A 447940-nucleotide genomic window follows, 5' to 3' on the forward strand; every position below is an offset into this window, starting at 1 on the left:
TCAAAGATCTGATCGACAAATTGCTCCGCCGTCAGCCCGCCAGCGCCGAATCCGCACGGCAGCGACTGCAGCTCGTGCTGGCCCACGACCGGAGCGACCTCAATCCCGAGCTACTGGAGCAGATGCGTCGGGAGATTCTCGAGGTCGTGGCCCGTTACGTGGAAATCGACGTCGAGGAGGGAGACGTGAGTCTGGAGACCGAGGATCGCGTCACGGCGCTGGTGGCCAATCTGCCGATCCGACGGTCCCTGAAGTGAGAAGCGCGGGGAACACTTCTCCCCAGAGTCCTCCCGTACTTGAGATCTCTCAACCACCTCACCCCCAGTGAGCAGCGCGTGACTGCTCTGCTCACAGAGGGCCTCAGCAACCGCGCCATCGCAGACAGACTGGTGCTGAGCCACCGCACGGTGGAATGTCACATCAGCCGAGCACTCGCGAAGACAGGATGTCGCAACAGGCTGGAGCTGGCGCTCTGGATGATTACCATGCGTGAGATGCCGGCTTAGCTCAGTGGTAGAGCAGCGCTTTTGTAAAGCGAAGGCCGTCGGTTCAAATCCGTCAGCCGGCTTTCGGATTTAGCGCTCAGACCCGCCAGCGGGTTGCGAGGCGAAAATCCAGATCAACGTCAGAAGGGCCATCCAGCCCAGTGCTCGCACTTCGAGCAGAGCGGTGACAACCTGCTCGATTGGCTCAAAAAGCCAGTGGAACAGGCTCATGAACAACAGGCAGAGGCCGATCAGGGCAATCATCGGTCTTGACAACCTGTGGGCATCACAGCGCCCCTGCGCAGGAGGCGCCAGCGACCTGGACCATCCCAGGCCAGCACGGTGCTCGCCTGGCCTGACAAACGAGGCCATGGCTGAGGCCCCAGCTGCGGGAGATCCGGGAAAACGACCGCAGCCTCGGCCGCTGATGCGCAGGAGGGCTCACCTGAACGGTTGGCGCTGGTGGTTGCGAGCGGACCGCTCCGGCTCAGCAGCGAACACGTCAGGGACGAGTTCGGCACCCGCAGTCCGAGGCTGCTTCCTCCTGGATTGAGCCATCCCACCACGGGGGCTGTGGAGGGCAGAACAAGGGTGAGTGCACCCGGCCAGTGATCCAGGGCCATCGTCATGGCCTCGTCCCGGCAGGATTCGTCGCAGAGACTGATCAGCTCGACAGCGGAGGATCCCATCAGGATCAGCGGCTTGTCGGCGGGGCGCCGCTTGATCGTCCAGAGACGATCGGCGCACTCAGGTTGGATGGCAAGGCCAGGGAGCGTGTCGGTCGGGATCACGGCGGCTGAGCCTGCCAACAGCCGTCGAGCCAGTTGCGGAGCCTCGAGGATGTCGATGGGGGAAGAGCTCACAACGGCCTTCGCCCCATCGCGAAGCGCATCACACCCTGCAGATCGGGGGCCGCGTCCACATCGCTCAGACCGACTCTCTGCATCAGTGCCACCACGGCATCGCTCTGATCATGGTGATGTTCGATCAGAAGCCATCCCCCCGGCGACAGAGCCCTGGGGGCATCCTTCACAACGGCACGGACGCTGTCGAGTCCATCGGCGCCGCCACTGAGGGCGAGATGGGGTTCATGGTCCCGCACGACCGGCTCGAGACCATGGATCAGGTTCGACGGGATGTAGGGCGGATTGCTGAGCACGAGATCGAACGCACCCCACCAGGGCCTGAGCGGCTCCCACCAGCTGCCGCAGTGGAGCGTCCAGCAAGCGCAGGCGCCATGCGTTCTGAGATTCCGCTCCGCCAGAAGCAGGGCGTCAGGACTGATCTCCACCGCATGCACCGGAACGTCGGGCCAGCTGCGCCCGAGGCCGACGGCGATGGCGCCGGACCCTGTGCCGAGATCGGCCAGCCGCCGAGGAGCACCAGACAGCGGCCTTGAACTCGCCAGCTCCAGCAGCAGCTCGGTTTCCTGACGCGGAATCAGAGCGGCCTCCGAGACCTCAAGGACCACATCACGCCAGGGGCAGAGGCCCACCAGATGCTGCAGGGGCACCTGATGCTGCAGGTGACGCAACCAGTGTTCTTCAAGGATCTCGAGCGGACTCTGGAGGATCACGGTGCGGTCAGCATCGACCATCAACAGCTGCAGATCGCGCCAGGACAGGCCGCCGCCCAGGTCCAGGAGCCAGTCGAGGTCAACACCGCGACCACCGCGCTTCAGCTGTGCCCGTCGCCAGGCCATCAGCTCCGCGCCAGGGATGCTCCGGGGATCCGTCAACGTCGGCAGGGACGCCAGAGATAACCAGACTCACACACGACCCTGCCAAGCCGCTCCATCTCAAGAAGCCGGCGAGCCAGGGCGGCAGGAGATTGCCTCAGACGGCTCGACAGATCCTCCAGTGAGGCACCGGAGGCCATGGCCTGCAGCAGTTCGATCTGCTCCGCCCTCTCCGGGTTCAGCTGGGATGGAAGCGACTCAGGCTCATGCCGGAGCAAAGGCCCTGGCCCGAGATGCCTGACGAGGGCTTCGGCCGAGAGCAGCGGTGCCGCCTGGTTCTGCAGCAGAGCGTTGCTTCCCCTGGCCGACCAGCGCAGGGCATCCCCTGGCACCACCCAAACCGGGCAGGAGCGCTGTTCAGCCAGCCGAGCAGAGATCAGCGCACCGCTGCGCTCCGGGCACTCCACCACCACCAGCGCCGAGGCCAGGGCCACGATCAGACGATTTCGATGGGCGAAGTGGCCCCGCTGGACCGGCTCCCCGGAGGAGCGTTCCGAGATCAGCAGCCCCTGCTGCGCCACAGCCTTCTGGAGAGCATCGTGATGACGGGGATACACGCGATCGAGACCGGTCCCGAGCACGGCCACAGGAGCTCCATCCGCCTGAAGGCAGCCCCCATGCACTGCGGCATCAATGCCTTCGGCAAGGCCGCTGATCACGGGCCAACCGGAGCGCGCCAGGGCATGACCAAGGTCCTCCGCCATCCGGATGCCATGCGGGGATGCCGACCGTGTGCCGACCACCGCCACCGCTTGACCCGACGTCAGGCAGTCCAGGAGGTCCAGCCGTCCGCGGCGGAACAGCAGCTTCGGCGGCTGAGCCATCCGATCGAGCCGCACGGGCCAGGCGTCATCGCAGGGCAGCAGCACCTCGCGGGGAACCGTGAGATCCGGGTGCCGTCCAAGGTGGCTGCGATACCGCTCAACCGCCTGCAACACCGGTCGAGGCCAGGGGAGAGCTTCGGCCAGACGCGGCTCAGGCCAGCTCCAGAGAGCCTCAGGTCCGACGCCATGGTCCCTGGCGACAGCCCGCAGATGGGACAAACGCACCGCTCCGACACCAGGACACTGACTCCAGACCCACCACCAACCGCGCATCCCGCCAATCAGTACATCTGTACCAGATTAGACCGATGGCTCCTCGTGACCCCCTCCCAGCAGGCGGTCGATCACCGCCTGCACCTCCAGCGGCACCCGCCGGAGCACCACACCACCCTCTTCACTGCGCCGCAGCATCACCAGCTCCACGACCGCCTCCGCCATCACCGTCTCACCGAGCAGGAAGCGGGTCGTCCAGGGCCAGCGCACACCACGCCTCGCCTCGCAGCGACTCTCGAGGACGACCGCATCCCCGTGCCTCAGCGCCTGGCGGTAGTCGATCCGCAACGACACAACCGGCATCTCAATGCCCTCATCCGCCATGACGGCATAGGAGAGGCCCGCTGCGCAGAGGGCCTCCACCCTGGCTTCCTCAAGCCAGGCCACGTAGGCGCCGTGCCACATCACGCCGGCATGGTCGGTGTGCTGTGGAAGCACCCGCTTGCGCAGACGCCAGGGGCGCGTCGTAACGCTCTGCCTCTGCTGACGACTCATCCTGTTTCCCGCCCCATAGGCTTTCGAGACAGGCTGCCTCACCTACGTGTTTAGGAATCTGCTGATCGCCGACTCAGGGAAGGGTCATGTCGAAGAAATGGTCCGCATGCTGCAGGACGTCCCGAGCCTGAAAAGGGCCCGGGCCACCTTGCTCCATGTGGTTCCGGAGCAAAGCAAGGCGAAAGCGGAAGATCACCGCGCCGACGCCGAGAGCCTCCTGGGCAAGGCCACCGAGCGGATGGGTCTCCAGGCCGACAGCGTGAAGATCCTGGTCCGCGAAGGGGACACCAAACAGGTTGTGCTCAAGGTTGCCGAGGAGATCGACAGCGACCTGATCGTGATGGGATCCCGTGGGCTCGGACGCCTTCAGTCGATCCTCGCGAACAGCACGAGTCAGTACGTGTTCCAACTGTCGACCCGTCCGATGCTGCTCGTGCGCGATGACCTCTACGTGCGCCATGTCAACCGAGTGATGGTGACGATCGATGGAACCGGCGTCGGAGACGACGCCCTTCGCACCGCCTGTGAGCTGATCAGCGAGATCCCCGGCGGAACGCTGACGGGTCTTCATGTGGTCCGGCAGGAATCGACACCGACCCGCGGTGGACGCACCCGCGCCGATGAGATTCTCGACGCTGCGGTTCAACGCGCCCGCGGTTTCGGAGTGGAGCTCCGGCCGATGACCAGTTTCGGCAAGGACATCGGCCGGGCTGTCTGCGCCGCGGCCGGTGAAGCCAATGCTGACCTCGTGGTGATCGCCTCGCAGGACCGCCGCCCGCTCGTGGCACGGGGGCTGGTGGATCTCGACAAACTTCTCGGCGGTTCGGTCAGCGACTACATCCGGGTTCACGCTCCAGCGCCGGTCCTGCTGGTCCGGGAACCGGAGCGCGGATGACCCTCAGCTCTGCTGACTGTTGGTCTGGATATACAGAATGATCAGGAAGATCGCCGGCACCAGGATGAACAGGAGGCTGGCGACAAATCCGAGATCGTTGGTTTCCATAGCCGCAGTTGGAATCCTGGCGAACGTATCACCGTCGAGCGGCCATCGACGCCACAGTCTCAGCCCTCTTCATCGGCGTTAGCAGGAGTGCCGTCCTCCGACTCCTCCAGCTCGGCTTCCGGTGGCACCGGCCACGCGGTGGGCCCATCCGGCAGCGGAGCCTGCCGGGCCGCCGCCAGACGGGCCTCCGCATCCGGCAGGCGGACCTGAGGACGGGTCAGGACCAGCAGGGAACGATCCACCAGGGCCTGACACGCCAGGCGCCACTCCTGCGGGCGCCGACGCAGCTTGGCCTCCTCCACCGGGGTCCGCTCCGAGAGAGCCTCCACACCATCCTCGTCGACAACGGCGACGAAGCAGGTGATGCACTGACCGCAGCCACCGCAGTTGCCGAGCTGACCCTTGAGCCCATAGAGCTCAACCCCTTCCCGCAGAGCGACGTCGCGGAGGTTCTCTCCCGGGAAGCACTCCACGTCGCGACCTTCTCGAACAAATCGGATCACCGGCATGGGAAGAGCGGGCAGAAGACGACCATCATGGGTTCGAGGGTTGCGTTTTGTGAACAACCTGCCTCGAACATTCATGTCACCGCTCGTTTCAGCTGGAGGGAGGGAAAACCGCCAGACGGAACGAAACCCTTACGATCGGCCGGAATAGCTGCTAACCGTGCAGCTCTGTCCCCCCCGAACCTGACCCATGGGATTGCCCTGGTATCGGGTGCACACCGTCGTCATCAATGACCCGGGCCGCCTTCTGGCCGTGCACCTCATGCATACAGCCCTTGTTGCCGGCTGGGCCGGCTCCATGGCTCTGTACGAGCTCGCCATCTTCGACCCGTCCGATCCGGTCCTGAACCCCATGTGGCGTCAGGGCATGTTCGTGATGCCCTTCATGTCCCGTCTCGGTGTGACAGGCAGCTGGGGTGGCTGGAGCATCACCGGAGAAACCGGGGTGGATCCAGGCTTCTGGAGCTTCGAGGGTGTGGCAGCAGCCCACATCATCTTCAGCGGACTGCTGATGCTCGCCGCCATCTGGCACTGGACGTTCTGGGATCTTGAGATCTGGCAGGACCCCCGCACCGGGGAACCGGCCCTGGATCTCCCCAAGATCTTCGGCATTCACCTGCTGCTGGCCGGTCTCGGCTGCTTCGGCTTCGGTGCTTTCCACCTGACCGGGGTCTTCGGCCCGGGAATGTGGGTATCCGATGCCTACTCGCTAACGGGTCACCTGGAACCGGTCCAACCGTCCTGGGGTCCGGAGGGCTTCAATCCATTCAACCCGGGCGGCATCGTCGCTCACCACATCGCGGCCGGGATCGTCGGCATCATCGCCGGCATCTTCCACATCACCACCCGCCCACCCGAGCGTCTCTACAAAGCGCTGCGGATGGGCAACATCGAAACCGTTCTCGCCAGTGCGATCGCCGCTGTGTTCTTCGCCGCCTTCATCGTGGCCGGAACCATGTGGTACGGGTCGGCAGCGACCCCTGTTGAGCTGTTCGGACCCACCCGCTATCAGTGGGATCAGAGTTACTTCAAGACGGAAATCAACCGTCGCGTCCAGACCGCCATGGACGATGGTGCAACGCGTCAGGAGGCCTATGAGTCCATTCCTGAAAAGCTGGCTTTCTACGACTACGTCGGCAACAGCCCTGCCAAAGGTGGTTTGTTCCGTGTCGGCCCCATGGTGAATGGTGATGGACTGGCCACCTCCTGGGTGGGTCACATCGTCTTCTCGGACAAAGAGGGGCGTGAACTCGAGGTTCGCCGCCTGCCCAACTTCTTCGAGAACTTCCCTGTTGTCCTGCAGGACGAGCAAGGGATCGTTCGTGCCGACATTCCTTACCGTCGGGCGGAAGCCAAGTATTCCTTCGAGCAGCAGGGCGTCACGGCCCAGGTGTTCGGTGGAGCCCTCGATGGCCAGAAGTTCAGCGATCCCGCTGACGTGAAACGCCTGGCGCGCAAGGCTCAGCTGGGTGAAGGTTTCGATTTCGATCGCGACACCTACAACTCTGACGGCGTCTTCCGCAGCTCACCCCGCGGCTGGTTCACCTTCGGCCACGCCACCTTCGCGCTGCTGTTCTTCTTCGGCCACATCTGGCACGGAGCCCGGACCCTCTACAGAGATGTGTTCGCCGGGATCGATCCTGACCTTGGAGACCAGGTTGAATTCGGTCTGTTCGCCAAACTGGGCGACAAATCCACACGACGGCTGCCTGAAGGCTATGTGCCTCCAGCAGGCTCCCCGCTCAACTGATCGCCCTTTAAAGGAGTCCTCAGATGGAAAGCTTCGCTTACATCCTCATTCTCACGCTTGCGATTGCAACCCTGTTCTTCGCGATCGCCTTCCGCGATCCTCCGAAGATCGGCAAGTGAGTCCAACCCATGGGAACCCCGCTTCGGCGGGGTTTTTTCATGGCCGGACTCTGGGGCTGAGCGTCCCATTCCGATCTCGTCATCAGTCCGGGTATGGCGCAGTCTCACTCCAGCCCAAAGAGTCCGAAACATCCTTTGTTGAGACCTGTGTCCAGCACACCCTTCTCAAGCTTCGAATCACTGTCTACAGTTGGTGCACTTTGCTACCAGCTCCGACTTGCAGTGTCCCTCCTGCCAGAACACGGACAGCCGGGTGCTCGAGTCACGCGCGGCGGATGGCGGACGCAGTGTCAGACGGCGCCGCGAGTGCCTGAACTGCGAGTTCCGCTTCACCACGTATGAGCGGGTGGAAACCGTGCCGATCTCGGTGATCAAGCGCAACGGAACCCGCGAGATCTTCAGCCGCGGGAAACTGCTGCATGGTCTCAACCGTGCCTGCGAGAAGACCGGTGTTGACGCTTCACGGCTGGAATCCCTTGTTGAGGAACTCGAGCTGACACTCCAGCAGCGCAGTGGCCGAGAGGTGACCAGTGCGGAGATCGGAGAGATGGTGCTGGTTCAGCTCAAGGAGATGAGTGAAGTGGCCTACATCCGTTTTGCATCGGTGTACCGGCAGTTCCGCGGCATCGACGATTTCGTCTCCACCCTTGAAACCATGAACACCGACAGCAAGGGACATCTCGCAGCAGTGAGCTGAGTTCACTGATCTGTAGAGTCTTTAATTCTCCACAGGCTGTCGGCGGGCAGCCCGTGTGAATCCTTCGCACTGCCCATCCGAGGTAGACCGCCACTGCCCAATGTCTGCGACTCCGATCGAAGAACAGGCCCAGAACATCGATGCGCCGCCCAGCGATGAAAACACCGGCGCGGCAACAGCCACGCTGGATGCAGCGGAAGCCGATTTCAGCGAAGAGGATCTGAGCATCCCCGAAGAGGTCCCGACCGCTGACGACCCAAGTAGCCGTGCCAGCAGCCGCAATCTGGATGATGCCGGATTCACCATCGATGAATTCGCTGCTCTGCTGAGCAAGTACGACTACAACTTCAAGCCCGGCGACATCGTCAACGGCACCGTGTTCGCCCTGGAGTCCAAGGGCGCGATGATCGACATCGGAGCCAAGACTGCGGCCTTCATGCCGCTTCAGGAAGTTTCGATCAACCGGGTCGAGGGTCTCAGCGATGTGCTGCAGCCCGGTGAGATCAGAGAGTTCTTCATCATGAGCGAGGAGAACGAAGACGGCCAGCTGGCCCTCTCGATCCGCCGGATTGAATACCAGCGCGCCTGGGAACGTGTGCGTCAGCTGCAGAAGGAAGACGCCACCATCTACTCCGAGGTGTTCGCCACCAACCGCGGTGGTGCCCTGGTTCGGGTGGAGGGGCTGAGAGGCTTCATCCCCGGATCCCACATCAGCACCCGCAAGCCCAAAGAGGAGTTGGTCGCCGACTTCCTGCCCCTGAAGTTCCTGGAGGTGGACGAGGAGCGCAACCGTCTGGTGCTCAGCCATCGCCGCGCCCTTGTGGAACGCAAGATGAACCGCCTGGAGGTGGGCGAAGTGGTGGTTGGCACCGTCCGCGGCATCAAGCCGTACGGCGCCTTCATCGACATCGGCGGTGTCAGCGGTCTGCTGCACATCTCCGAGATCAGCCACGAGCACATCGAGACCCCTCACTCGGTGCTGAATGTGAATGATCAGATGAAAGTGATGATCATCGATCTGGATGCGGAGCGCGGTCGCATCTCCCTTTCAACCAAGGCTCTTGAGCCGGAACCCGGCGACATGCTCACCGACCCCCAGAAGGTGTTCGACAAAGCCGAGGAAATGGCGGCCCGCTACAAGCAGATGCTGCTGGAACAGGCTGAGGAAGGAGACGATTCCCTGGGTGTGATGCTGGTCTGAAGCCGGAAACGATGCCGAGACTCCTGCTCAGGACCTCCTGCATCGGCACGATCGACGCGGTGCTGTTCGACAAGGACGGCACCCTGTCCCACAGCGAACCGCATCTGCTGTCGCTGGCCCGACGACGCATCGACACCGCAGCACGGCTCTGGAGAGAGCGCTGTCCCGAACAGTCGATGGAGGCGCAGCTCCGGGACGGACTGCGTCATGCCTTCGGGATCATCCCTGAGGGCCTGCGTCCCGATGGAACCATCGCGGTGGCGGCCCGTCAGGACAATCTGGTTTCAGCGGCCACGGTCTTCTGTCTGCTGGGCCTCAGCTGGCCGGACGCTCTGAGTCTGGCGACGGCCAGTTTTGATCAGGTGGACATCAGCGACAACGCGGACAACACACCGCAGACGCCATCACCGCTGCTGCCGGGTGCGGAAGACTTCCTCCATCAGCTGGGACGCCAGGGGGTGCCAGCAGCGGTGATCAGCAATGACACTCGCACTGGCATTGAGCGGTTCCTCGCCCATCACAAGCTGAGCACGCTGTTCCAGCAGAACTGGAGCGCGGATGATTCCCCTCGCAAGCCCGATCCGGAGGCCGTTGCCCGGCTCTGCAAACGCCTCAGCCTGGATCCGGCGAACTGCGCCTTGATCGGCGATGCGGAAACCGATCTGCAGATGGCCGTCGACGCGGGCATTGGGGTGGTTGTTGGCTACCGGGGCGGCTGGAGCACCCACCCCCGGTTGCCATCGGCCCGCCACGTGATGGACAACTGGCAGGAGCTGGCGCTAGAAGCCGCCCCGTAAAGTCCTGCATCACTGCTAGAGAGCATGAGCCGTTACGTCTTCACCTCCGAATCCGTCACGGAGGGGCATCCCGACAAGATCTGCGATCAAGTGAGTGATGCGGTTCTTGACGCTCTGCTGGCTCAGGATCCCACCAGCCGTGTGGCCTGCGAAACGGTGGTCAACACCGGGCTGTGCATGATCACCGGTGAGGTGACCTCCAAGGCTCAGGTGGACTTCATCCACCTCGTTCGCGATGTGATCAAGGAGATCGGCTATAGCGGCGCCCGCGCCGGCGGATTCGATGCCAACAGCTGTGCTGTTCTGGTGGCACTCGATCAGCAGTCTCCCGATATCGCTCAGGGTGTGAATGAAGCCGATGACCACGCCGGTGATCCCCTCGATCTGGTGGGTGCCGGGGATCAGGGCATCATGTTCGGCTATGCGTGCAATGAAACGCCGGAGCTGATGCCGCTGCCCATCAGCCTGGCCCACCGTCTGGCCCGTCGCCTGGCTGAGATCCGCCACGATGACACCCTCGACTATCTGCTCCCTGACGGGAAGACCCAGGTGAGCGTCGTGTATGAAAACGACAAACCGGTGGCCATCGACACGATCCTGATCTCCACCCAGCACACCGCTGAAGTGGATGGCATCAGCGACGAACAGGGGATCCGCGAGCGCATCACGGACGATCTCTGGACCCATGTGGTGGAGCCCGCCACGGCTGATCTGGCCCTGAAACCCAGTCGCGAGTCCACCAAGTACCTGGTGAATCCCACAGGCAAGTTCGTGGTGGGAGGCCCCCAGGGGGATGCAGGTCTCACCGGCCGCAAGATCATCGTCGACACCTACGGCGGCTATGCACGCCACGGCGGTGGTGCCTTCTCCGGCAAGGATCCCACCAAGGTGGACCGCTCAGCGGCCTACGCCGCCCGTTATGTGGCGAAGTGCCTGGTGGCCTCCGGTCTGGCGGAACGCGCTGAGGTGCAGCTCAGCTACGCCATCGGTGTGGCCAAGCCCGTTTCAATCCTTGTGGAATCCTTCGGCACCGGCAAGGTGTCCAACGCCGAACTCACCGAACTGGTGCAGGAACACTTCGACCTGCGCCCCGGAGCCATCATCGAGACCTTTGGCCTGCGCAACCTGCCCCAGCAGCGAGGAGGGCGTTTCTACCAGGACACCGCCGCCTACGGCCACTTCGGTCGCAACGACCTCAAGGCTCCCTGGGAGGACGTGGCAGCCAAGAGCGAGGAGCTTGTGAAGGCAGAAGCCAAGCGCATCAAACAGGGAGCGCTGGCCTGAAGCGATGCAGGACGAACCGCTGGTCCTGGGCATCGACCTGGGGACCAGCGGTGTGCGGGTGGCGGTGATCAATGCCGCCCGCGAACTTCTGCACACGGAGGCCACCAGCTACGCCGAAGGCATCCAACGCCCCGATGACTGGCTCGAGGCCTGCCGCTCGCTCCTGAACAGCATTCCAGACACTCTTCGCGCCTGCCTGCGTGCTCTGGCGGTGGATGGAACATCCGGGACCCTGCTGGCCTGCGACCATCGCGGAGTCCCTCTGACGGAAGCGCTCAGCTATGCCCGGGCATACCCGGAACATGGCGAACGCATCCATGATCTGGTGCCGCAGGGGGGGCCTGCCTCAAGCAGCAGCGGCAGCGTGGCCAGGGCACTGCATCTCATCGATCAGCTCGGTCCGAAGCTTCTGCTGCGTCATCAGGCCGACTGGATCAACGGCTGGCTGCTCAATGACTGGCGATGGGGCGAGGAGGGCAACAATCTGCGCCTGGGGTGGGATCTGGAGAGCAAGAGCTGGCCAGCCGGAATCGCAGCCCAGGAATGGGCACAAGCACTCCCTGAGGTTCGAGCCAGCGGTGCCGTTCTCGGGATCATCGATGACGGTCGCGCCGATGAACTGGGCCTGCCCCCTGGGTTGCTGGTGGTGGCTGGCACAACGGACTCGAATGCTGCCGTGCTGGCCGCCGATCCTGGCCCCGATGACGGTGTCACGGTCCTGGGCACCACCCTCGTGATGAAACGCTTGATGGCTGCACCCATCCGAGGAGCAGGGGTGACCGTGCATCGGGTGGGAGGCCAATGGTTATGCGGCGGCGCCTCCAATGCCGGCGGTGGAGTGCTGCGCCGCTTCTTCAGCGACGATCTGCTGGCAGAGCTGAGCCGCCAGATCGACCCTGAGCGCAACAGCGGCCTGACGCTGCGGCCGTTGCCAGGGAGGGGAGAGAGATTTCCCGTGGACGACCCCGATCTGCAGCCGGTTCTGGAGCCAAGACCGGTCAGCGATGCGCTCTACCTGCATGGGCTTCTGGAAGGGCTGGCGGAGATTGAAGCGAAGGGTTGGGCCCGCTTGACGGAACTCGGGGCTGATCCACCGACTCGCGTGGTGAGCCTTGGGGGTGGTGCCCGCAACCCCCAGTGGCGTCGCATCAGGGAGCGCCGGATCGGCCTTCCTGTGGTGAGCTGCTCGACTCCTCCAGCTGCCGGAGTCGCGAGGCTGGCGCTGCAAGCCGTGTCCCAAAAAGGTGCGTCGGAGCATTAAGAAAACTTGCACAGCAGCGGTATCGCTGATCGAAAATGCAATAGGAGCTTGAAACCAGCTGACAGATTGCTGGCAAAAATTTTGTTGCAAGCCTTTCAGCCTGATGAAGACGTTGACGCAATCACACTATTGTCGTCGGCACGAATCCTCCTTTTGAATCACTCATGGTCGTCATCAAACCGACGCGTGATTTCACCAGCCTGAGCCGTATCTCGTACACGGCCTCAAATGGCTCGAAGGAGCGCAAGGGCAGCGTGACCAATCGCTACCGGCAAGAAAGCAAGCAGGGGCGTCTGTTGCCTCAGCCCGGCAAGGCTGCCTCCACCAATCTGGAATACAAAGAGAACCAGTGCGCAGCTCTCGGCAGCGGCATCGGCGCCCGCCATCACCAGGAATGCCCCTTTGCGGTGATGGCTGATCAGTACGCGTCAACTGGATCAGAAGCTCTCGAAACCGCTATCTCAGCTGCCTATAAACAGGTTTATGGCAATCTCGGGCCTACCGAAAGCCAGCGCAGCGTGGAGCTCGAGTCTCGATTACGCAATGGCGATATCTCAGTTCGTGATTTTGTGGCAGGCCTTGCTAAATCTGATCTTTACAAGCAAAGCTATTTTTTCAGAACGTCACCGATTCGGGGAATCGAGCTGAATCTCAAGCACCTGCTCGGACGTCCACCCATTAGCCAGGCAGAGGTGAGTGCCTGCATCAGCCTGATTGCCGAACAGGGTTACGACGCTTTGGTCGACAAAATCACCCATTCCGGTGAATACCTGGAAGTTTTTGGAACAGATACGGTCCCCTACCCGAGAGCCTGGACCTCAGAAGCTGGATTCCACTGCTCCACATTTGTCAATCACAGTCAAGTCACCCAAGGCAACGCCGCCTCCGACACCATCACGGAAAGGCGTAGTCAGCTGGTTGTGGCATTGAACAATGCCCGCAACATCAGCACCAAAAAAGGATTCGATGTTTCTGGCTTCGTGTACTCCAAGGCAGTTCAGGATCCCACCTCAGGAGCCTTCAAGAGAATGTTCAACCCGAAGAACTCGAAAAGCTGGGTCTGAGCAACAGCTGCTTCAGGCCCACCCGTCCATCCCCCCGCTTCAACCAGCAGCTCAGTTCAACGCATGCCCACCAAACCGCAAGAAGTGCTGTCCGTTCTGCTGTTCATCGCCTTAGCGGGCTATGTGGGCTTCAGCGGATGGAATCTGGCAACCTTGGTCTGGCAGCGTTTGCACTGAGCGGTCGTCCACACCGTTCAAAGCCCCCCCCTGCACCCCATTGGAAGAACCATGTCGGCCGACCCCCTCACTCCTGAGGTGAGTGCACGCATCTGCGCTCACATGAACGACGACCATGCCGAGGCTGTTCTGGCCTATGCCCGTCATTACGGCGGCATCGACTCTCCCTCTGAGGCCAGCATGCTCGAGGTTCAGGCCAGTGGGATGCTGCTCAACGTGGATGGGAGCGATCTCCACATTCCGTTCGACCACGCGCTCAGCGACAGCGAGGACGCCCATCGCACCCTGGTGGCGATGCTTCGTGCCATGCCCCGGACAGAAGACTGAACAAGATCGGGGAACACTCAGATCAGCATTCCTCCCGACTGTTCTGAAGTCACTGGTTCTCACGGCACGACATCTTCTTGTACAGCCCTACTGCACCCTCTGCCGAAGATCGGTCTCCGACTCCAGAGGGCCTATCCCATGCGACTCCTGTCAGACGCAACTCCGGCTTCCCAAGGGAGGCCTGCAGGGTGACACCCCGCTGCCCTGGAGAGCGCTCGGTCATTACGAGAGAGGTCTGCGCTCGCTTCTGCTCCGGCTGCGCGAGACCCCTGACAACCAACGCCTGAAGTCCCTGATCGCATTGCTGAAACTGACGCTGACCTTTCAGCCATGCGATCTCTTGGTGCCGATCCCGAGCTGGAAAAAACGGCGCCAGAACCCTCTGCCAGAGCGCTTGGTGGATGGTCTAGGCGTGGCCTCAGCCAATCTTCTGGAACGCCGTTTCGCCGGAACAAGCCAGCACAGGTTGAACCGACTCAGACGTCTCAGCAACCCAGGCGCGAGCTTCCGACTGATCCGCCAGCCTTCTGCAGAACACACCCTCTGGCTTGTAGACGACATCCTGACCACTGGAGCGACGGCACTGGCAGCTCAAAACGCACTGCAGGAGAATGGTTTGCTCGTCAAGGGAGTGATCTGTCTGGCCCGCACCCCGCTGCATCGGAATCAAGGACACCGTCTGCCACGGGCGGTGATCTAAGATGATTTTGTCGCGCAGGCGACGCGCCGGGATAGCTCAGTTGGTAGAGCAGGCGACTGAAAATCGCCGTGTCCCCAGTTCAAATCTGGGTCCTGGCATCAACCGATGCCGAATCTGTCGTGTCCTCCATTACGCCGGATTCCTCGACTGATCGCGTTTTTGACAACGCTGACAGTTTCGCGATGGTGTTCGATCGAACCTGGAAGTCTGTGGCGCAGAGGAGTACGGATGACGAGGCTGCGGAACAAAGGCTGGAAGCTGTTTTTGAAGCCATGGCCGATCATCCGTTCGTGATCAGTTCGCCTGATATGGCTCGTCAGGTGGCAGCATTTCAGGATTCGTCTTCTCGACCTGAGCTAATCAGGCAGAGAGCAGGTCAATCTGCGGATCATCGACGTATGTGGTCTCGTCGCTCTCGCCCGGAGAGGGATCACATCCTTGTTCATCAACTTCGACCTGTTCCTGATCCTCTAACGAATCCTGCGGGACCTGAGCAATCGAGAGGATCTCTGCCGGGGCCAGCCGACTGCGCAACTCCGTCACTTTGGCCTCACTGGCCGAGAGCAATTCAGCGGTTTGATCAGGAATCAGATCACGAACCTCCGAAGAAACCTGCTGCCCCTCTACAGCGGTCAGGCGAGCTTCGAGCTCCAGCACTCGGTCTGCCAGTGCTTCAGCCACTTCACTGAGGCTGTGCAACTGCGCACAGAGCTGCTGCTCGAACTCGGACCGCTGGAAAGAAAGGGCCACCGAAACGCACCTCGTCGGATATTTCGCCGATGGTATCGATGCTGCAGAACCTGTCCACAGACCGGAACGTCAGGAGGCAGGATTGGGCCAAGAACTCATCAGGGGTGCAGTTTGCGTCCGCTTCAGCTGGCCCGTTTGAGCCTGTTTCAGGGCTGCCTCGGGTGTCTGGCCGTGATATTCGCCGGGATGTTGAACCGAATAATGATCTCCGAGCTCGCCTTCCCGGCGCTGCTGGTGGGTGGTGCACTGGCCTTCGAACAGCTGATGGCGCCCGCCAGGGTGATGTTCGGACAGGTGTCCGATCGCTGGCCGCTCAGGGGACGCCACCGCACGCCATACATCTGGATGGGAACGGTCGGCTTTTGTGGACTGGCCACCCTTTCGATCCCAGTGATCTTTGCCACCGCTTCCGCGCTTCAAAGCGGTGCCGCCACGGCGATTACTGGATGGACACTCTGTCTCTGCGGTCTGTTCGCCCTCTACGGGCTGGCGATCTCAGCGGCCTCCACTCCTTATCTGGCCCTGGTGATCGATCTGACGGACGAGTCGGAACGTCCCCGCGCGGTCGGAATCATCTGGTGCATGCTCACCATCGGGATCATCGCGGGAGCCATTGCGATCTCGATCACCACTCGCTCTCTCGACGGCATCAGCGACCCGGAGGTTCTCAAGGTTGCTCTTCAGACGTTCATGAACAGGGTTGCCTTGGTCATCGGGGCGATCGTGCTGCTGGCAACAATCGGCATCGAACCGGCCAGCAGGCGCCTGGAAGCAGGTAACCAAGCAAGCAAACAGGGCGTCACGCTGCGCCAGTCGTGGGCGCTGATTCGCTCGAGCCGTCAGATCCTGATCTTCTTCGCCTTTCTGCTCTGCTTCACCCTCGGCCTCTTTCTCCAAGATCCGATTCTCGAAAGCTATGGCGCCGAGGTCTTCGGGATGCCGATCTCAAAAACAACGCTGCTGAACGCCTTCTGGGGGACTGGAACACTCGTGGGGTTGCTGATCGCAGGCCTTTGGTTCACGCCGACCTTCGGCAAGCTTCGATCAGCACGCACCGGCTGCTGGATGATTCTGGCCTCCCTTCTGCTGCTGGTGGCAGCGGGCTTGATCGCTAACACTGGAACCCTCCTCGTTGTGATGGTTCTCTTCGGTCTCTCTGCCGGGATCGGAACCAACAGCGCTTTATCACTCATGCTGGACCTCACCCTGCCCCAGCTGGCCGGCACCTTCGTTGGTGTTTGGGGACTGGCCCAGGCGATGTCACGTGCCTTGGGCAAGGTCATGGGAGGCGGGCTGCTTGACCTTGGTCGCCTGGTCAGTGGGGCTGATCAACCCTTGCCCGCGTTCGCCTTCGTTTTCGTGATCGAAGCAGGCGTGGTCCTCATTGCCATTTGGATCCTCGGTCGACTCAACACAGCTGAGTTCAGAAAGGATACGGAGACGAAGCTGGAGACCTTGTTAATGGCCAGTCTCGACGACTGAGCCCTGCTTACATGGTTGAACTGTCGGTCAGCAGATGGACCTCCTTTCGGATCCGGATCTGCTTCCCCTGCTTGAACGGTCGACCGAAGGAGAGCTGGAGATCCATGGGGGCATCGGACGACTGCGGATCGATCTCAAACCTGACGACATCCGCCTCTGGCAGGACACCCTTGTCACCATCAGCACACCCTGCAACCTGCTGCTGGCGTGCGAGAAGGGGGAGGTTGACCTCGAGGCCACCCTATTGACCTGGGTGGTCGGTGCAGCCATACGAGCCGCACAGGTGCAGGGGGCAGATGAGGCTGGCGGCCTGCTTGAAAAACTCGGGGTCGATCACCATTTGGTTCTTGCTGCCCAGCAACATTGCCCAGGGCTTGGCGGACGAATCACCTGGGCGTTCTACCTCGAGCGCCACGGCTGGCTGACCGCGACACCGGTCGCCGCAATGCCCCATGGCTGAATCAACGGCCGATGCAACGGTGTATCAACTGATCAAACAGGCGCGGGTGCTGGGTCTCGCGCAAGACCCTGAGCTTCCGGCAGAAGTCCGGCGCTGTCTTGCTTCCGCCGATCAGCAGCGGCGAGGCCTCCACGACGATGAGATGCTGCAAATCTGCTCATTCTCTGGCGTTGACCCTGGTCTTCCGAGGACTCTTCAGGACAGAGCTGAAGTACTGGTCACAGAGGCACGCCGACATCTGCTGTTGCGGCAACCCCAACTGACGGCCCCCGGTGGAGCTTTGCATCCTGAAGACCGCGCGGAAGCCTGCTGGAGAGACTGCTGGCATTTCCTCCGGGTTCTGATCTATTCCATCGCTTCAGGCCGAAGCGCGTTTACGGACTCGGAAGGGATGGCAGCACTCAGAAAGCTGTACTCCCTCAAGGGGGTACCGATCCACGCCATGACCATTGCGCTGGAGGAACTGCACCATCTGACACGGAAGGAGACGCACAACCCTGATCAGCAGCAGCAAATCTCAGCCTGCTTCCAGCATTTGATGAGAAACCTCAATGAAAGTGCAGTTAAGAGCTGATAAGCCGCTACCCGATCAAATGCCATTCAAAGGAGGATATTGGCAAGTATTTCTACCTAACCGCGAATGGTGATCGCCCTCCGCCCCTACCCCCTCAGCACGCAAAACAGCCGGGTCACCAATCTGGCCGGCGATGGAGACACCACCCGCGCGCCGCTGACCGGATCCGTTGGAAGCGGAGATGCAGACATTAGAAGCGATCTCGACCAGCTCATTGAGCAGGCCTACAGGCAGATCTTCTTTCATGCGATGCAATCCGATCGCGATCCATCCCTGGAATCGCAGCTGCGCAGTGGCAACATCACGATGCGCGACTTCATTCGAGGCCTGCTGCTCTCGGAGCGTTTTCAGCAGGGGTACTTTCAATGCAGTACGAACTACCGCATGGTCGACCAGGTGGTAGGCCGCGTTCTCGGACGTCCCGTCTATGTGGAGGGAGAGCGCATGGCTTGGTCGATCCTCATCGCAGAAAAAGGTTTCACAGCTTTTGTGGACAGCCTTCTTGACAGTGATGAGTATCTGCAGGCCTTTGGCTATGACCTTCTGCCCCGGCAGCGGAATCGTGTCATCCCCGGACAGCCCATCGGAGAGATGCCGATCTATCAACGCTTTCCGCGCTACGGCTCGGACTGGCGTGACGCCCTGGCCAAAAGAGGCTGCTCGACGTCCAGCGCTCAGCTCAATGCGTCGATGATCTCGTCAACATGGAGCAACGGCCAACCTCCTGCCTGGGCTTTGAAGCTCTGGCTCGTTCTCGCAGCCATCGGCGGTTTCGAAGTCGGCCGGGTGATCCTTACGATCGCCGTTGAGATGTTGCGCACCTGAGATGCCGCTACCCAGATCCGGATCTCTCAATCTGCGTGATTGGACGGCTCCGGAACACCGTTTGCCCGAGCATTCCGGTGTCACGCCGATGGATGCTCGCGGAGCCAACTGGAGCGGTCTGAATCTGGGCGAACTCGATCTCCGGGGGGCACAACTCTGTCGCTGCGACCTGAGAGGCACTGATCTCAGTCGCTGCCGACTCGACGAAGCGGACCTCCGCTTAGCGCGCTACGACAGTTCAACGTCAGTGCCAGAGGACTTTGATCTGCGCAGCAGTGGAGCCGTTGGGCCTGGCGCAAAGCTCAATGGCGTCTATCTCAACAGCACAGATCTGCGCGGCATGGATCTGCGCGGCAGCGTGCTGATGGGTGCTTACTTAAGCGGGGCAGACCTGAGCGGAGCCCTGCTGGACGGAGTCTCCTTGGCAGGATCAGACCTTCGCTCTGCAACCTTGCGGGGCGCCATGTGCCGAGGGACCAGGTTCGGCAATAGTGAACTGGACATGGCTGATCTGCGCGGAGCTGACCTCGAGGGAGCCGCTCTCGACACGATCGAATCCATCCGAGGGACCGATTTCTCATCCTGCAGCGGCCTTGAAACCCAGCTCGACGCCCTCCTGAGCCGACCGTTGCACGAACTTGATTGCTGGAACCCCATCACCCGTTCCACCACAAGGGCAAGTCTGGAATCGCTCAGAAATTAATCTTTATCCTGAAAGAAAACGCTTCCGGCCCTGGGCAGACGGCCGATATCGTCATGTCACGCAACATTTGAACACAACTGATTGAGGTTTATAAAGAACCCGCTCCGCTTGAGCGCTTCTGACGGACGATTGCATGGCGAAAACGCGTGAACATCCATGCCCTTCGGTCCTGCCTCGCTGCTCGGGGTCGAACGCTTCTCTGCTGAAAGTGAGGCGCCAATTGAGCTGGTCCCCTGCGATGACGACGCCAGGAAGGAAGAGATCATCCGGGCTGTCTACAAGCAGGTGCTCGGCAATGCCTATGTGATGGACAGCGAACGCCAAGTCGTCGCGGAATCCCAGTTCAAGCTCGGAGAAATCAGCGTCCGTGAACTGGTTCGTCGCATCGCCAAGAGCGACCTGTATCGCAGCCGCTTCTTTGAAAGCTGCGCGCGGTATCGCTACATCGAGCTTGCCTTCCGCCATCTGCTGGGCCGTGCACCGGTCGACTTCGAGGAGATGCGTGGCCATTCTGAACGTCTTGACAGCACCGGATACGACTCGGACATCGACAGCTTCCTCGACAGCGACGAATACCAAAATGCCTTCGGTGAGTGGACGGTTCCGTTCCAGCGGGGCTGGAAGACCGAGAGCTGCGGAACCTTGCAGGAATTCACCTGGAGCTTCCAGCTCCTTCGCGGCAACAGCAGCAGCAGTCTGAAAGGAGACCTGGCAGGCATCAGCAGCAAGCTCGGTGGCTCGGCCTACCAAAATCGCCCCATCGCTGTCGTCCCCCCTTCCTCGAGAGAGGCCTCTGGATGGAGCTTCCGTCCGGCCCGGAATCTGCAGGATGCTCCAACTCGCCTTGGCGCTGGAGCCAGCGATCAGGGCCTCACCTACCGAGTAGAGGTCACCGGATACAGCGCCAACAACGTGCGTCGGATCTCCCGCTACGCCCGTGGCAACAGAGTCTTCTACATACCGTTCGACAAGCTCTCCGAGCAGTTCAAACGCATCCACCGCGAAGGCGGGAAGATCGCCAGCATCACGCCGGTGACCTGAAGCCCACCATCACTACTCGCGACTTCCCCGACACTCTCCTCACCCTCACCTGAACAATGGCCAGCAATCAACCCTCACTCGGCTTCGGTGCCACGACGAAGTGGGACTCTCCCGTCAGCTTCCAGCGCAAAGGCCGTGGTGGTCAGAAGCCTGCCCTGACAATCGGGGAGTTCCTGAAGCAGTCATGCGATCAGATGGCCATCGGGGTTGGTCCCCGTAGCCATGCGGACTGCCCCCATCGCGTCACCAGTGAGTGCTACAGCCCTGAGGACGATGGCTCTCTCGATGCGGTCATTGCAGCGTCGTACCGACAGGTCTTCGGTAATGCCCACGTGATGGATTTCGAGCGGTGCACAGAACTGGAGGCTCAACTCAGGGACGGGCGTTTAACTGTGCGCGATTTCGTCCGCGGCCTGGCCAAGTCCAGCTTCTACAAGAGCCGTTTTTTCAACAGTGTTGCTCCGCAGCGGGGCGTCGAACTGAACGTTAAGCATCTACTAGGCCGCGCTCCGGAAAGTCAGGCTGAAGTTTCCGCCATGATCACTCTGCAGGCGGAACACGGACAGGACGCCCTCATCGACAGCATCGTCGACTCCGCTGAATTCCTTGAGGTGTTCGGCAGCGATGTGGTTCCTTATGCCCGGTCCTGGAGTTCTCCGGCCGACCTTTCGACGGCTGCTTTCCCGATGCTGGCTGCTCTCCAGAGGAGTTTCGCCGGCAGTGACAGTGCCCGTGGAGGAAGCCCGGCGCTGACCCGCAGCCTGGCCAGCGGCATCGCTCCCCGCATCAGTGTCCCCAGTCAGGCAGTCGGGGTTCGTCCCTCCGCAAGCTTCACCACAGGACGTTTCAGCAGCAAGGATCCTGGAATTACAAGCGGGAGGGACACCGCTCCACTGCGCGGCGACGCTTACGTCACCTTTGGTCTTGGCCAGCGTGAACAGGAGACATTCCAGCGTTGCCCAGGAGACAGCCCTGATCAACTCAATGCGCTGATCCGCTCCGCATACAAACAGGTGATGGGGAATCCTCATCTGATGGAGTTCGAACGGGCCCTCTCCGCGGAAAGCAAATTCATTGATGGCTATCTGAGCACCAGAGAATTCGTTAGGGCTGTGGGTCTTTCAGCTGAATACAAGCGCCGCTTCTTCGAAACCAACGCTCCTTATCGCTTTATCGAGCTGAACTTCAAGCATTTCCTGGGCAGAGCTCCCCAATCCCAAGCAGAAATCAGCGAACACACCAGAATCCTCGCCGAAGGTGGATATGAAGCTGAAATCTGTAGCTACGTCGACAGCGTGGAGTACCAAAGCATCTTTGGTGAGGACACAGTTCCTTACGCGAGGATCCTCACTGAGAACGGCCGCTCACAGGTGGCCTTCAATCGGCATCTCAGCCTTGCGGAAGGTTACGCAGCAAGTGACACAGTTTTAAGCAGCTCCTCTCTCGTCACCTCCGTGGCCACGGGCATGGTTCCAACTGGCTGGAGCGCGACAACAACACGGATCAACCGCACCGGGACCCAATCCGGTGCTCCTGATCCAACCAAGAAGCGGTTCCGGATTGTCGTCGCTAACCAGACGGCTCGTTCACGCCAGCGCACTGCTGGCAGCACTTATCTCGTTTCCGGCAAAGACATGTCCAGCCAGATGAAGTACATCCATGCACGTGGTGGCAAAATCGTGTCCATCACCGAGGTGATGTAAGAGCAGATCAAGTCCCACATTGGGAGCTAGGTAATCTTCCGGCTCCCAAAGATTTTCAACTCAACCCCAGCACCATGACTGAGCCCACGACTCTTGCCTCACAAGCCAATGTTGATAGCAGTCATGCCGCTGAGGTCATTCTCCAGACGTACCGTCAGGTCTTTGGAAATAGACACCTGATGGAACTCGATGTGAACACCTCCCTGGAGGCACTGTTCATGAATGGCGATCTCACTGTCCAGGGATTTGTCACAGCGCTGGCTCAATCGGAAACATACAGGAGGCTGTTTTTAGAGCCAAACGGCCCTTACCAATTCGTTGAACTAAACTTCAAGCATCTTCTGGGTCGACCACCTCATGATCAGGCTGAACTGATGAGTCACGTGCGCCTGCTTCAAGACGAAGGATTTGAGGTCGAGATTGCCAGCTACACCTACAGCGAAGAGTATCTCTCTGCTTTCGGTGTCGATCAGGTTCCTTACAATCGCGCCTCACAAAGCATGATTGGAGGCCGCACCCTGAACTACACCAGAGCTAGTGCATTGGATGCCGGCTACTCAGGTTATGACAACGCCCGACGTGACTCCAAATTGCTGAAGAGCCTCTGCTCAGACAGCTCACCAACCATTCTTGAACGCAAGAGTGTTGGCAACTCAGGCTCCTTGACCATCAATTGGACGTCAAGCCGTCAAATCGGTGCCAACCGACGCGCTGTCCAAAAATCGGTGGTTAGCCAAACTTCCATGTCGGCCACCATACGAACCATTCTCGCCCAAGGGGGAAAGATCCTTTCTATTGCGAAGGCTTAATCCTTCCCACCGATTCCCCGGTCTAGGCAAGCGAATCAGTCATGATGAGCGAGGGGGAATCCAAATGCCCCCCTCGCTGACACATTCAACAATTTCACATCTGAAAACGGTTTTCCTCATGCCAATTCTTCGCCCAACATCGAGCGAACAACCGACTCAGACCACTGATTTTCAGCAATCAGTAGCTGCAACACCAATGGCCATGTCGATGATGATCGACTCCATGGTTAACATGATGCAAATCAACCGTCCGCCACTGGATGATCGCACTATCGATCCAACCATTAGACAGAATGACAATTGAGCGATTTGTTGCTCAAAGCCTGGGGCAATGGCGCTCAATGCGATCTGGACATTCGCTCGCTTTTCAACAATTTGAAGACGTCCTTAGCGAAATCAATATTGAATCAATCAATAAAAACCACAGAGACATTCAGGGACTCCTGGAAAGCTCAAATGCAGCTCACGCAAACACCTCCAATGTTGTTGCTCCCTTCAAAATGCAGTGGTCTGCCGAAAGTGACTGGGAGCCGGACGATCCATCACAAGTCTCCTCAGGCTCATGCCTAATCATCCCATTACAAAAAGACGATTCCTCCGGAACATTGCTTAGGAGCGTGGGATACGCAGAGTCAGAGCCTGCCGAATCCACGTATCACTTCCTAGACGACGGAACGTTTCTACTCACAACGCATTACGAGCAATCAATTGCAGAAGAAAGGATCTGGTTTGCTTCTGAAAATGTGCGCTGCAGATCTTCCGTCCTAAAGACATCTGGCGGCTCAGGAATCCTACAGACATCATTCGCCTCCGAAGTCAGGAGAATATCAGCATAGGAATAAATGTATGAGTGATCATTTATCCCTCACCGAATTTGCAAAGACCCTTGCGGGCTCTTACGACAACTTCGAACAATCACAGAACAACCCGAAAGATTTCGCACGCATCAACATATATTTCCGACCATTGCCATGGCATATCTTTCAAGGTCCAGGCTTTTATTCCGAGCAATGTTATGACTACGCTCCATGGGATCCATATCGACAAGGAATTCATAGATTAACCATGGTCCACGATCTGTTCGTAATGGAAAATTATGGCTTTGCCAATTCTCGCAGAATTGCTGGAGCCGGACGAAATCCTGAACTCTTGGATGCTCTCCGCGTTGAGTCATTTGAAAAACGATGCGGCTGCGCAATGCAATTTCAGACCAAAGAGCCTGGACACTACATCGGCAATGTTGAGCCAGGCAAAAATTGCCTGGTTCCGCGGGACGGAAAATTAACGTATTTAGTCAGTGAAGTCGAGTTCAATCAGACCAACTGGATTAGTCGCGATCGTGGATTTGATCCAGAAACCAACGAACAAGTCTGGGGATCTGAACATGGCTTACTGCGCTTCAAAAGAACCTCAAGCTTTGCAGATGAAATTACCAATGAATGGCTTCAAGCAAAGCACTGAAGAATGCTTGACTACGAAAAACAAATGAAGGCCTGGATACGATCACATCATTTGATATGTGTTGGGAGTGATTTTATCTTTGAAACTGTCGACCAAACTCAACTAGACAAATTTGATTTATGTATTCAAGCCATCGGCGGCAAGATTAGAACCGTTAAAGCAATTGGCAATTGGCCCATGGGTCCAAGGCGCTCATTTAAGATTTTACAAGCTACCGCGAGTGTTCCTCGACCTGGTGGCGAGAACTTAGTCACATATTGGGCCAAAAAAGGAAGCAGAGCTACAAGATATTCAGAAATAAATTCTTGAATTGAAGACAATTCATTCTTCAAACCATCCCATCCAGGTATCTTTAGAAAAATTCGTATGCTTACTCCATTTTCTTAAAATAGTTAAGGAGTCAAATTCATAACCTCTAGAGGCAGCAATTGAAATGACTTGATCCTGATTTAAAGCAGCTTTAATTTCAGCTTGCAGTTCGGGATCTTGGCGAACCAATGCAATAAATGATTCTAGAGTTGAATCCTTCTTTGCGTTAGAGGCCGAATCGGTCATGTGAGGCCCAGATTGGGAAGCGTCTTATCCATCTTAGACGGACACCCTGGCTCAAGCACCATCCATCAACATGGCACGCCATTGCAAAGTTTTTCTAAACGCCCATGACCAATGCTCAACAGGCACAGCTCGAATCTTTTCCAGTTCAAAATCACTCAGAGAGGCCGCATCCGATGAAACATATTGCTCCCATTCACTCAATGGGAACAAAAATCCTTGGGACACCGCATAGTCAACAATCTGTTGATCCGACACACACGACTTCAATCCTGTAGCAATCGCATGATCATAAACAACAGACTGGATGAATTCATCAATCACCAGTGATGATGATGCCATGCTCAACAACTTTCGATCCAGAGTGCAAAGTTGACCTTGTCGCAAATCATTTGAAGCACTAATGGGCCACCAGGGCACCTCAGCAACCGCCACGGAATCTTTTGCTCAAGGATGCCAGAATCAATAATTATCTTTGGTGGACTAGTCGCCTGCTCATAGGGGATCAATGCAGATCCGTTCAAACTTGGCTCAATCTGATGAACAATCTCTTTTAACTGATCCAGTTCTGTGATCTTATTCAGCTCAGTCTGTACATCCGAACGACCTTGGACAGATTCGACAAATTCCAGGAGGGCTTGTTCACGCTCAGGAGAAACAGGCATAAGCGCTTGACCAATACGGACGACTATAACAGCGAGCCAACTGCACTTCGTTACAAAACTGCAGGATTTGAGGTGGGCCGATTAGCCAAGCCTCGTGCCTTGCCTCAACTGGTGCAACTATTCATCCAAACCAGGATGATGCTAGAATAAAATGCGAATTTTTTCATAGTTTCCACCGTAGATCCTTCAGAACCAACCCGAATATTCTGGTGAGCCTGCTCATCAGATCGTCATGATCAGGATCCAACGATTTCCTTGTTCGCACTTACAACATGGCAGAGCGGTTCGACAATCTGGTTGAGGGCTTGACCGAGGAGCGCGCCTTAGCCGTGATTCTTGCCGATCCAGACACGTTGGATCGTCCGGTAGACAAATACATGGCTGCAACAAGACTGGGAGCTAGCGATTCCGAAGAGTCACTTGACATCCTGATCAAGGCTTCGGAGTTAAGTCCAGAGCATCTGTTTAATCGCATCACCCGACGAAAAGCGATCGAGGCGCTTGGCAGAAGAAAAAGCCCCAAAGCCTTGCCATCTCTGTTTCAGGCGTTGTCCTGCACTGACGAAGCTGCCGTGATCAACGCCGTCGATGCCATCACCAGGATCGGCGCACCGCTGACAGACACCGACCACAAGAATCTGCTGAAGGCACTCGAAGGAGAAGATATCCAGAAAAGGGCTGTGGTCCAGGCCTTCTGTCGACTGGACGTGGCCAGTGCAGAAGCAAAAATCCGCCCCCTAGCGGACGACTCCAACCCTCTGGTCTCCGGTGCAGCTAGAGCGTATCTGGCCAAGGTGCACCGCCAGACCTCCGGACTGGATACTCTCGTCTCCCAGCTGATTGATCCCATAGCTGGCAGACGCCGATCCGCTGTGATTGATCTTGGTGATGCTGGTGACGTCACCAGGCTTGAGGTCCTCGTGACCGCACCTGTATCGATGTCTCTACGAGCCAGAAGTGCTTTTCAACTGGTTGACCCAGAGAAAAAATGCCATGTACCTGACGAGTACCAAGCATTGTTGACGAAACTTCTACAAGACGACCCCCGAAAATTAAAACTCCGGCAGGAATGGATCTGCTCTGTTGATGCCATTGAAATAGAAAACAATCTTCAACACCGCGACGAGGCCCGTCAATACGGCGGCGCTGCAAGCCTAATGGCCATGAGTATGCCTGAAAAAATAGTTTTGATTGATGAGATCAAACAAAAGTTATGGAGTGACTACGTCACCCACTACTACCTGACAGCAGTCGTCAGCCTGGAGAAACTTGACGAACGCAGTGAGCTGATCCGCCTTGCCTTGGCCGAAACGATTCCGCAGTACACAAAATCCAGGATCGCGGCTGCCTGGGGGTGCCTCAGCTTGGGACTATCGGATCAGAGACCAATCCTGGAGGAGCTCTCAATGTCCGCTCATTGGCTACCACTGAAGTGGACCTGCCGACAGGTGCTTAAACAGTTGTCATGATTAAAGGGAGATTCTTCACTGAAAACCACATCCACTGAAGTTGGGCGTTGCTGATTTTCCTTTTGTCAATTTGTGTGTCCTGACGTGCTCCTCATGGAAATCTGTCAGTTGAGCAGGGTTAATGTCCATCTCGATGCGGAATGCATCTCCTCCAACAACGTATTCCCCAACCTCATGCTCGACGCATTTTCCCGGGCTGCTGTCTCGGCCGATTCCAGCGGCTCCTTCATCGGTGGAGGCGAACTCGCTTCCCTGAAGTCCTTCATCGCTGATGGCAACAAGCGCCTTGACGCTGTTAACGCGATTTCTTCCAACGCCAGCTGCATCGTATCCGACGCCGTCGCCGGCATCTGCTGCGAGAACACTGGTCTGACCGCCCCCAACGGTGGCGTCTACACCAACCGCAAGATGGCTGCCTGCCTGCGCGATGGTGAGATCGTTCTCCGTTACGTCTCCTACGCCCTTCTGGCTGGTGACGCTTCAGTTCTGCAGGACCGCTGCCTGAACGGCCTGCGTGAAACCTACGCTGCCCTGGGCGTTCCTACCGGATCCGCTGCCCGCGCCGTGGCCATTATGAAGGCTGCTGCAGGTGCTCTGATCACCAACACCAACAGCCAGGCTAAGAAAATGGCTCTGACTTCTGGTGATTGCAGCAACCTGGCCGGTGAATCTGCCAGCTACTTCGACATGGTGATCAGCGCTATCAGCTGACCCAGAGATTTCATTTCTGTACATCTCGAACAACCCTCTTTTCAATCATGAAATCCGTCATCACCACCGTCGTCGGCGCAGCCGACAGCGCTTCCCGTTTCCCCTCAGCATCCGACATGGAGTCCGTCCAGGGCTCCATCCAACGCGCTGCTGCTCGCCTCGAAGCTGCTGAAAAGCTGGCCGGCAACTACGATCAGGTTGCTCAGGAAGCTGTTGACGCTGTTTACAGCCAGTACCCCAATGGAGCGACAGGCCGTCAGCCCCGTAAGTGCGCCACTGAAGGCAAAGAGAAGTGCAAGCGTGACTTCGTTCACTACCTGCGTCTGATCAACTACTGCCTGGTCACCGGCGGTACCGGCCCCCTCGATGAGCTGGCCATCAACGGTCAGAAGGAAGTGTACAAAGCACTCAGCATCGATGCTGGAACCTACGTTGCTGGTTTCTCACACATCCGCTCCCGCGGTTGTGCTCCTCGCGACATGAGCGCTCAGGCTCTGACCGCTTACAACCAGCTTCTCGACTACGTCATCAACTCCCTGGGCTGATTCTCAGTTCAAGCTGAGTGATGTACTCGATCTGATGGAGGGGGTGGGCAAATGCCCTCCCCCTTTTTTTTACCCATCATTATTCGAGAACCAACCAATTGATTTACTGTCAAACAACAAAAAGGTCCATCACTGGCTGAATCGTTAGAGCCATATCAATAAACCACCCTAATGCGTTGGTGACTGCATTTCTTGACGAGCTGAATGCTCACATTCAGTGATCAATCAATCATGAAGCAACCGTTTTTTGATTACGCGTCACTTTACCTCTCTCCCCAACACGCTTTCTAGAGCCAATTCTATTCATGATCTGGCCAGCATGTTTGAGAGAGCATAAAATCATCAAACTCAACCCTATTTCTCATCATGCTAAGTACGCAAACAAGTCCGGAAGGCATGGCTGCAGCCAACCGCACCAAGCCTGCCTCGTATTCCATGGCCAGCAAAGCTGGCAAAAACACGGTCCATCGCACTGTTGCTGGTTCCATCGCTGAATTCAAGCGCAACACCTGCTCAACGATGGGGCTTGGTATTGGGCCAAGACTGCACAGCGAATGTCCGTTTGGTTCAGTCTTTGATGAGTACCATCCAAACGATTCAGCAGCACTGGAGCGCACAATCATTGCTGCCTACAGACAGGTTTACGGGAATCTGCCTCCGACCGAAAACGAACGCTGCACATCACTGGAAGTTCGCCTGATGAATGGCGAAATCACAGTTCGTGACTTCGTCAATGGTCTCGCCAAATCCCCCTTCTATAAGCAGAACTATTTCCATGCTGTTGCTCCACAGCGTGGCATTGAACTGAACTTTAAGCACCTGCTAGGCCGCGCTCCTCTAAACCAAGCTGAAATTCAGAAAAGCATCAAACTCCAAGCTGAAGAAGGCTTTGATGCTTTGATAGACAGCCTGACAGATTGTGCTGAGTATGCTGAAGTCTTCGGCTCTAACATCGTTCCCAACTGGCGTACAGCTGATTCTTATGCCGGGATGATGACATCATCGTTCAACATGATGAGAGAGCTGGCCAGCACTAAAGTTGCCGTAAGTGATAACGCGCAGGGCAGCCGCAGCAGAACCTTGAACCCTCTGGCTACCGCAGCCGCCAAGGCATCGAGGCCTGTCACCTTCACTTACCAAGCGGTCGCAAAACCTGCTGCCAGACTGCCGCAGCAGCAGTATTCCGGACACCAGCCCCCGAAACAGACCGGCTACGTTGAGTTCCGTCCTTTCGGAATTCACTTCTGAGCTGACGTTTCCAAACAGAAACAGGCTTGAGCCATCTTTGGCTCGAATCAGCTCCCTTTCATCGAAAGGGAGCTTTTTTCTTGAAATCAATCGTTCCGTAAGGGTAAGGATTGGAACGCAAGCCCCCCGTTTACAACAGGTGAACATCGTCGATTAGATTGATTGGAGGATGACAACAGTGCTTGCAGTGCTCCAGGATTTCACCGACGTCTCATCGATCAGCGGAAGCCAACTCACGGAAGAAGAAGCACTGCAGCTTGCTGATGAGCTCAGCACACAGTTAGGTGAAGGTGAAATCCCTCAATCAGATGCAGAGTCACTCGAGCGCATGGTCGCCGGTCTCGGAGATGCGAGAGGAGCTCTGCGCCTCACCTTTGCGAAAAGTCTTGGCGCAGTAGGAGAAAAAGCTATACCCATTCTCTGTAAAGCACTTCGGAGTCACCAGAATGTCATCGTCAGAAGAGCATCAGCTAAGACGCTCAATTTAATAGGACATAAGGAAGCTCTCCCTTTTCTGCTCGAAGCCTTTTTAGAAGACAGTGATCCAGTTGTACTCGGATCTTCTGCTGGAGCAATGGCAACAATTGGACCCGACGCCATGGATTCCTTACTAGGAATCCTGAAAAATCCAGACTGCACACCATTTCAGGTTGGCTTGATCAACCTGGCGCTAAGTTTCATCGGTGTCAAAGCACCCGAGGCATTGCTAGAGGCTGCAGATTCCGACGTGGCTGAAGTTCGAGTTGCTGCAATTTCAGCTTTAGGAGATCAAATACAAAAGAGTGATGATCCTCGGGCACAAATCAGAGTATTCAAAGCACTAGATGACATCTCACCGGAGGTGAGAGCAGAAGCAGTTACACTGATTGGAAAATCATGCGATGCAGAAGATGTTGAACATATGCTGTGCAAAAAGTTGATCGACGAAGACAATCAGGTACGAAAGAATACTGCGATGGCGCTGATGAAATTAGAAGCATATAATTCAGTCGAAAGCATAGAAATAGCAAAGTCAGCAGAAACAGACGAGTCAGTACAAGCAGTATTCAATGTTGCCATAAACATACTAAGTAGAGATTCATAAGAACACAGGAGCAAATACGAATAAGAGGGCTAAAGCATTAAAAGGATGCCCTAAGCAGCCCAACCTCTACTCCTCTTAACATAAACAGAAGGAATTCGAGCAGATCTGATAAGAAGCGGATGCATGCTGGTAAAATATGGATATCACAAGGACTCTCTATGTCGCGTGCTGAATTCATACGCTTTCTTAAAGTTCTAGAAGAAGATTTGCCATTTCGAGCTCTTTTCCAAGAAGCTGAGCCCGAGGAAATCCTCAAACTCGCAGATCAACATGGATTTGTCTTTTCAGATGAAATAAAGGGTCGCTTCCTGAATCGATGGGCAGGTGTATATTTCTGCCCATTTGCCAATGATGTGGGAAGACTATGCCCAAAAATGGTACCCGAAGGATTTAGCACACTCCTACATTATTCACAGACAACATGTGCCAAAGAGGATAAAGTAGAACGTTTTGATTTTCGTGCTGGAGGCTATTATGAAGGAGTAAAAACAGTAACTGGATAAAGCAAAAGATATTAACTCCTAGAATTTAATAGGTTCTGAAGACGTGCCAATGCGGACTGAGCTGCTTCCTGAATCAATGGATCATCATTATTTTCTTGAAGTGTCTGTAAAGCATCTTCAGCCATAGGATTCGGGATATCGGCAAGAGCCTGAGATGCACTAAAGATCAAAGCCACATTTTCACTGCTGAGAGACCTTGCCAGAAGTCTGATTGCCTCTTCAGACTTAAATTGTTGCTTACCAATCTGACCGAGACACATCAAAGCACCTTGTACGACCACCATATCTGTATCATCAATCCCTTGTTCCAGCATCTCCATCACTGAATCAGGAAAAGGCTGATCAGGAAAGTTCTTGAATAATTGCACGAATGCCTTCGGGCAACAACGCCTTGCAGTTTGATTCTCAGTTGTTCCATAAAGTTCAATCAAAGGATTGAAGGCAGAACTCCCAAAAAAACCAATGCCTTTAACAGCGGCTCTATACACCTTAGGGTCATGGTGAGAGAATAAATCCAATAATTTCGGCATTGCTTCTTCGTGATAATATTCAGCAAGAATTAAACAGGCTTCTTCCTGAATTCTGGGATTGGGGTGCATCAGATCCTCAAACAAAGAATTGATGGCAGGCACTGGCTGGTTGTCGCTCACTGCGATTCTCGATCAATTTTTATATTAGATTTTAGCATCGGTTCTCATACAGGAGGAACAGCATTTGTCGTCAGCTCATGGGTACATTCTCCAGCAGCGATTGCGCTTTCCAACGAACCAAGATCTCAGGGTCTGAATGAGCAAGATCCTGCACTTGACCAAGATATCGAGACAAAGACTCATTAAAAAAGGTTGATTTAATCACAATTAAAGCGGCATAACGGACATCCCAAAATGGATGTCCGTTATGCGACAAGGCAGACTTCAGTATATGCTCACATTGATGAGGATATAAGCGGGCATAAGATAACAATGCAGCTGATGGAGACTTTTTGAATTGCGGTCGTCTATCTCGAAAAGCATCAAATAAAATGTCATGAATTGACGTCAGCGCCTCAGCATTCCAGTCTCTAATCAAACCAAATAGATGCATCATGAAATAGTGTGCACCATAGTCGTTGTGAGCTTTCTCCTGCCAGTTTGCCAACACATGGTGCCAAACATCTTCTGAATCGCGATCCAATAAGGCTTGCATAGCCAAATAACAGCGACTGAAATCAGGATGAAAGAGACCTTCAACTAAAAGCTTCGTTGGGAGGGGATCACCATAGTGATGGAGCACCGTGATCGACCTAGGATCATCCCGAAGAACCTGGTCAACAGCTGACAGAGCCTCACTTTTTGGCTGTTTTGCCAACGAGTTTTCTACAAGAGCACGCACAGCTCTAAGCCGAAATGCTGGTGAAACGGGTGCCTTGAGTAACGTTGGTAAGAGTTCAATCCCACCAGCATCGATGACATCCTGGACTGCCGACTGACGATCCATCTGATTAGAATCAAACAGATGATCACTTAGCTCACCAAGACGTGTTCGATCTCCTGACAAGTTAATCGTGGCCGCAATTGCCGCACCTCTTATAGAAGACCGTTCATGATCCTTCAATGAAGCGATTCTAGATAGTGCCGTGATGACACTGAGCTGAGACAGACTCTGAATAATAACTCTTTGATTTTGATTGGGATCATCCAACAACTGAATCAAGCGCTGATGCACAGACCGGTCCTGACAGTTCAACCGTGCCAGGGCCCAAGCAGCATTTTCGACCATATAGATATCAGAACTATCAAGAAAACTGGCAATCTTCGACTGGGCTGAATCAACTCCCAATCTTGCAAGAACTTCGACAGCCTTTCGTTGTGCCAAACGAACAGACGATTCAGTTGATGTCTTGCAAAGAAAGCTCAGCAAAGCGTCGTTCGCTGCAGGGCCAGGGAAGTTAATCAAGTGGGAAACAGCCATATAATAGTCACTACCGCTATCAAGATCTTGAGCATCCTTCGCCAAAATCTTAATAGCGTCGTCTTGAGCCAGCCCAAGATGAATGTTGTCAAATAGCCCCGACATCCGAGATCATGATTTTTGAATAATTCTACATGCCCATCTCCGTCAATCGCCACATTTAGCAAAACAGAAGAGCGCGGACTCAGTCATCGACTTTAGCCCCACACCACACAAGACACCCAAAATTCCACAAGCTAGTTGAGAGGATTTCAGATGGTTTACTCAAAGCATTTAAAGAAAAAGCGTCGAAATTAACCCATTACTTTCACGAAAACTTCTGGCAAGGCTCCAAAAAATACTAAAAAGTGACAATAACAAAGTCAACGTCAAATCCCCTGGAGACGAAGATTTTAGAATTAAGCGCCCAGAACAAATCTCAACTTAGCCATCAGAATTTTATTGAGTTGTCCTAATATTTTCTACATCGAGAGGGACTAACAGACCACAGTTCCTGAGTCGGCGCAAAGCATCCTGATCAGGAGTTGGAGGAAACCTCAAAGACACCATCGACAGGTCGGTTGGACTTCAAGACATCCCAGTTGATAGCTTGCAGAAAAGACTTTTCATCCTGCGTCTCGACAATATCGACACCCCAGAAACCTTGTTGAAGTGGCGCTCCTGGTGCTGCCTCGGAGTCTTTACGCCCGCCAAGTGCCAACACTGTATGGCTTGTATCGTGGCCAAGCTGAGATCTCAGCTGTTTCCAAGCAACAACCAATTCCATAGCCATATCGCAGGGAGATGCATTTGATGTCAAAGACAAAATCCAATGAGGATGTTCAATTACATTTGCAGAAATAAATGTTGCGGAGACAGATTGGATCCCCGAAGCCAACTCTTCAAGCCGGAAGGCCGGCACTTCTGAAGACTGAACCTGCAAATTATGCGAGAGAATGAATGTAGTCATGAAAAGAACTCCTTCTTATCAACCTTAATGGAGCCACAGCTCGAGCGTGATCAAAACCTCAACACATTGCAGTCATCAAAAAAGGGGGGCAGATGCCCCCCAATAGATCATGTCCAGTACTGAGTTAGGACAGAGCGTTGATGGTGTAATCAAGGTAGCTCTTGAATTCATTCAGAGCCTGAGCGCTCATGTCGCGAGGTGCGCAGGCACGATCGCGAGTGTAGGTGAGCGCTTCGATGTACGCGTTGGTTGGAAGCCCAAGAGTGCGATAAACCTCTCTTGCTCCGGCGATACCCCACTCATCGAGGGGGCCGGTGCCGCCAACGATGAGGCAATAGTTGATGAGGCGGAGGTAGTGACCGAGATCGCGGTAGCACTTGTCGATCTTTACCTGGGAGTCACCGGCTTCGCCGGGCTGCTTGAGGTAGGCGTACTTATTGAAGCAAGCATCACCAGCTTCACGGGTGACGTTGTCGAGGCCAGCGGCCAGCTTTTCAGCGGCCTCCAGACGTGCAGCTGCACGCTGGATGTTGCCCTGAACAGCCTCGAGGTCGTTTTGAGAAGGGAAGCGACCGGCTGCATCAGCTGCGGTCACAACAGTCGTGACGACGGATTTCATTTGAGATCCTTAGGTAAGGGTGCTGAGGAGGAAAGAAGAAGACGTAGTCAGTCGCCGATCAGCTGATTGCGCCGATCACGCGATCAAAGTAAGAGCCAGCTTCAGACACCAGTGCAGAGCAGTCACCCTGGGTGGTTTCCATCTTGCGGTACTTGGCGCCACCGCTTGCAGGCGAGTTGGTCTGACCGATCAGAGCCGTAGCTGCAGACTTCATGATCGCCACAGCACGAGCAGCAGACTGAGTGGGAACACCCAGGGCGATGTAAGTCTCTTTCAGACCATTGAGGCAACGGTCATCCAAAACGGAAGCGTCGCCAGCCAAGAGTGCGTAGCTGATGTAGCGAAGCACGATCTCGCCGTCACGAAGGCAGGCAGCCATGCGACGGGTGGGATAGCAATTGCCACCGGCCTGGATGAGGCCAGTGTTTTCGCAGATCATGCCGGTGACTGCATCAGAGACGATGCAGTAAGCATTGGAGGTGATGGCGTTGACAGCGTCCAGACGCTTGTTGCCGTCACGCACGTATGAGCGGAGGCTAGCGAGCTCGCTACCACCCACGGGTGCAGTTTTAGCGTCAGCGCTGACGACTGTGCGGGAAAATGCGTCGAGCATTGGGGGCCAGACAGTTTTGGAGATGCGGTGCTTCGGAAACCGCCTGGGGAACAAGTCACGAGGACCTGAGAGCCCAAAGGAGGGAGAAGCGCATCGCCAAGCTAAACCCCGGTCCCAGGCAAGCTTCCAAAACCGTCGCGATCACGCAAGGGTTTGTCACCTTGGGGCGTAAAGCAGCGATTCCCCCCTTCCTCACAGGCAGCTTTGAGAGCTCCACGAACGGACAGGTCCCCTCCGAAGCGTCGAGGAACTCAGCCAAGGCCAGGACTGGAAGTTAGAAGGTTTAAAATCCAAAACTGATCGACCGGTGCTTTGTGGACCAATCCGCTTCTGATCTGCCAAGTCTTGAGGAATTACAGGAGTCTATTGATGAACTGTCTGCCTACCGAGAGAGACTTTTTCAAGACGTGGTCGGGCTTGGGAAGAAACTTCGACTGTCCCAGAAAAAAATCGACGCAACAATTGCTGAGCATCCAGAGCTACAACGACTCGACGAGGTCATGTCTCAGCTTGTAGCACAAAGAAATGCCCAGCAGGCACAAGCCTGACTCCCAGACTCAAGACCTTGCACCTCGTCTGACCTATTTAGTTCTACACGTTAATCATGATGTCGCCAATATCCTCTCCCCCAATGACAATGGTGGACTTCTTCGAATCAAGCCGCGGAACCTGGTTGAATCGACGCGCTGTGCATCATCTGGATCACCAAGATGACGAAGCAGCAGATTCTAATCTTGTGATCGAACCTTTCAAGGCAGACGACCCTGCTGTCAGCAGAATCTGCGAAGCACTCAATATCAATACAGCAAACAGCACAGGGGGAGCGCGCTTTTGGTGGGAAAGCAATATCAAAAAAGGGGTCAGGAACGATGACTACGCTGCCGTGGTCATCGACGTACCCGACAATGGCAACGATCGCAGGGGATTCCTCCTCAGAGATGTGGGATACGTTGAAAAGCAAGCCGTTCTAAGCACTTACAGCTTCGCCGAGGATGGTGTACTGACGATCACCACGCGATATGACACCAATATCGGTATTGAACGATGCTGGTTCGTCACTGATCAGATCCGCATGAGGGTGAGCTCAGTTCAGTGCTTGGATGGTGTCGCGATGACCACCTACTGCACTGAATTCCGCTGTCCCACTGACGCTGACATCACGGCTATCGCTGAGCATGCCAAGCAGATGGCCAGCAATACTTCATCCCACGGAGCCTGACTGTCATGTTTGATCCGTTTCTTGAGGAATTACAAACTGCGATCAAAGCCCGCGGCGGAATATCCGTTGAAATACCGGCAGGCCTGGAACGCAATCAATCTCAAAAGCGCACCAGTACCATTCAAAGTTGGCTCTGGAAGGTTCCAGGTTTTCGCCGCTGGCGCGTCACCCGACTTGACGCCGGTGAAAGTCTCCAAGTTCTCAACTCTGTTGCCTACCCCGATTACAGCTTGGATCATCCCCTGATGGGAATTGATTTGCTCTGGTTTGGTGCTCGTCAGAAGCTTGTGGCAGTTCTTGACTTCCAGCCACTGGTCCAAGACAAAGATTACCTTGACCGTCACTTTGATGGCCTGAAGGATCTGAGTGCCCGCTTCCCTGATCTAAATGGTGAAGAGACGATGCGATCCTTTGATCCGAATCAATATTTTTCGTCCTGGCTGCTTTTCTGCCGTGGTGGTTCCGAACAGGCTGAAACATCCTTGCCTCCCGCCTTCAGCTCCTTTCTGAAGGCCTACTGGGACTTGCACGATGAAGCCTCCACAGCCTCATCCTCAATATCACCGGAAGACGTGCAGAAACTTCAGGAGAATTACGACGTCTATAGCGCCGACCGGGATCCAGCCCATGGACTGTTCACCAGTCACTTCGGCAAGGACTGGTCGGATCGCTTCCTGCACGAGTTTCTCTTCCCCGCCTCCGCTCGCTGATGACACCCGAACGCCCATCGAGCACCGATCCAGTCGTCCTGCCTGGCTGGACTTGGCAACCCTTTCTCGATGATGCAGTGAATGCCCTTCATCCACTGAACATCCAGCCCTATCCGGTCGCCGAGGAATTTCTTCAGAAACAGGACATCACCGGGTCACGATCCAAGCCGGTGACCGTCACCACGGCCACATGGGCTTGCCGAACCGAGAAGTTCCGGCAGGTGCGAGCCGCTTGTGTGGATGCCGGGGCGGCAGCATCAGTGCTCAACTTCGTAATCAACCCCCTCTCCCGATTCGACCTGCCGTTTTTCGGGGGTGATCTGGTGACCCTGCCTTCCGGTCATTTGCTCGCACTTGACCTGCAGCCGGCAGACAAATCAGATGAACAGCACACCCGTCCGGTCTGGAATCGGCTGATGCCGATTTTCGAGCGTTGGCGGGAGAAGCTCCCGGATGGGGGACCGATCCCGGAAGAGGCGCAGCCTTTTTTCTCACCAGGCTTTCTCTGGACCCGGCTGCCTCTCGGAGAAGAGGGAGACCATTTGATCGAGACCGTGGTTCGTCCTGCCTTCAACGACTATCTGAGGTTGTATCTCGAACTTGCAGCTGAAGCCGAACCTGTTTCCGATGCACGACGGGATGATCTGCTCGCCGGACAACGCCGTTACACGGATTACCGCGCCGAAAAGGATCCCGCACGCGGGATGCTGACTCGCTTTCACGGCAGTGACTGGACTGAGAACTACATCCATACAGTTCTGTTCGATCTCTGAAGGAATCGCCGAAGGACACCCATCAGACATCCCTTCCGGCGACAGGGATTAAGCATTATGAACAGGCTTCGGGAGCTCCTCGAGCACTTGGCGAGAATCTCACCGACCCCGACGGGACCTTCCTTACGATGTCCCTCCGGTGTCTGTGACACCCATTTAGACGCTGCCAAGAGGAGTTCCAAATGTTCGACGCCTTCACCAAGGTTGTCGCCCAGGCCGACGCCCGGGGACAGTTCATCAGCACCAGCGAGATTGACGCTCTCGCCGCCGTCGTCTCTGACAGCAACAAGCGTCTGGATGCCGTCAACCGCATCTCCAGCAACGCCTCCACAATCGTTGCCAATGCAGCCCGCCAGCTGTTCGCTCAGCAGCCTGCACTGATCGCCCCCGGCGGCAACGCCTACACCTCCCGTCGCATGGCTGCCTGCCTGCGCGACATGGAGATCATCCTTCGCTACGTCACCTACTCCGTGTTCACCGGTGACGCTTCCGTGATGGAGGACCGCTGCCTGAACGGCCTGCGTGAGACTTATCTCGCCCTCGGCACTCCCGGTGCTTCCGTTGCAGCCGGCGTGAACCTGATGAAGGACGCCGCTCTGTCCATGGTCAACGACCGCAACGGCATCACCTCCGGTGACTGCGCCTCTCTGAGCAGCGAGATCGGCACCTACTTCGACCGCGCAGCCGCATCTGTGGCCTGATCCAGGCATCAGCCCTCTTCGTCTAACCGCTTCTTACTTTCATCATGAAAACCCCTCTCACCGAAGCTGTCGCAGCTGCCGATTCCCAGGGACGCTTCCTGAGCAATACCGAAGTGCAGGCCGCTTCCGGTCGCTTCAGCCGTGCCAAGGCCAGCCTCGAAGCTGCCAAGGCACTGACCTCGAAAGCTGATTCTCTGGTCAACGGCGCTGCTCAGGCCGTTTACAGCAAGTTCCCCTACACCACCCAGATGGAGGGGTCCAACTACTCCGCCACCCCGGAAGGCAAGGCCAAGTGCTCCCGCGACGTCGGGTACTACCTGCGCATGATCACGTACTGCCTGGTGGCAGGTGGCACCGGCCCCATGGACGACTACCTGATTGCCGGTCTGGCAGAAATCAACCGCACCTTCGAGCTCTCCCCCTCCTGGTACGTGGAAGCTCTGAAGCACATCAAAGCCAATCATGGGCTCAGCGGCGACGCCGCCACCGAAGCCAACAGCTACATCGATTACGCCATCAACTCCCTGATCTGATCAGGTCCCGATGCGTTGAAAGCCCCCCACCGGGGGGCTTTTTTTATTGTTCCTGTCTATCAAGCCCAGCTGAGCTGAGATGACTTCCACCGTGCGTCGTTTTCTCAGCCTGCTCTGTGGGGAATACAGCAATCAGAAGCAGGCCTTCGACAACCCACCGCTCTATTCCCACATCTTTCTGCGTTATCGCCCACTGGACCATCTCAGGCCCGGATCCATCCTTCTGGAACAGACTTACGCGGTTGATCCGAGCAATCCCTACAGGCTGCGGATGATCCGGGCTGAGGAGCAATCCCCAGGTGTGATCAAACTCTGGAATCACGCCTTCCGCGATCCGTCCCGCTTTGCCTCTGCGACATTTGATCCCGAATGTCGACGGCAGATTGTCGAGGGTGATCTTGTTGCCGTTGACCAGTGCCACTACCAGGTACTGGAACAGGACAATGGCTACCACGGAGCCATCGAACCTGGCTGCCGGTGCATCGTGCATCGGAACGGAAAGGACACCGTGCTCTTCAGCACGTTTCACCTCTGGGGGGATGAACTGACGACCCTGGATCGAGGCCACGACCCCGTCTCCAACGAACAATGCTGGGGGTCGGTCGCTGGAGCGTTTCGATTCCAGCGGACCTCAAGCTGGGGTGATGACTTGCCGGCGGAGTGGTTGTGATGGAACCTTTGAGCGAAGCTCAGGTGATCGCCAACCTCCGCCAGACCGAGGACGTTCCGGCTCAGTACTACGCAGCCTGGTGGCTGGGGAAGATGCGCAGCAGACACCCGCAGGCGGTGACGTTGTTGCTCGACACCCTGTCTGCGCTCAGTCAGGTTCCCGTTGATCCAGAGCGCCGCGGTGTGGCTCTGAATGCCATCCGTGCTCTCGGCATGCTGCAGGACGCACCGGCTCTCAGCGCCCTGCTGCCTCTGCTGAAATCCTCTGATTACTCCGTCCGTGAGGAAGCGGCACGCAGCCTGGGGCTCCATCGGGCGACCGAAGCCGTCGGCCCGTTGTGCCATCTGATTGCCGGAGGGCCGGAGCAGGCGGGCCGGGAGCAACCTGGATCGGCCCTGCTCCAGGAACCCTGCGAAGCGATCCTGGAAGCTCTCGGAGCCATCGGGGTGGCAACGCCAAGCGTCATTGAGACGATCACCCCCTTCACCCAGCATCCAAGACCCCTGATCCGCGCAGCCGCCTGTCGGGCCCTGCTCCAGATCACCGGAGACCAGCGATGGGCTTCCGAACTCGAGCAACTGCTGCTGCATCCGGAACCTCTGGTACGCCGCGGAGCCCTGCTTGATCTCGGGGCCACGGGCTGGACTGCTTCGCTGCCGGCCATTGAGGCGGCAACGGTTGAAAGCAGTCTCAAACTGGTGGCGCTGAGAGGTCTTGCCGAACAGAGCGGTGACAGCACCATTCTCGATGTGATGGACAGGCTGCTCTGATGCCATCGGTTGCCTTGGACAGTGCCATCCGTCACCTGGATGACGCCAGAACCACTCCCGAGCTGGTGCGTGCAACTCAGGCCATCTGCGCCCAGGAAGATCCAGCGGCGGCTCCCACCTTGATCAAGGTGCTCGGTTACAACAATCCAGCGGTTGCCGCCGTGGCCACGCAAGGGCTGATCGCTCTGGGCCGAGCCATCGTCCCCACCCTGCTGATGAGCCTTGATGCTCAGAACTATGGCGCGAGAGCATGGGTCGTGCGGGTCATCGCCGCCCTGCGGGATCCCCGGGGCCTGGAGCTGCTCGATCGCGCCCTCCAGGCAGACATCGCTCCCAGTGTGAGACGTGCAGCGACCCGTGGGCTCGCTGAACTCGACCTCGTCGGTTCCACGGCACCGGCTGATCTGTCGCGCTGTTATCTCGCCCTCTTTCGCGCCGCCCGTGACGATGAGTGGGTGGTGCGATATGCGGCTGCCTACGGTCTGGAACGACGGCTCAGCCTGACGCCACCGCCAGAGCCCCTGGCAGATCGGGGGTGCGCGCTCCTGCAGGAGTTGTCAGAGGAATGCCGTGAAAATGTCAAGGTGGTGCGTCTGCGGGCCCAGCTCGCCCTCCAACGCCTGTCCACCGGATGACTCAGAAGCTGCTGTTCGTCTGCCTTGGCAACATCTGTCGCTCGCCAGCCGCCGAAGGGGTGTTCCTGCACCTGCTGAATCAGCGGGGACTCAGCGACCGGTTCGTGGTGGATTCCGCCGGCACCGGTGGCTGGCACACCGGCAACCCCGCTGACCGGCGCATGCAGGCGGCCGCCGGCCGTCGCGGAATCCAGTTGCCAAGCCGTGCTCGTCAAATCAGCCTGGACGACCTGAGTGACTTCGATCTGGTCCTCACCATGGATGACGCCAACCTGACGGCCGTTCAGGGCCTGGCCCGGGAAGCCGGACGACGCGCCACAGCGACCGTGCGGCCGATGCTGAGTTACGCCCAGCGCTTCACTGAAACCGAAGTTCCGGATCCCTATTACGGAGGTGAAGCCGGTTTCGAGCATGTGCTGGATCTGCTGGAGGACGCCTGCAGCAACCTCCTGGACGAGCTCAGTTCCCAGGCGTAGGCCAGACCTCTTCACCCACCCGCGAGCGGAACTGCCCCACCAGCTCATCAATCACGGCATCAATGCTCATGCCATCGGTGATCAGCTCCACCGCATCGGCAGCCTTCACCAACGGGGCCTCCTCCCGGGTGCTGTCCAGCCGGTCCCGCTCGGCGATCTGCGCCTCCAGCTCAGAGCGCTCTGGAACGGGGAAGCCGCGCTGCTCCAGATCCAGGGCCCGACGGCGGGCCCGCTCCGCGACCGTGGCGGTGAGAAACACCTTCAGCTCGGCGTCGGGAAACACGGCAGTGCCGATGTCACGTCCCTCCGCCACCAGACCTCCCTTCGCCCCCATCGCCTGCTGCTGGTTGGTCAGCGCCTGACGCACACACCGATGGGCCGCCACCGCGGACACGGACGCCGTGACCTCCGGCGAACGGATCACGGTGCTCACATCCTTTCCATTCACCAGAACCTGCTGACCACCCGCAGGCAGCGACTTGAGCTGAAGATCAAGACCATCCAGCAGCGGCTCGATCGCCGCCCCATCGGCAGGGTCCACCCCATGGCTCCTCACAAGCCAGGTCACGGAGCGATACATCGCCCCGGTGTCGAGATAGGTCAAACCCAATCGCTCGGCGAAGGCTCTGGTCACCGTGCTCTTACCGGCCCCGGCCGGACCATCGATGGCGACAAGGGGAGCTCGGCTCATCAGAAAAACGTGATCAATCAGACGGGTACCGCCGCAACGAACCGCCGCGGCCAACAGAGAGATCGCCTTCTCCTGACCGCAGGGCTGCAGGGTGACGGGATCCACTCTCTCTACATACTCCACCTCAAGGCCGGCATCCCTGAGTGCGTTGGGAAGTCGATCGATGGCGCCATCGTCCGTCGCCCGCAGCAGCCGTGGCAGAGCAGCCGCCCGTTCGCGTTGTTCCCCGGAGAGATAACGATTGCGAGAGCTGAAAGCCAGACCGTCCGACTCCCGCACGGTCGGAACGCTCAGCACGGACAACGGAAGACCCAGATCAGCCACAAGCCTGCGGAGGATGACCAGCTGCTGCCAGTCCTTCTCTCCCAGCACCAGACGATCCGGGCGCACCATGGCCAGAAGGCGGGCCACGACGGTGGCGACTCCATCGAAGTGGCCAGGGCGACCGCCACCACAGAGTGACCGCTGGAGAGAATCCGGCACCTGAATGCGCATCACATCCTCAGGCCCATCCGGATAAACCGTTGCATCGGACGGAACCCAGATCGCATCGGCCCCACAGGATTCGGCCACAGCAACGTCAGCATCCAGAGTGCGGGGATACCGCGCGAAATCCTCGTTGGGAGCGAACTGCAGCGGATTCACAAAGATGCTCACCAGCACCGGGCCCTGATCCGAGGAACGGGCAGATCGCATCAGCTGACCATGTCCCCCATGGAGTCCTCCCATCGTCGGGACAAAGGAAAGGGGACGATCCAGGCCTCGACGCCAGACGCTGAGTTCCGCAGCTGATCGCAGCAGGTGTGGCTTCAGCGCAGCACCTCGAGGCGGACTTCAGCGATGCCGGAGCCAGTCAGACCAAGAGTGCTTGCGGCTCCATGCCCCAGGTCGATGACCCGATGTGCCACGAAGGGACCGCGGTCGTTGATCCGGATCACGGCGGAGCGACCGTTCCAGAGATTGGTCACGCGCACCTTGGTTCCAAAGGGAAGTGTGCGGTGGGCCGCCGTCATCGTTCCCGGGCGGTAGATCTCACCGTTGGCCGTGCGATTGCCGTAGAAGCCCGGGCCATACCAACTGGCTTCACCTGTGATCACCTTCGCAACATCAGGAACAACCTTGACCTTGGGCTTCGGCAAGACAGCAACAGGTGGTTCCGGAGTCTCCACCACATCGTCCGGGAGGAGCATCGGGCCCTGCTCGGACGACATCTCGGAAGAAACCTCCAACGGCTCGCCTCCGTCCAGTGAGGAGAGATCGCTCGCCACGACCGGGATGACGGCAGCACTTGCCGAGATCGCTCCGGTCAGGCTGAAAAGGGTCAGAAAGGTTCGCATCCTGAATGGCCTTCGCGATCTGCCCTGCGGCTGATCGTCAGAACAGGCCTGCTTAGAAGTTCGTCACAAGGAACCTAGGGAGCATCTCTTGCGATCACGCCCCGCCTCCATCGCGGTCATGGCAGCGAAAGACAGGCTGCTGCCATGACGAGGTCCGGCATGAACACTGAGGTTGCTCCGCAGGATCCGAAGTCTTTCTGATCAGCCGCACTTCTCACAGCGATCAGCTCACCTGATCAGGCAGGCTGACGCTGTCTGCACCGTCACGACAACGGCGCCGGGGCAGGATCAGAACATCGGCTCAGACCCATGGACTACAAGAGCGCCGGCGTCGACGTTGAAGCGGGTCGCGCCTTCGTGGAACGGATCAGAACCTCTGTGGAGGCAACCCACCGACCCGAGGTGATGGGAGGCCTCGGCGGCTTTGGCGGAATGATGCGGCTTCCAGAGGGGCTGCGCCAGCCCCTGCTGGTGGCCGGGACGGATGGAGTCGGCACGAAGCTCGAACTGGCCCAGCAGCACCACGGGCATCACGGTGTCGGCATCGATCTGGTGGCGATGTGCGTGAACGACGTGATCACCTCCGGCGCCTCCCCCCTGTTCTTCCTCGATTACATGGCGACGGGCGCCCTCTCCCCTGACGCCATGGCCACGGTGGTGGAAGGCATCGCCGCGGGCTGCCGACTCAGCGGCTGTGCCCTGCTGGGGGGGGAAACCGCTGAGATGCCTGGGTTTTATCCAGATGGCCGCTATGACCTTGCAGGCTTCTGTGTCGCCGTCGTCGAGGCTGAGGAGCTGATCGATGGAAGCAGCATCCACCCCGGTGACCGGGTCATCGGATTGGCCAGCAGCGGTGTCCACAGCAATGGCTACAGCCTCGTCCGCAGGGTTCTGGAGCGGATGGAGGCCGACGCTTCCACCGTCTACGGCTCAGAACAGCGGCCGCTGATCAAGGACCTGCTCACGCCGACGCAGCTGTATCCAGGCGTGGTGCAGAGCCTTCTGAAGAACGGACTGACTGTCAACGGCATGGCCCATGTGACCGGAGGTGGCTTGCCGGAGAACCTCCCTCGCTGCCTGCCCGAGGCGACACGCATCGCCATTGACCCAGGAAGCTGGCCGCGACCGGATCTGTTCGCATGGCTTCAGCAGGCAGGAGACATCCCGGAACGGGACATGTGGCACACCTTCAACCTCGGCATCGGTTACTGCCTGGTGGTTCCCTCCGATCAGGAGAACGCCGTGCTGGACCTTTGCCGTGAGCAGCAGCAGCAGGCCTGGAGCATCGGGGAAGTCCTCTCCCGAGCAGCGGGTGATCCACCTGAGATCAGCGGAATTCCTCAGTAATTGCTTCGCTTTCCAACATCAGCGCAGGCCGGAGGGCGTCTTCAATTTCAATCGATTAAAATCACTCACAGCACATCGGATCCTTTTCCGATAGCAGCGTCGATACATCCGGACAAATCCGATGCCTCTTGATAGACCCCAGCGCACCACGCGGCGTCGGTCCTCTGCGGGACCCACGCCTCCTAGACGCCCCATCTCCACCTCCCACGAACGACCCAACGGACACCGACAAGGACCGAGACCGACCTTTCTGACCCTGCGCGATCACGGCAAGGTGTTCGTGGCTGATCTCCCGCACCTTTCTGACGGACAACTGGCGCACATCAGCAAGGAAGCCGCAGAGGTCCTTGACAGCCTTGAACGCCGGATCAAGGACCTTGAGCAGGAGCTCGGGCAGGCACCTCAGGATCGCGACACCCTGATCAAGGCCACCACCAAACGGGATGTGACCCATCGGTTCATCCGGGCCATCGAGGAGGAGCAGGAGCAACGACGCAGCAATCCGGCTCTTCGCAACGCTGCTGGGGAGTCCCTGCCACGCACCTTTCTCGAGGTAGCCCGACACCGTTTGCCCGGTGCCACCTTCGACTCCCTGCTGCAGGAGGCTCTGAGCGCATGCGAGCGGCAACTGGAAGCCGCCAAAGCCACTCCGAAGCCGGACCAAGACAAGGTTGTTCCACTGCGCAGCGAGGCCGCCAACAGCCTGCCGGTGGTGGTGAGTCCTGATCCGGAGGATCACATCGCCGAGGCCTGATCGTCTCGCTCAGGCACTCTCGAACGGATTGGCAGGCATTCTCACCGGACACCTGCTGCGGAGCGTGTCCAGCCGATCCTGTTCCTCTGGGGTGAGCTCCCAGCTCAGGGCAGCGGCCGCCTCGCGAGCCTGGGCAGGGCTGCGCAACCCGGGGATCGGTGTTGCTCCATGGGCTCGGCACCAGTTCAGAGCCACCTGAACCATCGAGACACCGCGACGATCTGCCATCCCCTTCAGTTCCTGCCGCAACGGGAGGCTGGCCGGCAGCAACCGGTTGAACAGCCTGCGACGCAGAAGCGTTCCAGGACGAGGCTGCGCATCGGGAGGCTGGCCGAGCACTCCGAAGGCCAGAGGGCTGTAGGCGAGCACCTCGATGCTCTGCTTCCGGCAGATCGCCAGCAGGTCCTGCAGTCGGTGATCCCCGGGAGCCATCAGGGAGAACTGCACCTGAACACTGCTCAGACGCACGCCACGCTGCTCGAGTCGATCCTGCATCCACTCGAGACGCCTGGGCCCCATGTTGGAGACGCCCAGCTCGCGCACGGCACCGTTCAGCACGAGATCAGCCAGTCCATCCAGAAGCGACACCTCCTGCCAGGGGGCATACCGAGCCGTCGACCAGTGCAGCTGGACTCTCTCAAGGTGCCCCTGGAGGCGGTCACGGCTGGCAGCGAAGGCTCGATCCAGTCCGCGTCGGCCGATCCTCCAGGGGAACGGCGCCAGTTTCGTGGCGACCAGAAGCTCGCGTTGCAGGGTGGCCGGCAAGGCCTGAACGAAACGACCGAGAAGAGCTTCGCTGCGACCGTTCAACCGCCCGGTGCCGTAGGAATCCGCGGTATCCACCAGACGCAGGCCTGACCTGACCGCCTCCAGGAACGTCTCCTCCAGCACAGGGTCATCCCGTTCGGGCTGGTACCCCCAGACCAGCTGATTGCCCCAGGCCCAGGTGCCGAAGCCGATCCCGTTCAACCGCCCCGCGTCCCTGCGCGCCATGATCGCCCCATCATCCGAACCGTTCATGGTCTCCGCCCCATCTTCCTCCGGCACTGGCGAAGCTGCGGATCAATCCGCCGGAACCGGCCAGAAGAGCGAGGACCGGGAGCCGGTCCTCTGCAACCACTGTCGCCGCACGGCCAGCAATGGAATCCGCTGCCTGGGGATGTGCGTCGCCGACAACGACTACTGAGTTCCAGGGATCGACGTGATGACCACCGGCTGCGAGAGTCGGGGGCATCCAAACGGGGATGTCAGACGTTGGTGAGCATTCGAAGGCGGCACCCAGATTCGAACTGGGGATAAAGGATTTGCAATCCTCTGCCTTACCACTTGGCCATGCCGCCGATCGGGAATCGCCATTCCCATCAGGGGATCGTATCAGCCGCGAAGAAGCTGCACTTCTCGTTCTCAGCAATGGCCACGGCGAGGATTTGATCGCCCTGCGAGTCCTGGAGGAGATCCACCGGTTCCGCCCGGGACTGCCCCTTGAGGTGCTGTCTCTCGTGGGCGGTGGCAGTGTATTCAGCAACGCCATCCAGGCTGGATGGCTGCAGAGGGTCGGCCCCAACGCCAGCCTCCCCAGCGGGGGCTTCAGCAATCAGAGTCTCCGCGGGCTGCTGGAGGATCTTGCCGCCGGTCTGCCGCTGCTGAGCTGGAATCAGTGGCGCCTGGTGAAACGCCTGGCCAGACAGGGGCGGCGGATGCTGGCTGTGGGCGATCTGCTGCCGCTGGCCCTGGCGTTCAGCAGCGGTGCTCCGTACGGATTCATCGGCACACCGAAGAGCGATTACACCTGGCGAAGCGGTCCGGGGCGTTCCATCAGCGACCGCTACCACCGCGTCAAAGGCAGCGAATGGGATCCCTGGGAGTGGGCTCTGATGCGGCGTGACCGCTGCCGGCTCGTGGCGGTGCGCGACCGACTCACAGCCCGGGGCTTGCGTCAGCACGGGATTGACGCCCTCGCTCCCGGCAATCCGATGATGGATGGTCTTAAAAGAGTCGCGGTCCCGACAGCGCTCTGCCGTTGCCGTCGCGTGCTGCTGCTCTGTGGCAGCCGCATGCCGGAGGCCCTGGAGAATTTCCGGCGCTTGCTGGGGTCCCTGTCCTCGATGCACACCCCGGTCCCTCTGGCGGTGCTGGTGGCGGTGGGATCGCAGCCGCCCCTGTCAGCGCTCGAGCGGGTGCTGCTGGATCAGGGCTATCGCCGCAGCCTGCCCCCGTCGGAGTCACTCGAGGCGGCGGCCTGCTGGGTGAGCGGACGACGCATGATCCTCATCGGCCCCGGGTGCTTCGCGCGATGGGCCGGCTGGGCGGAAGCCGGAGTGGCCACCGCGGGCACCGCCACGGAACAGCTGGTAGGGCTGGGCATTCCGGCCGTCTCTCTGCCGGGACCGGGACCCCAGTTCCAGTGGGGATTTGCAGTCCGTCAGAGCCGGCTGCTGGGAGGTGCTGTGCGGCCCTGTCGCACTCCATCCGAGCTGGCCGAACGACTCGCTCAACTGCTGGATGATGCAGCACTGAGGACGAAGCTTGGTGGCATCGGACGGCACCGGATGGGACCTCCCGGAGGCAGTGCCCGCCTGGCACGGCTGGTCCTGGACCGGTTGCACGGATACTGAAGGCATCCGGTAAGCAGAGATGGCCGCCCTTCAAGATCCCGAATACGTGAAGTTGTGCGCCAGGCTCGCCAGCGGGCTCGGCATCAGCCTTGCCAGTGCCCGACGCCAGGTGGACATGGCATCAGCCCGTGCTGGGAGCAGGGCTGTGGAAGACCGCCGTCGGGTGGCTCAGGAGATGCTGGATGAGCTGGACACATCCCGGAGCCAGGAACTCGGAGCCCTGCTGCAGTCCAGCGAAGGGCATGCCGACTTCATGCTCGAGGACTGAGCTGTCCGCCCCCGTCAGTGCTCGAAGGTCTGGTTGAAGCGCAGACGATCCAGCTCAGCCACGACAGGGATGCAGCCAAAACAGCGCTGGGCCAGCTCCCAGCGCCCCTCACGGCGCAGCATCGTCTCCAGTTTCCGGCGTGCCGGCAGCAGGTAGCGCACATCGTTGGCGGCATAGGCCAGCTGCGCATCGGTGAGTTCGTCGACGCGACCCCAATCACTGCTCTGGGCCCCCTTGTCCAGCTCCACACCCACGAGTTCCTGCACCAGATCCTTGAGTCCATGGCGAGGGGTGTAGGTGCGGCCCAACCGACTGCCGACCTTGGTGCAGAACAAGGGGTGGACGGCGATCCCCAGCCCGCTGGCCAGAGCCGCCACATCGAATCGGGCGAAATGAAACACCTTTTCCACCGTCTCAGCCTCCATCAACCTGCGCAGCTGGGGGGCCTCGCTCTGACCGAGGGCAATGCGCACGCAGGCGACGCGATCGTCCTGATCAGCGATCTGCACCAGACAGAGGCGATCGCGACCGTGCACCAGTCCCATCGCTTCGGTGTCGACCGCCAGGGCATCCATCTGCAGGTAGCGGTCGGTCCAGGCTTGATCAAGGTCCCTGTCAAAGACAGCGAATTCAGCAGGACTAGTCGGCGAATCAGCCACGGGTGAGTTCCCGGCAACTGCTCGAGTCTGGCGGGCCCGCGGCCAGCCGAATCACAAACTCCCTCTTGAATCTCAAAATGAGATCGCTTTTGATGGAGTCAGCGACTCAGCCGCTGTGTTCTCCCGCCGCAAGCCTTCACGCACCTGCCTTGCAGATATCGAACAGTATTTCCGTCAGCCGCCGCCGCAGTTCCTCGACCTGGAACTGGCCGTCTGCTGGGTTCTGGAATGCCTGCTCAAAGACGACAACTATCCCTCCGGACTGCTGCAGAAGCTGAACAGGGACAAACCCCAGCTGCGGCTTTCCGAAACCGTGCTGCAACAGGCCCTCGATTTTCTCGAGCAGCAGGGTTCGATCAGCACCTACACCCAACGCTGCCCGAGCCGGGGCCGTCCACGGCGGATGCTGCATCTGCAGACCGACGCCAGACGGGAAGCCGAACGGCTGATGGAGCCCTGGCACAGCTGGCTTGATTCCCACAGCCTGGTGCTCTCCTGATCCCAGGAAGAGCGGAGCACCTGAGTAAGGTTTCAGCGAATTCAGGCCCACCATGCCGCCGGGCTTCCAATCAACACTTCTGCTCACGGTGCTCCTGGCTATCGGCCTGGTGTTCTTTCTCCGGGCGGCCAGCAAGGATCGAACCACGGTGGTGGACATCCAGTCCCCCAGGCCACCGCTGGAAGTGCTTGAGGGGCTCAGTCACTGGTTGGAAGCCCGTGGATGGAACCGGGATGGCGGAGACGCTGAACGCCAGCTGCTGCGCTTCAGCGGCGAGGTCTCCGCGAGCCGCCCACTAGCCGTGCTCCTCTCGCTGCTGGCGGCCACAGGAGCCGGCAGCTTCGCTCTCGTCCTCCGTCAGCTGGCGCCCGGGCTTCATGCCTGGCCTCTGCTTCTGATCGCCCTCGGCCCTCTGGCCGGTGTGATCTACATCCGACGGGCAGCCCGCACCGAACAGCTTGAACTGCGGCTGCTCGAGGAAACGTCTCAAGGGGGCAGTGCCCTGCGCCTGCGGGCCCACCGCGACGAGCTGATCGCCATCGAGCAGGAGCTGGCAGGCCCGCTTGAACTGGCCAGCGATGGATCCCTGCTGTCCTCTCCGATCTGACTTCAAACCGATGCCTCTCCCGGGTTGGATGTGCCGTCGCCGCACGTCCGTGAGCTTTGCCGTCACGACGCTGTCCCTGGCCGCACTTGTTCTGGCCAACGCCGGGGAACGCCCCCTGCAGCCGAAGGATTCAGGGCAGCAGGACCTGACGGTTGCCGGTCGCAACTGGTTACCGGATCCGCCTGCGGCAGAGACGCCCTCCCCTGCTGCGGTCAAGGGAAACTGCCCCAGGCCGTCGGATCCCGATCCCTTGCTTGGAGCCCGAACCCGGATGCCGGGGAGCTGGCGGGGCCTCGATCCGGTGAGCAAGGATCTGCCGATCGTTGTGATGGCCGGCCATGCCGACTCCCAGGCCATGGACGGAGCAGGGACTCCGGGATACGCGGTGGATGTTCTCAAGCAGGCGCCCATGGACGCCCGCATGCGGGACGAACTGTTCTGGAATTTCAAGGTGCAGGACGCTGTCGTGCGTCTCGGGCAGGCACGTGGGCTGAACATCAGCGGTTACACCCCACCGTCTCTGACCATCCGCAACCACGCGAACCCTGCCACCAACTGGTCCCAGGCGAAACGACGTTCAGCCCGAGGGGAGTACGTCCTGGAGATCCACTTCGACGCCTACAGCCCCTATGGCTTCGGTTCCGGCCTGATCCCGGCTGTCAACCGCCGGCTCAACACTGTGGATGAAAGCTTGGCGGAAGCGTTCGGCCGCTTCCCACGCCTGTTCCGGGGTGGGCTCGGAGGACCGCGCCGCGGGATCGGCATCCTTGAGATCGGCATGCTTCAGGGCGCTCTCGAGCAGGGCCTCAGGGATCCCGCACGGCGCGATCAGACCGTGGAATGCCTCGCTCTGCGCGTCGTCGATGCCCTGGAACGGGGAGTCGGACGCGGCTGAGCGTCAGGACACCGCCTGATGGGGACGGCAACGATCCTCGAGTGAGGCATCACCCAGCCAGTCCTGAGGCTTGGTGAACACCTCAGTGAGCAGAGCCTCTCTGGACCCGGCCTCGGCCTTGAAGCCGTACTCCCAGCGCACCAGGGGCGGCAGGGACATGAGGATGGATTCCGTACGGCCATTGGTCTGCAGACCGAAGATCGTGCCGCGGTCCCAGACCAGATTGAATTCCACGTAGCGACCCCGGCGGTAGAGCTGGAAGTCGCGTTCCCGATCGCCGTAGGTCAACGGCTGACGTTTTTCGACAATCGGGGAATAGGAGGGGAGAAAAGCGCGTCCACAGGCTTGCCCGAGGGAGAACAGCTGCTCCCAGCCCAGCGGACAGGATCCCAGCTGCGAGGAGATGGCCGCGGCCGGACCGCCCTTGTCCTGGCCCTTGTAGAGCAGTCCGTTGGAGTCCTGATAGTCGTAGAAAATGCCGCCGACCCCCCGGGTCTCATCGCGATGCTTCAGGAAGAAGTACTCATCGCACCAGGGCTTGAAGACCTTGTGCAGATCCGGATGCACCGAATCACAGGCCGCCTGGTGGGTGCGATGGAAATGACGGGCGTCGTCGAGGAACGGGTAATAGGGCGTCAGATCAGCACCGCCACCGAACCACCACACCGGGCCGGCCTCGAAGTAGCGGTAGTTGAGGTGAACCGTTGGGATGTAGGGATTCCGGGGATGCAGAACCATGGAGGTTCCGGTGGCGAACCAGGGATGCCCTTCGGCTTCGGGCCTCTGCTTGAGGATCGAGGGAGGAAGCTGGTCTCCCTGCACCTCGGAGAAGTTCACGCCTCCCTGCTCGAACACGCGTCCCTCACGCATCACCCGGGACCGGCCCCCTCCGCCCTCAGGACGCACCCACGACTCCTCGACGAAACGCCCCTCTCCATCGAGGGCCTCCAGGCCGGCGCAGATCTCGTCCTGGAGGCCGATCACCATGGATCTGGCCCGGTCGCGGGAATCGGCAGGCGGACGCTCCAGCGCAGCCTGCGGGGCTCCAGACGCCGGACTCCCGGAACGACCGAGAACGCGTTGAAGCAGGCTGCGGACCATGGAAGTGACGGGTTCGGATCTGTGAACCTAAACAGCCCGGGTGAGGCCCCGACAAGATCCCGACAGGGACTGTCACGCAAGGCCACCCCTAGGATCCGCTCGCATCAGCTCTGAACATGGTCACGGCGGAGCAGGCGGTCAGCTGCCTGGAACAGGTGAAGGATGCCGGCAGCGGCCGACCGGTCATGGAGCTCGGCTGGATCGATCAGGTGCGCGTCGCGCCTCCACGGGTGGTGTTCCGGTTGATGCTGCCTGGATTCGCCCAGAGTCAGCGGGAGCGGATTGCCAGCGAAGCGCGCACTCTGCTCACCCAGCTCGACGGCATCGAAGAGGTTCAGATCGAAGTGGGACAGCCCCCCAGTCAGGGGGGGATCGGCCAGGCCGGACATGGTCAGCCGGCGGAGCGTCAGCCGATTCCAGGCGTGCGGCAGGTGATCGCCGTGAGCAGCGGCAAAGGCGGTGTCGGCAAGAGCACCGTTGCGGTGAACCTCGCCTGCGCCCTGGCCCAGCAGGGACATCGCGTGGGACTGCTCGACGCCGACATCTACGGCCCCAACGTTCCCACCATGCTGGGGGTGGCGGACTGCACCCCGGAGGTGCAAGGCAGCGGTGATCAGCAGCGCATCATCCCGATCGAAAGCTGCGGCGTGGCCATGGTGTCGATGGGGCTTCTGATCGACGAGCACCAACCCGTCATCTGGCGGGGTCCGATGCTGAACGGAATCATCCGACAGTTTCTCTATCAGGCCGAGTGGGGGGAACGGGACGTCCTGGTGGTGGATCTGCCCCCCGGAACGGGCGATGCCCAGCTGTCTCTGGCACAGGCCGTGCCCATGGCGGGCGTTGTGATCGTGACCACGCCGCAGCAGGTCTCTCTGCAGGATGCCCGCCGGGGTCTGGCGATGTTCCGCCAGCTGGGAATCCCCGTGCTTGGCGTGGCCGAGAACATGACCGCCTTCATCCCTCCGGATCTGCCCGACCGCCGCTACGCCCTGTTCGGCAGTGGCGGTGGGGCCACCCTCGCTCAGGACTACGACGTGCCGCTGCTGGCTCAGATCCCGATGGAGATGCCACTGCAGGAAGCAGGCGATGCCGGCCGGCCGATCGTGACCAGTCGGCCTGATTCCACCAGTGCCCAGGAGTTCCGACAGCTGGCCGAAGCTGTGTTCCATGCGGCCTCCCTGGCCGACACGGTGGGGCAGCCGACCTGAGGATGTTCAGCACCAGCCGCGGCCGACGGGGGAGACAGCGGGAATGGGTGCTCTGGGGTGTTCCGCTGGCGATGGTGGCGGTCGCGGGCGTTCTGATCGCCAGCACGCAGCGTCAGGCTGACTATGCGAACTGGTATCAGCACTGGGTCACAGCAGCCGTGGGCACGGTGATCGCGCTCATGCTCGAGAGGCTTCCCCTCAGCCGGCTGCGACCTCTGCTGATTCCGATCTACATCCTCACCGTGGCCAGCCTTGTGGCGGTGCGGCTGATCGGCACCACCGCCCTCGGAGCTCAGCGCTGGATCAGCATCGCAGGGGTGCATGTGCAGCCCTCGGAGTTCGCCAAGATCGCCGCCATCCTGCTGGTGGCCGCCGTGCTGGCCCGTCACCCCGTGGAACGACCGGTGGATCTCCTGCGACCACTCGGTGTGATCTCCGTTCCCTGGCTGCTGGTGTTCATCCAGCCGGACCTGGGCACCTCTCTGGTCTTCGGCGCTCTGATGCTGACCATGCTGTATTGGTCCGGCATGCCGTTCGAGTGGCTGGTGCTGCTGCTCTCACCGCTGATCACAGCCCTGCTCTCCGGGCTGCTGCCCTGGGCCATGGCGGCATGGATTCCCCTGATGGGAGTGCTGGCCTACTCAGCTCTGCCCTGGAAGCGGCTGGCAGCCCTGATCACCGTGACCATCCACGGAGCCATGGCAGCAGTCACCCCATGGCTCTGGATGCATGGCCTCAAGGACTATCAACGCGATCGTCTGGTGCTCTTCCTCGATCCCGCCAAGGATCCACTCGGCGGCGGTTATCACCTTCTGCAGAGCACCGTGGGGATCGGTTCGGGAGGACTCTTCGGCAGTGGCTTCCTCCAGGGGCAACTGACCAAGCTGCGCTTCATCCCTGAACAGCACACCGACTTCATCTTCAGCGCTCTCGGTGAGGAGACCGGATTCATCGGCTGTCTGCTGGTGGTGATCGGATTCGCGCTGCTGATGGCCCGGATGCTGCAGGTGGCCCGCGCCGCGCGCACCGATTTCGAAGCCCTCGTGGTGATCGGCATCGGCACCATGGTGATGTTCCAGGTCGTGGTCAACATCTTCATGACCATCGGTCTCGGGCCTGTCACAGGGATCCCTCTTCCATTTCTCAGTTACGGACGCTCAGCGATGGTGGTGAACTTCATCGCCCTCGGCCTCAGCCTCTCCGTTCTGAGACAGAGCCGATCGACGTCGGCAGGTCATTGGTGAGCGGAACCAGCTTCAACGACCTGCGCCGGCTGCTGGCCAGGGACCAGGTTCACGGCACCTGTGATGAAACCGGCGTCCGGCGGCTCTGGTGGGCCGCCCTGGAAACGCTGCAGCAGGAACTGCTCAGCAACGGACGTTCTGGCGGTCTCTGGCTGGCCGCACCACTGCCGGCGCTGTATGAGCCGGAGCTGCTGCGCCACCTGAATGGATGGGTCTGGGCTCCGGAGAGCCTCGACCGTCTCGCACCGGGTCAGACGGCGCTTCCGGCCGCCGGTCGGGAGGCGTCGTTCGAGCAGGGCTCGCACTTCCAGCGACTGCCGCTTCAGGACAGCGATGGACAGGATCCGTTCCTGCTGGTCATCACGCCGACGCTGCAGCTGGCCCTGGCGCTGATCGGAGATCCCGGACAGCGTCAGCTGCTGATGCGCAGTGATCCGGAGACCCTCTCCGACGCGCTCGCGCTGCTGGGCCATCGCTTGCAGCAGGAGCACCCGCTGCAAGCGGAGACACTCGCCGAGAAACTGGCCGACCTCGGGCCGCTGCACAGTGATGACGAGCTGCAGCAGCGCTTCTGGCCGAGACTCGCCGAGCGGCTGGCCACCACGGCACCGAGCCTCACCCTGCAGACCTCATCACCGCAGGCCTCATCACCGCAGGCTGTGCCGGACGCCAGCGACCAGGAGGATGACCTCAGCCTGCTGGAGGCTCTGACCCATGAAGTGCGCACCCCACTGGCGACGATCCGAACGCTGATCCGCTCCCTGCTGCGTCGCAGGGATCTGCCCTCGATCGTTCAGGGCCGTCTGCGCCAGATCGATGTGGAGTGCAGTGAACAGATCGACCGCTTCGGACTGATTTTCCACGCCGCCGAACTGCAGCGTCAGCCGCAGGAAACCAGCCTGGCCAGAACCGACCTTGAGACGATCCTTCGATCCCTGGCTCCGGGCTGGGGTGATCAGCTGGAGCGCCGGGGCATTGGCCTGGTGCTCGATCTGGAGGCCGGCCTGCCTCCTGTTCTGAGTGATCCCCGGCGGCTGGAGCCGATGCTCGGAGGCCTGATCGATCGCAGCGGTCGAGGACTGCCGGCGGGAAGTCAGCTGATCCTGCTTCTGCGGGCAGCCGGAGCTCGCCTCAAGCTGCAACTGCTTGTGGAATCAAGCGATCAGTCGCCTCCCGGCTCTGAGGGGAGTGCAGCGGACGGTGACACGACTGAGCAGGTCGGCCCTGTGCTCAGCTGGGATCCGACCACAGGAAGCCTGCAACTGAGCCAGCAGGCCACCCGACAGCTGCTGGCCAGCCTCGGAGGTCGGTACCACGCTCGCCGCGAACGGGAGCTGACGGTGTTCTTTCCAGTGGCCGAGGAGAACGGCTGAAGCCTCCGGGATCCCTTTGTTGACTGGTGTGAAGGTTGCTGTCCCAGCGCGGATCCTGGCCTGCTCACAGTGCTACTTTCCAGCCGTATCGGCCCGTCTGGAGTCCTGCAGCCAATGACAGCATCGGCGTTGAACGGTCAACTTCCACAGAACATCGGCAGCACCGGCGGTCTGCTGAATTCCGCTGAGACCGAAGAGAAATACGCAATCACCTGGACCAGCAGCATCGCTCAGGTCTTCGAGCTGCCCACCGGCGGTGCCGCGACGATGAACGCCGGCGAAAACCTGATGTATTTCGCGCGCAAGGAGCAGTGCCTTGCCCTCGGCACTCAGCTGCGGACCAAGTTCAAGCCCCGGATCGAGGATTACAAGATCTACCGGATCTTCCCCGGTGGAGACACCGAGTTCCTGCATCCCAAGGACGGCGTCTTCTCCGAGAAGGTGAACGAGGGTCGCGCCATGGTGGGTCACAACCCTCGCCGGATCGGCCAGAACACCAACCCTGCCAACATCAAGTTCAGCGGTCGCAACACCTACGACGCCTGATCGCGTCCCGACGGCAGAGCCGTCGCCCGGAGGGATCCCCCTTCGGGCAGGTGCTGCGAGGATGCGCTCATGTTCAGTCCTGATCGCGCCGCCTTTCAAAAGGCCGCAGACTCCGGCGCCAATCTGATTCCACTGGCCCAGAGCTGGCCAGCGGACCTGGAGACCCCCCTCACCACCTGGATCAAGGTGGGAGCAGGTCGTCCCCCCGGAGTGCTGCTCGAATCCGTGGAAGGTGGTGAAACACTGGGCCGCTGGAGTGTGATCGCCTGCGATCCGTTGTGGACAGCATCCGCCCGCGGTGACCGGCTGACCCGTCGGTGGCGTGATGGAGCGTCAGATGTCCATCAGGGCAATCCCTTTGACGGCTTGCGTCACTGCCTGTCTCCGTACCGGTGCGCGAATCTGCCTGGGCTGCCTCCACTGGGACAGCTTTACGGCATGTGGGGCTACGAGCTGATCCACTGGATTGAGCCCACCGTTCCGATTCATCCGCAGGACGACACCGCACCAGCGGATGGCATCTGGATGCTGATGGACGGCATCTTGATCTTCGATCAGGTCAAACGTCTGATCACGGCGGTGGCCTACGGCGACCTCAGCGGCGGCTGCGACGTGGAGGCCGCCTGGCAGTCAGCTCTGGCGCGCATCGCCGACCTGCGACGCCGCATGGATGCCCCCCTGCCGGCGGTCGCACCTCTCCAGTGGAGCCCGAACGCGGATGTGCTGCCGGACGTGAGCAGCAATCGCAATCGGAGCGACTTCGAAGCGGCGGTGGAATCCGCACGGGAGCACATCGCCGCGGGGGACGTGTTCCAACTGGTTCTCAGTCAGAGGCTGGAGGCATCGGTCCCCCAGTCACCCCTGGAGCTGTACCGGAGCCTGCGGATGGTGAATCCGTCTCCCTACATGGCTTTTTTCGATTTCGGAGACTGGCAGCTGATCGGGTCCAGCCCGGAGGTGATGGTGCAGGCGGAACCAGCGGCGGATGGGATCCACGCCAGCCTGCGGCCGATCGCCGGCACGCGTCCCAGAGGACGGAACCCGCTGGAGGACAGGGAACTGGAGGTGGAACTGCTGGCAGACCCCAAGGAACGTGCCGAACACGTGATGCTGGTGGATCTCGGCCGAAATGACCTGGGACGGGTCTGTCAACCGGGAAGCGTCACCGTCAAGGATCTGATGGTGATCGAGCGCTACTCCCACGTGATGCACATCGTCAGTCAGGTGGAGGGGCGCCTGTCACCTGAGCACGATGTGTGGGACCTGCTGATGGCCGCCTTCCCGGCCGGAACCGTGAGCGGGGCCCCGAAGATCCGGGCGATGCAGCTGATCAACGATCTCGAACCGGATGCGCGCGGTCCGTATTCCGGGGTCTATGGCTCGGTGGATCTTGCCGGCGCCCTGAACACCGCCATCACGATCCGCACGATGGTTGTGCGCCCCGGCGAACAGGGCGGCTGCCGGGTGAGCGTGCAGGCGGGGGCTGGTGTGGTCGCTGATTCGAAACCCGCGGCGGAGTATGAGGAGACACTCAACAAAGCCCGCGGCATGCTCACAGCGCTGGCCTGCCTGAATCCGCTCCCGTCATGAGCGATTCACTGCTGCTCAAAGGCTTCGAGGTGGAACTGTTCACCGGCCGCCCGAACGGTGAAAACGTCGGTGTCGCCACTGAGGTGGTGCGGGACCTTCCTGATTTCGTCACGGAGCCGGATCAGCGGAATCTGGAATACACAACAGCGCCGATCGCGGACTACGCGCTTCTGACGGAGGCGCTGCTCGCCCCCCGAAGGATCCTGCGCACCTGGCTCGCCGAGCGTGGACTGACGCTGCTCCCAGGCAGCACCCTCAGCCTCGGGGACCCCAGCCGTTTTGAGCGCTCCGATCCGGAGAACCCGTATCACGCTCTGATCGAGAACAGCTACGGCACCCGGGTGGTGACCGCCAGCATCCACATCAATCTCGGACTCACTGACCCTCAACTGTTGTTCGCAGCCCTGCGGCTGGTGCGCTGTGAAGCCGCCCTGCTGCTGGCCCTCAGCGCGAGTTCACCGTTCCTGGGAGGTCAGCTCTGTGATCACCACTCCCAGCGCTGGCAGCAGTTCCCTCTCACGCCCGGCAAGGTGCCCCTGTTCCTTGATCACGACCACTACAAGCAGTGGGTGGAAGAGCAACTGGCCATCGGATCGATGCGCAACGAGCGACACCTGTGGACCTCCGTTCGCCCCAATGGCCCCCGACGGCCCTACGACCTCAATCGGCTCGAACTGCGCATCTGCGACCTGGTCACCGATCCGGCCGAACTGCTGGCGATCACCACCCTTCTGGAACTGCGGGTGCTCAGCCTGGCGAGGCACCCCGAGCAGCTTGATCCACTGCAGAGCAGCAGCCTGAGCCCCGATGAACTGGCGGAGCTCGCCGATGGCAACGATGCTGCGGCGGCGCAGCTCAGCCTCGATGCGGATCTGCACCACTGGAGGGATGGGGCTCCTGTGCTGTGCCGCCGCTGGATTCAGGACCTGATTGAAAGCATCACCCCCCTCGCCGAAGAGCTCGGACTGCACCAGCGACTGCTGCCGCTCGAGGGTCTCCTGGCGAGCGGGAATCAGGCGATGCGCTGGCGTGAGGCCCATGCCCGCGGCAGCTCGATCGCTGATCTGCTGCGTGCCGGCAGTGATGCCATGGAGCACCAGGAGCAGCTGCTCCACGAACCGAGCCCCGCTTTGGGATGATCATGGCCAGTCACCCGTCCAGCGGAGCTTCGATGCCCCAGTCCACCGCCCAAGCTCCCGACGGCGAACAGCCCAGGGCCAGCGGTGGAGGCCAAGGAGCTGGCCGCCTGCTGCAGAACCGCCTTGAGCTGGTGGAGGACCTCTGGCAGACCGTGCTGCGCAGTGAGTGCCCGCCGGAGCAGAGCGAAAGACTGCTGCGTCTCAAGCAGCTCAGTGATCCCGTGGCCCTGGAAGGTCGGGACGGGGAGAGCACCAGCGAAGCGGTCGTCGAGCTGATCCGGGCGATGGACCTCTCCGAGGCGATCGCCGCGGCCCGGGCTTTCTCCCTCTATTTCCAGCTGATCAACATCCTCGAGCAGCGCATCGAAGAGGACAGCTACCTCGACAGCCTCAGGCCCAGCTGGAGCCAGCAACCCGATGCGGGTGATCACTTCGATCCCTTCGCACCACCCCTGGCCAGCCAGACCGATCCGGCCACCTTCGGCGAAGTGTTCGAGCGGCTCCGCCGGATGAATGTCCCACCCGGCCAGGTGGAGAACCTGCTGCAGGAACTCGACATCCGGCTGGTGTTCACCGCTCACCCCACCGAGATCGTTCGCCACACCGTTCGTCACAAGCAGAGGCGTGTGGCCCATCTGCTGCAGCGGCTGCAGTCGGACCTGCCGATCGCCCGTCAGGACGAGGAGAATCTGCGGCGCCAGCTGGAGGAAGAGATCCGGCTGTGGTGGCGCACCGACGAGCTGCATCAGTTCAAGCCGACGGTTCTGGATGAGGTGGACTCAACCCTCCATTACTTCCAGCAGGTGCTGTTCGCGGCGATGCCTCAGCTGCGGCGACGACTCACGTCTGCTCTGAGCCGCCACTACCCGGATGTGCAGTTCCCCCAGGCATCGTTCTGCACCTTCGGCTCCTGGGTTGGATCGGACCGGGACGGCAACCCTTCGGTGACCCCGGAGATCACCTGGCGCACCGCTTGCTACCAGCGCCAGCTGATGCTCGAGCTCTACATCGGCTCGGTTCAGGCGCTGCGCAATCAGCTCAGCATCTCGATGCAGTGGAGTCAGGTGGCGCCTCAGCTGCTCGAATCGCTGGAAATGGACCGGCTTCGCTTCCCGGAGGTGTACGAGGAACGGGCGGCCCGCTACCGCCTGGAGCCGTACCGGTTGAAGCTCAGCTACATCCTCGAGCGCCTGGAACTCACGCTGGTGCGCAACAACCAGCTCTCGGAAGCGGGCTGGCAGACCCCGCAGGAAAGCCCTGCCCAGGCTCAGGACGGTCTACAGGGCAATGAGGCCCTTCACTACACCTCGATCGATCAGTTCCGGAGCGACCTTGAACTGATCCGCAACAGCCTGGTCTCCACAGAGCTGAGCTGCGAACCCCTGGACACCCTTCTGCACCAGGTGCACATCTTCGGGTTCTCGCTCGCCAGCCTTGATATCCGTCAGGAAAGCACCCGTCACAGCGATGCGATCGATGAGCTGACCCGCTACCTCCAGCTGCCCAAGGCCTATGGCGCCATGGAGGAAAACGAACGGTTCTCCTGGCTGCTTCAGGAACTGCAGACGCGTCGCCCGCTGATCCCCGCCGCGGTGGAGTGGTCGGAGCCCACGGCCCAGACGATCGCGGTGTTCCGCATGCTGCATCGCCTCCAGCAGGAGTTCGGGCAACGGATCTGCCACTCCTACGTGATCTCGATGAGCCACACGGGCTCCGATCTGCTGGAGGTGATGCTGCTGGCGAAGGAGACCGGCCTGGTGGATCTGCAGGCGCAGCAGGCTTCCCTGCTGGTGGTGCCGTTGTTCGAGACGGTGGAGGATCTGCAGAAGGCCCCCGCTGTGATGGAGAGCCTGTTTCAGACCAGCCAGTACCGCGAACTGCTGCCCGCGGTCGGCGTCCAGGGACAGCCGCTGCAGGAACTGATGCTCGGCTATTCCGACAGCAACAAGGATTCAGGCTTCCTCTCGAGCAACTGGGAGATCCATCAGGCCCAGATCGCCCTCCAGGAGCTGGCCAGTCGCCATGGTGTGGCCCTTCGGCTCTTCCACGGCCGTGGCGGATCGGTGAGTCGCGGCGGTGGACCGGCTTATCAGGCCATCCTTGCCCAACCGAGCGGCACGCTTCAGGGACGGATCAAGATCACCGAGCAGGGCGAGGTGCTCAATTCCAAGTACAGCCTGCCGGAGCTGGCCCTCTACAACCTCGAAACCGTCACCACCGCTGTGGTGCAGAACAGCCTGGTCACCAACCAGCTGGATGCGACACCCAGCTGGAATCAGCTGATGAGCCGTGTCGCGACCCGCTCCAGGGAGCATTACCGGGCTCTGGTGCATGACAACCCGGATCTGGTCGCCTTCTTCCAGCAGGTCACTCCGATCGAGGAGATCAGCAAACTTCAGATCTCCAGCCGCCCGGCCCGCCGTAAGAGCGGAGCGCGCGATCTCTCCAGCCTGCGAGCCATCCCCTGGGTCTTCGGCTGGACCCAGAGCCGGTTCCTGCTGCCCAGCTGGTACGGCGTGGGAACGGCTCTCGCCGCCGAGGTGGATTCCGATGCTGAGCAGCTCGATCTGCTGCGTCGCCTGCATCAGCGCTGGCCCTTCTTCCGGATGCTGGTCTCCAAGGTGGAGATGACCCTCTCCAAGGTGGATCTGGACCTTGCTCATCACTACATGACCAGCCTGGGCAATCCGGAGCAGAGGGAGGCCTTCGAAGCGATCTTCCAGTCGATCGCGGATGAATACGCCCTCACACTGCGGCTGGTGCTGGAGATCACAGGGCAGCAACGCCTGCTCGGAGCCGATCAGGCGTTGCAGCTGTCCGTCGACCTTCGCAACCGCACGATCGTGCCCCTCGGCTTCCTGCAGGTGGCCCTGCTGAAGCGCCTCCGCGATCAGAACCGTCAACCACCCATCAGCGAGGCACCTGGAGTGCCGGAGGACCGGCGCACCTACAGCCGCAGTGAGCTGCTCCGCGGTGCTCTGCTGACCCTCAACGGCATCGCCGCCGGCATGCGCAACACAGGCTGAGTCTCCTTGCTTCCGTTCTTCCAGCAGTCCTCAACCCCCCAGCTTCCGACCGGATACCGGCTGGAAACTGTTGAGCCTCCCTCTGCTGCTGCGATCAACCAGCTGCTGGCCTCCTGCCAGGAGAGCACCCATGCCGAAGCTCTCTGGCCGCAGGCTCTCGCCCGCAGCCTCTGGCATCTGAGCATTCTCGAGGAATCCAGCGGTGAGCTTGTGGGCTTCGTGCGGGCCACAAGCGATCTCGCCCTCAACGCCAACCTCTGGAATCTCTCGGCGCGGCCTGGCCCGGACCAGGGGGTGTTGCTGACCGTGCTGGTGCACCGAGCCCTGCACATCCTCCGCAGGGATCTGCCTGGATGCAGCCTTTCGGTGTCCGCCTCGTCGATGGCGATCGAGTCGCTTCAGTCGTGCGGTTTTGTGATCGACCCGAGTGGAATCCGAGCCATGGGCCTGAGGCTTCAATCACCTCAGACCTGATATGAACACGAGCATGGAGGGATTCGAACCCCCGACCCTCAGAACCGGAATCTGATGCTCTATCCAGCTGAGCTACATGCCCACTGAACGGCCTGAGCCGCAGCAGGAGAACGACCCGGAGGCCGCTCCATTCCAGGTACCTTACCCACAGACCGCTCCCGGACCCATCCGGCTCCACAAGCTCCATCTGCAGGGGTTCCGGAACCACACGGCGCTGCAGCTGGAGCTGAACCAGCCGCGGCTGCTGGTGATCGGCCCGAACGGCATCGGGAAGTCCAATCTTCTGGAGGCGGTCGAACTGCTCGGGAGCCTGCGCTCCCATCGCTGCAGCAGTGACCGTGACCTGATCCAGTGGAACGCCTCGAGAGGAGTGCTGCGGGCGGAGGTGGGAGACGGTGATCGCTTGGAGCTGGAACTGCGGCGCAGCGGAGGACGCCTGGCCCGCCGCAACGGCAAGGTGCTCGACCGGCAGCTGGATCTGATCGGCCCCATGCGCTGCATCGGATTCAGTGCGCTGGATCTCGATCTGGTGCGGGGTGAACCGGCCCTGCGACGGCAGTGGCTGGATCGGGTCGTGCTGCAGCTCGAACCCGTTTATGCGGAGCTGATCAGCCGTTACGGCCGTCTGCTGCGGCAGCGGAGCCAGCTCTGGCGCCAACGCAGCAACCGCGACAGGACAGGACTGGAGGCACTGCTGGATGCCTTCGACATTCAGATGGCGCTGGTGAGCACCCGCATTCACCGGCGCAGGCTGCGGGCCCTGCGGCGTCTGGAACCGATCGCCTGTCGCTGGCAGAGCCATCTCAGTGCCGGCAGCGAACAACTGCATCTCAGTTACCAGCCCGGCAGCCGACTGGACGAGGAGGAAGCGGAGGAACCCTGGCGCCTGTCGATCGAGGAGCAACTCCGGCAGCAGCGGGAGGAGGAGGAGCGGCTGGGCAGCTGCCGGGTCGGCCCCCACCGCGATGAAGTCGCGCTGCTGCTCGGCGACAGCCCCGCTCGTCGCTTCGGCTCAGCAGGACAGCAGCGATCGCTTGTGCTGGCCCTCAAACTGGCGGAGCTTGAGCTGGTCACCGATCTGTGCGGGGAACCCCCGCTTCTGCTGCTGGATGACGTCCTGGCGGAACTCGATCCCCAGCGTCAGCGCCTTCTGCTGGAGGCGGTCGGCTGCCATCACCAGTGCCTGATCAGCGCCACGCACCTCGACGGCTTCGACGGAGGCTGGCGTCAGCAGGCTCAGATCGTCGGAGAAGAAGAGCTGAACAGCGCGGTTCACATCGGATAGTCTTGGCGACTCTTTTCTGAATTCCGCCTGATGGAGCAGACCCTGTCTGACCTGCATCCCAACCCGGGATGGACCGACACCAATGGCCAACCCACCGACATGGTCGGCAAACATTGCATTCTCGAGCTTTACGACTGCGACAAGAGTCGGCTCGACGATGAAGCATTCCTGAGAACCACCATCACAACCGCAGCGAAACGTGCTGGTGCAACCCTTCTCAATCTCATCACCCATCGATTCGAGCCCCAGGGTGTGACGGGCCTGGCCCTCCTGGCTGAATCCCATATCTCCATCCACACCTGGCCGGAGACCGGCTACGCCGCCGTCGATGTCTTCACCTGTGGTGACCACACCATGCCCGACCGGGCCTGCCAGGTGCTTCGCGAGAAATTGCAGGCCGGCAGCCATGCGCTCAAGAGCTTCCTGCGAGAGACGCCATCCGCTGTGGCGACGGATCTGAGGACTCCCATCGGGCTCAACCGCTGACGGGAACCCTGTTGAGCTTGCCGCTCACCAACCCCTCAAGATCCAGGCTCACCGAGGTGAATCCCAGGTTCAGCAGCGTCGGCACGAGGCTCGCTTCATCAGCCAGCCTCAGCAGATCCTGAAGACGGTCCCTGGGCACTTCGATCCGTGCCGCCAGTCCCTGACTGCGGACCCGCACGCGGGTAAACCCGTTCCTGATCAACCATGCTTCTGCATGACCCACCCGACGCAAGCGCTCGGCGGTGATGCTCTCTCCATAGGGGAATCGGGAGGCGAGGCAGGGCTGAGCCGGCTTGTCCCACCAGGGGAATCCAAGCGCGTGCGACAGACAACGGATGGCTGCCTTATCGATCCCCAGCTCCGCCAAGGGAGAACGCACCCCCGCTTCCTGAGCGGCCCTGATTCCGGGGCGATGGTCTCCCAGGTCATCGAGGTTCACCCCGTCCACCACCTGGGCAGAGCCCGCCGCCGCCGCAATCGGCTGCAGATGGCTGTGCAGTTCCCGTTTGCAGGCGAAGCAGCGATCCATCGGATTGCTGCTGTAAGCCGGGTCGTCCAGCTCCTGGGTCGCACACTCCCGATGCCGGATCCCGATCCAGCCGGCCTGCAACCGTGCCTCCTCCAGCAGATGGGGGGCCAGTGCCGGCGACACCCCGGTGACGGCAAAGGCCCGCTCGCCCAGCTGCTCGTGGGCGATGGCAGCCACCAGCGTGCTGTCGACACCGCCGGAATAAGCCACACAGAGCCCGGGTGATGGCGCCATCCAGGCGCGCAGCTGCTCCAGCAGGTCGGCCTCTCGGGTCGGTAACGGCTCCTGCAGACGGAACATCAGCTTCTCAACCCGGTCGATCTCGGTAGGCTCCAACCGTAAGAGCCGACTCCATGCCCCGAAGCATCGGGATCGTCACCGCCGCCGACAGCCGTGAACGCAGCCATGGTCAGCTGCACATCTACGACGGTGAGGGAAAGGGCAAGAGTCAGGCCGCCCTCGGCGTGGTGCTGCGGACCATCGGACTCGGGATCTGTGAGCAGCGCCGGACCCGCGTTCTGTTGCTTCGGTTTCTGAAGGGTCCCGGGCGTGCCTACGACGAAGACGCCGCCATCGAAGCTCTGCAGCAGGGTTTCCCCCATCTGATCGATCATCTGCGCACCGGGCGCGCCGATCACTTCACGGCGGAAGAGGCCACGCGCTTCGACCGGGACGAAGCGGAACGCGGCTGGGTGATCGCCAAGGGGGCGATCGCCAGCGCGCTCTATTCCGTCGTGGTCCTCGATGAACTGAATCCTGTCCTGGACCTGGGACTGCTCGACATCGAGGACGTCGTGAGAACCCTCAGCAAGCGTCCCAGCGGCATGGAGGTGATCGTCACAGGACGGGCTGCACCCGCACCGCTGATCCGTGGTGCGGACCTGCACTCCGAGATGCGGGCCCACCGTCGCCCCGGGATGGAGGACGATCGGGTGATCCCGCTGAACATGAGCAGCGGCATCGAGATCTACACAGGCGAAGGGAAGGGGAAATCCACCAGCGCCCTTGGCAAGGCCCTTCAGGCGATCGGACGCGGCATCAGCCAGGACAAGAGCCACCGGGTTCTGATCCTTCAGTGGCTGAAGGGCGGCACCGGATACACGGAGGACGCCGCCATCGCCGCCCTGCGCGAAAGCTATCCGCATCTGGTGGATCATCTGCGATCCGGACGGGATGCCATCGTCTGGCGCGGCCAGCAGGAGCCGATCGACTACATCGAAGCGGAGCGGGCCTGGGAGATCGCTCGGGCCGCCATCTCCAGCGGTCTCTACAAGACCGTCATCCTCGACGAACTGAATCCCACCGTGGATCTGGAACTGCTGCCCGTTGAGCCGATCGTGCAAACCCTGCTGCGCAAACCGGCCGAAACGGAGGTGATCATCACAGGACGATGCAAGAACCCGCCTGCCTACTTCGATCTGGCCAGTGTCCACTCCGAGATGGTGTGCCACAAGCACTACGCCGAGCAGGGAGTTGATCTGAAGCGCGGCGTCGACTACTGAGCCGGGTCAGTACCGGGCCATGGTGGGGTCCACCTGCTGGGCCCAGGCATCGATGCCCCCCTCGACGTTGCTCGCAGGAATTCCCTGCTGCGACAGAACCTCCACGGCCTGCGCGGAGCGCCCACCAAGCTTGCAGTGCACGAACACGCGGCAGCCCGCTGCGAGCGAACGCACCTGCTCCATGGCCTCACCGCTGCGAATCGTGGCGAGAGGAATCAGATGGCTGCCGGCGATGACCGCAACATCGGCTTCGGACTGATTGCGGACATCGATCAGCACCACATCCTCGGCGCCGGAATCCAGCAGCTCCTTGAGCGCGGTGACGCTGATGCTGTCCATGGGGGCAACCTCGCCGCGGCAGAACTGGCTGTAGTCAATCAGGCCCTGGACCGCCGGCCGGTCCGGATCCCTCTCCAGGCGCAGCTCCCGGAAACGCATCGACAATCCATCCACCACCAGCAAACGACCATCGAGCGGATCCCCGATGCCCGTGATCAACTTGATCGTCTCGGTCGCCTGAATCAGCCCCACCAGTCCGGGCAGCACTCCCATGACGCCGGCCTCCGCACAGGACGGCACCTCACCGGCAGGCGGCGGCTCCGGCAGCAGGTCCCGATAGTCAGGACGCCCCGGCCCACGGTTGAACACACTGACCTGGCCATCGAAGCGTTGGACGGAGCCGTAGACCAGCGGCTTGCCCAGCAGCACGCAGGCGTCATTGATCAGATACCGGGAGGGAAAGTTGTCCGTGCCATCGCAGACGACGTCGTACGGACGGATCAGCTCCAGGGCGTTGTCGATGGTGAGCATGACGTCGTGGACCTCGACCCGGCAGTGGGGATTGAGATCAGCGATGCGATGAGCCGCCGAGCGGGCCTTGGACCGACCGACCCAGGCACTGCCGTGAATGACCTGCCTCTGCAGGTTTGAAACCTCCACCACATCGCCATCGACGATGCCGATCGTGCCGATTCCCGCTGCCGCCAGGTACAGCAGAAGCGGTGATCCAAGGCCGCCGCTGCCGACGCACAGCACCGACGCGCCCTTCAACCGTTCCTGCCCGGTCCTGCCGACCTCCGGCAGGATCAGATGCCTTGCGTAGCGCTGCTTCTCGTCCGCAGACAGCGCCGGATGCTCTTGAGGAGTGGTCATGGCGCTTCGGGGAGCCGATCACCGCAACGAGTGTCCCAGACCTCGATCGGAACCTCCCGCACGCGGCGATCGGCAGCCAGCCACCAACCCTTCAGATCGCCATCCCCCGAGAGGATCAGCACGAGAGACCCCGGGATGCCCCAGTGCCGATCACGGGGGGAAGGTTCCGCCGAACCCCTGGGATGGGAATGGGCCACCCCCAGCACCTGCTGACGGTGTTGCCTGGCCCAGCGCTGCGCCGCCAGCTGCTCCCGCGGATCCAGGGTGAAGCGCTGATCTCGAGCGGATCGCGGCAGCCAGACATTGCAGCAGGGCCAGACCTGTTCCAGACGCCAGAAACCGTGTTGTGAACAGCTTCCGATCAACAACGCACACCCCTCATCAGGTTCTGCGGCGGACAGCGACCGACGGAGAATCGTGAGGCATCGATGATCGAAGCCCAGCATGGATGGCGAGATCGGGAACTCACCGATACGCTCTGCTGACGTTGTTGCGGATTCCGCCAATCCCATGAGTAACGCCGTCTCCGATCTGAAGGATGCCGTCACTGGCGAGACTCCGGTTGTGGACGCTGCCGCATCGGCATCCCCGGAGGACACCACCTCCTTCGCTGAGCGCTACAGCGAAGTGATCGGCAAGGTGAATGAAACCCTTGACAAGGTGGATTGGAACCAGATGGGTCGGATCGGCAAGATCGCCGGAATCTTCGCGGCCGTCATCGTTGCTCAGATCCTGATCAAGGGAATCCTCGACACGATCAACCTGCTGCCGATCGTTCCCGGTCTGCTGGAACTGCTCGGCCTCGTGGTGGTCGGACAGTGGAGCTGGAAGAACCTCACCACCAGTGACAAGCGCAATGCCCTGGTTCAGCGCATCCAGTCCCTGCGTCAGGAATACCTGGGCTGATCAGCTCAGAGCATCCAGCGGATCAGTCCCTGCAGGCTGGCTCTCGCCTGACTGACATAGGACCCACCGAACAGATTCGCGTGGTTCAGCAGGTGATACAGGTTGTAGATCGCCACCCGGTCTGCTTCCCCTGGGCGGGGAGGCAGAACCGTCCGGTAGGCCTCCCGAAACTGCCTTGAAAACCCGCCGAACAGGCTGGTCATCGCCAGGTCGACTTCCCTGTCGGCCCACCAGGCCGCGGGGTCAAAGATCGCCCCACGACCGTCGGAGAGAACCCCGGCATTTCCGCCCCAGAGATCGCCATGCACCAGAGCAGGCTCTGCCCCGTGGTCATCCAGCCGTGCTTCCAGCTCACTGAGAACCCTGTTCAGTTGGTCGGGTGGACATCCGCAATCCCCGAGCAGGGCCAGCTGGGGGCGTAACCGAAGGTCGACGAAGCACGCTCCCCAGCGCTCTCGCCAGCCTCCGGGCTGGGGCCCGGCACCGATGAAGCCGTCGCGATCCCAGCCGAAGCGTCCGGGGGAGACACGACCGGAATGCTGATGAAGCAGCGCGAGACCGCGACCGAGCGTCTGCTGATCGGATCCCTCCAGATCCATCCACGGCATCAGCAGAACAGCGCCACCGGAGATGGACGACACCGCCAAAGGCCGTGGCACCAGCAACAGCGCCTCATCGGCATGGTCGTGCAGAGCGGCGAGTGCCTCGGCCTCGACCTCGAACAGAACGAGCGCGTCAGCGGGGCCGCTCTTGGCGAAGAGACGGCGTCCATCGGCAAGCTGAAGGCGGCTGGCCTGGTGGATGCAGCCGCCCCCGACGGGTGTCACGGCCTCGATCGTGGCTCCTGCCAGCGCCCCCCCGGGGGAGACCAGGCCCTGCAGCAGCTGCTCGTTCATCCCCGACCGAAGCCAATGCTTGCCAGCATGGATCGGATCGCTTCCGCACCTTGGCCCCAGACGGAGTGATCGTCATCGGTGGAGGCATCGCCGGCCTGACGGCGGCGTGCCTGCTGGCCCATGAGGGCGTGCCGGTGACCCTGCTGGAAGCCCATCACCAGACCGGAGGCTGTGCCGGAACGTTCCGGCGTGGACCATGGACCTTCGATGTCGGCGCCACCCAGGTGGCCGGGCTGGAACCCGGGGGGAGTCATGCCCGTCTGTTCCGGCATCTGAACCTGCCGCTGCCGGAGGCTGACATCCTCGATCCCGGGTGCGTGGTCGATCTCGCCGACGGCAGTCCGCCGATCCATCTCTGGCATGACCCGGAGCGCTGGCGGCTGGAGCGTCAGCAGCACTTCCCCGGGAGCGAACGCTTCTGGGCTGTCTGCAACACGCTTCACCGCAGCAATTGGGCCTTCGCCGGCCGGGATCCTGTGGTGACACCCCGCAGCCTCTGGGACCTGGGTCAGCTCCTGGCAGCCCTCCGACCTGCCACGCTCGCCTCCGGCCTGTTCACAGGCATGACGATCGCCGACCTGCTGGTGCTCTGCGGATGCGGCGAGGATCAGCGGCTGCGGCGGTTTCTGGATCTGCAGTTGAAGCTTTACTCCCAGGAGCCGGCGGACCGGACCGCCGTGCTTTACGGAGCGACGGTGCTGCAGATGGCGCAGGCGCCTCTGGGGCTTTTCCACCTGCGGGGATCGATGCAGGTGCTCAGCCATCACCTGGAGGAGGCGCTCGTCCGCGACGGCGGCAGGCTTCTGCTCCGCCATCGCGTCACGGGCCTGCAGCGACACGATGGCGGCTGGCAGGTGACGGTCACAGCTCCGCAGCAGAGAACGTTGCGGCTGGAAGCACAGGACGTGATCTGCAGCCTGCCGCCCCAGTGCCTGCCGGATCTGATTCCGAGCGATCAGTGGCCAACCGGTTACGAAAGACGTCTGAACGACCTGCCAGAGCCGAGTGGTGCACTGGTGTTCTACGGCGCCGTCCGGCGCGAGGCGTTGCCGGACTCCTGCCCGGGACATCTGCAACGGGGTAGCGAGCATCCGGGTTCACTCTTCGTCTCGGTGAGCCGAGCGGGGGATGGACGTGCCCCCGAAGGAGAGGCCACGGTGATCGCCAGTGTGTTCACCCCGACCGCCGACTGGTGTCGTCTGGCTGAACCCGCCTATCAGCAGCGAAAGCAGGAGGCGCTGCAGAGCATCCGCGGCGAACTGGAACGCTCGCTCCATCTCCGGCCGGACGTGTGGCTGCATGCCGAGCTGGCCACACCACGAGGCTTCGCCGGCTGGACAGGCCGTCCGCGCGGCATGGTCGGGGGACTGGGGCAGCACCCAAGCCGCTTCGGACCGTTCGGTCTGGCGGGACGCACTCCGATGCAGGGGCTCTGGCTCTGCGGAGACAGCTTGCATCCGGGGGAAGGAACGGCCGGAGTGAGCCTCTCAGCCCTGAATGCCAGCCGTCAGCTGCTGGCGGAACGCGGAAAGCACCTGATCATCAGGGATTGACCTCGGGAGCCGTTCGGAGAAACTCCGGCCTGAGGGCCTGGGTGCGCTCGAGTTCCTGTCGCAGCTGCGGCCAGTTGTCCCGGAGCACAGCCTCTTCCAGTTGCTCAAGGCTCCATCGATAGGCGGCCAGTCCCTTCAGAACCGCCTCCCGGTTGCTGGACGCCATCGCCACGCCGAGATCCGGGTTTCCACCGCCGACGCGGCTGGTGTCGGCAAATCCACTGGACGCCAGGGCGATCGCGAGCTGTCGGATCTCCGGGTCCCGTTCCTCCCCTACAGCCCGCAGCAGAGCCGCACTGACCAGCACGGGCAGATGCGAGATGAGAGCGACCGCCTGATCATGCTGAGCGGCACCGGAGGTCAGCCAGTGGCAGCCGAGATCTCGGGCGACCGCTTCGACCACCGCCAGCGCATCGGGATCGGTCTGAGCATCAGGCGTCGCGATCCAGGGTCTGCCTTGGAACAGACCGGCCAGGCCGGCCTCGACCCCGGCTGCCGCGGTCCCTGCCATCGGATGACTGGCCACGAAGCGTGGATGCCGGCCGTTCCAGGCCTCGAGCACAGGCTTCTTGACAGATCCGACGTCGGTGATCACGGCATCCCGCGGCAGAGCCTCCAGCAGGGCGGGATCCGGGTTCAGCAGCAGAGGAATCGGCAGCGCCAGGATCACCAGATCACAGCCGCTCAGGCAGGCAGGATCCGTGCTCACCGCCGACACCAGCCCGCGGGCCAGAGCACGCTCAGCCGTCGCCTGACGATGCACCAGACCCTGCACCCGCCAGCCGCGACTCTGCAGATCGAGGCCGAGCGATCCGCCGATCAGACCCAGACCGACCACACCCGCCTGTGCCGCCATCAACCCGTCCCTGTCCTGCGGTCATGTTGATCGATGGATTGCAATGCGCCGTGGCGGATGGAAACCCTGCGTAGGGTTCCCAGATGCTGGAAGCTCAGGCTCACCAACAACTCAAGACGCTGCTGCGCCGCGAGGAATCGGACTGGCCTCACCACCTGACCCTCAGTCGGTTGGTGGGCCGCAGCCTGCGCCGGCGGGACACCACGCTGCTGCGGCTCTCCTCAGGCACTGACCAACGCTGGTGGCTCGGCCTCCTCGTTCCTCTGTGTCTCGGATCCCACGACGCCGTGCTGGTGATCGATCACCAACAGCGCAGGCGGCTGCTGGAGATCGAGTTACCGCGTCTGAAAGATCAGGGCTTCCGCCTGCCCTGCTGGGAGGGAGACGATGCCCCTGATGGGGACCAGCTCTGGCTTCTGGATGAAGCAGGACTGGTGCGCGCCTATCAGAACAACAGGCTGGGAACGCGTCAGCTGCTGCTGCCTCAGGTGGACCGTCTCAGCGACCGGCTCCGCAACAGCATGGCCATCCACATCGGGGTTGGGGACTGGGAAAGCCTGCGGCGGAGCCATCCCGCTGCAGACAGCGCACTGCTCGAGTGGCACAACCGTCTCAGCAGCCGACTGTTCCGCCAGGCCGCAGGGGCTGATGCACGGGTCCGCCTGCATGCCAGCGACACCCTGGCGCTGACCGACCTTCTGCGGACGATCGGTGCTTCGCCGGCGCCCTGGCCCTCCTTGCTGGCGATCGAGCAAGGCCGCTGGGCCAGCTGGGCGGAGTTGGATCACGGTCAGCTGCAGTGGCGGTGGTGTCTGGAGCCGCTGGAACCGCTGCAGCTGCTGGATGGCCTGCTGCGGGAGCGACCGGTGCTGATGCTCAGTGAAGCCGGCTCGACGGATCGACTGGAATCCGAGCTGGACGCTGCTGATGTTCAGCCTGATGTGACCGCCACGCTGCGGGATGCGGAGCTGATGGAGCCTCTGCCGGTGTACGCACCACGCCGTCAACCGCTGCCGAACACGGAGATCTATGCCCAGCATCTACTGGAACAGAGCCGCCGATTGATTCTGGGGCGATCGGGCCTCAGCGTGGTTCTGCTCGATGACGCTGATCTGAGGCGCTGGCTCACCAGTGGTCTGGCCGGTGAATTCGGCAGCCGGGTGATGGAGGAGACGACCGCCCCGGAAACCAACGGTGTGATCAGTGCCCGCTGGTCCTGGTGGCTGGAGCACCGCGACCAGCTGCCTGAACCCGATCAGCTGATCGTGGCGCTGCTGCCGATCGCCAGCCTCCGCTGTCCGCTGACGGCGGCACGGGTGGAACGCATGAAACAACAGGGCGGTGACTGGTTCCGCACCCTGCTGCTTCCAGAGGCTCTGCGCCTGATCCCTCCGGCCATCGCTCCGCTGCGACGCGGCGGTGGCCGCCTGGCGGTGCTGGACGGACGACTGCGCGGCCGTACCTGGGGAGAGCAGGTTCTGCGTTGCCTCGAACCCTGGACCCCTCTTCAACGGCTGCTGCCGGACTGAGTGGCACAGCCCGTCTAACCATCCTTAGGTTGAACGGAGGACATCGAACACCGCATGGGAGAAGCCCGCCGGCGCGCGGCCCAGGGACTGCCGCCCCGAGAACCGAAATCAACGCGACAGAGCCCCGACACCTCTCCCAGGATCGTCCCGTGGCTGCCGCTGACCCAGAACCAGACCCGAAGCTTCGTGGCCGTCACCACGCGCGGTGCCTGGATCGGGATCGGAGCCATGGTGCTGTTCTGGATCACCGTGCGCTTCATCGGTCCCGCCGCGGGCTGGTGGAGCCTTGCGGACATGCCCTGAACGGCTCTGCGTCAGCCACCCCTGATCGGAACCCACAATTCTGAAGAAAACCTTTAGCGTCGTCTCAGATAAGTCTGGGTATGTTTCCGCGTCTCGCTGAGCACTATCGCTCCGTCGTTCAGGATCTGGTCATGAGCCTGCAGGCCCTGGCCAACGGACTGAAGGACTACGGAATCACAGCCACCTGCTACTCCTGCGGCGATGGCAGGGATGGCCACGGAGCATCTTTTGTGGCGGACCTTGGGGATGGCCACATGGTGCGGTTTCTGGTCTCTGACTTCGGGATCAGCTGGGTGGAATCGCGCAACGGTCGCGAGCTGGTGAAACTCGAAGGCGCTGAAGCGATTCAAGAGCTTCAGCGCATGAGCAATCTTCTCCACCAGGGGCATGGAAGCAGGGCCGGCAGCAGCCCGATGACCACCGCCGAACCGCTCTGATCGTCGGACCCCGACGATTCAGGCCGCAGCCTCGGCGTCCTTCGCGTCAGCCTTGCGGTCCACTCCGGTGCGGGCTGCCGCAGCGATCGGGCGCATGGAATTGGCCGTCACCTCCGACCCCTCCGTCAGTTTCTGACGCACCAGTTGCTCCACGGTGATCGTGGTTTCAGGGTTCTGCTCCAGCCAGGTGATGGTGTTATCGCGGCCTTGGCCGATGTTGTCGCCTTCGTAGCTGTACCAGGCACCTTTGCGCACGACCACACCGGTTTCCTCCGCAAGGTCGAGCAGACAGCCCAGCGTGCTGATGCCACGGCCGAACAGGATGTCGAACTCGGCGATGCGGAAAGGAGGTGCCACCTTGTTCTTGGCCACTTTGACCTTGGCGCGGATGCCGTACTCCTCCGTGCCCCGCTTGAGGGTCTGAATGCGGCGGATATCGAGTCGCACCGAGGCATAGAACTTCAGCGCATTGCCGCCCGTGGTGGTCTCGGGGTTGCCGTAGGTGACGCCGATCTTCAGGCGCAGCTGGTTCAGGAAGATCACCGTGCAGCCGGACTTGCCGATGTTGCCGGTGATCTTCCGCATGGCCTGACTCATCAGACGGGCCTGGCTGCCAACGGCCAGATCTCCCATCTCGCCCTCGATCTCAGCCCGTGGAGTGAGAGCGGCGACCGAATCGACCACAACGATGTCGACGGCCGCGGAACGCACCAGCTGATCGACGATCTCCAGAGCCATCTCGCCGGTGTCGGGCTGGGAGACGAGCAGGTTCTCGATGTCCACCCCGAGGGAAGCGGCATAAACCGGATCAAGAGCGTGCTCAGCATCCACGAAGGCCGCCACACCACCGCGCTTCTGGACCTCGGCGATGGCGTGCAGGGTGAGCGTGGTCTTACCGGAACTCTCAGGCCCGTAGATCTCGACGACACGACCCTTGGGATAACCGCCACCGAGCGCAAGATCGAGAGTGAGCGCACCTGTGGAAATGGTTTCCACCCGCATGCGGGAGGCGTCGCCGAGACGCATGATCGACCCCTTGCCGAAGTTGCGCTCGATCTGACCGAGCACCAGGTTCAGCGCCTTGTCGCGCTCACCGGGACGGCCCTCCGGAGAACGGGCATCGGAGGCGGAGGATTTCATCTCTGCAGGCATGGAAACGACCTGAAGCTAAGGAACGAGAGATCCAATGCCACGGAAGCGCGGAATCGTCTCAAGTAGTACAGGCGTACGCTAACGGATCAGGGCCACTGCGCCAAGGGAGCCGCCAGATCTTCCGGCTGCAGCAGCTGAATGCCATCGGGAAGCCCCGTGCTGTCGGATGGCCTGAGATAGCCCCAGCTCACCAGCAGACAGACGAGCTGCTCCAGGCCGGGGGTGGCACGAACGGTCTCGAGGGTGGCACGACGATCCTCCAGGAAGGCTCGCAGAGGGCGCTCTCGCTGGAGTCGCAGGAGAACCTCCGGCTTCGCGCCCGCCTCCCGGCCGTACAGACGCCATGGGTGCAGTCCCAGATCATCCAGAAGTTCGGCTGTGAACGTCTCGCTCTTGGTCGTCAGCACCGCCCAGTCCGCTCCCTCGTCCACCAGAGCCCGCAACCGCTCCACCACACCTGGAAAGGGTCTGTGGAGAGCCAGCCAGCCGGAGCGATCGCGGGTGACGGCATCTGCCCGCGCACGATCCAAAGCGTCCTGCAGCTGGGGCACGCTCCAGCCCCTTCGCCGCAGCGCCTTCTCACGCTCTCCGGGGTAGTCCGCGATCCAGGCAGCGGGGTCGAGGACCTCCACTTCCGCAGCCTGAAGAACCATCTCCCAGCCGTGATGAACCCATGGCCGCAGCTGGCGGAATCGCTGAGGCACCTCTGGGGTCGGCGACTCGGACGGTCCGCCGGGAAGCAGCCGGCAGGCGCGACAGGCGCTCCACCAGTACTCCTGCATTCCGTCGACGATGACTCCGTCGAAATCGAAGACGAGGAGAGGTCTGTCCGTCATGACGGAAAAACTGGGCCGCTAGGATTCGAACCTAGGAATGGCGAGACCAAAACCCGCTGCCTTACCACTTGGCGACGGCCCAACGATCCGGGCGATTCCGCATACGGACGCCGCTCCGGCTTCCCAATAGTTACACATAACAGGCTCACCTTCGTCAATCCTTGCCGCTGGTCACGACACACGTCGGAGGTGTCGTCAGGGGGGAAACACCCGAAGCCGGCAATGGTCAGCCTGACCGAACACATCGCTGCGCAGCCTGTAGCGACTGACGAGATCCGCCTGCATGCGGCGCACCCGTTCGCTGCGCGGCAGCAGTTCCACCGGGCGCCCCTCCGGCATCACCACCTGCTCCACAGCGAGCCGGCACTCCTCGAGACCTGCCAGCTCATCATCCTGTCCGCCAGGTGGCGTGACCGCCTCGGGCTCCTGCGGCACATCCCGGCGCAGGAGCAGCCGTTCCAGAGCCCTCTCCACCTGAGGAAGGCTGTCGGATTTGATCACCAGAATCGGCACCCTCAGGTCCCGGGCCTGGCGCCGCAGGCTGGGCTGTCGCCCGAGGCCCTGACGGATGCTGAGCACGACATCGGCTTCCGCGAGGTCCTCAACCACCCGCACAGGCCAGCGATGGCGTCGGCTCGCCTCATCCACCAGTCGGGACGTGATGCCACAGCAGATCACCTGGAGGTCCTCAGTGGCGACAGGACCGTTGTCCACCTCGGACGCATCGCTTGCCATCAGGGGCCCTGGGACAGACCGCAACTCCGGGTTCGGCATCGGGACCGCCGCCAGCGCCGGACGCCGATGCGGGCGGTTCTCCTCCGGCTCGTCGACCAGTCGCAGGGAGCCGTCAGAGGCGAGCTCCCGCATCTGAACGCGGGGCTGCTGCCCCCGGAGCAACTGATCGACTGTGGCCGCCACATCGGTGTGCACCGACCAGCGGTGGCGGCTGTGCATCTCCACCGCAACCGGGAAGGTGGGCTCGGCCGCCCGCTCCAGCACCGTCTTCTGACTGCGGCGTCGGCGGGCCTCGTCATCACCGAGGGTCACCGACTGAATCCCACCCACCAGATCGCTGAGGGTGGGGTTCTTGATCAGATTGGCGAGGGCATTGCCATGGGCGGTGGCCACGAGCATCACACCCCGTTCAGCGATCGTTCGGGCCGCCTGTGCCTCAAGCTCCGTGCCGATCTCATCGATGACGATGACCTCGGGCATGTGGTTCTCGACAGCCTCGATCATCACCTGGTGCTGATGTTCCGGACGCGTCACCTGCATGCGGCGGGCCCGGCCGATGGCGGGGTGGGGAATGTCGCCGTCACCGGCGATTTCGTTGCTGGTGTCGATGACGACGACACGCCTCTGCAGGTCATCAGCCAGCACCCTGGCGATCTCCCTGAGAGCGGTGGTCTTGCCCACACCCGGCCGTCCCATCAGCAGAAGGGACTGGGCACTGTCGAGCAGGTCACGGACCATCCCCACCGTTCCGTAGACGGCGCGACCGACACGGCAGGTGAGGCCGACCACCTCTCCCTGACGGTTGCGAATGGCGCTGATGCGATGGAGTGTGCGTTCGATCCCGGCCCTGTTGTCGGCACCGAAACGACCCAGCCTGGCCACCATCGCCTGCAGGTCGTCTTTGGTGAGACAGGCTTCGCCCAGCGCCAGGGCACGACCGGGATAGCGGGCTTCCGGAACCCGCCCGAGATCCAGCACCACCTCCAGCAGCTGTTCCCGGCGTTCGGGCGACTGCAGGGCCTCGCGGACATCGTCCGGCAGACGTTCGAGCAACCGGTCCAGGTCGTCAGTGATCCGCTGAGTGGTCATGGCGGTGGATCATGACCGCCTTCTAGCAGGATCGCTCGCCGGCCGGGCGGCGGATCCAGGGCTGCACCAGGGCTTCAGCCTGATCCAGGGCGAGGCGTCGCCCCTCAGGCCACTCGCGCAGCGGCTCTCCACGGTCACGGGCCGCCTGCAGCAGGGGCAACAGCTGACTGCGGGCCATTCCGCCGAATGCGATTCCTGCCGGACGCTCTTGGATCCCGAGATGTCCGAGGGTTGCGGCATTGGTTCCCCCGGCGAGCTGGAGGGGCCCCGGAGGAGCGATCGGAATCATCTGGCGCCAGAGCTGGACGGCAGCACGCGCAGTCCCCGCACCGACATCACCACTCATCGGACGGCCATCAAGCTGCCAAAGGGGCAGAAACCGATGACGCCGGAGAGCGGCGTGGCGCTGCCAGAGCTCACGGCTGAGATCCTCCGGGGTGAGACCGTGACCCTCCAGCCCGCAGCTCACCGCCAGGCGCCGCAGGGAAACCCCGGCCGCGGAGAGACGCGAGAGCAGAACGGAGAAGGCCTCTCCCCGGCCTGGTGCTGTGTGCACCTCCACGGCATCCGGGCGGATCTCCTTCAACAGATCCACCATCGCTTCGAGGCCGATCCGATGGTCATGCTCCTCGATCAGCCCCAGCGGACAGGCCGGCAGACAACGGCCGCAGCCGTAGCAACGCCCGGCCGCGATGCCCCCGGAGCTTGAGATCGCTTCCGCGGGGCAGACCCTCTGGCAGGGACGGCTGCAATCCTCCGGACAGCGCCGCGGATCGAACCAGGCCTTGCGGAAGTGGGCATCGGACCCATCGCTGAGGCTGACCATCAGCCAGGGACTGTTGGCCGACCGCCCCTGAAGCCAATCGAGACCCTGACGAGCCGCCCTGACCACCGCTGGATCAGCGGCGACATCAATGCAGTGCACCCCCGCGAGACCGTAGATCGCGCAGAGATCGGCGATGGCCGGCAGATCCTGATTGCTGGCTCCGCAGATGAGCTTGACCCAGCGGCCCTCGGCCAGGGCCCGCTCGGGACTCAGCTGCCGAGAAGCTCGCGCATCGGCTGCCATCGCAGACTCCTGGCTCCTCCCATCTCCACCACGATGCGCAGTCGCGGCTCGCGGCGGCAGAGATCACAGAGAGACAGCAGCTCCGAACGGGAGAGCACCTGGCCCTCCAGCAGCCAGAGAGCGACCTGTGCATCACCGTCAAGCAGATCACCCAGCTGAGGCACCACCTCCTGAACCTCGCCGACGGCGGCACCGCGGCCGACGCTGTGATGGCCGAGATGAGGAGGACGGATGCCGTGCTTCTGAGTCAGGAAAACCTCCGGATCCCCCAGACCCCGTGCCGAGGAGAGGCGGGTTCGGTAGCCGGCGCCGCGCAGACGACGGAGCAGGCGGGTTTCGGCACCACCCTCGAGAGGGGCGTGAACCGCAAGACATCCGCTGGCTTCGAGGTCACGGCGAAATCCCCGACCGGTGAGAAGCAGGGGCATGGCTGGTCGATGTCTGAGGGGGAGTCTGGCAGGAGGGGGAGAGTTCAGGGAAGGCAGAAGGGCAGTGATGTATGTTTTTTGTTTGTTCTGCATTTCTGTGCCCGTCCGCTAGCCGGGCCTCCAGGACGCGGAACGGATTCGGCGATAGCGCCGGATCTCCAGGCCAGTGCGGTCACCCACATTGCGTGAGGACCGCCGGGAAACTGCCCACCCGCTTCGGCGGATCGACAAGTCCCAGCCTCGCTGAAACCGATCGCTAGCTCCATTCGGATCCACGCATTCCCCGGAGTGCTGCGCGATCCGAACCACGACTGCGTCACGTTGATCAGCACGTCAAGCCCCGACCGGTTCGCCGGGCGGTGGCTGTTCCCGCTGGCGTTTTTTCCCTCCCATGTCCATCGGCATTCTCGGGAAGAAGCTGGGTATGTCCCAGTTCTTCGACGAGCAGGGCAGAGCGGTCCCCGTCACCTTGATCGAGGCCGGTCCCTGCCGCATCACACAACTCAAGAGCGATGACACCGACGGCTATGCCGCGGTGCAGATCGGCTTCGGCGAAACCCGCGAGAAGCTGATCAACAAGCCCTCCAAGGGTCATCTCAGCAAATCCGGCGACGACCTGCTTCGTCATCTGCGCGAATACCGCGTGGATGCCGTTGACGGCCTGGAGCTGGGTGGATCCATCACGGTCAGCGATTTCGAAGCTGGCCAGAAGGTGGATGTCAGCGGTGACACGATCGGTCGCGGTTTCTCCGGTTTTCAGAAGCGCCACGGTTTCAGCCGCGGCCCGATGACCCACGGTTCCAAGAACCATCGGGAACCGGGTTCCATCGGACCCGGAACCACGCCAGGACGCATCTATCCGGGCAAGAAGATGGCCGGTCGCTACGGCGGCAAGAAGATCACCACCCGCGGCCTCACCATCCTCAAGGTGGACAGCGACCGCAATCTGCTGGTGGTCAAGGGCTCCGTACCGGGCAAACCCGGCGCTCTGCTCAACATCCGACCCGCGGTGCGGGTGGGTGCCAAGCCCGCCAACGGAGGTAAGAAGTGATGGCTGATTGTGTCGTTCGCGACTGGCAGGGCAAGGAAGCCGGAAAGGCGACCCTGGACCTGAAGGTGGCCAAGGAGACCACCGCCGTCGATCTGATGCACCGGGCTGTGCTGCGACAGCAGGCCCATCTCCGCCAGGGCACCGCCAGCACCCTCACCCGCTCAGAGGTGCGTGGTGGTGGCCGTAAGCCTTACAAGCAGAAAGGAACAGGTCGGGCACGACAGGGCTCGATCCGCACCCCTCTGCGTCCTGGTGGCGGCATCATCTTCGGACCGAAGCCGCGCACCTACAACCTGGCGATGAACCGCAAGGAACGTCGCCTGGCCCTGCGGACCGCGCTGATGTCCCGCATCGAGGACATGACGGTGGTCAAGGACTTCGGAGCTTCTCTGGAGGCCCCCAAGACCAAAGAGATCATCGACGCCCTCTCCCGTCTCGGCATCGCAGCTGACGCCAAGGTGCTGATCGTGCTGACCACGCCGGCCGATGTGGTCCGACGCTCGGTGCGCAACCTCGAGAAGGTGAAGCTGATCGCCGCGGACCAGCTCAACGTCTTCGATCTGCTCCACGCCAACGCACTGGTGCTGGGTGAGGACGCTCTCGCAACCATCCAGGAGGTCTACGGCGATGACTGAGCGTTTCCAGGGCCGCCTGGCGGATGTCATCCGCCGGCCGCTGATCACCGAGAAGGCGACCCGTGCCCTCGAGTTCAACCAGTACACCTTCGAGGTGGACCACCGCGCCGCGAAGCCCGACATCAAGGCTGCCGTCGAGCAGCTCTTCGATGTGAAGGTCACCGGCATCAGCACCATGAACCCTCCCCGGCGGAGCCGTCGGATGGGTCGCTTCGCCGGGAAGCGTTCCCAGGTGAAGAAAGCCGTGGTGCGCCTGGCGGAGGGCAACTCGATCCAACTCTTCCCTGAGTCCTGAGGGGTCTGAAACGTCATGGCAATCCGTAACTTCCGCCCTTACACCCCCGGCACCCGCACCAGGGTGGTCACCGACTTCAGTGAGATCACCGGCCGCAAGCCGGAGCGGACCCTGGTGGTGTCCAAGCACCGTCGCAAGGGCCGCAACAACCGCGGTGTGATCACCTGCCGCCATCGCGGTGGCGGGCACAAGCGTCTCTACCGCGTTGTCGATTTCCGCCGCAACAAACACGGCGTGACCGCCAAGGTGGCTGCGATTCACTACGACCCGCACCGCAACGCCCGTCTGGCGCTGCTCTTCTACGCCGACGGCGAGAAGCGCTACATCCTTGCTCCAGCTGGAGTTCAGGTGGGCCAGACCGTGGTCTCCGGTCCTGATGTACCGATCGAGATCGGTAACGCCATGCCGCTTTCCGCGGTGCCGCTGGGCTCCAGCGTGCACTGTGTCGAGCTCTATGCCGGCCGCGGTGGTCAGATGGTCCGGACCGCAGGGGCCAGCGCTCAGGTGATGGCGAAGGAGGGCGATTACGTCGCCCTCAAGCTGCCCTCCACCGAGGTCCGCCTGATCCGCCGGGAGTGCTACGCCACGCTCGGCGAGGTGGGCAATTCCGAGGTCCGCAACACCAGCCTCGGCAAAGCCGGCCGACGTCGCTGGCTGGGGCGTCGCCCCCAGGTGCGAGGCAGTGTGATGAACCCCTGCGACCACCCTCACGGTGGTGGTGAGGGCCGGGCACCGATCGGCCGATCCGGCCCGGTGACCCCCTGGGGCAAACCCGCCCTCGGTCTCAAGACCCGCAAGCGGAACAAGCCCAGCAACCGATACGTGCTCCGGAAACGTCGCAAGACGTCCAAGCGGAGCCGTGGCGGACGCGATTCCTGATGCCAACCATCGTTTTGCCGCTTGCTTAAACCGCTATGGGACGTTCACTCAAAAAAGGCCCGTTCATCGCTGACAGCCTGCTTCGCAAGGTTGAAAAGCAGAACGACAACGACGACAAGTCCGTGATCAAAACCTGGTCACGGGCCTCCACGATCCTGCCGATGATGATCGGTCACACCATTGCCGTTCACAACGGCAAGACTCACGTGCCCGTCTTCATCACCGAGCAGATGGTGGGGCACAAGCTGGGGGAGTTCGCTCCCACCCGCACCTTCAAGGGCCACATCAAAGACAAAAAAGGAGGCCGCTGACGCCATGACCACGTCAACCCCCACGGCCCCCATCGCCCAGGCGCACGGCCGCTTCATCCGAGGCTCCGTGTCGAAGGTGCGCCGTGTGCTCGATCAGATCCGGGGTCGCACCTATCGCGACGCCCTGATCATGCTCGAGTTCATGCCCTACCGCTCCACCGGACCCATCACCAAGGTGCTGAGGTCCGCTGTGGCGAATGCGGAGCACAACCTGGGTCTTGATCCGGCTTCGCTGGTGATCTCCAGCGCAAGTGCCGACATGGGCCCTTCCATGAAGCGCTACCGGCCCCGGGCCCAGGGTCGCGCCTACCAGATCAAGAAGCAGACCTGCCACATCAGCATCGCTGTGGCAGCTCAGACCGATTCCTGACCCCCGAGGACTCTGACCCAATGGGACACAAAATCAACCCAACCGGTCTGCGCCTGGGGATCACCCAGGAACACCGGTCCCGCTGGTACGCCCCCAGCAAGAGCTATCCGGCCCTCCTCCAGGAGGACGACCGGATTCGCAAGTTCATCCACAAGAAGTACGGCTCAGCCGGCATCAGTGATGTGCTGATCGCCCGCAAGGCCGACCAACTCGAGGTCGAGCTCAAAACCGCTCGCCCCGGCGTCCTCGTCGGTCGCCAGGGCAGCGGCATCGAGGACCTGCGCTCCGGCATCCAGAAGACGGTCGGGGATCAGAGCCGCCAGGTTCGGATCAACGTCGTCGAAGTGGAGCGCGTGGACGGCGATGCCTTCCTGCTGGCTGAGTACATCGCCCAGCAGCTGGAGAAGCGGGTCGCCTTCCGGCGCACCATCCGCATGGCTGTCCAGCGCGCTCAGCGCGCTGGCGTCCTCGGCCTGAAGATCCAGGTGTCCGGTCGCCTCAACGGCGCCGAGATCGCCCGGACCGAATGGACCCGCGAGGGTCGTGTCCCCCTGCACACGCTGCGGGCGGACATCGACTACGCCACCAAGGTTGCCAGCACCACCTACGGGGTGCTGGGAATCAAGGTGTGGGTGTTCAAAGGGGAAGTGCTGGGCGATGAAGCCCCGCAGATCCCGGTGGGTGCCACCCCCCGCCGCAGGGCCAGCCGTCGGCCCCAACAGTTCGAAGACCGCTCCAACGAGGGGTGAACAGGAGGCCTGAACCATGCTGAGTCCAAAACGCGTCAAATTCCGGAAAATGCAGCGAGGCCGCATGCGCGGCGTCGCTACCCGGGGCAACACCATCGCCTTCGGTGAATTCGCACTGCAGGCACAGGAATGCGGCTGGATCACCTCGCGCCAGATCGAGGCCAGCCGTCGCGCCATGACCCGCTACGTCAAGCGGGGCGGGAAGATCTGGATCCGGATCTTCCCGGACAAGTCGATCACGATGCGCGCTGCCGAGACCCGGATGGGTTCCGGTAAGGGCAACCCGGAATTCTGGGTGGCCGTGATCAAGCCAGGTCGGATCCTGTTCGAGATGGGCGGTGCCGAAATCACCCCCGAGATCGCACGGGCTGCCATGCGCCTGGCCCAGTACAAGCTGCCCGTGAAGACCAAGTTCATCTCTCTGGATGAACCGAAGGAGCAACCGGCTGCGGAAGCACCGGCTGCTGCTGAAGCCGTCACCGTGGAGTCCTGACCATGGCCCGTCCCAACGCCGCTGAGGTCCGCCAGCTGTCCGATGCGGACATCACTGAACAGATCGACGGTCTGCGCCGCGAACTGTTTCAGCTCCGCTTCCAGCAGGCCACCCGCCAGCTGGCCAACACGCACCGTTTCAAGGAGGTCCGCATCAAGCTGGCCCAGCTTCTGACGGTGCAATCGGAGCGTCAGCGCTCCGCCGCATCCTGATCCCCCCCCTCTGTACCCATGGCAGTCAAGGAAAGGGTCGGCACCGTCGTCAGCGACAAGATGGAAAAAACGGTGGTGGTGGCGGTGGAAAGCCGCTTCCCACATCCCATCTATCAAAAGACGGTCAGCCGCACCACCCGTTACAAGGCGCACGACGAAGACAACACCTGTCGCGTCGGAGACCGCGTCCGCATCACCGAGACCCGTCCGATGAGCCGGCACAAGCGCTGGACCATCGCCGAGGTTCTCAGTCACAGCCCCAAGGCTGACAAGACGGACAAGGCTGCGACCCCTGAGGCCGAGGCCCCACCCGCTGAGGAGGTGACCCCGTGATCCAGCAGGAGACCTTCCTCACCGTCGCTGACAACAGCGGCGCCAAGCGCATCCAGTGCATCCGTGTGCTGGGAACCAACCGTCGCTACGCCCACGTCGGCGATGTCATCGTCGCCGCCGTCAAAGATGCGATGCCCAACATGGGTGTCAAGAAATCCGATGTGGTGAAGGCTGTGGTGGTGCGCACCAAGGCCACACTCCGCCGCGATACCGGCAATTCCATCCGGTTCGACGACAACGCTGCGGTGATCATCAACGATGACAAAAACCCGAAAGGCACCCGCGTCTTCGGACCGGTGGCCCGTGAACTGCGCGAGCGCAGCTTCACCAAAATCGTGTCCCTCGCTCCGGAGGTGATCTGACCATGGCGACTGCAACCAGCAAGGCCAAGCCCACCGATCGCATCAAGATGCGCATCCGCAAAGGCGACACCGTTCAGGTGATCGCCGGCAAGGACAAGGGCAAAACCGGAGAGGTGCTGCGCACCCTGCCGAATGAGAACCGGGTGATCGTCGAAGGCATCAACCTGCGCACCCGACACGAGAAGCCCACCCAGGAGGGCGAGACCGGTCGCATCGTGACCGAGGAGGCATCTCTGCATGCCTCCAACGTGATGCTCTATTCCACCGACAAGAAGGTGGCCAGCCGCGTGGAGATCGTCGTCGAAAAGGACGGCAGCAAGAAACGACGGCTGAAGAAAACCGGTGAAGTCATCGACTGAACCCGACTTCTGACCACGACCAGAAGCACCCCACACCCCCCATGTCACTCAAAAAGCGCTACCGGGAGACCATTCAGCCCAAGCTGAAGAAGGATCTCTCCCTCACGAACATCCACGAAGTCCCCAAGGTGATCAAAGTCACCGTCAACCGGGGACTCGGCGAAGCCGCCCAGAACGCCAAGTCCCTTGAGGCCTCGGTGAATGAGCTGGCGCAGATCACCGGCCAGAAGGTCGTGGTCACACGGGCCAAGAAGGCCATCGCCGGCTTCAAGATCCGCCAGGGCATGCCGATCGGCTGTGCCGTCACCCTGCGTGGTGACCGGATGTATGCCTTTCTGGAGCGCCTGATCAACCTGGCTCTGCCCAGGATCCGTGACTTCCGGGGTGTGAGTCCCAAGAGCTTCGACGGCCGGGGGAACTACACCCTGGGCGTCCGTGAGCAGATCATCTTCCCTGAGATTTCCTTCGACAAGATCGATGCCATCAGGGGCATGGACATCACCATCGTGACCACTGCCCGTTCAGACGAAGAGGGCCGGGCCCTCCTCCGCGAGATGGGAATGCCGTTCCGCAGCAACTGAGCCCTCCCCGTCGACACCTATGGCCAACCACGACCCCATTTCCGACATGCTCACCCGCATTCGCAATGCGAGTGAGAAGCGTCACGAGACCACCAAGATCCCCGCTTCGCGGATGACCCGCAGCATCGCCAAGGTGCTGCAGCAGGAAGGCTTCATCTCCGAGATCAGCGAACAGGGTGAAGGGGTGCGCACCGAACTGGTGCTCGCCCTCAAGTACAGCGGTAAGCATCGTCTTCCCACGATCCGATCGATGCAGCGGGTGAGCAAGCCAGGCCTGCGCATCTACAAGAACACCCGCGGACTGCCCAAGGTCCTGGGCGGCCTCGGCGTCGCGATCATCTCCACCTCCAAAGGGGTGATGAGTGATCGCGATGCCCGACGCGAGGGCGTCGGTGGCGAAGTGCTCTGTTACGTCTACTGATCTGGAGCTGAACCATGTCACGCATCGGCAAAAACCCCGTTCCACTTCCCGACAAGGTGACCGTCTCCCTTGACGGTCTGACCGTGAAGGTCAAGGGCCCCAAAGGGGAACTGGAGCGCACGCTTCCAGAAGGCGTCAGCGTCAGCCAGGAGGAGAACACCATCGTGGTGACTCCCTCCACCACCAAGCGTTTCTCAAGGGAGCGCCACGGACTCTGCCGCACCCTCGTCGCCAACATGGTCGAAGGGGTCAGCAACGGTTACAGCAAGAGTCTGGAAATCGTCGGTGTGGGCTCCCGAGCCCAGGTCAAGGGCAAGACCCTTGTCGTCAGTGCCGGCTACAGCCACCCGGTCGAGATGGAGCCGCCCGACGGCATCACCTTCAAGGTTGAGAACAACACCAAGGTGATCGTCTCCGGCATCGACAAGGAGCTGGTAGGCAACGAAGCCGCCAAAGTCCGCGCCATTCGTCCCCCTGAGCCCTACAAGGGCAAGGGCATCAAATACGAGGGCGAGCGCATCCTGCGCAAAGCGGGCAAGTCCGGCAAGAAATAACCCTCTTCCTGACGTTCCTCCGCTTCCTTCCCCATGTCCACCACCTCCCGCAAACAGCAGACCCAGAAACGCCACAGGCGTCTGCGTCGTCATCTCAGTGGCACGGCCAATCGCCCTCGGCTGGCCGTGTTCCGCTCCAACAATCACATCTACGCCCAGGTCATCAACGACGAAGCGCAGAGCACCCTCTGCTCTGCGTCCACCGTTGATAAGGAGCTGCGTGCCGGCCTCAAGGCCAGTGGCGGCAGCTGTGACGCCTCTGTCGCCGTCGGCGAGCTCGTGGCCAAACGAGCCATCGCGAAGGGCATCCAGCAGGTGGTCTTCGACCGTGGCGGCAACCTGTACCACGGCCGGATCAAGGCCCTTGCCGACGCCGCCCGGGAAGCGGGCCTTCAGTTCTGATTCCTGCTCTACCCATGACCGATTCCTCCCCCCAATCCAATCCAAACGCCGTGCCCGGCGCAGCTGATGTTCCTGCAGCGGCTGAAGGCCAGCAGCAGGAACAGCGCCGTGGTGGCCGCGGTGAGCGTGGCGAACGCCGCGGTCGTCGCGGTGATCGCCGCAATCAGGAGCGCGACTCCGAATGGCAGGAGCGCGTGGTGCAGATCCGCCGTGTCTCCAAGACCGTGAAAGGCGGCAAGAAGATGAGCTTCCGGGCCATCGTCGTCGTCGGCAACGAGAAAGGCCAGGTCGGCGTCGGCGTCGGCAAGGCCGGTGATGTGATCGGCGCCGTCCGCAAGGGTGTCGCCGATGGCAAGAAGCATCTCGTGAAGGTGCCCCTCACCCGTCACAGTTCGATCCCGACCCTGTCCAACGGTCGCGACGGCGCCGCCAGTGTGCTGATCCGCCCCGCTGCCCCAGGTACCGGTGTGATCGCAGGCGGTTCGATCCGCACGGTGCTGGAACTTGCCGGCATCAAGAATGTCCTGGCCAAGCGCCTGGGCAGCAAGACCCCCCTCAACAACGCCCGGGCTGCCATGGTGGCCCTGTCGCTTCTCCGCACCCACAAGGAGACGGCCAAGGAACGGGGAATCTCCCTCGAGCAGATCTACTCCTGATTCGCGATGACTCTCCGACTCGACTCCCTCAAAGCCAACAAAGGCGCCCGACGCCGCAAACTGCGCAAGGGTCGCGGCATCGCCGCTGGTCAGGGCGCCAGCTGCGGTTTCGGCATGCGTGGCCAGAAATCCCGTTCCGGCCGTCCCACCCGCCCCGGCTTCGAGGGTGGTCAGATGCCTCTCTACCGCCGCGTCCCGAAGCTCAAGCACTTCCCGCTGGTGAACCCGAAGCAGTTCACCGTGCTGAATGTGTCGGCCCTCAACGACCTCAAGGACGGCAGCACCGTCAACCTTGATTCACTGGTCAAGGACGGGATCGTCACCAGCCCCAAGCATCCCCTGAAGCTGCTGGGCAACGGTGATCTCAAGGCCAAGAAGCTGACCGTGCAAGCCGCTGCCTTCACAGCCTCCGCCCGCACCAAGATCGAAGCCGCCGGCGGCACCTGCGAAACCCTCGCCTGATCTGGGGGATCCCCCCCTTCAGCCCTAGGGTCTGAGCCGTCCGACGGATCCTGATCCGCGGACGGCTTCGCTGCTTCAGCCCAACACACCTTTTCCGGACATGCTCGTCAGTCGGGGACGCAACCCCAACGCCGCCGAAGTGATCAGCCAGTTGGTCACCAACCCGGGGCTGCGCAACCGGGTGCTCACCACCCTCGGACTGCTGCTGCTCGTCAGGCTTGGGATCTACATCCCGATTCCGGGCATCGACCGGGACGCCTTCCGCAGTTTCATCGACCAGGGCGGCCAGCTGATCGGCTTCCTGGACATCTTCACGGGCGGGGGCATCTCGACTCTGGGCGTGTTCGCCCTCGGCATCCTGCCGTTCATCAACGCCTCGATCATCCTGCAGCTGCTGACGGCAGCCTTGCCGCAGCTGGAAGACCTCCAGAAGAACGAAGGCGAGGCAGGACGACGCAAGATCGCCCAGATCACCCGCTACGTCGCTCTGGGCTGGGGCCTGATTCAAAGCGTGGTGTTCGCCATGATCCTCCGGCAGTACGCCCTGGAGGGACTGAGCGAGGTCGTCTTCGTCGTTCAGACAGCCCTGTGCCTTGTCACCGGCTCCATGGTGGTGATGTGGCTGAGCGAGGTGATCACCGAGCGCGGCATCGGTCAGGGAGCCTCACTGGTCATCTTCCTCAACATCGTGTCCACCCTGCCCACGGCTCTGGGGTCCACGATCGAGAAAGCCCAGACCGGCGACCGCGGCGATGTGCTCGGCATCATCGTGCTCGTGCTCGTTTTTCTGGCCACGATCGTGGGGATCATCTTCGTTCAGGAAGGAGCCCGGCGGATCCCCATCGTCAGCGCCAAGCGTCAGGTGGGTGGGGCCGGCGTTCTGCCCACCCGACAGAGTTATCTGCCCCTGAAGCTCAATGCCGGCGGCGTGATGCCGATCATTTTCGCTTCGGCGCTGATCTTCCTGCCCGTCACGGTCGCCAATCTCACCAGCAACGAATGGCTGATCCGTGCCGCCAGTGCCCTGAATCCAGGCGCTCCGAACCCCTGGCCCTATGCCCTGGCCTTCTTCGCGTTGATCCTGGGATTTTCCTATTTCTATGCCTCACTGACCGTGAACCCGGCCGACATCGCCTCGAATCTCAAGAAGGGTGGTGTCGCAATTCCAGGGGTGCGTCCCGGCAGTGCCACGGCCACCTATCTCTCCGGGGTTCAGAACCGGCTCACACTGCTGGGCGGTCTGTTCCTCGGTGCCGTGGCGATCATCCCCGCAGCCGTGGAACGCGCCACCAACGTGCAGACCTTCCAGGGCCTCGGTGCCACCTCACTGCTGATCCTGGTGGGCGTGGCGATCGACACGGCCAAGCAGGTGCAGACCTATGTGATCTCCCAGCGCTACGAGGGTCTGGTGCGCCAGTGATTCCTGCCGCTGCGCCAATCATTCCCGCCAACCACCAACGTCCACACCACGATCCACGATGAAAACCCGCCTCCTCTTTCTCGGTCCCCCCGGCGCCGGCAAGGGCACCCAGGCCGGCCGGCTCTGCGAGGCCCACGCCATGAAGCACCTCTCCACAGGCGACCTGCTGCGCGGAGAGGTGGCTGCCGGAACAGCCCTCGGCAAGGAAGCCGAAGCCGTCATGAACAGAGGCGAGCTGGTGAGTGATGGGCTTGTCCTGGCGATCGTGGAAAGTCAGATGAAGACGCTGCACGGCGGCGGCTGGCTGCTGGACGGTTTCCCCCGCACCGTTCCGCAGGCCGAAGCACTGGAACCGCTCCTGACGGATCTGCAGCAGCCGATCGAGGCCGTCGTGCTGCTGGAGCTTGACGACGCCGTGCTGATCGAGCGTCTGCTGGCCCGTGGCCGGGCCGACGACAATGAAGCGGTGATCCGCAACCGGCTGGAGGTTTACCGCGAGAAGACCGCTCCCCTGATCAGCTTCTACCGCGACAAGGGTCTGCTGATTCAGGTCCCGGCTCAGGGGAGTGTCGAGGAGATCTCAGAGCGGATCGTTCAGGCCCTGAGTTGACCCGCATGGTAGGGTTGCCGTTTGGAAATTTGGAGAGCCACGCCTCATGAAGGTGCGCGCCTCAGTCAAGAAAATGTGCGACAAGTGCCGGGTGATCCGTCGCCACGGCCGCGTGATGGTGATCTGCACCAACCCGAAGCACAAGCAGCGTCAGGGCTGACCCTCCAGCTCCGTTCGCAGCAAGCACTGCTCGGCCAGGAGGCCAGCAGCGCAAGTCTCCACAGCCTCCGGATCGACGGAGGCTTTTGTCCCTCCCCCCCCTCGATTGAAACTTCGTGGCACGGATCGCCGGCGTTGACATTCCCCGCGACAAGCGGATCGAAGTCGCCCTCACCTACATCTATGGAATCGGGCCCACCCGGGCACGGACCATCCTCAGCAAATCCGGAGTCAATCCGGACATCCGGGTCAAGGATCTCGAGGATGGCGATGTGCAGAAACTCAGGGGGGCCACCGAGGCCTACACGATCGAAGGCGATCTGCGCCGCCAGGAGGGCATGGCCCTGAAGCGCCTTCAGGACATCGGCTGCGTCCGCGGCCGTCGCCACCGCATGAGTCTGCCTGTGCGCGGCCAGCGCACCCGCACCAATGCACGGACCCGCCGGGGCGCCCGCAAGACCGTGGCCGGCAAGAAGAAGTAATCCACCTCCCTCCCACATCGTTATCGGCCCATGGCCAAACCCGCCAAGAAATCCGGTCCCAAGAAGGCCAAGCGCAACGTCCCCAACGGCGTTGCCCACATCCAGAGCACCTTCAACAACACGATCGTCTCGATCACCGACACCGCCGGCGAGGTCATCTCGTGGTCATCGGCCGGGGCGAGCGGTTTCAAAGGTGCCCGCAAAGGCACACCCTTCGCTGCCCAGACCGCTGCCGAGGCTGCAGCCCGTCGGGCCCTCGAACAGGGAATGCGCCAGATCGAAGTTCTGGTGCGCGGCCCAGGATCCGGCCGTGAAACCGCGATCCGGGCCCTTCAGGTCGCCGGACTCGAGATCACGTTGATCCGGGATGTCACCCCTCTGCCCCACAACGGTTGCCGCCGGCCCAAGCGCCGCCGCGTCTGAACCGGCTTCGTTTCAGGTTCCCGTTCCCTACCCCGCCACAGACCGTGCTGCAGTACCAGATCGATCGCATCGAGCATCAGGTTGATGAGGACCGCGCCCAGACCGGCGTGTTTCTCATCGGCCCCCTCGAGCGCGGCCAGGCCACCACTCTTGGCAACGCCCTGCGCCGGGTGCTGATGGGAGGCCTGGAAGGCAGTGCGGTCACCGCCATCCGCATCGCAGGCGTCAATCACGAGTACGCCACCGTTCCGGGCGTTCGCGAGGACGTGCTCGACATCCTGCTGAACTGCAAGCAGCTGTCGATCAACAACCGATCGGGTGAGCTGGAGATCGGCCGTCTTGTGATCGCGGGCCCCGCCGATGTGAAAGCAGGCGATCTGCAGTTCTCCTCCCAGGTTCAGGTGGTGGACGTCAACCGTCCGATCGCGACGGTTGCCGATGGCCACAGCCTGGAGCTGGAGGTGCATGTGGAGCGAGGCGTCGGCTACCGCCCCGTCGACCGCCACAACGAGGACACCAGCGCCATTGATCTGCTCCAGATCGATGCCGTGTTCATGCCGGTGATCCGGGTGAACTTCAGCATTGATGAGACAGCCGTGGCCGAAGGCGGTTCCGCCCGCGAGCGTCTCAAGATCTCGATCGTCACCGATGGATCCATCACTCCCGACGACGCTCTGGCACAGGCAGCCAACCAGCTGATCGAGCTGTTCCAGCCCCTGGCCACGGTGACTCTGGTGGAGGAACCCGGTGTCGAACCGGAGCCCTCCGCAGAAGCCCAGATCCCTCTCGAAGAGCTGAACCTCTCCGTCCGGGCCTACAACTGCCTCAAGCGGGCCCAGGTCAATTCCGTTTCCGACCTGATGGGCTTCAGCTACGAGGATCTGCTGGAGATCAAGAACTTCGGTTCCAAGTCCGCCGATGAGGTGATCGAAGCGCTTGAGCGCATCGGCATCTCCATCCCCCAGAGCCGCACGACAGCCTGAAGCTGTCCGGCCTGATCGTTCCCACGACCTGACCACGCCTCCCCCAGAACCATGCGTCACCAATGCCGAGTTCCCCAGCTGGGACGCCCTGCTGACCAACGCAAGGCGATGCTGAGGGCCCTGACCACCCAGCTCATCCGAGAAGGTCGGGTCACCACCACCAAGGCCCGTGCCAAAGCGCTCCGCGATGAGGCGGAGCGCATGATCACCCTTGCCAAGGACGGCAGCCTTGCCTCCCGCCGGAGGGCCCTCGGCTTCATCTACGACAAGCAGCTCGTGCATGCGCTGTTTGAGAAGGCACCGGATCGCTACAGCGACCGTCGCGGCGGTTATACCCGCATCACCCGCACCGTGCGCCGCCGCGGCGACAACGCCGAGATGGCCATCATCGAGCTGGTCTGACGGAATCTTCGTCTGCAGTGACGGATCAGCCGATCCCCCACCGGATCGCTCTCAGCCTGCAGTACGACGGATCGGAATTCTGCGGCTGGCAGCGGCAACGGAACGGCCTCAGCGTCCAGGCCGTTCTGGAGAACGCGATCGAGCAGCTCGATCCGCACCGGCCCATTCACTGCTTCGCTGCGGGCCGCACCGATGCCGGAGTGCACGCCGCCGGCCAGGTGGTTCATTTCGACTGCATCGGCCCCATTCCGGCACACAAATGGGCTCCTGCGCTCAACGGACGGCTGCCAGCCAGCATCCGGGTACGGGAGTCGGTCGAGCGTCCTGCCGACTGGCACGCCTGCTACAACGCCATCTACCGGCGCTACCGGTACACGATTCACAACGGCCGTCGCCCCAATCTCTTCCTCAGCGCCTGGAGCTGGCACCGCTATCAGCTCCGCCTGGATGAGATCAGCATGCGGACAGCCCTCGAAGGCATGCTCGGGCGGCACGACTTCGGCGCCTTCATGAAAGCAGGCAGTCGCCGTGCCGATGCCATCACAACGGTGCAGGACGTTCTGGTGGAACGTCAGGGGGACATGCTCAGGGTGGAGATCCAGGCCAGTGGGTTCCTCTACGGCATGGTGCGGCTCCTGATGGCACAGCTGGTGGCCGTGGGAGAACATCGGCTGAGCCTCGAGCACTTCGAGCGTCGCTGGCGTGAACGCCGCCGCTGCGACGTGAAGGAAGCGGCACCGGGTCAAGGGCTCTGCCTGCTGCGGGCCGGCTATCAGGACGAGATCTTCAGCAGGGCTGGTTGGTATGATTCACAACCGTGGTTTTTTCTGGCGGACTGTGATCCCCCTCCGGATCCTCTTCCCCCGCCGAAGAACAGCGCTCCAGAATCTCTGACCACCCCATCGTCATGATTGGGGCTCCGTCGGAGCGTAAGCTCACTGTTTGAGCTTTTGTCGCGCCCGATTCCGGGCCGACTCTGCTGTCCAGCTCCGTTCCAGCAGCGGAGAACCTCCGAACCGGCATGCCGGCGTGATGAACAAGACCTCCCTTCCTCCGATTGATTCGATCGACCGCCAGTGGTACGTGGTGGACGCTGAGAATCAGACCCTCGGTCGCCTCGCCACCGAGGTGGCCGCCGTGCTCCGCGGCAAGAACAATCCCAGCTTCACGCCTCACCTGGACACCGGTGATTTCGTGATCGTTGTGAACGCCGAGAAAATTCAGGTGAGCGGCCGGAAGCCGCAGCAGAAGCTGTACCGCCGCCACTCGGGACGTCCGGGCGGCATGAAGGTGGAAACCTTCCAGGCCCTGCAGGAACGCATCCCTGAGCGCATCGTCGAGAAGGCCATCAAAGGCATGCTTCCCCACAATGCTCTCGGCCGGCAGATGTTCCGCAAGCTGAAGGTCTACAAAGGCAGTGATCACCCGCACGCCGCCCAGCAGCCCCAGCCCCTCCAGCTCAACCCCTCCGCTTCCGCCAAATGAGCAGCAACACCGTCGTCTACTGGGGCACAGGCCGCCGCAAGACCTCCGTCGCCCGGGTGCGCCTGGTGCCCGGCAACGGCACGATCACCATCAACGGCCGTCCTGGTGACAATTACCTGAACTACAACCCCGCCTACATCTCCGCGGTGAAGGCCCCTCTTGAAACACTGGGGCTGGGCAGCGAGTACGACGTTCTGGTGAACGTCCGCGGCGGTGGTCTCACCGGCCAGGCCGGTGCCATCAAGCAGGGGGCCGCCCGTGCCCTTTGCGAACTCTCGGCCGACAACCGCAAGCCGCTGAAGACCGAAGGTCACCTGAGCCGCGACCCGCGCGCCAAGGAACGCCGCAAGTACGGTTTGAAGAAAGCCCGTAAGGCACCCCAGTTCTCCAAACGCTGATCACTCCAGCTCCTGCCAGCTCCCGACCCATGCCCAAGCCCGACATTCATCCCACCTGGTATCCCGATGCCAAGGTGATCTGCAACGGAGAGGTGGTGATGACCACCGGCTCCACCCAGCCGGAGATCCACGTTGATGTGTGGAGCGGCAATCACCCCTTCTTCACCGGCACCCAGAAGATTCTCGACACCGAAGGCCGGGTGGACCGTTTCATGCGCAAGTACGGCATGGGCAGCAAGAAAGCTGGGGGCGACAAGGCCCAGGCCGCCGAAGCCAAGGCGGAAGCCAGCTCCTGAGGCTGAGCGCGGGGCATGGACGCCTCGACCCTGATCACCAGGCTGGAAACAGCCACGGCCAGCTTTCAGAGCCTCGAGCGCCAGCTGGCCGACCCGGATGTCGCTGCTGATCCGAAGCGGCTCGAGACGATCGCGCGGGAGCGGTCCCGGCTCGAGCCACTCGTGCTCGATTTCGCGGCGTTGAAGCAGCTGGAGAAAGAGCAGGGCGATGCCCGTCAGCTGCTCAGGGACAGCCGTGGGGATGCGGCCATGGAGTCCCTGGCTCAGGAGGAGCTCGACGCCCTGGCCGAGCATCGCGGGACCCTGCTCGAGCGCCTGACACTGGCCCTGTTGCCCCGGGATCCTCGGGATGAGCGCAGCGTGATGCTGGAGATCCGCGCCGGAGCCGGTGGCGATGAAGCCTGTCTCTGGGCCGGGGATCTGGCCCGGATGTATGAGCGCTACGGCCAGAAGCTCGGCTGGGCCGTGCAGGCGGTGAGTTCAACAGAAGCCGATCTTGGGGGCTTCCGGGAGCTGATCCTCTCGGTGAAGGGGGACAGCGTTTACAGCCAGCTGAAATTTGAAGCCGGCGTTCATCGGGTGCAGCGGGTGCCCGCCACCGAATCCCAGGGCCGTGTGCACACCTCCACCGCCACGGTGGCGGTGATGCCGGAGGCAGATGCCGTCGAAGTGCAGCTCGACCCGAAGGATCTGGAGATCAGCACCGCCCGATCCGGTGGTGCCGGCGGACAGAACGTGAACAAGGTGGAGACCGCTGTGGACCTTCTGCACAAGCCCTCGGGCATTCGGGTCTTCTGCACCCAGGAACGCTCCCAGCTGCAGAACCGCGAACGCGCTCTGGACATCCTGCGCGCCAAATTGCTCGAACGGGAACTGGAGGCAGCGGCCGCGAAGGAGAGCAGCGACCGACGGGCCCAGGTGGGCAGCGGCGATCGAAGCGAGAAGATCCGCACGTACAACTACAAGGACAACCGCACCACGGATCACCGGCTGGGCCGTAATTTCTCCCTCGAGCCGGTGCTCGAAGGACAGCTGGAGGATCTGATCGGTGCCTGCATCGCCGAGGAGCAGCGTCAGAAGCTCGAAGCTCTCAGCGATCAGGACGACATCTGAGCGAGCAGACGCTCAGGCGCCGATCACGTACTTGGCCCACTCACTGTGATGTCCGGAGTGGATCTGCCGGCTGGCTTCGAAGCTGAGGCTGCTGAGCGGGCGCCGCGGAACCCGTGACAGGGGCATGTCCGCCTCCTTGGGCGTGCGGCTTCCCTTTCGAACATTGCAGCTGAGACAGGCGGTGGTGACGTTCTCCCAGGTGTCCCCGCCACCACGGCTGCGGGGCACAACATGGTCGATCGACAGCTGCTCGCCGCGGGCACCGCAGTACTGACAGGTATGACCGTCGCGGTGAAACACGTTCCGACGCGTCAACGGCAACTGTCGGAACGGCACTCGCACGTACTGACGGAGTCGGATCACGGTGGGCAGATGGGTGCCCTGACGGATCTGGCGGGTGACATCCTGCTCGAGGCTCTCGGCCTTGCCTTTGAGCATCATCACCATGGCCCGACGCCAGGTTGTGATGTTCAGCGGCTCGTAGGACGCGTTCAGAACGAGAACCTGGCCCATGCCAGCTCCCAGATTACTCGCCATGCTAACGATCCCACCAAGGCCCTTTCGGTAACCCTGAGCACGCAAACCATGCCGGAGCCGAGCCCCCGACAGCGCGCCTGGGTGGAGGTGTCACCCTCCGCCATCGAGGCCAATGCGAGGGCATTGCTCGCTCATCTGACCGGCGGGGCCTCGCTGATGGCGGTGGTGAAAGCGGACGGATACGGTCACGGGGCCGAAACCGTGGCGCGAGCTGCCCTGCGCGGCGGAGCGACAAGCCTCGGCGTCGCCACCCTGGAGGAGGGGATCACCCTGCGACGGGCGGGCATCGATGCCCCGGTGCTGCTGCTGGGCAATCTCATCGAGGCGGAAGATCTGCGCTGCTGCCTGCACTGGCAACTGATGCCGACACTGAGCAGCCTGCAGGAGGCGCGTCTCTGTGCAGCCTTGGCTGACGGCAGCGGCCGCCGCTTCCAGGTGCAGCTGAAACTGGACACGGGCATGACCCGTCTCGGCTGCGACTGGAGGGAGGGCCCCGCCATCGCCGAAGCCATCCAGAACCTGCCTGAGCTGGAGCTCTGCGGCCTCTACAGCCACCTGGCCTGCGCTGATGAGCGCGACGAGACCGTCACCTCCCTGCAGCAGAGCCGCTTTCAGAACGTTCTCGATCAGCTGCCGGATCACGGCCGTTTCCTCTGCCGCCACCTGGCCAATTCCGCCGGCACCATGCGGGATCCGGCCCTGCACCATGACCTTGTGCGGGTGGGTCTGGCCCTCTACGGCCATGCGCCCGCCGAGCATCTCGATCACCTGCTGCCCCTGCAGCCCGCCCTCAGCGTGCGGGCCCGCGTCACGCTGATCCGCCAGGTCCCTGCCGGCGTGGGTGTCAGCTACGGGCAACGGTTCGTGAGCGATCGCCCCTGCCGTCTGGCGGTGGTGAGCATCGGCTACGCCGACGGCGTGGTGCGATCCCTGAGCGGCAGGATCCACGCCCTGCACCGCGGCCGAGTGCTGCCGCAGGTGGGGGCGATCACGATGGACCAGCTGATGCTGGATGCCACATCGGTTCCGGATCTGGAACGCGGTTCCATCGTCACCCTGCTCGGTTGCGACGGACATGCCGAGATCAGTCCGCGCCACTGGAGTGAGCGCTGCGACTCGATTCCCTGGGAGATCCTCTGCGGCTTCAAGCAGCGGCTGCCGCGTCTGGAGGTGTGAAACCGAAGCAGGCGGTTGGCTTTGGGCAGCCTGTTGGTAGTCTGTTGTTGCCACTGGAGAGGTGGCTGAGTGGTTGAAAGCGGCTCCCTGCTAAGGAGTTACAGGAGGCAACTCCTGTCGAGGGTTCGAATCCCTCCCTCTCCGTTTCCGGCCCTGCGCCGACGATTCAGTTCTCCTCTGGAGAGCTGAATCCGTTCAGAGCCTTCGCCAGCTCAGGCAGCAGGCGCTCATCCCTGGCGCGATCGGGCCCGGTGCTGAACACCACCAGCATCGTCGGGGGCTGATCCGGAAGCTGCCACCAGGCTGCGTCATGGCGGGCCTGGCTCATCCAGCCGGCCTTGCTCCACAGCCGCGTGCCCAGGGGCAGACCCTCGCCCAGGAAACCGTCCACCTGGTTCTCCGGGTCCGCGCGGCGCAGATCTGGGTCCAGAGAACGATCGAGCAGGTCTCGCAACCGTCGGCAGGCTGGCGGTGAGACCACCCCACCGGTCATGACCGCCTCCAGCATGCGGGCCGTGGCAGCGGTTGTCAGCGCATTGCGATTGCTGTTGTCAGCCCCGTAGAACTGCTTCTCACGGCCGTAGGGGCCATCTCCCCAGGTCTTCTGGCAGCAGTTCACCGGCTCGAGTTCGGGCCACGCGAGTTCGGCGAGCCAGTCATTCACCAGCCTGCGCTGACGCTGCCACTGCTGCCAGCGATCCCCTTGAAGTTCAGGACCGCTGGTCGTGCCGGTGAGAAGGTCCAGCACAAGACCGGTGGCGTCATTGCTGGAGTCGGCGACCATGTCGCGGAGGGCCCGTCGCAGCTCCTCGGCTTCGGGGATCAGATCCCGCTGCAGCCAGCGCTCCGCGGCGACCGCATAGAACAGTTTCACCACGCTGGCCGGATAGAGGGGCCGCTCCTCGCTCCAGCCAGCACCGACTCCGGCACCGGCCTGCGGTGAGTCGTCCTCGTACCGGATCCAGGTGATGGCCAGACTGTTCCGCAGCCCCGGCCGGCCATCCGCCGCCAGGTCGTCCAACACGCTCTCCAGCCTGGAGGTCATCGCGGTGTCGGGACGGTAGAACGCCATGGCAACGGCATCGGGCCATGGCGACCCTAAGCACCCTGCTGGCACCGGAGCTCGCGCTCACAGGAAGCTGCTGGAGGCTGCGGACCAACGCGAACGGCTACAAACGGGCCGTGGGCAAGGCCCTCGTGACCCAGGCCTCGAACGGGCGCAGCTTCCGGATCCTGGAGCGGCGTGGATCGCGTCTGTGGATTCAGTTGCTTGAGGACGGCTACCGCTGCTGGTTTGAACTGGAAGCCGTGCTTGGCCGAGCCGAACAGCGGAGCCCCTGGCGGCCGGCCCTGCTGCCGGAGGTTCAGATCGCCTCTCGACTACCAGCGGTGCTGTCCTGGACGGAACGGGCTGAACAGCAGGCCAACACGTATCTCTGGGGCGGCACAACGGAGCCGGATATGGACTGCTCCGGACTGATGCAGATGGCCTTTGCCAGCCAGGGCATCTGGATTCCGAGGGACGCTTACCAGCAGGAACGGCACTGCCAGCCGGTGGCGGTGGCGCCGGATGCGGTGGGCCTGCTGAGACCGGGAGATCTGATCTTCTTCGGATCCCCGCGGCGCTGCACCCATGTCGGCCTGCACCTCGGCGGTGGCCGCTATCGCCACAGCTCGGGACAGGACCATGGCCGCAACGGCATCGGCGTGGACAGCCTGTTCAGCGCCGACCGGCACCCGGTGGCCTGCCACTACCGCGCGCAACTGCGCGGGGCCGGGCGGGTCGTGCGCTGCCACGACGGCCGTCATCTGGCCTGAAGCGCGACCTCAGCGGTCCGGCTTGAACCGATCGGAGATCTGAGACAGGTACACCTCCGGGCCGCTCATGCCGTTCTGCCCGGGGATGGGCAGCTCCGGCAACTCGAGATTCGCCGGTCGCCCCTCCAGGGCAGCCTTCAGCGACTCGATCATCATGGCGTTGCCGGAATCCTTGATCGCCTCCAGGGCCTTCTGCAGACGCTGTTCACGGCTGTCTGAGCTGACAGCGCCCACCGCAGCCGGGGTCTGCCCGGAAGCGCGGACGGAATCCAGCTGGCGAACGAGGTTCTCCCAGAGCAGGGCCATGGTCGGATCAGAGGAGGTGATGCCTCCATAACCAAGCACGGGACAGCCTTCTGATCAGGCCCGATTAAGTTTCCCGCCATGAACACCGCGGCATCGATGGCCACCTCCATGGATCTTTCGGTGGTGGTGCCTCTGTACAACGAGGAGGAAAGCCTTCCGCATCTGGTGCAGCAGTTGCTGGACGCCCTGCGACCGAGCGGTGAACGCTTCGAGCTGGTGCTGGTGAACGATGGCTCCAGTGACGGCACAGCCACCGTGCTGCAACGCCTCAGCGCTGAGGTGCCGGAACTGGTCGCGGTGCTGCTGCGCAAGAACTACGGCCAGACCGCTGCCATGGCCGCTGGCTTCGATGCCGCTGTCGGCGAGGTGATCGTGAGCCTGGATGGAGACCTCCAGAACGATCCCGCCGACATCCCGATGCTGCTGGCAACGCTCAGGGAGGGCTACGACCTGGTGAGCGGCTGGCGTCATCAGCGCCAGGACGCCGCCATCCAGCGGAAACTCCCCTCCCGGATCGCCAACCGCCTGATCGGGCGGGTCACCGGTGTTCGGCTGCACGACTACGGCTGCTCCCTCAAGGCCTACCGGAGGGAGGTGCTCGCCGACATGCGCCTCTACGGCGAACTGCACAGGTTTCTCCCCGCCCTGGCCTTCATCGAAGGCGCTCGGATCACGGAGGTGAAGGTGAACCACCGTTCCCGGCAGTTCGGCGCCAGCAAGTACGGGATCGATCGAACCTTCCGCGTGCTGATGGATCTGCTCACGGTGTGGTTCATGAAGCGGTTCCTCACCCGACCGATGTACGTGTTCGGCTTCGGGGGGCTGATGGCGATCGTCGGCAGCCTGATCGCCAGCACTTATCTGCTCGTTGTGAAGCTGATGGGGCAGGACATCGCCAACAGACCGCTGCTGACCCTGGCGGTGGTGCTCGGCCTGGCGGGGATCCAGCTGTTCTGCTTCGGGCTGCTGGGGGAGCTGCTGATCCGCACCTATCACGAAAGCCAGGGGCGGCCCATCTACCGCATCCGAGCGACGTTGCGGGGTGGCCGCGAAGCCTGAACCGGTCCGGGTTGCGACGCCCCCCGCAGCGGGGCAATGGCGGCGGCCGCCGCCGTCACCACCCGTGAATCGCTGTCGTGCAAGGCCCGGCGAAGCAGCGGCAGCACACTGCGATGCCCCCACAGCCCGGCGATGGTGACCGCCTCGAGGCGCTGTTCAGGGCCTTCCGCCATGGCCGCGCGCAGACAGATCAGCAGGAGCCGGCTCTCACGGGCATCCGTCGGCGGCTGCCAGAGCGGCGCATCCTGATCCGGAGCCTCGGAGGCATCGGCCTCCGGCTCGAGCACCAGAGACAGCTGGGCTCTGTTGAGACGAGCCACCTCTCCGGCGTCAGTGCTGCTCAGCATCGGTTTGATCGGCCGGCGCAGCAGCCACAGGGCACCGACAAGAACGACTGCCGACACGCTCGCGAGGAAGGTCTGCATCTGGATTGAACTTTTATGTCGCCGTCGAGGACCTGAAGAGGCCGCCAGATCGGTGATCCCTACAGTAGCGGCGAAGCTTTTGGGCCTGACATGACTGGAGAGTTCGCTGCCGCCTGGCTGCCTGCGATTTTTGTGCCGATCACGGGAATCGTTTTCCCCGCCGTGTTCATTGTCCTCGTCGGTCGCGTCATCACCGCTGCCGAATGACCGCAGGCTGCGGATCTCCACCCACCATCAGCGCACCCACCCCATGACCGTCACCCCCGTCTCTGATCCCTGCGTCGGCAACCTGGCCACCCCGGTGAACAGCGGCTATTTCATCAAGGGCCTGATCAGCAACCTGCCCTTCTACCGCTCCGGCATCTCGCCCAACTTCCGCGGTCTGGAAACCGGAGCCGCCTTCGGCTACCTGCTGTACGGACCCTTCACCATCCTCGGCCCGCTGCGCAACACCGAGTATCAGCAGACCGCCGGCCTGCTGGCGACGATCGGTGCGGTGCACATCCTCACCCTGCTGTTCCTGCTCTACAACCAGCCCGGCAAACAGCCGAACATCCCCCCTGCAGACGCCACCGTCGAAAATCCCCCTTCCGATCTGTTCACCCGCACCGGCTGGGCTGATTTCACCAGCGGCTTCTGGCTGGGCGGCTGTGGCGGCGCCGTGTTCGCCTGGTATCTCTGCAGCACCGTGCACGTGCAGGATCTGTTCAAGATCGCTGCCGGCGTCTGGAGTGTGGGCTGATCAGCCCTAGCTCGTCTGAGCACGGTCTCCAGGACCGCTCCTGACCAATCGAAACGCTGACCCCCGGCTGTCCCTTCCCGGAACAGCCAGGGGTTTTTGACTGTCAGGATTCAGGCCAGTCCGAGTCGTCCCGGTGCGGTCGCTCTCCCAGCCGTTTCTGCGCCGACCGGTCTTCACGATTGTCTGCAGCCTGCTGATCCTGCTGGCGGGCCTGGTGGCCCTCACCGGACTCGGACTCGAGGATCTGCCGCAGTTGGCACCGACCCGGGTCAGCGTTGGAGCCACCTTTCCGGCCGCCTCGCCGGAGGTGGTGGAGCAAAGCGTCACCGCCGTGCTGGAACAACAGCTCAAAGGGTTGGAGGGGCTGGAGAGCATCAGCTCCAACAGCCGCCAGGGAGGCGCCAGCATCAGCCTGCGCTTCAGCGAAGGCGCTCCCGAGCTGAATGCCATCAAGGTGCAGAACGAGGTGAACCTCGCCACCCGCCGCCTGCCTCAGGCGGTGAGCCGTCAGGGCCTGAGGGTGCGCCGTTCCTCGGATGACCTGCTGATGATCCTCGGCTTCAGCCATCCACCCGAGCAGTACGTTCCCACCTTTCTGGCGGGCTGGCTGGATCAATCCCTGCGCGAGTCGCTGCTGACCACACCTGGGGTTGGTGATGTGCTGGTGTTCGGCAGCAGTGAGCTTTCCTTCCGCCTCTGGCTCGATCCGGATCGACTGGAACAGGCCAACCTCACCATCACCGACGTCAGCCGCGCCCTGGCCGACCAGAACGTGCTGGCAGCCATCGGCAGCCTCGGCGCCTCACCGGCTCCGGATGGTCAGCTGATCAGCCTGCCGGTGGATGCGGAGGGACGGCTGCTCAGTCAGGAGGATTTCGAGAACCTGATCCTGCGCCGCCTCGACAACGGCGGTTTGCTGCGGCTCAAGGATGTGGGTCGCGTCGAGCTGGGACAACGCAGCTACGGCAACCAGGCGATGAATCTCGACGGGGAACGCTCCGTGGCCGTGGGCCTGTACCAGCGGGATGGCGCCAACGCCCTCGACGTGAGCCGGGCCGTCAAGGCCGAACTGAAGCGGCTGGAACCCAGCTTCCCTCCGGGCATCGAACTGTCGATGATCGTGGATGTGGCCGACAACGTCCAGGCCAATCTCGACCGCACCATCGCCACCCTGCGTGATGCCGTCGTGCTGGTGCTGGTGGTGCTGGTGCTGTTTCTGGGACGCTGGCGCCTGGCTCTGATCCCTGGTCTCGCCGTCCCGGTGGCCCTGGTGGGCAGCCTGGTGCTGGTGAAGCTGAGCGGGTCCAACCTCAACAGCCTGATCCTGTTCGGGATGGTGATGGCCACCGGCATCGTCGTCGATGACGCGATCGTGGTGAGCGAGGACATCGCCGGTCGGATCGAACGGGGGGATGAGCCCCGGGCCGCCGCAGAAGATGCCATGGCCGAACTGGCCGGAGCGGTTGTTGCCACCTCCCTGGTGCTGGCCGCCGTGTTCGTGCCGGTGCTGCTGATCCCCGGCTCCGTGGGGCGGCTGTATCAACCGATTGCCCTGGCGATCAGCGGCGCGATTCTGTTCTCCACCCTCAATGCCCTCTCGTTCACACCGATGGCCTGCGCCCGGGTGCTGGACTCAGATGAGGGGCGGCTGCCGGGTCCGCTGCGTCAGCTGAGCAGAGGGCTGCGGCAGGGCATGCGTGATCTGCAAGGGCGCTACTCGAACACACTGGAGCGCTGGCTGCGGCGCGCCCCGCTGGTGCTAGCGCTGCTGCTGGCGGGACTGCTGCTCACCGGCGGCGGGCTGGCGGCGATGCCCACCGCCTTCATTCCCGACGAGGACCAGAGCCAGATCCGGGGTTACTTCAGCCTGCCGGAGGGGGCGAGCCTGGAGCGCACAGTGGCGGTGATGGACCGGATCCGCGCCGTGGTGGCGGAAGAGCCTCTGGTGCGCACGGGCAACTTCTACGCCGGCCGATCCTTCGGTCAGAGCGGCGAGGACCGGGGCTCGTTCTATCTGCGGCTTCAGCCGCTGGAGGAGCGCTCCGGTCGCGATCAGAGCAGTGAGGCTGTGAAACGACGGCTGACCCGTGCCATCCGCAGCCAGGTCGGCGACGCCCGCGTGGTGGTCACAACCCCACCAACCGTGCGGGGCTTCAGCAGCGAATCCGGCCTGAAACTGGAACTGCTGGACCGCAGCGGTGGACAGCTCAGCCTGCAGGATTTCGAAGCCGTCGCTCAGCGCTTCATCAACACCGCCGAAGCCAGCAACCGCTTTGAACGGGTGAGCACCCGCTTTGACGCCAGCTCCCCCCGTTGGCGCCTCAGCCTCGATCGCGATCTACTGGCCGGGCTCGACCTTGATCTGAGCACCACACTGCGCGACATCGGCACGGCCATCGGGGGCCGCTACATCGACGACACCTACGACGGGGGCCGCATCCGCAGCATCTATGTGCAACTGGACGGAGAGAACCGAACAGGCCCCGAGGATCTCAGCGGCTTGATGGTGCGCAACCGCCGAGGGGAACTGGTCTCTCTGGACAACGTGGCCACCCTCACCCGGGCGGAGGGAGCCAATGGCATCCGCCACTACGGCCTGAACCGAGCCATCACGGTCACAGCCGTGCCGGCGCCTGGGGTGAGCAGCGGTCAGGCGATCCGGCAACTCCAGGCCGCCGGCGATGCGGTGGGGGGCAACAACATCGGACTGGCCTTCACTGGCCTGGCCCAGGAGGAGCAGAAGGCAGCCCGCTCGACCTGGGTGCTGTTCAGCCTGGGGGTGGCGGTGGTGTATCTGCTGCTGGCGGCTCTCTACGAGAGCTTTCTCGATCCGCTGATCATCCTGCTCACGGTGCCGATCGCCCTGATGGGAGCCTTGATCGGTCTGAAACTGCGGGGTCTGCCTCTGGACGTCTACGGCCAGATGGGTCTGCTGGTGCTGGTGAGCCTTGCCGCCAAGAACGGCATCCTGATCGTGGAGTTCGCCAACCAGCGACTGGCCTCGGGCATGGAGCTGCGGGAAGCGATCCTGGGGGCGGCCGTGAATCGGATGCGGCCGATTCTGCTCACGGCGGTCACCTCACTGGCTGGCTTTCTGCCTCTGCTGCTGGCTCAGGGCACGGGATCAGCCAGCCGCATCAGCATCGGCACCGTGGTGTTCAGCGGTCTGCTGGTGTCCTCCGCCCTCTCTCTGTTCGTGGTGCCGGCGGTCTACCTGATCCTGAAGCGATGGAACGGCCAAGGAGGATCCGTAGCATCGCCGCTGCCGGAGGCATAGCCCATGACCGATCCATCACGGCCCCGCCGGCTGATCATTCACGCCGGTACCCACAAGACTGCATCGACATACATCCAGGCTCGCCTTGATCTCAACCGTGATCGGTTGCTGTCGCAGGGGATCACCTACCGCTTTCCCAGCTCCGAGAGCACCACATTCAAATCGCTGACCAAGGCGATCAGCGACGGCGCCTGGTCGCTCTGGGACGCTTACCTGAGCAGCTGCAGCCACTCATCTGACGATGTGCTGATCAGTGCCGAACAGTTCTCGCCGCGACTGTGCGACCCGAAGGTGATTGCCCGGCTGCGTCAGGTGGCGAGCAAACACGGCTACGTGCTGAACATCGTCATCTTCATCCGCTCACAGCTCGACTACATCAACTCGCGCTACGCCTACTCCCTCAAGCGCTTCTATCACACCCAGACCTTCGAGACCTATCTCACGGAAGTGCTGGAGGGACGCCTGCCCTCCTGCGGCACCTTCAGCGGACCGCGGGCGAAACGCCAGGACGTGTTCGATTTCTGGAACTACTTCTCCGCTCTTCTGGAGGCACGCCGAGACGGCCTCGAGGTGACGTTCATTCCCTTCCGGCAGACGGATCGCGATCCGTTCGTGCAACTGCTTCAGGCCCTGCAGCTGGATCCAGGCCTGCCCTGGGCGATGAGCTCGGACGATTCCCGCAACCGCAGCCCGGGGACCCGCGGCACCTGGCTGGCCCGGGCTCTCGGACTGCGCCTGGCCGAACACGGCATCTCCCATCGGGTGATCAGGAATTCCTCCGCGATCATTCCGAGCGAAGAGCGGTTCCGCGGCTGGAAGGATCCCTCCTTCTGGGGCTACGACAGCGATCACAGCCGTCGTGTGACCCGCCATTTCAAAAGCAACAACAATCAGTTCGCGGAAGCGGCCTGGGGAAAGCCCTGGAAGCAGGTGTTCGTGCACGATGACAAGCTGCGCAAACGGCCCCAGAGCACCTTCAGCCCCTCCTCTCCTTCCGAGGCGGTTCGCATGAATCACATCGCTGACCACCTGCTGCTGAGGGTGGCCCGGCGGCTGGAACCCCGACCTTTGCACCTGCTGCGGGAACCCCTGGAACGACTCAGCTCTGCTTTGATCTAGCACGATAAATACACTTTATCGTGCATAAATCGTGAACATATCGTGCCTCAGGAGCGTCTGAGGGTCATGCAGCGGCTGCACTGCCAGGCACCGTTCGCGTCGTAAACCCGCTCCATCCGTTCCAGGCGATCCGGTGCCGCAAGCCACCAGGCCTCGATCGCGAACCTCTCCCGGTGGTGGAGCGGATCCGGCACCCGGATCGCTCCACCATCCGGCAGCCAGCGCAGACCCTCCAGTTCCCTCTCCGTCAGATGCAGTCGGCATGGGCTGATCTCAGGCTCTGACAACCCAGCTGTGCTCAACAGTTCCGACTGCTGCCCCTGCCAGGAACCGAGCAGTGACTCCGCGGTCAGCAATGGCCGCTCATCAGCAGGGCTTCCGTCTCGATGCTCGCGGATGAGCACCGGATGCTCGAAGCGGCCGGTTCCATCCCAGAACAGCACCAGACGGTGCCGCCTGTCGCGGAACAGGAATCCGAACTCGGTATGGGCCCGGACCATCGGAGCAAGTTGCCATGAGCCGCGGCTGAAGCTTCCCGAGGGGAAGAAGACCAGCTGACGGTCAGGGCCATGAAAGCTCTGACGGATCGTCCGCACTGGCTCACCCTGATGGGGGTCGCTGTTCGGATCCGGATCATTGGGCCAGAAGAGCAGCGTCAGCTCCAGAGGCACACCTGCCGGAGCGGGTTCCAGCAACAGCAGCGACGGCTGCCGCTTGATCGGCTGCAGGTCGTCGGCAAGTGTGTCGAAGCTGCCACGCCAGCGTCCGCAGTTGAGCAGCAGTTGATCCCACTGACTGGTCAAGGAAACCGCAGAGAACTGCCGAGAGCCTATGCAGCGCTGTGATGCAGCGTGTCGCGTGGAGACTCCCCGAACAGTGCTCGGTAGTCACGCGAGAAATGATTGCGGCTGTAGAAGCCGAAGTAGGAGGCGACCGCATGAATCGTGCGGCAACCGAGCTGACGCTGGAGGTCGGGGTTGCTCAGCACGTGGTGCACCTGCTGAAGGCGAACGCGTTTCAGCAGCAGCATCGGCCCGAAGCCGAACATCTCCCGGCAGCTCACCGTGAGAGTGGTCTTCGTGGTGAACAGCGCCCGGCAGACCTCCTGGAGCGTCATCGGGGTCTGTCTGTTTCTGAAGGAGAATTCAACGACCTCACGCACCAGATCGCTGCGGTGGGTCTGAGTGACGGGACGCAGACAACTGTCCGGCTCTGAAGCGAGAGCGTCGAACAGCTGAGCTTCCAGCAGGTCTGCCTGAAAGCATCCGTGAGCGTCGACGCCCTGCCATGCCGGCGGTTCCATCAGCTGCTTGAGCCCCTGATGGGACGCCTCACTCAGAACGGCTGTGTTGCTGCCATCAAGGTGATCCTGGAGGCGCCCGAAGGGATCGAGGGCAGCCATCTGCTCGATGCGCCGACGATCCAACAACACCGCACCGATCTGACTGCCCCCGGGCGATGTCCGCAGCAGGGTCTGATCAAGTCGGGTGTTGAACCCCCCCAGCGTCCTTGGAGACAGAGCTTCTCCGAAATGGCGATGCTCTGCGATGTTGTCCGTGTGCTCGATGGTGAAGGGGACCCAGTCCGGGTTTCGGGCTCCCTGAACGAGCAGAGCCTGATCCGCCTGGATCGAAACCAGGATCATGCCCTGCTGACGCTCGACCCGGATTCGCCCGTTCAGCGGTCCGGGAGAGATCTGAAGCCACTGGTAATCGCAACCCAGAAGTCTCCAGATCTCCGTGCACTGCTCTGCGCTGGTGAACTGCCTATCCAGGCAGAAATGCAGATCTTTTCCAGCGCTGACGGTCTGCATCGAGGATTCAAACGCACTGGAACAGTACTTATTTTTTGTCGCGCTTGTCCTCAAGATGACGATTGGAAGCCTCGCTCGTCAGTAAACAATGAAAAACCCTGTCCGGACAACGCCGGACAGGGCAGGAAACGAGGAACGACTCGTGATTCAGACCGTTGGACTGATATGGATCAACCGAACTTGCCTGATGTAGACGCGATCAGGAACGCCGCGTAGGTGAGGACATAGCCCACTGAGAAGTGAGCCAGGCCGACCACACGAGCCTGAACGATCGAGAGAGCCACAGGCTTGTCGCGCCAGCCCATCATGTTGGCGATGGGGCTGCGCTGGTGAGCCCAGACGATGGTTTCGATCAGTTCCTGCCAGTAACCCCGCCAGGAGATCAGGAACATGAAACCGGTGGCCCAGACCAGGTGACCGAACAGGAACATCCAGGCCCAGACGGCGAGGTTGTTACTGCCGAACGGGTTGTAGCCGTTGATCAGCTGGGAGGAGTTGAGCCAGAGGTAGTCGCGGAACCAGCCCATCAGATAGGTGCTGGATTCGTTGAACTGAGCCACGTTGCCGGACCAGATGGCCAGGTGCTTCCAGTGCCAGTAGAAGGTGACCCAACCCACGGTGTTCAGCGCCCAGAAGACAGCCAGATAGAAGGCGTCCCAGGCCGAGATGTCGCAGGTACCGCCACGGCCGGGGCCGTCGCAGGGGAAGGAGTAACCGAAGTCCTTCTTGTCGGGCATCAGCTTGGAGCCGCGGGCATCCAGCGCACCCTTCACAAGGATCAGGGTGGTGGTGTGCAGACCCAGAGCGATGGCGTGGTGCACGAGGAAGTCACCAGGGCCGATGGGCAGGAACACATCGGTGTTGCCATTGATCGCATCCAGCCAGTAGTGGTCACCCGGAATGTTCTGGGAGGCCAGGCTGGCGGAACTGGAGGCGTTGGACAGCAGCACGTCGAAGCCATAGATCGCCTTGCCGGAAGCGGCCTGGACGAACTGGGCGAAGACGGGCTCCACCAGGATCTGCTTCTCAGGCGTACCGAAGGCCACGCAGACGTCGTTGTGGACGTACAGGCCCAGGGTGTGGAAACCGAGGAACAGGGAGACCCAGCTCAGGTGGCTGATGATCGCTTCCTTGTGCTCGAGCATCCGAGCCAGGACGTTGTCCTTGTTGGCTTCGGGGTCGTAGTCACGGATGAAGAAGATCGCACCGTGGGCGAAGGCACCGCACATCAGCGCGATGGCGATGTACTGGTGGTGGGTGTACAGGGCTGCCTGAGTCGTGTAGTCCTTCGCGATGAAGGCGTACGACGGCATCGAGTACATGTGCTGCGCCACCAGGCTGGTGATCACGCCGAGGGAGGCGAGAGCCAGACCGAGCTGGAAGTGCAGGCTGTTGTTGATGGTGTCGTAGAGACCTTTGTGGCCAGCACCGAGGTCACCAGGGGTGCCCTTGGGCGGGTTGTGGGTCTCGAGGATCTCCTTGATGGAGTGACCGATCCCGAAGTTGGTCCGGTACATGTGGCCGGCGATCACAAAGATGCAACCGATGGCCAGATGGTGATGGGCGATGTCGGTGAGCCACAGAGCTTCGCTCTGGGGATGGAAACCGCCGAGGAAGGTGAGGATCGCCGTGCCTGCGCCATCGGCGCTGCCGAAGGCCTGGTTCAGAGAATCAGGGTTCTCGGCATACACACCCCAGTTGCCGGTGAAGAAGGGTCCAAGACCGGCGGGGTGAGGCAGAACGTTGAGGAAGTTGTCCCAACCGACGTGCTGTCCGCGGGCTTCGGGGATCGCCACGTGAACCAGGTGACCGGTCCAGGCGATGGAGCTGAAGCCGAACAGAACGGCGAGGTGGTGGTTCAGACGCGATTCAGCGTTCTTGAACCAGGCCAGGGAGGGACGGAACTTGGGCTGCAGATGCAGCCAACCGGCGAACAGGGCCCAGGCCGACAGGATCATCATGAAGATGGAACCCTGGTACAGCTCGGCGTTGCTGCGCATCCCGATCGTGTACCACCAGTGGTACAGACCGGAGAAGGCAATGTTCACCGGGGAGGACGCACCCGCCTGGGTGAAGGCGTCAATGGCGCCTTGACCGAAGTGGGGATCCCAGATTGCGTGAGCGATGGGGCGCACGTGCAGAGGGTCAGCGACCCACTGCTCGAAGTTGCCCTGCCAGGCGATGTGGAACAGGTTGCCCGAAACCCACAGGCCGATGATCGCGAGGTGACCGAAATGAGTCGAGAAGAGCTTCTGATAGAGGCGCTCCTCGGTCATTCCGTCATGGCTCTCGAAGTCGTGAGCCGTGGCGATCCCGTACCAGATACGACGGGTTGTCGGGTCCTGAGCCAGACCCTGGCTGAACGAAGGAAATTTCGTTGCCATTAGAGGGAAAGGTCAGTGAGGTCAGCCGACCACAAGAATGTGGGCGTGGAAGAAGGCCCACGTGGTCGCAATTCCGCCCAGGAGGTAGTGGGCGACACCCACGGCACGGCCCTGGATGATGGACAGCGCACGGGGCTGGATGGCGGGAGCCACCTTCAGCTTGTTGTGAGCCCAGACGATGGACTCGATCAGCTCCTGCCAGTAGCCGCGGCCGCTGAACAGGAACATCAGGCTGAAGGCCCAGATGAAGTGGGCGCCCAGGAACATGATTCCGTAGGCACTGGTGGCAGAGCCGTAGCTGTTGATCACCTGCACGGCCTGAGCCCACAGGTAGTCACGCAGCCAGCCATTGATGGTGATGGCGCTCTGGGCGAAGTTGCCGTTGGTGATGTGCTGGACGGAACCGTCTGCATTCACCGTTCCCCAGATGTCGCTCTGCATCTTCCAGCTGAAGTGGAAGATCACGATCGACAGGGAGTTGTACATCCAGAACAGCCCCAGGAACACGTGGTCCCAGGCGGACACCTGACAGGTACCACCGCGACCGGGGCCGTCGCAGGAGAAACGGAAGCCCAGGTTGGCCTTGTCTGGAATCAGGCGGGAGCTGCGGGCGTAGAGCACACCCTTCAGCAGGATCAGCACCGTCACGTGAATCGTGAAGGCGTGGATGTGGTGCACCATGAAGTCGGCAGTGCCGAGCGGCATGGGAGCCGCGGCGACCTTGCCGCCGACGGCCACAACAGAGCCGTTGAACACTTCGCTCACGCCGGCGAGGGCATTGGGCGCGGTGCTGCCGGCTGCTGCAGCGTGGGCGTTCTGAATCCACTGAGCGAAAATCGGCTGGATCGAGATCGCCGAATCACTGAACATGTCCTGGGGACGCCCCAGGGCACGCATGGTGTCGTTGTGGATGTAGAGGCCGAAGCTGTGAGCTCCGAGCCAGATGCACACCCAGTTCAGGTGGCTGATGATCGCGTCGCGAGCCTTGAGCACCCGGTCCAGAACGTTGTCGACGTGCTTGGCGGGGTCGTAGTCACGCACCATGGCGATGGCCGCGTGAGCGGCGCCACCGACGATCAGGAATCCACCGATCCACATGTGGTGGGTGAACAGACCGATCTGGGTCGGGTAGTCGACAGCCATGTACGCATAGGGAGGCATGGCGTACATGTGCTGAGCCACGATGATGCTCAGAGAACCAAGCATCGCCAGGTTCACACCCAGCTGGGCGTGCCAGGAGGTGGTCAGGAACTCATAGAGACCGTCGTGACCGTTGGGAGCGGGGAACAGCAGGGGATCTCCCTTCTGACCCTCGTGGATCTCCTTGATGGAATGACCGATGCCCCAGTTCGTCCGGTACATGTGACCGGCAACGATGAACAGGACGGCAATCGCCACATGGTGGTGGGCGATGTCGGTCATCCACAGACTGCCGGTGACAGGATTCAATCCACCTTTGAAGGTGAGGAAGTCGCTGTAGGCAGCCCAGTTACCGGAGAAGAAGGCTCCGATCCCTGCACCGATGCCGGGATAAAGCTGTGCCAGCAGGTCCTGATTGAAGAACTCGTGCGGCAGAGGGATGTCCGCCACGGTGGCGATGGTTTTGCCATCGAGCACCAGCGGTTGGCCGGCGTCGATGGCATCCATCAACTTGCTGACGGGAGCGGACACGTGAATGAGGTGACCAGCCCAGGACAGTGAACCGAGACCCAGCAGGCCTGCCAGGTGGTGGTTCAGCATCGACTCAACGTTCTGGAACCACTCCAGTTTCGGCGCTGCCTTGTGGTAGTGGAAAACACCAGCGTTGAGCATCAGGCCGGCCATCACCAGGGCACCGATGGCCAGAGCCATGAGTTGGGTTTCGCTGGTGATGCCCCATCCACGCCAGACGTGGAACAGGCCTGAGGTGATCTGGATGCCGTGGAAACCGGCACCAACATCACCGTTGAGGATTTCCTGGCCGAACACCGGCCACACCACCTGAGCGCTGGGCTTCACGTGGGTGGGGTCGGCAAGCCAGCCGGAGTAGTTGGAGAAACGGGCGCCATGGAAGAAGGCACCGCTTAACCAGATAAAGATGACGGCCAGATGGCCGAAGTGAGCGGAGAAGATCCGCCGAGAGACCTCTTGCAGGTCACTCGTGTGAGCGTCGAAGTCGTGAGCGTTGGCGTGAAGGTTCCAAACCCAGGAAGTGGTTTTGGGACCCTTCGCGAGAGCGCGGTCGAAATGTCCGGGCTTGCCGAACAGTTCAAAGGTTGCTGGATTGTCAACCTTCTCGACCTGGCTTTTCGCGTCACTCCCACGCTCTGGTGGGCTGATGGTCATCGAGTCGTTCCTCGAGGGACGGGTATCGAGGTGGAGGGCCACCCCTGCGACGGACCGGAATCCGTCGGGGCCCCGGGCACAGCTCCGCAGGGAAACCGTGACAGGGCGTCAGACCGCTTGGGAGCCGAAACCCCTTTGCTGCACTGAAGCTGGGGCCCCAAAAAGGGGACCGCTGGCGGAAGCATAGGGGCTGATGACGACGTTTCCGGACAGTGAGTTACAAAGGTTCAATCCCGCCATGGACCAGTCAGGAACAGGGGTCTGCCAATCGCTCGCAATCATTGAAATCTGGAAGATTCAGACGCATTAACTACACAAAAAAGACCGATTACAGAACTTGGTTGACAAAAACTGGTGAAGACGCCATGAGGCTGTCCAGAATGGGTGAATCATCGTTACCGCCATGCCGAAGCCGGTCCTGAAGCCGTTGCTGGGGGTGCTGCTGTCCATGCTGCTGCTGGTGGCCGTGCCGGTTCAGGTGCAGGCTCGGGGGGGCTGGTTCAACCCTGGTGGCGGCGACGGCCAACCATCGGGGCTGAGTGGGCCCACCGGCGCGAGGCTGCAGGAAGTGGCCCCGCCGGGAGCTGTCGAGCAACTGCGCCGGCAGCTGGATCAACATCGACCGAAGCTGCGTCTTCGCAGCCCGGATGACAGCACGGTGACCCGGGCTGACCAGGTTGACCTGGTGCTGGAGATCGAAGACTGGCCGCTGCGCGATGCCGGCGATCTCGGACTCGGGCCGCATGTGGCCGTCCAGATCGATGGGCAGCCGCCCGTGCGGATCAGCGAAGCCCCGGACGGCGAGGTGCGTCTGACTCTCGAGAGCCTGGCCCCCGGCAGCCATCGCTTGAGTGCATGGGCGGCCTACCCATGGGGTGAGGCGGTGACCTCACCGGGAGCGACGATCCAGAGCCGGCTGCATCTCTGGCAGCGGCTTGCCTCCACACAGCCGGATGCCGATGAACCGTGGCTGGTGCCGATCGGAGCTGCGACGGGGACCAGCGACCAACCAATTCTGGTGGACTGGCTGCTCTGGAACGCGCCGCTGCAGAACCTTCGGGATGGCGACCAACGCTGGCGCCTTCGCATCAGTCTCAACGGAGACAGCTTTCTCGTTGACCATCAGGAGGCTCTGTGGCTGAAAGGCAGCAACGGACGGGAAGGGGCGACGCTGCAGATGGAGCTGCTGGATGGCAGGGGCGAACCGATCAACCCTGTTTTCAACAATCGGTTGCTGAGACTTGCGCCCGCCACGGCCCCACGCCCGGCCTGGATGAAAGAGCATCTGAATGAGCGCGACCTTGCCCTGCTCAGCGGAGACCCCCTGCCTGTGAAGGAGGAACCGGAGCCGGAGCCGGAGCCCGAACCTGAGCCGGTCGCAGCACCGGAGCCTGTTGTGAGCGAGGAGCCTGATCCCGTTTCAGCTGAACAACCGCAGCCATCCGAGGAAACCAGCGCCGTGCAACCCAGCACTCAGGAACCGATCACTGAGGAACCGATCACTGAGGAACCCATCGTCCAAGAGGGCATCGGTGAGAACGGCATGGTTGAAAGCGGTGAGCCGGCGCCCGGGGATGAAACCCTCACACCGAAGTCCAGCCTGGGAGGATCAGCCCGAGAGCTGCTCAACCCCGATGGCAGCCTGCGCCAGGCCTGAGCCGGTCCCATCGCCCCTGCTGAACTGACTGCCACGATCCCGTCCACGACATCCCGGCGACTGGCCATCGGCCTGTCCATTGCAGCGGAACCGATGCTGCAGCGCCTGATGCAGCGCCATCATGTCGATGAGACGCTGCAGGCCGGCAACGGCCTGCAGCCCGTTCTCCAGAAGCACTGGCATCACGACAGTGTTCTTTTGATGGTGGGCGCCGTGGGGGCGATCACCCGACTGATCTCTCCGTACCTACAGGGAAAAGAGAAGGATCCGGCTGTGCTGGTGCTCGATCCAAAGGGTCAGTGGGTGATCCCGCTGCTCGGGGGTCACAGCAGCGGTGCCGAGCAGCTGGCCAGGGAACTCGCCGCCGATCTCGGCGGACAGGCCGTTCTGACAGGAGCCTGTGCCAGCGACCGACGGCTGGCACTCGACAGCTTCGGCGAAGGCTGGGGATGGCGACGGGGCGGAAGTCCGGACGCCTGGCGAACCCTGATGCAGGCACATGCCCGCGGTCACGCTGTGCGTGTCCACCAGAGCCATGGTGCGACCGACTGGCAGCGGATCTCAGCGGGACAGGACCTAGTGGAAGGAAGCCCCGATTCGGCAGAGCTCAGCATCGGAGCGGAGCTGCAAGCCCCTTGCCGCTGGCATCCGGCCAGCCTCTGGCTGGGGATGGGCTGCGAGCGCAACACCAGTCTGACCCTGGTGGAACGCGCCATCGATCAGGCCCTCGCGGAAGCCGGACTGGCCGTCGAGGCCGTCGCCGGTCTGGCCAGCGCTGATCGCAAGGCTGATGAAGCCGCCTTGTTGCAGGTGCGTGACAGCAGGGATTGGCCCTTTCGCACTTACAGCGCCGAAAGGCTGGATGCCATCGACGTGCCGACGCCTTCTGAGGTGGTGCGATCCGAGCTGGGCACAGCCTCCGTGGCGGAGGCCGCTGCCCTGCTCGCCGCTGGAGACGACGCCCGTCTGAGGCTGAAGAAACGGATCAGCAAGGCGCAAGCGAACGAGCATGGAGCGGTGACCGTGGCCATTGCGGAAGCAGCCGTGCCTTTCGCCCCGCAACGGGGGGAACTGCACCTGATCGGCAGCGGCCCTGGAGATCCCGCGTTGCTGAGCGGGGATGCCCGGAGGGCCCTGGCCCGCTGCTGCGTCTGGGTGGGCTACGGCCTCTACCTCGACCTGCTGGAACCGCTGCGACGCAGCGACCAGGTGCGCTGTGACGGTCAGCTCACCCGTGAGTGGGATCGCTGCGAGCAGGCTCTGGGCCTGGCGCGGCAGGGAGCGAAGGTGGCCCTCATCTCATCGGGTGACAGCGGCATTTACGGCATGGCCGGCCTGGCCCTTGAGCTCTGGCTGCAGCAACCCGCTGACGCCAGACCTTCCTTTGAGGTGCATCCCGGCATCTCGGCACTGCAGTTGGCTGCCGCCAAAGCAGGAGCTCCGTTGATGCACGACTTCTGCACCATCAGCCTTAGTGATCGACTGACGCCATGGCCGGTGATCGAGCAGAGGCTGCAGGCAGCTGCCGCCGGCGATTTTGTTGTGGCGCTATACAACCCCCGTTCCAGGGATCGCAACTGGCAGCTGGAACGGGCCAGAACGCTTCTTCGCGAGCAACGCGCAGGCACGACCCCGGTGGTGCTGGCTCGTCAACTCGGCCGTGCGGAGGAGGTGGTGGAACTCACCAGCCTGGAGGCCCTTGAGATCGAGAGCGTGGACATGCTCACGTTGGTTCTGATCGGCAACAGCAGCAGCCGGGTCAGCGACGGCCGCATGGTGACACCGCGCGGCTATCCGGGAGCCAGTCTGAGCTGAATCAACCAGACCTCCGACACGTAGAAATCATCACAATCAGTTGATGCTCACGTCGTCAGGACACCGCTTGGCTCATCTCCGCCGATGCCTGATGGTTCCGCTGACCCTCAGCCTGCTGGCACCGCTGGCGGCCGAAGCCAGCGAGCCACTGAACCGCCTCAACCGATGGATGGATCTGACCGCGGAGGACTGGGCCTATCGGGAGCTGGCGCAGCTGAACCAGCAGCACAGCTGCGTCTCCGGCCAAGCCGATGGCATGGCCCGGAGCCCAGCAGCCATGACACGCATCGAAGCAGCGGCTCTGCTGCAGGCTTGCTTGAACAAGGTGAGCGTGACGACGGATGCCATCAGGCGTCTGATCCGGGAATTCGAAGCGGAACTGGCCATCCTCAAGGGCCGCGCGGACGCCGTGGAGGCCCGTGTCGGGGAACTGGACGCGACGTCCTTCTCCACCACCACCAAGCTGAGCGGTCTGGCGACGTTCGTGCTGGGGGCCAACCGGTTCATGGGGTCCGCCGACGCCCTCGTGAATCAGAACAACCAACGCTTCGGAGCGACCAGCTTCAACAACGATCTGCAGCTCAGCCTGGAGACCAGCTTCACGGGGAAAGACCTGCTGACCACCGTGCTGCGTGCTGGAAACTTCGATGGCGACAGCAGTGTGTTCGGTGGGGCGGGACCCAGCAGCTTCGCCACCCTGGAAACGGCGTTTCAGGAGGGCGACACGCCGAACCTTCTGGCGATTGACAAGACCTTCTACGCCTTCCCCGTCGGTGACGCCTTCACCATCACCGCCGGACCACGGGTGGGGCAGGAAGACATGCTCGCTCTCTGGCCAAGCGTGTACCCCAGTGATGCCATCCTCGATGTGCTGACTCTCAATGGCGCTCCAGGGGCGTACAACAAAACACTGGGCGCCGGGGCAGGCGTCAGCTGGAGCCCAGGAGACAACCTGAGCCTGTCGCTTAATTACGTGGCAGCGAACGGCAACAGCAGTTCCCCGCTCGCTGGCGGGATCGCCACGGCCCAAGCCGACAGTGCCGCGACGCTGCAGGTCGGCTACGAGCAAGAAACCTGGAGTCTGGCGGTGATCTACTCAGCCCTGATGAGCGGTGATGAGCAGCTCGCACCGGGCTTCACCCATGCCTTCGGCGTCGGCGGCTCCTGGCAGCCGGAGCAGAGTGGCTGGCTTCCCTCGATCAGCGGCGGCTGGGGCTACAACCGCCGTGACAGCGACAGTCAATCCTGGAGCCTCGGGCTGGAGTGGAGCGATGTGCTGATCGATGGACACAGCATCGGCATGGGGGTGGGAGAACCGGTGATCGCCAGCACGATCGATGACGGCCTGGTGTGGGAGTGGTGGACCTCCTGGCCGATCAGCGACTCCATCAGCGTCACTCCCGCACTGTTTCTGCTGACGCGACCGCTTGGCGAGGCAACACCGTCGCAGCGCACTGTTCAGCAACTCGGAGCCCTGGTGAAGACCAGTTTCCGGTTCTAAGAACGTCCCCGAGCCTGACCATCACCCCGAGCCAGAGCATCAGATCATTCGCGCGCGTGGAGTGAGACGACCAAGTTCGATCCGGCAGTTTTTTCAATCTTGATTGCTGGCAGTGGGCATCAGCTCGAGCAGGAAAAAGGAACGAATGACGACCACAATTTTCTGACAAAGCAGAAGAATTCAGCCTGTGCAGATGATCTGCACAGGCTGATCCAACGCTATTGGTAGTGACTGAAAACGCTTACGACAGCACATCTTGTGTTGATCGGGGATGACACCGCCATGTCCAACATTCATTCAATGAGCGTCAAAAAAGACCGCCTTCGCAAACTGCCACAAACAGAAGCATGCTTTGTAGCACTTGCTGTTTAATGGGATTGCCTGGAGAGGTGTCCAGGTTCAGGGACTGCTCCCTTGGTGTGAAGGCCAGGGGAGTTTTTATTTTTGGCGAAAAATCTGCACTGGAATCACTGCTCACGCGTGTTGCTTTTACAGGTTCCGAGCAAAGCAACCGGACCAACAGTCGTTGGCTGGCATTGCATCGTTATTCAGGGCCTGGATCTGCCCAGCATGCGAATCCAGACGAAGAACAGGGCCCCGACAGGAACGATGATCACCAGCAGCTGGGCGATCACGAAACGCTGCACATCCGGAGCCATGTCAGTTCCGGCTGAGCGCTGCCACCGCACCGGCCGCCGCCAGAGCGATGATTCCGCCCATCCAGAGCCTGTTCTGGCGAGCCAGCAACCACTCAGCAGAGCTCGACCAATGCAATCGACCCGTCGCCACTAAAGCGGTCAGCCCCAGCAACAGAAGCGTCGGAATCAAAAGCGCCAGCAGAGCCTGCACCAGCATCTCCAGTCTTGTTCAGCAACTCAAAACGCCATCGGCGTTGAAAATCGGGATGACAGGATTCGAACCTGCGGCCCCTTCGTCCCGAACGAAGTGCGCTACCAAGCTGCGCTACATCCCGTTGGTTCCATCGTAGAAGACGACCCTCAGCCGGGCAGCAGATCCCTTGCCCCCATTAAGGTCAGAGATTGACCCTGATCAGCCGTGCTCAAGCCCGAGTGGTTGCGCGTCAAAGCCCCGCAGCGGGAACGGATCGGCGCTGTCGCCGACCTGCTGCTCGACCTCAAGCTGAACACGGTCTGCCAGGAAGCCAGCTGCCCCAACATCGGTGAGTGCTTCGCTGGCGGCACCGCCACCTTTCTGATCATGGGGCCGGGCTGCACCCGAGCCTGCCCCTACTGCGACATCGATTTCGACAAGAGCGTCCGTGAGCTCGACCCCACAGAACCGGAACGGTTGGGGGAGGCGGTGGCCCGCCTTGGCCTCAAACACGTGGTGATCACCTCGGTGAACCGCGACGACCTGGCCGATGGCGGTGCCTCCCAGTTCGTGGCCTGCATCGAGCAGGTGAAGCAGCGCTCACCGCTCACCACGATCGAGCTGCTGATCCCTGATTTCTGCGGGAATTGGGACGCCCTGGCCACCGTGATGGCCGCCGCCCCCCATGTGCTGAACCACAACATCGAAACGGTGCCGCGCATGTACCGGCTGGCTCGCCCCCAGGGCATTTACGAACGCTCGCTGGAGCTGCTGCAACGGGTGCGCCAGGGCTGGCCAAGCGCATACAGCAAATCCGGCCTGATGGTGGGACTCGGTGAAACCGACGAGGAGGTGATCACGGTGCTGCGCGACCTGCGCGCCCATCGGGTGGACATCGTCACCATCGGCCAGTACCTCTCCCCCGGCCCCAAGCACCTGGCGGTGGACCGTTTCGTCACGCCCGAGCAGTTCGACCACTACCGCCGCGTCGGCGAAGAGGAGCTGGGCTTCCTGCAGGTGGTGAGCACCCCCCTCACCCGCAGCAGCTATCACGCCGGTGAGGTGCAGCGGCTCATGGCCAGCCATCCCCGCTGACGGGAATCCACTGCTGCAACGTCCAGCTCACCAGGCCGGCCTGGATCATCGGGTCCTGCTGCACCCACGCCAGGGCTTCGGCGTAGGACGCCGCCTCAAAGATCAGCAGCCCGCCACCACCGGGCCGTTGCTGTTCATCCACAAGAAAGCCGCTGCGGATCCGCCGGCCCGCTGCACCCTGCTGCTCCACCCAGGCCCGGTGGGCCTCCAGGTGCGGCCGCCGCTGGTCCAGGGACAGCTCGGCGGTCTGCGGCGTGAAGGTTTCGTGCTTGATGAACCAGGCCACAGGTCGCCGGGGCCGGATCAGGCCGCCACCGCCTGCTTCTGCGTCAGCCCCATCGCCGCCCGTTCGCTCGGTGGCACCAGCACTTTGAAACGGCCCTTCGCCGCGGCCCAGTCCGCCAGCAGCGCTGAGGCTGTGCTGCTGGCGGTGGCCGCCACATGCGCCTCCAGCAGGCCCTTGAGCACGGTCTCCTGCTCAGCCGTGGTGATGCTGCAGACCTCCACGATCTCAGGGTTCACCCGCGGCACCACCCGATCGCCCTCATCCAGCAGGAAGGTGACGCCGCCGGTCATGCCGGCCCCGACATTGCGGCCGGTGCTGCCCAGCACTACCACCACACCACCGGTCATGTACTCGCAGCAATGGTCGCCGGCACCTTCCACCACAGCGCGGGCACCGCTGTTGCGCACCCCGAAGCGCTCGCCGGCACGGCCGAGGGCGAACAGTTCACCGCCCGTGGCGCCATAGAGGCAGGTGTTGCCGAGGATCACCTGATCGCCGGGATCAGCGCAGCCATCGGACGGCACCAGGCTGATGCTGCCGCTGTTCATGCCCTTGCCCACGTAGTCGTTGGCTTCTCCTTCCAGGCGCACGTTCATGCCCTGCACCAGGAAGGCGCCGAAGCTCTGGCCGGCCGCACCGCGGAAGGTGAGATCCAACGCCCCCTTGAAGCCGCGGTTGCCGTGGCGCTGGGCGATCTCACCGGCCAGGCGGGCACCGACGCTGCGATCGGTGTTGATGATCGCGATCGTGCGGCTCAGGGAGCCGTGGCTCTCCAGCGCAGCCATCAGCTCGGCGTCGGCCAGCAGCTGATCCTCAAGAATCGAGCCATTGCCGTGGGCTTCGGCGCTGTGGCGCAGCCAGGCACGGTCTTCCGACCCCTGGATCGGTGCCAGCAGGCTGGCAAGATCCACGCCCTTGGTTTTGGCCAGCTGCACCGCACGCGGCTGCAGCAGGTCGCTGCGGCCGATCAGATCCTCGAGTCTGGCGACGCCGAGCAGGCTGAGCAGCTGACGCACCTCCTCCGCCACATACCAGAAGAAATTCACCACGTGCTCGGGCACGCCGGTGAAGCGCTTGCGCAGGGCTTCCTTCTGGGTGGCCACCCCCACCGGGCAATTGTTGGTGTGGCAGACGCGGGCCATGATGCAGCCCTCGGCGATCATCGCCACCGAACCGAAGCCGTATTCCTCCGCACCGAGCAGAGCGGCGATCACCACGTCCCAACCGGTCTTGAGGCCGCCATCGGCGCGCAGCAGCACCCGATCCCGCAGACCGTTCTCCAGCAGGCTGCGATGCACCTCGGTGAGCCCCAGTTCCCAGGGGCTGCCGGCGTGTTTGATCGAACTCAGCGGTGAGGCACCGGTGCCGCCGTCATGGCCGGAGATCTGAATCACATCGGCATTGGCCTTGGCCACACCGGCGGCGATGGTGCCGATGCCGATCTCGGCCACCAGCTTCACGCTCACCGGCGCCTTGGGATGCACCTGGTGCAGGTCATGGATCAGCTGCGCCAGATCCTCGATTGAATAGATGTCGTGATGCGGCGGCGGCGAGATCAGCGCCACGCCGGGTTTGCTGTTGCGCAGCCAGGCGATGTACTCATCCACCTTCGGGCCGGGCAGCTGGCCGCCCTCACCGGGCTTGGCCCCCTGGGCCACCTTGATCTCCAGCTGTCTGCCGCTGCGCAGGTATTCGGCCGTGACGCCAAAGCGGCCGGAGGCCACCTGCTTGATCGCCGAGCAGGCGGTGTCGCCATTGCGCAGGCCGCCGATGCTCGGGAAGGCGGCTGAGCGCCCCTCGCCATCCACATCGTTGAGCACCTGGAAGCGGGCAGGATCCTCGCCACCTTCACCGCTGTTGCTCTTGCCACCGATGCGGTTCATCGCCACCGCCAGCACTTCGTGGGCCTCGCGCGACAGGGCCCCAAGACTCATGCCGCCGGTGCAGAAGCGGCTGCAGAGGCTTTCGGCACTTTCCACCTGGTCGAGGGGAAGCGGCGTGGGCGCCAGCTTGAACTCCAGCAGATCCCGCAGGGCCGTGACCGGCCGGTTCTCCAGAAGGGTCTTGTAGGTGGAGAAATGGTCGTAACCCGGCCCGGTCTTCACCGCCGCATGCAGGGCCTTGGCCATGTCTGGGCTGTTGAGGTGGTACTCACCGCCGGTGCGGTACTGCACGAAGCCCATGAACTCCAGCTTGCTGCGGTTCAGCTCCGGGAAGGCCTTGGCATGCAACGACAGCGTCTCGTTGGCCAGTTCGGACAGGGTCATGCCAGCCACACGGCTGGTGGTACCGGTGAAGGCGGTGGCGATCACATCGGCGCCGAGGCCGATCGCCTCGAAGATCTGAGCGCCGTGATAACTGGCCAGCAACGAGATGCCGATCTTCGAAAGGATCTTGCGCAGGCCGTTCTCCAGCGACACCCGCACATTCGCCTGCACCTTGTCGGCATCGAGTGCCGGCAGCTTGCCCTGCTCGATCCGCTTCTGTGTTTTGGGATGGGCGAGCCAGTGACGGGTGGTCTCCCAGGTGAGCCAGGGGCAGACAGCGCTGGCGCCGTAACCGATCAGGCAGGCCATGTGATGGGTGCTCCAGCACTGGGCGGTGTCCACCACCAGCGAGCAATGCAGCCGCAGCTTCTGACGCAGCAGATGGTGATGCACCGCACCCACCGCCAGCAGCGCCGGCATCGCCACAACGGTGGCCGTCAGCGGAGCCGGAGCACCGGCACGGTCGACCCGGTCGGACAGCACCAGCACCTGAGCGCCGCCGCGCACTGCCTCCTCCGCTGCCTGGCAGAGCGCATCCAGGGCTGAGCTGAGGCCACCGGCACAGGCCTCAACAGCCACCTGAGTGGAGAGGGTCGTGACCGGCAGACCCTGCTGGCTGATCGCCGCCAGCTCGGCTTCATTCAGCACCGGAGTGTCCAGGTGAATCACCGCGGCGGCCTCCGCCTGGGGCTTCAGCGCCGGGCGACGTTCACCCAGATGCATCTCCAGGCTCATCACCAGCTTTTCCCGCAGGGGATCGATCGGTGGGTTGGTGACCTGGGCGAAGCGCTGTTTGAAGTAGTCGTACAGCAGGTGCGGCTTCTCGGAGAGCACCGCCAGTGGGATGTCATCCCCCATGCAGTACGTGGGCTCCTTGCCCAGACCGGCCATGTCCTCGATCACCAGATCGAAGTCTTCGGCGGTGAAACCCATGGCGGTCTGCAGCCGCAGCAGATCCAGCTCGCCGATCTGGCGCTCCTGCGTCCAGGGCTGGGCCGCAACGCTGCGACGGTGCTGCTGCAGCCAGTCCTCGTAAGGGAAGCGCCCGGCGGCGTCCTCCTTCACGGTCCAGTTGTCCAGCAGCTGCCCGGCCTCCAGATCCACCGCCACCATCTGGCCCGGACCGAGGCGCCCCTTCTGGACCACGGTCTTGCCGCTGAGATCCACAACGCCGGTTTCCGATCCCATGATCACGAACCCATCCGCGGTGGTGCACCAACGGGCCGGTCGCAGTCCATTGCGATCCAAGGTGGCGCCCACCCGCTTGCCGTCGGCGAACACCAGCAGGGCGGGGCCGTCCCAGGGCTCCTGGATGCCGGCATTGAATTCGTACATCGCCGTCACCTGCGGACGGCTGTCGAGATCGGGCTGGTTGCGGAAGGCCTCCGGCACCAGCGTGATCAGGCTGTCGGTGATCGAGCGGCCGCTGCGCACCATCAGCTCAAGCGTGGCGTCGAGATTGGCCGAGTCGCTGAAGCCCGGGTTGACCACCGGATTGAGGTCAGCCGCTGCATCTCCCCAGACCTCCGAAAGGCTGGCTTCTGAGGCCTTCGCCCAGTTGAGGTTGCCCAACAGGGTGTTGATCTCACCGTTGTGGCCCAGCAACCGCATCGGTTGAGCGAGGGGCCAGCGGGGCAGGGTGTTGGTGCTGAAGCGGCGGTGATACACCGCGAAGCTCACTTCAAAGCGGGGGTCCCGCAGATCGGCGTAGTACTGCGCCAGCACCTCGGAGCGCACCATGCCCTTGTACACAACGGTGCGGCTGCTCAAGGAGGCCACGTAGACATCCAGCGAGCCCTCGAAGCCCCAGGCCTCTCGGGCGCGGGCACCGATCCGGCGGCGCAGACGCAGCAGCAGCGCTTCAAAGGCATCGCCCTCGGCATCACCGGCCAGCAGCCATTGCTCGATCACGGGTGCGGTCTGCCGCGCCATCGGTCCCAGCACAGCGGGATCCACCGGCACCACCCGCCAACCGGCGGAGCTCAGCCCCAGAGCCGCAGCTTCGTCCTCGCAGAACTGATGCGCCAGGTCCCGCTTGCCGGGGTCCTGAGGCATGAACAGCATTCCAAGACCTTTCGCCGATGCCGCATCAGGCCAGACCGCCCTCAGATAGGTCCATGGGATTTCGCAGAGCACCCCAGCGCCATCGCCGGAATCCCCGTCACCACCACAGCCGCCACGGTGTTCCATGCAGCCGAGACCCCGCAGAGCCTGCTGCAGAACCCAGTGGCTGGTCTCACCCGACAGCTGCGCCAGGAATCCAACGCCGCAGGCATCCTTCTCTCCCGCGACCGACTCGGGCGCTGGACTGTCCCGATAGGGCCAGAACGCTGCGGGACAGGTGGATTCGGGCATGGGCGGAGACCGGACAAACGCTTGGGTCTGCAGCGATGTCCTCTGCAGAAACCATCTGTTCCAGTGATCCTAGGCAGGCGCCTTTCGCTTCCCACGCGCTTCCATGCTGCCCCTCGCCCAGCTGCCTGAACCTCTGCCGGAGGTGCGTTCTGCTGCCAGCCGCAGCGGCGACCGCATCGTGATCGCCGGCCAGCGCCTGTCGGGAGGCTGGCAGTGGCAGGGGCAGCGCGATGACCTGCCCGAAGAACTCTGGCTGCCGCTGGATCTGCTGGAGGGTCAGCTGGGCTTCAGCCGTCTCGAGAGCGGAAACCTGGAGTGGTACGGCGAGCAACGCCCTCTGGAGAGCATTCCGCAGCGGCCCCTCGGTGATGAAGTGGCGCTGGAGGTGGCGGACTGGCTGGCGGCGGTGGGGGTCCGGAGCAGCACCCGCGGCCGTCAGCTGCTGCTGGAGCTTCCGGCACCACTGCTGCAGCGCCTCAGACGTGGCAAGGGCAGCAACGCCGGCCGGGTGGTGTTCGACCTCGATGGACCGGTGTTCGTGCAACGGCTCGGCAGCGATCTGCTTCTGGATCTCCGCAGCAACCCTGGCCAGCAACGCCTGCTGCGGACCCTGGGGCTGCAACCGCGCCAGACCGCGAACGGACTGCGCCTGCAGGGCCAGGCAACCCGGCTGAGCACACTCACCCTGGCCGATCCCTGGCGCGTGGTGCTCGACGGCCTCGGGGGGCCGGCAGCCGAGGCCGTGAGGGCTCAGCAACAGACCCCCCTGCCCCTGAGCCATCCCGCTGTTGCGGGCCTGGTGCGCCGCGGGCTGGTGCTGGAGCGCCGCCAGGTGACCGTTGGGGTGAAGCCGCTGGAAGTGCTGCGCGCCGGAGGCGACCTGCCGAACCTCGGACTGAAGCTCAAACCCCTGACGATGGTGGGCAGCCAGCAGGGCCTGCGTTTCCTTCCTCAGCTGGCGCGCCCCGCCGGTGCGGTGATCGGGATCAACGGTGGGTTCTTCAACCGGATCCGCCAGCTCCCGCTCGGTGCCCTGCGGCGTGATGGTGTCTGGCTGTCCGGACCGATCCTCAATCGTGGCGTGATCGCCTGGGACCAGGACAGCGCGCTGCAGTTCGGACGGCTGCGGCTGGACCAGGACCTGGTGGTGAATGGAGGACGCCGCTGGGGTCTCGGCTATCTCAACAGCGGCTACGTGCAGAAGGGCCTCAGCCGCTACACCCGCGCCTGGGGACCGGTGTACCGGGCCCTCAGCGGTGAGGAGCAGGCGCTGCTGGTGCGCGACGGAATCGTCGAGACCGTTTATGCGTCCACGGCACTGCGTCGGGGGGTTCCCCTGGCGGCACAGACGGATCTGGTGGTCGCCCGCGGTGGTGCTCCGCTGCCGGCTCAACCCGGGGACAGGGTCACGCTGCGGCTGCGGGCGAACAGCATGCTCGGGGAATCCAGCAACGTGCTCGGAGGCGGCCCCTTGCTGCTGCAGGAGGGCCGCGTGGTGCTCAACGGCCGCGGAGAAGGATTCAGTCCGGGGTTTCTCCGCCTGTCGGCGCCCCGCACCGTGGTCGGCAGCGGCGAGGGCGGCACGTGGCTGCTCACCCTGCGCGGGTCCACCGGCAGCGATCCGACTCTGCTGGAGACGACCCTGGCCATGCAGCAGCTGGGGCTGCGGGATGCCCTCAACCTGGATGGCGGCAGTTCGACCACCATGGACGTGGCCGGCCGCAGCCTGATGAACGGACGCGGCAGCTCGCCCCGGATCCACAACGGCCTGGGCCTGGTCCCCGGCTGAGGCCTGTCATTGTGGTGGCCGCATTTCCATCGCCGATGGCTGCCGCCAACCTGCGCCTGACCCCGACGGCAGCAGCGGAACTGGGGCGCCAGGCGTCCGTGGCCGGCACTCCCGGCCAGATGCATCTGGATCTCACGCCCGGTGAGTGTGCCGAGCATGTGATCCGCATCCGTCCCGGCCATCTCGCCGGTGTGGCCATCGCCCGTGCCGATGGCGTCACCCTGCATGCTCCGCGCGAGCAGCTGAGCCTGCTGCAGGGGCTGATCCTCGACTACCGGGGCGACCTCAGCGGCGGAGGCTTTCTGATCCGCGGCGGCGACGCCATCCAACTCTGCGCCTGCGGCAGCGCATTCAGTCGTCAGGGATAGAAGGGGCCGGTCAACCGGTATCGTGTTGGATTGTCGAATCAGGTCGGAGCGTCCGACCGCTCGCCGACCCTCGATGCCAACCATCCAACAGCTGATCCGCACGGAGCGCCAGCGCCTCAAGGCCAAGACCAAGTCCCCGGCCCTGAAAGCCTGTCCCGAACGCCGGGGCGTGTGCACCCGGGTGTACACCTCCACGCCGAAGAAACCCAATTCGGCTCTGCGCAAGGTGGCCCGTGTACGGCTCACCTCCGGATTCGAGGTCACCGCTTACATCGGGGGCATCGGCCACAACCTCCAGGAGCACTCCGTTGTGCTGATCCGTGGCGGTCGTGTCAAGGATCTACCCGGTGTGAGATATCACATCATTCGCGGAACCCTGGACACCTCCGGCGTGAAAGACCGTCGTCAGTCACGCTCCAAGTACGGCGCCAAGACTCCGAAGGAGTGATCTCCGATCACCCCATCACCACCTCGTCACACCACACAAACGTCCTGAGCTTTCATGTCCCGCCGCAACGCCGCTGAAAAACGCCCGATCCTTCCGGACCCGCAGTTCAACAGCCGACTGGCCTCGATGATGGTGGCCCGGTTGATGCAGCACGGCAAGAAGTCCACGGCCCAGCGGATCCTTTCGGATGCTTTCGGCCTGATCAACGAGCGCACCGGTGGTGATCCCCTCGAACTGTTCGAGACCGCGGTCAAGAACGCCACGCCGCTGGTCGAGGTGCGGGCCCGCCGGGTGGGTGGTGCCACCTACCAGGTGCCGATGGAAGTCCGTCAGGAACGGGGCACCGCCATGGCCCTGCGCTGGCTGGTGAGCTTCTCCCGCTCCCGCAACGGCCGCAGCATGGCTCAGAAACTCGCCGGCGAACTGATGGACGCCGCCAACGAAGCCGGCAGCGCCGTTCGCAAGCGCGAAGAGACCCACAAGATGGCAGAAGCCAACAAGGCTTTCGCCCACTACCGCTACTGAGGCTGACCAGCCAGCCCATCAACACACTTGTTCATGGGCTTCCCTGTAGAGTCACCCCGCCTTTTCACGCCTCACCCCCGGAGATTTTCCTGTGGCCCGCGCTTTTCCCCTGGAACGCGTCAGAAATATTGGTATTGCAGCACACATTGACGCTGGTAAGACCACCACGACTGAACGGATCCTGTTTTATTCAGGAGTGGTGCACAAAATCGGCGAAGTGCACGATGGCGCCGCCGTAACCGACTGGATGGCCCAGGAGCGTGAGCGTGGCATCACCATCACGGCAGCAGCCATCTCCACCAGTTGGCAGGACCACCGAATCAACATCATCGACACGCCTGGGCACGTCGACTTCACCATCGAGGTGGAGCGCTCCATGCGCGTTCTCGATGGTGTGATCGCTGTGTTCTGTGCGGTCGGCGGCGTTCAGCCCCAGTCCGAGACGGTCTGGAGACAAGCGGATCGCTACTCCGTGCCCCGCATGGTGTTCGTCAACAAGATGGACCGCACCGGAGCGGACTTCCTGAAGGTTCACAGTCAGATCAAGGACCGCCTGAAAGCCAATGCTGCACCGATCCAACTGCCGATCGGTGCTGAAGGGGAGCTGAGCGGCATCATCGACCTGGTGGAGAACAAGGCCCACATCTATAAGGACGACCTGGGTCAGGACATCGAAGTCACCGATGTTCCCGACGACATGAAGGATCAGGTCGCCGAGTGGCGCAACGTCCTCATGGAAACGGTTGCGGAAACCGATGAGACCCTGATCGAGAAGTTCCTGGAAACCGGCGAACTCAGCAATGAAGAACTGAAGAGTGGCATCCGTCAGGGCGTGCTGAAGCACGGTCTGGTGCCGGTGCTCTGCGGCTCCGCCTTCAAGAACAAGGGTGTTCAGCTGGTTCTCGACGCCGTGGTCGACTACCTGCCCGCTCCCATCGACGTTCCCCCCATCCAGGGTGTGCTGCCCGACGGCAGCGAGGCGGTGCGCCCCTCCGACGACAGCGCGCCCTTCAGTGCGCTGGCCTTCAAGGTCATGGCCGATCCCTACGGCAAGCTCACCTTCGTTCGGATGTATTCCGGCATCCTGTCCAAGGGCAGCTACGTGCTGAACTCCACGAAGGATTCCAAGGAACGCATCTCTCGCCTCGTGGTGCTGAAGGCCGACGACCGCGAGGAAGTTGACGAACTGCGCGCCGGTGACCTCGGCGCCGTGCTCGGCCTGAAGGCGACCACGACCGGCGACACCCTCTGTTCCGTCGAAGACCCGATCGTCCTCGAGACCCTGTTCGTCCCCGAACCGGTGATCTCCGTGGCCGTTGAGCCCAAGACCAAGGGCGACATGGAGAAGCTCTCCAAAGCCCTGGTTGCACTGGCTGAGGAAGACCCGACCTTCCGTGTCAACACGGATCAGGAAACCGGTCAGACCGTGATCGCCGGCATGGGTGAACTCCACCTGGAAATCCTGGTGGACCGCATGCTGCGCGAGTTCAAGGTGGAAGCCAACATCGGCGCTCCGCAGGTGTCCTACCGGGAGACCATCCGCGGTTCAGCCGGTGGCGAAGGCAAGTTCTCCCGCCAGACCGGTGGTAAGGGCCAATACGGCCATGTGGTGATCGAAATGGAGCCCGGAGAGCCGGAATCCGGTTTCGAATTCGTCAACAAGATTGTTGGTGGTGTTGTCCCCAAGGAATACATCAAGCCCTCTGAGATGGGCATGAAGGAGACCTGCGAATCCGGCGTTATCGCCGGTTACCCGCTGATCGACGTGAAAGTCACGATGGTCGACGGCTCCTATCACGACGTCGACTCCTCGGAGATGGCGTTCAAGATCGCCGGCTCCATGGCCTTCAAAGATGCCGTCAAGAAGTGCAATCCTGTACTTCTTGAACCGATGATGAAGGTCGAGGTCGAGGTTCCCGAGGATTTCCTCGGCTCGGTCATCGGCGACCTGTCCTCCCGTCGGGGTCAGGTTGAAGGTCAGGCGATTGACGATGGCACGTCAAAAGTCTCGGCCAAGGTGCCCCTGGCCGAGATGTTCGGCTACGCCACCGAACTCCGATCCATGACCCAGGGTCGGGGTATTTTCTCGATGGAATTCAGCCACTACGAGGATGTTCCTCGCAACGTGGCCGAGGCCATCATCTCCAAGAATCAGGGCAATTCCTGATCTCTAACCCCCCTTAATTCACCCCCTCGATTCTTCACAAAAAATGGCACGCGAGAAGTTTGAAAGGAACAAGCCTCACGTCAACATCGGCACCATTGGCCACGTTGACCACGGCAAAACAACCCTGACCGCTGCGATCACCAACGTGCTCGCCAAGAAAGGCCAGGCTCAGGTTCAGAATTACGCCGACATCGACGGTGCTCCCGAGGAGCGTGAGCGCGGTATCACCATCAACACCGCTCACGTCGAATACGAGACAGATAGCCGTCACTACGCCCACGTGGACTGCCCCGGTCACGCGGACTACGTGAAGAACATGATCACCGGTGCTGCCCAGATGGACGGCGCCATCCTGGTGTGCGCCGCCACCGACGGCCCCATGGCGCAGACCAAGGAGCACATCCTGCTGGCCAAGCAGGTGGGCGTTCCCGCTCTGGTGGTTGCACTGAACAAGTGCGACATGGTCGATGACGAAGAGATCATCGAGCTGGTCGAAATGGAGATCCGCGAGCTTCTCTCCAGCTACGACTTCCCCGGCGACGACATCCCTGTGGTTCAGGTCTCCGGCCTGAAGGCCATCGAGGGCGAGGCTGAGTGGGAAGCCAAGATCGAAGAGCTGATGGCGGCTGTTGACTCCAACATTCCCGAGCCCGAGCGCGAGGTTGACAAGCCCTTCCTGATGGCTGTGGAGGATGTGTTCTCCATCACCGGTCGTGGAACCGTGGCGACCGGCCGTATCGAGCGCGGCATCGTCAAGGTCGGCGAAGAAGTCGAGATCGTCGGCATCCGCGATCCCCGCAAAACAACCGTCACCGGTGTGGAGATGTTCCGCAAGCTGCTCGACGAGGGCATGGCTGGCGACAACGTCGGCCTGCTGCTGCGCGGCATCCAGAAGGAAGACATCGAGCGCGGCATGGTGCTGGTGAAGCCTGGCTCCATCACCCCTCACACCAAGTTCGAAGGTCAGGTGTATGTGCTGAAGAAGGAAGAAGGCGGTCGCCACACTCCTTTCTTCGCTGGCTATCGCCCGCAGTTCTACATCCGGACAACGGACGTGACCGGCCAGATCACCGCGTTCACCGCGGAAGACGGCAGCAACGTGGAAATGGTGATGCCCGGTGACAACATCCAGATGACCGGTGAGCTGATCTGCCCCGTCGCCATGGAAACCGGCATGCGCTTCGCCATCCGTGAAGGCGGCCGCACCATCGGTGCTGGCGTGGTGTCCAAGATCATCGAGTGATCGTCATCAACCGATGACTGAGGCGGGGGATCCGCGGATCCCCCATCTCTTAAACTCCAGGAGTGCTGATGGCCATGGCTCCAGCACCTTCAGAACCTCGACAATTCACCCTCTCCTTCCCCTAGGGGACACCGTCTGCGCTTCCTATGTCCACTGCCATCGCTCAGCAGAAGATCCGCATTCGCCTGAAGGCGTTTGACCGCCGCATGCTGGATCTCTCCTGCGACAAAATCATTGAGACGGCCGACAACACCGCTGCGACAGCGATCGGCCCGATTCCTCTTCCCACGAAACGCAAGATCTACTGCGTGCTGCGTTCACCCCACGTGGACAAGGATTCCCGCGAGCACTTCGAGACCCGCACCCACCGTCGCATCATCGACATCTACAGCCCCTCCGCCAAGACGATCGACGCGCTGATGAAGCTTGATCTGCCCAGTGGTGTGGACATCGAAGTGAAGCTCTGATCCCGACGGAGACAGACATCACTTCCTACGATTCACACACTGTTCTGGACGACGTTCGTGTCTGATTACGCCGTCAGGGAGCTGCCCCTGTTCCCCCTGCCGGACGTCGTTCTGTTCCCGCAGCAGCTGCTGCCGCTCCACATCTTCGAATCCCGGTACCGCATGCTGCTGCAGTCGGTGCTGGAGTCCGACAAGCGTTTCGGCGTGGTCCGCATCGATCCCGAAACCCGTGAGATGGCGGAGGTCGGCTGCTGCGCCGAAGTGCTCCAGCACCAGACCACCGACGACGGTCGCAGCTACATCGTCACGCTCGGCCAGCAGCGGTTCCGCGTTCTGAACATCACCCGCGAAACCCCGTTCCGCAGCGCAATGGTCACCTGGATGGAAGACGAGCAGGTGGAGGACCACAGCGGCCTCAACGATCTGAGCGACTCGGTCAACCACGCCCTCAACGACGTGATCACCCTCACCGGCAAGCTGCAGGGGCAGGAGGTGACCCTGCCCGACGATCTGCCCGATCTCCCCCGTGAGCTCTCCTTCTGGATCGGTGCCCATCTGGACCCCCATGCGGCCGGAGAACAGCAGGCCCTGCTGGAGCTCACCGACACCCACGAACGCCTCAAGCGTCAGTTTGAAATGCTTGATCACACCCGCCGGCAGCTGGCGGCACGGACCGTTCTGAAAGACACCCTGTCCGACAGCGACACCGACAGCACAGACGCCTGATGCTGAGCCAATTTCTGCTGATTGCCGCCGCAGGTGGTGGTGCTGCCCTGCTGCTCTGGCTGCGCCGGGATCGCCGCTACGAATCATCAGACAGTGTCGCAGCGGCCTATGACGCCTGGACCGATGACCGACTGCTGGAACGGCTCTGGGGAGAGCATGTCCATCTGGGTCATTACGGAGATCCTCCGCAATCCAGCGATTTCCGCGCCGCCAAAGAAGCGTTCGTCCATGAGCTGGTGCGCTGGAGCGGCCTGGACCAACTCCCGCCGGGCTCCAAGCTGATCGATGTGGGCTGCGGCATCGGCGGCAGCGCCAGGATCCTGGCCCGTGATTACGGTTTTGACGTTCTTGGCATCAGCATCAGCCCTGCCCAGGTGCGACGGGCCACGGAGCTCACAGCCGAGGGGCTCAGCTGTCGCTTCGCTGTGATGGATGCTCTGGATCTTCAGTGTGCCGACCAGAGTTTCGATGCCGTCTGGAGTGTGGAGGCCGGTCCCCACATGCCGGACAAGCAGCGCTACGCCGATGAACTGCTCCGGGTGCTGCGTCCCGGTGGCACGCTCGCCGTGGCTGACTGGAATCGACGGGACCCCTCCGACGGCGCCATGAACCGCTCTGAACGCTGGGTGATGCGCCAGCTGCTTCACCAGTGGGCCCATCCTGAATTCGCCAGCATCAAGGGGTTCAGCGGCAACCTGGAAGCCAGCTGCCATCGACGCGGTGACGTCGTCACCGGGGACTGGACCGCCGCCACCCTCCCCTCCTGGATCGACTCCATCGCCGAAGGATTGCGCCGACCTGGAGCCGTGCTCGGTCTCGGCCCGGGAGCCGTGCTTCAGGGATTGCGTGAAACCCCCACCCTGCTGCTGATGCGATGGGCCTTCGCCACCGGACTCATGCAGTTCGGGGTGTTCCGTCTGCGTCGTTGATCTGCTCGCTGCTGGGATACGCCCCCAGATTCGCCAGGTGGTCGCAGAGCGGTGTCAGCTCGGCAACAAGGGCCTCCAGCACCACTTGGCTGTCGACGGGAAGCTCCACATCCACGAAGAACACGTATTCACCGAGTTCACGCTTGGACGGTCGGGACTCGATCCGGCTCATGTTCAGGTTCTGACGGGCCAGGCTGGCCAGGGCCTCCAGCAGAGCTCCGGGGGCATTGCGCCGCAGCGAGAAGGCCAGACTGGCCACATCACCGGAGCAGCGGCGCTCCCCCCGTTGCAGCAGCAGGAACCGGGTGCGATTGCCCGCGACGTCGTTGACCGGATGAGCCAGCTCCTTCAGGCCGTGCTCCTCTCCTGCCTTGCGGGAAGCGATCGCGGCCCGGAAACGACTGCCGCAGACCATGCGTGCAGCCTCTGCGGTTGAAGATGTCGGCAGCTGCAACGCCTGGGGCAGCTGGCGGGCCAGCCATCCGGAGCACTGCGCCAGCGCCTGCGGATGCGACAGCACTTCGGTGATGCTGTCCAGAGAACCGCTGCTGAGCAGCGAATGACGGATCGGCAGAACCAGCGCCCGTCGGATGCACAGGTCCCGGTGTGACCAGAGCGCATCGAGGGTGGCGGTGACCCCGCCCTCCACCGAGTTCTCCACCGGCACCACCGCAGCATCGCAGCCGCCGGAGGCCAGCTGCTCCACCACCGCCCGCAGACCGACGCAGGGAACAAGCTCAGGCTGCGGCAGCTGTTCCAGGGCGATCAGCGACTGGGCTGCCTGCTCGCCGTAGGTCCCCGTCGGGCCAAGGAATGCGATGCGTGTCGGCATCGGGGCAAAAGGCTGGGACTCGATAGGATCATGCCGCGTCAGGTGATGTTCATGCCTCTGGCCTTCAAAGCCAGTCAGCAGCTTGATCTCCCTGTCAAGCGTCATGCCGAGCGGCTGCCGAATTACCTGCAGCAGGAGGAACGCCTGCTCGCAGCACTGCTGGATGCCCATCAGCTCACCAGGCTCAGCCCCGGTCGTTATCGCTACGTGGTCACGAGCCTTCAGGTGTTCCAGCTGCAGGTGAAACCGATCGTCTGCCTGCAGATCGAGGCTGATCCCTCCTGCCTGCAGATGCGCGCCGTTGACTGCGAACTGGAAGGGCTGGGTCTGGTGGATGACTTTCAGCTCAGCCTCGAAGCCATCCTTAAAGCGACACCCCGGGGCCTCTGCGGCGACGCCAGGCTGTCGGTGAGTGTCAGTCAGCCGCCGCTGCTCAGGCTGGTGCCCCGCCGTGCACTGGAGACGACCGGGGAATCGCTTCTCAAAGGCATCCTGGTGGGCATCAAGGCCCGGGTGGGCCAGCAGCTGATGGCTGATTTCCGCCGCTGGTGCCGGGAGACCGATGCGGGCAACTCAGCTCTTCAGCAGGCGCGTCAGGAAACTGCGGCGATGCAGAGCGGTGGGCCCTGAGGCCAGCAGAGCCTCACGGTGCAGAGCCGTGCCGTACCCGACATGCTTCTCCAGGCCATACCCCCTGAAACGAACCGCCAACCGTCGGATCAAGGCATCCCTGGCTTCCTTGGCGATCACACTGGCGGCCGCGATCGCCGCTGATCGGCTGTCCCCTCGCACCACGGTGCGCTGAGGTCCGGTCCATAAGCGCAGAGGCAGGGTGCCATCCACCAGCACAAGCTCAGGGCGAGAGGGAAGCCGCTGCAGGGCCCGCAGCATGGCCAGCTCCGTGGCCCCACGGATGCCCATTCCATCGATCTCACGCGCCGAGGCCTGACCGAGAGCCCAGGCCAGGCTGCGCTCTTCAATCCTGGGAACAAGGGCGGCCCGGCGCCGCGGCGTGAGTTTCTTGCTGTCCGTCAGGCCAGCGGCCTGCAGGGTGTCAGCGGCCTCCCCATCGAGCACCACAGCCGCCGCAAAGACAGGGCCGAACAGACAGCCACGACCGACTTCATCGATGCCGGCGATCGCCGATCCCGAAGGAATCGGGTCATCGCCGGCATCGACCACTCAGCTGGATGCCGTCGCTGATGAGCGCCGCCGGCGGCGGCGGGGTTCCTCCAGCTCCTCCTCCGGTTTCTCCTCTTCTGCAACCGCGATGGCAGCGATCTCCGGCTCAACGGAAGGCAACTCCTGCTCAGGCAGCACCTGCGGGGTGATCTCCAGGGGGGTGATCTCCACCATCAGCGGCGCCGTTTCCGGCTCGGCTTCAGACGAAACCCTGTCCGGGACGGACGACTCCTGTTCACTCACCGCCACCGGAGCCGACTGACCATTGCGGCCGGATCCGCGGCCTCCACGCCCGCGCCGTCGCCGGCGACCTGAGCTGGCGGCCAGCTGCTGACGCGCTTCCTCGAGCACCGCTTCAGGATCCTCTCCCGGGCTCACCACCCGCACCAGAACGTTGTCCGACTCCGGCGGAGACTCCAGCAACAGAGCCGGATTGAGCCCCAGCCAGCCGTAAACCTCCTGCTGCTCCGCCGTCATCGGCACCGCCACCAGCTCGGGCTCGGGGCGACGGGTGGCCGCTGTGTTCTGCGTGTCCTCCTGGGAATCGTCAACACCGTTCTCATCGCTGACCACGGTCTCCGCGCCCGCAGCTGCGACCACTGGCGTCGTGTCCGGCCCACTGCGTCCACGGCCACCCCGGCGTCGACGGCCGTTGCCTCCCTCGGCTGGGGAAAGCACCTCAGCGCGGGCGGAGGCGGCGGACCGCACCAGACCGCTCGCGGTGGCCAGCGGCTGCAGCAGATCCTTGCCCGGCAGCACAGCGACATGACCGAGGCCGCCGCAGCTTGGGCAGGCACGACCGAAGAGTTCATAGATGTTCTGGCCCTGGCGCTTGCGGGTGAGCTCCACCAGTCCCAGTTCAGAGAGCTGAGCAATCTGCGGCCGAGCCGCGTCATCACGAACCGCCCCCGTGAAGTGCTCGAGCAGCTGCAGCTGATCGCGCCGCGAATCCATATCGATGAAATCGATGATGATCACGCCGCCGATGTTGCGCAGCTTCAGCTGACGGGCGATCTCAATGGCCGCCTCGCAGTTGGTCCACAGCACCGTTTCGCGGGCGTTCGCAGAACGGGTGAACGAGCCGGAGTTGACATCGATCACCGTCAGAGCCTCGGTGGGCTCGATGATCACGTATCCACCCGATGGCAAATCAACCCTTGGCTTCAGGGCATCCCGGATAGCGGCGTTGACTTTGTAGTGCTCCAGCAGCTCGTCTGGCTCGCTGTGAGCCTCCACCAGAACGGTGCTGCCATCAGCACCGAGAAATCCCGTCACCCTCTCGACCGCAGCGGGATCATCGACGACGACCCTGGCCAGATCCGGGCCCATGTGGTCCCGCAGGATCCGGTGGATGAAGTCCTCATCCCGGTTGAGCAGCACAGGAGGGCTGGCGGTCTCAGCGGCCTGCTGAATCGCCTCCCACTGGCGCAGCAAGGCCTCGAGATCGTCGATGAGCAGCTCGTCACTGATGCCCTCCGCCTCGGTCCTGATCAGGAGACCCGCTCCAGGCGGCTTGATCAGCACACCGAGTGCCCGCAGCCGGTTGCGCTCCGTCTCCGCGCTGATCCGCCTGGAGATGTTGACGCCCTGGCCGTGGGGTTGCAGCACCAGATACCGACCCGGCAGGGCAAGGTTGCCGGTGAGCCTGGGCCCCTTCGTTCCTGTCGGCTCCTTCATCACCTGAACGAGCACCTTCTGGCGCGGTTCCAGCAGTTCGGTGATGCCGGCAGCCCCCTTCTTCAGGCGCAGTGGCCCCAGATCGGTGACATGGATGAAGCCGTTTTTCTCACTCTCTCCGATATTGACGAAAGCCGCATCAATTCCCGGGAGAACATTTTCAACAGTGCCGAGATAAACATCGCCTATCTGATAACGGCCCTGGGCAACAATCAGCTCATCGACGCGCTCATCGGACAGCACCGCTGCGATACGCAGCTGCTCCGCGATGACAATTTGCTGGGGCATAAACAAACGGAATAGGAGCCCTTGATGGACCTCGGAACCGATCAGTCGTCATCAGACGATCTGCATCGGGTGATGAAAGGAAAAACGCCGGATCGGCAGAAATAGTGCGGAGTCGGAACTCCTCTGTTTCCAGGCTCGCGGTTCCGGTCAGAGCATTCAGACCGCCGCTAGAGCATTGGGGTCTTGTGTCCTGAATGGATCAAAAAAGACCGGGAGCAACGAAATGCAGGGAATGCATTTGGTCGTCCTCGGAACAAACTAGCACTGCACCAGCTGCAGCTCATCCCGGCAGAGCGCTCGCAGCTCCAGCCCCACCCCCAGCTGCTCCGACAGCCAATGCTGGATCTGTGCCGGGCGGAGACTGCGGCCCATCGGATCCACCTCCGCCTCGAGCCGCAGGCGAATGCGTTCACCGCCTGGCTCGCCGAGCGGCTTCAGGCTCCTGAGTGCTGGCCGGCAGTCCCGCTGGCGCGGCCGGCCCTTCTTGTCGGTGTCATGCCAGATCAACTGCTCGGAAGCGATCAGAGCCGAGAGGGCCGATGACCAATCCGACGGGGCGTCATGGTCGTGCGGGAGGGCGGGCCTCAGGAGATCGAAACTCCACACCGCCGCCCGGATCTGCTGGGACAGGCTGGGACCACTGACCGGCACGTCGCTGACCTGCAGCAACCGGATCTCCTGGGGAATGAGAGGCTGCAAGGTCTGTTGGAAGGTCCCGGAGTCCAGAGGTTCGCTGAACTCCATATCCATCCATTCGCCATGGGCTTCCGCCCCGAGGGGAAGCGCCAGAGCCATCTGAAGGCGTGGCAGAGGATGAAAACCGCCGGTGAAGCTGATCGGAAGTCCGCTGCGGCGCAGGGCACGCTCCAGCATCCGCACCAGGTCCAGATGGCTGAGCAGGGCCATGGAACCGGTCTTGGCGAAACGGATACGGAGCCGGCAGACCCGTGCACTCGGTGGTGCCTTGGTGGGAACCTGCGTGGGCACCTGCGGTGGAGGAACGACCACGTTGTGGCCCAGATCCGGACCGCAGACGCCGCAGCTGCTGCAGCCCTCGAACGAGCAGTCAGGGACCACCGCCGCAGCCAGGGCTCGCTTGAGATCCTCCGCCAGCCATGTCTTGTCAATGCCGGTGTCGATGTGATCCCAGGGAAGCGGCTGCCGGCAGAAGCTGTCGAGGTCGTCCCGGTCCAGTGCCGCCACCGCGCTCCAGCCGCCCACTTCCATCTGGCGGTACCGGCCTTCCAGACCCGCCTCGGCGATCGCCCCGGTCCAGGCCGCGTAGGTGCGATCAAGCGATTCAAACCAGGCATCCATCCCGGCCCCAGCCCGCCAGGCGGCTTCAATCACAGGGGCCAGACGGCGATCGCTGCGGCCCACGAAGTCCTCCATGGCCGAGAGCCGCACGTCGGTGTAGTTCACCTTCAGCCCTCGCAGGCGCCGGAAGGCATCCCGCAACAGCTGCTGACGACGTTCGAACTCCGCCGTTGAGACGCTGTGCCACTGAAACGGGGTATGGGGCTTGGGCGTGAAGTTGCTGATGGTGATGTTGAGGTTCAGCCGACCCAGATCACGGCAGCGCTGCTGCAACATCACGCAGGTCTCGGCGATGCCGAGCACATCGGCGTCGGTCTCCCCCGGCAGACCGATCATGAAGTAGAGCTTCACCTTGCGGTAACCGTTCTCCATGGCGGTACGGATGCCGTTGAGCAGGTCGTCATCCGTCAGTCCCTTGTTGACGATGTCGCGCAGCCGCTGGGTGCCCGCTTCCGGGGCGAAGGTGAGGCCGGCCTGCCGCGTGCCTCCGAGGATGTGGGCGATGTCCTGATCAAACCGATCCACCCGTTGGCTGGGCAGCTGCAGCGTCACGTTCTGATCCGCCAGACGGTTGCGCAGCTCCACGCCCACGGCCGGCAGGGCCAGGTAATCGCTGCAGCTCAGCGACAGCAGCGAGAAATCGCTGTAACCCGTCTGCTTCATGCCGGTCTCCACGGCCTCGATCACCGCCTCGGGCTCCACATCCCGGGCCGGTCGGGTGAGCATCCCGGGCTGGCAGAACCGGCAGCCGCGGGTGCAGCCGCGGCGGATCTCCACCGTGAGCCGGTCATGCACCGTCTCCACATGGGGCACCAGACCCATGGCGTAATGGGGCATCGGTGTGGCCACGCGGCGCAGAACACGCGGTGGCAGTTCCGGATGCAGTGGTTCGAGGGTGACGCCATCGGCTCCGGGGGCATAGAGCGCCGGGACGTAGACCCCAGGCACCTGTGCCAGATCCCGCAGCAGCTCGGAACGTCGCGACCCAGCCGCCTTGGCCTGGGCCACCACCAGCCCGATCTCCGGCAGCAGCTCCTCACCATCACCGAGAGCGATGAAATCGAAGAACGGGGCGTAGGGCTCCGGGTTGCTGGTGGCCGTGGGACCGCCGGCAAAGATCAGTGGTGGCGCGGCCGGATCGCTGAGCGGCAGATCGCCGCGATCCTCCGCTCGGATCGGCAACCGGCAGAGATCCAGCATCTCGAGGATGTTGGTGGCGCCGAGTTCGTAACTGAGGCTGAAACCGAGGATGTCGAAGGCCGGCAGTGGGCGTCGGCTCTCGACCGCGAACAACGCCTGCTGTCGCTCCCGCAGCCGACTCGCCAGATCCCCGGCAGGGAGATAGGCCCGATCACACAGCTGCCCGGGAACGGCATTGAGGATCGAATAGAGAATGATGTGACCGAGGTTGCTGGAGCCCACCTCGTAGATCTCGGGATACGTGAGAGCCCACCGCACGGAGGCGGACGACCAGTCCCGTGGTTCCACCCCCAGCTCGTGCCCCATGTACCGGGCCGGCTTGTTGATGCCGCTGTCCACCAGCGCATGGAAATCAACCGGGTGATCCAAGGCAGACACAACCACGGCGGATGTCCTCACTCCTGGATGCATCGTATGGAGCTGCTGGCAAGGCAAGATGCCCCGACAGAAGCTCCTCAGGTTCCGTGGTGCAGGTCAACGGCAATTACCTCAAGCTCAAGGCGGGCTACCTGTTTCCCGAGATCGGTCGTCGCGTGAAGGCCTTCAGTGCCGCCAATCCTGATGCCGCCCTGATCCGCCTCGGCATCGGCGATGTGACCGAGCCGTTGCCCCTGGCTTGTCGCGAAGCGATGAAGTCAGCCATCGATGCCATGGGAACCGCCGAAGGCTTCCACGGCTATGGCCCCGAACAGGGATACGGCTGGCTGCGGGAGGCCATTGCCAAGCACGATTTCCAGGCCCGCGGGTGCGAGATCAGTGCCGACGAGATCTTTGTCTCCGACGGCTCCAAATGCGACAGCAGCAACATCCTCGACATCCTCGGGGAGGGCAACCGCATCGCCGTGACCGATCCGGTCTACCCGGTGTATGTGGACACCAACGTGATGGCAGGTCGCACCGGTGATGCCGGGGATGAGGGCCGCTACGCCGGGCTCACCTACCTGCCGATCAGCGCCGACAACGGCTTCGCCGCTCAGATTCCCAGCGAACCGGTGGATCTGATCTATCTGTGCTTCCCCAACAATCCCACCGGAGCGGTGGCCACCCGGGAGCAGCTGAAGGCCTGGGTCGACTACGCCCGCAGCAACGGGGCCCTGATCCTGTTCGATGCGGCCTATGAGGCCTTCATCCAGGATCCGGCCCTGCCGCACTCCATCTTTGAGATCGAGGGTGCGCGCGACTGCGCCATCGAATTCCGCTCCTTCTCCAAGAACGCCGGCTTCACGGGAACCCGCTGTGCCTTCACCGTGGTGCCCAAAGGCCTGAAGGGCAAGGCCGCCAACGGTGAGGACGTGGAGCTCTGGGGCCTGTGGAACCGCCGACAGAGCACCAAGTTCAACGGCGTCAGCTACATCATCCAGCGCGGCGCCGAAGCCGTGTACTCCGACGCCGGTCAGGCAGAAGTGAAGGCGCTGGTGAGCTTCTACATGGAGAACGCCGCGATCATCCGGCATGAGCTCAGCAGCGCAGGGCTCACCATCTACGGCGGGGAGCATGCGCCCTACGTGTGGATCAAGACCCCGGAGGGCATGGACTCCTGGGGCTTCTTCGATCACCTGCTCAACAAGGCCAATGTGGTGGGCACCCCTGGCAGCGGCTTCGGAGCGGCGGGTGAGGGCTACTTCCGCCTGTCTGCCTTCAACAGCCGCGCCAACGTGGATGACGCCATGGCTCGCATCAAGGCTCTTTGACAGCGCTGTGTTTCGGATTCCTTTAGGTTTAAACCAGCCGATTTATCAGGCCATGGCGGTGGAGACCCCCAGCCGCAGCCCCGGCGGCGCTGCGGTGATGGAGAAAGCTCCCGAGCGGGTGCGCAAGCAATCCCCCCGCTACAAGGTGCTGCTGCACAACGATCCGGTGAACACCATGGAATACGTGGTCACCACCCTGCAGCAGGTGGTACCCCAGTTGAGCGAACAGGACGCCATGGCGGTGATGATGGAAGCCCACAACACTGGCGTCGGCCTTGTGATCGTCTGTGATCTGGAGCCGGCGGAGTTCTACTGCGAAACCCTCAAGGCCAAGGGGCTCACCAGCACGATCGAACCGGAAAGCTGAGCCGCATCCCTCTGACGCTGCTGGATTCCCTGATTCAGCTCAAACCGAAAGGACTTCCCACCCTTCTGCTGATCCCCGTGCTCTACGGCCTGGGATGGATCGCCGTTCGGCCGTTGGAACCGTTCGGGCTCACGCCCGAACATCTGGCCCTGATCGGAACCCTGATCAGCTTCCTGCTGTTCGTGCTCCTGCTTCCCCGTTGGAGCCGTCTGCGCTGGGGGGCCCGCAATGGCTGGCGGGCTTTGGGCCTCAGCGGAGGTGGGCAGGGCGGACGACCGGCTCCGCCGGTCGCCTGGCTGCGCGGCACCGGTCTGGCCGGGGGCTTGCTGCTGCTGGTGGTGATCCCGGTGCTGGCGGGCAGCTGGGGACACTGGCTTGGGGAATGGTCGCTGGGGCGCTGTCTCAATGCCCTGCTGCTCGCGATCGGTGTGGGACTGGCGGAGGAGCTGATCTTCCGGGCCTGGCTCTGGGAGGAACTGAATCAGCTGCTTGGCTCGACCGGCGGTGTGCTGGCCCAGGCGGCATGCTTCAGCCTGGTGCACACCCGCTTCAACCTCGGTGTCTGGCCGATGCTCGGACTGCTGAGCGGACTGTTTGTTCTCGGTCTGGTGCTGGCGGTGCAACGGCAGCTGGATGGGGGATCGCTGTGGGGATCCATCGGCCTGCACGGCGGACTTGTGGGGGGATGGTTCCTGCTGCAGAGCAGCCTGCTGCAGCTGTCACCGGATGCTCCTGCCTGGCTGGTCGGTCCTGGCGGCCTGAACCCGAATCCCCTCGGCGGTCTTGTGGCGGCAGCAAGCCTGACGGTGGTGCTGAACCGTCAGCTCACGGCTGTCGCCAAAGCAGCACGACCTGACACAGGAGCCCGCAGGGAGTCCTGAAGCGGTGCAACGCCGTAATCCCGTTCCAGCAGGCTCATCACGGTGCGGCCGAAATCGCCGGGATTGCGATCGAAGGCCTCCAGGCACACACGCCCGAAGGTGCTGCCCATCGGCTCCGGATTCCAGAGAAGCTTCCGAGCCGTCCAGGGCATCATGCTCATCGGGTTGTAGCCAGGCTTGATCAGACCCTGCTCGAAGCCGTACTGCTCCAGGTGGGTGTGGGGCTGCAGGCCGATGAAGAAGATGGCCGGCTCAACCCGGTCTGCCCCGAAGATCGCCTCAAGTTCACGGTGATACGCCACGGTCTGGCGGATGGTCTCGGGTCGTTCGTCGATCACGTTGAAGGAGTAATTCACCGAGACGTGATCCCGGAAACCGGCATCGGCCAGCATCCGGCAGCTCTCCAGAACGGTGCGCAGGTTGTAGCCCATGCGCATCTTGCGCACGAGCTCCTGAGAGCCCGAGGTGATGCCGATCTCGAAATAACTCATGCCGGTCTCCACCATCAGCTGTGCCAGCTCGGGATCCAGGTTGTCGGCACGGATGTAAGCGGCCCAGCGGATGCCTGTGAGCCCCTCGGCCTTGATCGCCCGCAGCAGTTCCTTGGCGTCCTCGATGTAGCGGCGTGCCGGGATGAACTGGGCATCGGTGAACCAGAAACCGCGCACACCCCGGTCGTAGAGCTGGCGCATTTCCTTCACCACCTCCTCCACGGGGTTGAGTCGCACCTGCTTTCCTTCCACAACGGTGTAAACGCAGTAACAGCAGTTGTGGGGGCATCCCCGCTTGGTCTGCACGCCGACGTAGAAATCACCGCCTTCGAGGTACCAGGTGAGCTGAGGCCAGATCGAGGCGATGTAGTCGTAATCGCAGGCCGTTTTCGGACGGCTCTCCGGCTGTTCATGGATCAGACCGGGGCGGGGTGGATCGCCCACCACAAAGCAGCGTTCCGCCTCAAGGGACTGACCCAGAAGCAGCTTTTCCAGAAGCGGCTCCCCTTCCCCAACGGACACGATCGTTCCCTTCGGCAGAGACCGTCCGAGCTGTTCGTAGAAAACGCTGACCGCACCTCCGCCCAGAACCGCACGGGCTGACGGTTGATGGCGGCGGGCTCGCTTGAGACCCTGACTCACCAGGCTCTGGTTGCGGTGCAGTTCGCCGTAATGACTGGTCATCAGCCGCAGGCCACCGAGAGCACCGTGCAGACGCTTCAGCGGGTTGCGGGCATAGAAGACCTCGAATGAGTTCTGCAGCGGATTGCCTCCGCGGCCATCCACCGGGGCATAGATCTGAATGTCCCGCCAGGAGAACACCAGCAGCGATGGGCGGAACTGATCGATCGTCTGGAGCAGCACCCGCCGCACGTCCAGCACCGGAAGGGCGGCGAGATCGAGGATCCGCTGCGGCATCTCCGGAAAACACTTGTGGAGATGGTCCGCGAGGTAAATCGGCCCGATCGGGAAGATGGGATTGCAGGGCAGCCGCACAAGCAGCACCCGTTCCTGTTGTGGCGACAACGCTGATGCTGCAAGGCGTTCCGGGACGCTAACAAGCGCATCCGCCGGCGGGGCTCAAGCTGACTTCACATCAACTTCATAAAGCCGGCGATACACACCGCAAACTTCCGTTACATTGGGTGGAGGCAGGGCATCCCTGCCCTTCCTTAAACCGTCCCTTCGGGGGCACTTCTTTCCGTTCTCATGACCACCACCATCCAGCAGCGCTCCGGCGCTTCTAGTTGGCAGTCCTTCTGCGAGTGGGTTACCTCCACCAACAACCGTCTGTATGTCGGTTGGTTCGGTGTGCTGATGATCCCCACCCTGCTGGCTGCCACCATCTGTTTCGTCATCGCCTTCGTCGCCGCTCCTCCGGTCGACATCGATGGCATCCGCGAGCCTGTCGCTGGCTCCCTGATCTACGGCAACAACATCATCTCCGGTGCTGTTGTTCCCTCCTCCAACGCCATCGGCCTGCACTTCTATCCCATCTGGGAAGCTGCATCCCTCGATGAGTGGCTGTACAACGGCGGTCCTTTCCAGCTGGTTGTCTTCCACTTCCTGATCGGCATCTACGCCTACATGGGCCGCGAGTGGGAACTCTCCTACCGCCTGGGCATGCGCCCCTGGATCTGCATTGCCTACAGCGCACCTGTCGCTGCAGCCTCTGCTGTCTTCCTGGTCTACCCCTTCGGTCAGGGCTCCTTCTCTGACGCCATGCCCCTGGGCATCTCTGGAACCTTCAACTACATGCTGGTGTTCCAGGCTGAGCACAACATCCTGATGCACCCCTTCCACATGCTGGGCGTCGCAGGTGTGTTCGGTGGATCCCTGTTCTCCGCCATGCACGGCTCCCTGGTGACCTCCTCCCTGGTGCGTGAAACCACCGAGACCGAGTCCCAGAACTACGGCTACAAGTTCGGCCAAGAGGAAGAGACCTACAACATCGTGGCTGCCCACGGTTACTTCGGTCGCCTGATCTTCCAATACGCCTCCTTCAACAACAGCCGTAGCCTTCACTTCTTCCTGGCTGCCTGGCCTGTTGTCGGCATCTGGTTCACCGCCCTGGGCGTGTCAACCATGGCCTTCAACCTGAACGGCTTCAACTTCAACCAGTCCATCCTTGATGGTCAGGGCCGCGTCCTGAACACCTGGGCCGACGTGTTGAACCGTGCCGGCCTCGGCATGGAAGTGATGCACGAGCGCAACGCTCACAACTTCCCCCTCGACCTGGCTGCTGCTGAGTCCACTCCTGTGGCTCTGCAGGCACCTGCCATCGGTTGATCTGGAATCAACCTGTTCCTTCTGGAACAGACCAAACGATTCAGATCAACTGAATCGGAAAGCCCTCACCGCAAGGTGGGGGCTTTTTGTTGTGACAGCAACGGGTCCGCCTCGTGCGATTGTCTCTGCATCAAACAGGTTGGATGGACTATCGGACTGCCAGTCGCATCGCGGATCGCATGCGCCGGGGAATCTGGGAGAAAGACTGGAACTGTCTTCGCTACGTGGGCAACCGCTTCGAACGCGGCAGCTGCTACCGGGAAGCGTGGAAATCACTGGCTGCCTGCACGGAAGGGCAGACGGAGCTGACTCTGCCGATCTGGCAGGGGCCGCAGCACCCCTGCAATCGACTGCTGATCCTGGAGCGCACACGAGATCTTGGAGACGAGCTGCGCATCATCCGGTTCGTCGCCCATGCCGCCCGCGACGTTCGGCAGGTCACCGCGCGCGTTGAGGCGCGGCTGATCCCTCTGCTGCAGAGAAGCTTCCCGAGCGTGGAGTTCGTGGACAGAACGCAGCCACTGGATCCGGCAAGCTTCAGCCACATGGCTGCTCAGGAGAGACTCGCCTACTGGTACGGCACCGATGACGAGGCGATCCGAACATCCTTTCTGCCGCTGGTCCCTCCGGACGCCCAAGAACCAGCACAGGGCATCGGCATTGCCTGGTACTCCAGAGCCATCGGCAAATCCCTCCCCTGCATCGACGACTGGGCCCACGTGCTGTCCGACTTGCCTGGCCGGATCCAGTCCCTGCAGTACCGCGAGCAGGACGCAAAATTCCAACAGCTCAGCGCCCAGGCGGGACGGCCGATTAAGAGGGGGCGTCGGGTCAACCAGAAGAAACACCTGGATCAATTCGCCGCCCAGGTGGCTGGAGTCCGCGGTGTCCTGACCATCAGCAACACCACAGCCCACATGGCAGGCGCCCTCGGCATCCCCAGTGTGGTGGTGCTGGACAACGGCATCGTGACCACCTGGCCCTATGAGGCCACCACCACGCCCTTCTACCCCCACTGCCGATTGATCCGCCGGGAACAGGGGACCTGGCGGGAGGCGCTGCTGGCTGGCCGGGCACAGTTGCTCGCGATGATCGATTCAGAGATCCGATGAGGCTGCGGCGCTGGCTGGAGAGGCAGAACTGCCGCCGACGGCACGAGGCGTCACGACGGACGTTTCTTCAGGATGCGATGCATCTGCTGGAGTTCAACGGGATCGACGGTGATTACGTGGAATTCGGCTGCGACAGGGCACAGACCTTCCGACTGGCCCATCGCTTCAGCCGTGATCTAGAGACTCACCGCCACCTCTGGGCCATCGACAGCTTCCGCGGCATTCCGGCTCCAAAGGGCTTCCGCGATCTGCACCCACGCTGGAGCGAAGGTGAACGCCAAACCAGCGAGGAACAGTTCAGGCGTCTCTGCCGCCGGGCCGGCATTCCTGCAGGCGCGCGCACGGTCGTGCGGGCGACGTGGGAACAGCTGCCCCATCTGGCACCGGAGAGGCTGCCGGAGAACATCTCCTTCGCCTACATCAACTGCCCGCTGCACAGCAGCGTCAGCTCCGTTCTGCAGTGCCTTGCACCCCGCCTGAAGCAGGGGATGCTGGTTGCCTTTGAGAACCATTTCGCCTGGTCACGCTTTCATCGTTCAGGGGATCAGGCAGCGCTGGATCAGTTCTCGCAGATCAACGACGCATTCCAGTTCCACCCGTATCGGAGCTTCGGTCTCACCGGAGCATCCTTTCTGGTTGCCGAACGCTTTGCATGACGCGCATGCCAAGCTTCAGCCCAATCTGAGCCATGCAGGTGCGGAAGACGCTGCTCCGCTGGGGCCCCTGGAATTACAGATTCTGGAGGGAGCTGACACGCTGGTGCTACGAGCAGGGGCTGAAGAACCCGCCGGTGGTGAACACGTCGGCTCACTTCCCCGCCAGCGGAGAACTGCAGCACGCGTACACCGACATCCGTCGTGAAACCCTGGAGGTGGCACTCTCCGGTCGCCTGCCGGCGAACCACGAAATCATGGAGCAGCAGCGGACGCTCTATGAATTCGACCGGAAGGTCTGGGGCATGCTGCCGCTCCGCGGTTACGGCTACGACTACCCCGCCAATCAGGCCCTGATCCCCACCCTGAGGAGTTTTCTGGCGCGCCATCGCGATGTTGTCTCCGCAGCGGTGAGCCTGTTCCCTCCCGGCAAGGTGCTCCGCCCCCACCGAGGACCGTTCAAGGGCGTATGGCGCTACCACCTGCCGCTCTATGTGCAGACACTCGCGGATGGGCGGACCTCCTGCGAACTGCTCATCGATGGAACGACCTATCACCTCCATGAAGGTGAAGGCCTGCTGTGGGATGACACGTTCCTGCATTCGGCCGTGAACCGGTCGGATCAGCCACGGGTGGTGCTGCTGTTCGACGTGTTTCGCCACGACCAGCCGTTCTGGCTGGTCGGACTTGGATGGCTGTTCCTCTGGGGAGCCCAGCTCTGGCAGCACATGCAGTGCATGCGCCAACGCGCGCTTCTGAAAAGTGACCCTGGTGAGGAAACCGCCGGTGCCGCCTGAGCTGAATGGCATCGGAAGACGACTGATCCAACGGTTCCGTCCGCCGAGGCCGGTCCAGCGGATCAGTTTCAACAATCTCTGCTGGCATGCGGAACAGGCCGCACTGGCGCGATCGGTCGGGGATCTGCGCAGCATGCGTGAAAGCGCCAACAAGATGGAGCGCTTCGGGTACTACAAGGAGGCCTGGCGCACGTTCCACCAGATCTCCGAACTGGAGAATCCAGGCTCCGGACAGCCGTGGCGGGGTCCGCGCCAGCGCGTCGAGGGATTGTTCGTGCAACGTCGGCTGAGGGATCTCGGCGATGAACTGCGCCAGGTGCACCTGGCTGCCCGGGCAGTTCAGGAGGTCCCGGTCGTGGTGGTTCTGACCGAAGAACGACTGGTTCCTCTGTTCGAGCGCAGTTTTCCTGCCGTGCGCTTCATCAGCGAGATCTCGGAGATCGACCCCAAGCTGCGCATGCCCGTCACCAGTTACGAGCAACTCGCCTACTTCTACGGTCGCGATGAGGAAAGCATCCGCAATGGCTTTCTGCCGCTCACGCCACCGCCATCGCCCCAGACCGAGCGCCGCGGCCTGGGCATCTCCTGGTATTCGAAGGCGATGTACAAGAACCTGCCGGATCTCGACGACTGGGCCGAGGTGCTGAGAACGGTGCAGGGACGGATTCAATCGCTGCAGTACCGCGAGCGGGCCGCCGGCCGCAGAATGCTCGCTCAACGGAGCGGCAGGCCGATCCGCACCTCACGACCTGTGAATCAGTTCCTGGACCTTGATGGCTATGCCGGTCAGATCGCCTCCGTGCGCCGGGTGCTCACCATCAGCAACACCACAGCCCACCTGGCAGGAGCGCTGGGAATCCCCTGTGTCGTGGTGCTTGACGATGAAAGCGTCACCACCTGGCCGGATCATCGGGAGCGATCGCCCTTCTACCCCAACACACGCCTGATCCGGCGCCGGGGAAGGGACTGGCAGACGACCCTGCGCGAGGGATTGGAGCTGCTGCAGTCGATCGAGGTGAAACCCGGCACGATGCGGCCGCAGACCGAGCCCTGATGGAGAGAATCCGCTTCCTCGCTGCATCGCTGGCCCAGCGGCGACAGGACGATCGCGAGATCGCCGGGTTCTTCACGATCGCGTTCCGCTTGCTCCACTTCAACAGGATCGAGGGAGACTTCGCCGAATTCGGCTGTGAACGGTTCCGCCAGGTGCCCCTGGCCTGGCGCGCCATCCGCTCCCAGCCGACACAGCGGCAGATCTGGGCCATGGGCAGTTTCGAGCCCCTGCCGGCAGCCCGAACGGCCCAGGACCTGCACCCGCGCTGGCTGGCCGGGACCGCAACCATCTCGGAGGGGGGGTTCCGGCGACGCTGTCGTCTGGCTGGTCTCCCGACGCATGCCTGCCGCATCAGCCGCGTGGATCTCACCGCTCTCGATGCGACCGTCACCGAGCCATCGCGCATCGCGCTGGCCAGCATCAGCTGTCAGCAGTTCAGCGCCGTCCGAGCGGTGCTGAACTGGCTGGAACCGAAGCTGTCCAACGGCATGATCCTGGCTTTCGAGCACTACTTCTGCTTCAGCCGCTTTGATCGTTCCGGGGCCCGGCATGGTCTGGAGGAGCTGCGGATGCTGAGGCCGGATCTGAATTTCATCCCTTACCGGACCTTCTCTCAGGCCGGCCAGTCCTTCGTGGTGGAAGACGCCTGAGGAGTCTTGCCCGTAGCCTTCGACGAACGGCATTGACCCATGGGAAGCAGCTTTGGCGATCTCTTCCGGATCAGCACCTTCGGGGAATCCCACGGTGGCGGCGTCGGCGTGATCGTGGAGGGCTGTCCGCCGAGGCTGAAGCTGGACGTGGCGATGATCCAGGCGGAACTGGACCGCCGTCGTCCCGGCCAGAGCCATATCACCACGCCACGCCGGGAAGCGGATCAGGTGGAAGTGCTGAGCGGCCTGATGGACGACACCACCCTCGGGACGCCGATCGCCATGGTCGTGCGCAACAAGGATCAGCGACCCGGCGATTACAAAGACATGGCGGTGGCATTCCGTCCATCCCATGCGGATGCCACCTACCAGGTGAAGTACGGCATCCAGGCGCGCAGCGGCGGCGGCCGCGCGTCCGCGCGCGAAACCATCGGCCGGGTGGCCGCGGGTGCGATCGCCAAACAGCTGCTGCGCAAAGCGGCCGGCACGGAGGTGCTGGCCTGGGTGAAACGGATTCACACCATCGAGGCCGACATCGACCAGCAGAGCGTGTCGTTAGCGGACGTGGAAGCGAACATCGTGCGTTGTCCCGACCCGGCCACCGCCAAAGCCATGATCGAGCGCATCGAGGCGATCGGTCGGGAGGGCGACTCCTGCGGCGGTGTGATCGAATGCGTTGTGCGCCAGCCCGCCATGGGGCTTGGCATGCCCGTGTTCGACAAGCTCGAGGCAGACCTGGCCAAGGCGGTGATGTCCTTGCCGGCAACGAAGGGCTTCGAGATCGGCTCGGGCTTCGGCGGCACCCTGCTGAAGGGCAGCGAGCACAACGATGCCTTCGTGCCGACTGAAGAGGGGCGGCTGCAAACCGCCACCAACAACTCCGGCGGCATTCAAGGGGGCATCAGCAACGGTGAGCCGATCGTGCTGCGCGTTGCCTTCAAGCCGACGGCCACCATCCGCAAGGAACAGCAGACGGTGGATGCCGAAGGCAACGCCACGACGCTGGCCGGCAAGGGACGGCACGACCCGTGCGTGTTGCCGCGGGCCGTGCCGATGGTGGAAGCGATGGTCTCCCTGGTTCTCGCTGATCACCTGCTGCGTCAGCAGGGGCAATGCAGCCTCTGGTGACGCCGGGGGCCGACCTCAGGCGGAGGTGACGGGAGCTTTGCCGTTGCTGCTGACAGCCTGAGACTCAGCGGCAGGCTGAGCGGAACTGCGGGTGCGGGTGCGACGGGACGGCTTCTGGGCAGCCGCTTTCTTCTTGATCGTCTTGCGCGGTCGGGACGCGGAGGAGCGGCTTCTGTGATTGAGAACCAGAGCCCATTCCTCATCCGTGAGAGTGGATGGCTTGCTTCCGTGGGCGTAGGCGAGCTTGGCGGCCTTCTCGATGTCCTTGATCAGGTTGGTCCAGGATGTGGCGAACCTCTTGTCGGACTGAGACTTTGCGCCGCTTTCCACCAGAGTCTCGACGACCCCGGAGGCAGAGACCTTCTTGCGACGACGGTTGAAGATCTCCTTCTGCAACTGAGCGATCAGGGCATCAGCCTTGTCGCTGAGCTTGATGGTGAGCTGCGACATGACGCAGAGAAACAGCTATCTCATCTGTAGCATCCTGGACGCATGTCAACCAGTGGGGTGGCATCTCCGCTCCATCGGCGAAGCCTGCAGCCAGCGCAGCAGATGCTCATCGACGCCATCCGGCCCGATGACCCGACGCCCAAGAGCAACGGCGTCATGGCCAGCCGACAACCATTGCTCAAGGTCGGAAACGGCCAGACCACCGGCGGCGATCACGGCCGGGCGCTCCCCGAGGGGAACCAGCAGCCGCGACCAGTAGCGGCATCCCAGGGTTGCCGCCGGAAAGAGCTTGACCAGCCGGCACCCGCAACGGATCGCCTGCATCACTTCCGTAGGGCTGAACACCCCCGGAACCAGAAGAATCCCCTGCCGACGCGCCTGATCCAGCAGGATTGGATCCCAGCAGGGTGACATGGCGTAACGGAGATCCAGATCCGCCAGCTCGGCAAGAGCCTCCCGCTGGACAACGGAGGCTGCGCCAACCAGCAGTTGCGGACAGGCTTCTCTCAGGCGTCTGATGAATGGGGACCAGAGGGGGTGGTCCCTCCAGGCCACCTCCACATGAACCAGCCCGCTGTCCTGAAGCAGACGAAGCTGATCGAGCAGTAAACCGGAGCCGGCCTGGCCGGCAAGATCCCGCTCATCCGGACGAACCACAACCAGCAGAGGCTGCTGTTGGAGGGAGGCAATCAGGGCATCCTGCCTTGATCGCCAAACGGATTCCGGTCGCTCAGACGTACTCGGCAACGCGGACGTCGCGGGTGATCAGAAGTTCCTGCAGCTCCTCGGCATCAACTGTTTCCTGCTCGACGAGCAGCTCGGCCAGCTCATCGAGAACCGGTCGGTTATCAACCAGCACCTTGGTGGCTCGCTTGTAGGCGACATCAACAAGATCCGACACCTCCTGATCGATGGTGGATGCCGTGTCCTCGGAGAAATCACGCTCAGCAGCGATATCGCGACCCAGGAACATGCCGCCCTGGGCGCGACCCAGGGCAACCGGCCCGAGTTTGTCGCTCATCCCGAATCTTGTGATCATCTGGCGAGCGGTGGATGCCACCTGCTGGAGGTCGTTCGATGCGCCCGTGGTGACTTCGTCTTCTCCGTAGACAATCTCCTCAGCGACACGGCCGCCGAGGGCGACAGCCATCTGGTTCTGCAGATAGGCCCGGGAGTAAAGACCAGACTCCATGCGTTCCTCACTGGGAGTGAAGAAGGTGAGGCCACCGGCATTGCCGCGAGGAATGATGGAAATCTTCTGAACCGGGTCGTAGTCGGGCATCAGGGCACCAACAATCGCGTGACCGGCTTCGTGATAAGCCACGAGCCACTTCTTGCGCTCGCTGATCACGGCATCCTTCTTCTCAGGGCCAACCATGATGCGCTCGATCGCATCACTGATTTCATCGTTGCTCACTTCCGTGAGCTCACGGCGGGCCGCGAGAATCGCTGCCTCGTTCAGCAGGTTGGCGAGGTCAGCGCCGGTGTATCCGGGAGTGCGGCGGGCCACCTTGTCGAGGTCAACATCCTTGGCGAGGGTCTTGCCGCGGGCATGAACACCGAGGATCTGAAGACGGCCGGAGTAATCAGGACGGTCGACGGTCACCTGACGATCGAAGCGACCGGGACGCAGCAAGGCCGCATCAAGAACATCAGGACGGTTGGTGGCCGCGATGATGATGATTCCGGTATTGCCCTCAAAGCCATCCATCTCTGTGAGCAGCTGATTGAGTGTCTGCTCGCGCTCGTCATTTCCACCGCCGAGGCCAGCACCCCGCTGACGGCCGACCGCATCGATCTCGTCAATGAAGATGATGCAGGGGGCATTCTTCTTGGCCTGCTCGAACAGATCGCGAACGCGGCTCGCGCCGACGCCGACGAACATTTCGACGAACTCAGAGCCCGAGATCGAAAAGAAAGGAACTCCGGCTTCACCAGCCACAGCCTTGGCCAGAAGCGTCTTGCCGGTGCCGGGAGGACCGACCAGCAGACACCCCTTGGGGATCTTGGCGCCGACGGCTGTGAACCGCTCGGGGTTCTTGAGGAAGTCAACGACCTCCGTCAGTTCGAGCTTGGCGCCCTCGATGCCGGCCACATCGGTGAAGGTGACCTGCGTCGAAGGTTCCATCTGAACGCGGGCCTTGCTCTTGCCGAAATTCATGGCCGGATTGCCACCACCACCGGATTGAGCCCGGCGGAACAGAAAGAACAATCCACCCAGCAGCAGCAGCGGGAAGATCAGGCTGCCGGCTGCCTGCTGCCAGGCACTCGGCTGGCTCGAGGGCTGGACAGCGATATCAACGTTGTGCTCGGTCAGCAGACCCAGCAGTTCCTTGTCAGGAGCCAGGTTCACCTCGGCTCTGCGGCCATCGTTCTCAACAACCTGCGCTGTGCCGCGATCGGGTGAAATCAGGACCCGACTGACCTGATTCTCCTGAACGGCCTCGACGAAATCGCTGTAGCGCATGGTCCGCGCTTCCTGCTGGGTGTTGCCGCCACCGAGGAAGGCCGGGGCGATCACCACGATCGCCAAGACCAGCAGGGCCGTCAGACCGATGGTTCTCCAGCGCTTGTTCAAGGTTCGCCTGCTCAGTGAAGCAATGTTAACGGGTCTATGAGAGCTCAGGCCGACCGAAGCACCTCAACCACGCTCTTGAAGGCGAACCACTCAGGGATTTCCTCGCCGCCGCGCAGCATCTTGCGGAACTGGGTTCCGCTCAGCTTCTTCACATGCAGTCCGCGGGCCTCCGCGTGCTCAGCGGTGACGTATCCCTCTTCTTCGGTGTAGACGAGGTTCAGGGAGGGCACGGTCTCCATGGTGAGCTCTGGAGCGCACTCCTTGGCGAAGTTCTGGGCGTCGTAGGGGCCGTAGAAGTCGTCACCACTCAGGGAGGACTTACAGCCGGCCATGTCGCGGCCGATGATGAAGTGGGTGCAGCCGTAGTTGCGGCGGATGATCATGTGCTGCAGGGCCTCCCTCGGGCCGGCCATGTGCATGGCATAGGGCAGGTAGGCCCAGCGGATCCGGTCGTTGTTCACTTCGGCAGCCAGACGCTCGTAGGTCTGGAAGCGCACAGCACCGGGGATGTCGTCCTGCTGGGTGGGTCCGCAGGTGGGGTGCACCAGCACCACAGCGTTCTCGCTCACGTTCTGGGCATGCAGCGCCCGCGTGAACAGTTCGTAGTGCGCACGGTGGATCGGGTTGCGGCACTGGAAGGCCACCACGTCCTCACCGTCGGGGAGGTCAGCCCGCACCTCGGCCGGGGTCTTGCACGGGAACACGCGCTGGGGAAGCTCCAGACCCTTGAGGCTGCCGCCCAGGTAGAAGCGCTTGCGCTCCATGCTGATCATGCGAACCGCAGGGTGCTCGATCGACGTGGTGCCGTAACAGCCCTTGGCCTCCACAACCTTGTTCGGCTCCCACTTGTCCTCCACATGGAGAACAGCAAGCTCCTGCCCTTTGTAGGTGAGCAGAACCTTGTCGCCGACCACCACATCCTCGCGATCGGTGTCCATCACGATCGGCAGGCCGAACAGCTGACCTGCTGCCGTCCGGTGTCCGGCGACCACCGCGTCGTAATCCTCCTGATGCATGAAGCCGCGCAGGGGGGAGAACCCACCGACCGTGAGCAGCTCGACATCACAGGCATTGCGATCGGAGCATTCCAGGGTCTTGCCGGCCGATGCACGGATCGCACCACGATCCGATTCCGGCACCATCAGATCCACCAACGAACCGCCGTAGGGAGCGATCACGCCGGATCGCTGGGCGGCTGCAGAAGCGCTGGCTGTCATGAGTGAGGGTCCGAATCGGCGAGATTCTCCCAGACGGCTGCGATGAACACAAAAAAAGGGGCCCGAAGGCCCCTTCACAGTGAATGGACGGGTCGAAAGGGGATCAGGACTCTTCGAGACGGCCGTAAAGATCTCCGGTGATCTTGATGTCCACCACTTCACGGCCTCCCATGTCGGAGTCCGAGGGCTGAATGGCACTGAAAACGCCGGCGAATTCGCCTGTCTCAGGATCAACCTTCGTGATCGAGAGGCTCATGGTGCCAACACCATCGATGTAGCGCTTGTTGTTGTCCTTCTCCAACTGCTCGTCATCACCTCCCAGGGCCACCAGACCCTGGGCGTACTGCACGCCGGTGGTGAGGGCCCGGCCCTTGGGATCGATGAAGTTGCTGGTGCGGTAGCTGGGGGTGCGGTAGTTGCCCTCGAAGTCCGTGCTGGTGGTCAGGGCCGCGCCGTCCGCGGTGGCCTTCAGGGACTTGCTGGAGAAGGTGAAGGGAAACTCCTCGCCGCCCGGCACCAGGACGGTGATCGGCTGGAAGTCGATGCCACCTTTCTCCTGGAATTCCAGTCCGGCTTCGGTCACGGTGAGATCGCCGAAGACCTCATCCAGGCTGGAGGTGTAGCGCGTGAGGATCTTGCCTTCAACGAACTCAGCCTGTTGGCGGATGTTCTTGGGCTCCTCCTTCGCATACACCTGAACGGGATGCATGCAGACATCGCGCAGTTCGTAGCTGCCACCCACGTTGAGTGGAATCGAACCACGGGCGGAATCACCGATCGTGGGGCAATCGTTGGCTTTGCCCGTGTTGTGGATGTCGTCGTAGGTGACGTTGGACGCGCCACGCTGGACAGCTTCACTGTCACCACTGCAGGCCGTGGTGAAGAAGGTGAGGCAGAGCGCCAGCACGACGGCCAGCAAAGGACGGATGCGCATGGGAGAAGCCGGTCGGCTGGAGAACGCTGAGGTTCGGCTGATCGACTGATCAGACCGAGATTGGCGGATCCTACAAGGCTGAAATCGACTGCCAGGCTGGCCTTTTGCAGCTCTCAACAACTTGTCGGACGCGCCTCGAGACGGGGCTTCAGTGCCAGCAGGCGATCCAGCAGGTCATGGGCGAGGGCGAGCTTCGAGCGAACCGGCAGGTGCTCAGCCGCTCCGCCTCCGAGCAACCAGCCACCGTTCCGGTCAACGGAGAACCCCTGGTCGGGCCTGTCGATCGGGTTGACGAACAGAAGATCGCACCCTTTGTTGATGCGCTTCTCCTCCCCACGACTGAGCAGCTCCTCATCAGATCCGGTGAGCGCCGCGAAGCCCAGCAGCCTCTGCCCCGGTGGACGACGAAGCACCAGACCACGCAGGAGATCCGGAACCTCCTGCCAACCCGCCTGCATCAGGCCGGGGAGCTCCTGTTTGGCGGGTTTCTCCGCGAGCCCACCATCGCGGCGACGCAGATCAGCGACCGCGGCCAGCATCGCCACCGCATCGGCAGCGGGCTGGTGGCGAACCAACTCCCGCTCAAGATCCTGGGACGAGGAAATCGGATGGGCGTTCAACCCCTCCAGCCAGGCAGCAGGAACCTGCAGCGGGCCATGGATGAGATCCACATCGGCGCCGCGCATCCGGGCTGCCTGAGCCAGCAGAACACCCATGCGACCGCTGCTGCGGTTGCTGAGCAGCCGGGCTGCATCAATGCGCTCCTCGGTGGCTCCAGCCGTCACGAGCAGACGCCGCCCCTGCCAGTCGCGACGCACGATCGCCCCCTGGCCTTCGCCGTTCAACAGTGAGGCGGCTGCGAGTTCGATCAGCTGCGGATCCGCCATGCGCCCGTCACCGATCCGATCGCAGGCCAGCAGACCGGCTGAGGGCTGCAGGGGCATCACATTCGGGAAGCCGTGCAACGTCTGCCAGTTCCCCTGAACCGCAGGATGCCTCCACATGGCCGTGTTCATCGCGGCAGCGGCCAGAACCGGGCACTCGCAGGCCAGCAGGAGGCTGGCCAGCAGGCCATCCGCGAGGCCCTGGGTCCAGCGAGCCAGCGTGGAGGCGCTGAGCGGTGCCACCAGCACCAGCTCCGCCCACTCCGCCAGCTCGATGTGCAGTGGCCTGCTGCAGCTCGGGCTCCACTCGTCTCCATCCTGATAGCAGCGGTGACGACTGAGACTCGCCAGAGCAACCGGACTGACCAGTTCCGCAGCACTGGGCGTGACCAGACAGCGGACCTCGGCACCCGACTTGACCAGCGCGCTGACCAGCAGCGGAGTCTTGACGGCCGCAATGCTGCCGCTGGCGGCCACCAGCAGCCGACGACCCTGCAGCGGATCAGACGGCTGCTCAGTCCTCATCAAAAGGTTCCTGGTCAACCAGATGCACGTAGGGAGCCGTCAGATCAGGACGGTGGATGGCCAACGCCCGCAGCAGATGCCAATCGGACAGCCCATCGAACGGCGTGGAGTAGTCGTCCTCATCCAGACGTCGCGCAAGCTCCGCAACGGAGACCTCATCGAAGGAGGCAAGTCGTTCAGGCGTGATCGTTGCGCCGGCGGAAACGGACTGCATCGCTGCGATGGGAAGCTCATCGCCAAGTGTGGCCCAGAGTCCTGCAGCTAGCTTGACGTGGCGGGGAATTAGCTCAGTTGGTAGAGCGCTGCGATCGCACCGCAGAGGTCAGGGGTTCGAATCCCCTATTCTCCACTGCGGTTTTCCACACCTGCTGGAGAAGTCGGCGCCCCTTGGTGCTGACGGGGGTGTCGACACTCGTTCTGATCAGCGTTCTGGTGCGTCCTGTGGCACTGATCACCTATGCACTGTTGGCCTTTGCCGCGGGGATCAGTCAGGCGGATCAGAGCCGCCCTTGACACACAATGCGGTAAAAGGGAAGAGTGAAATTTCCTGTTGTCGATGTCGCAGTCGAAGCGTGAGCAGGTCGTCAGCCACCTGCGTTACATCCGTCAGGAGCTCCGTGAGATGCATCAGGGCGTCATGGAGGACGGTCTGCTTCCGGAAGCAGGCGAAGTCCGAGGGGTGATGGCCCAGATGGAGGCCCTTCTGGAGCTGCTCGAAGGCAAGTCATCCCGCAAGGCCAAGGCGGAGAGCAGCTGAGCCCTGACAGGCGGCTTGCCAAACCAATGCGGACAAGCTTTGCTGCGCCAGTCCCCATCACCCGGCTCGGGATCCTCCCGGGCTTTTTTATTGGAATCCCCTATCAGTAGCGGATGATGCCGGCACAAACCCTATCTGTGGTGTAGACAGAGTTCGGCAGGGTCCGCTGGTCGGGTGATGGGGATCACCGGAATCCATCCCTGCCTCTTTTCCAGCACTCCGAGACGATGATCTCCCGTCTCCAGTCCACTCGGCTCCAATCCAACCTCGGCCAGGCCAACCGTCGCCTGGAGCGTTGGGCGGGCAACCCCTGGCGGCGTCTGTCACTCCGGTTGATCGGCCTCCTGATCGGCTTCCTGTTGGGAACAGCCATCACCACGGTGTCCGGCGCGCTTGGTCAGATCGACCCGGTTGCGGCACTGCTGGTGGTGATCGGCACCGAATTCACCGTGCGTCTGCGACGACCGGCCCAGCCCGGAGAACGCTCTCCAGTGCTGTTCCAGATCCTGGACATGAGCCGGATCGGCCTGCTTTACGGCCTGTTCCTCGAGGCCTTCAAGCTGATCTGAACGAGGTGGTTCGCCGACACCGACAAAACAGGACACGCTTCATAGCCTTCGGATAAATCTGTTCGGAAGCCTCATGGCCGGCGATCATTTTTTCCTGGAGCTGGAGCCCCCAGAAGAACGCCTCCGTCATGCCCCCCATGTGGTGATCGTGGGCGGCGGCTTTGCCGGGGTGCACGCCTGCAAGGCTCTGGCCAAGGCCGATGTGCGCATCACCCTGATCGACAAGCGCAACTTCAACCTGTTCCAACCCCTGCTCTATCAGGTGTCCACCGGGCTCGTCTCCCGCGGTGACATCGCCACCCCACTGAGAGAACTGGTCGGCAAGCAGCGCAACGTTCAGGTGCTCCTCGGGGAGGTGACCAACGTCTACCCGGAAGGCAAGCAGATCGTCTTCAACGGCAAGGCCTACAGCTACGACCACCTTGTGCTGGCCACCGGTTCCGGCAGCACCTTCTTCGGTCACGACGAATGGCGCACCTTCGCGCCGCCGATGAAGATCCTCGAACACGCCGAGGAAATCCGTCGACGGCTTCTGATGGCCATGGAACAGGCGGAACAGACCCCGGATCCCGATGCGCGTCAGTTCCTGCAGACCGTGGTGATCGTCGGGGCTGGTCCCAGCGGCTGCGAAATGGCCGGTGCGGTCTCAGAGTTGATGCAGTGGGCTCTCAAGAACGCTTTCAAACAGCTCGATCCGAAGAAGACCCGGATCGTTCTGGTCGATCCCGGCGACCGGGTTCTGAGGGCCATGCCGGAGATGCTGTCGGAGGCAGCGCTGCGATCGCTCAAGAACGACGGCATCGAGTTCCTGCCCAAGGGCCGTGTGCAGACCATGCGCCCGGGCGAGCTGATCGTGGGCACCCCAAACGGTGATGTCCGCATCCAGGCCGCAACCGTGATCTGGACCGCGGGGGTGCGCGCATCCCACCTCGGCAAGAAACTCGCCGAAGCCACCGGCTGCGAAGTGGACCGGGGCGGACGGGTGATCGTTCAGCACGATTTCTCGATCCCGGACCATCCCGAGATCCGTGTCGCGGGTGACCTCAGCAGCTACAGCCACACCACCGACGGCAAGCCTCTGCCCGGCATGGCGTCTCCCGCCAAACAGGCCGGCACCTACATCGGCAGGGATATCGCCGCGATCGTCGCCGAAAGACCCAGACCGACCTTTCAGTACTTCGATTTCGGCAGCATGGCCGTGCTCGACCGAGCCAGTGCAGTCGCTGATCTTCGGGGCCTGCGCTTCGCCGACGGCATCGGCTGGATCCTCTGGGCGTTCGTGCACCTGGTGCTGATCCCCGAATGGGAGAACCGCATCTCCCTGTCGATCAAATGGATCTTCGCGCTGCTCACCCAGCAGCGCGCTTCCATCCTGCTCACCGGCATGCCCAGCCAGCACATGGCCCTCGATGCCGTGGACGCCCACTTCCCGATGCAGGCCGGTGAAGGGGTGTCGATCGCCGAGCCGGATGCCGCTCTCAAGGCGGCCATGGACTACTACTCCCACCAGATGACGGGGCATCCACAGACTCAGGAGCTGATGGACACCAGTGAGGGTTCTGATGCCGATTCGGCAGCGGCCATCAAGTAAAGGAGAGCCATGCGGATCGGCACGCCGTTCCGCACCTGTTCCTCAACCCGACACAGCGCCGGATCATCCAGCAGAGCGCCGGTCATCTCCACACCCCGGTTGACCGGCCCGGGATGCAGCACCGGCACGGTCTGTCCGCACTGGGACAACCTCTCGTGGCTGAGGCCGTAATCGCGGTGATAGCGCTCAAGGGTGGTGAGCAGCTGTTGGCCCATGCGCTCCTTCTGGAGGCGCAGCGTCATCACGGCATCCACCCCCTCGAGAGCCCGTTCCAGACGACGTTCCACCCGGATGCTGCCCCGCTGGGGAACAGGGTCCACGCTCTGACCCGGTGGCGGAGCCTTCACGAAATCCGCAAAGGCATCCGGCAACAGGCTGGCCGGGCCGCAGAGCACCACATCCGCGCCGCAGGCGGTGAGAGCCCAGAGGTTGGAGCGGGCCACCCTCGAATGGAGGATGTCTCCGACGATCAGGATTCGCTTGCCCTGCAGCGCTTCAGGCATGGGGTGCCTGGGATCGAAGTGGCGCGCCAGGGTGTAGAGGTCGAGCAGCCCCTGGCTTGGATGGCTGTGCAGACCATCACCACCGTTGAGCACAACGGTGCGTTCACCGGCCAGCTCGAGATCCCTGGCGAGCTGCCTCGGCACCCCGGTCGAGCGATGGCGCACCACAAGAACATCCGCCCCCATCGCCACATAGGTCCGCGCCGTGTCCAGCACGCTCTCTCCCTTGCTGAGGGAACTGCTGGAGGGCGAGAAGCTCTGCACATCCGCTGAAAGCCGCTTGGCGGCCAGCTCAAAGCTGCTGCGGGTCCGCGTGCTCGGTTCGAAGAACAAGGTGGCCACGAGGCGTCCCTGAAGGGCCGGCAGGCGACGCGCACCGGTGACCGGCAGCGATCGAAAGCGATGGGCCAGTTCCAGCACAGCCGCGTAGTCCTCCCGTGAGAACGCCGCCAGATCAAGGATGTGTCGATGGTGCCAACCGCTCATCGGCCGTACTCCTCATCGGGGAACCAGGCCAGGCCCCTCGCTGGTGTGCGATCCCCCTTGGCCCGGCGACTGACGCTTCGACTGGCCTGCAGATACCAGCGCAGCGGCAGCTGCTCGCCCTGAGAGATGCCGATGCGCGTTGTGGTCACAAGGGTCGGACTGGCGAGGGATGCCGGCCGCTGGGCCAGCCACACGTCATGTTGTCCGGTCACCGGCCGGCTGTCATGACCACGGTCGATGCCGAAGCGGCGGGCCAGCAGACCAGGCCCCGCGGCAACCCGTTCCGGCTCCCCGGGAACCGCCACGGCGCGGAGCAGCACCCCATTGGCCCAGTCCTGGCGGTCCGTGACCACGTTCACGCAGTGATGAATGCCGTAGCTCACATACACATAGAAGCGTCCAGGCGCTCCGAACAGCGTTTCGTTCTGGGGTGAGCGTCGTCGATGGCCATGACAGGCGGGTTCGTCCTGCGAATACGCCTCCGTTTCGACAATCACCCCCCAGAGCAGCTCGCCATTGGGCAGACGTTTCACCAGACGGCAACCGATCAGCTCCGGCCCCACCTCTTCAGCAGGACGGGCAAAGAACGCAAGGGGAATCGCATGCATGCGGATGACAGGCCGACGACACAGAGTCAGGGTGGTGACGACCCCACCGGGACGCCGCCATGAGCAGCAGCCTCCAGGCCCGCCGTGACGGGGTGTTCCTGGTGCTGGCGGGGTTGTTCCTCGGAACGCTCGGGATGCTCAACATCCTGGGGCTGACGCGATTTCTGCAGTTCGGCAGCATCGGCAACTGGCCGATCGTTGTGGCCGTCGGCGCCCTGCCGTACCCGATCACCTTTCTCTGCACCGATCTGATCAGTGAGCTCTGGGGGGAGCAGAAAGCGAATCAGGTGGTGTGGGTGGGTCTGCTTCTCAATGGCTGGGTGCTGCTGATCCTGTGGCTGGGTGGACTGCTGCCGGCGATGCCGGGCACATCCGAGACGACCTTCCGCACCATCCAGGCCCTGAGCTTCGGATCCATCGGAGCCTCGATGGTGGCCTATCTCACCGCCCAGTTCGTGGATGTGCGGCTGTTTCACTTCTGGAAGCAACTCACAAACGGCCGAGCCCTCTGGTTGCGGAACAACGGCTCCACCCTGGTGAGCCAGCTGGTGGACACCAGCGCTGTGGTGTTGATCAGCCACTACGGAGCTCACGTGCTGCCGGTGCGTCCCGGAGAGCCTGTGTTGCCGCAGCTGGGCAGCTTCATCGCCAGCGGCTACCTGTTCAAACTGCTGGCTGCCTTGGCCGACACCCTGCCGTTCATCTGGTTGACGGGGTGGCTGCGGCGCTGGCTGGAGGTACCCGGCGACGGGCGTGAACTGACCGCGGACCAATGCTGAACGCTGCAGCGAAGCGCCGTTGCCGCCAAGCTGATGCCATTGCACCGATCGCCATGGACATCGCGCTTTCCGGCTTCAACCTGGGCACTGTGCTGCTGGGCAGTGTGGTTCTGTTCCCGCTCGCAACCCTGTTCTTCGGAACCCGTGGCGGCTACTACAACACCGATCAGTACGACGGCAACGGCACCGCCCACTGAGCATGACTGCAAGCCTGCCCGGCCCCGCCCAGACCACCGAATCGATCCGTCTTGCCCTGCGCAGCTGGCCCGAGGTGGAGAGCTATCTGCAGACCTGCAAGGGGGTGATCATCCCGCTGGGGTCCACCGAACAACACGGCCCCACCGGTGCGATCGGCACCGATGCGCTCACGGCCGAAGCGATCGCCCTTGAGGTGGGCCGCCGCACGGGAGTGCTGGTGACACCGGCCCAGGCTTTCGGGATGGCTGAGCACCATCTCGGCTTCGCCGGAACGATGAGTCTCCAACCGGCCACGCTTCTCGCGGTGATGCAGGATCTGGTGCTCTCGCTGGCCCGGCACGGCTTCGAAAGGGTGTTCGTGATCAACGGCCATGGCGGCAACATCGCCACCACAAAGGCCGCTTTCGCTCAGGCCCACGGCACGGCCGCCAGCCGGGACCTGCCGGTGGCTCCGAAACTGCGCTGTCGTCTGTCCAACTGGTTCATGGCAGGACCGGTGATGCGACAGGCCCGCGAGCTCTACGGCAACAAGGAGGGACATCACGCCACCCCAAGCGAGATCGCCGTCACGCTCGCTGTGGAGCCCAGCCTGCAGAGCAAGCAGCGCGATCTCCCGGACCCGGCCCCCGCCGGACCGATCCACAGCCCGGAGGATTTCCGCCGCAGGCATCCGGACGGACGCATGGGGTCCCACCCCTTCCTGGCCACTCCAGACCATGGGGTCGCCCTGCTGGAGACAGCCGCTTCGGCATTGAGCGAGGATCTGCGCAGTTTCCTGAGCGAGGCATGAGCCGGATCTCCGCCGACGACGTGCGCAAGGTGGCCAAGCTGGCGCGCCTCGACCTTCCTGACGAGAAAGTCGCCACTTACACCACTCAGCTTGAATCAATCCTCGAGTACGTCAGTCAGCTCGAGAGCATCGACACCGAAGGCGTTCCTGAAACCACACGTGCGGTGGAGGTCACCAACGTGACGCGTGAAGACAGGGTCACACCAACTCCTGTGCGGGATGAGATTCTCAATCAGGCCCCCCAGCGCGAGGGAGATTTCTTCCGGGTTCCGAGGATTCTGGCTGAATGATCAGTGACCGATCGGACGTCTCGGCTCCGTCTTGATCGCTATGGAGTCGACGAATTCCAACCATCGTCTCTGAATCGCACCTGTCGGCATGAATCTGGCAACCCGTCGCATTTTTCCGCGGCGAGACTTGTGACTGCGGACGCCGACAAGAATGTCGTAGAGAAAGTTGTAGCCATCGCGGCGGGTTTCGAAGATACCGAGACGCTGCGGTGACCCTTTCGAATCCAGAAGCGGTTTGGTGGCCTCGTAGGCGGGCTTGTATTCAAACCAGGGAATCGAAGGCCAGAGGTGATGAACGAGGTGATAGTTCTGGCCCATGATCAGCCAGTTCATCACCCGCCCTGGATAGATCCGGGCGTTGGTCCATCGGTTGCGGGAGGTGAATGGCCGGTGCGGAAGGTAGTCAAAGAAGAGTCCGAGGGTGACTCCGACCATGAGAGCCGGTGCGAACCAGCAGTTGAAGATGAACGGAAGGAAATCAAATCGTGCGGCAGCGATCACGATCACAGCGAAGACGCTGCGCTCGAATCCCCACTGCAGCAGTTCCCAGCGTTTCCAGAGACGACGCTGAAAGAAAAACCACTCGTGATAGAAAAATCTTGGAGCAATCAGCCAGAGGGGGCCGAAGGTGCTCACGATGTGATCCGGATCGTTCTTGGGATCATTGACGTGGGAATGGTGTTCCAGGTGGACCCTGGTGAACACCGGGAAGCTGAACCCGAGCAGAAGGGCCGAACCGTGGCCCATCGCCTGATTGACCCACCGGTTGGGATGCGCTGCGTTGTGGCAGGCGTCATGAATCACCGTCCCTTCGAGGTGCAGGGCGAGAAACCCTGTGCAGAGGAGAACGGGCAGAGGCAGTCCGCCGACGAACCATCCCCAGATGGTGAACATCGCCAGGAGATAACCACCCAGAAACAACGCCACGGTGGGATTCCACACCGATGGGGGATCAACGAACTCCCGCGGAACCGATCGATACCCCGACCGGACCTGACGGAACTGCTGTCGATGAGCCGGGCTCTGGTTCATCCGGAGATCTGGCACCAAAGCTGAAACGGTCCGCAACCAAGGTAGGGAAAGGAATGCCCACCGGGGGACTTGAACCCCCACGACCTGGGCCACTGGTACCTAAAACCAGCGCGTCTACCAATTCCGCCAGGTGGGCCTGACCCGACTCTAGAGAGCGATCCACAATGAAGGCATCGACCTGGCGTGACCGATGCTTGCGACCCTCAGTGGCGATGTCTGTCTGCTGTTCGGTCTTGCCCTGCTGCTGCTGCCACTCCTGGCGGTGGAACTGAGCCGACCCCGGGATGGGGTGTGGGGGGCTGTGATCCTGCTGCTGGGTCTGGTGCTGGTGACCAGCAGCGACCGGTTGCGCGGCGCCCCGATGCTGGCGGTGCTCTGCGGTGGCCTCCTGGTCAGCCGCCTCAGTGCGGAGGTGGGGCAAAGCCGCTGGCGGGCCCTGAGTGCTGAAGAGCAGGAGCGCCTGAGTTCCCCGGACCACTGGCTGGCAGGACTGCAACAGCTGGGCGCCGCCTTCGGCAGCCTCGGCGAAGGGCTGGGAGGCCTGGCCAGGCAACTGAAACCCAGCGGCAAGTCCGGCGTGTCCGGGAAGCGATGGATCCGTGCCGATGGCGACCCGGCGACCCCTGAGCCGGATACCGAGCCCAGCTCAGCACCCGACGATGCCGAGGGCTGATAATCCCCACTGGAGCTGGAAATTCCCGTGAGCAAGGAGTCGCGCGACGCCGCCGAGGGACGTCCCTCCTACAAGGACACGCTCAACCTGCTGCAGACCGGGTTCGGCATGCGTGCCAATGCCATTCAGCGAGAACCGGAGCTGCAGGGGTTCTGGGCCGAACAGGGAATTGATCTGAGCCTCGGTCTGGAGAACAGCGGTGCGGTGTTCACCCTGCACGACGGACCTCCTTACGCCAATGGCGCCCTGCACATGGGCCATGCCTTGAACAAGGTGCTCAAGGACGTCATCAACAAATATCAGGTTCTGCGCGGACGCCGGGTTCGCTTCGTGCCGGGCTGGGACTGCCACGGTCTGCCGATCGAGCTGAAGGTTCTGCAGTCGATGGATCAGGAGCAGCGCCAGGCGCTGACACCGATCAAGTTGCGCAAGAAAGCCGCGGCCTATGCCCGCAAGCAGGTCGAAGGCCAGATGAAGGGGTTCCAGCGCTGGGGAATCTGGGCCGACTGGGATCATCCCTACCTGACGCTGCAGAAGGAGTACGAGGCCGCCCAGATCCGGGTGTTCGGCGAGATGGTTCTCAAGGGCCACATCTACCGAGGGCTCAAGCCGGTGCACTGGAGTCCAAGCTCACGCACGGCCCTGGCCGAAGCCGAGCTGGAGTATCCCGACGGTCACACCAGCCCCAGCGTCTTCGTCGCTTTCCCGGCCGTGCAACTGCCGACTGCTCTGCGGGAGGCCATCAACGCCGAGGGCGTCAGCCTGCCCGACGACGACACCAGCCTCGGGAACGCCCTTCAGGTCGCGATCTGGACCACCACCCCCTGGACCCTGCCGGCCAACCTGGCGGTCTCGGTGAACGAACGGCTCGATTACGCCCTCGCCGACGACGGCACCGGCCGGTTGCTGCTGGTGGCTTCGGATCTGATCGAACCACTCACGGCCACCCTGGGACTGCCCCTCAGCCGCAAGCTGACGGTGAAGGGAGCCCTGCTGGCAGGACTGATGTATCGCCATCCCTTGCTGGACCGCACCAGTCCGGTGGTGATCGGGGGTGAGTACATCACCACGGAATCCGGAACGGGTCTGGTGCACACGGCTCCAGGCCATGGCGTCGACGACTTCCACACCGGCCAGAAGAACGGTCTCCCCGTGCTCTGTCCGGTGGATGAAGGCGGCACCCTCACCGCAGAGGCGGGCCCCTTTGCTGGGCTGAACGTTCTCAGGGACGCCAACCCGGCGATCATCGAAGCCCTGGATGCCGCTGGAGCGCTGCTGAAGCAGGAGGCCTACAGCCACCGCTATCCCTACGACTGGCGCACCAAGAAACCAACGATCTTCCGGGCCACGGAGCAGTGGTTCGCCTCAGTGGACGGCTTCCGCCAGCAGGCTCTGGACGCCATCGATGACGTGCAGTGGACCCCCGCATCGGGACGCAACCGCATCGAGGCGATGGTGAAGGAACGGGGCGACTGGTGCATCTCGCGCCAGCGCACCTGGGGCGTGCCGATCCCGGTCTTCTACCACCGCAGCAGCGGAGAGGTGCTGCTCAACGCCGACACCCTCTCTCACATCGAGAGCCTGATCGGCGAGCACGGCGCCGACGTCTGGTGGGAAAAAGACGAGGCCGATCTGCTGCCTCCGGCCTATGCCGACCAGGCCGACCAGTGGCGCAAAGGCACCGACACCATGGATGTCTGGTTCGATTCCGGCTCGAGCTGGGCCGCCGTCTCCAGCCAGAGAGACAACCTCAGCTATCCCGCCGACCTCTATCTCGAAGGCACCGACCAGCACCGCGGCTGGTTCCAGAGCTCCCTGCTCACCTCCGTGGCCGTCAACGGTCATGCCCCTTACAAGCGGGTGCTCACCCATGGCTTCGCTCTGGATGAGAAGGGGCGCAAGATGAGCAAATCGCTCGGCAACGTGGTCGATCCGATGGTGATCATCGAGGGCGGCAAGAACCAGAAACAGGAGCCTGCCTACGGCGCCGATGTGCTGCGGCTGTGGGTGAGCTCAGTCGACTACTCCGCCGATGTCCCCATCGGAGCCGGCATCCTGCGGCAGCTGGCCGACGTTTATCGCAAGGTGCGCAACACCAGCCGTTATCTGCTGGGCAACCTGCACGATTTCGATCCGGCAAGCGACGCCATCCCCGTGGCAGACCTGCCCCTGCTCGATCGCTGGATGCTGCAGCGCAGCGCCGAGGTGATGGATGAGATCACCGCAGCCTTCGAGAGCTTCGAATTCTTCCGGTTCTTCCAGCTGCTGCAGAACTTCTGCGTCACCGACCTCTCGAACTTCTACCTCGACATCGCCAAGGACAGGCTGTATGTCAGCGCCCCGGCCGACCGGCGCCGGCGCAGCTGTCAGACCGTGATGGCGTTGATCATCGAACGACTGGCCGGTCTGATCGCCCCGGTGCTCTGCCACATGGCGGAAGACATCTGGCAGAACCTGCCGTATCCGGTGGAGGAGAACTCGGTGTTTCTCCGGGGCTGGCCGGACGTTCCGCATGCGTGGCGCGACCTGAGCGTGGTGGAGCCGGTCCAGCAGTTGAGGGAGCTGAGAACCGCAGTGAACAGGGTGCTGGAAGACTGCCGCAGCCGGCAGGAACTGGGCGCTTCCCTGGAAGCAGCCGTGCGCATCGAAGCCCGAAGCCCCGGACTCCAGTCGGCTCTCAGCTGGCTCGACAGGCAGGGAGATGTGCACGTGGATGGTCTGCGCGACTGGCTGCTGGTCTCCCAGCTGCAGCTGGGGGGTGAACCCTGGGCCGAGCTGCTGGCCAGTCAGGACGACCCGATCGCCCTGATCGAGGTGTCACGGGCGCGCGGCACCAAGTGTGAACGCTGCTGGCACTACGAAGGGGATGTCGGAAGGCATCCCGAGCATCCCCACCTCTGCGGCCGCTGTGTGGAGGTTCTGGAGCGGCGGACTCACCAGCTGGCCTGAGCCAGCAGATCCTCCGGAGATATCCCTCCGACGAGGAGCGTCTCGCTGGAGGGATTCAGGGGTCCTTGCAGCAGGTCCGCCCGATCAAGCCGTGTTCCTTCCGGCAACACGGAGGTGTCGGGGTCAAAGGCCGTGGGGTGGGTAGTGCTGCTGCTGAAGCCGCGAAAGATCAGCAGTTCAAGGGGCTCGTCCCCCACCGATCCCAGCAGACGCACGACACGGTCGGGGTGGTTTCGGCTGCGCTCCTCGATCGCACGAACCAGCATCTCAACCGTCATCGCTCAGAAGCCCCCCGCCACCCGCCCCTGGCGGGGCAGACGGACCAGCAGCCACTGCAGCAGACCGGCCAGGTACGCCACCAGCGCCACGTACCCGATGAAGGCAGCCACCGCCTCGGTCCACTGCCCCCCGAACACGAAGTCGAACACGGTCTCCACCACGCTGTGAACCCCCTTTGGAGCCTCTTGCCAGGCCAGACAATCAGCGCTTCCGCCCTGCTGCATGCACCCCAGTGCGGTCGTGGTCATCGCGACACTCACGATGGCAAATCCACTCAGGGCCCAGCGCCAGAGTCGCACCGTCAGAGGCAGAGGACGCCAGAGGGGAAGATCCTCCAGTTCTTCGTTGAGATCCACCCAGAACCAGACGGAGACGGCCATCAGCAGGGGCGCGATCACAGCCGTGAGGTATCCCAGGGGCCGCTGATCCGTCAGCAGCAGCATGCTGATCCCCATCAGGCTGGCCACTTTCCAGTACAGCGTCAGCAACCGCACAAGGGATGCTTCGCGCCGCAGAGCGGACCAGACCAGCAGCACCAGAGGCAACCCGAGCGCGAACGTGGCCGCAAGGCGGTAGGTGAGCCACACCAGCGTTCGATAGGACAGCTCGTTCACTGCGCGGAGTCGAAGTCGCGTCATTATCGATGGCCCTACCGACCATCAGGGTTGATAGGGTCCGGTCCATGGCGACGTTCTCACCCCTCGACTGGTTCCGGGCTGCCTCCGCCAAGCCCACCTGCCGAACAGCTCTGTCCAACAGAGCTTCGCTCGATGAGGCCGTTCAGGACGTCACTGACCAGCTCGGCCGTCGGGGTGATGCGGATCTGGCACTTGTCTTCGCGTCGGTCGGCTACGCCAGCGACCTGCCGCGACTTCTCCCGATGCTGCGCAGCCGTCTGAAGGCGCGTCTCTGGATTGGATGCGCCGGTGGGGGTGTGATCGGAACGACCGCGGGCGGAACCGCGTCGGAACTGGAACAGACCGCCGCTCTGAGCGTGACGCTGCTCGGCCTTCCAGGAGTCGAGCTGCAGGCCTCTGCACTGACGACCGACAATCTCCCTGATCTGGATGGTTCCGCCCAGTCGTGGCAGGAATGGACCGGAATCGAGCCAACGCGCTGCCGCAGCCAGATCGTGCTGATCGATCCCACCAGCACAACCATCAACGACCTGATCAGCGGACTGGATTACGCCTACCCCGCCGCCGGCAAGATCGGCGGCATCGCCTGCCCCCACAACGCTCCTCACGGATCACTGTTTCTCAACGATCAGGTGTTGACGGGAGCTGTGGTCTGTTCGATCGGTGGCGACTGGATGCTGGACACCGTGGTGGCCCAGGGATGCCGACCGATCGGGCCCGTGTTTGCGATCGAACAGGTTCAGCGCAACGTGCTGCTTGAACTCAGTCACGGTGAGCGGCGGGGAAGTCCGGTGGCCTGTCTTCAGGAGGTTCTGGCGGATCTCACCGATCAGGAGCGCGATCTCGTCCGTCACTCGCTGTTTCTGGGTATCGAGAGGCGTGATCTGCAGCTGATGGCCGATGGCACGCGCCGGGACGGAGGTGCCTTCCTGGTGCGCAACCTGATCGGTGTCGATCCCAGCAACGGAGCCGTGGCTGTGGCCGACAAGGTGAGACCGGGGCAGAACGTGCAGTTTCAGCTGCGGGAAGCGGAGGCCTCGAGACAGGATGCGCTGATGCTGCTGCGCGAGGCCGCCGGCCAGGATCGCGAGGGGACTCAGGCCCACTTCGGTCTGTTGATGGCCTGCCTGGGTCGAGGCAAGGGGTTGTTCGGGGAAGCCGATGGAGATGTGTCTCTGGCCAGAACGGTGATGCCCGGGCTGCCTGTGGCAGGTGCCTTCTGCAATGGAGAGATCGGCCCTGTGGCCGGCGCCACGCATCTGCATGGCTACACCGCCTGCTGGGGACTGCTGCGACAGATCCCCTCCCCGACTGACGACTGACCCTCTGAACCGTTGCGCCAGCACGTCAATCCCCTCAGCCGCTTTTTCCAGCTGCCGCTGCAGCTGCCTCCGCCGCAGGAGCTGTTCCGCAATCCGGACCTGCCGATCCATCTCGACATCGGCTGCGCGCGGGGTCGCTGCCTGCTGGGGTTAGCGGAGCTGAAGCCCGACTGGAATCATCTGGGTGTGGAGATCCGCCGCCCCCTTGTGGTCTCTGCCGATCGCGACGCGATGGCCAGCGAGCACGGCAACGTGCGCGTGCTGTTCTGCAATGCCAACATCAGCCTCGAGGCGTGGATGGCGGCGCTGCCGGACGATCGCCTCCAACGGGTATCCATCCAGTTTCCCGATCCCTGGTTCAAGCGACGCCACCGCAAGCGTCGTGTCCTGCAGCCCGCCTTGCTGCTCGCCATGGCGGCAGCCCTGCAACCCGGCCGAGAGCTGTTCCTGCAGAGCGACGTGCTGGCCGTGATCGAACCGATGGTGGCCCTGACCGAACTCTGCGGCTGTTTTGAGCGTCCGGAGCAGGACCAGCGCCCCTGGCGAAAGGACAACCCATTGCCGGTGCCCACGGAACGGGAGCGCTACGTGCTCGCGCAGGCGATGCCGGTGTATCGGGTGCTGTACCGACGCAACAAAGACCCCTTACCCGATCGCGATGTGCTGGAAAGCCGCTGGCAGGAGATTGATAATCCCGCGGAAGACGCCGGCATGGCCCCCTGAACGATGGCTGAACCGCTGTTGCTGCGCTGGCAGGGTCTGCTCCGTCCGGCAGACCTCGTTCTGCTGCGGCTGGAATGGCTGAGCGGCGGTGTGCTGGTGCTGCTGCTCACGGGCCTGCCCCTGTTCACGCGAGGGGGCCTGTCCCTGGTGATCGCTGCCGTGGCGCTGCTCTGGCTGTTGTGGTCTCTCTGCAGCCCGCCGGAGGAGATCGGAGCCATCAGTGGCTGGCTGCTGCTGATTCTCGGGATCGCCGTTCTGACCACGGGGTTCTCACCCGTCCCCATGGCCGCGGCGAAGGGATTGCTGAAACTGCTCAGCTACCTGAGCGTCTATGCCTTGATCCGCAAACTGCTTGCATGCAATCCCTCCTGGTGGGATCGCCTGCTGGCGGGACTGCTCAGTGGTGGATTGCTGAGCAGTGTCTTGGCCTTGAGGCAGCTGTATGCCTCCACCGAGGAACTGGCCCGCTGGGCGGATCCGAACTCGATCAGCACTGGAACCATCCGGATCTACGGCCCACTCGGCAATCCGAACCTGCTGGCGGGGTATCTGCTGCCCCTGCTGCCCCTGGCAGCTGTCGCCCTGTTGCGCTGGAAGGGAATCGGCAGCCGACTGTTCGCCGGCACAACGCTGATTCTCGGGGTGGCCGCGACCGTCTGGACCTACAGCCGGGGCGGTTGGATCGGCATGCTCGCCGGGCTGGCGACGTTGATGCTTCTGCTGATCCTTCGCACCACACGCCACTGGCCACCCATCTGGCGCCGCCTCCTCCCCCTCGCCGTGCTGTTGCTGGCTGCAGCCCTGCTGACCGTGGCCGCCACCAAGCTCGAGCCGATCCGAACCAGGGTCGCCAGCCTTCTGGCCGGTCGCGGAGACAGCTCCAACAACTTCCGGATCAACGTCTGGCTGGCGGCGATCGACATGATCCAGGATCGACCCTGGCTGGGAATCGGTCCGGGGAATGCAGCCTTCAACAGCGTCTACCCGCTGTATCAGCAGCCGAAATTCAACGCCCTGAGCGCCTATTCGGTGCCGCTTGAGCTGCTGGTGGAGATGGGCCTGCCGGGATTGATCGCCGGACTCGGACTGCTCTGGAGCGCACTGCAACGCGGGCTCCGAGGTCTGACCCTGCCGCAACCGGCTGCCGGTGCCGCTCTGGCCAGCCTGGCCGCCATCACCGGACTGCTCACCCAGGGAATCACCGACACGATCTTCTTCCGTCCTGAGGTGCAGCTGATCGGATGGTTCTGCCTGGCCACCCTGGCCGCCCAACCGAGCGAAGCGTGATGCTGTTTGCAGGATTCGACGCCGGACAGACCCGAACCCGCTGCCGGATCAGCCGCTGGACAGCTGACGGCTGGATGACCGTCTGCGAAGGCCAGGGTGCCGGCGTGTGTCACCTTGACGCCCCCGACGGTGCCGCTCGTTTCCGGGACGGCCGTGGGCAGCAGTCTCAAGGCCGCGCTTGGCCAGAGGGATGCGCTGGAGCTCGATGCCGCCGTGATCGGTGCCAGTGGGATCGAGCAGGGAACGGAGCTTCAGCACCGGGCCGGCGACCTGATCGCACAGGAGCTGTTGATGCCACCAGACCATGTGCTGGCGACAGGTGATGAGCGCACGGCGTTGCACGGGGCCTTCCCGGACAGTCCGGGAATCGTGCTGATCAGTGGCACCGGCATGATCTGCATCGGACGCAATGCCAGGGGAGAGGAAGCTCGCAGCGGTGGCTGGGGTTGGCTGCTGGATGGTGCCGGGGCCGCCTTTGATCTTGGCCATCAGGGTCTGCAGCTCAGCCTTCGGATGGCGGACGGTCGTCTGCCGGACCACCCCCTGCGGCAGCGGCTGTGGCACGCCATGCACTGCCACAGCAGTGCCCAGGTCAAAGCCATGGTGGTGAATCCGGATTTCGGGGCTGCCGGCTTTGCCGCTCTGGCTCCTCTGGTGGTGACAGCAGCCGAGGAAGGACTCGTGGAGGCATCCCACATCCTGCGACGCTCGGCTCATGCCCTCACCGAGTGCGTCATCACAGTTGGAGGCCGACTCGAGCTTGCCGCTCCCCAGCTCGCCGCCCGTGGGGGTGCAATCGAGCATCTGCAGGGCTATCGCCGGATGATCGAGGACGTGCTGAGCCATCAACTTCCTCAGGCTCGATGGAGTGCTGCCTCCGGAGACGCCTGCGATGGAGCCCTGACCCTGGCCCGCGACCTCAGGCAGCGTTGAGATGCCGATCCGCGACGGCAGCCAGATGGGTCGTCCAGGATTCGACCATCCGCTGATCGGCAGCCTCCACCATCACCCGCAGCACCGGTTCCGTTCCACTGGCACGCACCAGCACTCGCCCCTCGTCTCCCATGGCCTCCTCCGCAGAGCGGACCGCATCACTCAGGGGAGGGCAACTGGCCCAGCCCTTGCGACGGCTGCGATCCGGAACCCGCACATTCACCAATTTCTGCGGGAAGGCCTGGAAGCTCCGATCCAGCCAGTCGCAGAGACTGATCCCCTGGGCGTGACAGAGCGTGGCCAACTGCAGGGCCGTCAGCACACCATCCCCGCAGAGCCCATGGGATGCCGAGAGGATATGGCCGGATTGCTCTCCGCCAAGGGCTGCACCACTGGCGACCATCGCAGCGTGCACGTGCTGATCACCCACGGGAGTGCGATCCAGCAGACCTCCGCGTTGCTGCCACGCCCGCTCGAAACCGAGGTTGGACATCACCGTCGCCACGAGACGCTGATCAGGGAGCGTCTGCTGCTGCTGAAGCACTGAGCCCCAGAGAAACAACACGTGATCACCGTCCACGACGCGGCCGCGGCCGTCCACCGCCAGCATCCGATCGGCATCTCCATCGAACGCAAAGCCCATCGCAGCACCCCGTTCGACCACTGCCTGCCGCAGAGGATCGAGTTGGGTTGATCCGCAGGCGACGTTGATGCGAGCTCCGTCGGGCTTGCCGTGCAGAACCGTCAGATCAGCTCCGAGGGCCTCGAACACGTCGGCCCCACAGGCCGTCGCGGAACCCCAGCAGAGATCAAGAACGATCGGCACACCATCGAGCCGTTTTGGACCCACCGAGGCCAGCAGAGCGTCGCTGTAGGAGCTGAGCAGATCGGAACGCTGATGCGCCGCACCGCAGCGGGACCCATCGGAGTCACCCACCTCTGCTTCACCGCGGAGACCGGCTTCGATGCGGGCCTGAAGATCACTGCCCAGCTTGGCGCCATCCGCACCGAAGGCCTTGATGCCGTTGTCCTCCGGGGGATTGTGACTGGCAGAAACCATCAGACCGCCGGCAGCGCCGACCTGACGGATCAGCAGTGGCACGGCCGGCGTGGCACAGAGGCCCAGGCTCCACACCTCCCGACCAGCCGCTGTGAGACCGGCCGTCAGAGCCGAAGCCACCATCGAGCCACTGCTGCGCGAGTCCATCCCGATCAGCACAGGCCCTGGCTGGGACAGTGCTCGCCCGAACCAGTAGCCCACCTGCAGGCACAACGCCGGGGTGAGCACCGAGCCAGCCCGGCCTCGAATCCCATCCGTCCCGAACCCGGGAACCGAAGAACCCAGTGAGGGTCCAATGGGCGGGACAGCGGCTTGAGCCATGAGTCTCAATCGTGGCCTTCAGGCTACGGGCGTTGTTTCAGGGGACCGGTCGTCCGGGGACAGGTGCAGCTCCGCCCTCAACGCCAGCGATGCGGCCTCCAGATGAGCACGATCAACTCGATGCCCGCCCAGGCGAACATCAAGGCCAGCACCCATCCCGGCAGCATCTGAAGCGGCCAGAGCCAACGGAGGGCCCAGATCGTCGTGGCGATCAGCAGCACCAGCAGCGTGCGCCAGCGCTGTCGGCGTCCCGGTCGTGAGGAAGGCATCGCCAGTCGCAACCTGGGCCACACAATGGCATCAGATTCTGGGGTGATGTGGCGGCAGGGTCCCGGCTCGGAGCTGCACTGCTCATCGGGACGGCCGCGGTGAGTCTCCTGGCGGTGATGCTTGGTCAGCAGCAGCTGCGCCAGCACCGGCATCGGCTCGACCCAACGGCAACGGATGCGGAGCTGTGGCGCGTCTATCGACGATCGCTCGACCCGGAGCAACGCCGTGAGGCCGCTCTGCTGATGACAGGTCGCAGCGCTGGAGACCTCAACCGGCGCCGACGGCTGCTGCAGGGTCAAGGCTGGGGCAGGGCCCCATTGGCAGCCGTGTCCCTTGCCCTGGCGGCGGAAACGGCAGAGCGACTGGGGGCTTCCCAGACGTCTTTGACGCTGTGGCGGGATGTGATCAGACGCTTCCCGGAACAGGCCTCCTCAGCCTGGGGGCGAAGCCGTCTCGGGGAGGTCGAACCCCTCTTGCAGCAGGAGCTGCTGACAGTCCAACCGCGTCATCCCGCCGCGCTGGCAACGGCCCGGGCACTGGAAGCGGATCCGCTGCATGGCCACCGCGGTGCTCTGCATCTGGCCCGCTGGGGAGTGCAGTGGCCCGGCAGCGCAGCGCGGCTTCGCGCTGCCTGTGATGCCAACGGCACCGGTGCACCGGATCGGGAGCAACGTCAGCTGCTGGCCCGTGGTCTCGCGCAACTGGGAGACGGAACGGCAGGGCTCGCCTGCCTGCAGCAGCAGCCGCCGGCAGCGGGGACCGCTCTGGCCATCGGACGCGCGCTCTTGGCTGGAGGACGTGAGCAGCGCTCGGAAGGGGAACAGCTGCTGCTGGATCTCACCCGGCGTTTTCCGATGGACTCCGCCAGTGATGAAGCCGCACGCCTGCTGAGCGAACCACTCCGGCCTGACCCCGACCTGCTGGATGCCCTGCCCGAAAGCCTGCAGAAGCGATCGGCTGCGGTTGCAGCCGCCCGTGTCCGGCTGGCGGCCGGCAGGGGCGGAGCCCAGGTGCTGACACGCTGGCCCGATGATCCGGCGAGCTGGCAGCTGCAATGGGATCTGGCACGGGAGGCCCTGCTCGATGGCGCATGGGGTGACGCCAGAAACTGGTTGACAGCTCTTCCGGACGGAGCGATGCCCGAGCCGCTGGAGGGACGTCGGCTGTTCTGGCATGGACTTGCTGAACAGCGGCTCGGCAATCCAGATGCCGCAAACGGCATCTGGCGCCGGCTCATCGATGGGCAGCGTTCCGGTTACTACCGGTGGCGGGCCAGGGTCCGTCTCGGGGAACAGACAGGCCTGGATCTTGGCGAGGGCTCCAACTCCACCTCGGTTTCGGATGTCTGGACTCCACTGAACAGTGCGGATCCCATGGTCAACAGGCTCTGGCGCCTCGGACTCGTCGATCAGGCCTGGGAGCAGTGGCGCAGCTCAACCGACACCGCCGAGCCGCTGTCCCGGCATGAGCAGCTGGTGGAGGGACGTCTGCGACTGGCGATCGGGAACACCTGGACTGGACTTGAGCGTCTGTGGCGCCTGAGCCTGCGGTGGCATTCCCCGAACTGCTCCCAACGACTGCTGCTGCAACGCCAGCAGCTGCCACGACCGTTCCAGGAGGACTTTCTGGCGGCTTCGGAGCAACACGATGTGGCTCACGATCTGCTGTTGGCCATCAGCAAGCAGGAATCACGCTTCTCCCCTGGAGTGAGCTCCGTCGCCGGGGCGCGGGGCGTGATGCAGCTGATGCCCGCCACGGCCGAGGAGCTCGCAGGCCGGAACCTGAGCGATGCCGACCTCGCCGATCCCAGCCTGAACATCCGCCTCGGCGCGCAGTACCTGCGTCAGCTGATGGAGCGATGGCAAGGCGATCCGATGCTGGTGGTCGCCAGCTACAACGCAGGTCCCGGCGCCGTCAGTGACTGGCAACCACAGACCCTGGCTCAAGACCCGGAGCTCTGGGTGGAACGGATTCCATACCCTGAGACCCGGTACTACACCAAAAAGGTTCTGGACAATCTGCTCGGGTACCTAGAGCGGGACCGCCGCTTCTGTGAGGAGCGTGCCGGCCGGATTGGGCAGGGCACAACCGAGCCCGATCCCCGAGAGCAGAACAGCCGTGAAGCCGATGATGGTGAGCAGGGGCGGCGGAACGATGCCGATCCTGATCAGATCCAGCCGCGCGAGCAGAACGGCTGAAGCCAGGATCATCACGTCGGTCAGACGGTGCAGCCGCATCACGTACAGCCCCAGCACGATCACCATCAGCAGCGTGACCACGAGGCTGATCACGCGGCTGGACGCCATCAGCATCGACACCTGACGCATCAGCAGATCAGGGATCGTGAAGACGACCACCACGGCGATGACCTGAATCAGCTGGATCAGCCAGAACACACTCACGCTGATCGACTGGTTCTGGGCGTAGATGCTCTGATTGACGGTCCAGTGGTTGCCCATCACCAGCGCCACAAGGAAGAGCCCCCCCAGCAGTGGAGCCCGGAAGGGCAGCGTGAACAGGCTCAGGATCGGCATGGCCAAACGCTAGCCACAGCCTTCGGAGAGCCCTGTCAGAGTGCACCTGAACGGAGTCCGTCATGTCTGCCAGCCCACCACCAGCCAGCCTGGGAGCGTTCCAGAAAGGCCTGCTGCTGGCGGTGGCCTTCGCGCTCGCGCTGGCCCTCCTTGTTCTGCGCGGTGGTCTCCAGAGCGAATCCCCGATGGAGCAGTTGGCACGGCGTTCTCTGGATCCTGATGTCGCGCTCAGCAATGGCCAGCCGACGCTGATCGAGTTCTATGCCGACTGGTGCCAGGCCTGCCGGGAGATGGCTCCAGCGATGCTGAGCCTGGAGCAATCCACGCGGGATCGCCTCGACGTGGTGCTGGTGAATGTCGACAATCCCCGTTGGCTCGATCTGGTGGACCGGTACGAGGTCAACGGCATCCCCCAGCTGAACCTCTTCGCAGCGGACGGTCAGCCTCGTGGTCGTTCCATCGGCGTGCGGACACCCCAGGAACTCCAGGCGCTTGGTGACGCCCTGATCAACGACACCCCCGTTCCAGCACTTCAGGGAATCGGAAGCACGAGCACCCTTGAGGATCTGGCCAGCACCGACAGAACCGGACCCCGCAGCCACGGTTGACGGGCATGGCCGGGCCATCACCGTCATGATCACAGGACCGAGCTGCTGAACAGCACGCCATGGAGCGTTTCCGAGTCGATCTGATCGCCGCCACGCCGAATCCGCAGCAATGCATCTATGCCGCGATGCATCAGGACTACAGCGAGGGTTTTGTGGCCGCTGATCGGGACAGCTGGCCTGACGAACAACGGGCTGGCGAGATCTGCATCAAACGGCTGCTTGCCGGGGAACGGGGCCATTTCGGTCCGCTCGAACATGCTCAGATCGTTCTGAACGTGGGCTGGTTTCCGCATTCGGTGATGCAACAGGCCCGGACGCATCGGGTGGGCGTCAGTTTCGATGTGCAGTCGATGCGATACACCGGCGAGCGCATCTGCCGGGCTGCGGACGGCGAACTGCCCCTGGAGGAGGTCTTCTACCTGCGACCGGTCGGGGAGTACAGCGACCGACAGGGGAAGAAATACCTCTACAGCCAGGCGGAGCGTGAACTTGATCTCAACCACTGCCAGCAATCAGCCGAGCGTTACAGGGATCTGCTGCGTGCCGGATTTGCGGAGGAACATGCCCGCGGCATCCTTCCCTTCGACTACCGCCAGCATTTCATCGTGAGCTTCAGCCTGAGGGCTTTCCTTCACTTCATGGATCTGCGGGCGAAGCTCGATGCTCAGCTGGAGATCCGCAGACTCTGCGACCTGATGTGGCCGCATCTGGTGGACTGGGCTCCGCAGTTCGCCGAGTGGTACGAGAAGAGCCGGCTGCACAGAGCGCGTCTGGCTCCCTAGATGCGGGCCAGGGTGACACGCTCCGGCTGATGCTGATATTTACCCTGCCGATCGCTGTAGGTCGTGTCGCAGGGGTCCCCCTCAAAGAACAGCAGCTGACAGATGCCTTCATTGGCATAAATACGGCAGTCAGCACCGGAGCTGTTGCTGAACTCAAGCGTCAGATGCCCTTCCCAGCTCGCTTCAGCGGGCGTTGTGTTGACGATGATGCCCAGCCGCGCATAGGTGCTCTTGCCGAGACAGATCACCGTGATGTTGGCGGGCACCCGAAGCTTCTCCAGGGCGACACCGAGGCCGTAGGAATGCGCTGGAAGGATGAAGTAGCCACCGTCCTCGTCCTCATGCAGAGGCGTGGGCTCCAGATTGGCGGGATTGAACCGCTTGGGGTTCATCACCGTTCCGGGCACATGCCGGAAGATCATGAACTCCTGCGGGGAGAGGCGAAGGTCGTAGCCGTAGGAGGAACATCCGAAGCTCAGAACCGGTCGCAGACGTTGCTCCGGATCAAGATGGCGCACCAGACCTGCCTGGAAGGGCTCGAGCATCCCCTTCTGAGCCTGCTCGGTGATCCAGCGATCGTTCTTGAGCATCAGAAACCTCTGCGCAGTTCGGTGACCTGATCCGCCATGGCCATGACGCTGGAAGGAATCGCCGGCCCAGTGATGATCACATCCATGGAGCCTGGACGCTGCTGCAGGCTCGACAGAAGCTCATCTTCCTTCAGGTAGCCGAGCGCTGCCGCGAGACCGACTTCATCCAGCACCAGTTGATCAAGGTCGCCTTCAGCGAGATGGCGCCGGCAGGCCTGCCAGACGGCATCGACGGCATCGGAACCACCAGGCTGATCGGGCTCCGCAAGACACGCCGGAATATCCGGACGCAGCCAGGTGAGCCCGCCGCAGAGCAGCACACAGCCCTCCGGCCCCTGCTTCACCCCCCCCTTGAGGAACTGGGCGATCAGGACGCGGCTGCCGAGCCCTGCCGCCCGCATCGCCTGGCTGAGAACACTGGAAAAACTGCCCCGATAGGAGGCCGTATGCACCTGCAGCTGGCCCTCCGGAGCCACCAGATGCAGCGGCGCGGATGCGGGAAGCGGCGGAAGCGGACGCAGACCGGCCCTCTCCAGCGCATGGCGATCCCCGGTCAGGGCTCCAGAGGATCGATGGCTGGTGGTCAGGCTTGCGGTCATCGCGTCGGGTGTCACCAGGGATACACCCTGCAGACCTCGAATGTAGCGGCGCGATGCGACTCCACAAGGCCATTGACACTACGGATGGTGTGCTGTGAAATCAGGTTCATGGTGGATCCCTCCGAGACCCGAGCCGACGGGCGTCGTCCAGATGCCCTTCGGCCGTTTGAAGTGAGCTGGGATCCGATGGGGTTCGCTCTCAGTTCATTGATCGTGCGCACCGGACGCACTGCTGTTCTGTGCAGCGTCTGCCTCGAAGAGACGGTGCCGCGCTGGCGGAAGGGGAACGGACTGGGCTGGATCAGCGCTGAATACCGGCTCCTGCCCGGCTCCACACCTCAGAGGCAGTCGCGGGAACTGCTCAAGCTCTCCGGCCGCACCCAGGAGATTCAGCGATTGATCGGCCGCAGCCTGCGCGCCGCGGTGGACCTGGAAGCTCTCGGAGAACGCAGCCTGCTGATCGATTGTGATGTGATCCAGGCGGATGCCGGCACCCGAACCGCGTCGGTCACCGGGGCCTGGATGGCTCTGCAGCTGGCCTGTGACCGTCTGATCGCCCAGGGGATCCTGGAACGCCAGCCGATCCGGAGCCAGGTGGCAGCGGTGTCCGTCGGACTCCTGGAGGGCAGGCCGCTGCTGGATCTGGATTACAGCGAAGACAGCCGAGCTGACGTTGATCTGAATGTGGTGGCCTCAGGCGACGGGAGTCTCCTGGAGATCCAGGGCACGGCCGAAGGAGCTCCGTTCAGCCGCGGACAGCTGAACGTCCTGCTGGATCTGGCGCAGCCCGGGCTTGACGCCCTTCTGGCCGCCCAGAGCCATGCCCTGAGCAGCCGCAGCTGATTGCGTAATAACGGCTACACAGCTGAACAGGGTCGATCCTTAACTTTTAATCAGTCGAAACGGATTGTTGGGAACCAGCAGTGGGTTCAGCCGTTACGTCGCCGTTTCGGCCCATGCGCCCCAGGACCAGCCGGTCAGCTCATCCCGCTCGCTGCTTGATGTCATCAGAGATCTGGACGGCGCCAGCACGGAACTTGTCGAACGAAACAAGACCATCTTCTTTCCAGGTGATCCCGCCGAGCGGGTTTACCTGATCCGGCGCGGTGCCGTGCGGCTTTCCAGGGTCTATGAGTCGGGCGAAGAGATCACCGTCGCTCTGCTTCGTGAGAACAGCCTGTTCGGGGTGCTGTCGCTGCTCACAGGCCACCGTTCCGATCGCTTCTATCACGCTGTCGCCTTCACCCGGGTGGAGATGGTGACGGCACCGGCCGGCTCAGTCCGTGCCGCGATCGAGGCCGACACCGCAGTCGGGCTCAGGCTGCTTCAGGGTCTCTCCAGCAGGATTCTGCAGACCGAAACAATGATCGAGACCCTCACGCACCGGGACATGTCCTCCCGCCTGGTGAGTTTTCTGCTGGTGCTCTGTCGGGACTTCGGCGTGCCGGACCAACTGGGCATCACCATCGACCTCCGCCTCTCCCATCAGGCCATCGCCGAGGCGATCGGCTCCACGCGGGTCACGATCACCCGACTGCTGGGAGACTTGCGTCAATCCGGTCTCGTTCAGATTGACCGCAAGAAGATCACGGTTCTGGATCCGATTGCTCTGGCCAAGCGGTTCAGCTGAGAGTCGGCCCCACTGGGAGGTGACGCCGTGAGCGGATGGCTGCTGATCATCGCGCTGCTGGTGCTCGGCGGCGTGCTTTCAGCTCTGGGCGACAGGTTGGGCAGCCGTGTCGGCAAGGCACGCCTCAGCCTGTTCAACATGCGACCCCGACGGACGGCGGTGCTGATCACGGTGCTCACCGGCAGCCTGATCAGTGCGCTGTCCCTCGGTCTGATGCTGCTGGTCAGCCGTCAGTTGCGGGTTGGGCTGTTTGAGCTCGACGGACTGCAACAGAAACTTCAGGACAGCCGCCGCCAGCTGCAGCAGAACAGAGGTGCCCTGGAGTCAGCCGAGGAAGAACGTCGTCAGGCCATTGCCCAGACGCAACGCATCGATGCCGAGCTGTCGACGGCCAAGCAGCGGGCAGCGACACTTCGTGAGGAGCTGGAGCCTCTGCAGCAGCAGCGCGTCCGGCTGGAGGCCGAGCAGCAGCGCCTCAGCCGCGACATTCAGCAGCGGGACAGGGACATCAAGGCCCGGGACGCAGACATCCGCCGCACCGAGGAGGAACTCAAGCGGGTTCGGGCCAGCATCCAAGCCGGTGAGGCGGAACTCAAGGAGCTGGAGCGCAACCTGATCGCCCTGCGCCGCGGTTCCGTGGTTCTCAGCAGCGGAGAGGCTCTGGCCACAGCCACCATCCGACTGGAGAGTGCAGGACAGGCGAAGACGGTGATCGACCGTTTGCTGCAGGACGCGAATCTCACGGCCTACCAGCAGGTCCGACCCGGTGAGACCCCCGACCGACAGATCCTCCTGGTTCCCCGGAACGATGTGCAGCGTCTGCGGACGATCATCAGCAAGCCGGGCACATGGGTGGTTTCGATCCGCTCTGCCACCAACGTGCTGCGCGGAGAGACCATCGTCTATGCCTTTCCTGACGTCCGACCGAACCGGCGCATCAGTCGCAGCGGCGAAGTCCTGGCGTCGGCAACCCTCCCGGACCAGGATCGATCACCGGAGATGGTCCGCCGCCGCCTGAACCTTCTGCTCGCCTCTGCGTTCGCCGAGGTTCAGCGTCGTGGCTCCCTCGTGGAAGGACTCCAGTTCGACGGGACGGTCTTCGCTCAGCTCGGCCTGGCTCTGGTGGACCGCCCCGAAGGAGAGGGGGATCTGACCCTTGAGGTGATCGCCGAGAGCGACAGCGACAGTGGCGATCCGGTGCTGGTGGCGTTTCGGGTCAGCCCATGAGCCGACTGGCCGGTGTTGATCCCGGGAGAAGCAAATGCGGCCTCGTGCTTGTGGACACCGAATCCCTCCAGGTGCTCAGCGGGGCTGTCGTGATCTGCGAGCAGGTTCTGGACCGGCTGAGCGACTGGCAGGTCGCCGGAGGACTGGACGGGATCGTGCTGGGTGACGGCACCGGCAGTGCGGCATGGCTGCCGAAGCTGCGGTCCCTCGCTCCTGTTCAGCAGGTGAATGAATACGGCACCACCCTGCGGGCCCGCCGTCGCTACTGGGAGCTGTGGCCTCCCAGGGGGTGGCAGCGGCTGATTCCCCGCGGCCTGCTGATCCCACCCGAGGAGCTTGATGCGATCGCCGCCCTTGTGATGGTGGAGGACAGCCTGGGAACACCGTGCCGTTGGTCGGGTGCGAAACAGCGCCTCAGAAGCGGGCCCGAACGGTGAAGGTGTAATCACCGCCGGGTTCAAGTCGATAATCCGAGCGCACCAGGAATCGACGCAGAGCGTCCTGGATCAGAGCCCGCCCCAGGGAGGGCTCCACGGTCAGGTCACCGCAATCAAACGCCCAGCGGAACTGCCACTGAAAGCCCCCGGCCGCCACCTCCCCCTCAACGCACTGCTCGCTGAAGCACTGGCGCAACACCCGGAGGTGGGCCGTGGTGGCGGGGAGTGCTGTCATCCGCCGCTGGCAAGACTCTGCGGCCGGTAGGCATTGATCCAGTTGCCGGCCCGTTCCATGCCCTGGCGCTGAATGCGTCCCAGACCATCAAGAACGGCATCCAGCACAGCATCCACACAAGGTTCCTCGACCTTGCTGAAAGCACCGAGCACATGCGACACGGTTCTGGCCCGTCGCTCATCGGGAGTGTCCGCAGGGGCACCGATTCCGATCCTCAGCCGAGGGAACTCCTGCCCGCCGAGATGCTGAATCGTGCTGCGCAGGCCGTTGTGACCGCCTGCACTGCCCTGAGCACGCAGTCGCAGGCGACCCAGAGGGAGGTCCATGTCATCCACCAGAACCAGCAGCTGATCCGCTGTCAGTCCGAACCAATCGAGCGCAGCTCTGATCGATCGACCGCTGTCGTTCATGTAGGTCTGGGGCATCAGCAGGCGCAAGCGCGCCTCGCCATGACCGACCTCGCTGGCCAGGCCGTGCAACTTGCTCTGCTGACGGAACTGAACACCCTCCCGGGAGGCCAACCGCTCCAGAACCATGAACCCGATGTTGTGGCGGGTCCCCGCATATTTCGGCCCTGGATTGCCCAGACCGACCACCAGCCTCAGATCTGCGGACATCGGCCGGATCAGACCTGGGGTGAATCGTTGTCCTGGGGCGAGTCTCCGGAGCCATCCTCGAGCTCGGGATCGGCCATGGCCTTGTTGATCTCCCGCTCGAACTCCTTGGAGGCGGACTGAAATCCTTTCAGCGTTTTCCCCAGCGTCTTGCCGAGTTCCGGAAGACGCTTGGGACCGAAGACAAGCAAGGCAACGGCGCCGATCACCGCCATCTCAGGGAGGCCGACGCCGAAGACATTCATGACAACCGATCAGCCGAGGCCGTTCCAGTTGACGTTGATGCCTTCCAGGATCAGGGACTTGTTGTACAGCTGAAGGATCACCAGCAGAAAGACGAGGAAGAGCACCATGAAGATCCCCATGACCGGGGTGGTTCCCCAGCCAGGCACGACCTTGCCGTACTCGGAGTTCAGAGGGCGGAGGAGGTCTCCCAGACGGGTGCGTTGAGCCATGGCGACGCTTGGTCTCGGGTGGTGAAAAGTGCCGATACTGTAGGGGCCGGCTCCGGCTTGGAGTCGATCCTGTCGAGAGATGTGATGGAAACGTCTTCCCCGGCCATGTCGGTGGCGATCGGTGTGCTGGCTGTGTTGCTGAGCCTCACCGGCTTTGGTGTCTATCAGGCGTTCGGTCCCCCATCCAAGGCGCTGGATGACCCGTTCGACGATCACGAGGATTGAACCAACCGCAGATCGGCAAGCTCCCCCGGCCGTAGCTCGATGGCCTGAGCCGGTTCACCCCCCTGGCGGGACACGAGCCAGCCTTCCCTGGGTTCCCAACGGCAGCGCGATGGCCCTGGATTGAGACAGCGGAGGCCCAGGCCGTCATCCTCCGGCCGCAGCGCCACAGGAACAAGCTCCCCGGCGAGAGCTGGCAACCATCGCCGCGACGTCGGGTGTCCGGCGAGAGGACCACTCCAACCCGGCTCGCGGAAGGCGATCGCCGCCTGGGGCACGCAAGCGCTGCTCCATGAGCCGGTGACCGGCATCAGAGCCAGTCGCTGACGGTGCCAACCACGATCCGCCCCAGGGTCAGGCCAGGTCGGACCGCGCAGCAGGGAGACACCGATCCGTTCGGGCATCACATCCACCCCCTGGGGTCCATCCAGCAGGACGGCCAGTCCCCCCCCAGGGGCGTTCACCTGGGTGGCAAGCCAGGAGATCAGCGGCACTTCCCATCGCGACTGCTCCCGCGACGTGCGTGCCATGGCCGGACGCTCCAGGACAGTGCCGGCGGAGTCCGCCGCATAGCGGACCGCTGCGGAGGCAAGGGGCAGCTCCAGACGAAGCAGTTCATGGCGCTGGCTCCAGTCGATGCTGCAGATCAGCTCGATCCAGGGGCAGTCGGCCTGCAGACGCATGTCCAGGCGCATGACACTCGATCCCAGCCGGTAACGCTGCACGACATGGACCACCAGGGGGCCGCGCTCCAGCAGCTGGCATGGCCCCAGCACCTCAACCGCCAGGGGATGGCGGCGGTACTCCGCTGCAAGATCCCAGGCGTCCCAGAACTCCCCGCGGTCCTGGAAACGGGCCAGCTGCAGCGGACCTGCCAGCTGAGCCACCCCCTGACTGTCACGCAACTGGAGCAGCCCTCCCGGCCCGCAGTCCACCTCCAGCAATCCATTGCTGACCCTCCAGCGATCGCCATCCAGTCGCTGCAGCTTCACCGGAGCCCGGATTGGAGTGACCTCAACCGCTGATGCATCGCATCGGTTGAGAGCGACCGAACTGATCCCGCTCTGAAGGGGTAGCTGCACCCACACTCCCCCGGTGGGACACGCCTGTCGCGGCAGAACCATGTCAGCCCCCGACCACGCCCCGGCAGGCAGACGCAGCAGGGGCGACCAGCGCGCCAACGGCTGCAGACCGAACCAGAGCCAGGTCTCCCGACAGCGGGAAGGGCCGGCCGAGCCCCCGCATAGCTGCCGCAGCTGATGGTCACGCTGAGACACCGCCTTCCTCCGGGCTGAACGCCAGACCGCTTCGGCCTGGTCGAACACCTCCGGGATGGAGGTTCCTGGAAGGATGTCGTGAAACTGCTGAAACAACAGCGGTTTCCAGTCCCCCATCTCACCTGCCGTCCCTGAACATCCCCCCAGGGCAGCGACGGCATCCACCTCACGCAGCAACCGCTCCAGCGTGCGGTTGTGTCGCTTCTGGTCCGGACGGCTCGTGGCACAGCCGCGGTGCAGCTCCAGATACAGCTCATCCCGCCAGACGGGAAGACGACCGGCGTGTGGCTCAAGGGAAGCCAGATGATCCCTCACCGTTCCAGCACTCCGTTTGGGCGCCTGGGGCATGGCGTCCCAGAGCCGCATCTGCTCGAGCATCTCGTCGGTCGGTCCGCCGCCGTGATCTCCCACGCCCGGGATCCAAAGCGCCCGGTCCAACCCTGTCGCCAGCTGCCAATCCCGCTGTTCATTCAGCATGTCCAGCGGTTCACCCCGCCGGCCGATCGGCGGCAGCATCAGAGCGAACAGCTCAGCACCGCCACGGCTGCGCCAGCGGAACAGACGATGGGGGAAGGGCTGGTCAGCATTCCACGCCAGCTTGTGGGTGCAGAACCAACGCACGCCTGTGCGCTCCGCCACGGCCGGCAGACCGGCGGTGAACCCGAAGCTGTCCGGCAACCAGGCCAACTCATGGGTCCACTCCGGGAAGACGCGCCGGCTGTAGGCCTGCCCCAGGTGGAACTGCTGCCAGAGCGACGCACTGCTCACCAGCACGCAGTCCGTTTCAACCCAGGGACCGTTGATCGGTTCCCAGCGCCCGGCTCGGCTGGCGGCACGCACGCCGGCGAACAGCGCCGGCCGATGCCGCTCCAGCCATTCGTAGAGGGCCGGGGTCGAATGGGCGAAATGGAGCTCAGGCCAGCGCTGCAGCAGCTGCAGTGCGGACCGGAATGTTCGCTCCGCAGCCTGCCAGGTGTCGGCGACCGGCCAGAGCCAGGCCAGATCGAGGTGGGCGTGACCCAGCCAGTGCAGAGATCCCGGTGCCGGCTCAGCACGGGCCAGATGATTCTCCACTGCATCCAGGGCCTGCAGGGAAAGGGGATCCAGCTGTTGCCACTGCGCCGGCAGGTCTCCACCGGCCGCGAGATGCAGCTGCAATGCCTCAGGGAGCAAGACCCGATCTGGGTCCGACGCCTCGCAACACGGCTCGAGATTCAGACAGCTGCTGATCAGAGCGCCGTCATCGTGCAGAGGGCTGCTGAGCTCCAGAAGCAGCTGCAGCGGTTTCCCCTCACGACAGCGATCGGGAACGATCCAACGGCAGGCGGTGTCGAAGAGGTCTCCCTCATGCACGAGCTCCCCATCCACCCAGAGCCGCATCCGCTCAGCCCACCAGCTCAGGGCGAGACGTCCGCGACTCTCGGGAGACCGACTCCAGCTCTGCGGCCAGGACAGATTCTGCTCAAGACGGATCCAGCCACGTCCGCGCGGCCAGATCAAAAGTCCGCGCGCAGCCCAGTCAGGACGGTGCTCCCGGCCCCAGGCATCCCCGAGATGGGGAGGGCGATCACCGGGGCCGCTGCGCCGCCAGCGAGCCTGCAGATCGAGGCGTGAGCGACGTCGAAACGTTTCAATCCACTCCGATCGCCCGGCCCGCAGCGAGTCCGACCCCGAAGTGACCCTGTCTTGCCCCATAGGATGATGTCGCTCAAACAGACGCCGGTCGGTCTCCATGCTCGCCCTCAAGATCTCCGTTTACTCGGTCGTCTTCTTCTTCATCGGCATCTTCGTGTTCGGCTTCCTGGCGAGCGACCCGAGCCGCACGCCAAGCCGCAAGGACTTGGAAGACTGAATCCGGGAACCAATCAGGACCGCGCAAAACACTGGTCCGCTGGATCAGGTTCTTTGATCGGCTCACTGTCAGGATCGCGAACCGCAGCTGGTCCGTCTTGGCGTCAAAGCGCCTGTCTTTCTGCCTCACTGGACTGCTGCTCGGCGGATCCATGGGATCGCTCCCTGTGCGCTCTGAGATCAGAGCTGCTGAGGAGATCCTTGAACCGCCGAAAACGCTGCAACTGACTGCAGATCGTCAGTTTCATGACAGTCGCCGCAACGTCAGCATCGCCGAGGGAAACGTCAGAGTCGTTCTGGGAAACGACGAGTTGCTGGCTGACCGGATCGAATTCGACGCCGGGTATCGGACTCTTTTCGCACGGGGCTCCGTTCGCCTGAGACGCAAAGGGCAGTTTTTTCAGGCCTCGGCGTTCCGCTACAGCCTGATCCAGAACGAAGGCGAGCTCGATGATGTGTACGGCGTCATCGACCTGAGCGAATCCGACGGCGGATTCTTCCCGGCGTTGTCCTCTGAACAGCAAACTGAATCCACGGAGAGTCAGCCAAACGGTTCGGTGGTGCCGGAATCCCCGGCCATGGCCTGTCCTCCCCTGCTGCCTGCGGTACCGGACTGGCATCCCCAACCCTGGGCAGTGACCGCTTGGGGGGGGCAGATGATCGATTCCAATTTCGGGGACACGTTCCTGTTCAACGGTCGGATGCGACCGGAGTACCTGCTGGGTGTCGGTCTGCAGAAACGCATTCTCAGAGCCGGACCTCTGTCGCTGGAACTGGAGGCGGACCTGTTCCAACACATGGCCGGGCAGCAGCCTGGAGGCGAGTTCAATCAATCCACCCCATACGCGGATCTGCCGGCACAGAGCTTCGGGGAAGGGATCGTCGGCATCGGTGCCCGACTCTGGGTTCAGCCCTGGTTGAGCTTCGGATTCATTGAAGGCCTCAGCTACAACACCGACTACAGCCTTTACGAGAAGACCTACCGGGAGAACTACACCCAGCTGCTCAACTACCTCGGCTTCGAAGTGGAGGCGGCTGTCTCATCCGAGCTCTCCCTGGTGGGACGCATCCACCACCGATCCGGAGCCTTCGGGACCTACAGCGGCGTGGAGGAGGGAAGCAATGCCTATCTGCTTGGACTGCGATACCGCTGGGGAGAAGAGCAACCTGAGCTGCAGCCCGGTGAGATGCCCCCCCCCCTGGGGTGTGAGGATCCCGATCGCGACGACCGGGTCAGCCCCACAACCCTGTCTGAGCGTCTCGAATCGGTGGCCCTCGGCGATGGTGGCAGCACCCTGGAGCATGTGCCGCCGGCACAGCCCCGACCGATCAGCACGCTTTCCCCGACAGAACAGCAGGCGTTACGCACCGAAGCGATCGCCTCCATCGACCAAAGGGTGGAGAAGGTGAGCTTCCGGGGGAATCTCGCCATCGAACGCCGCAGTGGTGTTCCGGTGAAACGACTCAATTCCAGCATCAAGGACGAAAACCGCTTCGGCGTGGTCAAGGTTCCGCAGCTGCAACGACTCGGAAGCACCCAGCTGATCAACGGCACCATCAGCCGCTGGCGGATCCAGGCCTCTCGGGTGCTGATCACCGCTGAAGGCTGGCAGGCGAGTCGGATGGGATTCAGCAATGACCCCTACACCCCCTCGCAGACCAGAATCGATGCTGAAGGGGTCATCGCAAGAGAACAACCCAACGGTGACCTTCTGATCTCCGCCCGACGCAACCGACTCATCGTCGAAGACAGGTTGCCGGTTCCTGTGAGTCGGCGGCAGGTGATCGCCAAGGAGGAGGAGGTGGAAAACCGCTGGGTGATCGAAGTCGACAACAAGGACAGGGATGGCCTGTTCGTCGGTCGCAATCTGAAACCGATCGAACTGGGATCGGACACCGAGGTCGCTCTGCAGCCTCAGTTCATGGTGCAGCGGGCCATCGATGGCAGCAGCAACGGAGAGTCGATCAATGCCGGAGATCTGTTCGGCCTCAGAGCCAGAGTGAGAGGTCGATACGGTCAGGACGAACTGGATGCTGAAGCTGATATCAGCAGCTTTCAGCCCGATCAGTTCCTCGATGGGAGCCGTTTCTGGGGGACCTTCGGACGCCGTCTTGACCTTGGACGGCTCGGAACCGTCAAAGCCAATCTGTTCGGCGCCTACAGATACAGAACCTGGAACGGATCGCTCGGCGAAACCGACATCGATGCCGCGTACGGGCTCTACGGAGAGCAACGGGGGCAATGGGAGCAGGGTGAGAACCGCCACCGGTATCTGCTGCGGGCGGCACTTGGCGACTACTACGCCGAGCGATACGGCAGCGGCAGGATGCTGAGAACCGGCCGGGGCAGCGTGTTCGGTTCTCTGACCAGTGTGTTCCCGCTTCTGAAAGGTGAGACCGCGGCTCTGACCCCTGCGGCGGCTTACCGCTACTCGCCGGTGCCGGTCGTTCCGGGCCTCACGCTCAACACGAACCTGAACAGCTCTGTCGCTCTCTATGGCGATGGTCACCATCAGAAGACCCTGAGCTTCAGCGGTGGACCCACACTCACGCTTGGAACGTTCAGCCGACCGTTCCTTGATTTCACGCAACTGACGGTGATCGGAGGCGGCACCCTGCGCTACGGCGCCAGCCCCTTCGACTTTGACCGTGTCGTGGATTTCGGCACCCTCGGCTTCGGCCTCACCCAGCAGATCGTGGGGCCTCTGCTGCTCAGCACCGGAATCAACATGAACGTCGATCCCGGCTCGCCTTACTACGGCGATGTGATCAACTCCAATATCGAGCTCCGCTGGCAGCGCCGCAGTTACGACGTTGGGGTGTACTTCAACCCCTACGAAGGCATCGGCGGTGTGCGCATTCGCCTGAATGACTTCGATTTCAACGGAACAGGAGTCCCGTTCGTTCCCTACAACCCGATCAACCCGGAAGACAAGCGCGACGCACTGCCGCTCTGATCAGTCTCCGCCGCCGTAGATCAGATGACTGCCGGTGAGATCGGCACCGGCATAACGGATGCCTTCGGAACGCACTCCAGGGGCATAGGCATTGATCACGACGGCGTCGCTCAGATCGGCCAGGCGCAGATCCACACCACTGAGTTCGGCATTGGTGAGGTTGGCCCTGCGCAGGTCAGCCCGGTTCAACCTGGCACCGCTGAGATCAGCCCCCTCCAGATTGGCGCCCACCAGAACAGCACCGCGCAGATCGGCATCCCGCAGATCAACACCGATCAGATGGGCACCGGAAAGATCACGGCCCCGCAGATCACACCCCCGGCAGGCACCTGTTTGGCGCAGTCGCTGCTCAGGAGTCCCGTACGGCGTGACGCTCAACGGCACCACCGGTGCAGCCTGCACGAACGGCGACAGCGGAAGCAGCAGAACCGCGGCGGTCAGAGTCCGCTGCAGGGCGGAGGAATGCATGGAATGACGACCTCTGTCTTCTTCATAGACCAAAGAGTCTGATTGCGCCGCCGGCGGTTGCTCCGATCAGGTGGCGAAACGATTCAGATAGGGCAGCCGTCCCATCAAGGCCTCCAGTTGTTCGCCGTGGTCCAGCAGCTGCGAGGTGGCGTCCCAGCGGCCGCTGCACAGCATGTCGCGCGGACCGGGATCGATGCTCACGGCACAGTCAGCGCTACCGCTCGCCATGCGCATCGTTGTCAGATTCAGTGACCAGACACCGCCGGGTTCGTTGAGCACCGCCTGTTGGAGGGAAGCGATCTCATCCGCCGAGGCCGTCGCACAGGGGATTCCAAGAGCCAGACAGTTGCCGTAGAAGATCTCAGCGAAACTGACGCCGACAACGGCTCTGATGCCCCAGCGCATCAGAGCCTGGGGCGCATGCTCGCGGCTGGAGCCACATCCGAAGTTGCCGTTGACCACCAGAATCGAGGCGCCCTGAAACTGCGGCTGATCGAAGGGATGCTGGCCGTTCAGTTCGCTGCGGTCATCAGCGAACACCTGATCCGCCAGGGCATCGAAGCTCACACATTTGAGAAAACGGGCGGGAATGATCCGATCCGTATCGATGTCTTCACCGGCAAGCACCATGGCGGTGCCTTCAATCATCTGGATCTGACCCGAAGGAAAAGGGCGCATCAGCTGGCGTGCGGCTTGAGGAGAGTGCGGACATCGGTCACCCGACCGTGGATGGCGGCAGCGGCGACCATGGCAGGACTCATCAGCAGGGTTCGTCCGCTTGCCGATCCCTGCCGACCTTTGAAGTTGCGGTTGCTGGAGCTGGCACTGATCTGGCGACCCTGCAGCCGATCGGGATTCATCGCCAGGCACATCGAGCAGCCCGGCTGCCGCCATTCGAATCCGGCGTCGATGAAGACGGCATCGAGGCCTTCCGCCTCCGCCGCCCGGGCCACCTGCTCGGAACCCGGCACCACAAAGGCGCGGATCCCGTCCGCAACCATCCGACCACGGGCAACCGCCGCCGCGGCCCGGAGATCACTGAGACGCCCGTTCGTGCAGCTGCCGATGAAGCAGACGTCCACCGGCAGTCCGGCAATGGCCGTGCCCGGCTTCAGATCCATGTAGCGGTAAGCCTCTTCCGCAATGGGGCGATCCCCCGCCGGCAGCTGCTCGGGGGCGGGAATGAGCTCCTGGATGCCGAGTCCCTGTCCTGGCGTGATCCCCCAGGTGACGGTGGGCGTGATGGAGGAGGCATCGAAAACCACCTCGTCATCCACCACGGCATCAGACCCACTGGCCAGCGAACGCCACCAGGTCACGGCCCGATCCCAGGCCTCTCCGGTCGGAGCATGGGACCGACCGCGCAGATAGTCGAACGTGACGTCATCAGGATTGACGTACCCACAGCGGGCACCACCCTCGATCGCCATGTTGCACAGGGTCATGCGCTCCTCCATGGAAAGAGCTGCCACCGCAGGCCCGGCGAATTCATAGGCAAAACCCACCCCACCCTTGACGCCGAGATGCCGGATCACATGCAGGATCAGATCCTTGGCGGACACCCCTTCCGTGAGTCGGCCCTCCACCTGAATCCGGCGCACCTTCAGCTTGTTCATGGCCAGGCTCTGACTGGCCAGCACGTCGCGCACCTGACTGGTTCCGATCCCGAAGGCGATCGCACCGAATGCTCCATGCGTGGAGGTGTGTGAATCCCCGCAGGCCACGGTCATGCCGGGCTGGGTGAGGCCGAGCTCAGGCGCGATCACATGGACGATCCCCTGCCGGCCACTGCCGATCCCGTTCAGTTCGATGCCGTACTCGGCGCAGTTCCGCTCCAGGGTGGTGAGCATCTCCTCCGCCAGGGGATCGGCGAACGGACGGGCCTGATCGGTGGTGGGAACGATGTGATCGACGGTGGCGACCGTTCGATCAGGGCAACGCACGGACAGGCCCTTGTCCCGCAAGGCAGCAAAAGCCTGGGGGCTGGTGACCTCATGGATCAGATGCAGACCCACGAACAGCTGGGTGGATCCTCCGGGAAGCTCCGCCACCCGGTGCAGATCCCACACCTTGTCGTAGAGGGTGCCGGAACTCAACAGCTCAGCCGCAGCAGCAGAAAACCCTACCCCCGGACTATCCCCGGGAGAGCAGCCTCCGCCGGAGACCATCGAGCACCCGGATCACACTCAGTTGCTGCACCGCCAGACGACCGCGCCGATCTCCGAACCGCTCAGCCCAGGCCTGGCAGCCATCAGGGCCCGCCACAGCCAGATGCACCAGTCCCACAGGCTTGTCCGGCCCTCCACCACCCGGTCCGGCGATCCCGCTGATCGCCAGGGCCCAGTCACTGCCGAGGCGGTCCCGAGCCCCTTCCGCCATGGCCGTCACCACGGGATCGGAGACAGCGCCATGGCTCTGGATCAGATCCGGAGACACACCGAGCAACCGCTGTTTCATCGCGTTGCTGTAGGCGATGACGCCCCCGAGGAACACATCGGAACATCCGGGTACCGCCGTGATCGCCGCTCCGACGCCACCGCCTGTGCAGGACTCCGCAACCGCGAGCGTCTCCCCGCGCTCCCGCAGCTGTCTGAGCAGCACGGAAGCGAGACTCTCCTCGTCACGGCCGTAGCAGTGCTGACCGCAGCGAAGCAGAAGCTCCCGCTCCACCGGTTCGAGCAGAGCCTCGGCCTCTGCATGATCAGAGCCACAGGCCGTGAGGCGAAGTTTCACATCTCCAAGCGAGGCGTAAGGAGCCACCGTCGGATTGCTGCCGTTCAGCAGGTCGGCCACCTGCTCCGCAAGATTCGATTCGCCGATGCCGGAGAAGCGGAGCTGCCGGCTGACGAACACACCTTCAGCTCCGCCGTGACGCCGCAACCAAGGCTCGGCCGTGGCGCTCCACATCGCCCGCATCTCCGATGGCACACCCGGAAACGTGAGCACAGTGAAGCCAGGCCTTGGGGACCAGATCATTCCGGGTGCCGAACCGAGCGGATTGGGCAGGACCTCGGCTCCCCGAGGCAGGCAGGCCTGGGAGCGGTTGCTGGCCGCTACCGGCCGTCCACCGGTGGAGAGTTTTTCCTGGATCTCCCGCCAGAGTTCCGGCCGCTCCTCAAGGGCGGCGCCGAAGGCGGACGCCAGGGTGGCGGTGGTGAGGTCATCCGGTGTGGGACCGAGACCCCCGGTGGTGATCAGAACACTGCTGCGCTCAGCCGCCTCCCTTGCAGCAGCGGTGAGGCGCTCCACGTTGTCCCCGACAACGGTCTGGCGGTAGTGAGGCAAGCCGAGACCTGCCAATTGCTCGGCGATCCAGCGGGCATTGCCGTTGAGGATGCTGCCCAGGAGCAGCTCGGTGCCGACGCACAGAATCTCGACGCCGCGCTCAGCCATGACGATCGCCGCATCGGGCGATGTCGGAGATCTCCTGGGGTGCGGAGGGGACCACATCACGCAGGGCCAGCTCCGTCTGGAGCTGGCGGCGACTGATCACCACCGTTCCCACCAGCAGGGCGGAAGCGATCGCCAGCCAGAGAAAACGCATCTCCGCATTGGCCACAACGAGAGCGAGAGCCGCGAGCCACTGGGTGAACACGTAGATCAGCAGAACGGTGCGTCGATGGCTGAAGCCGGCGCGAAGCAGGCGGTGATGCAGATGCCGACGATCGGGATGAAAGGGGGATCTCCCTTCACGAAGCCTGCCCATGATCACGGCGGACATGTCCGCCAGCGGCAGGGAAAGGATCAGCAATGGCAGCAGCAGACTCACGGTGGTGAGTCCCTTGGCCGGACCGACGATGCTGACCGCCGCCAGTGTGAATCCCAGGAAATAGGACCCCCCGTCCCCCATGAAGATGCGGGCGGGGTTGAAGTTGTGGCGCAGAAATCCCAGACAGCAGCCAGCGAGGGCGGCGGCAAGGAACCCGGCTGCCACCTGATGCAGGGAGAAGCTCACCGAAACCAGTCCGACCGCTGCGATCCCGGCGACTCCGGCAGCCAGACCGTCCAGTCCATCCAGCCAGTTGATCGCATTGGTGATCCCCACCAGCCAGATCACCGTCGCCAGAAGGCTGAGGCCATCGGAGAGCACGATCGCTGAGCCGGTGGAACTGAACCAGGGAAGGTCGATGGCTCCGATCCGGACACCCTCCGACCAGATGACGCAGGAGACAGCCACCTGTCCGGCAAGCCGCGGCCATGGAGACAGGGCGAACAGATCATCGGCCAGCCCGATCAGGAAGAAGCAGAGCGACCCGGCCAGCGTGCTCCAGATCAGTTGATCGCGGGCTGGAGCCAGGAGACCGAAACCGCCGAGCAACCAGACCGCGGCCAGAGCGAGTCCGAAGCCGAACACCATGGCGACCCCGCCCAGCCTCACCATCGGTGTGCTGTGCTGCTTGCGCGGGTCGGGTTTGTCCGTGAACCCGAAGTGGAGACCCAGAGCGCGCACCAGGGGAACCAGCACGCTGGTGATGCCGGCTGCCAGCCCGAAGCTCATCAGTGCAACCGCAATCGGGCTCGCTGCGAGGTTCACGGAGACTCCTGGAAGGGGGCTGCCCTGAAGGTGGTCGTTGACCTTCCGATCCTAAGGAGGCTCTTCCCACCGATCCAGGGAACCCTGGACCAGTCAGGCAATCGCCGGCTCTCTCTGTTCCACATAGAGAGGGAACCGGCTGCAGAGCACCTCCACACGGCTGAGACAGCGCTGCTGAATGGCGTCGTCTTCAGGATTGAGCAATCGATCAGCGATCACATCAGCCACTTCACGAAAGGCCTCCGCATCGAAACCTCTGGTGGTGAGAGCCGCTGTACCGAGACGCAGACCGCTGGTGACGAAGGGGGATTCCGGGTCGAACGGAACCGTGTTCTTGTTGGCGGTGATGTGCACATCACTCACCAGCAGATCGGCCACCTTGCCGGTCATGCCGATGCAGCGAAGGTCGAGCAGGACCACATGGTTGTCCGTGCCGCCGCTCACCACATCGATGCCGCGCTCGATCAACCGTGCCGCCAGGGCAGCTGCATTGGCCACCACCTGCTGGCTGTAGGCCCTGAAGGCCGGCTGCAACGCCTCTCCGAAAGCGACTGCCTTGGCGGCGATCACGTGTTCCAGGGGCCCACCCTGGCTGCCGGGGAAGACCGCCTTGTCGAACTTCTTGGCGAATTCAGCATCGCGACAGAGGATCAGTCCACCGCGGGGTCCCCGCAGGGTCTTGTGCGTGGTGGTTGTGACCACATCGCAATGAGGCACAGGGCTTGGATGCACTCCGGCAGCCACGAGACCGGCGATGTGAGCCATGTCCGCCAGCAGATAGGCCCCGACCTCATCAGCGATCGAACGGAACGCGGCGAAGTCGATCGTGCGCGGATAGGCGGAGTAACCGCAGACGATCAGCTTCGGCTTGTGCTCCCTGGCCAGCGCACGGATCGCGTCCATGTCCAGACGCTGAGTCTCTCGGTCGACGCCGTACTGGATGACCTTGAACCACTTGCCGCTGACGTTGACCGGAGACCCATGGGTGAGGTGACCGCCGTGGGAGAGATCCAGGCCCATGATCGTGTCGCCGGGCTGGAGAAGAGCCAGGAAAACGGCGAAATTGGCCTGGGCTCCGCTATGGGGCTGAACATTCGCCCAGGCCGCCCCGAACAGCTGCTTGGCCCGCTCAATGGCCAGCTCCTCGATGGCATCGACGTGTTCACACCCCCCGTAGTAACGCTTGTTCGGCAGGCCCTCGGCGTACTTGTTGGTGAGCACCGAGCCCTGGGCCTCCATCACGGCACGGGAGGCGAAGTTCTCGCTGGCGATCAGCTCGAGGTGAGTTTCCTGTCGATTCTGTTCCCGGTCGATCAGTCCGGCGATCGCCGGATCGGCCTGGGCCAGATCCCTGTTGATCGAACGCTCGGATTGCTGACTCATGGAGCTGGGTTGTCGTGAACTGATCGTAAGGAAGGACTCTGAGTCCAGGGAACTGTGTCCGGCCAAAAAAAAACTGCCCCGGAAGGCAGTTCAACAGCGCGCCTGGAGAGATTCGAACTCCCGACCCTCTGATCCGTAGTCAGATGCTCTAATCCGCTGAGCTACAAGCGCTGGCGTGAATCCATGAGAGCCCATCGAGGGGGCCTCCGTCAACTGGAGCACAGTCGGGGCCAGGATCGCCTCTGAACTCCGACACCGCCGCGATGCCGATCCGCTGGTACGGCCCCGCCGACCCTGACAATCCCACCTACCGCCATTTCGAGCGGGTGGTGAATCTCTGCCTGCATGCCGGTCTCTTCGCCGCTCTGAACAGCGGTCTCTGGTTCGTTCAGGAGATGCGCCATCCATGGGACTGGCTGCCGCTGTTCAGCGGCCTCTGGCTGACGGTTCTGATCGCCCATCTGCTGATCGTTGCCAGGCTGCGGCCGGATCCATCCACTGCCGATCCGGACGCATGAGGGCACCATGACCTCAGATCGTTCGAGATCCGATGTCGCTCTCAGCCGCCGATCTGCAAGATCTGCAGGCCACACTTGCTGATCGTCTGTACGTCCAGATCAGTGGATGGCATCTCCACCTGGGGGACGCCGAACTGGCCGGACCACTGGCGATCGAATGCAGCGCTCTGGTGGACCAGGGAGCAGCGGTGGCGGCTCGTCGAGCCGTGGAAGCCGTGAAAGTGCAGATCGCCGGTGGAGCCAGCCAGCTTCCGCTCGCCCGGTTGCTCCCTCCGGCACAACTTCGTGAACTTGAGGAGATTCTGGAGCCCTACTGCCGATAAGGTTGCAAACCTTGGAGCGTCCACGGCGTGCTGATCATTGAGGTGACCAATCCGCGCGAGGTGGTGCGCCAGCGGATCGGGCCCCTCGGGGAACGCCTGATCGGAACCGTTGTTGATGCAGAAGCCCAGGTGGAGAAGGCTCTGATCCAGGAGCTGGAAACCGCCTTCAGGGATTACGGCATCGAAGCCAGGATTGTCTCGGTCCAGGGTCCGCAGCTGGTGGGGCGTCAGCAGCTGGAGCTGCCGATTCAGGTCCGCGAGGATCGGGAGATCCGACTCAGCGAGCCCTGAACCGGCGGATCAGGCTCCGAACCAGTTCACGCACCTCCCGGACACCGAGAGTCGTTCCCACCAGCGCGAACAGTCCAAGTCCCAGCAGGCCTGGAACCATCACCTGCAGAAGCAGGCCCGACATCCCCACGGGCCAGCTCAGAGCGGCGGAGAGCCCCCAGGCCGGAAGTGCCGCCGCCAAGCCGGCCATCGACAGCTTCAGCGCGTCCAGACCCCAGCTCTGCAGCGGCAACCCCTGGAGACGCCGTTGCAACACCAGCAGCAGAGCCAAACAGGTGATTCCGTTGATGGCGACCGTCGCCAGCACCAGGCCCGGTGCCCCGAAATTCACGGGGGATTGGTCGCCCCACGGGGTCGGCCCTCCGACGAGCAGCCAGTCGAAGATCACGTTGAGACCGATGCCCGCCAGCGAAAAACGGAACGGCGTGGTGCCATCGCCGAGGGCATAGAACACCCGCACCAGAACATCCCGACCGAGATAGGCCGGCATTCCCAGGCCATAGGCCATCAGCAGCCCCGTGACCAGCTGAGCCGCGGAAGCATCGAAGGCTCCGCGCTCATAGACGAGCGCGACGATGGGAGCACCCAGGGCGATGAACAGACCACCCAGAGGAATCATCGAAGCGGTGGACAGCATCAGCCCCTGGCGGATCCGCTCGATCAACTGAGGGCGATCTTCAGGGGCGGTGAGACGTGCGAAGGTCGGCAACAGCGGCACCAGCAGAGCGTTTGAGATCAGGCCCAGCGGCGTCTGCACAAGAAGATTCGCGTAACCGAGACCCGCGGCCGCACCTGCGATCCCGGAGGCGAAGAACAGATCGGTGAACACATTGATCTGCAACATGCCCGATGAGAGGGTCGCCGGCCCCATCACCCTCCACACCTCGCGCACGCCGGGATGGCGCCAGTCCCAGACCAGCTGGAAGCGGGCGAGTCCCTGACGGATCAGAGCCGGCAGCTGGATCAGCCACTGCAGCAGCGCCCCGACCAGGGTTGCGGCCGCCAGCACCACACCCCCGGTCATGGCTGCGGCCGGCAGCGCGATGGCACTGCCCAGCTGCCACCAGAGCAGACCGACACCCAGGATCAGCGCCGCACTCGACATCAGGGGCGAGATCGCCGGGATCCAGAACTCATCCGCTGCATTGAGCGACCCGAAACCCAGACCGATCAGGCCGGCCAGCAACGCCATCGGCGCCATCACCTGCAGCTGCACCGTCGCGATGGCATGCAGCTCCGGGCTCAACCCAGGCCCAACCAGGGTGATCAGCGGATCCGCCGCCAGCACGAGCAGAACGGTGACCAGCAGCAGCAGCGCACTGACGCTGGTGTTCAGAGCCGCAAGGATGTGGGCACTTTCATTGCGGGGGCGGCGACTGAGAACACTGACCATGGCGCTGTGAAACGGTCCGTTGATTCCCCCCAGCAGAATCAGCAGGAACCCCGGCAGCACATAGGCGTAGTTGTAGGCGTCGTAAGCCGCTCCAACCCCGAAGGCAGCGGCGATCACAAGCTGTCGAACCAGGCCGCCAACCTTGCTGAGCAGCGTGCCGAAGGTGACGACCAGTGCGATCCCCTTGAGTGAGCGCGCCATCCAGGCCCCAGCGATGGCCGCATTGTGCTGGGCCTGCAGGAGACCATGGGCATCACTCGGCTAGCGCCATGACCGGCCTTCCATCCCGCGGGGATGCCCTGCTCACTTTTGAAGCCCTCGCAGAGGGCCAGCTGATCAGGCGTTACAAACGCTTTCTGGCCGATGTGGAACTCAGCGACGGGCAGGTGGTCACCGCCCACTGCGCCAACACGGGCCCGATGACCGGCGTGCTGATCCCAGGCCAACGGGTGCGGGTGCGGCATGCTCCCTCCCCGAAACGGAAGCTGGCCTGGACCTGGGAACAGGCGGAAGTGACCGGCGCCGATGGATCACCCTGCTGGGTCGGCATCAACACCGCCCTTCCCAACCGACTCATTCGAGCCACGATCGAGGCAGGTTGCCTTGCCGAAGAGCTCGGGACGATCGAGAGCATCCGAGCCGAAGTCGCCTATGGAAAAAATCGTCGCAGTCGCATCGACCTGCTGCTCACACCTGCGGCCGACAATCCGGATCAGCGGCCGATCTACGTCGAGGTGAAGAACACCACCTGGACCGATGGCACCCTGGCTCTGTTTCCGGACACGGTGACCGAACGGGGGCAGAAACACCTGGTGGAGCTGATGGACCTGCTGCCTGAAGCCCGTGCGGTGCTGGTGCCCTGTCTCAGTCGAGCCGATGTGACATCGTTCGCCCCGGGAGACGCGGCTGATCCTCGCTACGGCGACTTGTTCCGTCAGGCCCTTGACCGCGGGGTTGACGTCCTCCCCTGCTGTTTCCGTTTCGAATCGAACCAGATTCGGTGGGAAGGCCTGCGGCGTCTCAAGCCAGTTTGAAATTTGGTATCAAGACAAACAATTAGGGGCCCGTCCCGCGGGCAGCGTGGGCACGTTCGCCTGGATACAACTCCAGGCGCGATCAGCAGCTCTGCACTTTCGTTCATGACAACTGCCTTCCAGGCGCCGCCAAAGCGGCGCCTCAAGACACTCCAGGAGGCCAGCCTTCTGGATGGCCCGATGCTCCTCCTTCGCAGCATCCGAGGCTTCAGCTCCAACCGTTCACTGGTTTGGTTGGCCTGTGCGCCAATGGCCCTGATGGGCCTCGGCATCTTCACCTTCGCCGCCAAAGCCGAAGAACTGCCCGAACTCAACGCAGCCTTCCTGGCCAACAACCTCTGGCTTCTGGTCGCCACGATTCTGGTGATCTTCATGAATGCGGGCTTCGCCATGGTGGAAGCCGGCATGTGCCGCCAGAAGAACGCCGTCAATATCCTGTCCAAGAACCTGTTCGTGTTCGCCCTCGCGGTGACCGCATACTGGTTCATGCGGTTACGCCCTGATGTACGGGGACGGCATGATCCCCGGCTGGCTGTACTTCGGAGCAGTCTGTTCTTCGACCCCACCGTGTCAGCGCTGAGACGATCAGCGAAGCCGGACTTGGTCCCGACGGTTGACTTCCTGTTCCAGGCGGCCTTCGCCGGCACTGCCGCCACGATCGTTTCCGGCCTCGTGGCGGAGCGCATCAAATTCGGCGAGTTCGTGATCTTCGCCCTGGTCCTGACGGCCTTCATCTACCCGAGTTGCCGGTTCAGCTGGGAATGGAACGGCGGCTGGCTGAGCGAACAGTGTTGGCAGCGTCGAATTCATCGACTTTCGCTGGATCCTCGATCGTGCACTCCGTCGGAGCCTGGGCCGGTCTCGTCGGCGCCATGCTTCTCGGACCCCGGATCGGCAAATATGTCGGCGGGAAGGTTCAGGCCATCCCCGGCCACAACATGTCCATCGCCACCCTCGGCGCCCTGATTCTCTGGATCGGCTGGTACGGCTTCAACCCCGGTTCCCAGCTCGCCATGGACCAGTGGGTTCCCTACGTGGCTGTGACCACCACCCTCGGCGCTGCCGGCGGTGCGATCGGTGCCACGGTGATTTCCACGATCACCTCCAAGAAGCCTGATCTCACCATGATCATCAACGGCATCCTGGCTGGCCTGGTGAGTGTGACGGCCGGTTGCGGCAACCTCACCCTGATGGGTTCCTGGGTCGCCGGTGCCGTTGGCGGCATCATTGTGGTCTTCTCGGTTGCCGCTCTCGACTCAGCGGGCATCGATGACCCGGTTGGAGCGTTCTCCGTCCACGGCGTCTGCGGCGTCTGGGGCACCGTGGTGATCGGCCTCTGGGGCTACGACATCCAAGGCGACGGCTCTGGGCTCGGCCTGCTGGTCGGTGGAGGGATCAATCAGCTTGGTATCCAGGCTGTTGGAACCGCCGCCTACGCCATCTGGAGTCTGGTGACCTGCTTCATCGCCTGGAAAGTCATCGGCGGACTGTTCGGGGGCATTCGCGTCACCGAACAGGAAGAAACCGAGGGTCTGGACATCGGCGAACACGGCATGGAGGCCTACGCAGGCTTCTCCACCATCAACAACTGATTTTCCCTTCGGGATTCACTCCAAGCCCGGCCTTCAGCCGGGCTTTTTTTTTGCGTTCCAGACGCAGCAGGCCCCATAGAGTCGTTTCACACCAGCGCCCGCCATGGACACCCACGCCTTCAAGCGCTCACTGCACCACTCCGAGCGCTACAACCGGCGTGGCTTCGGTCGAGCCGAAGAGGTCGCCGAGAGTCTGGAACAGGCCTATCAGAGCGGCCTGATCGGAACGATCCGGGACAACGGCTACCGACTGACCCACGGGCGGCTCACCGTGCGTCTGGCCGAAGCCTTCGGTTTCTGCTGGGGCGTGGAGAGAGCCGTCGCCATGGCTTATGAGACGCGGCGTCACTACCCGAAGGAACGCTTGTGGATCACCAACGAGATCATCCACAACCCCTCCGTGAATGATCATCTGCGTGAGATGGATGTGCAGTTCATCCCCGTCGAGCAGGGAGTGAAGGATTTCTCCGGGGTGACCTCCGGTGACGTGGTGATCCTGCCGGCCTTCGGAGCGACGGTTCAGGAGATGCAGCTGCTCAACGAGCGGGGCTGCCACATCGTCGACACCACGTGCCCCTGGGTCTCCAAGGTCTGGAACACGGTGGAAAAGCACAAGAAGCACACCTTCACCTCGGTTATTCACGGCAAGGTGAAGCACGAGGAAACCCTGGCCACGAGCTCTTTTGCCGGCACCTACCTCGTGGTGCTGGATCTGGAGGAAGCGCAGATTGTGTCCGACTACATCCTCGGCAAAGGCAATCGGAACGAGTTCATGGAGCGCTTCGCCAAGGCCTGCTCACCCGGTTTTGATCCAGACCAGGATCTCGACCGACTCGGCGTCGCCAACCAGACCACGATGCTGAAGAGCGAAACCGAAGAGATCGGACGACTGTTCGAGCGGACGATGCTCAGCAAATACGGTCCGACCCACCTGAACGACCACTTCCTGGCCTTCAACACCATCTGTGACGCCACCCAGGAGCGTCAGGACGCCATGTTCTCCCTGGTGGACGAACCCCTGGATCTGATGGTGGTGATCGGTGGCTTCAACTCGTCCAACACCACCCACCTGCAGGAAATCGCCGTCAGCAGGGGCATCCGCTCGTTCCACATCGACACACCCGATCGCCTCGACGCCGAGACCAACTCGATCGAACACAAACCCCTGTCGATGGATCTGTGCCTGAACGGAGATTTCCTGCCGGCAGGCCCTGTCACCGTCGGCATCACCTCAGGAGCGTCGACACCCGATCGAGCCGTGGAAGAGGTGATCGAGAAACTGATGAAGCTCAGCGAGACCTGAGCTTCATAAACGCTTTACATTTAGCGTCGACCCATTTGCCGTCACCGGCATTTCGTTCTCAGTGCTGCTTTTGTCGCACTCCGACACAGACAATCTGCGTCAGTCGGCCGACCCCCAGGTCCGTTGCTACACCAGCAGCTTCTCCGACAGGATGGAGATGCTTGCTCCGACCGCCGTCGTGGCGGACTACCTGGACCGGCATGAGGTCTGGTTCGAGCGCTGCGCCGCACCGATCCAGGTGAAATCCCTCGACCAGCAGTCCTACGGACTGACCCTGGGACGCTTCGGCAATTTCGGCTTCGAGATCGAGCCCACCATCAGCCTCCGGCTGCTGCCCCAGGATCAGTTGATCTACCGGATCGAGACCACCGACCTGGCGTGGGGGGATCCGTCGCTCAGAAACCATTACGAAGTCGACTTCCAGGCGCGCATGGAGCTGAAACCCTGGGCGGAGGCCGAGGGCATGGATCCCGGTCTTGCCACCGCCGTGAGCTGGGATCTCGATCTCTCCGTCTGGATCCGGCTTCCGCAGGTCATCACCGTGCTTCCCGACGGACTGGTGCAATCGAGTGGCGATCATCTGCTGCGTCAGATCGTGCGGCAGGTCTCCCGTCGTCTGACCTGGAAAGTTCAGGAAGACTTTCACGCCCAGTACAGCCTGAAATGCCCGCCAAGACGGCGGGCAGCCTTCTGATCAGCGGTTGGACCAGATCTTGTTGACGATCTCCATACCGCTGACGGCCTGCCAGAGAAACAGCGTCATCACGCCCATGTTCAATCCGACATGAGCCTTGCGGGCGATCAGGTTGCCTTGCTGCATCAGCGGCGAGAGCGACGCAGCGATCGCGATCATCCCCGTCATGGCCAGTCCGACAAGCAGATGGGGGGCCTACGAACAGTTTTCCGTTGTTGAGGTAAGTCACCGCCATGCCGCCGAGGGTGCCCAGCGTCATCACCGCGAGGAGCAGGCTGCCCCAGCGGTAGTGCCGCTGGGCGAACTTGCGTGGAACCAGCTCCTTGCGCTGCTCGGGTGTGCCTGTTCTGGTCTTCTTGGCCTTGATACCCAGGTACAGCGCCCAGCCACCAGTTGCGAGCAGGGCCCATTCCGTGAGCGGATGCACGAAGTTCAGGCTGAAGGGAAGCGTGGCCAGCATCGAACGTCCTAGAGCAACAGAGCGAGGCTACGGGTCGACGGTCCCCGACCTGTGTCAGTGCAGAAAATGGCGGCGTCCCGTGAGCAGCATCGTCATCCCGAGCTCATCACAGGCCTGAATGGACTCCGCATCCCTGAGACTGCCGCCGGGATGAATCACGGCCGCGATGCCATGCTCCGCAGCGAGACGGACGGTGTCGTCAAACGGGAAGAATCCATCGCTGGCCAGTACTGAGCCGGCGGCCTTGTCCCCCGCGGCCTCCAGCGCGAGTCGGGCGGAACCCACCCGGTTCATCTGACCGGCTCCGATCCCCAGGCTCTGGCCGTCCCTGGCCACGACGATGGCATTGGAGCGCACGTGGCGCACGAGGCGCCATGCGAACTCCAGATCCCGTTTCTCCTGGATGGAGGGCGGTCGCTGCGTGGCCACGGTCCAGGTGTCCGGCTCACAGGGACGATCGTCCAGATCCTGAACCAGCAGACCGCCAAGAATGCTGCGGACATGATCAGGGCCAGCAGCATCCACGGCCGCGGCAGACAGCTCCAGCAATCGAAGATTCGGTTTCGACGCCAGGATCTCCCGTGCGTCGGGACTGAAGCCAGGGGCCACGACACATTCCAGAAACAGGCTGGTGAGCTCGCGCGCAGCCGCAGCCTCCACCAACCCGTTGATCGCGACGATCCCTCCGAACGCGCTGATGCGATCACCATCGAGGGCCCTTGTGAGTGCCAGCGGCACCGCGGCGGCCACCGCCACCCCACAGGGATTGGTGTGCTTCACAACCACGGCGGCGGGCTGCTGGGCCGGATGCTTGCCATCAGAGCCGTAACCGAACTCCCGAACCGTGGCCAGGGCCGCTTCCAGGTCCAGAAGGTTGTTGGTGCTCAGTTCCTTGCCCTGCAACTGGATGGCACCACCCCAGCCCTGCTTCGCATGGCTGTACCAGCAAGCCATCTGATGCGGATTTTCGCCGTAACGAAGGGTCTGCCTCAAGGGAACAGCCTCGAGCCAGGGGCTCCCTTCATGGGACACCTGCCCTGACATCCAGCGGCTGATGGCGGTGTCGTAGGCGGCTGTGTGCTGAAAGGCCTCTAGAGCCAGCTGTCGGCGCAGGTCCTGCGGCACACCGTGTCGGCTTTCATCCATGGCAGCCAGCACCCGGTCGTACTGATCAGGGCTGGTGAGAACCGCCACATCGGCATGATTCTTGGCAGCAGCACGAACCATGGCCGGACCGCCGATGTCGATGTTCTCGATCGCCATCGCCCAGGTGACATCCGGCTTGGCGATCGTTTCCCGGAAGGGATAGAGATTCACCACCACCAGATCAATGGCAGGAATGTTCTGCTGCTGGAGATCGGCCTGATGGGCGGGATCATCCCGCCTGGCCAGGATGCCTCCGTGAACACGCGGATGCAGGGTCTTCACCCTCCCACCGAGAATCTCCGGTGCTCCGGTGTGCTCGGAAACCCGCGTAACAGGCAGTCCTGCCTCCTCAATCACCTTGGCCGTGCCACCGCTGGACAGCAGCTCGTAGCCATGCCGGCGGTGCAGAGCTTCAGCAAGAGGCACCAGACCGGTCTTGTCGGAGACACTCAGCAGAGCGAAAGGAGCCATCAGGGCCAGGCTGCGCAGTCATGGGCCAACCTACGCAGCAGTGATCCGACGTCTCCATGCATCACCGCATCGTGCTGCTGCATGGCTGGGGAGCCGATGCCGATGATCTGCGTCCGGTTGGTGATGCTCTCGCAGACGAACATCCATCGCTGTTGGATGTGATCTGCCTCTCGGCACCGGAAGCCCGTCCCGAAGCATCAGGTCGTCAGTGGTACGACCTCTTCCCCCCGCGTTGGGACCGCGTGCCTGAGGCGGTGGCTCTCCTGCGCCGGCGTCTCCTCGATCTCGCCGACAGCGATCATCCCCTGGAGAAGACCGTCCTGATGGGATTTTCCCAGGGTGGTGCCATGAGCCTGGACAGCGGCTGCTCTCTGCCGTTGGCAGGGGTGATCTCATGCAGTGGCTACCCGCATCCCGATTGGCAGCCACCTCAACACCACCCTCCCGTTCTCCTGCTCCATGGCTCAGGGGATCCGGTGGTTCCCGTGACAGCCATGGAGTCGATCTGGGAACGGCTGCAGGGGGATCGCCGTCAGCGAGTCACATTCCAGGACGGTCACACGATTCCCCATGCCGCACTGCTGCCGATGCAGAACTTTCTCGGCAGCGTGCTCTGAAAACTCAGACGAAGGCGTACTCGTATTCCTCCATCTCCTCCCAGTCGTCCGCTGCCATGTCGAGACCTTCAAACAAGGTGTCTTCGCCGACGGAATCAACGATGGAGCGCAACGAAGGAAACAGGAAGTGGTTCTCTTCGGCGTACTGGGCGCTGAACAGCCCCTTTTCGCCCCAGAAGAAACGGTCGGTGGTGTGCTCGTTCCGGCGCACATTCAGGAGTGCGGGTGGAACAAGACCGGCCTCGGCGATGTAGCGGCGTGCCGCGGTCACCGGCTTGTACTCACCGGTTTCCAGGTGATGGGTGGCCACATGCGCCAAAACCCGCTGTCCGGCGAGACGACGACGACTGATGCGCTTGCGCTTCTTGGACATGAACGGATTCCGGGGTGAGGGTTACTGGGGGATGTGTGGACAAGACGGTTATGAACCGGAGACGCCTGAGCCTGTCCGGGCACTGCGCGTGATGGATCTCGACGCAGGAACGTCATGAGCCGCGTCATGCAACGGTGAAGGACTTGCCGTCACCATCGGAAGAACACCAACACCCCAGCAATGCCGGAGCCGGCACCCAGCAAAGAACGCTTCAGTCTCTGCTGTAGCTTTGGTCGCGATAGAAAAGCAACCTTTGCGAGTGTTGATGGACACACGCTCATGCTGAGCGGTGTCTCAGCCGATAGGAGGATCTTAAGACTTTTCCCAGATTTTTCAAGTCCCCTTAACCAACCGCCTGCGGTTCTGTCGTCATCCGCCCATCTGTACCCATGCAGCTGACGGATCGCTTTCTTGGTTTTGCCGATCAGCAGCTTGAGGGGATCTCAGGGGGTTCGGGGCTGCGCCGTCTCGGGCTGTATCTGAGTCAGCCCGCGGCGGATCAGAGCCCCTCCCTCGTCCTGATCCGCCAGTGGTCCATCGATGACCGGCAGCTGCCGCCCGCCGACAACGATCCTGAACTGCGCCTGCCTGCCCGCGGGCGTCGCTGGTACCCGCTGCAGGACGGTGATCTGATCCTCGGAGCACTGCGGGCTGATCTGGATCCCAGAGAGGATTGGACCGCGGATCTGGATGCCCGGCTTCGCCTCTGTGCCGGAGCGATCAGCCACGGCCTCTCCAGAGAACTGGAATGCCTTCAGCTGCGTGACCAGCTGACGCAGCAGAAGGATCAGCTCCGCACACTGATCCATCAGCTGCGGAATCCCCTGGCGGCGCTGCGCACCTATGCCCAGCTGCTGCTCCGCAGGCTTGAAGCGGACAGTCAGCACCGTTCCCTCGTGGAGGGGGTGTTGACGGAACAGAACCAACTCGGCCGTTACATCGATGCCCTTGCCGGCCTGGGAGGACCGACACTTCCGGCAACCGGTGATCCTTCCGCGCCACTCCTGCTGCCCCCCGGCCCAGCCGAATCCGACATCACCCTCAAGGAACGGCTGGTTCCGCTGATCGAACGGGCGAAAGCCATGGCCAATCTGCAGGGACGGCCCTGGTCTGGGCCTGAGCAATGGCCCGCGTGGTCCGAACAGACCACGGGCGGGGCTGCGGTGAGTGAGATCGTTGCCAACCTGCTGGAGAACGGATTCCGCTACAGCCCCCCGGGCTGTGCCATCGGCCTGGCCCTGATGGAGGACGGTCTCGCGGTCTGGGATGCCGGACCACCCATCGCGGAACATGAGCGCAGCCGAATCTTCGAGCGGGGCGTGCGCGGAGAGGCCGGACAGGAACGGCCAGGAACAGGCCTGGGCCTGTCCCTCGCCCGCCATCTGGCAGAGCGGAACGGCGGAAGCCTGCAGCTGTGCGTCAGGCCCGGCGACCAGCCTGTGGTCTCTCCAAGTTCTGATCTGCCGGCGCTTGGCAACCTGTTCAGGCTGACGTTGCCGCCGGTATCAGGGAGAGAACCAGAAGCGTGAAGCCCTCGGTCAGCACCAGCGCGGCCCCGTAAGAGTCACCCGTGTGCCCGCCGAGCCGTCGTCCGAGTCGATCAGCACAGAGGACGGCGACAGGCAGACCCACCAGGGCCGACACAGGATCTGAGAGCCATGCCAGGAGGGGCAGCGCCAGCAGTGCCGGGACCGCATCCAGCCACGGGCGGCCATGCCGCCGATGGAAGGCCGCGGAACCCTCCGGCCGCAGATAGTCGAACCGCGCCATCGCCCAGAGCGGCGCCACCCGCGCCCAGAACCCCGTCAAAAGCAGCGCGATGGGAGCAAAGGATCCCAGTTGGATCAGCGCAGCCACCTCCAGAAGGAGCAGCATCACCAGCGCCAGAACACCGCTGGCACCGACACGACTGTCCTCCATCGCGATCAGACGACGCTCCACCCCTGCGGCCAGACCATCGGCGGTGTCCATCAACCCGTCGTGATGCAGCCCCCCGCTGAGCCAGATCCCAACAGCAAGCACCAGCGGAGCCAGCGCGATCGGCGACCAGCCCAGCTCTGTCAGCACCCACCAAAGAGCCGCCTGCGAGCTGCCGATCAGAAGGCCGATCCAGGGTGCGAAGCGAGCGATGCGTCTGAACCGTGGCGGCGGCCATGGCCAGGCCGGCAGCACGGTGTAGAAAATCCAGGCTCCGGCGAGATCCGCGAGCCAACAGGGCGGGGTCCGCGCGATGGCCATGCCGGGTGGGTCAGCTCTCACCGTAGGTTCAGCGCAGGGGTGCCACGGACTTGTTCGGCTTCCAGATCACAGCGCATTGCCCGCGGACAGCTGCCCGCTGCGGCCGCTTCACAACGCCTCACGGGGTGGTTCAGACCCCTCGGTTCATGCCGGTGGGGACCCTGGCGACGGTGAAGGGCGTCAGCACCGGGCAGTTGCAGGAGACCGGCGCCCAGATGGTTCTCTCCAACACGTACCACCTGCATCTCCAGCCGGGGGAGGACATCATTGCCGAGGCGGGTGGTCTCCACCGCTTCATGGGCTGGAGCGGTCCGATGCTGACCGATTCAGGCGGCTTCCAGGTCTTCAGTCTCGGCGATCTGAACCGCATTGATGACCGTGGAGTGGTGTTCCGGAACCCGCGCGATGGACGGATCATCGACATGACACCCGAACGCGCCACATCGATCCAGATGGCGCTGGGTGCCGATGTGGCCATGGCCTTCGATCAGTGCCCTCCCTATCCGGCCACGGAAAATGATGTGGTGGATGCCTGCCGGCGCACCCACAGCTGGCTGGAACGCTGCGTCAACGCCCACACCCGTGAGGATCAGGCCCTGTTCGGCATCGTCCAGGGCGGTTGTTTCCCCCATCTGCGACGGGAGAGCGCCCGCGCGGTCTCGGCCTTCGAGCTGCCGGGCATCGCCGTCGGTGGGGTGAGTGTCGGAGAACCGGTGGAGGAGATGCACCGGATTGTGAGGGATGTCACCCCTCTCCTCCCCGTGGACCGCCCGCGCTACCTGATGGGAATCGGAACCCTGCGGGAGATGGCCTTGGCTGTGGCGCACGGCATCGACCTGTTCGACTGCGTGCTGCCCACCCGGCTGGGCCGTCATGGCACGGCCCTGGTGGGAGGCGAACGCTGGAATCTTCGCAACGCGCGCTTCCGCCATGACCACACTCCCCTCGATCCAAGCTGCCGCTGCATCGCCTGCACAGGCCACACGCGGGCCTATCTGCATCATCTGATCCGCAGCGACGAATTGCTCGGCCTGACCCTGTTGAGCATCCACAACATCACCCAGCTGATCCGCTTCACCAACGCCATGGCGGCAGCGATTCAGGACGGTTGTTTTTCAGAGGATTTCGCTCCCTGGGAGCCGGACTCCCCAGCTCACCACACGTGGTAGCGTCCAGCCCTCGCCCGAATCGACACCAGGGATGGCCGCTTACACCCTCGACCTGCTGGCACAGCTGCCCGAGGCCTACCAGGCCTTCTCTCCACTGATCGACATCCTGCCTCTGATTCCGGTCTTCTTCCTGCTGCTTGCCTTCGTCTGGCAAGCATCCGTCGGCTTCCGCTGAACACCCGGTTCAGGCCCGACCCTTCCGCAGCACATCCCAGACGAAGGCCGGCAGTGACAGCATGCGACGCCAGCGGCTCGGTTCCTGAAGCAGCCGGTAGAGCCACTCGATCTGCCATCTGCACATCCAGGCGGGAGCACGACGTTTGACGCCTGCCCAGACGTCAAAACTTCCCCCAACACCCATCCAGACACCACTAGCGCCCTGGCAGACCCGCTGGGACCAGGTTTCCTGGCGAGGCACGCCAAGGGCGATCAGCACAAGATCCGGCTTCAGGTCCCGCAGTTCAGCCTCCAGACCCGGCCAGGCCTCGGCAGGCTGGTAGCCGTCCACCGCCAAAGCCAGATTCAGGCCAGGAAGGCGCTGCGGCAGGTCCCGCCGCAGCACATCCATCACAGCAGGCGCTGATCCCACAAGGGCCACGCGCCATTGATGAGCCGCTGCGTAGCGAAGCAAGCTCCAGGCCAGCTCGATCCCGGCGCTCTTCACCACGTTCACCCCCTGCAGCGACAGGGCCCAGACCACTCCGGCACCGTCCGGAATCACAAGATTCGCCGTGGCGATGGCTTGGCCAAGCTCCGGGTTGGCCCGGGCCGCCATGGTCATCTCGGCATTGAGCGTCACGATGCGGCCGCCACCGGCGGCATGCAGTCCGACCGCTGCCGCACGCACATCGCGACAGGCATCAACGGGAACTCCGAGAACGCTGCAGCGGCGACGGTCGTCGGGGTTGGTGCTCACGGGATCGATCACCGAAGGGCGGCGTTGGAGAATTTAAGGATGGTGGTGGAGCGGCTCATGGTTGTGTCGGCAACGGAGACCGTCAGCGACCCAAGCCAGAGCGACCGGATCCTGGAGCGACTGGATCGATCGATCGAAAGGGTGGTGCTGCAGCGACAGGACCCGATCAGCGGACTGCTGCCTGCCAGCACCGCCCACACCGTCCACGGCGATTACGGCGATGCCTGGGTGCGGGACTGCGTCTATTCCATCCAGTGCGTGTGGGGGCTTGCCCTCGCCCACCGACGACGTCATGGCGCGCGCTGCAGTCGGGCCTGGGAGCTGGAACAGCGGGTGCTGGCCCTGATGCGGGGTCTGCTGCGATCGATGATGCGGCAGGCCGGAAAAGTGGAGCGGTTCAAGAGCAGCCTCGACCCCGGCGACGCCCTCCATGCCAAATACGACAGCCGCAGCGGTGAGCCCGTGGTGGCCGATCACGCCTGGGGTCATCTGCAACTGGATGCCACCTCGCTCTATCTGCTGCAGCTGGCCCAGCTCAGCCGCGGCGGTCTCCCCGTCATCCAGAGCAGGGATGAAGCGGACTTCATTCAGAACCTGATCTACTACGTGGCGAGGGCCTACAGGACCCGCGACTACGGCATCTGGGAACGGGGCGACAAGGGAAACCATGGGCTGCCGGAACGCAACGCCAGTTCCATCGGAATGGCGAAAGCCGCCCTGGAGGGGCTCGAGGGGTTGGACCTCTTCGGCCACCACGGTGACGGCAGCCGTCAACTGCTGATTCCTCAGGGAGCCATCGTGCGGCTGAGACGGGCGCTCGAGAGCCTTCTCCCCCGGGAATCGGCCAGCAAGGAAGCCGACAGTGCCTGCCTCTCGGTGGTGGGCTACCCCGCATGGGCGGTGGAAGACCGCTCTCTGATCGAGCGAACGGTGCGACGGCTCCGACGGGAACTCGGCGGCGCCTACGGCTACAAGCGGTTCCTTCGCGACGGGCACCAGACACCGGTGGAGGACGTTTCACGACTGCATTACGAGCCGGAGGAGTTGTCGGCCTTCGAGGGGATCGAATCGGAATGGCCGCTGTTTCTGGCCTTCGAACTGGTGACGGCCTGCTGTGAAGAACGGTGGGACGACGCCCGCCGCTGGCGAGCCCGACTCACCCCCTTGGCGGTGGAGCAGGACGGGGAGCAGCTGTTCCCGGAGTTGTACCGGGTACCCGACGACAAGGTGGACCAGGAACGCCAGGTCCCCGGCAGTCAGCCCCGCCAGGCGAACGCCAACCTGCCGCTGATCTGGACCCAGAGCCTGGTCTGGGTGGGAGACATGCTGCTCGCACGACTGATCACGCCGGAGGACCTGGACCCCTGCGAACGGCGTTCACCCACCACCCTTGGAGCCGAAGCGGTGCTGGTCGCCATGGCTGCCGAGACACCATCTGTGCTGGAGGCGCTGATGGCAGCAGGTCTGCCGGTGGACGGCGGCGGCGACGTGACGGTGCGGGCCTCCGCCGAGCTGAGTGACGATCTCTGTGTGCTGGGAAGCAACGCCAAGCTCGGGCTCAGTGGTCAGCCGGGACAGCGCATTGAAACCGAGGAAACCGCCCGGTTCTACCGCCGGCGGGGCATCGCCATGGCCCATACGGCTGCGGTGCTGGAGGACAGCAACAGCTATCTGGCCGATGACCCGTTGCAACTGGCGGACACCGTTGTGGATGAACTGCATCTGCTCCAGCGCCACTGGCGTGGGGAGGGGCTGCCCCTGCTTCTGATCCCGGTCGGAGCGGAGGCGCTGCAACGCCACCCGGAGGCCTTCCTGAAACTCGGTCATACCCTTCAGTCGGGTGAGATCGCCGGAATCCCGGTCCGGTTCGACCGGCTGAGCGAGCTGGCGCCTCACGGACAGTGGCAAGCGCTTCCAGAGCCCTCCGATGCACCGACCAGGCAGCGGCGCGTCCGCGACCAGTCACCACCGCTGCTGCGCGACGCCACTGATCTCAGGGACCTGACGGCCGCCGAGGAGCAGGAACTGGATGAGACCTCGATCGAAGAACTGCAGATTCGGCTCTGGAACAGCGCTTCTCTGCACGAGCAGGCCGAAGTGCTCGAACTGCTGCAGCAGCGACAGGGCGGCGGTGGGATCCAGGGGACCAAGCAGGGGCAGCCCGTGGATATCGATGCGCTGTTGGACGAGGTCTATCACCGGGGACTTCATTGCGGAGACTGGAGTGTCGTGCGTCGCTGCGCCGGCGCCATGGGGATGGTGCATCCCCAGCTGGAGGATGCCCTCACCGATCTGCTGGTCCGTCAGAAGCAGGTGGTCGTCGGTCGCAACTACACCGCCGACTCCCGATTGAGCACGCCGCAGGACAGCAGTGCGATCGCGGCTCTGATCGATCGCACCAGCGGCCGCGACGGTCGCGAACGGATGCTGGAACAGGAACTGCTGCTCGCCCTCGACAGCGTGGCCCGACGCGAGCCGGATCTCCTCAAGGGCAGCCTGACGCTCCAGCTCGGACAACTGCTGCTGCTGCTCACCTCGGAACTGGCCGCCGAGCAGCAGCTCAGTCAGGACGAGGCCTTTGAAGCACTCTGCAACGAGGCACCGCACGCGGTCCGCTGTCGTCTGCGTGCCGTCTTGACGGACGTGGATCACGCCCGCGCGGCACTGAAGCGGGGGGAACAGCTGCATGTGAGCGGCCGCGTGCAGTGGAAGGTGCCTGATCCGCTGGCGGAGCCTCCCAGCAGCGGGGACTGGTTGCAGCACCGCATCCGACTCGGGACGCTGCAACGGGTTCCCCGCGATTTCTACGCCGGCATCTGGTCCCTGCTGCAGCACTGCCGCGGCCTCGTGATCGGGGACAAGCTGGAGCGCCGCAACCGACTCAACAGCCGTCTGATCCTGGAAAAGACAGCTGGGGAACGCAACTTCGCCACCCAGGTGGAGCACCTGCTGAGCCGGATCACGGCTCCGGAGTACCGGCAGCTCTGCACCGAATGCCTGCTCTCCCTGATGGCCTTCGTGGAGGCCAACCCGGAGGTGCGATTCGATGACGATCTCGCCCTGGATGTGGTGATCGGCCATGCCGTGCGTGTCGGTTGGCAGCAGGGCCACCCTGAGCAGGACCCCAGCTCCTACGCACAGCACAAAGCCATGGCCTGGGGTCAGTTCTACGGCTCCTCCCCGGATGTGTGTCGCCGCTGGCAGATCGCAGCCCTGCGGGAACTGGCGGAACAGGAAGGGCTGGTGTGATCGGAGATCAGATCGGCTCAGTGAGCGGCACGCCCATGTCGGGATGCTCGACCGCCTGCTCGATCAGGTCCGCCAGTCGCAGCGCCCTGGACGCCTGCTGACCATCCACGGCCGGGGTCTCCCTGCCCCGGACGCACTGCAGGAAGTGTTCCAGTTCGGCGTAGAGCGGCTCGATCGACGTGGTGCTCACCTCCTCGATGAAGCCGTCATTTCGGTACAGGAGCTCGCCATGGTCCGCGGAATACCACTCATGGGCGCGGCGATGGATGTGAAGGGTGTGGTTGAGAAAATCCGTCTCCACGAGGCTCGAGCGGCAATGCGCACTGAGGCTGCGGATCTTGCGGTGACTCATCTTGCTGGCGGTGAGACTGGCCACGACGCCGTTGTCGAAACCGAGGGTGGCGTTGACGTAGTCGATCGGGCCTTCGGAGCTGCGACCTCCGGCCGCGGCGAGACGCACCACCGGCGCCTGGGCCAGCTCCAGCACGAGATCGATGTCATGAATCATCAGGTCCAGAACGACCGAGACGTCGTTGGCTCGATCGGCATGAGGACTGTGGCGGCGCCCTTCCAGGACCACCACCTCCTCATTCGCCACCACCTTCGTGAGTTCCCGGAACGCGGGGTTGAACCGCTCGATATGGCCAACCTGGAGCAACCGGCCGGCACGCGTGGCCGCCTCGATCAGCGCCGCAGCTTCATCCTGGCTGGCCGCGATCGGCTTCTCGATCAGAGCGTGAAGGCCGGCATCAAGGCAGGCCATGCCGACGGAATGATGCAGAAGGGTCGGAACCGCGATGCAGACCGCCTCCACCTCCGAAAGCATGGTCCGGTAATCCGCGAACCAACGACACCCGAACTGCTCGGTTGCCAGCTGTCCCCGCGCTGCATCCGGATCGGCCACACCCACCAGATCCGCATCCTTGAGCAGGCTCAGCACCCGGGCATGGTGCCAACCCATGTTGCCGATACCTATCACCCCGACCTTCACCGGAACCATGGGGTCGGGAGACATCAGCGAGCCCTGGACGCAGGGGGAGATTATCGGGGATTCACTTGTCATCCTGAGTCTGATCCGGCAGGACCAGACGGACCCGCTCGATCCGCGGCCCGGCCATGGCTGTGATTTCGAACTGAAGACCGTTGAAGCGCAGGGCTTCTCCGGGGGACGGGATGTGCTGCAGCCGCTCCAGCAGGAACCCCGCCAGCGTGTGATGGTCGTCTGCCTCGGGCAGCTCGAGGTTCAGCTGCCGGTTCAGCTCGAAAATCTCGAGATCACCCGCCACCAGCCAGATCCCCGGTTGATCCTCAACCGGCTGCAACTCGGGCTCATGGGGGTCGTGCTGCAGCTCGTCCCCCACGATCTCACCGGTGAGATCCGCGGCGGTCACCAGACCCTCGGTGCCACCGTGTTCATCCACCACAAGAATCAGAGGCTGCCCGCTGCGGATCATCGGCAGCAGTTCAGCGAGGGTGCTGGTCTCCGGCACGCGCACGGCTGGCTGCAGATAGGGCTCCAGGGGAGACTCGGCAACCAGTTCACCCCGGGAGATCGGTTCCGCCATCTGCCGTAGATCGAGAATCCCCCTGACGTCATCCAGCGACTGCCCGATCACCGGGAAACGGGCATGGCGCGTGTGGTGGACGGCTTCCATCATCTGAGCGAACCGCACGTCCACCGGCAGGGTCACCATCCCCGACCGCGGAACCATGACCTCACGGACCTGGGTATCGCGCAGCGCGAAGACCCCCTCGAGGATGTTGCGCTCGTCCGGGAAGAGACCCGTGACCCGGCCGGATTCGATCAGGGTTTCCAGCTCCCCGGCCGAGAGCACCGGCACCAGGGCATCCCACTGGGGCGCCAGTCCTGCCAACCGCAGCAGAAGTGCCGACAGCGATTCCAGGACATTGATCAGCGGGGACAGACAGCGCATCACCGTCTCCAGGACAGGAGCCAGCCGCAATGCCGCCGACTCGGGACGATTGAGCACCCAGGCCTTCGGCAAGAGACCGGCAACGAGCGTCGCGCTCAGAACGATTGTCAGAAACAGCCCCGTATCCAGCCAGACAGCGCCGGCAGTTCCGTCCGGCCAGAGCCGCATGCCGAGTCCACGACCAGCCCAGCCGAGCGCGACGATGGCGAGAGTCGCTCCCAGCTGGGACACCATCAGAGCCCGTTTGAGGTGACGCTGCAGGCGCTGAACAGCTGCCGCGCCGCGCAGCCCTTCCTCCACCAGCACCTCAACGCGGCTGGGTCGCAACCGCAGCAGTGCGATTTCGGCAGCGGCAAAAAAAGCCGGCAGGACCATGAGCAGGACCAGCAGGAACAGCCGCATCAGAAGAAGTGGATGGGGGTCGCGAGGATCGAACTCGCCTTAGGCGAATTATGAGTTCGCTGCATTCACCAGATTGCTAGACCCCCGGGGTCCTGCCTGAGTGTTACCACAATGGAGCTGTCCCTGGGACGCTCCCGGACAGACCAGCACTGAATCCATTCGGCAGATCCATGGTCCTCCAGGGAATCGCAGGACTCTGCTGCTCCAGCAGAGCAGCCGTGGTGTTGTGAATCGCACTGCTGTCCCAGATGATCGTCTGATCGGGGAATCCCAGACCCATCCATCGGTTGCCATCCGTTCCACCCAGAGCGACACCGAACAGGTCAGTGATCTGATGCATCAGATCGACCCCCCTGGCATAGGGAGCGGTCCAGGTGAAGAAGCGTTGAGTGACCAGCTCTGAGGTGGACTGAACCGGCTCGCAGACCGTGACCTCCACCGGGGCCGTTCCCGGCTCGCCGACCTCCAGGGAGCTGCTGCAGAGGACAGGACCTGCCTGGACTGGAAGAGCAGCCACCTGCATCAGGAACAGCAGAAACGGAACCGACAGCAGCCGCTGCATCGCGGGACGTCATGCCTCTGAGCGCAAACTAAGGAACGTTGTTGCGTGCGGCCAGTCCCATGCCCAGTCCTCCGGCCCCCGCGGAAGACCCGACCAGGCTCCTGCTGAAGCGCCTTGCCATGGAGGCTTACCGACGGGGGACGTTCAAGCTGGCTTCAGGCCGCCAGAGCGAGCATTACGTCAACTGCAAGCCGGTGAGTCTCAGCGGTCGGGGCCTGGCTCTGATCAGCACAGCCATGCTGGCTCATGTGGAGGAGGACGCCGCCGCCGTCGCCGGTCTCACCCTTGGGGCTGACCCGCTCGTGAGCGGGGTGGCGATGGCGGCGGCCCTGTCCGGCAGGCCTCTCGATGCTCTGATCGTGCGCAAACAGGCGAAGGGCCATGGAACTGCCGCCTGGCTGGAGGGTCCTCTGCCGGCGCCAGGATCGATCGTGACCGTTCTCGAAGACGTTGTGACCACAGGAGGTTCAGCCCTCAAAGCCGTGCAGCAGCTGCAGGACGCCGGCTTCCGCGTGCAGCGGGTCGTCACCATCGTGGATCGGGAGGAGGGAGGTGCAGCCGCAATGGAATCGGCCGGGCTGGAACTGATCAGCCTCTATCGACTTTCAGAGGTGGCCGGATGCGCCCTGGAGCTGGCGGCATGACCGCAACGCTGCTCTGGCAGGACGACTTTCCGCTGCTGCGGCTGGAGGGGCCGGGAGCCCGTGACTTTCTCCAGGGTCAGACCAGTGCCGACCTCAAGGAGATTCCAGAAGGTGTTCTGGTCCAGAGTTGCTGGCTGAGCGCCACAGGACGGCTGAGGGGGCTGCTGGAGATCCGGATGGATCCGACGGGCGCGGATGTTCTGGTGCTGGCTGGTGAGGCCGACGCCATCACCAATGGCTTCGATCAGGTGATCTTTCCGGCTGATCGCGTCCGCGTCAGCGCTGGCAGACGCCAACAGCGTCTTCAGACCCTTCCCGACGCTGACACCGTGGCCTGGCTGCTCCCGGGGCAGGGGCTTCCGAAGGACTGCTCGGACCTGCCACTGGCGGATGCTGATGCCCTCGAACAGTGGCGACTCCTTCAGGGTTGGCCGTCGAGCCAAGAGCTGACAGGCGACACCAATCCCTTTGAACTTGGCCTGGCGAGGCGGATCAGCCTGTCAAAAGGTTGCTACCTCGGCCAGGAAACCATGGCCAAGCTGGCGTCGAGCGGTGGGGTGAAGCAGCAGCTGCGCTGCTGGAGCAGCACAGCTGCGATCAGTGCCGAAGCGAAACTCGGATGCAACGGTGACCGTGCTGGTGTCGTCACCTCCAGCCTGGAGGTGACGCCAGGTCAACGCTGGATCGGTCTTGCGCTGGTGCGCCGGCAATGGCTGCAGGAAGCGGAGCTTGAGGGACCGGAAGGTCAATGTCTGATCCTTCAGCGGCCTGGAGGGTTTCAGGACCCGCCGGTTTCTGCCGGTTCCTCCTGATCAGGAGCACCATCCCGCTTCAGCAGCCATTCAGCGACAGCCCAGGTCGCCAGACAGTCATCGCGGTTGTACCGGAAGATCCGATCCAGGGCATGGGAATGTCCCCGGCGTCGTTCACCTTCCCCCTGCCACTGACGCCACCAGAGCAGCGCACGGGCCCCATCGGCGCCGGCCTGACCCCAGCGGAATCCACGCCAGGCCGCAACGGATTTGAGTCCGTAGCTGTTCAGCGGCAAGCGCCAGTGGCTGCGCACCCTGGCGTGCACATCCACGAGCCGCTGCCGCAGGTCGGTGAGATCAGCATCCGCAACTCCCTGGCGCTGGGCCATGCGTCGCAGGGCCAAAGACTCCGTTTCTCCGTAATGCAGCACGGGCCAGGAGGCGAATCGATCCAGCAGGCACGTCAACCGTCTCCAGCTGCGTTCCTCCGGATGGTCCTGAAGCATCAGGACAGGGTGGTATTTCGCGGCATGCGGCAGCCAGGCCCCGCTGGAATCCCTGGGCAGGCAAACGAAACCATGCAGGAAATCGTGACGGGCGTCGGGATCCGACTCGATGTCGTACAGCAGAACTCCGGGCGCTGTCTCAAGCTCCGGCACAGCCGGTGACCTCAGCAGACGTTCCACCCGGCCGTCCCGCTGGACCCGTGCCTGGGCCACCAATGTGCGCGCCACCACGCCGTGCTGATCGCCGAAGCGTTCCATCTGCGCCGCCAGCCGATCGGGTTCAGCCGCCGCCAGATCCTCGAGGCCGCGGATACCGATCTCCATCAGCATTTCGCGCCGACGGGCGCCGATGCCGCTCACCTCACTGAGATGCCCCTCGGAGGCGGCAACGGCGTTGCAACTGACTCGCCAGCTGCAGAGAGAACACTTGCGACGATCCGCCGCCAGCGCCGGAGGTTGGGAACGCTGCAGATCCTGGCCCAGCTTTCGCAGAGCCTCGCTGAGCTGGCGACGGAGACCTGAAGACAATCCGACCCGGTCCCGCTCCAGCCGCCGACCGGATCCCCCCAGCACCAGCAGGTCCTGGACAGGACTGTCCTGAACCTGCTCCAGAAGATGGCCCATCAGGGCCAGGGGCAGCTGATGTTCCCTGGTGAGACGACGACCCTGACGGGCGATGACCGGCTGGTAGGCGAAAGCCCCCCAGCGGCTCTGTCCCTTCACCCGTCGAAGCAGGGGTGGATGGGCCTCGAGCGGCTCCCCGGAAGGACCGGTGCCCTTCAAGCGCAGACCGACAACCGACTCGGCACCATCGCGACAGGACGCCTCTCCCCGTCCGGGAGGCTGCCGTAGAAGCGCCGCGAAACACCGCTGCTGATCATCGAGCTGAAGATTGCGATGCGCGGTCCACAACCGATCAGCCGCATCACCATGACGATCCAGCCACGCCTTGCGCCGACAGCGCAGCCAGCTGCGCAGCAAACGATCGGTGAGAGCGTTGTCGGCAGGCGGGGTGTCACCCATGAGGCGACCCTACGGCGCGCAACTGCTAGATCCTGTTCGCTGCCAGGTGTTCCATGTCCTCAGCCCCCCTGCCTCTGCACCCTGCTCCGATCCGATTCGGCACCGATGGCTGGCGTGGCGTTCTCGGGGTGGACATCACGGTGGAACGCCTGCTGCGTGTGGCGGCGGCAGCGGCTCAGGAACTCGCCCATCGCGCCCCGGCAGGCCTTGAGAGTCGCACCGTCGTGATCGGCTATGACCGGCGCTTTCTGGCACCTGAACTGGCCGAGGCGATCACAGCCGCCGTCCGCGGCAGCGAGCTGGAACCACTGCTCACCGAGACAGCTGTGCCCACACCCGCCTGCAGCTGGGCGGTTGTTGAGCGACGTGCCCTGGGCGCTCTGGTGATCACCGCCAGTCACAATCCCTCCGAATGGCTGGGGCTCAAGATCAAGGGGCCCTTCGGTGGTTCGGTGGAGGGTGACTTCACCGCCGCTGTGGAGAGACGACTGGCTGCCGCTGGGATCACAGCTCCGATTCAGGGAACGATCCACCGCTTCGACGGAAGGCGGGAGCATCTGGAGGGTCTGCGCCGCAAACTCGATCTGACGGCCCTGAGAGAGGGACTCAGGTCCATGAACCTGAAGGTGATCGTCGACCCGATGCATGGCTCGGCGGCGGGATGTGTCTCCGAGCTTCTGGACTGCTCCGGCGATGGTCTGGTGGAGGAGATCCGCAGTGAGCGCGACCCACTGTTCGGCGGTCATCCGCCGGAACCGCTGGCTCCTTACCTGAGCCAGCTGATCACTGCGGTGCAGGCTTCAACGGCAGCGGGGACGCCGGCGGTCGGACTGGTGTTCGACGGAGACGGAGATCGGATCGCCGCTGTGGATGAAACGGGCCGGTTCTGCAGCACCCAGCTGCTGATGCCGCTCCTGATTGATCATCTGGCTCGGGCCAGGCAACTGCCTGGAACCGTGGTGAAGACCGTGAGTGGCTCGGACCTGATGCGCCTGGTGGCCGAGGGGCTCGGGCGCGAGGTTCAGGAGCTGCCCGTGGGTTTCAAATACATCGCTGCGGAAATGCTGGCGGGTGAGGTCCTCATCGGCGGAGAGGAATCAGGCGGTGTCGGATTCGGAATGCACCTTCCCGAGCGAGACGCCCTGTTCGCGGCGATGCTGGTGCTGGAAGCCCTGGTGGAGAGCGGGCAACCGCTTGGGGCACGTCTGAATGACCTGCAGCAGCGCCACGGCGGAGCCAGCCATTACGACCGGCTCGACCTGCGGCTGGCCGATATGGACGCCCGCCGGCGGCTGGAGACCCTGCTGGCGGATGCACCACCGGAGGAGGTCGCCGGCACCGCCGTGCAGAGCGTGATCAGCACGGACGGCATCAAGCTCCGACTGGGACCGAGCCACTGGCTCATGCTGCGCTTCTCGGGCACCGAGCCGTTGCTGCGTCTCTACTGCGAAGCCCCCGATGCCGAACGGGTCAACGCCGTGCTGAGCTGGGCCCGACGCTTCGCCGAAGCCGCATGAAACGTCTGATCATCGCCAGTGGAAACCAGGGCAAGATCCGCGAATTCCAGGGTCTGCTCGGCGCGCTTCCTCTGGACGTGCAACCCCAGCCCAGCGGTCTGGACATTGAGGAGACCGGCGCCAGTTTCGCCGCCAATGCCCGCATCAAGGCTCGGGCCGTGGCGGCCGCCTGTGGCGAATGGTCCCTGGCCGATGACTCGGGCCTGAGTGTCACGGCCCTGGACGGAGCCCCCGGTGTGCATTCGGCGCGCTATGCACCCACGGATCCCGAGCGGATCGCAAAACTGCTGGATGCTCTGGGTGAGGTTGAGGACCGTTCTGCCTGCTTCATCGCTGCCCTTTGCCTGGCCGCACCCGACGGGACGGTGCTGCTGGAGGTGGAGGGTCGCTGTGAGGGCTCGATCACCACTGAGCCCCGCGGCGACGGAGGCTTCGGCTACGACCCCGTCTTCGAGGTGTCGGGCACCGGCCTCACCTTCGCCGAGATGCCGCTCAGCGAAAAGAAGCATCACGGGCACCGGGGGCGGGCTTTCGCCCAGCTGGAACCAGGCCTCAGGGAGCTGCTTCAGGCCGCCTGAACACACCCAGGTGCTCTGTGTCACGGGGGGCTGAAAAACGAGTCCTGTACGGTGAACCCTGCCGCTGACGAGGTTCATGGCCATCGCCATGACCACGGGTTACAGCGCGCAGACCGAAGGCGCACTCCTCTGCATCGAAGCCGCCTCGGACTGGGCCTTGACTTGTGTTGACCAACTGGCTGTCTCTGACAGTCACGTGCTGATCGATTACGGAGCCGCCGACGGCGGCACTGCCGTCGGTCTCTGGAATCAAGTGCTGGATCGCCTGCATGGCAACCAGCCCGAGGCCCACCTGACCCTGATCGGCAACGATCTGCCGAGCAATGACAACGTCGCTCTGGCCGAGAACCTGGCCCTGCAGATCCCGCGCCCTGCGAAACCGACGGTGCTGGTGAGTGCCCGCAGCTTCTACGAACCCTCCGTGGGGCCGAACACGGTGAGCTTCGGCTTCTCCGCCACCGCGATGCACTGGCTGAGTGCATCACCTGGCCAGCTGGAGACGCATACCCATGTGCTCGCCTCAGGGGATGCGGAAGCACTGGAGCGCTTCACAACCCAGGCGATGAAGGACTGGACGTTCATCCTCGAACTGCGCAGCCGCGAACTGAAGGTCGGCGGGCGCCTGCTGACCGTGAACCTCTCCCGCGATGGGGAAGGCCGCTATCTGGGTCACAACGGTGGCGAAACCCGCAACGTGCATGACCAGCTGCATCAGATCTGGCGTGGCCTGGCTGATGAAGGCGTGATCTCCGAGGAGCAGTACCGCAGTGGAACGGTTCTGAATTTCTACAAGTCTCCAGAGGAGTTCATGGCTCCGCTGAAGGACACCACCTCAGCGCCCTATCGCAACGGCCTGCGGCTGGTGAACGAACGCACGGTGTATGTGAAGTGCCCGTACCGCCGCCGCTGGAACGAGAACGGAGACACCGCTGCTTTTGCAGCAGGACTGATGGCCACCATCCGCAGCTGGAGCCGGCACAGCTTCGCCAGCGTGGCAGGAGACAGCGTCGCTGATCAGGTTTACACGCAGCTGGAGCAACGCATCGCTGAAGCTCCGAGTGAGTGGAGCCTGGATTACGTCGAGCACCACCAGATCATGGAGAAGGTCGCCTGATGACAACCCAAACAAGACCCACACCGAGTGTCTCGGTGCTTGCCGAGCACGTCTCGGATCACCTCTCGGTGTTCGTGGTGGCGGAGGACACCGACGCCAAGCGACCTGCCAACGGTGGCCTTCGTCTTCTCAATTACCCCAGTGATGAAGCCTGCATCGCTGATGGCGAACGTCTTGCAGGGTTGATGACCCACAAGCACGATCTCTATGGCACCGGTTTCGCCGGCGGCAAGATCGTGGCCCGGGCCTCGGAGCCTGCAGCGGTCAAGGATGAACTGATCAACATCACCGCCGAGCTGCTGCAGTCGCTCGACGGAGCCATGATCACCGGCTGTGACCTCAACACCAGCCTTGAGGACATGGAGCGGCTGACCGAGCTCACACCGCACGTGCTGGCTGCGGTCGGCAGTCCGGTGGATGCCAGTGCTGCCACGGCTCACGGCACCCTGGGCGCCGTCGAAGCCGTGCTGGAGACGGACCTGAAAACTGCCAAGCCCGGGCGCGCCCTGGTGCACGGATGCGGCGCGGTGGGAGGCACCGTCGCCCGCGCCCTGGTGGACCACGGCTGGACGGTCTTCACCGTGGATCTCAGTCGTGAACGGGCTTCCATACCCGGCGCGACGCCGCTGCCGCAGGGATGCTCCTGGTGGGAGCTGAAGCTGGACCTGCTGCTGCCCTGCTCCATCTCCGGCCTGATCGATGCAGCCATGGCAGACGCCCTGCGCACGGAGGCCGTGGTTCCGGCTGCCAACGCCCCCTTCCAGAACCCGCAACTGGCCGATGAGCTGCGCCGCCGTGGCATCCGTGTGCTGCCGGATCCCCTGGTGAATGCCGGTGCCGTGATTGCCGATTCCATCGAGCGGTTCTCCCCGGAGGCCTGGAACAACGCCGGTGCGGAGGACGTGTATTCCTTCGTGCGCTGCGAGGTCCGGCAGCGGGCCGCCAACTACCTGAGTCGGCGCGATCAGGGGCTCTCGGTTGGGGCTGCTCTGGTGGACGTGGCTGAATCCAGCAGCGACCCCATCGGCCTCAGCTTCGGAGATGCCGCATGACCCAACCCTCCTCTCTGCCGTCCCAGGCCGCTGTCGTGATCATCGGCGGCGGAATGGCCGGGCTCAGCTGCGCCGCCTCCCTGGCCCGTCACGGCATCGGCGATGTGGTGCTGCTGGAGGCCAGGACACTGGCCCATGCCAGGGCGAGCAGCTTCGGAGAAACCCGGATGTTCCGCGAGATGTACTCCGATCCGGTGCTCTGCAGGCTTGCTCAGGAGGCCAATCGCCTCTGGAGGGAGGAGGAAACCCATGCCGGAGAGCAACTGCGCGAAACGCACGGACTGCTCTTCTATGGCGAAAGCTGGGATGAGGAAACGATTGAGGGATCGATTCCCGGCGCCCGCCGCGTGATGGACGACCAGGGCATTCCCTATGAAGCCCTCCGTGCTGAAGAGATCAAGGCACGGTTTCCGCTGAACCCGAAACCGGACTTCACCGGACTGTTCGAGCCCACCGCCGGCGCGGTGCGCAGTGACAAGGTGATCGCCCACTGGACCCGCACCGCCCGCAACGCAGGTCAGCAGCTGATCGAACACTGCCCCGTGGCCGGCATCGATCCCGATGGCGCGGGCGTCACCCTCGAGAACGGCCATCACATCAGCGCAGGCCAGGTGGTGGTGACCAGCGGCATCTGGAGTCAGCTGCTTCTGGCTCCGCTGGGGCTGGCTCCGAAACTCGAGGTCTGGCCGATGCTCTGGGCCCATTACACCGTCGATCCGGCCCTGGCCGATCGCTATCCCCAGTGGTTCTGCTTCCAGCAGGAACGCGGGGACGACGGCGGTCTCTATTACGGCTTCCCCGTTCTCAGCCACACGGCTGATGGCCGCCCGCGGATCAAAGCCGGGATCGACTGGGCTCCCCAGGAGCTCCGCGTGGCCGAGCCCAATGCCATGGCCACGGAGCCGCCGCCAAGGCTTGTGGAACTGCTTGACACCTTTCTGTTCAACAACGTTGAAGGCGTGCAGGAGCGCGTGGAAACGGTGATGAGCCCCTACTCCATGACCAGTGATGTGAATTTCGTGCTGGATCGGCTCAGCCCGAACCTCAGCCTGTTCACGGGAGGCTCCGGTCAGGCCTTCAAGTTCGCCCCGTTGATCGGGGACTCCCTGGCACGACTGGCCAGTGGGAACCAACCCGCCGTTGATCTGTCCTGCTGGAGCCACCAGCGCACAGCTGTCCGTCTCTGAGCCCGTTTTCCATGTCTGATTCCGCCAAGACCCCACGCCACTGGATCCGGGAAAGCCCTCTCTGGGTCGGGGCCGGACCGCTGCTGATCTTTCTGCTGGTGGCTGCTGTCGATCTCACCCTGGCTGAAACCTTCACCAGCGAAGGCAAGGCCTTCGTGAGTTCCCTGCTGGGAGGTGTCTGGCTCTGGATGGTTGTGGTTCTGTTCCTGATCGCCATGGGCATGGCCATCAGCCCCCTCGGCAGCCTCAGGCTCGGAGGGCCCGAGGCAAAGCCCAGCCTGAAATTCTTTGACTGGTGTGCGGTGCTGATCTGCACCCTGCTGGCAGGGGGAGGAGTGTTCTGGTCCGCTGCCGAACCGCTCACCCATTTCCAGTCCCCGGCGCCCCATTTCCAAGGCATCGAAGGCAGCAGTGCGGCTGCGGTGGACCCGGCTCTTGCGGTCAGCTTTCTCCACTGGGGTTTTCTGGCCTGGGCTCTTGTCGCCACCACCGTGACGATCACCTTCTCGATCCTGGAGCGACGTGGTGAGCCACTCCGGCCGCGAACCCTGCTGGTGCCGTTGCTTCCCAAAGCCATGGTGGAGGGGCCGATCGGCGCACTTGCCGACGGACTCTCCGTGGTTGCTGCCATCGCAGGCACCGTCGGACCGCTGGGGTTCCTGTCGCTTCAGCTCAGCAATGCGGCGGGAAAACTGCCGTGGCTCAGTGACACGGCCGGCATGCAATCCCTGGTTGTTGTGCTGCTGACGGCGGTGTTCGCCACTTCAACGGTGAGTGGCATCCAGAAGGGCATCAAGTGGCTCTCTGAACTGAACGTATGGCTGACGCTGGCCATGGCGAGCGGACTGCTGCTGCTCGGCCCTGGCTGGTTTCTGATCCAGCACTTCGTGAGCGGATTTTCCACCTACCTGACGCATCTTCCCCAGATGGCTCTGAACCGGACCTCTGCCAACGAGGGCTGGGTCAATGGCTGGACCGTTTTCTATTGGGGCTGGTTTCTTGGATATGCACCCCTGATGGGCCTGTTCACTGCAGGAGTCAGCCGCGGACGGACCATCCGGGAGCTGGTGCTGGCCGTGGCGATCCTCTGTCCGTTGGTGACCAACATCTGGTTCACACTTCTCGGCGGCACCGGCATGGCCCTCGAGCTGGATACAGCGGGGGCCATCAGCGGTCCCCTTGCCGCTGAGGGACACGCAGGAGCGCTGCTGGCGATCCTCCAGCAACTTCCCATCTCGGGAGTGTTCATCCTGGTGGGCCTGGTGCTGGTGGTGCTGTTCATGTGCACCAGTGCCGATTCGATGAGCTACGCCGCCGCGATGGTGGTGAGCGGTCGCCAGGAGCCCCCAGCCGCACTGCGCCTGTTTTGGGCTCTGATCATCGGCAGCCTGACGCTGGTGCTGCTGCGGATCGGATCGGGTGCCGATTCCATCGATGCCCTCCAGGCATTCATCGTGATTGCCGCCGTCCCGGTCACACCGCTCGTGCTCGGAACCCTGTGGAGCGCCCCCCGCCTGGCCTGGAAGGAGCTGTCGAGAATCAACACCCAATCTCTGTGATTAGGGATCAAAACAGGCAGTAATCCAGCTGCATGCGCACCGCGATCTGTGGATCCGGAGCTTCATCCGGCCTGAATGGCGCATCCTCTGAAACTGATTTCAGCATCGGCCGCGGAATGCCGCCGATGCTGGTTCTGTTGATGCGGATCAGCTTCACCCTGGCTGCACCGATGGCTTTGGCCGTTCTCTCAGCTTCCTGTTTGCCACGCCGCAGACCAGCCTGCATCAAGCTCTGCTTCAACGTCTCCGAATCGTCCTGATCAGGGATCGACTGCATCCCCACAAGGCGAACTCCGGGCAACCGTCCGACCGACTGAATCAGTGTGTTGTAGTTCCCCCTTTTCATCTCACCGGACACGCGCACACGGCTGCTCTGACGGGATGTGGTGGGCGAAGAAACCGTGAGCGTCCCTGATACCAGGGGATTGAGCTGCAAGCGAAGCGTTGAGAGTCTCTGATTGAGCTGATCCATGGCCGCCTGCTCGCGATCTCCCTCACCATTGAGCAGGAGATGGAAACGGAAACGATCGATGGAGAGTGGGCCGGTCTCGTTGATCGACAGCTGCAGCACCGTGCCGGCGCAAGGAGGCTCCTGAGCCTGCACGGCAGCTGTTCTGGGGACAACAGCTGTTGCTGCCATGGCTGTACCCAGTGCAGCAAGCACGAGATTGATCGTTCGACGAACTGAACTGCGCAACTTGATCGAGCTGCTGCTTCCTTCGATATAGATCCGCTGCACACACTGAATGTGTCCAGTGGATGTGCAGAAGGGGCCTGGTTGTGTGCAGATCCGACTGAGCTGTCAGTGGGTCGGAGCCCAGCTGCCGTGCAGACCGTGGGGGACAGGCAGAGGCAGCTCCAGCAACGCCACCTCAGACAGATCGCGCGCATCAAGGATCACCAGATCCGATGCCTGGCGGGCTCCGTTCCAGACCAGGTCCAGCACCCAGCCGTCATCCTCCGCCTCAGCACCGGGGCGGCGCACCATCAGCGGCTCACTCACAAATCCGCGGGGTGCAGCACTCCACGTGTGGGTGGTGCCGGACTTCAGATCAAGCTTCTGAATCGCCTGAAGCGGATCGTTGCCGGTTTCCCGCTCCGCCACCGCCATCCAGGCGTACTGGGCACTCAGCCCCTGACGGTCTGGATTCACCATGGCGAACTCGCAGGTGCGCTCTGAGATCCGCTCGGTCTGCACGGTTTCACGGCTCAAATCAAGGCGGCAGCGGTGCAGGATCCCTTCAGGCACCGTGTCGAAATCCACCTCAGCGAAATCCTCATCAGGACCGATCGTGGGGAAGTCGTCGTACACGATGCTCTCCACGACCACGTGATCGCCGTCCTCAAAGGCGTTGAGGTGGTGGAAGACAAATCCATCGGGGGCCTCGAGGATGCGGGGCTTCTGGCCGGCGAAACGACCGGAATCCCGCGGGATCAGCCAGAAGCGCCCCTTGCCGCCCGGCTTGGACTGCAAACACTGGGCTGCTCCTTTCTCACCGGTGACGAAGGGCAGGGGGTTGAAAGCGATGGCGTTCTGCAGGAACACCGCCCAGTTGGCGGTGATGGCGAAATCATGCAGAAAAGCGAAGCCTGGAAAGCTGTCGGAGCGGTCGTGAAGCAGCGCACCGGCGTCCGGACCTTCGGTGGCGAACTCCATCAGCCGGATGGTGCTGCGGGGCCCGGTTTTGACCCCGAAGGTGACCATGCAGGGGCGGCCGTGGTGACCTGGATCAAACCGAGGATGGGCACTGAAGGCTTCACCCTTCTTGAGCACACCATCCAGACGCGAGAGTCCGCGGGTCTCCAGGCTCTCAGGATCAAGGGCATGGGGTTCAGCGGCCTCCCAGAGGGCCAGCAGCTGATCACCCAGGCGCACCACATTGGTGTTGGCGATGTTCTTCAACCGCAGGTCGAAGGCGTTGGCCAGCCGCCCGCCGGGCTTCTGGCTGCCGAACACACCGCGATACAGCACCTTGTCCGCCTTCTCCTCCGCCAGCCAGCCCTCCGTGCGCACGAAGCGGTTGGTCAGCTGCACGCGTCCGTTGTCGAAACGCATGGCGGCGATCATGCCGTCGCCATCGAAGGGGTGATGAACGCGATGTCCGTCACGCTCGAGGCGACCGGGACCGTTGCGGTAAAACGTCCCGCGGAGTTCCACCGGCACCGCTCCACGAACGGGCGACAGCGCCACATCGGTGAGCTCCTGTTCCACATTGACGAAGGCACTGGCCCAGTCGCTGCGGTTGTAGGGGCGGGCAGGAGCGACGGTCACGGGCAGGCGATCGATACCACCCCATCCTCTCGTAACGGACTGTGAAGCGCGGCTTCGGTGATCAGTTGGCTCCCGCCTGCTCCAGCACGCCCTTGCTGCTGGGAATGGCACCGGCCCGACGTGGGTCGATTTCCGTGGCCATGCGCAACGCCCGGGCGAAGGCCTTGAAACAGGCTTCCACGATGTGGTGGGAATTCACGCCGTCCAACTGGCGGATGTGCAGGGTGAGGCCACTGTTGTTCACCACGGCGACGAAGAATTCCTTCACCAGCTCGGTGTCATACGTGCCGATTTTCTGGGTGGGGATGCTGAGGCTGTAGCTCAGGTGAGGGCGGCCTGAGCAGTCGAGAACCACCTGCACCAGGGCTTCATCCAAGGGCGCCACGAAGTGACCAAAGCGGTGAATGCCGCGACGGTCACCCAGGGCCTGAGCCAGGGCCTGGCCCACAGCGATGCCCACATCCTCATTGGTGTGGTGATCATCGATGTGGGTGTCCCCCACCGCCTTGATCTCCAGATTGATCAGTCCGTGGCTGCTGATCTGATGGAGCATGTGGTCGAGAAAAGGAACTCCGGTGCTGGCCTGGCACTGACCGGTGCCATCCAGATCCAGCCGCACCTTCACATCGGTCTCGCCGGTGACCCGATGGATCTCTCCCTGCCGTGCCATCACCGCTGCTCAGCTGCCCTCATGCTGCCTCACATACCGGTGACGCAATAGCCCGCATCGACGTAGATGGTCTGACCCGAGATGCCACTGGCCAGATCACTGAGCAGGAAAGCAGCGGTGCCGCCCACCTCCATCTGGGTGACCGTGCGGCGCAGGGGCGCCTTCTCCTCCACGTTGTGAATCATCTCGAGGATGCCGCCGATGGCGGAGCTGGCCAGCGTGCGGATCGGGCCGGCACTGATGGCGTTCACGCGCACCTGCTTCTCCGGACCCAGCTCCGCTGCCAGGTATCGCACTGATGCCTCGAGGGCAGCCTTCGCCACACCCATCACGTTGTAGTTGGGGATGGCGCGCTCAGCCCCCAGGTAGGAGAGCGTGATCACCCCGGCTTTCTCGCTGAACAGCGGCTTGGCGTGGGCACAGAGTGGCGCCAGTGAGTAGGCACTGATGTCGAGCGAGCGGGCAAAGCCTTCGGCGGTGGTGGCGCTGTAATCGCCGATCAGTTCCTCCTTGCCGGCGAAGGCAAGACAGTGCACCAGACCATCCAGCACGCCCCATTTGTCCTTGATCTGCGCGAAGACACCGGCCATCTGCTCGGCGTCCTGCACATTGAGTGGCAGAAACAGGCTGGGCTCCAGCGGCGCTGTGAGCTCTCGCACCTTGGCTTCAAAGCGGCCCTTCTCATCCGGCAGGTAGGTGATGCCCAGCTCAGCGCCGGCAGCCTTGAGTTGCTGAGCGATGCCCCAGGCGATGGAGCGGTTGTTGGCGATGCCGGTGACGAGGATCTTCTTGCCGGTGAGATCAAGCAGCATCGGGACGGACCGGAACGGGTTCAGATCGCGCGATTCTCCCCCATCCCCCGCCAGGATCTCGGCTCGCTCGCTTCACAAGGCCGGTGCCCAGCACCCCGTCACCTCCCAGCCCTGGCGATCTGCCCCGTCAGTTCGCCTCACGAGACGCGCTTGAGGCGCTGCTGATCGAGGAATTCCCCAGCGCAGAGGGACCGCTCAGCCCGATTCCTGGTGGCCGTCAGGCCGCAGAAGCCAGATTGGCGCGGGTGCAGCCGTCCCGCTACGCCAAAAGCCGCAACCATCTGAACGGCGCCGTCACCGGCCTCTCCCCATACATCCGCCATGGCGTGCTGACGCTGGCGGAGGTGAAGCAGGCGGTCTTCCAGCGCATCCGGAAACGGGACGACGGCGGCAAGCTGATCAACGAGCTGGGCTGGCGCGACTTCTGGCAGCGGATGTGGCTCGATCTGGGCGACGGCATCCATGACGACCTGGAAGCGTTCAAGACAGGCCATGACGCCGCCAGCTACTCCCGGGAGCTTCCCGAAGACGTGCGCGAAGGCCGCACCGGACTGGCCTGCATGGATGGCTTCCGCGAGGAGCTCGTGACCACAGGATGGCTGCACAACCACGCGCGGATGTGGATGGCCGCCTGGCTGGTGCACTGGCGTCGGGTGCATTGGAAGGCCGGTGCCGACTGGTTCCTCGAGCACCTGCTGGATGGCGATCCCGCCAGCAACCACCTCAGTTGGCAATGGGTCGCCAGCAGCTTCAGCCACAAGCCCTACTTCTTCAACCGCGGAAACCTCGAGCGCTACAGCGATGGCCGCTACTGCGATGCATGCCCCAGCGCCGGCAACTGCCCATTCGAGGGCAGTTACGACCAGCTCGAGAGCCAGCTTTTTGCCCCGATGCCAGCCATTCGGGACGGCGGCAATGGCCCCACCCGGCGTGATGGTCGGGGTCGCAGCGGTGCCAGTGCCGCCCTGGCCCGCCCCAAGCGCTAGGTCCCGAACAACGTCATGACGATGCAACGACCGATTCTCTGGATTCACGAGGAGGCCCTGGGCCCTGCCAATCCCGCCCTGCGGGCGTGGCCGGACGCACCGGCTCTGTTCGTCTTCGACACCCATTGGATCGAAGCCAATCGGGTCAGCCGCAAGCGACTGGGTTTTCTGTACGAGGCGGCCCTGGAGCTACCCGTCACCCTGCGCAAGGGCGATGTGGCCTCTGAGGTGCTGGCCTTCGCAAGGCGACACGAGGCGGACGGCGTGGTGACCAGCTCCGCCGTGGATCCACGGTTGCAGCGGATCCTCCAGGCGATTGAAGCCGAGCTCCCCATCGCGGAACTGGCTCCCGATCCCTTTGTGGAGCTGCCCCGGCCACCACGACTCGGACGCTTCAGCCGCTACTGGCGCGAAGCGGAACCCGTCGTCTGGGCGGCCTACTGAAGCCCACGGGTGTCCCGCCGTTTCAGTTGGGGACGACATCCCCCAGCAGTGCCTTCTGTCTCTGAAGCTCCTCGTAGGGGTCGGTGAGCAGATCCTCCTCCTCCAGTGCCGGCAACTGAACCGGGGTCACTTCCACCTCAGAGCGTGGGGGATCCAGCCACTGCCAACGGGCATCGGGAGCGCGCTGCTTGCAGAGGGCTTCCAGCTCCTGCTGCAGGGATGAAACGACGGCATCCCGCGTCATGGCCTCGAAGAATTCCTGGCGGGTCGCCAATCCGGAGCTGAAGGGTGCTGAACCACGACCGTTGAACAGCCGGGCCGGATCCGGAAGCCATCTGGGCCTGCAGATGGAGGCATCCCGGGTGTCGGTCTCCAGAAAGATGTGCAGGCCGAAACCATCCGGCTGATTCACGACAGCCAGACCGTCGTGAGGCTCGTTGCGCTGCAGCGGATAGATGGTCCATCCCTCCTGCTGATCCTTGGATCCGCAGGCCAGCAGAGACAGGCACAGTCCCAGGCTCCATGCCGTCTGACACCAGCTTCGTCCCGGCATGACCCCACCTGAATGCCAGTGGACGCCATCCTGATGGAGAGCACCTGTTCCTGCAGCGGAGCCATGGCCCTGACCCCCTCGACGATGCTGCCCCTGGGCACGGATCTGCCGGACTTCCAGCTGCCCACGACCAGCGGGGCGTCCCTCAATCGTTCAGCCCTGGATCAGAAGCCGGTGCTGATGATGGTGATCTGTGCCCACTGCCCCTTCGTCAAGCACATCGAACCGGAGTTGACCCGGCTGGACCGGGATTACCGGGATCGGATCCAGCTTCTGGCTGTGAGCAGCAACAGCTTGATCACTCACCCGCAGGACGGAGCCGACCAGCTCATGGAGCAGGCGGAACGTCACGGCTGGAGCTTTCCTTACCTGATGGATCAGGACCAGACTCTGGCCCGCTCCCTGCGAGCCGCCTGCACACCGGAGTTCTATCTGTTCGCTGGCAGCCATGAGAGCAGCCCCCAGACGCTGCAGTACAGAGGCCAGCTCGACGGGAGCCGTCCCGGCAACGACCAGCCTCTCGATGGAAGCGACCTGCGGGCTGCTCTCAACGCAGTGCTCGCAGGCGAACCGGTGAACCCCGATCAGATTCCATCGGTAGGCTGCAATGTGAAATGGCATCCCGGCCTGGAGCCGGACTGGTTCGGCTGATCCAGGGCCTGAGGGGCGGCCTAAGGTGAGCGCCATGCACGTGCCTCCCTTCAGCCTCAGCCAGCAGATCACCGATCTCGGCACGGACCTCGAGAAGGCTGTTCTCGGTGTGCTGCGCAGCGGTCAGTACATCGGCGGGCCACAGGTCAGCACGTTTGAGCATGCTTTTGCCGACAACGTCGGCACGCGCCACGCCATCGGCTGCAACAGCGGAACCGATGCTTTGATCCTGGCCTTGCGGGCCATCGGGATCGGTCCTGGCGACGAGGTGATCACCTGCGCCTTCAGCTTCTTCGCCACGGCCGAAGCGATCAGTGCGGTCGGTGCGACACCGATCTTCGTGGATGTGGACCCGGAGACCTTCCTGATCGATCTGAATCAGATCGAGGCCGCCATCACCGGATCCACACGCGCGCTGATGCCGGTGCATCTGTTCGGTCGGCCGGTGGACATGACCCGTTTGATGGACATCGCTTCCCGCCATGGCCTGCGGGTGATCGAAGATTGCGCCCAGGCCACCGGAGCGACCTGGCAGGACCAGGCGGTGGGCAGCTTCGGCGATGTGGGCTGCTTCAGCTTTTTCCCCACCAAGAATCTCGGCGGCGCAGGCGATGGAGGCGCCGTCACCACCGATGACGACACCCTCGCCCAGACCATGCGGGAACTGGCCGTGCATGGGATGCCCCGCCGCTACCTGCATACGGCCCTGGGATACAACAGCCGGCTGGACGCCATCCAGGCTGCTGTGCTCAACGTCAAGCTGCCCAAGCTCAGCGAGTGGATCGACCGCCGTCGGGAGATCGCCGCGCGCTACCGGGAGCTGCTGTCTGATCTGCCCGGTATCACGCTTCCGACAGACGAAGAGGGCCACAGCTGGAACCAGTTCGTTGTGCGTGTCAGCAGTTGCCCCACCGGTCAGCCGACCTGTCAGGCCCAGTGCAGCCCCTCAGCGATCAGCAGCAGTCACGGACTGCCGGAGAGCTGCTGCCGTGACTGGCTGAAGGAGCGGCTGCAGGACGAAGGCATCAACACGATCGTGTACTACCCCATCCCGATTCACCGCCAGCCCGCCTACAGCCATCTGGGTCTCGAGCCCGGATCGATGCCCGCGACCGAGAGAACCTGCTCCCAGGTGCTCAGCCTGCCGATCTTCCCGGAACTCAATGAACTGGAGCAGCAGCAGGTTGTGTCTGTTCTCGAGCAACTGATCAACCCCACCTGCGACGTGAATCAGCCGCGGATGGTGGCGTAAAGCGCCTTGAATTGCGCCTGCTGACGCTTGTGCTCCACAAGCGGCTCGGGATAACCGCGCCGTTCCAGCGCGCCGATCTCGCCGCTGATCAGATCCCTGCTGCTGACGTGACGCAGCTCCGGCAACCAACGACGGATGTAGTCGCCATCGGCATCGAACTTGCTGGCCTGAGTGGCCGGATTGAAGATGCGCAGCGGTTTGGGATCCATGCCACTGCTGGCGCTCCATTGCCAGCCGCCGTTGTTGGCAGCCAGATCGCCGTCCACCTCCAACTCCATGAAGGCGCGTTCGCCCCAGCGCCAGTCACAGATCAGATCCTTCACCAGGAATGACGCCACGATCATGCGGCAGCGGTTGTGCATCCAGCCGCTCTGGTTGAGCTGGCGCATCGCCGCGTCAATGATCGGCATCCCGGTTTGACCCTCCTTCCAGCGCTCAAACCAATCGGTGTTGTTCTCCCATGGGAAGCGCCGCCACTGCTCGCGGTAGGGACCATCCGCCAGCTCGGGGAAATGGAACAGCGCCTGCTGATAGAACTCTCGCCACCCCAGCTCCTGCTCCCACACCCCGATGGCATGCCGCTGTTCATCGCTGCGGGCCTGCTCACGGGCCTCCAGGGCGGCACACCAGGCCTGACGCGGGCTGAGGGTGCCCACACTCAACGCCGCACTCAGATACGACGTGCCCACAACGCCAGGGAAGTTGCGGTCGGGCTCGTAGCCGAACAGGGCCCCATCACAGAACGACCTGAGCTGCTGCAGAGCCGCTGATTCGCCGGGGCGGCAGGGGCAGATCTCACTGCCCTGAAACCCGTGGCTGCCCAACAGGACATCCAAGGGGGCGGTATCAGGAACCACCCCCTGCTCCAGATCGAGGAGATCGGAGGGAGCTTCAACACAGATCGGCGGCTTGGCCTGCACCTGGCCGCGCCAGTTGCGCAGAAACGGGCCATAAACGCGGTAGGGGTCTCCTGCACCGGTCTTCAGCAGCTCGGGGGCGATCAGCAGCTGGTCCCAATCCACCGCCACCGTGCGGCCATCCGCCTGCAAGCGCTTGGCCACCTGCCGGTCCCGTTCCCGGGCATAGGGCTCCACATCGCGGTTCCACACCACCGACTCCGCCCCGATCTGTTCCGCCAGCTGCGGCAGCACCGCCACCGGATCCCCCTCGAGGATCAGCAACCGGCTGCCGGCCTCCCGCCAGCGCTGCTGCAGTTCGATCAGGCTCTCGATCAGGAACCACAGCCGAGCAGGCGCCATCGGAGGCAGTTGCTCAGGCGGATCGATCACATTCGGATCGAGCACATACACACCGGTCAGCGCAGGGCTGATCTCCGCCGCCGCCGCAAGGCCGAGGTTGTCCGCCAGGCGCAGATCACGGCGATGCCAGAACAGAACGCGAGGCGTTGTCATCCCAGGCCCAGCAATTGTTTGGCTCGATACCAGGCGGTGACGCTCTTGCCATCCAGCCATTCATCGCCGGATCCCAGCCGGGCATCCAGATCCATCGGCGTCATCAGCACCACCTCCAGATCTTCATCGTCATCCCCGGCTGGGGGATTCTCCAGAGGGGTGAGTTCCCGGGCAAGGAAGCAGTGGATCACCTCATCGGAGTAACCGGGGCAGGGCAGCATCGGACCCAGCGCATCCCAGCGGGCAGCGCTGTAGCCCGCCTCCTCCCCCAGCTCCCGCTGCATCGATTCCAGCGGATCCTCCCCTTCTTCCAGAGTTCCCGCAGGGAATTCCAGCAAGCGCGCCTGCACAGCGAAGCGGTACTGACGCAGCAGCACCACATGCCCATCCGGCGTGATCGGCACCGCCAGAGACGCGCCCGGGTGGCGGATCATCCCGAAGGTGGCTTCCACCCCCATCGGCAATCTGATCCGGTTGCGCTCGAAGCGGATCTTGCGGGCATCCACCGCTTCAACGGTGTCCAGCAGCTCGAAGGGCTCCGGGGCCGGCAGCGGCGCCATGGGATCAGGCCGATTGGCTCACCAGCATGGCGGGTGAGCGGCATCCATCGCCTGCAGCAGCGGCTCCATCACAAAAGCCCGCAGATGCAGCCGCGGATGGGGCAGCACCAACCGAGGATGCTCCAGGCGCAGTTCCCCCCAGAACAGCAGATCCAGATCCAGGGTGCGGGGGCCCCAGCGCTGCTCCTGCCCACGATCGCGGCCGAACTGCCGCTCCAGCTGGTGCAGGCGATCCAGCAGCAGCAGAGCTGCCGTTTCAGTCGGCTCAATCGCCATGCCGTCCACCAGCAGCACCGCATTGAGATAGTGCGGCTGCTCCACCGGCCCCACCGGGGCGGTCTCCAGCAACGCCGACCAGCGGCAGCGCGCGGGCTGCTCGGCCCAGGCCGTCAGTTCTGCCTCAAGCAGAGGCCGCACAGCCCTGAGGGTGTCGCGGGGCCAACCGACCGCACTCGGCTGGTTGGCTCCCAGGGCCACGGCCAGCGGGGCATCGTCCGTTGAGGGCATCAGCGAGACTGGCGCGCACATGCGGGCTGAACGCATCCATGGTGGCAAGCGGTGTTGCGGTGACCGACGACCGGGCGACCCGAGCCTTTCCCCTGGCTGCGATCACAGGCCACGGCACCCTCAAGCTCGCCCTGCTGCTGGCGGCCGTTGATCCAGGCCTGGGCGGCGTGGTGATCGCCGGTGGGCGCGGCACCGGCAAATCCGTGCTCGCCAGAGGCCTCCACGCCCTGCTGCCCCCCATCGACATCCTCGACGTCGACAACGGCGTCGGCCGGAACCTGGATCCCCTCAATCCGGAGGAATGGGATGCGGCCACCCGCGAGACGATCAGCGGAGACGCGCCCTCCCGGGTGATCCCGGCACCCTTCGTGCAGATCCCCCTCGGCATCACCGAGGACCGGCTGGTGGGGGCGGTGGATGTGACCGCGTCACTGGCCAGCGGCAGCGCCATGTTCCAGCCGGGCCTGCTGGCGGATGCCCACCGCGGCGTGCTCTACGTCGATGAACTGAATCTGCTCGACGACGGCATCGTCAACCTGATGCTGGCGGCCGTGGGCAGCGGCGAGAACCGGGTGGAACGGGAGGGTCTGAGCCTCAGCCACCCCTGCCGGCCCCTGCTGATCGCCACCTACAACCCGGAGGAGGGCAACGTCCGCGATCACCTGCTGGATCGCTTCGCCATTGCCCTCTCCGCCAACCAGCTGGTGAGCACCGAACAGCGGGTGGAGATCACCAATGCGGTGATCAGCCATGGCCAGTGCAGCCGCTCATTCGCAGAGACCTGGCGTGAGGAGACCGACGCCCTGGCCACGCAGTTGCTGCTGGCCCGCCAGTGGCTGCCGGATGTGCAGATCAGCCGCGAGCAGATCGAGTACCTGGTCACCGAAGCGATCCGCGGCGGCGTGGAAGGTCATCGCTCCGAGCTCTATGCCGTGCGGGTGGCGAGGGCCCACGCCGCACTCTCCGGCCGGGACAGGGTGGAGGCCGACGATCTGCAGGTGGCCGTGGCTCTGGTGATTGCACCGCGGGCCTCCCAGATGCCACCCCCGGATCAGCAGATGGAGCCCCCTCCGCCACCCCAGGACCAGGGGGATCAGCAGAACGAACAGGACAGCCCACCGCCGCCACCGGAGGGATCCGGCGAGGAGGAGAACGATCCGCCGGAGGACACCAGCGAGGACGACAGCACCGACGACAACGAGGGGGACGGCGAGGAGGATCAGACCCCGCCGGCCGTACCCGAAGAGTTCATGCTCGATCCCGAAGCGATCGACGTGGACCCAGACCTGCTGCTGTTCAATGCCGCCAAGGCCAAGAGCGGCAACAGCGGCAGCCGCTCGGTGGTGCTCAGCGACAGCCGCGGCCGGTACGTGAAACCGATGCTGCCCCGCGGTCCCGTGCGCCGGATCGCCGTGGACGCCACCCTGCGGGCTGCCGCGCCGTACCAGAAAATCCGGCGGGAACGGGAACCGGGCCGCACCGTGATCGTGGAAGAGGGCGATCTGCGTGCCAAGTTGCTGCAGCGCAAGGCCGGTGCGCTGGTGGTGTTCCTGGTGGATGCCAGCGGCTCGATGGCCCTGAACCGGATGCAGAGCGCCAAGGGCGCCGTGATCCGCCTGCTCACCGAGGCCTATGAGAACCGCGACGAGGTGGCCCTGATTCCCTTCCGTGGTGACCAGGCTGAGGTGCTGCTGCCCCCCACACGGTCGATCACCGCCGCCCGCCGCCGGCTGGAATCGATGCCCTGCGGCGGCGGTTCACCCCTGGCCCATGGCCTCACCCAGGCCGCCCGTGTGGGCGCCAATGCCCTGGCAACAGGTGATCTCGGCCAGGTGGTGGTGGTCGCCATCACCGATGGTCGCGGCAACGTACCCCTGAGCACCTCCCTCGGACAGCCCGTTCTGGACGGTGAAGAAAAACCTGACCTCAAGCAGGAGGTGCTGGACGTGGCGAGCCGTTACCGGATGCTCGGCATCAAGCTGCTGGTGATCGACACCGAGCGCAAGTTCATCGGCAGCGGCATGGGCAAGGACCTGGCCGAAGCCGCCGGGGGGCGATACGTGCAGCTGCCCAAAGCCAGTGATCAGGCGATCGCTGCCGTTGCACTGGATGCGATCAATGGGATCTGAGCTACCTGGAGGTCTCTGCCGGATAAAGCTCAGCGAACAGCTCACCGAGTCCGATGGTCACGCTGCGCAGGCCTTTCATGAACTCCTCATCTGAGGTGAGTTTCTCCACATCCCCTCCGACGGCATCGATCTTGGCAGTGAGGTCAGCAGCATTGGCCGCCGTCTGCCGCAACTCGTTCAGGGTCTTGGGATTGTCCAGAGCAGCCACGATGTTGTTCACGTGAGCCGAAGCCTTGACGGCATTGCCGGTGGCCGCATTCAGGTTCTCGATCATCGGCTCGACCTTGGCGGCCTCGGCCCGCAGCTGCTTCACCAGCAGCTCGATCTCCGCAACCGCCTGATCGGCGTTGTTCAGGAACAGTGAGGCATCCTTCGACGTGGTTTCGAACTGCTGGGTGGACTGCGCCAGAGCAGGGATGAGATTGGCTTTCTGGGCCTCAGACAGCAGAGCCTGAATGGTCTCGGTCACGGTGCTGAGGCTGGGGGCTTCCTGCCCCTGGATCGTCGCTCCATTGCAGAGCTGCCTGCTGCCAACACAGTCAGCCGCACTGGCCCGCGGTGCCTCTTCCGGCAGTGGCTTGCCCTTGCTGACCAGGGCAATGAGAGCATCTCCCCCCAGCAGAGAGCCGGAAGCGACCGTGGCGGTGACCGGCTGAGCCAGTTTCAGATCCCCTTGGTTGATCTCCAGATCCGCAACGACCGCTTCTGGAGTCACACGGATCGTCTTCACGGAACCCACCAGAATGCCCCTGTAGGTGACCGGTGAACGCTCCGCCAGGCCACCGGCATCAGCGAAACGCGCTGTCACCATCCAGGTGCTGGCCCCGAGCCGTACCCCCCGCATCCACAGAGCTGTCGCACCGAACCCGACGATGCCCCCAAGCACGGTGAAGCCGACGATGGCATCGCGGATGCTGCGTCGCATGGCGGTCAGGACTCCATGGGCTGCATGGGTCCGCGAAGACTACCTGTCCTGAACTGCTCCACGTAGGGGTTGTCGGTGCTGCGGAACTCCTCCACGGAGCCCTGCCAGCGAAAACTGCCGCCGTACAACATCACAACCCGTTCCGCCGATCGTTCGATCGTGCTGCGCACGTGGCTGACCACCACCGAACAGCCTCTGGCCACCGTTGTGGTCTTCACGATCAGATCCTCGATGCGGGTGCAAGCCACCGGATCCAGTCCAGCGGTGGGCTCGTCATAGAGCAGCAACGGCATGGCCTGGTCTCCGCGTTCCGGATCATCGACGAGAGCCCGCGCGAAACTGACCCGCTTCTGCATGCCACCGCTCAGCTCGGATGGGTAGAGATGGGCCACGTCGTAGAGGCCCACCGCCTCGAGGCAGGATTCCACCCGCTGGCGGATCTCCCGGGCAGTCATGCGTCCCCGCTCCCGCAACAGAAAACCGACGTTCTGCTCCACGGTGAGCGAAGCCAGCAGGGCAGGGTTCTGAAACACCAGTCGCACATCCGGAGGTCGGGTCTGATCCAGCCGCAGATAGGTCTGCTGCTTTCCGAAGAGACACAGTTCACCCTGCGTGGGCAGCTGAAGACCGGCCAACAGGCGCAGCACGGTCGACTTACCGGCGCCGGAAGGACCCACCACCGCCAGGCGCTCTCCAGGCTGCATCTGCAGATTCACCCGATCCAGCACTGGCCGCTGCCCCCACTGCATGGTGAGGTCGCGCATCTCAACGACGGGTTGGGCCCCAACCACAGGCATGAACGCACATGTGCTGCCATCTTTGCCCGACCGCCGAGTCTCCGTACAGTTCAGGGAATGCCGTGCTCGATCGCCCCTAAGCGCAAGTGACTACGCACAGCAAACGACGGGCCAGGGCGATACGGGCCCAGCGACGCAAGGATCTGGTGACCCGATCGCAGCGGGCGGTCCGCTGGCTCCAGCCGGGACTGGTGGTGAAGCGCTGGCTGCTCACCTCCGGACTCGGCCTGATGATGGCTCTGCTCGGAGCAGCCGTCTGGGCTGATCTCAAGCCGATCTACTGGATCATTGAGACCCTGAGCTGGATGTTGAGCACCATCACCACGGTGCTTCCGCGGGAGATCACGGGCCCGCTGGTGGTGATCGTCGGGATCGGGTTGGTGCTGTGGGGCCAGAGCCGCAGCTTCGGCTCCATCCAGCAGGCCCTGGCGCCTGACAAGGACACGGTTCTGGTGGATGCCCTGCGAGCCAAGAGCCGGCTGAACCGCGGCCCGAACATCGTCGCCATCGGAGGGGGCACCGGTCTCTCCACCCTGCTGAGCGGCCTCAAGCGCTACAGCAGTCACATCACCGCCATCGTCACCGTTGCTGATGACGGCGGCAGCAGCGGCGTGCTCCGTCGGGAACTCGGGGTGCTGCCCCCCGGAGACATCCGCAACTGTCTGGCGGCACTCTCCACCGAGGAGCCACTGCTGACAAGACTGTTCCAATACCGCTTCGCAGCTGGCAGCGGCCTCGAGGGCCACAGCTTCGGCAACCTGTTCCTCTCGGCTCTCACCGCCATCACCGGCAACCTGGAGACGGCCATCACGGCCTCCAGTCGCGTCCTGGCTGTTCAGGGCCAGGTGGTGCCTGCCACCAGTGCCGATGTGAGGCTCTGGGCGGAGTTGGAGAACGGAGAGCGGATCGAGGGGGAAAGCAACATCGGCAAGGCACCAAGCCCGATCGTTCGGCTCGGTTGTCTGCCGGAACGCCCGCCGGCTCTTCCCCGCGCTCTCGAAGCGATCGCCAACGCCGATCTGATCCTTCTGGGCCCCGGCAGCCTCTACACCTCGCTGCTTCCCAATCTGCTGGTTCCGGAGCTGATGTCGGCCATCCAGTCATCCCGCTCGCCAAGGCTCTACATCTGCAATCTGATGACCCAGCCCGGAGAGACCGACGGTCTGGATGTGGGTGGTCATCTCCGGGCGATTGAAGCCCAGCTGGCAAGCCTCGGCATCGACGACCGACTGTTCACCGCTGTGTTGGCTCAAGACAACGTGGAATCCTCCCCACTGGTCGAGCATTACCGAGCCCGCGGTGCGGAACCGGTCCGTTGCGATGCGGAGCGACTGCGGACGGAGGGCTATGACGTCACCCTGGCCCCACTCCAGGGGGCACGACCGACCGCGACACTCCGGCACGACCCCCGCAATCTCGCGCTCGCGGTGATGCGTTTCTACCGCAGCCACCGCAAGGATCAGACCCCACGGGACCGTGATCAGTAGGCGTCCTGCATCTCGTAGAAATCGGGCTGGATGTAGTCCTTGCGCAGGGGCCAGCCTTTCCAGTCCTCAGGCATCAGCAAACGTTTGGGATGCGGATGCCCCTCGAACTGGATGCCGAACATGTCGAAGGTTTCCCGTTCCTGCCAATCAGCTCCTCGGAAGAGCCCATAGATCGAGGGCAGAGTCGGGGTTCCTTCACGCGTGAGGAACACTTTCAGGCGCACTTCCCGAAGCGTGGATTCCTCTCCGGCGGCCATGGCCTGCACCTGTTCCCGCATGGCCAACAGGTGATAGAAGCAGACAAGGTGTTGTCCAGGACCTTCGTCGTAGCCGCCGTGGCACTGGAGATAATCGAATCCGTGGCTCTTCAGAGCCGCCGCGATGATTGGGAGGACTGCCGCATCCACACCGATCTGCTCGATACCGGAATGATCCGGATCGAGATGGTCATGCTCGAAACCCTGCTGGGTCAACCAGGTGCTGACAGGTCCGGGTTGTGCTGCAGCCAGAGATGACGAGTCGTCTTTCGGCGGAGTCGTGGGGGTTTCACTCATGAGTCGACAGCGTCGGCAACGGGGGTGAGAACAGCAGCATCCGTGGCCAGCAGTTGGCCTTCAGGGGCAGCCGCGAGAGCGGCACGCTGGGAATCAGCACGCAGGTAGGAACCTGTGACCTGGGCTTCAACCCGCTTCATCCGGTGAGAAACCGTGAAATAGCGATGCGTCTGCTGATGCTTGCGACGTTCGGCCAGGGACTCATCACCGACCTTCTTGCGCAGCTTGATCACGGCGTCAAAAATCGCCTCCGGACGCGGGGGGCAACCCGGGAGGTACAGGTCGACTGGGATCAGCTTGTCGACACCCCGAACAGCGGTGGTGGAGTCAGCACTGAACATGCCGCCAGTGATCGTGCAGGCCCCCATGGCGATCACGTACTTGGGCTCCGGCATCTGTTCGTACAAGCGGACCAGAGCCGGGGCCATCTTCATGGTCACGGTGCCGGCCACGATCAGGAGATCAGCCTGGCGCGGTGAGCTGCGAGGCACCAGGCCGAAGCGATCGAAATCGAAACGGGAGCCGATCAGAGCAGCGAACTCGATGAAGCAGCAGGCAGTTCCATACAGGAGGGGCCAGAGGCTGCTGAGCCGTGCCCAGTTATGGAGATCATCCAGGCTGGTGAGAATGACGTTCTCGCTGAGATCGTTGGTGACGGCGGGAGCTCCGATCGGCCCGCAACTGGCTTCCCTGAGATCGCGGACAGCGGTGATCGAGGGGCTTTGGATGGACGGAGTGGTTTCAGACATCATTCAGCTCCATTCGAGTGCGCCTTTGCGCCAGGCGTAGGCCAGGGCCACCAACAGGATGGCGATGAAGATCAGCGCTTCGATGAACGCGAGCAGACCGAGTCGGTGAAAAGCAACGGCCCACGGATAAAGAAACACGGTCTCGACATCGAAGATGACGAACACCAGTGCGAACATGTAATAGCGGATGTTGAACTGAATCCAGGCACCGCCGATCGGCTCCATGCCGGACTCGTACGTGAGTTGCCGTTCACCAGCCCGACTGCGCGGCGCCAGCAGTTTGTTGGTGATCAGGGCAAGTGCCGGAACCGCTGCAGAAATCAGCAGAAATCCGAGGAAGGCGTCATAGCCGGGCAGGGCGAACATGAACGTCCCCGTAGTCCGGTCCATTTTGGCATTCACTGCCAGCAGTTGACGCCGATAGAGTCACTCCGCATGACAGCACAGCGGTGAGCGACGATCCGGCGACTGACCAGCAACAGGCGATCGGACAGCCAGAGTCGATCGAACCTGCGGACGGTGCAGAAAAAGATCCCACCGAGACCGATCCCCGGACTCATCGCTTTGAGTGCCGGAGCTGCGGCTATGTGTACGACCCCGACGAAGGGGTCAAGAAAGTGGGCATCGAAGCAGGCACCGCCTTCGAGGACCTGGATCCGCTCAGCTTCCGTTGTCCGGTCTGCCGCAGCCGGATGCCGGCGTTCCGGGATATCGGCCCCCGCAGCAAGGCCAGTGGCTTCGAGGAGAACCTCAACTACGGCCTCGGTGTGAACCGACTGACCCCGGGGCAGAAGAATGTGCTGATCTTCGGCGGGCTGGCCCTGGCATTCGCCTTCTTCCTTTCGCTGTATTCCCTGCGCTGACCGGCATCACCATGAATCGCCTGCTCTCCTCCGCCGCCAATCTCCTTCTGGTGCTCGTGCTGGGCATCAGTCTCAGCGGCTGTGTCACGACCCGCCTGCCCGTTGCCACGTCCAGTCCCTGGCAGGCCCAGAACCTGGACACGGAATCGAACCCCCTCGATGTCGGCTTCACCGACCGCTCCCACGGTTTCCTGGTGGGCAGCAACCGGATGATCCAGGAAACGGACGACAACGGAGTCACCTGGAATGAGCGGAGCCTGGATCTGCCGGAGGAAGAGAACTTCCGCCTGATCAGCATCGATTTCAACGGCGACGAAGGTTGGATCGCGGGGCAGCCTGGCCTGTTGATGCACACGATCGACGGTGGCCAGAACTGGACCCGCCTGTTTCTGGACACGAAGCTCCCCGGGGAGCCCTACCTGATCACAGCGCTTGACAAGCACTCCGCCGAACTGGCCACCAACGTCGGGGCCGTCTACGAAACCCACGACAGCGGCGGCAGCTGGGAAGCGAAGGTCTCCGATGCGGCTGGATCCGTCCGTGATCTGCGTCGGCGCGAGGACGGCGGGTACGTCAGCGTCAGCAGCCTCGGCAACTTCTACGCCACCTGGGAACCGGGGGAGAGCGTCTGGCAGGTGCACCAGCGTGTCAGCAGCCAGAGACTGCAGAGCATTGGGTACCAGCCGGACGGGCAACTCTGGATGCTTGCCCGCGGCGCCCAGATCCGACTGAATGACGAGCCCGGCAATTTCGACAGTTGGAGCAAGCCGATCATCCCGATCACCAACGGCTACGGATACATGGACATGGGCTGGGATGCAGAGGGTGCCATCTGGGCCGGCGGCGGCAATGGAACCCTTCTGGTGAGCCGAGATGGGGGTGACAGCTGGGAAATCGATCCGGTTGGAGACCGGCAGCCCAGCAACTTCACCCGCATGGTTTTCGATGGCGATCGGGCCTTTGTGCTTGGCGAGCGGGGCAACCTGCTGCGCTGGGTGGGCAACGCTCTGTAACTGAGCCTGATCACCAGGCCCGCGATCCTTGGTCACCCCCTAGGATCTCCGGGCTGATACACCCCTAGCCATGGCTGCAGGCTCCACCGGGGAACGCCCGTTTTTCGAGATCATCACAAGCATCCGCTACTGGGTGATCCACGCCGTCACCCTGCCTTCGATTTTCCTTGCGGGATTCCTGTTCGTATCCACCGGTCTGGCGTACGACGCCTTTGGAACCCCCCGGCCGGACGCCTACTTCCAGGCGACCGAAAGCAAGGCCCCAGTCGTCAGCCAGCGCTATGAGGGCAAGTCGGAACTCGACGTCCGCCTGAAATAACCCCATGACACAGACACCGATCAACACCACGCCGCGCAACTATCCGATCTTCACGGTGCGTTGGCTGGCTCTCCATACCCTCGGCGTGCCCACCGTCTTCTTTCTCGGTGCCCTGGCCGCGATGCAGTTCATCCGCCGCTGATCCGATTCCATGGAACGCAATCCCAATCCCAACAACCTTCCGGTTGAACTCAACCGCACAAGCCTTTATCTGGGCCTGCTGCTGGTGTTCACCACCGGTGTGCTGTTCTCCAGCTACTTCTTCAACTGAGGTCTGACCCATGAGCAGCAAGAAGTCTCTGTATCCCGATGGCCGGATCCCTGATCGCCTTCCTGATGGCCGTCCGGCTGTGCCCTGGCGCTCCCGCTGGACCGAAGGTGTTCTCCCTCTCTGGCTTGTGGCAACGGCCGGCGGAATGGCCGTTCTGTTTGTGGTCGGTCTGTTCTTCTACGGCTCTTACACAGGGGTGGGTTCCGCCTGATCTCCAGAACCATTTCCGTGGTTCAACCGGTCCTGTGGACCGGTTTTTTCATGCCTGAATCTCAGACCTTGTAAAAATCGCGGTACCACCGGGCGAAACATTCCACTCCGGTTTCAATCGCCGTGCTGGGACGGAAACCCACCCACTGTTCAAGAGCCTGAGTATCAGCGGCCGTGGCCACCACATCTCCCGGCTGCATCGGCTGAAAATCCTTGATCGCCTCCCGTCCAAGGGCTCCCTCCATCACCTCGATGAAGCGCAGCAGCTCCGTGGGCTGGCTGTTGCCGATGTTGAACACCCGGTGGGGCGCAGCCGCCGTCGCCGGGTCCGGCTGAAGCGGGTCAAAGTCGGGATTCGCGGAGGCCGGCTTGTGGCAGCAGCGCAGCACTCCCTCGACGATGTCGTCGATGTAGGTGAAGTCGCGCTGCATCCGACCGTGGTTGAACACCTTGATCGGCTCACCGGCCAGGATCGCCCGGGCAAACAACATCGGGGCCATGTCCGGTCGTCCCCACGGCCCGTACACCGTGAAAAAGCGCAGGCCGGTCGCCGGCAGACCGTAGAGATGGCTGTAGGTGTGCGCCATCAGCTCATTGGCCTTCTTGCTGGCGGCGTAGAGGCTCACCGGATGGTTCACCGGCTGCCGCTCGTGAAAGGGCAGATTGCGGTTGCCGCCGTACACCGAACTGCTGGAGGCATACACCAGGTTCCCAACCGCGTGGTGCCGGCAGCCCTCCAGGATGTGGCCGAAACCCACCAGGTTGCTCTGGATGTAGGCCGCTGGGTTCTCCAGCGAATAACGGACCCCTGCCTGCGCCGCCAGATTCACCACCACCTGCGGCCGCTCCGCCGCGAACAGGGCCATCAGGGCCTCACCATCCTCCAGCGCCATCGGCTCAAACCGCCAGGCTCCGGCCGGTGCAATGGCCTCGATCTGGCGCAGACGGGCCTGTTTCAAGGCCGGGTCGTAGTAGCTGTTGAGGTTGTCGAGTCCGACCACCCGATCACCCTGGGCCAGCAGCCGCTGTGAGAGCGCAGCACCGATGAAGCCGGCAGCACCGGTGACCAGAACCGTGCGTGCCATCAGCCCTCGCCGTCCCCGACACGCCAGAAACTGAGACCCGCGGCGCGCACCTGATGCGGATCACTCACCGCGCGGGAATCGAACACCCAGGCCGGCCGGCGCATCCGAGCGGCCAGATCAGCCCAGTTGAGCTGGCGGTACTGACGCCACTCCGTGAGGATCAGCACCGCATCTGCACCGCTGACAGCCTCTTCCACGGAACCCGCCAGGGCCCAGCTGCCCGTCCCGCTGAGGGCGTCTGCCGCCGCTGCCGCCTCCTGCTTCAGATCCCGGGCGATCTGAACCGGGTCCACCTTGGGATCGTGAATCGCCAGCTGCGCTCCCTCCTCCAGCAGATCACCGCAGATGCGGATCGCCGGCGCCTCGCGGGTGTCGTTGGTGTCCGCCTTGAAGGCGAAACCGAGAATCGCCAACCGCTTGCCGGTCACCGTGCCGAACAGCTTCTGCACCACCAGCCGCGCGATCCGGTGCTGCTGCCAGGTGTTGAGAGCCACCACGCTCTCCCAGTAATCAGCCACCTCCGGCAGGCCGAAATGGCGGCAGAGGTACACCAGGTTGAGGATGTCCTTCTGGAAGCAGCTGCCGCCGAACCCAGGGCCGGCGTTGAGGAACTTGGGCCCGATGCGACTGTCGGTGCCGATCGCCCGCGCCACTTCGCGCACATCAGCGCCACTGGCTTCACAGAAGGCCGCGATCGAATTGATCGAACTGATCCGCTGAGCCAGGAACGCATTGGCCGTGAGCTTGGAGAGTTCACTGCTCCAGAGATTGGTGCGCAGGATCTGCTGCTGCGGCACCCAGTGGCTGTACACCGCCGCCAGAGACTCAATCGACTCAGAGTCCTCGCCGCCGATCAGCACCCGGTCGGGCGATTCCAGATCCCGGATCGCCGTGCCTTCCGCCAGGAACTCAGGATTGGAGAGCACCGAGAAGCTGCGGCCCTGATCATCCGCCTGGGCTGCCTCCAGGATCGTCTTGATCGCCGCGGCCGTGCGCACCGGCAGCGTGCTCTTCTCCACCACGATCGTGTGTCCCGTCGCCGCCTGAGCGACGGTGCGGGCACAGGCTTCCACCCAGCGCAGGTCACTGGCCTGCCCGGCTCCGAGCCCCTTGGTCTTGGTTGGGGTGTTCACCGAAATGAACACCATGTCCGCCGCCGCGACGGTGGCTTCCACCGCCGTTGAGAAGCTGAGGTTGCGGCCCCGGGCACGACCCACCACCGCATCCAGACCCGGCTCATAGACAGGAAGCTTGCTGAGATCGGCATCGTTCCAGGCATCGATGCGCGACTGGTTGATGTCCACCACCGTCACCTGGATCTCCGGGCAGCGGTCGGCGATCACAGCCATCGTCGGGCCGCCCACATAGCCCGCGCCGATGCAGCAGATGCGTTGAACCGTCACGCGCGCAGATCCACCTCAAGTTCGAGGACCTTACGGAAGGAGTCGATGGTCGGGCCCAGTCCCTGCTCCAGTGGCACAGTCGGCTGCCAACCCAGCTCCTGCCTTGCCAGATCGATCAGAGGGCGTCGCTGACGGGGGTCGTCCTGCGGCAACGGCTTTTCAATCAGCGGCAAATCAGGATCGATGCGATCCCGCACCAACTCCGCCAACTGACGAATGGTGAACTCCCCTGGATTTCCGAGATTCATCGGACCGGTGCCGTCACCGTTCATCAAGCGGATCAGCCCTTCAATCAGATCGCTGACATAACAGAACGAACGGGTCTGGGAACCATCGCCGAAGACGGTCAGGGGCTGACCTCTCAGCGCCTGCACGATGAAATTGCCAACCACCCGACCGTCATCGATCAACATGCGCGGGCCATAGGTGTTGAAGATGCGTGCCACCCGCACCTCCACGCCATTCATGCGCTGATAGTCGAAGCAGAGGGTCTCGGCGATGCGTTTGCCTTCGTCGTAACAGCTGCGGATCCCGATCGGATTGACGCAGCCCCGGTAACTCTCCGGCTGAGGATGCACCTCCGGGTCGCCGTACACCTCACTGGTGCTGGCCAGCAGCAGCCGAGCTCCCACCCGCCTGGCCAGGCCGAGCATGTTGTAGGTGCCAAGAAAACTGGTCTTGGCCGTTTTCACAGGATTCGTTTGGTAGTGAATCGGCGAAGCCGGACAGGCCAGATGCCAGATCCGATCCACCTCCAACTTGATGGGCTCCGTGACGTCGTGGCGGATGAGCTCGAAACGGGGATGGCGGATCCAGCGCTCGATGTTGCGCTTGCGGCCCGTGAAGTAGTTGTCGAGGCAGATCACCTCCTCACCCGCCTCCATCAACCGATCAATCAGATGGGAGCCCAGGAACCCGGCCCCGCCGGTGACGAGATGAATCCGCATCTCAGGGGGTGCGCAGCACGTCCACGATCGCGGCAATCTCCGCCACTGCCCAGCTGACCTCCTCCCCCTGTCCGAGCAACGGCTTCAGCCGCACCTCAGCACGGTCCGCCTCGTCATCGCCCAGCACCAGGGCCCAACGGGCACCGCAACGATCCGCCCGTTTGAACTGCTTGCCGAAGGCCGATCCCGACCCGTCCAGTTCGACGGTCAGGCCAGCAGCCCGCAGAGCGCGAGCCAGCGTCAGAGCCATGGTCTCCGCCTGGTCGCCGCGATTGACCACGTAGGCATCGGGTACGGACGAGCCCACCAACCGAGCCGCCGCCCCGTTCGGAGCCGCCATGGCGGCCGCCTCCAGCACCAGCAACAGCCTCTCCATGCCCAGAGCCCAGCCGACGGCTGGAGTGGCCGCTCCACCCAGTTGTGCGATCAGACCGTCATACCGACCGCCCCCACAGACGGTGGCCTGCGCCCCCAGCTGATCGCTGGTGATCTCAAAGGCGGTATGGCTGTAGTAATCCAGGCCCCGCACCAGCCGCGGATTGAGCCGATAGGGAATGCCCAGGGCGGTCAGCCCTTGCTGCACGGCTTCAAACCGCAAGCGGCTCTCGGGGCTGAGGGCATCAGCCAGGGTTGGTGCCTGCTCGAGCAGGGCCTGGGTGTCCTTGTTCTTGGAATCGAGAATTCGCAGCGGATTGCTGGTCAATCGCGCGCGGGAGTCCTCATCCAGCTGCTCCAGCCGCTGCTCGAGCCAATCCACCAGAGCCTTGCGATAGGCCTGACGATCGTCCGCCGAACCGAGGCTGTTGAGCTCCAGCTCCAACCCGCCGACGCCGAGGCTGGCCAGCAGATCCCAGGCCAACGCGATCACTTCCACATCACTGCGGGCACTCTCCGCCCCCAGCCACTCCACACCGATCTGGTGAAACTGACGCTGTCGTCCGGCCTGGGGCCGCTCGTAGCGGAACATCGGGCCGGCATACCAGAGCTTCTGGGCGCCCTGGCTCAACAGTCCGTGCTGCAGCGCCGCACGCACCACCGATGCGGTTCCCTCCGGCCGCAGCGTGCAGGCCCGCTCACCGCGATCGGTGAAGCTGTACATCTCCTTGCCCACCACATCGGTGCCTTCGCCGATGCCGCGGCAGAACAGGTCGGTGGTTTCCAGCAGCGGCGTGCGGATCTCGCCGAATCCGGAACGGCGGAACTGCTCACGGGCAACGGCTTCCACCGCCTGCCAGCGCTCCAGAGCCTGCGGCAAGAGATCCACCATGCCTCTGAGGCTCTGCAGCTGCGACACGGCATCAGATCGGAACAGCGCCTCAGTTTGCCGTTTCAGCCGGCGATGCTGCCGCTGGCCACCAGATCCATCAGCGCCAGCTGCCGGGCGACACACACCTCCCGGTCATACAGCTGTTCCACATGACGACGGGCGGCTTCTCCGAGAGCTCTGGCCCTCGGCCGGTTCTGCAGAAGTTCGGCCACGGCCTCCGCAAGATCCCCTGGAGAGAAGAAGTTCACGAGCAAACCACTGTGACCATCGCGAATCACCTCGCGAACCGGAGCCGTATCGGAGCCGACGACGGCACAACCGCAGGCCATCGCCTCCAGCAGGCTCCAGCTCATCACGAAGGGATAGGTGAGATACACATGACAGGCACTCAGCTGGAGCAGTGGGATAAATGAGCTGTAAGGGAGCGTGCCGGTGAAATGCACCCTCGACGGGTCGTATCGCCCCTCGATCTCCGCCAGGAAACGATCACGCCACTCGCCGTCCGGGCAGGCCGCTCCGTAGCTGACCCCGGTGGTCTCGCCGACAACGATGATCCGGGCATCCGGACAGCGCTTCTGAAGAGCCGGCAGGGCCCGGATGAAGGTATGACAGCCGCGGTAGGGCTCCAATCGTCGGTTCACGAAGGTGACGACGGGCTGGCCAGCCTCAAGCCGAGTGCCATCAGGCAGGGTCATGGGCGCAGGCGAAGGGTCCGGCACCGCGCGGGCCATGTCCACCCCGTCATGAATGACGCTGATCCGTCTGCGCCAATGCTCCGGGAAGCTGCTCGCCTGAAAGTGGGTTGGCGAGATATTCCAGGTTGATTGCTCCAGCGTGACGTGCAGATAAGCATTTTTCATGATCAATTTCGCCTTCCTCTGCCAATCACGTTCGGGCTCAAACTCGGAGTCAAAATTGGTGTCAAAACCATGCTCCTGATAAAAGAATTCCTGGTAACTGAGCATCGGAACCTCAGGCCATACGGTTCGCAGGAAAAGAGCTTCGCCCCAACCTGGGTGCACACAGATCAGATCGGGAACAAATCCCTTTCCCTTCAAACGCCAAGCGGCCTCTGCAACCGCCTCGGCACGAATCACCTTCGATTCTGTTTCCACCACGAGCGGATGCGCGTCTTCAGCATTGCCGCGCTTCAGTGGATAACGAAAATAATGAACAGAATCGGGGACCATGCGACTGGTATCCATCGACTGGATTCCGAGAGCGACAATCTGATGGCCACCCTGTTGTGCCAGCCTCTGAACGATATGAATGTATTGACCAGGAAAGTTCTGATGAACAAAAAGAACTCTCATCTCATCCCATCAGAGGCGCTGAAGCGATTCCGCCTTGTCCTGGAATTCGCCGAGCAGCAGTTGCAGATAGGAAACCTTGCGCAGCTTGATGTTCGCCGTGAGGCTCATACCCACCTGCAGAGGCAGTGACGTGCCGCTCTTGAGTTTCAACTGCTGCTGCTGCAGTTCAACGGTGACCGGAAAGCTGAGTTGTTCACGCTGTTCCTGAGGGTCCGGAGGCAGAGCATCGGAACCGATCTTGGTGACCTTGCCATTCAGCACACCGAAATCGGTTGACGGATAGGAATCGATGCTGATGTCAGCATCCATGCAGATCGAGAGATCCTGCGGGCAACCCGGCTTGCCCTCCTGTCCCTGAGGAAGTTTGACGAAACCGATCTTGTTGCTCGGCACCTCAACTTTCGCCTCCAAGGAACCATAAGGAACGACTTTCATCACCGTCTGGGTGGACTGGGCTGTGAATCCGGTGGACGTGGGCTTGAGATCAAACACCACGCCGTCCACCGGGGATTTGAGCTGCTGATACCGCAGGGTCACACGCGTTTCAGCAAGCTTCGCCTTCAGATCAGCCTCCTGGGACCGGGTCTGCTGGATCGCCTGCTGCAGTTGCGTGATGTTCTGATTCAGGATGGCTGATTGTCTGTCCCGATCGACGCGGGTCTGCATCAGGCGACCACGGGTCTCCTCAACGGTGTTTCTCTGCTGAAGCAGTTGCAGCTCCGGCGTGGCTCCCTGGCGGGCCAGTTCCTCCAGACGTCCGAGGATGTCCGAGGCCAGAACGAGATTTTTCTCGAGCATCGCCACCTCCTCTCGATTCATCGCGAGGTAATCGCGGAGCTCCTTGCGTTTCAGACTCAGTTCATCGTCCTTGAGTTGAAGGTTGTTCTGAAGCGCCTGCATCTGGGTCTGAAGAGATCGCTGCTGCTCTTCACTCGCTTCGGTGTCCAGTTTCATCAACACCTGCCCGGCTTTCACCTGCTCCCCCTCCTTCACCAGGATTTCGTCAGCAACGCCCCCGACAGGCATCTGAATGTCCTTCACCGAGCCGATCGGCTCCAACTTTCCTGTCGCCACGACGATCTCTTCGGTTCTCGCGAGAGCCAACCAGGCCACACCGAACACCGTGGTGCCGATCAGCGTCCATGTGACGGTGCGCATCCAGAAGCGCCCCTGCTGAAGCACGGACTCATCGAATCGCGTGATCGACACCGTTTCGCCGTTCACGTCCTGCACACCGTTGGTCGGCTGCGCCAGGCCGGTGGAATCATCGCGTTTAAAAGGGTTGAGTTTCATGGTCAGGCGTCCCCCTGCTGGCGGTATAGGGCGAAATAACGACCCCGGTGATTCATCAGTTCCTCATGGGTACCGAGTTCAACAACCGCGCCCTTATCCAGCATCACGATGATGTCCGCATTGCGGATGGTCGACAGGCGGTGGGTGATGAAGAACACGGTGCGGTCATTGAGATTCTCGAGAAGGTTGTCGCAGACCTTGCGTTCGGTTTCGTAGTCCAGTGCGCTGGTGGCTTCATCCATCACCAGCAGCTTCGGATTGCTCAGCAGCGTGCGGGCGATCGCCACGCGCTGTCGCTGTCCACCACTGAGAGATGCCCCGCGCTCACCGACGGAGGTGCTGTATCCGCTGGGTAGTTCCATGATGAAGTCATGGGCATTGGCCAGACGCGCCGCACGCACGATCTCCTCACTGGAAGCCTCAGGATTGGTGAGAGCGATGTTCTCGCTCACGGTGCCGCTGAACAGCAGAGGATCCTGCGGAACGATGCCGATCTGGCGACGCAGGGAATACAGCTCGACCTTGTCGATGTCGTAACCATCGATGAGAATTCTGCCCTCCTCTGGGGAATAGAGACGAGGCAGAAGCTTCATCAGAGTGCTCTTGCCGCTGCCGCTCTGCCCGACGATGCCGACAAAGGTGCCGGGCTTGATCTCAAGGTTGACGTCCTTGAGAACTTCCGGCTGGCCGGGCCGGAATCGGAACGAGAGATTCTCGAAGCGCACCTGACCTTCCAGAGGCGGAAGCATCACTTTTGATTTATCCACCTCATCGGATTCCTCAGGAGTGTCGATGACATCGGCAAGGCGTTCAAAGCTCACCCGAAGCTCCTGGATCTGCTGCCAGATCGTGGACAGACGCAACAACGGCTGGGTCACGTAGCCGGAGATGATCCGGAAAGCGATCAGCTGACCGAGAGTCAGCTCTCCTTTCAGCACCATCGAGGCACCGACCCACAACACCATCAACTGGGAGATCTTCTGCAGCACCTGGCTGGTCTGGTTCAGAGCCGTGCCGGTGATCGTCTTCTCGAAGGTGCGCGCGATGTACTGGGAATAGAACTCCTGCCAACGCCAGCGGCTGACCATTTCAACGTTCTGGGCCTTGACCGTCTGAATGCCGGTGAGCACCTCGACCAGGTGGCTCTGAGTCTTGGCGTTCTCCTCGGCGGCGGCGCGGAACTGACGACGGAACAGCGGTGCTCCGAGAATCGTCATTCCGACCTGGATCGGCAGCACCGAGAGGGCGATCAGGGTGAGCAGCCAGCTGTAGACGATCATCACAAGGATGTAGATGACTGAAAACGCCGCATCGAGAATCGTCGTCAGGGCCTGACCTGTCAGGAAGTTCCTGATCTTCTCGAGCTCGGCGACCCGCGTGCCCAGTTCCCCGACGGGCCGCCGATCGAAGTAACCGAGGGGCAGACGCAGCAGGTGATCGATCACTTCCGCTCCCAGGCGCTGATCGATTCGGTTGGTGGTCTCGGCGAACAGGAAGGTCTTGAGGCTGCCGAGCACACCCTCCAGGATGGTCACCACCACCAGGGCGATACCGAGAACCTGCAGTGTGTCGAGACTTCGCTGCGTGATCACCTTGTCGATGATCACCTGAATCAACAGCGGGTTGGCCAGGGTGAAGAGCTGAACCACGAAGCTCGCAGCCAGCACCTGGGTGAGCACTCCGCGGTAGCGCTTCAGAGCGGGCCAGAACCAACCGGGGCCGAAGTTCTGCTCAGGCGTCGCGTTGGAGCGCTCCATCAGCAGCAGCTCGATGCCCTCGGGAAAGCTCGTCTCCAGCTCCGAAGTCGTCAGGCTCACCATGCCGTGCTTCGGAGAGGCAAACTTCAGGCCGCGCTCGTTGCTGGCCACCACAAGGGCGAACCCCCCCTTCCAGGGAATCATCGACGGAACCTGAAGCCGGGTCCCCGCTGAAGCCGGAACCCGGGCGGCCATCACATGCAGACCGAGGCTGGCGGCCAGCTGTCCGCAGAGCTGAAGATTGGGGGTGAGGCCACGCCGCAGGTTGTCGCGCAGCACCTTCTCGATCGAATCGCGCCGGAACGGCAGCTTCATCAGCTGCGCCAGCATCTGGAAACAGGCCAAGGTCTCATCGATCGGACCGTCGGCGCGGATCAGTCGAAGGCTGTCGACCACATTCCGTTCCGGGCTGTAATGGCTCACGGGAGGCAGGGATCCCTCCTCCTCAGAGGCCGGAAGCAGCGTCAAGGTGGACGTCGATGCATCCTCCACCGCGCTGGCGGTGGTGGTGAGACTGGCGTCACCCCCGAGGGCATCCATCACCTCCTGAGGCAGAGCCACCAGGCGGGGGGCGAAACGATCGGTCGGAGGCAGATCCGAGTCGGCCTGAACGAGACGACCTGGGGAGGCTTCTCCCCAGGAGGAGGAGAGGAAAACCGTGGCGCCCTCATCCTGAGCGGCTCGGATCGCTTCAGCGGTCGGAGCGCAGTGGCGACAGGCCTTGTAGTGGGTCTGAAGCAACTGCAGCGTGGAAATCTCGGCATTGGCCGAGCCTGCGATCAGGGTTTCCAGAAGGAACTGCAGTTCCTGAGGCCACAGCTGGCCATCGCACCATCGGCGGAAACTCGACTCTGTCTTGTACAGATGCAGCCACGTCTCATCCGGGATCGCCGCAGCCACCACCTCCTGGGCAGCGACGACGTTCTCACAGGGGTGACCGCAGAGCAGACTTGCCGCTCCCAGGATGCTTCCCGGCCCGAACTTGCCCACCGTGGTCATGCGTCCCCGCTGCTCACCGACCAGGCGGGCCTGGCCCTGCAACAGCACCAGCACGCGGGCGGGAATCTCACCGTCCTCCACCAGCTGATGTCCGAGATCAAACTTGAGGCCACGCGTCTCCTGCTGAAGCCGGGCGGCACCCTCAGAGCTGAGATCCTTGAACGCCGGCAGCTGAAGCAGGGGGAAGGGGGGTGACTGGGTCATGACGTCTGCTCGCTGGCGTCCGAGCCATCTCCCTGAAGGCGACTCAAGCTAGACGCGGTCAGCTCGTTGATCCAGGCGTCAAACATCTCCTTGCACATGGCGTCGGAGACCTCGTCGGTGAAGGTCGAGGGCGAATAGCGCTCCAGCCTGACCACCAGCCACCAGTCCGAGACCTTGAACGGTTCCAGCAAGTCCCCTGGTTTCGCCACCCTCAGCTTCTCCACAAGAATCGGGTGGGCCTGGGTGAGCGGGACCGGTCCGACGATTCCGTTGGTGTTGCGTTCAGGCCCTTCGGCATGACGGCCCGCGAGATCAGCGAAGTTGGCTTCACCGGATTCGATCTGCAGATAAAGCTCCCTGGCCAGAAAACGGTTGCTGAGGCGGAGCAGGCTGTACACAACCTGGTCGAGCTCGTTCTTGCGTTCCAGGAATCGGGCCTCAGCCTTCGGTGCGAATTTCTCTCGGGCCATGGCACTGACGCGCAGGGTGCGCAGCAACTGGCCGCTGAGATCATCGTCACTCTTGCCGAGTTCCGTCAGGAGATCAGACCACTGCTCAAGGGAGGTGTATCCCCGGCGCTTCAGCAGACCGAGCCTCGCTTCAGCCAGCTTCTCGTCCGAAACAACCGCTGCCGCTGTGGTCTCGTCGATCACCATCTTCTCGATGAGCGGACGCAAGAGGTTGTGGTGCTGGAGGAGCTGCTGCCCCTCTGGACTGATCACGCGGCTCAGGTCCTGAACCGTCGTTCCGGTTTCCACGTCAACTCCTGATCCCGTCGAAAGATAGAGGCGGATTCAGGACCTTTCAGCGCAATGGTCGGAGACCTTGCCCGATCGTTCGGTTTCCCGCGCAGAATCATCAAAACCCTTGGCTGATCCAGGCGGAATGGCGCGATTTCTGATCACGGGTGGGGCGGGATTCATCGGCAGTCACACCTGTCTTGTGCTGTTGAACGAGGGCCATTCCCTTCTGGTGCTGGACAACTTCAGCAACAGCAGCCCTGAACCGATGCAGCGCGTGCTTGAGCTGGCCGATCGCCACGACAACGAAGCGCTGACCCTGGTGGAGGGGGATGTGCGCTCCGCAGAGGATCTCGAGCGGGTGTTCGGTGCCGCCCCAGGCGCTGTGGATGGGGTGATTCATTTCGCCGGGCTCAAGGCGGTGGGGGAATCCGTGGCCGACCCTCTCCGTTACTGGGATGTGAACCTGAGCGGCAGCCGTTGCCTGGCGGAAGCGATGGAGCGGCACGGTTGCCGCACGCTCGTCTTCAGCAGCACCTCCACGGTGTACGGAGAACCGGAGGTGTTCCCGCTGCGCGAGGACACACCGACAGCGCCCGTGCATCCCTACGCGCAGACGAAGCTCGCCGTGGAAACGATGCTGCAGGCACTCTGCCGAGTGAGCCCCTGGCGCATTGCCAGCCTCCGTTACTTCAATCCGGTTGGTGCTCATCCCAGTGGGCACATCGGAGAAGATCCCCTGGGCGTCCCCAACAACCTGTTCCCGTTCATCACCCAGGTGGCCGCCGGACGACGGGAGTCTCTTCAGGTGTTCGGACAGGACTACCCGACACCGGACGGCACCGGGATCCGCGACTACCTCCACGTGATGGATCTGGCGGAGGCCCACAGCAGCACCCTCCGCCATCTGCTCGGACAGCCAGCCCCCACGCATCTCACCCTCAACATCGGAACAGGCCGCGGCCTTTCCGTGCTTGAGGTGGTCAACGGCTTTGAAGCAGCCACAGGCCTCACCATCCCGAGACGGATGGTGGAACGTCGCCCGGGCGATGTGCCCCGCCTCGAGGCCTGTCCTCGCAAGGCAGCAGAGGTGCTGGGGTGGAAGGCCAGCCGGACGCTGGAGGACATGTGCCGCGACGGCTGGGCCTGGCAGCAGGCGAATCCGATGGGGTACAGAAGCGGCTCATGACGACCGCTGTCCCGGAGGATGCCCTGGTGCTGGCGGGCGGCGGCCACAGCCATGCCCTGGTGCTGCGCCGCTGGGCCATGCACCCGGAGCGGAGACCGAGGCGCCCCGTGATTCTGGTGAACCGGCACAGCACCGCGCTGTACTCGGGAATGGTGCCCGGGTTGATTGCCGGGATCTATCAGCGGCAGGACGCAGCGATCGATCTGAGGCGTCTCGCGGCTCGTGCCGGGGTCGCTCTGGTGATCGCGGAGATCACCGGCGTGGACCGCACCGGCAAGCGGCTTGAACTCTCGCAGCGACCGCCCCTGCGCTTCGGACTGCTCAGCCTCGATGTCGGTGCGGAGACCAGACCCTCAGGCGGAATGCCGATCAAACCGCTGGAGCCCGCTCTGGCTTTTCTCGAAGCGGAGGATCTGGAGAAGCCGGCCGGGGATGCAGCACCGTTCTGCGTCGTCGGATCAGGGCTGGCGGCGGTTGAAGTGGTGTTGGCCCTGCGGCACCGCTGGCCGGAACGATCGCTGCGACTGCAGGCGTTTCCCAAGCGCCTGGAAGCGAGGGTGCTGCAGGTTCTGAAGCGTCATCGGATCGAGCTGCAGCCAGCTGATGCACCCTTGCCGGGACCGTCCCTCCACTGCACCGGAAGTCGTGCTCCCAGCTGGCTTCAGGCCACCGGTCTGCCGTTGGATCAGAACGGACGGCTGCTCACGGATCACCACCTGCAGGTGGAAGGGGAGACCCTGATCTTCGCGAGCGGAGACTGTGCTGTGATCCGATCCGATCCCCGGCCCGCATCAGGCGTCTGGGCTGTGCGGTCAGCAAGGCCCCTGGCGGCGAATCTCGAAGCCCGATGCCGGGGCGGAAGCACCCGACCCTGGCGACCGCAGCGTCAGGCCCTGCAGCTGCTCGGAATTCCAGGATCCGCTCCCCAGGCCCTGGCCCTGAAAGGCCATTGGCGGCTGGGACCCTTTCGATGGCTCTGGTGGTGGAAGCAGCGGATCGATCGCCGGTTCATGGCGGGATTCCAGCAGCTGCAGACGATGGACTCCATCGATCCGGACGCGTCGATGGCCTGCCGAGGCTGTGCCGCCAAGCTGGCAGCCTCTCCCCTGACCGCAGCCCTTGCCGAGTCGGGGCTCCGCTCCGCTGCGCAGCAACCGGAGGATGCCGCTGAACTGCTGCCAGCGGGAACTGCAGGCTCAAGCTGGCTTCAGAGCGTCGATGGCTTTCCAGCTCTGCTCAGCGACCCGTGGCGAAACGCCCGATTGACCGCTCTGCATGCCTGCTCCGACCTCTGGGCTTCCGGAGCCATGGTGACCAGTGCCCAGGCGGTGATCACCGTTCCGGCCCTGTCGAGCCCGCTGCAATCCGAGCTGCTGCGCCAGACCCTGGCTGGCCTGCAATCGGCACTGGAACCTCAGGGAGCCGCGCTGATCGGCGGGCACACCCTGGAGGCCCGTCATCCGACCCCGGCACCGGCCTCGCTCGGGATGCAGGTGACCCTCTGCGTCAATGGTCAGGTCCGGCGGAAACACACCGGAACCGGCTGGAGCAAACGAGGCCTGCGGCATGGCGACCGACTGCTGCTCAGCCGTCCTCTCGGCACCGGCGTGCTGTTCGCTGCCGCGATGCAGGGGGCTGCCGACGCCGAGGATCTTGACCGTGCCGAGCGCATGATGGGCTCAAGCCAGCACCCCCTCCTGGAGGAGCTGCTCCGCGAGGAAACGGAACAGGAGGAGCTGCATGCCTGCACCGACATCACCGGGTTCGGCCTGCTCGGACATCTCGGTGAAATGCTTGACGACGACTGTCGCCTGCAACTGGATGCCGTGAAGATCCCCAGCCTGAACGGCGCTCTGGAACTGCTGGAGGCCGGTCACTGCAGCAGCCTGGCCCCTGCGAACCGCAGTGCCTGGCGCTGGCTGGATGCACCAGCCGGGAAGGCTGGCCCAAGGATCCATCTGAACCTGGAGGGACTCCGGATCGGAGGTTCACGCCATCGGGCATTGCTGGAGCTGCTGGTGGATCCGCAGACCTGCGGGCCGCTGCTGATCGGCTGTTCAGAAACGCTGGCCATGCGGCTGGAATCCCTGCATTCCTGGCATCGGATCGGCTGTGTTCTGTAACTCAGGTCTCCCCGGCAGTACAGAGGAGGACCCTGGCATTGGCCAGTTCGGCTGATCTGACCTCACAGCGATAGCCGGCCTGCCTCACACGCCGCTCGAGAGGGAGAAGCCGGCGGCGCATCACCGGCTCGGGCCCAGACGCAGCCAGCCAGATGACGGTGGGAGCAGGGAAGACGTTCAGACGGTCGTCAAGCTCGTCCTCATCTCCCCAGGGAACCTGGGAAACCCCTTCCATCCGATCGCTGAGGTTGAACAGTCGCGGGCGCGGTGAAAATCGCTCGGTCATCCCGGCTGTCAAGCGGCTGACGGCGCGGAAATTGCTCTGCTCGCGCACCCCGCCAGCCCGGATCTCGCGAAAGCTGTGGAACCACCAGCCCAGCAACAGCAGGGACACCATCACGGCCAGCAGCCGTCGACCGAGGCGGTTGAAGGACAGAGCCGCGGTCTCCACCGCCAGCCAGGTCACGACGGCGGGCACCAGGACCACGAAGTAACGGCTGAAGGCCAGTGGCTTGAGGAAAGACACCAGCACCACCGCCAGCACCATCAGTCCCGAGGGGATCAGGCCGCTCCGATCGAGCAGGCGCCAACGTGCCGACCGGTCCAGTTCCCCGCCATCCGTTGTCAGACCCCGACGACGCAGCAGCAGCACAACCGCCAGCATCACCAGCAGTCGCGGCAGAGGCCACCAACCCAGACCCCTGGCGAGGGTGTCTTCCAGCAACGCAAAGTCGGGAACACCGATCCAGCTGCCGGAGCGACTGCTGAACAGGTAGGTCGAGGCATAAACGATCCAGAGCGTTGTCGGAAGCAGTCCGATCAACGCCGCCCGAGCCAGCGGCCAGCGGCGCTGCCAACCGTCCCAGCCTGCCGCCGCAGCAAACAGGAAGGCTCCGTAGAAATGCGTCAGCGATGCCAGAGCGACACTCAACCCGTAGGTCCAGGCGGCACCACGGCCCTCCAGCCAGCGACGGCGACACCACCAGCTCAGCGCCACAAGGGCCACCAGCAGGGCGTAGCTCTTGCCCTCCACCGAAAACCGGATGGGGTAAGGACTGCAGATCATCAGCAGAGCCGCCACAGAGACCGCGGTTCGGGTGGAACCAAGGGAGGTCATGGCCGCGGACTGACGCACCACCAGCGCCGCTCCGGCCAGGTAAGCCAACCAGGACAGCAGCCGCAGAGTCAGCGGTGTCTGAGCCAGAGCCTGTCCCCAGACCCAGAGCACGATGTAATAAAGGGGGGGGTGGGTGTCGTTGCGGAGCATCTCCAACAACCCCGTCAGGCTTGGTTGAAAACTCTTTCCGACGCTGTAGAGCTCATCGGACCACAGACCGGTGGCATCGATCAGCACCAGCGCCTTGATGGCGAAGAGTGAGCACACCAGCAGCGTGATCAGTCGTGGCATCAACGCCCCTCCTGATCAATCCGCTGCAGACGAAGCCGGCTGAGCTCGGCTCCGAGTCCGGGACCGGGGGACCAACCCGCATCGATCAGTTCCGCTGCCGTCAGTGGTGAGCGGACATGGCGCCAGCGCCCCCACCAGCGCAGCAGGAGCCTCCACTCCGCAGGGCGATGACAGACCGCCAGCACCACGGCCTCCGCGGACCAGCCGCTCCCTTCCAGCGCGCGGCACCACTGGGAGGGTGGTGCGCCTGGCGGAGGTGCGTGCTCCGGCAGCCAGGCCAGCAGATCCCGGCACTGTCCGAGCACCTTTGTTTGCTGTCCGGGAAGGTCGAGTCGCTTCGCCACTTCAAGCGGATCGGCTGCCCCCAGCAACAGCGCCGGCAGCAGCGGCACCCGAAGTCGGCAGGCCCCCGTCAACCGCTGCCTCCATGGCAGATCATCCTGCAAGGCAGGGTCCACAAGGGCCATCGCACTCCAGCTCTGCAGAAGCGATAGGGCTTCCGCCCAGGGTTCCCGCTGGAGCAGACGATCCAGTTCCATGCGCAGCCTGGTGGAGAGCGCCGGGGGCGCCTTCTCCCTGGCATCCCCCGTCGACCAGCGCCAAGGCCAGCGCTCCATGGTTTGACGCAGCTGCTCAAGGGAGTCATCAGCCAGATGGAAATCGAGACGGGCTGCGTAGCGGGCGGCGCGGACGACCCGGGTGGGGTCATCGCTGATGCTGCCGGGATGCAGCAACTCCAGAGAACGCTTCTGCAGAGCCCGCTGACCCCCATGAGGGTCAATCAGTTCTCCGGAGATCAGATCGAACGCCATCGCATTGATGCTGAAATCGCGCCGCACCAGATCCGCCTGAAGGGTGCCGGGCTGAACGACGGGATTCTCCCCGGGGGCGGGATAGGACTCCCGGCGAGCCGTCGCCAGATCCAGGAGCACACCATCCAGACAGAGCTCGACGGTGCCGAAACTGCCGTGCTCCCGGCAGGCGGTGAGGCGCTCCGAGCCGCAGATTCGCTGCAGTGCAAGGGCGAGCTGGCGGGCATCCCCTTCCACCACGAGATCGAGATCCGGAACTCCGCGCCAGGCCACACCGTGGCGCCGATGCAGCAGTCCGTCGCGCACGACCCCTCCGACGAAGGCGAGATGAGCGCAGCCGAGCTCCCGGGAAGCAGCCCGGAGAGCATCCAGCAGAGCATTCGGCACACCCGGCAGGTCCATGGCGCGGCGTGCAGGACAATGCACCGATCATCCCGGATCCGGCACTTGTCCGCTCTGACCCGCTGCCTGCAGGAGGAAGCCACCGCCATCGCATCAGCGGCGGAACGACTGAGCAGCGAGCAGGTGGAAGCGGCGCTGACCCTGTTGGAACGCTGTGCCGATCGCAAAGCCAAGCTCGTGATCACGGGCGTGGGCAAGAGCGGCATCGTGGCCCGCAAGATCGCCGCCACCTTTTCCTCGATCGGGCTGATGGCCCTGTTCCTCAACCCACTGGATGCCCTGCACGGGGATCTCGGAGTGGTGGCACCGGAGGACGTCTGTCTGCTGCTCTCCAACAGCGGCGAAACCGCTGAGCTGCTGGAGGTGCTGCCCCATCTGAAGCGACGCGGCACCGGCCGGATCGCCATCGTCGGACGGGCGGAATCCTCCCTCGCCCGCGGCAGCGATGTGGTTCTGGAAGCCGGCGTCGATCGGGAGGTCTGCCCCCTGAATCTGGCGCCCACCGCCAGCACGGCCGTGGCGATGGCGATCGGTGATGCGCTGGCGGCGGTCTGGATGGAACGACGCGGCATTTCACCGGCGGACTTCGCGCTGAATCACCCGGCCGGATCGCTGGGCAAACAACTCACTCTGACGGCGGCCGACCTGATGGTTCCGGCCTCGAAACTGCATGCCTTGAAGCCCGAGACGCCTCTGCCTGAGGTGATCGGTGGCCTCACCCGCGATGGCATCGGCTGCGGCTGGGTGGAGCGCTCGGATCAGAGCGGTGCCCTGGTGGGGATCATCACCGACGGTGATCTGCGCCGCGCACTGCAGGATCACAGCACCGAGGGCTGGAGCCGCCTGACGGCCGCTGATCTGATGACCGCGGATCCGATCACGGTGGAAGGGGACGTGCTGGTGGTTCATGCCCTGGAATGCATGGAGCGGAACCGCCGCAAACCGATCTCGGTTCTGCCTGTGGTGAATTCGGATCAGGAGATGCAGGGACTCCTGCGCCTTCACGATCTGGTGCAGGCGGGTCTGGCGTGAGCCCTTGGCGCTGGTGGTGGCTGCAACGCCGGCTGCGCGACGTGCAGCTGCTCGTGCTCGATGTGGATGGCGTCCTCACCGATGGAGGTCTCTGGTTCTCAGCCGACGGGCAGTTGATCAAACGCTTCGATGTGCGGGATGGTCTCGGCATCCGGCTTCTGCAGACAGCGGGATTGGAGATCGCCTTCCTCAGCGGTGGTCAGGGAGGGGCCACAGAGGTGCGTGCCCGTCAGCTGGGCATTCGCCACTGCCTGGTGGGGATCAAGGACAAACCGATGGCACTCAGTGCCCTGCAACGGCAGCTGGAGGTGAGCCAGGCTCAGACCGCCTTTCTCGGGGATGACCTCAACGATCTGGCGGTGCGTCCGGTGGTCGGGCTGCTGTTCGCCCCGGCCGATGCCTGCCGACCGGTGCGGCGCGGGGCCGATGCCGTGCTGCACCACCGTGGGGGGCACGGAGCCGTTCGCGAACTGGCGGAACGACTGCTCCAGGCCCGAGGTCGCTGGCAGATGCTCAGCCGCAAGGGCTGGCGGGATCGCAACGACTAGGCGGAAGCCGCCATCTGGCGGGCCTGCTCCAGTTGATCGGCGGTATCCACCGACAGGGAGGTGCCACTCACCTCGAAACTGGCGATCGTGTGCCCCGCCTCGATCAGGCGCAACTGTTCCAGACGTTCGAGATCCTCCAGTGGCGATGCGGGCAGCTGATCCCATGCCGCCAGCACATCCCCGCGGAAGCCGTACATCCCGACATGCCCCCAGTAGGTGGCATGTCGGTGCCAATCGGCAGGGTCCACATCGCGCACGTGCGGAATGGCCGAGCGGGAGAAATACAGCGCTCGGCCGTCATGGGCGAGCAGGGTCTTGACCACATTCGGGTTGTGAATCGTCTCCGGATGCAGCCGATACACCGGGGTCACAACGGCAGGCACGGGATTGAGACGACCGAACTCCGTAACCATCCCCTCGATCACCGCCGGATCGATGAAGGGCTGGTCGCCCTGCACGTTGATGATGGCCGTCTCCTCCGCCACAGGGGCCTGATCCCCCCAGGCCAGGGCCATCAGCTGCTCGGCCACCGACGCGATCCGCTCGCTGCCGGAACTGCAGTGCTCCGAGGTCATCAAGGCAGGGAAGCCGAGTCCCTCCGCCAGATCACGCAGCTGATCGCTATCGGTGCACAGCACAACAGTTGCCACACCGGATGCCTCCCGACAGCGCTCCAGCACCCGCTGGATCATCGGCTTGCCGCCGATGTCCGCCATCACCTTGTTGGGCAGCCGGGATGACTGCAGACGGGCCGGAACGGCCACCAGGCTGCGTTGAATCGTCATCAGTCCCAGAGCTTCATGGCGTCATCGCGGGCGCTGAACCACTCCGCCGCCAGCGGCCCTCCCATCGTGCGCTGTTCGCGGAACCAGGGGCCCCCCAGAGTCCAGTGCAGCATCGGCGAGGCCTCCTGGGAATCGGGCGGAACCTGCACATCCACCAGGTGGTTCCAGCCTCCGGTGATCGCTCCGATCTCGTGGTCACCCTCCAGCCAGTGGAAGCGATGCAGTTCCAGACCGGTGGCGGAGTTGACGTAATCAACGGTGAGCTTGGTGCAGCGGTTGCAGTTCAGCAGCATCAGTGAACTCCAGTTCTTCTTGGGGTAGGCGCTCTGGACCTCACCGAGAAATTTCACGGTTTCCCCTGGAACATGCTCGTGCTGAACGCACATGGCGCCAAAGCTGTCATCGCGCTGATCCCAGAGCCCCTTGATGTCAGCCCGGCAGAGCATGTCGCAGTCCATGAACAGGGCCCAGCCCTGATACCCCATCAGATGGGGCACCAAGAAGCGGGTGAAGGAAAAGGCCGTGCTCTGCTTGGGATCCCGTTCTCTCCGGTACAGACCCTGGGCCTCCAGCTGCGGAGTCACCAGCGGCGTGATCGCCAGCGGCACACTGCTGTGCTGGTACAGGCTGTCGATCAGGACGTTGGTCGCCGCCCGTTCCCGCGGGTCGTAGCCGATGAACACAGGGATCGGCTGACTGGCGGAGGACACGGACCGTCGGAGGCTGGGCTGGAGGTTAATCGGTGCCTGAAACAGGTTCGATCGGAGCCAACCGCGGATCCAGGATCTTGGGTCCCATCCCAGCGAACTTCACGGCGATCGAGACCTTTTCACCACTGCCGAAGGTGTGGGTGACCTCACCGATTCCGAAGCTGGCATGGCTGACCCGGTCGCCCACACACCAGCTGCGGCCAGGGGCTGGACCGGCCTGACGGCGGCGCACCGCATTGGCTGGAGCGGAGGCCGGTGGATCCCGATCAACCCGGGTAAGCCGCTCCAACCGGCGTTCCCGCCGCAGCGCGGCACCTCCTGACTGGGGAATATCTCCCTGAATCAGCGCTTCCGGCAGCTCCGAGAGAAAAACCGACGGCACTGCGGCCTCCCGCATCCCACCCCAGAGCCGCCGTTCACTGGCGTGGGAAAGAAACAGCCGCTCCTTGGCCCGGGTGATGCCCACGTAACAGAGACGCCGCTCCTCTTCAAGAGAAGCGGGATCATCGAGCGATCGGTAACTGGGGAACAGCCCCTGTTCCAGCCCCACCAGGAAGACCACGGGAAATTCCAGGCCCTTGCTGCTGTGCAGGGTCATCAGGGTGACCCGATCCGCCGCGGTGTCCTTGCTGTCCGCATCACTGGAGAGAGCGGCGGTGGCCAGAAAACCCTCCAGGTCGCCCTCATCGTTCTCTTCCTGATACTGCAGCGCCGCATTCACCAGTTCCTGAAGGTTGCGGCGTCGCTCCTCCGCCTCATCGGTGGCTTCTGTGATCAATTCAGCGACATACCCGCTCTTCTCCATCACCTGCTGAATCAGCTCGGACGGAGCAGCGTCCTGCACCCGCAGCCGCAGATCATTGAGCAGTTCGCAGAACTGCAGCAACCCCTTGGCTGAACGGCCACCCAGGGAGCGAACCGCTTCGGCGTCGCTCACCACATCCCAAAGGGGAATCCCCAGCTGGTTGGCAGCATCGGTGAGGCGTTGGATCGTGGTCTTGCCGATGCCGCGCTTCGGCACATTGATCACGCGCAGCAGGCTGACGGTGTCCGCCGGATTCACCAACAGTCGGAGATAGGCCAGAAGGTCCTTGATCTCTCGCCGGTCATAGAAACGCAGACCACCCACCACGATGTAAGGGATGCCCCAGCGCACCAGGGATTCCTCGATCGCACGCGACTGGGCATTGGTGCGATAAAGCACCGCCATGTCTCCCCAGCTGAGTTCGGGATTCGCAGCCTCCATCATCCGAATCCGGTGCACCACGGCCTCGGCTTCGGCGATCTCGTCGTCACAACGCGTGAGGGTGATCAATTCGCCCTCGCCCCGGGTGGGGCGCAACACCTTGTCGATCCGTTCGCTGTTATTGGCGATCAGGGCATTGGCCGCCTCCAGGATCGTGGCGGTGGAGCGGTAGTTCTCCTCCAGCTTCACCATCGTGTGCGTGGTGTCATCCGGGGCCTGATCGCCGAAATCGTCCTGGAAGCCCATCAGAATCGTGAAATCGGCAGCCCGGAAGCTGTAGATGCTCTGATCGGCATCTCCCACCACGAACACCGAGCGTCCGCTCCAGTCCTCCACGCTCTGCGGATCCCGCCCGTCGGTCACCAGCAGCTTGATCAGGTCGTACTGGGTGCGGTTGGTGTCCTGGTATTCATCCACCAGCACATGTCTGAAACGGCGGTGCCAGTAGCTGCGCACCTGTTCGTTCTGCTGAAGCAGCTGCACCGGAAGCAACAGCAGATCATCAAAGTCAAGGGCGTTGTTGGCCGCCAGAGCCTTTCGATAACGCCGGTACACGTCCGCGGTGAGCTTGCCGCGCTGCCCTTCCGCATGGGCCTCCAGCTGATCGGGAAGCCAACCCTGATTCTTGGCATTACTGATGGCCCATCGGGTCTTCTTCGGCTCAAAACGCTTGGGATCCAGTTGCAGCTCCTGGGTGACGATCTCCTTCACCAGGCTCTGAGCATCAGCCTCGTCGTAGATCGAGAACTGACGGGTCCAGGTGAGCCCCTCACTGTCCTTGAACTTGTCGATGTCGAAGCGAAGCATCCGCGCGAAGAGCGCGTGAAAGGTGCCGATCCAGAGCTCCTTGGTGACCTCCCGGTAGATACGCGAGCGCAGCTGACGCTGCTCCACCGGCGGCAGCGTGCTCCATGGCTGACCGAACTGGCTCTGAGCCAGCCGCTGAGCCAGCAACAGCTCCAACCGCTCCTTCATCTCCCGTGCCGCCTTGTTGGTGAAGGTGACCGCCAGAACCTGAGCTGGATCCACCCCGTGGGCACCGATCAGATGCGCGATGCGATGGGTCAGCGCACGGGTCTTGCCGCTTCCGGCTCCAGCCACAACCAGCAAGGGCCCTTCGTGGTGATCCACCGCCCGTCGCTGGGCGTCGTTGAGTCCTGCAAGAAAGCTCATTGGTACAACTCAAAAACGAAGACGGCCGAAGGACGAAGGCAGACATTGACTTGCTATCGCAACACCAAGAACACTCATGCATACAAAAGCCAGGGGAATCATAGGCTCGGAATATCTCGGGATGAAATGGCTCAAAAAAGCATAGAAAAGAAAGTATCCCGCCGGGATGATCGAGATGGCCAGCCAGATAAATTTCTTCTGGACGATCCCAAGAACAACAGCAACAAATAGTGATGCATAAGCAAAGAAATTAAGACCTGTTCCCAGCCAGTATTTAACTTTCGCAAATGACCACAGACCACGCCAGGCCATCGGGACAGAGACGAGAATGTGTTGCAGAGGATTTTCACGAATTCGCTTCAAGGCAACAGCCTGCTTCTCGTCTCGCAGGAGGCCCATGGAGCTCGGCAAGGCGCGCTTGCCAATCTGATAAAACGAACGCACATCCTGATACCGATTTTCTTCAAGCGCAAGTCGATCACACGGAAGATTACGATTAAACCGGTCTAACGCATAGCCACACTCAAAATCATTTTCCGACAGTGACATTGAAGGCCCGAGAACATGATCACGAACAATGACAGGCGCGTAGGCATAAAATGAGTTCCTGTATTCCTCAGGAGTCATTGTGTTAAACGAAGAGCGGATCAACAGCACGTCGCCACCACCCTGAGCGATCACTGGCCGATTGAAATGCCGCGAATTTCTCACGACCCAAGGCAGCACCGCCAAAGCAAATCCGAGCGAGATCAATGCAAAAGTTCGCAGGAAATATGGAGCCTTACAATGCAAATAAAAGGCCAGAACAGGAATCGCCACCAACGCAACATAGGCACCGCTTGCCTTGGTCAGCACCAGGAGCCCAAAGCCCAATCCAGAGGCCATGAGCCAACGCCCTCGCCCTTGCTGATGAGCGAGCACAAGCAACAGCGAGACCCACACGAGGCAGGCGGATGCGGGCAACTCCGTATTCAGATCATTGATTTCAAATTGAATGAAATAGCGATCTACAAAGAGAAACAAAACCAAAGATAAGCCGTCCGCAATGAATTCAGGCCGAATCAAACGGCGCAACAGGATCCACAAGCCCCCCAACAAGACGGCCACATAACTCACATTAACTCCTTTGGCAATGCGCAGAAAATCCTGATCTTGATGCGCTTGGGTGAAGTCCATCCCAGGCACAAACCAGGACGAAATCAAAAGATGAATTGCCAGCAGAACATTGGGGAATGGCTCTCTCCGGAAGCCATGCTCAGGAATGCCCTCAAAGACTCCTTCTCCATAAACCCCATGACCGACAAGGTTCAAGGCAGACTGAAGGTTCTGACCAGCATCGCTTCCGATCTCATCACCATTGATGCCATGAGCACTTTGAAACAAAATCCACAGAAATCCGGCCAATGCCATCAAGGCGGAGATCCTGTTGAATGAAGTGAAGGTCATCCTGCGCAAAACAGGGCGAAGGAAAGAGACGACTTGCTTTGGCATTTGCACATCCATGCCTTCATCGCAACTATAGTGCTAAGGCTTTGGACAACGCAGAGTTGCAGCCTATAATTTGCCAAGAAAGATAACTTACGATGAAGAGCACTAGCATTGTTATCCCCTGCTTCAACGAATCGAGAGCGATCGAGTCAACAATACGAGATATTTTTAGCCATTTAAAGAAGCATGAAAACCAGTGCACTGATGTCATTGTCATCAATGACGGATCAAAGGATGGCTCAAAAGAGCTCTTGGATCAACTTGCTGCAGACCTTCAAAGCGAACCATTCCGCGTCGTCCACCACAGCCGCAATCTTGGCTATGGCGCTGCATTGAAAACTGGAATACGTCGCTCCAATGCAGACCTGATCTGTATCACCGATGCGGACGGAACTTATCCGAATCACAGGATCCCTGAACTGATCACCTCAGCCTTTCAACACGACATGGTGGTAGGTGCACGGACAGGGGAAGACGTTGACTATTCAACCATCAGAAGCATTCCAAAGCTGATTCTGGTGCCATGGGTCTCCTTCCTGTGCGGCAGCAATGTTCCAGACATGAATTCGGGTCTACGCGTGTTCCGCCGCGATCTTGCAATGAAATTCCTGAGCCTGCTACCTGATGGATTCAGCTTCACGACAACAATCACAATTTGCATGCTGCGAAACCGCCACGATGTACTCTTCGTGCCGATCAGCTACACCAAACGCATCGGCAAGAGCCATATCAAACCAATTCGAGACACCGCAAGATTCGTGCAGCTAATTGCACGAACAGGCATGTATTTTGCACCAATGAGACTGCTCACACCTGTGGCGGCATTCTTTGGCGTTCTTTTCGTCCTCAGCAGCGCTCACGACGTATTCATCCTGAACGACCTTACTGATAAAACAATTTTACTTGCCTTCATCACATTGAATGTGATGATGTTTGCTCTACTTGCCGACATGATCGACAAGCGAAGTGCCCATTAAGATCTGGTGATCCGCTGAGGAGCAGTAGGATTCCGCTGAGTAAGGGCAGGTCCATGGGAAAACCCTCCATTCAGCTTGGCGACATCACCTTCGCCAATGACCGCCCGTTTGTGCTACTTGGCGGCGTCAATGTATTGGAGGATCTGGACTTTTCCCTGCACTGCGCTGCCCATTACAAAGATGTTTGCAACCGCCTGAACATCCCGCTGGTGTTCAAGGCCTCTTATGACAAGGCCAATCGCTCATCCATTCATTCGTATCGCGGCCCAGGACTGGACGAGGGACTGAAGATTCTCAAGGCGGTGAAGGACACCCACGGCATTCCTGTGATCACCGATGTGCACACACCGGAACAAGCTCACTTAGCAGCAAATGTCGCTGACATCATTCAATTACCGGCCTTCCTGGCCCGCCAGACTGATCTGGTGCAGGCCATGGCCGAAACCGGTTCAATCATCAACATCAAAAAGCCGCAGTTTCTGAGCCCGGAACAGATGCGGAACATTGTTGAGAAGTTTCGGGAGTGCGGGAACAACCAGTTGCTGATCTGCGAACGCGGTACGAATTTCGGCTACGACAACCTCGTGGTGGACATGCTCGGATTCGGAGTGATGAAGCGCAGCTGCGATGACCTCCCTCTGATCTTCGATGTCACCCACGCCCTCCAGTGCCGTGATCCAGGTGGAGCCGCGTCGGGAGGTCGACGCTCCCAGGTCGTGGATCTTGCCAGAGCAGGCATGGCATTGGGCCTTGCAGGACTGTTTCTTGAGGCGCACCCTGATCCAGGCAAAGCCCGCTGCGATGGTCCGAGTGCCTTGCCACTGAACCTGCTCGAAGCATTTCTGGAGCAGGTGAAAGCCGTGGACGATGTGGTGAAATCCCTGCCCGACCTGCAGATCAATTGATCTGAGCACAATGTTTGGGTCAACGACCGTTCGCTGGCTTGGAGTTCTGTGGCTGTTGTTGATCGGCATTGGACTGTTTGCAATCCTCATCCTGATCCCTTCGGGCACATGGCTGCCTGAGGTGGCCAGTGAAAGCGGCAAACTCTTGCTGAAGCGCTACAACGCGATTTCACATCTTTTTTTCCTCCTGCTTCTCACTGCAACCTGCTTATTTCTGCTTCACAAGGCACAGTCTGAAACCGTCACACAATACCCAACAGAGAAGAATGCAGGAAGCATTAAAAGGATATTGCAATGGGTTAGAAGACACCCTCTCGCATCGGGTTTGTTTGCTTTCTATGCATCTCTGATGCTTCAGCAAGCAAGCTGGTTTTACAAGGAAATCATCAGCTGGTACAAAGATATTCACACTGATCACTTGCTGAACAACTTCGCATTGCGCTGGGAACTCGTCAAAGAAACAATGTTCCGCAATGATTTTCGCTTCTTTCCTCTATCGCACCAGGATCTACACATTCTGAGCTGGCTGACACCCTATGTAAGCATTTGGATGCTGGTGAACGCAGCAGAGCTTGTCACAATCTGCATTCTCAGCGCTAAAACAGCTGGTGAATTAAGCAACAGATCCAACAGGAAAGAGATTCTCCTGGTTTTCAGTATTCTATTTTTGTTTGACACCGCTACAGGGTTTACATTTTTCCAGTTTATTTATAGCGAAAGAATCGTTGCTCTTCTGTTTGCAATCTACATCTACTTCTATAGTCACTACTGGAAATCCAAGCGGTCCCGAGATCAATATCTAACAATACTTCCGGCACTGGTCGGCATCTTTTTCAAAGATACAGGCTTCATTCTCTTCACCATGCCACCAATGTTTGTGTTGCTTGCTGGGTGCAGCGGGGCTCTCGCGGGCAGGCCAAAGCTGTCAAGAAAAACACTGGAAGCCTGGATCAATGCATACAGGCTGGAGATATGTCTCATCAGTTTAATCTTTGTTCTGGCAATTTCGTTCCTGTTTCTAAGTTACATACCAAGCTTCTACCATGGCAATAACGCCTACGACTCCGCTCTTCGATTTTCTCGCTTCGAATCCGATTACAGATTTGGAATCCTGATGCTGACCATGGCGACACGAAGCATCTTGATCTGTCTTCGAAAAGTACGATTTTCTCTGCTGGATGCTTTCAATATCGGCGCCTTAGCTTACGCCCTTGGATTGTTCGCCCTTGTGGGGTTTCGCTCCAGCAATTACATGGCACTGCCTGTTCAACTCATCGCGACACTGAACTTGACCATGCTATGGATCTGGGCGACAACACCACTGATTCACAAAGGCGGCAATACAAAGCTGATTGGCATTGCAGGAGTCGTAGCAAGCAGTTGTCTGATTGGTATCGAGCATCTTGAAGGAAAAGGCTTTAATCACAGAATCAGCAAGATGAAAGTCGACCAGGAAAGCTGGGTACAAACCTATGATCGGTTGCGCACAATCACAACAAATGCTCGCCAGAATGGAGAAGAGATCAACATCATCTACTCCAAATCATGGTTCAGAAATCGCGGGCCTCTGGAGCGTTTGAATTTCGACCGTCTGATTTATTTTGACCTAGAGGATGATGTATACACTGTCATGGAAGGAGTCGGCAAAGGGTCTTACTACTCCCCTGTCAAGGGAGACTTCCTTGTGAATATTGACACTGGCAAACGCCTGGCAACACATCATATTGACATGACCGCCTACAGGGAAATTTATAATTACAATCCCAATGAGAACAATGGCAAAATCTTCAGGAGAATTCAATGAGAAAGTCAAACCAAACGCGCAAAGTCTTCCTGTTTGGCGTTGGCGCACAAAAGGCAGGCACCTCCTGGCTGCATGAGCAATTGCATCGCCGTCAGGACGCAGATTTCGGCTTCTGCAAGGAGTATCACATTCTTGACGCAATAACATTGCCGCAATTTGAACATTTCAGACCCAGACATGCAGCTCCCTGGAAATGGAGAACCTGGCGCCGGCAACGTTTCCTGACGGACAGCTCTCGCTATTTCGACTACTTCAGCCGCTTACTGAACAAGTCGTCCATTCAACTCACCGGTGACATCACCCCGTCGTACAGCTGCCTTTCGCCCGAAACGATGGCTTGGGTGCGTCAGGAATTTGACCAAAGAAACATCGCCACCCGGGTGGTCTTCCTGATGCGGGATCCAGTGGAGCGAATTCTGTCGCAACAACGGATGAAATTACGCAAACGCGGAGAACTTCAGCCGGACATCGAACGGAATCATTTGCTGCGCACCGCCCATAAACTCAGGCAGCAGTCCAGTCAGCGCAGCGATTATCTGCACACACTCAAGGCATTAAGCCAGGTATTTGCCCCCACGGATCTATTCATTGAGCTCTACGAACGTCTGTTCACCGAACCCGTTTATGAGCAGCTCTGCCGTCATCTGATGGTTCCATACCAGCAACCGAACTGGAGCCATCGGGTGAACGAAAGTCGCTCCACCACTGATCTGCCGGACGACGTTCTTGCCAGCATCGGTGAAAGCCAGGCTGCGGTGTACCGCGGCGTTGCCGATCAACTGCCGGAGCTTGATCTGTGCCGGCACTGGCCAACGGCTAGCCGCTGGTGCCGCTAGGAGCCAACTACACAAAGGACTGGAGAACGTCGTTGGAATACACCAGTTTCCGGTTCAGTCCAGCCACAGCCGGAATCAGCAGAGCCGTGCGAAGCAGCCAGTCGTTGGAGGCCATCCAGGCGGCGTCGTAACGGATCGCCCGCGAGCGAGCCGGATCAAACCGCATCCGATTGCCCGAAAGGATATGGCTTGTGCTGTTAGCTCCGGGCGACAGCATCTGATCGGAATAGGGCAGAGCCAACCAGTCGCACAACAGCTGCAGCGAACGCTCGGGTTGGAGCGCCAGTTCCTCATAGCCCAGACGAAACACAGGCCGGCCGCAGCGCTGCAGAGCCCGATCGAATTTGCGATTCACATACCACCAACGCAACAAGGTGCGCAGCTCGGACAACGGCTGCGCTGATGCGCGGGCTGGCTTCAACCGGGAGTGCAGCCAGGAGCGGACGTCACGCACCAGGTGAATCACCCGCACATCCAGTTGATCAGGCATCGCCTGGGGCAGCACCAGTTCATCCTGAAAGGAATCGACGATCACCCGGTGGGGCTCCCCAGTGGCGGACGGCATCGCGCTGGAGAACTGCATCAGCCGCTGCATCTTGTCCGGAAGTGACAGGTGGTCATGCGCCACCAGCCACTCCAAGGCCGGTCCCCAGATCGGGCAGTCCTTGGCAGTGGCCCCACAGGTGCAGAGTCGGTCCTGTCGTTGTGAACCACGCAGCATGGCGGGACCACGTTGTTCTTCACCAGGTTCCGGAGTCTTCAGAATCCGGGCAGCTTCCCCAAGACCCATCACCAGGGGGTGAGCACCAAGAGCAAGATCAAGGATCGTGGTACCGCTGTGGCCCAGGCCGCGGATCAGCAGCAGGGTTGGGGGACGACTCATGACAATGCCCGGGCCGCGGAACTCACCCGCAACAGCAGTTCGGTGACGTCCCGCAAATGATGCTCCACCGTGAAGTGCTGGAGGGCGCGCCTCTGGCCGGCCTCTCCAAGCTTTTGAGCCAGCATCGGTTCTGCGAGCAGGGTCAGCATCGCCTGGGCCATCGCGTCCACGTCTCCCTCCTCCACCAGCAGGCCCGTGGCCCCATCGAGAACCACATCAGGAATCCCGGCATGACGGGTGGCGATCACTGGCAGGCCGCTGAGCTGCGCTTCCATCACAGCCACGGGGCTTCCCTCACTGTCTCCATCCGGGGCCACGATCGAGTGCTGCACGAAGGCACGCACCTGACGCATCCGTTCCGCCACCTGCTCCTGAGAACAGACCCCGGCAAACACCACATGGTTCTGCAGCTGATGCTGAACAACAAACCGCCTCGCTTCTGCAAGCAGCGGGCCCTCTCCCACCATCCATAACTGCGGAAGCGGTGAGACATCGGCTCGCTGCAGACAGAGCTGAAAAGCCCGCAAGGTGAGCAGCGGACCCTTCTTGGCCACGAAGCGACCGACCGCCAGAAGCAGCGGAGGCGATTGACAAGGCTGACTGCCATGAAACAGCGCCGGATTGGCACCGGAGGGGCTGATCTGAATCCGCTGCCGTTCAGCACCGAGCTCCTCCAGGCGAAGGGCCATCCGTTCCGATTTCACGATCACGCCACCGGCCAGACGCAGCAGCCGGCGGTAGCGCTCCTCCAACAGCCCGATGCGGTTCCGGGCCGACGCATCGGATCCACGGAAATGCACCACCAGCGGCACACCACTCCAGCGGCAGGCTTCCATCACGCGCACCGCTTCGAAGCCGAATTCCGCCAGCACCACATCCGGGGGATCAAGGCGAATCAACAGCCAGGCCACCCATGCAGCCGGCAATCCGGCGAGTCGCAGCAAACGCAGCCGCGTCAGCAGCTTGCTCAGCAGGATCGCGCTGCCGTACAGACACCGAAGGGGTTGAACGAGGGGGCGCTCGTCCCCGAACCAGGCCTGGATCCGAAACGGAAGTCCCGCCAGGTTGGCGCGGATGAAGGTTTCACTCGCCGCCTGGCGCGTTGGAGCGAACACCATCAGTGCACCCTGAAGAGCCGCCGGCATCACAGAGCTGGGAGGGCGAGCACGGAACGCCAGTGGGGCTCCACCACGCTCCAGTCGAGTGACCGGAGCTTCTCACGGGCGGCATCACCGAGCCGATCCCGCATCCCGCCATCGTCGATCAACTGCTGTAACGCCCCCGCGAACGCGAGGTGGTTTTCGGTGGGCACCACCAAGCCGTTCACGCCATCTCGCACCATCTCCAACGGCCCTGGCGATGCATCACTCACCACCGCGGGGAGTCCGGCCGCCATGGCTTCCAGCAGCGCATTCGGCATCCCCTCGAAACGGGAGGGCAAAGCAAAGATCGAGGCCCGCTGCATGAAGCGGAAAGGATCCGAGCGGAAACCTTCGAACACAACGGAATCACCGATCGCCAGATCCGCCGCCAGCCGGTGCAACCGTTCACGCTCCGGACCATCACCCACAAGGGTCACGCGCCAACCCTCTCGGAGGGACGGGTCCAGCTCGGCAAAGGCTCTGAGCAGAAGATCCAGGCCTTTCTGCGGCACCAGCCTGGCCACCGCAAGAATCTCCTGCTCAGCGCCATGGACAGGCTCCGCATCCTCGTGAAGCACACCGGCAGGCAGGGGATTGGGCAGCAATTCCAGCCGCTGCCAATCCCCCATCTCCTGCAGAGACTCCAGCACGCCCTCGGTGTTGGCCGTCACCACATCGGCTCGGCGGTAGTACACACAACGCAGCCAGCGCCAGAAACGATCCATCGATTGCCGTCGGGGATCATTGCGTTCCGACACCACCAGATGAATCGGCAGATCCCAAGCCGCGGCACAGCAGAGAATGTTGGTTTTGCTGAGCAGTGCCAACACCCGCCCCGGTTGCTGCTCAACCAGCAAGTCGCGCAGGCGTGCGTAACGAAGGCCGCCAACGCTTTCCATGCAGCAGGACAACAGCGCGTTGGCCAGTCCACCCCGGCCCGGTTGCAGTCGATCATCAACCCAGGGCAAGGCGAGCTGGATGCCGCGCAGCAGCACGACAGTGACGAGCCGAACGATGAATCGCCGCACCTTGATCAGCTGGGCAACGGTGAAGCGCCGCCCGCGTGCCTGCCAGGAACGGTTCTCCACATCCCGCAGCCAGGGATGGAGGGATTTCGGATCTGGATCCATGTCCAGCATGGACACGTTGTCGGGCAGCCGGTGCTTGACCGGATGCTCCGGTCGAAGCGACAGCACCCGAACCTGGAACCCCTGTGCGGCGAAATGTTCTGCTGCGAGCAGGCCGACTTTCTGCGCGCCCCCTGCTCCGAGATGAGGCAGCACCACCCAGAGATCATCCATGGCTCAGTCCCTGAACGGCATCGAGAAACACATCCCGAAGGTGTCGCTCGCTGAAGCGGTCGCGAACGCACATCGCCTGCTCAGCAAACCGGGCGCGCTGCTCCTCACCCCGCAACAGGCTCTCCAACACCTCAATCCAGACGTCTGACGACGCATCAACCGGCAACAACCGCCCGTTCTTGTGATCCTCGATCAGATCGGCCGGACCGGTGGGGCAATCACTGGCAACGCAGGCGCAGCCTGCAGCCATGGCCTCCAGCAGCACATTGGGGAACCCCTCGAATCGCGATGGCAGGAGGAACAAGCTGGCTCTCGCGTACCAATCGGACATGTTGCCCACCGGGCCCGGCAGCAGCAGTCTGCTCTGCCGATCCGAGCCATCCCCAAGCAATTGCCGCAGCCAGGCCTGCTGATCAACGCCCTGATACGGGGTATCCCCCAACCCCAGCACCACCAGATGGAGCTCCGGGATGCGATCGGCCAACCCCCTGAAGACGGGCATCAACCGATCAAAACCCTTCTGATAAGCCTTGGTTCCCGCCGCCAACAGCACAGGGACCTCAGGCGGCAACAGGGCATCGGGGGACAGAGCCGGCTCATGGTTCGGAAGCGGCCAGACCACAGGATTGGGCATCAACTGCTGATGCTCAGCACCGCAATGGCGCCGCAACCAACGGCCGGTTGTGCGGGTTTGCACCAGATGCAGATCAGCCCAGGGATAGGCCAAGCGCCGCAACCATCGCCAGGGCAACGCCGGCGGGCGCGCCGGGGGGTAGTTGCGCTCTGACACCACACAACGCAGTCCCAGACCACGACAGGCCAACAGCAGCTTCACAGCAGGCAGCACCGTCACCCCCACCGCCACATCAATCGACTCCTGGCGCAGCAGCGAGCGCAACGCCAGCAACCTTGCGGGAAAGGCCCACCAGCCAAGCCGTTCCAGAGCAGGCGAGAGACGAGGCTCCTGACGGCGGACCATACCCTCCGGCACCGGATAGGCATCCCGCTCCGGTCCATGGCGCGTGATCACCACCACCCGCCAACCGGCATCCCGGCACCAGACTGCCCAGCGCAGCAGGGTCCTCTCGGCTCCACCGAGCTTCAGGGAGTCGATGCTGAAGGCGATCGTTCCCGCCACCTGCTGGTTCACGCCGCGGCCTGTCCACTGAGGGCGAGTGAGAAAGCGCCAGGCCTTTTCAGCCCGATCCAGCCGCAGCACCGGGAAATACACCAGCAACACCGGCTCGACGAACAACGAGGCGGATGGTTTCAGCGTCGCTTGGCCTCCGGGCCAGCGGCAACCTCGCAGACGCTCCAGCATCCAGTCGGCAAAAGCGCGATGGTCCTCCTGGGTTCGTTCCGCAATGGGGTCAAAGCGATCGGCATAACTCGCCGATCGCAGGCGCTCCACCTGCGCGACCACAGCATCCAGACGGCAGCTGTCTCCGGCATGCCAGGCCATCACCGCCGCAATCGCCAGACAACGCATGATGTTGCGGGTCATCCGAATCGCGGTGGTCCGATCAATCGCAAACGGGTCGTAACGCCGGGCGCACTGCTCAAGCTCCAGGGCGGCTTGGTTGAGGGCGGAATGATCGTGCAACGCCATCAATCCGCGCAGCCTGGTGAGATGAGCCGAGATCAGCAGCTTGGCCCGGTTCACCCGATTCGGCCTCAGGCACTGATAAGTGTCGGAGTCATCGTCCAACGCAGCGATGATGTCATCCAGGGCGTTGCAGCAACGCCGCAGATGGGCTTGATCTTTCTGATCGATCGCCCTGTAGGTGCGCACCACCCGGCAGTAACCGGATAGGTGGAGCGGCAGCACCGTGCTCGAAGCCAGAGCATCGAACATCGCCAGCTGATCCCCGCGATCACCAGGACGGGAACCGCGGCGGAACAGCAGTTGATGCAGCAGCTCAGCTTCACCGTCCAGCTGCCAGATCTGTTCAATCAGGTGGCGGCCCATGTCGTGATCCCCTTGAGCGAACGCTTGGCTGGCCCGAACGCTGAGCAAGGGAATGCTGAACGGCCACCTGCGGAGAAAAGCATCCAGCAGGGGGCTGCTGAGCCGTTGCCATCCCAATCGATCCATGGCCTGAACCGGCAGCAGACCCACCTGGGCAGCGAGCCAATCAACCCGCAGCTGTCGCCGCACGCGGTGATACGGCATCGCCTGCGGCGGAGCCGGCTCCTGAGGCAGGAGGCCGTGTCGGCCGAGACAGTGCAGCATCGAGGCCGTGCGCCGCTCATAGGTGAACTGTTCCGCACGAGCCAAGCGTTGCTCCAAAGCCGGAACATCACCTTTCAGCACTGCGGCGATCGACTGTTGAAACGCCGTGGCATCTGGTGGACAGAGCGTGGCCACATCCCCCTGGTCCAACAGCGACGGAATGGCCGTGGCCACCACAGGACAACCAGCGGCCAGGTACTCGAAGAATTTCATCGGATACATGTGGCGGGTGTAGTCGTTGAGCTGCAGCGGCAGCAGGGCGACATCGGCCGATGCCAGATACCCCGGCAGCTCGGAATAGGGCCTGGGGCCGAGCAGATGCACATGGGAATGGGAAGCCAGGGGATCCACGTCGGTCGACGGATCCGTTTCACCGACGGGACCAATCAGCACATAGGTCCATTGCGGAGTCGAGGCGATCAGGGCCTCCAGCATCGCCAGATCGAGCTTGTAGGCATCGATGGCGCCGATGAAGATCAGGCAGGGCCCTTGGATCGCGGGGAGATCAGGGGGACGCAGCAGCGCTTGCGAACGGGCCCGTCCGAAATGCTGAGCATCGGCAACATTGCCGAACAGATGCGTCCCGGCATTGAGCGGTGCCAGCTCCTTCTGCAACTCAGGAGCTGTCGTGAACACGGCATTGACGGCACCGCACAGATCCTGTTCTGCGCGTTCAAGCGATTCAGAAGGCATGCCGGGCTGCGCCTGGATGCGATCGACGCAGTGATAGATCGTGGCCTGGAAACGCCCGAGCTTCAGATAAGAGCGCGTGTTCGGGTTGAAGGTCCACAACAGAGGAGTGCGCAGATCCAGACGCCAATCGGCCCAGAACAGCGCAAGACCGAAGCTCCAGCGGTTGAGTCGCCCCGCCATTCCAGTGGTCCGCCCTGGAAGCACCAGTGGCGACACCACCCAGATGCGCTGACGCACCTGCCGGAGAGGATTCAAGCTTCTCAGCAGTCGGCGCAGGATTCGCCTGGCATCAGCCCGACCAGCACGGGCACCGCGAACTCCAAGGGAGTCGATGTAGAGCACTCGATGACCGGCATCCGCCAGCGAAACGGCCAGGTGCTGTTTGTTCGTCCAGAGCGGATGATCCCAGTCCGCTGTGGACAGGAGGATGACATCAGCCATGGCCTTCAGGCGTCATCGAGCATCGCCATCTCACGGAAGCTGGTGGACGTCGCTTTCAACGTTTCGAAATCGCCGTAAGCCCGAATACCTCCGTCTGCGATTTCGTAGATCCGATCGCATTTCTTCACGGTGGACAGGCGATGGGCGATGACCACCATCGTGCAGCGCCGACCCACCAGCTCCAGCGCCTGCATCACGTCGTACTCGGTCTTGTTGTCCAGAGCGCTGGTGGCTTCATCGAGCACCAGCAACTTGGCATTGCGGTAAAACGCTCGGGCCAGGGACAACCGCTGACGCTGTCCACCGGAGAGCTTCATGCCGTTCTCCCCACACATGGTGAACAGCCCATAGGGCATGTCGGCAACAAAATCAGCAAACTGAGCAGCTTTCAAGGCGGCCCACACCTCGTCATCATCGATTTCGTCGGGACTTTCACAGAACGCCACATTTTCACGCACGCTGGCATCCAGCAGACGAATCTGCTGCGGCACGAAAGCACAATTGGACTGCCAGGCAGGCATTTCCTCATCTGACACCGGCAGACCATCGAGCAACAGTTCGCCCGACTCCGGTTTGTACAAACCCAGCAGCAGATGAGCCAGTGTTGTCTTGCCGCTTCCGGTCTTGCCGACCAGCGCAATGCGCGAACCCACAGGAATGGACAGATCCACATTGCGCAGCACCGGTTCACCCGAGAGCCCATAGGAAAAAGTGACGTCGCGCAGCTCGATCAGACGGCGAGGCATGACCCCCTCCGGAGATGGCACGGACGGATCAGCGAGCGAAAGGCGGGTTGGACGCATGCACAGCAGATCAAGGGCATCCTTCACTTCCGGCAGACCACCCCGCAGTTTGTTGAGGCTGCGGAACATCGATTGCAGGGGACCTGAAATCCGGAGAAGCACAACCAGCACCGTTGCCAGTTCCGGCATGGCCGCACGCAACTGATCGCTGTCCCCACTCACCAGGGCCGGTGCAAGACCGACCAGGAACAGGATGGTGATGCCGGCTGGCTCGATCAGAAATTTGGGGACATTCGGCAGAAGATTGGCAAGCCGGTCATTGCGCTTGGCGATCGTTCCGTCGCGCATGAAACGGTCGACAAAAAACTGATGCGAGGAATACAACTGAATGTCACGCATCGATCGCAGCGACTCAGAGAAAGTGAGCCGAATCCGACGCGTATAACGCATTTTCTGGCGCAGAAACAGGCGCAGATAAGGCGTGATGATCAGGGAAGCAATCAGATAGGCAATCAACAGAAAAGCGAAGATTGTGAGTGCCTTGCCACCCAGGGCGATGGCAACACCAATCAACAAAGCCGAAACACTCAACACATTCCCGGAGATGGCGATCATCGGCGAAATCACCGTTGACGTGACTCTGGTGAGGATGCGATTGAATCGCTCCGAGAGAACAGCGGAGCGTTTCTGCGTGAAGAACTCGTAGTTCTGCATCAACAGATTGCCGTACACCTTATTGACCAGATCTGACCAGATATCTGCAGCAAGAAGCGCCTCCAGTAACGCCACCCCGAAGCGCACGGCAGAAGCGAACCAGAACGACGCAATCAGCAGCAGAACGATCCAACCCGCCTGATCCAGAAACCCACCTCCAAAGAAACGGATCCCAGGAATCTGATCCTCCAATTTCGCTCCAGCCAGGAGCCCGACCAGCCTGGCGAGCAGACCCACCAACAGGATGTCAATAACACCCTGGAATAACGATGCAGCGAGAACAATAAGAAGAGACTTCCGCCGTTCCGGTGACAACTCACGAAAAAGAGTGCTCAGTTCTTTCCAGGTCTGGCTCTGCAAAACGGGCATAGAACGAACTGATCTCTTCGCCGAAACGAATCTGCAGGAAATCTCTGACAACTTGATGAGTTAAGCCGTCAGCTCTGACGTTTCAGGACCGTTTCGGCCAGCCGGGTAACCGATCGACCACTCGCCTTGCGCGATGGAGCATCTGAGCCAAACGCAACCTCCACGTGGATGGGCTGCTGAGGGGTGCATCCAGCTGCCATTGGCCCTGGAGCTGATCGAGATCTGTCATCACCTGTCGCCAGCGCTCCAACAATCGCTGTTCACCACTGTTCTGAAGCAGAACCCCCAGCTCCGCCATCGGTGGGCGCCATCGCAGCGGTTCGGCAACGGCGGCCTGAATGCGTTGCAGATCATGGGCCAGGCTGCCGCAGCCGATCTGATGAGCTGATCGGCCCGGATCACAGTGGTCTGCCAGAGCGTGATTCAGGCTGGTGAACACGACACAGCCGCAGGCCATCGCCTCCAACGGCGGCAGGCCGAAGCCTTCCGTGACGCCCCGTCCCCGCCAGTACTCGGCGGAGTCGTAGAGGTACACCTTGGCGTTGTTGAACAAGCCCACCAGATCATCCACCCAGCCGCTCTGCACCTCCACCGAGAGCCCCCGTTGCCGAAGAGCCGGCACCAGCCTCCGAAGAACGTAATCGCTGCTTTTTCGGGCCTGCACCAGCACATCGATGGGACGCTCCCGGCCACTGGCGTCGGCACGATCACCACGGTCGAGCCAGGCCTGCTCCAGGGCATTCGGAACCAGGAACAGTGGGTTCCGAGGCGCTCGGTCACCCCAGTACCCGAGGGTGTTCCGGCTCACGGCCAGAACGGCAATCCCAGGAGGCAGATCAAAGCCGTACCCACTGCTGTGGGCGTGGTAGGCCACCCGGTGACCTCTCAGGCAACGGATCAACCCTGGAACATCGAAACCCCAGCTGACGATCCAGAGCACATGGTCTGAGGCGGATTCATCGCGGAGAAGGTCGTGCAGGAAGGGGACGTCCTCCCGACGCTCGCGGTACGTGACGATCTCCGTCTCACACAGTGAGGCCACCAGACGTGCCGTCTGCAGCTCAACGCTCAGCCCACCACAGCGGAAACGACCGCTGGTGCCGGGAACCAGAAAGCGAACAAGCCTGGTGGCCACGGCTGCTTCAGGCGGCTGCCGCCTCCGTGCTGCCGGTGCGCTGCCGACGGGTCAGGAAACCGAACAGCACCTTGCCGATCGCTGCAACCAGATTGCCCTCCAGCTCCTTGAACATGTTCATGTTCAGGTGGAAGGCGTGGTTGGCTTCCTCGACGATCCGATCCGCTGTGGACTGATCGATGGGCAGCTCGTCCATCGCGGCGCGATAGGCGGTTTTGAACGCCTTCTCATCAGCGATGTCATCGAAGACGTAGAAACGCAGACCGTCATCACCATCCATGTTCATCGCCTTCTGGGCGATGTTCTTGAGGATCTGTCCACCGGAGAGATCACCCAGATAACGCGTGTAGTGGTGACCCACCAGCAGCTCAGGAGACTCCTTGGCGATGGCATGAATGCGATCGACGTACACCGCTGCTGAAGGTGAAGCCTGAATCTGATCCCTCCAGTTGGCTCCGAAGTAATAGGTCAGGTCCTGCTCGAGGGCCTCACGGCGGTTGAGCTCCTTCATTCCGATCGGTGCCACCACAGGATGGTCTCCGAGCTTTCCGATTTCCTCCTCCATCGCTGTGTACACGAAATAGAGATCAGCCACGAGCTTGCGGTAGCTGGCCTTATCGACGACGCCTTTCAGAAAGCAACTCACGAAGCCGGTGTTCTCGGCCATGGTGTGCGACTTCTTCGTGCCTTCACGAAGCTGTGCAGCCAGTGCGACGGACATGATCAGCCTGTGGTTGAGCGATTCCTCGACCTTATTAGGAGATATCCAACCAGCGGCCGTCTGAGTTGCGAAGGGTTACGGGGCAGCCTCATCCGATGCGCCCGCTGAAAACAGAACGAACAGGTCCTGACAGATCTGGCGCAGGCATTGCACCTGATCCGGCTGGGGGAGATGGGACCCTGTGGGCTGCCAATCGCCGACGGTCGCCAGCCGCCAGCGCTCGCCGTCGTAGGTCATGCCGCGCATCAGCACACCCAGCAGGTGACCTGGCTGATCGGCTTCACGCCTGCTGAGACGAAGCTGCATCAGCAGGCTGCGGCATTGCAGCCGCGGGCTCCAGCCCGGGAAGTGAAAGGAGAGATCGATCGACTCGGGTTCGCTCCACTGACGTGTCTGGGCGTCATCCCTCCACGGACGCAGATTTTCCTTGGCGGCAGGAAAATGTCGCCGCACCAGCGTCACTGCGGAGGCGATGACCCGGGCCTGCTCCACGCTGCACACCGTTTCACCTGCGTTCACGACCGACGTCACACCTCGCCCAATCCTGCACGGATCCACCCTGGCCCGCCGTTACGGTGACAGCAATTCGCGTCGATCATGGAACGCCCTCTCCATCTCGGTCTGCTTGGGGCCATGCCGGAGGAAATCGGTTCTGATCTGGCTCATCTGAACAACCTGAGTCGCGAAACCTTCGGCGATCTGGTGATTCATCGCGGCGAATGGCAGGGGGATGGCGGCACGCCGGTGCTCTTGACGCTGGCCTGGAGCGGTTGGGGCAAGGTCTGCGCTGCTCGCACCGCCACCCGTGTGCTCGCCTCAGCTTCCCCGGAGGCGCCGATCGATCTGCTTCTGTTCACCGGGGTCGCCGGTGGTGCCGACCCAGCCCTGCAGCAATGGGATGTGGTGCTGGCCGATTCGGTTGTCCAGCACGATCTGGACGTGCGACCGATCCTGCCGAGATTCGTGGTGCCACCACTGAACCGGGCCGTGTTGGCACCCCAGGAGGCCTGGTTTCACTGGGCCCTCAACGCGCTTGAGCAGAGCCACTCCGCCGGTGCACTCCAGGGATTCGGCCGGCCCAAGCCGGGGCTGATCGGAACCGGTGATCAGTTCATCGGGGATGCCGCTGTGATCGCAGCCCTGCGCGACGCCCTGCCCGATCTGCAGGCCGTGGAAATGGAAGGTGCCGCGGTGGCGCAGGTGGCCGAACAGGAGAACGTTCCCTGGCTGGTTCTGCGTGTGATCTCGGATGGGGCGGATTCGGAGGCCGCCCAGAGCTTCAATGACTTCGTTCAGGCCTACGACGCACGGGCCTGGACGTTGATTGAGACGCTGCTCCGGCGACAGGCCTCAGCGCCCCGCCGATGAGATCCGCGGCGCTGCTCCGGCGCCTGGGGCGCTACGGAGCAGTGGGTGCTGTGGCGGCAGGTGTGCATCTCGCCGTGCTGATCAGCCTTGAGATGGTGATTCCCAGCTGGCTGGCCAACCCTCTCGCTTTTCTGGCCGCTTCTGTGGCGGGTTATCTCGGCCATGCTCTGGTGACCTTCCGGGAGGAGACCGGAGGTCGTCGCTTTGCCCGGCGCTGGCTGATCCTCCAGTACGGCATCAATCTGAGCGTCTGCGCCCTGTTGCCACTGCTGCTGACGGACTGGGCCCATCCGGCATGGCGCACCCTGCTGCTGGTGTTCACACCCACAGTGCTGAATGCCCTGATCTGGAGCCGGGCTGCTCGCTTCAGCCAGCGACAGCGTCACAGCCAAGCCGTGCCTGCCCTGATTCATGCAGACGACCTCGGTCTGGCCCCGGAGGTGAATGAAGCCATCCTGAGCCTTGCGACAAGCGGTCAGCTGCAAGGCGCCAGCCTGCTGGTGGACGGGACATCAGCACAGGAGGCCGCCGCCGCCTGGCGGACGCTGCCCGACGCCGCGGGACTCTGCCTGCATCTCTGCCTGACGGAAGGCCCAGGCGTGGAAGGCTGTCCGGATCTACCGGCGAGCTTCGGCACGTTGCTGCTGGCATCACTGCTGCCCGCGCGTCGCCAACGATTCCTGCCGCAACTGGAGCGCGCCATCGAACACCAGGTCCACCGCTTCCGGACGCTCACCGAACAACGACGTATTCCGCTTGACGGCCATCAGCACATCCATCTGACGCCCATCGTTCTGGACTGCCTGCTGAGACAGTCCAAACAGCATCAGATCGACTGGATTCGCACAACACGGGAACCGCTGCCCACAGATCTGCCTCTGTCCTGCTGGTGGTCTGCGCTGCGCAGCGGAGGCCTGCTCAAGTGGCTGGTGCTGCAACTGCTCAGCAGCCTGGCCATTCCCCGGCTGAAGCGAGCCGGCATCAGCACCAACGGCGCATTCAGTGGTGTGCTGTTCACAGGACGCATGACGGGACGCCCTCTCGAGGCATGCCTCCAGGGACTGGCATGGAGTCCAACGCGCGAAGGAGACACACCCAATCTCCTGCTGAGCCATCCGGCAGTGGCCGGAAACGCTGCCGCCATGGAGCGCAACGGATTCCAGCTGTCCGCAGGCTTCTTCAGCAGCACGGACAGGCAGCGGGAGTGGCAGGCCCTCAGGACTCGTGCACCGCGCGGATGAAATAGTGCGGCCGCTTCTTCACATCGATGTAGATCCGGCCGATGTATTCGCCGAGCACACCGATGCCGATCAGCTGGATTCCACCGAGAAACAGAATGGCCACGATCAGTGAGGCATAGCCCGGCAGGTCCACCCCGAAGACAACGGTGCGCAGAACGATCAGCGCGGCGTAAAGGAAGCTGAGCAGAGAAATCAGCACACCGATCACCCCCCACACCTTGAGGGGCTTCACCGAGAAGGAAAAGATGCCATCAAGGGCGTAACGCCAGAGCCTGTAGGAGCTCCAGGAACTGCCCCCCCCCAGACGTGCCACGCGGCTGTAAGGGATTTCCACGCTGCGGTATCCCGTCCAGGGCATCAACCCCTTGGAGAAACGCGCGGCTTCACGCATCTGGGTCACCGCTTCCACCACCGGAGCACTCAGCAAACGGAAGTCACCGGCCCCCTCCTGCAGCTGAATCGAATCCACCAACCGATTGAACACCCGATAGAACCAGGAGGCTGTGGCCACTTTCACCAGAGACTCGGCGTCTTGGTCATCCCGCACAGCAGTGACCACCTCGGCCCCCTGCCTCCACGCTTCAACCATCACGGGAATCCGCTCCGGTGGATGCTGCAGGTCGGAATCGATCAAGACCACCGCCCCGCAGCGTCCAGATGCATGGTCGAGGCCGGCCAGCATCGCCGCTTCCTTGCCGAAGTTGCGCGTCAGCTCCAGCAAGACCAGCGGAGCGCTGGGATGGGCCTCCTGCCACTGGCGGATCACAGTCACCGTGGCGTCTCCAGAGCCGTCATCGATCAGAACCAGTCGATCCACGACGTGGAGCTGAAGCACCTCCTCAATGAACCGACAGATGATGCTGTCCTCGTTGAAGCAAGCCGCTACGACCCAGAGCTGCTCGCGGACCATCCGAACCTGCTGGTGATGGCTGAACCGTAAGGCTGCACACTCAGTCATAGGCTCGCCTTGCTGACGCCCAATCGACCGCCATGGCCCAGTTCGAGAAGCTCACAGCCCCCAGCCAGGGCACGCCGATCCGCTTCGAGAACGGTCAGCCCGTGGTGGCCGACAACCCGATCATCCCCTTCATCCGCGGCGACGGCACCGGTGTTGACATCTGGCCCGCCACCCAGAAGGTGCTGGATGCCGCCGTGGCCAAGGCCTATGGCGGTGCGAAACGGATCGAATGGTTCAAGGTGTTCGCCGGCGACGAAGCCTGTGACCTCTACGGCACCTATCAGTATCTGCCGGAGGACACGCTCGAAGCCATCCGCAGCTACGGCGTGGCGATCAAGGGCCCCCTCACCACCCCGGTGGGTGGCGGCATCCGCTCCCTGAACGTTGCCCTGCGACAGATCTTTGATCTGTATTCCTGTGTCCGCCCCTGCCGCTATTACGAGGGCACCCCAAGTCCCCACAAGCGTCCGCAAGATCTGGACGTGATCGTTTACCGGGAGAACACCGAAGACATTTATATGGGTGTGGAATGGGAGGCCGATGACGCCGTCGGCCAGGAGCTGCGCAAGCATCTCAATGAAGTGGTGATCCCCGCCAACGGCAAGCTGGGCAAGCGCCAGATTCCGGAAGGCTCCGGCATCGGCATCAAACCGGTGAGCAAGCACGGCAGCCAGCGCCACATCCGCAAGGCGATCCAGCACGCTCTGCGCCTTGAGGGCAGCAAGCGCCACGTGACCCTGGTGCACAAGGGCAACATCATGAAATTCACGGAAGGCGCCTTCCGCGACTGGGGCTACGAGCTGGCCACCACCGAATTCCGCGACGTGTGCATCACCGAGCGGGAAAGCTGGATCCTCGGCAACCTCGAGAAGGATTCAGACCTGAGCGTGCAGGCCAACGCCCGCATGATCGAGCCGGGCTACGACAGCCTCACCCCAGAAAAGAAGGCCGACATCGATGCCGAGGTGCAGGCGGTGATCGACGCCATCGGCAGCAGCCACGGTGGTGGCAAGTGGAAAGAGATGGTGCTGGTCGATGACCGCATCGCCGACAGCATCTTCCAGCAGATCCAGACCCGGCCCCAGGAGTACTCGATCCTCGCCACCCTCAACCTGAACGGTGACTACATCTCCGATGCCGCGGCCGCCATGGTGGGTGGCCTGGGCATGGCCCCCGGCGCGAACATCGGTGAGAACGCTGCCATCTTCGAAGCCACCCACGGCACCGCTCCGAAACATGCCGGCCTGGATCGGATCAACCCGGGCTCGGTGATTCTGAGCGGCGTGATGATGCTGGAATTCCTTGGTTGGCAGGAGGCTGCCGAACTGGTGACCAAGGGCCTCAGTGCCGCCATTGCCGACAAGCAGGTCACCTATGACCTGGCCCGGCTGATGGAACCTCAGGTGGATCCGGTGAGCTGCAGCGGTTTCGCTGAGGCAATCATCACAAGGTTCTGACGGTCACTCATAGCGCTGCTCGGCGTGAAGACGATCCAGAAACCCTTTCTTCGCAAGCGTTTCAGTGATCAGCCGTTCAATCGTCGCCTCATCGTCGGCCATCTCGGTAAATCTGTTTTCACGGGGGAACTGAGCGAAGGAGAACCCTGGTTCACCCTCCAGACCGAAGAGTGAACACAGATCGCTGCTGGCGATCTGCTCGCGGAAACCAACAGCCTTCACCTCCGCGACAGCCTCCAGAGCACTTACAAAAGACTGATGCATGGCAGCAGTCAGCGCCGATGTCCCGGGGTGAGCCTTTTCACATCGCGCCTGACGCGCCACGAAACGATCAGCTGAGAGGCAAGAATTCCCATGCTTCTTCCGCATTTCGCACATCCGAATGTAATTGGAACGCAGATAGGAGATCGGCTCCCTGAGCACCACAATCACCTGGGGCTTCTGGCCAGAAGCATCGAGAAAGGCACGACATAACTCATAAACAGGAAAGGTCGTTACAACAGGTTTGGACAAACTGCTCTTTTTCGCCCAAATAGAAAAGTTTGTCTGGGCAAGACGTTCGCTGGAAATCAACAGGCTGCGGCCATCTCGTCGCGAAACCTCAAACATCTGACGCACTACACGTCTCAACTGTTGACGAAACAGATTCTGGTCACGACCATTGTTCCGACTTGCGGCAATGGCAACAGGGAAAAGAATCTGTCCAGCGAAACGTTTACGCCCTGAAGAACTACGACCTTTCAGGGGTTTCTCCAAGCAATGGTCAACGAAGTGCAGTCTGGAGTCCCAACCTGTCGGCAAAGACCCAACGGAAGAACGAAACGGCTTTTTCGAAAAGACGAGGTGGTTCTTCAGCTCAGGGAAGACATGACGCTGAAGAACTGTTGTTCCTGTGCGTGAAACACCGATATGAAGCTTGACCTTTGGAGAGAAAGACTCGGCCATCACATTGACTCTTGTCCTGATGACCTGATCCGAGGCCAGGGCTCGGCTGAGAGTACTTCAGAACAGAAAGTGCTCCGTCAGAATCGCAGCATGACTCAGTCCTCCAGGCCGGATCAGAGCGCCTCTGTCAACCTGCCGGGACTCCCCGCCGGTGCGGCCGACCCATGCGTCCACTGCGGGTTCTGCCTGCCCACCTGTGCCAGCTACCGGGTGCTGGCCAGTGAGATGGATTCCCCCCGTGGCCGCATTCATGCGCTGCGGGCGATCGAAGCCGGAGAGCTGGAGCTCGATGCCAGTGTTGCCAGTCATTTCGAGACGTGCCTCGGCTGCTTTGCCTGCGTCAGCGCCTGTCCGTCCGGCGTCCGCTACGACCAGCTGATCGAGCACACCCGTCCGAAGCTGATCCATGCCGGCCATCGCAGCCCGTGGGAGGTGGCCTTCCGGCGACTGCTGCTGCAGGTGCTGCCGTACCCCAGCCGCCTGAGAGCCCTGCTGCAACCCCTGCGGATCTATGCGGGAACGCCGGTTCAAGCGCTTGCCCGCCGGACTGGACTCACCCGCCTGTTCGGTCCCCAGATCGAAGCCATGGAACGGCTGTTGCCTCCCCTGGCCGCCGACAGCTACAGCGACCATCTGCCGCAGCTGAATCCCGCCACTGGTGAACGGCGAGGACGGGTGGCGCTGCTGCTGGGCTGTGTGCAGCGCTGTTTTGATCCCGCCGTCAGCAGAGCCACCGTGGCGGTGCTTCAGGCCAATGGCTTCGAGGTGGTGCTACCTCCCGACCAGGGCTGCTGCGGAGCCGTCAGTCATCACCAGGGAGAACTGGAGCTGACCCGGCAGCTGGCCTCGGATCTGGTGCGCAGCTTCAACGCGATCGAAGGGGATGTCGATGCCGTGCTGGTGGCAGCCTCCGGCTGCGGCCACACGATGAAGGCCTATGAAGAGCTGCTGATGGGTGAGGCCCTCTTCCGTTCCCCCGTTCTGGATGTTCACGAATTCCTTGCGGAACGCGGTCTGAGCGAACCCTTCCGCCGACGCCTGCAACCCCTCGGGATCACGGTCGCCTTCCACGACGCCTGCCACATGATTCATGGCCAGGGGATCCAGGCTCAGCCGAGGGAGTTGCTGCACAACATTCCCGCCCTGCAACTCCGGGAAGCCACAGAAGCGGGCGTCTGCTGTGGCAGCGCCGGCATCTACAACCTGGTGCAACCCCAGGAGGCGGCGGAACTGGGGCGCATCAAGGCAGACGACCTCAGCAGCACCGGTGCGGATCTGGTGGCGAGCGCCAACATCGGCTGCACCCTGCAGCTGCGTCAGCATCTCGGCGCGCGGGCCAGCGTGCATCACCCCATGGAGCTGCTGGCGGCCTCAGCCGGCCTGCATCCGCTGCCAGGCCAGCAGCAGCGTGCCGGCATCACCGAGATTGCCCGGAAAGGTGAGGATCGGCAGCTGTTGCAACCGCCCCCCGCCTGAGGGGAGCACCAGTGACAGACCCGGCAGCAGCTGACCCTGCAGATGCAGGGATCGCAGCGCCAGCCCCTCACTGAGGAGAGTCTGCGTGGTTGTTCCCCCTTTGCTGATCAGGTAGCCGAGAGATGGCGCCATCGCCGATGCCAGTCGTGCCATCAGCCGGGCGAGTTCACGCGACAACCGCCGACCCTCCCGCTCACTGCCGCAGCGCAGTTCGCCACGACTGCTGAACAGCACCGGCGTGGCCCCTCTGACCAGCGCATGCTGAAGCTGCTCCCGCCACACCTGTTCCAGATCCGCCAACAGCAGATCAGGGGTCGGACCCTCCAGCACCCTCGCAATGCGGGGCACGGGAAGCTCGATGGGCACGCAGGATTCTTCCGAGAGCAGCAACGCCAGCTGCTGATCGGCAAGGGGCACATGGGATCCGACCATCACCAGTCCCGGCAATCGGCAGCCTCGACCATCCCGGCGACGCAAGGCCGCCAGGCCTGGGCCATCCAGGGGCTGGGGGCCTGGATCCGCCAGGGCTTTCACCAGGCTGGCGGCAGAGCGGAACAGGAAACGTTTCTCCCGGCGCAGACTGCGCACCGCTGCCGCGAAGGCGGTCAGCTGGGGAAGACGCTCAGCATCCACCACCACCGCCGCATTTCCCACCAGCTGCCGCAACCGCTCGATCAGATTGGGCAACCCGCTGCCGCAGGCGGCATCCAAGTCCCGCCCGCTGATCCGCACCACATCGGCAGCGTGGATGGAACCACGGCTTCTCTCCTCCAGCCAGCCGGGCAGATCGCTGGTGCTGTAACCGAACAGCCGGTCGCAGGCGAAGGGCGTGGTGTGAACGGGCGCACCCCGAAGCAGGTGGACTCCGTTGACCGTGGTGCGCCCACCCTCCAGAAAAGCCGGCACGTGGAAGGTGGCATCAAAGGGTCCGAAGCACTCCGCGAGAACGGCAGGCTCCAGCACCCCATGGCCGCGGAGGGTGGAGTCACCACGGCTCACCAGCAGCACATCGCTGCGTTGGAGGCCCTCGGCGCTGAGGGCAGCATCGAGATTGGCAGCGATCTCGCGGTTGCGTTCCCCTGCAGCCTCCTCGGTCAACGCCCGGGTGTCCGCCAGCAGAAACAGCAGTGGGGACGGGTGACGCAGCCCCTCCCGCAGGTCCTCCACGTCCCAGTGCAGCAGCAGAGGGCAGCTGTGAACCGTCTGCGAGCCGGTTGGGTCGTCGTCGATCACAACAACCTTCATGGCACCATCGTGCCGTGCCTCCTTCCCCTGCCACCCGCAAGGAGCTGATCGCCCTGGTGCGCCAGTGGCACGATGCGGCCTCCCCCTGGATTCCCAGCGGTCTCGGCACACGCCTGGACTGGGGACCGCCCCTGGATGCCCGTCATCCGGTGCTGAGCTGCCGCGGTCTGAACCGGGTGATCGACCACGCCGTGGACGATCTCACCATCACGGTGCAAGCCGGGTGCCCTCTGGCCGACCTGCAGGCTGTGCTGGCGGAGCGCGGCCAGTGGCTGCCTCTGGACCACCCGCGCGGAGAAGCTGAAGGCAGCATCGGCGGTCTGGTGGCCCGCGGGCTGGCAGGGGGCCTGAGGCAGCGTCATCTCGGCGTCCGCGATCAGATCATCGGCATCACGTTGCTGCGCAGCGACGGTGTGGAGGCCCGTGCCGGAGGGCGCGTGGTCAAGAACGTGGCGGGATACGACCTGATGAAACTGCTCTGCGGCAGCTGGGGCAGCCTGGCCCTGATCACCGAACTCACCCTGCGGGTGCAGCCGATCCGGCCAGCCCACGCCACTCTTCTTCTGCACGGCGACCTCAGCTCCCAGAACAGCTTCCGCGCCGAACTGCTGCGATCAACCCTCACCCCAGAACGCTGCGACTGGCAGAGCCGTGGCGATGGCCACTGGCAACTGCGGCTGCTGCTCAGCAGCGTGTCGGATCAGGCGGTGGAAGACCAGATGAAGCGCCTCGAGGCGATGGCCGGGAGCCATCGGCTGAAGGCGCAACGGCACTCCGGTGCCGATCCACTGGACAGTGGCCTGCCCTGCATGGATCCGACCTGGCTGGTGCGTGTCGCCCTTCCCTCCGCCGTCCTGCATCAGCTGCTCAGCGATGGGACCCTCCTCGCACTGAAGGGATGGCAGTGGGATCTGGCCGCCGGTGCCGGCTGCGGTGATGGCTGGTGCTCTGAACCAGCGGCCCCCTACCGGGTCGACGCCCTGCGCCGGAGGGTGATCGACCTCGGGGGCCAGCTGACGGTGCTCAAACAGCCTGAGGCGGCCGGATTGCCCGCCTGGCTCGACGCCCCGGCACGCCCGGTGATCGAAGCCGTGAAGCGCCAGTTCGATCCGCGCCAGCAACTCTGCCGCGGACGATTGCCAGGCGTCGATCAGGAGACGGCGTAACGGCAGCTGAGGGCACAGCTGGAGCCGGGCTGGATCTCAAGCTTGCGATCACCGGAGATCAGCGACTGGCGAGGGCCCGTCCAGGGCTCGACGCAGACCATGGCGCGAGGAGGCTCCGTCCAGATCACCGTCAGATCCATGGGCTCCTGATGCTGCAGCTGCAGCTGCTGGCCGTTGGTCCGATCAATCAGCGTCACCGGGCCGGCAGGACGGCAGAGGAAATCCACCCCGTCCGGCAGACGACCCAGCTGAGACGCGGTGTCTGTCTCCGCCATCTCCAGATGGTTGAGGCAGCGCTCATTCAGACCGGCCAGATCGGTCTGAGCCAGATCACTGATGTTGAAGTAGGGGTGCAGGCCGAAGCTGAAGGGCATGACGCTCTCGCTGCGGTTCTGGATCGTGGTGTGGATTTCCAGGGCCTGTGCCACCGGACGGATCTCCATCTCCACGACGAAGGAAAAGGGATAGGCCGCCAGGGTGTCCTCGGTGTCGCTGAGGGTGAGCCTCACACCGCTCTGATCCTCCAGCAGCTGAAGCTGCCAGGGAAGATTGCGCGCGAAACCGTGCTGCTTGAGGGTGTGCGCAACGCCGCTCACCTCCAGCAGATCGCCGGGCAGGTTGCCGCAGATCGGGAACAGCACCGGGATGCCGCCACGGATGCTCTTGCCGGGGTCGGCATAACGCTCCTGATCGAAATAGAGCACCTCCCGTTCGCCGCAGCGCCACTCGGTCACGATGCCGCCCCGCTCGGGAACGATCCGCAGACGATCACCGCTCTCGGGATGGATGTATTCCCAGTGGGCATAGGGGCCCGTCTGCTGCGTCAGTGTCATCGGCATCCGCCAAGGCGGCTGAGGTGGCCGGAAACTAGCTCTGGCCAGCAACCATGCCGGTGCTCTGGCTCACCTCAGGTCTCCTGAGCCAGTCGAGCAGAGCGCCGTTGACCTGATCGGGCACCTCATCGTGAGGACAATGCCCCGCCTCCAGCACCACTTCCGTCGTGAACGGCGGAGCATGACGCTGGAACGTGGCACGACGTCCGGGAGCATTGATCCAGGGATCCCGGATGCCCCAGAGCAGCAGCAGGGGAGCTGTCAGTTCAGCGAAGAGCTCATCCAGAGGCTGACCGCGAGGGATATCGAAGACGGTCCGAAACACCCCGAAGGCTCCGGGATCCAGGGAAGGCCGGCGGATCGACTCCACAAGGGCCTCATCCACATTGGTGCGGTCCACGTACACCTGCCGCAGTGTGCGGCGGATCGTGGCGGGACGCCTGAGATTTTCGAACAGAAGACGCTGCAGCACGGGGCTGCTCAGCAGGGCACTGCCGATCGACTGGCGGGCGATCGCTCCCCAGCCCTTTGGGGGCTGTTGCTCATCGCTGAAAGGGCCGGCCGCATTAAGCAGCACCACCCCGGCGCACTCCCGTTTCAGGGCCGCTCCCGCCGCAAGGGCGGCGAACCCTCCGAGGGAATTCCCGGCGATCACCGTCGGCCGACCGATGCACTCGCGCACATAGGCCACCAGCTGATCCCGCCAGAGGGCACCGCCGTAGGCCAGGCCCGCAGGCTTGGCGCTGCGGCCGAACCCGAGCAGGTCCAGAGCATGCACGTCGTGGCTGCGGGCGAGAACCGGAATGTTGTAGCGCCAGTGGTCCGTTGAAGCGCCGAAGCCATGCACCAGCAACAGCGCCGGACTCTCAGGATCAGGTGCATCGGGGCGATCCACCACCGCATGCACGGGATGGCCGAGATGGCTCCAGGTGACGCTCTCCACAGCCGGCCGATCAGAGCAGCGATGCTAGGCAGCAGTTTTCAACAGCGAATGCAGGGGCTGGAGGCATACGGCGGACCATTGACGGATGCAGTTCTCTGGCGTGGAGCCCTGTTCTGGGCCCTGGCCCTCTACGTACCGCTGAGCGGACCACTGGGTCGCTTCGAATCAAGCCTCTCGGACAGTGCGCTGTCGGACCAGTGGAAACAGATCGCGCTGGTGGTCAGCAGCCTGCTGCTGGCGATGGCCGTGGGGCTGGTGGCCCAGTTGCTGATGAGCTGGGTCCTCGGACCGGGATGGGCCTCCAGCCTGGCGCTGATCGGCATCGGCTGGAGTCTGCTGCTGGCCCTCTCCAGTCCCGGAGACGGGTCCGACTGACGCGGTGAGGAGATTCAGGGAACCGAGGGACCTGCCGTCGGATCGGCCACCAACTCTTGTGGCATCGAGTCCCCGTCCTCCGGGGGCTTGCCCTTGAGCACAATCCGGAGAAGAACGGGAGCCAGGAAGGTGGTGCCGATCACCATCAGCAGGATCGCTGCCTCGAGGCCGGGCGTGAGCAGGTTGGCCGCCGTGCCCAGGCCGAGAAAGATCAGACCCACCTCTCCGCGGGGAAGCATGCCCAGGCCGACCACGAGGTTGTTCGTCTTCTCCTTACCGAAGACTGCCCAACCGGCGGCGACCTTGCCGACAATGGCCACCAGGAACATGAACGCTGCGATCACCAGCGCCGAACGGGAGGAAGGATCGGAGGGATTGATCACGGAGAGATCCATACCGGCACCCACCAGCACGAAGAAAACCGTGGCGAAGAGACTGACGATCGGCGTGACCGCCACCTGGATCTCATGCCGGTGTTTCGATGTGCTGGCGATCAATCCAGCCGCGAAGGCACCGAGAGCAGCCTCGAGACCGATGGCCGTCGCCACGAAGCAACTTGCACCCAGGAGCAGATAAGACCCCACGAGCTTGGATCCGGGAGCCTTGAGCTGATCGATCATCCAGTCGAAGGCGGGAGCAGCCCTCTGACTCAGCAGCAGTGCCACCGCCACGAACACCACGGCAGCCACCACAAGCTGCACGATCGGTCCGATCTCGAGGGATCCTCCTGCGGCCAGAGACACCACGATCGCCAGGATCACGATCCCGAGAATGTCGTCGAGCACCGCAGCACCGATCACGATCTGCCCCTCACGGGTTCGCAGATATCCCAGTTCGCTGAACACACTCGCGGTGATCCCGATGCTCGTCGCCGTCATGGAGGCTCCAGCGAAGATCGCCTGAATCGCATCAACGTGGAAGATGCTCATCAGGCCGATGGTGCCGAGTGCAAACGGCAGCACCACACCAACAACAGCGACGGAGAAGGCCTGAGCCCCCACGGCCATCAGTTCTTCCAGCTCGCTTTCGAGACCGGCGAGGAACAGCAGGGAATACAGACCCAGATTCGAAACGGAACTGAGCGCCCCGAACGATTCGTTGTAGATCTCGGGGACCTCATCCGGTGGGATGTGGGCCAAGCCGCCCACCACATCACTGAATGCAGCACTGAGATGCACCTGGGTCTCCGGAGGCACCAGCAGATGCAGACCGGACGCGCCGATGATCACGCCAGCCATCAGCTCACCCAGAATCGTGGGGAGCTCGAAGCGGACCAGAAACTCCGAGAGGGTCCGCGCTGCGATGAAGATCAGAATGAACCGGAGCACGCCGATCAGCGTTTCGGCTACCTCCAGGTCATGGCTGCTGATCTCACTCAGCAGGGCAGGAAACAGCATTGTGCTGCGCAAGGCTCAAGCCGACCTTAGTGGCGGTGTCCGATGACGCTGGTGATTGCCAAGGTCCGGATCGTTTGGATACATCCCTGATGTCGGGTCGCTTACGGGCAGCCCAGGACGTGACGGCTACTTTCCGGACAACCGCATGGTCCCAGCGCCCGATCGGCGCCTGAGGCCGTGGGTGCCTCCCAAAAGTGTTGCCTTCCTGACACTCCATGACGACCGCGCCTCATCAGCAGCAGGCCCTCGCCGCCGTGAACGCTCCTTCGGACGACGAGCTCCAGCTGCTTGACGCCTACTGGCGTACAGCCAACTACCTGGCTGTCGGGATGATCTACCTGCAGAGCAACCCTCTGCTGCGGGAGCCCCTGCGGCCTGAGCACATCAAGCCCCGCCTGCTGGGGCACTGGGGCTCCAGCCCGGGTCAGGCCTTCATCTGGACCCATGCCAACCGCCTGATCCGGAAATACGACCTGGACATGATCTACATGTCAGGCCCCGGTCACGGCGCCCCAGGCGCCCGCGGTCCGGTCTACATCGACGGCAGCTACAGCGAGCGCTATCCGGACAAGTCCTTCGACGAGGAAGGCCTGCAGAAGTTCTTCAAGATGTTCTCCTTCCCGGGGCACATCGGCAGCCACTGCACCGCGGAGATGCCCGGCTCCATCCACGAAGGAGGTGAGCTCGGCTATGTGCTGTCGCATGCCTGCGGTTCCATCCTCGACAACCCCGAACTGATCACGATCGCCTGCGTCGGCGACGGTGAGGCTGAAACCGGCCCGCTGGCCACCAGCTGGCACATCAACAAGTTCATCAACCCGATCCGGGACGGCGCCGTCCTGCCGATCCTCCACCTCAACGGATACAAGATCGCCAACCCGTCGATCCTCAGCCGCATCGACCACGAGGAGCTGGACAACCTGCTGAAGGGGTACGGCTGGACGCCGATTTTCGTCGAGGGCGCCGACCCGATGACGATGCATCGCGACATGGCGGTGGCCTTCGAACAGGCGGTGCTCGACATCCGCGCTCAGCAGGAGCAGGCCCGCACCAGCGGTGAAGCCTTCCGGCCCCGCTGGCCGATGATCGTGCTGCGTTCCCCCAAGGGCTGGACCGGTCCCCAGGACGTCGACGGCAAGAAGATCGAGAACTTCTGGCGCTCCCATCAGGTGCCCGTGGCCGACGTTCGGACCAACGAGGCACACCTGCGGCTGCTCGAGGACTGGATGAAGAGCTACCGCCCCTGGGAGCTGTTCGACGAGAACGGTGCCGTCAAGGAGCACATCCGTGCCCTCTCCCCCAACGGGGATCGCCGGATGGGCAGCAACCCCCACACCAACGGCGGTGTTCTGCGCCGGGACCTGCTGTTCCCGGCGATCGAGAAGTACGCCATCGATGTGGACTCGCCCGGCACCATCGAGGCGGAGAACACCTACCCGCTCGGCGAGGTGATCCGTGATCTCATTCGCGAGAACCCCGGCGCCTACAAGCTGTTCGGACCTGACGAAACCCACTCCAACCGTCTTCAGGCCGTCTACGAGGTCTCCAAGAAGGTGTGGATGGCCAATTTCCTCCCCGAGGACCTGAACGGCAGTGAACTGTCCCGGGACGGTTCGGTGATCGAGATGCTCTCCGAACACACCCTGGTCGGGATGATGGAGGGCTATCTGCTCACCGGGCGCAACGGCTTCTTCCACACCTACGAAGCCTTCGCCCATGTGATCTCCTCGATGTACAACCAGCACTGCAAATGGCTGGAGCACTGCGAAGAGATCCCCTGGCGCGCACCGATCGGTCCCTGGAACTGCCTGATCTCCTCCACCGTGTGGCGGCAGGACCACAACGGATTCACCCACCAGGACCCAGGGTTCATGGACCTGGCCGGAAACAAGAAGGGATCGATCACCCGGGTCTACCTACCTGCCGACTCCAACAGCCTTCTCGCCGTCGCCGAGCAGGCCCTCACCGAGACCGATGTCTCCAACATCATCGTCTCCGACAAGCAGAAACATCTTCAGTACCTGACCCTGGATCAGGCCCGTCGTCACGTGGCCAAAGGGGTCGGCATCTGGGACTGGGCCTGCAATGACGACTGCGGCACCGAGATGGATGAACCGGATGTGGTGCTGGCCTCGGCAGGGGACATCCCCACCAAGGAGTGCCTGGCAGCCATCGAGATCCTGCGCGACCAGATCCCGCAGCTGAAGATCCGCTACGTGAACGTGGTGAAGCTGTTCTCCCTGTCCCCCTCCTCGGAACATCCCCACGGCCTCAGCGATCGCGATTTCGAGGATCTGTTCACACCGGATCGCCCGGTGATCTTCAACTTCCACGGCTACCCGTGGCTGATTCACCGGCTCACGTATCGCAGACCGAACCATGCGAACTTCCACGTTCGCGGTTACAAGGAACAAGGAAACATCAACACCCCCCTGGAACTGGCCATCAGCAACCAGATCGATCGATTCAACCTGGTGATCGATGTGATCGATCGGGTGGACAGCCTCGGCTCCCGCGCCGCTCACATCAAAGAGCGGATGAAGGACGAGATCCACAAGCACCGCAACCATGCCTACACCCACGGCATGGATGCGCCCGAGATCAACAACTGGCGCTGGAAATTCGGCCACGGTGCCTGCAACGGCTGAGCCAAACCTCGCTTTTATCTCTCCTCGCCTGAGTTCCTCTCAAACACGCCTTTTCCCATGACCTCCTCCCAACCCCTCGATCTGCGTCTGCCGACCCCTGGCTGTTACAACGATCCCGAACGCGCCGGGCTTGATGCCAAAAGCGTGTTCGACGGCATGACCGAGCACCTGTTCTTCACGCTCGGCAAGCTCGCGCCCACCGCCAGCCGCCATGACCTCTACATGGCTCTGAGCTATGCGGTGCGGGATCGCCTGATGATGCGTTATCTCGCCACCACCGAGGCGATGCGGGCCCACCCCCAGAAATCCGTGGCCTATCTCTCCGCGGAATTCCTGATCGGCCCCCAGCTGAACAACAACCTGCTCAACCTGGGAATCCAGAAGGAGGTCGAAGAGGCCCTGCGGAATTTCGGGATCGAGTCGCTGCAGCAGATCCTGGAGGTGGAGGAGGAGCCGGGGCTCGGCAACGGCGGCCTCGGCCGTCTGGCGGCCTGCTACATGGAATCCCTCGCCAGCCTGAAGATCCCCGCCACGGGATATGGCATCCGCTACGAATTCGGCATCTTCGACCAGCTGATCCGCGACGGCTGGCAGGTGGAGGTCACCGACAAGTGGCTGAAAGGCGGCTGGCCCTGGGAACTGCCCCAGCCCGATGAGGCCTGCTTCGTCGGCTTCGGTGGCCGCACCGAGAGCTACATCGACGACAAGGGCAGCTACCGCTCCCGCTGGATCCCCGCCGAACATGCCATCGGCATCCCCCACGACGTGCCCGTCCTGGGATATCGCGTCAACATCTGCGACCGTCTGCGCCTCTGGCGCGCCGACGCCACCGAAAGCTTCGACTTCTACGCCTTCAACATCGGCGATTACTACGGCGCCGTTGAGGAGAAGGTGGGCAGCGAAACCCTCTCCAAGGTGCTCTATCCCAACGACGGCACCGATGAAGGCCGGCGTCTGCGTCTGAAGCAGCAGCACTTCTTCGTCAGCTGCTCTCTCCAGGACATGCTGCGCAGCCTCGACAACCGAGGCCTGTCCGTGGAGGACTTCCCCAAGTACTGGACCGTTCAGCTCAACGACACCCACCCGGCCATCGCCGTGGCGGAGCTGATGCGCCTGCTGATCGACGACCGTCACATGGATTGGGAGAAGGCCTGGGACATCACCTCCCGTTCCGTCGCCTACACCAACCACACCCTGCTGCCGGAGGCCCTGGAGAAGTGGGACCTCAACCTGTTCAGCAGCCTGCTGCCCCGCCACCTGGAGCTGATCTACGAGATCAACCGCCGGTTCCTCCAGCAGCTGCGTCTGCGTTACCCCGGCAACGACGCCATCCAGCGCAAGCTGTCGATCATCGATGAAGACGGCAGCAAGGCGGTGCGCATGGCGCACCTGGCCACCATCGGTGCCCACCACGTGAACGGAGTGGCGGCGCTGCACTCCGATCTGGTGAAAACCGACCTGCTGCCGGAATTCGCCGAGCTCTGGCCCGAGAAATTCACCAACGTCACCAACGGCGTCACACCCCGCCGCTGGGTGGCCCTGGCCAATCCCGAGCTGTCCACCCTGCTCAACGAGCACATCGGTGAGGACTGGATCTCCAACATGGAGAACCTGCGCAAGCTGGAGGAGCGTCAGAACGACCACGGCTTCCTCGAGCACTGGGGCGAAACCAAGCTGTCGGTGAAGCGCAAGCTGGCCGGCTACATCCACAAGAACACCGGTGTGCTGGTGGATCCCTCCACCCTGTTCGACGTGCAGGTGAAGCGCATTCACGAATACAAGCGCCAACACCTCAACGCCCTGCAGGTGATCACCCAGTACCTGCGGATCAAGAACGGTCAGGCCGACGGCATGGCCCCTCGCACGGTGATCTTCGGCGGCAAGGCGGCTCCCGGCTACTACATGGCCAAGCTGATCATCCGTTTCATCAATGGCATCGCTGACACGATCAACAGCGATCCCGACATGGACGGACGCCTGCGTGTGGTGTTCCTGCCGGATTACAGCGTGAAACTGTCGGAGCGGGTGTATCCCGCCTCCGATCTGTCGGAGCAGATCTCCACCGCCGGCAAGGAAGCCTCCGGCACCGGCAACATGAAGTTCGCCATGAATGGCGCCCTCACCATCGGCACCCTCGACGGGGCCAATGTGGAGATCCGTGAGCTGGTGGGTGCCGAGAACTTCTTCCTGTTCGGCAAAACCGTCGAAGAGATCAAGGCTCTCAAGGAGCAGGGTTACCGTCCCGGCGACTTCATCGCCGCCGTCCCTGAGCTGCAGGAAGCCCTGCGCCTGATCGAGATGGGCCACTTCAGCAATGGCGATGGCGAACTGTTCCGGCCTCTGCTGGACAACCTCACCGGCAACGATCCCTTCTTCGTGATGGCGGACTTCGCCGACTATCTGCGCGCCCAGGAAGCGGTCAGCCTCGCCTGGACCGATCGGATGCACTGGAACCGCATGTCGCTGCTGAACACAGCACGAACCGGCTTCTTCTCCTCCGACCGTTCCATCGCTGAGTACTGCCAGAACATCTGGAACGTGGAGGCCCTGAACGTCGAAATCACCTGCGACGTGCGCTGATGGCCGACCTCTGCCTGGTCATCAATCTCGGCAGTTCCAGCCTCAAGGCGGCCCTGGTGGATTCCACCGGGACCGCCCCCTGGCACAGCAGCCGCAGCATTGCTGCGGATGAATCCCTCGACGAGGTGCTGGAGAGCTGGCTGGCACCGGAATTGGAACCCCATCGCCAGGAGGTGAGCCTGATCGGTCATCGGGTGGTGCACGGAGGTGAGCGCTTCACAGCTCCGACCCGGATCACACCAGAGGTGGAAGCGACCCTCGAGGAACTGATTCCCCTGGCCCCACTGCACAATCCGCCAGCCCTGAAGGGCCTGGCCTGGAGTCGGCGCTGGGCGCCGCAGCTGCCTCAGTGGGCCTGCTTTGACACCGCCTTCCACAGCAGTCTGCCGGCGGCGGCCTACAGCTATGCCATTCCCCAGGACTTCCGCTGCCGTGGCTTCCGCCGCTTCGGGTTCCACGGCATCAACCATCAGCATGTGGCGGAAACCGCCGCAGAGCAGTGGCGCAGTCAGGGCAGGGACCCATCAAGGCTGCGGCTGATCAGTGCCCACCTCGGCGCCGGCGCCTCGCTGGCTGCCGTGAAAGGGGGGCGCTGCATCGACACCACGATGGGCTACACCCCGCTTGAGGGCCTGGTGATGGCCACCCGGTCGGGCAGCATCGATCCAGGCCTGCTGCTGGAGCTGATGCGAGAGGGTTACAGCGAGGACCAGATGGCCAGAATCCTGCAGAAGGAATCCGGACTGAAGGGGCTGTCGGGCCTCAGCGGCGACATGCGTGACATCCGTGAGGCCGCTGCCCACGGCCACAACGGAGCCATCCGGGCCCTCGAGGTGTTCCGTCACCGCTTGCTGCAGTTGCTCGGCTCAATGGCAGCGAGCCTCGGCGGAGTGGACGTGCTGGCCCTCACGGGAGGGATCGGCGAACACGACCGACAACTCCATGAGGAGCTGAGCGAGTCTCTTCGGTGGTGGGGAGCGTTCACCACCGTGGTGATTCCAGCGGATGAGGAGGGCATGATCGCCCGCCTCTGCCGACGCCACAGCGAAACGCCGGCGTCAGCTGCGGTCGGGTAGGTCGGGCGTCTGGTGAAGCAGGCGGTTCAGCCGCAGCCGATCCACATTCAGGGGGTCCGGAGCCAGTTCACCCGCCAGTTCCCGGAATTTCTGCTCGATCTCTTCGGGAACGCGCACATCGAAGACCCGCTCCATCAGAGCCTCAATCGAGAACAGATGGGCATTGATGTTCTCCAGATCAGCCATCGCCTGCTGAAGCGCATCAGACGACTCCTCACCACCTCCAGCGACGGAGAGAGGCTGGGCTGACGAAGCCTCGGCCGCACGGGAACCGTGCTGCTTCTGAAGGTCTTCGAGGACGCGACCCGACAGCGTTCGGAAGGATTGGAGGGCGGCCCAGCTGAGCTCCTGCTGCTGGCGCAGCGTCGGGAACTCACGGATCAGCCGGTCATGCTCCCGGTAGAACCTCTGACAGTCCGGGCATTGGCAGGGCTCTTCCGGCACCGCAGTCCCTCTTACACATTCCACATCATGGCATCCGTCAGGCCGCAAGGGGATCAGAACTGTCGTCGGCATCCTTCTCATCGTCCTCAAGGGTTCCAGGCAGGGGAATCTCGATGGACGACACCACCTGAATCACATCCCTGAGCCGCATGGAATCGGCGAACCAGCCCATGGCCTGTTCGGTGTCGCCGCGACGTTCTGCGTCGCTGGCCTGATCCTCATGGGCTTCAGCCAGAAGGGCAAGCCAGCACAGGCACCGGGCCTGGACCACTGAGAGATCGAGATCCGCCTGCTGGGAATCGGCGATCCGCTCACTTTCCTGCTGCACCAGCAGGCGAAGACGGAGATCGTGGAGCTGGGTCATGGCACCCACCTTGTTGGCCCAACCCTAGCGGTGGTGCGCGATCAAACCACCCCACCAGATGTAGCGGTGATTACAGCGAGACGAGGCTCGTGACGGGGCTGGCGGGACTCGAACCCACGACCTACGGTTTAGGAAACCGTCGCTCTATCCGGCTGAGCTACAGCCCCAGGGACCGATGGCCCTGGACCCTCAAATTATGCCCACGGGGCATGATGGAGACTGAAAGCAGGCGAGGTGGTTGCGATCGGATCCCACCGGATCCGGTTGAGGAAAGTCCGGGCTCCCCGATGGCCAGGCTTGCTGGGTAACGCCCAGTGCGGGTGACCGTGAGGAGAGTGCCACAGAAACACACCGCCGATGGCCCCGTGGGGACCTCCCCCAGGCACAGGCAAGGGTGCAAAGGTGCGGTAAGAGCGCACCAGCAGCATCGAGAGGTGCTGGCTCGGTAAACCCCGGCTGGGAGCAAGGCCAAGGAACGACGGCTGGCCATTGGCCCCGTTCCGTCTGAACGCGCCGCTCGAGGCCGGCGGAGACGTCGGTCCCAGATAGATAACCGCCCACCCTCCTTGGAGGTGTGAACAGAACCCGGCTTATGTCCTGCTTTCACCAATTCGCACCAGATGCAAATACAGGGTTAATCAATAATTTTTATTAACAATGACATTACCCCTCTATTCCGGTTTGACCGGATCCATTCGGAGCGCTAACCAAAATTCGATACCAAAAATGCGAGAGCCCTTCGCAAAACTTATGACGCCACAAACAAACAGCTTCATTGGGCCCAGGCATCAAATATCTCAGCTGCAATCTTCAAAAGTCTAGAGAGTTCGACGAAATCAGCACCAAAGAGATTTTGAAAACTTCAACCACATAACTAAACCTATCGAGAATTCGAATGTCATTTTTGCGATATCGGCAATTGGAGGCAAATATATCGACAAGGGATAGTTTGCTCGTGATTTCTGGGTTCCTGCCTATGACAAGCTTAAGCAATCGACCCAACTCAGATATTTAGCGCTGATTTGGCCCTTCAAACATGGTTAAGGCAAGCCATGAAAATCCATTTAGCAAATCCGGAGCAATCGAAGAGCTGCTGCAATCTCTATTCTGGTAGCCATCAAACCTATCGCCAGCATTTAACCCAAAACAGAGCATCTTCGCATCCATTGTCAAGTCACAACATAAAGTTCAAAATTGGACTAATCAGTCCAAAGCCAACAATTAGAAGCATGCATACAAGAGCTAACCGTTCCGACGATTGGTCCGGGTCAAACCTTGGAGCCATCTTCATGTCAACAGTCCCTATCTACCTCGACCTAATCAATAACTAAACCAAGTAAAAGAAGTCTTCTCCGTCGCAAACATATTCCCGCACTTTTGATCGCAACAGGGAAGCGTTCAAACCAATCCTGTCGGACCACTTTCGCGCCAGGAACCATTTAAAACTACAATTGAATCTTACAACTATCTACTGGAGCAACAACTAACAATATCCATACTATCTCAAAGTCGCCATGATCACTGACCACACACCTTAAGCAAAATCTGATTGCAGGCATCAAATAGATCCTTTCAAGCTTTCCAAACACAGAGCGTGCATAAAACCCTACCAACCAGATAAACTAATAATCGACAAGTCAAGACTCTCTAAGCGTTATTTTCATCAAGCCACCACTACTGCAAAGAGTCAATAGCTTGTGCTACAGTGAAAATAACAATTAAAAACCATGTTTGAACTTACTTTCTCTCCTGAAATCATTGATTTTCTGGAAGCTCAATATTCAAGAGCTGAAGGTATTCTTGAATATGGATCGGGAGGATCCTCTGTGCTTGGACTATCCTTAAAAAAACAACTCGCCGCTGTTGAATCCGATCTAGAGTGGCTAAATCGACTCAAAGAACACTTGGTCAGCCTTGATTTATCAAGTAACTTCAGAGGAATTTATTCCGATATCGGGCCCACCAAAGAATGGGGACATCCGCTCAAGTCCGGAAAAAATTTTCAGAAGTTTCCATCTTATGCTCTTCTTCCATGGCAAACAATGAATTTTGCACCAGATACTATTTTAATTGATGGTCGTTTTCGTGTTGCTTGCTTTATTGCCAGCGCAACGATGACCAAAAGGCCAATAACCATTCTATTTGATGATTATCTGGATAGGCCGCAGTATCATGTCATTGAAGAGATTTTTGCTAAGGAATATTCTGTTGGCAGGATGGGAATCTTCAATATTCAACCAAATAGCATCAGCGCCCAAAGGCTCTGCGACTTTATCCCCTATTTTGTAAACGCCGCTTGAACACAATGCCTTACAAAATCCAAATACCAAGAACAACAAGTAAAAGATTTAAATGCACACTGGAACTCGAAATAACACAATCAAGCAGCATTAATAAATGGGCACAGATATCAAAATTAGAAACAGTTATTTTCGAAGTCTTTATCTCATCCAAAGGATTTTTTCAGGCCACGTTCGAAATATCATTATCTCAACGTGAATGTCGCGAAGGAACCGTTGATTTAGAACTTCTATTCCACGATTATCCCATTTATTACCCATCCATCCATGAAAATAAATTAAAATCATTTTCAGCACTCCCATCTTCATCAAGTCATTCTGAAACTCTCACAAAAGCGATTCTCACCCCAATTTCATATGAAGACTCAAGAAAGATTGCTGCTTTGAATGCAGCATTAAGCAGCTCTCCCCCGCACGCTTTCTCAAGTCCACAAATCTGTTCCCAACTGCAACAAGTAATACTAGATGCAATTGATACTGGTAAACCTCTATCAGTTATTCGACTTGGAGACGGGGAAGGTCGACTACTTGGGTTTCCGCACATCTTTGATATAAATGAGATAGTTAGCGAATGCTTAAACTATCAATTCGGGAAAAAATGCCTCAAAGCGCTGGCAAAAAAATATCCCTATCAACCAACAATATCTGGGGCATTTTACCTAAAAAACTTACTGGAAGAATCTATTAAAACAGCCGATATTGTTTGCGCTCCAAGCATCATTCGATTCAATGATCCAATTTGCGAAAAACTTTTCAATCCTAGAGTCGCGGCAGCATACGCAAACTTATATACAAGAGTGTTCGCTGCCAGGACTTTTGTTCCTGACACATTCATCTTTCTTCGCCTTCACAAACTTGCACTTATTGAACCAATCTTAAAGGCCTCAGAGTTCATAACAGTCATTTCACATACTTCAGCATCAAAACAACTGAAAGAAACCTACGGAATCGAAAACATAGATCACATTCAAATTCCAGGCCACTCAACATTTATGCGTACCAGCAAACCACATTACCCATTTCTGTACAAGAAGATTCAGCGAAAGATCAACGTTAAAAGCAAAAAACACCTCTTCTTAGTTTCAGCAGGATACCTCGGCAAGCACTATTGTAAAGTTGCGAAGTCTAAAGGTGGCATTGCTATTGATATTGGCAGTTTGTTTGATTCCTGGATCGGCATTGGGCGTCGTGATGCAATTGCCAGGGAGGGTTTTAGATTAAAGACATTAAGCAAAGAAGCCTGACCTTGAATAATGGCGCAGCTCCCAATAGAACCATTCTCATCAATTCATGACTTTCTTGAGTTTTCTAATCTTTTGCCTTCAAGTGACGCATTAGTTCTTGAAGCCTTAACTCATTCCTCCGTAAAAAAGCACTACAACCATGAACAACTCGAGTTTTTCGGTGATGCAGTTCTGAGGCTCGCCGCCAGTGAATTCATCCGCAACGTTTACCCAACAATGGATGTAGGCCAACAGTCGTCCCTAAGGTCACAATTGGTAAGCGATTCATGGCTCGCAAATTTTGGTGAAATCATGAATATTGACGAACTGATATTGAAAGGTTCAGATGCCATCCATGACGTGACTGCAATTAAAACTATCAGGGCTGAGATGGTTGAAGCTGTAGCAGGAGCTGTTTATATAAGGCAGCAAACAACCAAAAATATAATCTTACTATTTAAGGCCGAGTGGGAAATGACAGCGGAAAAATTTTTCCAGAACCCAAACCACTTTAATTGCAAGTCAGCGCTACAAGAGTGGAGTCAATCTCACCAATTAGGACTTCCTAATTACACTACGATTGAGCAATCAAAACGACATGGAGATGATTTACGCTTCAAAAGCATTGTGATTGTTTCGGAGCAACTTAAAGGAGAAGGCTGGGGCCGCTCTCGCAAAGAAGCTGAGCAGTCTGCAGCAAAAAATTGTCTTCAACGGTTAGATGCACAATGATCGGTCAAAACAGAACCGCAGAAGTCACAATGGACTGCATCTTCTCGGTGCCCTTGACGACCACAGGTACCGCACTGCTCATCCTTATTCTCTGATCGTCTGCTCTTTAATCCTGAATAAGTCAGAAGTCCGGTGGGGATCGCGATGATGCCGAATCCGAGCAGCATCACCACCGAAGCCAGCAGCCGCCCCAGAGATGTCTGGGGAACGTAGTCGCCGTAGCCGACGGTCGTCATGGTGACGATGGCCCAGTACACGCCATTGGCCACAGTCTTGAACTGGGTGTCTGGGTTGACGCTTTCAATCACAAAGATGAAATAGCCCAGCACCACCTGCAGCATGACGACGAAAAACAGATACACCGCAATCGTGCGGGCATTGCTGCGCAAGGCTTGCCCCATTCCCCGTGCTTCATCGACAAAACGGAGCAACTTGAAAACACGCAGAATTCGGCCGAATTTGAACACCCAGAGCAGAATTTCACTGCGCACCTGCGGCACGAAGAAGAACAGAACTGCAGTGAAATCAACCAGCCCGTAGAAGCTGAAGAAATACCGTTTCGGCCGTTCACTCACATACAGATGCAAGAAGAAGTCGGCCGAGAAAACGGCCAGGCAGATGTTCTGAATCGCATCGATCCAGGCCACATTGGTTTGCCGCAGGGCGGTGTTGCCGAAAGGATCCGGTTCCAGCATCAGAGCCAGAACACTCAACAGAATCGCCCCGAAAACAATGATGTTGTAGAGCTTTCCTGCCGGTGTGCCCGCTTCCAGAACGACCGTTCTCAGTCGGGAGCGCAAACGTCGCGGAACGGCCATATCGATCAGGCGGGCTTCAGATCCCTCAGCCGAAGCGTCACCAGCTTGTCCCAGTTACCACCCTCGAACAGCACTGCAGCTCGATCACCACTGATCCGCTGAACGAAGCCGGTGTAACCGTTGTAGATCGACGTCACATCCACAACGGTGACCGTGGAGCCAGGGAGGATCGGGGCTGCAGCGCTCGCCATGGATCGGGCACGGTTTGGTCTGACGCCATTATCAGCAGAGCGATCGACCACTGCATGGATGACAGCGAGGAGTGGCTCATGGTGGGACGGGTTGTCGGGGCCCAGGGACTGCAGGGAGACCTGAGGATCAATCCCAGCAGCGACTTCCCGGAACGCTTCACCCGCCCTGGCCCCCGCTGGCTCAAGGCAGCTGCAGGGGGCCATCGCCAGGAAGTCGCCCTGGTCCGCGGTCGCCAACTGCCGGGGAAGTCGTTGTTCGTGGTGCATTTCGAAGGAGTGGACGATCGCGCCGCCGCGGAGGCCCTGGTGGGGCGTGAGCTGCTGGTGCCTGCTGACGATCGGCCGGAGCTGGAGGAGGGGGAATTCCACCTGCTCGATCTGGTGGATCTGGACGCCCGCCTCGACCCGCAGGGGCCAGCGATCGGTCGGGTGACGGATCTGATCAGCGGAGGCAACGATCTGCTGGAAATCGAGCTCAAGGATGGACGCCGGGTGCTGGTGCCGTTCGTGGAGGCGATCGTGCCGCGCGTGGTTGCGGAGGAAGGTTGGCTGCTGCTGACGCCGCCGCCGGGGCTGCTGGAGCTTTGAACCCGTCCTGCCAGTCGACAAAGCACCTGCCATCAGGCGATCCTTGAGCCCTCGATGAGCGGATGTCTTGGCTGCCACCCCACTGATCCCCGTCATCCTCTGTGGCGGAACCGGGACCCGTCTCTGGCCGCTGTCGCGCGCCAGCTACCCGAAGCAGTACTGGGCTCTCAGCGGCGATGGTGAGTCGACCCTGCTGCAGCAGACCCAGCAACGACTGAATGGCCTCGACGGCCTCGGATCGCCGCTGCTGATCTGCAACGAAGACCACCGGTTCATCGTGGCCGAACAGATGCGCCAGATCGATGTGGAACCGAACGCGATCCTGCTGGAGCCGATGGGACGGAACACGGCCCCGGCGGTGACCGTGGCGGCCCTGCAGGCGACGGCGGATGGCGCGGATCCGTTGCTGCTGGTGCTGGCCGCGGATCACGTGATCCGCGATGCCAGCCACTTCCGTGCAGTGGTGGAAGCCGGCCGGCGACCGGCGGAGGAAGGACGACTGGTGACCTTCGGCATCGTGCCGACGGCACCGGAAACGGGTTATGGCTACATCGAAGCCGCCCAGCCCTTCTCCGGCGGCCCGCTTCAGGATGTGCCGATCGCCCGCTTCGTGGAGAAACCCGACCGGGCCACGGCGGAAACCTTTCTCAGCACGGGACGCTTCACCTGGAACAGCGGCATGTTCCTGTTCCGGGCCAGCGCGATGCTGGCGGAGCTGGAACGCCTGTCACCGGAGGTGGTGAGCTGCTGCCGGGCAGCCCTCGAGCAGGACACAGCAGATCTGGACTTTCTGCGGCTCGAGCGAGAAGCCTTCGCGAAGTGTCCGAACATCGCCATTGATGTGGCGGTGATGGAAAAAACCGAACTTGGGACGGTGCTTCCGCTCGATGCCGGCTGGAGTGATGTGGGCAGCTGGAGTGCTCTGTGGGAAACCTCGGACCGGGATGGGAATGGCAACGTGCTGCAGGGCCGGGTGATCAGCGAAGGCAGCCGCAACTGCTACCTGCGCAGCGAGCACCGACTGGTGGTGGGTCTGGGCGTCGAGAACCTGGTGGTGGTGGAGACCGATGACGCTGTGCTGATCGCCGACCGCGCCAGGGCACAGGAGATCAAGAAGGTGGTGAAACAGCTGGAGACCGATGGCAGCCCGGAAGGGAAAGCCCACCGCAAGATCTACCGCCCCTGGGGCCACTACACCTCCGTGGTGGAGAGCAGCCGCTGGCAGGTGAAGCGCATCTCGGTGAAACCGGGGGCCAGCCTGTCGCTGCAGATGCACCACCACCGCGCCGAACACTGGGTGGTGGTTCGCGGCACCGCCGTGGTGGAACGCGACGGCGAGCAGCAACTGCTCGGTGAGAACCAGAGCACCTACATCCCCCTGGGGTGCCGTCATCGCCTCTCCAACCCAGGCAAGATCCCTGTGGAGCTGATCGAGGTTCAGAGCGGCACCTATCTCGGAGAGGACGACATCGTTCGCTTCGAAGACCGCTACGGCCGCAGCGATCAGCGCATCCCGGTCCAGTCCTGAAACCAGCCGCGTTTCCAGAACCAGCTGATCTGAACCACCGACAGGCCGAACATCACCGCCAGGCAGATCGGGTAGCCGTAGCGGGCATCCAGCTCCGGCATGTTCCAGGGGGATGACTCCGGGTTGAAGTTCATGCCGTAGACCCCGGCGATGAAGGTGAGTGGCACGAAGATGCTCGAAATGATCGTGAGCACCTTCATCACCTGATTCATGCGGTTGCTGATGCTGGCCATGTAGCTGGTGGTCACACCGTCGCACTGATGCCGCAGCAGTTCGGTGGTTTCGAACAGCACATCCACGTGGGTGTTCACCTCCCGGAACCCGCGCAGAGCCTCACGATCCAGCAGGCGTTTCCCCTGACGGATCAGCACGATCAGCTGACTGCGCAACGGCCAGATGATGGTGCGGATGCGGCGCAGCGTGGCGCGGATGGCATAGGCCCTCTGCAGCACCCGCGGCGACGGTCGCCGGAGTGATGCTTCCTCAAGATCGTCCAGGTGGTCCGCCAGCGTTTCCAGAAGAGGCAGCACGTCATCGAGCACCTCATCCAGCAGAAAGAAGAAGATGTCGTCCAGATGACCGCGGGCCGGCGACTCCGGCAGCTGCTCCAGCCACTGCGTGAGTTCCGGGAAGGAGACCGGCCGGGGGACCTCCTCGACGGACAGCACAAGATTCGGCAGCAGCACCACCCCCACCTGTTCGCTGATGACCCGACCATTCGCGCCCATGTGGAGGCGATGGGTCACCACCTGAAGACACTCGCCCAGGGCATCGACTCGGGTGCGCTGCGGTGTCTCGAGCAGCACGGGATGCAGATCATCGGGAATCTGCAGAATCCTGAGCACCTCCGCCAGCAGGAGAGGATCTCCGAGCCCCTTGATGCGAACCCAGAGGGGAACGCCCTGGTCCACCAGGCCACTCAGCTGATCAGGTGTGAGGTGCTGATGGGTGGAAACGGCCTCGGGATCGAAGCGCAGCGCCGAGAGCACGGTGGGGGCGATGCCGCCATGGACGAACAGGGGCCCAGGCAGATCCCCTGGACGCTCGCTGAGGCGCCTCGGGCGAACGGCATCACTGCTGCGCCGGACCTGGCGACCGTGGAGGCTTCGATTCAGCTCCACCGACATGCCGCCAGCCATCGGATCGCATCACTCCACCGTCACACTCTTAGCCAGATTGCGGGGTTGATCCACATCCAGTCCGCGATGGGCAGCGATGTGATAACTCAGCAGCTGCATCGGAACCACCGTGAGCAGGGGGCTGATCCACTCGCTCACCTCCGGGACCGGAAGCAGCTCATCGAAGAGGTCCGTGTCCGGACCCTGCGGAGCCACGCCGATCAGCTGCGCGTCGCGGGCCTTGGCCTCCTGAGCGTTGCTGAGCACCTTCTCGAAGACGGCACCCGGAACGGCGATGGAGACCACGGGGACATGGGCATCCAGCAGGGCGATCGGACCATGCTTCATCTCCCCGGCCGGGTAGCCCTCGGCATGGATGTAGCTGATCTCCTTGAGCTTCAACGCGCCTTCGAGGGCAATCGGGTAGTTGATGCCCCGGCCCAGAAAGATCACGTCCTGGGTTTCAGCAAACCGATGGGCGAGGGCTTCGGACTGGCGATCATGGAGCTCCACAAGCTCCTGCAGCTGCTGGGGCAGCTGGCGCAGCGCGTCGGCCATGGCCTTGATCTCATCCGGCGAACGGCTGCCGCGCTGGGCCGCAAAAGCCATCGCCAGGCCATAGAAGGCGAGCAGCTGTCCGAGGAAGGTCTTGGTGGCGGCGACACCCACCTCGATGCCGGCACCGATGTCGAGGATGTGGGGCACCTGACGGGAGAGGGAACTTTCCGGCCTGTTGGTCACACCCAGCTGTCGCGGTGCGAAAGCCGGGTCACCGTGAGCCGTCCGCCGTTCCGCCTCCATGGCCAGAGCCGCCAGGGTGTCGGCGGTCTCGCCGGACTGGGTCACACCGATCGTGAGGGTGTGCGGAGCCAGCGGAGGCGGTGCATAGCGGAATTCACTGGCGTAATGGACCGCCGTGGGAATCCCGGCGTACTGCTCCAGCAGATAAGCCCCCACGAGCGCGGCATGGCGACTGGTGCCGCAGGCGAGGATCTGAATACGCTCGAGGCCGGCATAGAAGGCATCGTCGAAGGGAAGCGCCACAGGCGTCTCCGGTGCCAGGCCTTGCGGCAGATGACGGGCCACCCAGAGCTCTGCCGTCTCCGGCTGCTCATGGATCTCCTTGAGCATGTAGTGGCGGAAGTGGCGCTTGTCGGCCACATGATCCGTGCCGGACAGAACCGAAGGCATGCGCTGCTGCCGCTGCCCCTCGGCGTCGTAGAGCTCCACCCCGAGAGGGGACAGCAAGGCCACCTCGCCGTCCTGCATCGGCAGGATCGTGCGGGTGAAACCGGCCAGGGCCGGCGTGTCGCTGGCACAGAGAAACTCCCCCTCCCCCAGACCGATCAGCAAGGGCGCGGCGCGCCGGGCCACCACGAGAGCTCCGGGAGCGTCCTGCCAGATCACCGCCAGGGCATAGGCCCCCTGCAGCTGAGGCAGAACCGCCTGCACCGCCTGCAGCAGCAGGGGGCCTCCGGCCTGACCACCACCCGCCTGGAGCCGCTTCAGCTCGGCAGCCACCAGATGAGGAATGACTTCGGTGTCGGTCTCCGACTGGAAGACCACCCCGTTTGCCTGCAGCTCATCGCGCAGGCTGCGATGGTTTTCGATGATGCCGTTCTGCACCACCGCCACACCGCCATCGCAGCAACGGTGGGGATGGGCGTTGCGCTCTTCCGGCTTGCCATGGGTGGCCCAGCGGGTGTGGCCGATGCCGCACTGTCCTGGAGCCCCCTGCTCGTCGAAACGAGCCGTGAGATTGACGAGCTTTCCCTTGGCTCGCAGGCAGTGCAGCACGCCGCTGCCTGAATCCAGGGAACTGGAGTCGACCGTGGCGATGCCGGCGGAGTCATACCCCCTGTATTCGAGCTGGCGCAGGCCCTCCAGCAACAGTGGGGCCGCCTCACGGGAACCGACCAGCGCAACGATTCCGCACATACAAAAAAGCCCGGCTGTGGCCGGGCAGAGCTTATGGGGTTTTCAGAGGGAGGTTGGGACGATCAGTACGCCAGACCCATGCTGCGGGTGGTCTCATCGCCCAGGTAGACGCGGATGCTGAGGAAGTCGGTGGGGCAGGCGGTTTCACAGCGCTTGCAGCCGACGCAGTCCTCGGTGCGCGGCGAAGAGGCGATCTGACCGGCCTTGCACCCGTCCCAGGGCACCATCTCGAGCACATCGAGAGGGCAGGCACGCACGCACTGGGTGCAGCCGATGCAGGTGTCGTAGATCTTGACGGCGTGGGACATGCCCGGTGCTGATGGAAGGCTTGGCGCCAAACGTACCCGCCAAGACACCCTCCCAGAGCTGGGCCGTCACCGTTGTTAACGCCCGGCTCAGGCGCCCCAGAGGCGTGCCCGTAGGATGCAGCGTCCCGTTGCCACGGCCCATGTCCCAGGAAGCGATCCTCGAGAAAGTGCGTTCGATCGTTGCGGAGCAACTCAGCGTCGATGCCGGCGAAGTGAAGCCGGAATCCAACTTTCAGAACGACCTCGGCGCCGACTCGCTGGACACCGTGGAGCTCGTGATGGCCCTTGAAGAGGCCTTCGATATCGAAATCCCCGATGAAGCCGCCGAGGGCATCACCACCGTTGGTGACGCCGTCAAGTACATCGAAGACAAGCAGGCCTGAGGAGCGGCATGGTGGAGGGTCTCCATCGCGTCGTGGTCACCGGTCTCGGCGCGGTCACACCGATCGGCAACACGGTTGAGGAGTACTGGAGCGGCCTCACAGGAGGTCGCAACGGGGTCGCCCCCATCACGCTCTTCGACGCGTCAGCTCACGCCTGTCGCTTTGCGGCGGAGGTGAAGGCGTTCGACCCGACGGGGCTGATCGAACCGAAGGAAGCCAAGCGCTGGGATCGCTTCTGCAAATTCGGCGTGGTGGCGTCCAAGCAGGCCCTTGCTGATGCAGGCCTCGAAATCACCGACGCCAACGCTGACCGCATCGGCGTGATCATCGGCTCCGGCGTCGGCGGTCTGCTGACGATGGAGACGCAGGCCCACGTGCTGGAAGGCAAGGGACCGGGACGGGTGAGCCCGTTCACGGTGCCGATGATGATTCCCAACATGGCGACGGGCCTGGCGGCGATCGCCCTCGGCACGAAGGGACCCAGCTCAGCGGTGGCAACCGCCTGTGCTGCTGGTTCCAATGCCATCGGTGATGCCTTCCGGCTGCTGCAGCTGGGCAAGGCGGACGCCATGGTCTGCGGAGGAGCGGAGTCGGCGATCACCCCCCTCGGGGTTGCCGGGTTCGCCAGTGCCAAGGCGCTGTCCTTCCGCAACGACGACCCCGCCACCGCCAGTCGTCCCTTCGATGCCGAACGGGATGGCTTCGTGATCGGCGAGGGGGCCGGTGTTCTGGTGCTGGAGACCCTGGCCCACGCGGAAGCGCGCGGCGCCACGGTGCTGGCGGAAATCGTCGGCTACGGCATGACCTGCGACGCCCACCACATCACCTCTCCCAGCCCGGGTGGCGTGGGGGGTGCCGAAGCGATGCGTCTTGCCCTCATGGATGGCGGCATCGATCCCGCCGACGTGGATTACGTCAACGCTCACGGCACGAGCACCCCGGCGAACGACAAAAACGAAACCGCCGCGATCAAGAGCGCCCTCGGGGATCGGGCCCTGCAGATCCCTGTGAGCTCCACCAAATCGATGACCGGCCACCTGCTGGGTGGCTCCGGCGGCATCGAAGCGGTGGCCTGCGTTCTGGCCCTGCGCCGGGGGGTGGTTCCCCCCACGATCAACCACAGCAATCCAGATCCCGACTGTGATCTGGATGTCGTGCCCAACACCGCCCGGGATCAGACACTGGGCACGGTGCTGTCCAACTCCTTCGGTTTCGGCGGCCACAACGTCTGCCTGGCCATCCGACAGATGAGGTAACCGGCGACATCGACGTCATCGGTCAAACTCATACGCATTTCTTACGCACTCCCCCCTACTCACCATGGTCGCTGCTCCCGCTTCTCTCGACACGCTCTGCATCAACAGCATCCGCTTCCTGGCGGTTGATGCGGTCAACAAGTCCAAGAGCGGGCACCCCGGCCTGCCCATGGGTTGCGCCCCGATGGGCTACACCCTGTGGGACAAGTTCCTCAAGCACAACCCCAAGAACCCCAAGTGGTTCAACCGCGACCGCTTCGTGCTGTCCGCCGGCCACGGCTGCATGCTGATCTACGCGCTGCTGCACCTCACCGGCTACGACTCGGTCACCATCGAGGACATCAAGCAGTTCCGCCAGTGGGGGTCGAAAACCCCGGGCCATCCCGAGACCTTCGAGACCCCCGGCGTTGAGGTGACCACCGGTCCCCTGGGTGCCGGCATCTCCAACGCTGTGGGTCTGGCGATCGCCGAATCCCATCTGGCCGCCAAGTTCAACAAGGCTGACGCCGAGATCGTGGATCACTACACCTACGTGGTGATGGGTGATGGCTGCAACCAGGAGGGCATCGCTTCGGAGGCCTGCTCCCTGGCCGGCCACCTGAAGCTGGGCAAGCTGATCGCCCTCTACGACGACAACCACATCACCATCGACGGCCGCACCGATGTGTCCTTCACCGAGGACGTGCTGAAGCGCTACGAGGCCTACGGCTGGCACGTGCAGCATGTGGCGGACGGCAACACCGATGTGGATGCCATCGCCAAGGCGATCGAGGCCGCCAAGGCCGTCACCGACAAGCCTTCGATCATCAAGGTGACCACCACCATCGGCTACGGCTCCCCCAACAAGGGCGACACCGCCGGTGTGCACGGCGCACCGCTGGGCGAGGAAGAGGCTGAGCTCACCCGCAAGCAGCTGGGCTGGAACTACGGCCCCTTCGAGGTGCCCCAGGAGGCCTACGACCAGTACCGCCAGGCCATCGACCGTGGCGCCAGCCTCGAAGCCGAGTGGAACCAGTCCCTGGCGGCGTACCGCACCAAGTACCCCAGCGAAGCCGCTGAATTCGAGCGGATGCTGCGCGGCGAACTGCCCGAGGGTTGGGACAAGGATCTGCCCACCGCCGGCCCCGAAGAGAAGGGACTGGCCACCCGCAAGCACTCCCAGATCTGCCTGGGTGCCCTGGGCCCCAACCTGCCCGAACTGATCGGCGGCTCCGCCGACCTCACCCACTCCAACTACACCGACATCAAGGGCGAAACCGGCTCCTACCAGCCGGAAACCCCTGAGAAGCGCTATCTGCACTTCGGGGTGCGCGAGCACGCCATGGCGGCCATCCTCAACGGCATCGCTTATCACGACAGTGGCCTGATCCCTTACGGCGGCACCTTCCTGGTGTTCGCCGACTACATGCGCGGCTCCATGCGCCTGTCGGCCCTGAGTGAGCTGGGTGTGATCTACGTGCTCACCCACGACTCCATCGGCGTCGGCGAAGACGGCCCCACCCACCAGCCGATCGAGACCATCCCCTCCCTGCGCGCCATGCCCGGGATGCTGGTGTTCCGCCCCGGTGATGCGAACGAAACCAGCGGTGCCTACAAGCTGGCCATCGAAAACCGCAAGCGCCCCAGTGCACTGTGTCTGAGCCGCCAGGGCATGGCCAACCAGGCGAACTCCTCGATCGAGAAGGTCGCTCTGGGTGGCTACATCCTGGAAGACTGCGACGGCACCCCCGACCTGATCCTGATCGGCACCGGCACTGAGCTCGACCTCTGCGTGCAGGCCGCCAAACAGCTCAGCGAAGCAGGCAGCAAGGTGCGCGTGGTGTCGATGCCCTGCGTGGAACTGTTCGACGAGCAGAGCGACGCCTACAAGGAAGAGGTGCTGCCCAACGCCGTGCGCAAGCGCATGGTGGTGGAAGCCGCTGAATCCTTCGGCTGGCACCGTTTCATCGGCCTCGATGGCGACAGCGTGACCATGAACCGCTTCGGCGCTTCAGCTCCGGGTGGAACCTGCCTGAAGGAGTTCGGGTTCACCGTGGACAACGTTGTGAGCCAAGGCCAATGCACTGCTGAGCTGAGATTGAGGGGTTTCAAACCCTTCAACAACAACTCCATCGGGCAGCCCTCGTTTTAACGAGGGCTTTTTATTTGGCTTGTGAGCCTTGCAATCAGACCGATCGATCCAACAAGTTGTGCCAAGCGTGCTCACCAAACACCCGCCCATACCCCGACGGTTTCAATCCCTGCAGAGAGAAGAATTTTTTTGATTCAAACCTTCTATCGATTTAAAATTTTAACGCAGTTACTGTGACACAAGAGAGCCGAATCCGAATCAAGAAAAGCGGCATAGACTGCTAAAAAGACCTTTAATTTAAAAATATTACAGAACAAGAAACAATATTATTTCAAAATATCGAAATCGACCCGGCGATTAACAGGCACATGACAACCCATCATTCGAAACAAACTCAAAACAACTTTCAATCACGAGTCAAGTTTGTTGAGCTTCAAAGGCACAGCTTCAGCAGCACCTCGTGACTCGAGGACTTTCTGCAATCCCTCGATATCTTCATCCGTAATCTTTGTCTGCATCGGGCAATGCTTCGGCCCACACATGGAACAGAATTCGGCCTGCTTATAGATATCAGCTGGCAACGTTTCGTCGTGGTATTCCTTGGCCCGTTCAGGATCAAGGACAGCTCAAACTGCTTGTTCCAGTCGAAGTTGTAACGAGCCCGGCTGAGTTCATCATCACGATCACGGGCACCCGGGCGATGGCGAGCGATATCTGCCGCATGAGCAGCAATCTTGTAGGCGATCAATCCCTCGCGCACGTCTTCAGCATTGGGCAGGCCGAGATGCTCCTTCGGGGTCACGTAGCAGAGCATCGCCGTGCCATGCCAACCGGCCATCGCCGCACCGATGGCTGAGGTGATGTGGTCGTAACCCGGGGCGATATCCGTGACCAGAGGACCAAGCACATAGAAGGGTGCCTCATTGCACTCCTCCATCTGCTTTTTCACGTTGAACTCGATCTGGTCGAGGGGCACATGGCCAGGGCCCTCCACCATCACCTGCACATCGTGCTTCCAGGCCCGGCGTGTCAGTTCACCCAGAGTGTGCAGCTCAGCCAACTGCGCTGCATCGGAGGCATCGTGCTGACAACCCGGCCGTAACGAATCGCCCAGCGAGAAGGTGCAGTCGTAGCGCTTGAAGATCTCACAGATGTCGTCGAAGCGCGTGTACAGCGGGTTCTGGCGATGGTGATACAGCATCCACTGAGCCAGGATGCCGCCACCGCGGCTCACGATGCCGGTGATGCGACCCTTCACCTTGGGCAGGTGCTCAATCAGCAAGCCCGCGTGGATGGTCTGGTAGTCGACACCCTGCTGGCAGTGCTTCTCGATGATGTGCAGGAAGTCGTCTTCATCCAGCTTTTCGATCGAGCCATGGACGCTCTCGAGAGCCTGATACACGGGCACCGTGCCAATCGGAACCGGCGAAGCGTTGATGATCGCGGTGCGCACCTCATCGAGGTTCACGCCACCGGTGGAGAGATCCATCACCGTGTCGGCGCCGTACTTCACCGCCAGCTTCAGCTTGTTCACTTCCTCGGCTGCGTCCGAGGCATTGGGTGAGGCACCGATGTTGGCGTTCACCTTGCACTTGCTGGCGATGCCGATCGCCATCGGCTCCAGGTTCGTGTGATTGATATTCGCGGGGATGATCATGCGGCCCCGGGCCACCTCTTCCATGATCAGCGATTCCGGCAGGTTCTCCCGCTTCGCCACATGGGCCATCTCCTCGGTGATCACCCCCTGGCGGGCGTAATGCATCTGCGAAACATTGGCCTGGCCCTGACGGGGAGACACCCAGGAAGCGCGCATGAGTCGATCGTGCGAGGGAAAACCCAGGGGTTGGCTCAGGCCGGTGCGATCACGCTGGACACTTCCCTTCGCCGGCATGACCCGGTTCAGGTTCGGAGGGTGTGATCTCAGCCCGGGATCGTTCAGGAACGACCGGGCACCCCTAGTGGTCTTTGAAAGCTAGCAAGAGCGAAGCAGTCAGGACTGCAACCCATTCAGCGCCGAGGCCACCACCCGGTGATCAACATCCTGCTGGAGGGGTTGAAGCAGGGTGCGGGCCTGATCACCCAAGGGCTGATCAGCGCCATCCCGAACGACACGGCCGAGGATTTCAGCCCCGCTGACCCGCACGGTGCCATCGGCATCCCTGATCGCCATCGTTGCCAGTTCCAGCAGCCAGTTCAGATCGATCTCCGGTTGTTCCGCCAGCGCCGAAAGGATGCTGCAACGCACCAACCAGGCGTCATCCGCTTCAAAGGCGGAGCGCAGCAGAGGCCAGGACCGCTCCACGCCATAACTGGCCAGGGCATTGGCCGCTTCCGCCCGCACGTTCGAATCCTCGTCGTCCACCAACAGGCGGCTCAGCACCTGCCAGCCCTGCTCCGTGCGCTTGTAGCCGAGGCCGCTGCAACTGAGGGAACGCACCAGGAACGGTTTCTGTTCCGTACCCAGCACCAGCAACGGCACCGCCTCCTCATCGCTGCAGAACCGCAGCTGGGTCAGGGCCGGCATCGCCCGCACCGGATCACCACTGGAGATGGCGTCCTGCAGGGCGGGAAGATCGGGGCGCTGGTCGTCGGGAGCGGACGTCATCGGAATCAGTCGGTTTCAGCCCGGCTGGTGCGCAGAGCTGACAGCAGCCTGGCGCGCCGACGACGGCGACCGGCGGCACTGCTGACGATCAGCCAGGATCCGACCAGCAGCGCCGGCAGGGCGTGGGATCGGTCGGTCCCCTGCCGCTGCTGCATCGCCACCACTGCCACAGCGATCAGCAGCGGCGCCCCGAAGGACATCAGCACAGGCATCAGTTTCCTCATGGCGTCTGACGCTCCAGCATCCAGGCCTGCAACGTTGCCGTGAGCACCTCGATGCCAACCGGCAGAGAGGCCTCGTCTGGATCAAAGCGACAGTGATGCAGGGGTGCACAACCCTGCGATCCAGCCACCCCGAGCCGAAGCATGGTGCCCGGCACATCCCGCAGCAGTTCAGCGAAATCCTCGGCCCCCAGGGAGGGTTGCTCCACGGCCACAACCCTTGAGCATCCCAGCCGTTCCACGGCGCAGCGCTCCATCAGAGCGGTGAGTTCCGGATCGTTGTGCACCGGCGGCGCAATGCACCGGTACCGCACATCCGCATCTCCCCCGGCGGCTCGGCAGATGCCCTGAACCGTCTCTTCGATCCAGCCCGGCAACCGCTCATGCAGTGCCAGATCCAGACAACGGACGGTTCCCAGCAGCCGCACGCGATCCGTGATCACATTGAACGCCCGGCCGCCCTCAATCCGTCCAAAACTGATCACCACCGGCTGCAGTGCATCCAATCGGCGAGCGATCGTCTGCTGCAGCTCCGTCACCACCCTGGCCGCGATCCAGATCGCATCCACCGCCTCATGGGGACGGGCGCCATGGCCCCCCTCCCCGTGCACCGTGATCTCCAGCTCCCCGGCAGCCGCCGTCAGGCAGCCGCTGCGGATGCCGACCGATCCGGCCGGCAGGTTGGGCACGACATGCACACCGAACAGAGCATCCAGCCCCTCCACCGCTCCGGCATCACGCATCCAGACCGCCCCCTGGGCGAGTTCTTCGGCAGGCTGGAACAGCAGGCGCACCCGGGTGGCCAGCCCGTCGTCGGCCGCCAGCAGACGGGCCACCCCAAGACCGATGCAGGTGTGCAGATCGTGCCCGCAGGCATGCATCACCCCCTGACGCCGGGAGGCATGGGGCAGCCCGGTGCGTTCCTCCACCGGCAGAGCATCCATGTCAACGCGCAGCCCAACGGTGGGGCCATGGTCCGGACCCAGTTCCGCAAGCACACCCGTGCGGCCGACCCCTTCACGCACACGCCAGCCGGCGCGCCTCAGTTCACCAGCCACCAGAGCAGCGGTCTGGTGCTCTTCACCGCTCAGTTCCGGATGGGCATGCAGATGACGCCGCAGCTCGATCAACTCGGGAAGCGCCTCGGGCAGCAGATCGAGCACGGTCATCGGCTGTCAAGCGCCAGGAAAGCCATCAGATCCGCTGTGGGCACAGGGGGCCAGCGCCGGATCTGCAACAGCCACTCGCCATCCCGGTAGCGATTGTCAAGCCCGGAGGCGGCGGCCCAGTGGCTCTCCGCTTCACCGGACGCTCCGCGCTGCCACAGCAGAGCGCTGAGGGCAGCACGGGCATCGGCGAACAGCGGATAGCGCCGGATCAATTTGCGCAGCTCCGCCTCGGCCCAGACCTGGTCACCCTCCTGCCAGGCCGCCAGTGCCTCACTGGAACGGGCCATGGCGAATCCCGGCCTGGCCTCTGACGCACGCCCGTAGAGCGAACGGGCTTCGGCCCAGTCCCCTTCGGAGCCACGCACATTGCCCAGGTTGTAGAGAGCGGAGGCCTCCATGGGATCGCGATCCAGAATCCAGAGGTAATCCGCCGCCGCCGCAGACCAGTCCTGCAGGGCTTCCTCGGCGGTGCCCCGATTCAGATGGGGATCGGCTTCCTCAGGGGCCAGGGCGATGGCACGACTCTGATCGTCGATGGCACCGGTGGCATCACCGAGGGCCAGGCGCACATTGCCGCGGTTGCTGAGGGCGGCGGGATCCTCCGGCAGAACCTCGAGAACGCTGTTCCAAAGCGGCAGCGCCCGCACGAAATCCCCCTCACGGCTGGCGCTCAGAGCCTGCCCGTAGAGCACCTCCCCCTCGAGAGCCACGGCCGGGAACGCACCGAACAGCAGCAGGCTCAGCACCGCCAGCGTCAGCAACGCCTTCATGCAGCCTCCACAGATCCCAGGTGCCGGCGAGCGGCATCGGTGACCATGCGACCACGGGGGGTGCGCAGCAGCAGACCCTGCTGCAGGAGGTAGGGCTCGATCACGGCCTCCAGCGTCGCGGGATCCTCGCCGAGAGCCGCCGCGAGTGTCTCCAGACCGACGGGCCCGCCGTCGTGATGATCCAGCAGCAGGGAGAGAAGCCGGCGGTCGCTGGCATCCAGTCCGCGGTCATCCACCCGGTGCAGGCTGAGAGCCTGACGGACCAGCGGCTCATCCACGGCTTCGCCGGCACCCTGAACCGTGGCCACGTCGCGGACCCGGCGCAGCAGGCGGTTGGCGATGCGCGGGGTACCGCGACAGCTGCCGGCGATGCGGGCACAGGCCTGTGGGGTGAGGTTCACGCCGAGCAGACCGGCCGTGCGCGCCACGATCGCTTCGAGATCCTCCTGGCCATAAAACTCCAGGCGCTGAATCAGGCCGAAGCGGTCCCGCAGCGGTGAGCTGAGCGATCCGGCACGGGTGGTGGCCCCCACCAGGGTGAACGGAGGCAGATCAAGGGAGCGGGTGCGTGCCGTGCTTCCCTTGCCGACCGTGAGATCCAGACGACGGTCTTCCATCGCCGGATAGAGCAGCTCCTCCGCCACACGGGTCAGCCGGTGGATCTCATCGATGAACAGGAGCTCCCGCGGCTGCAGATTCACCAGCAGCCCGACGATGTCGCGGGGGCGTTCCAGTGCGGGAGCACTGGTGATCCGGCAGCTGACGCCGAGCTCCTCCGCCAGCACCAGCGCCATGGTGGTTTTGCCGAGGCCAGGCGGGCCGTACAGCAGAACGTGATCCAGGGCTTCGCCGCGGCCCATGGCCGCCTGCACCGCAATCCCCAGCACCTGCTTGAGCTCAGGCTGGCCGATGTAATCGTTCAGGCGGCGAGGCCGCAGACCGTCGTCGGGTTTTGCCGCAGCCTCCTCCGGCAGCGGCTTGGCATCGAGCATGGCCTCGCGACGCGGTGCCCGCCCGCCGGCATTGGAGGAGACGATCGCCATGCAGGCAGGGTACCCAGCTCTGGATAGGGTCGGGAGACGGAGGCGCAGGTATGGCGAAAGGCGGGACCAAGAAAGCCGCGGCGGCAGCGGCACGGGCAGCGGCCAACCGACTTCTGGCGGACAACCGTCAGGCGCGTCATCAATACGACATTCTGGAAACCCTGGAGACCGGCATCGAACTGGTCGGAACGGAAGTGAAATCGATCCGTGCCGGCAAAGCCAATCTGCGGGACGGCTTCTGCCTGATCCGCAACGGAGAGCTGCAGCTGCACAACGTGCACATCTCGCCCCACAGCCATGCGGGCAGTTATTTCAACCACGACCCATTGCGCACCAGACGGCTGCTGGCCCACCGGCGCGAGATCGACAAACTGCGCGGCCAACTCGATCAGAAAGGACTGACCCTGGTGCCCCTCAACATCCATCTGAAGGGCTCCTGGATCAAGCTCACCATCGGTCTCGGAAAGGGCCGCAAGCTGCACGACAAGCGCGCCGCCGAGAAGGAGAAGCAGAGCAAGAAGGAGGTCCGGGCTGCGATCGCCCGGCTCTAATCCATCGGGTTGAAGTCGTTCTCCTGCATGGGAGCGCCAGGGGGCCGGGGAGCAGAGGACGGTGCCTCCGGGGTTGGGCGATCGTCGGACTGCACGGAGGATGGACGGCCAGGCTGCGGCTGGGGGTTCGGGGTCGCTGGCGTGCTGGGCGCTCCTGTGGCGGGATCCGGGAACGGATTGGGATCGATGGCCGGAAGAGGGGGCCGTTCGGCGCGATCGGCCCGGCAGGAGAGCGTCAGCAGACCCGCAGACACCCCTTCGTTGGTGACCAGCACCTGCACGGGTGAGCCGGCCGCCGCCGGCAGGGTGACCACCCTCAGGGGGCCTCGCTGCTTCTCCACCTGACCCTGCGCTCCAAAGATGGTCATCTGCATCAGCGGCGTGCCGTTGATGCCCAGCACCAGATCATGGCCAGCTGGAACAGTCACGGAGATCAGTCGGGCGCCGCCCGATGGCACCCGCAGCGACAAATTGGTGGCCGTGCCTGGTTTGGCCGTGACGTTCTCGATCGTCACCTCCGAAAGGCTCTGGATCGCGGCGGCATACCAGAGCTGGCGATAAGGCTCTTCAGGCCTGCGGCCCTGGATATCGCCGGGCAGCAGGTCACGGGCTCCGGCACTGACCAGCTGCTCCACCACCGTGCCGTTCACACCCTGACTGACCAGGTGCTGCCGCTGCTTGCGCCAGTCCGTCTCCTTCAGCTGGCCAAGCCTGGAGCGCATCCCTGGCGGGAGCTGCTCGATGCGGGCGAGCCACTCCTCCGCCAGATCATTCCAGACGCGGCGCAGCGGGGCGTCCTCCAGGGAATCGGACGGCAGCCGTCCGCCCCGTTCCGGGAATCGAGCCAGCAGGCTGCTGTCCACCAGCTTGAGGAACCAGGTTCGGTCAACCTGCAAGGCCCGCAGACGACTGAGCAGCTTCTGGCGTTCATCCACCTCCGCCGGCGGCAGACTCATGCCCTGGGAACGGCCCACCACATCGCGACTGGTGGAGGGAGCCGTGTCCCGGGAGGCTCCCCGCGTCAACACGTACCAGCCGATGGCTGTGCCGGCGAGAGCGGAGAGAGCGAGGGCCAGAACCACCGGCCAGAGGCCTCCCTCTGCTCCCTGCTCCCGTGCTTCGGCTCGACTGCGGCGCATGGATGTGGGATCCGCGGCGGGAACAGGGTCAGCCGGGCTCCTGAGCGAGGGCAGATCCGGAGCCGGACGGCCCGCGGCCCGGGGAGCGAGCACCACGGTCCGATCGGCTCGGGCGATGGGGCCGGTGCTGTCCGGCATCGGCAACGGCTCGAGCGCGGCCAGCACCTGGGCAGCTTCGGCAAAGCGCCTGTCCGGGTCTTCGAGCAGCAATCGCTCGAGCACGGCTCGAAACTCAGGCTCCAGCTCGAGCTGATCCGGCCATGACCAACCTCCTCCATCCGAGGCGATCAGGCTCTCAGGGGTGCGGCCGCTGAGCAGCACCAGCGCGGTGACCCCGAGGCCATGCAGATCCATCCAGGGCGCGCAGGGTTCCGAACGACCCTGGGCACGGGGGGCGTAGCCCGGCGTTGCACCGGCCAGCGGAGCCTCTCCTCGGATCTGGACCAGGCCGAAATCCAGCAGCACCGGCAGACCGTCACTGTGACGTCGCAGCAGGTTGCGGGGATTGACATCCCCATGCACCAGACCGCGACCGTTGATCACCGCCAGCAGTGGCAGGGTCTGACGCAGCAGCAGCAGGACCTCCCCTGCACCGAACACCATCTGACGCTCGCTGCGCTGGCTCAGGATCAGGCTGTAGGCCTCGCCCTCCTGCCAGTCCCGCACCGTCCAGAGGCTGCCGTGAGACTCCAGCAGTTCACCGCAGCGCGGCAGCTGGGGATGCAGCAGAGACTGCAGCCGCGGCCAGATCTGCTGAAACCGCTGGCGGGATTCGGAACTCTGAACCTGGCGGATCACCAGGGGGGTGTCTCCGGCCAGGGTGTCCAGGGCACGCCACAACCGTCCCTGGATGGGATCGCCCTCGCTCAGGGGGTCTTCCAGGCGGTAACGCTGCGCCAGGACGGTACCGGCACCCAAGGCGCTGGATTCGCTCACAAGCCGAGGCTGCTTCAGTGGGCTGGCTGATCGTACCGACGGTTCGGCCGTTGACATTGCCTCTTCTCTTAGGGTCCGGGCCAGCGCATCCCTATCTCGTGCTGCTCGAGACCCTTCTGGAGGTGCGGCGTCGAAGCGAAGCCCTGATCTCACCGCTGGAACCGGAGGATCTGGTTCTGCAGGGCATGGAGGACGCCAGCCCTCCGAAATGGCATCTGGCCCACACCACCTGGTTCTTCGACACCTTCCTGCTGCAGCCGCATCTGTCGGGCCACACCGCCTGCGATCCACGCTGGAGCTATCAGTTCAATTCCTATTACGAGGCTGTCGGGGAACGGCATCCCCGGCCGCAACGGGGGCTGCTGAGCAGACCCACCATCAGGGAGGTGCTGGCCTGGCGCCGCCGGATCGATCTCGGACTGGAACAACTGCTCGACCGCTCCTGCCTGGAGCTGCATCCGGTGGCTGAACTGGGGCTGCATCACGAACAGCAGCATCAGGAGCTGCTGCTGATGGACCTGCTGGACGGATTCAGCCGTCAGCCGCTGGAACCGACCTACGCAGCGGACGCGGATCTGACCCTCCGGGTGAGCGACGCGGGTTGGCTGACCTGCGATGGGGGACTGATGGAGATCGGTCACAGCGGCACAGGCTTTCATTTCGACAACGAGGGGCCACGACACCGGGTGTGGCTGGAACCGTTCGAGCTGGCGACGCAGCTGGTGAGCAACGCCGACTACCGGGCGTTTATCGCCGACGGCGGGTATGAGCGACCGGAGCTGTGGATGAGTGAGGGCTGGGGGCTGCGGCAGCGACTGAACTGGCAGGCCCCGCGTTACTGGCGCGGCAGCGGGGAAGCGGCCGAATGGCAGGACGAATTCACCCTGGCCGGACGCCAACCGCTTGATCCCGCTGCACCGGTCCGTCATCTGAGCTGGTTTGAAGCCGATGCATTCGCCCGTTGGAGCGGGGCCCGTCTGCCGGTTGAAGCGGAATGGGAAGTGGCCGTGACGCAGCACGGCGAGCGAATCGCCGCTGCTCACGACGCTCTCTGGCAGTGGACCGCCAGCCCCTACCGCCCTTACCCGGGCTTCACACCACCGGACGGCGCCATCGGGGAATACAACGGCAAATTCATGAGTTCCCAGTTCGTGCTGCGGGGCAGCTGCTGGCTGACGCCCCAAGGCCATGCCCGCGACACCTACAGAAATTTCTTCCCTCCCGCCAGCCGCTGGATGGCGTCGGGAGTGCGCCTGGCCCGATGAGTGTCGAGCTGATTGATCTGCATCCTGCACCAGCCGACCTGCATCGGCTGGTGCAGGCAGGCCTGGCCCAGCAGCCGAAACAGCTGCCAGCCTGGCTGCTCTACGACGCCGAGGGATCACGGCTGTTCGCCGAGATCTGCGAACAGCCGGAATACACCCTCACCCGCACGGAGATCACCCTGCTCGAACAGCGGGCGCCAGAGATCGCCTCAGCCGTGGGTGAGGGCGTGGTGGTGGAATTCGGGATCGGCAACGCCCGCAAGGTGGATCCATTGCTGACGGCGCTGCGCCCCCCTGCCTTCATCGCCCTGGACATCAGCCGGACGGCTCTGGAGGACTCCCTCAGCGCGCTGGCGGAGGGGCACCGGGACACCCCGATGCTTGGCATCTGCTGCGATCACAGCACTCTGGACGCCCTGCCGCATCATCCCCGCTTGCAGGGAGCGCGACGCATCGGTTTTTTCCCGGGCAGCTCGCTGGGGAATTTCCAACCGCAGGATGCCGTCACCGTTCTGGAACGCTTCCGGCGACTGCTGGCCGGTGGTCCGTTGCTGCTCGGGCTGGACCAACCCCGCGATCCCAGCCTGCTCGAAGCCGCCTACAACGATGCTGCCGGCGTCTCAGCCGCCTTCGCCCGGAATCTGCTGCATCGGCTCAACCGGGAGCTGAACGGAAACGTCCGACCCGAGCAGTTTCACTACAGGGCCCGATGGCAGCCGCAGCATCAGCGCATCGAGATGGCACTGGTGAGCCGCTGCGAGCAGACCGTGCAGCTCGCGCAGCAGAGCTGGGCATTCGCCGAGGGTGAAGCCTTGATCACGGAACACAGCGTGAAATACAGCCCGGAGGCCGCCGCTGAACTGGCCTCCAGAGCGGGCTGGCGGATCCGGCAGCGCTGGCATGACCCGAACGACACGCTGTCGCTGCACTGGCTGGAACCGGCAGACTGATCCGTGACCTCGGCAGCGTTATGAAGCAGGACGAACGGCGTGAAGCGATCCGGTCCCAGCGCGAGCAGCTGATCAGCGAACTCGAAGCGCTCTACATGAGAGCCTTCGATCGCCTCGGGCAACTGGAAGGCGATGTCGGCGAGGTGAAGGCGGCTCAGCTCACGCAGATGATCCTGAACTCCAAGACGCGAGCCATCGAACCGTTGCTCAAGGAGATCGAGAAGCCCCTGATCACCACTCCCGCCGACCAGCCATGAGCACCTGGTTGGAGCAGCTGGAACGTGAGCTCGACCAGCGTCTGTCGGAGTTTCTCCGCAACAACCCTGTCCAGGACCAGCTGTTTCAGGACCAGCACCAGCAGGATCGGGCCTCAGCCCTGAAGCGGCAGCGACTGCAACTGCAGCAGGACGCTGAGGAACAGCGCCGGCAGCTGCTGGCACTCGCCGACCAGGTGAGGGACTGGCGGGAGCGGATTCAGCGGGCTGACCAGGCCGGGGCGACGGATCTGGCGGATCGGGCCCGTCGGCACATGGATGAGCTGATGACCCAGGGACGCACCCTCTGGAGTGACCTCGAGAATCTCGGACGCCGCTTCGAGGAAGTGGACGGTCAGCTCAACGCGTTGAGTCGTCAGCCTGAGTCAGCGAACCGGAAGGATCTGGACCGCGACTGGGCTCTGTTCGAAGCGGAACAGGAGCTGCAGCGCATGCGCCGGGACGCAGGCTTCAGCGACTGACAGCTCAGGCCTTCGGTGCCGGAGGTTCAAGACTGACGCCCTCGGGGGGAGGGGTGGGATCAGGATCGGCGATCAGCATGTGCTGCAGAACGATCTCAGGGCGCTCACTGTCGCGCCAGCGGATCCGATAGGCCGGCATCTTCGTGCCACGGCTGGTGGTCTGCTCCACCGGCTCCATCACCCAACCCCGGCGGGAACGGCCCTGGGGGTTGCGCTTGACTACCGCATCGGCGTGTTTGAAGCGAAACCCTACGCGCTCACCACTCATGGGATCTGGACAATGCCACTGTCCTAATTATCCACTGTGGAGGGGCCATCCCCCTTCGCTTCGGGCCTGAGCAGCGGGAAGGCGATCACATCACGGATCGACGGGCTGTCGGTGAGCAGCATCACCAGCCGATCGATGCCGATGCCCAGGCCCCCTGTGGGAGGCATTCCCACCTCCAGAGCCTGGACGAAATCCTCATCCAGCCCCTGCGCCTCCAGATCACCGGCCGCCTTGCGGGCCTGCTGGGCTTCCAGCCGCTGACGCTGATCGACGGGATCGATCAACTCGCTGAAGGCGTTGGCGGTCTCGCGCCCGACGATGAACAGCTCAAAGCGCTCCACAAGGCCGGGTTTGCTGCGGTGCTTGCGGGCCAGCGGGGAGATCTCGATCGGGTAGTCGGTCACGAACGTGGGCTGGATCAGCGTTGTCTCCACCCGTTGTTCGAAGGCCTCGTTCAGCAGACGGCCGATGCTGTCTGCCTTCTCCGGCACCTCTAGCCCCGCCTCGGCCATGGCGGCAGCGGCCTGATCACGGCTGCTGAAGGCGGTGAAGTCCAGACCGGTGGCGTCCTGCACCAGCTCGTGCATGGTGGCGCGCCGCCAGGGTGGCGTCAGATCCACGTCCGTGCCCTGATACGTGAGGCGGGTGCCTCCACACACCTGCTCGGTGACCGACGCGAGCATCGACTCGGTGAGATCCATCATGGTGATGTAGTCGGCGTACGCCTGATACACCTCCACGGACGTGAACTCGGGGTTGTGACGGGTGCTCACCCCTTCGTTCCGGAAGATGCGGCCCAGCTCGTACACCCGCTCGAACCCACCCACCACCAGCCGTTTCAGGTGCAGCTCGGTGGCAATCCGGAGGAACAGCGGCAGATCCAGAGCGTTGTGATGGGTGATGAACGGGCGGGCATCCGCTCCCCCGGCCTCCGACTGCAGCACCGGCGTCTCGATCTCGAGGAACTGACGCTCGTCCAGCCAGCGGCGAATGCCGCTCACCGTCAGCGCACGGCGTCGGAACGTCTCCCGGGACTGGGGGGACACCACGAGATCCAGATAGCGCTGGCGATAGCGCTTTTCCACATCCGCCAGGCCATGCCACTTGTCAGGCAGCGGTTGCAGCGCCTTGCTGAGCATGCGCCAGTCGCTCACCTTCACCGACAGTTCTCCGCGATCGGTGCGTCGCAGGATGCCGGTCACCCCCAGCCAGTCGCCGGCATCCACCAGCGAGGTGATCTGCTTGAACCAACCCTCCTGCTGGGCCTCAAGGCAGGCCTTCTCAAGGAACAGCTGAATGGTTCCGGTCTCATCGGCGAGGGTGAAGAAGGCGAGCTTTCCCATCACACGGCGGGTCATCACCCGTCCTGCAACGGACACGGTCACATCCCGCTCCTCACCCTTGGGCAGGTCGGCGTGCTCCTGCTGAAGAGCCGCCATCCGATGGCTGGGTTCGAAGGTCAGGGCATAGGGTCCCTGATCCAGCTCCTGAAGGGCTTGCGCCTTCTCCAGGCGGGTGTCACGCAGATCAGACACGACGGCAGGGGCAGACGGGCGCCATCCTGCCCGCCCGCGTCGCTGGATGTCCCGCCTCAGGCGCTGGCGACGGCTCCCTGATCTCCGAGGCGCTGGGAGGCGTAACCGATTCCTCGAACCGTGAGGATCAGCTCAGGATTGCGGGGATCGGGTTCGAGTTTGCCCCGCAGTCGCGCCACATACACGTCCACCACCCGAAGATCCGCTGATCGCCTCGGCGGGTAGCCCCACAGCTGCTCAAGGATTTCAGCCCTGGGCACAATCCTGCCCGGCTCCCGGAACAGCAACTCGAGCAGGCTGAATTCCGTGTAGGTGAGATTCACACGCTCACCGCCCTGCGTCACCTGACGACGGTTGGTATCGACCACCAGCTCTCCGACCCGCAGAATGCCCTGGCCGGTCGGCAGTTCGCGGGTCTCAACGACGGCAGCACCACGACCGACCCGTCGCAGAATGGTGGCGATCCGTGCCTCCAGCTCCTTCGGACTGAACGGTTTCGGGAGGTAATCGTCAGCGCCCAGATCGAGGCCGGCAACGCGTTCCGAAATCGCCTCAACCGCGGAGAGAAAAATGATCGGAACGCACGATTCAGCGCGCAGACGTCGACAGACAGCAAAGCCATCCAGCTTGGGGAGCATCACATCAAGCACCACCAGATCCGGTGCTTCACGGTGAAACAGCTCTAACGCCTGTTCTCCATCTTCAGCACAGACGACGCGGTATCCGGCGAGCTGAAGACGCATCACCAGCACGCGACGGACGGCTGCCTCGTCGTCGACCACAAGCAGTGTGGCCTTCGGTTGCGAGGGCTCTCCGCCCGCCATTGGCTACATCTGTTAACGACTTGCAACCCTACCGGCAAGGGTGTTGAAACCGACGCAAACAAGCTGTTACAGGAAAGGTTTACGGATTGCCTTAAGAATTGACGTCATGGCCAGCGTGACCGCGAGTACCGGTCCCACTCATCGGCCGCCATGGCCAGCGCCGCATCGCTCTCGATCTGGCCGAGCATCGCGCGTTGCAGCTGGGTGTAGACGATCTTCTGCAGCCGTTTGATGCCGGGCAGAGCGGGCACAAGAACCCTGGCCTGATCAAGGATCCGGGCGGAGAGAAGACGGGCGGTTCGAATCTGCGCCTGCTCCGCTGTATCGGGCTGCTCCTGGTCGAGGGCCGTGCGCACCTGCTCAAGAGCCTCCTGGGATGAGGGCAGGACCCTGGCCTCCCTGGCGAAACGGGCCTGATTGGCAGCATCGGTCAGAAACAGGGCCAGGGCCACGGCCTCGGCGGGATGCCGGCTCTGGCGCGGAACAGCCAGCGTCATCAGGGCGACATTGGCTGTGCCGTCCTCTCCGGTGAGGGGCGGATGGGGTTCGGTCACGGCCGCCACGCCGGGGGCGTTGGTCTGAATGCTGCGCAGAAATTCCGCCCCGGTGGCGGCGAGAGCCAGATCACCGCTCTGGAAAAGCTCGATCGCCCGTCGCTGGCCCTGACTGACCACCTCTCGCGGCAGCAGACCCTGCCGGTAGAGATCCGTCCAGAAGCGGAAGGCGCGCCGACCGGCCGGGCTGTTGAACGCAGCTCGCCTCTGCCCGTCGAGCAAGACCACGCCCATCTGCACCAGCGACTCCAGCATCTCGGCGGAGTCATCAGGCACCACGGTGACGAACAATCCATAACGACCGGTCCGTTCCCGGATTCGGCGGGCGAACTCGGGCACCGCATCCCAGCGCCTGGGGGGAGACTCCAGCCCGGCCTCCTCCAGCAGGCGGCGGTTCACCAGGCTGAGCCTGACGGTGAGGTACCAGGGGATGGCGATCTGACCGGCCTCCGGATCCCGGCAGGCCTGCCAGACCGACGGCAGATAACGCTCCGCTGCACCGGAGGGCAGCAGCGGCGTGAGATCGCTCAACCCTCCCTTGCTGGCCAGATTGGCCGCGAACGGTGGGTTGAGATTCACCACATCCGGGGCGGTGCGTGCGTAGACCGCCGCCAGCAACTTGCGCTCCACAGACCCCCAGGGCAGGTCGGTCCAGCGCACGGGGAGCTGCGGTCGCCGCTGTCGCCAGACCGTCAGCAGATCATCGAAGTAGGGGTTGAACTTGGGGGCCAGCTGGAGAGTCCAGAGATTGAGCTCATCGGCTCGCGAGCCGCCCCGACCGCAGGCGGCCAGGCCAAGGGCAGCGGCTCCGAGCAACAGCTCCCGTCGCGTCACCGGCCCGTTCATGACGTGCCTCTTTTGCGCCACAGCAACAACTGCATCGAAACCAGCATCGGTGCCAGCAGCGCCGTGACAAGGGTCTGACAGAGCAGGGTCTGCAAGCCCCAGCTGCGCATCCAGGGATCAAAGCTCCAGCCCTCCTGGATCAACAGCTGCAATAACTGACTCAGCCCCACCGTCACCGATCCGATCCAGGCCAGCAATCCGAGATTGAGCGTGCGCTGAATCGCGGGGGGGCGTCGACCCAGTCGCCCCCACCACCAGCCCAGCAGCAGCAGCGCGGGAATCTGACTGACCCCTCCCAGGCTGAGGCCATCCAGCACAAGGCCGAGAGCGATCCCCGCCACGGCGCCCGACACCGGTCCATCCACCAGCGCCCAGGGCAACAGCCAGAGCACGGCCCAGGCCGGAGGCACCCCATCGAGTCCGAGCCAGGGCGGGCTGGCAAGACTCAGCACCGGCACCAGCAGAGCCGTGACGACGCAACCCGGTTGACGATGCAGACGGGCCATCGCTCAGTCGATCCGCACCTGAACCCAGTCGATCGCCTCCGGCGCCGCAATCAGCTGAACCACCGCCCTGGGAGCGGGAACCGCACGCTCATCCACGGACTGGATCACGCCGACGGGAACATTCGGAGGCAACAGCGTGCTGGCGGGAGAGGTGCTCACCAGATCGCCGGCCCGCACGTCGAGATCCTTGTCGATGAAGCGCAGCTGGGGACGGTGGGTGCCGAGCCCCACCAACAGTCCATGCCGTCTGGAGCGGGGCAGCCAGACCCCCACCTCACTGCCTGGAGCGGTCAGCAGACGAACGCGGGCTGTGGTGGGGGTCACACTCTGAACCCGTCCCACCAGTCCGCCCGGCCCGAGAACGGCATCCGCAACGCTGATGCCGTTCAGGGATCCCTTGCCCAGCTCCAGCTGCTGCCACCAGCCGCGTGGCTGGCGGGAGATCACGGCAGCCGCCACGGTGCTGTCGGCCCCGCTGTTCCTCTGCAGCTCCAGAAGATCACGCAAGCGCTGATTGTCCTGCTCCAGCAGGGACAGACGAGCCTGATCCTCCAGGGAAGCGGCGGATGACACCCATTCGCGCTGAGCCGGACCAGGCCAGAACGGTCGACTGAGCAGGGCATAGGCATCGGCGAAACCCGCTCCCTTGCTCAGCCGCACCATCAGCAGTCCAAGCAGCAGAGCGAGCCATGGGGCGACCCGCCCGAGGGCACGCCAACGGCCGTTACCGGGCCAGAGGGACGCCCCCATCGGATCAGGCGCCAGCCGCGGATCGGACGAATTCCGGTGTGTCGACCACCCGTTGCAGACGCTTCCAGTCCTCGAGGACCTGACCGCAACCGTTGACCACACAGAGCAGCGGATCCTCCGCCACATGCACGAAGATCCCGGTCTCGTGGCTGATCAGGTCACTGATGCCGCGCACGAGTGCTCCGCCCCCGGCCAGCATGATGCCGCGATCGACGATGTCAGCGGCCAGTTCCGGTGGCGTGCGCTCGAGAGTCCGCTTCACGGCCTCGACGATCACGTTCAGGGGCTCAGCGATCGCCTCACGCAGATCACCCGCCTTGAGGTTGATGGTGCGGGGAAGACCGGACAGCAGGTGCAGTCCGCGCACATCCATGGATTCCTGGTCGAAGGCGTCATCGGGGAAGGCGGAGCCGATGCGGATCTTGATGTCCTCGGCGGTGCGCTCACCCACCACCATGTTGTGCACCTTCTTCAGGTAGACGCCGATCGCATCACTGATCTCATCTCCGGCGACGCGGACGGATTCACTCAGCACCGTCCCGCCCAGGCTGAGAACGGCCACCTCGGTGGTGCCACCCCCGATGTCCACGATCATCGTGCCGACCGGTTCGGTGACGGGAAGTCCGGCACCGATGGCAGCGGCCACCGGTTCATCGATCAGATGCACCTCCCGGGCGCCGGCCATGCCGGCCTCACGCACGGCACGCCGCTCAACCCCGGTGACGCCGCTGGGAATCCCCACCACAAGCCGCGGCGCCATGATGCCGCGCCCTTCATTGCCCTTGGTGATGAAGGTCTTGAGCATCTGCTCAGCCGCATCGAAATCCGCGATGACGCCATCCCGCAGCGGACGCACGGCTCGGATGTTGCCGGGGGTGCGGCCCAGCATCAGCTTGGCCTCATCGCCAACGGCCAGGGTGGCTCCACGCTCGAGATCGAGCGCGACGACGGAAGGTTCCTGGAGAACGATGCCGCGGCCGGAAACGTAGATCAGCGTGTTGGCCGTGCCCAGGTCGATGCCGATGTCACGGGACAGCTGAAAACGTCGGAAAAGCACGTCCACGGATCAAGTCGCCGAATCTTAAGGGCGTTCTGCGGGTCAGCCTGTGACGGACGCCGGCCACGGTGGAACTCCTTGAAAGCAGCCACCTGAACCGTGGCGCATCATTGTTCTCAAGACTTAGGAGACCTTTTTTATGGGCGTCAATTCCGTCACCCTCGTCGGTCGAGCCGGCCGCGACCCCGAAGTGCGTTACTTCGAATCCGGAAGCATGGTGGCCAACCTCACCCTTGCCGTGAACCGCCGCAGCCGCGACGACGAACCGGACTGGTTCAACCTCGAGATCTGGGGCAAACAGGCCCAGGTCGCCGCGGATTATGTGAAGAGGGGCTCCCAGCTGGGCATCATCGGCAGCTTCAAGCTCGACCGCTGGACGGACCGCAACAGCGGTGAGGAGCGCAGCAAGCCCGTGGTCCGCGTGGACCGACTGGAGCTGCTCGGCTCCAAGCGGGACAACCAGGAGGCTGCCGGCAACTTCGGCGGCAGCCAGGCCTCGGATGAAGAGATTCCCTTCTGATCCGCACCCCGGCGCTGCGGTCAGTCCCCGGACTGCCTGCGGCGCCAGACGCGCAACCCCAGCCAGATCCCACCGGCCAGCACGGCGATCACCAGCAGCAGCTTCACCAGCTTGGAGACGGGATCGATCCAGACCTCAACATTGCTGTACCCCTCACCGAGCACCATGCCGGCGACGGTGAGCAGCAGGGTCCAGATCAGGCTGCCGGCGGTGGTCCAGATCAGAAACGGGGCCATCGGCATCATCTCGATTCCGGCGGGAACCGAGATCAGGGTGCGGATCCCTGGCACCAGACGGCCCCAGAACACCAACGCGGTGCCGTAACGCGTGAACCAGCGACGGGAGCGGGCCAGCTCCTCCGGGCTGATGCCGATCCAGCGACCATGGCGGGCCAGCCACTGCTCGATCCGCTCTTCATTGATCAGTCGACCGATGCCGTACCAGGGCAGCGCCCCCAGCACTGTTCCCAGCAGGCCGGCGATCACCACGGGGATCAGCTGCAGCTGGCCCTGCTGCACGTAGAAACCACCCAACGGCATGATCAGCTCCGATGGGATCGGGGGAAAGAGATTCTCCAGAAACATCGCCGCGAAGATCGCGGTGTAACCCAGCCACTGATTGGCTTCCACAGCCTGTCCGATCAGCTCCGGCAAGCGGGTGATGACATCAGAAAGCCCCATGGAGCCTGCGCGGGATCGCGCAAGTCTTCCATGGGGCAGAGGGGTTGAGGACCCTGCGGTCGATCAGTAGCGGTAGTGGTCGGGCTTGAACGGACCTTCCACGGGCACGTTGATGTAATCGGCCTGGTCCTTGCTCAGCTCGGTGAGCTTGGCGCCGATGCGGTCGAGGTGCAGACGGGCCACCATCTCATCGAGGTGCTTGGGCAGCACATAGACCTCCTTGCCGTATTCGCTGCCTTTGGTGAACAGCTCGATCTGAGCCAGCACCTGGTTGGTGAACGAATTGCTCATCACGAAACTGGGGTGGCCGGTGGCGCAGCCCAGGTTCACCAGACGGCCTTCCGCCAGCAGGATGATCCGATTGCCGCTGGGCAGGGTGATGTGATCCACCTGCGGCTTGATGTTGTCCCACTCGTAGGACTTGAGGGAGGCGACATCGATCTCATTGTCGAAATGGCCGATGTTGCAGACGATCGCCTCGTCCTTCATCTTCAGCAGGTGCTCGTTGCGGATCACCTGGTAGTTGCCGGTGGCGGTCACGAAGATGTCCATCTCCTCGACCACGTCTTCGAGACGCACCACGCGGTAACCCTCCATGGCCGCCTGCAGCGCGCAGATGGGATCCACTTCGGCGATGCAGACGGTGGCACCGAGACCGCGCAGCGACTGGGCTGAGCCCTTGCCCACATCGCCGTAACCCATCACCAGCGCCTGTTTGCCGGCCACCATCACATCGGTGGCGCGCTTGATGCTGTCGACGAGCGACTCGCGGCAGCCGTAGAGATTGTCGAACTTGCTCTTGGTGACCGAGTCGTTGACGTTGATGGCAGGGAAGGGCAGCTCCCCGCTCTTCTGCATCTTGTAAAGACGGGCCACACCGGTGGTGGTTTCCTCGGTCACGCCCTGGATCTGCGCCTTGGTGCGGCTGTAGAAGCTGGGATCCTGAGCCAGCTTCTTCTTGATGGAAGCGAAGAGGTAGGTCTCCTCCTCATTGGCAGGGTTCTCCAGAACGGTGATGTCCTGCTCCGCCTTGCTGCCCAGCATCACCAGACCGGTGGCATCGCCGCCGTCATCCAGGATCATGTTGGGGGAACCACCATCGCCCCACTCGAGGATGCGATGGGTGTAATCCCAGTACTCCTCCAGGGTTTCACCCTTGACCGCGAACACCGGGATGTTCTGTGCCGCGATGGCGGCAGCCGCATGGTCCTGGGTGGAGAAGATGTTGCAGGAGGCCCAGCGCACCTCGGCACCCAGTTCGACGAGGGTTTCGATCAGACAGGCGGTCTGGATCGTCATGTGCAGAGAACCGGCGATGCGCGCCCCCTTCAGGGGCTTCTCAGTGCCGTATTTCTGACGCAGCGCCATCAGACCGGGCATCTCGGTCTCGGCGATGTCCAGCTCCTTGCGGCCGAATGCGGCCTGGGTGATATCTGCAACGACGCAGTCGGTGCCTAGCTTCAGCTCAGGCGCGGTTGTGGGCGCTGCCACCATGACGTAAGGCTCCCTGGGGAATTTGAATGTGAATCTCTGCGGAGACGCCGAGGCTTCGGGCTCGCCAGGCGCGGACTCTACACAGTGTCTCTGGGAACTTGAGACCCTTGAGACCACTCGAGCCCTTGGGCGGGGGCTGGCACAACGCCTGCCGAAGGGCGCCATTCTTCTCCTTGAGGGTCCTCTGGGCGCAGGCAAGACCTCTCTGGTGCAGGGCCTGGCCCTGGCCTGTGGCATCAGCGAACCGATCACCAGCCCGACCTTCTCGCTGGCCCAGCACTACCCGGACGGCAATCCGCCCCTCGTGCACCTGGATCTCTACCGGCTGGACACCCCCGGATCAGCGGATGAGCTGTTCCTGCAGGAGGAGGAAGAAGCCCGGGCCATGGGAGCCCTGATGGCCGTGGAATGGCCGGAGCGACTCAGGCTGGTGCTCCCTGAGGCCTGGCAGCTGGACCTGGCCTACCAGGGAGAGGGGCGGCAGGCCCGACTCACGCCACCTCATGCCCCGGCGATGAACGCCTCCACCTCCGGCGCACTGGGTTGAGGATCGATCCCTCCGGCTCCGCTGCAGACCAGAGCACCGCAACCGGCGGCGAAGCGCACCCGGTGTGCAGGGGGAAGATCCCAGCAATGCAACAGGCCCGCCGTGAAGGCATCTCCGGCACCGGTGGTGTCCACCACGTCCGACGGACGGAACGCCGCAAGGGAACCGGAGGCACCCTCCATCCACCAGGTCACCGGCTCGGCTCCATCGGTCACCACCACATCCGGGGCCTGGGGCAACAATCCGCTGATCACCTGCGCTTGCGCTGAACCGAAGAACCAGATCGCCTCCTCGCGAGCGAGCTTGATCAGGGCCGCCTGCTCGAGCAACGGCCGGATGGCCGCCAGCGCGGAAGGCGGCGGCCCTGCGGACGGATCAGCATCGGCATCCCAGAAGGTGGGTCGCCAGTTCACATCAACAGCGATGGCCATGCCGCGGACGCGCGCCTGATCGACAGCGCCTCTCAAGGCAGCAGCCGCAGCCGGTGTCGCCAGGGGGATGGTGCCCACGAGGAGCCAGCGGGCGGATCCAGACAGTGTTGGCGCTTGCAGCGCCTGATCAGCGAACCCCTGGCCCCGGTCACCGGCAAAACCCTGAAACTGTCGCTCACCTCCAACGGTGCGGCGCACCAGCACGATCCGCGACGGCCGCTCCGGATCCAGCTGAACGCCGGAGCTCTCGATGCCGCGCTGCTGAAACAGTCGGAAGAACTGATCGCCAATGGCATCCCTCCCCAGACGACCCACGAACGCCACCGGCGTGCCGAGCCGGGCCAGGGCGCAGGCGACATTGGCAGGAGCCCCACCGAGGCGATCGTCCACCGGCTGATCCAGCGCGGGGTCCCCTCCGGGAGGACCGAGCCGGTCCACCAGCGCTTCCCCAAGACAGAGCACCCGGGGATCAGCCACCAGCCGTCTCCGGATGCGCGAGCAGAGCATCGATAATGCGGCTGTTGGCGGCGGGGAAGGGATAGGTCTGGAGATCACCGGGCTTCACCCAACGCACCTGCTGACTGGCCAGGGGTTTCGGCTCTCCGGACAACCAGCGGCAGACATGCACCACGAAGCGCAGCCGCTTGTGGCTGTAAGCGTGATCAACGCTGATCAGTTCCTGACCCACCGTCACCTCGATCGCCAGCTCCTCCTGGAGCTCCCGGGTGATGCAGGCCTCGATCGTCTCTCCAGGCTCCTGCTTGCCACCGGGGAATTCCCAGAGACCACCCAGCAACCCCTCCTCCAACCGCTGGTCGATCAACACTTCACCGTCGGCGTTGAGCACCACGCCGACGCCGATCACCTGAAATGGAACCGGTTTGCGTTCCTCACTCACAGGCCAGCGGCTGGGCTCGCCGGCAGCGTAGGCAGCGCAGTGCCGTTGCCAGGGACAGGCGTCACAAAGCGGTTGACGCGGGGTGCACAGGGTTGCCCCGAGATCCATCAAGGCCTGATTGAAATCTCGCGGGCGCTGCGGATCGAGAAGCGCATGGCTCCACTGCCAGAAGAGGGCCTGATCCCTGGCGGGAGGTCGGTCGTGGGCCCTGAGGCGAGCCAGAACGCGCCGCACGTTGCCGTCCAGAATCGGCACGGGTGCATTGAAGGCACTGGACAGGATGCTTCCGGCGGTGGTGCGTCCGATCCCCGGCAACGCCATCCATTCCTCGAGATCCCCGGGCCAGGAACGCCCTGAGATCTGCTGAGCCGCCTGATGCAGACGGCGGGCCCGGGAGTAATAGCCAAGGCCTTGCCACAACAGACGCACCTGCTCAAGCGATGCCGCCGCCAGAGCCTCCACGGTTGGAAACACGGCCATCCAGCGATGCCAGTAGGGGAGCACCACCGCCAGCTGGGTCTGCTGCAGCATCACCTCCGCGATCCAGATCGGATAGGGATCCAGGGGCTGATCAGGAGCAGGTCGGTCCCCGCTGGAGGTTCGTTTCCAGGGAATGTCGTGGCGACCATGGTCGCTCCACCAATTCAGCAGCAACGGTCTGAGCTCAGCCTCGTTTGAACGACATCCGTTGCTGCGTGTTGGCGTCATGGACATCAACCGATCGTCGCCAGCGTTCCTTTAAATGTTCAGCACAAGTCGTCTTCGCTGCGTGGTCCGCTCATTTCTTTTGCCCGCGCCTCCCAGGTCATTCCAGGCATGACGGTGCAGGAAGGTCTGTGGTGCTGGGGGGATCGCAACATCGGATGGACGCTGATGGGGAATCCCGAGGCACCCCTGGCCGTGCTGCTGATCCACGGTTTCGGCGCCAACACAGGGCACTGGCGTTTCAATCAACCGGCCCTGGCTGCGCTGGCTCCGACCTACGCCATCGACCTGCTCGGCTTCGGCCGCAGCGACCAACCGCGGGCGCGACTGAAGGACGAACCGGAGCAGCCAGGGTCCGTCCTCTACGGATTTGATCTCTGGGGGCAGCAGGTGGCGGACTTCTGCCGGACGGTGATCGATCGGCCGGTGCTGCTGATGGGCAACTCGATCGGCGGGGTGGTGGCCCTGCGGGCAGCACAGCTGCTGGGCGACCGCTGCTGTGGCGTGGTGCTGATCGATTGCGCCCAGCGCTTGATGGACGACAAGCAGCTGGCGACACAGCCCGCCTGGATGGCCTGGATCCGGCCATTGCTGAAAACCATGGTGCGCCAGCGATGGCTGAGCACCACCCTGTTCCGCAATGCGGCCAGACCAGGGGTGATCCGCAGCGTGCTCAAACAGGCTTACCCCAGTGGTCAGCATGTGGATGATGCCTTGGTGGAGCTGCTGTTTGAGCCCACTCGCCGGAATGGTGCCGCCGAAGCGTTCCGCGGCTTCATCAACCTGTTCGACGACCACCTCGCACCACAGCTGATGCAGCACCTGAAAGTGCCGGTGGATCTGATCTGGGGCGAGCAGGACCCCTGGGAACCCTTACCGGAAGCTCAGCGCTGGGCTGAACAGATCTCCTGCGTGCAATCCATCAGCGTGATCAGTGGCGCCGGCCACTGTCCCCATGACGAAGCACCGGATCAGGTCAATCCGGTGCTGCTCAGACTTGTGGAAACAACCAACCGGCCTCAGCAGGCCACGTAGGCCTCCACCTGGTCACTGATGCGACGCAGACCGGCCAGTCCGTCGCGCTCAAGATTGCGGACCCGATCACGGCTCATGCCGAGGATGCGACCGATGCCCGTGAGGCTCATCGGATCTTCGCCATCCATGCCGTAACGCATGCGGAGCACCTGCTCCTGCAGATGGGGCAGCTGACGCAGCAGATCGCGCAGATCTCCCTTGAGGCAGTCCTCTTCCACCTGATCACTGGGGAGGTCTCCATCACCCGCCAGCAGTTCCAGCAGCTCGGTGTCATCGCCATCGCCCACCTTCATCTCGAGGCTCACCGGCTGACGGGCCCGGCACATCAGATCCTTGACGTCGTCTTCCGGCAGCTCGACGAACTCCGCCAGCTCGGTGACCGTGGGCGTGCGACCGAGATCCTGACTCAGCTCACGCTGCCCTTTCTTGAGCTTGTTGAGCATCTCGGTGATGTGGATCGGCAACCGGATGGTGCGGCTTTTCTCAGCGATCGCTCGGGTGATGCCCTGACGGATCCACCAGTAGGCATACGTGGAGAACTTGTATCCGCGGGTCGGGTCGAACTTCTCGACGCCGCGCACCAGACCGATGGTTCCTTCCTGGATCAGATCCAGAAGTTCCATGTTCCGCTTGGTGTATTTCTTGGCGACGCTCACGACCAACCGCAGGTTGGCCGCCACCATTCGCTCCTTGGCGCGCCGGCCGTGCTGAAGCTTGCGCTTCAGCTGCATGGCGGACATCCCGGAGGCTTTGGCGAGAGCATCCTGAGAGGGCCTGCCGCCGTCGCGGCTCTCGATCTCCTGTTCCAGAGTTTCCAGATCCATCAGCTCCTGAACCTGTCGTCCAAGCGTGATCTCCTGCTCATGGGTGAGGAGGGGAACACGACCGATGTCACGCAGGTAGGAACGGACCAAATCGACGTCAACGCTGACGCTGCGGGCCGCCGAAGCGGGCTTTGTTGCAGCGGCGGTAGCCGGTGTCATGGCGCTTCATTGAGTTATGTAAAGCGTACTCCTAAGAAACGTAAACGAACTCTCAGAAAGCAGAAGCCAAGGCGATTTGGGTAGAAATACCTGTCGCCTGGAGCAGCTCCGGCAGGTTCATCAGCAGCCACTCCGCCGTTTTGAGATAGATGAGCGTGCCGGCCACGTCCGTGCAGGTGGTGATGAACGGCGTCGACATCAAGGCCGGATCCAGACCCATGCGGTCGAACAGCAGCGGAAAGGCTGCGCCGGCGGTGGCCGCCAGCGTGGTGATCGCCAGCAGGCTGATGCCCACCGACAGGCCCACCAGGGCGCTTTCTCCACGCCACCAGGCAAAGGGCACCACCAGGATCATCATCAGGACCCCCAGCAGAGCTCCGGCCAGCGCTTCCCGCACCACGGCCTTCATCGGTCCCAGCGCCGTGATGCTCTGGGTGCTCAGGCCCCGGATCACCACGGTGGAGCTCTGAGCACCGACGTTGCCGCCGGTGCCCCCCAGCAAGGGAATGAAGGCGGCGAGCAGCACCACCTTCTGCAGCACGTCCTCATTGGCAGCGATCACTTCGGACGTGAAGAAACTGGCCACCACCAGCACCGCCAGCCACACCACCCGACGACGGGCGACGGTGAACAGATTGCTGCTGAAGTAATCGTCTTCATCGCCGGCCTGCACGGCGCCGGCGGCGTACAGATCGCGGGTGGCCTCCTGCTCGATCACATCGATGACGTCATCCACCGTGACGATGCCCACGAGCCGCTGCTCGAGATCCACCACCGGCACGGCAAGGAAGTCGTACCGCTGGATCGTGCGCGCCACCATCTCCTGATCGGTGTCGGTGCTCACGCTGAGCACGTCTGCCGTCATCACATCCCGGATCCGGTCATCGGGATCCGCGGTGACCAGATCCCGCAACGACAGGATGCCGGTGAGACGCCGCTCGGTATCCGTGATGTAGAGCGAATAAATGGTCTCGGTCTCACGGGCCCGGCGCCGGACGATGTCGAGCGCCTCGAGGGCTGTCTGGTTCTCCTTCAGAGCGATGTATTCGGTCGTCATCAGACGACCGGCTGTCTCCGCCTGATAGCCCAGCAGCTCGGCCGTGACCTTGCGTTCCTCCGGACTGAGCTGATCGAGCAGCTGACGCACCACCTTCGCCGGCAGCTCCTCGAACAACCGCGCCCGGTCATCCGGAGACATCTCCTCCATCACCTCCTGCATCTCACCGGAGCGCAGCAGGTTCAGCAGGTTCTGCTGGGTGGCTGTATCCAGGTACTCGTAGACACTGATCGCCTCGTCCTTGCTGAGCAGACGGAAGGCAATGGCCTGCAGGTTCTGCGGCAGGTTGCCGATCGCCTCCGCCACATCCACCGGCTGGACCGGCTCCAGCAGCAGCTTCACAGCGTCGTAGTTGCCGACGCTGAGCATGGCCTCAAGCTGACGGGTCACCACCTCCGCCAGGAGGTGGTGCTCCACGGTCACGCCTCCGGCGGACGCTGCAGCTACCTCGCTCATGGACGACCGGCAAGGGCCCCAAGTGTATGGGCAGTTCCATTGGGTAACGTCGCGGCGAGCAGGGCTTTCAGACGATGACGATCAGCATCAGCAACGTGTCCGTCCTCAGCGCGGATGGCAGCGAGAAATCGCTCGGCGACTACGCCGGACGCGTGCTGCTGATCGTGAACGTGGCCAGCCGCTGCGGCTTCACCCGCCAGTACTCCGGTCTGCAGCAGCTGCAGGACCGCTTCGGCGACCAGGGCCTGTCCGTGCTCGGCTTCCCCTGCAATGACTTCGGGGGGCAGGAGCCCGGCAGCCTGCCGGAGATCCAGAGCTTCTGCTCCACCACCTACGGAGCCAGCTTCGAACTCTTCGGGAAGGTGCATGCCATGGGCAGCACCACCGAGCCGTTCACCACCCTCAACCGGATGGAGCCTGCCGGTGATGTGGGCTGGAACTTCGAGAAATTCCTTGTGGGGAAGGACGGCACCGTGATCGAACGGTTCAAGAGCGGCGTGGAACCGGAGCAGCTCAGCGAGGCGATTCAGGGGGCTCTGGACGCCTGAACCGACGTCCGAAGACAAAGCCCAGGGCAGCAGCGCCCAGGCCCAGCCCCAGGGTGAGAGCGATCAGGCCGACCGCTGAACCCCACTCCCCGCGACTGAGATCACGCATCGCCGCCAGCATCCAGCTGCTGAAGGTGGTGAGCGACCCGCAGAAGCCGATGCCCAGGAGCAGCTGACGCCGTGGTGCCGCCGGCAGACCGGCCAGCAGGCCAAGAATCGCGGCGCCCAGGGTGTTCACCAGAACATTGCGATCCTGCAGCTGAACAGCCCATTGCCAGCGCAGCAGGGCCCCCGGCACGGCACCCAGGGCCACCAGCAGGAGCTCCTCCAGTTCAATCCTCAGGGGGGGTCTTGACTCAGGCATGCATCCCCAGTCCGTATCCGGCTGCGGAAGCCAGCAAACCTGCCAGCACCGAGGCTGCCGCCAGAGCAGCAGCGGCCAGGGCATGGCCGGCCCGCAGCTCATTCAGCAGTTCCACCACGAAGGTGGAGAACGTGCTGAGGCTGCCGAAGAAGCCCACCCCGATCAGCAGCACGATCCCGGTGCGGGCGGAGCAGGTTTCCTCCAATGCCAGCACCAGACCGAGGGCGAAGCAGGCGAGCACGTTCACGGTGAAGGTGCCCCAGTGCTTCTTCGGAACCATCGGCTCGAAATGGTTCACCATCTTCAGGCGCAGCCAGGCTCCTGGAACAGCACCGATCGCCACCAGCAGAGCTTCAGGCACGGAGCCAGCCTCGTGGACAGTCGCCGCTGAGCACCTGCACCTGAAGCCAGTCCTGGCCGTCGTCCCCCGGCCAGCGGCGCAGCAGCCGACAGGGGGTTCCGATGGCGAGAGTGCTCAGGCTCGGTGCCACCGCCAGCGGACTGAGCCGCAGCGGGCAGTCGGAACCGATGTGCAGCGGACCGCTGCCGGAGCGACGACGGACCTGAGGCTGACGGAACTCACCGCCACCAGCCGGCAGGGCTGCCGGCACCATCAGCGCCACCCCCAGCAGCCAGCTCCAACGCAACACACCTCCCATCGGAACAGTCCCCATCAGATGTCCAGAGCCGCCATATCGAGTTCAGCGCTGTGGGTTTCGATGAATTCCCGACGGGGCGCCACTTTGTCGCCCATCAGAATCGTGAAGATGCGATCCGCTTCCAGTGCATCTTCAATTTCGATGCGCTTCATCATCCGCGTGCTGGGATCCATGGTGGTTTCCCATAACTGCTTGGGCATCATTTCTCCAAGGCCCTTGAACCGCTGAATGGTGTAGTTGGCTTTTTCGCCAAATCCTTTCAGGGTTTTCTGCAGATCCGATTCGTTATAACAATAGGTGTGATTCTTGCCCCGCTCCACTTTGTAGAGCGGCGGACAGGCGATGTAGATGTAACCCCCTTCAACCAACGCTTTTTGGTAGCGATAGAAGAAAGTGAGAATCAACGTGCGGATGTGAGCGCCATCAACATCCGCATCGGTCATGATCACAATGCGGTGATAGCGGAGATTCTTTTCATCGAAGTCTTCTCCCTTGATGCCAAGCCCGAGCGCCGTGATCAAAGCCTGAATCTCGGTGTTCTTGTAGATCTTGGCGTCGTCGGTCTTCTCGATGTTGAGGATCTTTCCGCGCAGCGGAAGGATGGCCTGGAAGCGTCGGTCCCGCCCCTGTTTCGCTGACCCGCCAGCGGAATCTCCCTCCACGATGTAGATCTCAGATTCGCCCGGATCACGGGAACTGCAGTCGGCCAGCTTGCCGGGAAGCGTGGAACTCTCCAGCACACTCTTGCGGCGCACCAGCTCCCTGGCCCGCCGAGCCGCTTCGGCAGCATTGAAGGCCTGGATCGCTTTCTCCAGGATCAGGCCGATCACGGAGGGGTTGAATTCGAGGAACTGACTGAGCGACTCACCGACCAGATTGTCGACGATGCCACGCACCTCGGTGTTGCCCAGCTTCGTCTTGGTCTGACCCTCAAATTCCGGCTCCGGCACCTTCACCGAGAGCACGGCGGTGAGCCCCTCACGGATGTTCTCTCCGGCGAGGTTGGAATCGGCTTCCTTGCGCTTGCCGAGCTTCTTGGCGAAGGCGTTGAGGGTGCGGGTGAGCACCGTCTTCAGGCCTTCGATATGCGTGCCACCATCCACGGTGCGGATGTTGTTGGCGAAGCCGAGAATGCTGTCGGAATAGGCATCGGCGCACCACTGCAACGCGGCCTCCACCTGAACGCCATCCTTCTCGGAATTCACATAGATGATCTCAGGATGAAGGGCTTCCTTCTCCTTGTTCATGTAGGAGACGTATTCCTTGATGCCACCCTCGTAGAAATAAATTTCCTCGTGGGCAGATCCATCGGCTTCGCGGGCTGATTCACGCTCATCACGGAACACGATGCGGACACCGCCGTTGAGATAGGCGAGCTCCCGCAACCGTGCCGAGAGGGTGGCGTAATCAAAGATGATCCCGACCGTGAAGATCTCCTGATCGGGCTTGAAACACACGCTGGTGCCGGTGCGGTCCTGCTCCCCGTCGGGGAGCGGTTCCGACGCAAGGCTGCCGATGGGCGCACCCCGCTCGAAGCGCTGACGGTGCACCTGGCCCTGGCGCCGCACCGTGACCTCCACCCATTCACTGAGGGCGTTGACGACGGAGACACCGACACCGTGCAGACCGCCTGACACCTTGTAACCACCGGAGCCGAACTTGCCCCCGGCATGCAGAACGGTGAGCACCGTCTCCAGGGCGCTCTTGCCGGTGCGGGGATGCACATCCGTGGGGATGCCGCGGCCGTTGTCACTGATCGAAGCGGAGCCGTCCTCCCCCAGAACCACCACGATCTGATCGCAGTGGCCTGCCAGAGCCTCATCCACCGAGTTATCCACCACCTCGTAGACCAGGTGATGGAGACCCCTCGGCCCTGTGGAGCCGATGTACATGCCGGGGCGTTTCCGGACGGGCTCCAGCCCTTCCAGCACCTGAATCTGCTCAGCGCCGTAAGCGTTCTGGACCTTGGAAGCGTCGCTCATGCCGCAGCTCTTGAGCCAGGAGACAGGGTTCTAAAAGGCTGTAACAGCCTGAAACCTCGACCTGGCAGGCTCAATCTACCACCGGCCGTCCATAGAGGCTTCCAGAGGCCTCTCACGCGCCGTTTCATCCAGGGGTGCACCCCCCGGCCCGCTGCTGATGCCCTCAGACCCGCTGGTGATCGTGCTGCTCGGGCCCACCGCCAGCGGCAAGACGGCCCTCTCCCTGGGGATCGCCGAGCGGCTCGGACTGCCGGTGATCAACGTGGATTCCCGCCAGCTGTACCGGGAGATGGATCTGGGCACCGCGAAGCCCACCGCCGCCCAACAGGCGCGGGTTCCGCACCATCTGCTCGACCTGCGCCCGCCGGACCAGCCGATCACCCTCCAGGAGTTCCAGGCGGAAGCCAACCCCTGCATCGACGCGGTGCTGAAACGGGAAGGGATGGCGCTGCTGGTGGGCGGCAGCGGCCTGTACCTGAAAGCCCTCACCAGTGGCCTGCGACCGCCTGCCGTGCCGCCGCAACCGCAGCTGCGCCGGCAGCTCGACGCGCTCGGCCAGACCATCTGCCACCCGCTGCTGCAAGCCGCGGATCCCGCCGCCGCCGCCCGGATCGCCCCTGCGGATGCCGTGCGCACCCAGCGTGCGCTGGAGGTGCTCTACGCCTCCGGACAACCGATGAGCCGTCAGGCCACCGCGGAGCCGCCGCCGTGGCGGGTGCTCGAGCTGGGGCTCGATCCGGTGGACCTGCGGGGGCGCATTCAGCAGCGGACCGAACAGCTCTACAGCGACGGGCTGGTGGAGGAGACCCAACGCCTGGCAGAGCGTTACGGCGACAACCTGCCGCTGCTGCAGACCATCGGCTACGGCGAGGCGTTGAAGGTGTTGGCAGGGGCGATGCAGACGGCGGAAGCGATCCGGATCACCAGCCAGCGCACCCGTCAGTTCGCCAAGCGGCAGCGCACCTGGTTCCGGCGGCAGCACAACCCCCACTGGCTGGAGAGCAACGATTCCGAAGCGGAGGCGATGACGCTGATCGAGCGACACCTAAGGTGAAGGATGCAGGCCACCGTGAGTCACCCGCTGTCTGCTCCTGTCCCCTTCTCCTCCTGAATGCCCCCACGTCCCCGTTTTGATCGTCGTGCTCCTGTGCGGGAGCTGCCCAACATCAACGACCGGATCAATTACCCCCAGCTGCGGGTGGTCGACTCAGACGGCAGTCAGCTCGGCGTGATCAGCAGGGAGGAAGCGCTGGATGTGGCCCGGGACCGGGAGCTGGATCTGGTGCTGGTGAGTGAGAAGGCTGACCCGCCGGTCTGCCGGATCATGGATTACGGCAAGTTCAAGTTCGAGCAGGAAAAGAAAGCCAAAGAGGCCAAGAAAAAGTCGCACCAGACCGAAGTTAAGGAGGTCAAGATGCGCTACAAGATCGACCAGCACGACTACGACGTGCGGATCGGTCAGGCCCAGCGCTTTCTCAAAGCCGGCGACAAGGTGAAGTGCACGGTGATCTTCCGAGGCCGGGAGATTCAGCACACGGCCCTGGCGGAGACGCTGCTGCGGCGGATGGCCAAGGACCTCGAGGAGAAGGCCGAGATCCAGCAGGCACCCAAGCGGGAGGGCCGCAACATGATCATGTTCCTCACTCCGCGCAAGACCCCGCTCCTGAAGAAGGATGAGAAGGAGGCGGCTCCCAGCAAGGCCGTCCGCACCATCCCGTCACCGCCACGTCCCACCGCCGCCAAGCTGGCCGGCCGCCAGGCCTAGGCGAGGGAACGCTCCAGCAGCTGCCATCCGAAACGGGCCGCCTCCGGGTTGTAGCTGCTGCGCGCGTCGCACATGAAGCCATGGTCCGCCCCCTCCAGCTCCACATAGCGAAGGCGATCTCCCTCCGGGTCGCTCTGCCGGAGCGCGGCCTGGATCGCCGCCCGATCCTCAGCAGGGATCAGAGAATCCGCCGTGCCGCACAGACAGGTGAGCTGCCCCTGGATGCTGGGCAGCAGCGCGAGGGAGGGCGGTCCACCGCCGGGCCGCATGCGGCTGACGCCGGCACCGTAGAAATCAAAGCTGTGCTTCACCGCCGGCAGGGTGGCCGCCAGCAGAGCGGCGTGGCCCCCGAAGCAGAACCCCACCACACTGACTTCGGCTCCAGGACAGATCCGGGCCAGCCAGGTGATGGCCGCTGAAAGATCACTGAGAATCTGATCGGTGGTGGTGGCGTCCTTGTGACGCCGTCCTTGAGCCAGATCGGACGTTTCATAGGAGAGATCCAGCTCGGGGGCTGTGCGGGCGAACAACGGCACCGCCAGAGCCGGCACTCCTGCGGCGGCGAGACGATCAGCGACACCACGCAGCCAGGCATTCACACCGAACACCTCAGGCAGCACGATAACTACACGTTTTTGTGTAGTTATCGCATCAATATCGTGCTGCCCAGCAGCGGGGGTCGCCCACCAGCAGCGCAGCGGCACCGGACCGTCCACCACCTGAACCCAGTCGCTGTATCGGGAGTTGGAGATTGTCACAGGTCCGCAGGACACACACCCAATTGTCACCGCGGGTTCCGGTCCTTATGGTGGCCGCATTCCGACCTGGCCCACCGGCGTGCGATTCCACATCCAGCAGGAAAGCGACATTCCGGCATCAACCCAGCTGTACAACCAGATCTGCTTCGCCATCGCGGCCCGGCATTACCCCCCCGGCCACCGGCTGCCCAGCACGCGCCAGCTGGCGATGCAGACCGGCCTGCACCGCAACACGATCAGCAAGGTGTACCGGCAGCTGGAAACCGACGGTGTGGTGGAAGCGATGGCCGGATCCGGCATCTATGTGCGCGATCAGCAGAAACCACGGGAGATCCGCACCCCTCCCCACATCCGCAACCGCGGCGTCACCGACCTCGATCGCGAGGTGCGCAAATGCGTGGACGGTCTGCTCAACGCCGGCTGCACCCTGCAGCAGACCCGCGAGATGCTCACCCGTGAAATCGACTGGCGGCTGCGCTGCGGCGCCCGGGTGCTGGTCAGCACACCCAGAGAAGACATCGGCGCGTCGATGCTGATCTCCGAGGAACTCGAGCCCTGCCTCGATGTGCCCGTCGAAGTGGTGCCGATGGAAGAGCTGGAAAGCGTGCTGGAGAGTTCCAGCAACGGCACCGTGGTGACCAGCCGCTACTTCCTGCAGCCGGTGGAGGACCTGGCCAAGAAGCACGGGGTGCGTGCCGTTGCCGTGGATCTCAACGACTTCCGCCAGGAACTGGCGATGCTGAAGGAACTCCGCCCCGGCAGCTGCGTGGGCCTGGTGAGCATCAGCCCCGGCATTCTGCGGGCCGCGGAGGTGATCCTCCATTCGATGCGCGGCAACGAACTGCTGCTGATGACCGCCACCCCGGATGTGGGCAGCCGCCTGCTGGCGCTGCTGCGGGCCTCCAGCCACGTGCTGTGCGATCGCCCAAGCCTGCCGCTGGTGGAGCAGAGTCTGCGCCAGAACCGCTCGCAGCTGATGCGCATGCCCCAGGTGCACTGCGCCGAGAGCTACCTCAGCACCGATACGATCGAACTGCTCCGCAAGGAGATCGGCCTGCAGACCCCAGCGGCCGCCAGCTGACACCCCCGCGATGTTCGATCACATCCGCGCCGATCTCGCGATCATCCGCGAGCGTGATCCGGCTGCCCGCGGCTGGCTGGAGATCCTGTCCTGCTATCCGGGCCTGCATGCGCTGACGCTGCACCGTTTCAGCCATTCGCTCTGGCGCTGCCGGCTGCCGCTGAAACTGCTGGCCCGCTGCATCAGTCAGCTGGGTCGCGCCCTCACCGGCATCGAGATTCACCCCGGCGCCCGAATCGGCCGCGGCGTGTTCATCGACCACGGCATGGGTGTGGTGATCGGTGAAACCGCTGAGGTCGGCAACCGCTGTCTGCTGTATCAGGGCATCACCCTGGGCGGCACAGGCAAGGAGCACGGCAAGCGCCACCCCACCCTGGGGGAGAACGTGGTGGTCGGTGCCGGCGCCAAGGTGCTCGGCGCGATCACGATCGGTGCCAACACCCGCATCGGAGCCGGGTCGGTGGTGGTGCGCGACGTGGAATCGGACTGCACCGTGGTTGGCATCCCAGGCCGGGTGATCCACCAGAGCGGGGTGCGGATCAATCCCCTGGCTCACTCCGCCCTGCCCGATGCCGAGGCGAATGTGATCCGAAATCTGATGGAGCGGATCGATGAGCTGGAGAGCACGGTGCTCAATCTGCAGCGCTGTCTCCAGGAGGTGGCAGCCGGGCGTCAGGTGCGGGAGGTCTGCCGCGGCGAGGCCCAGAGCCTCAAGGACCGGGAAATTCTTGAATTCCTGGGGGAGAACACCGGCTGAACCTGATCAGCCCCACTCCCAGAAATGCTTGATCTGAGGATGACTCAGCTCATAGCGATGGTCGTTGGGGTCCCGCAGGCTCTAACTACAACTTTAGGAATGAGAATAGAGCCAAAAAATGTACCCGTGGGCCCTGGAAAGCGTGGATCACCTTTTCTGTCTCGCTACTGAGGGAATGTGAGCATCGAGCCCCGTTTTTCAGCCTCAAACCAACAGATCATGCCGGTTCGGATTAGCACAGTGGAAGCCTCCACGACGCCCGCTGGCCTCAGGCGGACTCCGCCTGAGGAGGGGCCGGCTGGAACATGAACATCGAGTAGATCACATTGCGGCGCATGTTGGTCATCATCTCGAGGAACATGTCGTAGCCCTCGTTCTTGTATTCGATCAGCGGATCCTTCTGGCCGTAGCCCCGCAGGCCGACGGACTCACGCAGGGCATCCATCGCCTGCAGATGTTCCCGCCAGAGGGTGTCGATCTGCTGGAGGATGAAGAACCGCTCGGCCTCCCGCATCAGGCCGGGACGCTGCTGCTCGATCTGACCTTCCTTGAGGTCGTAGGCATTGCGCAGCTGCTCCTGAAGGAACGCTTTGAGTTCCTCCATGCCCAGGCCCTGGATCTGATCCGGGGTGAGATCCTCCAGCAGGTTGATGAATTCCTTCACCTTGCTCACCAGCTGATCGAGATCCCATTCCTCCGGCGGCAGATCCGGATTCACATAGGCCTCCACGATCTCGTTCATCGTGCGCTCGCCGTAGCCGATCACCTGTTTCTTCAGGGCGCGGCCATCCAGCACACGGCGGCGTTCTGAATACACAGCGCGGCGCTGGTTGTTCATCACCTCGTCGTATTCGAACACCTGCTTGCGGATGTCGTAGTAGTACGTCTCCACCTTCTTCTGAGCCCCCTCCAGAGAGCGGGTGAGCATGCCGGACTCGATCGGCATGTCCTCCTCCACCCGGAAAGCGTTCATCAGGCCGGCGACCCGGTCGCCGCCGAAGATGCGCAGCAGGTTGTCGCCAAGGGAGAGGAAGAAGCGGGTGGAGCCCGGATCTCCCTGGCGGCCGGCACGGCCCCGCAGCTGGTTGTCGACGCGGCGGGATTCGTGCCGTTCCGTGCCGATCACGTGCAGACCTCCCGCCTCACGCACCCGCTCCTCCTCCTGCTTCACCACCGCGTCGTATTCCGCCCGCACCCGGGCGATCGACTCCCGCAGGGACTGGATCTGAGGGTCGTCGGTGGGAGCCTTCTCGGCCGCTGTGGCGATGCGCTCCTCCAGCTCGATCACCGTGAGGGCCCGATCCCCCCAGGCCGCCACCAGATCGCGGGCCAGCTGCCCCAGCAGCTGATCGGTGTCATCGGTGAGGGTGCAGGGGAACAGGCTCTCGCTGCTGCGCGCCGGCGCTTGGGGGGCCTCCGAGAAACCGGCCGCTGCGCTGCGCTGCAGCGGCACCGGGGGCTTGTGGCCATCCTCCGGGCGCACCAGGCGGGGCAGCAGCACCTCCCGCAGCTTGAGGCGGGCCATGTAATCGCTGTTGCCACCCAGGATGATGTCGGTGCCGCGGCCAGCCATGTTCGTGGCGATGGTGACGGCGCCGGCACGGCCGGCCTGGGCCACGATCTCCGACTCGCGCTCCACGTTCTCAGGCTTGGCATTGAGCAGGTTGTGGGGAATCTGCTGCTCCGCCAGCAGGGAGCTGAGCAGCTCACTCTTCTCCACGGAGGTGGTGCCCACCAGCACCGGCCGGCCTTTGCGGTGAATCTCCGCGGTTTCGTTGGCGACGGCGCGCCACTTGGCCGGTTCTGTCTTGTACACCTGATCCGCCCAGTCCTGACGGGCCCGGACCCGGTTGGTGGGCACGATCGTGGTTTCAAGCTTGTAGGTCTTCTCGAACTCCACCTCTTCGGTCTTGGCCGTGCCGGTCATGCCGGCCAGACGGGGATAGAGCAGGAAGAAGTTCTGGTAGGTGATCGAGGCCAGGGTCTGGGTCTCGGGCTGGATCGGCAGAGCTTCCTTGGCTTCGATCGCCTGGTGCTGGCCATCGCTCCAGCGGCGACCCGGCATGACGCGACCGGTGAACTCATCGACGATCACGGCCTCGCCATCGCGGACGATGTAGTTCACATCCTTGACGAACAGCTCCTTGGCCTTGAGGGCATTGGTGATGTAGTGGGCCCAGGGGTCCTGGGGATTGAACAGGTCCTGCACCCCCAGCATCTGTTCCGCCTTGGCGTAGCCCTCATCGGTGAGGGTGCAGCTGCGCTGCTTCTCATCCACCTCGTAATCCCCCTCGGGATCGATGCCGTCCTTGCCCATCTCGGCCGACCGCTCCAGGGATTCGGCCACCTGAGCGGCCTGCTGGTACTTCTCCTGAGGGCGCTCCACCTGACCGGAAATGATCAGCGGCGTGCGGGCTTCGTCGATCAGGATCGAATCCACCTCATCGATCACGCAGTACTGGAACTGGCGCTGCACCACCTCGCTGATGTCGGCCGCCATGTTGTCCCGCAGGTAGTCGAACCCCAGCTCGGAATTGGTGGCGTAGGTGATGTCGCAGGCGTAATTGCGGCGGCGCTCCTCCGGTCGCATGTCCTGCTGGATCAGCCCCACCGACAGGCCCAGAAAGCGGTGCACCTGGCCCATCCATTCGGCGTCGCGGCGAGCCAGGTAGTCGTTCACCGTCACCACATGCACGCCGCGGCCGGTGAGGGCATTGAGGTAACTGGGCAGTGTGGCCACCAGCGTCTTGCCCTCGCCGGTCTTCATCTCGGCGATCTGGCCTTCGTGCAGCACCATGCCGCCGATCAGCTGCACATCGAAATGGCGCATGCTCAGCACGCGCTTGCCGGCCTCACGGACGATCGCGAAGGCTTCCGGCAGGATCTCATCCAGCACCGGCCGCTGATTCTCAAGCGTGCCGGCATTGTCCAGCCGCTCGCGGAATTCGGCCGTGCGGCGGCGGAGATCGTCGTCGCTGAGAGGCGCGATGTCCTCTTCGAGGACACTGATATCGGTGACGATCGGCTGGTAGCGCTTCAGCTTGCGGGCATTGGGGTCACCCAGCAGGAGCTTGAGCATGGTGTCGGCAGCTACCAGAATTGCAGTGAAAGCCTACCCAGCAGAACGACTGACAAGGCCAGCACAGTCACAACGTTCCGCCTGAACCTTCTGATATAGGGCAGCCCGACTCAAGTACCCATAACGCGTGCGTCTCAAAAACGCTGGAAACAAGCCGGAAAATTAGCCTTCCGCAGCGAAACAGCCAGCCAAACTACATAAAGTTTGGAATTAAAAATTTCACGGAATCACTCTCCATGGATGCAACATCCACACAACCTATCTTCAAGAATGCTAAAGGGGAAAACCTCATCTTTGCATCGTGTTTAACATGCATTCAGCGAGGCTAACGCCTGCAACCTCAAACCTGGATCATGAAATAATTCAAATAAATCGGCGGCACTATGCTGAGTCCATTAATAACAAAAACAAGAGGATAGATATGACCCCTCCTGCATTTCAAGTGGTAATTGACAGACGTCTTTGATGGGATTTGGCTTTAAACCTTCATCAATGAATGATTGCTGTGTTGTGCGCTAAATCAAGTGCAGAAGCGTCCTGTTGGGGATTGATCAGCCAGAGCCAGGGAAAGGATGCGCTCCAGCGACCTTAGGACGCCCATTCCGGCGCGCTGGAAAGATGGACGGATGACACGCTTCCGCCTGGTCCGTCATGCCCCCGGTGCCCCCGGCCTGCGCTGGCTGGGCCTGGGGCCGGGCCTGCGGCCGAGCCGGGGGCTGCTGAAACTGCAGCGCCTGTTCAACAAGCACGCCTTCTGGGCCCGCCAGCGCTCCAGCGGCGATCTGCGCCGGATGCTGGCCGGCAGCCCGGTGGTGGTGAGCCTCTGGCGCGGCAAGCGGCTGGTGGGCTTCGGGCGGGCCGCCAGCGACGGGCGCTACCGCGCCGTGCTCTGGGACATCGTGGTGGCCGGAGATCTTCAGGGCCGCGGCCTCGGGCGCCGCGTGGTGGAAGCGCTGCTGGAAGCACCAGACCTGCAGGAGGTGGAGCGCATCTACCTGATGACCACGAACAGCGCCGGCTTCTACCAGCAGCTGGGGTTCAGCAATGCCGAGCCTCAGCAGCTGCTGATCCGGCGGCGTCAAACAAGCGGATGAAGAGATTCGAACTCTCGACCCTCTCCTTGGCAAGGAGATGCTCTACCACTGAGCTACATCCGCAGGTCGCCTGTGCGGGGTGTGTTCCCTGCGACCAGAAGATCATGCACCACGGCGGGGCCGCTGGTCAATCAGCCGCAGACAGCGACGCCATCAGGGATCCCATCTCCAGCGCCTGCAGGCCGTAGGACCAGCCCAGGTTGCTCTTGATGCCCGCCCGCTCCAGGGCCTGCTGCATCGTGTCGGTGGTGAGCACCCCGAAGATCACCGGCACCCCGGTGTCGCGCGCCACAGCGGCGATGCCCTTGCTCGATTCCGCCACCACCACATCGAAGTGGGGGGTATCGCCGCGGATCACCGCTCCGAGGGTGATCAGCACCTGGTAACGGCCACTGCGGGCCAGCTGCTGGGAGACAACCGGCAGCTCGAAGGATCCAGGCACCCATGCAACATCGAGCTGGGAGCTCGTCGCCGACGTATCCACGCCATGACGGGCCAGGCAATCCAGGCAGCCACTCAGCAGCTTGCCGGTGACCAGATCATTGAAACGGGCCACCACGACGGCGATGCGCAGTCCCGACGCATCGGTGAAACGTCCCTCGAAGGTGGCCATACGGTCCTCAGACGACGAAGAAGCTCACTCCCCAGTTGAGCAGAACGAGGGCCACCCACACGGCACTGCCCAGAAGGATCAACCGATTGGAACGGCCGCTGTCCTCACTGGAGGCATACAGCACCGGCACCGCAACGATCAGAGCGAAGGACGCCACCACGAGGGCAAACACGGTGAGGGTGTTGAGGTACTGCATGGGTGAACCGGTCGTGGGGCGATTCTCACATGACGGACCCGCGGCCTGAGAGCGGTTTCGGCAGTCTTCACAAGCCGACGCCCCTACGATCGGGCCTGCGTCCGAGCAACCGTGCCGAGATCCGCTGATCCCCAGCCGGAACTGGCCCTGCAGGGCAGCCTGTTCGGCGAACCGGAACCGGCTGAGGCCGCAGCGGAGCCAGCCTCTGACGCCGCCGGCGACCTCAGCGATGCGGCCCTCGGGGCCGATGCCGCCGCCAGACCCCGCCGCCGGCGGCAGCCGGAGCCGAGCGCCCCCAGCCCGGACACCGCCGGCACAGCGGACGAGAACGAAGAAGACGACGACGACCTGCCCGCCTGGGCCCACCACAGCCAGGTGGATCCGCAGCAGCTGACGCCGATGCTGCGCCATTACGTGGAGCTGAAGGCGGCCCACCCCGAGCGGGTGCTGCTCTATCGCCTCGGGGACTTCTTCGAGTGCTTCTTCGAGGATGCGATCCAGCTCTCCCGCCTGCTGGAACTCACGCTCACCGGCAAGGAGGGGGGCAAAGCCATCGGCCGTGTGCCGATGGCGGGCATTCCCCATCACGCCGCCGAGCGCTACTGCGCCGAACTGATCCGCCGCGGCTGCTGCGTGGCCCTCTGCGATCAGCTGGAGACCACCCCGGCCAAGGGAGCCCTGCTGAAACGGGACATCACCCGGGTGCTCACCCCCGGCACCGTGCTGGAGGAGGGGCTGCTCAGTGCCCGCCGCAACAACTGGCTGGCGGCCGTGGTGGTGGAGCCGGCCACCCGGCAGACACCGTTCCGATGGGGGCTGGTGAGCGCCGATGTGAGCACCGGCGAGGTGCAGCTGATGCAGCGCCACGGCAGCGACAGCCTGCATCAGGAACTGAGCCGGCTGGAGGCCTCCGAACTGCTCTGGAGCGAACCCGGCGAGCGACCGGCCTGGTGCCCCGATCGGCTGCAGCTCACCCCGATGCCCAGCACGCCCTTCAGCCGGCCGGAAGCCGAGCAGGCGCTGCTGCTGCACTACCAACTGGCCACCATCGACGGTCTGGGCCTGCAGGAGCTGCCCCTGGCGCTGCGGGCCACCGGCGGCCTGCTGGCCTATCTGCGCGACACCCAGCCCCTCGAGGAGGCCAGCCGGGTGCCGCTGGAGCGGCCTCACATCGTGCACAGCGGCGACGCCCTGGTGCTGGACGCTCAGACCCGCCGCAACCTGGAACTCACGGCCACCCAGCGGGACGGCCAGTTCCAGGGCTCCCTGCTCTGGGCGGTGGACCGCAGCCTCACCGCCATGGGAGGCCGCAGCCTGCGGCGCTGGATCGAGGCACCCCTGATGCAGCGGGCTGCCATCGAAGCCCGCCAGCAACTGATCGGCCGGCTGGTGGAGCAACGCCGTCAGCGGCAGGCGATCCGCCGGTTGCTGCGACCGATGGGCGATCTCGAACGGCTGGCGGGACGCGCCGGCGCAGGCCATGCCGGTGCCCGTGATCTGGTGGCGATCGCCGATGGCCTCGAACGCCTGCCGCGGCTGGCGACGTTGCTGGAGAGCGATGCCGCTCCGCTGCCCGACGGCATCGCGCTGCTGCAGGCCCTGGATCCGGCGCTCTCGGCATTGGCCAGCAGCATCCGGGAACAACTGCTCGAGACACCTCCTCTCTCCCTCAACGATGGAGGCCTGATCCACGACGGGGTCGACCCGCTGCTGGACGGCTTGCGCAATCAGCTCGACGACCAGGACGCCTGGCTGGCGCAGCAGGAGCAGCAGGAACGCCGCCTCAGCGGCAACAACAACCTCAGGCTCCAATACCACCGCACCTTCGGCTACTTCCTGGCGGTGAGCAAAGCCAAGGCCACCGCCGTGCCGGACCACTGGATCCGCCGCCAGACCCTGGCCAACGAGGAACGCTTCATCACGCCGGACCTGAAGGAGCGGGAGGGGCGCATCTTCCAGCTGAGGGCCCGCGCCTGCCAACGCGAATACGACCTGTTCTGTCAGCTGCGGCTGCAGGTGGGCGCGGAAGCGGAAGCCATCCGTCGCGCCGCCCGGGCCGTGGCGGCCCTCGACGCCCTCTGCGGCCTGGCGGAGGTGGCCGCCACCAGCGGTTACTGCTGCCCGCAGATCAGCGACGACCGGGTGCTGAAACTGGAGGAATCGCGCCATCCCGTGGTGGAGCAGCTGCTGGTGGAGCGAGCCTTCACCCCCAACGACGTGACCCTCGGGGATGGCCAGGACCTGGTGGTGCTCACCGGCCCCAATGCCAGCGGCAAAAGCTGCTATTTGCGGCAGCTCGGGCTGATCCAGCTGCTGGCCCAGGTGGGCAGCTGGGTGCCGGCGCGGTCGGCGCGCATCGGCCTGGCGGATCGCATCTTCACCCGCGTCGGCGCCGTGGATGATCTGGCGGCCGGCCAGTCCACCTTCATGGTGGAGATGGCGGAGACCGCCAACATCCTTCACCACGCCACAGACCGCTCCCTGGTGCTGCTCGATGAGATCGGCCGCGGCACCGCCACCTTCGATGGTCTCTCGATCGCCTGGGCCGTGAGCGAGCACCTGGCGGGCGATCTGCAGGCCCGCACCGTGTTCGCCACCCACTATCACGAGCTCAACGCCCTCTCACGGGAACGGAGCAACGTGGTGAATTTCCAGGTGCTGGTGGAGGAGACCGGCGATGACCTGGTGTTCCTGCACAAAGTGAGTGCCGGTGGCGCCAGCCGCAGTTACGGCATCGAGGCAGCCCGACTCGCCGGTGTGCCCCCAAGCGTGGTGCTGCGGGCCCGCCAGGTTCTCGATCGTCTCGATCAGGACGACCTGCCTCTGGCCGCCTGACGCTTCAGACCTTGCCCGCCATCTTCTGACGCAGCTGCTTGATGCGGTCGCGCAGGTTGGCGGCGTCCTCGAAGTCCAGCTTCTTGGCCGCCTCCTTCATCTTCCCTTCCAGCTGTTCAATCAGCTCCGGCAGCGCCTCCAGGGCCATGCCGGCATCGGGGTCCTCCTCCAGGGCCTTGGCGGCCTTGCCGGCCACCTGCACCAGATCGGCATCGGGGCCGTCCTGCTTCAGCTTGCGGCTCAGTTCCAGGAAACTGAGAATCGAATTGCTGGCCTTCTTGCCGGCGGCGGTGGGCACCACACCGTGCTTCTCGTTGTAGGCCTGCTGAATCGCCCGGCGGCGCTCGGTCTCCGAAATCGCCTTGGCCATGGAATCGGTGAGGTTGTCGGCGTAGAGCAGGGCCACACCCTCCACATGGCGTGCCGCCCGGCCGATGGTCTGGATCAGCGAACGCTCCGCCCGCAGGAAGCCCTCCTTGTCCGCATCGAGGATCGCCACCAGGCTCACCTCCGGCAGGTCCAGCCCCTCCCGCAGCAGGTTCACGCCCACCAGCACGTCGTATTCACCCAGGCGCAGGTCCTGAATGATCTCGATCCGCTCGATCGAGTGGATCTCCGAATGCAGATAGCGCACGCGCACCTCGTTCTCCGCCAGGTAGTCGGTGAGGTCCTCCGCCATGCGCTTGGTGAGGGTCGTCACCAGCACCCTCTGCTGCTTCGCGGCCCGGTCGCGGATCTCTCCCAGCAGGTCATCCACCTGACCGGTGGTGGGCCGCACCTCCACGATCGGATCGAGCACGCCGGTGGGGCGGATCACCTGCTGGGCCACCTGTTCACCGCTCACCTCCAGCTCCCAGTTGCCCGGGGTGGCACTCACAAACACGGTCTGACTGGCCTTCTCCCAGAACTCCTCCCCCTTCAGCGGCCGGTTGTCGGCAGCGCTGGGGAGGCGGAAGCCGTGCTCGATCAGCACCTTCTTGCGGGCCTGATCGCCGTTGTACATCGCCTGCAGCTGCGAACAGGTGACGTGGCTCTCGTCCACGATCAGCAGCCAGTCCTTGGGGAAGTAATCGATCAGGCACTCCGGCGGAGAACCCTCCTCCCGGCCGGCCAGATGACGGGCGTAGTTCTCCACGCCGTTGCAGTAACCCACCTGCCCCAGCATCTCCAGGTCGTACTTGGTGCGCTGCTCCAGGCGCTGGGCCTCCAGCAGCTTGCCCTCGGCATTGAGCACCTCCAGCCGCTCCCGCAGTTCGCTGCGGATGGCGCCGATCGCCGACTCGAGACGATCCTTGGGCGTCACGAAGTGCTTGGCGGGGTAGATGTTCACCGCATCGATGCTCTGGAGGATCTCACCGGTGGTGGGGTCCACGTAGCGGATCGCCTCCACCTCGTCGCCGAACAGCTCGATGCGCACCAGCCGGTCTTCGTAGGCCGGGCCGATCTCCAGCACGTCCCCCTTGATCCGGAAACGCCCCCGGGCGATCTCCACATCGTTGCGGCTGTACTGGTTGTCCACCAGCTCGCGCAGCTGACGGCGCACATTGAGCGTTTCCCCCACCTCGAACTTCACCGCGGCCTTGAGGTATTCACTGGGGATGCCCAGGCCGTAGATGCAGCTGATCGAGGCCACCACGATCACGTCGCGCCGTTCGAACAGGGATCGGGTCGCCGAGTGACGCAGCATGTCGATCTCCTCGTTGATCGACGCGGTCTTGGCGATGTAGGTGTCGCTGACCGGAACGTAGGCCTCCGGCTGGTAGTAGTCGTAGTACGAGATGAAGTATTCGACGGCGTTCTCGGGGAAGAACTCCCGCAGCTCATTGCACAGCTGCGCGGCCAGCGTCTTGTTGTGAGCGAGCACCAGCGCCGGTCGTCCGGTCTTGGCGATCACATTCGCCATCGTGAAGGTCTTGCCCGTGCCGGTGGCTCCCAGCAGGGTCTGATAACGCTCGCCGCCGTTGACGCCTTTCACCAGCTGCTGGATCGCCGTCGGCTGATCCCCCTTGGGGGAGTAAGGCGCCGTGAGGTCGAAGGCAGGCATGAACGCCGGCGTGGCGGTCGCTCAGCTTATGGGCAATGCCGCGCGAGTGAAGTCCACATCCGCCAGGCCGAGGGCGTTGATCACGATGGCGCTGATCACGCCGTAGGCCACGGCTCCGAACACGGCGCTGGAAAGGCCGTTCTTCAGGCTGAAGCCATTGATCATCCGCGCCGCCATAGCAAACAACACCACGGTGATCAGCCAGTTGAACAACCAGGTGATCGGTGCGATCAGACCCCCAAGACTGGCCACCGCCCAGGGCAGAGCGAGGATCAGCTTCAGGGGCAGGATCAGCAGCGTGCCGAGCAGGCCGATCACCACGGCCGACGAGAGCGCCGTGCCGAAGCTCGCCATCTCAACGCCGAGAGGGAGCGCTCCCACAAGCAGCAACACCAAAGCCCTGACGGGCCACTGCAGCAACCAACCGATCATTTTCGAACCGTGGGGGAGGACTCGACGCTCAACGTAGAAATCAAGCCCTCCGCTGTCAGCAACCGGGGCGACTCAGACACGGCTGGGGACGGCCTGCAGCAACGCTGCCCGCAGACCGCGAACCACGGCCACCATCGCCAGCTCATCGCTGAGGCGGTTCACCGCAGAGCCGACACCGACGCCTGCGGCACCAGCGGCAATCGCCATCGGCAGGGTGACCGCCGAAAGTCCGGACGCACAGAGCACGGGCACATCCACAGCCCGGCTGATGCAGTGAGCCGCCGCAAGGGTGGGAGCCGCCTTCTCGATCAGGCCGAGGCTGCCGGCACTGAAGGGCCTGGCACTGGTGCCGCCCTCGGTCTGGATCAGGTCAGCTCCGGCCGCCACCAGATCCACAGCCAGCTGCTCCTGCTGGTCCAGCGGCAGCACATGGGGCACGGTCACGCTGAGCACCACCTGCGGCAGCAGCTCCCGGGTGCGACGGGTGAGGGCCAGCACCTCCTCAGCGCCGAACACGCGGCCCTCGGGATAGAAGGCATCGAAATTGCCGATCTCCACCATCACCGCACCGGCTGCAACCGCCGCTGGAAACTGCTCCGGCTCCACCGAAGACACGCAGACCGGCACACCACCGGACTCACGGATCGCCAGCGACACCAGTTCCGGATCGCAGGCCACGTCGATCAGATCAGCCCCGCCATGGCCGGCTGCACGAGCCACACGCGCGACGCTGGCCGCATCGAAGTTCATCAGGCCGGCGATCACCTTGAGCGCCGAACGCTGCTCGAGGCTGCGCTGCAGAGCGACGGGCAGCTGCTGGAGACGGGACATGGAGACTGGACAGCGATCCGTTGATTCTCACACCGTGGAGGAACCCTGTCCGCCACCGTGAGCTAAGACCGTGAGCTGGACTCCCTGGCACGATCGACTGCATCGCCGCTTGCTGCAGCAGCCGGCCTTGCTGCCCAGCGGAAGCCGACTGCTGCTGGCGATCTCCGGCGGCCAGGATTCGATGGCGCTCTGTGCCCTGCTGACGGAGCTGGTGCCGTTGCACCGGTGGGACCTGACGCTCTGGCATGGCGACCACGGCTGGCATCCGGACTCCGGGCGGATCGCAACGGAACTCAGCGACTGGGCCCGCAGCCATCAGCTGGCGATCCGGATCGAACGGGCGGAGCCCACCGCAGTCGCCAGCGAAGCCGCTGCCCGGAGCTGGCGTTACACCTGCCTGATGGAGCAGGCCAGCGCCGAACAACGCGATGTGGTCACCGGCCACACGGCCACCGACCGGGCCGAAACCCTGCTGCTGCAGATGGCCCGCGGAACCGACCTGGCCGGCCTCGGCAGCCTGCGGCCGCTGCGGCCCCTCTCGGCCGCCGCACCCGAGGGGCCCTGGCTGCGGCGGCCGCTGCTGAGCTTCAGCCGCCATGACACCGGCGCCATCTGCCGCGACCTGACGCTGCCGCTGTGGCTCGACCCCAGCAATGCAGACCCCGCCTACGCCCGCAACAGGGTCCGCCTGGAGCTCCTGCCGGTGCTGGAGGCCCTGCATCCCGGGGCGGAGCGGCGGATGGCGGATCTGGCGGAGCGACTGTCCCAGGTGCAGGACACCCGCCAGGAACTGGCGGAGCTGGCGCTGCAGCACCTGCAACGCCCCGATGGTCTGGACCGCCGCGGCCTCGGTCGTCTGAGCGGTGCCAGCCGACGACAGCTGCTGGCCCTCTGGCTGGACCAGCAAGGGGTGACGGGCTGCGATGCCGAACTGCTGGAGGAGCTGAGCCGGCGACTCGCGCTCGGTGCCGCCGGCGGCGGCTGTGATCTGCCCGGGGGCTGGCGCCTCAGCTGGCAGGGGAATGATCTGACGCTGCTGCCGCCCGCAGCAGCGCGTTGACGGCCGCCCCCACCAGACCCGCTCCGCCGCGGCTGCTGTCGAGCCGGATCTGGGGCAGATCACTGCAGGCCAGATGACGCTTGCTGTCCTCAACGCCAACGAAGCCCACAGGCATGCCGATCACCAGACTCGGGGCTGGCTGGCCAGCCGCCACCTGATCCAGCAGCAGCTCCAGGGCCGTCGGCGCACTGCCGATCAGCACCAGCGGTGCCGGGGCGACGGCACTCAGCTCCCTCCAGGCGAGAGCCATGCCGGCCGCCGTGCGGGTCGAACCCGCGGGCGCCTGGTCTGGGGCCCAGTCCAGAACACAGTGCACCGGCGTGCCCAGAGTGCGGCCGGCCATCGGTGCCACCGCCGCGGCCGCCATCGCTGTGTCGGTGAGGATCGCCGCGCCACGCCGCAGCGCCTCCACCCCCCGCTCGCAGGCGCCGGGGCTGAACCGCAGCAGAGGGGCCAGCCCTGGATCGCCGCTGCTGTGCACCAGACGTTCCAGCACCTGCTGCTGCAGTGGATCAAGTCCGGTGTTGCCCAGCAGAGCACGGATGCGCCGGATGCTTTCGGTGAAGATCGGGTGGTCCTGGGCCATCAACGCCATCATCAGCGCATGCCCATTCATTTGATCTGGGGAGATGACGCCGCGGCACGGGACCGGGCCATCGATGCGCTGATCAAAACGCTGGTGGACCCCGCCTGGAGCAGCATCAACCTCAGCCGCCTCGACGGTGCCGAAGCCGGGCAGGCGGCTCAGGCCCTGGAGGAGGCCCGCACGCCGCCGTTCGCCAGTGGCGGCCGCGTGGTGCTGCTGCAGCGCAGTCCGTTCTGCAACGCCTGCCCCACGGAGCTGGCGGATCGCTTCGAAGCCTCCCTGGAGCTGCTGGCGGACGACGCCCATCTGGTGTTGGTGAACCCCGCCAAACCGGATGGCCGCCTGCGCACCACCAAGGCGCTGCAGAAGCGGATCAAGCAGGGACTGGACCATGAGCAACGCTTTCAACTGCCGGCGGTCTGGGACGGCGCCGGTCTGCGCCAGCTGGTGGAACGCACCGCCGATGCCCTTGGACTGCAACTGGAACGCGATGCCATCGACCCTCTTGTGGAAGCGATCGGCAACGACAGCGCCCGCCTGGAATCGGAACTGCGCAAGCTGTCGCTGCGGGCCACCACCATCAACGCAGCGCTCGTGGAGGAGCTGGTGGGCGGTCTGGCCACCAACGCTCTGCAGGTGGGGGATGCGCTGCTGGAGGGGAATGCGGGCGAGGCGATCGCCCGTTGGGATGCCCTGATCGATGCCGGTGAACCGGCCCTGCGCATCGTCGCCACCCTCACCGGGCAGATCCGTGGCTGGCTTTGGGTGAGCCTGCTGGAGCAGCAGGGAGAGCGGGATGTGGCGGTGATCGCCAAGGCCGCCGGCATCGGCAACCCGAAGCGCATCTATGTGATGCGCAAACAGCTGCAGGGGCGGCCTGCCAAGCGGTTTCTCTCCCTGCTGGGACGCCTGCTGGAGGTGGAGGCACGACTGAAGCGGGGATCGCCACCGGAGGATGCCTTCCGCGACGGCCTGCTGGGGTGAGAAACTCCAGCGTTACTGGGATCCCGCGCATGGCCCTGTTGGTGCAGAAGTTCGGCGGCACCTCCGTCGGCAGCGTCGAGCGCATCCAGGCCGTGGCTCAGCGCATCGCCCGCTGCCGGGAGGAAGGCCACGACGTGGTCGTGGTGGTCTCCGCCATGGGGCACACCACCGACGAACTCACCGGGCTGGCGGCAGCGATCAACGCCGACCCGCCGCGACGGGAGATGGACATGCTGCTGGCCAGCGGCGAGCAGGTGTCGATCGCACTGCTGGCGATGGCTCTGAACGCTCTTGGGGTGAGCGCTGTGTCGATGACCGGCCCGCAGGTCGGCATCGTCACCGAATCCACCCACGGCCGTGCGCGCATCCTCGAGATCCGCACCGACCGGGTGCAGGGTCGCCTGGCGGACGGCTCCGTCGTGGTGGTGGCCGGGTTTCAAGGCACCAGCAGCGGCAGCGGCGGAATCGCGGAGATCACCACCCTGGGCCGCGGCGGATCGGACACCTCGGCCGTTGCTCTTGCCGCGGCGCTCGGCGCCGACGCCTGCGAGATCTACACCGATGTGCCGGGTGTGCTGACCACGGATCCGCGCAAGGTGACCGATGCCCAGCTGATGACCGAGATCAGCTGTGACGAGATGCTGGAACTCGCCAGCCTGGGAGCGTCTGTGCTGCATCCCCGGGCGGTGGAGATCGCACGCAACTACGGGGTTCCCCTGGTGGTGCGCTCCAGCTGGAGCGACGCTCCAGGCACACGGCTCACCAGCCGCAGTCGCCGCCCGATCGGCCGGGACGGCCTCGAGCTCGGCAGTCCCGTGGACGGCGTGGAACAGCTGGATCAGCAGGCGGTGCTGGGGCTTTCAAGAATTCCCGATCAACCCGGCATCGCCGCCCGTCTGTTCGAGACGCTGTCCGGGGCGGACATCAACGTTGATCTGATCATCCAGTCGACCCATGAGGGCAGCAGCAACGACATCACCTTCACCGTGGCGGAAGCGGATCTGGAGCGGGCCAAGGACGTCTGTGCCGGACTGCTTCAGAGCCTCGGGGGCGATCTCTCGGCCGAAGGAGGCATGACCAAGCTGAGCATCAGCGGCGCGGGGATGATGGGGCGCCCCGGCATCGCCGCCGGACTGTTCACCTGTCTGTCGCAGCAAGGCATCAACCTGCGGCTGATCGCCACCAGCGAAGTGAAGGTGAGCTGCGTGATTGACGCCGCGAACGGACGCAAGGCGCTGCAGGCCGTGCGCGAGGCCTTCGAAGTGCAGGATGCACAGGTTCAGCTGAATCCATCCGTCTGCGACAGGGGCGAACCGGAGGTACGAGGGGTCGCCCTCGACCGGGATCAGGCGCAGCTGAGTGTGCGGCACGTGCCGGACCGTCCGGGGACGGCGGCAGCCCTCTGTTCAGCCCTGGCCGAAGCCGGCATCAGTCTTGATGCGATCGTCCAGTCCGAGCGGCAGCACGGTGATGGGTCGCGGGACATCAGCTTCATCCTGCGCAAGGAGGACCGGGACCGAGCTGATGTCGCCCTGGCCCCCCTGCTGGCGCAGTGGCCTGGAGCCGCCTTGGAGGAAGGGCCCGCGATTGCCCGGGTGAGCGCTGTCGGGGCCGGCATGCCGGCCACCGCCGGAACCGCGGGCCGCATGTTCCGGGCCCTGGCGGAAGCCGACATCAACATCGCCCTGATCGCCACCAGCGAGATCCGCACCAGCTGCCTCGTGGCGGACGCTGCCGGCGTGGCTGCTCTGAAGGCGGTCCACGCCGGATTCGAGCTGGGCGGCGGGAAGCATCATCAGGCGCAGGGAACCGCCTCACCCCTGGACAAGCGACTGATGGACGGCGATTTCCAGCAGCGATACCAGGCAGCCGAACAGGCGTACGGGGAAGGGCGGTATACCGATGCCGACACGCTGGCCACGACTCTGCTCCAGCAGCTGGAAGCCACCCCGGACTCGCCCGAAACCCGCGCAGCGAAACTGGGCTGGCGGGCCATCGTCGGCCTGTTGCTGGGCCACATCACGCTGTACGGACAGCAGCAGCCCGACCCGGCAGCGGGCTTCTATCAACTGGTTCTGGACAGTGATCCCCAGGAGACGCTGGCGGAACTCGCCCGTCAGGGGCTGAACCGTTGTCAGGCACAGCAGCCCGGCGAAGCGCAGCGGCCGGACCTGCTGCAGGATCCGTTCGTCAATTCCGGCTCGGCAGCAGCACCATCCGCACAGCAACAACAAGCGCGGCCCACCGCCATGCCTTGGCTGGATGCACCGTCGCCTGCGGAGCCGGAGCCTGAACCAAGTCCGACGCCAACACCAAGCCAGGAACCTCTCCAAGCCCAGGAACACTTCCAAACCCAGGAAAGTCCCGCAGAGGCTGAGCAGGAAGAGACTGAGCAGGAAGAGGCTGAAACCAGCGACCCTGAGCAGGTGCTGAGCGGCGCCCTGCTGAGAGTTCGGCTGGACGCCATGCAGGAGGCAGACCCTGAGCAGAGAGCCGATGACAGTGCATCAGCCTCTCTGCTCCAGCGGCTACGACGACAGCTGAGGCGTTCAGACCGCCGCTGAACGACGGCGACGGGTGCGGCCAGCAGGAATCTCCGGTTCCGGCTCCACCTTGGGCTCCACCTTCTCGGCAACTGCCGCCTTGGCCGCGGTGGGAGCCACCTTGACGGGCGCTGGCGCAGGATCACGACGGCCATTGCTGGCACTGGCGGGGCGCCCTGCGCGACCACGGGAAGCGGGACGGTCGTCCTTCTCCTCCATCGCCTTCGACTTGTAGGCAGGCGTTCCGGAAGGAGCCGGCTGCACCAGGCAGAGAATCAGCGGCTCCACCTGCAGCTCACGGCGCATGCGCCGGCCGAGGCCCACTTCCACTTCCCGCTGCACACCCATCCAGTCCACTTCCGGTGCCTTGCCGCCGGTGTTGCGGCAGAGCTGCTTCCACTTGTTCTCGAGCACCCAGGTGATCTCGCGCTCGGTCCACATCGACATCTTGCGGGCATCGGCGGTCGTGACCACACCGCGCAGGTTGACCCGAGGCGGCGCCACCATCTGACCGTCGGTGCTGATGGCCGCGAGGATCGTGATGATGCCGTCCTCCGCCAGCTGCTGACGCTCCTTCAGCACCCTGGCGTCGACGATGCCGTTGCGGGATTGATCGAGCAGCTCGATGCCGGCCTTCACCGGATCCCCCTTGCGGATCGAATCCGGAGTGAGCTCAACCACATCACCGTTGTCGATGATCAGCGTGTTGTTCTCCGGCACACCCATGGAGTGACCGGTCTTGGCGTGCTGAACAAGCATGCGGTGCTCGCCGTGCACAGGCACGAAGAACTTCGGTTTGGTCAGGGCCAGCATCAGCTTCTGGTCCTCCTGGAAGCCGTGACCGGACACATGGATGCCTTCGCCCTTGCCGTAAACGACCTTGGCCCCGAGCATCATCAGGCGGTCGATCGTGTTGACCACGGAAATCGTGTTTCCAGGGATCGGGCTGGCGGAGAAGATGATCGTGTCGCTGGGCTTCACCTTCACCTGGGGATGCTCCCCACGGGAGATGCGGCTCAGAGCGGCCAGCGGCTCACCCTGACTGCCGGTCATCAGCAGCAGCGTCTCGCGATCGGGCACATCATTGATCTGCTTGATCGGCACGAACAGATCATCCGGAGCACGCATGTAGCCGAGCTCGCGGGCCTTGGCGATCACGTTGAGCATGGAACGCCCGAGCAGGCCAACCTTGCGGCCGTTCTTGAGAGCCAGTTCGAGGATCATCGAAACCCGGTGGATCGAACTGGCGAAGGTGGTGATGATCACTCGCCCCTCGGCACTGGCCATGTGGCGATCGAGGTTGGGGAACACCGAACGCTCCGGCGGGCAGAAACCCGGCACCTCTGCGTTGGTTGAATCGCTGAACAGGCAGAGAACACCCTGTTCACCGTGGTGTGCCAGGCGGGCGATGTCGAAGAATTCGCCATCCACCGGTGTGTGATCGAACTTGAAGTCGCCGGTGAAGATGATCGTGCCCACCGGAGTGGTGATGGCCAGCGAATAGCTGTCGGCCATCGAGTGGGTGTTGCGGATGAATTCCACCGAGAAGTGCTGACCCACCTTCACCACTTCCCGCGGGGTGACGGTCTGCAGCGTGGTGCGGTCGGTGACGCCCGCCTCTTCCATCTTTCCGGTGAGCATCGACAGGGCCAGGCGCGGCCCGTAGATCACCGGAATGTTGAAGTGCTTGAGGTGATGGGAGATGCCACCGATGTGGTCCTCATGCCCATGGGTGACGATCATGCCCCGGATCCGCTTCTGGTTCTCGCGCAGGAAGCTGGTGTCAGGCAGCACCACATTCACGCCATGCATGCCGTCGCTGGGGAAAGCGAGGCCGGCATCCACCAGCATCAGGTCATCGCCGTACTCGAACACACAGGTGTTCTTGCCGATCTCGTGCAGGCCGCCGAGGGGGATCACCCGCAGGCAGGGCTCCTGGCCTTTCGCGGATCTGGAACTGTTGGTCATGGAAAAAAGGGAACGAAAGAGAACTTGTGTGCGTAAGCCTTTGAACCGGACCTAGGTCTGGCGTAGGGCGGACAGGATCTGGGACAGGGCATCTCGCATGGCGTCAGGCAGAGGGTTGAGGGGAAGACGGGGATCGCCGACGGGGAAGCCGCTGAGCTGGAGAGCTGCTTTCACCGGGATCGGATTGGTGGTGGCAAACAGGGCCTTGAAGAGGGGCTGCAACTGTTCGTGGTGGCCGAGCGCTATCGCTCCCTGACCACTGAGGTGAGCTTCGATCATGGCGCGGATGCGACGCCCTGCGATGTGGCTTGCCACGCTCACCACACCGACGGCGCCCACGGCGAGCATCGGCAGGGTGAGGCCATCGTCGCCGCTGTAGATCGCCAGGCGCGGACCACAGGCCAGACGCAGCTGCGTGACCTCCTCCGTGGTGCCGCTGGCCGCCTTGAAACTGGTGATGTTGGGGCAGTCCATCAACCGAGCCGCCGTGGCGGGTTGAAGGCTGCAACCGGTCCGACCGGGAATGTTGTAAAGCATCAGGGGCAGATCCGGTGCTGCAGCCGAAACAGCCCGGAAATGAGCCTCCAATCCATCCTGAGGCGGCTTGTTGTAGTAGGGCGCCACCACGAGAGCACCGTCCGCTCCGGCCTCGGCAGCCTCGCGGGTGGCCGTCACCGCTTCGGCGGTGCTGTTGCTGCCGGTGCCCGCCAGCACCTTCACTCCAGGACCCACCGCCTGCCGCACGGCTTCCAGCAGTTGCCGCTGTTCCTGCCAGCTGAGGGTGGGTGACTCACCGGTGGTGCCGCACACCACAAGGCCATCGGACCCCTCATCCACGAGATGACGGGCAAGACGGCCGGCCAGCGCCAGATCAACGGCTCCCGCCCCATCGAAGGGGGTGACCATCGCCGTGACCAGACGGCCGAAGGGAGTGGGGGATCGTTCAGCGGAGGAACTCATGACCGCACCAGCAGCTCAGCGATCTGAATGGCATTCAGCGCAGCACCCTTGCGGATCTGATCACCGCAGAGCCAGAGCTCCAGAGCGTTGGGGTCACTGATGTCCTGGCGGATGCGACCGATGGCGACGGGATCGCGCCCGGTCACGTCCGTCGGCATCGGGAAGCGGTTGCAGCCGTGATCCTCGATCAGCTCCACACCGGGCGCCTTCCCCAGCAGGGAACGAGCGGTTTCCACCGGGAACGGTTGCTCGAACTCGATGTTCACCGCTTCGGAATGGGCCCGGAGCACGGGCACCCGCACACAGGTGGCCGAGAAGCGCAGATCCGGCAGACCCATGATCTTCCGGGTTTCATTCACCATTTTCATCTCCTCCTCGCAGTAACTGTTCTCCTGCAGAGGTGAGTTGTGGAGAAACAGATTGAAGGCCAGGGAATGAGGGAGCACCTCACTGGTGGGAGTTCCTCCATCCAGAACGGTCTGCGAAAGGGTTTTGAGTTCCTCCATCGCCCGGGCTCCTGCACCGCTGGCGGATTGATAGGTGCTGACGAGCACCCGTCGCATCGGCTGATGCGCCGCCAGAGGCGCCAGGGCAAGCGTGAGCAGAATCGTGGTGCAGTTGGGGTTGGCGATCACGCCCTGATGCAGGAACGCCGCATCGGGATTCACTTCCGGAACCACCAGGGGGACCCCCTCCTCCATGCGGAAGGCGCTGGAGTTGTCCACCATCACCGCGCCGGCCGCCGTGATCGCGTCACGCCATTGACGGGAAATCGATCCACCGGCGGAGGCCAGCACCAGATCGATGCCCTCGAAACTGGAGGCATCGACTTCCTGCACGGTGAGGGAGCGGCCGTTCCAGGTCTGGGTCTGACCGGCGGAGCGGGCTGAAGCCAGAAGTTTCAACTCGGCGACAGGAAATCCACGCTCCTCGAGAAGAATCAGAAGCTCCTGCCCGACGGCGCCGCTAGCGCCGAGAACAGCAACGTTCAGGGGTCGATCTGGAAGGGATGGAGGCAAGCGTGCGGTCTGGTCTGAACAGAAAGCGGGCCGAAGAAGTGCCGGATGGCGCGCCGCATTGCAGGGGGCTGGCGCGTCCGGTTCAGCGATGGCCCCACCCTACTGGGGAGTGGCGTGGCCAACCATTTCTTAAAGTGATGGGCTGCCCTGTGATCCAACCGACCCGCCATGAGCGCAGCAGCCCTGAAGGTGAGCACCGAATCCAAACCGGGCAGTCGACTGTCGGTGAAGGTCACGGTGCCGGGGGAGCGCAGCAAGGCCAGCTACGAGGAGGCGATCAGCAGCCTCAGTCGCAACATCAACCTGCCGGGCTTTCGCAAGGGCAAGGTTCCCCGCACGGTCGTGATGCAGCAGCTTGGAGCGGTTCGCATCAAGGCCACAGCGCTGGAAAGCCTTGTGGACACGGTCTGGCGCGAGGCGATCAAGCAGGAAGCTCTGGAACCGCTCAGCCAGCCGGATTTGAGTGGCGGCTTCGAGGGTCTGCTGGCGACGTTCGAACCCGGTTCGGAGTTGACCATCACCCTGGAAGCGGATGTGGCCCCAACACCGAAGCTGAAAACCACCCGAGGGCTGACAGCGGAATTCGAACCGGTGGCCTACGAGGCCTCGAAGATCGACGACATGCTCGAGGACTCGCGCAAGCAGCTGGCCACCGTGGTGCCTGTGGAGGACCGGTCCGCCGCCAAGGGCGATATCGCCGTGCTGGGCTTCAAGGGCACCTACAGCGACGACGGCAGTGACATCGAGGGGGGCAGTGCCGACTCGATGGATGTGGACCTGGAGCACGGCCGCATGATCCCCGGCTTCATCGAAGGGGTGATCGGCATGAGCATCGGCGAGACGAAAACCGTTGACTGCCAGTTCCCGGAGGACTACCCCAAGGACGACGCCCGCGGCCGCAAAGCGTCCTTCGAGATCGAGCTGAAGGATCTCAAAACCCGCGAACTGCCGGCGCTCGACGACGCCTTCGCCCAACAGGCCAGCGAACAAGACACCCTGGCCGATCTGCGCAAAGACCTCGAACAGCGATTGAAGGATGACGCCGAGCGTCGTCAGACCAGCAACCGCCGCGATGCCCTGGTCGGGGCCCTGGTGGAGCAGCTGGAGGTGGAGCTTCCGGAAGCACTGATCCAGCAGGAGAGCCGCAATCTCCTGGAGCAGACCGCTGCTCAGTTCGCACAGCAGGGCATGGATGTGAAATCACTGTTCACACCCGAGCTTGTGCGCAATCTGATGCAGAGGTCCAGACCGGAGGCCGAGGAGCGTCTGCGCCGCAGCTTCGCCCTCACCGCACTGGCTGAAGCGGAAGGCATCAAGGTTGATGAGCCGGCTGTGGAAGCCAAGCTCGAGGAGGTGAGAAAGGAACTCTCGGCTGACGCCAAGATCGATCCGCAACGTCTGCGTCAGGCCGTGATGGATGACCTGATCCAGGAGCAGCTGATGAGCTGGCTGGAGGAGAACAGCACCCTCACCGAACGGGCAGCCACGACGCCATCGGAGGCCTCCGAGGCCAAGCCTGCTGGCAAGAAAAAGGCTGCCAGCAAGAAGACATCCGACGAGTCCGGGTCCAAGGCGGACTCCGACGCGTGAGCACCGCCCATAGATTGATCCAACTCAGACAGGCAACGAGCGCGTGATCGACGCCCGCAGTCACCACCCCATCCAGAACCGCTGGCGGGCCGAAATGCCCATCTCGGCACCCGGTCCTCTACCGACCGTGGTCGAGCAGTCCGGCCGTGGCGACAGGGCCTTCGACATCTACTCCCGATTGCTGCGCGAGCGGATCATCTTCCTGGGCACCGGGGTTGATGACGCCGTGGCCGATGCCCTCGTGGCCCAGATGCTGTTTCTGGAAGCCGAGGATCCGGAAAAGGACATTCAGATCTACATCAACTCGCCGGGAGGCTCCGTGACGGCGGGACTGGCCATCTACGACACGATGCAGCAGGTGGCTCCTGACGTGATGACCATCTGCTACGGGCTGGCGGCCAGCATGGGCGCCTTCCTGCTCAGCGGCGGCTGCAAGGGCAAACGCCTCGCCCTGCCGAACGCCCGGATCATGATTCACCAGCCTCTGGGGGGAGCCCAGGGACAGGCCGTCGATATCGAGATCCAGGCCAAGGAGATCCTGTTCCTCAAGGAGACCCTCAACGGACTGATGGCGGAGCACACCGGTCAGCCCCTCGACAAAATCTCCGAAGACACCGACCGGGACTACTTCCTTTCACCCTCAGACGCGGTTGAATACGGCCTGATCGACCGTGTGGTGGACAGTTCCAGGGACGGAGGAATCGTTACGGAGGGCTGACAGCGCCTCGCCGACTCACGATCCTTGGTGTTCAGGGAGACCCTCCTCCGGTCGTGCTCTGACCACCCCTCGTTGAAGTGAACGGCGTTCGATGGCCAAGTTCGATGCCCACCTGAAATGTTCCTTCTGCGGGAAGTCGCAGGACCAGGTTCGCAAGTTGATCGCCGGCCCTGGCGTCTACATCTGCGACGAATGCATCGACCTGTGCAATGAGATCCTCGACGAGGAGCTGGTGGACAGCCAGGGCAATGCGCGTCAGAGCGCTGAGCAGCACAGGAAGTCCGCTCCCGCCACGCGCAAGAGCGGCAAGCCGGCTCCGACCCTGGCCTCGATCCCGAGACCGCAGGAGATCAAAACCTTCCTGGATCAGCAGGTGGTGGGTCAGAACTCCGCCAAGAAAGTGCTCTCCGTGGCGGTTTACAACCACTACAAACGCCTGGCCTGGCAGGGTGACGGCAACGGTGAGACCGAGCAGACCGCCACGCGACTGCACAAATCCAACATCCTGCTGATCGGCCCCACCGGCTGCGGCAAGACCCTGCTGGCCCAGACCCTGGCGGAACTGCTGGACGTGCCCTTTGCCGTGGCGGATGCCACCACTCTCACGGAGGCCGGCTACGTCGGTGAAGACGTGGAGAACATCCTGCTGCGGCTGCTGCAGAAGGCCGACATGGATGTGGATCAGGCCCAGCGCGGCATCATCTACATCGACGAGATCGACAAGATCGCCCGCAAGAGCGAGAACCCTTCGATCACCCGTGACGTCTCCGGAGAAGGGGTGCAGCAGGCTCTGCTCAAGATGCTGGAGGGCACCGTGGCGAACGTGCCTCCCCAGGGAGGCCGCAAGCACCCTTATCAGGACTGCATCCAGATCGACACCAGCCAGATCCTGTTCATCTGCGGCGGTGCCTTCGTCGGCCTTGACGATGTGGTGCAGAAGCGGATGGGCCGCAACGCCATCGGCTTCATGCCCAGCGACAGCCGCGGCCGCAGCCGCACCAACCGGGACCTGCAGGCGGCCCAGGTGCTGCGCCATCTCGAACCGGATGATCTGGTGAAGTACGGGCTGATCCCGGAATTCATCGGCCGGATGCCGGTGAGTGCCGTGCTGGAGCCCCTCGACGAAAGCGCACTCGAATCGATCCTCACCGAGCCCCGCGATGCGCTGGTGAAGCAATTCAGCACGCTGCTGAGCATGGACAACGTCCAGTTGGACTTCGAGCCTGCAGCGATCGAAGCCATCGCCCAGGAAGCCCATCGCCGCAAGACCGGCGCCCGGGCTCTGCGCGGCATCGTCGAAGAGCTGATGCTCGATCTGATGTACGACCTGCCCTCCCAGACGTCGGTCTCCTCGTTCACCGTGACCCGAGCCATGGTCGAAGAGCACAGCGGGGGCAAGGTGCTGCCGCTGCCTGGCGCGGACCAGCAGAAGACCGCCTGACGCCTTGGCCACCGCAGACCACCTGCAGGTTCCGCGGCAGCACGGACTGTTCAACCATCACGGCATCGACCTGGGAGACGGCACCGTGGCCCATTACCTCGAGGGCCGCGAAATCCTTCGCAGCCCCGTCGAGGAGTTCTGCCAGGGGCAGCCCATAGCGGTGATCGAACACGAGCAAGCCTCACCATCGGGAGTGACCCTGAGACGGGCGATGGGCCGGATCGGGGAACAGAACTACAACCTGCTGTTCAACAACTGCGAACACTTCGCCACCTGGTGCAAAACCGGTCGGCACCGCAGCGGCCAGGTGGAATCGGTTCTGGAACGGGCCCGCCACTGGAGCCAGCTGATGCCGGCGGCCCTGATGAGCGGACTTGAGCTCCTGGTCCAACGCGGACTGCTGGATGACAACGCCCGCCGGATGGCCCGTCAGGGGGTGGCCAAGCTTGAGAAGCTGCGGGTGAAGCTTCTCAGCAGCCTGGAGACCCTGCTGCAGCAGGCCGGTGACGGCAGCAACCGCCAGCTGTTGCTCTCCGGCCAGAGCCTCGCCGATGAACTGGCCGCGGTGGAGGATCTCAAGGAACGGATTGATGCCCTGCTGGATCAGCCTCCGGCCCTGCCTGAGGCCGGCTCACCTGAGTACCCTCGCAGCAACGCCGGCGGCGCATGAGTCCGGGCTATCAGCCGCTCCACCACAAATATCGTCCCCAGCGCTTCGATCAGCTGGTGGGTCAGGAGGCGATTGCCGCCACCCTCGGCCATGCCCTCACCAGCAACCGGATCGCACCGGCGTATCTGTTCAGCGGCCCGAGGGGGACAGGCAAGACCTCGAGCGCCAGAATCCTGGCTCGCTCGCTGAATTGCCTCAACAGCGACGGGCCGACACCGGAGCCCTGCGGGCACTGCGAGCTGTGCACAACGATCGCCGCCGGAACCGCCCTGGATGTGATCGAGATCGATGCCGCCTCCAACACCGGCGTCGACAACATCCGGGAGCTGATCGAACGCTCGCGCTTCGCGCCGGTGCAGGCCCGCTGGAAGGTGTACGTGGTGGACGAGTGCCACATGCTCTCCACCGCCGCCTTCAACGCCCTGCTCAAGACCCTCGAGGAGCCTCCACCACAGGTGGTGTTCGTCCTGGCGACGACAGACCCGCAGCGGGTGCTGCCGACCATCCTGAGCCGCTGCCAGCGCTTTGATTTCCGGCGGATCCCACTCGATGCCCTCGAGACACATCTGAGCTGGATCGCCCAGCAGGAAGCGATCGACATCCGCCCGGATGCCCTGCATGTGGTGGCACAGCGAGCCCAGGGAGGTCTGCGCGATGCCGAGAGCCTGCTGGATCAGCTCAGCCTGCTGCCGCCCCCGATCGAAGCCACAGCGGTATGGGATCTGCTGGGAGCAGTCCCTGAACAGGAGCTGCTTGAGCTGGTGAAGGCGATGACCGCCGCCGCACCGGTGGAACTGCTGGAGGCGACCCGCAATCTGCTGGACAGGGGCCGTGATCCTGGAGCAGTGCTCCAGGGCCTGGCCGGGATCCTGAGAGACCTGGTGCTGACGGCTGCCGCACCGGATCGACCGGAACTCACCGGGGTATCGCCCCAGTTCCGCGATCAGCTGCCCGATCTGGCCAGGGCCCTCGGTCGCCCGCGACTGCTGCAGTGGCAGAACCAGCTGCGTGGGGCGGAACAGCAGCTGCGTCAGAGCGTGCAACCGCGCCTCTGGCTGGAGGTGCTGCTGCTGGGGCTTCTGGCAGAGCCGGCATCGTCGAAGGACCCCGTTGTCGCCGCGCCAGCCACCAGGCCCGTGGCAGCCGCGATCAGCCCACCTCCCCCGACCTCTCCACCGGCAGCGAGTCCTGAACTGCCCTCCGTGAGCCCACCGGCACCGCCGGAACCTGCTCCCGTCGGCGCCAACCTGCCCGAGCTCTGGCAGCAGATCCTCGGCAGCCTGGAGTTGCCATCAACCCGCATGCTGCTCTCGCAGCAGGCTCAGCTGGTGCGCCTGGATGCCAACCGTGCCGTGGTGCAGGTGGCCGGCAACTGGATGGGGATGGTGCAGAGCCGAGCCAGCCTGCTGGAAAAGGCCGTGGCTGCGGCTCTGGGCGGCAACCGCCAACTGGTGCTGGAAGCCGGGGGCAGCACGATGACGGCCCCTGTTGTCGCCGCTCCGCCTGCTCCGGTGGTGACGCAGCCGACCGGTCCGGCTCCAACACCCGCTCCACCGTCACGACCAGCCCCGGAACCAACGGTCTCCGTCAAGCCAGCAGCTCCTCCGCAACCCACATCCAGCCCGGCCGGTCCGACCACCACGGCGCAAACCCCACCGGAACTTCCGTCCGGACTCGATCGCAACGCCCGACAACTGGCTGATTTCTTCAACGGACAGGTGCTCGACATCGAACAGCCCGTCGACAACCCTCAGGCCTGAACGGGCTCCTGCTCTCCATGACTGGTCTTCGCCCAGACCAGACGCTTCGGGAGAACAGCCATCTTGAGAGCCACCCAGGGGATCACGACGAACCAGTGGGCGAGATAGAAGATGGCCAGAAGCAGTTGCAATGGACCAGCCGAGGGAATCGGTGGACCTTCACTGCTGATGCGACAGCCGCGCCAGTAAGCCAGCCCCGACACGCTGAAGGCCACAAAGGACAACGGCCAGTAGCTCGGCGCCGTGCGGGTCACCAGGCTGGTGCTCAGATCGGCGAAGGACACGACGGGTAGGCCGTACTGCAGCAGGAAGAAACAGGCGAGATCCCAGCGCTGGCGAAGGCTGAGCTGGCCTGAGGTGAGCGTGGGCCAGTAATCGAAGAAGCGCTGCAGTCCACCTTCCGCCCAGCGCTGACGTTGCTTCCAGAGAGCCGCCAGACCCGGCACCGCCTCCTCTTGCACCGGCGGATCCCAGAGAATCCCCACCAGAGCTCCGTGGGTGAGCAATCGGAAGCTGAGATCCAGATCGTCAGTGACCGTGTCCTCGTTGAATCCCCCGGCCGCCTCCAGCACCGAGCGGCGGATCAGCTGACCGTTGCCGCGAAGCTCCGCCACGCCGCCGCCTGAGAGCCGACCCTGCTGAATGACGGCATCCAGTGCCATTTCCATCGCCTGGGCCCGGGTCAGCCAGTTGCGATCGGCATCGATCACGGCCTTGCGCAGCTGAACAGCGGACCAGCCACCGTCGAGGGCATAGGGGATCAAATGCTCCAGCAGATCCTCCTGAAGCTGCGCATCCGCATCCAGCACCAGCAACCACTCCCCACGAAGCTGCTGCAGTGCCGTGTTGAGAGCCCCGGACTTCCCACCGCCCGCATCCCGGGGCCGGTGGATCACCCGCAGCGAAGCATGGGTGGCGGCGAGGTCGTCGAGCAGCTGCGGCGTGCGATCCAGACTTCCGTCATCGATCACCCAGGTGGACAGACGTCCGGATGGGTACCGCAGGGCCGTCAGACGCTCCACCAGGCGGGTCACGACACTTTCCTCGTCGCGGGCGGCCACGACCACATCAAGGGTTGGCAGATCGCCTGGGGTGCCGGCCGGGAGCCGACGGGAGGGTTCGCCCTGCAGCACAGTGCGCAGGCCATATCCACCCAGCATCAGCGCCAGGCTGATCGCCGGCCAGAGAGACCGGGCCGGATCGAGCCAGTGGGGTGCTGCGCCGGCGCAGCCGCAGGCGAACAGGAACGCTGCCGACTTCACCCTGCGGTGATCTCCAGAGGCAGCGATCGGAGCCATGCACCATTTCAGGTGGGCAGGACTCTAAGGGGACTGAGTCTGGGGCGACAGCGGTCCATAGAGCGTCCCCGGGTAGTAGTGGCTGAGGATCCGTTCCGTCGACCAGCCGCGCCAGGCCAGATCGATCGCACCGGCCTGGGAGAGTCCGGCTCCATGGCCGAAGCCACCGCCACGGACCAACCAGCTGGCCTCGCCCTGGGGCTGAAGCACGAACAGGGTGCTGGGAAGAGTGCGGAAGGTCCGCCGGATCCGGTCGAGCCGCAGCACCACTGGACTGGCCGATCCAGAACCCTCGATCTGCAGCGCCAGAACCCGTCCGCTGGCCCCCCGTTGAAGCACGGAAAGACGGATCGGAGCACTCAGAGCAGCTCCGGCTGAACCGAGGGCGCTGCGGATCCCTGCCGTCGTGAGCGTTCGCGTCCATCGGAAGCGGGGATGGTTCCTGCCATAGGCGCCGGCTCCATCCGCCAGAAGGGCATCCACCCCCTCCGTCGCGATGAGCGGCAGAGGATGGCGCTTCACCCAGCCGGCATCTCCATCGGCCTCCGCACGGAGATAGGGCTGGGGCTCCATCGCCCAGGCCTCGGTGCCGCTGGCCATCACACCGCCGTTGCTGGCGTGGTACACCGCGCTGATCGGGCTTCCGTTCCAGCTCAGCAGTCGACCACGGGTGGCAGCAATCGCCTGAAGCACCGCAGAGCCCGCCTGACGCGGGTCGCTGTACACCTGGCACTGGGTGTCGCTGCACAGGTGGTAGCCATCGATCCGGAAGCGATGGCTGTTGGCCAGAGCCCAGGTGCGGGCAAGCACCGTCTGAGCCTGCAGAGCCGATGGCGGCGAGCCAGCCCCGATCTCATGGGGAACCACGCCTTCCAGGTAGCGCTCCAGAGGCACCTGCTCGATCAGTGTCCAGCTGCCGTAGGCATCCCGCTGCAGGCGGAATGGCCCCCCGTAGCGCCCGCCCTTCCACTTCAGACCCTGAGGGGCGTTGATCCGGATCGGACCCTGGAGCGTGAAGCCTCCTTCAGCCGTCTGAAGCACAGGCAACACCACCGAGTCGATGCTGCCGTGCCAGTCACGCACCGCCAGGCCGTCCGGCAGCGGCGCTCCCTTCGGAGCCCAGACCTCCCAGTCGTCAGGATGAGCCACAACAGCTGCGACCCCGATCTCCCGCCAGCGTTTGGCCACCCGTTCCGCGGACTCGAAGCTGGCGAATGGACCGGCCACGCGACGCGACAGCGTCAGCGGTGTCTCCCGCGGCACACGCCGCCAGGTGATCGTCAGGACCGAACCGCTCCAGTCACGGCCACTGGCATCGCTCAGCGACAGCGGACTGCCGGCTCCATGCAGCGTCAGCGGGCCGCTCTGATCAGGCCGACCGAGATGGGCCTGCAGAGAAACCCACAGCCGATCCTCCGGACCGTTGACCGGCGGCGGCGGCGGCACAGACGGATGGGTCACGGCCATGGGCACCTGAGGAGGAGACACCGGTCCCTCCGCCTGGATCTCCCTGGCCCGGCAGCCCGTCGACGACCAGACCAGCACAGCCACCGACAGCAGCCGGATCAACACGCTCATCGTGCGAGAGCCCTCATCATCGGTTCAACAGAGGAAGGTGCACGTGGCGTCGTATCCTTATTGTTTGTGCCCGAACGAGCAGACATGCCCAAGCTGAAGACCCGCAAAGCTGCCGCCAAGCGGTTCAAGGCGACCGGCAGCGGCAAGTTCATCCGCCGGCGCGCCTTCCGCAATCACCTGCTGGATCACAAGACTCCCAAGCAGAAGCGCCACCTGGCCACCAAGGCCGTGGTTCACGAAACGGACGAACTGCGCGTGATCCGGATGCTCCCGTACGCCTGAATTGCTTCGTTCCGTTCCGACCTGATTACACCCTTCCAACGTCATGGCCCGCGTCAAGAGAGGCAACGTCGCCCGTAAGCGCCGCAACAAGATCCTGCGGCTGGCCCGTGGCTTCCGCGGTGGCAACGGCACCCTGTTCCGCACCGCAAATCAGCGGGTGATGAAAGCCCTCTGCAATGCCTACAGGGATCGCCGTCGCCGCAAGCGCGACTTCCGTCGCCTCTGGATCGCCCGTATCAATGCCGCTGCCCGCATCAACGGTGTGAGCTACAGCCGGCTGATGGGTGGTCTCAAGAAGGCGGATGTGCGCCTCAACCGCAAGATGCTGGCTCAGCTGGCGGTGGTTGACCCCGGAAGCTTCACGAACGTGGTCACCGCTGCCAAAAGCTGATCCCACGCGATGAACCTGCTGCCCCAGACCTACCTGCTGGGCCTGGTCGGCCTGCTGTCCATTGTGGCGGTGGTTGTGGGTCGTCAGTTGCTGCGCGTGCGACGCGATGAAGCCCGCCTGATCGAATTGGAACAGGCGGGCGCAGCGGGATCCCGCCAGGCATCCGACCTGTATGAACTGGGATCGGTTCAGCTCCGCAAACGGCTCTATCCCCAGGCCGCCGCGTCGTTGAAGCAGGCCTTGAAGCGTGCCAACGGTGAGCCGGATGAAGCCAGGGCTCTGATCGAGAATGCCCTGGGCTTCTCACTGGCCGCCCAGAAGGATTACGAGGGAGCTGTGCGCCACTACAAGCTGGCTCTCAAGGCGAAACCGGACTATCCGGTTGCCATCAACAATCTCGCTTTCGCCCAGGACAAACTGCTCAAAAGCGAGGAAGCAGCCGATCTCTACAGACAGACTCTGGTTCTCGATCCCGGAAACACCACGGCCCGGAAACGTCTCAAACAGCTGGAGCGACGTCTGGGCTGATCAGTCGATCACCAGAGAGGCTGCACCGGAACACTCTGGTCACAGCTGCTGTCGAGAGCGAGACGGCCTCCGACACCGGTGGAGGGGTTCGCCATGTTCACCAGACGCGGAGCCTGCCAGGCCGTTGGACTGAAGCCCTGCAGACCGAGAAAGATGCCACCGGGCTCGAGACCGGGAATCAGGGCATTGCCGAGAGGAATGAGGTCCAGCTGATCCGACTTGGCATGCAGGTTGCCCTGGACAGGCGCCGTGGTTGTGCCGAGATCCATGGTGCCCCGCAGATCCACCATCTGACCCATGGGGGTGAGCGACGTCAGGTTCAGGGTGACGTCGACGGTCGGGTTGCCGTCGAACGGCTTGTAGGTGCCGCACCAGCGGCGGGGGAGGGTTCCGGCGAGATCACTCGCTCGGGCAACAGGATCAAAACTTTCGACACTCCCCTCGTCCACCTTCAGAGGGACCGCCAGCTGGATCGGATCCAGGGGGAGCTGGGGATTCATCCGGAAGGGCACCTGACTGCCGATCGAAAGATCCATGGCAAGCAGGAAAGGCATCAACCGCGCATCATGATGAGCGCAAGGTAGGGCGTTTTGCTCATCTTCGACGGCAGAGCGATGCCGTTCCCTCAACCTCACCACGCGTCATGGTTCCGACGTCCTGTGCCAACGACCAGCTGGTCATCGGCGGTCGCCCGTTCCGAAGCCGTCTGTTCACCGGAACGGGCAAATATCCCGACCTGACCACGATGCAGCAGAGCATCGAGCACTCCGGCTGCGAGATGGTGACGGTGGCCGTGCGTCGTGTTCAGGCCGTTGCCGCAGGCCATGCCGGCCTGATGGACGCCATCGACTGGACGCGCATCTGGATGCTGCCCAACACCGCCGGCTGCCGCGATGCCGACGAAGCGGTGCGGGTGGCACGGCTGGGCCGTGAACTGGCGAAGCTGGCCGGCCAGGAGGACAACAACTTCGTGAAGCTGGAGGTGATCCCCGACAGCCGTCATCTGCTCCCGGACCCGATCGGAACCCTCGAGGCAGCGGAACGCCTTGTGCAGGAGGGTTTCGCCGTGCTCCCCTACATCAATGCCGATCCGCTTCTGGCGAAACGCCTGGAGGATGCCGGCTGCGTCACGGTGATGCCCCTGGGCTCACCGATCGGTTCAGGACAGGGACTCAACAATGCGGCGAACATCGCCCTGATCATCGAGAACGCCAGCGTCCCCGTGGTGGTGGATGCAGGCATCGGGGTTCCCAGTGAAGCGGCCCAGGCGCTTGAGATGGGGGCTGACGCCGTGCTGGTGAACAGCGCCATCGCTCTGGCCGGGGATCCAGCGGCCATGGCGGAAGCCATGGGTCTGGCTGTCGCCGCCGGTCGCTCCGCCTTCCGGGCCGGCCGCCTGCCGAAACGCGATCAGGCGGCCGCCAGCTCTCCCACCACGGGACTGGTGCAGGAGCACAGCGCCGGCAGGTAACGACAGATGAAGACCAGTGAATCTGGCGATACATTCCAAGCCGCTAAGCAATTGGACTCATAAGGTCCAGGCACTCGCAGTTCCACCATGCAGGTCACGACGGAAGACGGCGGCCGCCTGAACGCTTTCGCCAAGGAGCCCCGCATGGAGGTGATGGATGCGGAGACCAGCCGCAGCCGCGGACGAGGCTCCATGCTCATGACCCTCGGAGGCACCGTGCTCGTGCTGGCCCTCGTGGCGATGACCGTCGCGATCAGCTGAAAATCCCTGTAGTAACTTGCCTCAACTGAGCGTTCCGCTCGTTCCTGCAGGAGTCTGAGTTGAAAGTTCTCGTCCTCGGCGGTGACGGCTTCTGCGGCTGGCCCTGTGCGGTGAACCTGGCCGATCAGGGCCACGAGGTGTTGATCGTGGACAACCTCAGCCGCCGCAAGATCGACATCGATCTGGAGGTGGAATCACTCACCCCGATCACCACCATCGGCGAGCGGCTGAAGGCCTGGGAGGAGATCGGTGGCAAGCCCATGCGCTTCGTGCACATGGACATCGCCCACGAGTACCAACGCGTGCTCGATCTGCTGCTGGAGGAGAAGCCGGATGCCGTTGTTCACTTCGCTGAGCAGCGGGCAGCGCCCTACTCGATGAAGAGCAGCGCCACCAAGCGCTACACCGTCGACAACAACGTCAACGGCACCCACAACCTGCTCGCCGCCATCGTGGAGAGCGGCCAGGACATCCATGTGGTGCACCTCGGCACCATGGGTGTGTACGGCTACGGCTCCCACCGCGGCGCCACGATTCCCGAGGGCTACCTCAAGGTGGAGGTGCCCCAGCCGGACGGCAGCCGCTTCGAGGAGGAGATCCTCCATCCGGCCAGCCCGGGCAGCGTCTACCACATGACCAAGACGCTCGATCAGCTGCTGTTCCTCTACTACAACAAGAACGACAAGGTCCGCATCACCGACCTGCACCAGGGCATCGTCTGGGGCACCAACACCGATGCCACCGACCGCGACCCGCGCCTGACCAACCGCTTCGATTACGACGGTGACTACGGCACCGTTCTCAATCGCTTCCTGATGCAGGCTGCGATCGGCTACCCACTCACGGTGCACGGCACCGGCGGCCAGACCCGCGCCTTCATCCACATCCGTGATTCGGTGCGCTGCGTGCAGCTGGCCCTTGAGAATCCTCCGGAACCGGGCGAACGGGTCAAGATCTTCAATCAGATGACCGAAAGTCATCAGGTGGGAGAACTGGCCAAGAAGGTGGCTGCTCTCACCGGCGCGCAGGTGAACAACCTGCCCAACCCTCGCAACGAAGCGGTGGAGAATGATCTGATCGTTGACAACCGCTGCTTCATCGAGCTGGGTCTCAACCCGACCACCCTCGATGACGGTCTGCTGAAGGAAGTGGTGGAGATCGCCACGCGCTACGCCGACCGCTGCGACCGCGACCGCATCCTCTGCACCTCCGCCTGGACCAAGACCCAGGCGCAGGCCATCGGCACCGCCTCCTGACATCAGACTTCACCCTTGAAAGTCGCCTTCTTCACTGAAACCTTCCTGCCCAAGGTCGACGGCATCGTCACCCGTCTGACCAAGACGGTCCGGCATCTCGTGGAGGCCGGGGATGAGGTGGTGGTGTTCTGCCCTGAAGGCTGCCCGGAGGAGTACATGGGAGCCCGGGTGATCGGCGTGCCGGCCATGCCGCTGCCCCTCTACCCGGAACTGAAACTCGCCTTGCCGCGACCGGCGGTCTCCGAAGCGATCGACAGCTTCCAGCCGGATCTGATTCACGTGGTGAACCCGGCCGTGCTCGGTCTAGGGGGCATCTGGCTGGCGAAGACCAAAGGGATTCCCCTGGTGGCGAGCTATCACACCCACCTGCCCAAATACCTCGAGCATTACGGGATGGGCATGCTCGAACCCCTGCTGTGGGAGCTGCTCAAGGCTGCCCATAACCAGGCACTGCTCAACCTCTGCACCTCCACGGCGATGGTGCAGGAACTGAGTGACAAGGGCATTCAGCACACCTCGCTCTGGCAGAGAGGAGTGGACACGGAGCTGTTCCGGCCCGAACTGCGCAGCCCGGAGCTCCGGCAGCGGCTGTTGGGCACCCACGACGACCGGGGCGCCCTGCTTCTCTACGTCGGTCGACTGTCGGCAGAAAAACAGATCGAACGGATCCGACCGGTGCTGGAAGCACTGCCGGATGCCCGCTTCGCCCTCGTCGGTGACGGGCCGCACCGCCAGCAGCTGGAGAAGCACTTCGAGGGAACCGCGACCACCTTTGTGGGCTATCTGGCCGGCGAGGAACTGGCCGGTGCCTACGCCAGCGGTGATGCCTTCCTGTTCCCCTCGAGCACGGAAACCCTCGGGCTGGTGCTTCTGGAAGCCATGGCTGCCGGTTGCCCCGTGGTGGGCGCCAACCGCGGCGGCATCCCCGACATCATCACCGACGGTGTGAACGGCTGCCTCTACGAACCGGGTGGGGAGGATGGCGGTGCCGCCAGCCTGATCGAAGCCACCAAGCGACTTCTGGGGAACGACGTCGAACGACAGGCCCTGCGCAAAGCGGCGCGCAACGAAGCCGAGCGCTGGGGATGGGCGGGGGCCACCGAACAACTGCGGGGCTACTACCGCCAGGTGCTGGATCAGCCTCAGCTCACCGCCGCCTGAACGGATGCCTTGGGCGCGTCAGCGCTGACGCGTCTTCTCCCAGGCAGCCAGAACCGTCTTGGCCATCGGCAGGGCATGGACAGACCCCCCTCCCGGTGTGTTCTGGGCGAAAGCCACCACAACGATCTCACCCTCCGGATACGGGGCGTAGGTGCCGAACCAGGCATGGTCGGGACCACCGGTGCTGTCTTCTGCGGTTCCTGTTTTGCCCGCAGCAGGAGGAATGCCCGGCCCGTTGAGGCCAAAGCCTGTGCCTGCGGACACCACCTTTCGGAGACCCTCGCGGATGGTCTTCAGCGTGGAGGGCTTGATCGCCACCCTGCGTCGGTGCTCGGCATCCAGCCAGTTCGTCTGGCCCTTGGCCAGGTGCGGCGTCACCAGCCAGCCACCGTTCGCGAACACCGCGTAAGCGCGGGCCAGCTGCAGAGGCGTGATCTGTACAACCGACTGACCGATGGAAGCACTGGCCATGTCCTCCGGAATCCACGGCACGGAACCGGGTGCAGCCCAGCCACGTCCCTTCGCCGCCCAGCGTTCATCACCGACCAATCCCACGCTCTCCTCCCAGCCGATCTCGATCCCTGTCTTCTGCTGAAAACCCAGCTGATCGGCCGCCTGTTTCAGCGCCAGGGAGCCCACGCCGACACCCACCTGGTAAAAAAACGTGTTGCTGGAGAAACGCAACGCGTCCGCATAGCCGATGGTGCCGAAACCGACCCCGTTGTGATCGGGAAAACAATGGCCGCCGTACGTGATGCAGGCCGTGGTGTGCAATTTGGTGTCCGGAGGGAACTTGCCGGATTCCATCCCTGCCATCGCCGTGACCGGCTTCCAGGTGCTCCCGGGGTCGTAGGGGTTCATCGCCCGGGACAGCAACGGCTTCTTCGGATTGGAGAAGAGCGCGTCGTACTCCTTCTGCGTGGTGATCAACTTCGAGAAGAAGTTGGGATCAAACCCAGGCTTGCTGGCCAGGGCGAGGATCGAACCGTCTTCAGGATCCAGAGCGACCACAGCACCCCCCGGCTTGTCCGCCAGGGACAGCTCCGCAGCCCGCTGCAGATCAAGGTCGAGCGTGAGGGTGAGATCTTTCCCGGCCACCGAAGGCCGATCGCCAAGGTTCCGCTGCACCTCACCCATGGCATTCACCTCCAGCATCTGGCCGCCCCACTTGCCGCGCAGATGCGTCTCGTACGCCGCCTCGACACCCGTACGGCCGATGCGATCGCGGATCTTGTAGCCCTTCTCTGCCAGCGCTTCGTATTCCTGTTCCGTGATCGGCTGGGTGTAACCCAACGCATGGGACGCCAGGGTTCCATGCGGGTAGTGGCGCAGGATCTCCACATCCACCTGGGCACCCTGGAGCGTGCTCGCCTGTTCACGGAAACGCAGCACCTGTTCCGGCTTGAGATTCAGGGCGAGGGTGGTGCGGTAGCCATCCCGATCGACGCCACGGTCGCGGCGTTGATCCAGCACATCGGGCTTGAGATTCAACAGCGCAGCAAGCCTGTCGCGTAAGCCGGGCCAGGCCGAATCGGACACGAGGCGGGGCTCGACGTACAGGGTGTAACTGAGTTTGCTGGTGGCGAGCACCCGTCCCTTGCGATCCAGAAGGCGACCGCGGATCGGCGATCGCGGAACCAGTCGGATGCGGTTTTCATCCGCCAGTTCACGAAAACGGGCGCCCTCCAGCAGCTGCATCCAGACCAGGCGCGCGACCATGGCACTGCAGAACAACAGCACCACCACCAGAAGCACAAGCGGCTGCTGACGCAGACCGGTCTGACGCTGCTGGCTGGTCACGGCCATGACCTACCCCTGCCCTTTCGGAGGCAGCAGAGCTCTCAGTGTCTCCAGACGACCCGCAATCCGCTCAAGCATGGCGTTCAGCTCCTGCTCATCCATCTCGGCAGTGTCCGGGTCCTGCACCGACACCGTGACCGGCATCACAGGATTCCCGAGACCTGGGCTCACCTGATCCAGCTGATCGCGGAGGGAACGGGCAGCCGGTTCACCCTCCTGGCGAAGCTCTCCGAGAGGATCGGCAGCCCCTGCGGTGAACAGCTCGGCGACCCTGGCCGGACCGCCTTCCCGGGCCCGTTCAACCATCGCCAGACCGACCGGCAGGACCTCCTGCATCAGGGTCAGGCGCAGCTGGTCGAGGGGATTGGAGGCTGCGGGTTCGTCGGCCATGGGGCCTGGGTTCAGCGGATCCCAGTCTGTCCTGACGGCAGCGAAAGTGTCGGGCAGACGGACTGGCGCATGCCCATCGACCAGCCGGCGAAACCGCAGAGCACCATCAGCATCACCATCGGCACCAGCGCCTTCTGAGTGGTGTCGAGAACGATCCACTCCCGCCAGGCCCGCCAGAAGCGCGTGCGCTCGAAGCGCCGATGCTCCCTGGTCTCCTCACGGCTGCGACGACGCAGTGCCTTGTCCACCCAGCGCTCGAAAGCCCGTTTCTTGGTGATCGTCATCTTCCGCTCCACCTCCAGCAGCTGACCGGAGCCCAGCTCGGGGTGGAAGGTGCTGATCAGCTCCAGGCTTTTCAGGAACATCTCCACCGCTCCATCGCGCACAGCGATCTGCTGATCATCCAGCTGGCTCCAGTCCACTTCCGGATAGAAGCGGCATCGGTTGGCGGTGATCTGATCCTCCGTCAGCTGACCGGGCTCCCGCAGCCAACGGTCGGTGTTGCTGTCGAACCGACGCCAGTACAGGAAAGGATTGAGATAGATCGTGCGCCCACCCAGCTGAATGCTGTCCTGCTGCAGACGCCGCTGCAGCTGAAGATCCTGCTGTTGTGTCGCCGTCACGGATTCAAAGCCGGTGGCCCAAGGTATCGATCCCGGTCGGCCCCCACCAGCCCTCAGACGCTCATTCCCACTCAATCGTGCCGGGCGGTTTGCTGGTGATGTCCAGAACAACCCGATTCACTCCCTTCACCTCATTCACAATGCGGTTGGAGATGGTCTCCATCAGGTCGTACGGCAATCTCGACCAGTCGGCGGTCATGCCGTCCTCACTGGACACGCAGCGCAGCACCACCGGCCACGCATAGGTGCGCTTATCGCCCATCACACCGACGGATCGCACCGGCAGCAGCACCGCAAAGGCCTGCCAGATGTCGTGATACAGCCCCGCCTCTCGGATCTCCTCCCGCACGATCAGATCCGCATCACGCAGGCAGTTGAGCTTCTCGTCGGTGACCTCACCGAGGATGCGGATGGCCAGCCCCGGTCCAGGGAACGGATGCCGCCGGACGATCTCCTCCGGCAATCCCAGAGCTCGGCCGACTTTGCGCACCTCGTCCTTGAACAGCTTGCGCAGCGGTTCCACAAGCTTGAACTGCAGATCCTTGGGCAGACCACCCACGTTGTGGTGGCTCTTGATCTTCACGGCCACCCGTTCACCGGTCTTGGGATCAACGTTCGTGCCGGCGCTCTCGATCACATCCGGATAGAGCGTCCCCTGAGCGAGGTAATCAAAGGGCCCGAGCCGTCTGCTCTCCTCCTCGAACACCCGAATGAATTCGGTGCCGATGATCTTGCGTTTCTCCTCAGGATCGGTGATTCCTTTCAGCTTGCCGATGAAACGCTGACGGGCGTTGATGTATTCAACGTGAATATTGAACTTGCGGTCGAAGAAATCCATCAGGAATTCGGGTTCCCCTTTCCGCATGAAACCCTGGTCAATGAACATGCAGGTGAGCTGATCACCGATCGCCTTCTTCAGAAGAAAGGCGAGGGTGGAGGAGTCAACACCGCCGGAAAGAGCCAGAAGCACACGCTTCTCCCCCACCTGACTTCTGACCAGACGAACCGCTTCATCAATGAATGTCGTGGTGGTCCAGTCGGGATCGCAATTGCAGATGTGATAAACGAAGTTGCGGATCAGAGCCATGCCGCAGGTGGAGTGAACCACCTCCGGATGGAACTGCACGCCGTAGAGCCTGCGCTGAAGATGAGCAACAGCGGCTTCCGGGGTGTTAACGGTGTGCGCCAGACGCACAAAGCCCTCCGGCAGGGCTTTCACCGAATCACCATGACTCATCCACATCGTTGAGCCACTGTCGACATTGGTCAGCAGATCCGTCGGGTCGTCCACCTCGAGCGGCGCCTTGCCGTACTCGGCCTTGCCGGTGGCGGCTTCCACCACACCCCCCAGCTGCTGCACCATCAGCTGCATGCCGTAGCAGACGCCAAGCACTGGGATGCCCAGCTCCCAGATCGAGGGATCGCAGAGAGGGGCGCCTTCGGCATAGACCGAACTGGGTCCGCCACTGAGGATGATCCCCTTCGGCGCGATCCGGCGCAGCTCCTCCGCCGTTGTGCTGTACCCCAGCACCACCGAGAACACTTCGGTCTCCCGCACTCTGCGGGCGATCAGTTCGGAGTATTGGGAGCCGAAATCAAGGATGACGATGGCCGGCTGACGCTGACCGTCGGACGAAGGCTGGGACATCGATCCTGAGTGGTGCCGCTCACAAAGGAGCGTCAATCCCTCAGCGTAAAGAAGCGGTCCTCCGCCACGGGCCCACGCCAGCGCAGACTCCTGCCGCGATCAAACAGAGCGGCACCGATGCGCATGGACCAATCGCCGTAGCGAGCGATGTAGGCCCGACTGCGCTGCTCCACCGTCGCCGCCAGGTGACGACCGAGCCTCTCTCTCGCCTCGGGCTCCAGCCCCTGCAGGGCCTCCTCGACGGAATGCGCGTGCCGCAGCCGCTGAAGCTGCTGCGGCGACAGATCCTGATCCAGTCCCAGCGCCGTGAGCACCTCGAGACGGCCATCCGCCAGGTGGTGGTGGGTGTGGAAAATCCCGCCCGCCAACTTGACGAGCTTGCCGTGGTAGCCCAGCAGCAGCAGATCCTGAACGCCGGCCTCTGCTGCGGCCACCAACACCGGTCCGATCCAGTTGCCCACCTTCAGCAGAGGCTGCCAACCCGCGCGTCGGGCCAGATCGAGGCCGTTCTCACCGATCACCAGCACCAGTTGGCCGGCGAAGGACGCATCCGTTGCGAGAACCCGCAGTTCCGCAAGCACCATCTGCAACTGATCGGGATCCGCACTGCGCTGCACTTCTGCCTGGGTGCCGATCAGGGCCAGGCCATCCACAACCCCGAAGGCGGCATTGCTGGTGCGCTCCGCCAGCTCCCGCCCCCGTGGAAGCACCACCTCCACCCGCAGGCCACGATGCGACGGCACCAACGGTTCGAGGTTCACCGACAGCAGAGTTCTGGCAAAGGCGGAGAGACAGGGTTCTCCGTCGCTCTGCATGCGCCCCACCCCCTCTCCGGCCACCAGAACGATCGGGACCGCATCACGCTCGCACCATTCCACAAAGACCCAGATCTCCAGACCTCGTGTCAGATCCAACCCCTCTCCTGGTTCACAGCGGCTGATCGCCAGGGCGGAATCGCCCCCTGCCAGTGGAGCTGCCGAAAGCACGGGAACTGCCACAGGGGCATCCCGATCGGGAAGCTGCAACGGCTGCTGACCCTGAAACGGGCGATGCAGCAGAGCACACACAGCGGCACGGGCCGCGGCTGTCACCCACACCGGCAGAGTCAGTCCGGAAGCGGAGACGTTGATGGGCAGGGGAGCGGCTGTTTTCTAGAGTCGCTGATTGGCATCCTCCAGAGCCGTGCAGGACAAGCTCACCCTGATGATTCCGGGCCCGACACCGGTTCCCGAAACGGTGCTGAAGGCCATTGGCCGCCATCCCATCGGCCATCGCAGCGGCGACTTCCAGGAGATTGTGCGACGCACCACCGAGCAGCTGCAGTGGCTGCATCAGACCAGCGGGGATGTGCTGGTGATCACCGGAAGCGGCACCGCCGCCATGGAGGCCGGAATGATCAACACCCTGAGCCGTGGTGACCGGGTCCTCTGCGGAGACAACGGCAAGTTCGGTGAACGCTGGGTGAAGGTGGCACGCGCCTACGGCCTGGACGTGGAGGTGATCAAGGCGGAATGGGGCCAGCCACTGGACACCGAGGCGTTCCGCAGCGCCCTGGAAGCTGACACGGCCAAGCAGATCCGTGCCGTGATCCTCACCCATTCGGAAACCTCCACCGGGGTGATCAACGATCTTCAGACCATCTGCGGCCACGTGAAGGCCCACGGAACCGCCCTGACCATCGCCGACTGCGTCACCAGCCTCGGCGCAACGGATGTGCCCATGGATGCCTGGGGCATTGATGTCGTCGCCTCCGGCTCCCAGAAGGGCTACATGCTTCCTCCGGGACTGAGCTTCGTTGCCATGAGTGATCGGGCATGGGAGGCCTACGACCGCTCCGATCTGCCGAAGTTCTATCTGGATCTTGGACCGTATCGAAAGACAGCAGCGAAGAACAGCAACCCATTCACGCCAGCAGTGAATCTCTATTTCGGCCTGGAAGCCGCTCTGGAGATGATGCAGTCGGAGGGGCTCGAGGCGATCTTCACCCGTCATTCACGTCACCGCGCCGCCGCCCAGGCCGGCATGAAGGCGATCGGCATGCCTCTGTTCGCTGCCGAAGGCCATGGCAGTCCGGCGATCACAGCCGTGGCACCGGAAGGCATCGATGCGGAGTTGCTGCGCAAGACAGTCAAGGAGCGTTTCGATATTCTTCTGGCAGGCGGACAGGATCACCTCAAAGGCAAGGTTTTCCGCATCGGCCATCTCGGTTTCGTCTGTGATCGGGATGTGCTCACTGCCGTCTCAGCCATCGAAGCAACGCTGCAATCCCTTGGACTGCATCAGGGCAAGATGGGTTCAGGCGTGGCTGCGGCCGCAGAGGCTCTGAACTGAGCAAAACCAATGAGCGAGAGCGATCTCGCTTAATTGCGGGTGTAATTCAGTGGTAGAATGTCAGCTTCCCAAGCTGAACGTCGCCGGTTCGAATCCGGTCACCCGCTTGTTGAAGATCTGGATCAGGCTCTTGGTTTGATCAACTGCATGACCTGTGGGCCTGCGCATCCGGCGCGGCGCTCACGATCCAGACCCTTGAGAATCAGAGAACTTGCTTCGGCGATCTGTCCTGATTCAGCAACAGAGCGCGCTTGTTCGAAATAACCTTTCGCCGCCAATGTGTGAGCTTGCCGTTGCTCAGCCGCGAGAGCTGATGCCTTGGGAAGTGTGAGCGTCAAATTCCAGATAATTCCCTTGGTTAATATCTTACCGCGGTGGATGAATTTCTCCAGTCCTCCGGAGAAGTATCAAGAACTTTGATTGCTGATTCAGTTCAGGTGCCGGGCTCTTCTGCGTTTCCGCCGAGATCTGTGATCTGATCACGCAGAAAACTGCAACGCTCACTGTCACCGCGAGCTTCGGCGACAGCCAGAGCGAATTCGAGCTTCTCGAGCTGATGGCCACCCTCAACGAAGCCCGATCGCGTCATGACCGTCAGACCGTGGAGGGTTCGGGATGAATTGGTTGAGGTGCAAGCACCTGAGGCAGGGATGGTGGAGGCCATAGTTGCCTTTCTTTTCATTTTGGCATCAAGCGCCACCCTTATGCGGCGATGTCCTGACCGTGGTGTGACGCATCGAGGGACGAACCATCCTCACGCCAGCCCTCTGCCGCCGTCTCCGTGCTGAGCAGGTCGCGGGTCTCACGGAGCATCCGTTCAATCCCATCGAGCATCTGTCGCTCCTCCTCGGGAACCGTCTGACCGTCCTGACGTTGCTGACGCAGCTGAAGCTCCATGGCCTCGACGCGCTGCTCGAGGGTCAGCAGCCTCTGGGAGAGGGTGGTGATGGTCTGGGCCAGATCCTCGGCAGTGCGCGTGATCCGAAAGGACACCGATGAGCTCATCCGGTCAGGTCTCGACTGGCCCGATGACAGCACATGGGTTGCTCAGCCTCAAGTTCAGACTGACGAAGCCTGATGATGCGAACGATGCACCCAGTCGCCACGCTGTTGATCTACCTGGCTGCCGGCACCGCAGTCGGGCTGCTGGCTCTGCTCAGCCGCATTCCGGCCGCTCCGCTGGCCGGTGCCCTTCTGGGAGCAGGCCTGTTGAGCATGAGCGGTCGACTGGACAGCGCGGACTGGCCCAGCGGCACCAGGACCGTGCTGGAGATCGGCATCGGCACGGTGATCGGCACAGGGCTGACGCGCGCTTCCTTCGAACAACTGCAGGCACTCTGGCGGCCTGCCCTGCTGATCACCGTCACCCTGGTGCTCACCGGCATCGTGATCGGGCTGTGGAGCAGCAGGCTGCTCGGCATTGATCCCGTCGTCGCCCTGCTGGGCGCTGCCCCGGGGGGCATCAGCGGCATGAGTCTGGTCGGTGCGGAATTCGGCGTTGGTGCAGCGGTGGCAGCCCTGCACGCGGTTCGACTGATCACGGTGCTGCTGGTGTTGCCTGTGGTGGTGCGACTGCTGACTCCGATGACCCTTGGAAACTCCTGAGACGCCTGGACACCGCAGCCCGGATCGATACCGTTGGCCCAGTTTCCGCAGCATCGGTTCATGCGAGGTTTCGCTCCCTTTCCGGCCCTGGTCAGCCTCGGCCTGATCGGTGTCTGCGCTGCCACCGTGGCCGATGCTGCGGAACGCAAGCAGGACAAGGGCGCCAAGATCTACTGCTACATGCGCTCCAGCGGCAATGACCACGCCGTGAGCTGGAATGCGGCCTACGCCGTGATCAAGCGCCAAGGAAAAGGACCGTTCAAGACATCGCCGCAGCACGCCTCTGTGATGATCACCGAGTCGGTGGTCAACGACCCCGGCAATTTCCCCGACTGTGGCCAGTTCCTCGGCGATCTGTTCGGAGGCAGCTCGCAGACCTCCATCTCCAGTGGCCGACCTTCCCCTGCACCAACCAGCAACACTCCCAGCGGTTCCGAGACATTCGACGAGAACCGATACAGCTACTGAGAAACGGGGAATCCTGCTGATTCCGATCGCCGCATGCCTCCTGATCAGCTTCGGCTGCCGGGCACCGGAGCCCCCCGACACAAGGACGTCAGCTCAGAACAATGCCGCAGCACCAGGCTGTCTTGAGGCCTTCAGGGCAGATCAGCTGGAAGCCGTCCTTGATCGCTGTGATGCTGCCGTGAATGAGACACCGGAGGACCCTGCTGCACGAAGCGACCGCGCCCTTGTGCTCAACCTGCTCGGCAGGACGGCACAGGCCTGTGAGAACGTCGCGCAAGCGATCCAGTTGCAGCAACAACAGGGTGACGCCGTTGAGCCGATGCTGCGTCATGAGCTGAGTGTGCGTCAGGCAGCCTGCAGGCAGGAACGCACCATGGCAGGCAGAGACTGACGCTCGAGGGCGATGCGACGTGGTCCAAGCAAGACATCGATCCGATCGGCCTTGCTGGCCACCAGACCATCCACCAGCTGGTCAGCAGGACCGAGCTGCAGCCAGTGGCAGGTCAGCCCATCCCCCATACCGAGCCGATGGCAGCGATCCTCCGCCTGCTCCAGATCTCCTGGAGTCCAGGGACGTTCCAGAAGCACCACATGTCTCGCCCGATGCAGGGTGAATCCAAGCCCGCCCGTGCCGTAGGTGGCGAGCAGCAGATCGCAGTCCTGCTGCTGAAAGCGATCCACAGCGCGCTGACGATCCTGTGGACGCTGACGTCCGGTGAGCAGCTCTCCGCCGACCCGCTGATGCAGCAGCACCAGCGGATCAACGAAGCCACTGAAGACCACCACGGCTTGCCCGTCTGAGCGCAACCGTGACAACAGAGCCTCCAGGGCGGGGAGCTTGAACTCCGAGGCGATCCGACGCAGGGAGGTCAGCACCGCCAGAGGCTCGGCATCGGAGCGCACCTGACCGAGCCTGACCCGGTGTCGATAGTCCTCCACAACGAGATCGACCCGGTGATCGAAGCCGAGCGCCTCCCGCTCCGTGAGCTCGACAGGATGCAGTGCACGCTGCTTGGGGGGAAGATCCAGCACCTGGGCCTTGCGGCGATGAAGGATCAGCGGACGGGTGAGACGCCTCAACCCCTCGAGCTCACTGGCACCATCCGCCTGCCAGCGCTGACGTCCCCGCTGTTCACGCCAATGGCCCTGGCAGAACCGTTCCTCATAGCTGCGTCGGTCGCGGGCAATCGGGTGATCGATCGCAGCAAGGAGTGGATAAAGCTGAGCAGGACGCCCGTTCTTCATCGGGGTCCCGGTGATCATCCAGATCGCCCGCAATCGGGGATGGCGTGCCAGACGCAGCAGGGCAGCCGTGCGTTTCGCCCGGATCGACTGAGCGAAATGGGCCTCATCCACCAGGAGCACGGTGCCGGCAGGCGGCAGATCCCCGGGCAGCCTGGCCCAGCTGGCCAACGCAATGGAGAGACCGACGGCATCCGCCTCCTGACGCCAGTGGCGATGAAGCCCGACGGGCGCGATCACCAGAACTCTCACCTCCATGCAGCGGACCATGGCGCGGGCCGCCAACAGAGCCGTCAGCGTCTTGCCCAGACCCATCTCATCGGCCAGCAAGGCACCCCGTCGCGCCAACAGCCAGCGCACACCGCTGCGCTGATGCCGCAGAGGCTGACGACCATCGGGCAGAACCTGCTGAAGATCGGCCGCCGCCACCAGATCCCTGTGGGACGGCATCGGCGGCAGAGGGTGACGGCTCCAGCTCAGCCATTGCTCCAGATCCGGAGCGATGTGAAACCGCTTGCCGAGTTGCGTCTGCAGGGCATCCGCCGCAGCCAGTGGGAATTCCCAGCCCGCGGCGGGGCCATGCCAATGCCCCCTGGGACGGATCCGTTTCAGCTGCGCCTGTGTGACCGCATCGAATGGACTGACGACACGGATCAGACCTGCGGGAGACAGACCTAGATAACAGTGAGCAGGTGACGATGGCGTCGTGAACGCCCCCCACAAACATTCACTTTAATGGCGTGCAGCTTGAGAGCAAGAGCAGAGATGAAGTTTTCCTCTGGAGCTGGAGAAACCTTTGTTTTTGCAGCGCTCGACACATTGACGGAGCATGCATTCGAGGCAAGATTCGTTCAGCCGATTGACTCGGATGCATAGCAGAGATGCCGTTTTTCTTGACGAACTCTGCCCGAAATTACGCGTCCGACGTTGGAGACAATCTCTCCATACTCACACCGGTCAAAGTTGTATTTATTGCGGCAAACCTTCCGAATCCATTGATCATGTCCTTCCTCGCAGCAGAGGTGGACTGAGCGTTACCGAAAACTGTGTCCCGGCATGTCTGTCCTGCAACGGTCACAAGTCTGATTCGGATGTCTTCGAGTGGTACCGGCGACAGCGCTTCTACGACCCCAGAAGGGCCATGGCGATCCGCGCCTGGATGGATGGTGATCTGCGTCTGGCTCTGAGGTTGCTGCAGTGGGCTCAGCCGAATCAGGCCCCATCCGCCGACCGGACAGGTGACAAGAACCTGACCTTCCAGACCATCTGAACCCTCACCAGACCCGACAGACCGGCGCCGGATGATGCCGCTGACAGATCGAAGCGTCGGCAACTGGATCCTCCGGAGCCAGCAGCCCAGCCACCAGGCAGAGAAGCAGAGGCAGAATGATGGAGAGAGGGACAGCGGCGGCCTCGCCGGTCGACACCGGACCGCATGACCGCAGACAGGACGAACTCATGACCACAACGAAGCACTGATACAGGTGTACTGATGCTCAATGAGCTTGTCAACCGCAGCCGGGCTCTGCCTGCCAGCGCGAAAGTCCTGATTCTTGGCGGGGGATACAGCGGCCGGATGCTCGCGGCACTGCTGCGGCGGCTGGGGAACACGGTGCTCTGCACACGACGCGATCAGTCACGGCCCGATGCCGACCTGCTGTTCGACAGCGACCGCGACCTGCTGCCGCAACCTGATGCCCTGCAGGGCATCACCCATCTGCTCAGCACCATTCCGCCGTCACCGGAAGGACAGGATCCCGCCCTGCACTGCCTGCGATCCCAGCTGGAATCAATGCCGTTGCAGTGGGTGGGGTATCTCAGCACCACTGGGGTCTACGGCGATACTCAGGGGAACTGGGTGCGTGAAACAGACCCGGCACGACCCGGGCAAGCCCGCAGCCGTCGACGTCTGGACTGCGAAGAGGCCTGGCGGGATTCCGGGCTGCCGATCCAGATCCTGCGTCTGCCGGGCATCTACGGCCCGGGGCGATCCGTCCTCAACACGGTGCAGGAGGGTCGGGCCCGTCGGATCGACAAAACCGGGCAGGTTTTCTGCAGGGTGCATGTCGAGGACATCGCCGGTGCCTGTCTGCACCTGATGCATCGCTCACAGGAGGGCTTGCATCCCGCCATCGTCAATGTCGTCGACGATGAACCGGCCGCCAGTACCGAACTGCTGGACCATGCCTGTGCACTGCTCGGCAGAAACGCGCCGGAGACGGAGACCTTCGAGCAGGCCAGTCTGCAGATGAGTGCCATGGCACGCTCCTTCTGGAGCGAGAACCGAAGGGTGAGCAATCATCTGCTGCGGGATGGTCTCGGTTATGACCTGCTTCATCCCGACTACCGCGTCGGATTGCAGGACTGTCTGAAGCAGGACGTCAGTCCTTCGTCGCCGGCGTAGCAGGGTCACCGATGATCAGGCGGTTGAAATCGATGGGTTCCTCCTCGGTGTCAGCGGCAGGCAACCCCATGTCTCCCAGCATCTTGTTCCAGTTCACCGTCAGCCACTGATTTCGAAACCCCGTGGCCAGCCCCACGAGCAGCAGACCCAACAGGAACAACCGCAGCACAGCGATGGAGACATCCGACCACGACGCTACCCAACGCCTTGTGATCGCTCTGGGGGATCCTGCGGGCATCGGGATGGAAGTGACGCTGAAGGCGCTTGCCTCTCCAGAGCTGCCGCAAGCGATGAAACCGATGCTGGTGGGCTGTCGCCGAACCCTGCTGGAGACCCACGACCGGTTGAGACGGCTCGGCTGCACCGCTTTGGCCGATCCGGAGCATCTGACGATCGACGATCGACCACTGATCGCTCCCATCCAGCCGGGGCAAGGTGATGCACGCAGCGGCGAAGCGAGTTTCCACTGGCTCACCGTCGCCGTGGACCATCTGGTGAGCCGCGGCGCGCGCGCCCTGGTCACCGCACCGATCGCCAAACATCTCTGGCATGCAGCAGGACACATCTATCCCGGTCAGACCGAACGCCTGGCTGAACTGGCGGGTTGCCCGCACGCATCCATGCTGTTCACGGCACGTTCTCCCCTGAACGGCTGGCGGCTGAACACCCTGCTGGCCACCACCCACATCCCGTTGCAGCAGGTACCCGACGTTCTGAACGAAGAGGTGCTGGTCGACAAACTCGATGCTCTGCTGGCGTTCTGCCAGCGTTTTCATCCCAGACCTCACCTGGCAGTCGCCGGTCTCAATCCCCACGCCGGCGAGGAAGGTCAACTGGGAGCAGAGGAGAACGACTGGATCAGACCCGCCCTGGACCGCTGGCGGCTGGCGCACCCGGACGTGCGCCTTGATGGTCCGTTGCCGCCGGACACCTGCTGGCTGGCCGCCGGACGAGCCTGGCAAGCACTGGATGAAGACGCGGCACCGCATGGATACCTTGCCCTCTATCACGATCAGGGGCTGATCCCGGTGAAGCTGCTCGCCTTCGATGCGGCTGTCAACACCACCCTGGGCCTGCCTTTCCTGCGCACGTCGCCGGACCACGGCACCGGTTTCGACATCGCCGGACGAGGAATCGCCCGACCTCAGAGCATGATTGCCGCTCTGCAGGCGGCCTGGGAGCTGACGACGCCCTAGGCGGGTCGCACCCGCATCAGCACCTGTCCGAATTCAACGGGCGTGCCGTTGTCAACAAGGATTTCGACCACATCTCCACTCACCTCGGCCTCCAGTTCGTTCATCAGCTTCATGGCCTCGAGAATGCAGATGGTCTGGCCGACGTTGATGCGGTTTCCGACTTCAATGAACGGAGACTCTCCGGGGGCAGGAGCCCGATAGAACGTGCCCACCATCGGTGCGGTGATGTCCACCAGATCACTGCGCGTGGCAGCCGCGGCCGGAGGAGGGGACGCGGGAGCGGTCTCGCTCACGATCGGGGCAGCAGCGGCGACGGGAGTCGGAGCCACCGTGGTCATCACGGTCTGGGTGGGGAGATTGCGCCGGATCTCCAGCCGGAAATCGTCGCTCTCAAGACGGAATTCCTGAATGTCGCTCTCACCGAGCGCCTCAAGAAGCCGATGCAGTTGGTCGTGATCGAGCTGCATGATGATCAGTTGTCGCGGCCGAGGTAGCTGTCGTTGCGGGTGTCGACCTTGATCCTCTCGCCGACGGAAAGGAAAAGGGGAACCATCACCTGAGCTCCTGTCTCGAGGATGGCCGGCTTGGTGCCGCCGGTGGCCGTATCACCCTTCACTCCCGGATCGGTTTCGGTGATCTCAAGCACAACGGAATTGGGCAGCTCCACCTCCAGGGGGCTGCCGTTCCAGGAGACGACGTTCACCTCCATGCCCTCCTTGAGGTACTTGCGACTCTCTCCGATCTGTTCGGCTGACAACCGGGTCTCTTCATAGGACGCCATATCCATGAACACGAAATCCTCCCCTTCCATGTAGGTGTGCTGCAGAGAGGACTTCTCCAGGATCGCCTGGGGAACCATCTCGCCCGCGCGGAAGGTCTTCTCCACGACGCTGCCGCTCTTCACCGCCTTGAGCTTGGAGCGGACAAAGGCGGAACCCTTGCCGGGCTTGACGTGCAGGAACTCCACCACGCGCCAGACCGCACCATCGAGTTCGATCGTGGTGCCGGTGCGAAAGTCGTTGCTGGAGATCATTCCGGCTGGACGGTTCAGGGGATCATACGGCTGTGCCAAAGTCCCGTCAGCACTGGGGTTCCCCTTGGCCCATCAGCGTTTTAAAGCCCTCCTGATCACCCTGATCACCACCGGACTGTTCCTTGTGGTGACCCCCGCCTGGGCGGGACTGCCGCAGGGGAATGCCGTGAAGGACCCGGCCGCGATCCTCAGGGACGCCCTGCCCTTCGATCAGCAGGACATCCGCACCCTGCAGCATCGTCTCGAGCTCACCAGCGATGACCTCCGGGCCAAGCGCTGGAGTGCTCTCGGCAAGGCCGTGAGCCGCAGTCAGGCGCTCCTGAACACACGTCGGAGCACCATCCTCAATGCGGTCCCGGAAGACCGGCGCAGCAGAGCCGAGGATCTGCTCGCACAGGTGGACACCGGTCTGGAGGATCTGCAGCAGACCGTTCAAGCCGCTGACAAACCGGAATTCATCGCCAATCGACGCAAGACCTTGCGCCATATCGGTGATGTGGAAGCTCTGCTGGTGGAGGACGGCTTCGAGCGCGCGATCCCTGCCGAATTCGATGCCCTGCCGCGTCTGCAGGGGCGCGCAACCCTCACCATCAGCACCACGCAGGGGGATCTCACCACCGTCGTGGATGGCTACAACGCCCCCCTGACGGCAGGTGCCTTCGTTGATCTGGCGTTGAAGGGGTTCTACGACGACCTGCCCTTCATCCGCGCCGAGGACTTCTACGTGATCCAGAGCGGAGATCCCGAGGGACCGGAGATCGGCTATGTCGATCCCGCCACGGGGCAAGAACGCCAGGTGCCCCTGGAGATTCGCGTGCCCGAGGAACCGGAGACCCTCTACAACGAAACCTTTGAAGACGTCGGCCTGTACAAGGCGACGCCGACTCTGCCCTTCGCCACGCTCGGCACCCTGGGCTGGGCCCATTCGGCCCAGGCCATCAACGACGGATCGTCCCAGTTCTTCATGTTCCTGTACGAAGCGGAGCTGACTCCGGCAGGGCTCAACCTGGTGGATGGTCGCAACGCCGCCTTCGGCTACGTCGTTGAGGGATTTGATGTGCTCGAAGAGCTCACCACCGATGACCGGATCCGATCGATCAAGGTGATCGATGGTGCCGACGGCCTCCGATCTCACGCATGATCGAAACCCTGGCTGACCTGGGTGAAGCGGAGCTGCTGCGGCGGCTGGCGGGCTTCGCACCGGTCGGCCAGCTGGATGACGACACCGCGTGCCTGGGAGCGGACCCGCGTCCGTTGCTGGTCAACACCGATGTGCTGGTGGATGGCATCCATTTCAGTGACGGCACCACCGCCCCCATGGATGCAGGCTGGCGGGCCGTGGCGGCCAACCTGTCGGATCTGGCGGCAAGCGGTGCCGATCATGTCGACGGCATCACGGTCGCCCTGGTGGCTCCGGGAACAACACCGTGGAGCTGGGTGAATGGGTTGTACGAAGGAATCGCGGCCGCACTCGAACAGCATGGTGGGGTTCTGCTGGGAGGTGATTGCTCGACCGGCAGCCAACGACTGATTTCGATCACAGCCCTTGGCCGTCTCGGTCCGCTGCGACTGCACCGCAACGCGGCGCGACCAGGGGATGTGCTGGTGACGAGCGGGCCTCACGGCCTCAGCAGGCTTGGCCTGGCGCTGCTGCAGAACGATCGTCACCTGCCCGACGGCGACCTGCCCGAAACGCTCAAGGCCGCGGCCGTTGCTCAGCATCGCCGTCCGATTCCCCGCTTTGATGCCCTCAAGGCCCTGGTGAACTGCAAACCGGCGCAGCTTCCCTGGCGTGCCGGTGGCACAGACAGCAGCGACGGTCTGCTCGCAGCCGTTCAGGCACTGTGCAGCAGCAGTGGTTGTGGTGCGGAGCTGGATCATGCCCGACTGCCGCGCCCCGGGCAGTGGCCGCTGGGAGAACCCTGGGACCGCTGGTGCATGACGGGCGGCGAGGATTTCGAACTGGTGCTCAGCCTTCCTGAGGACTGGGCGGAAGCATGGCTCAGTGCACTCCCCGGGAGTCAGCGATTCGGACGGATCACCGCCAATCCAGACAGCCTGATCTGGAGCGGAGATCACGCTGCCGTTGAACTGTCCGGGTCCGGCTTCGATCACTACCGATCGGCATGAAAAAACCCTCCCCGAGGGGAGGGAATGGCCTCAGACCAGAGCGCTGAGAATCACTTCCAGTTGCGGGCCACGACCTCGGCCAGATCAACCACACGCTGGCTGTAGCCCCACTCGTTGTCGTACCAGGCCAGGATCTTCACAGCCTTGTCGCCCATGGCATAGGTGAGATCGGCATCAAAAATGGTGGACTCGTTGGTGCCGGCGTAGTCGGTCGAAACCAGCGGCAGATCGCTGTACTTGATGATTCCCTTCATGCCGTTCTCAGAGGCTGCCTTCATCACAGCCTTGACCTCATCGACGCTGGTGGCACGGGAAGGACCGAAGGTCAGATCAACCGCGGAGACGTTCGGCGTGGGGACGCGCATGGCGAAACCGGTGAGCTTGCCCTTCACCTCGGGGTACACGAGAGCAACGGCCTTGGCGGCGCCGGTGGTGGTGGGAACCATGTTCAGGGCCGCAGCACGGGCACGACGCAGATCGCGATGGCTGTTGTCCAGGATCCGCTGGTCACCGGTGTAACTGTGGATCGTGGTCATCAGACCCCAGTCGAGGCCGAAGGTCTGATCGAGAACCTTGACGATCGGTGCAAGGCAGTTGGTGGTGCAGCTGGCGTTGGAAAGAATCTTCCAATCTTCGTGGCGGTATTCGTGATCGTTCACGCCCACGACGAAGGTGCCGACTCCAGGGCCTTTACCGGGAGCGGTGAGGATCACCTTGCTGGCACCTGCCTCGAGGTGCAGGCTTGCTTTTTCGTCGGTGTTGAAGACACCGGTGGACTCGAGAACCAGATCGACACCCCAGTCTTTCCAAGGGCAGTTGAGGGGATTGCGATCGGCGAAAAACTTGATCTCCTTGCCATTGACGATCATGGTTTCGTCAGTGGTTTCGATCTGGACGCTGGGGTCGAGCTTGCCCAGAATCGAGTCGTAGGTCAGCAGGTGAGCGCTGGTCTTCGGGTCGGATGTGGAGTTCATGCCCACGATCTCGATTCCGGTATCAGCGCCGCGGCTGAGCCAACCCCGCATCACATTGCGACCGATCCGGCCGAATCCATTGATCGCAACGCGCAGGGTCATGTCAGAAGCGGGATTGCCGCAGAAGGGTTTTGGCCGCAGATCATACAGAAATAAGAACAAAAACCTTGTTCTGGCCCCAGCCGGATTGGTCAAAGCAACGGTCGATCTGTCCCAAAACAATCAGGACGACGCTGAAGGACTGCCTTATCTTTCAAGCCTCTGACTGCGTTCCTTGGCTCTCCTGCTCGACAGTCGCCAGCCCGTGCACTTCATCGGGGTCGGTGGCATCGGCATGTCAGCCCTGGCCAGGATCCTTGCGGATCGCGGGCAACCGGTGAGTGGATCCGACCCGCGGGACAACGCAACGGTGCAGAACCTGCGCGGACTCGGGGTGCGCATCTTCTCCGAGCAGACAGCCGCATCCATCAACGCCCTTCTCGCGTCATCCGATCAGGCACCGATCGTGGTGATCAGCACCGCGATCCCCGATACCAATCCGGAACTGATGCGGGCCCGTGAAAAAGGTCTGGACATCTGGCATCGCTCCGATCTGCTCGCCGCCTTGATCTCCCGGCAGCCGTCGATTGCGGTGGCCGGCAGCCATGGCAAAACCACCACCAGCTCACTGATCACCACCCTGCTGCATCAGGCCGGTGAAGACCCCACTGCCGTGATCGGCGGGATCGTCCCCTGCCTGGGCAGCAACGGCCATGCCGGTCAGGGTCGACTGCTGGTCGCGGAAGCGGATGAATCCGATGGCTCACTGGTGAAGTTCCAGGCAAGCCTTGGCTTGATCACCAATCTCGAGCTCGATCACACCGACCACTACGGCGGTTTGGACGACCTGATCACGACTCTGCAGCGCTTTGGAAATGGCTGCGGCCGCCTGCTGGCCAACCACGACGATCCGATCCTCCGGGAACACTTCCGCGCCGATGCCTGGTGGTCGGTCCGCAACAGCGACGACGTCGACTTCGCCGCCCTGCCTCTGCAGCTGGATGGAGACCGCTGTCGTGCCCGTTTCTTCGAGAACGGCAACGCCGTCGGTGAGTTCACCCTGCCGATGCCCGGCCTGCACAACCTGAGCAACGCCACGGCTGCCCTGGCCGCCTGCCGAATGGAAGGTCTGAGCCTGGACCGACTGATGGGAGGCCTGGCTGTGCTGCAGACCCCAGGGCGTCGCTTCGATCTGCGCGGCACCTGGCAGGGGCGCCACATCGTTGATGACTACGCCCATCACCCCAGCGAAGTGAGGGCAACTCTCGAGATGGCTCGGTTGATGGTGGACAGCGGCCGCAGCCCTCTGCCCAGCCCGCCGCGCCGGTTGCTGGCCGTGTTCCAACCCCACCGGTACAGCCGTACACAGGAGTTCCTCGGTGAATTCGCCCTCGCCCTGCAGAACTGTGACGCGCTGATGCTGGCCCCGGTCTATGCCGCGGGTGAGAAACCGATCGCAGGGGTCTGCAGCCGCACCCTGGCGGACCGTGTGCGGGCCCTGAGACCTGAGCTTCCCGTCCACGTGGCCGACAACATCGATGAGCTGGTCTCCCTCGTGCGGGACGCCAGCCGCCCTGAGGACCTGGTTCTGGCCATGGGAGCCGGTGATGTGAACAGCCTGTGGTCACGACTGTCCAGGACACCGGTGGCCGCCTGATCGGAATGCCTGGTCTCCCTTCCCGCAAGCAGGTTCCTCTCGCCGAGTTCACCACCTGGCGTGTGGGCGGACCGGCGGAGTGGCTGGCGGAACCCACCACCATCGAGGAGACGACCGCATGGCTGGACTGGGCGCATCAGAACGATCTGCCCTGCCGTGTGATCGGCGCCGGCTCCAATCTGCTGATCAACGATGAGGGCCTGAGCGGCCTCACCCTCTGCCTTCGCCGCATGCAGGGTGTGACGCTGGACGCGCGCAGTGGCCTGGTCCAGGCCCTCGCAGGGGAACCGATCCCGTCCCTGGCCCGCCGGGTCGCCCAGGCCGGTCTCCAGGGGCTGGCATGGGCCGTCGGCATCCCCGGCACGGTCGGCGGTGCCGCCGTGATGAATGCGGGTGCTCAGGGTGGATGCACAGCTGAATCGCTGGAATCGGTTCAGGTGATCCCGATGGCCGGTGGTGAAAGCTTCGAGCTCACACGCGACCAGCTCGCCTTCGATTACCGCCACAGCCGCCTGCAGAACGAACCCCTGCTGGTGCTTTCGGCCCGCTTCCGACTCGAGCCCGGGCACGACCCTCAGGAACTGAGGCGCATCACCTCAGACAACCTCAGCAAGCGCACCAGCACTCAGCCCTACACCCAACCCAGCTGCGGCAGCGTGTTTCGCAATCCTGAACCCCTCAAGGCCGGTCGGCTGATCGAGGACCTGGGCCTCAAGGGAACGCGGATCGGTGGCGCTGAGGTGTCCACCGTGCACGCCAATTTCATCGTCAACACCGGTGCCGCCACAGCCATGGACATCGACCGGTTGATCAGTTTCGTGCAGGCACGGGTGCACGAACGCCACGCACTGTCTCTGCATCCGGAAGTGAAACGCCTCGGTTTCGCAACAGCGGCTTAATCTGCCGACTCCCTCAGCACCACGATGGCAGGGTTCGGACTACCCAATTTCGGTCAGCTGACCGAAGCCTTCCGCAAGGCCCAGCAGATCCAGCAGGACGCCCAGAAGCTGCAGGAGGAACTGGACGGAATGGAAATCGAGGGCAGCAGTGCCGATGGCCGCGCCAGCATCTGGCTTTCCGGCAATCAGCAGCCGCTGCGGGTGCGCCTCGATCCGGCGCTTCTCCAGGAGGGTCAGGACGCCTGCGAAGCCGCCACCCTGGAAGCCCTGCAGGCGGCCTACGACGCCTCAACCGCCACGATGAAGCAGCGGATGGAGGACCTCACAGGAGGACTCAACCTCAACCTGCCCGGGATGAGCGGCTGAGCTTCGAGAGTTCCTCCAGCCCTGTTGTGTAGAGGTCATAACGTTCCCAGTCCCTCCGGATGCCACAGCCGGGCTCAGCCCGATGCAGGCAGTCGCGGAAGCGACAGGGCCAGGGATCCAGCTGGTGACGCAACTCAGGAAACAGCAGGGCGAACTCCCTCGGTTCATCCGGCAGATCCGGTCGATTGAACCCTGGGGTGTCCGCAACGCGACATCCCTCAGCCAGAGGAAACAGCTCCACGTGCCGAGTGGTGTGACGACCCCGCTGCAGTCGTCCGGACACAGCTCCGACCCGCAACGCCAGGTGCGGCATCAGTCGATTCAGCAAGCTGCTCTTGCCAACACCGGAAGGACCGCACACGACCGTCAGCGGCGAGGCTGAGAGTCTCTGCCGCACCCGGTCGAGCCCCTCATCAGTCCTGGAGGAAACCGCAATCGGTGCGTAACCCCAGCCCTGCAGACGAACCTGAAGAGCCTCCAGATGATCCCGGCTCACCAGATCGGCCTTGGTCAGAAGCAGTTCAACAGCGAGGCCGGTGCGTTCGGCGGTGAGCAGAAACCGACTGGCCTGATCCGGATCGAAACCGGGCTGTTCGACAGCGAGGGCCACCACCACGGTGGAGGCATTGGCCACCGGGGGTCGGCTCAGCAGGCTGCTTCTGGCATCCACCCGGGCCACAACGGCGCGGCCCTGAACGCTGTCGATCGCCTCGACAACCACCCGATCGCCGACATGCACCAGCTCACCCCGATGGCTCAGACGGGTGCGTCGTGTGCAGAGCAGCCGCGGCGGAACTCCTTCTGGAGCCGAGTCCAGCTCCACCTCCAGATAATTCGCCTGCAACGCCACAACGATTCCGGTGGCATCGCTCACAGCTGATCAACCCCCGCAGACGACACGCAGAACGATCCAGCTGGAGGAGTCATCGGTGATCTCCACCCGGTGACCCGCTTCGCGCAATCCGGGGATCACCATCTCTTCAGGTTCGCCGCGATCCAGCTGGACATTGAGGAGATCACCAGGCTGCAAGGCTTCGAGAGCCAGTCGACAGCGGATGAAGTTCACCGGACAGGGCGTGCCCCTGAGATCCAGAGAACCGCTGCTCATCCCTTCTGACCGAACAGTCGGGCAAACAGCCCGCTGTTGTGGTGGTGATGCTGCTTGCCGCGGGCCGAATGATGACCGGCCAACTGCTCCAGCAGCCCTCGTTCAGCGTCCGAGAGACGACTCGGAAGCTGAACGGTGACCGTGATGCGTTCATCGCCTCGGGCGACGGGATTCCCCAGCTTGGGGATCCCCTTGTTGGACAGGGTCAGAACCGATCCGGGTTGGGTTCCAGCCGGGATCTCCAGCTCGGTGGGACCGTCAACGGTCTCCACTTCGATCGTGTCACCGAGGATCGCCTGCAGATAGCTGACGTTCACCTCGGTGTGAATGTTGAGGCCATCCCGCTTGAGACGGGGGTGGGGCCTCACGGTGAGAAACACGTAGAGATCCCCGGAAGGGCCGCCTCGGGGGCCGGCATTGCCCTCGCCCGAGACCCGCAGACGGGTTCCCGTGTCGACACCGGCAGGGATGTTGATCCGCAGTTTCTTGCGGACCTGATGCACTCCCTGGCCACCGCAGGCTGAGCAGGGATCGGCAATCACCTGTCCGGTGCCTCCGCAGGTCGGACATTCCGCCACCTGGGTGAAACTTCCGAACGGCGTGCGGGTGGCGCGACGCACCTGACCGGCCCCTCCGCAGGTGCCGCAGGTGGTGGGTCCGCTCCCCGGCTTGGCCCCGCTGCCACTGCAGGTGTCACAGGTTTCCAGATGAGGGATCTTGATCTCCTGTTCCTGACCGAAGACCGCCTGCTCGAAATCGATGGTGAGGTCGTAGCGCAGATCATCGCCCTGCTGAGGACCACGTCGTCGCTGACGCCCCCCGGCCTGTGCACCTCCGAAACCGCTGAAGAACGTCTCGAACAGATCGGCGAAACCGCCCATGTCACCCATGTCGGGCGCTCCGGCGGCACCGCCGAGTCCTGCTTCTCCGAACTGGTCGTACCGGGCCCGGCTCTGCGGATCGCTGAGCACTTCATAGGCCCTGCCGATCTCCTTGAAGCGATCCTCCGCACCCGCTTCCTTGTTGATGTCGGGGTGGTACTGACGGGCCATGCGGCGATAGGCCCGCTTCAGGGTGTCGGCATCCGCATCCCGTGCAACACCGAGAAGCTCATAGAAATCGGCCATCAAGAGTCCTCCGACTGGGACTGTTCCGGCTGGGGCTGTTCCGAATGGCTGTCGGCAGCTGGAGCATCACCGGAAGGACCCGGTCCCATCGACACCTTGACCATGGCGTGACGCAAGACGCGACCGTTGAGGTGATAGCCGCGCTGAAGCTCCTCGATCACCACATCCTCGGGGTGCTCCGTGTTCTCTTCACGAAGAACAGCTTCATGGAGCGTGGGATCGAACTCCTGACCCACCACCTCCATCCGGGCGACCCCCTGCTGCTTCAGGACTTCGACCAGCTGCTTGTAGAGACCCTGATAGCTGCGATGGAGGGCCTGAGCCTCTTCACCCTCAGGGTTGAGCTGCTGACGGGCGCGCTCGAAGTTGTCGACAACAGGAAGGATCTCGCTCAGCGTCGAGCAGACCAGCTGCTGACGGAGATCATCTTGATCCCGGCTCTGACGCTTGCGGAAATTATCGAAATCAGCTGCGATTCGCATGTACTGACTCTGCAGGGCGTCGTGTTCGGCACGCAGGGTCTGCAACTCCTTCTCCAGCTGCTGCAGGCGCTCGGCAGGATCGACATCCGTTCCGGTGGAACCGGACTCAACCGGCGATTCCTGAACGTCTGGGGACGCGACAGGCTCCATCGACTCGGCGTTCTGGTCCTGCGCTGGGGTGGAGGCGTCGCCGCTCATGCTGACCGGTCAGGAATTGCTGCCTAGACATGTTGAAGGGCGACGCAGACATCCCACAAGTTGCGGAAGCCCGCACCTTCCACTTCACCTCCCGCCCGTGACCCTGGCCCGGCCGATTCCAGATGCCGAAGAACCGGCTCAGCAACGGCTGGAACTGGAACTGTTGCTGCAGCAGACCGTCCCCGGGCCGGAGCAGCTCAGCTGCTCGCGGCAGCTTCTCGCGGACGGAAGCACGGGTCTGGACGTGGATCAATGGCGCGCACTTCGGGCTCTGCCGATTGCGATCGACGACGACCATCTCGACATCGCCGTCCCCAGCCACTGGGATGAACAGGATCGAAGCGAGTTTCTGGCGCAGCATCCCGGCAACGGTCGGCAGATCCGCCTGCATCGCTCGCTGGAAAGCGATCTGAAGGCCGCACTCCAGAAGACGGAGACCCTCGAATCCGTCGAGCCGGTCCCGACGGCCTCCCCCTCGGTGGACCGGGCCGTCGAAGAGACGGCTGCCACCTATCTGGAGGAATTCACCGTCGATGGGGTGCTCGAGGAGGACCCTGAAGAGCAGGCCGAGCAGAGCAGCGGCACGATCGACCTGGAGGCGAGTCTGCGGGATGCCGACGCTTCACCGGTGGTGAGTCTCGTGGACAGAATCCTGCTGCAGGCGATGTCCGTCGGCGCCAGTGACATCCACGTCGAACCCCAGCAGAAAGGTCTGCGGCTGCGTTACCGACAGGATGGTGTGCTTCAGCAATACATCGAGCCGCTGCCGGGGCGGCTGATCCCTGCCGTCACCTCCCGCTTCAAGATCCTGGCGGACCTGGACATCGCCGAACGACGCCAGGCTCAGGACGGACGCATCCGCCGCAGGTATCGAGACCGGGTGATCGACTTCCGGGTCAGCACCCTGCCGAGCCGTTATGGCGAGAAGGTGGTGCTGCGTCTTCTGGACAGCGATTCAACGCAGCTCGGACTGGATCAGCTGATCTCCGATCCGATCACCCTCGACCTCGTGCGTGAACTGGGATCCAAACCGTTCGGAATGATCCTGGTGACCGGCCCCACCGGATCAGGCAAATCGACAACGCTCTACTCGCTGCTGGCGGAGCGAAACGACCCCGGCATCAACATCTCCACCGTTGAGGATCCGATCGAATACACGCTGCCTGGGATCACTCAGAGCCAGGTGAACCGGGATAAGGGATTCGACTTCGCGACAGCCCTGAGAGCCTTCATGCGACAGGACCCGGATGTGCTGCTGGTGGGGGAAACCCGCGATCTGGAAACCGCGAAGACTGCCATCGAAGCCGCTCTCACGGGCCATCTGGTGCTCAGCACGCTTCATGCCAACGATGCCCCGAGCACGATCGCGCGGCTGGACGAGATGGGTGTGGAGCCCTTCATGGTCTCTGCTGCCCTGATCGGGATCGTGTCCCAGCGTCTGATGCGCCGGGTGTGCACCGCTTGCCGGGAGCCCTACCGACCCAGCCAGATGGAGCTTGGACGCTTCGGTCTGATGGCAAGCGACGAAGCGAAGGTGACCTTCTTCCGGGCCCACCATCACACGCCGGGGACCTCCGTCTGTCCCCGCTGCAAGGGCAGTGGTTACAAGGGCCGGGTCGGTGTCTATGAAGTGCTGCGCATGAATGAGGACATTGCAACGGCAGTCTCCAAGGGGGCGACCACCGACGTGATCAGGCAGCTGGCCCTGGAATCGGGAATGAAGACGCTGCTCAGGTACAGCCTGGAGCTGGTGCGACAGGGCCACACCACCCTCGAGGAGGTGGGCCGCATGATCCTCACGGATTCAGGTCTGGAATCCGAGCGGAGAGCCCGGGCCCTCAGCACAATGACGTGCAGCGGTTGTGGCGCCGGCCTTCAGGAGAGCTGGCTCGAATGTCCCTACTGCCTGACGGAACGCCAGTGAGGAGATGGGTATGAATCTGATGATCGAAGACCTGATGGTGCAGCTGGTCGAAGCAGGCGGCAGCGATCTGCACATCGCCACCGGACAGCCTCCCTACGGACGTTTCAGCGGCGAACTGCGCCCGATGCTGGAGGAACCCCTGGAAGAGGAGGACTGCAACAGGCTGATCTTCTCGATGCTGAACAACAGCCAGCGCAAGACCCTCGAACAGACCTGGGAACTGGACTGCGCCTACGGACTCAGAGGCGTCGCCCGTTTCCGGGTGAACGTGTACCGGCAGAAGGGCAGTTATGCCGCCTGCCTGAGGGCCCTGGGCAGCAAGATCCCCAGCATCGAGGTTCTGAACCTGCCTCCGGTCGTGATCGAGACCAGCAAGCGTCCGCGGGGCCTGGTGCTGGTCACGGGACCCACAGGTTCCGGCAAGACCACCACCCTGGCTGCACTGCTGGATCACATCAATCACACCCGCAGCGAACACATCCTCACCATCGAGGATCCGATCGAATTCGTCTACCAGAGCGATAAGAGCCTGGTGCACCAACGCCAACTCAACGAAGACACCAGGAGCTTCGCCAATGCCCTGCGTGCGGCATTGCGGGAAGACCCAGATGTGATCCTCGTCGGCGAAATGCGAGACCTGGAAACAATCCAACTGGCCATCAGCGCTGCTGAAACCGGTCATCTTGTGTTCGGCACGCTGCACACCAGTTCGGCTGCCCAGACGGTGGATCGCATGGTGGATGTGTTCCCGCCAGGCCAACAGACCCAGATCCGTGTGCAGCTCTCGGGAAGTCTCGTGGCCGTGTTCTCCCAGACCCTCTGCCGCCGCCAGAATCCGGCTCCCGGTCAGTTCGGTCGGGTGATGGCACAGGAAATCATGATCAACACCCCGGCGACGGCCAACCTGATCCGGGAAGGGAAGACTGCTCAGCTCTATTCCCAGATCCAAACCGGTGGGGAACTGGGCATGCAGACGCTTGAAAAAGCGCTGGCGAACCTGGTGGCAGCAGGTGAAATCAGCATGGCTGAGGCCACTGCCAAAGCCAGCAAGCCGGCGGAACTGGAACGTCTGGTCGGTGATCCCTGACCGGCGCCGTACCTGATCGATGGCCAGCTTTGTTGCCACCTACACCGGGTCAACCGGACAGCCACGCACCCTGACCGTCAGGGCCGCTGATCTGAGCGAAGCGCGGAAACAGCTTCGGCGACGGGGCATCCGCGCCACCGACGTGAAGCCGAGTGGCAATGACACACGTGGAAGCGAGAAGAAAGACGCTGGTGGAGGGATGTCTTTCGATCTCGGCCGTGCCTTTGAAAAGGCACCCGGAGTGAAGGAGAAAGCCGTGTTCGCCAGCAAGCTGGCGGCCCTTGTGGATGCCGGGGTGCCGATCGTACGCAGCCTTGATCTGATGGCCACACAGCAGAAGCTGCCGATGTTCAAGCGAGCTCTGGTCAGGGTGAGCCTTGATGTGAATGAAGGCGTAGCTCTCGGAACCGCAATCAGAAAATGGCCGAAGGTTTTTGATCAACTGAGTGTCGCCATGGTGGAAGCCGGCGAAGCCGGCGGTGTGCTCGATGAGTCGCTCAAACGTCTTGCCAAACTTCTCGAGGACAACGCCAAACTTCAGAACCAGATCAAGGGTGCTCTCGGATATCCCGTCGCCGTTCTTGTGATTGCAATTCTGGTGTTTCTGGGCATGACAATCTTTCTGATTCCGACATTCGCTGGAATCTTCGAGGATCTCGGAGCCGAACTCCCAGCGTTCACCCAGCTGCTGGTCGACCTGAGCAAACTGCTGAGATCCGTGATGGCTCTCTACATCGTCGGCGCACTCCTGATTGCGGTTTGGATGTTCGCCCGTTATTACCAGACGCACAACGGACGCCGTCAGGTGGACCGGCTGATGCTGAAAGTTCCTCTCTTCGGAGAGCTGATCATGATGACGGCAACAGCGCAGTTCTGCCGGATCTTCAGCTCACTAACACGAGCAGGCGTGCCGATTCTGATGTCTCTTGAGATCTCCAGCCAGACGGCAGGAAATTCCATCATCTCCGATGCGATCCTCGAATCCAGAGCTCTTGTCCAGGAGGGAGTTCTGTTGAGCACAGCCCTGATCCGTCAGAAGGTTTTGCCGGATATGGCACTGAACATGTTGTCGATTGGGGAAGAAACCGGTGAAATGGATAAAATGTTGAGCAAAGTTGCTGATTTCTATGAAGACGAAGTCAGCGCAATGGTGAAAGCGCTGACCTCAATGTTGGAACCAGCCATGATTGTCGTTGTGGGTGGAATCGTCGGCTCAATTCTTCTGGCGATGTACCTGCCGATGTTCACCGTGTTTGATCAGATTCAGTGAGGGCTGTCGAAATCGCCTGACCTGCCAACCAACCGCCACTCCAGCAGGCCTGAAAGTTGAAGCCGCCGGTCACGCCGTCCACGTCCAACAGTTCACCAGCCAGATAAAGACCGGGACAGCGTCGGCTCTCCATCGTGGCCAGGTTGACGTCCCCCAAAGCGACACCGCCAGCGGTGACGAACTCCTCCCCGAACGGCCCACGCCCCTTGATCGACAAACGCTGCGCGCAGAGCAGCTCCACCAGTTGACGCTCCGCCTTCAACGGCAGATCGGCCCAACGGCGATCCGCCTCCACCCCAGCCATGGCCAGGAAAGCCTGCCAAAGCCGCCGTGGCAGATGCTCGAAGGGCTTGGCTGCCGAAAGGGTTCGCCTGGCCTGGTCCTGCCGCCATTGCTGGAGCCGTTGCTCCACCCCTTGACGACCCAACCCAGCACTCCAATCCAGCTTCAGCTCACCCCGATAACGGCTCTGATGCAGGGCCCTGGCCGCAAAGGCCGAGAGGCGCAACGTGGCCGGCCCGCTCAGACCGCGATGGGTGATCAGCACCCGCCCGGTCTGGCGGAACCGCTGGCTGCCCAGCTTCAGATCCAGGCCCACATCGTCGATGGCGATGCCGCTGCAGGCAGTCAGTTCCGGCGCCTGCAGCGCAAGGCTGAACAGCGATGGCACCGGCGGCACCACCTGGTGCCCGAGGGCTTCCACCAGTTTTCGGCCACTGGGATGCCCTCCCGTGGCCAGCATCAAGCTGCGCGCATGCAAAGGCTCCAGGCCGCGGCCCTCGAGCACAAAGGCCCGTTCAGGGTGAATGCGCACCCGCTGGACCATCGCCTTCGTGCGCAGTTGTACACCCGACGCCCTCGCCGCCTTCTGCAGGCACTGGATCACCGCCTCGGAACGGTTCTGCTGCGGAAACATCCGTCCATCGGGTTCCTCCACCAGGGTGAGCCCGTGCTCGTCAAACCAGGCAATCGCATCCCCGCAGGCGAAGTGGCTGAAGGGACCCCGCAACGGTCGACTGCCCCGGGGGTAATGGGTGGTCAGTTCGCGGGGGTCCCAGCAGGCATGGGTCACATTGCAGCGACCGCCACCGCTGATGCGCACCTTCTGGAGCGGCTCAGGGGTGCCCTCCAGCACCAGCACCTGCTGAACCCCCTGCTCTGCAGCCGTGATCGCTGCCATGTATCCGGCGGGTCCACCGCCAACGACGATCAGATCAAGCGGGCTGGAAGCGGAGGGCGACGCCGTTGTTGCAATAGCGCTTGCCGGTGGGACGGGGTCCGTCATTGAACACATGGCCCTGATGACCACCACAGCGACTGCAGTGATACTCCGTGCGGGGGAGGATCAACTTGAAATCTAATTTCGTGGCGACGGCACCCTGCAGCGGTTGCCAGAAACTGGGCCACCCGGTGCCGCTGTCGAACTTCGCCTCAGAGGAAAAGAGGGGGAGATCACAACCGGCGCAGTGATAGGTCCCCGTCCTCTTCTCGTTGTTCAGGGGACTGGTGAAGGGCCGTTCGGTTCCCTCGTCGCGAAGCACGTTGTAAGCCGCGGGAGACAACCGCTGACGCCAGGTTTCCTCTGACAGATCCCACTGGGGATCATCAGCCTTGGACGCCGCCAGCACCTGCCGCGGTGTCCAGAGGGAGCCCACCAGTCCTGCGGACACCGCAACCAGAAGCGATCGTCTCGAGACAGCGAAGCTGCTGAAGGACATCATCACCGGATGAACAGAGCCGGTTCTAACCGGAGTGGGCCTTCACCGGCAGGCAGCATGGATCCATGAACACCGTCGCCACAGCGGACATCACAGGTGCCTTCCGATTCAGCGTCGCACCGATGCTCGACTGCACCGATCGCCACTTCCGGGTGCTGATGCGGCAGATCACCCGGAGGGGACTGCTCTATTCGGAAATGGTGGTGGCCCAGGCGTTGCATCACACCGATCGACGGGACAGGTTGCTGGACTTCGACCCGGTGGAACACCCGATTGCCCTTCAGGTGGGCGGGGACGACCCGACCCTGCTCGCGGAGGCTGCCCGTCTCGCCAGCGCCTGGGGGTACGACGAGATCAATCTGAACGTGGGATGTCCCAGCCAGAAGGTTCAGGCTGGCAATTTCGGTGCCTGCCTGATGGCGGAACCCGATCTGGTGGCCCGCTGCGTCGAGGCGATGCGAAACGCAACCGATCTGCCTGTCACGGTGAAACATCGCATCGGCATCGATGATCTCGACAGCGATGCTCTGCTGACCGCTTTTGTGGATCGTGTGGCGGCAGCGGGTGCCAGCCGCTTTGCCGTTCATGCGCGAAAAGCCTGGCTGGAGGGACTGGACCCCAAACAGAACAGGACGATTCCACCCTTGCAGCATGAACGCGTGGTGGCGCTCAAGCGACGTCGCCCGGAGCTGGTGATTGAACTGAACGGCGGCCTGGAATCACCTGACGATTGTCTGGAGGCCCTTGAGATCTGCGATGGGGCGATGGTGGGACGCGCTGCCTACTCCCATCCCCTGCGCTGGACCAGCGTGGATGCGGTGATCTTCGATGAACGTCCCCGAACGATCCTGGCGTCGGATGTGGTGACAGGACTGATTCCCCACGCAGAGGCCCATCTGCAACGGGGCGGACGACTGTGGGATCTCTGCCGTCATTTGGTGCAGCTCGTGGAAGGGGTACGAGGTGCGCGGCATTGGCGCCGGGATCTCGGCAACCGGGCCCAACGACCTGGAGCCGATCTGCGGATCCTGGAGGAGGCCGGCCGCCAATTGCGAGACGCCGGCCTTTGAAGTCGAATCAGCCTTCGGCGCCGCCGTAACCGGAGTAGTCGTCACCGCCGCCGCCGCCACCGGAGGAACCACGACGACGACGGCTGCGGCCATCGTCATTGTTGCCACCTTCACCGGCAGTGTCGCGGGAACCGGCGCCGTAACTGCGATCTTCCCAGCCGCGGGCACCGGATCGACGGTCAGCACCGGCATCACCGCCGCCTTCACGACCGCCACCGCCATAACCACCGCCGCCTTCACGACCGCCGCCGCCCGTAGCCGCCACCACCGCCGCCGCCGTAGCCGCCGCCACCACCGCCGCGCCGAGGTGCACTACCGCGGGGCTCTGCCTTGTTGATCCGTAACGGCCGACCCATCAGCTCGGCGCCCTGAAGGCCCTCGATCGCGGCTTCCTCTGTTGCTTCATCCGCCATTTCCACAAAGGCGAATCCGCGTTTACGGCCGGTGTCCCGCTCAAGCGGAAGGGCGCAATTCACAACTTCACCGAACTGGGCAAACAGTTCGACCACATCTTCCTGCTCAGCGCGGAAGGGGAGATTGCCAACGAAAATGCTCACGTTTGAAGTGGACCGGGTACGAAAAAGTGGACCAAAAGGACCTGAATCATCGCCATGGGTCCTTGACTTCTTAGAGAAGCGCGTACCTCTGGCATATCAAGCGTAGACCCGGCCATGCAGACGGGTCATCCCGCTGTTTGAGATTCATGCAAACGCTGAGACCAGATCTCAAGCTGTTCATCCACCCGGTCAAATGCTGTACCCCCCTCACTGCGCCGGGCCGCGACGACCGCCTGCGGCTCAAGGGCGGCATAGAGATCGGCCTCAAAGGCTGGATGCAGGTCCTGCCAGGCCGTGAGGCTGAGGTCTCGCAGCAGACAGCCATCCTCGAGACAACGCCGGACCACGGCACCCACCAGTTGATAAGCCTCTCGGAAAGGAACGCCGCGGGCAACGAGATAGTCAGCAACATCGGTGGCATTGGAGAAATCCTCTCCCACCGCTTGATGAAGCCGTTCGGGGCGGAACACGAGACCCTCCTCGAACAGGATCGCCATTGCCTCGACGCAGTCGCGCGTGGTCCGAAACGCATCGAACAAGGCCTCCTTGTCCTCCTGAAAATCCTTGTTGTAAGCCAGGGGAAGACCCTTGATCATCGTCAGCAGACCCTGCAGATGCCCGAACACCCGGCCGGTTTTACCCCGAACCAGTTCCGGAACGTCAGGGTTCTTCTTCTGCGGCATCAGGCTGCTGCCCGTGGCGCAGCGATCACTCAGGCGCACGAATCCGAATTCCTCGGAAGCCCAGGCGATCACCTCCTCCGCCAGGCGGCTGAGATGAGCCATCACCAACGACGCTGCCGCACAGAACTCCACGCAGAAGTCGCGATCGCTCACGGCATCGAGACTGTTGGCGTAGATCGCATCGAAACCCAGTTGTGCCGCCGTCCGACGGCGGTCGATCGGCACAGGCGTACCGGCAAGGGCAGCAGCCCCGAGGGGGGAGATGTTGACCCGACCTCGCACATCCTGCAGACGGTCCCGGTCACGCTGCAGCATCTCGATGTAAGCCAGCAGATGGTGAGCCAGGCAGAGAGGCTGAGCCCGCTGCAGATGGGTGTAGCCCGGGATCAGAGTGCGTCGGTGCTGATCCGCCTGGGACCAGAGAGCCCGCTGCAGTCGAACCAGATCGGTGTCAAGACCGTCCAGGCGACGGCGTAGCCACAACCTCAGATCAGTGCCCACCTGATCATTGCGACTGCGCCCCGTGTGCAGCTTCTTGCCCACCGGCCCCAGCAGAGCGATCAAGCGCCGCTCCACAGCGAAGTGAACATCCTCATCGGCGAGACCGGGCTGAAACGTTCCCTCAGCCGCTTCGCGGCGGACCGTCTCAAGACCCTCCACCAGCTGATCGCCCTCCTCCGCGCTGATCACCCCGCAACCGGCCAGCATCCGGGCGTGAGCGATGGAGCCATCCAGATCCTCCTGGAGCAGGGTGAGATCGAATCCGATCGAAGCATTGAATGCCTCGATGAAGGGGTGGAGCCCCTGCTCGAAACGATCACTCCAGGTTCCCGCTGCACCTCCGGTCACTCCAGCTGCCATTGGGCCAATCCACAGTGTCTTCAGCTTGTCAGGCGGATGTCAGCCCTCAGAGCTGCGGTTGGGATCGGACGCTCGGCAGAGACACAGCCTCCGGCACCTTGAGCACCACCATTGAGGCATCGTCCTCAAGCTGCCGGTCAGCCCCGACGAAACGATCGAGACGCTCGAACAACGTGTTGAGAATTCCCTGAGACCCCTCACCACTGCGACAGGCGCTTTCGAGAGCACGGATCAGCCTCGCCTCATCGAAGCGGTCGCCGGTGATTCCCGGGGCCTCAGTCACGCCGTCGGTGTAATACAGAAGTACGTCTCCGGGCTCGAGACGCACCTCCCCGAGCCCGTAGTCCGCCTCAGGCTGCAGCCCGATCAGCAGACCAGCAGCGTCGAGACGACTGATGCTGCGCCTGTCCGCGCGCCAGAGGAGCGGGGGATTGTGCGCCGCGTTGGCATAGCGGAGCTGACGGGTCCGGGGATCGAAATCCGAATAGAAGAGCGTCACGAACCGGTGGGACTGCGCCAGATCCTCCTGAGCGAGCTGATTGAGATCGTGAAGAATGCGATGGGGAGGCAGTCCGCTCAGCACCTCAGCCCGCAGCATGCCGCGCAGCATCGTCATCAGCAGTCCGGCAGGGACGCCCTTTCCCATCACATCTCCCATCACCAGAGCCCAGCGACCCCGCTCACGACGACGTCCGATCAGCTCGGGACGCGTCGGGATGAAGTCGTAGTAGTCCCCTCCAACCTGAAAAGCCGGACGGCAACGTGCCGCCAGCTCCACCCCCTCGATGACGGGACATCGATCAGGGAGAAGCTGGGCCTGAATCTCGGCTCCGATGCTCAGCTGCCGATCGACCCGCTCGTGGCGACGGGCTTCCTGAAGCATCTGGTCATTCTCGATGGCGACGCCTGCGAGATCGGCCACAAGTTGTGCATGACGGCGATGGACATCGGTCCAGACCAGATCACCATCCTGATCGAACACGTACAGACGTCCCCTGGGGCGACCTCTGGCAACAACGGATGTGGCGAACATTCCGGCCTTGGGCAACTGCCGCTGAACGAGGCGATCCATGGCGAGAAGCTGACTGTCTTCCGTTCCGAACCCGGCAGCCTGCCCAGGGGTGAATCCCGACAACCGGCGCAGCAACTCCTGACATGGCTCCAGAGGGCACAGCCTGAAGCTGATCTCGCCAGAGCCGACCATCCGCCTGGAACGGCACGAGAACCGCCCCTTCCACATTCACCAGACGAGCGGCCACCACCGGAACCAGCTCAAGAAAGCGATTCAGATTGGTGAAACTGCGGAGAGCGAAAGCCAGGGAAACCAGCAGATCCTGATTGCGCTTCTGCTCGCGGCTGAGGCTGTCGAACAACTGCCGCAGCGATGCCATCGCCTGCGGCGTGGGGTTGACTCCTCGAACCGCAGGAGTCGGATGCCGACGGGGCGGCTTGCTGCTCACGGCTCAGCCCCCCAAGAGGCTGCAAGGTAGCAATGCCTCAGCGACCAGCCAGCAAAGCTTCCACGAATTCAAAGCTGTTGAAGGGCCTCAGATCCCGGATCCCTTCGCCGGCTCCAATGAAACGGATCGGCAGGTCTGCTTCTGAAGACACGGCCAACGCCACTCCACCGCGGGCCGTGCCATCCAGTTTGGTGATCACGACACCAGTGAGCCCGGCCGCATCGGCGAAGGCCATGGCCTGCCGCAACCCGTTCTGACCCTGGCTTGCGTCCAGCACAAGCAACGACTCCACATTCGCCTCCGGCGCCAGACGATCGATGATCCTCCGCACCTTGGACAGTTCCTCCATGAGGTTGTGTTTCGTCTGCAGACGACCGGCGGTGTCCACGAGCAGGAGATCACTGCCGCGGGACCGGGCGGCACCGATGGCATCGAAGACAACAGCAGCGGGATCCGCGTTGCTGCTGGGGTTGGAGACGACAGGAACATCACTCCTCTGTCCCCAGACCTCCACCTGCTGAACGGCAGCGGCTCGAAAGGTGTCAGCAGCTGCAATCAGAGCGGTGTAACCACTGCGAACGGCAAGATTCGCGAGTTTGCCGAGGGTGGTGGTCTTACCGACGCCGTTCACACCGACCATCAGCCAGATGTTCAGGGTTCCCCGTTCCGGAGCCAGCAGGTCCACACCGCTCGACCGGATCGGTGCATCAAGAAGGCCACGGAGCTGTTCCTTGAGGAAGCGGATCCCCTCGCTGGGGTCGACCACGTCCTGATTCATGCGTTGTCGGAGGGCCTCCAGCACCTGATCCGTCGCTGTCACCCCGGCGTCAGCTCGCAGCAGAAGTGTCTCCAGATCATCGAGCACCTCGGGAGTGAGAGGGTCATCCCCCAGGTTCTCGAGCAGCCCTGTGACAAATCCCTGGCGCGTCTTCTCCAGACCTTGACGCAACCGACTGAGCCAGTCGATCTCTTCGAGGGAGACCTGATCAGCGCGTCGTCCCTGCGCCGCGAGCACTTCCGCTGACCAGGTGAATGCATCGTCAAAGTCCCCGAGGCTGGGCTCCGCGGAGTCATCCGGAGAGGCTGTCGGCGCGGGCGTCGGCGAAGCTGTCGGCTCGATTTCAGCCGCACGGGCATCCTGATCCTGCTGACGCTGAAGGCGCTGAGCCGCGGCCTGCTCCAGCAGGGAAGGGCCTGATGTCGGAACCGGCGCAGAGGTTGGAACAGGACTGGGTGTTGGCGTCGGACTCGGCGTCGGGACCGGAACCGGCGCGGACTGCTCGGCGCTCTGTTGCTGTTTGAGACGCGCGTAAGCCTCACGTGCCCAGACGAGAGCGTCGTCTTCCTTGACCTGCGGCACGTCCGACGGCTGCTCCATCGGGGTCTGCTCCGAAACCGGCTCCGCTGTTGGTTCCGGACCGACCGGCAACGGAGTGGGCTCCGGGGTCGCTTCGGGCTCTGGAGTCGGGGCCGCTTCAGTCCGACGTTGGAACCAATCGAACACCATCAGGCTGATGCGGTGGATGCAGCGTTCTGGAACCGCCTCAGAACACCATTGATCATGCGTCGGCCCTGCTCATCGCTGTAACGGTTGGCCAGTTCCACAGCCTCGCTGATCGCCACGGGTGCAGGAGTGCTGAGATCCGTCAGATCAACCACCGCCAGTCGGAGGATGTCGCGGTCGATGCGGGGCAGGCGGTTGAGCCTCCAACCCTCCATCACCTGATCCAGTCGGGTGTCGATCGCAGAACGCCGCTCCATCACCAAGCGAACCCTGGAAAGAGCGTCCTGGCGGATCTGCTCCTGATCGGACAGAAGCAACAGAGCGAGGAAGGTCAAGACAGGCGGAGAGACCGTTCAGCACCTGCTCTGCTGCGCTGATGGATGAACGCAGATGCGATGTCACCGTGGCGGTCGGCACCGACACATCCTGGTTGAGCTCACTGTCCAGCAGGCTCTGCTGTGCACGTTCGAGATCGGCCGCACTGCCGTCCAACGTCTCGCGCCAGAGGATCATGAGGCTGTCGAGAGCCTTCTGAAGCAGGCCATCCATCGCCGGCTGTTCCGCCAGAGCTGCATCGGTCTCCGACGTCTGCCCCAACACCAGCAACGCCAGTTCGCGGGCGAGGGATCTTGAGTGCATGGAATCAGGCGGTGGGTGAAACGGAGGAACGAAGCTGGGCGATCAGGCTGGAAAAACTGCGGTTTGCCTGGGTTTCGCGCTCATCGGGATTGACGATGCCAGCCGAAATGATCGTGCGGAAGGCCTCCTCCACAGAAATATCAAGCTCACGCACCGAACCTTCAGGCACAAGCGTGTACCACCCGGTGGTCGGATTCGGCGCCGTTGGAATGAAGACGCTCAGCAGCGGCTGTTCGAGGTCCGATTGCAGAGACGGACCGACCTGACCGGTGACGAAGCCGACGCTGAACAGTCCTTCACGGGGGTATTCGACAAGGACAACGCGACGGAATCGGGTTGAGTTGTCGCGCAGAACGGTCTCGAGCAGTTGCTTGAGGGTTTTGTAGACCGACCCGGCAAGAGGGATTCTGGTGAGCGTGCCCTCGCCGAACTCGAGCAGCCATCGGCCGACGATGTTCCTGGCCATCAGTCCGATGAGCAGGATCCCCATCAGGGGGACGGTGAGTCCCAGCGCCAGGTTGATCAGATCCTGGAGCAGAGGGTTGAGGGTGATGAACGGGTTGAACTGCTTCGGGATCGATGTCAGGAAGGCCAGCACGAAGCGGCTGACGATCGTCGAGAGCCAGATGGTCGTGGCAAGGGGGATGACCACCAGAAGTCCGGCGATCAGATCGTTCTTCAGATCCTGCTGAAGCCTGGCGGTCAGCGGCTGATCAGGTCTGGGGTTGGACTGGACCAAGGAGCTTCTGAGCCCAGAGTCATTTATGCGTCCAACCTAACCAGCGCTCAGAGCACAGCGGCCAGGGCAAGCAGCGTGAATGAGATCGCCAGGACGACGGCACTGGCCGTGCCACCGATGGCACGCTGGCGACCCGAACGGCTCTGCTGACTCTCCAGCTTCTCGATCTGGTCATCCATCTGTGCGATCTGGGTGTCGATCATCGTTTCGGCCGCACGCTTCTTGTCCTCCGCCGATGCGTCGGACGCCAGCTGACCGGCCTGAGCGAGCTGTTCACCGAGCTGTTCCACCTCCTTGGGGTTCTCGCGGAAGCTGCGGGCATCCTTGACGGCCTGACGTCCCTGCTCAAGACGTTCGGCAGCCGGACCATCGGCAGCGTCAGCTCCCAGGGAGAAAGGAACAGCCACGATCATCGCCAGGGCCAGAAGCGAGGAGATCGCACAGACCACGAGACGCAGCGGTGTGAGTCGACGTTCTGGAACGTCGACACGCGAACCGATCAGAGCGATCAGCAACCCCATCAGTCCCAGCGGAGACAAAGCCACCAACGGTCCGACGATCTGCGGTTTGGTTGTCTCGTCCGACCAGTCCACACCGACCAGAAGAGCCACCATCTGCAGAACGAGGATGACGACCATGGTGAGGCCGAGCCAGCGGAGCAGAGGCGTCAGCCGGCCGTTGGAGGGGCCTCCCATCTCGAACTCAGTCACGGGACGATGCAAAAGCGTCCAACTTTAGGGTTGATGTCCGTCGTGAACAGCGATCCTCAGATTGGCCTCAGCGTTGCCCTGAAGCAGCGGGCGCGAGAGGAGGGCTTCGAGCCTGTCGGCATCGCCCGTCTCCCAGGGAGTCCGAGACTGCAGATGCGGACAGCGGCTCTGGAGCGGTGGCTCGAATGCGGTGATCATGCGGACATGGCCTGGATGGCCTCACCGCGCCGCCGCGATCCGAACCTGCTCCTGCCCGGATTGGCCAGTCTTCTGGCCGTTGGACTGAACTATCACGTCGAGACAGTGCCGAAACCAGGACGACTGCGCGTTGCGCGGTATGCCTGGGGACGGGACTACCACCGGGTGGTGGATCAGCGGCTCAGACGCGTGGGCCGCTGGCTGTCAGAGCAGCGTCCGGATTGCCGATGGCGCGTGTGCGTCGATTCGGCCCCACTCCTGGACAAGGCCTGGGCTGAGGAGGCCGGTCTGGGCTGGATCGGAAAGCACAGCAACGTAATCAGCGCCCAGGAGGGGTCCTGGATGGTTCTGGGACATCTTCTGACCACCGAAGAGCTGACACCGGATGAACCCGCCCGCTCCCTCTGCGGACGCTGCACCGCTTGTCTGGACGCCTGCCCGACGGACGCGATTCGCGAACCCTTCGTTGTCGACTCAGGGCTTTGTCTGGCGTATCACACCATTGAAAACAGGTCCGCTCGTCTTCCTGAATCGATCAGCGAAGCGCTTGGCCCCTGGGTCGCCGGCTGCGACATCTGCCAGGAGGTGTGCCCCTGGAACCACCGATCACTCCCGAGCACCAGAGATCCTGAACTGCAGCCGAAACCCTGGCTGATGGATCTGACCCGGGACCAGGTGCTGAGCTGGGATGACGATCACTGGGACGAGCAGCTGAGAGGGTCGGCTCTGCGGCGGATCAAACCGTGGATGTGGAGGAGAAATGCGGCAGCTGCACGCATGAGTGAGCCCCCTACGATTTAAGGAACGACTCCACTCCATGGGATCCAGCCGAACGCCTATCAGCAGAGGTCTGCAAGCAGCGCTCGTCCTGGCAGGAACTCTGACTCTGGCTCTGCCGGCAAGAGCCATGGTTCCCTACGTCTACCTCCCGACATCCGAGGAACTGACGGGATCTGCCATGGGGATCGGGCGCACGGCCGCTCAGCTTCTGCAGTTCGATCAACCCCGTGAGGCCGCGAAACTTGCCGCGCTGGCGGTTCGCCTCAATCCGCAGGACGAAAGGCTCTGGTCCGTGCTGGCTGAAGCCCAGCTGCGCAACGAACAACTCGATCAGGCCAGTTTCTCACTGGCTCGCGCCAAGGATCTCAATCCAGAGAAGGCGGGTCTCTGGTTTGCGGAAGCCGCGATCGCCCTGCGGGCTGAACGTCCGGAAGAGGCGATCCCACTGATTGACAGGGGCCTTGCACTCGACCCCGACAACCACGCGGCCTACTTCGATCTCGGGAATGCCCGGATCATGCAAGACGAACTGCCGATGGCGCTGAAGTCATTTGAGAAAGCCACCGCGCTCAAGAAGGATTTCTGGGAAGCCCTGAACAATCAGGCTCTGGTGCTTTACGAGATGGGCAACCGGGATGAAGCGATCCGCCGCTGGCGTCGGGTGCTGAAGATTGAAGTCAACGCGGAACCGATGCTGGCTCTCGCTGCCGCTCTGTATCAACAGGGTAAGAGCACCAGCAGCGAAATCCTGACCCTGGCGCAGGACGCCCTGGCCAGCGATCCGAATTACGTTCTCGCACCGCATCAGGAGGAACAGCTGTGGGGCTATCGGATCCGTCAGGCAACAGCCAAATTGCTGGCTGAACCGGAACTGGCCGCCAGTGTGGAGCGGGCACAAGCCAACGCCACATGGAAGAAACGCCGCTGATCATCTGTAGGCTGAGCGCCTTCCGCCCAGGATTCAGCGGACGAGATGGCTGAGGAGCGCGTTCAACCGATCGCCCTGCATCAGGAGATGCAGCGCTCCTACCTCGAATACGCCATGAGCGTGATCGTGGGCCGGGCTCTCCCTGATGCCCGCGACGGCCTGAAGCCGGTGCAGCGGCGCATCCTCTATGCGATGCAGGAGCTCGGCCTCACTCCGGACCGGCCCTACCGGAAATGTGCCCGTGTCGTCGGAGACGTGCTCGGCAAGTACCACCCCCATGGCGACCAGGCCGTCTACGACGCCCTCGTTCGTCTGGTGCAGACCTTTGCGAGCCGCCATCCACTGCTGGATGGTCATGGGAACTTCGGATCGGTGGACGACGACCCAGCGGCCGCCATGCGGTACACCGAAACACGCCTGGCACCGATCGCTCACCAGGCCCTGCTCGAGGAGATCGGCGATGACACCGTCGACTTCGCTCCCAATTTCGACGGTTCCCAGCAGGAGCCCACCGTGCTGCCGGCGCAGCTCCCCTTCCTGCTGCTGAACGGCTGCTCCGGAATCGCGGTGGGGATGGCCACCAGCATTCCGCCCCACAACCTGGGGGAGGTCGTGGATGGTCTGATTGCCCTGATCCGCCAACCCGATTTCAGCGACGACAAACTGCTGCAACTGATTCCAGGCCCTGATTTCCCCACCGGTGGTGAGGTGCTGCTCAGCGCGGGGCTACGGGACACCTATCTGCACGGCCGAGGCAGCATCCCGATGCGGGGAATCGCCCATATCGAGGAGGTGCATCCAGGCAAGGGACGCCACAAACGCAATGCCGTGGTGGTGACCGAACTTCCCTATCAGCTCAGCAAGGCGGGCTGGATCGAGAAGCTGGCGGAATCGGTGAATGACGGAAAGATCGGTGGGATCGCGGACATCCGTGATGAAAGCGACCGCGAGGGAATGCGGGTGGTCGTGGAACTGCGCCGGGATGCCGACCCTCAGAACGTGTTGAGCGATCTGCAACGTCGCACCGCTCTCCAGAGCAACTTCGGAGCCATCCTTCTGGCGCTTGTGGATGGTCAGCCCCAGCAGCTTTCCCTGAGACAACTGCTCCAGACCTTCCTGGATTACAGGGAGCTGACGCTGATCCGAAGAACCAGCCATGCCCTGAGAAAAACCGAAGACCGCCTGGAGGTGGTTGAAGGACTGATCACAGCGCTGAACAGTCTTCAGGCTGTGATCACCATGATTCAGGAAGCAGCGGATGCCGCCTCGGCCAGAGCGAGTCTGATGGTGCGCCTCGATCTGAACGAACGTCAGGCGGACGCGGTGCTGGCCATGCCGTTACGACGTCTCACAGGTCTGGAGCAGGACAGCCTGCGCAAGGAGCTCGACGATCTGCGGAGCGAACGGGATCGTCTGAAGCTGCTGTTGGAGAACCGCGATCAGTTGCTCGACACCATGGTCGCGGAACTGAAAACACTGAAAAAGCGCTTCGCCACCCCTCGCCGAACCCGTCTTGTGGAGGGAGGTGATGCCCTGATGGCGGAACGAGCCGCCAGTCAGCGCCCGAACACCGAACTGCTGCGGCAACAGGCTCTGGCGGCCTTGCCTGGAGATGCGCGGTTGCTGATCCAGGCCGATGGTCAGGTGAAGGTTGTTTCGCCTCAGGTGCTGGGCCGGATGCACCTCAGCGAGCCCTGTCCTCTCGGGGATGAACCCTCACCGGCCAGGCTGATCCTGCCGATCGAACCTCCTCCACGCCTGCTGGGGATCAGCAGCAGTGGACGGGTCGCATCCCTGCGGTGGGAATTCGCCGGACAGCAACCCGGTTCCCTGGAGCGGTTTCTGCCCACAGGACTGGAAGGTGACCCACTGGTGTCCATCGCTGAACTGCCCGACGGCGATGGATCCGATCTCAGTCTTGGTCTGCTCAGCAGCGACGGGCGTTTCAAGCGCCTACCGATGAGTGAAGTGCTGGATCTCTCCGGACGCGCCACCAGCGTGGTGAAGCTGAAGGAAGGCGTCGAGCTGGCATCCGCACTGATCTGCCGGGAACACAGCGATCTTGTGCTGGTGTCGGATCTGGGAAGGATTCTGCGACTTCCGGTGAATGAAACAACACTGCCGTTGATGGGTCGTCTGGCCCAAGGTCCGATGACGATGCGCCTGCTGCCGGGAGAACAGCTCGTCGGAGCTCTCTGCATCAACGTGGCGGAACAGGACCCGACTCTGTTCATGGTCAGCGGCAAGGGACGCATGACCCGCCTCGACATCACTCCGCTGCGCCGTTGTCAGCGTGGAGACCTCGGCTGCATGGGAGTGAACCTTGGATCGGATGACGACAGGATCAGGGGCATCAGCAACGGTGACGCCCTGATCGGACTCATCTCGGACCGGAGCCGTCATGGTCGACTGGAAACCGGTGAAACCGCCCTCAGCTCGCTTGGAGGTGACTTCACCGATCAAATCGATCTACGCAGCGGCGAAGCCATCCGCTCGGTCGTCCCTCTGACGCGCCGCTGATCAGCGACCGGCGATTCCAGCGGGCTCCAGCATCAGTTTGCTGTTGAGAAGCTGTTCGTCCATCGGAATTGGATAATCGCCATCGAAACAGGCTGTGCAGAAATTGCCTGATTCAGCCTGAGCCGCCTCCACCATTCCTTCCTTGCTGAGATAAGCGAGTGAATCGACCTTGAGGTGTTCCTGAATCTCCTCGAGAGTGAGCCTGGCAGCGATCAGCTGATCCTGCGTGTCGGTGTCGATGCCGTAGAAGCAGGGATGGGTCACGGGCGGGGAACTGATGCGCATGTGCACCTCCGTGGCACCGGCGTCCCTCAGGGCAGTCACCAGTTTGCGACTGGTGGTGCCTCGAACGATGGAGTCATCGATGACGACCACCCGCTTGCCGGACAGCACATCCGGCAATGGATTGAGCTTGACCCGGATGCCGGCCTCCCGCATCGCCTGGGTCGGCTGAATGAAGGTGCGACCGACATAGCGGTTCTTGATCAGCCCATCCCCGTAGGGAATGCCGCTCTCCTGTGAGAACCCGATGGCTGCGGGAATACCCGAATCCGGAACACCGATCACCAGATCGGCATCAACGCAGGATTCGCGCGCCAGAGTGCGGCCGATGCGCTGGCGATAGCTGTAAAGCGATTCTCCGAAGAACTGGCTGTCCGGACGAGCGAAATAGATCATTTCGAACACGCAGAGCCGATTCGGCTCAACACTCCAGCTCTGGCGTTCCGGAACGATGTCTCCAGCACGAAAGCGCACCAGTTCGCCGGGTTGAACATCATCGACGTAGCGGGCTCCGATGATCTCAAGCCCGCAGGTCTCACTGCTCACCACCCAGTGCCCGGACTCAGGCTCGCCGAGATGACCGAAGACAAGCGGACGAATGCCGTACCCGTCGCGGATGGCGAACAGCCCCTGCGAGGTGCCGATCACCAGGCTGAAAGCTCCCTGGCAGAGCTTGAGCGCTGAACGGATGGCTTCGGGCCAGTCGAGACCGCGGTCAACCGCCTGCTGAACGGCGAATGCGATCAGTTCCGAATCGGTGGTGGATGTGAACTCGGCCTGTCCGTCATCGACCGCCTGCCGAAGCTCCGCCGCATTGACCAGGTTGCCGTTGTGGGCAAGGGCGAACGCCCCCAGGCGGGTCATCAGCACCACCGGCTGCGCATTGCAGACCCGACTGCTGCCGGTGGTCGAATAACGGTTATGACCGATCGCCAGATCCCCTGGCATCCGGGCAAGCACCTCCTGGTCAAACACCTGGCTGACCAGGCCCATGTCTTTATGCAGACGGACCTTGTCCTGATTGAACACGGCAATGCCAGCCGACTCCTGGCCTCGATGCTGAAGCGCATAGAGGCCGAAGTAAGCCAGGTTGGCCACAGGCTGCTCCACCGCGAGAACGGCAAAGACTCCGCAGGCCTCCTCCATCCGATCGGGACGCTCCCCCACGAGCTGCTGCACAGGGCGCCTCGACTTCAGAAATCCTTCACAATTCTGCCCCACGCCCTGCCGCCCCCAAACGACGGGGCAACGCATCCTCATGGATTCGGCGCAGGCTCTCGACCGAATGATCCAGGACATCCCGATCCGCGAGACGCCAGTGCAGGCGAGCATCCTGCTGAACAACACCCAGAGGGGTGACCGGACAGGCCGGCGACGAGAGAACCAGACGCTCCCAGGCCTCGAGAGAGGCCTGTTTGACGGACACCACCACACGCGCACCGCCTTCACCGAACAGCAGCCGCTGCACTGAACCGCTGAACGGCGAGAGATCCAGGGCAACACCAAGCCCTGAAGCGATGCAGCACTCCGCCACCGCCACGGCCAGACCACCATCACTGCTGTCATGCGCTGACGCGATCAGACCCTGACGGATCGCCTGTCGCAGCAGGGTCTGAACAGACCGCTCCAACGCGAGATCAACCCGTGGCGGACGTCCGGCCAGGGTGCCGTTGACGAGCTGCTGATAACTGCTGCCAGCCAAGCCGACCCGTTCATCCTCACGCTCCTCCGGTGGAACCCCCAGAAGAACTACGGAGTCCCCAACTTCACACCAACCGAGACCCACCACCCGACGGATGTCCTCAACCAGCCCGACCATGCCCACCACAGGCGTGGGATGAATCGGCCGTGCCGACCCGTCATCCCCCCGGGTTTCGTTGTAGAGGGAGACATTCCCCCCCGTAACGGGCGTTTCCAATGCCCGGCAGGCCTCTGAGATCCCGCGGCAGGCCATGGCCAACTGCCAGTAGCCAACAGGTGTTTCAGGAGATGGGAAATTCAGGTTGTCGGTGACCGCCAGCGGTTCGGCACCGACACAACTGAGATTGCGCGCCGCTTCGGCGACGGCGGCCATCGCACCCCGCTCAGGATCAAGCGCGACCCAGCGGTTGGGGCAATCGACGGTGGCCGCGACGCCTCGCTGAACAGCCTGAAGGGATCGCTCTCCCTGCTGAGGCCGCAGACGCACCACCGCGGCATCCGCCGCACCGGACGACACCACGGTGTTGGCGAGCACCTGCTGGTCGTACTGGCGATAGACCCAGCGCTTGCTGGCGATCGTGGGGTCATCGAGGAGAGCAAGCAGAACGGATCCCGGATCGTTCAGCTCTGGAAGATCCCGTTCCTGCCACTGCCAGAGCAGCTGCAGATCCGCAGGAGCCTCCTCCAGCAGATCGTGCTGTTCAACCGGTGTGTCATCCGCCAGGGCAGCTGCAGGCACCTCCGCAGCCACACCGCCCTGATGCAGAACCCGCACCAGCGGCTCATCCAGCACCCGTCCGACCACGGCAGCCTGAAGGCCCCAGCGATGAAAACGCTGCATCAGCCGTTCCTCGCAACCGCTCTTGACCACGAACAACATCCGCTCCTGCGATTCCGACAACAGGAACTCGTACGGCGTCATGCCGCTCTCCCGGGCCGGCACGCGATCAAGGTCCAGTTCCACACCAAGACCACCCTTGGCAGCCATTTCGGAGCAACTGCAGGTGAGGCCGGCCGCTCCCATGTCCTGAGCAGCCACCACATCACCGCTGGCGAAGGCCTCCAGACAGGCCTCGATCAGACCTTTCTCCAGGAAAGGATCCCCCACCTGCACCGCCGGACGGTCGTCCAGGGAATCCGCACTGAGTTCCGCACTGGCGAAGCTGGCCCCCCCCATGCCATCACGACCGGTGGTGCTGCCGACGTAGACGACGGGGTTCCCGATGCCGGCCGCACCGGACTTCACGATCTCACCGGTCTCCATCAGACCGAGCGCCATCGCATTGACCAGGGGATTGCCGGCATAGGAGGGATCAAAGGCAACCTCGCCGCCGACGGTGGGAACGCCGACACAATTGCCGTAATGAGCGATCCCGGCGACGACGCCCTCCATCAGGCCGACATTGGCGGGATCCTCCAGAGGTCCGAACCGCAGCGCATTGAGCAAGGCAATGGGTCGGGCTCCCATCGTGAAAATGTCCCGCAGGATGCCGCCGACACCGGTAGCCGCCCCCTGGAAGGGTTCGACGGCCGAGGGATGGTTGTGACTTTCGATCTTGAAGGCAAGGCGATGCCCGTCGCCGAGATCCACCACACCAGCGTTCTCCCCTGGCCCGACGAGAATGCGCGGTCCATCGGTGGGAAACCCACGCAGCAGGGATCTGGAATTGCGATAGCAACAGTGCTCCGACCACATCACGCCGAACATTCCCAGTTCGGCTCGGTTCGGAGCTCGCCCCAGACGTTTGCAGATCTCCTCCCAGTCTCTGGGCTTCAGTCCCTCGGCCCGCACCGCTTCAGCAATGTCGTATCCAGGGGCATCGGGAGCAGCGACCACCAGTCTGAGAGCACCTTGCACCAGTGTTGCCGACCATGCGTCAGCCGCTCAGACCCAGGGATCCTCATCCCGGTCCTTGCGACGCGACGGCTGAGGTTGATTCCAGAGTTCATCCTCCCAATCCTCGAGAGGATCAGCGTCGTCCAGGCGGGACCTGGATGGTGCTGATGCCGGTGAACCCTCCTCCTGCCAGGGAGGCTCATCAAGCCAACCCTCAAGCCTGTCGCCGGCCCGATCTCCCATCTGACGCAGCTGATCACGCCATCGCTGCGTGCGTTGCAGCAGGTCCTGGCGAAGACTGGACCGATGCAGAGGCAGATCCTCCAGTGTGGTGAGCCCTGTGGAAACCACACCGGGACGCTGATCAAGAATGCGATCCGGAGTCAGCCGCCAGCGGGAGCTGCCGGGCAGGCGTGGATCACTGCGGGCAACGAGATACTCGCGGATCGCTCCGGTTGCCGTTGTGAAACTGAGATCCACCAGAGTGCCCAGCCGATCACCATGACGGTTGATCAGATCCGCATCGATCAGCGTCGGAAGCCGATCAAGGGTGGCCTGATCACTGACGGAAGGATCCCCCCGCACGAACACCTGCTGATCTGTGAATCCACAGCATTGATCAAGCCTCCAGACATCACGGCTGAGCCGTAACGCCGATGGCCGGCTGACCCAGCCGAGCAGACGATGCACCGGTGGATGCATCCACACCATCACACCGGGGCCGTGATCAAGCCCACGATCACAGCGGACGGTGTGATTCAGAAGATCGCTGAGCAGAAGCTGGTCGGGAAGACTCAAGTCAGGAACGGATCTGAACGGGCATCACCAGATAGGTGAAGCTCTCAGTTTCACCTTCCGGCTTGAGCACCGCAGGAGTTGTCGGTGCATTGCAGTGAAGAACCACCTGATCAGTGCCGAGAGCCTTGAGACCATCCAGCAGGTAGCGAACGTTGAAGGCGATCTGCATGGCATCACCGGTCAACGTGGCTGGAAGCGACTCGGATCCCCTGCCCACATCCTGAGCATCAGCACTGAGCTGGATCACTCCATCATCAGGTTGGGTGCTGAATTTGACGACATTGTTGTGCTGATCCGCCAGAACAGCGATCCGCTCCAGGGCGGCGATCAGAGCACGGCGATCAAGACTGATGGTTCGCGTGAATCCATCCGGAATCAGCTGCCGGTAATTGGGATATGTGCCTTCCAGCGTGCGGCTGGTGACCATCTGATCAGCAGCCAGGAACACCACCTGCCCGCGATCGCAGAACAGACTCACCGGCTCCTCTGATCGCCAGCCTGCCATCAGTCGCTCCACCTCCCGCAGAGAGCGGGCGGGAAGAGTGACGGCGAAACCTTCCGACTCGGGGTCATCAGAGGGAGCAGCATCATGAAGGGCATCGTCCACCTCCAGAACGGCGAGCCGATGCCCATCGGTTGCCGCCGCTTCGAGGGACTTTTGGGTGAATCGGAGATGGACTCCTGTCAGCAGCTGCTTGGCTTCATCGGCACTGCTCGCGAACAGGGTGCCTTTGAGGGCCTGAACAAGACCGGATGCCTGCAGTTTCAGCGGCTGTCCGCTTTCGACCATCGGCAGATCGGGATAGTCGTCTGCCGGCATTCCCCGCATCTGATACGAGCCACTCAGGCTGGTGAGTTCCACCTGTTCCCCGGCGTCATCCGTGGCCAGGGTGATCGGACTGTCGCTTGAGAGGCGGGAGACGATCTCTCCCAGAAGCCGGGCCGGAAGGGTGATCGCGCCGCTGCTGTCGATGCTCGCTGCCAGAGAGGTCTGAATGCCGAGGTTGAGATCAAAACCTGTGAGGCTGAGGCGATTGCTGCCGGCATCGGCTGTCAGCAGCACATTGGCCAGCACCGGATGCGTCGGTCGCGTGGCGACCGCACGGCTGACCAGCTGAAGAGCGGCATTCAGCTCGGACTGGGAACAGACCACTTTCATCGTGCTGCAGGCCTGAACGTGTCGTGGAGGTGCCCCACCGTTTCACAGCGTTGAGGGAAGTGCAATGCCGTGATTCCATCCGTGTGCTCTTCGGCTGTTCTATTCAAAAAAGAAGAAGAACAAATGAAAAACAGCCGTCGTAGGGGCTGTGGGAATGGGGAAATCTCGGATCGATCGCAGTCTTCGTCTGGGGTTTTGGAGCTCAATGGCTGGTGAGAACAATTCGACGCCTGTGGGATGAACAGCGGTTTTCCACTTGTTCACAGGCCGTGAAAAAACCTCCGTTGAGCGGACGCTCCAACAGAGGTTCTCTTTCCCCAGGTTCTGAAGAGTGTTTTGGGCGGTTGTCCTCAGGCGCTTTGGCGATTGTCTACCGCTTCAGAAACCCATCACGTCGGCAACCGTGGCCAGATCAGGGTTCAGATCCGTGTGGAAGGCAGCGTCGTTGTTGTTGATCGCGCAGTCGGGATCCTTGAGGCCGTTGCCGGTCAGAACGCAGACGACATTGGCTCCTGTCGGGACTTCATCGCGTCGTTTCAGCAGACCTGCCACCGAAGCGGCGCTCGCCGGTTCGCAGAAGATTCCTTCCTCTCCACCCAGCAGCTTGTAGGCATCAATGATTTCCGCATCGGTGACGTCCAGAAAGGCCCCGTTGCTCGCCTGACGGGCTGCGATGGCCTTGTCGCGGTTCACGGGATTTCCGATCCGGATCGCCGTGGCGAGTGTTTCGGGCTCTTTCACGGTTGTCCCATGCACAAGAGGGGCTGATCCACTGGCCTGAAAACCCATCATTCTCGGCAGCTTCCGGCTGTGGCCTGCCTGCTGGTATTCCTGAAATCCCATCCAGTACGCGGTGATGTTCCCTGCATTCCCCATCGGGATGCACAACCAGTCGGGTGCTTCCCCGAGGGCATCGACGATCTCGAAAGCAGCGGTCTTCTGACCCTGCAGCCGGTAGGGATTGACGGAATTCACCAGGGTCACGGGGTACTTCTCCGCCGCTTCCCGAACGATGTCGAGGGCTTTGTCGAAGTTGCCGCGGATCGCCAGCACTTCTGCTCCGTACACAAGAGCCTGGGCCAGCTTTCCCTGGGCGACGTAGCCGTCAGGGATCAAGACGAATGCGCGCATGCCTCCCCGACGGGCATAGGCCGCTGCGGCCGCCGATGTATTTCCGGTGCTGGCGCAGATCACGGCTTCACAGCCGGCTTCCTTGGCCTTGCTGATGGCCATGGTCATGCCGCGGTCTTTGAAGGAGCCGGTTGGATTCAGGCCGTCGTACTTGACATGGACGGTCACACCCCTGCCGATGCGTTCGGCAACGGACGGCACCGGAATCAGCGGTGTGGCGCCCTCCCGCAGTGTGATCACCGGTGTCGACCTGCTGACCGGCAACCAGGCCCGGTAAGCCTCGATCAGCCCAGGCCAGTCCTGCATCACCGGCGTATCGGCGAATCGTCGACGGAGGTTCTGAACGAAGGTCACCGGATCGCTGATTACCTGAGCCGGAATCTAAGTGTCAGGGCTCAGAGACCTCAGGGTTTTCCATCCTTCAGACCGTCCAGCGGTGAGTCTGAGAAGAACTGCACGAGGCCAGCGATGGACTGTGCTTTCTCAATGACTGCAAACAGTGCCGGAAGATTCACAGCCATCACCTCGTTGGGATACGACTTCAGGAAATTGACAGCTGTCAGGCCGCCGTCTTCCTGCAATCCATTGATCACACCGGCACGGATGGCAGGGACGCTGACATCAGGAGACGGCGAATAGATCGGATAAATGATCTTGCCGACACGACGGACGATGGCATCTCCGATCCGGGTGTTGATCAGCCGGCTGGTCAAGACAAGTGGAAGCTCCAGTTTCTGATTGAGTAACTTCGCGACGTCCTCGGGTTTCTGTCCGGAGATCGTCAGCAGATCGTCCAGCAGACCGATGGCTTCACCGGTTTCGGCAAGATGCTCGACTTCCTTGACGGGAATCGAGCGTCGGAATCCTCCGGAAACAAGAGCAATGTCCACTGCGGCCATCGCCTTTGGCGTTGGACAACCGATTGCGAGACCGGTTGCTGCGACAAACCCGAACACGGATCGACGGCATCTCCGGAGGCTGACCATCACTGCTTTGTTTTGACGAAACCTAAGCGGGAACTCCAGCGGCGACTCGCACGAGGCGGACAACTCCCCGTTCGGCCAGACCCTGCGCCACCTGTAGGCCCATCCGGCGTGCGTCGGGCTCATTGATGATTCTGGGAAGGCGTTTCATCAGTAGATCAGGGCTGAACCCCGGTAGAGATTGCAGAACGCCGATCAGTTGACGGATCGGTTCGAGCTGGAGCAACGGATCGTTCTGGATCGACCTGTTGGCCGACATTCCAGGAGGCTGCAGACGTTTTGGCAGCCGTTGGCCCAGGCGCTGCATCGTGAGCCATCCGAAGTCGTCAAGACGTTGCACCGTGGCATCCACCAGCTGCTCCCGCAGCAGACCACCCTTCGACGAGAACAGGAAGTCGAGAAGTTGGTCGAGGAGGGTGTCCAGGTCGAGGTCGGTCTGACTGGCAGCGCTGGAGACCAGGTTTTCGAGGCGTGTCCAGCGGAAGATCTCTCCATCGAAGAGCATTTCCTTGAGGCTCTGTCGCAGCTGAGGATCCGGATCTTCCATCAACCTGCGAGCGAAGTAGGGATAGGCGGCGCCGAGGATCTTGAAGTCGGGGTCCACGCTCAGAGCGATCCCTTCAAGAGTGACGAGTGAACGGATGATCAGCGCGTAATAGGGGGGAACTCGGAAGGGGAACTTGTACATCACACCGGACATATCGTCTGTCACGCTTTTAAAATCCATTCTGTTGACACCCATCTCTATTGCTTGACTGAAAACCGATTCAAAGGCGGGTACAATTGGCTCGAGATTGACATCTTCAGCAAGAAATCCAAGGGTAACAAAATCTTTCGAAAGTTTGTTGAAATTTCTATTAACAAGATGCACCACTGCTTGGATCAAGCCTGTTCTTGATTCACGACTGACTTCACTCATCATCCCGAAGTCCAGATAACAGAGTCGTCCGTCTTCGAGCGCCAGAAGGTTTCCAGGATGGGGATCAGCATGGAAGAAACCATGCTCCAGCAGTTGCTGAAGACTGCAGTTCACCCCAACTTCGACCATGTCGTCAGGGTTGACACCCATGTCGCGAACGGCTTCGAGGTTGGTGAGCTTGACTCCGTCGATCCATTCCATGGTCAGCACGCGACGGCTGGTTGCCTCCTGATGAATCCGGGGAACGGCGATGCGAGGGTTGTGGCTGTGAAGTTCACGGAACTGTTCAGCATTCGCTGCTTCGTTGAGGTAATCCATTTCCTCAAACACCCGCTTGCCGAGCTCATCAATCAAGGCGACCAGATCACTCCGGATCAGTCCGATGTTGCTGTTCAACCAGGAGGCGATGTTTCGGACGATGTAGAGATCGAGTGTGATCTGCTCGCGCAAGCCGGGGCGCTGAACTTTCACAGCGACCCGTTCTCCGTTGTTCAGAACGCCTCTGTGGACCTGTCCGAGGGATGCGGCCGAGATCGGTTCCCGTTCCAGTTCCAGGAACAGTTCATCGATCGGAGCCTGTAGGTCCTCCTCGATGCAGGCCATGGCCAGATCACTGTCGAAGCCGGGCAGTTGGTCCTGCAGTTGAGCGAGCTCCTCCAGCAGAACGGGTGGAACGATGTCCGGTCGGGTGGACAGGGCTTGTCCTGCCTTGATGAATGCCGGTCCCAGATCCACAAGCAGGGCTGCGCACTCCCGGGCGCGGGAACGGGCCTGCCGAGGATCCTGCAAGCGTCGGAACAACCAGTCCCAGCCCACTCCGATCAGAAAAAGACCGATCGGCACCAGGGTCTGCCACAGGCGTCGGATCAGCCGTTGTGGATGGCCTGCATAGATCCGTGTGATGGCCGCAGGGTCGTACTCCAGCAGTCCAGCGGCTTCGATGAAGTCACCGAGCTCCTGCGCCATGGTTCCGGTCTGAAGGGACTCCCTTCTAAACGAACCGTGTCGCCGCTACGGTCGGCACGACCACAGGAGCTGACTGTGCTCACCGGTCTTCAGCTGCGGAACATCGCTCTGATCGACAGCCTCGAGCTTGTCTTTCAAGCCGGTTTCACTGTGCTCACAGGTGAAACGGGTGCCGGCAAATCGATTCTTCTCGATGCTCTCGATGCCGTTCTCGGTGGTGCTCAGGGCGCAGCAGGTCTGCGATTGCTGCGTCCAGGCTGTGATCTTTCCCGTATCGAAGCCAGTTTTGAAATCACCGAGCCGGTGGGTCGCTGGCTGAGCCGCGAAGGACTCGCTGACGATGGACAGGACGAACTGATCGTCAGCAGGGAATGGCGACGACAGCAGCCCGAGCGGGTCACCAGTCGATCACGCCTGAATGGCGTCGCGGTCAACCGGCAGCAGTTGCAGGATCTGCGGCCCTTGCTCATCGATCTCACCATTCAGGGTCAGACACAGCAGCTGTCCCGGTCCGGTCAGCAGCGTCGTTGGCTTGATCGTCTCGGTGGGGCTGGTCTCGCCGAATGCTCTCAGGAGGTTCGTACGGCATGGCAGCTCTGGCGTGAGGCTGCGGCTTCCCTGCTGGCCCTTGAAGACAAGCAGGAGGGCCTGGAACGGGATCGGGCCGAGCAGGAACAGCTGCTGGATCAGCTCGAGCAGGCCTGCCTGGAGGATCCGGATGAGTGGGACCGGCTGCAGCGCGAGCAGGATCGGCTGGTTCACGGGGTTCATCTTCAGCAGGGCCTGGCTGAGGTGTTCGGCCGTCTACGCGATGGAGCGGATCAGGCTCCGTCTCTCCAGGATCACTTCGCAGCGGTGAATCAGGAGCTGCAGGCCATGAGCCAGATGGATGCCTCGCTGATTCCCCTGCACGATCGGGCTCTCGATCTCCAGACAGGGGTCGAGGATCTTTTGCGGTCTCTGGATCAGTACGGGGTGGCTCTTGAGAGTGATCCTGAGCAGCTCGATTGCATTCAGGAGCGGCTCGAACAGCTCAAGCGGCTGCAGCGGCGTCATGGGCTGGATCTGGCTGGCCTGATCACCCGTCGGGATGAGCTGCGGGAGCAGCTCATGGAGGGGGGGGTGTCTGCCGATCTGGAGCGATGGCGTCAGAGGGAACAGCGGTGTCGATTGGCTCTTGATCAAGCCAATGCCCTGCTCCGTGCGGCGAGGCTGGAGGCTGCCGAGTCTCTGCAGAACTCGCTTCTTGATCTGCTGCCGCCCATGGGACTGGCGAATGTGCGCTTCGAAGTGGAACTCCTACCCATCGATCCCACGGAACACGGGTCGGATGCCGTGCGCTTTCTGTTCTCCGCCAATCCCGGACAGCCCCTCGCACCGCTGATAGAGGTGGCATCCGGAGGGGAGATGTCGCGGTTTCTGCTGGCACTGAAGACAGCTCTCGCCGCGGTGGATGGGTCCAGCACGTTGTTGTTTGATGAGATCGATTCCGGCGTGAGTGGCCGGGTCAGCGGTGCGATGGCGGAGCTGCTCCGTTCCCTGGCGCGGCATCGGCAGGTGTTCTGTGTGACCCATCAGCCCCTGGTGGCGGCAGGGGCTGATCACCATTTCCGCGTCAGCAAGGACGTGCAGGACGGCATCACCCGTTCACGGGTGTCCCACCTGCGGGACACTCAGCAGCGACAACTGGAACTCGCTGAGTTGGCCGGTGGTGATCAGGCCCGTGCCTATGCAGCCAGCCTGCTGGACCAGAAATCTGCCTGAAGTTTCGAATTCTTCTTAAGATTTCGTGCTTACCACCGGGGCGTCATGGGGCGATCTGCTGCCAACAACGCGAATCGCCCTGCTGCTGTGGACCTCGCCCGTACGGACCAGGACGATGAGATCCGGGTACGGGGGGCCAGACAGCACAACCTCAAAAACGTCGACGTCACGATCCCCCGCAACAAACTGGTGGTCTTCACCGGTGTAAGCGGCAGCGGCAAGAGTTCCCTGGCGTTCGACACGATCTTTGCGGAGGGTCAGCGCCGCTACGTCGAGAGTCTTTCCGCCTATGCCAGGCAGTTTCTCGGCCAGGTGGACAAGCCCGATGTCGACGCCATCGAGGGTCTGTCACCGGCCATCTCGATCGATCAGAAATCGACAAGTCACAACCCCCGTTCGACCGTCGGCACCGTCACCGAGATTCAGGACTATCTGCGTCTTCTGTTCGGGCGTGCCGGTGAACCCCACTGTCCCAAGTGCGGGCGTTCGATCCGGCCTCAGAGCATCGACGAGATGGTCGATCACATCCTGCTGCTGCCTGAGGGAACCCGATACCAATTGCTCGCACCGGTGGTCCGGGGCAAGAAGGGAACCCACACCAAGCTGATCAGCGGTCTGGCAGCGGAGGGGTTCGCACGGGTCCGGATCGATGGCGAGGTGCGTGAGCTGTCAGACAACATCGAGCTCGACAAGAACCACAGCCACAACATCGAGGTGGTGGTGGATCGTCTGGTGGCCAGGGAGGGTGTGCAGGAGAGGCTCACCGATTCCCTGCGCACTGCTCTGAAACGCGGTGATGGTCTCGCTCTTGTGGAAGTGGTTCCCAAGGCAGGAGAGGAGGTTCCGGAGGGCGTCGATCGCGAGCGTCTCTATTCCGAGAATTTCGCCTGTCCGGTGCACGGAGCGGTGATCGAGGAACTCTCACCTCGACTCTTCTCGTTCAACAGTCCTTACGGCGCCTGTGAGGCTTGTCATGGCATCGGCCACCTCCGCAAGTTCACGGTGGAACGGGTCATCCCCGATCCCAGCCAGCCGGTCTATGCGGCGGTTGCTCCCTGGGCTGAAAAGGACAACACCTATTACTTCTCGCTGCTCTATTCCGTCGGTGAAGCCTTCGGATTCGAGATCAAAACCCCTTGGAACGAGCTCACCGATGAGCAGAGGGATGTGCTGCTGAATGGCAGTCGTGAACCGATCCTGATCCAGGCCGACAGTCGTTACCGCAAGGGCAAGGGCGCGTACACGCGTCCGTTTGAGGGAATTCTTCCGATCCTGGAACGCCAGTTGCGCGATGCCAGCGGTGAGGCTCAGCGCCAGAAGCTGGAGAAGTTCCTGGCCCTGGTGCCATGTGAGGCCTGTCATGGGCAGCGGCTGAGGCCCGAAGCCCTGGCGGTGAAGGTGGGTCCCTTCCGGATTCCAGAGCTCACGGCCGTCAGCGTCGCTGAAACCCTGGAGAGGATCGAGCAGTTGATGGGCGTCGGGATCCACGAAGGTTCCGAGCCGCTGCTGACGCCGCGTCAGATCCAGATCGGCGATCTGGTGCTGCGGGAGATCCGTCTGCGGTTGCGCTTCCTTCTGGATGTGGGCCTTGATTACCTCAGCCTCGACCGTCCGGCGATGACGCTGTCAGGGGGAGAGGCTCAGCGCATCCGTCTCGCCACCCAGATCGGTGCGGGGCTCACCGGAGTGCTCTACGTCCTGGATGAGCCCAGCATCGGCCTGCATCAACGGGACAACGACCGGCTTCTGGACACGCTCAGGCGCCTTCGCGATCTCGGCAACACTCTGGTGGTCGTCGAGCACGACGAAGACACCATCCGGGCAGCGGATCATGTCGTGGACATCGGGCCCGGTGCTGGAGTGCATGGCGGCCACATCGTGGCCGAAGGCTCCCTGGAGAACCTTCTGTCCAGTGAAGAGTCCCTGACAGGTGCCTATCTCAGCGGACGCTGTTCCATTCCCACGCCTGCTGAACGCCGCACAGGTGGCAACCGTCGTCTGCAGCTGATCGACTGCAATCGCAACAACCTGCGCAATCTCACCGTTGAATTTCCGCTCGGTCGACTC

456 protein-coding genes, 14 tRNA genes, 1 other RNA gene, 9 pseudogenes and 1 riboswitch (2 of these 481 only partly in view) are annotated in these 447940 nt (G+C 63.0%); of the genes and pseudogenes, 263 read left to right on the forward strand and 217 right to left on the reverse strand.

All coding sequences use genetic code 11. The features are described 5' to 3' along the window. The 3 genes from minE to ACJ0G7_RS04750 all read left to right on the forward strand — a co-directional run. A protein-coding gene (gene minE, locus ACJ0G7_RS04740; RefSeq protein WP_043695142.1) for a cell division topological specificity factor MinE crosses the window boundary here: on the forward strand, positions 1-257 show its 3' portion. Its footprint begins 7 nt before the window's first position; the window shows 257 of its 264 coding nt (coding positions 8-264); its start codon lies off the left edge, out of view; its stop codon occupies positions 255-257. 39 nt (positions 258-296) lie between these two features. Beyond that, positions 297-506 (forward strand): response regulator transcription factor, encoded by a 210-nt coding sequence (locus ACJ0G7_RS04745; RefSeq protein ID WP_407395312.1) that lies wholly within the window; start codon positions 297-299, stop codon positions 504-506. Further along, positions 497-568 (forward strand) — tRNA-Thr (locus ACJ0G7_RS04750). The genes ACJ0G7_RS04745 and ACJ0G7_RS04750 overlap by 10 nt, the downstream gene beginning before the upstream one ends. A 7-nt stretch (positions 569-575) precedes the next feature. Here the strand turns inward: ACJ0G7_RS04750 and ACJ0G7_RS04755 are convergent. Genes ACJ0G7_RS04755 through ACJ0G7_RS04775 form a run of 5 tightly spaced genes read right to left on the reverse strand, consistent with a single transcriptional unit; the run spans position 576 to position 3815 of the window. Then, on the reverse strand, positions 576-749 hold the full coding sequence (locus ACJ0G7_RS04755; RefSeq protein ID WP_173402146.1) for a hypothetical protein: 174 nt from the start codon (positions 747-749) through the stop codon (positions 576-578). After that, entirely contained in the window at positions 746-1348 is a 603-nt protein-coding gene (locus tag ACJ0G7_RS04760; protein WP_043695139.1) for an L-threonylcarbamoyladenylate synthase, read from the reverse strand. The genes ACJ0G7_RS04755 and ACJ0G7_RS04760 overlap by 4 nt, the downstream gene beginning before the upstream one ends. After that, positions 1345-2223: a peptide chain release factor N(5)-glutamine methyltransferase gene (prmC, locus tag ACJ0G7_RS04765; protein ID WP_253912754.1), complete on the reverse strand. Its 879-nt coding sequence runs from the start codon at positions 2221-2223 to the stop codon at positions 1345-1347. The genes ACJ0G7_RS04760 and prmC overlap by 4 nt, the downstream gene beginning before the upstream one ends. Then, positions 2220-3320: a DNA-processing protein DprA gene (gene dprA, locus ACJ0G7_RS04770; protein WP_407395313.1), complete on the reverse strand. Its 1101-nt coding sequence runs from the start codon at positions 3318-3320 to the stop codon at positions 2220-2222. Before dprA ends, prmC begins: the two co-directional genes overlap by 4 nt. Before the next feature lie 27 nt (positions 3321-3347). Next, on the reverse strand, positions 3348-3815 hold the full coding sequence (locus ACJ0G7_RS04775; protein WP_407395314.1) for an acyl-CoA thioesterase: 468 nt from the start codon (positions 3813-3815) through the stop codon (positions 3348-3350). 46 nt (positions 3816-3861) lie between these two features. On the opposite strand from ACJ0G7_RS04775, the gene ACJ0G7_RS04780 reads away from it, so the two are divergent. Then, a complete protein-coding gene (locus ACJ0G7_RS04780; RefSeq protein WP_043695127.1) occupies positions 3862-4710 on the forward strand; it encodes a universal stress protein in 849 nt (282 codons plus the stop codon). Positions 4711-4713: 3 nt separating this feature from the next. On the opposite strand, the gene psbM is transcribed toward ACJ0G7_RS04780, so the two are convergent. Then, entirely contained in the window at positions 4714-4818 is a 105-nt protein-coding gene (gene psbM, locus ACJ0G7_RS04785; protein WP_043695124.1) for a photosystem II reaction center protein PsbM, read from the reverse strand. Between the two features lie 59 nt (positions 4819-4877). Beyond that, positions 4878-5327, reverse strand: coding sequence for a 2Fe-2S iron-sulfur cluster-binding protein (locus tag ACJ0G7_RS04790; protein ID WP_043697361.1), 450 nt, complete (start codon positions 5325-5327; stop codon positions 4878-4880). Between the two features lie 187 nt (positions 5328-5514). On the opposite strand from ACJ0G7_RS04790, the gene psbB reads away from it, so the two are divergent. The 11 genes from psbB (at position 5515) to ACJ0G7_RS04845 (ending at position 14799) form a co-directional block, all read left to right on the forward strand. Continuing rightward, complete coding sequence (gene psbB, locus ACJ0G7_RS04795; RefSeq protein ID WP_043695121.1) at positions 5515-7074, forward strand: photosystem II chlorophyll-binding protein CP47; 1560 nt, start codon at positions 5515-5517, stop codon at positions 7072-7074. A gap of 23 nt (positions 7075-7097) precedes the next feature. Beyond that, positions 7098-7193, forward strand: a complete 96-nt coding sequence (locus ACJ0G7_RS04800) for a photosystem II reaction center protein T (RefSeq protein WP_006042122.1) — start codon at positions 7098-7100, stop codon at positions 7191-7193. 217 nt (positions 7194-7410) lie between these two features. Continuing rightward, a complete protein-coding gene (gene nrdR, locus ACJ0G7_RS04805; RefSeq protein ID WP_043697358.1) occupies positions 7411-7890 on the forward strand; it encodes a transcriptional regulator NrdR in 480 nt (159 codons plus the stop codon). 100 nt (positions 7891-7990) lie between these two features. After that, positions 7991-9091 (forward strand): 30S ribosomal protein S1, encoded by a 1101-nt coding sequence (locus tag ACJ0G7_RS04810; protein WP_407395315.1) that lies wholly within the window; start codon positions 7991-7993, stop codon positions 9089-9091. 11 nt (positions 9092-9102) lie between these two features. Next, the gene (locus tag ACJ0G7_RS04815; RefSeq protein ID WP_407395316.1) at positions 9103-9888 is read left to right on the forward strand and encodes an HAD family hydrolase; all 786 of its coding nucleotides are present in this window, start codon (positions 9103-9105) and stop codon (positions 9886-9888) included. Between the two features lie 24 nt (positions 9889-9912). Next, on the forward strand, positions 9913-11172 hold the full coding sequence (metK, locus tag ACJ0G7_RS04820; protein ID WP_043695111.1) for a methionine adenosyltransferase: 1260 nt from the start codon (positions 9913-9915) through the stop codon (positions 11170-11172). A gap of 4 nt (positions 11173-11176) precedes the next feature. After that, on the forward strand, positions 11177-12433 hold the full coding sequence (locus ACJ0G7_RS04825; RefSeq protein WP_407395317.1) for an FGGY-family carbohydrate kinase: 1257 nt from the start codon (positions 11177-11179) through the stop codon (positions 12431-12433). A gap of 164 nt (positions 12434-12597) precedes the next feature. Further along, the gene (locus ACJ0G7_RS04830; RefSeq protein ID WP_407395318.1) at positions 12598-13497 is read left to right on the forward strand and encodes a phycobilisome rod-core linker polypeptide; all 900 of its coding nucleotides are present in this window, start codon (positions 12598-12600) and stop codon (positions 13495-13497) included. A 228-nt stretch (positions 13498-13725) separates the two neighbouring features. Then, positions 13726-14001, forward strand: a complete 276-nt coding sequence (locus tag ACJ0G7_RS04835) for a DUF2470 domain-containing protein (protein WP_186484875.1) — start codon at positions 13726-13728, stop codon at positions 13999-14001. Between the two features lie 340 nt (positions 14002-14341). After that, entirely contained in the window at positions 14342-14701 is a 360-nt protein-coding gene (locus ACJ0G7_RS04840; RefSeq protein WP_407395319.1) for a ComF family protein, read from the forward strand. A 25-nt stretch (positions 14702-14726) separates the two neighbouring features. Then, positions 14727-14799, forward strand: a tRNA-Phe gene (locus tag ACJ0G7_RS04845). 262 nt (positions 14800-15061) lie between these two features. Here the strand turns inward: ACJ0G7_RS04845 and ACJ0G7_RS04850 are convergent. After that, positions 15062-15382 (reverse strand): hypothetical protein, encoded by a 321-nt coding sequence (locus ACJ0G7_RS04850; protein WP_407395320.1) that lies wholly within the window; start codon positions 15380-15382, stop codon positions 15062-15064. Between the two features lie 240 nt (positions 15383-15622). Here ACJ0G7_RS04850 and ACJ0G7_RS04855 point away from each other — a divergent pair, with 240 nt between their 5' ends. From ACJ0G7_RS04855 to ACJ0G7_RS04910, 12 genes are all read left to right on the forward strand, one after another. Further along, positions 15623-16933: a BCD family MFS transporter gene (locus ACJ0G7_RS04855; RefSeq protein WP_407395844.1), complete on the forward strand. Its 1311-nt coding sequence runs from the start codon at positions 15623-15625 to the stop codon at positions 16931-16933. 34 nt (positions 16934-16967) lie between these two features. Continuing rightward, positions 16968-17393, forward strand: coding sequence for a hypothetical protein (locus ACJ0G7_RS04860; protein WP_407395321.1), 426 nt, complete (start codon positions 16968-16970; stop codon positions 17391-17393). Then, positions 17386-17967, forward strand: coding sequence for a phycobilisome polypeptide (locus tag ACJ0G7_RS04865; protein WP_407395322.1), 582 nt, complete (start codon positions 17386-17388; stop codon positions 17965-17967). Before ACJ0G7_RS04860 ends, ACJ0G7_RS04865 begins: the two co-directional genes overlap by 8 nt. Before the next feature lie 66 nt (positions 17968-18033). Next, positions 18034-18792, forward strand: a complete 759-nt coding sequence (locus ACJ0G7_RS04870; RefSeq protein WP_407395323.1) for a phycobilisome rod-core linker polypeptide — start codon at positions 18034-18036, stop codon at positions 18790-18792. A 1-nt stretch (position 18793) separates the two neighbouring features. Further along, a complete protein-coding gene (locus ACJ0G7_RS04875; RefSeq protein ID WP_407395324.1) occupies positions 18794-19495 on the forward strand; it encodes a pentapeptide repeat-containing protein in 702 nt (233 codons plus the stop codon). Between the two features lie 156 nt (positions 19496-19651). After that, positions 19652-20536 carry a phycobilisome linker polypeptide gene (locus ACJ0G7_RS04880; RefSeq protein ID WP_407395325.1) on the forward strand — a complete coding sequence of 295 codons (885 nt, stop codon included), beginning with the start codon at positions 19652-19654 and terminating at the stop codon, positions 20534-20536. 56 nt (positions 20537-20592) lie between these two features. Then, positions 20593-22239, forward strand: a complete 1647-nt coding sequence (locus ACJ0G7_RS04885; protein WP_407395326.1) for a phycobilisome rod-core linker polypeptide — start codon at positions 20593-20595, stop codon at positions 22237-22239. Between the two features lie 74 nt (positions 22240-22313). Then, a complete protein-coding gene (locus tag ACJ0G7_RS04890; RefSeq protein ID WP_407395327.1) occupies positions 22314-23048 on the forward strand; it encodes a phycobilisome rod-core linker polypeptide in 735 nt (244 codons plus the stop codon). 118 nt (positions 23049-23166) lie between these two features. Beyond that, positions 23167-23352 carry a hypothetical protein gene (locus tag ACJ0G7_RS04895; protein WP_407395328.1) on the forward strand — a complete coding sequence of 62 codons (186 nt, stop codon included), beginning with the start codon at positions 23167-23169 and terminating at the stop codon, positions 23350-23352. Next, entirely contained in the window at positions 23342-23884 is a 543-nt protein-coding gene (locus ACJ0G7_RS04900) for a phycobiliprotein lyase (RefSeq protein ID WP_407395329.1), read from the forward strand. The genes ACJ0G7_RS04895 and ACJ0G7_RS04900 overlap by 11 nt, the downstream gene beginning before the upstream one ends. Positions 23885-23894: 10 nt before the next feature. After that, entirely contained in the window at positions 23895-24509 is a 615-nt protein-coding gene (locus tag ACJ0G7_RS04905; RefSeq protein ID WP_407395330.1) for a chromophore lyase CpcT/CpeT, read from the forward strand. A 3-nt stretch (positions 24510-24512) separates the two neighbouring features. Next, the gene (locus ACJ0G7_RS04910; RefSeq protein ID WP_407395331.1) at positions 24513-24818 is read left to right on the forward strand and encodes a CpeR family transcriptional regulator; all 306 of its coding nucleotides are present in this window, start codon (positions 24513-24515) and stop codon (positions 24816-24818) included. Between the two features lie 12 nt (positions 24819-24830). Here the strand turns inward: ACJ0G7_RS04910 and ACJ0G7_RS04915 are convergent, their stop codons facing one another. From ACJ0G7_RS04915 to ACJ0G7_RS04925, 3 genes are read right to left on the reverse strand one after another with little or no spacing between them, the layout of a single operon-like run. Then, positions 24831-25064, reverse strand: coding sequence for a Nif11-like leader peptide family natural product precursor (locus tag ACJ0G7_RS04915; RefSeq protein WP_186484863.1), 234 nt, complete (start codon positions 25062-25064; stop codon positions 24831-24833). Positions 25065-25115: 51 nt separating this feature from the next. Continuing rightward, positions 25116-25403 carry a Nif11-like leader peptide family natural product precursor gene (locus ACJ0G7_RS04920; protein ID WP_407395332.1) on the reverse strand — a complete coding sequence of 96 codons (288 nt, stop codon included), beginning with the start codon at positions 25401-25403 and terminating at the stop codon, positions 25116-25118. Between the two features lie 2 nt (positions 25404-25405). After that, complete coding sequence (locus ACJ0G7_RS04925) at positions 25406-25726, reverse strand: hypothetical protein (RefSeq protein WP_186484861.1); 321 nt, start codon at positions 25724-25726, stop codon at positions 25406-25408. A gap of 272 nt (positions 25727-25998) precedes the next feature. On the opposite strand from ACJ0G7_RS04925, the gene ACJ0G7_RS04930 reads away from it, so the two are divergent. The 6 genes from ACJ0G7_RS04930 to ACJ0G7_RS04955 all read left to right on the forward strand — a co-directional run bounded on the left by ACJ0G7_RS04930 (position 25999) and on the right by ACJ0G7_RS04955 (position 31286). Then, entirely contained in the window at positions 25999-27195 is a 1197-nt protein-coding gene (locus ACJ0G7_RS04930) for a HEAT repeat domain-containing protein (protein ID WP_407395333.1), read from the forward strand. 174 nt (positions 27196-27369) lie between these two features. Next, positions 27370-27906: a bleomycin hydrolase gene (locus tag ACJ0G7_RS04935; protein ID WP_407395845.1), complete on the forward strand. Its 537-nt coding sequence runs from the start codon at positions 27370-27372 to the stop codon at positions 27904-27906. Between the two features lie 47 nt (positions 27907-27953). After that, positions 27954-28451, forward strand: coding sequence for a class 2 C-phycoerythrin subunit alpha (gene mpeA / locus ACJ0G7_RS04940; protein WP_407395334.1), 498 nt, complete (start codon positions 27954-27956; stop codon positions 28449-28451). Between the two features lie 366 nt (positions 28452-28817). Continuing rightward, the gene (locus ACJ0G7_RS04945; RefSeq protein ID WP_407395335.1) at positions 28818-29699 is read left to right on the forward strand and encodes a phycobilisome rod-core linker polypeptide; all 882 of its coding nucleotides are present in this window, start codon (positions 28818-28820) and stop codon (positions 29697-29699) included. 169 nt (positions 29700-29868) lie between these two features. Then, positions 29869-30783, forward strand: a complete 915-nt coding sequence (locus ACJ0G7_RS04950; RefSeq protein WP_407395336.1) for a HEAT repeat domain-containing protein — start codon at positions 29869-29871, stop codon at positions 30781-30783. A 119-nt stretch (positions 30784-30902) separates the two neighbouring features. After that, complete coding sequence (locus tag ACJ0G7_RS04955; protein WP_407395337.1) at positions 30903-31286, forward strand: Nif11-like leader peptide family natural product precursor; 384 nt, start codon at positions 30903-30905, stop codon at positions 31284-31286. Positions 31287-31297: 11 nt separating this feature from the next. On the opposite strand, the gene ACJ0G7_RS04960 is transcribed toward ACJ0G7_RS04955, so the two are convergent. From ACJ0G7_RS04960 to cpeB, 5 genes are all read right to left on the reverse strand, one after another. Then, positions 31298-31936, reverse strand: a complete 639-nt coding sequence (locus ACJ0G7_RS04960) for a HEAT repeat domain-containing protein (RefSeq protein ID WP_407395338.1) — start codon at positions 31934-31936, stop codon at positions 31298-31300. Between the two features lie 70 nt (positions 31937-32006). Continuing rightward, complete coding sequence (locus ACJ0G7_RS04965) at positions 32007-33341, reverse strand: HEAT repeat domain-containing protein (RefSeq protein WP_407395339.1); 1335 nt, start codon at positions 33339-33341, stop codon at positions 32007-32009. Between the two features lie 412 nt (positions 33342-33753). Further along, complete coding sequence (locus ACJ0G7_RS04970; RefSeq protein ID WP_407395340.1) at positions 33754-34185, reverse strand: DUF2656 family protein; 432 nt, start codon at positions 34183-34185, stop codon at positions 33754-33756. A gap of 124 nt (positions 34186-34309) precedes the next feature. Next, entirely contained in the window at positions 34310-34804 is a 495-nt protein-coding gene (gene cpeA / locus ACJ0G7_RS04975; protein WP_407395341.1) for a class 1 C-phycoerythrin subunit alpha, read from the reverse strand. 58 nt (positions 34805-34862) lie between these two features. Then, complete coding sequence (cpeB, locus tag ACJ0G7_RS04980; RefSeq protein WP_186484853.1) at positions 34863-35417, reverse strand: class 1 C-phycoerythrin subunit beta; 555 nt, start codon at positions 35415-35417, stop codon at positions 34863-34865. Between the two features lie 314 nt (positions 35418-35731). Between cpeB and ACJ0G7_RS04985 the strand changes: the two genes are divergently transcribed. From ACJ0G7_RS04985 to ACJ0G7_RS05030, 10 genes are all read left to right on the forward strand, one after another. Beyond that, the gene (locus tag ACJ0G7_RS04985; protein WP_186485532.1) at positions 35732-35965 is read left to right on the forward strand and encodes a hypothetical protein; all 234 of its coding nucleotides are present in this window, start codon (positions 35732-35734) and stop codon (positions 35963-35965) included. Positions 35966-36024: 59 nt separating this feature from the next. Further along, entirely contained in the window at positions 36025-36636 is a 612-nt protein-coding gene (locus ACJ0G7_RS04990) for a phycobiliprotein lyase (RefSeq protein ID WP_407395342.1), read from the forward strand. A gap of 5 nt (positions 36637-36641) precedes the next feature. Further along, positions 36642-37346 (forward strand): 15,16-dihydrobiliverdin:ferredoxin oxidoreductase, encoded by a 705-nt coding sequence (locus ACJ0G7_RS04995; protein WP_407395343.1) that lies wholly within the window; start codon positions 36642-36644, stop codon positions 37344-37346. Then, positions 37346-38119: a phycoerythrobilin:ferredoxin oxidoreductase gene (locus ACJ0G7_RS05000; RefSeq protein WP_407395344.1), complete on the forward strand. Its 774-nt coding sequence runs from the start codon at positions 37346-37348 to the stop codon at positions 38117-38119. The genes ACJ0G7_RS04995 and ACJ0G7_RS05000 overlap by 1 nt, the downstream gene beginning before the upstream one ends. Before the next feature lie 182 nt (positions 38120-38301). Beyond that, positions 38302-38820 (forward strand): phycocyanin subunit beta, encoded by a 519-nt coding sequence (locus ACJ0G7_RS05005; protein WP_043695030.1) that lies wholly within the window; start codon positions 38302-38304, stop codon positions 38818-38820. Between the two features lie 44 nt (positions 38821-38864). Next, entirely contained in the window at positions 38865-39353 is a 489-nt protein-coding gene (gene cpcA, locus ACJ0G7_RS05010; protein ID WP_043695027.1) for a phycocyanin subunit alpha, read from the forward strand. Positions 39354-39432: 79 nt separating this feature from the next. Next, positions 39433-40023, forward strand: coding sequence for a chromophore lyase CpcT/CpeT (locus tag ACJ0G7_RS05015; protein WP_043695023.1), 591 nt, complete (start codon positions 39433-39435; stop codon positions 40021-40023). Continuing rightward, positions 40023-40793, forward strand: coding sequence for a HEAT repeat domain-containing protein (locus ACJ0G7_RS05020; RefSeq protein ID WP_407395345.1), 771 nt, complete (start codon positions 40023-40025; stop codon positions 40791-40793). Before ACJ0G7_RS05015 ends, ACJ0G7_RS05020 begins: the two co-directional genes overlap by 1 nt. Next, positions 40793-41428, forward strand: a complete 636-nt coding sequence (locus ACJ0G7_RS05025; protein ID WP_407395346.1) for a HEAT repeat domain-containing protein — start codon at positions 40793-40795, stop codon at positions 41426-41428. Before ACJ0G7_RS05020 ends, ACJ0G7_RS05025 begins: the two co-directional genes overlap by 1 nt. Continuing rightward, a complete protein-coding gene (locus tag ACJ0G7_RS05030; RefSeq protein ID WP_407395347.1) occupies positions 41425-41904 on the forward strand; it encodes a low molecular weight protein-tyrosine-phosphatase in 480 nt (159 codons plus the stop codon). Before ACJ0G7_RS05025 ends, ACJ0G7_RS05030 begins: the two co-directional genes overlap by 4 nt. Here ACJ0G7_RS05030 and ACJ0G7_RS05035 read toward each other — a convergent pair. Both ACJ0G7_RS05035 and ACJ0G7_RS05040 read right to left on the reverse strand, forming a co-directional pair. Further along, positions 41888-43393: a bifunctional pantoate--beta-alanine ligase/(d)CMP kinase gene (locus ACJ0G7_RS05035; protein WP_407395846.1), complete on the reverse strand. Its 1506-nt coding sequence runs from the start codon at positions 43391-43393 to the stop codon at positions 41888-41890. The genes ACJ0G7_RS05030 and ACJ0G7_RS05035 overlap by 17 nt on opposite strands. A gap of 11 nt (positions 43394-43404) precedes the next feature. Further along, positions 43405-43932 (reverse strand): septal ring lytic transglycosylase RlpA family protein, encoded by a 528-nt coding sequence (locus ACJ0G7_RS05040; RefSeq protein ID WP_052378235.1) that lies wholly within the window; start codon positions 43930-43932, stop codon positions 43405-43407. A 309-nt stretch (positions 43933-44241) separates the two neighbouring features. On the opposite strand from ACJ0G7_RS05040, the gene purM reads away from it, so the two are divergent. Next, entirely contained in the window at positions 44242-45279 is a 1038-nt protein-coding gene (purM, locus tag ACJ0G7_RS05045; RefSeq protein ID WP_407395348.1) for a phosphoribosylformylglycinamidine cyclo-ligase, read from the forward strand. A 121-nt stretch (positions 45280-45400) separates the two neighbouring features. Continuing rightward, positions 45401-46033 carry a hypothetical protein gene (locus tag ACJ0G7_RS05050; RefSeq protein ID WP_043695005.1) on the forward strand — a complete coding sequence of 211 codons (633 nt, stop codon included), beginning with the start codon at positions 45401-45403 and terminating at the stop codon, positions 46031-46033. Positions 46034-46042: 9 nt separating this feature from the next. Here the strand turns inward: ACJ0G7_RS05050 and ACJ0G7_RS05055 are convergent, their stop codons facing one another. Then, the gene (locus ACJ0G7_RS05055) at positions 46043-47026 is read right to left on the reverse strand and encodes an aldo/keto reductase (protein ID WP_407395349.1); all 984 of its coding nucleotides are present in this window, start codon (positions 47024-47026) and stop codon (positions 46043-46045) included. A 25-nt stretch (positions 47027-47051) separates the two neighbouring features. On the opposite strand from ACJ0G7_RS05055, the gene ACJ0G7_RS05060 reads away from it, so the two are divergent. Next, positions 47052-47219, forward strand: a complete 168-nt coding sequence (locus tag ACJ0G7_RS05060) for a hypothetical protein (RefSeq protein ID WP_173402145.1) — start codon at positions 47052-47054, stop codon at positions 47217-47219. Positions 47220-47302: 83 nt separating this feature from the next. Here the strand turns inward: ACJ0G7_RS05060 and ACJ0G7_RS05065 are convergent. Beyond that, positions 47303-47373, reverse strand: a tRNA-Cys gene (locus tag ACJ0G7_RS05065). Between the two features lie 33 nt (positions 47374-47406). On the opposite strand from ACJ0G7_RS05065, the gene ACJ0G7_RS05070 reads away from it, so the two are divergent. Both ACJ0G7_RS05070 and ACJ0G7_RS05075 read left to right on the forward strand, forming a co-directional pair. Further along, complete coding sequence (locus ACJ0G7_RS05070) at positions 47407-48648, forward strand: lipid-A-disaccharide synthase-related protein (protein ID WP_407395848.1); 1242 nt, start codon at positions 47407-47409, stop codon at positions 48646-48648. A gap of 19 nt (positions 48649-48667) precedes the next feature. Then, entirely contained in the window at positions 48668-48916 is a 249-nt protein-coding gene (locus tag ACJ0G7_RS05075) for a hypothetical protein (protein WP_186484839.1), read from the forward strand. Between the two features lie 14 nt (positions 48917-48930). On the opposite strand, the gene ACJ0G7_RS05080 is transcribed toward ACJ0G7_RS05075, so the two are convergent. Next, complete coding sequence (locus ACJ0G7_RS05080; protein WP_407395350.1) at positions 48931-49575, reverse strand: ribonuclease D; 645 nt, start codon at positions 49573-49575, stop codon at positions 48931-48933. 115 nt (positions 49576-49690) lie between these two features. On the opposite strand from ACJ0G7_RS05080, the gene ACJ0G7_RS05085 reads away from it, so the two are divergent. From ACJ0G7_RS05085 to ACJ0G7_RS05095, 3 genes are read left to right on the forward strand one after another with little or no spacing between them, the layout of a single operon-like run. Beyond that, positions 49691-50074 carry a Pex protein gene (locus ACJ0G7_RS05085; RefSeq protein ID WP_407395351.1) on the forward strand — a complete coding sequence of 128 codons (384 nt, stop codon included), beginning with the start codon at positions 49691-49693 and terminating at the stop codon, positions 50072-50074. 52 nt (positions 50075-50126) lie between these two features. Next, positions 50127-50681, forward strand: coding sequence for a cofactor assembly of complex C subunit B (locus ACJ0G7_RS05090; protein WP_043694992.1), 555 nt, complete (start codon positions 50127-50129; stop codon positions 50679-50681). Between the two features lie 10 nt (positions 50682-50691). Beyond that, positions 50692-51576: an N-acetylmuramoyl-L-alanine amidase gene (locus ACJ0G7_RS05095; RefSeq protein WP_407395352.1), complete on the forward strand. Its 885-nt coding sequence runs from the start codon at positions 50692-50694 to the stop codon at positions 51574-51576. A 3-nt stretch (positions 51577-51579) separates the two neighbouring features. Here ACJ0G7_RS05095 and hemF read toward each other — a convergent pair whose 3' ends face one another. Beyond that, positions 51580-52677, reverse strand: coding sequence for an oxygen-dependent coproporphyrinogen oxidase (hemF, locus tag ACJ0G7_RS05100; RefSeq protein ID WP_043694990.1), 1098 nt, complete (start codon positions 52675-52677; stop codon positions 51580-51582). 116 nt (positions 52678-52793) lie between these two features. On the opposite strand from hemF, the gene ACJ0G7_RS05105 reads away from it, so the two are divergent. The 8 genes from ACJ0G7_RS05105 to ACJ0G7_RS05140 all read left to right on the forward strand — a co-directional run bounded on the left by ACJ0G7_RS05105 (position 52794) and on the right by ACJ0G7_RS05140 (position 63280). Continuing rightward, positions 52794-53888, forward strand: a complete 1095-nt coding sequence (locus ACJ0G7_RS05105) for a P-loop NTPase (RefSeq protein WP_407395353.1) — start codon at positions 52794-52796, stop codon at positions 53886-53888. Between the two features lie 2 nt (positions 53889-53890). Next, positions 53891-55132, forward strand: coding sequence for a rod shape-determining protein RodA (gene rodA / locus ACJ0G7_RS05110; RefSeq protein WP_043694985.1), 1242 nt, complete (start codon positions 53891-53893; stop codon positions 55130-55132). Then, a complete protein-coding gene (locus ACJ0G7_RS05115) occupies positions 55129-56505 on the forward strand; it encodes a sensor histidine kinase (protein WP_407395354.1) in 1377 nt (458 codons plus the stop codon). The genes rodA and ACJ0G7_RS05115 overlap by 4 nt, the downstream gene beginning before the upstream one ends. Positions 56506-56619: 114 nt before the next feature. Beyond that, a complete protein-coding gene (locus tag ACJ0G7_RS05120) occupies positions 56620-57051 on the forward strand; it encodes a photosystem I reaction center subunit II PsaD (RefSeq protein ID WP_043694980.1) in 432 nt (143 codons plus the stop codon). 69 nt (positions 57052-57120) lie between these two features. Beyond that, positions 57121-58641, forward strand: coding sequence for an anthranilate synthase component I family protein (locus ACJ0G7_RS05125; RefSeq protein WP_043694977.1), 1521 nt, complete (start codon positions 57121-57123; stop codon positions 58639-58641). After that, positions 58638-59780 carry a glutamate--cysteine ligase gene (gene gshA / locus ACJ0G7_RS05130; RefSeq protein WP_043694973.1) on the forward strand — a complete coding sequence of 381 codons (1143 nt, stop codon included), beginning with the start codon at positions 58638-58640 and terminating at the stop codon, positions 59778-59780. The genes ACJ0G7_RS05125 and gshA overlap by 4 nt, the downstream gene beginning before the upstream one ends. After that, a complete protein-coding gene (gene ppc, locus ACJ0G7_RS05135) occupies positions 59777-62806 on the forward strand; it encodes a phosphoenolpyruvate carboxylase (protein ID WP_173402144.1) in 3030 nt (1009 codons plus the stop codon). The genes gshA and ppc overlap by 4 nt, the downstream gene beginning before the upstream one ends. 6 nt (positions 62807-62812) lie before the next feature. Next, on the forward strand, positions 62813-63280 hold the full coding sequence (locus tag ACJ0G7_RS05140; RefSeq protein ID WP_043694969.1) for a hypothetical protein: 468 nt from the start codon (positions 62813-62815) through the stop codon (positions 63278-63280). A gap of 8 nt (positions 63281-63288) precedes the next feature. Here ACJ0G7_RS05140 and ACJ0G7_RS05145 read toward each other — a convergent pair. After that, positions 63289-63362 (reverse strand) — tRNA-Arg (locus ACJ0G7_RS05145). A 105-nt stretch (positions 63363-63467) separates the two neighbouring features. On the opposite strand from ACJ0G7_RS05145, the gene recF reads away from it, so the two are divergent. Both recF and speD read left to right on the forward strand, forming a co-directional pair. After that, complete coding sequence (recF, locus tag ACJ0G7_RS05150) at positions 63468-64565, forward strand: DNA replication/repair protein RecF (protein WP_407395850.1); 1098 nt, start codon at positions 63468-63470, stop codon at positions 64563-64565. Between the two features lie 30 nt (positions 64566-64595). Further along, complete coding sequence (gene speD / locus ACJ0G7_RS05155; RefSeq protein WP_043694966.1) at positions 64596-65051, forward strand: adenosylmethionine decarboxylase; 456 nt, start codon at positions 64596-64598, stop codon at positions 65049-65051. Here the strand turns inward: speD and larE are convergent. Next, positions 65041-65880, reverse strand: coding sequence for an ATP-dependent sacrificial sulfur transferase LarE (gene larE, locus ACJ0G7_RS05160; protein ID WP_407395852.1), 840 nt, complete (start codon positions 65878-65880; stop codon positions 65041-65043). The two genes, speD and larE, sit on opposite strands and share 11 nt — an antisense overlap. A 53-nt stretch (positions 65881-65933) precedes the next feature. Between larE and ACJ0G7_RS05165 the strand changes: the two genes are divergently transcribed. Continuing rightward, complete coding sequence (locus ACJ0G7_RS05165; RefSeq protein WP_407395355.1) at positions 65934-67082, forward strand: cob(I)yrinic acid a,c-diamide adenosyltransferase; 1149 nt, start codon at positions 65934-65936, stop codon at positions 67080-67082. A 6-nt stretch (positions 67083-67088) separates the two neighbouring features. On the opposite strand, the gene moeB is transcribed toward ACJ0G7_RS05165, so the two are convergent. Continuing rightward, positions 67089-68234, reverse strand: a complete 1146-nt coding sequence (gene moeB, locus ACJ0G7_RS05170) for a molybdopterin-synthase adenylyltransferase MoeB (RefSeq protein ID WP_407395356.1) — start codon at positions 68232-68234, stop codon at positions 67089-67091. Then, complete coding sequence (locus tag ACJ0G7_RS05175; RefSeq protein ID WP_407395357.1) at positions 68231-68746, reverse strand: M67 family metallopeptidase; 516 nt, start codon at positions 68744-68746, stop codon at positions 68231-68233. The genes moeB and ACJ0G7_RS05175 overlap by 4 nt, the downstream gene beginning before the upstream one ends. Here ACJ0G7_RS05175 and ACJ0G7_RS05180 point away from each other — a divergent pair. Beyond that, the gene (locus ACJ0G7_RS05180; protein WP_043697308.1) at positions 68745-69140 is read left to right on the forward strand and encodes a CAAD domain-containing protein; all 396 of its coding nucleotides are present in this window, start codon (positions 68745-68747) and stop codon (positions 69138-69140) included. The genes ACJ0G7_RS05175 and ACJ0G7_RS05180 overlap by 2 nt on opposite strands. A 5-nt stretch (positions 69141-69145) precedes the next feature. Here ACJ0G7_RS05180 and ACJ0G7_RS05185 read toward each other — a convergent pair whose 3' ends face one another. Next, positions 69146-70036 (reverse strand): fructosamine kinase family protein, encoded by an 891-nt coding sequence (locus ACJ0G7_RS05185; RefSeq protein WP_043694957.1) that lies wholly within the window; start codon positions 70034-70036, stop codon positions 69146-69148. A gap of 50 nt (positions 70037-70086) precedes the next feature. On the opposite strand from ACJ0G7_RS05185, the gene crtD reads away from it, so the two are divergent. Further along, positions 70087-71589 (forward strand): C-3',4' desaturase CrtD, encoded by a 1503-nt coding sequence (crtD, locus tag ACJ0G7_RS05190; protein ID WP_407395358.1) that lies wholly within the window; start codon positions 70087-70089, stop codon positions 71587-71589. On the opposite strand, the gene ACJ0G7_RS05195 is transcribed toward crtD, so the two are convergent. Beyond that, on the reverse strand, positions 71579-72445 hold the full coding sequence (locus ACJ0G7_RS05195; RefSeq protein ID WP_407395359.1) for a prephenate/arogenate dehydrogenase: 867 nt from the start codon (positions 72443-72445) through the stop codon (positions 71579-71581). The genes crtD and ACJ0G7_RS05195 overlap by 11 nt on opposite strands. 83 nt (positions 72446-72528) lie before the next feature. Between ACJ0G7_RS05195 and ACJ0G7_RS05200 the strand changes: the two genes are divergently transcribed. The 3 genes from ACJ0G7_RS05200 to ACJ0G7_RS05210 all read left to right on the forward strand — a co-directional run bounded on the left by ACJ0G7_RS05200 (position 72529) and on the right by ACJ0G7_RS05210 (position 74714). Continuing rightward, the gene (locus tag ACJ0G7_RS05200) at positions 72529-73974 is read left to right on the forward strand and encodes a helicase (protein WP_043694948.1); all 1446 of its coding nucleotides are present in this window, start codon (positions 72529-72531) and stop codon (positions 73972-73974) included. Positions 73975-74028: 54 nt separating this feature from the next. After that, positions 74029-74277: a DUF2839 domain-containing protein gene (locus ACJ0G7_RS05205; protein WP_043694945.1), complete on the forward strand. Its 249-nt coding sequence runs from the start codon at positions 74029-74031 to the stop codon at positions 74275-74277. 80 nt (positions 74278-74357) lie between these two features. After that, positions 74358-74714, forward strand: a complete 357-nt coding sequence (locus ACJ0G7_RS05210; protein WP_043694942.1) for a DUF1815 family protein — start codon at positions 74358-74360, stop codon at positions 74712-74714. 18 nt (positions 74715-74732) lie between these two features. On the opposite strand, the gene recA is transcribed toward ACJ0G7_RS05210, so the two are convergent. From recA to ACJ0G7_RS05240, 6 genes are all read right to left on the reverse strand, one after another. Then, complete coding sequence (gene recA / locus ACJ0G7_RS05215; RefSeq protein ID WP_043694940.1) at positions 74733-75866, reverse strand: recombinase RecA; 1134 nt, start codon at positions 75864-75866, stop codon at positions 74733-74735. A gap of 86 nt (positions 75867-75952) precedes the next feature. Next, positions 75953-76702, reverse strand: coding sequence for an HAD family hydrolase (locus ACJ0G7_RS05220; RefSeq protein WP_043694935.1), 750 nt, complete (start codon positions 76700-76702; stop codon positions 75953-75955). A gap of 10 nt (positions 76703-76712) precedes the next feature. After that, positions 76713-76784, reverse strand: a tRNA-Gln gene (locus tag ACJ0G7_RS05225). Between the two features lie 113 nt (positions 76785-76897). Beyond that, on the reverse strand, positions 76898-78526 hold the full coding sequence (locus ACJ0G7_RS05230; RefSeq protein WP_043694932.1) for an AAA family ATPase: 1629 nt from the start codon (positions 78524-78526) through the stop codon (positions 76898-76900). A 22-nt stretch (positions 78527-78548) separates the two neighbouring features. Next, entirely contained in the window at positions 78549-79595 is a 1047-nt protein-coding gene (locus ACJ0G7_RS05235; protein ID WP_043694929.1) for an LdpA C-terminal domain-containing domain, read from the reverse strand. Continuing rightward, complete coding sequence (locus ACJ0G7_RS05240) at positions 79562-80023, reverse strand: NAD(P)H-quinone oxidoreductase subunit N (RefSeq protein WP_043694925.1); 462 nt, start codon at positions 80021-80023, stop codon at positions 79562-79564. Before ACJ0G7_RS05240 ends, ACJ0G7_RS05235 begins: the two co-directional genes overlap by 34 nt. A 391-nt stretch (positions 80024-80414) precedes the next feature. On the opposite strand from ACJ0G7_RS05240, the gene rplC reads away from it, so the two are divergent. The 30 genes from rplC (at position 80415) to prfA (ending at position 96919) form a co-directional block, all read left to right on the forward strand. Then, a complete protein-coding gene (rplC, locus tag ACJ0G7_RS05245; protein ID WP_043694922.1) occupies positions 80415-81074 on the forward strand; it encodes a 50S ribosomal protein L3 in 660 nt (219 codons plus the stop codon). Further along, complete coding sequence (gene rplD / locus ACJ0G7_RS05250) at positions 81074-81709, forward strand: 50S ribosomal protein L4 (protein ID WP_043694919.1); 636 nt, start codon at positions 81074-81076, stop codon at positions 81707-81709. The genes rplC and rplD overlap by 1 nt, the downstream gene beginning before the upstream one ends. Beyond that, positions 81702-82004: a 50S ribosomal protein L23 gene (locus ACJ0G7_RS05255; protein ID WP_043694916.1), complete on the forward strand. Its 303-nt coding sequence runs from the start codon at positions 81702-81704 to the stop codon at positions 82002-82004. The genes rplD and ACJ0G7_RS05255 overlap by 8 nt, the downstream gene beginning before the upstream one ends. Positions 82005-82019: 15 nt before the next feature. After that, a complete protein-coding gene (gene rplB / locus ACJ0G7_RS05260) occupies positions 82020-82883 on the forward strand; it encodes a 50S ribosomal protein L2 (protein WP_043694914.1) in 864 nt (287 codons plus the stop codon). A 35-nt stretch (positions 82884-82918) separates the two neighbouring features. After that, on the forward strand, positions 82919-83194 hold the full coding sequence (rpsS, locus tag ACJ0G7_RS05265) for a 30S ribosomal protein S19 (RefSeq protein WP_043694913.1): 276 nt from the start codon (positions 82919-82921) through the stop codon (positions 83192-83194). Positions 83195-83198: 4 nt separating this feature from the next. Next, positions 83199-83564, forward strand: coding sequence for a 50S ribosomal protein L22 (gene rplV / locus ACJ0G7_RS05270; protein ID WP_043694911.1), 366 nt, complete (start codon positions 83199-83201; stop codon positions 83562-83564). Between the two features lie 20 nt (positions 83565-83584). Further along, positions 83585-84313, forward strand: coding sequence for a 30S ribosomal protein S3 (rpsC, locus tag ACJ0G7_RS05275; RefSeq protein WP_043694909.1), 729 nt, complete (start codon positions 83585-83587; stop codon positions 84311-84313). Positions 84314-84329: 16 nt separating this feature from the next. After that, positions 84330-84806: a 50S ribosomal protein L16 gene (gene rplP / locus ACJ0G7_RS05280; protein WP_043694907.1), complete on the forward strand. Its 477-nt coding sequence runs from the start codon at positions 84330-84332 to the stop codon at positions 84804-84806. A 2-nt stretch (positions 84807-84808) separates the two neighbouring features. Continuing rightward, entirely contained in the window at positions 84809-85018 is a 210-nt protein-coding gene (gene rpmC, locus ACJ0G7_RS05285; RefSeq protein ID WP_043694903.1) for a 50S ribosomal protein L29, read from the forward strand. Between the two features lie 18 nt (positions 85019-85036). After that, entirely contained in the window at positions 85037-85351 is a 315-nt protein-coding gene (gene rpsQ / locus ACJ0G7_RS05290) for a 30S ribosomal protein S17 (RefSeq protein WP_043694900.1), read from the forward strand. Further along, positions 85348-85713, forward strand: a complete 366-nt coding sequence (rplN, locus tag ACJ0G7_RS05295) for a 50S ribosomal protein L14 (RefSeq protein WP_407395360.1) — start codon at positions 85348-85350, stop codon at positions 85711-85713. The genes rpsQ and rplN overlap by 4 nt, the downstream gene beginning before the upstream one ends. Positions 85714-85715: 2 nt before the next feature. Beyond that, entirely contained in the window at positions 85716-86072 is a 357-nt protein-coding gene (rplX, locus tag ACJ0G7_RS05300; RefSeq protein ID WP_043694894.1) for a 50S ribosomal protein L24, read from the forward strand. A 41-nt stretch (positions 86073-86113) separates the two neighbouring features. Next, entirely contained in the window at positions 86114-86653 is a 540-nt protein-coding gene (rplE, locus tag ACJ0G7_RS05305; protein ID WP_043694891.1) for a 50S ribosomal protein L5, read from the forward strand. A gap of 19 nt (positions 86654-86672) precedes the next feature. Further along, positions 86673-87074: a 30S ribosomal protein S8 gene (gene rpsH / locus ACJ0G7_RS05310; RefSeq protein WP_006850769.1), complete on the forward strand. Its 402-nt coding sequence runs from the start codon at positions 86673-86675 to the stop codon at positions 87072-87074. Positions 87075-87088: 14 nt separating this feature from the next. Then, positions 87089-87628 carry a 50S ribosomal protein L6 gene (gene rplF, locus ACJ0G7_RS05315; RefSeq protein ID WP_043694887.1) on the forward strand — a complete coding sequence of 180 codons (540 nt, stop codon included), beginning with the start codon at positions 87089-87091 and terminating at the stop codon, positions 87626-87628. A gap of 33 nt (positions 87629-87661) precedes the next feature. After that, positions 87662-88030 carry a 50S ribosomal protein L18 gene (gene rplR, locus ACJ0G7_RS05320; RefSeq protein WP_186484807.1) on the forward strand — a complete coding sequence of 123 codons (369 nt, stop codon included), beginning with the start codon at positions 87662-87664 and terminating at the stop codon, positions 88028-88030. A 14-nt stretch (positions 88031-88044) separates the two neighbouring features. Beyond that, complete coding sequence (rpsE, locus tag ACJ0G7_RS05325; RefSeq protein WP_043694882.1) at positions 88045-88686, forward strand: 30S ribosomal protein S5; 642 nt, start codon at positions 88045-88047, stop codon at positions 88684-88686. Positions 88687-88692: 6 nt separating this feature from the next. Continuing rightward, the gene (gene rplO, locus ACJ0G7_RS05330; RefSeq protein WP_043694879.1) at positions 88693-89148 is read left to right on the forward strand and encodes a 50S ribosomal protein L15; all 456 of its coding nucleotides are present in this window, start codon (positions 88693-88695) and stop codon (positions 89146-89148) included. A 100-nt stretch (positions 89149-89248) separates the two neighbouring features. Next, positions 89249-90568 (forward strand): preprotein translocase subunit SecY, encoded by a 1320-nt coding sequence (gene secY, locus ACJ0G7_RS05335; RefSeq protein ID WP_043694876.1) that lies wholly within the window; start codon positions 89249-89251, stop codon positions 90566-90568. A gap of 58 nt (positions 90569-90626) precedes the next feature. Next, positions 90627-91178 (forward strand): adenylate kinase, encoded by a 552-nt coding sequence (locus ACJ0G7_RS05340; protein WP_043694873.1) that lies wholly within the window; start codon positions 90627-90629, stop codon positions 91176-91178. 46 nt (positions 91179-91224) lie between these two features. Beyond that, a complete protein-coding gene (gene rpmJ / locus ACJ0G7_RS05345) occupies positions 91225-91338 on the forward strand; it encodes a 50S ribosomal protein L36 (protein WP_006173336.1) in 114 nt (37 codons plus the stop codon). A gap of 115 nt (positions 91339-91453) precedes the next feature. Then, positions 91454-91819: a 30S ribosomal protein S13 gene (rpsM, locus tag ACJ0G7_RS05350; protein ID WP_043694869.1), complete on the forward strand. Its 366-nt coding sequence runs from the start codon at positions 91454-91456 to the stop codon at positions 91817-91819. Between the two features lie 30 nt (positions 91820-91849). Beyond that, positions 91850-92242: a 30S ribosomal protein S11 gene (gene rpsK, locus ACJ0G7_RS05355; RefSeq protein WP_043694866.1), complete on the forward strand. Its 393-nt coding sequence runs from the start codon at positions 91850-91852 to the stop codon at positions 92240-92242. Positions 92243-92286: 44 nt separating this feature from the next. Further along, on the forward strand, positions 92287-93225 hold the full coding sequence (locus ACJ0G7_RS05360; RefSeq protein WP_043697305.1) for a DNA-directed RNA polymerase subunit alpha: 939 nt from the start codon (positions 92287-92289) through the stop codon (positions 93223-93225). Positions 93226-93276: 51 nt separating this feature from the next. Continuing rightward, positions 93277-93627, forward strand: coding sequence for a 50S ribosomal protein L17 (rplQ, locus tag ACJ0G7_RS05365; protein ID WP_043694860.1), 351 nt, complete (start codon positions 93277-93279; stop codon positions 93625-93627). Continuing rightward, entirely contained in the window at positions 93624-94538 is a 915-nt protein-coding gene (truA, locus tag ACJ0G7_RS05370) for a tRNA pseudouridine(38-40) synthase TruA (RefSeq protein WP_407395854.1), read from the forward strand. The genes rplQ and truA overlap by 4 nt, the downstream gene beginning before the upstream one ends. Before the next feature lie 121 nt (positions 94539-94659). Then, complete coding sequence (gene rplM / locus ACJ0G7_RS05375; protein WP_043697302.1) at positions 94660-95112, forward strand: 50S ribosomal protein L13; 453 nt, start codon at positions 94660-94662, stop codon at positions 95110-95112. Beyond that, a complete protein-coding gene (gene rpsI, locus ACJ0G7_RS05380; protein ID WP_043694854.1) occupies positions 95109-95510 on the forward strand; it encodes a 30S ribosomal protein S9 in 402 nt (133 codons plus the stop codon). Before rplM ends, rpsI begins: the two co-directional genes overlap by 4 nt. Positions 95511-95539: 29 nt before the next feature. Continuing rightward, positions 95540-95806: a 50S ribosomal protein L31 gene (rpmE, locus tag ACJ0G7_RS05385; RefSeq protein WP_407395361.1), complete on the forward strand. Its 267-nt coding sequence runs from the start codon at positions 95540-95542 to the stop codon at positions 95804-95806. A 15-nt stretch (positions 95807-95821) separates the two neighbouring features. Further along, entirely contained in the window at positions 95822-96919 is a 1098-nt protein-coding gene (gene prfA, locus ACJ0G7_RS05390; protein WP_043694847.1) for a peptide chain release factor 1, read from the forward strand. A gap of 12 nt (positions 96920-96931) precedes the next feature. Here prfA and ACJ0G7_RS05395 read toward each other — a convergent pair whose 3' ends face one another. Next, entirely contained in the window at positions 96932-97432 is a 501-nt protein-coding gene (locus ACJ0G7_RS05395; protein WP_043694844.1) for an HNH endonuclease, read from the reverse strand. A 72-nt stretch (positions 97433-97504) separates the two neighbouring features. Here ACJ0G7_RS05395 and alr point away from each other — a divergent pair, with 72 nt between their 5' ends. Together alr and ACJ0G7_RS05405 are read left to right on the forward strand one after the other, a co-directional pair. After that, complete coding sequence (gene alr / locus ACJ0G7_RS05400; RefSeq protein ID WP_043694841.1) at positions 97505-98632, forward strand: alanine racemase; 1128 nt, start codon at positions 97505-97507, stop codon at positions 98630-98632. Between the two features lie 55 nt (positions 98633-98687). After that, a tRNA-Ser gene (locus tag ACJ0G7_RS05405) sits at positions 98688-98776 on the forward strand. A gap of 22 nt (positions 98777-98798) precedes the next feature. Here ACJ0G7_RS05405 and ACJ0G7_RS05410 read toward each other — a convergent pair. Beyond that, positions 98799-99704, reverse strand: a complete 906-nt coding sequence (locus tag ACJ0G7_RS05410) for a serine hydrolase (RefSeq protein WP_407395362.1) — start codon at positions 99702-99704, stop codon at positions 98799-98801. 17 nt (positions 99705-99721) lie between these two features. Between ACJ0G7_RS05410 and ACJ0G7_RS05415 the strand changes: the two genes are divergently transcribed. Further along, complete coding sequence (locus tag ACJ0G7_RS05415; RefSeq protein ID WP_407395363.1) at positions 99722-100450, forward strand: NlpC/P60 family protein; 729 nt, start codon at positions 99722-99724, stop codon at positions 100448-100450. A gap of 9 nt (positions 100451-100459) precedes the next feature. Here ACJ0G7_RS05415 and ACJ0G7_RS05420 read toward each other — a convergent pair whose 3' ends face one another. Beyond that, positions 100460-100756 carry a hypothetical protein gene (locus ACJ0G7_RS05420; RefSeq protein ID WP_043697299.1) on the reverse strand — a complete coding sequence of 99 codons (297 nt, stop codon included), beginning with the start codon at positions 100754-100756 and terminating at the stop codon, positions 100460-100462. Between the two features lie 96 nt (positions 100757-100852). On the opposite strand from ACJ0G7_RS05420, the gene ACJ0G7_RS05425 reads away from it, so the two are divergent. After that, positions 100853-101815, forward strand: a complete 963-nt coding sequence (locus ACJ0G7_RS05425) for a glycosyltransferase family 2 protein (protein WP_043697295.1) — start codon at positions 100853-100855, stop codon at positions 101813-101815. Here the strand turns inward: ACJ0G7_RS05425 and ACJ0G7_RS05430 are convergent. After that, complete coding sequence (locus tag ACJ0G7_RS05430; RefSeq protein ID WP_407395364.1) at positions 101773-102240, reverse strand: HEAT repeat domain-containing protein; 468 nt, start codon at positions 102238-102240, stop codon at positions 101773-101775. The genes ACJ0G7_RS05425 and ACJ0G7_RS05430 overlap by 43 nt on opposite strands. A 90-nt stretch (positions 102241-102330) precedes the next feature. Here ACJ0G7_RS05430 and ACJ0G7_RS05435 point away from each other — a divergent pair, with 90 nt between their 5' ends. The 4 genes from ACJ0G7_RS05435 to ACJ0G7_RS05450 all read left to right on the forward strand — a co-directional run bounded on the left by ACJ0G7_RS05435 (position 102331) and on the right by ACJ0G7_RS05450 (position 107378). Further along, positions 102331-102447 carry a photosystem I reaction center subunit VIII gene (locus ACJ0G7_RS05435; protein WP_043694829.1) on the forward strand — a complete coding sequence of 39 codons (117 nt, stop codon included), beginning with the start codon at positions 102331-102333 and terminating at the stop codon, positions 102445-102447. Positions 102448-102490: 43 nt separating this feature from the next. Further along, a complete protein-coding gene (locus ACJ0G7_RS05440) occupies positions 102491-102982 on the forward strand; it encodes a photosystem I reaction center protein subunit XI (RefSeq protein WP_043694826.1) in 492 nt (163 codons plus the stop codon). 133 nt (positions 102983-103115) lie between these two features. Next, entirely contained in the window at positions 103116-106259 is a 3144-nt protein-coding gene (locus ACJ0G7_RS05445) for an efflux RND transporter permease subunit (protein ID WP_407395365.1), read from the forward strand. A gap of 3 nt (positions 106260-106262) precedes the next feature. Continuing rightward, positions 106263-107378, forward strand: a complete 1116-nt coding sequence (locus ACJ0G7_RS05450) for a hypothetical protein (RefSeq protein ID WP_043694820.1) — start codon at positions 106263-106265, stop codon at positions 107376-107378. Positions 107379-107425: 47 nt separating this feature from the next. Here the strand turns inward: ACJ0G7_RS05450 and ACJ0G7_RS05455 are convergent, their stop codons facing one another. From ACJ0G7_RS05455 to psaA, 4 genes are all read right to left on the reverse strand, one after another. Then, positions 107426-108181, reverse strand: a complete 756-nt coding sequence (locus ACJ0G7_RS05455) for a DUF3598 family protein (RefSeq protein WP_407395366.1) — start codon at positions 108179-108181, stop codon at positions 107426-107428. Between the two features lie 26 nt (positions 108182-108207). Beyond that, positions 108208-109191 carry a helix-turn-helix domain-containing protein gene (locus ACJ0G7_RS05460; RefSeq protein ID WP_407395367.1) on the reverse strand — a complete coding sequence of 328 codons (984 nt, stop codon included), beginning with the start codon at positions 109189-109191 and terminating at the stop codon, positions 108208-108210. Between the two features lie 170 nt (positions 109192-109361). After that, positions 109362-111575, reverse strand: coding sequence for a photosystem I core protein PsaB (gene psaB, locus ACJ0G7_RS05465; protein WP_043694814.1), 2214 nt, complete (start codon positions 111573-111575; stop codon positions 109362-109364). 21 nt (positions 111576-111596) lie between these two features. Further along, positions 111597-113900 carry a photosystem I core protein PsaA gene (psaA, locus tag ACJ0G7_RS05470; RefSeq protein WP_043694811.1) on the reverse strand — a complete coding sequence of 768 codons (2304 nt, stop codon included), beginning with the start codon at positions 113898-113900 and terminating at the stop codon, positions 111597-111599. Positions 113901-114303: 403 nt separating this feature from the next. On the opposite strand from psaA, the gene ACJ0G7_RS05475 reads away from it, so the two are divergent. From ACJ0G7_RS05475 to ACJ0G7_RS05485, 3 genes are all read left to right on the forward strand, one after another. Then, the gene (locus tag ACJ0G7_RS05475; RefSeq protein ID WP_407395368.1) at positions 114304-115557 is read left to right on the forward strand and encodes a hypothetical protein; all 1254 of its coding nucleotides are present in this window, start codon (positions 114304-114306) and stop codon (positions 115555-115557) included. 93 nt (positions 115558-115650) lie between these two features. After that, a complete protein-coding gene (gene cobJ, locus ACJ0G7_RS05480) occupies positions 115651-117372 on the forward strand; it encodes a precorrin-3B C(17)-methyltransferase (protein WP_407395369.1) in 1722 nt (573 codons plus the stop codon). Between the two features lie 91 nt (positions 117373-117463). After that, on the forward strand, positions 117464-118873 hold the full coding sequence (locus ACJ0G7_RS05485) for an iron uptake porin (RefSeq protein ID WP_407395370.1): 1410 nt from the start codon (positions 117464-117466) through the stop codon (positions 118871-118873). A 307-nt stretch (positions 118874-119180) separates the two neighbouring features. On the opposite strand, the gene ACJ0G7_RS05490 is transcribed toward ACJ0G7_RS05485, so the two are convergent. From ACJ0G7_RS05490 to ACJ0G7_RS05500, 3 genes are all read right to left on the reverse strand, one after another. Continuing rightward, on the reverse strand, positions 119181-119351 hold the full coding sequence (locus tag ACJ0G7_RS05490) for a hypothetical protein (RefSeq protein ID WP_407395371.1): 171 nt from the start codon (positions 119349-119351) through the stop codon (positions 119181-119183). Between the two features lie 182 nt (positions 119352-119533). After that, positions 119534-119728, reverse strand: a complete 195-nt coding sequence (locus ACJ0G7_RS05495; protein WP_253912745.1) for a hypothetical protein — start codon at positions 119726-119728, stop codon at positions 119534-119536. Positions 119729-119772: 44 nt separating this feature from the next. Continuing rightward, a tRNA-Pro gene (locus tag ACJ0G7_RS05500) sits at positions 119773-119846 on the reverse strand. Between the two features lie 83 nt (positions 119847-119929). Here ACJ0G7_RS05500 and lipA point away from each other — a divergent pair. Continuing rightward, positions 119930-120799: a lipoyl synthase gene (gene lipA / locus ACJ0G7_RS05505; RefSeq protein ID WP_407395372.1), complete on the forward strand. Its 870-nt coding sequence runs from the start codon at positions 119930-119932 to the stop codon at positions 120797-120799. Here lipA and ACJ0G7_RS05510 read toward each other — a convergent pair. Beyond that, the gene (locus ACJ0G7_RS05510) at positions 120777-121085 is read right to left on the reverse strand and encodes a YciI family protein (RefSeq protein ID WP_407395373.1); all 309 of its coding nucleotides are present in this window, start codon (positions 121083-121085) and stop codon (positions 120777-120779) included. The two genes, lipA and ACJ0G7_RS05510, sit on opposite strands and share 23 nt — an antisense overlap. A gap of 17 nt (positions 121086-121102) precedes the next feature. After that, on the reverse strand, positions 121103-125707 hold the full coding sequence (gene gltB / locus ACJ0G7_RS05515; RefSeq protein WP_407395374.1) for a glutamate synthase large subunit: 4605 nt from the start codon (positions 125705-125707) through the stop codon (positions 121103-121105). Between the two features lie 103 nt (positions 125708-125810). Between gltB and ACJ0G7_RS05520 the strand changes: the two genes are divergently transcribed. The 9 genes from ACJ0G7_RS05520 (at position 125811) to ACJ0G7_RS05560 (ending at position 134369) form a co-directional block, all read left to right on the forward strand. Next, positions 125811-127496 (forward strand): phosphodiester glycosidase family protein, encoded by a 1686-nt coding sequence (locus tag ACJ0G7_RS05520; protein WP_407395375.1) that lies wholly within the window; start codon positions 125811-125813, stop codon positions 127494-127496. 35 nt (positions 127497-127531) lie between these two features. Then, positions 127532-127864, forward strand: coding sequence for an AIR synthase (locus ACJ0G7_RS05525; protein WP_043694769.1), 333 nt, complete (start codon positions 127532-127534; stop codon positions 127862-127864). 73 nt (positions 127865-127937) lie between these two features. Next, a complete protein-coding gene (gene rpsL, locus ACJ0G7_RS05530; RefSeq protein WP_043694764.1) occupies positions 127938-128312 on the forward strand; it encodes a 30S ribosomal protein S12 in 375 nt (124 codons plus the stop codon). A 54-nt stretch (positions 128313-128366) separates the two neighbouring features. Continuing rightward, complete coding sequence (rpsG, locus tag ACJ0G7_RS05535; RefSeq protein ID WP_043694760.1) at positions 128367-128837, forward strand: 30S ribosomal protein S7; 471 nt, start codon at positions 128367-128369, stop codon at positions 128835-128837. Between the two features lie 91 nt (positions 128838-128928). Further along, the gene (gene fusA, locus ACJ0G7_RS05540) at positions 128929-131004 is read left to right on the forward strand and encodes an elongation factor G (RefSeq protein ID WP_407395376.1); all 2076 of its coding nucleotides are present in this window, start codon (positions 128929-128931) and stop codon (positions 131002-131004) included. Positions 131005-131047: 43 nt separating this feature from the next. Next, positions 131048-132247 (forward strand): elongation factor Tu, encoded by a 1200-nt coding sequence (tuf, locus tag ACJ0G7_RS05545; protein ID WP_407395377.1) that lies wholly within the window; start codon positions 131048-131050, stop codon positions 132245-132247. Between the two features lie 146 nt (positions 132248-132393). Then, positions 132394-132714, forward strand: a complete 321-nt coding sequence (gene rpsJ, locus ACJ0G7_RS05550; protein WP_006042265.1) for a 30S ribosomal protein S10 — start codon at positions 132394-132396, stop codon at positions 132712-132714. Positions 132715-132771: 57 nt separating this feature from the next. Further along, positions 132772-133440, forward strand: a complete 669-nt coding sequence (locus tag ACJ0G7_RS05555) for an LON peptidase substrate-binding domain-containing protein (RefSeq protein WP_407395378.1) — start codon at positions 132772-132774, stop codon at positions 133438-133440. Continuing rightward, entirely contained in the window at positions 133440-134369 is a 930-nt protein-coding gene (locus tag ACJ0G7_RS05560) for a methyltransferase domain-containing protein (RefSeq protein WP_407395379.1), read from the forward strand. Before ACJ0G7_RS05555 ends, ACJ0G7_RS05560 begins: the two co-directional genes overlap by 1 nt. On the opposite strand, the gene pheA is transcribed toward ACJ0G7_RS05560, so the two are convergent. After that, positions 134335-135201 carry a prephenate dehydratase gene (gene pheA, locus ACJ0G7_RS05565; RefSeq protein WP_407395380.1) on the reverse strand — a complete coding sequence of 289 codons (867 nt, stop codon included), beginning with the start codon at positions 135199-135201 and terminating at the stop codon, positions 134335-134337. The genes ACJ0G7_RS05560 and pheA overlap by 35 nt on opposite strands. Positions 135202-135231: 30 nt before the next feature. On the opposite strand from pheA, the gene ACJ0G7_RS05570 reads away from it, so the two are divergent. Next, positions 135232-135831, forward strand: coding sequence for a DUF1997 domain-containing protein (locus ACJ0G7_RS05570; RefSeq protein ID WP_407395381.1), 600 nt, complete (start codon positions 135232-135234; stop codon positions 135829-135831). On the opposite strand, the gene ACJ0G7_RS05575 is transcribed toward ACJ0G7_RS05570, so the two are convergent. From ACJ0G7_RS05575 to ACJ0G7_RS05585, 3 genes are all read right to left on the reverse strand, one after another. Continuing rightward, complete coding sequence (locus ACJ0G7_RS05575; protein ID WP_043694739.1) at positions 135775-136383, reverse strand: ribonuclease HII; 609 nt, start codon at positions 136381-136383, stop codon at positions 135775-135777. The genes ACJ0G7_RS05570 and ACJ0G7_RS05575 overlap by 57 nt on opposite strands. Next, positions 136384-138348 (reverse strand): Rne/Rng family ribonuclease, encoded by a 1965-nt coding sequence (locus tag ACJ0G7_RS05580; protein ID WP_407395382.1) that lies wholly within the window; start codon positions 138346-138348, stop codon positions 136384-136386. It abuts the gene before it with no gap. A gap of 258 nt (positions 138349-138606) precedes the next feature. Further along, positions 138607-141276 carry a TIGR03960 family B12-binding radical SAM protein gene (locus ACJ0G7_RS05585; RefSeq protein WP_407395383.1) on the reverse strand — a complete coding sequence of 890 codons (2670 nt, stop codon included), beginning with the start codon at positions 141274-141276 and terminating at the stop codon, positions 138607-138609. A gap of 53 nt (positions 141277-141329) precedes the next feature. On the opposite strand from ACJ0G7_RS05585, the gene ACJ0G7_RS05590 reads away from it, so the two are divergent. The 3 genes from ACJ0G7_RS05590 (at position 141330) to ACJ0G7_RS05600 (ending at position 143804) form a co-directional block, all read left to right on the forward strand. After that, positions 141330-142556, forward strand: a complete 1227-nt coding sequence (locus ACJ0G7_RS05590) for an LL-diaminopimelate aminotransferase (RefSeq protein WP_043697280.1) — start codon at positions 141330-141332, stop codon at positions 142554-142556. Between the two features lie 52 nt (positions 142557-142608). Next, complete coding sequence (gene clpS / locus ACJ0G7_RS05595; protein WP_043694731.1) at positions 142609-142923, forward strand: ATP-dependent Clp protease adapter ClpS; 315 nt, start codon at positions 142609-142611, stop codon at positions 142921-142923. A gap of 77 nt (positions 142924-143000) precedes the next feature. Continuing rightward, a complete protein-coding gene (locus ACJ0G7_RS05600; protein WP_253912744.1) occupies positions 143001-143804 on the forward strand; it encodes a CPBP family intramembrane glutamic endopeptidase in 804 nt (267 codons plus the stop codon). Here ACJ0G7_RS05600 and ACJ0G7_RS05605 read toward each other — a convergent pair. Continuing rightward, positions 143744-145300, reverse strand: coding sequence for a photosystem II high light acclimation radical SAM protein (locus tag ACJ0G7_RS05605; RefSeq protein WP_407395384.1), 1557 nt, complete (start codon positions 145298-145300; stop codon positions 143744-143746). The genes ACJ0G7_RS05600 and ACJ0G7_RS05605 overlap by 61 nt on opposite strands. 204 nt (positions 145301-145504) lie before the next feature. On the opposite strand from ACJ0G7_RS05605, the gene psbA reads away from it, so the two are divergent. The 7 genes from psbA (at position 145505) to aroC (ending at position 151978) form a co-directional block, all read left to right on the forward strand. Next, positions 145505-146584, forward strand: coding sequence for a photosystem II q(b) protein (gene psbA / locus ACJ0G7_RS05610; RefSeq protein WP_043694721.1), 1080 nt, complete (start codon positions 145505-145507; stop codon positions 146582-146584). 143 nt (positions 146585-146727) lie between these two features. Then, on the forward strand, positions 146728-147696 hold the full coding sequence (locus tag ACJ0G7_RS05615; RefSeq protein WP_407395385.1) for a hypothetical protein: 969 nt from the start codon (positions 146728-146730) through the stop codon (positions 147694-147696). Then, positions 147693-148352: a TylF/MycF/NovP-related O-methyltransferase gene (locus ACJ0G7_RS05620; protein WP_407395386.1), complete on the forward strand. Its 660-nt coding sequence runs from the start codon at positions 147693-147695 to the stop codon at positions 148350-148352. Before ACJ0G7_RS05615 ends, ACJ0G7_RS05620 begins: the two co-directional genes overlap by 4 nt. Before the next feature lie 32 nt (positions 148353-148384). Next, a complete protein-coding gene (locus ACJ0G7_RS05625; RefSeq protein WP_407395387.1) occupies positions 148385-149146 on the forward strand; it encodes an aspartyl/asparaginyl beta-hydroxylase domain-containing protein in 762 nt (253 codons plus the stop codon). Next, positions 149121-150200: a hypothetical protein gene (locus tag ACJ0G7_RS05630; protein ID WP_407395388.1), complete on the forward strand. Its 1080-nt coding sequence runs from the start codon at positions 149121-149123 to the stop codon at positions 150198-150200. The genes ACJ0G7_RS05625 and ACJ0G7_RS05630 overlap by 26 nt, the downstream gene beginning before the upstream one ends. After that, positions 150200-150850, forward strand: coding sequence for a hypothetical protein (locus tag ACJ0G7_RS05635; RefSeq protein ID WP_407395389.1), 651 nt, complete (start codon positions 150200-150202; stop codon positions 150848-150850). Before ACJ0G7_RS05630 ends, ACJ0G7_RS05635 begins: the two co-directional genes overlap by 1 nt. A gap of 39 nt (positions 150851-150889) precedes the next feature. Next, positions 150890-151978, forward strand: coding sequence for a chorismate synthase (gene aroC, locus ACJ0G7_RS05640; RefSeq protein ID WP_407395390.1), 1089 nt, complete (start codon positions 150890-150892; stop codon positions 151976-151978). A gap of 15 nt (positions 151979-151993) precedes the next feature. Here aroC and ACJ0G7_RS05645 read toward each other — a convergent pair whose 3' ends face one another. From ACJ0G7_RS05645 to ACJ0G7_RS05675, 7 genes are all read right to left on the reverse strand, one after another. Beyond that, positions 151994-152428 carry a hypothetical protein gene (locus ACJ0G7_RS05645; RefSeq protein ID WP_043694702.1) on the reverse strand — a complete coding sequence of 145 codons (435 nt, stop codon included), beginning with the start codon at positions 152426-152428 and terminating at the stop codon, positions 151994-151996. Positions 152429-152473: 45 nt separating this feature from the next. Further along, complete coding sequence (locus ACJ0G7_RS05650; RefSeq protein WP_407395391.1) at positions 152474-153085, reverse strand: bifunctional 4-hydroxy-2-oxoglutarate aldolase/2-dehydro-3-deoxy-phosphogluconate aldolase; 612 nt, start codon at positions 153083-153085, stop codon at positions 152474-152476. A gap of 73 nt (positions 153086-153158) precedes the next feature. Continuing rightward, on the reverse strand, positions 153159-155006 hold the full coding sequence (gene ftsH / locus ACJ0G7_RS05655; protein ID WP_407395392.1) for an ATP-dependent zinc metalloprotease FtsH: 1848 nt from the start codon (positions 155004-155006) through the stop codon (positions 153159-153161). Between the two features lie 44 nt (positions 155007-155050). Continuing rightward, positions 155051-156223 (reverse strand): sulfate adenylyltransferase, encoded by a 1173-nt coding sequence (gene sat, locus ACJ0G7_RS05660; RefSeq protein ID WP_407395393.1) that lies wholly within the window; start codon positions 156221-156223, stop codon positions 155051-155053. Between the two features lie 103 nt (positions 156224-156326). Then, positions 156327-157157, reverse strand: coding sequence for a photosystem II manganese-stabilizing polypeptide (locus ACJ0G7_RS05665; protein ID WP_043694690.1), 831 nt, complete (start codon positions 157155-157157; stop codon positions 156327-156329). Positions 157158-157270: 113 nt separating this feature from the next. Further along, a complete protein-coding gene (gene coaBC / locus ACJ0G7_RS05670) occupies positions 157271-158566 on the reverse strand; it encodes a bifunctional phosphopantothenoylcysteine decarboxylase/phosphopantothenate--cysteine ligase CoaBC (protein WP_407395394.1) in 1296 nt (431 codons plus the stop codon). Further along, complete coding sequence (locus ACJ0G7_RS05675; RefSeq protein WP_043694684.1) at positions 158556-158780, reverse strand: DUF2555 domain-containing protein; 225 nt, start codon at positions 158778-158780, stop codon at positions 158556-158558. The genes coaBC and ACJ0G7_RS05675 overlap by 11 nt, the downstream gene beginning before the upstream one ends. A 62-nt stretch (positions 158781-158842) precedes the next feature. On the opposite strand from ACJ0G7_RS05675, the gene ACJ0G7_RS05680 reads away from it, so the two are divergent. The 4 genes from ACJ0G7_RS05680 to ACJ0G7_RS05695 all read left to right on the forward strand — a co-directional run bounded on the left by ACJ0G7_RS05680 (position 158843) and on the right by ACJ0G7_RS05695 (position 161483). Beyond that, positions 158843-158915 (forward strand) — tRNA-Ala (locus ACJ0G7_RS05680). 207 nt (positions 158916-159122) lie between these two features. Further along, positions 159123-159323 carry a hypothetical protein gene (locus ACJ0G7_RS05685; protein ID WP_028953540.1) on the forward strand — a complete coding sequence of 67 codons (201 nt, stop codon included), beginning with the start codon at positions 159123-159125 and terminating at the stop codon, positions 159321-159323. A 227-nt stretch (positions 159324-159550) separates the two neighbouring features. Further along, on the forward strand, positions 159551-159892 hold the full coding sequence (locus ACJ0G7_RS05690) for a DUF565 domain-containing protein (RefSeq protein ID WP_043694679.1): 342 nt from the start codon (positions 159551-159553) through the stop codon (positions 159890-159892). 73 nt (positions 159893-159965) lie between these two features. Beyond that, positions 159966-161483 (forward strand): NAD(P)/FAD-dependent oxidoreductase, encoded by a 1518-nt coding sequence (locus ACJ0G7_RS05695; RefSeq protein ID WP_407395395.1) that lies wholly within the window; start codon positions 159966-159968, stop codon positions 161481-161483. Here ACJ0G7_RS05695 and ACJ0G7_RS05700 read toward each other — a convergent pair. Beyond that, on the reverse strand, positions 161423-162472 hold the full coding sequence (locus ACJ0G7_RS05700; protein WP_043694672.1) for an aspartate carbamoyltransferase catalytic subunit: 1050 nt from the start codon (positions 162470-162472) through the stop codon (positions 161423-161425). The genes ACJ0G7_RS05695 and ACJ0G7_RS05700 overlap by 61 nt on opposite strands. Continuing rightward, positions 162469-163080: a DNA-3-methyladenine glycosylase gene (locus ACJ0G7_RS05705; RefSeq protein ID WP_407395396.1), complete on the reverse strand. Its 612-nt coding sequence runs from the start codon at positions 163078-163080 to the stop codon at positions 162469-162471. The genes ACJ0G7_RS05700 and ACJ0G7_RS05705 overlap by 4 nt, the downstream gene beginning before the upstream one ends. 59 nt (positions 163081-163139) lie before the next feature. Here ACJ0G7_RS05705 and ACJ0G7_RS05710 point away from each other — a divergent pair, with 59 nt between their 5' ends. Genes ACJ0G7_RS05710 through gatC form a run of 4 tightly spaced genes read left to right on the forward strand, consistent with a single transcriptional unit; the run spans position 163140 to position 165137 of the window. Continuing rightward, the gene (locus ACJ0G7_RS05710; RefSeq protein ID WP_084188023.1) at positions 163140-163859 is read left to right on the forward strand and encodes a queuosine precursor transporter; all 720 of its coding nucleotides are present in this window, start codon (positions 163140-163142) and stop codon (positions 163857-163859) included. Next, a complete protein-coding gene (locus ACJ0G7_RS05715; protein ID WP_043694665.1) occupies positions 163853-164056 on the forward strand; it encodes a hypothetical protein in 204 nt (67 codons plus the stop codon). Before ACJ0G7_RS05710 ends, ACJ0G7_RS05715 begins: the two co-directional genes overlap by 7 nt. A gap of 2 nt (positions 164057-164058) precedes the next feature. Further along, complete coding sequence (locus tag ACJ0G7_RS05720) at positions 164059-164847, forward strand: creatininase family protein (RefSeq protein WP_407395397.1); 789 nt, start codon at positions 164059-164061, stop codon at positions 164845-164847. Then, on the forward strand, positions 164844-165137 hold the full coding sequence (gene gatC / locus ACJ0G7_RS05725) for an Asp-tRNA(Asn)/Glu-tRNA(Gln) amidotransferase subunit GatC (RefSeq protein WP_043694658.1): 294 nt from the start codon (positions 164844-164846) through the stop codon (positions 165135-165137). Before ACJ0G7_RS05720 ends, gatC begins: the two co-directional genes overlap by 4 nt. Here the strand turns inward: gatC and crtR are convergent, their stop codons facing one another. Both crtR and ACJ0G7_RS05735 read right to left on the reverse strand, forming a co-directional pair. Then, positions 165138-166169, reverse strand: coding sequence for a beta-carotene hydroxylase (gene crtR, locus ACJ0G7_RS05730; RefSeq protein ID WP_407395398.1), 1032 nt, complete (start codon positions 166167-166169; stop codon positions 165138-165140). A 54-nt stretch (positions 166170-166223) separates the two neighbouring features. After that, positions 166224-166305, reverse strand: a tRNA-Leu gene (locus ACJ0G7_RS05735). A gap of 54 nt (positions 166306-166359) precedes the next feature. Between ACJ0G7_RS05735 and ACJ0G7_RS05740 the strand changes: the two genes are divergently transcribed. Both ACJ0G7_RS05740 and ileS read left to right on the forward strand, forming a co-directional pair. Next, a complete protein-coding gene (locus tag ACJ0G7_RS05740) occupies positions 166360-166842 on the forward strand; it encodes a Ycf66 family protein (RefSeq protein WP_043694650.1) in 483 nt (160 codons plus the stop codon). A 27-nt stretch (positions 166843-166869) separates the two neighbouring features. Continuing rightward, complete coding sequence (ileS, locus tag ACJ0G7_RS05745) at positions 166870-169791, forward strand: isoleucine--tRNA ligase (RefSeq protein WP_407395399.1); 2922 nt, start codon at positions 166870-166872, stop codon at positions 169789-169791. Here the strand turns inward: ileS and ACJ0G7_RS05750 are convergent. After that, positions 169776-170069: a hypothetical protein gene (locus tag ACJ0G7_RS05750; RefSeq protein WP_043694644.1), complete on the reverse strand. Its 294-nt coding sequence runs from the start codon at positions 170067-170069 to the stop codon at positions 169776-169778. The genes ileS and ACJ0G7_RS05750 overlap by 16 nt on opposite strands. A 3-nt stretch (positions 170070-170072) precedes the next feature. Then, positions 170073-170684 carry a DUF3177 family protein gene (locus ACJ0G7_RS05755; protein WP_043694641.1) on the reverse strand — a complete coding sequence of 204 codons (612 nt, stop codon included), beginning with the start codon at positions 170682-170684 and terminating at the stop codon, positions 170073-170075. Positions 170685-170752: 68 nt separating this feature from the next. On the opposite strand from ACJ0G7_RS05755, the gene ACJ0G7_RS05760 reads away from it, so the two are divergent. The 4 genes from ACJ0G7_RS05760 to ACJ0G7_RS05775 all read left to right on the forward strand — a co-directional run bounded on the left by ACJ0G7_RS05760 (position 170753) and on the right by ACJ0G7_RS05775 (position 174973). Further along, complete coding sequence (locus ACJ0G7_RS05760) at positions 170753-172030, forward strand: FIST N-terminal domain-containing protein (protein ID WP_407395400.1); 1278 nt, start codon at positions 170753-170755, stop codon at positions 172028-172030. A gap of 12 nt (positions 172031-172042) precedes the next feature. Further along, the gene (gene trmB / locus ACJ0G7_RS05765; RefSeq protein WP_043694635.1) at positions 172043-172753 is read left to right on the forward strand and encodes a tRNA (guanosine(46)-N7)-methyltransferase TrmB; all 711 of its coding nucleotides are present in this window, start codon (positions 172043-172045) and stop codon (positions 172751-172753) included. A 3-nt stretch (positions 172754-172756) separates the two neighbouring features. Then, positions 172757-174040 (forward strand): IctB family putative bicarbonate transporter, encoded by a 1284-nt coding sequence (locus ACJ0G7_RS05770; protein ID WP_407395401.1) that lies wholly within the window; start codon positions 172757-172759, stop codon positions 174038-174040. A gap of 129 nt (positions 174041-174169) precedes the next feature. Further along, complete coding sequence (locus ACJ0G7_RS05775; RefSeq protein ID WP_407395402.1) at positions 174170-174973, forward strand: BadF/BadG/BcrA/BcrD ATPase family protein; 804 nt, start codon at positions 174170-174172, stop codon at positions 174971-174973. Here the strand turns inward: ACJ0G7_RS05775 and glmM are convergent. Continuing rightward, entirely contained in the window at positions 174960-176354 is a 1395-nt protein-coding gene (gene glmM, locus ACJ0G7_RS05780) for a phosphoglucosamine mutase (protein WP_407395403.1), read from the reverse strand. The genes ACJ0G7_RS05775 and glmM overlap by 14 nt on opposite strands. 77 nt (positions 176355-176431) lie before the next feature. Continuing rightward, on the reverse strand, positions 176432-176623 hold the full coding sequence (locus ACJ0G7_RS05785) for a hypothetical protein (RefSeq protein WP_043694625.1): 192 nt from the start codon (positions 176621-176623) through the stop codon (positions 176432-176434). A 1374-nt stretch (positions 176624-177997) separates the two neighbouring features. Here ACJ0G7_RS05785 and ACJ0G7_RS05790 point away from each other — a divergent pair. Beyond that, positions 177998-178519 (forward strand): annotated as a pseudogene (locus tag ACJ0G7_RS05790) (transglycosylase SLT domain-containing protein); the annotation flags it as partial. A 135-nt stretch (positions 178520-178654) separates the two neighbouring features. Here the strand turns inward: ACJ0G7_RS05790 and ACJ0G7_RS05795 are convergent. After that, a complete protein-coding gene (locus tag ACJ0G7_RS05795; RefSeq protein WP_043694622.1) occupies positions 178655-179158 on the reverse strand; it encodes a hypothetical protein in 504 nt (167 codons plus the stop codon). Between the two features lie 62 nt (positions 179159-179220). Between ACJ0G7_RS05795 and ACJ0G7_RS05800 the strand changes: the two genes are divergently transcribed. Together ACJ0G7_RS05800 and thyX are read left to right on the forward strand one after the other, a co-directional pair. Next, complete coding sequence (locus ACJ0G7_RS05800; protein ID WP_043694618.1) at positions 179221-179766, forward strand: thioredoxin domain-containing protein; 546 nt, start codon at positions 179221-179223, stop codon at positions 179764-179766. Between the two features lie 59 nt (positions 179767-179825). Beyond that, complete coding sequence (gene thyX, locus ACJ0G7_RS05805) at positions 179826-180548, forward strand: FAD-dependent thymidylate synthase (protein ID WP_407395404.1); 723 nt, start codon at positions 179826-179828, stop codon at positions 180546-180548. On the opposite strand, the gene dcd is transcribed toward thyX, so the two are convergent. Then, entirely contained in the window at positions 180545-181138 is a 594-nt protein-coding gene (gene dcd, locus ACJ0G7_RS05810; RefSeq protein WP_043694612.1) for a dCTP deaminase, read from the reverse strand. The two genes, thyX and dcd, sit on opposite strands and share 4 nt — an antisense overlap. Then, positions 181138-181737: a cob(I)yrinic acid a,c-diamide adenosyltransferase gene (locus ACJ0G7_RS05815; RefSeq protein ID WP_043694608.1), complete on the reverse strand. Its 600-nt coding sequence runs from the start codon at positions 181735-181737 to the stop codon at positions 181138-181140. Before ACJ0G7_RS05815 ends, dcd begins: the two co-directional genes overlap by 1 nt. A 108-nt stretch (positions 181738-181845) precedes the next feature. Here ACJ0G7_RS05815 and rph point away from each other — a divergent pair, with 108 nt between their 5' ends. From rph to ACJ0G7_RS05835, 4 genes are all read left to right on the forward strand, one after another. Further along, complete coding sequence (rph, locus tag ACJ0G7_RS05820) at positions 181846-182580, forward strand: ribonuclease PH (RefSeq protein WP_407395405.1); 735 nt, start codon at positions 181846-181848, stop codon at positions 182578-182580. A gap of 67 nt (positions 182581-182647) precedes the next feature. Beyond that, on the forward strand, positions 182648-183367 hold the full coding sequence (gene ntcA, locus ACJ0G7_RS05825; RefSeq protein ID WP_043694602.1) for a global nitrogen regulator NtcA: 720 nt from the start codon (positions 182648-182650) through the stop codon (positions 183365-183367). A 27-nt stretch (positions 183368-183394) separates the two neighbouring features. After that, complete coding sequence (locus ACJ0G7_RS05830) at positions 183395-184594, forward strand: DUF3084 domain-containing protein (protein ID WP_043694599.1); 1200 nt, start codon at positions 183395-183397, stop codon at positions 184592-184594. Further along, the gene (locus ACJ0G7_RS05835; RefSeq protein ID WP_043694596.1) at positions 184591-185031 is read left to right on the forward strand and encodes a resolvase; all 441 of its coding nucleotides are present in this window, start codon (positions 184591-184593) and stop codon (positions 185029-185031) included. Before ACJ0G7_RS05830 ends, ACJ0G7_RS05835 begins: the two co-directional genes overlap by 4 nt. Here the strand turns inward: ACJ0G7_RS05835 and ACJ0G7_RS05840 are convergent. From ACJ0G7_RS05840 to psbH, 4 genes are read right to left on the reverse strand one after another with little or no spacing between them, the layout of a single operon-like run. Then, entirely contained in the window at positions 185009-185266 is a 258-nt protein-coding gene (locus ACJ0G7_RS05840; protein ID WP_043694593.1) for a DUF3146 family protein, read from the reverse strand. The genes ACJ0G7_RS05835 and ACJ0G7_RS05840 overlap by 23 nt on opposite strands. Beyond that, a complete protein-coding gene (gene pth / locus ACJ0G7_RS05845) occupies positions 185263-185883 on the reverse strand; it encodes an aminoacyl-tRNA hydrolase (protein WP_084188021.1) in 621 nt (206 codons plus the stop codon). The genes ACJ0G7_RS05840 and pth overlap by 4 nt, the downstream gene beginning before the upstream one ends. A gap of 8 nt (positions 185884-185891) precedes the next feature. After that, the gene (locus ACJ0G7_RS05850) at positions 185892-186125 is read right to left on the reverse strand and encodes a TatA/E family twin arginine-targeting protein translocase (RefSeq protein WP_043694585.1); all 234 of its coding nucleotides are present in this window, start codon (positions 186123-186125) and stop codon (positions 185892-185894) included. Positions 186126-186134: 9 nt separating this feature from the next. Continuing rightward, positions 186135-186335: a photosystem II reaction center phosphoprotein PsbH gene (gene psbH / locus ACJ0G7_RS05855; RefSeq protein ID WP_006849996.1), complete on the reverse strand. Its 201-nt coding sequence runs from the start codon at positions 186333-186335 to the stop codon at positions 186135-186137. An 84-nt stretch (positions 186336-186419) separates the two neighbouring features. On the opposite strand from psbH, the gene psbN reads away from it, so the two are divergent. Beyond that, complete coding sequence (psbN, locus tag ACJ0G7_RS05860) at positions 186420-186560, forward strand: photosystem II reaction center protein PsbN (protein ID WP_043697267.1); 141 nt, start codon at positions 186420-186422, stop codon at positions 186558-186560. Here the strand turns inward: psbN and ACJ0G7_RS05865 are convergent. Beyond that, positions 186548-189568 (reverse strand): alpha-mannosidase, encoded by a 3021-nt coding sequence (locus tag ACJ0G7_RS05865; RefSeq protein ID WP_407395406.1) that lies wholly within the window; start codon positions 189566-189568, stop codon positions 186548-186550. The two genes, psbN and ACJ0G7_RS05865, sit on opposite strands and share 13 nt — an antisense overlap. On the opposite strand from ACJ0G7_RS05865, the gene ACJ0G7_RS05870 reads away from it, so the two are divergent. Both ACJ0G7_RS05870 and ACJ0G7_RS05875 read left to right on the forward strand, forming a co-directional pair. Then, on the forward strand, positions 189567-189686 hold the full coding sequence (locus ACJ0G7_RS05870; RefSeq protein ID WP_006172424.1) for a photosystem II reaction center protein I: 120 nt from the start codon (positions 189567-189569) through the stop codon (positions 189684-189686). The two genes, ACJ0G7_RS05865 and ACJ0G7_RS05870, sit on opposite strands and share 2 nt — an antisense overlap. Before the next feature lie 151 nt (positions 189687-189837). Beyond that, a complete protein-coding gene (locus ACJ0G7_RS05875) occupies positions 189838-192642 on the forward strand; it encodes a DUF3769 domain-containing protein (RefSeq protein WP_407395407.1) in 2805 nt (934 codons plus the stop codon). Here the strand turns inward: ACJ0G7_RS05875 and ACJ0G7_RS05880 are convergent, their stop codons facing one another. The 7 genes from ACJ0G7_RS05880 to ACJ0G7_RS05910 all read right to left on the reverse strand — a co-directional run bounded on the left by ACJ0G7_RS05880 (position 192643) and on the right by ACJ0G7_RS05910 (position 199198). Further along, positions 192643-193110 (reverse strand): pentapeptide repeat-containing protein, encoded by a 468-nt coding sequence (locus tag ACJ0G7_RS05880; protein WP_043694580.1) that lies wholly within the window; start codon positions 193108-193110, stop codon positions 192643-192645. Positions 193111-193176: 66 nt separating this feature from the next. Further along, positions 193177-193788: a 3-isopropylmalate dehydratase small subunit gene (locus ACJ0G7_RS05885; protein ID WP_043694577.1), complete on the reverse strand. Its 612-nt coding sequence runs from the start codon at positions 193786-193788 to the stop codon at positions 193177-193179. Further along, on the reverse strand, positions 193788-195206 hold the full coding sequence (leuC, locus tag ACJ0G7_RS05890; protein ID WP_043697258.1) for a 3-isopropylmalate dehydratase large subunit: 1419 nt from the start codon (positions 195204-195206) through the stop codon (positions 193788-193790). Before leuC ends, ACJ0G7_RS05885 begins: the two co-directional genes overlap by 1 nt. Before the next feature lie 37 nt (positions 195207-195243). Then, the gene (locus ACJ0G7_RS05895; RefSeq protein ID WP_407395408.1) at positions 195244-196503 is read right to left on the reverse strand and encodes a competence/damage-inducible protein A; all 1260 of its coding nucleotides are present in this window, start codon (positions 196501-196503) and stop codon (positions 195244-195246) included. Further along, positions 196496-197644 (reverse strand): MraY family glycosyltransferase, encoded by a 1149-nt coding sequence (locus ACJ0G7_RS05900; RefSeq protein WP_407395409.1) that lies wholly within the window; start codon positions 197642-197644, stop codon positions 196496-196498. The genes ACJ0G7_RS05895 and ACJ0G7_RS05900 overlap by 8 nt, the downstream gene beginning before the upstream one ends. 93 nt (positions 197645-197737) lie before the next feature. Beyond that, positions 197738-199027 (reverse strand): serine hydroxymethyltransferase, encoded by a 1290-nt coding sequence (gene glyA, locus ACJ0G7_RS05905; RefSeq protein WP_407395410.1) that lies wholly within the window; start codon positions 199025-199027, stop codon positions 197738-197740. Between the two features lie 97 nt (positions 199028-199124). Then, positions 199125-199198: transfer RNA gene (locus ACJ0G7_RS05910), tRNA-Arg, on the reverse strand. Positions 199199-199290: 92 nt separating this feature from the next. On the opposite strand from ACJ0G7_RS05910, the gene ACJ0G7_RS05915 reads away from it, so the two are divergent. From ACJ0G7_RS05915 to ACJ0G7_RS05925, 3 genes are read left to right on the forward strand one after another with little or no spacing between them, the layout of a single operon-like run. Beyond that, positions 199291-199545 carry a hypothetical protein gene (locus tag ACJ0G7_RS05915; protein ID WP_043694568.1) on the forward strand — a complete coding sequence of 85 codons (255 nt, stop codon included), beginning with the start codon at positions 199291-199293 and terminating at the stop codon, positions 199543-199545. Between the two features lie 32 nt (positions 199546-199577). After that, positions 199578-199868, forward strand: coding sequence for a DUF3181 family protein (locus tag ACJ0G7_RS05920; protein ID WP_043694564.1), 291 nt, complete (start codon positions 199578-199580; stop codon positions 199866-199868). A gap of 27 nt (positions 199869-199895) precedes the next feature. Then, entirely contained in the window at positions 199896-200159 is a 264-nt protein-coding gene (locus tag ACJ0G7_RS05925) for a hypothetical protein (protein WP_043694561.1), read from the forward strand. On the opposite strand, the gene murJ is transcribed toward ACJ0G7_RS05925, so the two are convergent. Continuing rightward, positions 200146-201753 carry a murein biosynthesis integral membrane protein MurJ gene (gene murJ, locus ACJ0G7_RS05930; protein WP_407395411.1) on the reverse strand — a complete coding sequence of 536 codons (1608 nt, stop codon included), beginning with the start codon at positions 201751-201753 and terminating at the stop codon, positions 200146-200148. The genes ACJ0G7_RS05925 and murJ overlap by 14 nt on opposite strands. A 68-nt stretch (positions 201754-201821) precedes the next feature. Here murJ and sfsA point away from each other — a divergent pair, with 68 nt between their 5' ends. From sfsA to ACJ0G7_RS05955, 5 genes and pseudogenes are all read left to right on the forward strand, one after another. After that, entirely contained in the window at positions 201822-202586 is a 765-nt protein-coding gene (gene sfsA, locus ACJ0G7_RS05935) for a DNA/RNA nuclease SfsA (RefSeq protein ID WP_407395412.1), read from the forward strand. Positions 202587-202976: 390 nt separating this feature from the next. Next, positions 202977-203300 (forward strand): annotated as a pseudogene (locus ACJ0G7_RS05940) (ammonium transporter); the annotation flags it as partial. 47 nt (positions 203301-203347) lie between these two features. Continuing rightward, positions 203348-204178 carry an ammonium transporter gene (locus ACJ0G7_RS05945; protein WP_407395413.1) on the forward strand — a complete coding sequence of 277 codons (831 nt, stop codon included), beginning with the start codon at positions 203348-203350 and terminating at the stop codon, positions 204176-204178. Between the two features lie 103 nt (positions 204179-204281). Beyond that, a complete protein-coding gene (locus tag ACJ0G7_RS05950; RefSeq protein WP_407395414.1) occupies positions 204282-205481 on the forward strand; it encodes a 4-hydroxy-3-methylbut-2-enyl diphosphate reductase in 1200 nt (399 codons plus the stop codon). A 61-nt stretch (positions 205482-205542) separates the two neighbouring features. Beyond that, on the forward strand, positions 205543-206175 hold the full coding sequence (locus ACJ0G7_RS05955; protein ID WP_043694546.1) for a DUF1997 domain-containing protein: 633 nt from the start codon (positions 205543-205545) through the stop codon (positions 206173-206175). Here ACJ0G7_RS05955 and ACJ0G7_RS05960 read toward each other — a convergent pair. Together ACJ0G7_RS05960 and purH are read right to left on the reverse strand one after the other, a co-directional pair. Then, positions 206176-206635, reverse strand: a pseudogene (locus ACJ0G7_RS05960) (DUF4079 domain-containing protein). 54 nt (positions 206636-206689) lie between these two features. Then, positions 206690-208252 (reverse strand): bifunctional phosphoribosylaminoimidazolecarboxamide formyltransferase/IMP cyclohydrolase, encoded by a 1563-nt coding sequence (gene purH / locus ACJ0G7_RS05965; RefSeq protein ID WP_407395415.1) that lies wholly within the window; start codon positions 208250-208252, stop codon positions 206690-206692. Between the two features lie 56 nt (positions 208253-208308). Between purH and ACJ0G7_RS05970 the strand changes: the two genes are divergently transcribed. Continuing rightward, the gene (locus tag ACJ0G7_RS05970) at positions 208309-208869 is read left to right on the forward strand and encodes an alpha/beta hydrolase (RefSeq protein ID WP_043694535.1); all 561 of its coding nucleotides are present in this window, start codon (positions 208309-208311) and stop codon (positions 208867-208869) included. A gap of 4 nt (positions 208870-208873) precedes the next feature. Here the strand turns inward: ACJ0G7_RS05970 and ACJ0G7_RS05975 are convergent, their stop codons facing one another. Then, positions 208874-209242: a DUF3155 domain-containing protein gene (locus ACJ0G7_RS05975; RefSeq protein WP_043694532.1), complete on the reverse strand. Its 369-nt coding sequence runs from the start codon at positions 209240-209242 to the stop codon at positions 208874-208876. A gap of 389 nt (positions 209243-209631) precedes the next feature. Here ACJ0G7_RS05975 and ACJ0G7_RS05980 point away from each other — a divergent pair, with 389 nt between their 5' ends. Continuing rightward, positions 209632-210771, forward strand: a complete 1140-nt coding sequence (locus tag ACJ0G7_RS05980; protein ID WP_407395416.1) for a sensor histidine kinase — start codon at positions 209632-209634, stop codon at positions 210769-210771. Here ACJ0G7_RS05980 and ACJ0G7_RS05985 read toward each other — a convergent pair. Continuing rightward, positions 210725-211480 carry an adenosylcobinamide-GDP ribazoletransferase gene (locus tag ACJ0G7_RS05985; protein WP_407395417.1) on the reverse strand — a complete coding sequence of 252 codons (756 nt, stop codon included), beginning with the start codon at positions 211478-211480 and terminating at the stop codon, positions 210725-210727. The genes ACJ0G7_RS05980 and ACJ0G7_RS05985 overlap by 47 nt on opposite strands. A gap of 50 nt (positions 211481-211530) precedes the next feature. Here ACJ0G7_RS05985 and tgt point away from each other — a divergent pair, with 50 nt between their 5' ends. Both tgt and ACJ0G7_RS05995 read left to right on the forward strand, forming a co-directional pair. Continuing rightward, positions 211531-212649, forward strand: coding sequence for a tRNA guanosine(34) transglycosylase Tgt (gene tgt, locus ACJ0G7_RS05990; RefSeq protein ID WP_043694521.1), 1119 nt, complete (start codon positions 211531-211533; stop codon positions 212647-212649). A gap of 31 nt (positions 212650-212680) precedes the next feature. After that, a complete protein-coding gene (locus tag ACJ0G7_RS05995) occupies positions 212681-212824 on the forward strand; it encodes a photosystem II reaction center protein K (protein ID WP_043694518.1) in 144 nt (47 codons plus the stop codon). 9 nt (positions 212825-212833) lie between these two features. On the opposite strand, the gene ACJ0G7_RS06000 is transcribed toward ACJ0G7_RS05995, so the two are convergent. Then, complete coding sequence (locus ACJ0G7_RS06000; RefSeq protein WP_407395856.1) at positions 212834-213574, reverse strand: WecB/TagA/CpsF family glycosyltransferase; 741 nt, start codon at positions 213572-213574, stop codon at positions 212834-212836. A 48-nt stretch (positions 213575-213622) separates the two neighbouring features. Here ACJ0G7_RS06000 and ACJ0G7_RS06005 point away from each other — a divergent pair, with 48 nt between their 5' ends. Continuing rightward, positions 213623-216814 (forward strand): glycoside hydrolase family 15 protein, encoded by a 3192-nt coding sequence (locus tag ACJ0G7_RS06005; RefSeq protein WP_407395858.1) that lies wholly within the window; start codon positions 213623-213625, stop codon positions 216812-216814. A gap of 7 nt (positions 216815-216821) precedes the next feature. Here the strand turns inward: ACJ0G7_RS06005 and ACJ0G7_RS06010 are convergent, their stop codons facing one another. The 4 genes from ACJ0G7_RS06010 to ACJ0G7_RS06025 all read right to left on the reverse strand — a co-directional run bounded on the left by ACJ0G7_RS06010 (position 216822) and on the right by ACJ0G7_RS06025 (position 219712). Further along, entirely contained in the window at positions 216822-217829 is a 1008-nt protein-coding gene (locus tag ACJ0G7_RS06010; RefSeq protein WP_043694516.1) for a Gfo/Idh/MocA family protein, read from the reverse strand. 37 nt (positions 217830-217866) lie between these two features. After that, a complete protein-coding gene (locus ACJ0G7_RS06015; protein ID WP_043694514.1) occupies positions 217867-219150 on the reverse strand; it encodes a hemolysin family protein in 1284 nt (427 codons plus the stop codon). Positions 219151-219163: 13 nt separating this feature from the next. Further along, a tRNA-Ile gene (locus ACJ0G7_RS06020) sits at positions 219164-219236 on the reverse strand. 17 nt (positions 219237-219253) lie between these two features. Further along, positions 219254-219712, reverse strand: coding sequence for an occludin/ELL family protein (locus ACJ0G7_RS06025; protein ID WP_407395418.1), 459 nt, complete (start codon positions 219710-219712; stop codon positions 219254-219256). Between the two features lie 59 nt (positions 219713-219771). On the opposite strand from ACJ0G7_RS06025, the gene pyrE reads away from it, so the two are divergent. Together pyrE and ACJ0G7_RS06035 are read left to right on the forward strand one after the other, a co-directional pair. Further along, positions 219772-220356, forward strand: coding sequence for an orotate phosphoribosyltransferase (gene pyrE / locus ACJ0G7_RS06030; RefSeq protein WP_407395419.1), 585 nt, complete (start codon positions 219772-219774; stop codon positions 220354-220356). Next, positions 220353-221168, forward strand: a complete 816-nt coding sequence (locus ACJ0G7_RS06035; RefSeq protein WP_407395420.1) for a YgfZ/GcvT domain-containing protein — start codon at positions 220353-220355, stop codon at positions 221166-221168. The genes pyrE and ACJ0G7_RS06035 overlap by 4 nt, the downstream gene beginning before the upstream one ends. On the opposite strand, the gene ACJ0G7_RS06040 is transcribed toward ACJ0G7_RS06035, so the two are convergent. Then, positions 221135-222637: a TM0106 family RecB-like putative nuclease gene (locus ACJ0G7_RS06040; RefSeq protein ID WP_407395421.1), complete on the reverse strand. Its 1503-nt coding sequence runs from the start codon at positions 222635-222637 to the stop codon at positions 221135-221137. The genes ACJ0G7_RS06035 and ACJ0G7_RS06040 overlap by 34 nt on opposite strands. Positions 222638-222690: 53 nt before the next feature. On the opposite strand from ACJ0G7_RS06040, the gene ACJ0G7_RS06045 reads away from it, so the two are divergent. The 6 genes from ACJ0G7_RS06045 (at position 222691) to ACJ0G7_RS06070 (ending at position 229644) form a co-directional block, all read left to right on the forward strand. After that, entirely contained in the window at positions 222691-224154 is a 1464-nt protein-coding gene (locus ACJ0G7_RS06045; RefSeq protein WP_043694506.1) for a phosphoglucomutase/phosphomannomutase family protein, read from the forward strand. After that, positions 224151-224732 (forward strand): RdgB/HAM1 family non-canonical purine NTP pyrophosphatase, encoded by a 582-nt coding sequence (gene rdgB / locus ACJ0G7_RS06050; protein WP_043694503.1) that lies wholly within the window; start codon positions 224151-224153, stop codon positions 224730-224732. The genes ACJ0G7_RS06045 and rdgB overlap by 4 nt, the downstream gene beginning before the upstream one ends. Positions 224733-224808: 76 nt before the next feature. Beyond that, positions 224809-225846: an SAM-dependent methyltransferase gene (locus ACJ0G7_RS06055; RefSeq protein ID WP_043694499.1), complete on the forward strand. Its 1038-nt coding sequence runs from the start codon at positions 224809-224811 to the stop codon at positions 225844-225846. Beyond that, positions 225846-226898: a Glu/Leu/Phe/Val dehydrogenase dimerization domain-containing protein gene (locus ACJ0G7_RS06060; protein ID WP_043694496.1), complete on the forward strand. Its 1053-nt coding sequence runs from the start codon at positions 225846-225848 to the stop codon at positions 226896-226898. The genes ACJ0G7_RS06055 and ACJ0G7_RS06060 overlap by 1 nt, the downstream gene beginning before the upstream one ends. Beyond that, positions 226895-228085, forward strand: a complete 1191-nt coding sequence (locus ACJ0G7_RS06065; RefSeq protein ID WP_407395422.1) for an FAD-dependent oxidoreductase — start codon at positions 226895-226897, stop codon at positions 228083-228085. The genes ACJ0G7_RS06060 and ACJ0G7_RS06065 overlap by 4 nt, the downstream gene beginning before the upstream one ends. Positions 228086-228096: 11 nt before the next feature. After that, positions 228097-229644 (forward strand): BCCT family transporter, encoded by a 1548-nt coding sequence (locus ACJ0G7_RS06070; protein ID WP_407395423.1) that lies wholly within the window; start codon positions 228097-228099, stop codon positions 229642-229644. Positions 229645-229651: 7 nt separating this feature from the next. On the opposite strand, the gene ACJ0G7_RS06075 is transcribed toward ACJ0G7_RS06070, so the two are convergent. The 4 genes from ACJ0G7_RS06075 to fabI all read right to left on the reverse strand — a co-directional run bounded on the left by ACJ0G7_RS06075 (position 229652) and on the right by fabI (position 233398). After that, positions 229652-230284: an SIMPL domain-containing protein gene (locus ACJ0G7_RS06075; RefSeq protein ID WP_407395424.1), complete on the reverse strand. Its 633-nt coding sequence runs from the start codon at positions 230282-230284 to the stop codon at positions 229652-229654. A 162-nt stretch (positions 230285-230446) separates the two neighbouring features. Continuing rightward, on the reverse strand, positions 230447-231916 hold the full coding sequence (locus ACJ0G7_RS06080; protein ID WP_407395425.1) for a carotenoid oxygenase family protein: 1470 nt from the start codon (positions 231914-231916) through the stop codon (positions 230447-230449). A gap of 61 nt (positions 231917-231977) precedes the next feature. After that, positions 231978-232586: an imidazoleglycerol-phosphate dehydratase HisB gene (hisB, locus tag ACJ0G7_RS06085; protein WP_043694484.1), complete on the reverse strand. Its 609-nt coding sequence runs from the start codon at positions 232584-232586 to the stop codon at positions 231978-231980. A 29-nt stretch (positions 232587-232615) separates the two neighbouring features. Further along, positions 232616-233398, reverse strand: coding sequence for an enoyl-ACP reductase FabI (gene fabI, locus ACJ0G7_RS06090; RefSeq protein WP_407395426.1), 783 nt, complete (start codon positions 233396-233398; stop codon positions 232616-232618). 83 nt (positions 233399-233481) lie between these two features. On the opposite strand from fabI, the gene ACJ0G7_RS06095 reads away from it, so the two are divergent. Then, positions 233482-234384, forward strand: coding sequence for an FAD-binding domain-containing protein (locus ACJ0G7_RS06095; RefSeq protein ID WP_407395427.1), 903 nt, complete (start codon positions 233482-233484; stop codon positions 234382-234384). Between the two features lie 15 nt (positions 234385-234399). Next, complete coding sequence (locus tag ACJ0G7_RS06100; RefSeq protein ID WP_043694477.1) at positions 234400-234828, forward strand: DNA polymerase; 429 nt, start codon at positions 234400-234402, stop codon at positions 234826-234828. Positions 234829-234850: 22 nt separating this feature from the next. On the opposite strand, the gene ACJ0G7_RS06105 is transcribed toward ACJ0G7_RS06100, so the two are convergent. After that, positions 234851-235381, reverse strand: a complete 531-nt coding sequence (locus ACJ0G7_RS06105) for a hypothetical protein (protein WP_407395428.1) — start codon at positions 235379-235381, stop codon at positions 234851-234853. Positions 235382-235393: 12 nt separating this feature from the next. Here ACJ0G7_RS06105 and ACJ0G7_RS06110 point away from each other — a divergent pair, with 12 nt between their 5' ends. Both ACJ0G7_RS06110 and ACJ0G7_RS06115 read left to right on the forward strand, forming a co-directional pair. Next, positions 235394-236032, forward strand: coding sequence for a thioredoxin family protein (locus ACJ0G7_RS06110; protein WP_043694473.1), 639 nt, complete (start codon positions 235394-235396; stop codon positions 236030-236032). Positions 236033-236066: 34 nt separating this feature from the next. Continuing rightward, the gene (locus tag ACJ0G7_RS06115) at positions 236067-237284 is read left to right on the forward strand and encodes a DegT/DnrJ/EryC1/StrS family aminotransferase (RefSeq protein WP_407395859.1); all 1218 of its coding nucleotides are present in this window, start codon (positions 236067-236069) and stop codon (positions 237282-237284) included. Here ACJ0G7_RS06115 and ACJ0G7_RS06120 read toward each other — a convergent pair. The 3 genes from ACJ0G7_RS06120 to folK are packed head-to-tail and all read right to left on the reverse strand — an operon-like array spanning position 237263 to position 239763. Further along, a complete protein-coding gene (locus ACJ0G7_RS06120; protein ID WP_407395429.1) occupies positions 237263-238696 on the reverse strand; it encodes an FAD-binding domain-containing protein in 1434 nt (477 codons plus the stop codon). The genes ACJ0G7_RS06115 and ACJ0G7_RS06120 overlap by 22 nt on opposite strands. After that, positions 238693-239256 (reverse strand): NUDIX hydrolase, encoded by a 564-nt coding sequence (locus ACJ0G7_RS06125; RefSeq protein ID WP_043694467.1) that lies wholly within the window; start codon positions 239254-239256, stop codon positions 238693-238695. Before ACJ0G7_RS06125 ends, ACJ0G7_RS06120 begins: the two co-directional genes overlap by 4 nt. Positions 239257-239274: 18 nt before the next feature. Beyond that, a complete protein-coding gene (gene folK, locus ACJ0G7_RS06130; RefSeq protein ID WP_407395430.1) occupies positions 239275-239763 on the reverse strand; it encodes a 2-amino-4-hydroxy-6-hydroxymethyldihydropteridine diphosphokinase in 489 nt (162 codons plus the stop codon). A 38-nt stretch (positions 239764-239801) separates the two neighbouring features. Between folK and bchD the strand changes: the two genes are divergently transcribed. Beyond that, positions 239802-241892 (forward strand): magnesium chelatase ATPase subunit D, encoded by a 2091-nt coding sequence (gene bchD, locus ACJ0G7_RS06135; RefSeq protein WP_407395431.1) that lies wholly within the window; start codon positions 239802-239804, stop codon positions 241890-241892. A gap of 1 nt (position 241893) precedes the next feature. On the opposite strand, the gene ACJ0G7_RS06140 is transcribed toward bchD, so the two are convergent. Further along, positions 241894-242817, reverse strand: a complete 924-nt coding sequence (locus ACJ0G7_RS06140; RefSeq protein WP_407395432.1) for an MlaD family protein — start codon at positions 242815-242817, stop codon at positions 241894-241896. Between the two features lie 5 nt (positions 242818-242822). After that, entirely contained in the window at positions 242823-243581 is a 759-nt protein-coding gene (locus ACJ0G7_RS06145) for an ABC transporter ATP-binding protein (RefSeq protein WP_253912743.1), read from the reverse strand. A gap of 119 nt (positions 243582-243700) precedes the next feature. Here ACJ0G7_RS06145 and yvcK point away from each other — a divergent pair, with 119 nt between their 5' ends. After that, on the forward strand, positions 243701-245101 hold the full coding sequence (yvcK, locus tag ACJ0G7_RS06150) for a gluconeogenesis factor YvcK family protein (protein ID WP_156957172.1): 1401 nt from the start codon (positions 243701-243703) through the stop codon (positions 245099-245101). Here the strand turns inward: yvcK and ACJ0G7_RS06155 are convergent. Genes ACJ0G7_RS06155 through ACJ0G7_RS06165 form a run of 3 tightly spaced genes read right to left on the reverse strand, consistent with a single transcriptional unit; the run spans position 245095 to position 246770 of the window. Then, on the reverse strand, positions 245095-245655 hold the full coding sequence (locus ACJ0G7_RS06155; protein ID WP_407395433.1) for an NAD(P)H-quinone oxidoreductase subunit J: 561 nt from the start codon (positions 245653-245655) through the stop codon (positions 245095-245097). The genes yvcK and ACJ0G7_RS06155 overlap by 7 nt on opposite strands. Beyond that, the gene (locus ACJ0G7_RS06160; protein WP_407395434.1) at positions 245652-246404 is read right to left on the reverse strand and encodes an NADH dehydrogenase subunit K; all 753 of its coding nucleotides are present in this window, start codon (positions 246402-246404) and stop codon (positions 245652-245654) included. The genes ACJ0G7_RS06155 and ACJ0G7_RS06160 overlap by 4 nt, the downstream gene beginning before the upstream one ends. A gap of 3 nt (positions 246405-246407) precedes the next feature. Next, positions 246408-246770: an NAD(P)H-quinone oxidoreductase subunit 3 gene (locus ACJ0G7_RS06165; protein WP_043694457.1), complete on the reverse strand. Its 363-nt coding sequence runs from the start codon at positions 246768-246770 to the stop codon at positions 246408-246410. Between the two features lie 119 nt (positions 246771-246889). On the opposite strand from ACJ0G7_RS06165, the gene ACJ0G7_RS06170 reads away from it, so the two are divergent. The 6 genes from ACJ0G7_RS06170 to ACJ0G7_RS06195 all read left to right on the forward strand — a co-directional run bounded on the left by ACJ0G7_RS06170 (position 246890) and on the right by ACJ0G7_RS06195 (position 249081). After that, positions 246890-247267: a rubredoxin gene (locus tag ACJ0G7_RS06170; RefSeq protein WP_253912868.1), complete on the forward strand. Its 378-nt coding sequence runs from the start codon at positions 246890-246892 to the stop codon at positions 247265-247267. Positions 247268-247278: 11 nt separating this feature from the next. Next, the gene (locus ACJ0G7_RS06175; RefSeq protein WP_043694449.1) at positions 247279-248280 is read left to right on the forward strand and encodes a photosynthesis system II assembly factor Ycf48; all 1002 of its coding nucleotides are present in this window, start codon (positions 247279-247281) and stop codon (positions 248278-248280) included. Positions 248281-248350: 70 nt separating this feature from the next. After that, entirely contained in the window at positions 248351-248599 is a 249-nt protein-coding gene (gene psbE / locus ACJ0G7_RS06180; protein WP_043694445.1) for a cytochrome b559 subunit alpha, read from the forward strand. Positions 248600-248603: 4 nt separating this feature from the next. Beyond that, positions 248604-248741, forward strand: coding sequence for a cytochrome b559 subunit beta (gene psbF, locus ACJ0G7_RS06185; RefSeq protein WP_043694437.1), 138 nt, complete (start codon positions 248604-248606; stop codon positions 248739-248741). Between the two features lie 9 nt (positions 248742-248750). Further along, positions 248751-248870, forward strand: a complete 120-nt coding sequence (locus ACJ0G7_RS06190) for a photosystem II reaction center protein L (protein WP_043694434.1) — start codon at positions 248751-248753, stop codon at positions 248868-248870. Between the two features lie 10 nt (positions 248871-248880). After that, positions 248881-249081: a photosystem II reaction center protein J gene (locus ACJ0G7_RS06195; protein WP_043694431.1), complete on the forward strand. Its 201-nt coding sequence runs from the start codon at positions 248881-248883 to the stop codon at positions 249079-249081. 61 nt (positions 249082-249142) lie between these two features. Here the strand turns inward: ACJ0G7_RS06195 and ACJ0G7_RS06200 are convergent, their stop codons facing one another. From ACJ0G7_RS06200 to ACJ0G7_RS06240, 9 genes and pseudogenes are all read right to left on the reverse strand, one after another. Then, positions 249143-250165 carry an NAD-dependent epimerase gene (locus tag ACJ0G7_RS06200; protein ID WP_407395435.1) on the reverse strand — a complete coding sequence of 341 codons (1023 nt, stop codon included), beginning with the start codon at positions 250163-250165 and terminating at the stop codon, positions 249143-249145. Next, complete coding sequence (locus tag ACJ0G7_RS06205; protein WP_407395436.1) at positions 250165-251568, reverse strand: nucleotide sugar dehydrogenase; 1404 nt, start codon at positions 251566-251568, stop codon at positions 250165-250167. Before ACJ0G7_RS06205 ends, ACJ0G7_RS06200 begins: the two co-directional genes overlap by 1 nt. Continuing rightward, positions 251565-252515: a UDP-glucuronic acid decarboxylase family protein gene (locus ACJ0G7_RS06210; RefSeq protein ID WP_043694423.1), complete on the reverse strand. Its 951-nt coding sequence runs from the start codon at positions 252513-252515 to the stop codon at positions 251565-251567. The genes ACJ0G7_RS06205 and ACJ0G7_RS06210 overlap by 4 nt, the downstream gene beginning before the upstream one ends. A gap of 1 nt (position 252516) precedes the next feature. Next, positions 252517-253809, reverse strand: a complete 1293-nt coding sequence (hisS, locus tag ACJ0G7_RS06215) for a histidine--tRNA ligase (RefSeq protein ID WP_407395437.1) — start codon at positions 253807-253809, stop codon at positions 252517-252519. 35 nt (positions 253810-253844) lie between these two features. Continuing rightward, positions 253845-254477, reverse strand: coding sequence for a glycosyltransferase (locus ACJ0G7_RS06220; protein WP_407395861.1), 633 nt, complete (start codon positions 254475-254477; stop codon positions 253845-253847). 42 nt (positions 254478-254519) lie between these two features. Beyond that, positions 254520-255095 (reverse strand): annotated as a pseudogene (locus ACJ0G7_RS06225) (glycosyl transferase family 1); the annotation flags it as partial. 9 nt (positions 255096-255104) lie between these two features. Continuing rightward, positions 255105-256388, reverse strand: coding sequence for an HlyD family secretion protein (locus ACJ0G7_RS06230; protein WP_407395438.1), 1284 nt, complete (start codon positions 256386-256388; stop codon positions 255105-255107). A 2-nt stretch (positions 256389-256390) separates the two neighbouring features. Further along, a complete protein-coding gene (locus ACJ0G7_RS06235) occupies positions 256391-259348 on the reverse strand; it encodes a peptidase domain-containing ABC transporter (protein WP_043694401.1) in 2958 nt (985 codons plus the stop codon). Beyond that, positions 259345-260106 (reverse strand): peptidylprolyl isomerase, encoded by a 762-nt coding sequence (locus tag ACJ0G7_RS06240; RefSeq protein WP_043694398.1) that lies wholly within the window; start codon positions 260104-260106, stop codon positions 259345-259347. The genes ACJ0G7_RS06235 and ACJ0G7_RS06240 overlap by 4 nt, the downstream gene beginning before the upstream one ends. Positions 260107-260233: 127 nt before the next feature. On the opposite strand from ACJ0G7_RS06240, the gene galE reads away from it, so the two are divergent. Both galE and selD read left to right on the forward strand, forming a co-directional pair. After that, positions 260234-261277, forward strand: coding sequence for a UDP-glucose 4-epimerase GalE (gene galE, locus ACJ0G7_RS06245; RefSeq protein ID WP_407395439.1), 1044 nt, complete (start codon positions 260234-260236; stop codon positions 261275-261277). After that, entirely contained in the window at positions 261274-263400 is a 2127-nt protein-coding gene (selD, locus tag ACJ0G7_RS06250; protein WP_407395440.1) for a selenide, water dikinase SelD, read from the forward strand. Before galE ends, selD begins: the two co-directional genes overlap by 4 nt. A 1-nt stretch (position 263401) precedes the next feature. On the opposite strand, the gene ACJ0G7_RS06255 is transcribed toward selD, so the two are convergent. Beyond that, positions 263402-264808, reverse strand: a complete 1407-nt coding sequence (locus tag ACJ0G7_RS06255) for a hypothetical protein (RefSeq protein ID WP_407395441.1) — start codon at positions 264806-264808, stop codon at positions 263402-263404. After that, the gene (locus tag ACJ0G7_RS06260; protein ID WP_407395442.1) at positions 264808-266022 is read right to left on the reverse strand and encodes a CCA tRNA nucleotidyltransferase; all 1215 of its coding nucleotides are present in this window, start codon (positions 266020-266022) and stop codon (positions 264808-264810) included. The genes ACJ0G7_RS06255 and ACJ0G7_RS06260 overlap by 1 nt, the downstream gene beginning before the upstream one ends. 18 nt (positions 266023-266040) lie before the next feature. On the opposite strand from ACJ0G7_RS06260, the gene ACJ0G7_RS06265 reads away from it, so the two are divergent. Both ACJ0G7_RS06265 and ACJ0G7_RS06270 read left to right on the forward strand, forming a co-directional pair. Next, positions 266041-267054 carry an SIS domain-containing protein gene (locus ACJ0G7_RS06265; protein ID WP_173402143.1) on the forward strand — a complete coding sequence of 338 codons (1014 nt, stop codon included), beginning with the start codon at positions 266041-266043 and terminating at the stop codon, positions 267052-267054. Beyond that, on the forward strand, positions 267051-267602 hold the full coding sequence (locus ACJ0G7_RS06270; RefSeq protein ID WP_043694384.1) for an HAD family hydrolase: 552 nt from the start codon (positions 267051-267053) through the stop codon (positions 267600-267602). The genes ACJ0G7_RS06265 and ACJ0G7_RS06270 overlap by 4 nt, the downstream gene beginning before the upstream one ends. Here the strand turns inward: ACJ0G7_RS06270 and kdsB are convergent. Genes kdsB through ACJ0G7_RS06290 form a run of 4 tightly spaced genes read right to left on the reverse strand, consistent with a single transcriptional unit; the run spans position 267599 to position 273019 of the window. Further along, the gene (gene kdsB, locus ACJ0G7_RS06275; protein ID WP_407395443.1) at positions 267599-268387 is read right to left on the reverse strand and encodes a 3-deoxy-manno-octulosonate cytidylyltransferase; all 789 of its coding nucleotides are present in this window, start codon (positions 268385-268387) and stop codon (positions 267599-267601) included. The two genes, ACJ0G7_RS06270 and kdsB, sit on opposite strands and share 4 nt — an antisense overlap. Next, positions 268387-269097: a hypothetical protein gene (locus ACJ0G7_RS06280; protein ID WP_043694379.1), complete on the reverse strand. Its 711-nt coding sequence runs from the start codon at positions 269095-269097 to the stop codon at positions 268387-268389. The genes kdsB and ACJ0G7_RS06280 overlap by 1 nt, the downstream gene beginning before the upstream one ends. 25 nt (positions 269098-269122) lie before the next feature. Further along, positions 269123-271516: a UvrD-helicase domain-containing protein gene (locus ACJ0G7_RS06285; RefSeq protein WP_407395444.1), complete on the reverse strand. Its 2394-nt coding sequence runs from the start codon at positions 271514-271516 to the stop codon at positions 269123-269125. A gap of 9 nt (positions 271517-271525) precedes the next feature. Then, positions 271526-273019, reverse strand: coding sequence for a glycosyltransferase family 39 protein (locus tag ACJ0G7_RS06290; RefSeq protein WP_407395445.1), 1494 nt, complete (start codon positions 273017-273019; stop codon positions 271526-271528). Positions 273020-273099: 80 nt separating this feature from the next. Here ACJ0G7_RS06290 and ACJ0G7_RS06295 point away from each other — a divergent pair, with 80 nt between their 5' ends. From ACJ0G7_RS06295 to ACJ0G7_RS06310, 4 genes are read left to right on the forward strand one after another with little or no spacing between them, the layout of a single operon-like run. Next, complete coding sequence (locus ACJ0G7_RS06295) at positions 273100-273981, forward strand: glycosyltransferase family 2 protein (protein ID WP_407395446.1); 882 nt, start codon at positions 273100-273102, stop codon at positions 273979-273981. A gap of 53 nt (positions 273982-274034) precedes the next feature. After that, on the forward strand, positions 274035-274886 hold the full coding sequence (gene kdsA / locus ACJ0G7_RS06300) for a 3-deoxy-8-phosphooctulonate synthase (RefSeq protein ID WP_043694371.1): 852 nt from the start codon (positions 274035-274037) through the stop codon (positions 274884-274886). Positions 274887-274896: 10 nt separating this feature from the next. Further along, a complete protein-coding gene (locus tag ACJ0G7_RS06305) occupies positions 274897-276690 on the forward strand; it encodes a hypothetical protein (protein WP_407395447.1) in 1794 nt (597 codons plus the stop codon). Next, positions 276687-277526 carry a sulfotransferase family protein gene (locus tag ACJ0G7_RS06310; protein ID WP_407395448.1) on the forward strand — a complete coding sequence of 280 codons (840 nt, stop codon included), beginning with the start codon at positions 276687-276689 and terminating at the stop codon, positions 277524-277526. The genes ACJ0G7_RS06305 and ACJ0G7_RS06310 overlap by 4 nt, the downstream gene beginning before the upstream one ends. 7 nt (positions 277527-277533) lie before the next feature. Here ACJ0G7_RS06310 and ACJ0G7_RS06315 read toward each other — a convergent pair whose 3' ends face one another. The 8 genes from ACJ0G7_RS06315 to ACJ0G7_RS06350 form a co-directional block, all read right to left on the reverse strand. Continuing rightward, the gene (locus ACJ0G7_RS06315) at positions 277534-278409 is read right to left on the reverse strand and encodes a sulfotransferase (RefSeq protein WP_407395449.1); all 876 of its coding nucleotides are present in this window, start codon (positions 278407-278409) and stop codon (positions 277534-277536) included. Further along, on the reverse strand, positions 278406-279554 hold the full coding sequence (locus tag ACJ0G7_RS06320; protein ID WP_407395450.1) for a glycosyltransferase: 1149 nt from the start codon (positions 279552-279554) through the stop codon (positions 278406-278408). The genes ACJ0G7_RS06315 and ACJ0G7_RS06320 overlap by 4 nt, the downstream gene beginning before the upstream one ends. Beyond that, positions 279554-280852 (reverse strand): glycosyltransferase, encoded by a 1299-nt coding sequence (locus tag ACJ0G7_RS06325; RefSeq protein ID WP_407395451.1) that lies wholly within the window; start codon positions 280850-280852, stop codon positions 279554-279556. The genes ACJ0G7_RS06320 and ACJ0G7_RS06325 overlap by 1 nt, the downstream gene beginning before the upstream one ends. Continuing rightward, a complete protein-coding gene (locus ACJ0G7_RS06330; RefSeq protein WP_407395452.1) occupies positions 280845-284219 on the reverse strand; it encodes a glycosyltransferase in 3375 nt (1124 codons plus the stop codon). The genes ACJ0G7_RS06325 and ACJ0G7_RS06330 overlap by 8 nt, the downstream gene beginning before the upstream one ends. A gap of 5 nt (positions 284220-284224) precedes the next feature. Continuing rightward, entirely contained in the window at positions 284225-286045 is a 1821-nt protein-coding gene (locus ACJ0G7_RS06335; RefSeq protein ID WP_407395453.1) for an ABC transporter ATP-binding protein, read from the reverse strand. 82 nt (positions 286046-286127) lie between these two features. After that, a complete protein-coding gene (locus ACJ0G7_RS06340) occupies positions 286128-287180 on the reverse strand; it encodes a glycosyltransferase (protein ID WP_407395454.1) in 1053 nt (350 codons plus the stop codon). A gap of 7 nt (positions 287181-287187) precedes the next feature. Beyond that, positions 287188-287901 (reverse strand): heme oxygenase (biliverdin-producing), encoded by a 714-nt coding sequence (locus tag ACJ0G7_RS06345; protein WP_043694344.1) that lies wholly within the window; start codon positions 287899-287901, stop codon positions 287188-287190. 75 nt (positions 287902-287976) lie between these two features. Then, complete coding sequence (locus tag ACJ0G7_RS06350) at positions 287977-288420, reverse strand: hypothetical protein (protein WP_043697225.1); 444 nt, start codon at positions 288418-288420, stop codon at positions 287977-287979. Between the two features lie 78 nt (positions 288421-288498). Between ACJ0G7_RS06350 and ACJ0G7_RS06355 the strand changes: the two genes are divergently transcribed. Continuing rightward, positions 288499-289269 carry a 5'-methylthioadenosine/adenosylhomocysteine nucleosidase gene (locus tag ACJ0G7_RS06355; RefSeq protein ID WP_407395455.1) on the forward strand — a complete coding sequence of 257 codons (771 nt, stop codon included), beginning with the start codon at positions 288499-288501 and terminating at the stop codon, positions 289267-289269. Then, positions 289266-290510, forward strand: a complete 1245-nt coding sequence (locus ACJ0G7_RS06360) for a ChbG/HpnK family deacetylase (protein WP_407395456.1) — start codon at positions 289266-289268, stop codon at positions 290508-290510. The genes ACJ0G7_RS06355 and ACJ0G7_RS06360 overlap by 4 nt, the downstream gene beginning before the upstream one ends. Here the strand turns inward: ACJ0G7_RS06360 and ACJ0G7_RS06365 are convergent. After that, on the reverse strand, positions 290485-291420 hold the full coding sequence (locus ACJ0G7_RS06365) for a glycosyltransferase family 2 protein (protein ID WP_407395457.1): 936 nt from the start codon (positions 291418-291420) through the stop codon (positions 290485-290487). The two genes, ACJ0G7_RS06360 and ACJ0G7_RS06365, sit on opposite strands and share 26 nt — an antisense overlap. Before the next feature lie 80 nt (positions 291421-291500). Here ACJ0G7_RS06365 and ACJ0G7_RS06370 point away from each other — a divergent pair, with 80 nt between their 5' ends. Beyond that, complete coding sequence (locus ACJ0G7_RS06370; protein ID WP_043694335.1) at positions 291501-292925, forward strand: NADP-dependent isocitrate dehydrogenase; 1425 nt, start codon at positions 291501-291503, stop codon at positions 292923-292925. Between the two features lie 3 nt (positions 292926-292928). Here ACJ0G7_RS06370 and ACJ0G7_RS06375 read toward each other — a convergent pair whose 3' ends face one another. Then, a complete protein-coding gene (locus ACJ0G7_RS06375; protein WP_407395458.1) occupies positions 292929-293870 on the reverse strand; it encodes a hypothetical protein in 942 nt (313 codons plus the stop codon). Positions 293871-293960: 90 nt separating this feature from the next. Here ACJ0G7_RS06375 and ACJ0G7_RS06380 point away from each other — a divergent pair, with 90 nt between their 5' ends. Next, positions 293961-295346 carry a (Fe-S)-binding protein gene (locus ACJ0G7_RS06380; protein WP_407395459.1) on the forward strand — a complete coding sequence of 462 codons (1386 nt, stop codon included), beginning with the start codon at positions 293961-293963 and terminating at the stop codon, positions 295344-295346. On the opposite strand, the gene ACJ0G7_RS06385 is transcribed toward ACJ0G7_RS06380, so the two are convergent. After that, on the reverse strand, positions 295242-296591 hold the full coding sequence (locus ACJ0G7_RS06385; RefSeq protein WP_407395460.1) for a four-carbon acid sugar kinase family protein: 1350 nt from the start codon (positions 296589-296591) through the stop codon (positions 295242-295244). The genes ACJ0G7_RS06380 and ACJ0G7_RS06385 overlap by 105 nt on opposite strands. Positions 296592-296605: 14 nt before the next feature. On the opposite strand from ACJ0G7_RS06385, the gene ACJ0G7_RS06390 reads away from it, so the two are divergent. Next, positions 296606-297757 carry an FAD-binding oxidoreductase gene (locus tag ACJ0G7_RS06390; RefSeq protein ID WP_407395461.1) on the forward strand — a complete coding sequence of 384 codons (1152 nt, stop codon included), beginning with the start codon at positions 296606-296608 and terminating at the stop codon, positions 297755-297757. Here the strand turns inward: ACJ0G7_RS06390 and ACJ0G7_RS06395 are convergent. Together ACJ0G7_RS06395 and ACJ0G7_RS06400 are read right to left on the reverse strand one after the other, a co-directional pair. Further along, positions 297742-298596: a galactose mutarotase gene (locus ACJ0G7_RS06395; protein WP_043694324.1), complete on the reverse strand. Its 855-nt coding sequence runs from the start codon at positions 298594-298596 to the stop codon at positions 297742-297744. The two genes, ACJ0G7_RS06390 and ACJ0G7_RS06395, sit on opposite strands and share 16 nt — an antisense overlap. 28 nt (positions 298597-298624) lie before the next feature. Continuing rightward, the gene (locus tag ACJ0G7_RS06400) at positions 298625-299533 is read right to left on the reverse strand and encodes an alpha/beta fold hydrolase (RefSeq protein WP_407395462.1); all 909 of its coding nucleotides are present in this window, start codon (positions 299531-299533) and stop codon (positions 298625-298627) included. Positions 299534-299554: 21 nt separating this feature from the next. On the opposite strand from ACJ0G7_RS06400, the gene ACJ0G7_RS06405 reads away from it, so the two are divergent. Then, positions 299555-299908 (forward strand): hypothetical protein, encoded by a 354-nt coding sequence (locus tag ACJ0G7_RS06405; RefSeq protein ID WP_407395463.1) that lies wholly within the window; start codon positions 299555-299557, stop codon positions 299906-299908. Between the two features lie 14 nt (positions 299909-299922). Here ACJ0G7_RS06405 and ACJ0G7_RS06410 read toward each other — a convergent pair whose 3' ends face one another. Further along, positions 299923-301305 (reverse strand): cation:proton antiporter, encoded by a 1383-nt coding sequence (locus ACJ0G7_RS06410; RefSeq protein ID WP_043694316.1) that lies wholly within the window; start codon positions 301303-301305, stop codon positions 299923-299925. 215 nt (positions 301306-301520) lie between these two features. Here ACJ0G7_RS06410 and ACJ0G7_RS06415 point away from each other — a divergent pair, with 215 nt between their 5' ends. From ACJ0G7_RS06415 to ACJ0G7_RS06425, 3 genes are read left to right on the forward strand one after another with little or no spacing between them, the layout of a single operon-like run. Further along, positions 301521-303953 carry a phosphoketolase gene (locus ACJ0G7_RS06415; protein ID WP_407395464.1) on the forward strand — a complete coding sequence of 811 codons (2433 nt, stop codon included), beginning with the start codon at positions 301521-301523 and terminating at the stop codon, positions 303951-303953. Between the two features lie 57 nt (positions 303954-304010). Next, positions 304011-306533: a glycogen/starch/alpha-glucan phosphorylase gene (locus ACJ0G7_RS06420; protein ID WP_407395465.1), complete on the forward strand. Its 2523-nt coding sequence runs from the start codon at positions 304011-304013 to the stop codon at positions 306531-306533. Then, on the forward strand, positions 306533-307609 hold the full coding sequence (locus ACJ0G7_RS06425; protein WP_407395466.1) for an acetate/propionate family kinase: 1077 nt from the start codon (positions 306533-306535) through the stop codon (positions 307607-307609). The genes ACJ0G7_RS06420 and ACJ0G7_RS06425 overlap by 1 nt, the downstream gene beginning before the upstream one ends. Here ACJ0G7_RS06425 and ACJ0G7_RS06430 read toward each other — a convergent pair. The 3 genes from ACJ0G7_RS06430 to ACJ0G7_RS06440 form a co-directional block, all read right to left on the reverse strand. Then, on the reverse strand, positions 307592-308053 hold the full coding sequence (locus ACJ0G7_RS06430) for a hypothetical protein (RefSeq protein ID WP_186485507.1): 462 nt from the start codon (positions 308051-308053) through the stop codon (positions 307592-307594). The genes ACJ0G7_RS06425 and ACJ0G7_RS06430 overlap by 18 nt on opposite strands. Positions 308054-308090: 37 nt before the next feature. After that, complete coding sequence (locus ACJ0G7_RS06435; protein WP_043697216.1) at positions 308091-308417, reverse strand: hypothetical protein; 327 nt, start codon at positions 308415-308417, stop codon at positions 308091-308093. A gap of 93 nt (positions 308418-308510) precedes the next feature. Next, positions 308511-308584, reverse strand: a tRNA-Arg gene (locus ACJ0G7_RS06440). A 54-nt stretch (positions 308585-308638) separates the two neighbouring features. Between ACJ0G7_RS06440 and rnpB the strand changes: the two genes are divergently transcribed. The 4 genes from rnpB to ACJ0G7_RS06460 all read left to right on the forward strand — a co-directional run bounded on the left by rnpB (position 308639) and on the right by ACJ0G7_RS06460 (position 312672). Next, positions 308639-309026: RNase P RNA component class A (gene rnpB, locus ACJ0G7_RS06445), an RNA gene on the forward strand. 1118 nt (positions 309027-310144) lie between these two features. After that, positions 310145-310717 carry a hypothetical protein gene (locus ACJ0G7_RS06450; protein ID WP_407395467.1) on the forward strand — a complete coding sequence of 191 codons (573 nt, stop codon included), beginning with the start codon at positions 310145-310147 and terminating at the stop codon, positions 310715-310717. 5 nt (positions 310718-310722) lie between these two features. After that, positions 310723-311961, forward strand: a complete 1239-nt coding sequence (locus tag ACJ0G7_RS06455) for a hypothetical protein (protein ID WP_407395468.1) — start codon at positions 310723-310725, stop codon at positions 311959-311961. Between the two features lie 9 nt (positions 311962-311970). Then, positions 311971-312672 (forward strand): ribonuclease III domain-containing protein, encoded by a 702-nt coding sequence (locus ACJ0G7_RS06460; protein ID WP_407395469.1) that lies wholly within the window; start codon positions 311971-311973, stop codon positions 312670-312672. On the opposite strand, the gene ACJ0G7_RS06465 is transcribed toward ACJ0G7_RS06460, so the two are convergent. Both ACJ0G7_RS06465 and ACJ0G7_RS06470 read right to left on the reverse strand, forming a co-directional pair. Next, positions 312651-313490, reverse strand: a complete 840-nt coding sequence (locus ACJ0G7_RS06465; protein ID WP_407395470.1) for an ion transporter — start codon at positions 313488-313490, stop codon at positions 312651-312653. The genes ACJ0G7_RS06460 and ACJ0G7_RS06465 overlap by 22 nt on opposite strands. A 5-nt stretch (positions 313491-313495) precedes the next feature. Beyond that, positions 313496-313681, reverse strand: a complete 186-nt coding sequence (locus ACJ0G7_RS06470) for an NAD(P)H dehydrogenase subunit NdhS (protein WP_186484626.1) — start codon at positions 313679-313681, stop codon at positions 313496-313498. 54 nt (positions 313682-313735) lie between these two features. Here ACJ0G7_RS06470 and rimM point away from each other — a divergent pair, with 54 nt between their 5' ends. Further along, positions 313736-314269 carry a ribosome maturation factor RimM gene (gene rimM, locus ACJ0G7_RS06475; protein ID WP_407395471.1) on the forward strand — a complete coding sequence of 178 codons (534 nt, stop codon included), beginning with the start codon at positions 313736-313738 and terminating at the stop codon, positions 314267-314269. A 67-nt stretch (positions 314270-314336) separates the two neighbouring features. Next, complete coding sequence (locus ACJ0G7_RS06480; protein WP_407395472.1) at positions 314337-315797, forward strand: mannose-1-phosphate guanylyltransferase/mannose-6-phosphate isomerase; 1461 nt, start codon at positions 314337-314339, stop codon at positions 315795-315797. Here ACJ0G7_RS06480 and ACJ0G7_RS06485 read toward each other — a convergent pair. The 3 genes from ACJ0G7_RS06485 to psaC form a co-directional block, all read right to left on the reverse strand. Further along, positions 315773-316924, reverse strand: coding sequence for a magnesium and cobalt transport protein CorA (locus tag ACJ0G7_RS06485; RefSeq protein ID WP_407395473.1), 1152 nt, complete (start codon positions 316922-316924; stop codon positions 315773-315775). The genes ACJ0G7_RS06480 and ACJ0G7_RS06485 overlap by 25 nt on opposite strands. 21 nt (positions 316925-316945) lie before the next feature. Beyond that, positions 316946-318853, reverse strand: coding sequence for a glutamine--fructose-6-phosphate transaminase (isomerizing) (glmS, locus tag ACJ0G7_RS06490; RefSeq protein ID WP_407395474.1), 1908 nt, complete (start codon positions 318851-318853; stop codon positions 316946-316948). Positions 318854-318915: 62 nt separating this feature from the next. Continuing rightward, positions 318916-319161 carry a photosystem I iron-sulfur center protein PsaC gene (psaC, locus tag ACJ0G7_RS06495; protein WP_006850103.1) on the reverse strand — a complete coding sequence of 82 codons (246 nt, stop codon included), beginning with the start codon at positions 319159-319161 and terminating at the stop codon, positions 318916-318918. A 140-nt stretch (positions 319162-319301) separates the two neighbouring features. Between psaC and acpP the strand changes: the two genes are divergently transcribed. The 3 genes from acpP (at position 319302) to tkt (ending at position 322931) form a co-directional block, all read left to right on the forward strand. Further along, positions 319302-319544, forward strand: coding sequence for an acyl carrier protein (gene acpP / locus ACJ0G7_RS06500; RefSeq protein ID WP_007099572.1), 243 nt, complete (start codon positions 319302-319304; stop codon positions 319542-319544). 8 nt (positions 319545-319552) lie between these two features. After that, the gene (fabF, locus tag ACJ0G7_RS06505; protein WP_407395475.1) at positions 319553-320800 is read left to right on the forward strand and encodes a beta-ketoacyl-ACP synthase II; all 1248 of its coding nucleotides are present in this window, start codon (positions 319553-319555) and stop codon (positions 320798-320800) included. 64 nt (positions 320801-320864) lie between these two features. After that, positions 320865-322931: a transketolase gene (gene tkt, locus ACJ0G7_RS06510; RefSeq protein WP_407395476.1), complete on the forward strand. Its 2067-nt coding sequence runs from the start codon at positions 320865-320867 to the stop codon at positions 322929-322931. A gap of 350 nt (positions 322932-323281) precedes the next feature. Here tkt and thiC read toward each other — a convergent pair. From thiC to ruvB, 6 genes and pseudogenes are all read right to left on the reverse strand, one after another. After that, a pseudogene (gene thiC, locus ACJ0G7_RS06515) lies at positions 323282-324684 on the reverse strand (phosphomethylpyrimidine synthase ThiC). Positions 324685-324730: 46 nt separating this feature from the next. Next, a riboswitch (TPP riboswitch) is annotated at positions 324731-324838 on the reverse strand. A gap of 23 nt (positions 324839-324861) precedes the next feature. Beyond that, on the reverse strand, positions 324862-325476 hold the full coding sequence (locus ACJ0G7_RS06520; protein ID WP_407395477.1) for a HEAT repeat domain-containing protein: 615 nt from the start codon (positions 325474-325476) through the stop codon (positions 324862-324864). A 5-nt stretch (positions 325477-325481) separates the two neighbouring features. Continuing rightward, positions 325482-325700 carry a DUF3188 domain-containing protein gene (locus ACJ0G7_RS06525; RefSeq protein ID WP_407395478.1) on the reverse strand — a complete coding sequence of 73 codons (219 nt, stop codon included), beginning with the start codon at positions 325698-325700 and terminating at the stop codon, positions 325482-325484. Then, a complete protein-coding gene (locus ACJ0G7_RS06530; protein ID WP_407395479.1) occupies positions 325697-326866 on the reverse strand; it encodes an amidohydrolase in 1170 nt (389 codons plus the stop codon). The genes ACJ0G7_RS06525 and ACJ0G7_RS06530 overlap by 4 nt, the downstream gene beginning before the upstream one ends. Further along, the gene (locus tag ACJ0G7_RS06535; RefSeq protein WP_407395480.1) at positions 326863-327636 is read right to left on the reverse strand and encodes a tetratricopeptide repeat protein; all 774 of its coding nucleotides are present in this window, start codon (positions 327634-327636) and stop codon (positions 326863-326865) included. Before ACJ0G7_RS06535 ends, ACJ0G7_RS06530 begins: the two co-directional genes overlap by 4 nt. Beyond that, positions 327633-328679: a Holliday junction branch migration DNA helicase RuvB gene (gene ruvB / locus ACJ0G7_RS06540; protein WP_043694257.1), complete on the reverse strand. Its 1047-nt coding sequence runs from the start codon at positions 328677-328679 to the stop codon at positions 327633-327635. Before ruvB ends, ACJ0G7_RS06535 begins: the two co-directional genes overlap by 4 nt. A 50-nt stretch (positions 328680-328729) precedes the next feature. Between ruvB and smpB the strand changes: the two genes are divergently transcribed. Beyond that, positions 328730-329230: an SsrA-binding protein SmpB gene (gene smpB, locus ACJ0G7_RS06545; protein ID WP_043694254.1), complete on the forward strand. Its 501-nt coding sequence runs from the start codon at positions 328730-328732 to the stop codon at positions 329228-329230. On the opposite strand, the gene ACJ0G7_RS06550 is transcribed toward smpB, so the two are convergent. After that, complete coding sequence (locus tag ACJ0G7_RS06550) at positions 329227-331362, reverse strand: protein kinase domain-containing protein (protein WP_407395481.1); 2136 nt, start codon at positions 331360-331362, stop codon at positions 329227-329229. The genes smpB and ACJ0G7_RS06550 overlap by 4 nt on opposite strands. Before the next feature lie 41 nt (positions 331363-331403). Between ACJ0G7_RS06550 and egtB the strand changes: the two genes are divergently transcribed. The 4 genes from egtB to ACJ0G7_RS06570 are packed head-to-tail and all read left to right on the forward strand — an operon-like array spanning position 331404 to position 334256. After that, positions 331404-332570 carry an ergothioneine biosynthesis protein EgtB gene (gene egtB / locus ACJ0G7_RS06555; RefSeq protein ID WP_407395862.1) on the forward strand — a complete coding sequence of 389 codons (1167 nt, stop codon included), beginning with the start codon at positions 331404-331406 and terminating at the stop codon, positions 332568-332570. Further along, on the forward strand, positions 332567-333520 hold the full coding sequence (egtD, locus tag ACJ0G7_RS06560; RefSeq protein WP_407395482.1) for an L-histidine N(alpha)-methyltransferase: 954 nt from the start codon (positions 332567-332569) through the stop codon (positions 333518-333520). The genes egtB and egtD overlap by 4 nt, the downstream gene beginning before the upstream one ends. 20 nt (positions 333521-333540) lie before the next feature. Next, entirely contained in the window at positions 333541-333777 is a 237-nt protein-coding gene (locus ACJ0G7_RS06565; protein WP_043694245.1) for a hercynine metabolism small protein, read from the forward strand. Then, positions 333774-334256, forward strand: coding sequence for a hercynine metabolism protein (locus ACJ0G7_RS06570; RefSeq protein ID WP_407395483.1), 483 nt, complete (start codon positions 333774-333776; stop codon positions 334254-334256). Before ACJ0G7_RS06565 ends, ACJ0G7_RS06570 begins: the two co-directional genes overlap by 4 nt. A 4-nt stretch (positions 334257-334260) precedes the next feature. Here ACJ0G7_RS06570 and ACJ0G7_RS06575 read toward each other — a convergent pair whose 3' ends face one another. From ACJ0G7_RS06575 to ACJ0G7_RS06605, 7 genes are all read right to left on the reverse strand, one after another. After that, entirely contained in the window at positions 334261-334524 is a 264-nt protein-coding gene (locus tag ACJ0G7_RS06575; protein WP_006851112.1) for a hypothetical protein, read from the reverse strand. Positions 334525-334547: 23 nt separating this feature from the next. After that, a complete protein-coding gene (gene lysS / locus ACJ0G7_RS06580) occupies positions 334548-336059 on the reverse strand; it encodes a lysine--tRNA ligase (RefSeq protein WP_407395484.1) in 1512 nt (503 codons plus the stop codon). 56 nt (positions 336060-336115) lie between these two features. Next, complete coding sequence (gene rpaB, locus ACJ0G7_RS06585) at positions 336116-336883, reverse strand: response regulator transcription factor RpaB (RefSeq protein ID WP_043694229.1); 768 nt, start codon at positions 336881-336883, stop codon at positions 336116-336118. Between the two features lie 104 nt (positions 336884-336987). Then, positions 336988-338283, reverse strand: a complete 1296-nt coding sequence (locus ACJ0G7_RS06590) for an ABC transporter substrate-binding protein (RefSeq protein WP_407395485.1) — start codon at positions 338281-338283, stop codon at positions 336988-336990. Continuing rightward, positions 338280-338789, reverse strand: a complete 510-nt coding sequence (locus tag ACJ0G7_RS06595) for a rod shape-determining protein MreD (RefSeq protein WP_407395486.1) — start codon at positions 338787-338789, stop codon at positions 338280-338282. The genes ACJ0G7_RS06590 and ACJ0G7_RS06595 overlap by 4 nt, the downstream gene beginning before the upstream one ends. A gap of 3 nt (positions 338790-338792) precedes the next feature. Further along, complete coding sequence (mreC, locus tag ACJ0G7_RS06600) at positions 338793-339539, reverse strand: rod shape-determining protein MreC (protein ID WP_043694220.1); 747 nt, start codon at positions 339537-339539, stop codon at positions 338793-338795. 4 nt (positions 339540-339543) lie between these two features. Then, positions 339544-340596 (reverse strand): rod shape-determining protein, encoded by a 1053-nt coding sequence (locus ACJ0G7_RS06605; protein ID WP_043697206.1) that lies wholly within the window; start codon positions 340594-340596, stop codon positions 339544-339546. A 139-nt stretch (positions 340597-340735) separates the two neighbouring features. On the opposite strand from ACJ0G7_RS06605, the gene ACJ0G7_RS06610 reads away from it, so the two are divergent. Further along, positions 340736-341116, forward strand: a complete 381-nt coding sequence (locus ACJ0G7_RS06610) for a single-stranded DNA-binding protein (RefSeq protein WP_043694217.1) — start codon at positions 340736-340738, stop codon at positions 341114-341116. A gap of 20 nt (positions 341117-341136) precedes the next feature. Here ACJ0G7_RS06610 and ACJ0G7_RS06615 read toward each other — a convergent pair whose 3' ends face one another. Both ACJ0G7_RS06615 and ahcY read right to left on the reverse strand, forming a co-directional pair. Beyond that, positions 341137-341796 carry a DedA family protein gene (locus tag ACJ0G7_RS06615; RefSeq protein WP_407395487.1) on the reverse strand — a complete coding sequence of 220 codons (660 nt, stop codon included), beginning with the start codon at positions 341794-341796 and terminating at the stop codon, positions 341137-341139. Positions 341797-341859: 63 nt separating this feature from the next. Then, positions 341860-343290: an adenosylhomocysteinase gene (gene ahcY / locus ACJ0G7_RS06620; RefSeq protein ID WP_043694211.1), complete on the reverse strand. Its 1431-nt coding sequence runs from the start codon at positions 343288-343290 to the stop codon at positions 341860-341862. Between the two features lie 22 nt (positions 343291-343312). Between ahcY and tsaE the strand changes: the two genes are divergently transcribed. Beyond that, positions 343313-343837 (forward strand): tRNA (adenosine(37)-N6)-threonylcarbamoyltransferase complex ATPase subunit type 1 TsaE, encoded by a 525-nt coding sequence (tsaE, locus tag ACJ0G7_RS06625; protein WP_407395488.1) that lies wholly within the window; start codon positions 343313-343315, stop codon positions 343835-343837. Here tsaE and ACJ0G7_RS06630 read toward each other — a convergent pair. Then, entirely contained in the window at positions 343792-344745 is a 954-nt protein-coding gene (locus tag ACJ0G7_RS06630; protein ID WP_407395489.1) for a carbohydrate kinase family protein, read from the reverse strand. The genes tsaE and ACJ0G7_RS06630 overlap by 46 nt on opposite strands. After that, the gene (mutY, locus tag ACJ0G7_RS06635; RefSeq protein ID WP_407395490.1) at positions 344738-345874 is read right to left on the reverse strand and encodes an A/G-specific adenine glycosylase; all 1137 of its coding nucleotides are present in this window, start codon (positions 345872-345874) and stop codon (positions 344738-344740) included. Before mutY ends, ACJ0G7_RS06630 begins: the two co-directional genes overlap by 8 nt. Before the next feature lie 108 nt (positions 345875-345982). On the opposite strand from mutY, the gene ACJ0G7_RS06640 reads away from it, so the two are divergent. After that, positions 345983-346906, forward strand: coding sequence for an alpha/beta fold hydrolase (locus ACJ0G7_RS06640; protein WP_407395491.1), 924 nt, complete (start codon positions 345983-345985; stop codon positions 346904-346906). Here ACJ0G7_RS06640 and ACJ0G7_RS06645 read toward each other — a convergent pair. Next, on the reverse strand, positions 346891-347889 hold the full coding sequence (locus tag ACJ0G7_RS06645) for an RpoD/SigA family RNA polymerase sigma factor (protein ID WP_043694202.1): 999 nt from the start codon (positions 347887-347889) through the stop codon (positions 346891-346893). The genes ACJ0G7_RS06640 and ACJ0G7_RS06645 overlap by 16 nt on opposite strands. Before the next feature lie 52 nt (positions 347890-347941). Then, the gene (mgtE, locus tag ACJ0G7_RS06650; protein WP_407395492.1) at positions 347942-349402 is read right to left on the reverse strand and encodes a magnesium transporter; all 1461 of its coding nucleotides are present in this window, start codon (positions 349400-349402) and stop codon (positions 347942-347944) included. A gap of 74 nt (positions 349403-349476) precedes the next feature. On the opposite strand from mgtE, the gene ACJ0G7_RS06655 reads away from it, so the two are divergent. Next, positions 349477-349950 carry a glutathione peroxidase gene (locus ACJ0G7_RS06655; RefSeq protein ID WP_407395493.1) on the forward strand — a complete coding sequence of 158 codons (474 nt, stop codon included), beginning with the start codon at positions 349477-349479 and terminating at the stop codon, positions 349948-349950. Here the strand turns inward: ACJ0G7_RS06655 and ACJ0G7_RS06660 are convergent. From ACJ0G7_RS06660 to gyrB, 4 genes are read right to left on the reverse strand one after another with little or no spacing between them, the layout of a single operon-like run. Beyond that, positions 349916-350314, reverse strand: coding sequence for a FluC/FEX family fluoride channel (locus tag ACJ0G7_RS06660; RefSeq protein ID WP_407395494.1), 399 nt, complete (start codon positions 350312-350314; stop codon positions 349916-349918). The genes ACJ0G7_RS06655 and ACJ0G7_RS06660 overlap by 35 nt on opposite strands. After that, complete coding sequence (locus ACJ0G7_RS06665) at positions 350307-350675, reverse strand: CrcB family protein (protein WP_043694192.1); 369 nt, start codon at positions 350673-350675, stop codon at positions 350307-350309. Before ACJ0G7_RS06665 ends, ACJ0G7_RS06660 begins: the two co-directional genes overlap by 8 nt. After that, positions 350668-350973 carry a hypothetical protein gene (locus ACJ0G7_RS06670; RefSeq protein ID WP_043697195.1) on the reverse strand — a complete coding sequence of 102 codons (306 nt, stop codon included), beginning with the start codon at positions 350971-350973 and terminating at the stop codon, positions 350668-350670. Before ACJ0G7_RS06670 ends, ACJ0G7_RS06665 begins: the two co-directional genes overlap by 8 nt. Positions 350974-350987: 14 nt before the next feature. Further along, on the reverse strand, positions 350988-352955 hold the full coding sequence (gyrB, locus tag ACJ0G7_RS06675; protein WP_043694188.1) for a DNA topoisomerase (ATP-hydrolyzing) subunit B: 1968 nt from the start codon (positions 352953-352955) through the stop codon (positions 350988-350990). A 157-nt stretch (positions 352956-353112) separates the two neighbouring features. Here gyrB and miaA point away from each other — a divergent pair, with 157 nt between their 5' ends. Together miaA and infC are read left to right on the forward strand one after the other, a co-directional pair. Beyond that, positions 353113-354009 carry a tRNA (adenosine(37)-N6)-dimethylallyltransferase MiaA gene (miaA, locus tag ACJ0G7_RS06680; protein WP_407395495.1) on the forward strand — a complete coding sequence of 299 codons (897 nt, stop codon included), beginning with the start codon at positions 353113-353115 and terminating at the stop codon, positions 354007-354009. 57 nt (positions 354010-354066) lie between these two features. After that, a complete protein-coding gene (infC, locus tag ACJ0G7_RS06685; RefSeq protein ID WP_043694181.1) occupies positions 354067-354720 on the forward strand; it encodes a translation initiation factor IF-3 in 654 nt (217 codons plus the stop codon). Here the strand turns inward: infC and ACJ0G7_RS06690 are convergent. After that, positions 354717-355478 (reverse strand): dienelactone hydrolase family protein, encoded by a 762-nt coding sequence (locus ACJ0G7_RS06690; protein WP_407395496.1) that lies wholly within the window; start codon positions 355476-355478, stop codon positions 354717-354719. The two genes, infC and ACJ0G7_RS06690, sit on opposite strands and share 4 nt — an antisense overlap. A gap of 79 nt (positions 355479-355557) precedes the next feature. Between ACJ0G7_RS06690 and ACJ0G7_RS06695 the strand changes: the two genes are divergently transcribed. Both ACJ0G7_RS06695 and cysE read left to right on the forward strand, forming a co-directional pair. Then, positions 355558-356559 (forward strand): GntR family transcriptional regulator, encoded by a 1002-nt coding sequence (locus ACJ0G7_RS06695; RefSeq protein WP_043694179.1) that lies wholly within the window; start codon positions 355558-355560, stop codon positions 356557-356559. A 10-nt stretch (positions 356560-356569) separates the two neighbouring features. After that, entirely contained in the window at positions 356570-357316 is a 747-nt protein-coding gene (cysE, locus tag ACJ0G7_RS06700; RefSeq protein WP_043694176.1) for a serine O-acetyltransferase, read from the forward strand. Between the two features lie 268 nt (positions 357317-357584). Here the strand turns inward: cysE and secA are convergent, their stop codons facing one another. Continuing rightward, entirely contained in the window at positions 357585-360395 is a 2811-nt protein-coding gene (secA, locus tag ACJ0G7_RS06705) for a preprotein translocase subunit SecA (protein WP_407395497.1), read from the reverse strand. 626 nt (positions 360396-361021) lie between these two features. Between secA and ACJ0G7_RS06710 the strand changes: the two genes are divergently transcribed. Further along, a complete protein-coding gene (locus tag ACJ0G7_RS06710; protein WP_052378322.1) occupies positions 361022-361489 on the forward strand; it encodes a GNAT family N-acetyltransferase in 468 nt (155 codons plus the stop codon). Here the strand turns inward: ACJ0G7_RS06710 and ACJ0G7_RS06715 are convergent. From ACJ0G7_RS06715 to psbZ, 3 genes are all read right to left on the reverse strand, one after another. After that, a tRNA-Gly gene (locus ACJ0G7_RS06715) sits at positions 361481-361552 on the reverse strand. The genes ACJ0G7_RS06710 and ACJ0G7_RS06715 overlap by 9 nt on opposite strands. 64 nt (positions 361553-361616) lie before the next feature. Further along, on the reverse strand, positions 361617-362102 hold the full coding sequence (gene ribH / locus ACJ0G7_RS06720) for a 6,7-dimethyl-8-ribityllumazine synthase (protein ID WP_043694121.1): 486 nt from the start codon (positions 362100-362102) through the stop codon (positions 361617-361619). Positions 362103-362109: 7 nt separating this feature from the next. Beyond that, on the reverse strand, positions 362110-362298 hold the full coding sequence (gene psbZ, locus ACJ0G7_RS06725; protein WP_043694118.1) for a photosystem II reaction center protein PsbZ: 189 nt from the start codon (positions 362296-362298) through the stop codon (positions 362110-362112). Positions 362299-362409: 111 nt separating this feature from the next. Here psbZ and mutS point away from each other — a divergent pair, with 111 nt between their 5' ends. Continuing rightward, positions 362410-365133: a DNA mismatch repair protein MutS gene (gene mutS, locus ACJ0G7_RS06730; protein WP_407395498.1), complete on the forward strand. Its 2724-nt coding sequence runs from the start codon at positions 362410-362412 to the stop codon at positions 365131-365133. A gap of 4 nt (positions 365134-365137) precedes the next feature. Here the strand turns inward: mutS and uvrB are convergent, their stop codons facing one another. From uvrB to ACJ0G7_RS06745, 3 genes are all read right to left on the reverse strand, one after another. Further along, positions 365138-367177, reverse strand: coding sequence for an excinuclease ABC subunit UvrB (gene uvrB, locus ACJ0G7_RS06735; protein WP_043694113.1), 2040 nt, complete (start codon positions 367175-367177; stop codon positions 365138-365140). Positions 367178-367198: 21 nt separating this feature from the next. Further along, positions 367199-367609 (reverse strand): phage holin family protein, encoded by a 411-nt coding sequence (locus ACJ0G7_RS06740; RefSeq protein WP_407395499.1) that lies wholly within the window; start codon positions 367607-367609, stop codon positions 367199-367201. Between the two features lie 72 nt (positions 367610-367681). Continuing rightward, positions 367682-368440, reverse strand: a complete 759-nt coding sequence (locus ACJ0G7_RS06745) for a DUF561 domain-containing protein (protein ID WP_407395500.1) — start codon at positions 368438-368440, stop codon at positions 367682-367684. Positions 368441-368510: 70 nt separating this feature from the next. Here ACJ0G7_RS06745 and tilS point away from each other — a divergent pair, with 70 nt between their 5' ends. Then, positions 368511-369500, forward strand: a complete 990-nt coding sequence (gene tilS / locus ACJ0G7_RS06750; protein WP_407395501.1) for a tRNA lysidine(34) synthetase TilS — start codon at positions 368511-368513, stop codon at positions 369498-369500. Here the strand turns inward: tilS and ACJ0G7_RS06755 are convergent. Then, entirely contained in the window at positions 369448-370095 is a 648-nt protein-coding gene (locus tag ACJ0G7_RS06755; RefSeq protein ID WP_043697183.1) for a precorrin-8X methylmutase, read from the reverse strand. The genes tilS and ACJ0G7_RS06755 overlap by 53 nt on opposite strands. 9 nt (positions 370096-370104) lie before the next feature. On the opposite strand from ACJ0G7_RS06755, the gene holA reads away from it, so the two are divergent. Continuing rightward, positions 370105-371070, forward strand: coding sequence for a DNA polymerase III subunit delta (gene holA, locus ACJ0G7_RS06760; RefSeq protein WP_407395502.1), 966 nt, complete (start codon positions 370105-370107; stop codon positions 371068-371070). A gap of 29 nt (positions 371071-371099) precedes the next feature. Next, positions 371100-372896 (forward strand): annotated as a pseudogene (locus ACJ0G7_RS06765) (aspartate kinase); the annotation flags it as partial. A gap of 723 nt (positions 372897-373619) precedes the next feature. On the opposite strand, the gene ACJ0G7_RS06770 reads toward ACJ0G7_RS06765, so the two are convergent. The 3 genes from ACJ0G7_RS06770 to ACJ0G7_RS06780 are packed head-to-tail and all read right to left on the reverse strand — an operon-like array spanning position 373620 to position 377560. Then, a complete protein-coding gene (locus ACJ0G7_RS06770) occupies positions 373620-375581 on the reverse strand; it encodes a ribonuclease J (protein WP_407395503.1) in 1962 nt (653 codons plus the stop codon). A gap of 51 nt (positions 375582-375632) precedes the next feature. Continuing rightward, on the reverse strand, positions 375633-376541 hold the full coding sequence (dapA, locus tag ACJ0G7_RS06775) for a 4-hydroxy-tetrahydrodipicolinate synthase (RefSeq protein WP_407395504.1): 909 nt from the start codon (positions 376539-376541) through the stop codon (positions 375633-375635). Continuing rightward, positions 376538-377560, reverse strand: coding sequence for an aspartate-semialdehyde dehydrogenase (locus ACJ0G7_RS06780; protein ID WP_407395505.1), 1023 nt, complete (start codon positions 377558-377560; stop codon positions 376538-376540). The genes dapA and ACJ0G7_RS06780 overlap by 4 nt, the downstream gene beginning before the upstream one ends. A gap of 168 nt (positions 377561-377728) precedes the next feature. Here ACJ0G7_RS06780 and tig point away from each other — a divergent pair, with 168 nt between their 5' ends. The 5 genes from tig to ACJ0G7_RS06805 all read left to right on the forward strand — a co-directional run bounded on the left by tig (position 377729) and on the right by ACJ0G7_RS06805 (position 383739). After that, entirely contained in the window at positions 377729-379150 is a 1422-nt protein-coding gene (gene tig, locus ACJ0G7_RS06785; protein ID WP_407395506.1) for a trigger factor, read from the forward strand. 43 nt (positions 379151-379193) lie between these two features. Further along, complete coding sequence (gene clpP, locus ACJ0G7_RS06790) at positions 379194-379868, forward strand: ATP-dependent Clp endopeptidase proteolytic subunit ClpP (RefSeq protein ID WP_043694085.1); 675 nt, start codon at positions 379194-379196, stop codon at positions 379866-379868. 91 nt (positions 379869-379959) lie between these two features. Next, positions 379960-381309, forward strand: coding sequence for an ATP-dependent protease ATP-binding subunit ClpX (clpX, locus tag ACJ0G7_RS06795; RefSeq protein ID WP_043694082.1), 1350 nt, complete (start codon positions 379960-379962; stop codon positions 381307-381309). A 4-nt stretch (positions 381310-381313) separates the two neighbouring features. Next, positions 381314-381979, forward strand: coding sequence for a lecithin retinol acyltransferase family protein (locus ACJ0G7_RS06800; protein ID WP_407395507.1), 666 nt, complete (start codon positions 381314-381316; stop codon positions 381977-381979). Then, the gene (locus ACJ0G7_RS06805; protein ID WP_043694076.1) at positions 381976-383739 is read left to right on the forward strand and encodes a DNA polymerase III subunit gamma/tau; all 1764 of its coding nucleotides are present in this window, start codon (positions 381976-381978) and stop codon (positions 383737-383739) included. Before ACJ0G7_RS06800 ends, ACJ0G7_RS06805 begins: the two co-directional genes overlap by 4 nt. On the opposite strand, the gene ACJ0G7_RS06810 is transcribed toward ACJ0G7_RS06805, so the two are convergent. Together ACJ0G7_RS06810 and ACJ0G7_RS06815 are read right to left on the reverse strand one after the other, a co-directional pair. Continuing rightward, complete coding sequence (locus tag ACJ0G7_RS06810; protein ID WP_407395508.1) at positions 383730-385037, reverse strand: glycosyltransferase; 1308 nt, start codon at positions 385035-385037, stop codon at positions 383730-383732. The genes ACJ0G7_RS06805 and ACJ0G7_RS06810 overlap by 10 nt on opposite strands. 24 nt (positions 385038-385061) lie before the next feature. Next, complete coding sequence (locus ACJ0G7_RS06815; protein WP_407395509.1) at positions 385062-386615, reverse strand: SpoIID/LytB domain-containing protein; 1554 nt, start codon at positions 386613-386615, stop codon at positions 385062-385064. A gap of 84 nt (positions 386616-386699) precedes the next feature. On the opposite strand from ACJ0G7_RS06815, the gene rpmI reads away from it, so the two are divergent. Genes rpmI through ACJ0G7_RS06830 form a run of 3 tightly spaced genes read left to right on the forward strand, consistent with a single transcriptional unit; the run spans position 386700 to position 387816 of the window. Beyond that, entirely contained in the window at positions 386700-386897 is a 198-nt protein-coding gene (gene rpmI / locus ACJ0G7_RS06820; RefSeq protein ID WP_043697172.1) for a 50S ribosomal protein L35, read from the forward strand. A 43-nt stretch (positions 386898-386940) separates the two neighbouring features. Further along, positions 386941-387288 carry a 50S ribosomal protein L20 gene (gene rplT / locus ACJ0G7_RS06825; protein WP_043694070.1) on the forward strand — a complete coding sequence of 116 codons (348 nt, stop codon included), beginning with the start codon at positions 386941-386943 and terminating at the stop codon, positions 387286-387288. A gap of 9 nt (positions 387289-387297) precedes the next feature. Next, positions 387298-387816 (forward strand): tetratricopeptide repeat protein, encoded by a 519-nt coding sequence (locus tag ACJ0G7_RS06830; protein WP_043694059.1) that lies wholly within the window; start codon positions 387298-387300, stop codon positions 387814-387816. Between the two features lie 8 nt (positions 387817-387824). On the opposite strand, the gene ACJ0G7_RS06835 is transcribed toward ACJ0G7_RS06830, so the two are convergent. Further along, positions 387825-388370, reverse strand: a complete 546-nt coding sequence (locus tag ACJ0G7_RS06835; RefSeq protein WP_407395510.1) for a hypothetical protein — start codon at positions 388368-388370, stop codon at positions 387825-387827. 89 nt (positions 388371-388459) lie between these two features. Here ACJ0G7_RS06835 and ACJ0G7_RS06840 point away from each other — a divergent pair, with 89 nt between their 5' ends. The 4 genes from ACJ0G7_RS06840 to ACJ0G7_RS06855 all read left to right on the forward strand — a co-directional run bounded on the left by ACJ0G7_RS06840 (position 388460) and on the right by ACJ0G7_RS06855 (position 391965). Then, entirely contained in the window at positions 388460-389287 is an 828-nt protein-coding gene (locus ACJ0G7_RS06840) for a thiazole synthase (RefSeq protein ID WP_407395511.1), read from the forward strand. An 87-nt stretch (positions 389288-389374) separates the two neighbouring features. Then, the gene (psb34, locus tag ACJ0G7_RS06845) at positions 389375-389548 is read left to right on the forward strand and encodes a photosystem II assembly protein Psb34 (RefSeq protein ID WP_043694053.1); all 174 of its coding nucleotides are present in this window, start codon (positions 389375-389377) and stop codon (positions 389546-389548) included. A gap of 59 nt (positions 389549-389607) precedes the next feature. Further along, positions 389608-390804, forward strand: coding sequence for an NAD-dependent epimerase/dehydratase family protein (locus ACJ0G7_RS06850; RefSeq protein WP_043694051.1), 1197 nt, complete (start codon positions 389608-389610; stop codon positions 390802-390804). A gap of 15 nt (positions 390805-390819) precedes the next feature. Then, a complete protein-coding gene (locus ACJ0G7_RS06855; protein WP_186484545.1) occupies positions 390820-391965 on the forward strand; it encodes a glycosyltransferase family 1 protein in 1146 nt (381 codons plus the stop codon). 18 nt (positions 391966-391983) lie between these two features. Here the strand turns inward: ACJ0G7_RS06855 and mrdA are convergent, their stop codons facing one another. From mrdA to cbiD, 5 genes are all read right to left on the reverse strand, one after another. Beyond that, positions 391984-393771: a penicillin-binding protein 2 gene (gene mrdA, locus ACJ0G7_RS06860; protein WP_407395512.1), complete on the reverse strand. Its 1788-nt coding sequence runs from the start codon at positions 393769-393771 to the stop codon at positions 391984-391986. A 3-nt stretch (positions 393772-393774) separates the two neighbouring features. Then, positions 393775-394155: a hypothetical protein gene (locus tag ACJ0G7_RS06865; RefSeq protein WP_407395513.1), complete on the reverse strand. Its 381-nt coding sequence runs from the start codon at positions 394153-394155 to the stop codon at positions 393775-393777. 11 nt (positions 394156-394166) lie between these two features. Continuing rightward, the gene (locus ACJ0G7_RS06870) at positions 394167-394778 is read right to left on the reverse strand and encodes a hypothetical protein (protein WP_043694044.1); all 612 of its coding nucleotides are present in this window, start codon (positions 394776-394778) and stop codon (positions 394167-394169) included. Between the two features lie 61 nt (positions 394779-394839). After that, a complete protein-coding gene (gene guaA, locus ACJ0G7_RS06875) occupies positions 394840-396426 on the reverse strand; it encodes a glutamine-hydrolyzing GMP synthase (protein WP_043694042.1) in 1587 nt (528 codons plus the stop codon). A gap of 32 nt (positions 396427-396458) precedes the next feature. Then, a complete protein-coding gene (gene cbiD / locus ACJ0G7_RS06880; RefSeq protein ID WP_043694040.1) occupies positions 396459-397562 on the reverse strand; it encodes a cobalt-precorrin-5B (C(1))-methyltransferase CbiD in 1104 nt (367 codons plus the stop codon). 46 nt (positions 397563-397608) lie between these two features. Here cbiD and ACJ0G7_RS06885 point away from each other — a divergent pair, with 46 nt between their 5' ends. Together ACJ0G7_RS06885 and ACJ0G7_RS06890 are read left to right on the forward strand one after the other, a co-directional pair. Beyond that, on the forward strand, positions 397609-398757 hold the full coding sequence (locus ACJ0G7_RS06885) for a pyridoxal-phosphate-dependent aminotransferase family protein (RefSeq protein WP_407395863.1): 1149 nt from the start codon (positions 397609-397611) through the stop codon (positions 398755-398757). 35 nt (positions 398758-398792) lie between these two features. Then, positions 398793-398864: transfer RNA gene (locus ACJ0G7_RS06890), tRNA-Gly, on the forward strand. Positions 398865-398879: 15 nt separating this feature from the next. Here the strand turns inward: ACJ0G7_RS06890 and ACJ0G7_RS06895 are convergent. The 3 genes from ACJ0G7_RS06895 to ACJ0G7_RS06905 all read right to left on the reverse strand — a co-directional run bounded on the left by ACJ0G7_RS06895 (position 398880) and on the right by ACJ0G7_RS06905 (position 399762). Then, positions 398880-399095, reverse strand: coding sequence for a hypothetical protein (locus ACJ0G7_RS06895; RefSeq protein ID WP_043694038.1), 216 nt, complete (start codon positions 399093-399095; stop codon positions 398880-398882). 95 nt (positions 399096-399190) lie between these two features. Then, positions 399191-399421, reverse strand: a complete 231-nt coding sequence (locus ACJ0G7_RS06900) for a hypothetical protein (RefSeq protein WP_407395864.1) — start codon at positions 399419-399421, stop codon at positions 399191-399193. A gap of 38 nt (positions 399422-399459) precedes the next feature. Continuing rightward, positions 399460-399762, reverse strand: coding sequence for a hypothetical protein (locus ACJ0G7_RS06905; protein WP_043694031.1), 303 nt, complete (start codon positions 399760-399762; stop codon positions 399460-399462). Positions 399763-399846: 84 nt separating this feature from the next. On the opposite strand from ACJ0G7_RS06905, the gene ACJ0G7_RS06910 reads away from it, so the two are divergent. Both ACJ0G7_RS06910 and ACJ0G7_RS06915 read left to right on the forward strand, forming a co-directional pair. Continuing rightward, positions 399847-400362, forward strand: a complete 516-nt coding sequence (locus tag ACJ0G7_RS06910; RefSeq protein ID WP_043694027.1) for an AbrB family transcriptional regulator — start codon at positions 399847-399849, stop codon at positions 400360-400362. A 60-nt stretch (positions 400363-400422) separates the two neighbouring features. After that, the gene (locus ACJ0G7_RS06915) at positions 400423-400830 is read left to right on the forward strand and encodes a DUF6554 family protein (RefSeq protein ID WP_043697166.1); all 408 of its coding nucleotides are present in this window, start codon (positions 400423-400425) and stop codon (positions 400828-400830) included. Between the two features lie 88 nt (positions 400831-400918). On the opposite strand, the gene ACJ0G7_RS06920 is transcribed toward ACJ0G7_RS06915, so the two are convergent. Together ACJ0G7_RS06920 and ACJ0G7_RS06925 are read right to left on the reverse strand one after the other, a co-directional pair. Then, a complete protein-coding gene (locus ACJ0G7_RS06920; protein ID WP_407395514.1) occupies positions 400919-401161 on the reverse strand; it encodes a hypothetical protein in 243 nt (80 codons plus the stop codon). A 14-nt stretch (positions 401162-401175) separates the two neighbouring features. Then, positions 401176-402795 carry a DEAD/DEAH box helicase gene (locus ACJ0G7_RS06925; RefSeq protein ID WP_407395515.1) on the reverse strand — a complete coding sequence of 540 codons (1620 nt, stop codon included), beginning with the start codon at positions 402793-402795 and terminating at the stop codon, positions 401176-401178. Between the two features lie 145 nt (positions 402796-402940). Here ACJ0G7_RS06925 and ACJ0G7_RS06930 point away from each other — a divergent pair, with 145 nt between their 5' ends. Next, positions 402941-403342 (forward strand): HNH endonuclease, encoded by a 402-nt coding sequence (locus ACJ0G7_RS06930; RefSeq protein ID WP_043694021.1) that lies wholly within the window; start codon positions 402941-402943, stop codon positions 403340-403342. 4 nt (positions 403343-403346) lie between these two features. Here the strand turns inward: ACJ0G7_RS06930 and ACJ0G7_RS06935 are convergent, their stop codons facing one another. Next, a complete protein-coding gene (locus ACJ0G7_RS06935; protein WP_052378216.1) occupies positions 403347-403532 on the reverse strand; it encodes a hypothetical protein in 186 nt (61 codons plus the stop codon). 32 nt (positions 403533-403564) lie between these two features. Between ACJ0G7_RS06935 and ACJ0G7_RS06940 the strand changes: the two genes are divergently transcribed. Continuing rightward, the gene (locus tag ACJ0G7_RS06940; protein ID WP_407395516.1) at positions 403565-404476 is read left to right on the forward strand and encodes an SDR family oxidoreductase; all 912 of its coding nucleotides are present in this window, start codon (positions 403565-403567) and stop codon (positions 404474-404476) included. Here ACJ0G7_RS06940 and ACJ0G7_RS06945 read toward each other — a convergent pair. Then, positions 404454-404627: a hypothetical protein gene (locus tag ACJ0G7_RS06945; protein ID WP_407395517.1), complete on the reverse strand. Its 174-nt coding sequence runs from the start codon at positions 404625-404627 to the stop codon at positions 404454-404456. The two genes, ACJ0G7_RS06940 and ACJ0G7_RS06945, sit on opposite strands and share 23 nt — an antisense overlap. Positions 404628-404649: 22 nt before the next feature. Here ACJ0G7_RS06945 and pdxA point away from each other — a divergent pair, with 22 nt between their 5' ends. Beyond that, positions 404650-405672, forward strand: a complete 1023-nt coding sequence (gene pdxA, locus ACJ0G7_RS06950; protein WP_407395518.1) for a 4-hydroxythreonine-4-phosphate dehydrogenase PdxA — start codon at positions 404650-404652, stop codon at positions 405670-405672. Here the strand turns inward: pdxA and accB are convergent. Both accB and efp read right to left on the reverse strand, forming a co-directional pair. Continuing rightward, on the reverse strand, positions 405669-406139 hold the full coding sequence (gene accB / locus ACJ0G7_RS06955; protein ID WP_043694008.1) for an acetyl-CoA carboxylase biotin carboxyl carrier protein: 471 nt from the start codon (positions 406137-406139) through the stop codon (positions 405669-405671). The two genes, pdxA and accB, sit on opposite strands and share 4 nt — an antisense overlap. A 5-nt stretch (positions 406140-406144) precedes the next feature. After that, complete coding sequence (efp, locus tag ACJ0G7_RS06960) at positions 406145-406705, reverse strand: elongation factor P (protein ID WP_043694006.1); 561 nt, start codon at positions 406703-406705, stop codon at positions 406145-406147. A 64-nt stretch (positions 406706-406769) separates the two neighbouring features. On the opposite strand from efp, the gene ACJ0G7_RS06965 reads away from it, so the two are divergent. Together ACJ0G7_RS06965 and thiL are read left to right on the forward strand one after the other, a co-directional pair. Continuing rightward, complete coding sequence (locus ACJ0G7_RS06965; RefSeq protein ID WP_407395519.1) at positions 406770-407846, forward strand: peptidylprolyl isomerase; 1077 nt, start codon at positions 406770-406772, stop codon at positions 407844-407846. Continuing rightward, positions 407843-408835 carry a thiamine-phosphate kinase gene (gene thiL, locus ACJ0G7_RS06970; protein WP_407395520.1) on the forward strand — a complete coding sequence of 331 codons (993 nt, stop codon included), beginning with the start codon at positions 407843-407845 and terminating at the stop codon, positions 408833-408835. Before ACJ0G7_RS06965 ends, thiL begins: the two co-directional genes overlap by 4 nt. Before the next feature lie 50 nt (positions 408836-408885). On the opposite strand, the gene gap is transcribed toward thiL, so the two are convergent. Beyond that, positions 408886-409911, reverse strand: coding sequence for a type I glyceraldehyde-3-phosphate dehydrogenase (gene gap, locus ACJ0G7_RS06975; RefSeq protein ID WP_043693996.1), 1026 nt, complete (start codon positions 409909-409911; stop codon positions 408886-408888). A gap of 172 nt (positions 409912-410083) precedes the next feature. Between gap and murC the strand changes: the two genes are divergently transcribed. From murC to ACJ0G7_RS06990, 3 genes are read left to right on the forward strand one after another with little or no spacing between them, the layout of a single operon-like run. Further along, a complete protein-coding gene (gene murC, locus ACJ0G7_RS06980; RefSeq protein ID WP_407395522.1) occupies positions 410084-411505 on the forward strand; it encodes a UDP-N-acetylmuramate--L-alanine ligase in 1422 nt (473 codons plus the stop codon). Positions 411506-411510: 5 nt separating this feature from the next. Next, positions 411511-412404 (forward strand): UDP-N-acetylmuramate dehydrogenase, encoded by an 894-nt coding sequence (murB, locus tag ACJ0G7_RS06985; protein WP_043697160.1) that lies wholly within the window; start codon positions 411511-411513, stop codon positions 412402-412404. A gap of 24 nt (positions 412405-412428) precedes the next feature. After that, entirely contained in the window at positions 412429-412770 is a 342-nt protein-coding gene (locus ACJ0G7_RS06990) for a YbaB/EbfC family nucleoid-associated protein (protein ID WP_043693990.1), read from the forward strand. Here ACJ0G7_RS06990 and rsgA read toward each other — a convergent pair. The 4 genes from rsgA to grpE are packed head-to-tail and all read right to left on the reverse strand — an operon-like array spanning position 412745 to position 415685. Then, positions 412745-413644 (reverse strand): ribosome small subunit-dependent GTPase A, encoded by a 900-nt coding sequence (gene rsgA, locus ACJ0G7_RS06995; RefSeq protein WP_407395524.1) that lies wholly within the window; start codon positions 413642-413644, stop codon positions 412745-412747. The two genes, ACJ0G7_RS06990 and rsgA, sit on opposite strands and share 26 nt — an antisense overlap. 6 nt (positions 413645-413650) lie before the next feature. Beyond that, positions 413651-413878 (reverse strand): sulfurtransferase TusA family protein, encoded by a 228-nt coding sequence (locus tag ACJ0G7_RS07000; protein ID WP_043693985.1) that lies wholly within the window; start codon positions 413876-413878, stop codon positions 413651-413653. Further along, entirely contained in the window at positions 413875-415005 is a 1131-nt protein-coding gene (gene dnaJ / locus ACJ0G7_RS07005) for a molecular chaperone DnaJ (RefSeq protein ID WP_043693980.1), read from the reverse strand. The genes ACJ0G7_RS07000 and dnaJ overlap by 4 nt, the downstream gene beginning before the upstream one ends. Continuing rightward, entirely contained in the window at positions 415005-415685 is a 681-nt protein-coding gene (gene grpE, locus ACJ0G7_RS07010) for a nucleotide exchange factor GrpE (RefSeq protein ID WP_043693977.1), read from the reverse strand. Before grpE ends, dnaJ begins: the two co-directional genes overlap by 1 nt. On the opposite strand from grpE, the gene ACJ0G7_RS07015 reads away from it, so the two are divergent. From ACJ0G7_RS07015 to ACJ0G7_RS07025, 3 genes are read left to right on the forward strand one after another with little or no spacing between them, the layout of a single operon-like run. Next, positions 415684-417609: a GspE/PulE family protein gene (locus tag ACJ0G7_RS07015; protein WP_407395525.1), complete on the forward strand. Its 1926-nt coding sequence runs from the start codon at positions 415684-415686 to the stop codon at positions 417607-417609. The genes grpE and ACJ0G7_RS07015 overlap by 2 nt on opposite strands. Before the next feature lie 10 nt (positions 417610-417619). After that, on the forward strand, positions 417620-418696 hold the full coding sequence (locus ACJ0G7_RS07020; protein WP_043693972.1) for a type IV pilus twitching motility protein PilT: 1077 nt from the start codon (positions 417620-417622) through the stop codon (positions 418694-418696). A 19-nt stretch (positions 418697-418715) separates the two neighbouring features. Further along, positions 418716-419966, forward strand: a complete 1251-nt coding sequence (locus ACJ0G7_RS07025; protein WP_043693969.1) for a type II secretion system F family protein — start codon at positions 418716-418718, stop codon at positions 419964-419966. Here the strand turns inward: ACJ0G7_RS07025 and ACJ0G7_RS07030 are convergent. Next, positions 419941-421146: an NAD(P)/FAD-dependent oxidoreductase gene (locus ACJ0G7_RS07030; RefSeq protein ID WP_407395526.1), complete on the reverse strand. Its 1206-nt coding sequence runs from the start codon at positions 421144-421146 to the stop codon at positions 419941-419943. The genes ACJ0G7_RS07025 and ACJ0G7_RS07030 overlap by 26 nt on opposite strands. A gap of 34 nt (positions 421147-421180) precedes the next feature. Continuing rightward, positions 421181-421684 carry a peptide-methionine (R)-S-oxide reductase MsrB gene (msrB, locus tag ACJ0G7_RS07035; RefSeq protein ID WP_043697154.1) on the reverse strand — a complete coding sequence of 168 codons (504 nt, stop codon included), beginning with the start codon at positions 421682-421684 and terminating at the stop codon, positions 421181-421183. 65 nt (positions 421685-421749) lie between these two features. Between msrB and dusA the strand changes: the two genes are divergently transcribed. Beyond that, positions 421750-422754, forward strand: a complete 1005-nt coding sequence (dusA, locus tag ACJ0G7_RS07040) for a tRNA dihydrouridine(20/20a) synthase DusA (protein ID WP_043693966.1) — start codon at positions 421750-421752, stop codon at positions 422752-422754. A 7-nt stretch (positions 422755-422761) separates the two neighbouring features. Here the strand turns inward: dusA and ACJ0G7_RS07045 are convergent. The 7 genes and pseudogenes from ACJ0G7_RS07045 to ACJ0G7_RS07075 all read right to left on the reverse strand — a co-directional run bounded on the left by ACJ0G7_RS07045 (position 422762) and on the right by ACJ0G7_RS07075 (position 429907). Next, positions 422762-423311 (reverse strand): annotated as a pseudogene (locus ACJ0G7_RS07045) (RNA recognition motif domain-containing protein). A 125-nt stretch (positions 423312-423436) separates the two neighbouring features. Next, positions 423437-424855, reverse strand: a complete 1419-nt coding sequence (gene argH, locus ACJ0G7_RS07050; protein ID WP_043693961.1) for an argininosuccinate lyase — start codon at positions 424853-424855, stop codon at positions 423437-423439. 46 nt (positions 424856-424901) lie between these two features. Continuing rightward, positions 424902-426315: pseudogene (locus ACJ0G7_RS07055) on the reverse strand (PP2C family protein-serine/threonine phosphatase). 37 nt (positions 426316-426352) lie between these two features. Continuing rightward, positions 426353-427822, reverse strand: a complete 1470-nt coding sequence (gene ftsY / locus ACJ0G7_RS07060; RefSeq protein ID WP_407395529.1) for a signal recognition particle-docking protein FtsY — start codon at positions 427820-427822, stop codon at positions 426353-426355. Then, positions 427822-428458 (reverse strand): annotated as a pseudogene (gene nusB, locus ACJ0G7_RS07065) (transcription antitermination factor NusB). Before nusB ends, ftsY begins: the two are co-directional and overlap by 1 nt. 4 nt (positions 428459-428462) lie before the next feature. Next, positions 428463-429197, reverse strand: coding sequence for a DUF502 domain-containing protein (locus tag ACJ0G7_RS07070; RefSeq protein ID WP_043693950.1), 735 nt, complete (start codon positions 429195-429197; stop codon positions 428463-428465). Between the two features lie 47 nt (positions 429198-429244). Further along, on the reverse strand, positions 429245-429907 hold the full coding sequence (locus ACJ0G7_RS07075) for an HpsJ family protein (RefSeq protein WP_253912738.1): 663 nt from the start codon (positions 429905-429907) through the stop codon (positions 429245-429247). Between the two features lie 33 nt (positions 429908-429940). On the opposite strand from ACJ0G7_RS07075, the gene queG reads away from it, so the two are divergent. Genes queG through ACJ0G7_RS07090 form a run of 3 tightly spaced genes read left to right on the forward strand, consistent with a single transcriptional unit; the run spans position 429941 to position 434333 of the window. Continuing rightward, positions 429941-430906 (forward strand): tRNA epoxyqueuosine(34) reductase QueG, encoded by a 966-nt coding sequence (queG, locus tag ACJ0G7_RS07080; protein ID WP_407395530.1) that lies wholly within the window; start codon positions 429941-429943, stop codon positions 430904-430906. A 16-nt stretch (positions 430907-430922) separates the two neighbouring features. Continuing rightward, on the forward strand, positions 430923-431813 hold the full coding sequence (locus ACJ0G7_RS07085) for a tetratricopeptide repeat protein (RefSeq protein ID WP_043693943.1): 891 nt from the start codon (positions 430923-430925) through the stop codon (positions 431811-431813). 45 nt (positions 431814-431858) lie between these two features. Further along, entirely contained in the window at positions 431859-434333 is a 2475-nt protein-coding gene (locus ACJ0G7_RS07090; protein ID WP_407395532.1) for a DNA topoisomerase (ATP-hydrolyzing) subunit A, read from the forward strand. On the opposite strand, the gene purF is transcribed toward ACJ0G7_RS07090, so the two are convergent. The 7 genes from purF to ACJ0G7_RS07125 form a co-directional block, all read right to left on the reverse strand. Further along, positions 434334-435869, reverse strand: coding sequence for an amidophosphoribosyltransferase (gene purF / locus ACJ0G7_RS07095; protein ID WP_407395533.1), 1536 nt, complete (start codon positions 435867-435869; stop codon positions 434334-434336). Further along, positions 435820-438153, reverse strand: coding sequence for a phosphoribosylformylglycinamidine synthase subunit PurL (gene purL / locus ACJ0G7_RS07100; protein WP_407395535.1), 2334 nt, complete (start codon positions 438151-438153; stop codon positions 435820-435822). The genes purF and purL overlap by 50 nt, the downstream gene beginning before the upstream one ends. 48 nt (positions 438154-438201) lie before the next feature. Continuing rightward, a complete protein-coding gene (locus ACJ0G7_RS07105) occupies positions 438202-438951 on the reverse strand; it encodes an RNA methyltransferase (protein ID WP_407395536.1) in 750 nt (249 codons plus the stop codon). A gap of 1 nt (position 438952) precedes the next feature. Further along, entirely contained in the window at positions 438953-440110 is a 1158-nt protein-coding gene (dnaN, locus tag ACJ0G7_RS07110; protein ID WP_407395538.1) for a DNA polymerase III subunit beta, read from the reverse strand. A 378-nt stretch (positions 440111-440488) separates the two neighbouring features. Then, positions 440489-441547 carry a threonine synthase gene (gene thrC / locus ACJ0G7_RS07115; RefSeq protein ID WP_407395866.1) on the reverse strand — a complete coding sequence of 353 codons (1059 nt, stop codon included), beginning with the start codon at positions 441545-441547 and terminating at the stop codon, positions 440489-440491. A 98-nt stretch (positions 441548-441645) separates the two neighbouring features. Then, the gene (locus ACJ0G7_RS07120; RefSeq protein ID WP_043693927.1) at positions 441646-442227 is read right to left on the reverse strand and encodes an alpha/beta hydrolase; all 582 of its coding nucleotides are present in this window, start codon (positions 442225-442227) and stop codon (positions 441646-441648) included. 22 nt (positions 442228-442249) lie between these two features. Then, complete coding sequence (locus ACJ0G7_RS07125; RefSeq protein WP_043693924.1) at positions 442250-444109, reverse strand: AarF/ABC1/UbiB kinase family protein; 1860 nt, start codon at positions 444107-444109, stop codon at positions 442250-442252. A gap of 75 nt (positions 444110-444184) precedes the next feature. Here ACJ0G7_RS07125 and recN point away from each other — a divergent pair, with 75 nt between their 5' ends. Both recN and uvrA read left to right on the forward strand, forming a co-directional pair. After that, the gene (gene recN, locus ACJ0G7_RS07130; RefSeq protein ID WP_407395867.1) at positions 444185-445873 is read left to right on the forward strand and encodes a DNA repair protein RecN; all 1689 of its coding nucleotides are present in this window, start codon (positions 444185-444187) and stop codon (positions 445871-445873) included. Between the two features lie 45 nt (positions 445874-445918). Then, positions 445919-447940: the 5' portion of an excinuclease ABC subunit UvrA gene (uvrA, locus tag ACJ0G7_RS07135; RefSeq protein ID WP_407395539.1), read on the forward strand. 951 nt of this gene lie beyond the right edge of the window; only the first 2022 of its 2973 coding nucleotides appear in the window; the start codon lies at positions 445919-445921; its stop codon lies beyond the right edge, outside the window.

Origin of the sequence: Parasynechococcus sp. (genome assembly GCF_045559935.1) — a bacterium.
Taxonomy (GTDB): Bacteria; Cyanobacteriota; Cyanobacteriia; order PCC-6307; family Cyanobiaceae; genus Parasynechococcus.

Excerpts from the sequence above, each read along its gene's own strand:
- gyrB (WP_043694188.1), bottom strand. The coding sequence starts at position 352,955 with ATGAGCGACGCTTCCAAGGTCCAGAACGCTTACGGCGCTGAGCAGATT.
- ACJ0G7_RS06310 (WP_407395448.1), top strand. The coding sequence starts at position 276,687 with ATGAGAAAGTCAAACCAAACGCGCAAAGTCTTCCTGTTTGGCGTTGGC.
- folK (WP_407395430.1), bottom strand. The coding sequence starts at position 239,763 with ATGCCCTCAACGGACGATGCCCCGCTGGCCGTGGCCCTGGGAGCCAAC.
- rdgB (WP_043694503.1), top strand. The coding sequence starts at position 224,151 with ATGAAACGTCTGATCATCGCCAGTGGAAACCAGGGCAAGATCCGCGAA.
- ACJ0G7_RS05975 (WP_043694532.1), bottom strand. The coding sequence starts at position 209,242 with ATGTCCAAGAAGCGCAAGCGCATCAGTCGTCGTCGTCTCGCCGGACAG.
- metK (WP_043695111.1), top strand. The coding sequence starts at position 9,913 with ATGAGCCGTTACGTCTTCACCTCCGAATCCGTCACGGAGGGGCATCCC.
- ACJ0G7_RS05120 (WP_043694980.1), top strand. The coding sequence starts at position 56,620 with ATGACAGCATCGGCGTTGAACGGTCAACTTCCACAGAACATCGGCAGC.
- ACJ0G7_RS06410 (WP_043694316.1), bottom strand. The coding sequence starts at position 301,305 with ATGCTGTTTCCTGCCCTGCTGAGTGAGATCAGCAGCCATGACCTGGAG.
- thrC (WP_407395866.1), bottom strand. The coding sequence starts at position 441,547 with ATGCAGGACTGGCCTGGGCTGATCGAGGCTTACCGGGCCTGGTTGCCG.
- ACJ0G7_RS06710 (WP_052378322.1), top strand. The coding sequence starts at position 361,022 with ATGACACGCTTCCGCCTGGTCCGTCATGCCCCCGGTGCCCCCGGCCTG.
- thiL (WP_407395520.1), top strand. The coding sequence starts at position 407,843 with ATGATCGAAACCCTGGCTGACCTGGGTGAAGCGGAGCTGCTGCGGCGG.
- ACJ0G7_RS04825 (WP_407395317.1), top strand. The coding sequence starts at position 11,177 with ATGCAGGACGAACCGCTGGTCCTGGGCATCGACCTGGGGACCAGCGGT.
- ACJ0G7_RS05475 (WP_407395368.1), top strand. The coding sequence starts at position 114,304 with ATGCCGAAGCCGGTCCTGAAGCCGTTGCTGGGGGTGCTGCTGTCCATG.
- ACJ0G7_RS04910 (WP_407395331.1), top strand. The coding sequence starts at position 24,513 with ATGCTTGACTACGAAAAACAAATGAAGGCCTGGATACGATCACATCAT.
- fabF (WP_407395475.1), top strand. The coding sequence starts at position 319,553 with ATGGTGGAGGGTCTCCATCGCGTCGTGGTCACCGGTCTCGGCGCGGTC.
- rpaB (WP_043694229.1), bottom strand. The coding sequence starts at position 336,883 with ATGGCGGGCGGAGAGCCCTCGCAACCGAAGGCCACACTGCTTGTGGTC.
- psbZ (WP_043694118.1), bottom strand. The coding sequence starts at position 362,298 with ATGCAGTACCTCAACACCCTCACCGTGTTTGCCCTCGTGGTGGCGTCC.
- clpS (WP_043694731.1), top strand. The coding sequence starts at position 142,609 with ATGGCGGTGGAGACCCCCAGCCGCAGCCCCGGCGGCGCTGCGGTGATG.
- rimM (WP_407395471.1), top strand. The coding sequence starts at position 313,736 with ATGGATGACAGCGAGGAGTGGCTCATGGTGGGACGGGTTGTCGGGGCC.
- ACJ0G7_RS04880 (WP_407395325.1), top strand. The coding sequence starts at position 19,652 with ATGCCCTTCGGTCCTGCCTCGCTGCTCGGGGTCGAACGCTTCTCTGCT.
- sfsA (WP_407395412.1), top strand. The coding sequence starts at position 201,822 with ATGACCGGCCTTCCATCCCGCGGGGATGCCCTGCTCACTTTTGAAGCC.
- ACJ0G7_RS04860 (WP_407395321.1), top strand. The coding sequence starts at position 16,968 with ATGGACCTCCTTTCGGATCCGGATCTGCTTCCCCTGCTTGAACGGTCG.
- ACJ0G7_RS05980 (WP_407395416.1), top strand. The coding sequence starts at position 209,632 with ATGCAGCTGACGGATCGCTTTCTTGGTTTTGCCGATCAGCAGCTTGAG.
- guaA (WP_043694042.1), bottom strand. The coding sequence starts at position 396,426 with ATGTCCCAGCCTTCGTCCGACGGTCAGCGTCAGCCGGCCATCGTCATC.
- ACJ0G7_RS06805 (WP_043694076.1), top strand. The coding sequence starts at position 381,976 with ATGAGTCCGGGCTATCAGCCGCTCCACCACAAATATCGTCCCCAGCGC.
- prfA (WP_043694847.1), top strand. The coding sequence starts at position 95,822 with ATGGACGCCTCGACCCTGATCACCAGGCTGGAAACAGCCACGGCCAGC.
- uvrB (WP_043694113.1), bottom strand. The coding sequence starts at position 367,177 with ATGCCTGCCTTCGACCTCACGGCGCCTTACTCCCCCAAGGGGGATCAG.
- ACJ0G7_RS04925 (WP_186484861.1), bottom strand. The coding sequence starts at position 25,726 with ATGCCTGTTTCTCCTGAGCGTGAACAAGCCCTCCTGGAATTTGTCGAA.
- ACJ0G7_RS05865 (WP_407395406.1), bottom strand. The coding sequence starts at position 189,568 with ATGGAGACCGACCGGCGTCTGTTTGAGCGACATCATCCTATGGGGCAA.
- ACJ0G7_RS06285 (WP_407395444.1), bottom strand. The coding sequence starts at position 271,516 with ATGAGCTTTCTTGCAGGACTCAACGACGCCCAGCGACGGGCGGTGGAT.
- gshA (WP_043694973.1), top strand. The coding sequence starts at position 58,638 with ATGAGCGATTCACTGCTGCTCAAAGGCTTCGAGGTGGAACTGTTCACC.
- ACJ0G7_RS05125 (WP_043694977.1), top strand. The coding sequence starts at position 57,121 with ATGTTCAGTCCTGATCGCGCCGCCTTTCAAAAGGCCGCAGACTCCGGC.
- ACJ0G7_RS06420 (WP_407395465.1), top strand. The coding sequence starts at position 304,011 with ATGACCTCCTCCCAACCCCTCGATCTGCGTCTGCCGACCCCTGGCTGT.
- pyrE (WP_407395419.1), top strand. The coding sequence starts at position 219,772 with ATGCCCAGTCCTCCGGCCCCCGCGGAAGACCCGACCAGGCTCCTGCTG.
- rplM (WP_043697302.1), top strand. The coding sequence starts at position 94,660 with ATGAACAAGACCTCCCTTCCTCCGATTGATTCGATCGACCGCCAGTGG.
- dnaN (WP_407395538.1), bottom strand. The coding sequence starts at position 440,110 with ATGAAAGTGGTCTGTTCCCAGTCCGAGCTGAATGCCGCTCTTCAGCTG.
- coaBC (WP_407395394.1), bottom strand. The coding sequence starts at position 158,566 with ATGAGGACTGAGCAGCCGTCTGATCCGCTGCAGGGTCGTCGGCTGCTG.
- ACJ0G7_RS05415 (WP_407395363.1), top strand. The coding sequence starts at position 99,722 with ATGGCGACCCTAAGCACCCTGCTGGCACCGGAGCTCGCGCTCACAGGA.
- ACJ0G7_RS06260 (WP_407395442.1), bottom strand. The coding sequence starts at position 266,022 with ATGGACCTGCCGGGTGTGCCGAATGCTCTGCTGGATGCTCTCCGGGCT.
- rplE (WP_043694891.1), top strand. The coding sequence starts at position 86,114 with ATGTCACTCAAAAAGCGCTACCGGGAGACCATTCAGCCCAAGCTGAAG.
- tuf (WP_407395377.1), top strand. The coding sequence starts at position 131,048 with ATGGCACGCGAGAAGTTTGAAAGGAACAAGCCTCACGTCAACATCGGC.
- glyA (WP_407395410.1), bottom strand. The coding sequence starts at position 199,027 with ATGAGTCAGCAATCCGAGCGTTCGATCAACAGGGATCTGGCCCAGGCC.
- ftsY (WP_407395529.1), bottom strand. The coding sequence starts at position 427,822 with ATGGTGTTCGATTGGTTCCAACGTCGGACTGAAGCGGCCCCGACTCCA.
- ACJ0G7_RS06930 (WP_043694021.1), top strand. The coding sequence starts at position 402,941 with ATGCATAGCAGAGATGCCGTTTTTCTTGACGAACTCTGCCCGAAATTA.
- murB (WP_043697160.1), top strand. The coding sequence starts at position 411,511 with ATGCCTGGTCTCCCTTCCCGCAAGCAGGTTCCTCTCGCCGAGTTCACC.
- ACJ0G7_RS06450 (WP_407395467.1), top strand. The coding sequence starts at position 310,145 with ATGTTTGAACTTACTTTCTCTCCTGAAATCATTGATTTTCTGGAAGCT.
- ACJ0G7_RS04920 (WP_407395332.1), bottom strand. The coding sequence starts at position 25,403 with ATGGCATCATCATCACTGGTGATTGATGAATTCATCCAGTCTGTTGTT.
- ACJ0G7_RS05460 (WP_407395367.1), bottom strand. The coding sequence starts at position 109,191 with ATGCAGACCGTCAGCGCTGGAAAAGATCTGCATTTCTGCCTGGATAGG.
- ACJ0G7_RS05520 (WP_407395375.1), top strand. The coding sequence starts at position 125,811 with ATGCTGCCCCTCGCCCAGCTGCCTGAACCTCTGCCGGAGGTGCGTTCT.
- ACJ0G7_RS07025 (WP_043693969.1), top strand. The coding sequence starts at position 418,716 with ATGGCCAGCTTTGTTGCCACCTACACCGGGTCAACCGGACAGCCACGC.
- ACJ0G7_RS04835 (WP_186484875.1), top strand. The coding sequence starts at position 13,726 with ATGTCGGCCGACCCCCTCACTCCTGAGGTGAGTGCACGCATCTGCGCT.
- grpE (WP_043693977.1), bottom strand. The coding sequence starts at position 415,685 with ATGAGCGGCGACGCCTCCACCCCAGCGCAGGACCAGAACGCCGAGTCG.
- ACJ0G7_RS07120 (WP_043693927.1), bottom strand. The coding sequence starts at position 442,227 with ATGGTCAGCCTCCGGAGATGCCGTCGATCCGTGTTCGGGTTTGTCGCA.
- miaA (WP_407395495.1), top strand. The coding sequence starts at position 353,113 with ATGCCCTCAGACCCGCTGGTGATCGTGCTGCTCGGGCCCACCGCCAGC.
- ACJ0G7_RS07030 (WP_407395526.1), bottom strand. The coding sequence starts at position 421,146 with ATGGCAGCGATCACGGCTGCAGAGCAGGGGGTTCAGCAGGTGCTGGTG.
- ACJ0G7_RS04900 (WP_407395329.1), top strand. The coding sequence starts at position 23,342 with ATGACAATTGAGCGATTTGTTGCTCAAAGCCTGGGGCAATGGCGCTCA.
- ACJ0G7_RS06435 (WP_043697216.1), bottom strand. The coding sequence starts at position 308,417 with ATGACCCAGCTCCACGATCTCCGTCTTCGCCTGCTGGTGCAGCAGGAA.
- rplB (WP_043694914.1), top strand. The coding sequence starts at position 82,020 with ATGGCAATCCGTAACTTCCGCCCTTACACCCCCGGCACCCGCACCAGG.
- ACJ0G7_RS05720 (WP_407395397.1), top strand. The coding sequence starts at position 164,059 with ATGACTGCAAGCCTGCCCGGCCCCGCCCAGACCACCGAATCGATCCGT.
- ACJ0G7_RS06575 (WP_006851112.1), bottom strand. The coding sequence starts at position 334,524 with ATGAGTGGTGAGCGCGTAGGGTTTCGCTTCAAACACGCCGATGCGGTA.
- ACJ0G7_RS05425 (WP_043697295.1), top strand. The coding sequence starts at position 100,853 with ATGGCCACCTCCATGGATCTTTCGGTGGTGGTGCCTCTGTACAACGAG.
- ACJ0G7_RS06840 (WP_407395511.1), top strand. The coding sequence starts at position 388,460 with ATGGTTCCGACGTCCTGTGCCAACGACCAGCTGGTCATCGGCGGTCGC.
- rpsC (WP_043694909.1), top strand. The coding sequence starts at position 83,585 with ATGGGACACAAAATCAACCCAACCGGTCTGCGCCTGGGGATCACCCAG.
- ACJ0G7_RS05020 (WP_407395345.1), top strand. The coding sequence starts at position 40,023 with ATGGAACCTTTGAGCGAAGCTCAGGTGATCGCCAACCTCCGCCAGACC.
- ACJ0G7_RS06305 (WP_407395447.1), top strand. The coding sequence starts at position 274,897 with ATGTTTGGGTCAACGACCGTTCGCTGGCTTGGAGTTCTGTGGCTGTTG.
- ACJ0G7_RS06590 (WP_407395485.1), bottom strand. The coding sequence starts at position 338,283 with ATGAACGGGCCGGTGACGCGACGGGAGCTGTTGCTCGGAGCCGCTGCC.
- ACJ0G7_RS06065 (WP_407395422.1), top strand. The coding sequence starts at position 226,895 with ATGACCCAACCCTCCTCTCTGCCGTCCCAGGCCGCTGTCGTGATCATC.
- ACJ0G7_RS04875 (WP_407395324.1), top strand. The coding sequence starts at position 18,794 with ATGCCGCTACCCAGATCCGGATCTCTCAATCTGCGTGATTGGACGGCT.
- ACJ0G7_RS04810 (WP_407395315.1), top strand. The coding sequence starts at position 7,991 with ATGTCTGCGACTCCGATCGAAGAACAGGCCCAGAACATCGATGCGCCG.
- cysE (WP_043694176.1), top strand. The coding sequence starts at position 356,570 with ATGTTCGATCACATCCGCGCCGATCTCGCGATCATCCGCGAGCGTGAT.
- ACJ0G7_RS06005 (WP_407395858.1), top strand. The coding sequence starts at position 213,623 with ATGGTTGTGTCGGCAACGGAGACCGTCAGCGACCCAAGCCAGAGCGAC.
- ACJ0G7_RS04895 (WP_407395328.1), top strand. The coding sequence starts at position 23,167 with ATGCCAATTCTTCGCCCAACATCGAGCGAACAACCGACTCAGACCACT.
- ACJ0G7_RS05450 (WP_043694820.1), top strand. The coding sequence starts at position 106,263 with ATGACCGATCCATCACGGCCCCGCCGGCTGATCATTCACGCCGGTACC.
- ACJ0G7_RS04905 (WP_407395330.1), top strand. The coding sequence starts at position 23,895 with ATGAGTGATCATTTATCCCTCACCGAATTTGCAAAGACCCTTGCGGGC.
- ACJ0G7_RS06160 (WP_407395434.1), bottom strand. The coding sequence starts at position 246,404 with ATGTCTGAAACCACTCCGTCCATCCAAAGCCCCTCGATCACCGCTGTC.
- ACJ0G7_RS05485 (WP_407395370.1), top strand. The coding sequence starts at position 117,464 with ATGGTTCCGCTGACCCTCAGCCTGCTGGCACCGCTGGCGGCCGAAGCC.
- mreC (WP_043694220.1), bottom strand. The coding sequence starts at position 339,539 with ATGGGGGCGTCCCTCTGGCCCGGTAACGGCCGTTGGCGTGCCCTCGGG.
- rpmC (WP_043694903.1), top strand. The coding sequence starts at position 84,809 with ATGGCCCGTCCCAACGCCGCTGAGGTCCGCCAGCTGTCCGATGCGGAC.
- ACJ0G7_RS05495 (WP_253912745.1), bottom strand. The coding sequence starts at position 119,728 with ATGCTGGTGCAGGCTCTGCTGGCGCTTTTGATTCCGACGCTTCTGTTG.
- ACJ0G7_RS06315 (WP_407395449.1), bottom strand. The coding sequence starts at position 278,409 with ATGAGTCGTCCCCCAACCCTGCTGCTGATCCGCGGCCTGGGCCACAGC.
- ACJ0G7_RS06175 (WP_043694449.1), top strand. The coding sequence starts at position 247,279 with ATGAATCGCCTGCTCTCCTCCGCCGCCAATCTCCTTCTGGTGCTCGTG.
- ACJ0G7_RS05635 (WP_407395389.1), top strand. The coding sequence starts at position 150,200 with ATGGAGAGAATCCGCTTCCTCGCTGCATCGCTGGCCCAGCGGCGACAG.
- ahcY (WP_043694211.1), bottom strand. The coding sequence starts at position 343,290 with ATGGTGGCAGCGCCCACAACCGCGCCTGAGCTGAAGCTAGGCACCGAC.
- ACJ0G7_RS05435 (WP_043694829.1), top strand. The coding sequence starts at position 102,331 with ATGACTGGAGAGTTCGCTGCCGCCTGGCTGCCTGCGATTTTTGTGCCG.
- ACJ0G7_RS05815 (WP_043694608.1), bottom strand. The coding sequence starts at position 181,737 with ATGACCGCAAGCCTGACCACCAGCCATCGATCCTCTGGAGCCCTGACC.
- ACJ0G7_RS06570 (WP_407395483.1), top strand. The coding sequence starts at position 333,774 with ATGAGCACCTGGTTGGAGCAGCTGGAACGTGAGCTCGACCAGCGTCTG.
- ACJ0G7_RS04990 (WP_407395342.1), top strand. The coding sequence starts at position 36,025 with ATGTCGCCAATATCCTCTCCCCCAATGACAATGGTGGACTTCTTCGAA.
- rodA (WP_043694985.1), top strand. The coding sequence starts at position 53,891 with ATGTTCAGCACCAGCCGCGGCCGACGGGGGAGACAGCGGGAATGGGTG.
- purH (WP_407395415.1), bottom strand. The coding sequence starts at position 208,252 with ATGGCTCCTTTCGCTCTGCTGAGTGTCTCCGACAAGACCGGTCTGGTG.
- ACJ0G7_RS05060 (WP_173402145.1), top strand. The coding sequence starts at position 47,052 with ATGGTCTCCGCCCCATCTTCCTCCGGCACTGGCGAAGCTGCGGATCAA.
- purM (WP_407395348.1), top strand. The coding sequence starts at position 44,242 with ATGGACTACAAGAGCGCCGGCGTCGACGTTGAAGCGGGTCGCGCCTTC.
- ACJ0G7_RS05185 (WP_043694957.1), bottom strand. The coding sequence starts at position 70,036 with ATGAACGAGCAGCTGCTGCAGGGCCTGGTCTCCCCCGGGGGGGCGCTG.
- ACJ0G7_RS06145 (WP_253912743.1), bottom strand. The coding sequence starts at position 243,581 with ATGCGCGACCTCACCATGCAGTGGGGGCAGCGGCCAGTGCTGGATCGG.
- ACJ0G7_RS04815 (WP_407395316.1), top strand. The coding sequence starts at position 9,103 with ATGCCGAGACTCCTGCTCAGGACCTCCTGCATCGGCACGATCGACGCG.
- rplF (WP_043694887.1), top strand. The coding sequence starts at position 87,089 with ATGTCACGCATCGGCAAAAACCCCGTTCCACTTCCCGACAAGGTGACC.
- rplR (WP_186484807.1), top strand. The coding sequence starts at position 87,662 with ATGTCCACCACCTCCCGCAAACAGCAGACCCAGAAACGCCACAGGCGT.
- ACJ0G7_RS05895 (WP_407395408.1), bottom strand. The coding sequence starts at position 196,503 with ATGGCTGAGCGCGGCGTCGAGATTCTGTGCGTCGGCACCGAGCTGCTC.
- glmM (WP_407395403.1), bottom strand. The coding sequence starts at position 176,354 with ATGGCTCAAGCCGCTGTCCCGCCCATTGGACCCTCACTGGGTTCTTCG.
- accB (WP_043694008.1), bottom strand. The coding sequence starts at position 406,139 with ATGCAGCTCGATCACGACCAACTGCATCGGCTTCTTGAGGCGCTCGGT.
- ruvB (WP_043694257.1), bottom strand. The coding sequence starts at position 328,679 with ATGGCGATCGTCTCCTCCAATGCCGGCGGGCGGGCACCGCGTCGCGAG.
- ACJ0G7_RS04965 (WP_407395339.1), bottom strand. The coding sequence starts at position 33,341 with ATGTCGGGGCTATTTGACAACATTCATCTTGGGCTGGCTCAAGACGAC.
- sat (WP_407395393.1), bottom strand. The coding sequence starts at position 156,223 with ATGACAGCCAGCGCTTCTGCAGCCGCCCAGCGATCCGGCGTGATCGCT.
- ACJ0G7_RS06405 (WP_407395463.1), top strand. The coding sequence starts at position 299,555 with ATGCTAGGCAGCAGTTTTCAACAGCGAATGCAGGGGCTGGAGGCATAC.
- ACJ0G7_RS05255 (WP_043694916.1), top strand. The coding sequence starts at position 81,702 with ATGACTGAGCGTTTCCAGGGCCGCCTGGCGGATGTCATCCGCCGGCCG.
- ACJ0G7_RS04955 (WP_407395337.1), top strand. The coding sequence starts at position 30,903 with ATGCATGCTGGTAAAATATGGATATCACAAGGACTCTCTATGTCGCGT.
- ACJ0G7_RS05645 (WP_043694702.1), bottom strand. The coding sequence starts at position 152,428 with ATGTCGCAGCTCACCATCAAGCTCAGCGACAAGGCTGATGCCCTGATC.
- ACJ0G7_RS05570 (WP_407395381.1), top strand. The coding sequence starts at position 135,232 with ATGCCGCGTCAGGTGATGTTCATGCCTCTGGCCTTCAAAGCCAGTCAG.
- rplP (WP_043694907.1), top strand. The coding sequence starts at position 84,330 with ATGCTGAGTCCAAAACGCGTCAAATTCCGGAAAATGCAGCGAGGCCGC.
- ACJ0G7_RS06425 (WP_407395466.1), top strand. The coding sequence starts at position 306,533 with ATGGCCGACCTCTGCCTGGTCATCAATCTCGGCAGTTCCAGCCTCAAG.
- ACJ0G7_RS06360 (WP_407395456.1), top strand. The coding sequence starts at position 289,266 with ATGAGATCCGCGGCGCTGCTCCGGCGCCTGGGGCGCTACGGAGCAGTG.
- gltB (WP_407395374.1), bottom strand. The coding sequence starts at position 125,707 with ATGCCCGAATCCACCTGTCCCGCAGCGTTCTGGCCCTATCGGGACAGT.
- ACJ0G7_RS05870 (WP_006172424.1), top strand. The coding sequence starts at position 189,567 with ATGCTCGCCCTCAAGATCTCCGTTTACTCGGTCGTCTTCTTCTTCATC.
- ACJ0G7_RS07000 (WP_043693985.1), bottom strand. The coding sequence starts at position 413,878 with ATGAGCAGCGGTTCTCTGGATCTCAGGGGCACGCCCTGTCCGGTGAAC.
- ACJ0G7_RS06235 (WP_043694401.1), bottom strand. The coding sequence starts at position 259,348 with ATGACCCAGTCACCCCCCTTCCCCCTGCTTCAGCTGCCGGCGTTCAAG.
- efp (WP_043694006.1), bottom strand. The coding sequence starts at position 406,705 with ATGATCTCCAGCAACGACTTTCGCACCGGCACCACGATCGAACTCGAT.
- murJ (WP_407395411.1), bottom strand. The coding sequence starts at position 201,753 with ATGGCGCGCTCACTCAAGGGGATCGCACTGGTCGTCACCTTCGGCACG.
- rpsE (WP_043694882.1), top strand. The coding sequence starts at position 88,045 with ATGACCGATTCCTCCCCCCAATCCAATCCAAACGCCGTGCCCGGCGCA.
- ACJ0G7_RS05710 (WP_084188023.1), top strand. The coding sequence starts at position 163,140 with ATGAGCAGCAGCCTCCAGGCCCGCCGTGACGGGGTGTTCCTGGTGCTG.
- tig (WP_407395506.1), top strand. The coding sequence starts at position 377,729 with ATGAGCGCAGCAGCCCTGAAGGTGAGCACCGAATCCAAACCGGGCAGT.
- ACJ0G7_RS06645 (WP_043694202.1), bottom strand. The coding sequence starts at position 347,889 with ATGACACCGGCTACCGCCGCTGCAACAAAGCCCGCTTCGGCGGCCCGC.
- ACJ0G7_RS06830 (WP_043694059.1), top strand. The coding sequence starts at position 387,298 with ATGAACCTGCTGCCCCAGACCTACCTGCTGGGCCTGGTCGGCCTGCTG.
- ACJ0G7_RS05235 (WP_043694929.1), bottom strand. The coding sequence starts at position 79,595 with ATGGCAGCCGATGCGCGAGCTTCTCGGCAGCTGAGTCCCGAGCGGGCC.
- ACJ0G7_RS06660 (WP_407395494.1), bottom strand. The coding sequence starts at position 350,314 with ATGCCTGAGTCAAGACCCCCCCTGAGGATTGAACTGGAGGAGCTCCTG.
- ACJ0G7_RS04945 (WP_407395335.1), top strand. The coding sequence starts at position 28,818 with ATGCTAAGTACGCAAACAAGTCCGGAAGGCATGGCTGCAGCCAACCGC.
- ACJ0G7_RS06195 (WP_043694431.1), top strand. The coding sequence starts at position 248,881 with ATGAGCAGCAAGAAGTCTCTGTATCCCGATGGCCGGATCCCTGATCGC.
- ACJ0G7_RS06100 (WP_043694477.1), top strand. The coding sequence starts at position 234,400 with ATGACGATGCAACGACCGATTCTCTGGATTCACGAGGAGGCCCTGGGC.
- ACJ0G7_RS05800 (WP_043694618.1), top strand. The coding sequence starts at position 179,221 with ATGTCTGCCAGCCCACCACCAGCCAGCCTGGGAGCGTTCCAGAAAGGC.
- ACJ0G7_RS05205 (WP_043694945.1), top strand. The coding sequence starts at position 74,029 with ATGGGAGAAGCCCGCCGGCGCGCGGCCCAGGGACTGCCGCCCCGAGAA.
- psbB (WP_043695121.1), top strand. The coding sequence starts at position 5,515 with ATGGGATTGCCCTGGTATCGGGTGCACACCGTCGTCATCAATGACCCG.
- ACJ0G7_RS05915 (WP_043694568.1), top strand. The coding sequence starts at position 199,291 with ATGCCGATCCGCTGGTACGGCCCCGCCGACCCTGACAATCCCACCTAC.
- ACJ0G7_RS06015 (WP_043694514.1), bottom strand. The coding sequence starts at position 219,150 with ATGCGGCTGTTCCTGCTGGTCCTGCTCATGGTCCTGCCGGCTTTTTTT.
- ACJ0G7_RS05395 (WP_043694844.1), bottom strand. The coding sequence starts at position 97,432 with ATGGGCCAGGTTCTCGTTCTGAACGCGTCCTACGAGCCGCTGAACATC.
- ACJ0G7_RS06055 (WP_043694499.1), top strand. The coding sequence starts at position 224,809 with ATGGCCATCGCCATGACCACGGGTTACAGCGCGCAGACCGAAGGCGCA.
- dnaJ (WP_043693980.1), bottom strand. The coding sequence starts at position 415,005 with ATGGCCGATTTCTATGAGCTTCTCGGTGTTGCACGGGATGCGGATGCC.
- ACJ0G7_RS04915 (WP_186484863.1), bottom strand. The coding sequence starts at position 25,064 with ATGACCGATTCGGCCTCTAACGCAAAGAAGGATTCAACTCTAGAATCA.
- egtD (WP_407395482.1), top strand. The coding sequence starts at position 332,567 with ATGAGTGTCGAGCTGATTGATCTGCATCCTGCACCAGCCGACCTGCAT.
- ACJ0G7_RS05750 (WP_043694644.1), bottom strand. The coding sequence starts at position 170,069 with ATGACGGTTGAGATGCTGGTTCGTGCGATCGAGGAGCGCAGCCGAAAC.
- ACJ0G7_RS06070 (WP_407395423.1), top strand. The coding sequence starts at position 228,097 with ATGTCTGATTCCGCCAAGACCCCACGCCACTGGATCCGGGAAAGCCCT.
- ACJ0G7_RS06335 (WP_407395453.1), bottom strand. The coding sequence starts at position 286,045 with ATGCCCGTTTTGCAGAGCCAGACCTGGAAAGAACTGAGCACTCTTTTT.
- ACJ0G7_RS06155 (WP_407395433.1), bottom strand. The coding sequence starts at position 245,655 with ATGAGTGAAACCCCCACGACTCCGCCGAAAGACGACTCGTCATCTCTG.
- ACJ0G7_RS06330 (WP_407395452.1), bottom strand. The coding sequence starts at position 284,219 with ATGGCTGATGTCATCCTCCTGTCCACAGCGGACTGGGATCATCCGCTC.
- ACJ0G7_RS06915 (WP_043697166.1), top strand. The coding sequence starts at position 400,423 with ATGCGAGGTTTCGCTCCCTTTCCGGCCCTGGTCAGCCTCGGCCTGATC.
- rplC (WP_043694922.1), top strand. The coding sequence starts at position 80,415 with ATGTCCATCGGCATTCTCGGGAAGAAGCTGGGTATGTCCCAGTTCTTC.
- rpmE (WP_407395361.1), top strand. The coding sequence starts at position 95,540 with ATGCCCAAGCCCGACATTCATCCCACCTGGTATCCCGATGCCAAGGTG.
- ACJ0G7_RS04890 (WP_407395327.1), top strand. The coding sequence starts at position 22,314 with ATGACTGAGCCCACGACTCTTGCCTCACAAGCCAATGTTGATAGCAGT.
- ACJ0G7_RS06385 (WP_407395460.1), bottom strand. The coding sequence starts at position 296,591 with ATGAAGGTTGTTGTGATCGACGACGACCCAACCGGCTCGCAGACGGTT.
- ACJ0G7_RS06920 (WP_407395514.1), bottom strand. The coding sequence starts at position 401,161 with ATGACGCAGCATCGGCTCAACGGCGTCACCCTGTTGTTGCTGCAACTG.
- ACJ0G7_RS05740 (WP_043694650.1), top strand. The coding sequence starts at position 166,360 with ATGCTTGCGACCCTCAGTGGCGATGTCTGTCTGCTGTTCGGTCTTGCC.
- psaC (WP_006850103.1), bottom strand. The coding sequence starts at position 319,161 with ATGTCCCACGCCGTCAAGATCTACGACACCTGCATCGGCTGCACCCAG.
- moeB (WP_407395356.1), bottom strand. The coding sequence starts at position 68,234 with ATGACCACTCCTCAAGAGCATCCGGCGCTGTCTGCGGACGAGAAGCAG.
- ACJ0G7_RS06075 (WP_407395424.1), bottom strand. The coding sequence starts at position 230,284 with ATGGCAGCAACAGCTGTTGTCCCCAGAACAGCTGCCGTGCAGGCTCAG.
- ACJ0G7_RS05620 (WP_407395386.1), top strand. The coding sequence starts at position 147,693 with ATGAGGCTGCGGCGCTGGCTGGAGAGGCAGAACTGCCGCCGACGGCAC.
- kdsB (WP_407395443.1), bottom strand. The coding sequence starts at position 268,387 with ATGACGATTCAACGCAGCCTGGTGGCCGTTCCGGCCCGTCTGCAGTCA.
- alr (WP_043694841.1), top strand. The coding sequence starts at position 97,505 with ATGCCGGAGCCGAGCCCCCGACAGCGCGCCTGGGTGGAGGTGTCACCC.
- ACJ0G7_RS06610 (WP_043694217.1), top strand. The coding sequence starts at position 340,736 with ATGGGCGTCAATTCCGTCACCCTCGTCGGTCGAGCCGGCCGCGACCCC.
- rplV (WP_043694911.1), top strand. The coding sequence starts at position 83,199 with ATGACCACGTCAACCCCCACGGCCCCCATCGCCCAGGCGCACGGCCGC.
- ACJ0G7_RS05440 (WP_043694826.1), top strand. The coding sequence starts at position 102,491 with ATGACCGTCACCCCCGTCTCTGATCCCTGCGTCGGCAACCTGGCCACC.
- psaA (WP_043694811.1), bottom strand. The coding sequence starts at position 113,900 with ATGACCATCAGCCCACCAGAGCGTGGGAGTGACGCGAAAAGCCAGGTC.
- acpP (WP_007099572.1), top strand. The coding sequence starts at position 319,302 with ATGTCCCAGGAAGCGATCCTCGAGAAAGTGCGTTCGATCGTTGCGGAG.
- kdsA (WP_043694371.1), top strand. The coding sequence starts at position 274,035 with ATGGGAAAACCCTCCATTCAGCTTGGCGACATCACCTTCGCCAATGAC.
- ACJ0G7_RS05885 (WP_043694577.1), bottom strand. The coding sequence starts at position 193,788 with ATGCGCCCTTTTCCTTCGGGTCAGATCCAGATGATTGAAGGCACCGCC.
- ACJ0G7_RS06375 (WP_407395458.1), bottom strand. The coding sequence starts at position 293,870 with ATGGCCGAGTCTTTCTCTCCAAAGGTCAAGCTTCATATCGGTGTTTCA.
- ACJ0G7_RS05195 (WP_407395359.1), bottom strand. The coding sequence starts at position 72,445 with ATGGCGGCACAGGCGGGTGTGGTCGGTCTGGGTCTGATCGGCGGATCG.
- rpsQ (WP_043694900.1), top strand. The coding sequence starts at position 85,037 with ATGGCAGTCAAGGAAAGGGTCGGCACCGTCGTCAGCGACAAGATGGAA.
- ACJ0G7_RS06530 (WP_407395479.1), bottom strand. The coding sequence starts at position 326,866 with ATGACCGTGCTCGATCTGCTGCCCGAGGCGCTTCCCGAGTTGATCGAG.
- ACJ0G7_RS06910 (WP_043694027.1), top strand. The coding sequence starts at position 399,847 with ATGCACCCAGTCGCCACGCTGTTGATCTACCTGGCTGCCGGCACCGCA.
- ACJ0G7_RS06525 (WP_407395478.1), bottom strand. The coding sequence starts at position 325,700 with ATGAGGAAACTGATGCCTGTGCTGATGTCCTTCGGGGCGCCGCTGCTG.
- ACJ0G7_RS06395 (WP_043694324.1), bottom strand. The coding sequence starts at position 298,596 with ATGCCGATGACACTGACGCAGCAGACGGGCCCCTATGCCCACTGGGAA.
- ACJ0G7_RS04755 (WP_173402146.1), bottom strand. The coding sequence starts at position 749 with ATGATTGCCCTGATCGGCCTCTGCCTGTTGTTCATGAGCCTGTTCCAC.
- ACJ0G7_RS05055 (WP_407395349.1), bottom strand. The coding sequence starts at position 47,026 with ATGGCGCGCAGGGACGCGGGGCGGTTGAACGGGATCGGCTTCGGCACC.
- ACJ0G7_RS05525 (WP_043694769.1), top strand. The coding sequence starts at position 127,532 with ATGGCTGCCGCCAACCTGCGCCTGACCCCGACGGCAGCAGCGGAACTG.
- ACJ0G7_RS05705 (WP_407395396.1), bottom strand. The coding sequence starts at position 163,080 with ATGCATGCGATTCCCCTTGCGTTCTTTGCCCGTCCTGCTGAAGAGGTG.
- psbE (WP_043694445.1), top strand. The coding sequence starts at position 248,351 with ATGGCTGCAGGCTCCACCGGGGAACGCCCGTTTTTCGAGATCATCACA.
- ACJ0G7_RS06935 (WP_052378216.1), bottom strand. The coding sequence starts at position 403,532 with ATGAGTTCGTCCTGTCTGCGGTCATGCGGTCCGGTGTCGACCGGCGAG.
- recA (WP_043694940.1), bottom strand. The coding sequence starts at position 75,866 with ATGCCTGCAGAGATGAAATCCTCCGCCTCCGATGCCCGTTCTCCGGAG.
- ACJ0G7_RS06755 (WP_043697183.1), bottom strand. The coding sequence starts at position 370,095 with ATGGCGTTGATGGCCCAGGACCACCCGATCTTCACCGAAAGCATCCGG.
- ACJ0G7_RS06165 (WP_043694457.1), bottom strand. The coding sequence starts at position 246,770 with ATGTTCGCCCTGCCCGGCTATGACGCCTTCCTCGGATTTCTGCTGATT.
- ACJ0G7_RS05875 (WP_407395407.1), top strand. The coding sequence starts at position 189,838 with ATGGGATCGCTCCCTGTGCGCTCTGAGATCAGAGCTGCTGAGGAGATC.
- psbA (WP_043694721.1), top strand. The coding sequence starts at position 145,505 with ATGACCACCACCATCCAGCAGCGCTCCGGCGCTTCTAGTTGGCAGTCC.
- ACJ0G7_RS06010 (WP_043694516.1), bottom strand. The coding sequence starts at position 217,829 with ATGTCTCCCGACCCCATGGTTCCGGTGAAGGTCGGGGTGATAGGTATC.
- speD (WP_043694966.1), top strand. The coding sequence starts at position 64,596 with ATGGAGCAGACCCTGTCTGACCTGCATCCCAACCCGGGATGGACCGAC.
- rplT (WP_043694070.1), top strand. The coding sequence starts at position 386,941 with ATGGCCCGCGTCAAGAGAGGCAACGTCGCCCGTAAGCGCCGCAACAAG.
- dprA (WP_407395313.1), bottom strand. The coding sequence starts at position 3,320 with ATGCGCGGTTGGTGGTGGGTCTGGAGTCAGTGTCCTGGTGTCGGAGCG.
- pdxA (WP_407395518.1), top strand. The coding sequence starts at position 404,650 with ATGGAGACATCCGACCACGACGCTACCCAACGCCTTGTGATCGCTCTG.
- ACJ0G7_RS05970 (WP_043694535.1), top strand. The coding sequence starts at position 208,309 with ATGCATCACCGCATCGTGCTGCTGCATGGCTGGGGAGCCGATGCCGAT.
- ACJ0G7_RS06220 (WP_407395861.1), bottom strand. The coding sequence starts at position 254,477 with ATGACCCTGCCTGATGGCACTCGGCTTGAGGCTGGCCAGCCCGTCGTC.
- ACJ0G7_RS04790 (WP_043697361.1), bottom strand. The coding sequence starts at position 5,327 with ATGCCGGTGATCCGATTTGTTCGAGAAGGTCGCGACGTGGAGTGCTTC.
- ACJ0G7_RS05000 (WP_407395344.1), top strand. The coding sequence starts at position 37,346 with ATGACACCCGAACGCCCATCGAGCACCGATCCAGTCGTCCTGCCTGGC.
- ACJ0G7_RS05995 (WP_043694518.1), top strand. The coding sequence starts at position 212,681 with ATGGCCGCTTACACCCTCGACCTGCTGGCACAGCTGCCCGAGGCCTAC.
- ACJ0G7_RS05180 (WP_043697308.1), top strand. The coding sequence starts at position 68,745 with ATGAGTAACGCCGTCTCCGATCTGAAGGATGCCGTCACTGGCGAGACT.
- rph (WP_407395405.1), top strand. The coding sequence starts at position 181,846 with ATGGTGGATCCCTCCGAGACCCGAGCCGACGGGCGTCGTCCAGATGCC.
- rpsK (WP_043694866.1), top strand. The coding sequence starts at position 91,850 with ATGGCCAAACCCGCCAAGAAATCCGGTCCCAAGAAGGCCAAGCGCAAC.
- ACJ0G7_RS06770 (WP_407395503.1), bottom strand. The coding sequence starts at position 375,581 with ATGACCAACAGTTCCAGATCCGCGAAAGGCCAGGAGCCCTGCCTGCGG.
- secA (WP_407395497.1), bottom strand. The coding sequence starts at position 360,395 with ATGCTCAAGCTCCTGCTGGGTGACCCCAATGCCCGCAAGCTGAAGCGC.
- ACJ0G7_RS05770 (WP_407395401.1), top strand. The coding sequence starts at position 172,757 with ATGGCTGAACCGCTGTTGCTGCGCTGGCAGGGTCTGCTCCGTCCGGCA.
- ACJ0G7_RS06255 (WP_407395441.1), bottom strand. The coding sequence starts at position 264,808 with ATGCCACGACTGATCACGCTGCTGGTGTGCTCACTCTTCGCCATCAAG.
- ACJ0G7_RS06320 (WP_407395450.1), bottom strand. The coding sequence starts at position 279,554 with ATGCCGGCGGCTCTTCAGGGTGCACTGATGGTGTTCGCTCCAACGCGC.
- dcd (WP_043694612.1), bottom strand. The coding sequence starts at position 181,138 with ATGCTCAAGAACGATCGCTGGATCACCGAGCAGGCTCAGAAGGGGATG.
- ACJ0G7_RS06810 (WP_407395508.1), bottom strand. The coding sequence starts at position 385,037 with ATGGCTCCGATCGCTGCCTCTGGAGATCACCGCAGGGTGAAGTCGGCA.
- rpsL (WP_043694764.1), top strand. The coding sequence starts at position 127,938 with ATGCCAACCATCCAACAGCTGATCCGCACGGAGCGCCAGCGCCTCAAG.
- ACJ0G7_RS04935 (WP_407395845.1), top strand. The coding sequence starts at position 27,370 with ATGCTCGACGCATTTTCCCGGGCTGCTGTCTCGGCCGATTCCAGCGGC.
- argH (WP_043693961.1), bottom strand. The coding sequence starts at position 424,855 with ATGGCAGCTGGAGTGACCGGAGGTGCAGCGGGAACCTGGAGTGATCGT.
- pth (WP_084188021.1), bottom strand. The coding sequence starts at position 185,883 with ATGTCCGCAGATCTGAGGCTGGTGGTCGGTCTGGGCAATCCAGGGCCG.
- ACJ0G7_RS06110 (WP_043694473.1), top strand. The coding sequence starts at position 235,394 with ATGCCAGTGGACGCCATCCTGATGGAGAGCACCTGTTCCTGCAGCGGA.
- ACJ0G7_RS05030 (WP_407395347.1), top strand. The coding sequence starts at position 41,425 with ATGACTCAGAAGCTGCTGTTCGTCTGCCTTGGCAACATCTGTCGCTCG.
- ACJ0G7_RS05240 (WP_043694925.1), bottom strand. The coding sequence starts at position 80,023 with ATGCCCCTGCTTCTCACCGGTCGGGGATTTCGCCGTGACCTCGAAGCC.
- mpeA (WP_407395334.1), top strand. The coding sequence starts at position 27,954 with ATGAAATCCGTCATCACCACCGTCGTCGGCGCAGCCGACAGCGCTTCC.
- ACJ0G7_RS05690 (WP_043694679.1), top strand. The coding sequence starts at position 159,551 with ATGATCTCCCGTCTCCAGTCCACTCGGCTCCAATCCAACCTCGGCCAG.
- ACJ0G7_RS05920 (WP_043694564.1), top strand. The coding sequence starts at position 199,578 with ATGTCGCTCTCAGCCGCCGATCTGCAAGATCTGCAGGCCACACTTGCT.
- cpeB (WP_186484853.1), bottom strand. The coding sequence starts at position 35,417 with ATGCTCGACGCATTTTCCCGCACAGTCGTCAGCGCTGACGCTAAAACT.
- ACJ0G7_RS06595 (WP_407395486.1), bottom strand. The coding sequence starts at position 338,789 with ATGGCCCGTCTGCATCGTCAACCGGGTTGCGTCGTCACGGCTCTGCTG.
- rpmJ (WP_006173336.1), top strand. The coding sequence starts at position 91,225 with ATGAAGGTGCGCGCCTCAGTCAAGAAAATGTGCGACAAGTGCCGGGTG.
- ACJ0G7_RS05785 (WP_043694625.1), bottom strand. The coding sequence starts at position 176,623 with ATGCCTTCCTCACGACCGGGACGCCGACAGCGCTGGCGCACGCTGCTG.
- tkt (WP_407395476.1), top strand. The coding sequence starts at position 320,865 with ATGGTCGCTGCTCCCGCTTCTCTCGACACGCTCTGCATCAACAGCATC.
- ACJ0G7_RS05850 (WP_043694585.1), bottom strand. The coding sequence starts at position 186,125 with ATGAATGTCTTCGGCGTCGGCCTCCCTGAGATGGCGGTGATCGGCGCC.
- ACJ0G7_RS06325 (WP_407395451.1), bottom strand. The coding sequence starts at position 280,852 with ATGGATGATCTCTGGGTGGTGCTGCCTCATCTCGGAGCAGGGGGCGCG.
- psbF (WP_043694437.1), top strand. The coding sequence starts at position 248,604 with ATGACACAGACACCGATCAACACCACGCCGCGCAACTATCCGATCTTC.
- ACJ0G7_RS06025 (WP_407395418.1), bottom strand. The coding sequence starts at position 219,712 with ATGCAGCGGCTGCTGTCGGTTCCGTTTCTGCTGTTCCTGATGCAGGTG.
- ACJ0G7_RS04995 (WP_407395343.1), top strand. The coding sequence starts at position 36,642 with ATGTTTGATCCGTTTCTTGAGGAATTACAAACTGCGATCAAAGCCCGC.
- ACJ0G7_RS06470 (WP_186484626.1), bottom strand. The coding sequence starts at position 313,681 with ATGGCGAGCGCTGCAGCCCCGATCCTCCCTGGCTCCACGGTCACCGTT.
- rpsS (WP_043694913.1), top strand. The coding sequence starts at position 82,919 with ATGGGACGTTCACTCAAAAAAGGCCCGTTCATCGCTGACAGCCTGCTT.
- ACJ0G7_RS05795 (WP_043694622.1), bottom strand. The coding sequence starts at position 179,158 with ATGCCGATCCTGAGCCTGTTCACGCTGCCCTTCCGGGCTCCACTGCTG.
- hisB (WP_043694484.1), bottom strand. The coding sequence starts at position 232,586 with ATGGCACGGCAGGGAGAGATCCATCGGGTCACCGGCGAGACCGATGTG.
- ACJ0G7_RS05585 (WP_407395383.1), bottom strand. The coding sequence starts at position 141,276 with ATGCATCCAGGAGTGAGGACATCCGCCGTGGTTGTGTCTGCCTTGGAT.
- ACJ0G7_RS04830 (WP_407395318.1), top strand. The coding sequence starts at position 12,598 with ATGGTCGTCATCAAACCGACGCGTGATTTCACCAGCCTGAGCCGTATC.
- ACJ0G7_RS06990 (WP_043693990.1), top strand. The coding sequence starts at position 412,429 with ATGGCAGGGTTCGGACTACCCAATTTCGGTCAGCTGACCGAAGCCTTC.
- secY (WP_043694876.1), top strand. The coding sequence starts at position 89,249 with ATGCTCGTCAGTCGGGGACGCAACCCCAACGCCGCCGAAGTGATCAGC.
- ACJ0G7_RS05715 (WP_043694665.1), top strand. The coding sequence starts at position 163,853 with ATGCTGAACGCTGCAGCGAAGCGCCGTTGCCGCCAAGCTGATGCCATT.
- ACJ0G7_RS07090 (WP_407395532.1), top strand. The coding sequence starts at position 431,859 with ATGGCTGAGGAGCGCGTTCAACCGATCGCCCTGCATCAGGAGATGCAG.
- psb34 (WP_043694053.1), top strand. The coding sequence starts at position 389,375 with ATGCAGGTCACGACGGAAGACGGCGGCCGCCTGAACGCTTTCGCCAAG.
- hemF (WP_043694990.1), bottom strand. The coding sequence starts at position 52,677 with ATGGTCCGCAGCCTGCTTCAACGCGTTCTCGGTCGTTCCGGGAGTCCG.
- ACJ0G7_RS04800 (WP_006042122.1), top strand. The coding sequence starts at position 7,098 with ATGGAAAGCTTCGCTTACATCCTCATTCTCACGCTTGCGATTGCAACC.
- crtR (WP_407395398.1), bottom strand. The coding sequence starts at position 166,169 with ATGAACCAGAGCCCGGCTCATCGACAGCAGTTCCGTCAGGTCCGGTCG.
- ACJ0G7_RS04885 (WP_407395326.1), top strand. The coding sequence starts at position 20,593 with ATGGCCAGCAATCAACCCTCACTCGGCTTCGGTGCCACGACGAAGTGG.
- ACJ0G7_RS06290 (WP_407395445.1), bottom strand. The coding sequence starts at position 273,019 with ATGGATGTGCAAATGCCAAAGCAAGTCGTCTCTTTCCTTCGCCCTGTT.
- ACJ0G7_RS04775 (WP_407395314.1), bottom strand. The coding sequence starts at position 3,815 with ATGAGTCGTCAGCAGAGGCAGAGCGTTACGACGCGCCCCTGGCGTCTG.
- galE (WP_407395439.1), top strand. The coding sequence starts at position 260,234 with ATGGCGCGATTTCTGATCACGGGTGGGGCGGGATTCATCGGCAGTCAC.
- ACJ0G7_RS04950 (WP_407395336.1), top strand. The coding sequence starts at position 29,869 with ATGACAACAGTGCTTGCAGTGCTCCAGGATTTCACCGACGTCTCATCG.
- cobJ (WP_407395369.1), top strand. The coding sequence starts at position 115,651 with ATGCTGCAGCGCCTGATGCAGCGCCATCATGTCGATGAGACGCTGCAG.
- ACJ0G7_RS04870 (WP_407395323.1), top strand. The coding sequence starts at position 18,034 with ATGGTGATCGCCCTCCGCCCCTACCCCCTCAGCACGCAAAACAGCCGG.
- ACJ0G7_RS06905 (WP_043694031.1), bottom strand. The coding sequence starts at position 399,762 with ATGAGCTCATCGGTGTCCTTTCGGATCACGCGCACTGCCGAGGATCTG.
- ACJ0G7_RS06040 (WP_407395421.1), bottom strand. The coding sequence starts at position 222,637 with ATGGGTGACACCCCGCCTGCCGACAACGCTCTCACCGATCGTTTGCTG.
- rpmI (WP_043697172.1), top strand. The coding sequence starts at position 386,700 with ATGCCCAAGCTGAAGACCCGCAAAGCTGCCGCCAAGCGGTTCAAGGCG.
- rplO (WP_043694879.1), top strand. The coding sequence starts at position 88,693 with ATGACTCTCCGACTCGACTCCCTCAAAGCCAACAAAGGCGCCCGACGC.
- rplQ (WP_043694860.1), top strand. The coding sequence starts at position 93,277 with ATGCGTCACCAATGCCGAGTTCCCCAGCTGGGACGCCCTGCTGACCAA.
- ACJ0G7_RS06060 (WP_043694496.1), top strand. The coding sequence starts at position 225,846 with ATGACAACCCAAACAAGACCCACACCGAGTGTCTCGGTGCTTGCCGAG.
- ACJ0G7_RS05105 (WP_407395353.1), top strand. The coding sequence starts at position 52,794 with ATGGTCACGGCGGAGCAGGCGGTCAGCTGCCTGGAACAGGTGAAGGAT.
- ACJ0G7_RS06345 (WP_043694344.1), bottom strand. The coding sequence starts at position 287,901 with ATGTCCGTCGCACTGGCTGCACAGCTTCGTGAAGGCACGAAGAAGTCG.
- smpB (WP_043694254.1), top strand. The coding sequence starts at position 328,730 with ATGGCGAAAGGCGGGACCAAGAAAGCCGCGGCGGCAGCGGCACGGGCA.
- rplX (WP_043694894.1), top strand. The coding sequence starts at position 85,716 with ATGGCGACTGCAACCAGCAAGGCCAAGCCCACCGATCGCATCAAGATG.
- aroC (WP_407395390.1), top strand. The coding sequence starts at position 150,890 with ATGGGAAGCAGCTTTGGCGATCTCTTCCGGATCAGCACCTTCGGGGAA.
- ACJ0G7_RS05945 (WP_407395413.1), top strand. The coding sequence starts at position 203,348 with ATGGAACGGCGGCTGGCTGAGCGAACAGTGTTGGCAGCGTCGAATTCA.
- ACJ0G7_RS06365 (WP_407395457.1), bottom strand. The coding sequence starts at position 291,420 with ATGGTCCGCGAGCAGCTCTGGGTCGTAGCGGCTTGCTTCAACGAGGAC.
- ACJ0G7_RS06865 (WP_407395513.1), bottom strand. The coding sequence starts at position 394,155 with ATGGCCGACGAACCCGCAGCCTCCAATCCCCTCGACCAGCTGCGCCTG.
- ACJ0G7_RS04970 (WP_407395340.1), bottom strand. The coding sequence starts at position 34,185 with ATGACTACATTCATTCTCTCGCATAATTTGCAGGTTCAGTCTTCAGAA.
- ACJ0G7_RS06565 (WP_043694245.1), top strand. The coding sequence starts at position 333,541 with ATGAAGCAGGACGAACGGCGTGAAGCGATCCGGTCCCAGCGCGAGCAG.
- ACJ0G7_RS05685 (WP_028953540.1), top strand. The coding sequence starts at position 159,123 with ATGTCGCAGTCGAAGCGTGAGCAGGTCGTCAGCCACCTGCGTTACATC.
- ACJ0G7_RS05220 (WP_043694935.1), bottom strand. The coding sequence starts at position 76,702 with ATGACGGACAGACCTCTCCTCGTCTTCGATTTCGACGGAGTCATCGTC.
- ACJ0G7_RS06535 (WP_407395480.1), bottom strand. The coding sequence starts at position 327,636 with ATGAAGGCGTTGCTGACGCTGGCGGTGCTGAGCCTGCTGCTGTTCGGT.
- ACJ0G7_RS05880 (WP_043694580.1), bottom strand. The coding sequence starts at position 193,110 with ATGCATTCCTCCGCCCTGCAGCGGACTCTGACCGCCGCGGTTCTGCTG.
- ACJ0G7_RS06485 (WP_407395473.1), bottom strand. The coding sequence starts at position 316,924 with ATGTCGGTGGAGCTGAATCGAAGCCTCCACGGTCGCCAGGTCCGGCGC.
- ACJ0G7_RS06670 (WP_043697195.1), bottom strand. The coding sequence starts at position 350,973 with ATGGGAGGTGTGTTGCGTTGGAGCTGGCTGCTGGGGGTGGCGCTGATG.
- ACJ0G7_RS05165 (WP_407395355.1), top strand. The coding sequence starts at position 65,934 with ATGCCCCGAAGCATCGGGATCGTCACCGCCGCCGACAGCCGTGAACGC.
- ACJ0G7_RS06740 (WP_407395499.1), bottom strand. The coding sequence starts at position 367,609 with ATGATCGGTTGGTTGCTGCAGTGGCCCGTCAGGGCTTTGGTGTTGCTG.
- clpX (WP_043694082.1), top strand. The coding sequence starts at position 379,960 with ATGGCCAAGTTCGATGCCCACCTGAAATGTTCCTTCTGCGGGAAGTCG.
- larE (WP_407395852.1), bottom strand. The coding sequence starts at position 65,880 with ATGTTCCGTCTGCAGGAGCCGTTACCGACCCGAGAGGCCGACCTGCTG.
- ACJ0G7_RS05025 (WP_407395346.1), top strand. The coding sequence starts at position 40,793 with ATGCCATCGGTTGCCTTGGACAGTGCCATCCGTCACCTGGATGACGCC.
- ACJ0G7_RS07125 (WP_043693924.1), bottom strand. The coding sequence starts at position 444,109 with ATGGCGCAGGAGCTCGGTGACTTCATCGAAGCCGCTGGACTGCTGGAG.
- ACJ0G7_RS06745 (WP_407395500.1), bottom strand. The coding sequence starts at position 368,440 with ATGTCCCGTCTCCAGCAGCTGCCCGTCGCTCTGCAGCGCAGCCTCGAG.
- ACJ0G7_RS05005 (WP_043695030.1), top strand. The coding sequence starts at position 38,302 with ATGTTCGACGCCTTCACCAAGGTTGTCGCCCAGGCCGACGCCCGGGGA.
- ACJ0G7_RS06815 (WP_407395509.1), bottom strand. The coding sequence starts at position 386,615 with ATGAGCGTGTTGATCCGGCTGCTGTCGGTGGCTGTGCTGGTCTGGTCG.
- ACJ0G7_RS05090 (WP_043694992.1), top strand. The coding sequence starts at position 50,127 with ATGCCGCCGGGCTTCCAATCAACACTTCTGCTCACGGTGCTCCTGGCT.
- fabI (WP_407395426.1), bottom strand. The coding sequence starts at position 233,398 with ATGCTGCTTGATCTCACCGGCAAGAAGATCCTCGTCACCGGCATCGCC.
- ACJ0G7_RS05760 (WP_407395400.1), top strand. The coding sequence starts at position 170,753 with ATGGCGACGTTCTCACCCCTCGACTGGTTCCGGGCTGCCTCCGCCAAG.
- ACJ0G7_RS06520 (WP_407395477.1), bottom strand. The coding sequence starts at position 325,476 with ATGACGTCCGCTCCCGACGACCAGCGCCCCGATCTTCCCGCCCTGCAG.
- ACJ0G7_RS06265 (WP_173402143.1), top strand. The coding sequence starts at position 266,041 with ATGCACCGATCATCCCGGATCCGGCACTTGTCCGCTCTGACCCGCTGC.
- rpsH (WP_006850769.1), top strand. The coding sequence starts at position 86,673 with ATGGCCAACCACGACCCCATTTCCGACATGCTCACCCGCATTCGCAAT.
- mrdA (WP_407395512.1), bottom strand. The coding sequence starts at position 393,771 with ATGGCCGTGACCAGCCAGCAGCGTCAGACCGGTCTGCGTCAGCAGCCG.
- ACJ0G7_RS06230 (WP_407395438.1), bottom strand. The coding sequence starts at position 256,388 with ATGAAACTCAACCCTTTTAAACGCGATGATTCCACCGGCCTGGCGCAG.
- ACJ0G7_RS04930 (WP_407395333.1), top strand. The coding sequence starts at position 25,999 with ATGGCAGAGCGGTTCGACAATCTGGTTGAGGGCTTGACCGAGGAGCGC.
- ACJ0G7_RS05015 (WP_043695023.1), top strand. The coding sequence starts at position 39,433 with ATGACTTCCACCGTGCGTCGTTTTCTCAGCCTGCTCTGTGGGGAATAC.
- purF (WP_407395533.1), bottom strand. The coding sequence starts at position 435,869 with ATGCGTTGCCCCGTCGTTTGGGGGCGGCAGGGCGTGGGGCAGAATTGT.
- dapA (WP_407395504.1), bottom strand. The coding sequence starts at position 376,541 with ATGAGTTCCTCCGCTGAACGATCCCCCACTCCCTTCGGCCGTCTGGTC.
- rpsI (WP_043694854.1), top strand. The coding sequence starts at position 95,109 with ATGAGCAGCAACACCGTCGTCTACTGGGGCACAGGCCGCCGCAAGACC.
- ACJ0G7_RS07085 (WP_043693943.1), top strand. The coding sequence starts at position 430,923 with ATGGGATCCAGCCGAACGCCTATCAGCAGAGGTCTGCAAGCAGCGCTC.
- glmS (WP_407395474.1), bottom strand. The coding sequence starts at position 318,853 with ATGTGCGGAATCGTTGCGCTGGTCGGTTCCCGTGAGGCGGCCCCACTG.
- pheA (WP_407395380.1), bottom strand. The coding sequence starts at position 135,201 with ATGCCGACACGCATCGCATTCCTTGGCCCGACGGGGACCTACGGCGAG.
- ACJ0G7_RS05985 (WP_407395417.1), bottom strand. The coding sequence starts at position 211,480 with ATGGCCATCGCGCGGACCCCGCCCTGTTGGCTCGCGGATCTCGCCGGA.
- ACJ0G7_RS05430 (WP_407395364.1), bottom strand. The coding sequence starts at position 102,240 with ATGCAGACCTTCCTCGCGAGCGTGTCGGCAGTCGTTCTTGTCGGTGCC.
- ACJ0G7_RS05075 (WP_186484839.1), top strand. The coding sequence starts at position 48,668 with ATGGCCGCCCTTCAAGATCCCGAATACGTGAAGTTGTGCGCCAGGCTC.
- ACJ0G7_RS05615 (WP_407395385.1), top strand. The coding sequence starts at position 146,728 with ATGGACTATCGGACTGCCAGTCGCATCGCGGATCGCATGCGCCGGGGA.
- ACJ0G7_RS05665 (WP_043694690.1), bottom strand. The coding sequence starts at position 157,157 with ATGCGCATCCGTCCTTTGCTGGCCGTCGTGCTGGCGCTCTGCCTCACC.
- ACJ0G7_RS06140 (WP_407395432.1), bottom strand. The coding sequence starts at position 242,817 with ATGCGACGCAGCATCCGCGATGCCATCGTCGGCTTCACCGTGCTTGGG.
- ACJ0G7_RS05625 (WP_407395387.1), top strand. The coding sequence starts at position 148,385 with ATGCAGGTGCGGAAGACGCTGCTCCGCTGGGGCCCCTGGAATTACAGA.
- queG (WP_407395530.1), top strand. The coding sequence starts at position 429,941 with ATGTCCGTCGTGAACAGCGATCCTCAGATTGGCCTCAGCGTTGCCCTG.
- ACJ0G7_RS06200 (WP_407395435.1), bottom strand. The coding sequence starts at position 250,165 with ATGGCACGCACGGTTCTGGTCACCGGTGCTGCCGGCTTCATCGGTGCT.
- ACJ0G7_RS06380 (WP_407395459.1), top strand. The coding sequence starts at position 293,961 with ATGACTCAGTCCTCCAGGCCGGATCAGAGCGCCTCTGTCAACCTGCCG.
- ACJ0G7_RS07020 (WP_043693972.1), top strand. The coding sequence starts at position 417,620 with ATGAATCTGATGATCGAAGACCTGATGGTGCAGCTGGTCGAAGCAGGC.
- mutY (WP_407395490.1), bottom strand. The coding sequence starts at position 345,874 with ATGACGCCAACACGCAGCAACGGATGTCGTTCAAACGAGGCTGAGCTC.
- ACJ0G7_RS05210 (WP_043694942.1), top strand. The coding sequence starts at position 74,358 with ATGTTTCCGCGTCTCGCTGAGCACTATCGCTCCGTCGTTCAGGATCTG.
- ACJ0G7_RS06465 (WP_407395470.1), bottom strand. The coding sequence starts at position 313,490 with ATGGCCGTTCCGCGACGTTTGCGCTCCCGACTGAGAACGGTCGTTCTG.
- ACJ0G7_RS06900 (WP_407395864.1), bottom strand. The coding sequence starts at position 399,421 with ATGGCCTCCACCATCCCTGCCTCAGGTGCTTGCACCTCAACCAATTCA.
- ACJ0G7_RS05175 (WP_407395357.1), bottom strand. The coding sequence starts at position 68,746 with ATGGGATTGGCGGAATCCGCAACAACGTCAGCAGAGCGTATCGGTGAG.
- ACJ0G7_RS06190 (WP_043694434.1), top strand. The coding sequence starts at position 248,751 with ATGGAACGCAATCCCAATCCCAACAACCTTCCGGTTGAACTCAACCGC.
- ACJ0G7_RS05840 (WP_043694593.1), bottom strand. The coding sequence starts at position 185,266 with ATGACAGCACTCCCCGCCACCACGGCCCACCTCCGGGTGTTGCGCCAG.
- ACJ0G7_RS05580 (WP_407395382.1), bottom strand. The coding sequence starts at position 138,348 with ATGCCCCAGCAAATTGTCATCGCGGAGCAGCTGCGTATCGCAGCGGTG.
- ACJ0G7_RS05700 (WP_043694672.1), bottom strand. The coding sequence starts at position 162,472 with ATGAGCGGTTGGCACCATCGACACATCCTTGATCTGGCGGCGTTCTCA.
- mgtE (WP_407395492.1), bottom strand. The coding sequence starts at position 349,402 with ATGAGCGAGGTAGCTGCAGCGTCCGCCGGAGGCGTGACCGTGGAGCAC.
- ACJ0G7_RS06415 (WP_407395464.1), top strand. The coding sequence starts at position 301,521 with ATGACGACCGCGCCTCATCAGCAGCAGGCCCTCGCCGCCGTGAACGCT.
- ACJ0G7_RS05675 (WP_043694684.1), bottom strand. The coding sequence starts at position 158,780 with ATGCAGTCCGTTTCCGCCGGCGCAACGATCACGCCTGAACGACTTGCC.
- ACJ0G7_RS05835 (WP_043694596.1), top strand. The coding sequence starts at position 184,591 with ATGAGCCGACTGGCCGGTGTTGATCCCGGGAGAAGCAAATGCGGCCTC.
- dusA (WP_043693966.1), top strand. The coding sequence starts at position 421,750 with ATGAACACCGTCGCCACAGCGGACATCACAGGTGCCTTCCGATTCAGC.
- ACJ0G7_RS06105 (WP_407395428.1), bottom strand. The coding sequence starts at position 235,381 with ATGCCGGGACGAAGCTGGTGTCAGACGGCATGGAGCCTGGGACTGTGC.
- ACJ0G7_RS05200 (WP_043694948.1), top strand. The coding sequence starts at position 72,529 with ATGCTGGAAGCTCAGGCTCACCAACAACTCAAGACGCTGCTGCGCCGC.
- ACJ0G7_RS06295 (WP_407395446.1), top strand. The coding sequence starts at position 273,100 with ATGAAGAGCACTAGCATTGTTATCCCCTGCTTCAACGAATCGAGAGCG.
- infC (WP_043694181.1), top strand. The coding sequence starts at position 354,067 with ATGCCCCCACGTCCCCGTTTTGATCGTCGTGCTCCTGTGCGGGAGCTG.
- psbN (WP_043697267.1), top strand. The coding sequence starts at position 186,420 with ATGGAAACGTCTTCCCCGGCCATGTCGGTGGCGATCGGTGTGCTGGCT.
- gatC (WP_043694658.1), top strand. The coding sequence starts at position 164,844 with ATGAGCCGGATCTCCGCCGACGACGTGCGCAAGGTGGCCAAGCTGGCG.
- ACJ0G7_RS07015 (WP_407395525.1), top strand. The coding sequence starts at position 415,684 with ATGCTGACCGGTCAGGAATTGCTGCCTAGACATGTTGAAGGGCGACGC.
- selD (WP_407395440.1), top strand. The coding sequence starts at position 261,274 with ATGACGACCGCTGTCCCGGAGGATGCCCTGGTGCTGGCGGGCGGCGGC.
- rpsG (WP_043694760.1), top strand. The coding sequence starts at position 128,367 with ATGTCCCGCCGCAACGCCGCTGAAAAACGCCCGATCCTTCCGGACCCG.
- ACJ0G7_RS06460 (WP_407395469.1), top strand. The coding sequence starts at position 311,971 with ATGGCGCAGCTCCCAATAGAACCATTCTCATCAATTCATGACTTTCTT.
- ACJ0G7_RS05560 (WP_407395379.1), top strand. The coding sequence starts at position 133,440 with ATGCTGAGCCAATTTCTGCTGATTGCCGCCGCAGGTGGTGGTGCTGCC.
- ACJ0G7_RS06210 (WP_043694423.1), bottom strand. The coding sequence starts at position 252,515 with ATGCGGATTCATCTCGTCACCGGCGGGGCCGGGTTCCTGGGCTCCCAT.
- ACJ0G7_RS06940 (WP_407395516.1), top strand. The coding sequence starts at position 403,565 with ATGCTCAATGAGCTTGTCAACCGCAGCCGGGCTCTGCCTGCCAGCGCG.
- ACJ0G7_RS05950 (WP_407395414.1), top strand. The coding sequence starts at position 204,282 with ATGGACACCCACGCCTTCAAGCGCTCACTGCACCACTCCGAGCGCTAC.
- ACJ0G7_RS06125 (WP_043694467.1), bottom strand. The coding sequence starts at position 239,256 with ATGGCGCCGCTGCCGGCCCCGGAGCCCTTCGAGCTGCTGGACACCGTT.
- ACJ0G7_RS06640 (WP_407395491.1), top strand. The coding sequence starts at position 345,983 with ATGACGGTGCAGGAAGGTCTGTGGTGCTGGGGGGATCGCAACATCGGA.
- ACJ0G7_RS05040 (WP_052378235.1), bottom strand. The coding sequence starts at position 43,932 with ATGCGAACCTTTCTGACCCTTTTCAGCCTGACCGGAGCGATCTCGGCA.
- ACJ0G7_RS06115 (WP_407395859.1), top strand. The coding sequence starts at position 236,067 with ATGCACGTGCCTCCCTTCAGCCTCAGCCAGCAGATCACCGATCTCGGC.
- ACJ0G7_RS06835 (WP_407395510.1), bottom strand. The coding sequence starts at position 388,370 with ATGCCTTTCCTGCTTGCCATGGATCTTTCGATCGGCAGTCAGGTGCCC.
- thyX (WP_407395404.1), top strand. The coding sequence starts at position 179,826 with ATGGAGCGTTTCCGAGTCGATCTGATCGCCGCCACGCCGAATCCGCAG.
- psbH (WP_006849996.1), bottom strand. The coding sequence starts at position 186,335 with ATGGCTCAACGCACCCGTCTGGGAGACCTCCTCCGCCCTCTGAACTCC.
- ACJ0G7_RS05340 (WP_043694873.1), top strand. The coding sequence starts at position 90,627 with ATGAAAACCCGCCTCCTCTTTCTCGGTCCCCCCGGCGCCGGCAAGGGC.
- bchD (WP_407395431.1), top strand. The coding sequence starts at position 239,802 with ATGGTGGCAAGCGGTGTTGCGGTGACCGACGACCGGGCGACCCGAGCC.
- ACJ0G7_RS06655 (WP_407395493.1), top strand. The coding sequence starts at position 349,477 with ATGACGATCAGCATCAGCAACGTGTCCGTCCTCAGCGCGGATGGCAGC.
- msrB (WP_043697154.1), bottom strand. The coding sequence starts at position 421,684 with ATGTCCTTCAGCAGCTTCGCTGTCTCGAGACGATCGCTTCTGGTTGCG.
- ACJ0G7_RS06550 (WP_407395481.1), bottom strand. The coding sequence starts at position 331,362 with ATGTCAACGGCCGAACCGTCGGTACGATCAGCCAGCCCACTGAAGCAG.
- ACJ0G7_RS06370 (WP_043694335.1), top strand. The coding sequence starts at position 291,501 with ATGGCCCAGTTCGAGAAGCTCACAGCCCCCAGCCAGGGCACGCCGATC.
- cpcA (WP_043695027.1), top strand. The coding sequence starts at position 38,865 with ATGAAAACCCCTCTCACCGAAGCTGTCGCAGCTGCCGATTCCCAGGGA.
- ACJ0G7_RS06615 (WP_407395487.1), bottom strand. The coding sequence starts at position 341,796 with ATGGGGCTTTCTGATGTCATCACCCGCTTGCCGGAGCTGATCGGACAG.
- psaB (WP_043694814.1), bottom strand. The coding sequence starts at position 111,575 with ATGGCAACGAAATTTCCTTCGTTCAGCCAGGGTCTGGCTCAGGACCCG.
- ACJ0G7_RS05050 (WP_043695005.1), top strand. The coding sequence starts at position 45,401 with ATGCCTCTTGATAGACCCCAGCGCACCACGCGGCGTCGGTCCTCTGCG.
- rpsJ (WP_006042265.1), top strand. The coding sequence starts at position 132,394 with ATGTCCACTGCCATCGCTCAGCAGAAGATCCGCATTCGCCTGAAGGCG.
- ACJ0G7_RS06045 (WP_043694506.1), top strand. The coding sequence starts at position 222,691 with ATGTCCTCAGCCCCCCTGCCTCTGCACCCTGCTCCGATCCGATTCGGC.
- ACJ0G7_RS05420 (WP_043697299.1), bottom strand. The coding sequence starts at position 100,756 with ATGGCCCTGCTCTGGGAGAACCTCGTTCGCCAGCTGGATTCCGTCCGC.
- ACJ0G7_RS05230 (WP_043694932.1), bottom strand. The coding sequence starts at position 78,526 with ATGACCACTCAGCGGATCACTGACGACCTGGACCGGTTGCTCGAACGT.
- ppc (WP_173402144.1), top strand. The coding sequence starts at position 59,777 with ATGATCATGGCCAGTCACCCGTCCAGCGGAGCTTCGATGCCCCAGTCC.
- ACJ0G7_RS05695 (WP_407395395.1), top strand. The coding sequence starts at position 159,966 with ATGGCCGGCGATCATTTTTTCCTGGAGCTGGAGCCCCCAGAAGAACGC.
- ACJ0G7_RS05095 (WP_407395352.1), top strand. The coding sequence starts at position 50,692 with ATGCCTCTCCCGGGTTGGATGTGCCGTCGCCGCACGTCCGTGAGCTTT.
- ACJ0G7_RS04865 (WP_407395322.1), top strand. The coding sequence starts at position 17,386 with ATGGCTGAATCAACGGCCGATGCAACGGTGTATCAACTGATCAAACAG.
- ACJ0G7_RS06355 (WP_407395455.1), top strand. The coding sequence starts at position 288,499 with ATGGAACGCCCTCTCCATCTCGGTCTGCTTGGGGCCATGCCGGAGGAA.
- psbM (WP_043695124.1), bottom strand. The coding sequence starts at position 4,818 with ATGGAAACCAACGATCTCGGATTTGTCGCCAGCCTCCTGTTCATCCTG.
- holA (WP_407395502.1), top strand. The coding sequence starts at position 370,105 with ATGCCCATTCATTTGATCTGGGGAGATGACGCCGCGGCACGGGACCGG.
- cpeA (WP_407395341.1), bottom strand. The coding sequence starts at position 34,804 with ATGAAATCCGTCGTCACGACTGTTGTGACCGCAGCTGATGCAGCCGGT.
- ACJ0G7_RS06120 (WP_407395429.1), bottom strand. The coding sequence starts at position 238,696 with ATGACAACGCCTCGCGTTCTGTTCTGGCATCGCCGTGATCTGCGCCTG.
- rplD (WP_043694919.1), top strand. The coding sequence starts at position 81,074 with ATGGCTGATTGTGTCGTTCGCGACTGGCAGGGCAAGGAAGCCGGAAAG.
- gap (WP_043693996.1), bottom strand. The coding sequence starts at position 409,911 with ATGACCCTGCGCGTTGCGATCAATGGATTCGGCCGGATCGGTCGCAAT.
- ACJ0G7_RS06455 (WP_407395468.1), top strand. The coding sequence starts at position 310,723 with ATGCCTTACAAAATCCAAATACCAAGAACAACAAGTAAAAGATTTAAA.
- ribH (WP_043694121.1), bottom strand. The coding sequence starts at position 362,102 with ATGGCCACCTTCGAGGGACGTTTCACCGATGCGTCGGGACTGCGCATC.
- ACJ0G7_RS06035 (WP_407395420.1), top strand. The coding sequence starts at position 220,353 with ATGACCGCAACGCTGCTCTGGCAGGACGACTTTCCGCTGCTGCGGCTG.
- ACJ0G7_RS05410 (WP_407395362.1), bottom strand. The coding sequence starts at position 99,704 with ATGGCGTTCTACCGTCCCGACACCGCGATGACCTCCAGGCTGGAGAGC.